The 352,147-nt window shown below is 31.0% G+C and carries 301 protein-coding genes, 1 tRNA gene, 1 rRNA gene and 1 riboswitch; of the genes, 162 read left to right on the top strand and 141 right to left on the bottom strand.

From position 1 onward, the window contains the following. Together L0U72_RS09425 and pbpC are read right to left on the bottom strand one after the other, a co-directional pair. Nucleotides 1-503 (bottom strand): 16S ribosomal RNA (locus L0U72_RS09425); the annotation flags it as partial. An 851-nt stretch (nt 504-1,354) separates the two neighbouring features. Continuing rightward, entirely contained in the window at nt 1,355-3,700 is a 2,346-nt protein-coding gene (pbpC, locus tag L0U72_RS09420; protein ID WP_233898972.1) for a penicillin-binding protein 1C, read from the bottom strand. Nucleotides 3,701-3,796: 96 nt separating this feature from the next. Between pbpC and L0U72_RS09415 the strand changes: the two genes are divergently transcribed. Continuing rightward, on the top strand, nt 3,797-4,750 hold the full coding sequence (locus tag L0U72_RS09415) for a tRNA dihydrouridine synthase (RefSeq protein WP_233898971.1): 954 nt from the start codon (nt 3,797-3,799) through the stop codon (nt 4,748-4,750). Between the two features lie 82 nt (nt 4,751-4,832). Here L0U72_RS09415 and L0U72_RS09410 read toward each other — a convergent pair whose 3' ends face one another. After that, entirely contained in the window at nt 4,833-6,146 is a 1,314-nt protein-coding gene (locus tag L0U72_RS09410; RefSeq protein WP_233898970.1) for a DEAD/DEAH box helicase, read from the bottom strand. 190 nt (nt 6,147-6,336) lie between these two features. Here L0U72_RS09410 and L0U72_RS09405 point away from each other — a divergent pair, with 190 nt between their 5' ends. Then, complete coding sequence (locus L0U72_RS09405; protein ID WP_233898969.1) at nt 6,337-7,119, top strand: alpha/beta fold hydrolase; 783 nt, start codon at nt 6,337-6,339, stop codon at nt 7,117-7,119. Between the two features lie 129 nt (nt 7,120-7,248). Here the strand turns inward: L0U72_RS09405 and L0U72_RS09400 are convergent, their stop codons facing one another. Then, nucleotides 7,249-7,683, bottom strand: coding sequence for a hypothetical protein (locus tag L0U72_RS09400; RefSeq protein WP_233898968.1), 435 nt, complete (start codon nt 7,681-7,683; stop codon nt 7,249-7,251). A gap of 150 nt (nt 7,684-7,833) precedes the next feature. Between L0U72_RS09400 and L0U72_RS09395 the strand changes: the two genes are divergently transcribed. Further along, complete coding sequence (locus tag L0U72_RS09395) at nt 7,834-9,324, top strand: fibronectin type III domain-containing protein (protein WP_233898967.1); 1,491 nt, start codon at nt 7,834-7,836, stop codon at nt 9,322-9,324. Nucleotides 9,325-9,444: 120 nt separating this feature from the next. On the opposite strand, the gene L0U72_RS09390 is transcribed toward L0U72_RS09395, so the two are convergent. Both L0U72_RS09390 and L0U72_RS09385 read right to left on the bottom strand, forming a co-directional pair. Further along, nucleotides 9,445-10,443, bottom strand: coding sequence for a PLP-dependent cysteine synthase family protein (locus L0U72_RS09390; RefSeq protein ID WP_101917321.1), 999 nt, complete (start codon nt 10,441-10,443; stop codon nt 9,445-9,447). A gap of 130 nt (nt 10,444-10,573) precedes the next feature. Then, on the bottom strand, nt 10,574-12,745 hold the full coding sequence (locus L0U72_RS09385; RefSeq protein WP_394801458.1) for a S9 family peptidase: 2,172 nt from the start codon (nt 12,743-12,745) through the stop codon (nt 10,574-10,576). A gap of 99 nt (nt 12,746-12,844) precedes the next feature. Here L0U72_RS09385 and L0U72_RS09380 point away from each other — a divergent pair, with 99 nt between their 5' ends. The 4 genes from L0U72_RS09380 (at nt 12,845) to L0U72_RS09365 (ending at nt 17,018) form a co-directional block, all read left to right on the top strand. Beyond that, complete coding sequence (locus L0U72_RS09380; RefSeq protein WP_101917324.1) at nt 12,845-13,168, top strand: YbaB/EbfC family nucleoid-associated protein; 324 nt, start codon at nt 12,845-12,847, stop codon at nt 13,166-13,168. 21 nt (nt 13,169-13,189) lie between these two features. Beyond that, nucleotides 13,190-13,459, top strand: a complete 270-nt coding sequence (locus L0U72_RS09375; RefSeq protein WP_233885273.1) for a DUF2752 domain-containing protein — start codon at nt 13,190-13,192, stop codon at nt 13,457-13,459. A 23-nt stretch (nt 13,460-13,482) separates the two neighbouring features. Continuing rightward, on the top strand, nt 13,483-13,860 hold the full coding sequence (locus L0U72_RS09370; RefSeq protein ID WP_233898966.1) for a CCC motif membrane protein: 378 nt from the start codon (nt 13,483-13,485) through the stop codon (nt 13,858-13,860). 128 nt (nt 13,861-13,988) lie between these two features. After that, on the top strand, nt 13,989-17,018 hold the full coding sequence (locus tag L0U72_RS09365) for a DEAD/DEAH box helicase (RefSeq protein ID WP_233898965.1): 3,030 nt from the start codon (nt 13,989-13,991) through the stop codon (nt 17,016-17,018). A gap of 888 nt (nt 17,019-17,906) precedes the next feature. Here L0U72_RS09365 and rocD read toward each other — a convergent pair. Beyond that, nucleotides 17,907-19,187: an ornithine--oxo-acid transaminase gene (rocD, locus tag L0U72_RS09360; RefSeq protein WP_233862033.1), complete on the bottom strand. Its 1,281-nt coding sequence runs from the start codon at nt 19,185-19,187 to the stop codon at nt 17,907-17,909. 333 nt (nt 19,188-19,520) lie between these two features. On the opposite strand from rocD, the gene L0U72_RS09355 reads away from it, so the two are divergent. The 8 genes from L0U72_RS09355 (at nt 19,521) to L0U72_RS09320 (ending at nt 26,364) form a co-directional block, all read left to right on the top strand. Then, nucleotides 19,521-20,714, top strand: coding sequence for a mechanosensitive ion channel (locus tag L0U72_RS09355; protein WP_233898964.1), 1,194 nt, complete (start codon nt 19,521-19,523; stop codon nt 20,712-20,714). A gap of 239 nt (nt 20,715-20,953) precedes the next feature. Next, on the top strand, nt 20,954-21,442 hold the full coding sequence (locus L0U72_RS09350) for a lipocalin family protein (RefSeq protein ID WP_233898963.1): 489 nt from the start codon (nt 20,954-20,956) through the stop codon (nt 21,440-21,442). 49 nt (nt 21,443-21,491) lie between these two features. Further along, a complete protein-coding gene (locus L0U72_RS09345; RefSeq protein ID WP_233898962.1) occupies nt 21,492-22,187 on the top strand; it encodes an OmpA family protein in 696 nt (231 codons plus the stop codon). A 102-nt stretch (nt 22,188-22,289) separates the two neighbouring features. Next, complete coding sequence (gene rlmD / locus L0U72_RS09340) at nt 22,290-23,741, top strand: 23S rRNA (uracil(1939)-C(5))-methyltransferase RlmD (protein ID WP_233898961.1); 1,452 nt, start codon at nt 22,290-22,292, stop codon at nt 23,739-23,741. A 20-nt stretch (nt 23,742-23,761) separates the two neighbouring features. Beyond that, nucleotides 23,762-24,247 (top strand): DUF6452 family protein, encoded by a 486-nt coding sequence (locus L0U72_RS09335; protein ID WP_101917335.1) that lies wholly within the window; start codon nt 23,762-23,764, stop codon nt 24,245-24,247. Continuing rightward, complete coding sequence (locus L0U72_RS09330) at nt 24,228-24,986, top strand: DUF6048 family protein (protein WP_233898960.1); 759 nt, start codon at nt 24,228-24,230, stop codon at nt 24,984-24,986. Before L0U72_RS09335 ends, L0U72_RS09330 begins: the two co-directional genes overlap by 20 nt. 79 nt (nt 24,987-25,065) lie before the next feature. Further along, nucleotides 25,066-26,013 carry an isopenicillin N synthase family dioxygenase gene (locus L0U72_RS09325; RefSeq protein ID WP_233898959.1) on the top strand — a complete coding sequence of 316 codons (948 nt, stop codon included), beginning with the start codon at nt 25,066-25,068 and terminating at the stop codon, nt 26,011-26,013. A gap of 27 nt (nt 26,014-26,040) precedes the next feature. Beyond that, the gene (locus tag L0U72_RS09320) at nt 26,041-26,364 is read left to right on the top strand and encodes a translation initiation factor (RefSeq protein ID WP_101915731.1); all 324 of its coding nucleotides are present in this window, start codon (nt 26,041-26,043) and stop codon (nt 26,362-26,364) included. A gap of 515 nt (nt 26,365-26,879) precedes the next feature. Here the strand turns inward: L0U72_RS09320 and L0U72_RS09315 are convergent. After that, nucleotides 26,880-27,914: a cytochrome-c peroxidase gene (locus L0U72_RS09315; protein WP_233898958.1), complete on the bottom strand. Its 1,035-nt coding sequence runs from the start codon at nt 27,912-27,914 to the stop codon at nt 26,880-26,882. Nucleotides 27,915-28,002: 88 nt separating this feature from the next. On the opposite strand from L0U72_RS09315, the gene L0U72_RS09310 reads away from it, so the two are divergent. The 5 genes from L0U72_RS09310 to L0U72_RS09290 all read left to right on the top strand — a co-directional run bounded on the left by L0U72_RS09310 (nt 28,003) and on the right by L0U72_RS09290 (nt 31,662). Next, nucleotides 28,003-28,704, top strand: a complete 702-nt coding sequence (locus tag L0U72_RS09310; protein WP_233898957.1) for an HmuY family protein — start codon at nt 28,003-28,005, stop codon at nt 28,702-28,704. A 37-nt stretch (nt 28,705-28,741) separates the two neighbouring features. After that, the gene (locus tag L0U72_RS09305) at nt 28,742-29,452 is read left to right on the top strand and encodes a hypothetical protein (RefSeq protein WP_233885258.1); all 711 of its coding nucleotides are present in this window, start codon (nt 28,742-28,744) and stop codon (nt 29,450-29,452) included. 214 nt (nt 29,453-29,666) lie between these two features. Further along, nucleotides 29,667-30,584, top strand: coding sequence for a nucleoside phosphorylase (locus tag L0U72_RS09300; RefSeq protein WP_233885253.1), 918 nt, complete (start codon nt 29,667-29,669; stop codon nt 30,582-30,584). An 8-nt stretch (nt 30,585-30,592) separates the two neighbouring features. Beyond that, nucleotides 30,593-31,453 (top strand): substrate-binding domain-containing protein, encoded by an 861-nt coding sequence (locus L0U72_RS09295; RefSeq protein WP_101917349.1) that lies wholly within the window; start codon nt 30,593-30,595, stop codon nt 31,451-31,453. Nucleotides 31,454-31,470: 17 nt separating this feature from the next. Then, nucleotides 31,471-31,662, top strand: a complete 192-nt coding sequence (locus tag L0U72_RS09290) for a hypothetical protein (RefSeq protein ID WP_101917350.1) — start codon at nt 31,471-31,473, stop codon at nt 31,660-31,662. Between the two features lie 76 nt (nt 31,663-31,738). On the opposite strand, the gene L0U72_RS09285 is transcribed toward L0U72_RS09290, so the two are convergent. After that, nucleotides 31,739-32,380, bottom strand: coding sequence for a protein-L-isoaspartate(D-aspartate) O-methyltransferase (locus L0U72_RS09285; protein WP_101917352.1), 642 nt, complete (start codon nt 32,378-32,380; stop codon nt 31,739-31,741). 395 nt (nt 32,381-32,775) lie between these two features. Between L0U72_RS09285 and L0U72_RS09280 the strand changes: the two genes are divergently transcribed. Then, entirely contained in the window at nt 32,776-33,741 is a 966-nt protein-coding gene (locus L0U72_RS09280; RefSeq protein WP_101917353.1) for a Gfo/Idh/MocA family protein, read from the top strand. A gap of 25 nt (nt 33,742-33,766) precedes the next feature. After that, entirely contained in the window at nt 33,767-34,681 is a 915-nt protein-coding gene (locus L0U72_RS09275; RefSeq protein ID WP_338116490.1) for a 3-hydroxyacyl-CoA dehydrogenase family protein, read from the top strand. Between the two features lie 3 nt (nt 34,682-34,684). On the opposite strand, the gene L0U72_RS09270 is transcribed toward L0U72_RS09275, so the two are convergent. Both L0U72_RS09270 and L0U72_RS09265 read right to left on the bottom strand, forming a co-directional pair. Continuing rightward, complete coding sequence (locus tag L0U72_RS09270) at nt 34,685-36,166, bottom strand: FAD-dependent oxidoreductase (RefSeq protein WP_233898956.1); 1,482 nt, start codon at nt 36,164-36,166, stop codon at nt 34,685-34,687. Between the two features lie 21 nt (nt 36,167-36,187). After that, nucleotides 36,188-36,907, bottom strand: a complete 720-nt coding sequence (locus L0U72_RS09265; RefSeq protein WP_233898955.1) for a class I SAM-dependent methyltransferase — start codon at nt 36,905-36,907, stop codon at nt 36,188-36,190. A 259-nt stretch (nt 36,908-37,166) separates the two neighbouring features. On the opposite strand from L0U72_RS09265, the gene L0U72_RS09260 reads away from it, so the two are divergent. Then, nucleotides 37,167-39,746, top strand: a complete 2,580-nt coding sequence (locus L0U72_RS09260) for a KAP family P-loop NTPase fold protein (RefSeq protein ID WP_233898954.1) — start codon at nt 37,167-37,169, stop codon at nt 39,744-39,746. Nucleotides 39,747-39,763: 17 nt separating this feature from the next. Here the strand turns inward: L0U72_RS09260 and L0U72_RS09255 are convergent, their stop codons facing one another. Continuing rightward, complete coding sequence (locus L0U72_RS09255) at nt 39,764-42,316, bottom strand: DEAD/DEAH box helicase (protein ID WP_233898953.1); 2,553 nt, start codon at nt 42,314-42,316, stop codon at nt 39,764-39,766. A 61-nt stretch (nt 42,317-42,377) separates the two neighbouring features. On the opposite strand from L0U72_RS09255, the gene L0U72_RS09250 reads away from it, so the two are divergent. Continuing rightward, entirely contained in the window at nt 42,378-43,589 is a 1,212-nt protein-coding gene (locus tag L0U72_RS09250) for an RsmB/NOP family class I SAM-dependent RNA methyltransferase (protein ID WP_233885238.1), read from the top strand. A gap of 231 nt (nt 43,590-43,820) precedes the next feature. On the opposite strand, the gene L0U72_RS09245 is transcribed toward L0U72_RS09250, so the two are convergent. The 4 genes from L0U72_RS09245 to L0U72_RS09230 are packed head-to-tail and all read right to left on the bottom strand — an operon-like array spanning nt 43,821 to nt 46,835. Next, a complete protein-coding gene (locus L0U72_RS09245) occupies nt 43,821-44,612 on the bottom strand; it encodes a LysM peptidoglycan-binding domain-containing protein (protein WP_233898952.1) in 792 nt (263 codons plus the stop codon). 16 nt (nt 44,613-44,628) lie between these two features. After that, the gene (locus L0U72_RS09240) at nt 44,629-45,255 is read right to left on the bottom strand and encodes a trimeric intracellular cation channel family protein (RefSeq protein WP_233898951.1); all 627 of its coding nucleotides are present in this window, start codon (nt 45,253-45,255) and stop codon (nt 44,629-44,631) included. A gap of 28 nt (nt 45,256-45,283) precedes the next feature. After that, on the bottom strand, nt 45,284-46,402 hold the full coding sequence (locus L0U72_RS09235) for a DEAD/DEAH box helicase (protein WP_101917370.1): 1,119 nt from the start codon (nt 46,400-46,402) through the stop codon (nt 45,284-45,286). A gap of 40 nt (nt 46,403-46,442) precedes the next feature. Beyond that, on the bottom strand, nt 46,443-46,835 hold the full coding sequence (locus tag L0U72_RS09230) for an acyl-CoA thioesterase (RefSeq protein WP_101917371.1): 393 nt from the start codon (nt 46,833-46,835) through the stop codon (nt 46,443-46,445). A gap of 101 nt (nt 46,836-46,936) precedes the next feature. Between L0U72_RS09230 and L0U72_RS09225 the strand changes: the two genes are divergently transcribed. Further along, nucleotides 46,937-48,280: an MATE family efflux transporter gene (locus tag L0U72_RS09225; RefSeq protein WP_233897284.1), complete on the top strand. Its 1,344-nt coding sequence runs from the start codon at nt 46,937-46,939 to the stop codon at nt 48,278-48,280. Between the two features lie 357 nt (nt 48,281-48,637). Here the strand turns inward: L0U72_RS09225 and L0U72_RS09220 are convergent, their stop codons facing one another. Both L0U72_RS09220 and ychF read right to left on the bottom strand, forming a co-directional pair. Beyond that, complete coding sequence (locus tag L0U72_RS09220) at nt 48,638-49,309, bottom strand: DUF2461 domain-containing protein (RefSeq protein ID WP_233862090.1); 672 nt, start codon at nt 49,307-49,309, stop codon at nt 48,638-48,640. Between the two features lie 217 nt (nt 49,310-49,526). Continuing rightward, nucleotides 49,527-50,618 carry a redox-regulated ATPase YchF gene (gene ychF, locus L0U72_RS09215; protein WP_233898950.1) on the bottom strand — a complete coding sequence of 364 codons (1,092 nt, stop codon included), beginning with the start codon at nt 50,616-50,618 and terminating at the stop codon, nt 49,527-49,529. 209 nt (nt 50,619-50,827) lie between these two features. On the opposite strand from ychF, the gene L0U72_RS09210 reads away from it, so the two are divergent. The 4 genes from L0U72_RS09210 (at nt 50,828) to folD (ending at nt 53,916) form a co-directional block, all read left to right on the top strand. Further along, entirely contained in the window at nt 50,828-51,391 is a 564-nt protein-coding gene (locus L0U72_RS09210; RefSeq protein ID WP_233862092.1) for an RNA polymerase sigma factor, read from the top strand. Between the two features lie 84 nt (nt 51,392-51,475). After that, nucleotides 51,476-51,634, top strand: coding sequence for a hypothetical protein (locus L0U72_RS09205; RefSeq protein WP_159459581.1), 159 nt, complete (start codon nt 51,476-51,478; stop codon nt 51,632-51,634). A 44-nt stretch (nt 51,635-51,678) separates the two neighbouring features. Continuing rightward, a complete protein-coding gene (gene ffh, locus L0U72_RS09200; protein WP_101917379.1) occupies nt 51,679-53,007 on the top strand; it encodes a signal recognition particle protein in 1,329 nt (442 codons plus the stop codon). A 30-nt stretch (nt 53,008-53,037) separates the two neighbouring features. Continuing rightward, nucleotides 53,038-53,916 (top strand): bifunctional methylenetetrahydrofolate dehydrogenase/methenyltetrahydrofolate cyclohydrolase FolD, encoded by an 879-nt coding sequence (folD, locus tag L0U72_RS09195; RefSeq protein WP_233898949.1) that lies wholly within the window; start codon nt 53,038-53,040, stop codon nt 53,914-53,916. An 84-nt stretch (nt 53,917-54,000) separates the two neighbouring features. Here folD and L0U72_RS09190 read toward each other — a convergent pair whose 3' ends face one another. Then, nucleotides 54,001-56,040, bottom strand: a complete 2,040-nt coding sequence (locus L0U72_RS09190) for a GTP-binding protein (RefSeq protein ID WP_233898948.1) — start codon at nt 56,038-56,040, stop codon at nt 54,001-54,003. Nucleotides 56,041-56,243: 203 nt separating this feature from the next. On the opposite strand from L0U72_RS09190, the gene L0U72_RS09185 reads away from it, so the two are divergent. After that, entirely contained in the window at nt 56,244-57,605 is a 1,362-nt protein-coding gene (locus tag L0U72_RS09185) for a DNA recombination protein RmuC (protein WP_101917383.1), read from the top strand. Nucleotides 57,606-57,664: 59 nt separating this feature from the next. On the opposite strand, the gene sucD is transcribed toward L0U72_RS09185, so the two are convergent. From sucD to L0U72_RS09150, 7 genes are all read right to left on the bottom strand, one after another. After that, nucleotides 57,665-58,537, bottom strand: a complete 873-nt coding sequence (gene sucD, locus L0U72_RS09180; RefSeq protein ID WP_101917385.1) for a succinate--CoA ligase subunit alpha — start codon at nt 58,535-58,537, stop codon at nt 57,665-57,667. 63 nt (nt 58,538-58,600) lie between these two features. Beyond that, a complete protein-coding gene (locus tag L0U72_RS09175; RefSeq protein ID WP_233898947.1) occupies nt 58,601-59,527 on the bottom strand; it encodes a UDP-3-O-(3-hydroxymyristoyl)glucosamine N-acyltransferase in 927 nt (308 codons plus the stop codon). A 38-nt stretch (nt 59,528-59,565) separates the two neighbouring features. Continuing rightward, nucleotides 59,566-60,132, bottom strand: a complete 567-nt coding sequence (gene efp, locus L0U72_RS09170; RefSeq protein WP_233898946.1) for an elongation factor P — start codon at nt 60,130-60,132, stop codon at nt 59,566-59,568. A 98-nt stretch (nt 60,133-60,230) separates the two neighbouring features. Beyond that, nucleotides 60,231-61,016, bottom strand: coding sequence for an acyl-ACP--UDP-N-acetylglucosamine O-acyltransferase (gene lpxA / locus L0U72_RS09165; RefSeq protein WP_101917389.1), 786 nt, complete (start codon nt 61,014-61,016; stop codon nt 60,231-60,233). Nucleotides 61,017-61,022: 6 nt separating this feature from the next. After that, complete coding sequence (locus L0U72_RS09160) at nt 61,023-62,411, bottom strand: bifunctional UDP-3-O-[3-hydroxymyristoyl] N-acetylglucosamine deacetylase/3-hydroxyacyl-ACP dehydratase (RefSeq protein ID WP_101917390.1); 1,389 nt, start codon at nt 62,409-62,411, stop codon at nt 61,023-61,025. Beyond that, nucleotides 62,404-63,444 carry a UDP-3-O-(3-hydroxymyristoyl)glucosamine N-acyltransferase gene (gene lpxD, locus L0U72_RS09155; RefSeq protein ID WP_101917392.1) on the bottom strand — a complete coding sequence of 347 codons (1,041 nt, stop codon included), beginning with the start codon at nt 63,442-63,444 and terminating at the stop codon, nt 62,404-62,406. The genes L0U72_RS09160 and lpxD overlap by 8 nt, the downstream gene beginning before the upstream one ends. A 61-nt stretch (nt 63,445-63,505) precedes the next feature. Beyond that, a complete protein-coding gene (locus L0U72_RS09150; protein ID WP_233898945.1) occupies nt 63,506-64,819 on the bottom strand; it encodes an HD domain-containing protein in 1,314 nt (437 codons plus the stop codon). A gap of 175 nt (nt 64,820-64,994) precedes the next feature. Here L0U72_RS09150 and porX point away from each other — a divergent pair, with 175 nt between their 5' ends. The 4 genes from porX (at nt 64,995) to L0U72_RS09130 (ending at nt 69,001) form a co-directional block, all read left to right on the top strand. Beyond that, nucleotides 64,995-66,584 (top strand): T9SS response regulator signal transducer PorX, encoded by a 1,590-nt coding sequence (porX, locus tag L0U72_RS09145; protein ID WP_233898944.1) that lies wholly within the window; start codon nt 64,995-64,997, stop codon nt 66,582-66,584. 335 nt (nt 66,585-66,919) lie between these two features. Then, nucleotides 66,920-67,336: a tRNA (adenosine(37)-N6)-threonylcarbamoyltransferase complex ATPase subunit type 1 TsaE gene (tsaE, locus tag L0U72_RS09140; protein ID WP_101917398.1), complete on the top strand. Its 417-nt coding sequence runs from the start codon at nt 66,920-66,922 to the stop codon at nt 67,334-67,336. 57 nt (nt 67,337-67,393) lie between these two features. Continuing rightward, on the top strand, nt 67,394-68,590 hold the full coding sequence (locus L0U72_RS09135; protein WP_233885219.1) for an alanine dehydrogenase: 1,197 nt from the start codon (nt 67,394-67,396) through the stop codon (nt 68,588-68,590). 39 nt (nt 68,591-68,629) lie between these two features. Then, nucleotides 68,630-69,001 (top strand): DUF4258 domain-containing protein, encoded by a 372-nt coding sequence (locus L0U72_RS09130; protein WP_233898943.1) that lies wholly within the window; start codon nt 68,630-68,632, stop codon nt 68,999-69,001. Between the two features lie 98 nt (nt 69,002-69,099). On the opposite strand, the gene L0U72_RS09125 is transcribed toward L0U72_RS09130, so the two are convergent. After that, nucleotides 69,100-71,298 (bottom strand): ATP-dependent DNA helicase RecQ, encoded by a 2,199-nt coding sequence (locus L0U72_RS09125; RefSeq protein ID WP_233898942.1) that lies wholly within the window; start codon nt 71,296-71,298, stop codon nt 69,100-69,102. A 144-nt stretch (nt 71,299-71,442) separates the two neighbouring features. On the opposite strand from L0U72_RS09125, the gene L0U72_RS09120 reads away from it, so the two are divergent. From L0U72_RS09120 to lysA, 5 genes are all read left to right on the top strand, one after another. Further along, nucleotides 71,443-72,450 carry a KpsF/GutQ family sugar-phosphate isomerase gene (locus L0U72_RS09120; protein WP_193700151.1) on the top strand — a complete coding sequence of 336 codons (1,008 nt, stop codon included), beginning with the start codon at nt 71,443-71,445 and terminating at the stop codon, nt 72,448-72,450. Nucleotide 72,451: 1 nt separating this feature from the next. Next, nucleotides 72,452-73,273 carry a twin-arginine translocase subunit TatC gene (gene tatC / locus L0U72_RS09115; protein WP_233885212.1) on the top strand — a complete coding sequence of 274 codons (822 nt, stop codon included), beginning with the start codon at nt 72,452-72,454 and terminating at the stop codon, nt 73,271-73,273. After that, nucleotides 73,248-73,601, top strand: a complete 354-nt coding sequence (locus tag L0U72_RS09110) for a carboxymuconolactone decarboxylase family protein (RefSeq protein WP_101917408.1) — start codon at nt 73,248-73,250, stop codon at nt 73,599-73,601. Before tatC ends, L0U72_RS09110 begins: the two co-directional genes overlap by 26 nt. 77 nt (nt 73,602-73,678) lie before the next feature. Further along, complete coding sequence (lptB, locus tag L0U72_RS09105) at nt 73,679-74,413, top strand: LPS export ABC transporter ATP-binding protein (protein WP_101917410.1); 735 nt, start codon at nt 73,679-73,681, stop codon at nt 74,411-74,413. 121 nt (nt 74,414-74,534) lie between these two features. Next, nucleotides 74,535-75,743 carry a diaminopimelate decarboxylase gene (gene lysA, locus L0U72_RS09100; protein ID WP_233885211.1) on the top strand — a complete coding sequence of 403 codons (1,209 nt, stop codon included), beginning with the start codon at nt 74,535-74,537 and terminating at the stop codon, nt 75,741-75,743. A 148-nt stretch (nt 75,744-75,891) separates the two neighbouring features. Here lysA and rplI read toward each other — a convergent pair whose 3' ends face one another. The 4 genes from rplI to mqo form a co-directional block, all read right to left on the bottom strand. Continuing rightward, nucleotides 75,892-76,341: a 50S ribosomal protein L9 gene (rplI, locus tag L0U72_RS09095; protein ID WP_233885209.1), complete on the bottom strand. Its 450-nt coding sequence runs from the start codon at nt 76,339-76,341 to the stop codon at nt 75,892-75,894. Between the two features lie 15 nt (nt 76,342-76,356). Then, nucleotides 76,357-76,659, bottom strand: a complete 303-nt coding sequence (gene rpsR / locus L0U72_RS09090; protein ID WP_233885205.1) for a 30S ribosomal protein S18 — start codon at nt 76,657-76,659, stop codon at nt 76,357-76,359. Between the two features lie 3 nt (nt 76,660-76,662). Further along, a complete protein-coding gene (gene rpsF / locus L0U72_RS09085) occupies nt 76,663-77,004 on the bottom strand; it encodes a 30S ribosomal protein S6 (RefSeq protein WP_101915711.1) in 342 nt (113 codons plus the stop codon). Nucleotides 77,005-77,108: 104 nt separating this feature from the next. Next, nucleotides 77,109-78,584 (bottom strand): malate dehydrogenase (quinone), encoded by a 1,476-nt coding sequence (gene mqo, locus L0U72_RS09080; protein ID WP_233898941.1) that lies wholly within the window; start codon nt 78,582-78,584, stop codon nt 77,109-77,111. Between the two features lie 165 nt (nt 78,585-78,749). Here mqo and L0U72_RS09075 point away from each other — a divergent pair, with 165 nt between their 5' ends. The 3 genes from L0U72_RS09075 (at nt 78,750) to L0U72_RS09065 (ending at nt 82,877) form a co-directional block, all read left to right on the top strand. Further along, a complete protein-coding gene (locus L0U72_RS09075) occupies nt 78,750-80,969 on the top strand; it encodes a RelA/SpoT family protein (protein ID WP_101917417.1) in 2,220 nt (739 codons plus the stop codon). Nucleotides 80,970-81,055: 86 nt separating this feature from the next. Beyond that, nucleotides 81,056-81,565: a Fur family transcriptional regulator gene (locus L0U72_RS09070; protein ID WP_233898940.1), complete on the top strand. Its 510-nt coding sequence runs from the start codon at nt 81,056-81,058 to the stop codon at nt 81,563-81,565. A 40-nt stretch (nt 81,566-81,605) separates the two neighbouring features. Continuing rightward, entirely contained in the window at nt 81,606-82,877 is a 1,272-nt protein-coding gene (locus L0U72_RS09065) for an adenylosuccinate synthase (protein WP_101917418.1), read from the top strand. Between the two features lie 86 nt (nt 82,878-82,963). Here the strand turns inward: L0U72_RS09065 and L0U72_RS09060 are convergent, their stop codons facing one another. Further along, nucleotides 82,964-84,391, bottom strand: a complete 1,428-nt coding sequence (locus L0U72_RS09060) for a pyridoxal phosphate-dependent decarboxylase family protein (RefSeq protein WP_233885197.1) — start codon at nt 84,389-84,391, stop codon at nt 82,964-82,966. Between the two features lie 182 nt (nt 84,392-84,573). Here L0U72_RS09060 and L0U72_RS09055 point away from each other — a divergent pair, with 182 nt between their 5' ends. Both L0U72_RS09055 and L0U72_RS09050 read left to right on the top strand, forming a co-directional pair. Further along, nucleotides 84,574-86,220 (top strand): OstA-like protein, encoded by a 1,647-nt coding sequence (locus L0U72_RS09055; protein ID WP_233885191.1) that lies wholly within the window; start codon nt 84,574-84,576, stop codon nt 86,218-86,220. 26 nt (nt 86,221-86,246) lie between these two features. Further along, a complete protein-coding gene (locus L0U72_RS09050; RefSeq protein ID WP_233898939.1) occupies nt 86,247-87,425 on the top strand; it encodes an aspartate aminotransferase family protein in 1,179 nt (392 codons plus the stop codon). Here L0U72_RS09050 and trxA (L0U72_RS09045) read toward each other — a convergent pair whose 3' ends face one another. The 11 genes from trxA (L0U72_RS09045) to L0U72_RS08995 all read right to left on the bottom strand — a co-directional run bounded on the left by trxA (L0U72_RS09045) (nt 87,426) and on the right by L0U72_RS08995 (nt 100,559). Beyond that, on the bottom strand, nt 87,426-87,728 hold the full coding sequence (trxA, locus tag L0U72_RS09045; RefSeq protein WP_101917478.1) for a thioredoxin: 303 nt from the start codon (nt 87,726-87,728) through the stop codon (nt 87,426-87,428). 14 nt (nt 87,729-87,742) lie between these two features. Then, the gene (locus L0U72_RS09040) at nt 87,743-88,783 is read right to left on the bottom strand and encodes a Tll0287-like domain-containing protein (protein WP_193700157.1); all 1,041 of its coding nucleotides are present in this window, start codon (nt 88,781-88,783) and stop codon (nt 87,743-87,745) included. Nucleotides 88,784-88,996: 213 nt separating this feature from the next. Then, on the bottom strand, nt 88,997-90,259 hold the full coding sequence (gene ilvA / locus L0U72_RS09035) for a threonine ammonia-lyase IlvA (RefSeq protein ID WP_233885186.1): 1,263 nt from the start codon (nt 90,257-90,259) through the stop codon (nt 88,997-88,999). A 1-nt stretch (nt 90,260) separates the two neighbouring features. After that, nucleotides 90,261-91,778 (bottom strand): ketol-acid reductoisomerase, encoded by a 1,518-nt coding sequence (gene ilvC / locus L0U72_RS09030; RefSeq protein WP_233898938.1) that lies wholly within the window; start codon nt 91,776-91,778, stop codon nt 90,261-90,263. A gap of 42 nt (nt 91,779-91,820) precedes the next feature. Further along, nucleotides 91,821-92,345, bottom strand: a complete 525-nt coding sequence (gene ilvN / locus L0U72_RS09025) for an acetolactate synthase small subunit (protein WP_101917594.1) — start codon at nt 92,343-92,345, stop codon at nt 91,821-91,823. 21 nt (nt 92,346-92,366) lie between these two features. Beyond that, a complete protein-coding gene (ilvB, locus tag L0U72_RS09020) occupies nt 92,367-94,100 on the bottom strand; it encodes a biosynthetic-type acetolactate synthase large subunit (protein WP_233898937.1) in 1,734 nt (577 codons plus the stop codon). Between the two features lie 11 nt (nt 94,101-94,111). After that, nucleotides 94,112-95,791, bottom strand: a complete 1,680-nt coding sequence (gene ilvD / locus L0U72_RS09015; protein WP_233897266.1) for a dihydroxy-acid dehydratase — start codon at nt 95,789-95,791, stop codon at nt 94,112-94,114. A gap of 473 nt (nt 95,792-96,264) precedes the next feature. Beyond that, the gene (gene leuB, locus L0U72_RS09010) at nt 96,265-97,380 is read right to left on the bottom strand and encodes a 3-isopropylmalate dehydrogenase (protein WP_233898936.1); all 1,116 of its coding nucleotides are present in this window, start codon (nt 97,378-97,380) and stop codon (nt 96,265-96,267) included. A gap of 16 nt (nt 97,381-97,396) precedes the next feature. Next, nucleotides 97,397-97,975 carry a 3-isopropylmalate dehydratase small subunit gene (gene leuD, locus L0U72_RS09005; RefSeq protein WP_233862156.1) on the bottom strand — a complete coding sequence of 193 codons (579 nt, stop codon included), beginning with the start codon at nt 97,973-97,975 and terminating at the stop codon, nt 97,397-97,399. Nucleotides 97,976-97,988: 13 nt separating this feature from the next. Continuing rightward, the gene (leuC, locus tag L0U72_RS09000; protein ID WP_233898935.1) at nt 97,989-99,371 is read right to left on the bottom strand and encodes a 3-isopropylmalate dehydratase large subunit; all 1,383 of its coding nucleotides are present in this window, start codon (nt 99,369-99,371) and stop codon (nt 97,989-97,991) included. Between the two features lie 12 nt (nt 99,372-99,383). After that, entirely contained in the window at nt 99,384-100,559 is a 1,176-nt protein-coding gene (locus L0U72_RS08995) for a 2-isopropylmalate synthase (RefSeq protein WP_233898934.1), read from the bottom strand. Nucleotides 100,560-100,690: 131 nt separating this feature from the next. Between L0U72_RS08995 and L0U72_RS08990 the strand changes: the two genes are divergently transcribed. Further along, nucleotides 100,691-102,256, top strand: coding sequence for a hypothetical protein (locus L0U72_RS08990; protein ID WP_233898933.1), 1,566 nt, complete (start codon nt 100,691-100,693; stop codon nt 102,254-102,256). 19 nt (nt 102,257-102,275) lie between these two features. Here L0U72_RS08990 and metF read toward each other — a convergent pair whose 3' ends face one another. The 11 genes from metF to L0U72_RS08935 form a co-directional block, all read right to left on the bottom strand. Beyond that, on the bottom strand, nt 102,276-103,232 hold the full coding sequence (gene metF / locus L0U72_RS08985) for a methylenetetrahydrofolate reductase [NAD(P)H] (protein ID WP_233898932.1): 957 nt from the start codon (nt 103,230-103,232) through the stop codon (nt 102,276-102,278). Between the two features lie 52 nt (nt 103,233-103,284). Further along, nucleotides 103,285-105,975 carry a methionine synthase gene (metH, locus tag L0U72_RS08980; RefSeq protein ID WP_233898931.1) on the bottom strand — a complete coding sequence of 897 codons (2,691 nt, stop codon included), beginning with the start codon at nt 105,973-105,975 and terminating at the stop codon, nt 103,285-103,287. Further along, nucleotides 105,966-106,958, bottom strand: coding sequence for a homocysteine S-methyltransferase family protein (locus L0U72_RS08975; protein WP_233898930.1), 993 nt, complete (start codon nt 106,956-106,958; stop codon nt 105,966-105,968). Before L0U72_RS08975 ends, metH begins: the two co-directional genes overlap by 10 nt. Before the next feature lie 52 nt (nt 106,959-107,010). Beyond that, nucleotides 107,011-107,178: riboswitch (SAM riboswitch) on the bottom strand. Nucleotides 107,179-107,446: 268 nt separating this feature from the next. Further along, complete coding sequence (gene cysM, locus L0U72_RS08970) at nt 107,447-108,337, bottom strand: cysteine synthase CysM (protein ID WP_233897255.1); 891 nt, start codon at nt 108,335-108,337, stop codon at nt 107,447-107,449. 3 nt (nt 108,338-108,340) lie between these two features. Beyond that, entirely contained in the window at nt 108,341-109,096 is a 756-nt protein-coding gene (gene epsC, locus L0U72_RS08965; protein WP_233898929.1) for a serine O-acetyltransferase EpsC, read from the bottom strand. A 130-nt stretch (nt 109,097-109,226) separates the two neighbouring features. After that, entirely contained in the window at nt 109,227-110,282 is a 1,056-nt protein-coding gene (locus L0U72_RS08960) for an NAD(P)/FAD-dependent oxidoreductase (RefSeq protein ID WP_233898928.1), read from the bottom strand. Nucleotides 110,283-110,481: 199 nt separating this feature from the next. After that, nucleotides 110,482-110,718, bottom strand: a complete 237-nt coding sequence (locus tag L0U72_RS08955) for a NifU family protein (protein WP_101918460.1) — start codon at nt 110,716-110,718, stop codon at nt 110,482-110,484. A gap of 28 nt (nt 110,719-110,746) precedes the next feature. Continuing rightward, nucleotides 110,747-111,877: an Mrp/NBP35 family ATP-binding protein gene (locus L0U72_RS08950; RefSeq protein ID WP_233898927.1), complete on the bottom strand. Its 1,131-nt coding sequence runs from the start codon at nt 111,875-111,877 to the stop codon at nt 110,747-110,749. An 816-nt stretch (nt 111,878-112,693) separates the two neighbouring features. Next, on the bottom strand, nt 112,694-113,020 hold the full coding sequence (locus tag L0U72_RS08945) for an MGMT family protein (protein ID WP_233898926.1): 327 nt from the start codon (nt 113,018-113,020) through the stop codon (nt 112,694-112,696). Nucleotides 113,021-113,031: 11 nt separating this feature from the next. Next, complete coding sequence (trmB, locus tag L0U72_RS08940) at nt 113,032-113,703, bottom strand: tRNA (guanosine(46)-N7)-methyltransferase TrmB (RefSeq protein WP_101918462.1); 672 nt, start codon at nt 113,701-113,703, stop codon at nt 113,032-113,034. 24 nt (nt 113,704-113,727) lie between these two features. Beyond that, nucleotides 113,728-113,946 (bottom strand): DUF6341 family protein, encoded by a 219-nt coding sequence (locus L0U72_RS08935; RefSeq protein WP_101918463.1) that lies wholly within the window; start codon nt 113,944-113,946, stop codon nt 113,728-113,730. Between the two features lie 42 nt (nt 113,947-113,988). Here L0U72_RS08935 and L0U72_RS08930 point away from each other — a divergent pair, with 42 nt between their 5' ends. Beyond that, nucleotides 113,989-114,891, top strand: a complete 903-nt coding sequence (locus L0U72_RS08930; RefSeq protein WP_233898925.1) for a DUF6427 family protein — start codon at nt 113,989-113,991, stop codon at nt 114,889-114,891. A 198-nt stretch (nt 114,892-115,089) separates the two neighbouring features. Here L0U72_RS08930 and upp read toward each other — a convergent pair whose 3' ends face one another. Together upp and L0U72_RS08920 are read right to left on the bottom strand one after the other, a co-directional pair. Further along, nucleotides 115,090-115,743: a uracil phosphoribosyltransferase gene (gene upp, locus L0U72_RS08925; protein WP_101918465.1), complete on the bottom strand. Its 654-nt coding sequence runs from the start codon at nt 115,741-115,743 to the stop codon at nt 115,090-115,092. Between the two features lie 60 nt (nt 115,744-115,803). Continuing rightward, nucleotides 115,804-116,586 carry an alpha/beta fold hydrolase gene (locus tag L0U72_RS08920; RefSeq protein WP_233883151.1) on the bottom strand — a complete coding sequence of 261 codons (783 nt, stop codon included), beginning with the start codon at nt 116,584-116,586 and terminating at the stop codon, nt 115,804-115,806. A gap of 160 nt (nt 116,587-116,746) precedes the next feature. Between L0U72_RS08920 and brnQ the strand changes: the two genes are divergently transcribed. Further along, nucleotides 116,747-118,033: a branched-chain amino acid transport system II carrier protein gene (brnQ, locus tag L0U72_RS08915; protein ID WP_193706426.1), complete on the top strand. Its 1,287-nt coding sequence runs from the start codon at nt 116,747-116,749 to the stop codon at nt 118,031-118,033. 118 nt (nt 118,034-118,151) lie between these two features. Here brnQ and L0U72_RS08910 read toward each other — a convergent pair whose 3' ends face one another. The 3 genes from L0U72_RS08910 to L0U72_RS08900 form a co-directional block, all read right to left on the bottom strand. After that, nucleotides 118,152-118,655, bottom strand: coding sequence for a DUF3575 domain-containing protein (locus L0U72_RS08910; protein WP_101918469.1), 504 nt, complete (start codon nt 118,653-118,655; stop codon nt 118,152-118,154). Nucleotides 118,656-118,840: 185 nt separating this feature from the next. Next, on the bottom strand, nt 118,841-120,955 hold the full coding sequence (gene feoB / locus L0U72_RS08905) for a ferrous iron transport protein B (RefSeq protein WP_233898924.1): 2,115 nt from the start codon (nt 120,953-120,955) through the stop codon (nt 118,841-118,843). Between the two features lie 23 nt (nt 120,956-120,978). Continuing rightward, a complete protein-coding gene (locus L0U72_RS08900) occupies nt 120,979-121,203 on the bottom strand; it encodes a FeoA family protein (RefSeq protein WP_101918472.1) in 225 nt (74 codons plus the stop codon). 137 nt (nt 121,204-121,340) lie between these two features. Here L0U72_RS08900 and L0U72_RS08895 point away from each other — a divergent pair, with 137 nt between their 5' ends. The 3 genes from L0U72_RS08895 (at nt 121,341) to L0U72_RS08885 (ending at nt 124,784) form a co-directional block, all read left to right on the top strand. Then, a complete protein-coding gene (locus tag L0U72_RS08895; protein WP_233898923.1) occupies nt 121,341-122,489 on the top strand; it encodes a DNA polymerase III subunit in 1,149 nt (382 codons plus the stop codon). Nucleotides 122,490-122,566: 77 nt separating this feature from the next. Next, entirely contained in the window at nt 122,567-123,979 is a 1,413-nt protein-coding gene (locus L0U72_RS08890; RefSeq protein WP_101918474.1) for a sensor histidine kinase, read from the top strand. A 22-nt stretch (nt 123,980-124,001) separates the two neighbouring features. After that, nucleotides 124,002-124,784 (top strand): enoyl-CoA hydratase/isomerase family protein, encoded by a 783-nt coding sequence (locus L0U72_RS08885; RefSeq protein WP_101918475.1) that lies wholly within the window; start codon nt 124,002-124,004, stop codon nt 124,782-124,784. A 74-nt stretch (nt 124,785-124,858) separates the two neighbouring features. Here L0U72_RS08885 and L0U72_RS08880 read toward each other — a convergent pair whose 3' ends face one another. Both L0U72_RS08880 and L0U72_RS08875 read right to left on the bottom strand, forming a co-directional pair. Next, complete coding sequence (locus L0U72_RS08880; protein ID WP_233898922.1) at nt 124,859-125,524, bottom strand: HD domain-containing protein; 666 nt, start codon at nt 125,522-125,524, stop codon at nt 124,859-124,861. A 99-nt stretch (nt 125,525-125,623) separates the two neighbouring features. Continuing rightward, entirely contained in the window at nt 125,624-126,613 is a 990-nt protein-coding gene (locus L0U72_RS08875; RefSeq protein WP_233898921.1) for an aspartate-semialdehyde dehydrogenase, read from the bottom strand. A 252-nt stretch (nt 126,614-126,865) separates the two neighbouring features. Here L0U72_RS08875 and trhO point away from each other — a divergent pair, with 252 nt between their 5' ends. Genes trhO through L0U72_RS08860 form a run of 3 tightly spaced genes read left to right on the top strand, consistent with a single transcriptional unit; the run spans nt 126,866 to nt 129,407 of the window. Then, complete coding sequence (gene trhO, locus L0U72_RS08870) at nt 126,866-127,897, top strand: oxygen-dependent tRNA uridine(34) hydroxylase TrhO (protein ID WP_233897573.1); 1,032 nt, start codon at nt 126,866-126,868, stop codon at nt 127,895-127,897. After that, nucleotides 127,897-129,144, top strand: a complete 1,248-nt coding sequence (locus L0U72_RS08865) for a peptidase U32 family protein (protein WP_233898920.1) — start codon at nt 127,897-127,899, stop codon at nt 129,142-129,144. Before trhO ends, L0U72_RS08865 begins: the two co-directional genes overlap by 1 nt. A gap of 32 nt (nt 129,145-129,176) precedes the next feature. Further along, complete coding sequence (locus L0U72_RS08860) at nt 129,177-129,407, top strand: ferredoxin (protein WP_101918480.1); 231 nt, start codon at nt 129,177-129,179, stop codon at nt 129,405-129,407. Between the two features lie 84 nt (nt 129,408-129,491). On the opposite strand, the gene rpmA is transcribed toward L0U72_RS08860, so the two are convergent. Together rpmA and rplU are read right to left on the bottom strand one after the other, a co-directional pair. Beyond that, entirely contained in the window at nt 129,492-129,752 is a 261-nt protein-coding gene (rpmA, locus tag L0U72_RS08855) for a 50S ribosomal protein L27 (protein ID WP_101918481.1), read from the bottom strand. Nucleotides 129,753-129,788: 36 nt separating this feature from the next. Further along, entirely contained in the window at nt 129,789-130,415 is a 627-nt protein-coding gene (gene rplU / locus L0U72_RS08850) for a 50S ribosomal protein L21 (protein WP_101918482.1), read from the bottom strand. Nucleotides 130,416-130,654: 239 nt separating this feature from the next. On the opposite strand from rplU, the gene L0U72_RS08845 reads away from it, so the two are divergent. The 4 genes from L0U72_RS08845 (at nt 130,655) to L0U72_RS08830 (ending at nt 135,219) form a co-directional block, all read left to right on the top strand. After that, nucleotides 130,655-131,968, top strand: a complete 1,314-nt coding sequence (locus tag L0U72_RS08845) for a M16 family metallopeptidase (RefSeq protein ID WP_233898919.1) — start codon at nt 130,655-130,657, stop codon at nt 131,966-131,968. A 24-nt stretch (nt 131,969-131,992) separates the two neighbouring features. Beyond that, the gene (locus L0U72_RS08840; RefSeq protein WP_233898918.1) at nt 131,993-133,456 is read left to right on the top strand and encodes a M16 family metallopeptidase; all 1,464 of its coding nucleotides are present in this window, start codon (nt 131,993-131,995) and stop codon (nt 133,454-133,456) included. 69 nt (nt 133,457-133,525) lie between these two features. Continuing rightward, nucleotides 133,526-134,098: a cation transporter gene (locus L0U72_RS08835; protein ID WP_233898917.1), complete on the top strand. Its 573-nt coding sequence runs from the start codon at nt 133,526-133,528 to the stop codon at nt 134,096-134,098. 95 nt (nt 134,099-134,193) lie between these two features. Continuing rightward, complete coding sequence (locus tag L0U72_RS08830; RefSeq protein ID WP_233897578.1) at nt 134,194-135,219, top strand: COX15/CtaA family protein; 1,026 nt, start codon at nt 134,194-134,196, stop codon at nt 135,217-135,219. 6 nt (nt 135,220-135,225) lie between these two features. Here L0U72_RS08830 and gldD read toward each other — a convergent pair whose 3' ends face one another. From gldD to mutY, 4 genes are read right to left on the bottom strand one after another with little or no spacing between them, the layout of a single operon-like run. Next, a complete protein-coding gene (gene gldD, locus L0U72_RS08825) occupies nt 135,226-135,804 on the bottom strand; it encodes a gliding motility lipoprotein GldD (RefSeq protein ID WP_101918487.1) in 579 nt (192 codons plus the stop codon). After that, nucleotides 135,797-137,098: a gliding motility-associated protein GldE gene (gene gldE, locus L0U72_RS08820; RefSeq protein ID WP_193699921.1), complete on the bottom strand. Its 1,302-nt coding sequence runs from the start codon at nt 137,096-137,098 to the stop codon at nt 135,797-135,799. The genes gldD and gldE overlap by 8 nt, the downstream gene beginning before the upstream one ends. Nucleotides 137,099-137,117: 19 nt before the next feature. Next, on the bottom strand, nt 137,118-137,507 hold the full coding sequence (locus L0U72_RS08815) for a single-stranded DNA-binding protein (RefSeq protein ID WP_193699922.1): 390 nt from the start codon (nt 137,505-137,507) through the stop codon (nt 137,118-137,120). 43 nt (nt 137,508-137,550) lie between these two features. Continuing rightward, nucleotides 137,551-138,621, bottom strand: coding sequence for an A/G-specific adenine glycosylase (gene mutY, locus L0U72_RS08810; protein ID WP_233898916.1), 1,071 nt, complete (start codon nt 138,619-138,621; stop codon nt 137,551-137,553). A gap of 133 nt (nt 138,622-138,754) precedes the next feature. On the opposite strand from mutY, the gene L0U72_RS08805 reads away from it, so the two are divergent. Next, complete coding sequence (locus L0U72_RS08805; RefSeq protein ID WP_233883169.1) at nt 138,755-139,045, top strand: HU family DNA-binding protein; 291 nt, start codon at nt 138,755-138,757, stop codon at nt 139,043-139,045. Between the two features lie 325 nt (nt 139,046-139,370). Beyond that, nucleotides 139,371-140,906: an Rne/Rng family ribonuclease gene (locus L0U72_RS08800; RefSeq protein WP_233898915.1), complete on the top strand. Its 1,536-nt coding sequence runs from the start codon at nt 139,371-139,373 to the stop codon at nt 140,904-140,906. A 61-nt stretch (nt 140,907-140,967) separates the two neighbouring features. On the opposite strand, the gene L0U72_RS08795 is transcribed toward L0U72_RS08800, so the two are convergent. Together L0U72_RS08795 and uvrC are read right to left on the bottom strand one after the other, a co-directional pair. Beyond that, entirely contained in the window at nt 140,968-143,154 is a 2,187-nt protein-coding gene (locus tag L0U72_RS08795; RefSeq protein WP_233898914.1) for a patatin-like phospholipase family protein, read from the bottom strand. Nucleotides 143,155-143,196: 42 nt separating this feature from the next. Then, on the bottom strand, nt 143,197-145,002 hold the full coding sequence (gene uvrC / locus L0U72_RS08790; protein ID WP_233898913.1) for an excinuclease ABC subunit UvrC: 1,806 nt from the start codon (nt 145,000-145,002) through the stop codon (nt 143,197-143,199). A 151-nt stretch (nt 145,003-145,153) separates the two neighbouring features. On the opposite strand from uvrC, the gene L0U72_RS08785 reads away from it, so the two are divergent. The 3 genes from L0U72_RS08785 to moaA all read left to right on the top strand — a co-directional run bounded on the left by L0U72_RS08785 (nt 145,154) and on the right by moaA (nt 149,283). After that, on the top strand, nt 145,154-146,932 hold the full coding sequence (locus tag L0U72_RS08785) for a MutS-related protein (protein ID WP_233898912.1): 1,779 nt from the start codon (nt 145,154-145,156) through the stop codon (nt 146,930-146,932). A 142-nt stretch (nt 146,933-147,074) separates the two neighbouring features. Continuing rightward, nucleotides 147,075-148,100: a virulence RhuM family protein gene (locus L0U72_RS08780; protein ID WP_233898911.1), complete on the top strand. Its 1,026-nt coding sequence runs from the start codon at nt 147,075-147,077 to the stop codon at nt 148,098-148,100. A 175-nt stretch (nt 148,101-148,275) separates the two neighbouring features. Beyond that, on the top strand, nt 148,276-149,283 hold the full coding sequence (moaA, locus tag L0U72_RS08775; RefSeq protein ID WP_193699924.1) for a GTP 3',8-cyclase MoaA: 1,008 nt from the start codon (nt 148,276-148,278) through the stop codon (nt 149,281-149,283). A 106-nt stretch (nt 149,284-149,389) separates the two neighbouring features. Here moaA and L0U72_RS08770 read toward each other — a convergent pair whose 3' ends face one another. Next, nucleotides 149,390-150,007, bottom strand: coding sequence for an NAD(P)/FAD-dependent oxidoreductase (locus L0U72_RS08770; RefSeq protein WP_101918495.1), 618 nt, complete (start codon nt 150,005-150,007; stop codon nt 149,390-149,392). Between the two features lie 21 nt (nt 150,008-150,028). Next, a complete protein-coding gene (locus L0U72_RS08765) occupies nt 150,029-150,610 on the bottom strand; it encodes a MarC family protein (RefSeq protein WP_101918496.1) in 582 nt (193 codons plus the stop codon). A 110-nt stretch (nt 150,611-150,720) separates the two neighbouring features. Here L0U72_RS08765 and L0U72_RS08760 point away from each other — a divergent pair, with 110 nt between their 5' ends. Next, nucleotides 150,721-151,290 (top strand): DUF3109 family protein, encoded by a 570-nt coding sequence (locus tag L0U72_RS08760; protein WP_101918497.1) that lies wholly within the window; start codon nt 150,721-150,723, stop codon nt 151,288-151,290. A gap of 93 nt (nt 151,291-151,383) precedes the next feature. Here L0U72_RS08760 and L0U72_RS08755 read toward each other — a convergent pair whose 3' ends face one another. The 4 genes from L0U72_RS08755 to L0U72_RS08740 form a co-directional block, all read right to left on the bottom strand. After that, a complete protein-coding gene (locus L0U72_RS08755) occupies nt 151,384-152,358 on the bottom strand; it encodes a LuxE/PaaK family acyltransferase (protein WP_233883176.1) in 975 nt (324 codons plus the stop codon). 123 nt (nt 152,359-152,481) lie between these two features. Next, complete coding sequence (locus L0U72_RS08750) at nt 152,482-152,799, bottom strand: hypothetical protein (protein ID WP_101918499.1); 318 nt, start codon at nt 152,797-152,799, stop codon at nt 152,482-152,484. Beyond that, nucleotides 152,789-153,163 (bottom strand): hypothetical protein, encoded by a 375-nt coding sequence (locus L0U72_RS08745; RefSeq protein ID WP_101918500.1) that lies wholly within the window; start codon nt 153,161-153,163, stop codon nt 152,789-152,791. The genes L0U72_RS08750 and L0U72_RS08745 overlap by 11 nt, the downstream gene beginning before the upstream one ends. Before the next feature lie 26 nt (nt 153,164-153,189). After that, nucleotides 153,190-153,525: a roadblock/LC7 domain-containing protein gene (locus tag L0U72_RS08740; protein ID WP_101918501.1), complete on the bottom strand. Its 336-nt coding sequence runs from the start codon at nt 153,523-153,525 to the stop codon at nt 153,190-153,192. Between the two features lie 804 nt (nt 153,526-154,329). On the opposite strand from L0U72_RS08740, the gene amaB reads away from it, so the two are divergent. The 3 genes from amaB (at nt 154,330) to L0U72_RS08725 (ending at nt 157,730) form a co-directional block, all read left to right on the top strand. Then, nucleotides 154,330-155,871: an L-piperidine-6-carboxylate dehydrogenase gene (amaB, locus tag L0U72_RS08735; protein ID WP_101918666.1), complete on the top strand. Its 1,542-nt coding sequence runs from the start codon at nt 154,330-154,332 to the stop codon at nt 155,869-155,871. Between the two features lie 517 nt (nt 155,872-156,388). Next, on the top strand, nt 156,389-156,826 hold the full coding sequence (locus L0U72_RS08730) for a hypothetical protein (protein WP_145993243.1): 438 nt from the start codon (nt 156,389-156,391) through the stop codon (nt 156,824-156,826). A 136-nt stretch (nt 156,827-156,962) separates the two neighbouring features. Further along, complete coding sequence (locus L0U72_RS08725; RefSeq protein WP_233883181.1) at nt 156,963-157,730, top strand: copper resistance protein NlpE; 768 nt, start codon at nt 156,963-156,965, stop codon at nt 157,728-157,730. A 91-nt stretch (nt 157,731-157,821) separates the two neighbouring features. Here the strand turns inward: L0U72_RS08725 and L0U72_RS08720 are convergent, their stop codons facing one another. Then, nucleotides 157,822-159,012 carry an ATP-binding protein gene (locus L0U72_RS08720; protein ID WP_317173920.1) on the bottom strand — a complete coding sequence of 397 codons (1,191 nt, stop codon included), beginning with the start codon at nt 159,010-159,012 and terminating at the stop codon, nt 157,822-157,824. Nucleotides 159,013-159,243: 231 nt separating this feature from the next. Here L0U72_RS08720 and L0U72_RS08715 point away from each other — a divergent pair, with 231 nt between their 5' ends. Beyond that, a complete protein-coding gene (locus L0U72_RS08715) occupies nt 159,244-159,921 on the top strand; it encodes an ion channel (protein WP_101918505.1) in 678 nt (225 codons plus the stop codon). An 18-nt stretch (nt 159,922-159,939) separates the two neighbouring features. On the opposite strand, the gene L0U72_RS08710 is transcribed toward L0U72_RS08715, so the two are convergent. The 3 genes from L0U72_RS08710 to L0U72_RS08700 all read right to left on the bottom strand — a co-directional run bounded on the left by L0U72_RS08710 (nt 159,940) and on the right by L0U72_RS08700 (nt 163,033). Beyond that, nucleotides 159,940-161,241 carry an MFS transporter gene (locus L0U72_RS08710; RefSeq protein ID WP_233898910.1) on the bottom strand — a complete coding sequence of 434 codons (1,302 nt, stop codon included), beginning with the start codon at nt 161,239-161,241 and terminating at the stop codon, nt 159,940-159,942. 23 nt (nt 161,242-161,264) lie between these two features. Further along, on the bottom strand, nt 161,265-161,924 hold the full coding sequence (locus L0U72_RS08705) for a hypothetical protein (protein WP_101918507.1): 660 nt from the start codon (nt 161,922-161,924) through the stop codon (nt 161,265-161,267). 113 nt (nt 161,925-162,037) lie between these two features. Then, complete coding sequence (locus L0U72_RS08700; protein WP_233883187.1) at nt 162,038-163,033, bottom strand: NAD(P)H-dependent glycerol-3-phosphate dehydrogenase; 996 nt, start codon at nt 163,031-163,033, stop codon at nt 162,038-162,040. A 105-nt stretch (nt 163,034-163,138) separates the two neighbouring features. On the opposite strand from L0U72_RS08700, the gene dut reads away from it, so the two are divergent. Further along, nucleotides 163,139-163,570 carry a dUTP diphosphatase gene (gene dut, locus L0U72_RS08695; RefSeq protein WP_233898909.1) on the top strand — a complete coding sequence of 144 codons (432 nt, stop codon included), beginning with the start codon at nt 163,139-163,141 and terminating at the stop codon, nt 163,568-163,570. A gap of 88 nt (nt 163,571-163,658) precedes the next feature. Here the strand turns inward: dut and recA are convergent, their stop codons facing one another. After that, complete coding sequence (recA, locus tag L0U72_RS08690; protein WP_058886190.1) at nt 163,659-164,666, bottom strand: recombinase RecA; 1,008 nt, start codon at nt 164,664-164,666, stop codon at nt 163,659-163,661. 159 nt (nt 164,667-164,825) lie between these two features. On the opposite strand from recA, the gene L0U72_RS08685 reads away from it, so the two are divergent. From L0U72_RS08685 to L0U72_RS08670, 4 genes are all read left to right on the top strand, one after another. Further along, complete coding sequence (locus L0U72_RS08685) at nt 164,826-165,623, top strand: aldose epimerase family protein (RefSeq protein WP_233898908.1); 798 nt, start codon at nt 164,826-164,828, stop codon at nt 165,621-165,623. A gap of 1 nt (nt 165,624) precedes the next feature. Next, complete coding sequence (locus L0U72_RS08680; RefSeq protein ID WP_233898907.1) at nt 165,625-166,191, top strand: pseudouridine synthase; 567 nt, start codon at nt 165,625-165,627, stop codon at nt 166,189-166,191. Nucleotides 166,192-166,288: 97 nt separating this feature from the next. Then, nucleotides 166,289-166,453, top strand: a complete 165-nt coding sequence (locus tag L0U72_RS08675) for a hypothetical protein (RefSeq protein WP_180947526.1) — start codon at nt 166,289-166,291, stop codon at nt 166,451-166,453. Nucleotides 166,454-166,468: 15 nt separating this feature from the next. Continuing rightward, nucleotides 166,469-167,320 carry an N-acetylglucosamine kinase gene (locus L0U72_RS08670; RefSeq protein WP_233898906.1) on the top strand — a complete coding sequence of 284 codons (852 nt, stop codon included), beginning with the start codon at nt 166,469-166,471 and terminating at the stop codon, nt 167,318-167,320. Between the two features lie 198 nt (nt 167,321-167,518). Here the strand turns inward: L0U72_RS08670 and L0U72_RS08665 are convergent, their stop codons facing one another. Together L0U72_RS08665 and L0U72_RS08660 are read right to left on the bottom strand one after the other, a co-directional pair. After that, nucleotides 167,519-167,959, bottom strand: coding sequence for a GNAT family N-acetyltransferase (locus L0U72_RS08665; RefSeq protein ID WP_233897594.1), 441 nt, complete (start codon nt 167,957-167,959; stop codon nt 167,519-167,521). Nucleotides 167,960-167,996: 37 nt separating this feature from the next. Beyond that, nucleotides 167,997-168,431 carry an RpiB/LacA/LacB family sugar-phosphate isomerase gene (locus L0U72_RS08660; RefSeq protein WP_233883206.1) on the bottom strand — a complete coding sequence of 145 codons (435 nt, stop codon included), beginning with the start codon at nt 168,429-168,431 and terminating at the stop codon, nt 167,997-167,999. Between the two features lie 642 nt (nt 168,432-169,073). On the opposite strand from L0U72_RS08660, the gene rnr reads away from it, so the two are divergent. The 3 genes from rnr to L0U72_RS08645 all read left to right on the top strand — a co-directional run bounded on the left by rnr (nt 169,074) and on the right by L0U72_RS08645 (nt 172,486). Continuing rightward, the gene (gene rnr / locus L0U72_RS08655; RefSeq protein WP_233898905.1) at nt 169,074-171,290 is read left to right on the top strand and encodes a ribonuclease R; all 2,217 of its coding nucleotides are present in this window, start codon (nt 169,074-169,076) and stop codon (nt 171,288-171,290) included. A 118-nt stretch (nt 171,291-171,408) separates the two neighbouring features. Further along, entirely contained in the window at nt 171,409-172,173 is a 765-nt protein-coding gene (locus L0U72_RS08650; protein WP_233898904.1) for a head GIN domain-containing protein, read from the top strand. Between the two features lie 85 nt (nt 172,174-172,258). Then, a complete protein-coding gene (locus L0U72_RS08645; RefSeq protein ID WP_101918517.1) occupies nt 172,259-172,486 on the top strand; it encodes a Sec-independent protein translocase subunit TatA/TatB in 228 nt (75 codons plus the stop codon). A 67-nt stretch (nt 172,487-172,553) separates the two neighbouring features. Here the strand turns inward: L0U72_RS08645 and L0U72_RS08640 are convergent, their stop codons facing one another. Next, nucleotides 172,554-172,871 carry a heavy metal-binding domain-containing protein gene (locus tag L0U72_RS08640; protein WP_233861637.1) on the bottom strand — a complete coding sequence of 106 codons (318 nt, stop codon included), beginning with the start codon at nt 172,869-172,871 and terminating at the stop codon, nt 172,554-172,556. An 18-nt stretch (nt 172,872-172,889) separates the two neighbouring features. Beyond that, a complete protein-coding gene (locus L0U72_RS08635; RefSeq protein ID WP_233898903.1) occupies nt 172,890-173,828 on the bottom strand; it encodes an SPFH domain-containing protein in 939 nt (312 codons plus the stop codon). A 150-nt stretch (nt 173,829-173,978) separates the two neighbouring features. Between L0U72_RS08635 and L0U72_RS08630 the strand changes: the two genes are divergently transcribed. Next, a complete protein-coding gene (locus L0U72_RS08630) occupies nt 173,979-174,377 on the top strand; it encodes a DoxX family protein (RefSeq protein WP_233898902.1) in 399 nt (132 codons plus the stop codon). 169 nt (nt 174,378-174,546) lie between these two features. On the opposite strand, the gene L0U72_RS08625 is transcribed toward L0U72_RS08630, so the two are convergent. From L0U72_RS08625 to L0U72_RS08610, 4 genes are all read right to left on the bottom strand, one after another. Then, nucleotides 174,547-175,404: a class I SAM-dependent methyltransferase gene (locus L0U72_RS08625; RefSeq protein ID WP_233898901.1), complete on the bottom strand. Its 858-nt coding sequence runs from the start codon at nt 175,402-175,404 to the stop codon at nt 174,547-174,549. A 109-nt stretch (nt 175,405-175,513) separates the two neighbouring features. Then, a complete protein-coding gene (gene mnmG / locus L0U72_RS08620; protein WP_233898900.1) occupies nt 175,514-177,391 on the bottom strand; it encodes a tRNA uridine-5-carboxymethylaminomethyl(34) synthesis enzyme MnmG in 1,878 nt (625 codons plus the stop codon). A 29-nt stretch (nt 177,392-177,420) separates the two neighbouring features. Then, nucleotides 177,421-177,837, bottom strand: coding sequence for an rRNA maturation RNase YbeY (gene ybeY / locus L0U72_RS08615; protein ID WP_233898899.1), 417 nt, complete (start codon nt 177,835-177,837; stop codon nt 177,421-177,423). Nucleotides 177,838-177,873: 36 nt separating this feature from the next. After that, nucleotides 177,874-181,230: a DUF4175 family protein gene (locus L0U72_RS08610; RefSeq protein ID WP_233898898.1), complete on the bottom strand. Its 3,357-nt coding sequence runs from the start codon at nt 181,228-181,230 to the stop codon at nt 177,874-177,876. Nucleotides 181,231-181,362: 132 nt separating this feature from the next. Here L0U72_RS08610 and gltX point away from each other — a divergent pair, with 132 nt between their 5' ends. Next, the gene (gene gltX / locus L0U72_RS08605; protein WP_233898897.1) at nt 181,363-182,880 is read left to right on the top strand and encodes a glutamate--tRNA ligase; all 1,518 of its coding nucleotides are present in this window, start codon (nt 181,363-181,365) and stop codon (nt 182,878-182,880) included. 82 nt (nt 182,881-182,962) lie between these two features. Here the strand turns inward: gltX and L0U72_RS08600 are convergent, their stop codons facing one another. Further along, entirely contained in the window at nt 182,963-183,574 is a 612-nt protein-coding gene (locus L0U72_RS08600) for an outer membrane beta-barrel protein (protein WP_233898896.1), read from the bottom strand. A gap of 54 nt (nt 183,575-183,628) precedes the next feature. Further along, a complete protein-coding gene (locus tag L0U72_RS08595; RefSeq protein WP_233883230.1) occupies nt 183,629-184,063 on the bottom strand; it encodes a TerB family tellurite resistance protein in 435 nt (144 codons plus the stop codon). 187 nt (nt 184,064-184,250) lie between these two features. Between L0U72_RS08595 and L0U72_RS08590 the strand changes: the two genes are divergently transcribed. The 4 genes from L0U72_RS08590 (at nt 184,251) to L0U72_RS08575 (ending at nt 193,475) form a co-directional block, all read left to right on the top strand. Beyond that, nucleotides 184,251-185,453: an exonuclease SbcCD subunit D C-terminal domain-containing protein gene (locus L0U72_RS08590; RefSeq protein WP_233898895.1), complete on the top strand. Its 1,203-nt coding sequence runs from the start codon at nt 184,251-184,253 to the stop codon at nt 185,451-185,453. Between the two features lie 22 nt (nt 185,454-185,475). Then, on the top strand, nt 185,476-189,129 hold the full coding sequence (locus tag L0U72_RS08585; RefSeq protein ID WP_233898894.1) for an SbcC/MukB-like Walker B domain-containing protein: 3,654 nt from the start codon (nt 185,476-185,478) through the stop codon (nt 189,127-189,129). Between the two features lie 88 nt (nt 189,130-189,217). Beyond that, nucleotides 189,218-192,550 (top strand): transcription-repair coupling factor, encoded by a 3,333-nt coding sequence (mfd, locus tag L0U72_RS08580; protein ID WP_233898893.1) that lies wholly within the window; start codon nt 189,218-189,220, stop codon nt 192,548-192,550. Nucleotides 192,551-192,617: 67 nt separating this feature from the next. Then, on the top strand, nt 192,618-193,475 hold the full coding sequence (locus L0U72_RS08575; RefSeq protein ID WP_233898892.1) for a DMT family transporter: 858 nt from the start codon (nt 192,618-192,620) through the stop codon (nt 193,473-193,475). 23 nt (nt 193,476-193,498) lie between these two features. Here the strand turns inward: L0U72_RS08575 and L0U72_RS08570 are convergent, their stop codons facing one another. Further along, nucleotides 193,499-193,864 carry a helix-turn-helix domain-containing protein gene (locus L0U72_RS08570; protein WP_233898891.1) on the bottom strand — a complete coding sequence of 122 codons (366 nt, stop codon included), beginning with the start codon at nt 193,862-193,864 and terminating at the stop codon, nt 193,499-193,501. 2 nt (nt 193,865-193,866) lie between these two features. Further along, complete coding sequence (locus L0U72_RS08565) at nt 193,867-194,160, bottom strand: type II toxin-antitoxin system HigB family toxin (RefSeq protein WP_233898890.1); 294 nt, start codon at nt 194,158-194,160, stop codon at nt 193,867-193,869. A 216-nt stretch (nt 194,161-194,376) separates the two neighbouring features. On the opposite strand from L0U72_RS08565, the gene L0U72_RS08560 reads away from it, so the two are divergent. After that, nucleotides 194,377-194,565 (top strand): hypothetical protein, encoded by a 189-nt coding sequence (locus tag L0U72_RS08560; RefSeq protein WP_233883238.1) that lies wholly within the window; start codon nt 194,377-194,379, stop codon nt 194,563-194,565. Nucleotides 194,566-194,627: 62 nt separating this feature from the next. On the opposite strand, the gene L0U72_RS08555 is transcribed toward L0U72_RS08560, so the two are convergent. Together L0U72_RS08555 and dprA are read right to left on the bottom strand one after the other, a co-directional pair. Continuing rightward, entirely contained in the window at nt 194,628-195,713 is a 1,086-nt protein-coding gene (locus tag L0U72_RS08555; RefSeq protein ID WP_233883240.1) for a hypothetical protein, read from the bottom strand. Nucleotides 195,714-195,754: 41 nt separating this feature from the next. After that, nucleotides 195,755-196,858, bottom strand: coding sequence for a DNA-processing protein DprA (gene dprA / locus L0U72_RS08550; protein ID WP_101918536.1), 1,104 nt, complete (start codon nt 196,856-196,858; stop codon nt 195,755-195,757). Nucleotides 196,859-197,011: 153 nt separating this feature from the next. Here dprA and L0U72_RS08545 point away from each other — a divergent pair, with 153 nt between their 5' ends. Further along, nucleotides 197,012-197,539, top strand: coding sequence for an acyl-CoA thioesterase (locus L0U72_RS08545; RefSeq protein ID WP_101918537.1), 528 nt, complete (start codon nt 197,012-197,014; stop codon nt 197,537-197,539). A gap of 98 nt (nt 197,540-197,637) precedes the next feature. Here L0U72_RS08545 and L0U72_RS08540 read toward each other — a convergent pair whose 3' ends face one another. From L0U72_RS08540 to L0U72_RS08515, 6 genes are all read right to left on the bottom strand, one after another. Beyond that, complete coding sequence (locus L0U72_RS08540; RefSeq protein ID WP_233883244.1) at nt 197,638-198,693, bottom strand: AI-2E family transporter; 1,056 nt, start codon at nt 198,691-198,693, stop codon at nt 197,638-197,640. 10 nt (nt 198,694-198,703) lie between these two features. Then, nucleotides 198,704-200,167: a murein hydrolase activator EnvC family protein gene (locus L0U72_RS08535; RefSeq protein ID WP_233883246.1), complete on the bottom strand. Its 1,464-nt coding sequence runs from the start codon at nt 200,165-200,167 to the stop codon at nt 198,704-198,706. Continuing rightward, nucleotides 200,167-200,937, bottom strand: a complete 771-nt coding sequence (locus L0U72_RS08530; protein WP_233898889.1) for a DUF4292 domain-containing protein — start codon at nt 200,935-200,937, stop codon at nt 200,167-200,169. Before L0U72_RS08530 ends, L0U72_RS08535 begins: the two co-directional genes overlap by 1 nt. Nucleotides 200,938-200,995: 58 nt before the next feature. Next, nucleotides 200,996-201,973 (bottom strand): hypothetical protein, encoded by a 978-nt coding sequence (locus L0U72_RS08525; protein ID WP_233883250.1) that lies wholly within the window; start codon nt 201,971-201,973, stop codon nt 200,996-200,998. A 61-nt stretch (nt 201,974-202,034) separates the two neighbouring features. Further along, entirely contained in the window at nt 202,035-203,051 is a 1,017-nt protein-coding gene (locus tag L0U72_RS08520; RefSeq protein ID WP_233898888.1) for a sugar phosphate nucleotidyltransferase, read from the bottom strand. An 88-nt stretch (nt 203,052-203,139) separates the two neighbouring features. Further along, nucleotides 203,140-204,801, bottom strand: a complete 1,662-nt coding sequence (locus L0U72_RS08515; RefSeq protein WP_233898887.1) for an ABC transporter ATP-binding protein — start codon at nt 204,799-204,801, stop codon at nt 203,140-203,142. 139 nt (nt 204,802-204,940) lie between these two features. On the opposite strand from L0U72_RS08515, the gene L0U72_RS08510 reads away from it, so the two are divergent. After that, nucleotides 204,941-206,815 (top strand): ABC-F family ATP-binding cassette domain-containing protein, encoded by a 1,875-nt coding sequence (locus L0U72_RS08510; protein ID WP_233898886.1) that lies wholly within the window; start codon nt 204,941-204,943, stop codon nt 206,813-206,815. Nucleotides 206,816-206,904: 89 nt separating this feature from the next. On the opposite strand, the gene L0U72_RS08505 is transcribed toward L0U72_RS08510, so the two are convergent. Next, on the bottom strand, nt 206,905-207,621 hold the full coding sequence (locus L0U72_RS08505; RefSeq protein WP_233898885.1) for a 3'-5' exonuclease: 717 nt from the start codon (nt 207,619-207,621) through the stop codon (nt 206,905-206,907). Between the two features lie 245 nt (nt 207,622-207,866). On the opposite strand from L0U72_RS08505, the gene L0U72_RS08500 reads away from it, so the two are divergent. Both L0U72_RS08500 and L0U72_RS08495 read left to right on the top strand, forming a co-directional pair. Continuing rightward, nucleotides 207,867-208,556 (top strand): response regulator transcription factor, encoded by a 690-nt coding sequence (locus L0U72_RS08500; RefSeq protein WP_101918545.1) that lies wholly within the window; start codon nt 207,867-207,869, stop codon nt 208,554-208,556. A gap of 84 nt (nt 208,557-208,640) precedes the next feature. Next, nucleotides 208,641-209,684 carry a sensor histidine kinase gene (locus L0U72_RS08495; protein WP_233861599.1) on the top strand — a complete coding sequence of 348 codons (1,044 nt, stop codon included), beginning with the start codon at nt 208,641-208,643 and terminating at the stop codon, nt 209,682-209,684. Nucleotides 209,685-209,777: 93 nt separating this feature from the next. Here the strand turns inward: L0U72_RS08495 and purD are convergent, their stop codons facing one another. From purD to L0U72_RS08470, 5 genes are all read right to left on the bottom strand, one after another. Next, complete coding sequence (gene purD / locus L0U72_RS08490; protein ID WP_233898884.1) at nt 209,778-211,052, bottom strand: phosphoribosylamine--glycine ligase; 1,275 nt, start codon at nt 211,050-211,052, stop codon at nt 209,778-209,780. A gap of 58 nt (nt 211,053-211,110) precedes the next feature. Continuing rightward, nucleotides 211,111-212,802 (bottom strand): DUF6909 family protein, encoded by a 1,692-nt coding sequence (locus L0U72_RS08485; RefSeq protein ID WP_101918548.1) that lies wholly within the window; start codon nt 212,800-212,802, stop codon nt 211,111-211,113. Nucleotides 212,803-212,856: 54 nt separating this feature from the next. Further along, complete coding sequence (locus L0U72_RS08480; protein WP_233898883.1) at nt 212,857-214,458, bottom strand: S41 family peptidase; 1,602 nt, start codon at nt 214,456-214,458, stop codon at nt 212,857-212,859. Between the two features lie 17 nt (nt 214,459-214,475). Next, nucleotides 214,476-214,886, bottom strand: coding sequence for a ribonuclease P protein component (rnpA, locus tag L0U72_RS08475; RefSeq protein WP_101918550.1), 411 nt, complete (start codon nt 214,884-214,886; stop codon nt 214,476-214,478). Between the two features lie 533 nt (nt 214,887-215,419). Further along, entirely contained in the window at nt 215,420-215,563 is a 144-nt protein-coding gene (locus tag L0U72_RS08470; RefSeq protein WP_159459607.1) for a hypothetical protein, read from the bottom strand. 384 nt (nt 215,564-215,947) lie between these two features. Here L0U72_RS08470 and L0U72_RS08465 point away from each other — a divergent pair, with 384 nt between their 5' ends. Continuing rightward, on the top strand, nt 215,948-216,418 hold the full coding sequence (locus tag L0U72_RS08465) for a hypothetical protein (RefSeq protein ID WP_233898882.1): 471 nt from the start codon (nt 215,948-215,950) through the stop codon (nt 216,416-216,418). Between the two features lie 3 nt (nt 216,419-216,421). On the opposite strand, the gene L0U72_RS08460 is transcribed toward L0U72_RS08465, so the two are convergent. Beyond that, nucleotides 216,422-216,874 carry a hypothetical protein gene (locus L0U72_RS08460; protein WP_193699954.1) on the bottom strand — a complete coding sequence of 151 codons (453 nt, stop codon included), beginning with the start codon at nt 216,872-216,874 and terminating at the stop codon, nt 216,422-216,424. A 114-nt stretch (nt 216,875-216,988) separates the two neighbouring features. Here L0U72_RS08460 and L0U72_RS08455 point away from each other — a divergent pair, with 114 nt between their 5' ends. Then, entirely contained in the window at nt 216,989-217,447 is a 459-nt protein-coding gene (locus tag L0U72_RS08455; RefSeq protein WP_233898881.1) for a GreA/GreB family elongation factor, read from the top strand. A gap of 23 nt (nt 217,448-217,470) precedes the next feature. On the opposite strand, the gene L0U72_RS08450 is transcribed toward L0U72_RS08455, so the two are convergent. Together L0U72_RS08450 and L0U72_RS08445 are read right to left on the bottom strand one after the other, a co-directional pair. Beyond that, nucleotides 217,471-218,409, bottom strand: coding sequence for an ABC transporter ATP-binding protein (locus L0U72_RS08450; protein WP_193706442.1), 939 nt, complete (start codon nt 218,407-218,409; stop codon nt 217,471-217,473). A gap of 229 nt (nt 218,410-218,638) precedes the next feature. Then, nucleotides 218,639-220,807 (bottom strand): prolyl oligopeptidase family serine peptidase, encoded by a 2,169-nt coding sequence (locus tag L0U72_RS08445; RefSeq protein ID WP_233898880.1) that lies wholly within the window; start codon nt 220,805-220,807, stop codon nt 218,639-218,641. 208 nt (nt 220,808-221,015) lie between these two features. Here L0U72_RS08445 and trxA (L0U72_RS08440) point away from each other — a divergent pair, with 208 nt between their 5' ends. The 6 genes from trxA (L0U72_RS08440) (at nt 221,016) to L0U72_RS08415 (ending at nt 229,301) form a co-directional block, all read left to right on the top strand. Continuing rightward, nucleotides 221,016-221,375: a thioredoxin gene (gene trxA / locus L0U72_RS08440; RefSeq protein WP_101918556.1), complete on the top strand. Its 360-nt coding sequence runs from the start codon at nt 221,016-221,018 to the stop codon at nt 221,373-221,375. Nucleotides 221,376-221,700: 325 nt separating this feature from the next. Next, nucleotides 221,701-222,672, top strand: coding sequence for a ribonucleotide-diphosphate reductase subunit beta (locus tag L0U72_RS08435; protein WP_101918557.1), 972 nt, complete (start codon nt 221,701-221,703; stop codon nt 222,670-222,672). Between the two features lie 192 nt (nt 222,673-222,864). Further along, nucleotides 222,865-225,264 carry a ribonucleoside-diphosphate reductase subunit alpha gene (locus L0U72_RS08430; RefSeq protein ID WP_233897625.1) on the top strand — a complete coding sequence of 800 codons (2,400 nt, stop codon included), beginning with the start codon at nt 222,865-222,867 and terminating at the stop codon, nt 225,262-225,264. 590 nt (nt 225,265-225,854) lie between these two features. Next, nucleotides 225,855-226,520 (top strand): succinate dehydrogenase cytochrome b subunit, encoded by a 666-nt coding sequence (locus L0U72_RS08425; RefSeq protein ID WP_101918559.1) that lies wholly within the window; start codon nt 225,855-225,857, stop codon nt 226,518-226,520. Between the two features lie 12 nt (nt 226,521-226,532). After that, the gene (locus tag L0U72_RS08420) at nt 226,533-228,545 is read left to right on the top strand and encodes a fumarate reductase/succinate dehydrogenase flavoprotein subunit (RefSeq protein WP_233898879.1); all 2,013 of its coding nucleotides are present in this window, start codon (nt 226,533-226,535) and stop codon (nt 228,543-228,545) included. Between the two features lie 9 nt (nt 228,546-228,554). Then, the gene (locus L0U72_RS08415; protein ID WP_233898878.1) at nt 228,555-229,301 is read left to right on the top strand and encodes a succinate dehydrogenase/fumarate reductase iron-sulfur subunit; all 747 of its coding nucleotides are present in this window, start codon (nt 228,555-228,557) and stop codon (nt 229,299-229,301) included. A gap of 382 nt (nt 229,302-229,683) precedes the next feature. On the opposite strand, the gene corA is transcribed toward L0U72_RS08415, so the two are convergent. From corA to L0U72_RS08385, 6 genes are all read right to left on the bottom strand, one after another. Beyond that, nucleotides 229,684-230,748 (bottom strand): magnesium/cobalt transporter CorA, encoded by a 1,065-nt coding sequence (corA, locus tag L0U72_RS08410; RefSeq protein WP_233883273.1) that lies wholly within the window; start codon nt 230,746-230,748, stop codon nt 229,684-229,686. A 9-nt stretch (nt 230,749-230,757) separates the two neighbouring features. Continuing rightward, nucleotides 230,758-231,390, bottom strand: coding sequence for a DUF6973 domain-containing protein (locus tag L0U72_RS08405; protein WP_233898877.1), 633 nt, complete (start codon nt 231,388-231,390; stop codon nt 230,758-230,760). A 141-nt stretch (nt 231,391-231,531) separates the two neighbouring features. After that, nucleotides 231,532-232,824 carry an aminopeptidase P family protein gene (locus L0U72_RS08400; RefSeq protein ID WP_233898876.1) on the bottom strand — a complete coding sequence of 431 codons (1,293 nt, stop codon included), beginning with the start codon at nt 232,822-232,824 and terminating at the stop codon, nt 231,532-231,534. Between the two features lie 305 nt (nt 232,825-233,129). Beyond that, nucleotides 233,130-234,488: a DEAD/DEAH box helicase gene (locus L0U72_RS08395; protein ID WP_233898875.1), complete on the bottom strand. Its 1,359-nt coding sequence runs from the start codon at nt 234,486-234,488 to the stop codon at nt 233,130-233,132. A 122-nt stretch (nt 234,489-234,610) separates the two neighbouring features. Continuing rightward, complete coding sequence (locus L0U72_RS08390; RefSeq protein WP_193699962.1) at nt 234,611-235,576, bottom strand: succinylglutamate desuccinylase/aspartoacylase family protein; 966 nt, start codon at nt 235,574-235,576, stop codon at nt 234,611-234,613. Further along, nucleotides 235,557-236,444 (bottom strand): RimK family alpha-L-glutamate ligase, encoded by an 888-nt coding sequence (locus tag L0U72_RS08385; protein ID WP_233861572.1) that lies wholly within the window; start codon nt 236,442-236,444, stop codon nt 235,557-235,559. Before L0U72_RS08385 ends, L0U72_RS08390 begins: the two co-directional genes overlap by 20 nt. A gap of 126 nt (nt 236,445-236,570) precedes the next feature. Here L0U72_RS08385 and folB point away from each other — a divergent pair, with 126 nt between their 5' ends. The 26 genes from folB (at nt 236,571) to atpG (ending at nt 263,922) form a co-directional block, all read left to right on the top strand. Then, nucleotides 236,571-236,960 carry a dihydroneopterin aldolase gene (folB, locus tag L0U72_RS08380; RefSeq protein WP_101918568.1) on the top strand — a complete coding sequence of 130 codons (390 nt, stop codon included), beginning with the start codon at nt 236,571-236,573 and terminating at the stop codon, nt 236,958-236,960. 125 nt (nt 236,961-237,085) lie between these two features. After that, nucleotides 237,086-237,156, top strand: a tRNA-Cys gene (locus L0U72_RS08375). A 123-nt stretch (nt 237,157-237,279) separates the two neighbouring features. Further along, on the top strand, nt 237,280-238,257 hold the full coding sequence (locus L0U72_RS08370) for a hypothetical protein (RefSeq protein WP_233898874.1): 978 nt from the start codon (nt 237,280-237,282) through the stop codon (nt 238,255-238,257). 135 nt (nt 238,258-238,392) lie between these two features. Beyond that, complete coding sequence (locus L0U72_RS08365; protein WP_101918570.1) at nt 238,393-239,238, top strand: MBL fold metallo-hydrolase; 846 nt, start codon at nt 238,393-238,395, stop codon at nt 239,236-239,238. 10 nt (nt 239,239-239,248) lie between these two features. Further along, a complete protein-coding gene (locus L0U72_RS08360) occupies nt 239,249-240,889 on the top strand; it encodes a S8 family serine peptidase (RefSeq protein ID WP_101918571.1) in 1,641 nt (546 codons plus the stop codon). 107 nt (nt 240,890-240,996) lie between these two features. Beyond that, on the top strand, nt 240,997-242,868 hold the full coding sequence (locus L0U72_RS08355) for a M1 family metallopeptidase (protein ID WP_233898873.1): 1,872 nt from the start codon (nt 240,997-240,999) through the stop codon (nt 242,866-242,868). Nucleotides 242,869-242,991: 123 nt separating this feature from the next. Next, nucleotides 242,992-244,692, top strand: coding sequence for a glutamine--tRNA ligase/YqeY domain fusion protein (locus L0U72_RS08350; RefSeq protein ID WP_233898872.1), 1,701 nt, complete (start codon nt 242,992-242,994; stop codon nt 244,690-244,692). A gap of 157 nt (nt 244,693-244,849) precedes the next feature. Then, nucleotides 244,850-245,416 carry a hypothetical protein gene (locus L0U72_RS08345; RefSeq protein ID WP_233898871.1) on the top strand — a complete coding sequence of 189 codons (567 nt, stop codon included), beginning with the start codon at nt 244,850-244,852 and terminating at the stop codon, nt 245,414-245,416. Between the two features lie 292 nt (nt 245,417-245,708). Continuing rightward, on the top strand, nt 245,709-247,433 hold the full coding sequence (gene ricT / locus L0U72_RS08340; protein ID WP_233898870.1) for a PSP1 domain-containing protein: 1,725 nt from the start codon (nt 245,709-245,711) through the stop codon (nt 247,431-247,433). 24 nt (nt 247,434-247,457) lie between these two features. Next, on the top strand, nt 247,458-247,946 hold the full coding sequence (locus tag L0U72_RS08335) for a gliding motility lipoprotein GldH (RefSeq protein WP_233898869.1): 489 nt from the start codon (nt 247,458-247,460) through the stop codon (nt 247,944-247,946). Then, on the top strand, nt 247,946-250,249 hold the full coding sequence (locus L0U72_RS08330) for a transglycosylase domain-containing protein (protein WP_233898868.1): 2,304 nt from the start codon (nt 247,946-247,948) through the stop codon (nt 250,247-250,249). Before L0U72_RS08335 ends, L0U72_RS08330 begins: the two co-directional genes overlap by 1 nt. Before the next feature lie 92 nt (nt 250,250-250,341). After that, a complete protein-coding gene (locus L0U72_RS08325; RefSeq protein WP_101918578.1) occupies nt 250,342-251,046 on the top strand; it encodes a CoA transferase subunit A in 705 nt (234 codons plus the stop codon). A 2-nt stretch (nt 251,047-251,048) separates the two neighbouring features. Next, nucleotides 251,049-251,705 carry a 3-oxoacid CoA-transferase subunit B gene (locus tag L0U72_RS08320; protein ID WP_101918579.1) on the top strand — a complete coding sequence of 219 codons (657 nt, stop codon included), beginning with the start codon at nt 251,049-251,051 and terminating at the stop codon, nt 251,703-251,705. Between the two features lie 7 nt (nt 251,706-251,712). Next, nucleotides 251,713-252,474: an exodeoxyribonuclease III gene (locus L0U72_RS08315; RefSeq protein WP_101918580.1), complete on the top strand. Its 762-nt coding sequence runs from the start codon at nt 251,713-251,715 to the stop codon at nt 252,472-252,474. Between the two features lie 95 nt (nt 252,475-252,569). Further along, nucleotides 252,570-254,171 carry a lytic transglycosylase domain-containing protein gene (locus L0U72_RS08310; RefSeq protein WP_233898867.1) on the top strand — a complete coding sequence of 534 codons (1,602 nt, stop codon included), beginning with the start codon at nt 252,570-252,572 and terminating at the stop codon, nt 254,169-254,171. A gap of 36 nt (nt 254,172-254,207) precedes the next feature. Further along, nucleotides 254,208-255,200, top strand: a complete 993-nt coding sequence (locus L0U72_RS08305) for a DUF4837 family protein (protein WP_101918582.1) — start codon at nt 254,208-254,210, stop codon at nt 255,198-255,200. A 135-nt stretch (nt 255,201-255,335) separates the two neighbouring features. Next, entirely contained in the window at nt 255,336-257,630 is a 2,295-nt protein-coding gene (gene porW / locus L0U72_RS08300; protein ID WP_233898866.1) for a type IX secretion system periplasmic lipoprotein PorW/SprE, read from the top strand. A 3-nt stretch (nt 257,631-257,633) separates the two neighbouring features. Next, the gene (locus L0U72_RS08295; protein WP_101918584.1) at nt 257,634-258,041 is read left to right on the top strand and encodes a bactofilin family protein; all 408 of its coding nucleotides are present in this window, start codon (nt 257,634-257,636) and stop codon (nt 258,039-258,041) included. Further along, nucleotides 258,010-258,231, top strand: coding sequence for an AtpZ/AtpI family protein (locus L0U72_RS08290; protein WP_101918585.1), 222 nt, complete (start codon nt 258,010-258,012; stop codon nt 258,229-258,231). The genes L0U72_RS08295 and L0U72_RS08290 overlap by 32 nt, the downstream gene beginning before the upstream one ends. Before the next feature lie 53 nt (nt 258,232-258,284). Further along, complete coding sequence (locus tag L0U72_RS08285; RefSeq protein WP_233861561.1) at nt 258,285-258,665, top strand: DUF6168 family protein; 381 nt, start codon at nt 258,285-258,287, stop codon at nt 258,663-258,665. Nucleotides 258,666-258,803: 138 nt separating this feature from the next. Next, the gene (atpB, locus tag L0U72_RS08280) at nt 258,804-259,973 is read left to right on the top strand and encodes a F0F1 ATP synthase subunit A (RefSeq protein ID WP_101918587.1); all 1,170 of its coding nucleotides are present in this window, start codon (nt 258,804-258,806) and stop codon (nt 259,971-259,973) included. 42 nt (nt 259,974-260,015) lie between these two features. Beyond that, entirely contained in the window at nt 260,016-260,204 is a 189-nt protein-coding gene (gene atpE / locus L0U72_RS08275) for an ATP synthase F0 subunit C (RefSeq protein ID WP_101918588.1), read from the top strand. Between the two features lie 91 nt (nt 260,205-260,295). Beyond that, nucleotides 260,296-260,793, top strand: coding sequence for a F0F1 ATP synthase subunit B (locus L0U72_RS08270; protein WP_233898865.1), 498 nt, complete (start codon nt 260,296-260,298; stop codon nt 260,791-260,793). Between the two features lie 7 nt (nt 260,794-260,800). Continuing rightward, nucleotides 260,801-261,358, top strand: coding sequence for an ATP synthase F1 subunit delta (gene atpH, locus L0U72_RS08265; protein ID WP_233861556.1), 558 nt, complete (start codon nt 260,801-260,803; stop codon nt 261,356-261,358). A 21-nt stretch (nt 261,359-261,379) separates the two neighbouring features. After that, entirely contained in the window at nt 261,380-262,960 is a 1,581-nt protein-coding gene (atpA, locus tag L0U72_RS08260) for a F0F1 ATP synthase subunit alpha (protein WP_101918591.1), read from the top strand. 89 nt (nt 262,961-263,049) lie between these two features. Beyond that, entirely contained in the window at nt 263,050-263,922 is an 873-nt protein-coding gene (gene atpG / locus L0U72_RS08255; protein ID WP_233898864.1) for an ATP synthase F1 subunit gamma, read from the top strand. A 177-nt stretch (nt 263,923-264,099) separates the two neighbouring features. On the opposite strand, the gene L0U72_RS08250 is transcribed toward atpG, so the two are convergent. Further along, nucleotides 264,100-265,914, bottom strand: a complete 1,815-nt coding sequence (locus tag L0U72_RS08250) for a 1-deoxy-D-xylulose-5-phosphate synthase (RefSeq protein ID WP_233898863.1) — start codon at nt 265,912-265,914, stop codon at nt 264,100-264,102. 41 nt (nt 265,915-265,955) lie between these two features. On the opposite strand from L0U72_RS08250, the gene rsmI reads away from it, so the two are divergent. The 3 genes from rsmI (at nt 265,956) to L0U72_RS08235 (ending at nt 268,478) form a co-directional block, all read left to right on the top strand. Continuing rightward, the gene (rsmI, locus tag L0U72_RS08245) at nt 265,956-266,624 is read left to right on the top strand and encodes a 16S rRNA (cytidine(1402)-2'-O)-methyltransferase (protein WP_101918594.1); all 669 of its coding nucleotides are present in this window, start codon (nt 265,956-265,958) and stop codon (nt 266,622-266,624) included. 99 nt (nt 266,625-266,723) lie between these two features. Beyond that, nucleotides 266,724-267,773, top strand: coding sequence for a ferredoxin--NADP reductase (locus L0U72_RS08240; RefSeq protein WP_193706453.1), 1,050 nt, complete (start codon nt 266,724-266,726; stop codon nt 267,771-267,773). 33 nt (nt 267,774-267,806) lie between these two features. Continuing rightward, a complete protein-coding gene (locus L0U72_RS08235) occupies nt 267,807-268,478 on the top strand; it encodes a LysE family translocator (protein WP_233883316.1) in 672 nt (223 codons plus the stop codon). A 9-nt stretch (nt 268,479-268,487) separates the two neighbouring features. Here the strand turns inward: L0U72_RS08235 and mgtE are convergent, their stop codons facing one another. From mgtE to trpS, 6 genes are all read right to left on the bottom strand, one after another. Next, nucleotides 268,488-269,837, bottom strand: a complete 1,350-nt coding sequence (gene mgtE / locus L0U72_RS08230; RefSeq protein ID WP_233883318.1) for a magnesium transporter — start codon at nt 269,835-269,837, stop codon at nt 268,488-268,490. A gap of 37 nt (nt 269,838-269,874) precedes the next feature. Further along, nucleotides 269,875-270,693 (bottom strand): 16S rRNA (adenine(1518)-N(6)/adenine(1519)-N(6))-dimethyltransferase RsmA, encoded by an 819-nt coding sequence (rsmA, locus tag L0U72_RS08225; protein WP_233898862.1) that lies wholly within the window; start codon nt 270,691-270,693, stop codon nt 269,875-269,877. A gap of 5 nt (nt 270,694-270,698) precedes the next feature. Beyond that, nucleotides 270,699-271,028 (bottom strand): DUF4286 family protein, encoded by a 330-nt coding sequence (locus tag L0U72_RS08220; RefSeq protein ID WP_193699972.1) that lies wholly within the window; start codon nt 271,026-271,028, stop codon nt 270,699-270,701. Between the two features lie 79 nt (nt 271,029-271,107). Continuing rightward, nucleotides 271,108-272,919, bottom strand: coding sequence for a tetratricopeptide repeat protein (locus tag L0U72_RS08215; RefSeq protein ID WP_233898861.1), 1,812 nt, complete (start codon nt 272,917-272,919; stop codon nt 271,108-271,110). Nucleotides 272,920-273,292: 373 nt separating this feature from the next. After that, on the bottom strand, nt 273,293-273,541 hold the full coding sequence (locus L0U72_RS08210) for a hypothetical protein (RefSeq protein ID WP_101918602.1): 249 nt from the start codon (nt 273,539-273,541) through the stop codon (nt 273,293-273,295). Nucleotides 273,542-273,655: 114 nt separating this feature from the next. Then, nucleotides 273,656-274,624: a tryptophan--tRNA ligase gene (gene trpS / locus L0U72_RS08205; RefSeq protein ID WP_233861538.1), complete on the bottom strand. Its 969-nt coding sequence runs from the start codon at nt 274,622-274,624 to the stop codon at nt 273,656-273,658. 114 nt (nt 274,625-274,738) lie between these two features. On the opposite strand from trpS, the gene L0U72_RS08200 reads away from it, so the two are divergent. Beyond that, complete coding sequence (locus L0U72_RS08200; RefSeq protein ID WP_233861536.1) at nt 274,739-275,509, top strand: lysophospholipid acyltransferase family protein; 771 nt, start codon at nt 274,739-274,741, stop codon at nt 275,507-275,509. 3 nt (nt 275,510-275,512) lie between these two features. Continuing rightward, on the top strand, nt 275,513-276,154 hold the full coding sequence (gene trhA, locus L0U72_RS08195; RefSeq protein ID WP_233898860.1) for a PAQR family membrane homeostasis protein TrhA: 642 nt from the start codon (nt 275,513-275,515) through the stop codon (nt 276,152-276,154). Nucleotides 276,155-276,156: 2 nt separating this feature from the next. Here trhA and L0U72_RS08190 read toward each other — a convergent pair whose 3' ends face one another. Further along, nucleotides 276,157-276,627 (bottom strand): CYTH domain-containing protein, encoded by a 471-nt coding sequence (locus tag L0U72_RS08190; protein WP_233883330.1) that lies wholly within the window; start codon nt 276,625-276,627, stop codon nt 276,157-276,159. Between the two features lie 125 nt (nt 276,628-276,752). On the opposite strand from L0U72_RS08190, the gene recO reads away from it, so the two are divergent. The 3 genes from recO to L0U72_RS08175 are packed head-to-tail and all read left to right on the top strand — an operon-like array spanning nt 276,753 to nt 280,302. Next, on the top strand, nt 276,753-277,484 hold the full coding sequence (gene recO, locus L0U72_RS08185) for a DNA repair protein RecO (protein ID WP_233883332.1): 732 nt from the start codon (nt 276,753-276,755) through the stop codon (nt 277,482-277,484). A gap of 3 nt (nt 277,485-277,487) precedes the next feature. Then, nucleotides 277,488-280,019, top strand: a complete 2,532-nt coding sequence (locus tag L0U72_RS08180) for a TonB-dependent receptor (RefSeq protein WP_233898859.1) — start codon at nt 277,488-277,490, stop codon at nt 280,017-280,019. Nucleotides 280,020-280,029: 10 nt separating this feature from the next. Continuing rightward, nucleotides 280,030-280,302 (top strand): DUF3817 domain-containing protein, encoded by a 273-nt coding sequence (locus L0U72_RS08175; protein WP_101918608.1) that lies wholly within the window; start codon nt 280,030-280,032, stop codon nt 280,300-280,302. A 107-nt stretch (nt 280,303-280,409) separates the two neighbouring features. Here the strand turns inward: L0U72_RS08175 and L0U72_RS08170 are convergent, their stop codons facing one another. The 5 genes from L0U72_RS08170 to L0U72_RS08150 all read right to left on the bottom strand — a co-directional run bounded on the left by L0U72_RS08170 (nt 280,410) and on the right by L0U72_RS08150 (nt 287,284). Then, the gene (locus tag L0U72_RS08170; protein ID WP_233898858.1) at nt 280,410-280,652 is read right to left on the bottom strand and encodes a MoaD/ThiS family protein; all 243 of its coding nucleotides are present in this window, start codon (nt 280,650-280,652) and stop codon (nt 280,410-280,412) included. Nucleotides 280,653-280,693: 41 nt separating this feature from the next. Then, nucleotides 280,694-282,955, bottom strand: coding sequence for a DUF5686 family protein (locus L0U72_RS08165; RefSeq protein WP_233898857.1), 2,262 nt, complete (start codon nt 282,953-282,955; stop codon nt 280,694-280,696). 39 nt (nt 282,956-282,994) lie between these two features. Beyond that, nucleotides 282,995-285,697, bottom strand: coding sequence for an AsmA-like C-terminal region-containing protein (locus L0U72_RS08160; RefSeq protein WP_233898856.1), 2,703 nt, complete (start codon nt 285,695-285,697; stop codon nt 282,995-282,997). Nucleotides 285,698-285,874: 177 nt separating this feature from the next. Next, nucleotides 285,875-286,489, bottom strand: a complete 615-nt coding sequence (locus L0U72_RS08155; RefSeq protein ID WP_233861513.1) for a PAS domain-containing protein — start codon at nt 286,487-286,489, stop codon at nt 285,875-285,877. A 159-nt stretch (nt 286,490-286,648) separates the two neighbouring features. Further along, nucleotides 286,649-287,284 (bottom strand): PAS domain-containing protein, encoded by a 636-nt coding sequence (locus L0U72_RS08150; protein WP_101918613.1) that lies wholly within the window; start codon nt 287,282-287,284, stop codon nt 286,649-286,651. 140 nt (nt 287,285-287,424) lie between these two features. Here L0U72_RS08150 and L0U72_RS08145 point away from each other — a divergent pair, with 140 nt between their 5' ends. The 7 genes from L0U72_RS08145 to L0U72_RS08120 all read left to right on the top strand — a co-directional run bounded on the left by L0U72_RS08145 (nt 287,425) and on the right by L0U72_RS08120 (nt 300,175). Then, the gene (locus L0U72_RS08145) at nt 287,425-289,710 is read left to right on the top strand and encodes an NADP-dependent malic enzyme (RefSeq protein WP_101918614.1); all 2,286 of its coding nucleotides are present in this window, start codon (nt 287,425-287,427) and stop codon (nt 289,708-289,710) included. 58 nt (nt 289,711-289,768) lie between these two features. Beyond that, the gene (gene ruvA, locus L0U72_RS08140; RefSeq protein WP_101918615.1) at nt 289,769-290,350 is read left to right on the top strand and encodes a Holliday junction branch migration protein RuvA; all 582 of its coding nucleotides are present in this window, start codon (nt 289,769-289,771) and stop codon (nt 290,348-290,350) included. A 6-nt stretch (nt 290,351-290,356) separates the two neighbouring features. Continuing rightward, the gene (gene sov / locus L0U72_RS08135; protein WP_233898855.1) at nt 290,357-297,493 is read left to right on the top strand and encodes a T9SS outer membrane translocon Sov/SprA; all 7,137 of its coding nucleotides are present in this window, start codon (nt 290,357-290,359) and stop codon (nt 297,491-297,493) included. Between the two features lie 48 nt (nt 297,494-297,541). Further along, a complete protein-coding gene (gcvH, locus tag L0U72_RS08130) occupies nt 297,542-297,922 on the top strand; it encodes a glycine cleavage system protein GcvH (RefSeq protein WP_101918616.1) in 381 nt (126 codons plus the stop codon). Then, a complete protein-coding gene (locus tag L0U72_RS11800) occupies nt 297,888-298,259 on the top strand; it encodes a VanZ family protein (protein WP_369075222.1) in 372 nt (123 codons plus the stop codon). Before gcvH ends, L0U72_RS11800 begins: the two co-directional genes overlap by 35 nt. 72 nt (nt 298,260-298,331) lie before the next feature. Beyond that, nucleotides 298,332-299,057 carry an energy transducer TonB gene (locus L0U72_RS08125; protein WP_233883343.1) on the top strand — a complete coding sequence of 242 codons (726 nt, stop codon included), beginning with the start codon at nt 298,332-298,334 and terminating at the stop codon, nt 299,055-299,057. Between the two features lie 533 nt (nt 299,058-299,590). Further along, the gene (locus L0U72_RS08120) at nt 299,591-300,175 is read left to right on the top strand and encodes an acyltransferase (RefSeq protein WP_233898854.1); all 585 of its coding nucleotides are present in this window, start codon (nt 299,591-299,593) and stop codon (nt 300,173-300,175) included. Nucleotides 300,176-300,278: 103 nt separating this feature from the next. On the opposite strand, the gene L0U72_RS08115 is transcribed toward L0U72_RS08120, so the two are convergent. Beyond that, nucleotides 300,279-301,025, bottom strand: a complete 747-nt coding sequence (locus L0U72_RS08115; protein ID WP_101918620.1) for a uroporphyrinogen-III synthase — start codon at nt 301,023-301,025, stop codon at nt 300,279-300,281. A gap of 12 nt (nt 301,026-301,037) precedes the next feature. Beyond that, nucleotides 301,038-301,676, bottom strand: a complete 639-nt coding sequence (locus L0U72_RS11795; RefSeq protein ID WP_394801455.1) for a DUF4271 domain-containing protein — start codon at nt 301,674-301,676, stop codon at nt 301,038-301,040. A gap of 96 nt (nt 301,677-301,772) precedes the next feature. Between L0U72_RS11795 and L0U72_RS08110 the strand changes: the two genes are divergently transcribed. From L0U72_RS08110 to L0U72_RS08100, 3 genes are read left to right on the top strand one after another with little or no spacing between them, the layout of a single operon-like run. Next, nucleotides 301,773-302,495, top strand: a complete 723-nt coding sequence (locus L0U72_RS08110; RefSeq protein WP_233898853.1) for a polyprenol monophosphomannose synthase — start codon at nt 301,773-301,775, stop codon at nt 302,493-302,495. 10 nt (nt 302,496-302,505) lie between these two features. Next, the gene (locus L0U72_RS08105; protein ID WP_233898852.1) at nt 302,506-303,855 is read left to right on the top strand and encodes a dihydroorotase; all 1,350 of its coding nucleotides are present in this window, start codon (nt 302,506-302,508) and stop codon (nt 303,853-303,855) included. Nucleotides 303,856-303,875: 20 nt separating this feature from the next. Next, nucleotides 303,876-304,292, top strand: coding sequence for a DUF4296 domain-containing protein (locus L0U72_RS08100; protein WP_101918624.1), 417 nt, complete (start codon nt 303,876-303,878; stop codon nt 304,290-304,292). A 7-nt stretch (nt 304,293-304,299) separates the two neighbouring features. Here L0U72_RS08100 and L0U72_RS08095 read toward each other — a convergent pair whose 3' ends face one another. Together L0U72_RS08095 and L0U72_RS08090 are read right to left on the bottom strand one after the other, a co-directional pair. Then, nucleotides 304,300-305,301 carry an NAD-dependent epimerase/dehydratase family protein gene (locus L0U72_RS08095; RefSeq protein WP_233898851.1) on the bottom strand — a complete coding sequence of 334 codons (1,002 nt, stop codon included), beginning with the start codon at nt 305,299-305,301 and terminating at the stop codon, nt 304,300-304,302. A gap of 116 nt (nt 305,302-305,417) precedes the next feature. Beyond that, on the bottom strand, nt 305,418-306,497 hold the full coding sequence (locus L0U72_RS08090; protein WP_233898850.1) for a hypothetical protein: 1,080 nt from the start codon (nt 306,495-306,497) through the stop codon (nt 305,418-305,420). 211 nt (nt 306,498-306,708) lie between these two features. Between L0U72_RS08090 and tyrS the strand changes: the two genes are divergently transcribed. The 7 genes from tyrS (at nt 306,709) to L0U72_RS08055 (ending at nt 316,490) form a co-directional block, all read left to right on the top strand. Next, nucleotides 306,709-308,010 (top strand): tyrosine--tRNA ligase, encoded by a 1,302-nt coding sequence (gene tyrS, locus L0U72_RS08085; protein WP_233898849.1) that lies wholly within the window; start codon nt 306,709-306,711, stop codon nt 308,008-308,010. Between the two features lie 393 nt (nt 308,011-308,403). Beyond that, a complete protein-coding gene (locus L0U72_RS08080) occupies nt 308,404-308,790 on the top strand; it encodes a hypothetical protein (protein ID WP_233898848.1) in 387 nt (128 codons plus the stop codon). A 114-nt stretch (nt 308,791-308,904) separates the two neighbouring features. Further along, a complete protein-coding gene (locus L0U72_RS08075) occupies nt 308,905-309,795 on the top strand; it encodes an MbnP family protein (protein ID WP_233898847.1) in 891 nt (296 codons plus the stop codon). Nucleotides 309,796-309,908: 113 nt separating this feature from the next. Then, nucleotides 309,909-310,946, top strand: a complete 1,038-nt coding sequence (locus tag L0U72_RS08070) for a cytochrome-c peroxidase (protein WP_233861499.1) — start codon at nt 309,909-309,911, stop codon at nt 310,944-310,946. Continuing rightward, on the top strand, nt 310,909-311,904 hold the full coding sequence (locus L0U72_RS08065; protein WP_101918631.1) for a transporter family protein: 996 nt from the start codon (nt 310,909-310,911) through the stop codon (nt 311,902-311,904). Before L0U72_RS08070 ends, L0U72_RS08065 begins: the two co-directional genes overlap by 38 nt. A gap of 37 nt (nt 311,905-311,941) precedes the next feature. Continuing rightward, nucleotides 311,942-315,022, top strand: coding sequence for a SusC/RagA family TonB-linked outer membrane protein (locus L0U72_RS08060; protein WP_233898846.1), 3,081 nt, complete (start codon nt 311,942-311,944; stop codon nt 315,020-315,022). A gap of 13 nt (nt 315,023-315,035) precedes the next feature. Further along, a complete protein-coding gene (locus L0U72_RS08055) occupies nt 315,036-316,490 on the top strand; it encodes a RagB/SusD family nutrient uptake outer membrane protein (RefSeq protein WP_233898845.1) in 1,455 nt (484 codons plus the stop codon). Between the two features lie 61 nt (nt 316,491-316,551). Here L0U72_RS08055 and L0U72_RS08050 read toward each other — a convergent pair whose 3' ends face one another. Then, entirely contained in the window at nt 316,552-317,781 is a 1,230-nt protein-coding gene (locus L0U72_RS08050) for a hypothetical protein (RefSeq protein ID WP_233898844.1), read from the bottom strand. After that, nucleotides 317,771-318,292 carry a peroxiredoxin family protein gene (locus L0U72_RS08045; protein WP_233883364.1) on the bottom strand — a complete coding sequence of 174 codons (522 nt, stop codon included), beginning with the start codon at nt 318,290-318,292 and terminating at the stop codon, nt 317,771-317,773. Before L0U72_RS08045 ends, L0U72_RS08050 begins: the two co-directional genes overlap by 11 nt. A gap of 171 nt (nt 318,293-318,463) precedes the next feature. On the opposite strand from L0U72_RS08045, the gene L0U72_RS08040 reads away from it, so the two are divergent. The 6 genes from L0U72_RS08040 (at nt 318,464) to L0U72_RS08015 (ending at nt 326,421) form a co-directional block, all read left to right on the top strand. Further along, nucleotides 318,464-319,006, top strand: a complete 543-nt coding sequence (locus L0U72_RS08040) for a DUF2911 domain-containing protein (protein ID WP_233883365.1) — start codon at nt 318,464-318,466, stop codon at nt 319,004-319,006. A 151-nt stretch (nt 319,007-319,157) separates the two neighbouring features. Next, the gene (locus L0U72_RS08035) at nt 319,158-322,475 is read left to right on the top strand and encodes a leucine--tRNA ligase (RefSeq protein ID WP_233898843.1); all 3,318 of its coding nucleotides are present in this window, start codon (nt 319,158-319,160) and stop codon (nt 322,473-322,475) included. 103 nt (nt 322,476-322,578) lie between these two features. Continuing rightward, nucleotides 322,579-323,199, top strand: a complete 621-nt coding sequence (locus tag L0U72_RS08030; RefSeq protein WP_233898842.1) for a hypothetical protein — start codon at nt 322,579-322,581, stop codon at nt 323,197-323,199. Between the two features lie 99 nt (nt 323,200-323,298). After that, nucleotides 323,299-324,258 carry a hypothetical protein gene (locus L0U72_RS08025; protein ID WP_233898841.1) on the top strand — a complete coding sequence of 320 codons (960 nt, stop codon included), beginning with the start codon at nt 323,299-323,301 and terminating at the stop codon, nt 324,256-324,258. A 66-nt stretch (nt 324,259-324,324) separates the two neighbouring features. Next, complete coding sequence (locus L0U72_RS11780; protein ID WP_233898840.1) at nt 324,325-325,530, top strand: GNAT family N-acetyltransferase; 1,206 nt, start codon at nt 324,325-324,327, stop codon at nt 325,528-325,530. Nucleotides 325,531-325,545: 15 nt separating this feature from the next. Next, nucleotides 325,546-326,421, top strand: coding sequence for an acyl-CoA thioesterase (locus L0U72_RS08015; protein ID WP_233898839.1), 876 nt, complete (start codon nt 325,546-325,548; stop codon nt 326,419-326,421). A gap of 239 nt (nt 326,422-326,660) precedes the next feature. On the opposite strand, the gene recJ is transcribed toward L0U72_RS08015, so the two are convergent. The 5 genes from recJ to L0U72_RS07990 all read right to left on the bottom strand — a co-directional run bounded on the left by recJ (nt 326,661) and on the right by L0U72_RS07990 (nt 331,118). Then, nucleotides 326,661-328,346: a single-stranded-DNA-specific exonuclease RecJ gene (gene recJ, locus L0U72_RS08010; RefSeq protein WP_233898838.1), complete on the bottom strand. Its 1,686-nt coding sequence runs from the start codon at nt 328,344-328,346 to the stop codon at nt 326,661-326,663. Nucleotides 328,347-328,397: 51 nt separating this feature from the next. Beyond that, nucleotides 328,398-328,835 (bottom strand): OsmC family protein, encoded by a 438-nt coding sequence (locus tag L0U72_RS08005; protein WP_233898837.1) that lies wholly within the window; start codon nt 328,833-328,835, stop codon nt 328,398-328,400. Between the two features lie 101 nt (nt 328,836-328,936). Further along, nucleotides 328,937-329,341 carry a large conductance mechanosensitive channel protein MscL gene (mscL, locus tag L0U72_RS08000; protein WP_233898973.1) on the bottom strand — a complete coding sequence of 135 codons (405 nt, stop codon included), beginning with the start codon at nt 329,339-329,341 and terminating at the stop codon, nt 328,937-328,939. 51 nt (nt 329,342-329,392) lie between these two features. Continuing rightward, nucleotides 329,393-330,502: an alanine racemase gene (gene alr / locus L0U72_RS07995; RefSeq protein WP_101918644.1), complete on the bottom strand. Its 1,110-nt coding sequence runs from the start codon at nt 330,500-330,502 to the stop codon at nt 329,393-329,395. After that, complete coding sequence (locus L0U72_RS07990; protein ID WP_233883374.1) at nt 330,495-331,118, bottom strand: thymidine kinase; 624 nt, start codon at nt 331,116-331,118, stop codon at nt 330,495-330,497. Before L0U72_RS07990 ends, alr begins: the two co-directional genes overlap by 8 nt. Before the next feature lie 101 nt (nt 331,119-331,219). Between L0U72_RS07990 and L0U72_RS07985 the strand changes: the two genes are divergently transcribed. After that, on the top strand, nt 331,220-332,422 hold the full coding sequence (locus tag L0U72_RS07985) for a hypothetical protein (RefSeq protein ID WP_233898836.1): 1,203 nt from the start codon (nt 331,220-331,222) through the stop codon (nt 332,420-332,422). Between the two features lie 12 nt (nt 332,423-332,434). Beyond that, a complete protein-coding gene (locus L0U72_RS07980; RefSeq protein ID WP_101918647.1) occupies nt 332,435-333,181 on the top strand; it encodes a glycosyltransferase in 747 nt (248 codons plus the stop codon). A gap of 222 nt (nt 333,182-333,403) precedes the next feature. On the opposite strand, the gene L0U72_RS07975 is transcribed toward L0U72_RS07980, so the two are convergent. Then, complete coding sequence (locus L0U72_RS07975) at nt 333,404-334,231, bottom strand: universal stress protein (RefSeq protein ID WP_101918648.1); 828 nt, start codon at nt 334,229-334,231, stop codon at nt 333,404-333,406. A 177-nt stretch (nt 334,232-334,408) separates the two neighbouring features. On the opposite strand from L0U72_RS07975, the gene rimP reads away from it, so the two are divergent. The 4 genes from rimP (at nt 334,409) to L0U72_RS07955 (ending at nt 339,881) form a co-directional block, all read left to right on the top strand. After that, nucleotides 334,409-334,870: a ribosome assembly cofactor RimP gene (gene rimP / locus L0U72_RS07970; RefSeq protein ID WP_101918649.1), complete on the top strand. Its 462-nt coding sequence runs from the start codon at nt 334,409-334,411 to the stop codon at nt 334,868-334,870. Between the two features lie 12 nt (nt 334,871-334,882). Further along, entirely contained in the window at nt 334,883-336,139 is a 1,257-nt protein-coding gene (gene nusA, locus L0U72_RS07965; protein WP_233883380.1) for a transcription termination factor NusA, read from the top strand. 187 nt (nt 336,140-336,326) lie between these two features. Then, nucleotides 336,327-339,257: a translation initiation factor IF-2 gene (infB, locus tag L0U72_RS07960; RefSeq protein ID WP_233898835.1), complete on the top strand. Its 2,931-nt coding sequence runs from the start codon at nt 336,327-336,329 to the stop codon at nt 339,255-339,257. Between the two features lie 279 nt (nt 339,258-339,536). Then, on the top strand, nt 339,537-339,881 hold the full coding sequence (locus L0U72_RS07955) for a hypothetical protein (protein WP_101918652.1): 345 nt from the start codon (nt 339,537-339,539) through the stop codon (nt 339,879-339,881). Between the two features lie 555 nt (nt 339,882-340,436). Here the strand turns inward: L0U72_RS07955 and L0U72_RS07950 are convergent. After that, the gene (locus tag L0U72_RS07950; RefSeq protein WP_233898834.1) at nt 340,437-341,522 is read right to left on the bottom strand and encodes an endonuclease/exonuclease/phosphatase family protein; all 1,086 of its coding nucleotides are present in this window, start codon (nt 341,520-341,522) and stop codon (nt 340,437-340,439) included. A gap of 150 nt (nt 341,523-341,672) precedes the next feature. On the opposite strand from L0U72_RS07950, the gene L0U72_RS07945 reads away from it, so the two are divergent. The 5 genes from L0U72_RS07945 to L0U72_RS07925 all read left to right on the top strand — a co-directional run bounded on the left by L0U72_RS07945 (nt 341,673) and on the right by L0U72_RS07925 (nt 351,380). Further along, nucleotides 341,673-344,489 carry a carboxypeptidase-like regulatory domain-containing protein gene (locus tag L0U72_RS07945; protein WP_233898833.1) on the top strand — a complete coding sequence of 939 codons (2,817 nt, stop codon included), beginning with the start codon at nt 341,673-341,675 and terminating at the stop codon, nt 344,487-344,489. Nucleotides 344,490-344,579: 90 nt separating this feature from the next. Beyond that, nucleotides 344,580-346,652 carry a DUF5689 domain-containing protein gene (locus tag L0U72_RS07940; protein ID WP_233898832.1) on the top strand — a complete coding sequence of 691 codons (2,073 nt, stop codon included), beginning with the start codon at nt 344,580-344,582 and terminating at the stop codon, nt 346,650-346,652. Between the two features lie 84 nt (nt 346,653-346,736). Then, entirely contained in the window at nt 346,737-347,621 is an 885-nt protein-coding gene (locus tag L0U72_RS07935) for a metallophosphoesterase (protein ID WP_101918656.1), read from the top strand. A gap of 233 nt (nt 347,622-347,854) precedes the next feature. Then, nucleotides 347,855-349,057, top strand: coding sequence for a porin (locus tag L0U72_RS07930; RefSeq protein WP_233898831.1), 1,203 nt, complete (start codon nt 347,855-347,857; stop codon nt 349,055-349,057). Nucleotides 349,058-349,130: 73 nt separating this feature from the next. After that, the gene (locus L0U72_RS07925; RefSeq protein ID WP_233898830.1) at nt 349,131-351,380 is read left to right on the top strand and encodes an inorganic phosphate transporter; all 2,250 of its coding nucleotides are present in this window, start codon (nt 349,131-349,133) and stop codon (nt 351,378-351,380) included. Nucleotides 351,381-352,147: the final 767 nt, after the last annotated feature.

Below are 352,147 nucleotides of genomic sequence, written 5' to 3'. Positions count from 1 at the left end.
CGCATAGTCATCTTGTACCCATAAATGTTTAATGCAAAAGAGATGCCTCTTCTACACATTATGGAGTGTTAATCTTCATTTCTAAAGGCTATCCTCCTGTACAAGGCAGATTCTATACGCGTTACGCACCCGTTCGCCGGTCGNCCTCACTGCTGCCTCCCGTAGGAGTCTGGTCCGTGTCTCAGTACCAGTGTGGGGGATAATCCTCTCAGACCCCCTACCTATCGTCGCCATGGTAAGCCGTTACCTCACCATCTAGCTAATAGGACGCATAGTCATCTTGTACCCATAAATGTTTAATGCAAAAGAGATGCCTCTTCTACACATTATGGAGTGTTAATCTTCATTTCTAAAGGCTATCCTCCTGTACAAGGCAGATTCTATACGCGTTACGCACCCGTTCGCCGGTCGTCATCTGTGCAAGCACAATGTTACCCCTCGACTTGCATGTGTTAAGCCTGCCGCTAGCGTTCATCCTGAGCCAGGATCAAACTCTTCATTGTATATTTTAAATAATATTTAATGAATAAGTTTCAAAAGAATTTGTTCTAAATTAATAGAACGTGGTTATTCTACTCTTATTTACGCTGTCAATTTCAATATTTTCAATGAACGTAACTTGTTAGTTACAGATGAGATTTTACTCTTATCATTTTTTGTAGAAATGTTAGAATTGAACTAACTGATTTTTAGCTTAAAAATCATTCCAAAATTTCTTGCTTGATTGTTGTTTTGCTTTAATGTATTTCTTAAAGCGGTTACAAATATACATCTTTTAATTTGTTTTAAACAAGCTAAATTTAACTTATTTTAAAAAACATTTTAAATGAACGTTTATAACACCGCGATAAATATCGCTGTTATGGACTACAAACTTACGACTCTTTTTTGTGTTTTTAAGCTTTTTTATGTGTTTATTTTCAATAAATTTAAGGAGTGACTGATTATCAGGTAATTATTTTTTTTAGACTTACTTCTTGTTGTTGGCTTTTGAGCTCAAACAGGCGATATTTAGCAATAATTTTATTTTTTATAATGAGAAAACACATAGATTCCTAAGGTTTTCTGGTGGGCGAACACATAGGTTTGCCCCTACTTTATTTTTGTCCTTATATATATATAGGTGTTAAAATTTGAAGTTATTTTGATTATTGTCGTCACGAGCAAGATGCTCGCGATAGCCAATTCATAGTCGTTTGGCTTGGTTTGCAAAAATTATTATTGATTTATCAAATTATCAAAATGAGCACAAATGCCTAGCCCCGATTGACGCTTTGTTTGAGCTCTTTTTTGTTTTTCTTTTTAAAAAACAAAAAAAGCGAGTGCGGAAAGCGGGAAATTGCTTCAAAAAAAATTAAATAACGGCTATAAAGCAAATTTTCTCATTTCCTAGATTGTCTATTACTGTAATTTTATGGTTTCCTTTTTTAGGAATTATCGCCTGTTCGTGATATTGAGTCGTATTACCTATAAAAACACCGTCTAAATACCAATATAAAACAGCATCCGCACTAGTATGAGTTACTTTTAAAATAATTGGATTTAATTTTTCAACGCCTTTTGTTAGTGATATTTTAGAACGAAATTTTGTTGGAAAAACAAAACTCATCATATTGTTTTCTAACTCATTACAGCCATTTTTAAAGCTTGGTAATTCACGGTAATTTGCGTTTTTTTGCTTATAATAATGCGCCATTAAAGGAGGTAAAACAAACCAAGTTTTCGCTTTCATATTACTTACAGCTTCGCAATTAGAGGTTACTTGAAAAATTTCTGACGCATCAACTGTTATTTGCTTGTGATATGGGCAAGGCTTTGCTCTTACGCCGTTTTTAGGAATTCTCTTTATAACCGATTTACAAATTGGTAACGCCAAATATCCGCTTTTTTCGCAGATATCTTCTTCAATTAATGCTTCAAAAGGTTCTAAAAACCAATCTGATTTTGGCAACACATCAAAAACATTAAATAATAATGGACCTGCACTTCCTACACCTGTTAAATCGGGTCTTCCTTCTCCGTCAGAATTTCCAACCCAAACTCCGACAACATATTTTGGAGTTACTCCAATTGCCCACGCATCTTTATTTCCGAAACTAGTTCCTGTTTTCCAAGCTATTTTCTGAGAAGAGTCAAAATATTTCCATGATTGATCGACAAGAGGTCTGTTTACTTGAGTTAAAGTATTTAATGTTGTAAAGGCAACGCCTGCATCAATATGTGTGTAGTTTTTTTGAATTTTACCGAAATTTATTTTATCAGATTTTAAATAACTAGGTTCTAAAAATTCCCTTGAATAATATTGATGTTTTGTAGCTTCAAAATGATTTACAATACTCGCATAGCTTGCAAATGTTTTACATAAATCCCACAAACTCGCTTCTGCTCCGCCTAAAATTAATGATAATCCATAATAATCTGCCGATTTATCTATGTCATTAATATGATACGCTTTTAAATTTTCTCTAAATTTTTCTAATCCGTATGATTTTAACATTAAAACCGATGGAATATTTAAAGAACGAGTTAAGGCTTGGTTGGCAGGAACGGCACCATCAAAAGTTAAATCGTAATTTTTGGGAGTATAACCCGCTATTTCAATAGGAATATCAGCCACTAATTGTGTAGGTAAAATATCTCCTGACTGCAACATTTGTGCATATAAAAAAGGTTTTAAAGTACTTCCCGTACTTCTTGCCGAAATAAGATTGTTTACATCTTTTTGATGCGCTTTATCTGTTGGCGAGTTTCCTACATAACTTATGACTTTTCTGGTAACAACATCCAAAACTAATACAGACATATTATATACTTCATTTTGTTTTTGACGCTCATAATGTTGTTTGACTAAAGTATTCACTTGTTTTTGCAAATGAATATCTAAAGAACTTTGTATATATTTTCCTTGATGATTTTTAGCTACTTCTTGTACAAAATGAGTTGCTAAGTTTGGTAATCCGTAAGGTTTTTGAGGCAAAGTTTCTTCTAAAGCTAATTCATAAGTAATGGAATCGATAAATTTTTGCTGATATAATTTTTTAAGTAATCTATTTCTTTTCTCTTTTAATTTCTGTTGATTTTTCCCTGGATAAATTAACGAAGGAGCATTTGGAAGTACTGCCAAAGTAGCTGTTTCTGACCATGATAATTGATGCGGTTGTAATCCAAAATATCGCCAAGAAGCCATTTCTAAGCCAACGACATTTCCACCGAAAGGAGCATGAGAAGCATATAGTTTTATAATATTTTCTTTTGAATATCTAAATTCTAATCGAGTTGCTAAAACGAGTTCTTTTATTTTTTCTAGATAAGACCTACTTTTATTTTTTCTAGATAATCGAATTACTTGTTGTGTAAGCGTACTTCCGCCTCTAATTACTCGTTTTGCTTTGATATTTTCAATAAAAGCTTTTCCTATTGATATTGGATTGAAACCAAAATGCTGATAAAAATGAGCATCTTCAAATTGTAAAATACAGGCTTCAAATTTTTTAGGTACGGAGTCTAATTCAGGAAATCGCCATTGTCCATCTTTTGCGATAACAGCACCTAATAATTCATTGTTTTTTGCCGTTACAACTGTTGATGTTGGTGTTGAAAATAATTGTTTCGGCAAACACAAATAGTAAATAATGATTAATATACTCGCAATAATTATTTTTAATCGGTACTGTTTTAATAAGTTAAAAACTGTTTTCATCTAGGTTAAAAGTATATTAAATCTATTTCAAAAGTATAAAGTTTAAGGTTAAAATATCAAAGATAAGTAAGTTATATTTGCAGCTTATTAAAAATTATGAGTTTTACTTTACTTTCATCACCATTACAAGGCTTTACCGATTTTAGATTTAGAAATGCACAGCATAAATATTTCGGAGGTATTGATACTTATTACGCGCCATACATTCGATTGAATGGGAAAATGATTATAAAATCGAGTTATAAGCGTGATTTGTTACCTGAAAACAACGATACTTTAACCGTAATTCCGCAGGTAATAACAAACGATCCTGATGAATTTTTATTTGTTGCAAAATATGTACAAAGCTTAGGCTATAAAGAATTAAACTGGAATTTAGGTTGCCCGTATCCGATGGTTACAAAATCAGGAATGGGTTCTGGATTGATTTGTAATCCCGCAAAAATTGATGAAGTTTTACACAAAGCACACAACGAATCGGATATTTTAGTTTCGATGAAAATGCGAATGGGTTATGAAAATAGTGAAGAAATTTTAAACTCCTTCCCTATTTTAGATAAATATCCTTTAAAAAATGTAGCAATTCACGCACGTATAGGAAAACAATTATATAAAGGTGGTGTTGATTTAGATGCTTTTCAAAAATGTATTGATGTTGCTAAACATCAATTATATTACAACGGAGACATTACTAATGTTGCTGGTTTTAAAGCGATGCAAGAGCGTTTTCCTAGTATTAGTCATTTTATGATTGGTCGTGGTTTAATTGCTGATCCGTTTTTACCACAGATGATTAAAGAAAATACAACCGAATATCCTGAAGATAGATGGCTAATATTTGAAGCTTTTCATAATGAAATTTATCAACAATATGATGAAGCTTTATCAGGACCAACACCTATTAAAATGAAGATGTTAGGTTTTTGGGAATATTTTTCAAAGTCATTTGATAATCCGCAGAAAACCTACAAACAGATTAAAAAAGCTGGAAATCAGAAAAAATATCAAATAGCTGTAAAAGAAATTTTAAGTAATGAAAAACGTCTTTAATAGTTATTCTGTAATTAATTTATAAAAAAAGGCTATTTCTTAAATTTAAGAAATAGCCTTTTTTATTATTTTTGATTAATTATTAAGCCAAAGTAATACGTACTTTTTTATTTTTTAAACGAGTATTATTTAATTCTTCAATTAACTTTTTCGCTTCACTTACAGGAACTGCGATAAAAGCACAATCTTGCTTTAATTCAATAACTCCTAATTGTTCTTTAGTTAAGTTTCCTTTTTTAAAGAATAATCCTGCAATATCTCCTTTTGATATTTTATCTTTTCTTCCTCCTGAAATAAATAAAGTTTCCCAATAATGAGCTTTTATTTTTTGTTTATGAGAAATATCTTCATTAGGAATATTTTTAAGAAAATCTGGTAAATTTTCTTTTTGCCATTTTAAAATATATGCTGTTCCTTTTGCATTTACTCTTGCAGTTCTACCATTTCTATGGGTAAATTCTTCAATTCTTTCTGGTAATTCGTAATGAATAATATATTTCATTTCAGGAATATCAATACCTCTTGCCGCTAAATCGGTTGCAATTAATACCTGACTTGTTCCATTTCTGAATTTTATTAACGAACGCTCACGATCTCTTTGCTCCATTCCTCCAGAAAAACAACTATGTGCAATTTTATTTTTCTCTAAAAATTCGCTTACGTGATTGATGCTATCTTTTAAGTTACAAAAAATAATTCCTTGCTGATTTCCTACATGTTGTAACAATTCATGTAACGTTTTATTTTTGTTTTTAACAGGAGAAACAACTGTTTTTAAGGTTAATTGTCTTGATTTTTTTCCTGTTAAGTAATTTAATACTGTTGGTTTGGTTAAACCTACAAATTGTGGAATTTCTGTTTCTTGCGTTGCAGAAGTTAAAATACGTTTTTTCAGATTTGGTAATTGATTGATAATTCCTCTCATTTCAGATTCAAAACCAACTTCTAATGATTTATCGAATTCATCTAAAATTAACGTTTTGATACTATTTTTAGAAAAACGTTCGTTTGCAAAATGGTCTAAAATTCTACCAGGCGTACCAATTAAAATACTTGGTATATGTTTTAATTCCGTTTTATCTTTTGCCATTGAGCGCCCGCCATAAACAGCGTTTACTTTAAAACCTGTTCCCATTTCACGAATTACCTGTTCTATTTGAATGGCTAATTCTCTTGATGGTACTAAAATTAATACTTGAATATCGTTGTTTTCTGTGTCGATTAATTTCAAGGCTGGTAATAAAAAACCTAAGGTTTTACCAGTCCCTGTTGGTGAAAGTATAACTGTATTTGCATTTGTATCTATTACTGAAATTGCTTTTTGTTGCATTTCGTTTAACTCATAGATATTTAGTTTTGCTAAAATATCTTCCTGTGTTTTTACTGTCATTGCCATAATATTTGAATATCTATGAAGTTTTTTTAATAACTTTTAAAGCCACAAAGATAGGCAGTGTATCTTTATTTATCTTAAATTTAGCCTAAAAACACTGTGATATTATTTGCATCAATTTAAAAATAGGCTGATTTTACTAGTAAAGTTATTAAAATAAATTATTTTAGCCTGAATTTTAAATACTTTTAATTTGTTAAATTACTATTCTTACGAACATATAACTTCTACACAATGGGTTACATTTGTACATGGAGCAGGCGGAAGCAGCGCTATTTGGTACAAGCAAGTTCGGGAATTTAAGAAACATTTTAATGTTTTAATTTTAGATTTACGTGGTCATGGCGATAGCAAATCAATACTAAAAACGCCGTTTCAGAAAAAATATACTTTTGATGCCATTACCGAAGATATTCTAGAGGTTATTTCACATTTAAAAATTACGAAATCACACTTTGTAGGTATTTCTTTAGGAACTATTTTAATTCGGAATTTAGCTGAGAAAAAACCCGATTTAGTAAAAAGTATGATTATGGGCGGAGCAATTATCAAATTGAATTTACGCTCTCGTTTTTTAATTTTTATGGGGAACTTATGTAAATCAATTATTCCTTATATGTTATTGTATAAACTTTTTGCGTTTATCATAATGCCCAAGAAAAATCATAAAAAATCACGTTCTCTTTTTGTGAATGAAGCTAAAAAATTATATCAAAAAGAATTTTTACGATGGTTTAAATTAACCGCTGAAATAAATCCATTATTACGTGTATTTAGAATGAAAGATCTTAAAATTCCTACTTTATATATTATGGGTGAAGAAGATCATTTGTTTTTGCCTTCTATTAAAAACGTGGTCGAAAAACATGTAAAAGCTTCTTTGGTTGTTATTCAGAAATGCGGACACGTTGTAAATGTTGAAAAAGCAACTATTTTCAATACAAAAACAATAAAATATATTCATTCTATTACTTAAAATTTCAGGTAGAATTATTTATTTTTTTTGAATACCAACTATAAAAAAACTCCTAAAAATTAATTTTCAGGAGTTTTTTATAGTTTTTTTTAATTCTTATTTTAATCAGAAATAAGAAAAAAAGTGCTATTAATTATTAAATATTTTATTTACTTCATCTAATGTTAATAATTTAGATTCTGTTAAAACATCTGGTTCTCTACTTACATATTGTTGAATTTTCATTTTAACAATTCCTTGATCTCTTACATATTTAAAGTAAATAGCATCTCCATTTGCTTTAATTTGATACCTACTTCCTGTTGATTCTTCAAAACCTCGAACAATAATTTGATGTAATTTAGCAGCATCATTATCGATATTTTTAAATGAAAAAGAAACGTATTCTTTCACTGGATTATTCACATTTTTATAAAATAAATTATATGCTTCATCCCCCACTTTTTCCAGATAAACATATTCGACTTGTCCAACAACATCTATTTTTGTTTTTTCAACAAATTCAATTTGAGCAAATGATATTGCTGAAAAAAACAATGTTACTACTACGACTAATTTCTTCATAAATTTTATAGTTTATAAGTTTGATATAAATAATCCACAAGATTAACATTTATTTTTTAATATTATTACATTAATAATAAAAATTATAATTTTCAGGCTAACTTTAAAATGCTGTTGTTTATTTTTGGCATCTCAAATATATAAAATATAATGAAAAATTTTTATTCTTTTTTAATAATACTAGCGCTAGTTATTACTTCTTGTTCTTCTGATGTCGAGAATCAAGTAATATTGCCTGTAATTTCAGAAACTCAAATAAATGAAATAACAGCAGAAACTGCTTTATTATCTTGGAGCGCATCAATCTCTGATAAATCTACTCTAAAATTTGATATTTTCTTAGAAAACAAAAAAATAGCGGATAATATAACTTCTAATTCTTGGATTTTTAATAATTTAAGTGAATCGACAAGTTATTCAGGAAAGCTATTGGTAACGAGTAATTCAGGAGAAATTGCTGAAAAAGAATTCTACTTTATAACTAATAGAAATCCAACACCTTCTGATGTTAATCTTTTAATAACAGATATTACGACCAACAAAGCTACACTAACATGGTCTGCTTCAAATATTGAAGATAATTCGAGTATATTATATGATGTATATGTTAATAACGAACTTAAACATGAAGATTTAGATGTTTTAACCGTTAATTTAAATAATTTAAATCCTAGTAAATATTATAAAGTAAAAATTATAGCCAAAAGTAATAAAAATAAAATTTCTACTGTAGAAAAAGGATTTAATGCATTAGGAGTACCTCCTTCTCGTTTTCCTTTAGTAATTAATAATGACGATGATGATACAGATAATTTAGATCCTCATTGGTTAATGATACAGTGGACACCACCAACTGTTCAAGACGGATTTACTTATAGTTACTCGATTATTTTAGATGATAAAACTATATTTCATTCTCTTACTGATACAGCTAGTTCTTGGGTATTTACAACTTTAAATGAAGGACAAACCTATACGTTTAAAGTGATTGCAAATTCAGATAATGGAGCTTCAACTGAAGAGACTATTACTTTTACAACAATTGTACATCCTAATCTTTCTGATTTTGATATTATGGTTGACTCTTTTACAAATACTACCGCTAATATTACTTGGACTCCATCAACTTATCCTAATCATACATCATCGATTAATTATGACATATACCTTAACGGAAAGCAACAAAACCCAAAATTATCAGCTATTTATGGGACTAATTATAACTTTACTGATTTAACACCTAACACAGAATATATCGTAAAAATTATAGCCAATAAAATAGTAGGTCATCCTGTTAAAACATTAAATCGAGAAATTAGATTTACTACAGAAAAATCATACCAAACACACCCTACTTTAACTGTTACTGAGGCTGTTTTATACACGCCTAGTAGTCAATATTTCAGTAATCAATTGAAAATAAAATTTTCGGATTCAATAAGCGCTATCGATTTTGATAAAGTTAGTATAGGAGGTATTATTATAAATAACTTTATGACCTACAGTACAGCTATTATGAGTAATACTTTTTCTTCAGAAAATTACAATAAAATATTATTTAATAATACTGGATATGTACTCATTACAGAGAATGGCGTAACTTATAAAGTTAAATTTGATATTGTTGAAAAAACAAATTAAGTTTATTTGATAATACCTGTTTTTTAAACAAAAAAGGAAGGATAGTTTATAAGCTATCCTTCCTTTTTTCGCTTGTGTTAAATAATTAATTTTAACTTTTTTTAAACCTCAACGAAAGAATTATTCTAAAAAACCTTGTGCTTTCATCCAAGTATCTGAATAAATTTTATTCATATAACGAGAACCGTGGTCAGGTAAAAGTACCACAACAACACTATCTTTGTCAAAATATCCTTTTTCATTATATTGTTTGGTCGCTTGTAAAACAGCGCCAGAAGTATATCCGCAGAATAACCCTTCTATTTTTACTAATTCTCTTGATGTAAGTGCGGCATCTTTATCTGATACTTTTTCGTAGATATCAATTACATCAAAATCAGTGGCTGTTGGAATTAAATTCTTTCCTAAACCTTCAATTTTATAGGGTGATATTTCATTTTCATCAAACTCACCTGTTTCATGATATTTTTTCAAAACAGAACCGATGGCATCGACTCCTAAAACTTTTATCTTCGGATTTTTCTCTTTCAAATACTTTCCTGTACCCGAAATCGTTCCGCCAGTTCCGCTTGCAATAACCACGTGTGTTACCTTTCCTTTCGTTTGTTTCCAAATTTCAGGACCTGTACTTTTATAATGTGCTTCTATATTTAGCTCATTGAAGTATTGATTGATATAAATAGAGCCTGGATTTTCTCGATGTAATCTTTTGGCAACTTCATAATAGGAACGAGTATCATCTGGTGCAACATTTGCAGGACAAACATGTACCTGAGCGCCCATTGATTTTAACATATCAATTTTATCTTGTGATGATTTATCACTCACTGCTAAAATACATTTATAGCCTTTGATAACACTAATCATTGCTAATGAAAAACCTGTATTTCCTGAAGTTGTTTCAACAATGGTATCTCCTTTTTTTAAGATTCCTTTTTTCTCGGCACTTTCAATAATATGCAATGCGATTCTATCTTTAGCCGAATGTCCAGGATTAAAAGCTTCTACTTTTGCGTAATAGGTTCCTAAAAAGTTTTTTGTTATTTTATCTAGCTTTATCATAGGGGTTTGCCCTATTAAATCTAAAATTGAATTGGTAATTCCTTTATGTCTATTCATTATTATTTTAAAATAAGAAAGCGTCATTGTAAAACAAACAAAAGTTTATCTTGTGCAGATTACTTCGTTATTTTTACAATGACGCTTGCACTAAATTAGCTACAAAAGTATCATTATTTTTTTAATATTTTTATAACTTATCCTCTAACATTAAAAAGAAGCTGTATTCTTCAGCGGTTTCTTTTAAGGCATCAAACCTTCCAGAAGCACCACCATGTCCAGCTTCCATGTTGGTATGTAGAAATAATAAATTATCGTTTGTTTTCATATCTCTAAGCTTTGCAATCCATTTTGCAGGTTCCCAATATTGCACTTGACTATCGTGTAATCCTGTGGTTATTAAGATATTCGGGTATGCTTTTGGTGCTACTTGATCGTATGGCGAATATGATTTCATATAGTCATAATATTCTTTTTCGTTTGGATTTCCCCATTCGTCATATTCACCTGTGGTTAATGGAATCGTATCATCTAACATCGTTGAAATTACATCTACAAAAGGCACAGCTGCGATAATTCCGTTATATAATTCAGGGTTCATATTAATAATTGCTCCCATTAATAAACCACCCGCAGAACCACCCATCGCATATAAATGCTTTGAAGACGTGTAATTGTTCTCAATTAAATACTTAGAACAATCTACAAAATCGTTAAATGTATTTTGCTTGGTTAGCATTTTACCGTCTTCATACCAATCGCGTCCTAAATACTCGCTTCCTCGAATGTGTGCCAACGCATATACAAAACCTCTATCAAGCAAACTTAAACGTGTTGTTGAAAATCCATCAGAAATTGTATGCCCGTAAGAACCGTACGCATATTGTAAAATAGGCGTGTCTTTGGTAAGCTTCGTATCTTTATGATGTACTATTGACAACGCCACTTTTTTACCATCACGAGCTGTTACCCAAATACGCTCGCTTACATAATTATTTTTATCAAACTTCCCTCCTAAAACCTCTTGTTCTTTTTTAATTTCTTTGGATTGATCTCTCATATTAAAATCAATCACAGAACTTGGTGTAGTCATTGAATTATATGAATAACGAATTACATCAGTATCAAAATCTGGATTTCCGTGTACTCCTGCCGAATAGGTTTCTTCCGAAAAAGGTAAATAATAATCTTCGGTATTATCCCAACGTTTAATACGAATTTTATTTAAACCGTTGGTTCTTTCTTCTAAGACTAAATACTCTTTAAAAATTGAAAAATCTTCAAATAGAGTGTCTTCTCTATGCGGAATTACATCCACCCAATTTTCTTTGGTTGTTTTATCTTCAGGAGTTTTCATCAACTTAAAATTCGTTGCTCCGTCTTTATTTGTTTTGATGTAAAAATGATTTTCGTAATGTGCGATATCATATTCTAAATCACGCTCACGAGCTTGAATCATTCTAAAAGTTCCGTTAGGATTATCAGCCTCTAAAACTTGATATTCATTAGAAACCGTACTATACGAACCCATTACTAGGTATTTTTTCGATTTTGTTTTGGTGATAAAAGTCCCGAATGTTTCATCTTTTTCTTCAAAAATTAATACATCATCAGCCGTATCAGTTCCTAAAATATGTTTGTAAATTTGTGAACTTCGTAACGTTTCAGGATCTTTTTTGGTATAAAAAATTGTTTTATTATCATTAGCCCAAACTGCGCCACCTGTAGTATTTTCTATTTTATCAGGATAAATTTCGCCTGTTTCTAAATTTTTTATTTGAATCGTATATTGACGACGACTTACCGTATCGGTTGCAAAGGTTGTTAATTTATTATCCGAAGAAATACTTAAACCACCTAATTGAAAATAATCGTAGCCTTTTGCTTCATTATTTACATTAAACATAATTTCTTCAACGGCTTCTAAAGAGGCTTTTTTACGGCTATAAATGGGATATTGCTGTCCTTTTTCGTAGCGTGTACTGTAAAAATAACCATCTTTTTTATATGGAACAGAGCTGTCATCTTCTTTAATACGCCCTTTCATTTCTTGAAATAATTCTTCTTGAAAATCCTTGGTATGTGTTGTTTCTTGCTCGTAAAATGAATTTTCAGCATTCAAATAATCGTACACTTTTTGAGTTTGTGCATCTTTGATTTCGGCATTTTTTTGTGCATCTGTTAAACGCATCCAAAAATAATCATCGACACGTTTATCTCCGTGAATTTCTAATGTTTTTGGTTGTTTATCAGCAATAGGTGCTGTTATATTCTTTTTATTCATGTCTTTTGTTTTGCAATCAACAAAAATAAGACTAATAGCGACGGCAATAAACATAGAAAACGATATTATTTTTTTCATTTTAATTTTGATTTGATTTTGATTATTTGTTTTGAGTAAATTACTTGTTAAAATAGTATTTTTGCTTAAAATAAAGTTTAATTTAAAATAATCAATAAAATGTTTGGAGATATTTCAGGAATGATGAGCAAAATAAAAGATGCTCAAAAAAATGTAGAAGCAACAAAAAAGAGATTAAACACCGTTTTAATTGATGAACAAACCGCTAACGGAAGTTTAAAAATTACGATTACTGCAAATAGTGACATTAAATCAATTGCTATTGATGAATCTTTATTGAGTGATAAAGAAGAGTTAGAAGATTATTTAATTTTAACGTTAAATAAAGCATTAAAAAAAGCGAAAGAAATCAATGAACATGAATTAGCCGTTGCCGCTCAAGACGGAATGCCAAATATTCCAGGAATGGATATGTTCAAATAAATTTTGAATCTAGAAGATTATATGTTTCCATGCCTAAACAAAAAATTCTTCGGTGTTGATTGTTTAGGTTGTGGTATTCAACGTGCTTTCATATTGGTTATTCAGGGTGATTTTATAACCGCTTTTAAGATGTATCCAGCTATTTATACGCTATTATTAGTAGGCGTATTAATTGTTATCAACTTCTTTTTTAACTTTAGATACGCTCAAAAAATAATTAGTATTTTAGCTATAATCAATGTGATTATTATTGTTTTGGGTTATGTTATAAAAATGAAGGAACTAATTTAAAAGACTATTTAAACTATTAAAAGATGGAAAAAGAGATAGAAAAAAGTATGGAAAAAGGTATTGAAAAAGAGATGAAAGAGAATTTACCAAATTCTACAACATCGTTAGTATTAGGAATTTTTTCGATTCTTACTTGTTTTTGTTATGGAATTATAGGATTGCCTTTGGGAATTTTAGCGATTATACTAGGTAATAAAGCCGTGCAAATAGACAATGATAATCCAGAAAAATATAACGGTGTTAAAAATGCAAGTACAGCTCGAATATTAGGACTTATTGGTATGATTTTGAATATTATTTTTATCGGATATGTAATTTGGTTTTTGAATCAAATTGGTTGGGATACTTTAGGAGATGCCGAATTAATGATGGAAAGAATTAATGAATTAAAGAACGAATAAAAAATAGAAAAAAATAGAATTGACTAAAATTTAGTTTTAAAAAAAGCAACCTATCATTATGGTTGCTTTTTTTTGATGAGAAATATTGATAAAAAATACTGTAATTTCGCAGGCTATTTTCAAAAGGCATGAAAGACGAAAAAAACTGGTTACAATATTATAAGAATAGTTTATCTGATAGCGAAAATTTAGCGATTGATATTTCTAAGATTAAAAATTTATTTCATCAAAAAACAGCTGATTTAAGTAATGGAATTATCAATTCAAAAAAAGCCAATGAACTATTAGATATCGAAGAAAGACGCATTAATCGCTTAAAAGGAATTACTAAAAAAGAACATCCTACGTGGTTTAAACTTCAACAAACGAGTGTTTTATTTTCGCTTTTTAATTTAGAATACCAAACAGATTATCAAACAGAAAAAAAACGTATAATTCATCCTTTTTGGATAATTGCAACGGTAAATCGTTCGGGAGAATTATCAGCACCCAAAGAATTATTTCCATTAATTGTCCGCAATTATTTAACACCGATTGCCGATATTAAAAATGATTTTATTTTTTCAGAAATTGACACTATTTTAAATGCTCAAGATATTGAAACGCCTGAACCAACATACGAAGATGAGCAAATTTCTTGGGATGACTATTGGACATATATCCATCAAATTTTCACACAAATTACGGGCAATACTTTAAATCATTATAAAACTCAAGACTACCACACCCATTATGAACTCACTTATTTTGCGGTAAGTTCCAAAATTTCTACGGCGAAAAGTATTCTTTTTTTGTATGAAAATTTATTAAAAAATGAAGAAACAAAAGAGACAGCATTGCCTGTTTTATCAAAAATAATTGACCCATTTTTTAGTACTGAAAACCGAAAAAATCCTGTTACCGATGCCGATTTCTTAAATTATAATCACTTGCATTTAGGACAAATGTCCAATAAATTTCCATTATCGATAAGCCAACGAAAAACGTTATTATCTTATTTGATTTCACCAGAAAATACGATTATGGCAGTAAATGGTCCTCCAGGAACTGGAAAAACAACGCTGTTACAAAGTTTAGTTGCTACCGAATTTGTAAAATCAGCCATAAAAGGAGAAGATGCACCCGTAATTTTAGCATGTTCAAACAATAATCAGGCGGTTACCAATATTATTGATAGTTTTATCAATTCAAAAAGTTCGTTAGATGCTTTAGCTATGCGTTGGATTCCTAATTTTAACGGATACGCTACGTATCTTCCATCAAATTCTAAGAATGAAAAAGGACTTAAAAACATCAACTTTTTAAAAGGAAATTTATTTGGTCATCAAGGAACTTTGTGCGATTTAGAAAACGATACTTATCTTGCTGATGCCGAGTATTATTTTCTAACAAATTATTGTCATTATTTTGATACAGAAACAAACTCTCTCGAAGATGTTTGCAATGATTTACAAGATGAAATTATCACGATTCAGAATACGTTAATCGACGGCGTTAATTTTTCAAAAGATTATATAAATAGTATTAATTTCATCAATACGATTCTAGTAAATAAAGCGGATTTTATTCAAAAAGATGCGTTTAAAATTTCAAAATTAAAAGAATGGCGTACGGTAATAACACGTCTAAAATCAACTATAAATAAAAATAATTTTGCTGCTAAAATAATTCAATATTTTAAAATTGAGAACAGTATTTCTATCGCTAATAATACAGCTACTACATCTGAAGTTATTTTTAAAATATCCGAAGAAACAAGTAACGATTATGATAAAACTGTTTTCTTTATCAAAGAATGTATTGGAAATTTAAACCTTGCTTTACAGGCTAATTTAAAATTAAAAAACTGGAAATCAGAAAATAAAATTAGCGGTTTCCCTGTTATTTCTGAAGCAAAAATGTGGGAAAATGAGTATGAAAAAATAAATTCAAACGATAATTCTGCACGTTTTTTTTATGATGAATTAGACATGGAATTGCGTCATAAAGCATTTTTATTTTCGGTTCATTATTGGGAAGCACGTTGGTTGGTTGCTACAAAAGACGCTCTTAAAAATGATACAGAAAAAGGCACGGGAGAAAATGCGATTAAAAACAAATGGAAACGCAGAGCGATGCTAACGCCTTGTTTTGTAGCGACATTTTACATGGCACCGAGTCATTTTTTATACAGTCAATTTATGGGAGAAGACGAGTATGGAAAGCCGATTTTCGAGTATCTTCCACTCTATAATTTTTTAGATTTTTTAATTATTGATGAAGCAGGTCAAGTAACGCCCGAAGTTAGTATTCCTGTCTTTTCGCTAACAAAAAAGGCGTTTGTTATTGGTGATTTAAAACAAATCGAACCAATTTGGGCTATTCCAAGAAAAATTGATATTGGTAATTTATCGAATTTACATCTTCTTCATGAAAAAGAAAATAATAAAAAAGAGGAAATTTATTTGAATGAAATCGGTTTTTTAGCCTCTAGCGGAAGTATTATGAAGATGGCTCAAAATGCGTGTGAATTTGAAACCTTTTTAGCAGAACAAGATCAAAAAGAGCGAGGATTGGTCTTGTTAGAACACCGAAGATGCAACGATGAAATTATTAATTTCTGTAATGAACTCGCCTACAACGGTATTTTAAAACCGATGAAAGGTGTCGCAAAAGAGCATCAAATTTTCCCTTCGATGATGGCATATCATATTGAGGGAGTTAGCGAGCAAAAATTCAACAGTCGTTATAATATCAGTGAAGTAAAAGCGATTATTACGTGGTTACAACAACATAAAGAGCAAATTCAAGAGGCGTATAATGTTGTTGATATTGAACATATTTTAGGGATTATTACGCCCTTTTCGAGTCAAAAAGGGGAATTATCAAAAGCCTTAACCCAAGCGGGTTTTAATGTCAATAAGATAAAATTAGGAACGGTTCATGCGTTGCAAGGTGCGGAACGTAGCATTATTTTATTCAGTTCGGTGTATACAAATTTAGATGAAGGAACGTTATTTTTCGAAAAAGATAACAAGCCGAATATGTTAAATGTAGCGGTTTCCAGAGCAAAAGAGAGTTTTATTTTATTTGGTGACACTCGAATTTTTGATGAAACAAAAAACACACCATCAGGTATTTTAAAGAAGCATTTACAAATTCATGAAATGAAAAAATAAATTATACTTTTTTTTTGAAGCTATTTCCCGCTTTCCGCACTCGCTCTTTTTTTTGAAGAAAAATCAAAAAAAAGGAGCTCAAACAATTGCTTCAATCGGGGCTAGGTCTATTTACTAAGTTTTGGTTATAACTATTTATTTCAATATTATTTTAACTACAATTCAGAAATAAGCGGTCAAATATTTAGGTCTGTTTTTATATCAAAAAATTGTATCGAGAACTTTTAGAGCCTGTTTAAATTTCATCAAAAAAAAGTTTTATAGCATGAAACAGAAAATCGAATCCGTCAAACTGAATTTATTTCAGTTTCGCATCCTGATTTTCCACGGTTATTCCCTTTTTTTTTATGATTCTTGTCAATTCGAGTGATTTTAATGACTAAAAGGAATTAAAATTGTATCGAGAATTTGAATTCTTTTATATTAATCAATTTTAGAGCCTGTTTAAATTTCTCTGAAAAAAATATAGTGGCAAAAAATGACGGCAAGGGGTTAAAACCCCTTGTTAAAAAGTTGTTAAAAAGAGCTAAAATCACAAAAAAAGCTAAAAACTACGGCAAATTAAGATGAGAAACTGAAATAAATTCAGTTTGACGCATTTTTATTTTAAAACAAGGGGTTTTAACCCCTTGCCATACTATTTTGATGTTACAAAAATTTTTGGAATAAAATTTAAACAGGCTCTTATACTAAAAAAGTTCTCGATACAATTTTTTTGAAGGAAAAAAATCACTCGAACTGACAGTTTATTTAATTTTTAAACAGGCTCTTAGAGCATCAGAATCAATAAAAATCAAAATAATATTTTATAAAAATTCACAAAAAAAGGAACGATTTATTAAAATCGTTCCTTTTTTATTTTCACTTTATATTAAAAAAATAAGAAGCTTATTTTTTAAACTCAGAAATAGTTTTCTTAATAATTGCGATACAATCCATTAATTGTGCTTCGGTCATAACTAAAGGCGGTGCAAAACGAATAATATTTCCGTGTGTTGGTTTAGCTAATAATCCGTTATCACGTAACTTCATACAAATATCCCAAGCCGTTGAACTATCTTCAGTATCGTTAATTAGAACAGCATTTAATAACCCTTTTCCTCTTACCGATAATACTAAATCAGTTGTTTTAGCAAATTCTGCTAATTCAGCTCTAAAAATCACACCAAGATTGTATGCGTTTTCAGCTAAATTTTCTTCTTGAACCACTTCTAAAGCAGCCATTGCTACAGCAGCAGCAATTGGATTCCCTCCAAAAGTAGACCCGTGATTTCCTGGTTTAATAACATCCATAATGTTATTATTTGCCAACACAGCAGATACTGGATATGCTCCTCCTGAAAGTGCTTTTCCTAAAATTAAAATATCCGCTTTAATTTCTGGTTCTCCAGAACAGTTTTTATCAGCACAAGAACAGTTTCCACAAGTTGCTAATAAACGACCTGTACGTGCAATTCCTGTTTGAACCTCATCAGCAATAAATAATACATTATGTTTTTCACATAAAGCTTTTGCTGCTGCTAAATATCCTTCAGAAGGAACATATACTCCTGCTTCTCCTTGAATTGGTTCTACTAAGAAACCAGCAATATTTTTATCGCTTTCTAAAACTTCTTGTAACGCTTTTAAGTTGTTATATTCTATTTTGATAAATCCGTTCGTAAACGGTCCAAAGTTTTTACGAGCTACAGGATCATTTGAAAAAGAAATAATCGTTGTAGTACGTCCGTGGAAATTGTTTTCACAAACAACTATTTTAGCATCATTTTCATTGATTCCTTTTACTTCATAAGCCCATTTTCTACATAATTTCAAAGCTGTTTCTACGGCTTCTGCACCTGTATTCATTGGTAATAATTTGTCAAAACCGAAAAGCTCTGTAGCAAATTTTTCATATTTCCCTAACATATCGTTATAAAAAGCACGAGAAGTTAACGTTAATGTTTTTGCTTGATTAACCATGGCATCAACAATTCTTGGATGACAATGCCCTTGATTTACTGCCGAATAAGCAGATAAAAAGTCATAATACTTTTTTCCTTCAACATCCCAAACATGTACACCTTCACCTTTACTCAATACTACTGGTAACGGGTGATAATTGTGCGCTCCGTATTTGTCTTCTAATTCAATCGCTTGTTGCGAAGTTATTTGTTGTAAATCAGCCATTTAAAAATAATTTTTAATTAATAAAAAAACTATTCCTATTCACCTTTATCCTTTCGAAGAAATTTCGAAAATTCAGCGTGGGAAAGAAATCATCCCTAAAAAGTGTTGCAATATTACTAAATATTAAGTTTTTTAGTCTTAAAAATGCCTATTAAAAAAAAAATTGACGCTTTTTTAGATTCTTTTTAAATAACTATTATTTAAAAAGGCTCTAATTGAACTTCAATTAATTTTATCAGTATTTTTTTTTAAAAGAGGAATCAAAATTAATAGTGACTATTTATTTAAACAAGTGTCATAACCATAACTAATAAAACTTAAAAAATATAAAAAATGAATCAGATTTTAGACACGTACAATCAAATTACAGGTAGCTTTGGAAATCCTATTAGCGCCTTATTAATTATTATTTTAGGATGGTTAGTTGCAAAATTAGTTAGATCTCTTATCAATAAAATAAGTGATAAAAGTGGTTTAAATAAAACATTAAGTAATAGTAAAATTAGTTTTGGTGATTTAATATCAAAATTAGTGTACTACTTAATTATGATTTTTGTTTTTATGATTGCCCTAGATAAATTAGGAATGACAAGCGTTTTAGAACCGATTAAAGGATTATTAAACGGCTTTACTCAATTTATTCCAAACATTGTAGGCGCAGGACTTGTCGGTTATATCGGTTATATGTTAGCAACAATTGTTTCTGAATTAATTGGGTTATCAGGAGGAACAATTCAAAAATTTGCACCAAAATTAAACCTTCCTGAAAATATTAATATTGTTACCATTCTTAAAAAAGTTGTGTTTATCTTTATATTTATTCCGCTTTTAATAGCCGCTTTAAATATTTTAAATGTTGATTCTATTTCTCAACCAGCAACCAATATGTTAGAGATTTTCTTCGCTGCAATTCCTAAAATATTAGTAGCAACGTTAATTTTAATAATATTTGTTATTGGAGGTAAATTTTTAAGTAATTTGATTAAAGATTTATTAGACAGTTTAAATCTTAATGAAATATTAAAAAGCGCTAATTTAGACTCTTTTACAGGTAAAACGAATGTTGAGAAATTAATTGCAAACATTGTATATGCGTTTATCGTATTATTTGGTGTGATGACTGCTATTGATAAATTAGAATTCAGCAAACTTTCTGAAATTATGAATACGGTTTTAAATCTTGCTGGAAATATTTTATTCGGATTACTTATTTTAGCGATCGGAAATTGGATTGCAACAATCACTTCTAAAAACTTTATGAAAAGTGATGATAATAAATTTGTAGGAAGTATTGTAAGAGTTGCTATTTTAGCGGTTTTCTTAGCAATCGGTTTAGGTAAAATGGGTATTGCTGATGATATTATCAATTTAGCTTTTGGAATAACGCTTGGTGCGGTTGCCTTAACCGTAGTACTTTCTTTTGGATTAGGTGGTCGTGAAGCTGGTGGTAAACAAATGGAAAAAATATTAAATAAATTTAGCAACAATACAAACCACAACACAACCGATGTTGCGAAAAAAGAATAATGTTAAAATAGTTAGAATAACGGCTATTAATTAATTATTAAAGCACCTCTATCGAGGTGCTTTTTTGTCAAAATAAAACTGGGGTTTTAATTGTTTTTTAAGTATCTTTAGGTGACTTTTAAGCAGTAAAAGTGTCTTAATTATAGTGAAGATAAATGCCTACTATTTTTCATCAAAAAATAAAAAAATAAAACGAATCGACTTAAACTATTATAAATCTAAATCAAATTATGAAAAACATGAAAAAGACCTTATTTTTTATGCTATTTTTAGCTACAATTTCAATGAGTATTGGCTGTAAAACGACCGCTTCAGCAGTAAATACCAAATTAGACAACAAAACTGAAAAAATGTTAAAAGGAAACTGGACTATTAGCGCAATTAATTACACAGGTGCTAACTTATTTAAAGTGACTTCTTTTAATATTACTGATTCTAACTGTTTTATCGGAAGTAATTGGAGCTTTATTTCAAACAATAATAAAGGACAAATGAGCCTTAATAATCCGAGTACTTCTTGTGTTGATTTTAATTCGCCAACTACTTGGTACATTAACAAAGAAGGAAATTTTGTATTAAAAATAATCAATAGCCATAAAGCGAAAAATGTAAATAACGGCTTTGTTTTAAACATCAATAATTTAACACAAACAAGTTTTGATTTAGTTGATAAAATTAATGTTGCTGGTAGTATCAAAAATATTACTTATTCATTTCAAAGAAACTAATATTACAATCATTTAACATCAATAAGTACGTAATTTAAAAAGATATATCATGAAAAAAACAATCATTTATAGTTTAGCTGTTGTCGTATTAATAGGTAGCACATTCACTTCGTGTAGTTCTGTGAAAAATGCTAACAATACTCAAAAAGGAGCGGTAATCGGTACTACCGCAGGAGCGCTTTTAGGAGCAGTTCTTGGAAATAATTTAGGAAAAGGTAAAAACTCAGAATTAGGAGCTGTTCTAGGAGGCGTTGTCGGTGGAGTTACGGGAGGTATTATCGGTAATAAAATGGACAAACAAGCACGTGAAATTAAAGAAGCACTACCTGGAGCCGATGTCGAAAGAGTTGGCGAAGGAATTATGCTTACTTTAGGTGAAAGTGCCGTTCGATTTAACACCAATAAATCAAGCTTAACACCAACAGCACAAGCAAATTTAGATAAATTAGTTCCTGTTTTTGAAGAATATAAAAACACAAATATCGTAATTTACGGATACACCGATAGTACTGGTAGAGCTGAATATAACTTAACACTTTCTGGAAAAAGAGCCGATGCTGTAAAAAATTACTTAACAAGTAAAGGACTTGTAGGAAGTCGATTTGAAACTAAAGGTTTGGGAATTAACGACCCAATTGCCTCTAACGAAACACTAGAAGGTAGAAGTAAAAATAGACGTGTTGAATTTGCTATTGTTGCAAACGAACAAATGGTTAAAGAAGCAAAACAAGAAGTGAAACAATAAGAATTTCGTTGTTTTATATAAAAGGCTACTCAAATGAGTAGTCTTTTTTATGCAATCAATCCATAACTTTTCATAATTTTGCAAACCTATAAATAACAGCCAATGCCACGTAGAGAACGAAATAAATTTGTAAGAAAGAATCAAGTTTTAGAATTAAGAATTGAAGATTACGCTTTTGGAGGAAAAGGAATCGCACGAATAAAATCCGAAGAAGGTAGTTTTGTTGTTTTTGTTCCCAATACTTTGCCAGGTCAATTGGTGAAGGCACAAATTAGCAAATCAAGTAAAAAATATGCCGAAGCGAAATTAATTGATGTTTTAGAAGCATCAAAAGATGAAGTAACATTGCCTTATCAAGACATTCCTGGAGCGCCTTACATTCAATTACCGATTGAATTACAACATCAATATAAAAAAGAAAGTACCTTATCTTTATTTCAAAGAATAGGAAAAGTTGAAAATATCGAAGATTTATTTGATGAATTTATCTCTTCTCCAAACGTATTTCACTACAGAAATAAAATGGAATATGGTTTTTCAGCCATTGGATACGATAGAGTTAACAAAACCGATGCCGATTTTTTCACCTTAGGATTTAAACGCCGTGGAACTTGGTGGATGGGTGATAATTTAGACAAAGATTCTGGTTTATTTGATGCGCAAGTTGAAGATAACTTAAAAGTAATTCGTGAATATTGTGAAAAAACAGGTTTAGCGCCTTGGCACGGACCAAAAAGAGAAGGTTTCTTTCGATATTTTGTAGTGCGTAAATCATATAAAAATAACGAATTATTATTCAATTTAGTAACCACTTCACCTGATTTACCAAAATTTGATATGCAAGCTTTTGCTAGTTTATTAAAAGATATTTTTGGCGATCGTTTAGCAGGATTATTACATACAATTAACGATGAAGTTGGTGATAGAACCATTGCAACCTCAGGAAGTATCGAACTTGTTACAGGGAAAGATAAAATTGTGGAAGAATTATTAGGTTTAAATTTTGAAATTAGCATGAAAAGCTTTTTTCAAACAAATCCTAAATCCGCAGAAAAATTATACACCAAAGTCGTTGATTACGCTTTAGAAAATAAAGAAGCTGTTGATAATACTGTCGTGATGGATTTATTCTGTGGAACAGGAACTATCGGACAAATTTTAGCGTCAAGAAGTGAAAATGCTAAAATAGTTGGAGTTGATATTGTCGCCTCTGCAATTGAAGATGCCAAAGAAAATGCCAAACGAAATAAAATTGAAGGTTTACAGTTTTATGCCGCCGATGTTGGTAAGTTTTTATATGAACATCCTCAATATCAAAATAAAATTAAAACCATTATTTTAGATCCTGCTCGTGCTGGTATTGCGCCAAAAACATTGCGTAAAATCATCCGATTAAATGCCGATAGAATGGTCTATGTTTCTTGTAATCCTGCAACACAAGCACGTGATACAGAAGAATTAATGAACGCTGGTTATAAACTAAAAAAGATTAGTTTAGTCGATCAGTTTCCACATACAGCACATATCGAAACCGTTGTTTTATTCGAAAAATAATTTATAAGAAACTTTTTTCAATGAAAAAATATATATTTACGTGTCTTGTTTTAGGGAGTTTTTTTATCGGACTATCCTCTTGTGAAAAAGATGATTTTTGTGTAGAAAATCCCGTAACGCCCAATTTAGTGCTTCGCTTTTATGATAAAGAAAATACTTCTGAAAAAAAGAAAGTTACTCGTTTTTCAATAATAGCACAAAATAAAGACAGTCTTTTTGTCAATCAAAATACCGATTCTATAAATATTCCGTTAAACAGTTTGGATAACCAAACTGTTTATACGTTAAAAATGAATGCGACCGATAATTTAAGTATCAATAATAAAACAGCAACACTAACTATAAACTATAAGCCCGAAGAAGTTTATGTTTCTCGTTCATGTGGCTATAAAGTTATCTTTAATGATGTGAAATTAACGCATACAGGTTGGATTGATAATATATCAACGTCTAAAATAACGACTATTGACAATCAAAAAAAAGCACATGTACAAATATATTTTTAAGTGTATTCTTAGTTCTTGCTTCTTGTTTTTTTCTCTAAATAGTTTTTCTCAAAAAACATCTCAAAAAAGATTAAAAGCGAATACAGAAATTATAAATAATCAAAAAAATAAAGACGAAAATAAAACCGATTCCATATCTTATAAAACAGGCTATGGCTTGCGTTTAGGAATCGATATCAGCAAACCTGCCCTAGCCATTTTTGATAAAAGTTATAGCGGACTCGAATTAGTCGGCGATTATCGAATTTATAAAAATTGGTATATCGCCACTGAAATAGGCTATGAAGAAGAAATAACTTTCGAAGATTTTACCAAATCAACCTCAAAAGGAAACTTCATACGACTTGGTGCAAATTACAATGCCTATAAAAATTGGCTGGATATGAACAACGAAATTTATGTTGGTTTTCGATATGGTTTTGCAAGTTTCGACCAAACCTTGAATAATTATAAAACAAATGTTGGTACTAATTATTTTGCATCAAATACAATAAAAACTCCTGTTACCGAAACTGGACTTACAGCTCATTGGACAGAAATTCAATTAGGAATTAAGGTAGAAACTTTTAAAAATCTATTTTTAAGCGCAGGGTTTTCTTATAAAATAATGATGAGTGTAGATGATCAGAAAAACTTTAAAACACTCTATGCTCCTGGTTTTAATCGTGTTTTTGAAAGCAATACAGGTTTTGGATTCAATTATACAATATCCTATTTAATTCCTTTTGTTAATAAGTAATTTCACGATGTACGCTTGATTTTACTAACTTTACAGCTTTTAATGATAAAACTTATTAACACTTTTAAGATATTTAATAATGAATAAAATTCCGAGCGTAAATTTAACCGACTTTTTATCCGAAGATAAAAACAAGAAGCAAAAATTTATCAATGAAATTGGTAATGCTTATGAAAATATAGGATTTGTAGCCTTAAAAGGTCATTTTTTAGATGATGAATTAGTTACGAATTTATATGCTGAAATTAAAAAGTTTTTCGATTTACCAACGAGTGTAAAAGAGAAATATGAAATTCCTGGTATTGGTGGTCAAAGAGGTTATGTTTCTTTTGGAAAAGAAAGTGCGAAAGGAAAAAAAGAAGGCGATTTAAAAGAATTTTGGCATTTTGGACAATATGTAGAAGCAAGTTCTAAATATGCCAACATATATCCTGAAAATGTAACGGTTCAAGAACTAGAAAATTTTAATAAAGTAGGAGAACAAACCTACAAAATGCTAGAAAAAACAGCCAAATATGTATTGCGTTCTTTAGCGTTACACCTGAATTTAGAAGAAACTTATTTTGATAAGTATATCAAAAATGGAAACAGTATTTTGCGTCCTATCCACTATCCTCCTATTCAAAGCGAACCTAAAGGCGCTGAAAGAGCGGCTGCTCATGGTGATATTAATTTAATTACCTTATTAATGGGGGCGCAAGGAAAAGGACTGCAAGTTCAGAATCATAAAGGCGATTGGATTGATGCCGTTGCACAACCTGATGAATTGATGATTAATGTGGGCGATATGTTATCGCGTCATAGTAATAATAAATTAAAATCGACGATACATAGAGTAACGAATCCACCAAAAGAATTATGGGGAACATCACGTTATTCAATTCCATTTTTTATGCACCCTGTTTCTGATATGAAATTAGATGTTTTAGAAAATTGTATTGATGCTGAAAATCCAAAGAAATTTGAAGATATTACCGCTGGTGAATTTTTAGACGAACGCCTACGTGAATTAGGCTTAAAAAAATAAGCCAAAAAAACAACAATATAAAACAGCATGGATTTTAAAGATCAATTAAAAAACTTATTTCCCGATCATCAAGAAAGTGAGGTAAAGGTTGAAAAAAAGTCAGCAATTTGGCTACAAGATGACCCGATACTTTGTAAGTATGAAAAACGCAAAGGAAAACCAACTACTATTTTAGATGGCTACACGGGCGCTACCGAAGATTTTAAAAAATTAGCCAAAGAAATTAAAACCAAACTTAGTGTTGGAGGTAGTTTTAAGGATGATAAAATAATTATTCAAGGTGATTATCGTGATAAAATCATGCAAATTTTAAAAGATAAAGGCTTTAACGTAAAACGTGTTGGAGGCTAATCTAAATCATAAAAAAAGTGTTAGAATTTATCAATTCTAACACTTTTTTTATTTTTGATATAATCGAATTTAATCAAATCTGTCATATTTAAACTAGTTGCTAGTAGGAGCCTTACGCTCGTACCGTATGTGAATTTATTTTAGATTAAGCTATTTTACTTATAACGGCACAAGCAAGATGCTTGCGCTAGCGGTCTTAAAACCCCTTGTTTTAAAAATAAAAATGCGTCAAACTGAATTTATTTCAGTTTCTCATCCTGATTTGCAACAGTTTTTAACTTTTTTTGTAATTTTAGCTCCTTTTAACAAGGGGTTTTAACCCCTTGCCGTCATTTTTTGCCACTATATTTTTTTCAGATGAAATTTAAACAGGCTCTAAGTATCTTTTAATTTAAGTTTTAAAATTTTAGTTGCTAGTGCGAGCGTCACGCTCGTACCGTATCTGAAAATATTTTAGATTAAGCTGTTTTGTTATAACGGTACAAGCAAGATTCTTGCGCTAGCGGTGAAAAATACTAACTCTTTTTATAAGACGTAAGTGTTTCTAAAAATAATTTGATACTCTTAATATCAGCTTCTTCTAACTTTTTATCTAACTGAACTTTTCCCATTATTCTGATAGCATTTTCTAATTTAGCAACACTTCCATCGTGAAAATAAGGCGCTGTTTTTGCCACATTTCGTAACGATGGTACTTTAAAAGCATATAAATCAATCGGTTTATTCGTTATTGAAAACACCCCTTTATCGATTATTTTACTTTTAGTATGTTCCCAGTAAGGTCTTATATCACTACCGAAATTTCGGATTTTACTACCACCAACTAACGGACCATCATGGCAAGAAATACAATTTCGAGACATAAAAATAAACAAGCCTTTTTTCTCTTGCTGATTTAACGCCTGTTGATTTCCTTTTAAATATTCGTCAAATTTTGAAGGCATTAATAGCGTTCGCTCAAAAGCGCCAATGGCTTTTGTTAAATTATCAAAATTTATTGGATTCGCTTGATTTGGATACGCTTTTTTAAATAATTGTTGATATTTTTCAATTTTACTGATTTTATCAACAACGGCTTGTTCGCTTTCCATTGCCATTTCTACAGGATTTAAAATTGGCATTCCTGCTTGTTCTTCTACGGTTTTTGCCCGTCCGTCCCAAAATTGAGCAATATGCAAACTCGAATTAAATACCGTAGGCGCATTTCGAGTTCCTGTTTTTCCAGCAACTCCTTTTGATACAGCTTCGGTATCAGCACCAAAATTATCTAAATCATGACAGGATGCACAACTAATCGTATTATCTTTTGATAATCTTTTTTCTTCAAATAATAGTTTTCCTAAAGATATTTTTTCATCAGTAAGCTCATTAAATGTAACATAACCATTTGCTGGCAATGGCGAAAAAATTTTGTTTGCTTCGGATAATAAATTCTTATAATCATCTTTTTTAGGGATTTTAACCAATTCTTCCTTTTTATTACAGGAATAAAAAATAGCCAAACTAATAAGTAATATGATCTTAAAATTAAAAAAACAGTTATTATTCATTATTATTTTATTTTCTTTATTTCCTTTTATTTTATGTTAAATTAAATACATTTGCAAATATAATATAATTAATCTAAATAAATATAAGATGAAATTAAAGTATCTTTTAGTACCGCTTTTAGTTAGCATACTGAATTTATCCTGTAACAAAAATGAGGAAGATGAAAATCAGAATGAAAAAGAAAAAACATTTTTAGACTCGCGAGTTCCCGAATTTACCACGATAACAAAAGAAGGAAATATCGTACATGTTAAAAATATGTTTACTTCTCCTAAAAATGAAAAAGGTGATTATGTATACACCAAATTTAATCTTGAAAAAGCAACATATGTAACCGATGATTCTTGGGATATTGCCTTTGCAAGTAGAATTATCATCATCAATGGCGGAGAATGGACACAAGGATATACCTCTGGTGGCGTCTTAGAACCTATGCGAACAAAAAATGCGTCAGCGGCTATTATTAAAGATGATTATGAAAATATAACTGTCGTTCCTAGCGATGCTATTTTTAAACAAGACGGTATTGGAAAAACGGCAATTGATGATTTTGGAAAAGGAATGTTCGACCCATACGAAATGCACGATGACCACACGCTTAGAGTAAAAAAGAACCAAACTTTACTGATTAAAACAAAAAATGGACATTATGTAAAATTAAAAATCGAAGACCTTTATAAAAACGGAGATACTTCTGGAACAATGAAAGAAGTTCTTGAGCATAAATACCCGTATTATACCTTCAAATATTTTTTAAATCCTGTTGCAGGAAACAAAAAACTTAATTAAAAATCTATATATAAATTTCAATCATAAAATAACAATCATGAAAAAAATTACAATGCTATTATCAAAAACTTTTTTAGCACTTTTTTTAACCACACTTACCCTTACAGGATGTTCCGATAAAGACGAAGAAAAATTACCTAAAACAAACACAAAGACACTTCAAGTTACTACAACTGCCCTTGGAGACCAAACAATCACAGATAAACAAACTGGTGATTTTCATAAATTTAGCTTTAAAGAAGGTGCTTTAGAACCAACTAGTGATGCTTGGGATTTTGCCATAAGAGGACGTGTTTTTCTAGTAAATGGACTTTCAAAATACGAAGGTGGCGAAAAAATAGGACTAGAAAATGAACCTAAAAGAAGTAAGGATGTAGCTGTTTCAGTGCAAGAAGATGAATTTGAAACTCGTACTTCTGCTCTTGGGTTACCTGACCATATATATCAACAAGACGCTTTAAATAGAGGTTACGAAAACTATATAGCCGCTATAAACTGGTTGCCTAGAAATTTTTCTGGAGATTCTCGTAAAACTTGGTATTATCGTTCTTCACAAAATCGTGATGTTTTACTCTTAAAACCAATCGTTTTTATATTCAAAACACATGACGGACATTTTGCAAAAATGGCAATCAAATCAATTAAAAGAACAAATACTGATTTTGATAAAAAAGAAACCATTGATTATGTAATTCAATATTATTATAATCCTGAAAAAGGAAACCCAAACTTAGATGAAAAAATATAATTCCTGAATTTTAAGAATATATTTTAAATCATCTAAAAAAATAATAAAAATAGAACTGTTAATCGCAGTTCTATTTTTTTTGAAAGTATATTTTTGAAAGTATATCAAACTCAATTAAAGAAGCACTTAAAATTAAGCATCAATCTAAATAACTATTATGCAATATTACCTGTTGATTTTTCTTATCTTGGTGGCGCTAAAACTAAAATAGTTAATGAACATACAAAACTCTGAACTTATTTTAAATGCTGATGGAAGTATTTATCATTTAAATTTAAAACCAACACATATTGCTACCGATATTATTTTTGTAGGAGACCAAAATCGTGTTGATAAAGTTACACAACATTTTGATACGATTGAGTTTACCACACAAAAAAGAGAATTTAAAACAACTACAGGAACTTATAAAGGTAAACGACTTACCGTAATCTCAACAGGAATTGGTCCTGATAATATTGATATTGTTTTAAACGAATTAGACGCTTTGGTAAATATCGATTTAAAAACACGCCACGTAAAAAAGACACATACACAGTTAAATATTACCCGTATCGGAACTTCTGGTTCTTTACAAGCTGATATTCCTGTAAATAGTTTTCTACTAAGCACACACGCTTTAGATTTAAATGGAATGTTACATTCGTATCAAATAACAGCAATTTCTCATCCAGAAATAGAAAACGCTTTCGTAAAACACACCAATTGGAATACCGAAAAAGCAAGTCCAATAATTATTGCTAATAGTACATTTTTAGAAGATAAATTATCATCAAAAATAACTTCAGAAATAAATTCAGGCATAACTTCAAACATACACTCTACTAGAGTTTATAAAGGAATCACAGCTACAGCAGGCGGTTTTTACGGACCTCAAGGACGTGTATTACGATTGCCATTACAAGATGCAACTCTAAATAATAAAATAGATAGTTTTGAATATCAAAATAATAGAATTACCAATTTAGAAATGGAAACTTCTGCTATTTATGGATTATCAAAATTACTAGGACATAACGCCGTTTCTATGAATGCCATTATCGCAAACAGAGCAACAGGTGATTTTAGTGAAAATCCCGAAAAAATTACAGCCGATTTAATAATATATACATTAAATAAATTAGTTCAATAAATCAATAAATGACAAATTTAAAAGTAGGTGGTGTTCCTGAACATTTTAATTATCCATGGTACACCACCTTAAAAAACAAAGAATATACCAAACAAGATATCAACTTACGTTGGCAGGATTTCCCTGGTGGTACAGGTGCAATGTGCAAAGCATTACGTGCTGGTGAAGTAGATATTGCCATTGTACTTACCGAAGGAATTATTAAAGATATTATCAATGGAAATCCATCTAAAATAACACAGACATTTGTAAAAAGTCCGTTAATTTGGGGGATTCATGTAGGAAAAAAATCATCTTTTAAAAAAATAGAAGACCTAAAAAATGCTACCGTAGCCATAAGCCGTTTTGGTTCTGGATCACACTTGATGGCAATTGTAAATGCTCATAATAATGGTTGGGATATCGATCAATTAAAATTTAAAGTAGTCGGTGATTTGCAAGGTGGAATCGATGCTTTAACAAACGGAACTGCCGATTATTTTATGTGGGAACATTTTACAACAAAACCTTTAGTTGATAATCAGACTTTTAGACGCTTAGGAGATTGCCCAACTCCTTGGCCTTGTTTTGTGGTAGCGGTTAGGAACGAAGTTTTGGAACATCATTTTGAAGCCGTACAAAAAGTATTAAAAACCATTAATACCTGTACTGCTGATTTTAAAGAAACACCAAACATCGATAAAACACTAGCAATCAGATATGAACAGCAATTGGAAGACATTCAAGAATGGTTATCAATAACGCAATGGAATGACGGCGAACCGATATCTGAAGACTTAATAACCAACATACAAAATAAAATGGTCGGTTTTAGCGTTATTGATTCAACAATAGATTCTAGTGAATTAATCAGAAATATGTATATTTGATTTTTAAACCAAACAAAATGAAAAAAACAATAGTTATTACCATTTGCACGCTTAGTCTTATCGGTTTTTCTTCTTGCGGAAGTACAAGCCCTTGTGGTTTAGCCAAAAATGAACCAACAACAAAACAATATCAAAAAAAATATCAACTAGAAAAAGCTGAAATTACATCAGCAATTATGGTTGCTGATGCAAGCATAATTACAGAATAATCAAAATGATAATATCGTTTGATATTCAAAAAATCAACTTAAAAATTAATAAATCTGCTAACTAAAAGTAGATTTGTTAATTTTTCTTTTGTAACATCGGTACAAATTTAAAATCCCCTAATTCGTGTTTTTCAAATTCTTTTGCCGATTTCCGAATAAATAACGTCATTATTTGCTCTTTATCACCTACGGGAATCAGTAATTTCCCTCCTACTTTTAATTGACTTAACAACGGTTTTGGCACAAAAGGCGCACCTGCGGTTACAATAATTTTATCAAAAGGAGCTTCTTCGGATAAACCAATATAACCATCACCAAAAATAAAACGTTTTGGTCGATATCCTATTTTGGGTAAAAATAACGATGTTTTTTTAAACAATTCGTGCTGACGCTCAATAGAATATACTTTAGCTTTTAATTCTAACAAAACCGCTGTTTGATATCCTGAACCTGTTCCGATTTCAAGTACTTTTTCTCCTGCTTTTACCTCTAAAACCTGCGATTGAAACGCTACCGTATACGGATGCGAAATTGTTTGATTTGCTGTAATAGGAAATGCTTTATCTTGATAAGCGTGCGCTTCAAAACTACTATCAATAAATAAGTGTCTTGGGATTTTACGAACCGCATTTAACACCTTTTCATCAACAATACCTTTTGATTGTAAAACAATTGCTAACTTATTTCGAAGTCCTTGATGCTTTGTAGTATCTCTCATTAATTGTAATCTACTGTGATAATTTTAATTTGACAATTTTAACTTAATAATTAAAAAAACAAAAATAGCACGTATACAAAACACTGAAAAACAAATAACTAATACTGTTTTTCAAGTGAAAAAATCGTATACTACTACTTCAAATTAATTGTCTGTAATAATTTAATTTCAAAAAATCAAAAGTAGTAATAAATATGTATAAAATTGTATCTTTGTTTGCATTGCTTTTTTGGTGATATCCGAAGCAATTATAAGGTTAAAAACACGGTTATTTAAAGATGTTTTCTCTTGAAATTTTAGTTGCTATTTATTTGAAATTTTAGTTAAAAACGTTAAAAATAACCATGAAATTACTGGTAAAATTAATAAATTTTAAATAAAAAATTAAACATATTATGTTAAAAGCTGGAGTTTTAGGTGCAGGTCATTTAGGGAAAATTCACTTACGTTTATTAGAACAATCTGAAAAATACGAATTGGTCGGGTTTTACGATCCTTTTACTGAAAATGCTCAAAAAATAGCCAATGAATTTGGTTATAAATTATTTGATTCTATTGATGATTTAATAAAAGCCGTTGATGTTATTGATATTGTAACGCCAACATTATCTCATTTTGAATGTGCCAAACAAGCTATCGAACAAGGAAAACATATTTTTATTGAAAAACCGATAACCAATACCGTTTTAGAAGCAGAAGCAATTCGAACATTAGCGAGTCAACATCATGTAAAAGGACAAGTTGGTCATGTAGAGCGTTTTAACCCTTCTTTTATGGCCGTTAAAAATATGATTGATACACCAATGTTTATCGAAACACATCGATTAGCAGAATTTAATCCTCGAGGAACAGATGTGCCTGTAGTCTTAGATTTAATGATTCATGATATTGATATTATTTTATCCGTAGTGAAATCAAAAGTAAAAAATGTACACGCAAGCGGTGTTGCTGTAATTTCTGATACGCCAGATATTGCCAATGCACGTATTGAATTTGAAAATGGCTGTGTTGCTAATTTAACATCGAGTAGAATTTCGATGAAAAACATGCGTAAAAGTCGTTTTTTTCAAAAAGATGCCTATATTTCTGTTGATTTTTTAGAGAAAAAATCCGAAGTAGTAAAAATGAAAAATGTTCCTGAAAGTCCTGACGAATTTGCCATGATTTTGCAAAATGCCGAAGGCGTGAAAAAACAAATTTATTTTGATAATCCTACCGTGGTTGAAAATAATGCTATTTTAGACGAATTAGAATCCTTTGCCAATGCAATTAATAACGATACAATTCCCGTTGTATCACTAGCTCAAGGAACAGAAGCATTGCGTGTTGCTCACATGATTATTGATTGTTTTCATAACTAAAAATACCATCAAAAAACACTCAAAAATTAACCTAATTATCAAAAAAAACATGAAAAACATTGCTGTAATAGGAGCTGGAACTATGGGAAATGGTATTGCACATACTTTTGCACAATTCGGTTATTCGGTCTCTTTAATTGATATTTCTCAAAACGCACTCGACAAAGCCATGGTAACTATTACCAAGAATTTAGACAGAATGCTTATCAAAGAAAAAATATCCGAAGAAGCTAAAAAAAATACCTTAGAGAATATTTCGACACATACTTCTATTGAAAAAGGCGTTCAAAATGCTGATTTAGTGGTAGAAGCTGCGAGCGAAAACCTATCCTTAAAATTAAAAATATTTAAAGAATTAGATGCTCTTTGTCCTGAAAAAACGATTTTAGCGACGAATACTTCTTCTATTTCGATCACACAAATTGCAGGAGCGACCAACAGACCTGAAAAAGTTATTGGCATGCATTTTATGAATCCTGTGCCAATTATGAAATTGGTAGAAATCATCAAAGGATATAATACGGCGGATGCTGTTATGAATTTCACGGTTGATTTAGCGAAAAAAATAGGTAAAACGCCTGTTGAAGTAAATGATTATCCAGGTTTTGTGGCAAATCGTATTTTAATGCCGATGCTTAACGAATCCATCGAAACATTATATAATGGCGTTGCTGGTGTTACTGAAATTGATACCGTTATGAAATTAGGAATGGCACACCCAATGGGTCCTTTACAACTTGCTGATTTTATTGGTTTGGATGTTTGTTTAGCTATTTTAAAGGTGCTTTATGATGGTTTTAAAAATCCTAAATATGCACCGTGTCCATTATTAGTAAATATGGTAAATGCAGGAAAATTAGGTGTGAAATCTGGAGAAGGTTTTTACGATTATTCAACAACTAAAAAAGCTGAAAAAGTATCGAAAATGTTTTTAAAATAAATACTATTTTAAATCGCTTCCTCGTGTTCGATTTGCTTGTTGAAGTACGGTATCAGAATGTAAAATTTTTACAGCATCAGCAGAACCTTTTACTTTAGAAGCACTTCTTGCTAACATTTGGGTTTCAAAATCGGTTAATACCGTTTCTCGAATGCCCAATGTTCGCCATTTCGAGAAATATCCACATTTTTTTGAAATCATACGTGCCAACAACAATGCGTCTAATAATGCTTGGTTTGCTCCTTGTCCTTTAAACGGACTCATTGGATGTGCGGCATCACCAAGAAGTGTTATTTCTTTGGCTTCTTTCATAAAATCTAAAGAAAGTAACGCTCTATCATACACAGGATATCCAGAGATTTGAGCCTCTAAAGTAGCGTTTAAAATTTCTGGAATCGGTGTGTGCCATGGAGTTCTACGACAAGCTTTTTCTTTTAATGCCTTTGCTCCTTTCTTACTTAATTCTTTAGCTTTTTCTTCTGAAATAGGAAAACTTAATTGCCACATTACCGAACTCGAATCGTATGGCATCATATACATACGCTCATTTCCATTCGCGGTTTGAAATACCGTTTGAGAATCTAATAATGAATTTTCCAAACCATTTAAAGCATCTAAAGGACAAATTCCTAATATCACGATACAGCCTAAATATCGTAAAGGTGGATTTTTTTGCTCCCTATTTTCAAATAATAAACGACGTACAGTACTTCGGATACCATCAGCACCCACCACAATATCAGCAGTTGCGTTGTGTATTTCATCTGTTTTTCCATCAACTTGAAAATCCAAGGTAATGGCTTTATTCTTTTTATCATCGTTATTTTGATGATTATTTTCTTTAAAACCAATCAATTGATGTCCCCATTTTATGGCTTTCGTATCACCTAATTGTTCAAGGAGTTCAAAACGTAAAGATTGTCGTGCAATGTGAATATTCGTTCGTTTTGATGTTTGTTTTGATGCTTTTGATATTGTTGGTGATACCCATTTTCGCATACCCCATTCGCCAATTATTTTTCCATCAGAAGTATGCACTATATGTTTTGTGGAAATAACACCTTTTTTCAATTTGAAAATCCCAAAACTTTCCATTGCCTTGCTGGCTTGTTGCAAAGTTAATCCGTAGCCTTGCGAACGTGCATCAAAATTATGATCGCGTTCATAAAGTGTAAAAGGAATCTTTCGATGTAAACAAGCAACCGCCAAAGCAACACCTCCGATACCGCCTCCAATAATTGCAATATGAGGATAATTCTCAGCTACTTTATTTTTATTTTCATCATTTTGAATACTAGAAGTATCCGTTTTTATAATTTTTATCAATCCTGAACCATCACAATTTTTGCATTTATAATAGGTTATTTTCGGTTTTTTTTCTAAAAAAGCTGTTTTATTATTTTTATTGATTCTTTTATTGACTCTTCTAGGCTTTTTACCTTCACCTTTACATTGATGACAAATACGCAAATTAAAATTATTCATACGGTTGTAGTTTATGCTATCTTAAAAAATAGTGTAAAGCGTGGTTACAATAACGCCTTTATTAAATTTATTATTTTGATGATTTACACCATTAATAGCAACAGCAACTAATTGTTTTGCTGTTTTTATATTGAAATTAAAAGGAGCTTTTAAAATATCTAATCCGCTTTGTTTTTTCAACCTGATTCCTTGTCCTGAAATAATATCTTTATTCGGAATAAATTCGCCATTTGGCAAATGTTCGGTTAGAATAACATATTTATAATTACTTAATTTATTCACTACATTTTGAACCTCATCGTTCGATAAATGCTGTAAAACTTGCCTTATAATTACGCAATCGGCAGTTGGTAAGGCATCTTTTGCAATATCCAAAGTTTGAAAGGTTACATTTATATTTTTGAATTTTTCTGTATTATATGTTATCAGTTCTGGCACAATATCTACCGCAATATATTGCTTTGTATATTTCACCAATTCTTTTCCGATATTGAAATCGCCACAGCCTAAATCGCAAACCGTTAAAGGCGTTTCAAAAGATGTTAAAAATGAACTTACCGCCGATAAATAAGGTGTTACAATTTCAGTTTCATGTGAACCCGCTCCCGAATAAAAATCTGTATTGTTACTTCCCCATAAATTTAATTCATAAACCTGACGCATCGCATCTTTCGTTGCCCAAGGAGTTTTTGAGGTTTTTGGTTTTTTACTATTATTAATCTTATTCGTTGAATTGTTCATTTAGGAATTGAATTGTTAAAGTAATGTAAAACGATTTTTTATTGAAGATAAATTAAGCTTCAAAGGTACTAACGTTTTATCAAAAGCATAACTTATATTGCTAACTATTTACATTGCTATAAACTTGATTAAAAAATTAATATTTATGATTAAAAAATGCTATAAAAGTTTATATAATTATTACCATAAAAATAAAAACAGTTTTTTTTTAGGATTAATTTTCGTGTTGATATCAGTCTTATTTTCAAAACAAATTTCAATGTTTTTAGGGGGAAATATAGGTATAGCTGATTTTGATGAAAACAAATCAACATTTAACAAGATATACCTAACATTTATAGTTGTTTTTATAATTACACTAATCAAGTATTTAATAAAAAATTATAAACTTTCTAAAGATTGGAATTTTTGGATTATATGCGTTAGTAGTATTTATTATATATCTTTAAGACCTTCTAAAAATTTGTCTTTTCATATTATAAACGACATTCCTTTTAATCAGTGGTTAAACAAATTTGAAATTTATTATTCTGACATCATTCTTTTACTGCTGATATTTACTAGTATTCTTTTTATTAGGAATAACTTTATAAAGACAGATAAATCACCATCAAGTTATTTAAAAGAAGATTTACCTTTAAATGGAGAAATTAGTATTAATAATGAAAAAGTTGTCGATAAATTAATAACTACTATTGATGGTTTTTATCCAGAAGTTGCCTTTATCATAGGAATAAATGCAAAATGGGGAAAAGGAAAAACTACTTTTATAAATCGATTTAAAAATAAAATTACAGAAAAAAATAAAAAGATAATCACTTTTGATTTTAACGCTTGGAAACATCATGATGAAAAATCGATTATAACCAATTTTTTTAGTCAATTAAATAAAGAATTATCTAAATATAATGGAAATGCAACTCCTACAATAAATCAATATGTAAATAGCCTTTTAAGTATCAACAATAATAGCTATATAAAAAGTGTCAAATTAATATCTGATACGCTATCTTCTAAACAATCAACAACAGATTTTTACACTGAAATTGGTAAAATAATAAAAAATACAACAAGACAAATAATCGTATTTGTAGATGATTTAGACAGACTTAATAAACAGGAAATAGATGAAACTCTTAGGATATTAAGAAATGTAGCAAATTTCAATAACATGATATTTATCTGTGGAGTAGACAGAGATTATTTAGAACAAAAAGGAGAACTAGACAGCGGTTTTTTAAATAAAATTTTTAACCTAGAAATAAATTTACCCGTTCAAAATGAAAAAAGCTTTCTTTCAGAACTTATAATTTATATAAAAGATATAAAGGAAAATATTTTATCTCTAGAAATAATAAATGAGATAGTTAAAACATTAGATTATAAAGAAGCTGATGATTATTCTTCAAATAATAATATTTATTATCAAAGTATTTTTTTCTCAGAACCAAGCTCTTCTTTCCCTGCATCATTCTGTGATAGTAAAAACCCAGAATTTTGTACAAGAAGAAAGACAATAACGCCTAGTTTCTTTTTTGATTCCCAAAGAGCTGTAAAAAAATTCTATAATAAACTTGTTTTTAATATTCAGATTTTAGAAAAATTAGAAAATATTAACACTTATGATTACATTTTATTTCATTTATTAGTTTCTAAATATCCTTGGATGTATGAACAATTTAATGATGAAAATTTAATTAATTTATTAACTATAATAGATGAAAATAATTTAAATTTTAGAGATAAAAATGATAGTAAATTAAAATTAGAAATTAACAACAACAAAAAATTAAACGATAGTGATTTAACAATTATACATTCGGTACTTTATGAATTATTTAATTGTCGAAGTAGTCAAAGTGATAATAGAATTAATCAAAAACGTAACCTGCCAATATATCTTAAAAATAATATTTTAAATGAAAGTTTAACTTACACTAAAATTAATAATGCTATTGATAAATTAGAAGTAAAAAAATTGATAAAAAAAATAGAAGAAGATAAAGATAATAAGAATAAATATGAAAATATCACTGCTATTAAAAACGAAATTCTTAAAAGAGAAAACCTCAAAGGCATTAAACATTATGAGCAAGTTTTTGAGTTATTAAACACTAATAATAACATAGAAATAAATAAAGAAGAATTTATTGATATTCTTGCTTGGGCAGGAGAGAATAATAATATTAACAATGATGAATTTGAAGAATTATTAGACTCTGAAGTTTTTACAGATATTAATAATGAAATAGGATCTATTCTAAGACTATCAAATTCATACTATACTAACCTATCAAGTAAATCATCTAATTTAGAAGAAGAAGAAGAAGAAGAAGACAACAATAAAGAATTAACATTTATTAACCCCGAATATGTAAAAAATAAATTAATAAAACTATTTAAAGAATTCTTAAAGAAAGAAAATGATTTAAGTAAGGTTACTCAAATTTTACAACAAAATTGGTGTAAAGAATATAATTTATTTCACCTCATTTTCTATATATATTATCCTGAAATTACAGAATTATTTACAAAGTATCTTGATGATAATTTTAATTATTTTTTAGAATTTAAACTTGAAAAAGATTATGTTTTTTTTGCTGAAATTTTCACGGATAAAGAAGCCCAAAAAGAAGTACTTGAACACGCAATTGATATTAATAATAGTACAGGTAATTTAAGTTCTAAATTCGATCCACATAAAACAAAGTATTTAAATAATGGAAGGACTCATTTCTTAGAATATTTATCAAACAAAAAAGAAACAGGTAATTTTACAGATATTGAGAAAATTAAAATAGATGACATTATGAAAATTATTAAAAATAATATAGCTTAAAATAATATCAAAACCTCTTAACTAATATTACTCCAAAGCCCGCTTGATTTTTGCAGTTGCGTATAAACTTTTAATAGATTTGCATTTTCAGGTTTCGAAAAACTAGCATCCTCTTCTAAAACAGCAATTGCCGTTTGACGGGCTTTTTGTAGAATTGCGGTATCTTTTACCACATCGGCAATTTTTAGGTTTAACACACCGCTTTGTTGCGTTCCCATAATATTTCCAGGACCTCGAAGTTTTAAATCTACCTCGGCAATTTTAAAGCCGTCAGTAGTATCAACCATGGTTTGTAAACGGGTTTTGCTATCGGATGATAATTTAAAACTCGACAATAAAATACAATAACTTTGTGACGCTCCACGCCCTACTCTACCTCGTAATTGATGCAATTGACTCAAGCCAAAACGCTCGGCACTTTCAATAACCATTACCGATGCATTTGGCACATTTACACCAACTTCAATTACCGTAGTGGCTACCATTATTTGAGTTTCGCCTTTTATAAATCGATTCATTTCAAATTCTTTATCGGCAGGTTTCATTTTTCCGTGAACGATGCTAATTTGATATTTTGGCGATGGAAAATCTCTTGAAATACTTTCGTATCCGTCCATTAAATCTTTATAATCCATAGCTTCGGACTCTTCAATTAACGGATACACCACATACGCCTGACGACCTTTATGTATTTCATCTTTTAAAAACTTAAAAACAGATAAACGATTGCTATCATAACGATGTACGGTTTTAATTTCCTTACGTCCTGGCGGTAATTCATCAATTACTGAAATATCTAAATCACCATAAACAGACATCGCTAAAGTTCGTGGAATTGGTGTTGCGGTCATCACTAAAACATGTGGCGGAATTGATTTTTTTACAGCAACGGTAGGCAAACTATGTAACGTTGCAATAATTCTTTTTGTTGTTTTATCTAGTATATTTTCAAGGCTATTTTCAGGCGAATTTAGAATTTGACTTTCATCTAATCGAACCACTTTATAACCGAATTCCGTTAAAATTTCGGTACGCAAACGCATTGCTTCTTGCTGTTTTTCGGTCGTGTGATATTTGCCAATAACTTCTATAATTAGTTTTTTTTCAAGGCAGATAAAATCAATTAAAAAATCTTCAATAAGATAATATCTTCGGAATTTAAAACCTGTTTTTTTATTATCTAAAACTTCCCACAAGGCTCTTTCAGCTTTTGATGTTGTATTTTTTCGTTTAAAAGCAATTTCTTTAATTAATTGATAAGATGCTGAATTTTCATCTTTATATTTTTGATGAAGATTTCTACCTTTTTCATTAAGAATTGCAGGCGGTTGATTTTTCTGCCATAATTTAGAACGCTGTGCGACTCCAAAGCGATGTTGCTCATCAATAATAGCAATCCCTAAGTTTTTAAAACAGACTTTATCTTCTAAAACAGCGTGTGTTCCTACTAAAATATGTATTGATTTATCTTCTAAACCTGTATGAATTTCACGTCTTTTTTTAATTCGTGTTGAACCCGTTAATAATTCAACTTTTATCGTTGTTCCTTCTAAAAGTTCGGTAATTCCGTTATAATGCTGAATTGCTAAAATTTCAGTTGGCGCCATAATAGTTGCCTGATAGCCGTTATCAATCGCAATTAACATGCTTAATAACGCCACAATTGTTTTTCCAGAACCCACATCGCCTTGCAATAAACGGTTCATGTGTTTGCCAGAACCAACATCTTTTCGAATTTCTTTTAACACTCTTTTTTGAGCATTTGTCAATTCAAAAGGTAATTTATTGGTGTAAAAATCAGTGAAATTTTCACCTACTTTTTCAAAAACAGCGCCTTTTATTTTTGATTTACGGATGCGTTTTTTCTGTAATAATTGAATTTGAATAAAAAATAATTCTTCAAATTTTAAGCGATATTGTGCTTTTGCTAATAATTCTTGACTCTTAGGAAAATGAATATTGAGTAAGGCTTCTTTTTTGGCTAATAAATTATTTTCTTCGGATAGATAATCTGGCAATGTTTCTGTTATCAAACTAAAATATTGCTCAAATAAATATTGAATAAATCCTCTTACTATTTTATTGGTAATTCCTTTATTCGCTAATTTTTCTGTCGATGGATATACGGGTTGCATGGCAGATTGAACATTACTTTTATGTTCTTTTACCGTTTCCATTTCTGGATGTGGCATATTTGCCCTGCCATTATACCAATTTAATTTTCCATAAATTACATACGGAACATCGGTTTTTAAGCTGTTTTTTATCCATTTAGCACCTTTAAACCACACCAAATCTAAAAAACCTGTGCCGTCAGAAAAAGTTGCCACTAGCCTACTTCCTCGTTTTTGTTCAATTTCTTTAACGGCTGTTATTTTACCAACTATTTGAACCTCAGCAGTATTTTGAGCCAATTGTTGAATCGTATAAAACTGGGTTTTATCAATATAACGAAACGGAAAAAGGTGTAATAAATCATTACACGTTTTAATCCCTAATTCGGAATTTAACAATTCGGCACGGGCTACACTAACGCCTTTTATATATGTTATCGGGTGATTTAAATTCATTAAATACGAAAATACAAAAAGACATTAAAATCCACTATCTTTGCGCCTATAAATTCACCAAATGAGATTACATAGAAATTTAGTTTACGCAGTTATTGATAGTTTACGTGACGTTTTTAATGATGACGTATATGCCGATAAAGCTGTTGAAAAGGCATTAAAAAGAGATAAAAGATGGGGCGCACGTGATAGAAAATTTGTTGCCGAAACTATTTATGACATCGTACGATGGAAGCGTTTATACGCCGAAATTGCAGATGTAAAAACGCCGTATTCACGACCAGATTTATGGCGTTTGTTAGTAGTTTGGTGTACTTTAAGAGGAATAAAATTACCAGATTGGAATCAAATTGAAGAAACACCTACAAGACGAATTAAAGGACGCTTCGATGAACTTTCTCAAATTAGAAAATACAGAGAATCTATTCCTGATTGGATTGATGAATTAGGTGTTAAAGAATTGGGAGAAACTGTTTGGACTAAAGAAATGGCGGCATTAAACAAACGTGCTGATGTTATTTTACGTACCAATACATTAAACGTAACCAAAGAACATTTACAGAAAGATTTACAACAAGAAGGTATTGAAACTGAATTTATAGAAGGCTGTGACGATGCTTTACGTTTAGTTGAACGTGCCAATGTTTTTAAAACAGAAGCTTTTCATAAAGGATTTTTTGAAGTTCAAGATGCTTCTTCGCAATTAGTAGCGGCTTATTTAGACGTTGCTCCAGGAATGAGAGTTATTGATACCTGTGCGGGTGCGGGTGGTAAAACATTGCATTTAGCGGCATTAATGAAAAATAAAGGGCAAATTATTGCCATGGATATTTACGAAAGTAAATTACGTAAATTAAAAGTTAGAGCACGTAGAAATGGTATTAGTAATATCGATTTAAAAGTTATTGATTCTACCAAAGTAATTAAAAAATTATACGGTAAAGCCGATAGAGTTTTAATTGATGCGCCTTGTTCTGGTTTGGGTGTTTTACGTAGAAATCCTGATAGTAAATGGAAATTACAACCTGAATTTATCGATAATATTAAAGAAATTCAGCAAGACGTTTTACAGCGCTATTCAAGAATGGTAAAGCCAGGCGGAAAATTAGTTTATGCAACCTGTTCTGTATTGCCTTCGGAAAATCAAGATCAGGTTAAAATATTTTTAGCTTCGGAAGATGGAAAAGATTTTTCACTTGTAAAAGATCATAAAGTATTGGCTCATGAATTTGGGTATGACGGTTTTTACATGGCGCAATTAGTCAAAAAATAATTTATTTTTGACTAATTATATTCAAGGATTATCTTCATTTTTAGATTGAAAATTTAGATTGAAAAACAAAAAGCTCGGAATTTTAAAATTCCGAGCTTTTTTTATCAACTATAAAAAACTAACTAAAAAAAATATTTATATAAAACTTTATAAATAGTAAGACGTTTTTTTTATTCCTTCGTTACAATAAATATGCAGTTTAACATTTAATTAGGATTTAGTTTTTTAAAATTATTCTTTAATTTTTAATTTTTGTCCAATAGCAATTGTATTATTTTTGATATCATTTAACTCTTTTATTTTTTTTACTGATATTTTATATTGAGTAGCGATTCTATACAAAGTTTCACCAGTTGCCACTACATGATACGTGCTAGTATTTTCTTTTACTTCCTTTACTTTTTGCTTACTCTGCTTAACCTGTTTGATTGGTTTTACATCTTTTACTTGCTTTAGCTGTTTCGCTTGTTTTGGTTTTTTATCTAGTTTAAACTCACTCAAATTAATTGTTTTCGTGATATTTTCAGTAACTTCTTCAGTTTTTTCTTTGGATTTTTCTTTGGATTTTTGAACTGATTGCGTAGTTGGTGTGTTTAAAAAAGCTTTTTTTTCTGATGAATTTTTAGCGTATCCGACAACTATTTCTTGTCCAATTTTTAGGGCATCAAAATTAGCAACACTATTAAGTTGATATAATTTAGCGAGTTTCAAATTATATTTTCGAGCAATAGTACTTAATGTTTCTCCTTTTTTCACTTTATGAAGAATTGTTGGATCAAATTCTTTTTTAGGTGTCGGTTTTACGGCTGATTCAGTAGGAAATGTTCTAGAAATTCTTCCTGTAATTAAATTCATATAGGCTGTTTTATTATCTAATAATACAGTATCCCATCCTTCAGGAAGTTTTTTATCTTGTATTTTTTCGGATGAATTTTTAGCTATTTTTTTTGTGAATTTCTCTTGTGAATATCCTCCATATATTCCTATCAATAATAAGAATACGAAACTAAGTTCATTTTTCATTTTATTTTTTTTTAAATTAATTCGGTTCTCCTAAGGCATCAATTTTAACTTTTGGTAATTCTAATTTATATTTTACAGCGATAGACCTGATAATAAAAATAACTGCCGCAGATACTATAAAATGTAGGTTTTCATTAATTTTAAAATTCGCTAATATCAAATACGTAACTCCGCCTGCTAAACAAGCGGAAGCATAAATTTCTTTCTTAAAAATTAAAGGAACTTTTCGGGTAAGCACATCTCTCAGTACGCCTCCAAAAACAGCAGAAACCATTCCCATGACTAACGCTAAAAACGGGTGTAAATCGTAGGCTAATCCTTTTTCTAATCCCAATAACGTGAATACACTGATACCAATGGTATCAAACAGAAACATGGTTTTACGAAGCGGTGCTATTTTACTTCTAAACAAAAATGTAACGGCGACTCCTATTAAAGTTATCCATATATAATTTATGTCGCCAATCCATGTGATCGGATGTGCGTTAATTAATACATCTCGTATCATACCACCACCTGTGGCTGTTACAAAGGCGATTATAACAACTCCAAATGCATCGAATTGTTTTTTCATGGCAACTAATGCACCACTTATGGCAAAGGCAAAAGTTCCTACAATATCAAGGGTATAGATAATATCCACGTAACTATTTATTAACTATTATTTCTAATTAAATACTTATTTCCGAAAACTGTATTTGTAATGTTCTTTCGACGTCTTTAATATTATTTCGTTCATTATTCAAAATCAATACTAAAGAAACGCCTTTTTTACCTGCTCTTGCCGTTCGTCCACTTCTATGTGTGTAATATTCTAATTGTTCTGGCAATTGATGATGTACGACAAATCCTAAATTTTGCACATCAATACCTCTTGCGGCAACATCGGTTGATACTAAAATTTGAAGACTTTCATTTTTAAAAGCACGCATTACTTTCTCACGATCTCTTTGTTGCATATCGCCTTCCAAAGCACCTACCGAAAAACCTTCCTCATCTAAAGCTTTTGTTAATTTTTGTACGCCTGCTTTAGTTCTTGCAAAAATGATACCTCTTTCAGTATTTCTTTTTTCTAAAAACTTAACAATTACGTCTACTTTTTCTGGAATCGTAGTTTGTACAAACTGATGCGTAATATTAGCATTTACCAACGTATTTTTATTGACCTCAACTTGTTTTGCTGATGAATCCATATATTTTTTGATGATATTTCTAATTTCATCAGGCATTGTTGCGGAGAACAACCATGTTTTTCGAGTTCCTGAAGTATATTTTAAAATACGATTTAGATCTAATTTAAACCCCATACTTAGCATTTCATCAGCTTCATCAAGGACTAAAGTTTGAATATCTTTTAAGTTTACTTCGCCTCTTTCTATTAAATCGATTAAACGACCTGGAGTGGCTACAATTACATGCGTTGTTCTTTTTAGATTATTTATTTGACGGTCTATTTTTTCACCACCGTAAACAGCTTCTATAAAAATTTTAGCATCTACATATTTTGTAAACTTAAAAAGTTGTTTTTTTATTTGCTGTACTAATTCTCTTGTTGGCGATAAAATTAATGCTTGAACAGTATCTTTCGATGCATCTATTTTATGTAAAACAGGCAATCCATAAGCCGCAGTTTTACCAGTACCTGTTTGGGCTAACCCGATAAAATCCGAATTATTTTGTAATAAATACGGTATGGTTTGTTCTTGTACTTCGGTTGGTTTTTTAATACCTAATTCCTCAAGTCCTTGAATATATTCTTTTTGTACTCCTAACGCTTTAAATGTTGTCATTCTCTATGTATATGATGTGCAAATATATTGCTTATTTTTTCTAAATTTTTCCTTGAAGTAAATTTGTTACTTCTTTGGTTATTCTTCTTGGTTTTTGTGATGTTGCATCTAACAGGCAAAAGGTAGTTTGAGATTTCACTACTAAATCAGTTCCTTTATACATTTCAAAATGACGGATAGATTTTATGCCTGAAGTATTTCCAACCCAGGTTTTCACGGTTATTTCATCGCCTAAAACGGCTTGACTTTTATAATCAATTTCATGACGGATTACAAACCAAACATAATCGGGTTTTGGCACTTTTTTTATCAATAATAACCAATGATTTATAGATACTTCTTGCATCCACTGCACATACACCACATTATTTACATGATGATATTCATCAATTTCATTTGCTGTAACGGTATATTTTTTTTCATAAAAATTCATACCGCAAAACTACGTGAATGATGTTAATTATTACTTAAATGACGTCTTGTTTTTTAAAACTACGTTAGTATTGCTGATATTTGACTACTTAAAAATACTATATGGATAAAATCACACGCAATTTTGGTACTGAAAAAATAAGTAAATTACTATTAAAACAAGCATTACCAGCTTCTGTGGGGATTTTAGTAATGTCCTTAAATATGATTGTTGATACTATTTTTGTAGGACGCTGGATTAACGTAATGGCAATTGCAGCAGTTACAGTCGTGTTACCGATTGCTTTTTTAATATCATCAATAGGAATGGGAATTGGTATTGGCGGTAGCTCTATAATCTCGAGAGCTTTTGGTAAAGGAGATACGTTAAAAGCACTTAAAGTATTTGGAAATCAGATTAGTTTAACCGTTGCATTATCTATTTTATTTGTAGTTATGGGAACTTTTTTTGGTTTTCCTATTTTACAATTATTCGGAGCGAAAGGAAGTATTGTAACTCCTGCGATCGAGTATTTTAATGTTATTATTTGGGGAGTTCCTTTTTTAGCCTTTGCCATGATGGGAAATCCTGTAATTAGAGCTGTTGGAAAACCTAATTACGCCATGTTTACCATGATATTTCCTGCATTTGCAAACATCATTTTAGATGTTATTTTTATTAAATTCATGAATTTAGGAATGTTTGGAGCAGGTTTAGCAACAGCTATTTCTTATATGGTTAGTGGCGGATTTATTTTATGGTTTTTTCTATCAAAAAACACAGAATTGAAAATTATTCCAACATATTTTACTATTGATTTTTCTATTTTAAAAGAAATTATTGAATTAGGAGGAATTACAGTTGTTAGGCAAGGAACGATTAGTCTTTTGATTATTATTTTAAACTACACCTTATTTAAATATGGCGGAGAAAATTCGATTGCCATGTACGGAATTATCAATAGAATAATGATGTTTTCATTATTTCCTGTATTAGGAGTTACACAAGGTTTTTTACCGATTGCAGGCTATAATTACGGAGCAAATAATTGGGCACGAGTACAGGAAGTTATAAAAACGGCTATTTTATACGGAACGAGCATCGCAACGTTTATTTTTATTTTGATAATGATATTTCCTGCAGAATTTGTTGGCTTATTTACTGATGATAAAAAATTAATTTCCCTTACTTCGGATGCTTTAATTATTACATTTTTAGCAACTCCTGTCATCACGCTTCAATTAATTGGTTCGGCTTATTTTCAGGCAGCGGGTAAAGCATTGCCTGCTTTACTATTAACCTTATTAAAACAAGGGATTTTCTTAATTCCGTTGGTTTATATTTTGCCTAAATTTTATGGGATAAACGGCGTTTGGATGTCTTTTCCTATTGCTGATATTCTAGCAACTTTAGTTACTTATTTATATTTAAAAAAAGAAATGAAACATCGTTTAAATAAAAAATAAACTGTCAGTTCGCTGTCAGTTCGAGTGATTTTCTTCCTTCAAAAAAATTGTATCGAGAACTTATTTAATAGTAAAGTCAATTAAAATTCATCAACACAAAATAATTCAAATTCTCGATACAATTTTAATTCCTTTTAGTCATTAAAATCACTCGAATTGACAAGAATCATCAAAAAAAAGTTAAAAACTACGGCAAATTAGGATGAGAAACTGAAATAAATTCAGTTTGACGCATTTTTATTTTTAAAACAAGGGGTTTTAACCCCTTGCCATACTATTTTGATGTTACAAAAAATTTTTAGAATAAAATTTAAACAGGCTTAAAAACCTGTTTAAAAAAACAAATCAAAATATATTTTAAAGTAATGATTCACCATTTAAATTAGTCGTTAATACATCGCTCATTAGATTCAAAAATGGACGTAACGCTTTATAAGAACTATCAATTTCTGATAAAAAATCTTTAGAAAACACTTCTTTATCCGTGAAATTACGAACAGCTATAAATCCTTTTTTTCGTAATAAATCAATATCAGGATGGTTCTTATCAAAACCTCTTGGTGCTGTTTTTAATTCATCTCCTTCAAATTTAGTTCCGAAATTTTTTACAAATGAGGGATTACTTAAAATAGCTCTAAATTCAGAAGCATCCATTTCAATTTCTTTTCGAATACGTAATAAATCTTCTTTATTCGGTTCCCAAAATCCACCAGCCAAAAAACTCTTTCCTGGTTGAAGTTGTAAATAATAACCACCTCTTAAATCATTTCCCTTTCGTGAAAAAGAACCTCCAAAATGTGTTTTATAAGGCGTTTTATCTTTTGAAAAACGAACATCTCTATAAATTCGGAATTGTTTCATTTTATCAATAGTATCATGTTCCTCTAAGTTTCCCTTTACTTTCAGATAAAAACCTTTTACATTCTCTTGAACCTCTATAAAAGTTGCTTTCTGATCCGCAAACCAATCACGATTGTTATTTTCTTCTAAATCTTTTAAAAATTGAAATATTGATTTTTCTAAGTGCATATTTTTTGATGCTTTTTTATACATGAAAGATACAAAAAAAACGCTGTAGAAAAATCTACAACGTTTTTTATATACTTCTGTTTTTTGTATTCCTTTTTTACGCTCTTATTTTGCGTTAGGGATTGAACGGCCTGTTTGAGCTCTTTTTTAAATTTTTTCTATTTAAAAAAAGCGAGTAGTGAAAGCCCGCCCGAACGCCCAAAAAAAAATCTTATATTTAAACGTTAAATCTGAAATTCATAATATCGCCATCTTGAACAATATATTCCTTTCCTTCAATACCTAATTTTCCAGCCTCTTTTACTTTTTGCTCGCCTCCTAAAGTAACATAATCATCGTACTTTGTTACCTCAGCTCTAATAAATCCTTTTTCGAAATCGGTATGGATAACACCCGCTGCTTGTGGAGCAGTATCACCAATATTTATCGTCCAAGCACGAACTTCCTTAACTCCTACCGTAAAATAAGTCTGTAAATTTAACAACTTATAAGCAGCTCTAATTAAAACCGAAGCTCCCGCTTCTTTTAATCCGATATCCGCTAAAAACATTTCACGTTCCTCGTAATCATCTAATTCCGTAATATCAGCCTCTGTACCAACCGCCAAAACAATTACTTCGGCATTTTCGTCTTTTACAGCTTCCTTGACTTTGGTAACATAATCGTTTCCTGTAACAGCTGCACTTTCATCAACATTACAAACATATAATACTGGTTTTGCCGTTATAAATTGTAAACTCGCTACAATTGCTTGATCTTTTTCTGAAAAATCAATCGCTCTTACTGAAACTCCTTGTAATAAAGTTTCTTCAACTTTTAATAAAATTTCTAATTCTATTTGTGCTTCTTTATTACCCGTTTTAGCCGTTCTCTTTACACGCTCTAAACGCTTTTGAACCGTTTCTAAATCTTTTAATTGTAACTCAATATCAATAGTTTCTTTATCTCTAACAGGATCTACAGAAGCATCAACATGAATAATATTATCGTTATCAAAACAACGTAATACGTGAATAATAGCGTCAGTTTCTCTAATATTCGCTAAAAACTGATTTCCTAAACCTTCTCCCTTACTTGCTCCTTTTACTAAACCTGCGATATCTACAATTTCTACGGTTGCAGGCATCACTCGCTCCGGATTTACCATGCCCTCTAAAACCTGAATCCTTGGATCTGGCACATTTACCACACCAATATTAGGCTCTATCGTACAAAATGGAAAATTCGCACTTTGTGCTTTTGCGTTTGACAAACAATTAAATAAGGTTGATTTTCCTACATTTGGTAATCCTACAATTCCAGCTTTCATACTATTATCTTTCTATTATTTTCTATTATTTCCTTGAAAATTTTGCGTTTGCAAATATACTTGTTTGCTTTGAATTTTACTCTTTTATTTGATGCTCAATTAACTATTTTATCTAAAAACAGAAAAAAAAGAAAAATATATTGATTTTTTTTTCAGTACATTTAGCTACTTTTAATACTAATCTTTGATACTAATTTTTGTTTTTTTATATGGATGAATTGTCTGATGAAATTTTATGGAAATCCTTAAAAAAAGGAGATTTAACCGCTTTTGAACTACTTTTTAAAAACTATTATACAAACCTATTTAACTACGGTTTAAAAATTTCTGGCAATAAAATAATAACCGAAGATTCTATTCAAGATTTTTTCATGTATGTATATGAACATCGAGAAAATTTAAGCGATTTAACCAAAATTGCCCCTTATTTATTCATTTCTTACAGACGATTTTTAATTAAAATCCTGCAAAAAAATCAAAAAAATAAACTCGTTAGAGATTTAAATCATCATCTTGTTGATATTCATTTTACACCCGAAGAATTACTTACACATCAAGAATCAACTATCTTTAGAAATAAAAACCTAAGCGATTCACTCAATAAATTAACAAAAAAACAACGAGAAGCACTTTACTTAAAATATCATTGCAACCTTAAAACACAAGAAATTGCCGATGTAATGAATATTAATTATCAGAGCGTTGCCAACACCCTTCATAAAGCAATTAAAAAATTAAGAGAAGATATTCAAATATTACAATTATTTAATTAAACAAGAATTAATATGTAACTTTGGCTTCTTTTTTTTGATACTCTTGATACTTTTAATTCTGCTTTTAATTCTGCTTTTAATTCTATGAAAACCGCTAAAATAACAATACTAAATAAACTGGATAAAAAATACAATCCTATCGAAATTCGATTTAAAGAAAAACCCGTTTCAAAAGAAAAAATAAACCTTGCTTGGGAACGTTTAAAAAATCAAGTAAAATCAGCTGAAAAAACACACTCCTAACAACTAAATTATTATATTTGTAACTCTAAAAATGAAGCCGATACATGTTTAATAATTTAAGTGAAAAGTTAGATAAAGCGTTACATACGCTAAAAGGACACGGAAAAATTACAGAAGTTAACGTTGCTGAAACACTAAAAGAAGTTCGTAGAGCCTTATTAGATGCCGATGTTAACTTTAAAATTGCAAAAGATTTTACCAAAAGAGTTCAACAAAAAGCCATAGGTCAAGACGTATTAACAACCTTGAATCCTAGCCAATTAATGGTAAAATTAGTTAAAGACGAATTAACTGACCTAATGGGTGGTGATACCGTTGGAATTAACTTAGGTGGTTCGATGAGCGTTATTCTAATGTCTGGTTTACAAGGGTCTGGTAAAACTACTTTTTCAGGTAAATTAGCGAACTTCTTAAAAACCAAAAAATCAAAAGAAGTATTATTAGTCGGGTGTGATGTGTATCGTCCTGCCGCTATTAATCAGTTACAAGTTGTTGGAGAACAAATTGGCGTAGAAGTATATGCCGAAATAGACAATAAAAATCCTATTGAAATTTCTCAAAATGCTATCAAGCATGCAAAAGCAACAGGTAAAAATGTTGTAATTATTGATACCGCTGGTCGTTTGGCTGTCGATACAGAAATGATGAATGAAATTTCAAACATTCATAAAGCTGTTAATCCGCAGGAAACCCTATTTGTAGTGGATGCAATGACAGGACAAGATGCTGTAAATACAGCAAAAGCTTTTAACGATATCTTAAATTTTGATGGTGTTGTACTGACAAAATTAGACGGTGATACTCGTGGTGGAGCAGCATTATCAATTAAATCAGTAGTAAATAAACCAATTAAATTTATTGGTACTGGTGAAAAAATGGATGCTATTGATATTTTTCATCCTGATCGTATGGCAGATCGTATTTTAGGGATGGGAGATGTTATCTCATTAGTAGAACGCGCCCAAGAACAATACGACGAAGATGAAGCTCGAAAACTTCAGAAGAAAATTGCAAAAGATCAATTTGGTTTTGATGACTTTTTAAGTCAAATTCAACAAATCAAAAAGATGGGTAGCATGAAAGATTTAGTCGGAATGATTCCTGGTGCTGGTAAAGCCTTAAAAGATGTCGATATTGATGAAAATGCTTTTACAGGAATTGAAGCTATTATCCAATCAATGACTCCTTTAGAAAGAAGCACGCCTTCCACACTAAATGCTAGTCGTAAAAAACGAATTGCCAAAGGCTCTGGAACATCAATTCAAGAAATAAATCAGTTGATGAAGCAATTCAATCAAATGAGTAAAATGATGAAAATGATGCAAGGCGGTGGTGGAAAAAAAATGATGCAGATGATGCAAAACATGAAATAATCAAAATTATTAACAACAACACAACACAAAATGATTTTATTAGACGGTAAAAAAACATCTGCAGATATAAAAGAAGAAATTGCTCTTGAAGTAGTAGATTTAAAAAATCAGGATAAAAAAACACCACATCTAGCCGCTATAATAGTAGGAAATGATGGAGCAAGTTTAACCTACGTGAATGCAAAGGTTAAAGCCTGTGATCGTGTCGGTTTTGAATCTTCTTTAATTCGATTACCAAAAGAAACTACCGAAGAAGAATTGTTAAACGAAATTGCTATTTTAAATATCGATAATGATATTGATGGTTTTATCGTGCAACTTCCACTACCCGATCATATTGATGAACAAAAAGTATTAATGTCTATAAATCCTGATAAAGATGTAGATGGTTTTCACCCTACAAATGTTGGTAAAATGGCATTAAATTTACCTACTTTTATTTCTGCAACTCCTTTCGGAATTTTAGAATTATTAGAACGTTATAAAGTAGAAACATCAGGAAAACACGTAGTTGTTATTGGGCGTAGTCATATTGTTGGTAGTCCGATGAGTATTTTATTAGCTCAAAAAAGAAAAGTAGGAAACGCTACTGTTACCTTAACACATAGTAGAACAAAAAACTTAAATGAACTTACCTTACAAGCTGATATTATTATCGCTGCTTTAGGGATTCCTGAATTTTTAAAAGCCGATATGATAAAAGATGATGTAACGGTTATTGATGTAGGAATTACTCGTGTTGCCGATTCTTCTAAGAAAAATGGTTTCCGTTTAGTTGGTGATGTTGCTTTTGATGAAGTTTCTAAAAAATCAGCATTTATAACACCTGTTCCAGGTGGTGTTGGTCCAATGACTATCGCAATGTTATTAAAAAATACCTTACTTGCCTGTAGTAGACGAGATTCTTAAAATATAAATTTATATAGTTTTATATAACAAGGGGTTTTAACCCCTTGTTATATTTACTTGTTTTTTTACTTTTTTCAAAATATTTTAAATCACTCGTTCATCGGCTTTGTAAGCTCCACGTCTATGCAAAATCCATTGGGCTTCATCTAACGGATTTACACCTTTATAATCTCTTGATATTCCTTCATTTTTAGGACAAACATCATATCCATAAAATTTCAAACGCAAACGAATTTTACCGCTACTAATCGTATTTAATTTGATGCTAAAATCCAAAGAAGTAGCCACGGGTATTTTCCCTCTTAATATAAAATTTTCAGTTTCTGATATAAATTCAGGCGTATCAAAAGTGGCTCTTCGAGTACTTAATTCGGCAGTTATTTTCCCTAATAAAGATTCATTTGCTTTTATCTCAAAGCTCAAAATAGGTTCTAATAAATGCGTTCCTCCCTTTTTTAATCCTTGCATAATTCCCATAGGAGTTGCTAAATTAAAATCACCAGGTCTGGAATGTACGTTATGATCTTCGCCTTTTATGAGTGTAATTTTCACATCTGTTACTTCCCAACCTAAAATTCCTTGTGCCAATGCTTTTGGAATTGTTCGTGCAATTTCATGTTGATATTTAATATGCACATCATTTTGAGAAACCACAGAATGATACTCAACGCCCGAATTTAACGGCGCAGGTTCAATTAAAAAAGTCATGATTGCCCAACAAGGTTTTGGCATCCAATATCGAATATATCCTTCGGCTTTTTTGCTGATAGTTTCTTTATACACAACTTGCGGATCGGTAAATGTTGCCGAAATATCGAAACGTTCTTTTAAAAGATGTGCTAATATTTCAATTTGCATTTGTCCCATCAATAATAATTGCAGTTCTTTTTCTGCCTTAAACCACTTGAATTGTAATGATGGATCTTCACTATCTAACTGTGTTAAGGCTTTTGCTAAGGCATTATAATCGGCATTATTTTCAGGAATTACTTGAACCGTAAGCACTGGAATATGCAATTCTGGAAGTGCTGGAATGTTCGTTGGATCGCCTAAAATATCTCCTGCTTTTGTACCTAAAACACCTGTAATTACGCCAATATCTCCTGATGTTAAAATACAATTATCAATATATTTTGTTTGCTGTAATTGTTTGGTTTGATGTATTTTAGTTTCTAATTGTTGTGTATAATTATACACCGTTGTTTTAGAAGATAATCTTCCTGAAAAAACTTTTACATGCGCCATCGTTCCGAAAACAGCATGTTGTTCTAACTTAAAAACATAGGCTGAAAGTGATTTTTCTAGTATTTTTTCTGATGTATTTTCTGAGATATTTGAATTTAAAGAAGTTGGAAAAAATTGAATTATTCCGTCTAATAATTCGGTTACTCCGATATTATTTTTAGCAATTCCTGTATAAACGGGTGTAATTTTAGTGTCAATCGTTAATTTTTGAATCGTTTTTAAATACGTTTCATCAGTAATTATTTCATCATTAAAAAAGCGTTCTAATAATACTTCATCAGTATCAAGAATTGTTGTAATTGTTTTTTCTCTAATTTCAGAAATTGCGACTGCTGTTTTATCATCCGAAGAAATAGTAAAAATAGGCGAAATTGTTGCGTTTGGTAAACCGTCATTTTCAGAAGCAATTATTACCACAGGTTTTGCATTTAAATCGGTTTCTAATTGCGTTATTACAGTTTCGGTATCTGCTCCTTGCCTATCAATTTTATTGATGAAAATTAATGTTGGTATTTTTAATTCTTGTAATGAATCCCAAATATTTAAGGTGTGTGCTTGCACGCCTTCCACCGCAGAAACGACCAAAATAACGGCATCAACAACGCATAAAGCACGTTCTACTTCACTAGAAAAATCAACGTGTCCAGGAGTATCAATTAAATTAATTTTGATGTTTTTCCAATCAAATGAAGTTGTTGAGGCTTTTATCGAAATTCCTCGTTCTTTTTCAAGGGATAAACTATCGGTATTTGTAGAACCTTTATCGACACTTCCAAGAATTCGAATAGCACCTGAATTGTATAAAAAATGTTCTGTAAGTGTTGTTTTTCCTGCATCTACATGCGCTAAAATACCGATATTTATAGTTGGTTTCGTCATTCTTATTTCATCCTATTTTTAATTATTTAAAGTGATTCTTCACTAAATAACACGACAAAATTACGGTATTACTATCAAAATAAATTAGGTTTTATCCTACTTATTTTACTACTTTTAAACTCCTTAAAAACACTGATTTTCAAACCTATGACAAAAAAAAGAACTTATTAAAAAAAGTTGAAAAATAAAAAAACTAAAAAACAATGATAGAAATTATTATTTACATAAGTATTGGACTTATTCTAGGCGGTATTATTGGCTGGTTTATCGGTCGCTTGAAAAGTAACATCACCTTACAAGAACAGAAAAAAGAAAGTTTAGAGAATTTCATCCTTTTAGATAAAAAATATGCAATACTCAAAGCAACTTCAGAAGATTTATTGAAAAAACACGAAGAAAAGAAGCAAGAATTAGACAATCAAATTAATAATTTAAAAAATACGAATCATACATTTTTTGAAAATCTTACAACGGCTAATGCTAAAAACAATGCTTTAGAAGAAAAATTAATCACCCAAAAAGAAGAAATAAAAGAAATGAGTGAAAAATTTAATTTGGAATTTAAAAATATTGCTTCCGAAATATTAAAAGATAACACCAAATCTTTTACAGAACTTAATGAAACAAAAATAAAAGCATTGTTAAATCCTTTAGGCGAAAACATAAAAGAATTTAAACAAAAAGTTCAAGATGTCTACGATAAAGAAGCAAAAGAACGGTTTTCTTTGGGCGAAAAAGTGAAAGAATTAGCCGATAAAAGTGACCAAATTAGTCAAGATGCCATCAACCTTACTAACGCCTTAAAAGGCGAAGCAAAAACACAAGGAAATTGGGGCGAAATGATTTTAGAAAATATTTTAGAAAAATCTGGATTGCGTAAAAATGAAGAATATTTTAAAGAACATCAACTCGAAGATGAAGATGGAAATCCTTTAAAATCCGATGTGGAAGGAAAAAAAATGCGCCCAGATTTTGTTATCAAATATCCTGATAATAGAAATGTTATTATTGATTCAAAAGTTTCTTTAAACGCTTTTACAAGATATATAGCTTCCGATGAAATTGAAACTCAAAAGAAAGAAATTCAATCGCATGTAACAGCAATTAAAAATCATATTATCGCCCTAAGCTCCAAAGGATATGATGATTATGATAAATCTTTAGACTTTGTAATGATGTTTATTCCTAGCGAACCTGCTTATATTGCCGCCATGCAAGCCGATGCTAATCTCTGGAATTACGCATACGATAAACGAATTTTATTAATGAATCCGACCAACCTTATTACTTCTCTAAAGTTAATTGTTGATTTATGGAAACGTGAATATCAAAATAAAAATGCCATTGCAATTGCAGATAGAGGTGCCAAATTATACGATAAATTTGTTGGTTTTGTTGATAATTTAGATAAAATTGGAAAACACTTAAATAATGCTCAAAATTCGTATCATGATGCCTATAAACAGTTAAGTACAGGGAATGATAACCTAGTTACACAAGCCACAAAACTAAAAGAATTAGGTGTTAAAAATAAAAAAGAACTTCCGTTGAATTTAGTGAAATAAAAAAAATCTACTAAATTTTCATTTAGTAGATTTTTTTTAAATTTTAAATAACTGTATTATTATGCTAATACTTTAGCGACCATTTCACCAATTTTAGCTGGAGATTCCACAACGTGAACACCATTTTCTGCTAAGATTTTCATTTTAGCTTGTGCTGTATCATCGTCGCCACCTACAATTGCTCCTGCATGTCCCATTGTTCTACCTGCTGGTGCTGTTTGTCCTGCGATAAAACCAATAACTGGTTTACGATTTCCGTCCGCTTTAATCCAACGTGCAGCTTCTGCTTCTAAATTACCTCCGATTTCACCAATCATTACGATTGCTTCTGTTTCGTCGTCATTCATTAATAATTCAACGGCTTCTTTAGTGGTAGTTCCAATAATTGGGTCTCCACCAATACCGATAGCTGTTGTAATTCCGTATCCTTGTTTTACAACTTGGTCAGCTGCTTCATAGGTTAAAGTTCCTGATTTAGAAACGATACCAACTTTTCCTTTTTTGAAGATAAAACCTGGCATAATACCAACTTTTGCTTCATCTGGAGTAATTACCCCTGGACAGTTAGGCCCTACTAAAGTACAGTCTAATTGGTCGATATACGATTTTACTTTTACCATGTCAGCTGTAGGAATTCCTTCAGTAATACAAATGATTACTTTAATTCCTGCTTCTGCAGCTTCCATAATAGCGTCCGCAGCAAATGCTGGTGGCACAAAAATAATAGAAGTATCTGCTCCTACTTTTTGTACAGCTTGATCAACCGTATTAAAAACTGGTTTTCCTAAGTGCTCTTGACCACCTTTACCTGGAGTAACTCCTCCAACTACGTTTGTTCCGTAATCAATCATTTGACCAGCGTGGAAAGTTCCTTCGCTACCAGTAAAACCTTGTACAATAATTTTTGAATCTTTATTTACTAAAACACTCATGGATTTTTATTTTTATTTGTGCTTCACAAAAGTAATCGTTTGATATTGATTTGTGAAAAATTTTTAGTTGTTTTTTTGTTCTTTTAAGAAACGTTTTATTCCAGCCATTTCTTTTAACTTTTCTCTAGATTCTGAAATTGGAGTTCCAAAATAGGTTTTTCCTCCTGCCACAGATTTTGTAACGCCTGTTTGCCCAAGGATTATCGCTTTTTTACCGATAGTAATACCACTATTAGTACCGACTTGTCCCCAAATAGTAACCTCATCCTCAATAATAACACAACCTGCAATACCTGTTTGCGAAGCAATTAAACATTTTTTACCAATAATCGTATCATGTCCAACATGTACTTGATTGTCAATTTTTGTTCCTGCACCAATCGTGGTATCACCTGTTACGCCTTTATCAATCGTACAAGAAGCACCTAGAGTTACATTATCTTCTAAAATAACACGTCCACCAGAGATTAATTGATCAAATCCTTCAGGTCTATTTTTATAATAAAAAGCATCCGCTCCTAAAACCGTATTAGCGTGAATGATAACATTATCACCAATAATCGAATTACTATAAATCGTTACATTCGGATGAATAATACAATTTTCCCCAATAATTACATCATCTCCAATAAAAACATTTGGCTGAATAATAGTTCCTTTTCCTATTATTGCAGTTTCAGAAATACTTTCTTTAGATGCTATAAACGGATTAAAATGAATCGTTAATTTATTAAAATCAGCAAAAGGATCCTCAGAAATTAATAATGTTTTTCCAACGGGACAATCCACTTTTTTATTGATTAAAATAGTCGTTGCCTTCGAATTTAATGCTTTTTCATAATATTTTGGATGATCGACAAAAACAATATCTCCTTCCGCTACAACATGAATTTCATTAATTCCCTTTATAAGAAAGTTTTTATCGCCTACAAATTCCACCTTTAATAAAGAGGCTATTTGAGCTAATGTTTGTGGTTTTTTAAATTTCATTATTCTAAAAAGAGATTCCCGTAAAAACGAGAATATATTTATTCTTTAACACGTTCTTGATACGTTCCTTTAGTCGTTTCGACTTTAATTTTATCACCTTCGTTGATAAAAAGTGGTACATTTACAATAGCTCCAGATTCAACCGTTGCTGGTTTTGTAGCATTTGTCGCCGTATTTCCTTTTACACCAGGTTCGGTATGAGTAACCTCTAGAATTACACTTGCAGGCATATCCACAGATAATGGCATTTCATCTTCAGAATTGATAATAATCGTAACGACTTCACCTTCTTTCATTAATTCAGGTGCATCTAAAGCACTTTTTTCTAAGGTAATTTGAGAATAATCTTCTTGATTCATAAAGTGAAACGTTTCACCTTCTTTATATAAATATTGAAATTTATGTGTTTCAACTCTTACATCATCAATTTTTCTTCCTGAAGGAAAGGTGTTATCAACGACTTTCCCATTGGTTACACTTTTTAATTTTGTTCTTACAAAAGCAGGTCCTTTTCCTGGTTTTACATGTAAAAATTCAACAACTTTATAAATATCGTTGTTGTATCTCATACATAATCCGTTTTTAATATCTGATGTTGTAGCCATTGTATTTATTATATTTGATATAAAGTTTACAGCCTTTTAACAGGCGTATAAACTTTTTTAATTAGTTTTGATTATTTTTAAGCGTACTATGATTGATTTTAATTTGATTTAAAATATCCTTTCATAATTCCACGATGCGAATCTTTTATAAATTGAATAATTTCATCACGTTCAGAGGTTGCTTCCATTTCAGCTTCAATAATATCAATTGCTTGTGAATTATTATAGTTTTGTTGAAATAATATTCTAAAGATATCTTGAATTTCTCTAATTTTTTCGATGGAATATCCTCTTCTACGCAGTCCTACGGAATTTATTCCTACATATGATAAAGGTTCACGTGCTGCTTTTACATAAGGTGGCACATCTTTACGAACTAAAGAACCTCCTGTTACAAAAGCGTGGCTTCCTATCGATGCGAATTGATGTACTGCTACCATTCCTGCTAATACGACATTATCTCCGACAGTTACATGTCCTGCTAAGGTGGTATTATTAGAAAAAATACAATTATCTCCCACCAAGCAATCGTGAGCAATATGACAATATGCCATTATTAAACAATTATCTCCAATAACTGTTTTCATTCTATCGGAAGTCCCTCGATTGATGGTAACACATTCTCTAATAGTTACATTATCACCAATAACAACGGTTGTTTCTTCGTCATCAAATTTTAAATCTTGTGGTATTGCCGATATTACAGCACCTGGAAAAATTCTACAATTTTTACCTATACGCGCTCCTTCCATGATAGTAACATTAGAACCTATCCAAGTTCCTGAACCGATTTCAACATTAGAATGTATGGTTGTAAAAGGTTCGATGACTACATTTCTAGCAATTTTTGCTTGTGGATGTACGTATGCCAGTGGTTGATTCATAAAGTTTTATTTTTTTGCTATTTGTGCCATTAATTCGGCCTCTACAACCACTTTGTTATTTGCATATCCGTATGCTTTCATATGACAGATTCCTCTTCTAATAGGTGTTATCAAATCACATTTAAAAGTTAATGTATCGCCAGGAAGCACTTTTTGTTTAAATTTAACGTTATCCATTTTCATAAAATACGTTAAATAATTTTCAGGATCTGGTACGGTATTTAAGACTAAAACGCCTCCACATTGTGCCATGGCTTCTACTTGTAAAACGCCAGGCATTACAGGTGCTCCAGGGAAATGACCCGTAAAAAAAGGTTCATTCATGGTTACATTTTTCATTCCTACAACATGCGTATCAGATAATTCTAAGATACGATCTATCAATAAAAATGGTGGTCTGTGTGGTAAGATTTCCATTATTTTATGAATATCCATCAATGGTGGTTTATTCAAATCATATTGAGGAACATTGTTTCGTCTTTCTAATTTGATAATTTTCGCTAATTTTTTAGCAAACATGGTATTTATCAGATGTCCAGGTTTATTGGCGATAATTTTTCCTTTTATACGGATACCAACTAAGGCTAAATCTCCTATAACGTCTAATAATTTATGACGTGCAGCTTCATTTTGCCAGTGTAATTCTAAGTTATTTAAAATTCCGTTAGATTGTATTTTTATTTCTTCTTTATTAAAGGCTTTTTTTAATTTTTCAGTAGTATTTGCTGATAATTCTTTATCAACATATACGATTGCGTTATTTAAATCGCCCCCTTTAATTAAATTATTATCGAGTAACATCTCAATTTCATGTAAGAAACTAAAGGTTCTTGCTTCAGATATTTCTTCTTTAAAATCGGAGATTGTATTTAAGGTTGCATTTTGCGTTCCTAAAACTTGCGTACCAAAATCTACCATAGTAGTTACTTGATACTCATCGGCAGGCATTAAAATAATTTCACTTCCTGTTTCTTCGTCTTTATAGCTAATAATTTCTTTAACCTCGTATTCTACGATTTCGGCATCTTGGGTAACAATTCCTGCTTCTTCGAGTGCTTTTACAAAATATTTTGAAGAGCCGTCCATAATTGGAGGTTCTGAAGCGTTCAATTCGATAATTAGGTTATCTACTTCCAAACCGACAGCCGCAGCTAAAACGTGTTCTGAAGTTTGAATTTGTACGTCTTTATACTCAAAATTTGTACCTCTTTGGGTATTGGTTACGTATTCTGCTTTCGCTTGAATTTTTGGCGAACCTTCTAAATCTACCCTAACAAAGGCGTATCCATGATTTACGGGTGCAGGTTTTAAAACCATTGTTACTTCATTTCCTGTATGCAATCCTACACCAGTTAATGTAATTTCGTTCTGTATTGTTTTTTGTTGCTTACTCATTTTTTATTTTTTGAGCATTTAACTCTTTTTCTATTTTATCTATTTTTGATGCTAATTTTGGTAAATTTTTAAAGTAAACGTATGATTTATTGTAATCATTATATGCAAAAGCGGGTGTTCCTTGTACGACATCGTTATTTTTGATGCTTTTTCCGATACCCGATTGTGCTTGTATGCGTACATTATTACCAATGGTAATATGCCCTACAATTCCTACTTGTCCACCAATCATACAATTTTCGCCAATTTTAGTAGAACCAGCAACACCTGTTTGCGAAGCGATTACGGTATTTTTACCGATTTCCACATTATGTGCAATTTGTATTTGATTATCGAGCTTTACGCCTTTTCTGATAATTGTTGCTCCTAGCGTTGCTCTATCAATCGTTGAATTAGAGCCGATATCTACATAATCTTCAATAATTACATTTCCTATTTGCGGTATTGTTTTGTATTCTCCTGTTTCTGTGGGTGCAAAACCGAATCCATCAGAACCGATAACACAACCTGAGTGAATCGTACAATTTTGACCGATTATCGTTTCAGAATATATTTTTACACCTGCAAAAATGGTGGTATTATCACCAATTTCAGTATTATCACCAATATAGCAATTTGGATAAATTTTAACATTTTCACCAATATTGACATTTTCACCGATATACGCGTATGCACCGATATATTCTTGATCGCCAATAATAGCAGATTCATGAATAAAGTGCGGATTTTCACGTCCTTGTTTATTATTTTTTACTTCATTATAGAATGCTAATAATTTGGTAAAAGATTGATAGGCATCGGTAACTTTTATTAAGGTTGCTTGAATTTCTTTTAAAGGTTCAAAGCTTTTATTAACAATAACTACGGATGCTTTTGTGTCATATATATAGGAATTATATTTCGAATTCGATAAAAAACTTAAAGACCCTTGTGAGCCTTCTTCAATTTTAGAGAGTTTGGAAACTGTTATTTCAGGATTCCCTACGACTTCCCCTTCTAAAATGCCTGCGATTTGTTCTGCTGTAAATTTCATTGAATGCAAAAGTAATATTTTTTGTTTAATTACTTCTTATTAGCGTTGTTTATCAATTAAACTAAATTATTTTTTTAGGATAACACAGGTAATATTTAAGTACGGGTTTCGATAATGCTTTCAAATTTAGTTGATTTGACGCTTTTTCGATATCCTTTAATTTTCTTTTTTTGGTGTATATTTTTATGGGGATTTCGGTATTATACGCCAGATGTGTTATTTTTTTTGAGAAAACAAAATAGGTTGTTATTGCTTTTTTATTTTCTTCTATGTTTTGTGCTATATTTTGTTTTATGTTTTCTTGTGTATTTTCTTGTGTATTTTTTAGTTTTAAAAATTTCGATTCAACTTTTGATACTACTTTTTCTTGAATTTTTTGTATATATTTTTCTTTAAAAGGCGTGTCTTGAATTTCAATTTTCAATAATTTTCGATGGATAATCATTTTTGCCAAAGACGAAAGTACAAAATCGGAATGATGTACCCATTCTTTTATGGCAGTCATTACGTCATAATCGTCTAATTCCGCAAAAATAGGCAAGGTTTCTTTTGAAAAATTTTCTTCGGATATTTTATGGTATAAAAAATAATGTAACGCCCTACTCGCAGGAATTTCTATACCTTTTCCGGCTAATTCTTTGGCTCTTTTCAGGACATTTACCAGCGTATTTTCGGCAACCAAACAGGTTTTATGCAAATACACTTGCCAATACATAAAGCGTCTTGCAATAATGAATTGTTCCACCGAATAAATACCTTTTTGTTCGATAACTAATTCATCATTTACGACATTCATCATGGTAATTAAGCGGTCGGAAGAAATATTTCCTTCGGTAACTCCTGTATAAAAACTATCTCTTTTCAGATAATCTAACCGATCAATATCTACTTGACTTGAAATTAATTGATATAAAAATTTCCGAGGATGTTTACCTTCAAAAATTTCGATGGCAAGACTTAATTTCCCATCAAATTCTTCATTTAAAGCGTTCATAAATTTCAAGGATATTTCCTCATGAGAAATCCCGCTAACAATACTATGTTCTAAGGCGTGTGAAAAAGCACCGTGTCCAATATCGTGCAATAAAATGGCGATATACAACGCATTTGCTTCTTTATCAGAAATAGCAATATCTTTATTTCTTAAAACCCGCACCGCTTTTTGCATCAAATACATGCAACCAATTGCGTGATGAAAACGCGTATGATTCGCTCCTGGATACACCATATTCGACAATCCCATTTGTGAGACTCTTCGCAATCGTTGAAAATAACGATGCTCAATAATATCAAAAATTAAAGAATTCGGAATGCTTATAAATCCGTAAATAGGATCATTTATAATCTTTAACTTATTTGATTTTTGCTTGTTCAAAATAATAGAAATGCTTGAGTTTCTACAAAATAATCATAATTAATCTACAAAACCAAATTAACAAAAGCTTTATTAACGTATTTTTAGCTTTTTCAGATACAACAATTCCATTTTTAAGCGTTATTTTTAAGATAAAAACAAGAATCAGCAATTATAAAAATAAAAAAAGATATTTATGAGCAACATACAAATACTTTGGGTTGATGACGAAATTGATTTATTAAAACCTCATATTTTATTTTTAGAGAAAAAAAATTATAGCGTAACCACAGCAACCAACGGTGCAGATGCTATTGATTTAGTGAATGAACAAAATTTTGATATTGTTTTTTTAGATGAAAATATGCCAGGAATAACGGGTTTAGAAACACTTTCATTGATTAAACAAAAAAATGCCAATCTTCCTGTGGTGATGATTACCAAAAGTGAAGAAGAATATATTATGGAAGAAGCAATCGGTTCTAAAATTGCCGATTATTTAATAAAACCTGTCAATCCGAATCAAATATTATTGAGCTTGAAAAAAAGCTTAGAACACACACATTTAATTTCCAAAAAAACAACGTCTAATTATCAGCAAGAATTTCGCAAAATTTCTATGGATTTAGCCATGGTTAATTCCTACGAAGAATGGAGTGATTTCTATAAAAAATTAGTGCATTGGGAATTAGAACTCGAAAATATTAACGATACAGGAATGTTGGCAATTCTAGAATCTCAAAAAGCAGAAGCCAACGCACAGTTTTTTAAATTTATCAAAAAAAATTACCAAGAATCGCTTACAGGATATAACAATCCTACGTTTTCTCACACATTATTTAAAGATTTCGTAGTACCGCAACTTCCTAAAAAAGAGAATAAAAAGCAGGATGAAAAAAGTAATAAAGATAATAAAAAAGGTGTTTTATTAGTCGTTATTGATAATCTTCGCTACGATCAATATCGAGTTTTAGAACCTTTTATCAACAGATATTACAAAAAAGAACACGAAAATACGTATTACAGTATTTTGCCCACCGCTACGCAATATGCTCGAAATGCTATTTTTTCAGGATTGATGCCTTTAGAAATGGAACAAAAACATCCCGATTTATGGAAAAATGACACCGATGAAGGCGGAAAAAATTTATACGAACCCGATTTTTTAAACGCTCAAATTAAAAGATTAGGCTTAAAGATTAAGCATCAATATTATAAAATTGTATCGCTTAAAAGCGGAAAAGAACTCGCCGATAATTACAACGGTACCAAACAAAATGATTTAACCGTTGTTGTCTATAATTTTGTTGATATGATATCGCATGCCAAAACAGAAATGGAAGTGATTAAAGAACTCGCTGGTGATGATAAAGCATATCGCTCTTTAACAGTTAGTTGGTTTAAAAATTCTCCCTTATTTGAAATTATTCAAAAAGCGCAAAAATTAGGACAGAAACTAATTATAACCACCGATCACGGTACGATTAACGTTAAAAATCCGACCAAAGTTATTGGTGATAAAAACATCAGTGCTAATTTACGGTATAAAACAGGACGAAGTTTAAGTTATCAAGAAAAAGATGTCTTTGCAGTTAAAAATCCTAAGGATATTTTTTTACCAAGTATTGCTATTAATAGTCCGTTTATTTTCGCTAAAGAAGATTTGTTTTTTGCCTATCCGAACAATTATAATCATTTTGTGAAATATTTTAAAAATACCTATCAACACGGCGGAATTTCACTTGAAGAAATGATTATTCCTTGCGTTACCTATACCCCTAAATAAATTAATTGTTTAGAGCCTGTTTAAATTTCATCTGAAAAAAATATAGTGGCAAAAAATGACGGCAAGGGGTTAAAACCCCTTGTTAAAAGGAGCTGAAAATCACAAAAAAAGCTAAAAAATGTGGCAAATCAGGATGAGAAACTGAAATAAATTCCCTTTGACGCATTTTTATTTTTAAAACAAGGGGTTTTAACCCCTTGCCATGCTGTTTTGACGTTACAACAATTTTTGGAATAAAATTTAAACAGGCTCTAAATATAGATACTATTTAAGTGTTTACTATTTTTGCCTTTATACTATCTATATTAATTATATATTTTTTATCAATATTTTTTATGAACATCAATTATTCTTTAACCGATTTACCAGAAATAGCCAAAAACATCCTTGAAAAAGCACCACACAAAGTACTGCTTTTTCAAGGAGATATGGGCGTAGGAAAAACAACCTTAATCAAAGAAATTTGTAAAACTTTAGGCGTTATTGATATCGCACATTCGCCTACTTTTTCGTTGGTAAATCAGTACGAAGCTCAAAATAATACGCCTGTTTATCATTTTGATTTTTATCGAATTGAATCCGAAGAAGAAGCATACGATATGGGAATTGAAGAATATTTATACAGCAATAATTGGTGCTTAATTGAATGGCCAGAAAATGTTAAAAATTTACTACCTTTAGAGGCAGTTACTATCAAAATTGTTCTTTTAGAAAATGGACAACGAAATATTCAATTTAACACTGAAAATTAACTACAAACTCTTTAATTCAACAAAAAAACTAATAAAACTAACTAAAAAATACTTAAAATGAGTCTTATATCACCTTTTACCAAGGACGAGTTAATGCCACAACCTGAAATGCTTGAAATAAAAAAGCAAAAAGGCGAATTGTTTATCGGCTTGCCTAAAGAAACTCATTTTGAAGAAAAACGAATTTGTTTAACCCCTGACGCTGTAACAGCTTTAGTGGCTCAAGGACATCGTGTTGTGATTGAAACAGGTGCTGGAGATGGTGCTAATTATAGCGATCATTTATATTCTGAAGCGGGTGCAAAAATCGCCTATGACATTAAAGAAGCTTTTGCCTGTGCCATTGTTTTAAAAGTAGCACCTCCTTCTTTAGAGGAAATTAAAATGTTGCATCCGCAAGCGGTTTTAATCTCTACGTTGCAATTAAAAACACGTACTAAAAAATATTTTGAAGCACTTGCTCAAAAACGAATCACTGCCATTGCTTTTGATTATATGAAAGACGAACAAGGATTGCATCCTATTTTGAAATCATTAAGTGAAATTGCAGGAATTGCATCGATACATATTGCTTCGGAATTAATGACCACTTCCAACAATGGTAACGGACTCTTATTAGGAAATATTAGTGGTGTTCCACCTACAAATGTTGTTATTTTAGGAGCAGGTACTGTTGGTGAATTTGCAGCTCGTTCCGCAATTGGATTAGGTGCAAGAGTTAAAGTTTTTGATAATTCTATCAGCAAACTCAGGGATTTACAACACAGTGTGCAATCGCCTATTTATACCTCAACGATTCAACCAAAAAGTTTAAAAAAAGCCTTAATGCGATGCGATGTCGTAATTAGTGCTATCCGAGGAAAAGACCGCTCGCCTATCGTTGCCACAGAAAGTATGGTCGAACAAATGAAAGACGGTGCTGTTATTGTCGATGTCAGTATTGACCGTGGCGGATGTTTTGAAACCTCAAAAATAACCACACACAGTAAACCAACTTTTACAAAACATGGCGTAATCCATTATTGTGTACCTAATATTCCTTCGAGATATGCCCGTACCGCATCGGTTTCTATTAGTAATATTTTTATGCCATATTTATTAAATATTGCTGAAGAAGGTGGCTTTGAAAATACCGCTCGCTACCATAAAAGTTTGCGAAATAGTATGTATATCTATCATGGAATTTTAACAAACAGAACCGTAGCAGATTGGTTCGATTTACCCTATAGAGATATTAATTTATTCATTTTATAAGCGCTTTTTTGCTTACTTTTGCCGTTACAAAATTTCACTATGCAATTATTAAAACGTTTTGGTTATTATTCTATTGGATTAATTTTTGGTTCTTTAGTCGTATTATTTATTTGGAAAGGAAAAGATGTTTCTTTTGATTACGGAATGGATGCTCGTACCTTAAAAACAATCCGAATTAGAAAGCGTTTATTTTCTGATACAGCAAAACAAGTGTTAAAAACTTCGCATATCGATTCAATAACAATTGCAACTATTTTAAAAAATGGGAATGTTAATTTTGGAAAAAGTAAACCTCGTTTAGAACATTGTCCTGAATATTTTATCACAGGAAAAGACAGTCTAAAAAATATTGATTTATATATAATTCGATGTGATTCGACAAGTACTATTGATAAAATAATGATACGCTAATTTAGATTTCAATCAATATCAAAATTATAAAAAAACGCAAGACTTTAAAAATCTTGCGTTTTTTTTATGCTCTTAAATCATCAGATTAAAATAAATTTTTAATTTGCGATTTCGCTAGTGAATTTAATACGCATTAAACGTAATTCATCTTCATCATAATCGCCATCAAATTCATCTAAAGCATCTTGAATTTTATCAGTATCAGATTCCATAAAATAATCATGAATCTCCTCTTGCTGATCTTCATCTAATAGATCTTCAACAGCGTAATCAATATTTAATTTTGTTCCTGAAAATACAATGGCTTCCATTTCTTTAATCAGCTCGTGCATTGCCAATCCTTTCGATTTTGAAATATCTTCTAGTGGTAATTTTCTATCGGTATTTTGAATGATAAATAATTTTAAACCCGAATTTACGCCCGTACTTTTCACAATTAAATCATCAGGACGCATAATATCATTTTCAGCGACATAACTTGTGATAAGCTTTACAAAATCTTTTCCAAATTTTCTAGATTTCCCTTCTCCAACGCCATGAACTTTCGATAATTCTTCTAAATTCATTGGATATTTCAATGCCATATCATCTAAAGAAGGATCTTGAAAGACAGCAAAAGGAGGCACACCTAAGCGTTTCCCTACACTTTTACGTAAATCTTTAAGCATGCTAACCAGCTTTGTATCAATACTATTTCCGATAGATTTGCTAGTTGCAATAATAATTCCCGCATCATCTGTGGCATATACATGATTTTCGGTCATCATAAATGACTTCGGATTTTCAATAAACTGTTTTCCTTTTTCTGTTAATTTTAAAACACCGTATTGTTCAATTTCTTTTTTGATTAAATCGACCACCAATACTTGACGAATTAACGCCATCCAATAATGATTGTCTTTCCCTTTTCCGATTCCAAAAAAAGGTTGTGCCGTCGTTTTATGTGATTTTAACAAAGCATTTTCAGCACCAATAATCGTATTCACGATTTCTTTAGGCTTATACATTTCATTGGTATCTCTAATAATCGATAACAATGTTTTCACTTCCTCTTTGGCTTCGTGTTGTTTCTTTGGAGTTCTCATATTATCATCTAACATGGCTCCTTCTCCGTTTATTTCATCAAATTCTTCTCCAAAATAATGAAGAATATATTTACGTCTATTCATCGAAGTTTCGGCATATCCGACAACTTCTTGTAAAAGCGCATGTCCGACTTCCTGTTCGGCAACAGGTTTGTTCGCCATAAATTTCTCCAACTTCTCAATATCTTTATAAGAATAAAAAGTTAAACAATAGCCTTCACCGCCATCACGTCCAGCTCTTCCTGTTTCTTGATAATAACTTTCTAAACTTTTTGGAATATCATGATGAATTACATACCGAACATCAGGTTTATCAATTCCCATTCCAAAAGCGATTGTTGCTACGATTACATCACAATCTTCCATCAAAAACATATCTTGATGTCTGGCTCTTTTTTTGGCGTCTAACCCTGCGTGATACGGAAGTGCATTAATCCCATTTACTTGTAAAACTTGTGCGATTTCTTCTACTTTTTTACGACTTAAACAGTATATAATTCCTGTTTTCCCAAGTCGTTTTTTAATAAAACGGATAATATCTTTTTCAATATCTTTCGTTTTTGGACGTACTTCATAAAATAAATTAGGTCTGTTAAAAGATGCTTTAAAAACATTTGCATCGCTCATTCCTAAGGTTTTCAAAATATCTTCTTGTACTTTTTCAGTAGCTGTAGCGGTTAAACCAATAATTGGCACATTATCGATTTGTTTAATAATGTTGCGTAAATTTCTGTATTCTGGTCTAAAATCGTGTCCCCATTCGGAGATACAATGTGCTTCATCAATAGCTACGAAGGAAATATTTTGTCCTCTTAAAAAAGTAGCATATTCTTCTTTTACTAACGATTCGGGTGCTACATATAATAGTTTTGTAATTCCTGATTCAATATCTGCTTTTACCTGAGCTATCTCCGATTTATTTAAAGAAGAATTTAACACGTGTGCAATTCCGTGTTGTTCCGAAATTCCTCGAATAGCATCTACTTGATTTTTCATCAAGGCTATTAAGGGTGATACTACAATTGCCGTACCTTCTTTCATCAATGCTGGCAACTGATAGCAAAGTGATTTCCCACCTCCAGTGGGCATTATTACAAATGTATTTTCGTTATTTAATATACTTTTTACAACTGATTCTTGCAGACCTTTAAATTGGTTAAAACCAAAAATCTTCTTTAATGATCCGTATAACTCCGATTCCTCTATATTCATCCTCTAATATCAAAAAATTAAAAACATAAACCAATTTACAAAAAAACTTTATACAAACTAATGTAAATTTTATTTTTATTAAAAAGTTTTCTTCTTAAATATTCCTATTTTTACATTTTAAAAATTACTTAAAACTTTTTTAACTTGAAAGACGCAAATGCAATTCTCTCAACAGCAAAAGAAACCATACTTTTAGAAAGTAATGCTATCGCTAATTTAGCAAATTTATTAGATAGTTCGTTTATTGATGCTGTAAATTTTATATTCAATTCAAAAGGTCGTGTTGTGGTTACTGGAATCGGTAAAAGTGCCAACATTGCTAGTAAAATGGTCGCTACTTTTAATTCGACAGGGACACCTTCTCTTTTTATGCACGCTGCCGATGCCATTCATGGCGATTTAGGAAGTGTACAAAAAGACGATGTTGTTATTTGTTTATCAAAAAGTGGAAATACGCCAGAAATTAAAGTATTAGTTCCTTTGATTCAAAAATCGAACAATAAATTAATTGCGATTACAGGAAATCCTGAATCTTTTTTAGCAAAAAATGCTGATTTTTCACTAAATTCTTTTGTAACAAAAGAAGCTTGTCCTAACAATTTAGCACCAACTTCAAGTACGACAGCACAATTAGTTTTAGGTGATGCTTTAGCAGTTTGTTTGTTAAAACTTCGAGGATTTACCAGTAGCGATTTCGCTAAATATCATCCAGGAGGCGCTTTAGGAAAACGACTCTATTTACGAGTTTCCGATTTGATAAAAAACAATCAAGTACCTAAAGTATTTGCTTCGGATAAAATTACCAAAGTAATTATTGAAATATCAGAAAAAAGACTTGGCGTAACTGCTGTTGTTGATGATAATGACCAATTAATTGGAATTATTACCGATGGCGATATCCGTAGAATGCTTAGTAAAACAACTAAAATTGATGAACTAACCGCCAATGATATTATGAGTAAAAACCCTAAAACAATCAACGTAAATGCCATGGCTGTTGAAGCTTTGGAAGCTTTGGAAAACAATAGCATTACGCAAATTTTAGTAACTGCCGATAATTCAGCTAAAAACACAATAAATAGTAATAATAATAACGATAATTATGTTGGTGTCGTACACTTACATGATTTGATTAAAGAAGGTATCTTTTAATATGGCTGAAAAAGAAATGTCGTTTTTAGACCATCTTGAGGAATTAAGATGGCATTTAGTAAGAGCTTTTGCTTCAATTTTTATTGTTGCAATTCTTATTTTCGCAAATATAAATTTCGTTTTTAATGAAATTTTATTAGCCCATTTAAAACCCGATTTTACAACATATCAATTTTTCTGTAAGGTATTTACAAGCATCGGTATTGATAGCAATTTTTGTACTATCAGTTTTAAACAAACATTACAGGCATTAAATCCTACGCAACAATTAATGACAGGGATTTGGTCGTCTTTAATTTTAGGTTTTGTGGTCTCATTTCCGTATATATTATGGGAGTTTTGGCGTTTTGTAGCCCCTGGTTTACACAGTTCAGAAATAAAAAAATCAAAAGGATTTATTTTTATCGCTTCTTTATTATTTTTCTTAGGAATCTTATTTAGTTATTACGTTATTTTACCGATGTCGGTATATTTCTTTTACAATTTTGAAATATCGAGTGCTATTGAAAATAATTTTAAACTAGAAGCTTATATCAGCTTAATAACCAATACATTAATAGGAGTTGCTGTATTTTTTGAATTGCCTGTTATTATTTATTTCCTAACAAAAGTAGGATTGATAACTCCTGAATTTTTACGAAAATATCGTAAACATGCGCTCGTTGTAGTTTTGGTATTATCAGCAATAATAACACCGCCAGATATTGCGAGTCAAATAATTGTTTCCGTACCGATTATGATACTTTATGAAGTAAGTATCTATGTATCAAAATTTATCTTAAAAAAAGAACAGAAAAATGTCTCAAAAAGTCCAAGAGTTTAACGACTATCGAGCTAAAATGAATGATAAAATTTTAGCAAGTGATAATAAAATAATCAAACGAATTTTTAATTTAGATACCAATGCTTTTAAAGAAGGACATCTTCCTGAAAAAACAAAAGAATTACTTGGTTTAGTAGCCTCAGCGGTTTTACGTTGCGATGATTGTATCGCATATCACTTAGAAACAGCCTATAAAAATGGCGTGACCAAAGAAGAAATGATGGAAACAATGAGTATTGCAACGCTTGTTGGTGGTACTATTTTAATCCCGCATTTGCGTAAAGCCGTAGAATTTTGGGAAGCTTTAGAAGAAAATAAAGAACTATAATTCCAATTTTTAGCATTATTTATAGCGTTTTATGCTCTATAAATAATGCCGAAAATTATCAATTGATTACCCATAAAATGAAATTAAGAGCAGATAACATACAAAAACTATACGGTAAACGAAAAGTTGTAAAAGGAATTTCCTTAGAAGTAGAACAAGGTGAAATTATCGGACTTCTTGGTCCTAACGGTGCTGGAAAAACAACTTCTTTTTATATGATTGTCGGCATGATAAAACCCAACGATGGTCGTATTTTTTTAGATGATGAGGAAATTACAGAAGATGCCATGTATAAACGTGCTCAAAAAGGAATTGGCTATTTAGCACAAGAAGCCTCTGTTTTTAGAAAATTATCGGTAGAAGATAATATCATGGCGGTTTTGGAATTTACTGACCGAAATAAATCGGAAAGAAAACAACGTTTAGAAGAATTAATTGATGAATTTAGTTTAGGACACGTTCGTAAAAATCGGGGTGATTTACTCTCTGGAGGAGAACGCCGTAGAACAGAAATTGCGCGTTGCCTTGCCTCCGATCCTAAATTTATTTTATTAGATGAACCTTTTGCTGGAGTCGATCCAATTGCTGTGGAAGATATTCAAGGAATTGTTGCGAAGTTAAAAACCAAAAATATTGGAATTTTAATTACCGATCACGATGTACAAGCAACACTCGCGATTACCGATAGAACCTATTTAATGTACAACGGAGGAATTTTAAAAGAAGGAACTCCCGAGGAATTAGCCGAAGATGAAACCGTACGTCGTGTGTATTTAGGAAAAGATTTCGAACTTAAAAAGAAGAAATTTTAAACGAATTTAATCAAAAATCACAAAAAAAACCAATTTGTCTATTTTTTATAATTAATTTTTTCAAGAAAATTCCTTTGCTACATTTGCCTTGTATAAACATCCATAAAATAATACAAGTACAATGAATAGAGAAGCATTATTAGATTTAGCAAACAAGTACGGTTCGCCACTTTATGTATATGATACTGAAAAAATAATTGATCAGTATAAAAATATGACCACTGCTTTTTCTAAAGTTAAGAACTTAAAAATAAATTATGCCGTAAAAGCATTGTCTAACATCAATATTTTAAAAGTTTTCAAAACACTAAATAGTGGCTTAGATACCGTTTCTATTCAAGAAGTGAAACTTGGTTTACTTGCTGGATTTAATCCAAAAGATATTATTTATACACCAAACGGTGTATCATTACACGAAATTGAAGAAGTGGCAAAACTAGGTATTCAAATTAATATTGATAATTTATCAATACTAGAATTATTTGGACAGAAACACCCTAAAACACCTGTTTGTATTCGTATCAATCCGCATATTATGGCGGGCGGAAATAGCAATATTTCTGTGGGACATATTGACTCTAAATTTGGAATTTCAATTCATCAAGTACCCCATATAAAAAGAGTTGTTGAAAATACAGGAATGCGAATTAATGGAATTCACATGCACACAGGTTCTGATATTTTAGATATTGATACTTTTATACGTGCTTCAGATATTTTATTTGATGTTGCAAAACAGTTCAAAAATATTGATTTTATTGATTTTGGAAGCGGATTTAAAGTTCCTTATAAATCTGATGATATTTCTACAGATATTGTTGAATTAGGTGCTAAATTATCCGATAGATTTAATAAATTCTGTAAAGAATATGGGAAAAATATTACATTAATGTTTGAACCTGGAAAATTTTTAGTCAGTGAATCTGGTTATTTTTTAGCCAAAGTAAATGTTATCAAACAAACAACATCTACTGTTTTTGCTGGTATTGATAGCGGAATGAATCATTTAATTCGTCCGATGCTTTATAATTCATATCATCATATTGAAAATTTATCAAACCCAAAAGGAAGAGCTCGTTTTTATAGCATTGTCGGCTATATTTGTGAAACCGATACATTTGGCTCTAACAGAAGAATTAATGAAATATCCGAAGAAGATATTTTATGTTTTAGCAATGCAGGTGCGTATTGTTATTCTATGGCATCGAATTATAATTCAAGATATAAGCCTGCCGAAGTAATGATTTACAAAGGAAAAGATTACTTAATTAGAAAAAGAGAAACTATCGACGATATTCTTAGAAATCAAGAAAATATTAAAATTGATTAGAATATAGACTGCACACATTAGAGCAGACAATATATAGGGGTAGACACACAGGTCTGCCCCTACATGTTTCCATTTTTTGATATAATAAACAAAAAAAATCCTACTCAAATAAATGAGTAGGATTTTTATATAGTTTAATTTAAAATTCTTACTTTTCAGCAACAACCTCAAATACGATATCAGCAACAACAGCTCTGTGTAAACGTACAGCAGCGTTATATTTACCTAATCTTTTTACACTACCTCCTGTAACCTTGATAAATTTCTTATCAATAACAGTACCAGCTTTAGCTAATGCTTCAGCAACATTAATGTTGTTTACTGAACCAAATAATTTATCACCAGAACCTACTTTAGAAGTAATTTTTAGTTCGTATCCTTTAACAGCTTCAGCAACCGCAGTAGCTTCTTCTACTAATTTAGCTTCTTTAAAAGCACGTTGCTTTAAGTTTTCAGCTAATACTTTTTTAGCTGATGAAGTAGCTAATATTGCATATCCTTTAGGAATTAGGCTATTACGACCATAACCATTCTTAACAGTTACAACATCGTCTTTAAAACCTAAATTTTCTACGTCTTGTTTTAGTATCAATTCCATGTTTCTACTTCTTTATTATTTTAACAAATCACCAACGTATGGCATTAATGCTAAGTGACGAGATCTCTTGATAGCTTGAGCCACTTTACGTTGATACTTTAATGATGTTCCTGTTAAACGTCTTGGTAAAATTTTACCTTGCTCGTTTACTAAATACATTAAGAAGCTAGCATCTTTATAATCGATGTATTTAAAACCGTTCTTTTTAAAACGACAGTATTTTGCTTCTTTTTTTGTTTCAATATCAAGCGGCGTTAAGTAACGTACTTCACCTTGCTTGTTTCCTTTTGCTTGTTGATCTATAGTTGTTGACGCCATTTCTTACTTTTTTGCAGATTTAACACGTTCTCTTCTCTTTTCAGCCCACGCTTCAGCATGCTTGTCTAACCTTACAGTTAAATAACGCATAACGCTATCGTCTCTTCTGAATTCTAATTCAAAAGCAGAGATTGCATCTCCAGCTACTTTGTAGTCTAATAAGTGGTAAAATCCACTTTTTTTCTTTTCAATTGGATACGCTAATTTTTTTAAGCCCCAATCTTCTTTAGAAATCATTTCTGCACCTTTAGAAAGTAAATAGTCCTCAAACTTCTTTACTGTCTCCTTTATCTGAGTTTCAGATAAAACGGGATTCAAAATGAAAACAGTTTCGTAATGATTCATAATTAAATTGTTTAAATTTTATGTATAAGTTTGCAAAGATAGTGTTTTTTATACGTCAAAACAATTTTTTTCAAAAATGACTTTTAATTAAAATTACGATACCCTTATAATTTTAATATTTTTTTACTCTTTTTGAGTTCTTTTTTAAATATTTCTGATGTTAACTCTGTATTATAAAAAGGGACTATTTCCCTTAACTTTCTTTTTCCTTCGGATGTTTCTAATAATTCTGGAAAAGCTTTTTCAAGCACCTGCAACATAATTGCTGTTGCATTAGAAGCTCCTGGAGATGCGCCTAATAAACACGTAATACTTCCATCTTTACTACTAATTACTTCTGTTCCGAATTGCAATTTTCCGCCTTCAAACTCATCTTTTTTAATAATTTGAACTCGCTGTCCTGCAACCATCAATTCCCAATCATCATTATTGGCATTTTTAACGAATTTACGTAAAGCGTCCATTCGAGCATCTTTCCCCATCATTACTTGTTCAATTAAATATTTGGTTAAGGGTAAATTATGCCAAAAAGCCCCCAACATTGGTGAAATATTATCAAATTGAACCGATTTAAATAAATCTAAATTAAAACCTTCTTTTAAAAATTTTGGGCTAAATCCTGCAAAAGGACCAAACATTAATTGCTTTTTTCCATCAATATAACGGGTGTCTAAATGCGGTGTTGACATTGGCGGATCTCCAATTCCTGCCTTACTATACACTTTCGCATTATGCTGTTTAATAATTTCTGGATTGTTACAAACCAACCATTCACCGCTTACAGGAAAACCTCCATATCCTTCTTTTTCATCAATCTCTACTTTTTGTAATAATAACAAACTTCCGCCTCCAGCACCAATAAATACGTGTTTCGCATCAACTTGATGTACTTCCTTCGTTTCAGTATTTTTTACTTCAACGGTCCAATCTAAATCAGTATCTGGATCGACATCTAAAACTTCCATGGTACAGTGTACAGGCGTATCAAATTCTTTTTCTAAAATTGAAAAAAGAGCCTTTGTTAAAACACCATAATTCACTTCCGTTCCTCTACTTACTTTAGATGCTGCCATAATTTCGTCAGCATTTCTATCGTTCATCAGTAAAGGAAACCATTGTTTCATTTGATTTTTATCTTGCGTAAACTCAATGGTATCAAACATAAAATGACCTTTAAAAGCTTGATATCTTCGTTTTAAATAATCGCTATTTTCAGCTCCCGTTACCCAACTGTAATGTTTTACTGATGTTACAAAATCTGTCGGATTCTCTAAATATTTTTCAGTAACTAAATACGACCATAATTGCTTTGAAATTTCATATTTCTTACAAATTTCAATTGCTTTTTTTATTGAAATACTTTTGTCATCATTTTCAGGACAATAATTTAATTCACACAACGCCGAATGCCCCGTTCCTGCATTGTTCCACGCGGCAGAACTTTCCTGAGCAACATCATTTAAACGCTCTAAAATTAAAATTTTAAGTTTAGGATTTAATAATTTAGCCAATAATGCTAAATTTGCACTCATTATTCCACCTCCGACACAGATTAAATCATATTCTTTTTCTATTTTCATTGAATTTTCATTTAGGTTCTAGGTAAAAATAGCTTTTTTTATTTCAAATTCTAGTATTTATCATTTCTTGATAAAACTTGTTTACTAAAACTTGCTCAATAAAATTCTTTAGCCTATTTTTATTATGAAACATAGCAAATAAAAAATAAGCAAATATTTAAGCGTATGAGTTATAATGCAACGATAGAAGAAGAAAATAAAGAAATAGCCCACAGATATAAAAATTTACTAAAAGGAACGTATCAAACATTATCGGAAGAGGATAAAAAACTGATACGTAAAGCTTTTGAAATAGCCGTTGAAGCACATTCTGATCAACGTAGAAAAACAGGCGAACCTTATATTTTTCATCCCATAGCAGTTGCTAAAATTGTAGCTGATGAAATTGGTTTAGGAGCCACCTCTATTGCCGCCGCTTTACTACACGATGTGGTAGAAGATACGCCATATACTGTAGAGGATATGGAACGTTTATTCGGTGAAAATATCGCCAGAATTGTTAGCGGACTCACCAAAATATCAAACCTAAAAAAAGAACAAGACCATTCTATTCAGGCAGAAAATTTTAGAAAAATGCTTCTTACATTAAACGATGATGTACGAGTTATTCTGATAAAAATCGCAGATCGCCTACACAATATGCAAACCATGGACGCAATGCCTGGCTACAAACAGGTAAAAATCGCTTCCGAAACCTTGTATATTTATGCTCCTCTAGCCCATCGTTTAGGATTGTTTAACATCAAAACAGCACTAGAAGACTTAGGCTTAAAATATACCGAACCAGAAGTTTATAATGATATCTTAATCAAGATAAAAGATAGCAAAGAAGAACAACAAAAATATATCGATAACTTTACTGGAGTCTTAAAAGAAGCTTTAGATAAAGAAGGTTTTACCTATCAAATTAAAGGACGTTTTAAATCAATTTTCTCTATCAGAAGAAAAATGCAAAAACAAAATGTAACCTTTGATGAAGTATACGATAAATTTGCCATTCGAATAATTTATGAACCAACTTCTGATGATGAAAAATTTGATGCTTGGAAAATATATTCTATCGTTACTGACTTTTTCAAACCAAATCCCGCCCGTTTACGTGATTGGATTTCACAACCCAAAACAACAGGCTACGAAGCCTTACATATTACCGTTATGGGACCAGAAGCCAAATGGGTCGAAGTACAAGTTCGCTCTGAAAGAATGGACGAAATTGCCGAAAAAGGATACGCCGCTCACTTTAAATATAAACAAGGAGAAATTCAAGAAAATGGACTTGACGGATGGCTAAATCGTTTGAAAGAAACACTAGAGAATCAAACCATAAATGCCGTGGATTTTGTAGAAGATTTCAAACTTAATTTATACGCCAAAGAAATATATGTTTTTACCCCAAAGGGAGATTTAAAATCATTACCAAAAAGAGCAACCGCCTTAGATTTTGCCTTTTCTGTACATACCGATGTCGGTTTAAAATGCCGTGGCGCTAAAGTAAACGGAAAATTAGTTCCCCTGAGCCACACATTACGTAGCGGTGATCAAGTCGAAGTACAAACAGCCGCCAACAATAAACCAAATGTCCGTTGGCTCGATTTTGTGATAACCGCAAGAGCACGTACCAAAATAAAATCAGCCTTAAAAGCCGAAGAAAAAATTATCGCCGAAGAAGGAAAAGCCATCTTATTTCGAAAATTACGCCATTTAAAATTAGGTTCTGGTGAAAAAATAATTAATGAACTCGCCAACTATTTTGGGTTAAAAACAAGCTTCGATTTGTTTTTTAGAATCGGTAACGGTGCTATCGACAACAAACAATTAAAAGAATTTGTTGCCCAAAGAAGTGGACTTATTATGGGATTTATCAAAAATACTTTCCGTAGAAATTCTTCTAATAATGACATCTCAGAAAAAGAAGAAGTTACTCATAAATATGATGCACTCGTTTTTGGAAAAGAAGAACAAACACTCGATTATAGCTTTGCCAAATGCTGTACGCCTATTCCTGGTGATAAAGTTTTTGCTTTCACTACAATTAATGAAGGTATTAAAATACATAAAAATAATTGTCCGAACGCTATTTCATTACAATCTAATTACGCATATAGAATTATGCCCGCCAAATGGATTGATTCTACAAAACAAGATTTTACCGCAATTTTAAACCTATCTGGAATTGATAATAATGGAATTATTAATAATATAACACGTATAATCTCAAATAGTACGGACGTGTTTATACATAGTATTAATTTCTCTGGAGCTCACGGAATATTTGATGGTACACTCTCGTTAAGTGTTAAAAATAAAGTCCAATTAAACAAAATAATTTTTGAATTAAAAAAAATAGACGGAATACAAAAAATAGAACGTGTAAACACATTGTAAGCTATTTGTAAATATCATTTTAAGATACTTCTTTTTTTATCAATAAATAACTGTAAATTTGCCCGTCCGTAAAATTATAAACTATAATGAGTAATTCAATCGAAAATCAAGAAATTGTAAAAAAAGTTTTCACGACTTTTTTAGAAGAAAATAAACATCGTAAAACTCCTGAGCGTTACGCTATTTTACAAGAAATATATGTTGCGGAAGAACATTTTGATATAGAATCATTATATATTAAGATGAAAAATAAAAACTATCGAGTAAGTAGAGCCACGCTTTACAATACGATAGACCTGCTCTTAGACTGCGGATTAGTTCGTAAACATCAGTTTGATGGACAGTCAATGGCACGCTATGAAAAAAGTTATTTCGATAAAAATCATGACCATTTAATTATGACTGATTCTGGAGAAGTAAAAGAATTTTGTGATCCTAGAATACAGGTTATCAAAAAAACAATAGAAGACGTTTTTGATATTGATATTCATAATCATTCGCTTTATTTTTACGGAACAAAGCGAAAATCAAAAGAAACTAAAGAAAAAACATCAAAAGAACTAAAAGATGTTAAAAACGCTAAAGCATCAGAATAAAAAATAACAAACACAACAAATACACTTAATAACATACTAAATGGCAGTAGATTTATTACTCGGATTACAATGGGGAGACGAGGGAAAAGGTAAAATCGTAGATGTTTTAACAAGAGATTACGATATTATTGCAAGATTTCAAGGAGGACCAAATGCTGGTCATACCTTAATTTTTGACGGTAACAAACACGTTTTACACACAATTCCTTCAGGAATTTTTCATAAAACCGCTTTAAATGTAGTCGGTAATGGAGTCGTAATTGACCCTGTTATCTTTAAAAAAGAACTAGAAAATTTAGACGTACACAATATCGATTATACTTCTAAATTATTAATTTCTAGAAAAGCACACCTAATATTACCAACCCACAGATTATTAGACGCAGCGTCTGAAACATCAAAAGGAAAAGCAAAAATTGGTTCTACATTAAAAGGAATTGGCCCAACATATATGGACAAAACCGGTAGAAACGGAATGCGTGTTGGAGACTTAGAATTGGATAACTGGAAAGATAAGTACAGAGCTTTAACTGAAAAGCATTTAAGTATGCTTAGCTTTTTTGATGTTCAAGTAGAATACGATTTAGACGAATTAGAAGCTGAATTTGACTTGGGTATTGAAAAATTAAGAACATTACAATTTATAGATTCTGAAGAATATTTGAACAGCGCAATTAAAGCTGGGAAAACAATTTTAGCAGAAGGAGCGCAAGGTTCTTTATTAGATATTGACTTTGGAACATATCCGTTTGTAACTTCATCAAACACCACAGCAGCTGGTGCTTGTACTGGTTTAGGAATTGCTCCTAACAGAATTGGCGATGTATTCGGAATATTCAAAGCCTATACAACCCGTGTTGGTTCAGGTCCTTTTCCTACCGAATTATTTGACGAAGATGGTGCTGAAATGGCTAAAGTTGGTCATGAATTTGGAGCAACCACAGGTCGTGCAAGAAGATGTGGATGGTTAGATTTAGTTGCTTTAAAATATGCAGTTGATGTAAACGGAGTTACTAAGTTAATGATGATGAAAGGAGATGTTCTTTCTGGATTTGACACCTTAAAAATTTGTACTTCTTACAACTACAAAGGCGAAGAAATTACACATTTTCCTTATAATATTGAACCTGAAAACATCAGTGTAAATTACACAGAATTTAAAGGTTGGGAAGATGATTTAACGAAAATGACATCTGCTGAACAATTACCTAAAAATTTACTAGACTACGTTGCTTTTATCGAAAAAGAAACAGGAGTTCCTGTAACAGTTGTATCTGTAGGACCAGATAGAAAACAAACAATTAATAGATAATTAACTGTTTTTTACTATAATAAAAAGCCTTCATTATTTAAAATAATGAAGGCTTTTTTCTGTTTATTTCTTTTTTAATTAAAATTTTACTTTGATAAAATCTCTTGTCCAAATTGATGACATAATGCTAATGTTTCTTCTACATGGTCAATTGTTGTTTTTGGGTTTATTAGACACATTCTTAAAACAACTTGTTTATTTAAAATAGTGGTTACCAAAAATGCTTCTTTAGAATCCATTATTTTTTTAGATATTTCATTATTTAACGCATCGATTTCTTTTTCTGATAAATTTGCGCCAATCGGATTGTATCTAAAATTAATAATCGCTAAAGTAGCTGGTGAAACAATTTCCCAATCTCTACTTTTTCGTAAAACTTTTTCAACAGTATCAGCTAAATCGATATTATAGGTTACGGCTTGCTTAAAAGTATCTAAACCGTATGTTTTTATCGACATATAAAACTTCAAGGCTCTAAAACGACGCGTTAATTGAATTCCATAATCGTAAAAATTAATTTCAGATTCATTTCCTTCAATATCACGTAAATACTCAGGTTTTTCGCTAAAAGTTCCACTTAACCAAGACGAATCTTTTACTAATAAACAGCCTATTTCATAAGGTTGATAAAACCATTTATGCGGGTCAACTGTTAACGAATCTGCTCTTTCTATTCCTCGCAATGCTTTTGCTCCTTTTTCAGATAAAATAGCAGCGCCACCATAGGCTCCATCAATATGAAACCATAAATTTTCAGCTTCACAAATATCGGCAATTTCATTTAATGGATCAACAGTTCCTGTATTTGTTGTTCCTGCGGATGCTATAAAACAAAAGGGTTGTAAGCCTTCTAACTTATCTTTTGCAATGGCATTTTTTAATTTATTGATACTAATTTTAAATTCAATATCGGTAGGTAAAATACGGATTTGTTCTTTTTTAAAACCTAAAACCCGAATTGCTTTAATATTTGAGGAATGTGCTTGATCTGATAAATAAATAATTGCTTTTGAAAAATCATCGCCACATTTAATGCGTCTTGCCGTTACCAAGGCTGTTAAATTTGCCATCGAACCACCACTTGTAAAAATCCCTCCTCCTTTTTCAACAGGGAAATCGTACATTTTTAGTAGCCAATTCATCGTTACAATTTCTAACTCCGCCGCTGCTGGAGAAACCATCCATCCTCCTGAAAAAATATTGAACCCTGTCGCTAAACTATCTGCCATCGTGCTGATAAAATTACTCGGTCCAGGCACAAAAGAATAGGCTTTTGGATGGGAAATAACCGTACTATTTGGTATTACGTTATCGATTACAAAATCCAAGACTTCTGTTGGATTCATGCCTTTATCAGGAACTTCTTCCAAAAATAATGCATCCATTTGTTCACGAGTTGCCGAAGTTACTGGTTTTTTATCTTTTAGCGTATCCCAATGTTCGGCAATTAAATCTACTATTTTATAACCATAGGATTTCATTTCTTCTACAGATAAATCAAAATGGGCGCTCATAATTATATATTTTTTTATTTTTAAACTTGTACAAAATTAGCTTTAAAAAAGAACGAAGCCTTCTTTTTTAAAGATTTTTTGAAGATATTTTTATCAAAAACTTTTATCAGAATAATTTTATTGATTTATTAAGAAATAGCCCGTAATGTTTTCATTATTTTTGCAATCTAAAAATTCTTACTTTGAATAAAATATTTCTTTTAGCTTTTCTATTATTTTCCATTGGATTTTCAGTGGGTATTTTTTCTCAAGCAAAAAAAATCAAAATACTTTCTACACAAATAAGTACTGCTGATCAAGAAAAATACCCAGGAGCGACCTTGCTTATCGGAAAGGTAAAAATGCAGCACGCAGGCGCAACCTTAGATTGTCAAAGAGCCTTACTTTATAAAGATAAAAACATTTTTAAAGCCATCGGTGAAGTTGTTATTGAACAAGGTGATAGCATTATTCAATACAGTGATTTTGCGATTTATAATGGAAATTCAAAAAAAGCAACCTCTTGGGGAAACGTTGAGATTAATGATAAAGAAATGAAATTAAGCACCGATACGCTTCATTTCGACCGTAAAAATCAGATACTATATTACCCTAACGGAGGCACAATTCGTGATAAAAAAAATGTACTAAAAAGTATCCGAGGAACGTATTTTTTAAAGGATAAAAAATTTACTGCCAAATCAAAAGTAACGGTTGTAAATCCTCAAAACACTTTAGAATCTAATCATTTGGATTATTATACCAATTCAAATTTAGCCTATTTATATGGTGCAAGTACGATTACAAATTTAAAAGATAGCACTCAAATTTATTGTGAAAAAGGTTTTTATAACACCAATACTTCTGTTGCTTATTTTGTGAAAAATGCCAAATTATTTTTAAAAGAACGCACCGTTTTAGCTGATAGTTTATATTATGATAAACGAAACGGTTTTGCCTCGGCAACCAATAATATTAAGGTAATTGACACTGTTCAAAAAATGGTAACCAAAGGTAATTATGCCGAATTATATGAAAAGAAAGATTCGCTATTTATTATTGATAAAGCCGTTGCTATTACTGCTATTGATAAGGATTCGATGTATGTTGCAGGTGATAAAATTTTATTAACAGGTAAAACAAATAACAGAATAATTCGAGTTTTTAATAATGTAAAAATTTTTAAATCAGACTTGCAAGGGAAATGTGATTCTATTCATACAAGCCAAGTTTCAGGACTTACCAGAATGTTTAAAAATCCGATTATTTGGTCTGGAGAAAATCAAATTACAGGGGATAGTATTCAGTTAAAAACTAATAAAATTACCAATAAATTAGATTCTTTAAAAATCTTACAAAACGCTTTTATGATTCAAAAAGATTCTTTATCCAAAGATGATTTTAATCAAATAAAAGGACGAAATATGTACGGTAAATTTGAAGAAAACAAGTTAAAAACAATGCTTGTAAAAGGAAATGCCGAATCGTTATATTATAATCGAAACGAAAAAAGCCAACAATTAGAAACCGTTACCAAAGAAATTGCCAGCGATATTGAATTTACCTTCGCCGAAAATGAAATTATAGAAACTAAATATTTTAAATTATCTGAAGGAAAAACATTTCCGCCTTCTAAATTTCCATCCGAAGAAAAAAAGTTTAAAGGGTTTATTTGGCGTAGCGATGAACAACCTTTAACTGTTGAAGATATTTTCAAAAAAGATAAAATCAGCAATAAAAATATAAAAAAAGACATACAAAAAGACAGTAATACTCCAATTTCGAGTATCAAAAAAAATGATTCTGCCGTGAAAAAAGCGAAAAAACAATATTTAAAAGAAATTAAATAATTCTATCAAAACGCATTAATATCAAAATGAAAAACGATTTCTTAAAATATCAAGGACAAACAACACCACATCCTTTAGCTATTGAAATTTCTCACGCAAAAGGCAGTTATATTTACGATAAAAAGGGCAAAAAAATGTTGGATTTCGTGGCAGGAGTTTCGGCAAATAGCTTAGGTCATAATCATCCAAAAGTTACCAATGCCATAAAAAAACAACTTGATTCCTATACGCACGTAATGGTTTACGGGGAGTTTATTCAGCAACCACAATTGGATTTATGCAAGGCTTTGGCAAATACGTTACCTGAAAATTTAGCATCGGTTTATTTGGTAAATTCAGGAACAGAAGCCACCGAAGGCGCGTTAAAATTAGCAAAACGCTTCACAGGAAGGTCGGAAATTATCGCAGGCAAAAACGGGTATCACGGAAATACGCAAGGTGCAATGAGCGTTTGCGGAGCGGAAGCACAAAACCGTGCATTTCGTCCTTTAATTCCTGGAGTAAAATTTATCGAATTTAATAATGAAATCGATTTAGAAAAAATTACGACAAAAACAGCAGGTGTTATTTTAGAAACTATTCAAGGTGGTGCAGGTTTTATCGAACCTCAAAATAATTATTTATCAAAAGTAAAAAAGCGTTGTGAAGAAGTTGGTGCATTGCTTATTTTAGATGAAATTCAAACGGGTGTTGGACGTACAGGGAAATTTTGGGGATTTGAAAATTATAATGTTATTCCTGATATCATTATCACAGGAAAAGGTTTAGGCGGAGGAATGCCAATTGGTGCTTTTATTGCGTCTTTCGAAGTGATGAATTGCTTAAAAGAAAATCCTAAATTAGGGCATATTACTACTTTTGGCGGACATCCTGTAATTGCGAGTGCGGGTTTAGCAACTGTTGAAGAAATTATATCGTCAAATCTTATTCAAGAAACGCTTAGAAAAGAAACGATTATTAGAAATTTCTTTCAAAATCATAAAGCTATTAAAGAAATACGTGGAAGAGGTTTAATGCTTGCTCTGATTGTTGAATCGCCTGAAATTGCCTCAAAAATAATTTTGAATTGTTTGGATAAAGGCTTGATTTTATTTTGGTTACTTTTTGAAGGAAGTGCTATCAGAATTACCCCGCCTTTAACAATTTCTGATGATGAAATTAAGGAAGGGTGTCATCTTATTTTGGAAGAATTAAATAAAATTTAATTAATTATTTTGATATTCTTTTATAATATTAATTAAATCATTTTTATAAAGTAAACCCGATTGTCGCCATAACATTTTATTATTTTTAAAGAGCATAAAAGTTGGTACGCCTTTAATTTGATATTTTTCAGCTATCGATGTATTTTTATCGACATTTATTTTTAAAATGATAATATTTTCTCCTAAATCATCTTTTAGTTCTTTTAAAATAGGCGTCATCATTTTACACGGCTGACACCAATCGGCATAAAAATCTATTAATACAGGCGTTTTTCCTTTTAAAATTGTTGTTAAATTATTCATTAATTATTGATGCTTTAATTTGTATAAGTGATGCTCCAAATTCCTCGTACTTGATTGATATCATAATTTACGGCTTTATCCTTTGGATATAAATCAGCTAATTTTGTTAGTGTTTCTGGAGCTATTTGCGTTTTTGGTTTTCCATGACATTGCAGACACATCGCATTTGTTACAATCGGATAATAAAATGTTGTTTGCTGATTTTCTGTTGTTAATAGTGGCGTAATTTTTTGTTTATTGGCAACTATTTTTTTGTAATTTTCTAGAATTTCCAATTCTTTTGCGTTTGCGATATTTTTAGGATTTCTAGGTTTATCAGAAACTCGTTTAATTTTGGCGTTATATTTCAGTGCCATGCTATCCGTTAGTTTGTAGGCTTTTTCATTACAAAATTTAAGTGCCGATAGGGTTCCTTTTTTCTGAATCGTTCCCATTAAATTTTTCCCTAGCACTTTTTTAGTTCCTAAAGCGTAGCTTAAACCGATTTCAGCTTTTGATTTTTCGTGTGTTTTATGTTCGATAAAACTTGTTTTCCCTTCATTAAAATAGGAAGTTCCTTTTCGTTCTTTCCAATGTTTTTGAAACCAAGAAGGTTCTGCTATTTTATAATCGAATAAATAATTTGCTATTTTTTCAATATCTTTTTTATCAAAAACTTGTTTTGGCATTACGCCAAATTTTTTAACAGCTCCACGCATTTTGGTTTTTTCTTCAGTTGGATTTGTTACAAAACTGGTAAATTCCGCTATAAAATCTTCTTTTTTGGTATTTTCTTGAATATAATGCGCTTTAACGGCAATCATTGGCGGTGCGATTCTTCCCTCATGTGATGCTGAAATATTATGACATACAAAACATTTTGTTTCTAATAATTTTTTACCTTCGTGTTCTTTTATCGTTTTACTATTTTCTTTTTCTGATATTTTTGCGACTTCTTCTTGTTTTATTTCTTGTTTCGCTTTTTGTTTTAGCTTTTTTTCGGATTGTTTCCCCCCGTTACAATTGACAAAAATAATGAGCGTCAATAAGGTAAAATATTTTAAGTATTTTATCATGTTATTTCGTTTTTGTTATCTTTTTTATTGTTTTTGTTTTATTTTTATAAAGATACTTCAAAGCTCAAAAAATTACTGTAACAGATGTTACAATAATTATCAAAAATGAAAAAAAAATGAAAAAACCGTAATTTCTTGTAAACTTTTACTTAGGTTTTGAATCTAAAAAAAGCCAAAGAAATTACGGTTTTATATTTTGATAAAAAATATATTTTATACTAAAAACTCAAATAAATTAGGTTTATCGTTTAAATATTCGCCATAAAAATTAAGCGCTTTCATTCTTTGGATTAAAGGTGCTAAATCTTCTTTTTTCACCAATTCAATTCCAACGACAGCTGGTGCATTTTCTTTACTTGATTTCTTGGAATATTCGAAAAAAGTAATATCATCATTTTCGCCTAAAACGTCCATTAAAAAATCTTTTAACGCGCCTGCTCTTTGCGGAAATCGAATAATAAAATAATGTTTCAATTCGCTATATAATAAGGCACGTTCTTTAATTTCGGCAGTTCTAGCAATATCATTATTGCTTCCACTGATGACACAAACAACGTTTTTTCCTTTAATTTCTTCAGCAAAAAAATCTAAAGCAGTTATGGTTAAAGCACCTGCAGGTTCTACTACAATCGCTTCTTTATTATATAAATCTAGAATTGTTTGACACACTTTTCCTTCAGGAACGGTTATCATATCGTATAAATTTTCTTTACAGATATCAAAAGTTAACTTCCCTACTTGCTGGACTGCTGCCCCGTCAATAAATTTATCAATTTTAGCTAATTTAACATTTTCATTTGCCTCGATAGATGTTTTCATAGACGCTGCTCCTGCTGGTTCTACGCCTATTACTTTGGTTGTTGGTGACAATAATTTAAAAATACTAGACACCCCAGAAGCCAAGCCACCACCGCCCACGGGAACAAATACGTAATCGATAATTTCTTTAGATTGCTTTATAATTTCTAAACCTACGGTTGCCTGTCCTTCAATTATTTTTTGATCATCAAACGGATGTACAAATGTTTTACCTAAAGTATCGCATACGTTTTTTGCATATTTATAAGCATCATCAAAAGTATCGCCCGATAATTGAATATCAACATAATCGCCTCCAAACATTTTAACTTGTTCTACTTTCTGTTTTGGCGTGGGTGCGGGCATTACAATTGTACCGTGAATTTGAAGCTTTTTACACGCAAAAGCAACACCTTGTGCATGATTTCCCGCACTTGCACAAACAATTCCGTTTGCTCGTTGCGCTTGAGTTATCGAGCTTATTTTATTGTAAGCACCTCTAATTTTATACGAACGAACTTGTTGTAAATCTTCTCTTTTTAAGAAGATATTCGCTTTATATTTTTCTGAATAAATATAATTATTTAATAATGGAGTTTCTATAGCCACACCTTTTAGTGTGGCTACAGCCTCTTCTACTGCTTTTATTGTTGGAGTATAGATTGTTTTTACTAGCATATTAATGAAAAACTACGGCTTCTTTTTCTTCTTCTTGAGTTATTGTTTTCATGGCAGTCATTGACGCTCTTAATGTTTTACCAATCGCCTCAATTGGGTGATTTTGAATTGCCGTATTTACAGCGATTAACGCTAAATTATCTACTTCGTTTGAATTTGTCGCTGAATTTTTAAACGCTTTACCGATAACATTGGTATCAACAGTTTTCATAAAATCAACTAACAAAGGTTTTGCTGCGTGATCAAATAAATAACAACCATATTCTGCGGTATCAGAAATAATACGGTTCATTTCGTATAATTTTTTTCGAGCGACTGTGTTTGCAATTAATGGTAATTCGTGTAACGATTCATAATATGCCGATTCTGCTTTAATTCCTGAAGCGACCATATTATCAAAAGCTAATTCAACACCAGCTCTTACAAAAGCGACCATTAACGTACCGTAATCAAAAAATTCTTGTTCACTAATTTCTGCAGATGTTGCAGGTGTTTTTTCGAAAGATGTTTCACCAGTTTCAGCTCTCCAAGACAATAAATTAACATCATCATTTGCCCAATCTTCCATCATAGTTTTAGAAAAATGACCTGACATGATATCGTCCATATGCTTTATAAACAATGGCTCCATGATTGTTTTTAATTCTTCTGAAATTTCAAAAGCTTTAATTTTTGCAGGGTTCGATAAACGATCCATCATGTTAGTAATTCCTCCATGCTTTAAAGCTTCTGTAATCACTTCCCAACCATATTGAATTAATTTAGATGCGTACGTAGGTTCAATTCCTTCTTCAATCATTCTTTCAAATGATAAAATAGAAGCTGTTTGTAACACTCCACATAAAATGGTTTGTTCTCCCATTAAATCTGATTTTACCTCAGCTACGAAAGACGATTCTAAAACACCTGCTTTATGTCCGCCTGTTGCTACTGCGTATGCTTTTGCTTGTGCCCATCCTTTATTTTCAGGGTCATTTTCTGGGTGAACTGCAATTAAAGTTGGCACACCAAACCCTCTTTTATATTCTTCTCTTACTTCCGTTCCAGGACATTTTGGAGCGACCATGATTACTGTTAAATCTTCACGAATTTGCATTCCTTCTTCTACGATATTAAAACCGTGAGAATATGATAACGTAGCTCCTTTTTTCATTAAAGGCATTACCGTATTTACAACGCTAGTATGTTGTTTATCTGGCGTTAAATTTAAGACTAAATCAGCCGTAGGAATTAAGGCTTCAAAAGTATCAACATTAAAATTATTTTCAGAGGCATTTTTAAACGACGCTCTTTTTTCTTGAATTGCTGCAGCACGTAATGCGTAAGAAACATCTAAACCTGAATCTCTCATGTTTAAACCTTGATTTAACCCTTGCGCTCCACAACCGATAATGACTACTTTTTTTCCTTCTAATGCTTTTACGCCGTCAGAAAATTCTGAAGCGTTCATAAATCTACATTTTGCTAATTGTGCTAATTTTCCTGCTAATGATAATGTATTGAAATAATTTGTTGCCATTTTTATAGTTGTTTGGTGTTGTTGTTTTTTACTTATTTCTGATTAATTATTTACTGATAATAAGCTTGATATTTTCATTTCATCTTTGGTAATTGCAATACGTCCTGAGCGAACAAATTGCATAATTCCGTGCTTATCTAAGGTATGATATAAATCTTCAATTTCTTCTTTTGTTCCTGATTTTTCAAGGACAAAAAAATCTTTATTAATATTGATAACTCTCGATTTACTACTATTTATAATTGTTTGAATTTCATCATTTTCGAGTAATGATTTAGAGCTTAATTTAAACAAGCAAGATTCTTGATAAATCGTATGTTCATCCGTATGATAATACGCTTTAATTACCTCTACTTGTTTTTCTATTTGCCCGATAATTTTTTTAATTTGTTCTTCGGATACTTTTACTAATAGGGTAAATCTTGAAACACTTTTTATTTCTGATTTAGAAATATTCATGCTTTCAATATTGATATTTCTTCTTAAAAAGATTCCTGAAATTCTATTCAACAATCCTACATTATTTTCTGTATAAACAGAAACGGTATATGTTTGTTTATTTTCCATGTTTTCCATAATTACGATATTTTACGATAATCTTATATCTGAAACTGATGCTCCTGTTTCTATCATCGGAAACACATTATTTTCTTTTTCTACACAAACTTCCAAGAAGTAAGCGTCTTTAGATGCCATCATTTCTTTAACCGTGCTTGCTAAATCTTCTCTTTTAGTAACTCTTTTTGCATCGATGCTATATCCTTTTGCGATTGCTACAAAATCAGGATTTGTCATTTCTGTTGATGCGTATCTTTTATCAAAAAATAATTGTTGCCATTGACGAACCATTCCTAAAAATTCGTTGTTAAGTACGACAATTTTCACCGCTGTTTTATTCTGTAAAATAGTTCCTAATTCTTGAATGGTCATTTGAAAACCACCATCACCAGCAATCATTACAACTTCTCTTTCGGGTGCTCCCATTTTCGCTCCAATTGCAGCAGGTAACGCAAAGCCCATCGTTCCTAATCCGCCAGAGGTAATATTACTTTTTGTTTTATTAAATTTCGCATAACGACAGGTAAACATTTGGTGTTGTCCAACATCAGAAACAATAATAGCATCGCCACCAGAAGCGATATTTATTTCCTTTAGAACCTCCGCCATAGTTAAGCCATCTTTTGATGGAAATAAATCTTCTTTCTTTACTTTATCATATTCGATGACTTCTAATTTGGTGAATTCTGCTAACCATTCAGTATGTTTATTTTGGTTGATTAACGGTAAAATTTCGGCTAAACTTTCTTTAACATCACCTAAAACAGGTACGTCTGCTTTTACATTTTTATCAATTTCGGCAGGATCTATTTCAAAATGAATAACCTTTGCTTGTTTGGCGTACTTACTTAAATCACCAGTAACGCGGTCATCAAAACGCATTCCGACAGCAATTAACACATCGCATTCATTGGTTAAAACATTGGGTGCATAATTTCCGTGCATACCAACCATACCAATATTTAGTTGATGATCGGTTGGCAATGCTGATAACCCTAAAATTGTCCAAGCTGAAGGAATATCTGCTTTTTCAATAAAAGCCTTAAACTCTTGTTCTGCTTCTCCTAAAATAACACCTTGTCCAAAAACAACTAAAGGTTTTTTAGCCTTGTTGATTAATGCTGCAGCCGCTTTAACTTGTGTTAAATCAACGTCTGGTTTTGCTTTATAACTACGTATTGATGTACATTTTTTGTATTCAAAATCGAAAGTTTCAAACTGTGCATCTTTAGTAATATCAATTAAAACAGGTCCTGGACGACCAGATTTTGCGATATAAAATGCTTTTGCAAAAATTTCAGGAATTTCCGAAGCTTTTGTAATTTGATAATTCCATTTGGTTACAGGTGTTGAAATACCAACAATATCGGTTTCTTGAAAAGCATCCGATCCTAATAAATGTGATGCTACTTGCCCGGTTACGCAAACCATTGGCGTAGAATCTATTTGTGCATCGGCAATACCTGTAATTAAATTGGTAGCTCCAGGTCCTGAAGTTGCCAATGCAACCCCTACTTTACCTGTTGCTCTGGCAAATCCTTGTGCAGCATGTGTTGCTCCTTGCTCATGACGTGTTAATACGTGGTTTATTTTGCCTTCGTATTTGTACAATTCATCATAAACTGGCATAATTGCGCCACCAGGATATCCATAAATTAAATCTGCTCCTTCTTCAAGTAAACATTTTACAACAGCTTCTGCGCCAGAAATGTGTACTTTTTCCTTAGTAGCTATTGTTGATGTTAGTTCGGTTTTCGTGTTCATAATTTCAGCGATTAAAATGCATCGGTAACACATCCTTTCGATGCTGATGCTACTGTTTTTGCGTATTTATATAAAATTCCTTTTTTGTGTTTTAATGCAGGAGCAACCCAACGTTTTCTTCTTTCTGCTAATTCTTCTTCTGAAATTAAAACATTTATCGTATTATCTTCGGCACTAATTTTAATTTTATCACCTGTTTTCAGTAAAGCAATATTTCCTCCAGATTGTGCTTCAGGCGTAATATGTCCTACTACGAATCCGTGTGTTCCTCCAGAGAAACGACCATCGGTAATTAAAGCGACCGATTTCCCTAAACCTGCTCCCATAATAAGTGAAGTTGGTTTTAACATTTCTGGCATTCCTGGTCCTCCTTTTGGTCCAACATATCGAATAACTACGACATCTCCTTTTTCAACTTCTCCATTTGATATTCCTGTATTTGCGGCTTGTTCACCATCATATACGACTGCTTTTCCTTCAAAAAGTAAGCCTTCGTTTCCTGAAATTTTAGCGACAGCTCCTTCGCTAGCTAAATTCCCATAAATTATTTGAATATTTCCTGATGTTTTTAAGGCTTTATCTGTTGGATGAATTACATCTTGTGCTTCAAATTCCATTGGCGTAACATCGGCTAAATTCTCGGCTAAAGTTTTTCCTGTTACCGTTAAACAATCGCCATGTAAATAGCCATTATCTAACAAATATTTCATAATTGCAGGCGTTCCTCCTACTGAATGAACATCTTCCATTAAATATTTTCCTGAAGGTTTTAAATCAGCAATTAAAGGAGTTCTATCACTTACTTTTTGAAAATCATCTAACGTAAAATCAATATCTGCAGCATGTGCAATTGCTAAAAAGTGCAATACCGCATTGGTTGATCCGCCTAAAGCATTTACAAGTGCAATAGCATTTTCTATTGATTTTTTAGAGATAATATCCAAAGGTTTTAAATCTAAAATCAATAAATTTTTAATTGCCAAAGCGGTTCTTTCTGCTTCGGATAATTTATTAGGATTTTCGGCAGGAATTGAAGAATTATAAGGCAATGAAAACCCCATACATTCAATTGCGGAAGCCATGGTATTAGCGGTGTACATTCCGCCACAAGCTCCTGCACCTGGAATCGCTCTTTTGATAATTTCTTTATATTCGTCTTCGTCAATTTCGCCTGCGACTTTTTGCCCTAAAGCTTCAAAAGCCGATACGATATTTAATTTTTTTCCTTTATAATTTCCAGAAGCGATTGTTCCACCGTACATCATAATTGACGGACGATTTAAACGTAACATCGCAATAACAGCACCAGGCATATTTTTATCGCAACCAACTACGGAAACTAGTGCATCGTAACTTTGTGCGTTCATTACAATTTCAATAGAATCGGCAATAACATCTCTTGATGCTAATGAATAATTCATTCCTGAAGTTCCCATAGAAATTCCATCAGAAACACCAATTGTATTAAAACCTAAACCGACTAAACCTGCAATTTTTGTTTCAATTTTAACTTCTGATGCCAGATTATTCAAGTGCATATTACACGGATTTCCATCATATCCTGTACTTGCAATACCAACTTGAGCTTTACTCATATCTTCTTCTGTTAAGCCCACGGCATATAACATTGCTTGAGAAGCTGGTTGCGATTCGTCTTGTGTTAATCTACGACTGTGTTTATTTAATTCCATTTTACTTTCTTTTCTTTTTTAACCTAAATACAACGAGTTCTATTTTTTATCGTTTTATTGTTTTCATTATAATTTTCTAACTTATTTGAACCTGTTGTAACTTTGTTACTCAAAATTATCTAATTCATAGCACATCTATTGTATAATTTCTATAATTTAATGATATCTACAAACGCCTTTTACGACTCAAACACCTAATTAACAAATATTTAAACTATTTATTTTCTAATATTCAATAGCCTATTTTTTTTAGAAATTTTAAATAATAGCCATAAAAAAAGCTCCCTAAAAAATAGGAAGCTTTCAATTTATAATTATAAAAATATATACTTCCTATCCTTGCAAAATAATTACAATGACAATAATAGAAATAATATTTAAAATTTGTTTTTTCATTTGATTCTGCAAATATGCATGTTTTTTATTAAAGTATCCTAGGTAATTTCAATTTATTTTGATAAAAAATATAATTATTATATAATCGTACTTTGTCCAGTATGGATATTTTTAAAATTGATGTTGCTATCTTCCTGATTATAAATATAATCTTCGATAAAATCGCCGACTTTGCTAGTTCCGAAATTTTTATCAGAATGAATATCTTCGGTCGTAATTCCTAATTCTAATGATTTTTCGACAGCTTTTTCTATCAATTCTGCTTCTTCGTGTAATTCTAAATGTTTTAGCAACATCGCTGCGGATAAAATAGATGCCAATGGATTAGCGATATTTTTTCCTTTTGCCTGTGGAAATGAACCGTGAATTGGTTCAAAAAGTGCATTTTCTTTTCCGATAGAAGAAGATGCTAATAAACCGATAGAACCACCAATTACACTTGCTTCATCTGATAAAATATCGCCAAATAAATTTTCGGTTAAAATAACATCAAACTGCGTTGGATTTAAAATTAATTGCATTGCTGCGTTATCAACAAAAATAAAATCAAGTGCAACATCAGGATATTGTTTCACCAAAGCGGTAACTGTTTTACGCCATAGTCTTGAGGTTTCTAACACATTTGCCTTATCAACTAACGTTAATTTTTTTCTTCTATTTTGAGCAGCTTTAAAAGCTAAATGTGCAATACGTTCAATTTCAAATACCGAATAAGAACAACCATCAAAAGCGGTTTGCTTATCTTCACTTAATTCTTTTGTTCCGAAGTAAATACCGCCTGTTAATTCTCTATAAATGGTAATATCAGTTCCTTCAATAATTGCTCTTTTTAAAGGAGAATTATCAATTAATTGACTGTATGCTTTTACAGGACGTTCGTTACAAAAAAGCCCTAATTCCTTTCTTAATTTTAACAAACCTTGTTCTGGGCGCACCTTTGCGGTAGGGTCGTTATCATATTTAGGATCGCCAATTGCACCAAACAAAATAGCATCACTTTTTCTACATAAATCAATGGTTTGTTCTGGCAACGGATTTCCTGTAACATCAATAGCACAAGCTCCCATTAAGCCTTCGTTAAATATAAAGGTATGGTCATACACATTTGCTACTGCTTTTAAAACTTTTTGAGCTTGAGCAGTTACTTCGGGTCCTATACCATCCCCTGGAATTACAGCGATATTAAATTTCATTTTTTATATTTTTTGATTATAATGATGCTTCAAAAGCTTCTATTTTATCTTTTTTACTAACTAAAAAATCGATATCATCATACCCATTAATCATACATACTTTTTTATATGGATTGATATCAAATTCGCTGGTACCAACGGGTGTTTTTAGTTGTTGATTTTCCAAATCTACAATTATTTCGGTGTTTGGTTTTTCAAGTACTACTTTTAATAATTCTTTTAAATATTCTTCGGATACTTGTACAGGTAAAATTCCGTTATTCAAAGCATTTCCTTTAAATATATCAGCAAAAAAACTACTGATAACTACTTTAAAACCATAGCCAGACAACGCCCAAGCCGCGTGTTCTCTACTCGAACCGCATCCAAAATTATCGCCAGCAACTAAAATACTTCCTTTATAATTTTTATTATTTAAGATAAAATCTTCGTTTATGCTTCCATCTTTATGAAAACGCCAATCTCTAAAAACATTATCGCCGAAGCCTTTTTTATCAGTCGCTTTTAAAAAACGAGCGGGAATAATTTGATCGGTATCCACATTTTCTGTTGTTAGCGGAACTGCGGTATCTGTTAATTTTATAAACTTTTCCATTTTATTTAACGTATTAATTTAATGGTTTTGTAATATCAATGATTTTCCCTGCTACGGCTGCTGCTGCTGCCATTAATGGGCTTGCTAAAATGGTTCTAGAACCCTGTCCTTGTCTTCCTTCAAAATTTCTATTTGATGTTGAAACACAATATTCTCCTTCCGGAATTTTATCATCATTCATCGCTAAACAAGCCGAACATCCTGGTTGACGCAATTCAAAACCAGCCGTTTCAAAAATAGTTTTTAAGCCTTCGGATTCAATTTGTTTTGCCACTTTTTGCGACCCAGGAACTAGCCAAGCGTTTACATTTTGCGCTTTTTGCTTTCCTTTTACGTAATTTGCAACTTCTCTAAAATCTTCAATTCTAGAATTAGTACAACTTCCAATAAACACGTAATTTATTTTTTTATCAATTAAACTTTCTCCTTTTTGAAAATTCATATAGGATAATGATTTTTCAAAAGACGCATCATTTTCCTGCGGAATATTTTCAGAAATTTTAATTCCCATTCCTGGATTTGTTCCGAAAGTAAGCATCGGCTCAATATCTTCAGCATTTAACGTATATTCCTTATCAAAAGTAGCATCAGCATCCGTTTTTAAGGTTTTCCAATAGGCTACTTTTTTATCAAAATTTTCGCCTTTCGGAGCAAATTCTTTTCCTTTTACATAGTCAAAAGTAGTTTGGTCAGGAGCAATCATTCCACCTCTTGCACCCATTTCGATACTCATATTACAAACCGTCATTCTGCCTTCCATCGACATTTCTTCAAAGACATTTCCTGCGTATTCGCAAAAATACCCTGTCCCTGAATTGGTTCCTAATTGAGCGATAATATATAAAATAACATCTTTAGGTAAAACGCCTTTTTTCAATTTTCCGTTTACGGTAACTCGCAAACTTTTCGGTTTTTGAAGCAACAAACATTGACTTGCAAAAACTTGTGCTACTTGACTTGTTCCAATTCCGAAGGCAATGGTTCCAAAAGCTCCATGCGTAGAAGTATGAGAATCTCCACAAACCATGGTCATTCCAGGCTGTGTAATTCCTAATTCTGGCGCAATAACGTGTACAATTCCGTTATTTTTGTGCCCTAATTCATATAAAGTAATATTATTTTCCTTGCAATTTTTAGTTAATTCCGCTAGTTGATTTCTAGATAAATCGTCTTCAATAGGTAAATGTTGATTTACCGTTGGCGTATTATGGTCAGCAGTTGCAACAATTTTATCAGGACGCGCTACGGAAATTCCACGTTCTTTTAGTTCGTTAAAAGCCTGCGGACTGGTAACTTCATGAATTAAATGTTTGTCGATATATAAAACTTGTGGACCGTTTTCAATAGAATCGACCACATGAGCATCCCAAACTTTGTCAAATAATGTTTTTCCCATTATCATTTATATTTATGATATTATTATTTTTGATATTTTATTGACTTCCTTCATTAATCTATGAAGATCTTCATCAATCACTTCTTTTTGTGTATCAGCAACTTTTAAAAATAACTGATACGCCGAATCTAACTGTATTTTTGTCAATTCGTAGCCAATATTTTTAGAACGATATGCCAAGGCGGCTCTTCCGCTTCGAGCCGTTAAAACGATAGCACTTTCAGTAACTCCAACATCCAACGGATTCATAATTTCATAGGTTTCTCTATTTTTGATAACCCCATCTTGATGAATTCCTGAACTATGCGCAAAGGCATTTGCTCCAACAATTGCCTTATTTGGCTGTACTAGCATCCCCATACTTTCACGCACCATCATACTGGTATCGTATAATAATTTGGTATTAATATCGGTTTGCAAATTCAAATACGGATGTTGTTTTAAAATCATTACGACTTCTTCTAGTGCGGTATTTCCTGCACGTTCTCCGATTCCGTTAATCGTACATTCTATTTGCCTTGCACCATTGATAACTCCAGCAATTGAATTTGCGGTTGCCAAACCTAAATCATTATGACAATGACAAGATAAGATTACATTTTCAATTCCTTTTACATTTTCTTTTAAATACTTGATTTTCGCACCATATTCTTCAGGCAAACAATATCCTGTGGTATCAGGAATGTTTAAAACTGTTGCGCCTGATTGTATCATTTCTTCACAGACTTTGGCTAAAAAAGCATTGTCTGTTCTTCCTGCATCTTCGGCATAAAATTCGACATCATCTACAAAATTCTTGGCATAAGAAACCGCTTCTTTTCCTCTTCGGATAACTTCACTTTGCGACGAATTAAATTTATATTTTATATGAGAATCACTTGTTCCGATTCCTGTATGTATTCTTGGTTTTACAGCATATTTTAACGCCTCTGCTGCTACTTCAATATCTTTTTTTACGGCTCTTGTTAAACCACAAACCGTGGCATTTTTAACAATTTTTGATATTTCATGTACAGAAGCAAAATCTCCTGGACTCGACACAGGAAAACCAGCTTCAATAACATCCACGCCTAAAAAATCAAGTCGTTCGGCAATAATTAATTTTTGTGTGGTGTCTAACTTACAACCAGGCACTTGCTCGCCATCACGAAGTGTTGTATCAAAAATTTGGACTTTATCGTTTTGCATCTCTATTAATTTATTTACCTTTAATTAATCAAATATATATATTAGTGCGATTAATTTATTTTTTTAAAAGCAACTACTTACGATATTAAAGCTAAAAAAACATATTTTAAAATACTGATAAACAAAAACTTATGATTAAATCTACTACACTATCCAATCAACAAAACGATATGTTATTTGTTTTGATAAAATCATTATCAAAATCCGAAAAACGTCAGTTTAATCTTTACGTTGGTCGTTTAGAAGGAAATAATCACGCAAAGTTTTTTGCACTATTCAAATTCTTAGAAAAACAAAAAAAATATGATGAAAAAATAATCATCAAAAGTGGGATTGTGAGCAAGCAACAATTATCAAACTTAAAAGCCCATCTATACAAACAATTATTGATTAGTTTACGTATGAATCCAGCACATAAAAATATCCGAATTCAAATTCGAGAATTATTGGATTTTGCGACTATTTTATATCAAAAAGGATTGTACAAACAAAGTTTAAAACTACTCGATAAAGCCAAAAATATGGCAATTGATAGCGAAGAGAAAAACATTGCGTACGAAATTGTAGAATTTGAAAAACTAATTGAAAGTCAACACATTACACGAAGTATTAATACTCGAGCCGATGAATTAACGATTCAAGCAAAAGAACTAAGTCAGCAAAATGTAATTACGAGTAAATTATCGAATTTATCCTTGCAATTATACGGCGCGTTGCTAAAAACAGGCTATGCCAGAAATGATATCGAACTTCAAAAAGTACATACATATTTCAATTCTAAATTGCCAAATTATGATTACAAAAAATTAGGGTTCAGAGAAAAATTATGGCTTTACAAAGCAAATTTATGGCGTAGTTTTTTAACGCAAGATTTTCTTCAGAGTTATAAATATGCACATAAATGGGTCTATTTATTTAAAAATGATACCCGAAATATTACGATTAATCCAGTTTTTTATCTGAAAGGAAAAAATTATTTACTGGAAAGTTTATTTTTTATCAAACATTTTGAAAAATTTAAAGAAGAGCTTACTTCTTTTGAGCAAGAAATTGACAATAATTTAATTCCGATAAATAGCAATACCGAAATTTTAATTTTTCAATATTATTATGCCAATAAATTACACTTGCATTTTTTAGAAGGAACTTTTTCGGAAGGAGAATATTTAGTGGCAACTATCAATAGTAAAATTGCACTTTATAAAAATAAATTAGATAATCATCATATTGTGCTGATGTATTACAAAATAGCGAGTTTGTATTTTGGAATGGGAAAAAATAAAGAATGTATTTTCTATTTGAATAAAATTATTTCTTCTAAAAAAATTCATGTTGCCGAAGACCTGCAATGTTTTGCCCGAATTTTAAGCTTAATTGCTCATTACGAATGTGGTTTAGATTATGATTTTGAACGTCAATTTAAAGACACCTACCGCTTTTTATTAAAAATGGAAAATCTTCAAGAAGTTCAAAAAGAATTTATATCTTCAATAAAAGCGTTAGGTGATGTTTTTCCGCATCAAATAAAAAAGGAATTTAAAAAAATATACGACCGTTTAAAAGTATATGAACATCATCCGTATGAAAAAAGAGCTTTTTTATATTTAGATATTCTTTCTTGGCTAGAATCTAAAATTGCCAATAAAACTGTCGCCGAAATTATCAAAAATAAATATCTTCAAAATAAAAAACAGTAAAAAAAATAGTACTAAAAATTTAAAATAACGCGTTGGCAATGGCTTTAATATTATCACTTTTTCCCATCGAATAATAATGTAAAACAGGCACACCCGCTTTTAATAACTCTTGTGATTGTGCAATTGCCCATGCAATGCCAACCTCTCGAACCTGCTCATTATTTTTACACAATTCTATTTCGATGATTAAATCTTGTGGCAAATCAATTTTAAAAACTTGTGGCAATAATTGCAGATGACGCTTTACCGCAATGGGTTTTATTCCAGGGATAATCGGTACGGTAATGCCTATTTCTCTTGCGTGCTTTACAAACTCAAAATACTTTTTATTGTCAAAAAACATTTGCGTAACCACATAATCTGCTCCTGCATCAACTTTTTCTTTCAATCTCTTTAAATCAGTTTGTAAAGAAGGAGCTTCTAAATGTTTTTCAGGATACCCAGCAACACCGATACAAAAATCAGCTTTATGATTTGCTTCAATAACATCGTGTAAATACTTCCCTTTATTCAAATTTTGAATTTGATTCACCAAAGAAGTTGCATATTGATGCCCACCTTTACTTCTTTCAAAATATTTTTGATGACTCATGGCATCGCCCCGCAACGCCATGACATTTTCAATTCCTAAATAATGGCAATCGACCAATAAATATTCGGTTTCTTCTTTGCTAAAACCGCCACAAAGCACGTGTGGCACGGTATCGACATCGTATTTATGTTTTATCGCCGCGCAAATTCCGACTGTTCCAGGGCGCATTCTAGTAATTTTCCGATCTAATAAACCGTTTCCTTTATCAATATATAAATGCTCTTCTCTTGACGTTGTTACATCAATAAAAGGCGGTTTAAATTCCATTAACGGCTCAATATTTTGATATAAATCTTGAATATTATTTCCTTTTTTCGGCGGAATTATTTCAAACGAAAATAATGTTTTTCCATTTGCTTTTTCAATATGTTTGGTTACTTTCATGGCGTTTTAAATAGTTTTTTTGTAGTTTTTTCATGTGATTAAAAAAAGTGATTTATACCTCAGCAATAGCAGGATGCAACCATTTTCTAGCTTTTTCTAGTGTGATATTTTTTCTAGTAGCAAAATCACGAACTTGGTCATCGGTAATTTTCCCTAATCCAAAGTATTTTGCTTCTTTATTTGCAAAATAATATCCTGAAACTGCTGCTGCTGGCCACATCGCTAAACTATCAGTAAGGGTTACGCCTATTTTTTCTTCGACATTTAAAAGACTCCAAATTGTTTGTTTTTCCAAATGGTCAGGACAAGCAGGATAACCAGGTGCAGGGCGGATTCCTTTATAAGTTTCCTTTATTAATTCTTCGTTGGATAAATTTTCATCAACTGCATATCCCCAATGTTTTGTTCGTATTCTGTGATGCAAATATTCCGCAAAAGCTTCGGCAAAACGATCGGCAATTGCTTGTACCATAATCGCATTATAATCATCTTCTTGGTCTTTATATTTTTTAGCTAACTGGTCAGCTCCAAAAATTGCGGTACAAAATGCGCCCATATAGTCTTGTTTTCCTGATTCTTTTGGAGCGATAAAATCGGCTAAAGCAATACTTGGTTTTCCATCTCGCTTTTTTAATTGCTGACGTAGGGTTCTAAAAACAGCAATTTCTTTTGAATTTTTCTGAATGGAAATATCATCATCGTTTATAGAATTTGCTTCAAATAAACCAAAAATCCCTTTAGGTTTTAATAATTGTTTCGTAATGATTTTATCTAAAATAATTCTTGAATCTTCAAATAATTGTGTTGCCTGTTCACCGACAATTTCATCTGTTAAAATAGCGGGATATTTTCCATGTAAATCCCAACTTCTAAAAAACGGACTCCAATCAATAAAAGGTAACAAATCTTTTAAACTAACTTGCTCTATGGTTTGAACACCTAATTCTTTTGGTTTTACTATTGATGACGTTTCCCAGTCAATTTTAAATTTACGTTTACGCGCTTCTTCAATAGAAATATACGCTTTTGATTTACCTCGTTTTAAGAACTTTTCCCGAAATTCATCGTAGTCTTTTTTTAGTTTTGCAACATAAGCGTTACTCGTTTCTTTATTTAATAAATCGCTGACAACCGTTACCGCTCTTGAAGCATCATTTACATGAACCACCGCATTTTTATATTGAGTATCTATTTTTACCGCCGTATGTGCTTTTGAAGTTGTTGCGCCGCCAATTAACAACGGAACTGTAAAATTTTGACGCTCCATTTCTTTTGCCAAATACACCATTTCATCTAAAGAAGGCGTTATTAATCCTGATAAACCAATAATATCAACCTGTTCTTTTTTAGCCATTTCGATAATTTTTTCAGGTGCAACCATTACACCTAAATCAACAATTTCGTAACTATTACAACCTAAAACAACACTTACAATATTTTTACCAATATCATGAACATCACCTTTTACAGTTGCCATTAAAATTTTCCCTAAAGCTTGTTGTTTTTCGCCTTTTTCGGCTTCAATAAATGGGTTTAAATATGCCACTGCTTTTTTCATCACCCGAGCCGATTTTACCACTTGAGGCAGAAACATTTTTCCTGCACCAAATAAATCGCCAACCACATTCATACCGATCATTAAATTGCCTTCAATAACTTGAATTGGTTTTTGCGCTTCTTGCCGTGCTTGTTCAATATCTTCTAAAATAAAAGCATCAATTCCTTTTACCAAACAATGTGTAATTCGGTCTTGCAATGGCAAACTTCGCCAAGCTAAAACAGTTGCTTCATCTTGTTTTTTAACACCTTTTACGGTTTCTGCAAAATCTAACAAACGCTCCGTTGCGTCTTCTCTTTTATCTAAAATAACATCTTCAATATGCGCTAATAAATCCTTTGGAATATCATCATAAATTTCTAACATCGCAGGATTTACAATTCCGATATTCATCCCTGCTTGAATCGCATAATATAGAAAAACCGAGTGCATTGCTTCTCGCACGGTATTATTTCCACGGAAAGAAAAAGACACATTACTAACGCCACCACTTACGCTTACGTTTGGCAAATTTTGACGCACCCAACGAGTTGCTTCAATAAAATCGATGGCATTTTTTCGATGTTCTTCCATTCCTGTAGCGACAGGAAAAATATTCAAATCAAAAATAATATCTTCGGATGCAAAGCCTACTTTATCAACCAAAACACGATACGAACGTTCAGCAATTTCGATACGTCTTTGATAAGTATCAGCTTGCCCAACCTCATCAAAAGCCATAACAATTACCGCCGCTCCGTATCTTTTAACCTGCGTTGCTTGCCAAATAAAATTTTCTTCGCCTTCTTTTAAAGAAATAGAATTTACAATACTTTTTCCTTGTACAACTTGTAAACCTGCTTCAATAATTTCCCACTTTGAGCTATCAATCATCAGCGGAACACGGCAAATATCAGGCTCGGCGGCAATCAAATTTAAAAAACGAACCATGGCTTGTTTTCCATCAATCAAACCATCATCCATATTAATATCGATAATTTGCGCTCCGCCTTCTACCTGATGCCTTGCAACGGCTAATGCTTCTTCAAATTTTTCTTCTTTTATCAATCGTAAAAACTTACGAGAACCTGCAACATTGGTACGTTCTCCAACGTTAATAAAATTGCTATTTTCATTTAAAACCAATGGTTCTAAACCCGATAAATGCAAATATTTTTCTTGTTTAATTTCTTGTTTTATAGGCATTTTCTTGGAGGATATTTAGTTGCTAATTGGGCAATTACAGCAATATGTTCTGGCGTTGTTCCGCAGCATCCGCCGATAATATTTATCAGATTTTTCTTGAAATATTCTTCAATTTGATCTGCCATTTCTTGAGCAGTTTCATCGTATTCGCCAAAAGCATTTGGAAGTCCAGCATTTGGATGCGCCGAAATTGCAAAGTTAGTTTTCGATGCGATTGCTTCTAAGTGAGGTTGTAATAAATTAGCGCCTAAAGCACAATTAAATCCTACGGATAACAGCGGAATATGAGAAATAGAAATTAAAAAAGCTTCGGCAGTTTGCCCCGACAACGTTCTTCCGCTGGCATCGGTAATTGTACCGCTTAACATGATTGGAACGTCTATTTTTCGGGCTTCTTTTACTTCTTCAATGGCAAATAATGCCGCTTTTGCGTTTAGGGTATCAAAAACAGTTTCTACTAATAAAATATCGCAACCGCCATCTAAAAGTGCTTCCACTTGTTGCTTATAAGCGATGCGTAATTCATCAAAAGTAACGGCTCTATAGCCAGGATCATTTACATCTGGCGACATACTTGCGGTACGATTTGTTGGACCTATTGAACCTGCTACAAATCGTGGTTTATGCGGTTCTTTTTGGGTAAATTCATCGGCAACTTCTTTGGCTATTTTTGCTGATTGATAATTTAATTCATAGACTAAATTTTCCATTTGATAATCAGCCATCGCAATTGTTGTCCCTGAAAAAGTATTGGTTTCTATAATATCGGCACCTGCTGCAAAATATTTTGCATGGATTTCTTTTATAGCTTCGGGCTGTGTAAGGGAAAGTAAATCGTTGTTTCCTTGCAACGATGTTGGATAATTTTTAAAGCGTTTTCCTCGGAAATCTTCTTCGGTAAATTTATACGCCTGAAGCATCGTTCCCATTGCTCCATCGAGCACTAGAATACGTTTTTGTATTTCTTGATAAATGTTTGACATTCCTGATATTATTGGTAGAAGCTATCAGGAAAAGAGGAGGAAAAGTTCTTTGCCGTTATCTCTCTTAAAAAGCTGTAATTTTGTAATAAAACAGTTTTTAAGTAGAATTTAGCACCTTCTTTATTTGATTAATTTGAAAATTTTAGAATTTTTAAATTAATCAAATAAAGGGTTGCTAAGGTTTCTTTGGGTCTAATCCCTCCACCTTTCTTGATAACATTCTTATTAAATTAATGAACTAATAAAGTGCAAATTAACGAACTTTTTTTATTTTTTATAAGTATTTTGATAATTATTTTTAAGAGCCTGTTTAAAAATTAAATAAAAACCAAATTCTCGTCATTCTGAATTTATTTCAGAATCGCATAAAGAGAAGAACTACGGCAAATCAGGATGCGAAACTGAAATAAATTCAGTTTGACGGATGCGATTTTTCAAATAAAATGTTTTTAAATGAAATTTAAACAGGCTCTAATAAATCTTGTATTTTAATAATTATACAAATTTGATGATAAATATCGATCACCGATATCACAAATAATAGCGACAATAATTCCTTCTTCAATCTGCTCTGCAACTTGCAAAGCAACATGCACAGCACCACCGCTACTCATACCGCCAAAAACACCTTCCTGACTCGCTAATTTTCGGGTCATATTTCTAGCTTGATTTTCACTTACTTCTAGTACTTGATCTACTTTTGAACGATCAAATATTTTTGGTAAATATTCTTTTGACCATTTTCTAATTCCAGGAATACTTGAACCATCGGTTGGTTGTGCTCCAATAATTTGAATGTTTGGGTTTTGTTCTTTTAAATAGGTAGAAACACCCATAATAGTTCCTGTAGTTCCCATTGCCGATACAAAATGTGTTACTTCACCTTCGGTATCTTTCCAAATTTCAGGGCCTGTAGTTTTATAATGTGCTTTCCAATTATCGTTATTTTCAAATTGATTTAGCATAAAATACCCTTTTTTATAGCGTAATTTTTGGGCAAAATCTCTTGATCCTTCAATTCCTTCTTCTTTTGATGTTAATATAACTTCTGCACCATAAGCTCTCATGGTTTTTATACGTTCTTCTGTAGAGTTTTCAGGCATTACTAGGGTCATTTTCAAGCCTAATACATTTGCTATAAATGCCAATGCAATCCCTGTATTTCCGCTAGTTGCTTCGACTAAATGATCTCCTTTTTTAATATTTCTTCGGTTTAATGCCTCTAAAATCATATTGTAAGCAGCCCTATCTTTTACGCTTCCTCCAGGGTTATTTCCTTCTAATTTCAAAAAAAGACGTACGCCTTTTTTATCCAAAATATTACTAACCTCTACTAAAGGCGTATTTCCAACAAAGTCGGTTATTTTTTTTGCTTTCATAATTTAAACTTTATGTAATGAAACAATTTTATTTTCTGTTTGATAAATAACTAACGATTTTGGCGGTACTGATTCGGTAACACACACATTAGCTCCTATTACACTGCCTTCACCAATTATAACATCGCCACCTAAAATAGTCGCATTGGCATAAATAGTAACGTTATTATCGATGGTCGGATGTCTTTTTGTTTCCGCTAAACTCTTTTTCACCTGAATACCTCCTAAAGTAACTCCTTGGTAAATTTTTACATTATTTTTTATCAATGTGGTTTCACCAATAACAATTCCCGTGGCATGATCTATAAAAAACGAAGCGCCAATTGTAGCTCCTGGATGAATATCGGTACCTGTTAATCCGTGCACATATTCGCTCATCATTCTTGGTAAAGTAGGCACTTTTAAACGGTACAATTCATGGCTTAAACGATACACTGCAATAGCATGAAACCCTGGATACGCCAAATAAATTTCCTCTAAGCTTTTTGCTGCTGGATCTGTTTTTTCAAAAGCAATAGCATCTAAATCTAATTCTCTTCTTATTTCTGGTAATTTATCTTGAAATGATTTCCAAATTTCAGGCGCATTTTTTATTTTTAAACGTCTTGTTATTTCAAAGAAATTTTCAGTAATACGTTCTTTATTCTTTGCCTTAAATTCTTGATCGAACAAGGCATAAAATATTTTTTTGGTAAAAACTTCAACAGTGTCTTTTAAACAGATATTATAGTTTTCTAGTGGTTTTTCTATTGTACTCATTACTTCTCAAATTCTCAATTACCAATATAATTAATTGTTTTATTTGCTACTTTCACTTATTTTAAAAGTAGCAAATATAACATTCTATATAACTCGTAAAATTATGCTTTTATTTTGAGATTTAATGGAATTAATTTATCGCTTTTACAACTGCTTTTGGCGCTTCTTTTCGAGTTCCATCAAAACCATCAATACCGCCTACTGTGGTGTATTTCATTACGTATTTTTTATCTGGATAAATGATTTTAAACGCACTCTGACACATTAAAGTTGCTTCGTGAAAACCGCATAAAATTAATTTTAATTTCCCAGGATACGTATTTACATCGCCAATGGCATATATTCCTGGAATATTTGTTTGATAATCTAAAGAATTATTAACTTTAATTGCATTTTTTTCAATTTCTAAGCCCCAATTTCCGATAGGTCCTAATTTTGGTGATAAACCAAATAAAGGTATAAAATGGTCGCAGTTTAATGTATATTCTTCTTTATCTTTTTCAGCAATCACAACGCCTTCAACATGATTCTGTCCAACAATTCCTTTTATTTCCGCAGGTGTTATTAAGTTGATTTTTCCTACATCTTTTAATTCTTGTACTTTATCAACAGAATCTAAAGCACCACGAAATTCATTTCTTCGGTGTACTAAAGTGACCGATTTTGCAATGTCTGTTAAAAAAATTGACCAATCTAAAGCAGAATCTCCACCACCAGCAATTACCACGTTTTTATTGCGATATAATTCTGGTTCTTTAATCATGTATTCCACGCCCTTATCTTCAAAATCAGCGATGTTTGGAATGGGTGGTTTTCTTGGTTCAAAACTTCCTAAACCTCCTGCAATTGCTACTACGGGTGCTTGGTGTTGTGTTCCTTTATTGGTGGTTACCAGAAAACTTCCGTCTTCTTGTTTCTCGATAGTTTCGGCACGTTCGCCTAAGGTAAATCCTGGTTCAAATTGCTTGATTTGTTCCATTAATTTATCCGTTAAATCACCTGCTAAAATCTCTGGATACGCAGGAATATCATAAATCGGTTTCTTTGGATAAATTTCTGAACACTGACCTCCTTGTTGTGGCAATGCATCAATTAAATGACAGCGTAATTTTAACAATCCTGCTTCAAATACAGTAAATAATCCTGTTGGACCTGCCCCTATAATTAGAATATCTGTTGTAATCATTTTTTAAGTATTTAAACCTCCTCTTTTTTTAAATAGAGGAGGTTTTCTTTGTAGTTTACGAGTTGCGTTAGTGATAGAGCGGTTTGTTTAAGCTCTTTTTTAAATTTTTTCTATTTAAAAAAAAGCGAGTAGCGAAAGCACGCCCGAACGCCCAAAAATAATATGTTTGTAGTGATTAAAAAATGATAAAAATCAGTTTTTAGGCTACATTAATTACCTCTTCAATAACGGGTGCATACTTTTTTATAGTTGCTTCAACGCCATTTTTTAACGTCATTTGATTTACAGAACAACCACTACAAGCACCCTCTAACTGAACTTTTACAATATTGTTTTCAATAGATAAAAGCTTGATATTTCCACCATCACTTACTAAAAAAGGACGGATTTCTTCTAAGGCTTTTTCTACATTATGCTGTATCTCTGTTGCTGTCATACTCTTGCTCTTGAATTATTACTCTTGATTATTTGGTACTACAACCACTCATCGTAGTTATACGAACTACTTCAGTAGCTGGTAAATTTTCATTTCTTTTTAACAATTCAGCAACCATTGCTTTTGTTACGTCTTTAAAGGCATTTTCTAGCGGCGTATTTTCTTGTAAAGCCACTGGATGTCCTACATCGCCCGACTCACGAATACTTTGTACTAATGGAATTTCACCTAAGAAACTTGTTTTAATATCTTCTGCTAAGTTTTTAGCACCGCCTTGACCAAAAATGTAATATTTATTGTCTGGTAATTCGGCTGGTGTAAAATATGCCATGTTTTCAACAATTCCTAAAACAGGTACGTTAATGCTTTCTTGTTGAAACATTGCAACTCCTTTTTTAGCATCTGCCAAGGCGATATTTTGTGGCGTACTTACTATTACCGCTCCGTTAATTGGAACTGCTTGTACGATTGATAAATGCACGTCTCCTGTTCCTGGAGGTAAATCGATCAATAAGAAATCTAATTCGCCCCAATCTGCATCAAAAATTAATTGATTTAAGGCTTTTGATGCCATTGGTCCACGCCAAATTACTGCCTGATCTGGATCAGTAAAAAAACCTAATGATAATAATTTTACGCCGTAATTTTCAACAGGTTTCATTTTTGAACGCCCATCTACTTTTACAGATAATGGTTTTTCTTTTTCAACATCAAACATTAAATGTTGTGATGGTCCGTACACATCGGCATCTAAAACACCTACTTTAAAGCCCATTTTAGCTAAAGAAACCGCCATATTAGCCGTAATGGTAGATTTCCCTACACCTCCTTTTCCAGAAGCTATCGCTATAATATTTTTGATATTAGGAATTACTTTTCCTTTAATTTCGTTCGGATTTTCTTTTTGAACAACCTCCACTTTTACATTCACTTTTACGTCAAGGCTGTCATCAACATTTGTGTGAATTGCTTTGATTATTTCTACCTCAGCTTTCTTTTTTGCTTGTAAAGAGGGGTTTGAAATGGTTACATCAACAATTACTTCTTTACCAAAAGTAACGACGTTTTTTATGTTTTCACTTTCCACTAAACTTTTACCTTCTCCTGGAGCCGTTATAGTTTCTAATGCTTTGTATATATCTTGTTTTTTAAAACTCATTTGAGTATTTAATTTAGTTAATGCTAAGTTACAAAGATACATTTTAGCCCGCAGAAAATAAAGGGTTTAGATTGTGAAAATTTATGACGTAATAATTCTATTTTATAGTTTATCTTTAGTACAAGAAATATAAAATTATTTAGAGTTTGTTTAAGAGCCTGTTTAAAAATTAAAGAAACTGTCAGTTCGAGTGATTTTTTTCCTTCAAAAAAATTGTATCGAGAACTTTTTTAGTATAAAATTCATTAATATAAAAGAATTCAAATTCTCGATACAATTTTAATTCCTTTTAGTCATTAAAATCACTCGAATTGACAAGAATCATCAAAAAAAGGAAAGAACTACGGCAAATCAGGATGCGAAACTGAAATAAATTCAGTTTGACGGATTCGATTTTCTGTTTTCTTGCTATAAAACTTTTTTTTGATGAAATTTAAACAGGCTCTAAATTTCATCTGAAAAAAATATAGTGGCAAAAAATGGCGGCAAGGGGTTAAAACCCCTTGTTAAAAGGAGCTAAAAAATGTGGCAAATGAACATGAGAAACTGAAATAAAAATCCCTTTGACGCATTTTTATTTTTAAAACAAGGGGTTTTAACCCCTTGTCATGCTGTTTTGACGTTACAGCAATTTTTGGAATAAAAATTTAAACAGGCTCTTAGAGTTTGTTTAGATATAGAATTAGGTTTTATTACAGATAAAATTATATTAAGTGCATAATTTTCTTAATAAAAACAAAAACAGGATTAAATCAATACTGATTTAATCCTGTTTTATATCATTTATATTTTCTTGAACTTTAACTAAAAAGAGCATTACAATTCATCTATTGGATTCCAAAAAAGAGTTTCGAAATCTTGTATTTGATTTTCAAGCACAATAATTCCTTCATTTTCTAATAATTGCTGCATCAGGTTTGTTCCCTCAAAATGATGTTTCCCTGTAAGTAAACCGATTCGATTTACCACTCTGTGTGCAGGAACATTTTTATCATGTGAATTATTCATTGCCCAACCTACCATTCGTGCAGATTTGGCTGCTCCTAAATACCTTGCAATTGCGCCATAACTGGTTACTCTTCCGTAAGGAATTAACCTTGATACTTCGTACACTTTTTCGAAAAAATTATCATTTTTACTCACTTGAAGTAACGTTAATATTTTAACTTAAAACGGATATACGTAATTGGTTTCCCTTTTTCTAAATATTGTTTTTCGTAAAAAGTTTGCGTAGAAGTTACTTCTTCTGGTGCACCTTCATTTACATACACATTATGGTTTGCATGTAAAATTTCATGTCCTTCCCCGTGTATTAAACCTAAAGTATATCCGTGCATAAATTCGCTATCGGTTTTTAGGTTCATAATACCACCTTCTTTTAAAATATGATCGTATCTTTTTAAGAATGCGGTGTTGGTCATTCGATGTTTTGTACGCTGATATTTTATTTGCGGATCTGGAAAAGTTATCCAAATTTCATCGACTTCATTTTCTGCAAAAATGTGGTCAACTAATTCTATTTGTGTTCTAATAAAGGCAACATTTTGCAAATTATTTTCGATAGCAGTTTTAGCGCCACGCCAAAAACGTGCCCCTTTAATATCGATACCAATAAAGTTTTTAGCTGGATTTTTTTCAGCTAAGGCAATAGTGTATTCTCCTTTACCACAACCGAGTTCTAAAACAATAGGATTATCATTTTTAAAAAATGTGTTCCATTTTCCTTTTAGAGGAAAATCTCCTATTACTTCTTCTCTCGTAGGTTGAAGTACGTTTGGAAACGTTTCATTTTCTTTGAAACGTTTCAATTTATTTTTGCTTCCCAATATGTCTATAAATATGTCTGTAAATTAAGCTTTATCTTCTGTTCCATTTTTTCGGAAACTCAATGATTGTGACATCCAGTATCCTAATAATAGAATTAAAATAAAAACAAACACCCAGTTAACGGCATTTGAAGTCCACCATCCGGCATCTTGTTTTGCTACTTCTAATCGCAACCATTTGAAAGGCTGTAATATAAAAGTAAATAAATCGCCAATTAATCTAAAAATATTTAATCCTACCATAACTTGATTATCTTTATGTTTGCAAAAGTATAAAAAGAAACTATGTTAGCCAATTTTTTCGGTAAATCAAAACCTGTTAATTTCATCGTGCTTTTCGCACTATTTTTAAGTTATTTTTCTGTTCATCTATTTTCGACTAACATATCGTTAAAAAGTGCAGAAGAATTGCTCGGTTTTCTGATTGTTTTCGGAATTTTCAACTTTATAATTGCCAAGAATAACGTAACGTTTGATAACTCTTATGCTTTTTTATTTTTCGTATTACTTATTGGTTTTTTTCCTGATGTGATAAAGATTAATCCGCTATTTTTAGCTAGTTTGAGTATTTTATTTTTTTCACGAAAAATTTACAGCCTACAAGTGGCATCAAACAAGTTTTATAAATTATTTGACGCAGGTTTATGGCTTGGAATTTCCTTTTTACTAGCACCTTATACTGCTTTTTTTGCACTATTATTATACACGGCAATTTATGTACATCAACAAGTAACGTATCAAACTATTTTACTTCCTTTATTGGGTTTTGGAGCGGTTCTTTTCTTGTTTTTCACGTATTGTTTTTGGGTAGATGAAACGTTTGTTTTCCTATCTCTTTTTGATTGGAATTTATCATATAACATCGATTTTTATCAACAGGCAACTTATTTATTTCCTTTATTATTTATAGGAATTGTTGTTTTTTACGCACTTTTATTGAAGAGTCCGAAAGCGTTATCGGTGTTAAATACGTTTAAAAAAAATTGGATCTTACTTTTTATTCATTTATTAATTTCATCATTTATTATTATTTTAACAACGCCAAAAACAGGAACTGAACTACTTTTGATGTTCTTTCCTGTTTCGATAATTTTGGCAAATGGCTTGGAGTTATTTCAAAAAAAGTGGATTTCAGATGCTGTTATCCTATTATTTTTGCTAGGAACAATACTTATGAACATCTTATAAATAAGTTGTTAACTATTTATAAACGGCTTATCAACAACTTATAAACATCTTAAAAATAGCGTATCAGCTAAGAGCCTGTTTAAAATTAAATAAACTGTCAGTTCGAGTGATTTTTTCCTTCAAAAAAACTAAAAACCAAGGCTAATCAGGATGAGAAACTGAAATTTAAACAGACTCTTTATTATTAATTAATAATAATTAGATTTTTGTTCCGAAAGCTAAATCACCAGCATCGCCTAAACCAGGTACGATATATCCTTTTTCGTTTAATTTTTCATCAATATCGGCAATCCACAATTCGGTATTTTCAGGAAAATAGCTAGAAATATGTTTAATTCCTTCTTCGGCACCTAAAACGGCTACAATTTTAATTTCTTTAGGCGTTCCAAATTTCTTAATTGCTTGATAAACGGCAACTAACGAACTTCCTGAAGCAATCATTGGATCGATAAGCAGTACGGTTTTACCTTCTATGCTTGGCGAGGCGAAATATTCTACTTTAATTTCAGATTTTTCATCATTATTTGGGTGATGTCTGTAAGCGGAAATAAATGCATTTTCAGCGTTATCAAAGTAGTTTAACAAGCCGTTATGTAAGGGGATTCCAGCTCTAAGGATGGAACATAAAACGATTTCATTTGTTGTTTTATTAACTATTTTTTTTGCTAAAGGGGTTTGAATTTCTTGAGTTTCGAAGGATAATTTTTTACTTAATTCGTATCCTAAAATTTCTCCGATTCGTTCAATATTTCTACGAAAACGCATCGAATCATTTTGCACGGTTACGTTTCTTATTTCTGATAAAAACTGGCTTAAAATTGAGTTTTCTTTAGCTAGATGATAAATTTTCATGGTTCAATAATTTAGGCAAACTTACAAAATCAACCTGATTGATTCTTAGTTAAAAAAATATTAATCAGTCTTAATAAATTCTTTTATTTTCTGAAGAAGTTCTTCTTTTTGTTCGATATGTGGCATGTGTCCGCAGGTTATTTTCACCAAAGGAGTTTGTGTTCTGTGGGCTTCTTCGACAATATTTTCATACGATAAGATTGTATCATTTTTTCCTGCTATTATCAATTTTTTTTTGATATTTTTCAGTACAATTTCTTTATTATTTCGCAATTGCATTCCTTTTGTAGCGTTTATATACCCTTGAAAAGGTGTTTTTAGAGCTTCTTTTTTGAGTGCTTCAATTTCGATAGAAAACTGTTTTTTAGCGACTTTATTAAATAAACTTGAAATTGCTATTTTCACCAAATTTTGATAATTGTTTGTTGCTATTTTACAGGCTTTTGAACGTAATTTTTTTCGTTCGGGGCTATCTTGTTGTGCGGTTGAATTTAGCAAACAGATTCCTTTTATCTGCTTTGGATATTCCTCTGCAAAAGCTAAAGAAACATAGCCTCCCATGGAGTGTCCAATAATATAAGATTGCTTGATATTTAAGTATTTTAAAACAGCTTTTACCGCCAGAGCCATATCTTTCATGGTATGAATATCTCCGATACATTGTGTATTTCCGTGTCCTAATAAATCGATAGTAATTACTCGATTTGTTGTTTCTAAATGTAGTGAAATATGCTTCCACATCTTGGAATTTTCGAGAAAACCGTGTAATAAAACAACGGGGATTCCTGTGCCAGAATCTGAATACGCAATAGCAGTATTTTTATAGCGAATATAGTTTTGCATGTCTCAAAAATAGGATTCTTTTTTTGAAGTATTATCGTAATTTTTTCAATATTTTTGTGTCTTTTTTTTGATGATTTATCATCAAAAAAAACGAAGCAAATTAATAAAATTAAAATCAAGATAAAAATCATCAACATAAATTATAAATACATTAATCAAAATGAATAAAACAACTAAAACCAAAGATATATACGTTACAGGTTTTGCCTTATTTTCGATGTTTTTTGGGGCAGGAAACTTAATTTTACCTCCTTATTTAGGAAAAAACGCCAGTGATTTATGGGGTTGGGTAACTATTGGTTTTTTTATTACTGCAGTTTTCATTCCTATTTTAGGAATTTTAGCGCATGCAAAATTACAAGGTACTATGTATGATTTTGGTAAAAAAGTATCTCCTACTTTCAGTAGTATTTACTGTTTACTTGTTTATACAATTGCGGTAGCATTGCCTTCTCCTAGAACAGCTTCTGTAACACATGAAATGGCAATCGCTCCTTATTTTGAAGTTAGCTCTTTGATTACAAGCTTACTATATTTTAGTTTGGTTTTTATTTTTGTCATGAACAGAAATAAAGTACTCGATTTATTAGGAAAATTCCTAACACCTTTAATTATAGGAATATTACTAATTATTATTTTTGTAGGAATCTTTGTAGCGCCTACAACAATGAATCCATCGATATTTGATGCACCTTTTGTGAGTGGTTTATTAGAAGGATATCAAACTTTTGATGCTATTGGAGCTGTGGTTGTTGGAGGTGTGTTGGTTGTTTCGATGAACTTCAATAAAAATACTTCTTTTGAAGCAAAGAAAGATTTAATTACCAAAGCAGGTTTTATTGCTGGTTTTGGGCTTTTAATTATTTATGCGGGACTTATTTATAACGGTGCATTATTTAATACTGTTTTTAGTGATGATGCGACACGTTCGGAAGTTTTAAGTGCATTAAGTTCACAAACTTTAGGTAATATTGGAACTACATTTTTAGGTGTTTTAGTTGGTTTGGCATGTTTTACCACGGCGGTTGGGCTTATCACAGGTACTGCAGATTATATAAAAGGAATTTGTAAAAATTCTCCAAAAGCTTATATGGCAACGGCTATTTTTGCCTGTGTTGTGGGTATTTTAGTGGGTCAGTTTGATGTGAAATATATCATCAACATTGCCTTGCCTGTGTTGATGCTTATTTATCCGACCACTATTGTTTTAATCATTTTGAACCTACTTACTGAAAAATATACATCAGGAATTGTTTTTAAAGTTGTTGTTTTTATTACCTTATTTTTCAGTATTCCTGATTTCTTAGATTTTATTATTGATAAAGAACATTTAGCACCGATTAAAGCATTTATTCCGCTTTCAAAAGAGCATTTAGGTTGGGTTTTACCAGCGATTATCAGTTTTATTTTAGTCAATGTTTTTCAATCAAAAAATAGCATAAAATAATATACTCATAATTAATTATCTGTAAATAAAAAACCCGTTATACATCTTTTAAAAAATGTAAAACGGGTTTTTTATTTAATTTTCTATTGTTTTTTTTCATCAAAAAAAGATGAACTTGCTAAAATCGATATCCTAAATTAAGCCCAACTCTCGGCACAATTTCTGGCGATTCAGAGGTAAACATATTTCTACCCAAACCCGCATATATATCGACCACAAAACCACCTGAAGATACATATTTCGTACCAAATGCCAATCCTAAAGCACCATCGGTATATTTTTCGTATTCTTTTTTATCAGAACCAACTAAATCTTTTTCATTTTCACCACCATTAATTCCCATAAAAACTTCTCCAAAATAATTCCAATTGCTATTATCGGTAAAATAATGACGAAAAAAAGGCGTAATCATCCACTCTTCATTGTATCTAAAATCTTTGGATTTTTTCTCAAAATTAAGCAATGTTGAAACTCCTATGGAAGAACGTTCTGTAGTATAGTATTCGTAAGAAACAGATACTGTTTTAAGGGCTACAGCATTTAGAAAATCGGCTTTAACTTCTTGTTGTGCTTGTGCAAATGAGCCGATAAAAAGTACGGTTATTAAAAGTATTTTTTTCATGATTTTATACTATTTTACAGCAAAAATACAGTTTATTTTTTATTAGGAACACCCGCAATTTGTATTGCAATTATTTTTTTGATATTTTTTTTGATGATTTTTATTTTTCATCTTTTTGATAAAAAATTTATTCAGTAAAAAAAGCACTGCTAAAACTAGGGTTATATAGGTTAAAATTTCTTGCATTAACGTAATAGTTGATAGGCTACAAAAGCCGATAAATATGCCAAAGTTCCCATTCCGATAAGCTGTAACATTGGCCATTTCCAGCTTTTCGTTTCTCTTTTAACGATTGCGAGCGTTCCCATACATTGCATTGCGAAGGCATAAAATAGCAATAAAGAGATTCCCGTGGCAAAATTGAAGCGTTTTTCACCTGTTTCATGATTTATTTCAGAAGCCATTTTTTGTTTGATCGTCGAAATATTATCATCATTATTCTCGACACTATAAATGGTTGCCAATGTTCCGATAAACACTTCTCGCGCGGCAAAAGAAGCGATTAATCCGATCCCTATTTTCCAATCATATCCTAAAGGTTTTACCATTGGTTCGATTGCTTTTCCTGCCATTCCGATATAGGATTTCTCCAGTTTTACAGAGGCGATTTTTTGTGATAATTCGGTTTTTGATAATTGCTGATTTGCACTATTTTCTGTAACATTTTTTTCAGCATTTTTAAAGTCCGAAGCACCATTGGAAGCCAAAAACCATAATATAATTGAAATGGCGACTATTATTTTTCCTGCTCCGAATACAAAAGCTTTTATTTTTTCTAGCACATCAAAAAACACATTTTTTATCGATGGAAATTTATAATTAGGCATTTCTATGACAAATAATGCCGTATTTTTTATATCTAATGTTTTATGTAAAATATACGCTCCAAGAATTGCCGAACCAAAACCAAGTGCATATAACCCTAATAATGTCAAGCCTTGTAGGCTTAAAAAGCCAAATAATTTGGTGTCAGGAATTATCAAAGCGATTAAAATAGCATACACAGGCAAACGTGCCGAACAAGTGGTAAATGGCGTAACTAAAATCGTAATTAAACGCTCTTTCCAACTGGTAATGGTTCGGGTTGCCATAATTGCAGGAATCGCACAAGCTGTTCCCGATAGCAACGGAATTACACTTTTACCGCTCATTCCAAAACGACGCATAATTTTATCCATCAGAAAAACAACCCGACTCATATAGCCTGATTCTTCCAAAATAGCGATGAATAAAAATAAAATAGCTATTTGTGGAATAAAAATAAGTACTCCACCAACCGCAGGAATAATTCCATCAGTAAGCAAATCGGTGAACATTCCTGAAGGTAAATTAGCTTTGATAAAAGCAGTTATATCGGCAAATAAACCATCAATAAAATCCATCGGAGCCGATGCCCAATCAAAAACCGATTGAAAAATCAACAGTAATAATCCGAAGAAAATAAAATAACCCAGTATTTTATGTGTGAAAATGGTATCTAATTTTGAACGAATATCCGTTGCTTTTGAAATATCAACTTGATAGGTTTTTTGTAAAATAGCATTGATTTTCTGATACCGATAAATCGTTTCTTTATGTTGATATTTTTTCTGCTTAGAAATATCGTGCCGACACGATTCTAAAGCTTTTTGTTCGGTGGATGAAAGTAATGAACTATACTGTTTTGTAAGCATCATCCATACTTCATAAGGTAAAAAATTAGGGATTTTAAAAGCCAATTCATCAAAATAATTCGCATCAATTTTGGTAGAAATTTCTTTGAAATTTGAATAAATTTCTAAACTTTTATAGTTTTCAATAACGGCTTTTAAATCAGAAATTCCTTGATTTTTTCTAGCAGATATTAACACAATTTTCGTGTGTAATTCTTTTTCTAAGGTTTCAATATCGATAGAAATTCCTTTTTTTTGCATTTGATCTGCCATATTTAAGGCTAAAATCATCGGAATTTCTAAATCTTGAATTTGAGAGAAAAGCAATAAATTTCGCTTTAAATTCTCGATATCAGCAACGACAACAAGTACATCTGGTTTTTCACTTTTTTCAGAAGTTAGCAAGCTTTTTAGCACAATACTTTCATCCATCGAGGTTGGATTAATACTGTATGTTCCTGGTAAATCGGTAATAATTGCCGAACTTTTTTCAGATAATTTACAAATTCCTGCTTTTTTATCAACCGTAACTCCTGCGTAATTTCCTACTTTTTGATGCAATCCAGTTAATTGATTGAATAAAGACGTTTTTCCCGTATTTGGGTTTCCTATTAACGCTACTTTTATGCGCTGATTATACTTATTCATTCGTTTATCGTTTAATAAAATAACTATATTTTGGTAATTACAATTTGACGTGCCAACTCTTTTCGAATCGCTAAATGGCTTCCGTTTACACAAATATATATCGGGTCTTTTAAAGGAGCTATTTGTAATAATTCGACTTCTGTTCCTGGCAAACAGCCCATTTCTAATAATTTTAAAGGGATAGTATCTAACGATTCTTCGGATATAATTCCTCGCTCTCCGATTTGTAAAGTGGCTATTGAATTCAAAATAAAACGTATAATATTGACTCACAAAGATACTAAAATAGAACCATTCTAAACAGTAAATCAATAATAACCTGTTGTTTCTTTTTATTGATTGTTCTGTCTATTGTGCTATCTATTTGAAATCCTATCTTTGTTGTATGACTTTCGATCAAATTATAGGACAAGCACATATCAAAAAACATTTACAACAATCGGTAGTAAACCATCGAATTCCGCACGCCCAACTTTTTGTAGGCAAAGAAGGTTCGGGAACATTGCCTATGGCGATTGCCTATGCACAATATTTATTGTGTTATTCGGCTACGAATCAAGATTCTTGTAATTTAAAATGCAACAAATTACAACATCCCGATTTACATTTTGCCTTTCCTGTAACCACCAATGATTCCGTTAAAAAACATCCTGTTAGTAATTTATTTTTAGCCGATTGGCGAACTTTTATCGAAAAACAACCGTACGGAAGTCTTTTTAATTGGTTACAACAAATTGGTGTAGAAAATAAACAAGGACAAATCGGCGTTGATGAAGCGGTAGATATTGTTAAAAAACTAAATTTAAAAGCATACGAAGGTGGTTTTAAAGTGATGATTATTTGGATGGCGGAAAAAATGAATATCGCAGCGTCCAATAAATTATTAAAGTTGCTAGAAGAACCACCTGAAAAAACTGTTTTTTTGCTGATATCGGAAGATGAAGAACAACTTTTAAAAACGATAACTTCTCGTTGTCAGGCGTTAAATTTCCCTTCTTTAAGTGAAACAGATATCGCCAATACTTTGGTTAAAAATCATCAAGTTTTAGAGAATAAAGCCATTCAAATAGCCCATCAATCGGAAGGAAATTACAACAAAGCGGTACATCTTTTAAATAATAATGCCAATGATGTGATTTTTGAAAAATGGTTTATCATTTGGATTCGAGCCGCTTTTAAAGCAAAAGGAAATGCCGCTGTAATTCAAGATTTAATCGATTGGTCGGAAACGATTGCAAAATCAGGAAGAGAAACTCAAAAACAGTTTTTACAATATTGCCTACAATTTTTCAGACAAGCATTATTACTGAATTATGGAGCAACTGATTTAGTTTTTTTAGAAACAAAAACAGCGAATTTTAAACTCGAAAAATTTGCACCTTTTGTACATAGTGCTAATATTCTAAGCATTGAAAAAGAACTCAATGACGCCCAATATCACATAGAAAGAAATGGAAATGCTAAAATTATTTTGCTAGATGTATCCATTAAATTAACCCGACTTTTACACACTAAAGAAGAAAAAATAATCTAAAAAATAATTAAATAAAAAAAACATATAAATTGCTAAATATCAACAACACATCTTTACGAATTAGAATATTTCTATCAATGATATTATTGGTATTGTTAGCCTCTGTTTTAATTGTTACGGTAACCATAATTCAATATGAAGAACAAACGCTACATTATAATATTCAGCGATTTAACCGAAAAGAAAATGCCACAAAACACGATATCGAAATTGAATTAAAACGCAAAACAACCTATCCGATTACCACCGATAATTTGGCGAAAATATTTCAAGATCGAATTTATGATATTGCCTATGTTCATAAACTTACCGTGTCGATGTACGACATGAATGGACAACTTTTAAAATCGTCTATTCCGTATAATTTTGACAAAAAAAAAGGCACTAATTTAACCAATTCAATTCTGGGAGAACTTGCTAATAATTCGAATCATAGAATTTTAAAAAGCAGTAACGATAACGGAATTACCTATCAATCTTCATACGCCTATATTAATGATGCTCGTTTTAAACGAATCGGTATTTTAGAGCTTCAAATAGCACAGGATAATGAAGCTCAAAAACAAGAGTTACGAGAATTTATATCACGTTTATTGCTCGTTTATTTACTGATGTTTATTATTGCGATTGCCTTGGCATATTTTTTATCGAGTTACATCACCCGCTCTATTCAAACAATTTCTGAAAAAATTAAAGAAACTCGTTTACATAAGCAAAATGAAAAAATCACGTTATATGCGGCAAGTTCAGAGATAAATTCATTGGTAGAATCTTACAATAATATGATTGATCAATTGGAGGAAAGCGCTGTAAAACTTGCCCGAAGCGAACGAGAACAAGCATGGCGAGAAATGGCAAAACAGGTGGCACATGAAATCAAAAATCCGTTAACGCCAATGCGTTTATCGGTACAAAGTTTTGAAAGAAGGTTTAATCCTGATGATCCAAAAATCAAAGAAAAACTAGCCGAATATAGTGAAACTCTTATTCAGCAAATTGACGTAATGAGTACTATTGCTTCTGCCTTTTCAGATTTTGCAAAAATGCCCACACAACGTCGTGAAAAACTCGATGTTGTCGATGTTGTAAAACATTCTTTAGATATTTTTACGGAAGATTATATTCATTTTATCCCAAAAGAATCGGAATTATTTGCCTATTTAGACAAAACGCAATTGATTCGAGTTTTAACAAATTTAGTTAAAAATGCAACACAAGCAATCGATGAAAAAGAGCCAAATCCAAGAATTGAAGTAATCGTTATTTCTGATGGAAATAATGTAAAAATTACGGTTTCTGATAATGGAAAAGGAATAGCACAAGAAAATAAAGAGTTCATTTTTGAACCAAAATTCACGACCAAAACAAGTGGTATGGGCTTAGGTTTAGGAATGATAAAAAATATAATTGAAGCCTATGATGGTACGATTCACTTTAGTTCAACAGAAGGAATTGGAACTATTTTCACGGTAATTTTACCTAAAACTTAACCAAATAAATTTAATGAATTTCATGAATTTCGAAAACATTTTAGTAGCAAGCACCAACGGATTAGCAACAATTATTATTAATCGTCCTCAAAAATTAAATGCCTTAAATAGGCGTACTATTCATGAATTAAGTACCGCTTTTGAAAGTTTAGAAGATGATACGACTATCAACGTAATTTTAATTACAGGAAGTGGTGAAAAAGCCTTTGTCGCTGGTGCAGATATTTCAGAATTTGCCAATTTTAATGGTCAAGAAGCAGAAGAACTGGCAAGACTAGGACAAGAATCATTATTTAATCGTATTGAAAATTTAAGCACACCTGTAATTGCTTTAATAAACGGTTTTGCCTTAGGTGGCGGATTAGAATTGGCAATGGCGTGTCATTTTAGAATTGCTTCAGATACCGCAAAAATGGGCTTACCAGAAGTTTCTTTAGGTGTAATTCCGGGTTATGGCGGTACACAACGTTTACCACAATTAGTCGGAAAGGGCAAAGCTATGGAATTAATTATGACTGCAAATATGATTTCTGCCGAAGAAGCAAAACAATGGGGCTTGGTAAATTATGTAGTTTCTTCGGATGAATTAATGCCTTTAGCAGAGAAATTAGCAAGTAAAATAATGCGTAATTCATCGGTAGCAATTAGTGCTGCAATTAGAGCTGTTAACGATAATTTTAAAGATGGAGTTGATGGGTTTAAAACCGAAATTCATGAATTTGGAAACTGTTTTGAATCTGATGATTTTAAAGAAGGAACAACGGCTTTTTTAGAGAAAAGAAAACCTAATTTCCCTGGAAAATAGTACCTATTTATTTTTTAAGAAGCAGCTAGTTTTCTAGCTGCTTCTTTATATTTTTATAATTTGAAAAAATTAAATTATAACACACCTTTAATTTCAGCATCAAACTGAGTTAAAAAACCAAGCATATATTCATGCCGAGCAAGGGCAATTTTCGTACCTGTTTTAGTATTCATGCTATCTTTTAAAAGCAATAATTTTTCATAAAAATGATTAATTGTTGGGGCGGTTGAATTTTTATATTCAGCTTTTGTCATCTTTAAATTTGGTGGTATTTCAGGATCATATAAACCTCTATTTTTAAAACCTCCGTAATTAAAAGAACGCGCAATTCCAATAGCGCCAATAGCGTCTAATCTATCAGCATCTTGAATTACCGCCAATTCTGGAGAGCTAAATTGTTCACCTACCGATAACTTATCTAAACCACTTTTAAAAGAAATATGTTTAATAATATTTTCTATATGAAGAATTATCGAATCATTTACCTGCTGATTTTCTAAAAATTTTCGTGCCATTTTAGGAGCAATTGTTTCATCGCCATTATAAAATTTAGCATCGGCAATATCGTGTAATAAAGCACCTAACGATACTATAAAAATATCCACCTTTTCATCCTTAGCAATTAACAACGCATTTTTATAAACACGTTCTATATGAAACCAATCATGCCCGGCTTCTGCTCCTTGTAAAGTTTTTTTTACAAAGACAATCGTATTTTCTAATATCTGATTTTCATTCATTTTTCAAAAATAAAAAAATCCTGTGCTACAAACACAGGATTTTAGCTCTATATAAAACAGGCTATAAAATTAAGCAACCTATTAAATTATCTCTTAAAATTAAAGCAACTTATTCGCCACTAAATATTCGGCAATTTGAATGGTATTTGTTGCGGCTCCTTTTCGTAAATTATCAGCAACAATCCACATATTTAAGGTGTTTTCTTGCGATTCATCTCTTCGGATTCGTCCCACAAAAACCTCATCTTTATTATGTGCCAAAATTGGCATCGGATATACATTATTTTGTACATCATCTTGTACAATTATACCATCGGTTTTACTTAGAATTTCACGTACGGTTGCTAAGTCAAAATCATTTTCAAACTGCACATTTACAGCTTCTGAATGTCCGCCTGCCGTAGGAATTCGAACTGCGGTTGCTGTTACTGAAAAAGAATCATCACCTAAAATTTTCTTAGGTTCTTTTACCAATTTCATTTCTTCTTTGGTATAACCGTTTTCTAAAAACACATCGCAATGTGGCAACGCATTTCTTCCTATTGGATGCGGATACACCATTTCGCCTTCAATTCCTGCCTCTTCATTATCTAATTGCTGAACCGCTTTTACACCCGTTCCTGAAACAGATTGATAGGTAGAAATTACCACACGTTTCATCTTATATTTTTTATGCAAAGGACCTAACGCCATCACTAATTGAATGGTTGAACAGTTAGGGTTTGCAATAATTTTATCTTCGCTCGTTAAAACATCTCCATTAATTTCAGGAACGACTAATTTCTTAGTGTCATCCATTCTCCATGCCGATGAATTATCAATAACGGTCGTTCCTGCTTCGGCAAATTTAGGCGCCCAAATTAAAGAGGTTTCTCCTCCTGCTGAAAATAAAGCAACATCAGGTTTCATATCCACGGCGGTTTGCAAACCAACAATCGCATATTTTTTTCCTTTAAATTCAATTTGATTTCCTACAGAACGCTCCGATGCAACAGGAATTAATTCTGTTACAGGAAAATTACGTTCTGCTAATATTTGTAACATAACATTACCGACCATTCCTGTGGCTCCTACAACTGCTACTTTCATTTTTTTATATTATAATAAGTTACTATTTCTATACAAAGATTTAAAAAAAATAAATCACTTTTGATGCTTTACTGTGATATTTTCAAAAAAATCTTAAAAAATATCAAATTACTTCAAAAAGTGTATTTTCAAACAGTAAAGTACAAAAAAACAGTACATTTGTATTGATTATTTTAAATAAATCATCACTTTTATTAAAAGTGAATAGCATCATAAATAGAAAAATAAATCAACCTTAAAAACAAGTATAGCATGCAACTGTACAATAAATTAAGCGCCAATGAGCGTGCCGCTTTAATAGACGAAGCAGGAAAAGACCGTATTACTATTTCATTCTATCAATATTATAAGATAGAAAACCCTCAACTTTTTAGAGATAAATTATTCTTAGAATGGAACGAATTAGACGTTTTAGGAAGAACCTACGTTTCTTACGAAGGTATTAATGCTCAAATGTCTGTTTCTTCAGAAAATTTTTTAGCCTTAAAAGAGCAACTAGATTCCATTTCATTTTTAAAAGATATTCGATTAAACGTAGCTGTTGAACACGATAATAAATCATTTTTAAAATTAAAAGTAAAGGTTCGTAACAAAATTGTTGCCGATGGTTTAAATGATGAAACTTTTGATGTAACCAATAAAGGTGTCCATTTAAATGCCAAAGAATTTAATGAAATGCTAGCAAATCCAAACACCGTTTGTGTTGATATGCGAAATCATTACGAAAGTGAAATTGGTCACTTTGATGGTGCAATTACACCCGATGTTGATACTTTTAGAGATTCTTTAGATATTATTGAACAAGATTTAAAAGACAATAAAGACGATAAAAACCTATTAATGTATTGTACTGGCGGAATCCGTTGTGAAAAAGCATCGGCATATTACAAACACAAAGGTTTTAAAAATGTTTTTCAACTTGAAGGCGGAATTATTGAATATACCCGTCAGGTAAAATCAGAAAATATTGAAAATAAATTTATCGGTAAAAATTTCGTTTTTGACCACAGAAGAGCCGAACGAATTACTGATGATGTGATATCTAACTGTCATCAATGTGGAAAAGCTTGTGATGAACACACAAACTGCGCCAATGAAGGCTGTCATTTATTGTTTATTCAATGTGATGAATGTGCTGAAAAAATGGAAAATACCTGTTCAACCGATTGTCAGGAAATTATTCAATTATCTTGGGAAGAACAAAAAGCATTGCGAAAAGGTACACATGCTAGTAATAAAATCTTCAAAAAAGGACGCTCTGAAGTTCTAAAATTTAAGAAATAATGCAAAAAATAGAATTAATGGCACCCGCTGGTAACTTTGAATCGTTACAAGCCGCCTTAGACAATGGTTGTGATTCTATCTATTTTGGGGTAGAACAATTGAATATGCGCGCTAGAGCCACCGTGAATTTTACACTGGATGATTTAGACGAAATTTCAAAACGTTGTTCAGAAAAAGGAGTTAGAACTTACTTAACCTTAAATACCATTGTGTACGATCATGATTTATCCGTGGTTAAAAATTTAATAAAAAAAGCGAAACAAGCAAATATTACAGCCGTAATTGCCATGGATCAAGCCGTTATTTCAATGGCGAGAGCACAAGAAATGGAAGTTCATATTTCTACTCAAATCAATATCACCAACATTGAAACAGTGAAGTTTTATGCAATGTTTGCTGATACCGTCGTATTGAGTAGAGAATTAAGCTTACGTCAGGTAAAAAAAATTACAGAAGAAATTAAAAATGAAAGTATTAAAGGACCTGCAGGACGTTTACTCGAAGTTGAAATATTCGGACACGGTGCTTTATGTATGGCGGTTTCTGGTAAATGCTACATGAGTTTACATTCGCATAATTCATCAGCAAATAGAGGCGCCTGCAAACAAAATTGTCGTAAAAAATATACCGTAATTGACCAAGAATCTGGTTTTGAAATGGAATTAGACAATGAGTACATTATGTCGCCTAAAGATTTATGTACCATTGATTTTCTTGACCAAATTGCCGATGCAGGAATTAAAGTCCTAAAAATTGAAGGAAGAGGAAGAGCACCTGAATATGTAGCCAAAGTAATTAAGTGTTATCGTGATGCAATTGATAGCTTAAACAACAATACGTACGATAAAGAAAAAGTTATTTCATGGATGCAAGAACTCGAAAAAGTATATAATCGTGGGTTTTGGAATGGCTATTATTTAGGGCAAAAATTAGGAGAATGGAGTAAAGAACCTGGTTCACATGCTACTCAGAAAAAAGTATATCTTGGTAAAGGAATGCACTATTTCTCTAAAGCTGAAATTGGACAATTTAAAATTGAAGCCTACGACCTAACAATTGGCGATACCATTTTAATTACAGGACCAACAACAGGCGCTCAAGAAATGGAATTAAAAAGTATGTTTGTAAACGATAAAGAAGCACAAACAGCCACTAAAGGAAGCGAAGTTACCATGAAATTAGATTTTAAAATTCGTCCTTCGGATAAATTATATAAAGTTGTAAAAACTGAATTTTCTAAAAATTAAAATTATTTTTAGAATTAAAAAAATAACAATAAATGGTTATAATTACATTGCAAAGAAATAAGTGTATTGGTTGTAACTATTGTGTAGAAGTTGCACCTGCACAATTTCAGATGTCTAAAAAAGATGGAAAATCAGTATTGTTATATGCTACCGAAAAAAAAGGTTTTTTCACCCTAAAGACACCCGATGATACTATTTTTGAAGCATCACTAGAAGCTAAAAAAGCCTGTCCTGTTAAAATTATAGAAGTAAAACAACGTTAATTAATTATACATCAGAATTTAAAACATAAAAAAGCTCAAACAATATCTTGTTTGAGCTTTTTTTTTTGAATAGTCAAAAATTTCTTAGGCCTCGAAAGGAACTATAGAAACATATGATCTATCATTTCTTTTCTTTCTGAAAGTAACAACACCATCAACTTTAGCATGTAAAGTATGATCTTTCCCCATGTAAACATTATTACCTGGATTGTGAGTTGTACCTCTTTGACGAACAATAATATTACCTGCAATTGCAGCTTGTCCTCCAAAAATCTTTACTCCTAATCGTTTCGATTCTGATTCTCTACCATTCTTCGAACTACCGACACCTTTTTTATGAGCCATCTTATTTTGATTTTTTTAGATTAAACTTGTACGGGATTATTTTTCAATTCCTCCGTCTAACTTGTCTTGTAACACTTTTAATACGTCCCATTCACCATCAGCAGCTAATTGTGCTTGCTTTGGCCAAGTAGTAGTAACTAAGTGTGATAAACGAGAACTAGCTTCTACTAAAATTTTACTTAATGTAGCTGGGTCTTGTTTTGCAACTTTCGCAAAAGTATCGATTCCTGCATTTACTAAAGCTTCAGCAGCTTTAGGTCCAGCACCTTCAATCTTTGTTAAGTCATCAGCTTTAGTACTTTTCTTCGCAGCTTTCTTTGGTGCAGCTTTCGCAGCAGCCTTAGAAGTACCCGAAGCAACGATAGATTCAATTTGAATCTCCGTTAAATACTGTCTGTGTCCGTTTTTCTTTTTGTAACCTTTTCTTCTTTTCTTCTTGAAAACGATTACTTTATCACCTTTTAAGTGACGTAATACCTTTGCAGTTACTCCTGCACCTGTTATAGCTGGGGCGCCAATAGTTACGTTCCCTTTGTCTGCAATTAGCATAACGTTCTCAAATGTTACATTTGATCCCTCTGCGTCTTGTAAACGGTGTACGAATACTTTTTGGTCTTGTGCTACTTTAAATTGCTGCCCTGCTATCTCTACGATTGCGTACATACTTTTTGTTTTGCGTTATACTTAAATTTCACATTTTCTTAGTGAAAATGAGGATGCAAATATACACCCTTTAAAAATAAGAAACAATCTATCAATCAGAAAATTACTACTTTTTTATCTCCCTAAAAAAACACCCTATTTTTTAGTAACAAATAGCGTAACTTCACGTCAAATATCTTTAAATCAATTAAAAAAACGTTTAAATAGTTTCAATATAACCCAAAAAAATATCAAAATAAATGAAAAAAATACGAATAACTCTTGCTTTAACATTCTTAATTACAACCTACGCAAAGGCACAAAAAGTAAGCTTTGAAGAGTATGATTTAAACAACGGAATGCACGTAATTTTACATCAAGATACCTCAGCTCCCGTAGTAACTACTGCTGTAATGTATCATGTTGGCGCAAAAGATGAACAACCGAACAGAACAGGAATGGCACATTTTTTTGAACACTTATTGTTCGAAGGAACTAAAAACATCAAAAAAGGAGATTGGTTTAAAATAGTAGCCGCTAACGGTGGAAAAAATAACGCAAATACCACCGATGACAGAACCTATTATTATGAAATATTTCCATCAAATAATCTAGCCTTAGGTTTATGGATGGAATCAGAAAGATTACTGCATCCTGTAATTAATCAAAGTGGTGTAGATACTCAAAATGAAGTCGTTAAAGAAGAAAAAAGATTGCGTGTCGATAATCAATCCTATGGAAAATTTTTGGAAAATGTAAAAAAACATATCTTCAAAAAACATCCCTACAAAGGAACAACTATCGGAAAAATGGAACACTTAGACAACGCAACTTTAGAAGAATTTTTAGCATTCAATAAAAAATTCTATGTTCCAAATAATGCCACTTTAGTAGTTGCTGGTGATATTGATATCAAAAATACCAAAAAATTAATCCAAGATTATTTTGCAACAATTCCTAGAGGTGCCGAAATAATAAGAAATTTTAGCAAAGAAACGCCTATCACACAGCAAATAAACGCCAAAGCGTATGATGCCAATATTCAAATTCCTGCCATTGTAAACGCTTACAGAACTCCCGCTATGAAAACCAGAGATGCCCGAGTTTTAGACATGATTTCAACCTATCTAAGCGACGGAAAAAGCTCCGTTTTATATAAAAAATTAGTCGACACCAAAAAAATGGCACTTCAAGTTGGCGCTTTTAGCTTTAGTCAAGAAGATTACGGAACTTATATCGTGTATGGTCTTCCTTTAGGAAAAACCTCCCTGACTGATATAACCAAAGAAATTGATGAAGAAATTGTGAAAATTCAAACCAATTTAATATCCGAAAAAGCCTACCAGAAATTACAAAACAAATTTGAAAATAACTTCGTAAATGCCAATGCAAGCGTCGAGGGAATCGCTAATTCTTTAGCAAGATACCACGTTTTATATGGCGATACCAATTTAATTAATACCGAAATCGATATTTATAGAAGCATCACTCGTAAAGAAATTAAAGAAGTAGCAAAGAAATATTTAAACCCAAATCAACGGTTGGTTTTAGAATATTTACCAACAAAAAAATAAATCAAAAGACATTAATATTTTATTATGAAAACAAAAATAATAACACTTATCACAATTTTAGCAATGTCTTTTGTTAGTACTGCACAAATTGATAGAAGCATACAACCAACGCCAACATCAGCACCAAAAGTCAAATTAGGAAAAGTTGAAAAATTTACCCTACCCAACGGATTACAAGTAATTATGGTCGAAAATCATAAATTACCAAGAGCATCCGCTAGTTTAACCATTGATAACAAACCCGTTTTTGAAGCCAACAAAGCAGGCGTTGCGAGTATGATGGGAAGCCTATTAGGACGTGGAACACCAAGTATTTCTAAAGACGATTTTAACGAAAAAGTAGATTACTTAGGAGCGTATGTTAATTTTTATAGTTCAGGCGCATCAGCAAGTTCTTTAAAAAAATACTTTCCTGAAATAATAGCTTTAATGGCGGACGGAATTAAAAATTCAACATTCACACAAGAAGAATTTAACAAAGAAGTAAAAGTAACTTTAGATGGTTTAAAATCCGAAGAAAAAAGTGTAACCGCCATCGCTAGAAGAGTCGAAAATGCGTTGATATACGGAAAAAAGCATCCTTATGGAGAATTTATCAGCAAAGAAACTATTAAAAATATTTCACTTGCCGATGTACAAAAAAATTTCAATACGTATTACAAACCAAACAACGCATATCTAGTGATTGTTGGTGATATTAATCCATCAAAAACAAAGAAAATGGTTACCAAATTATTTGGCGACTGGAAAAAAGGAACTATTCCTGATAATTCTTTTGAGAAACCAAAAAATGTAAAAAATACCCAAATCAATTTTATTGATATGCCAAACGCTGTACAATCTGAAATTGTGGTGGCAAATAATATCAATTTAAAATTAGGCGATAAAGATTATTACGCAGCAATATTAGCAAACACCATTCTTGGTGGTGGCGGAACAGCTCGTTTATTCTTGAATCTACGAGAAGATAAAGGCTATACTTATGGTTCATATTCGAGCGTTAGACAAAGTCGTATTGCCGCCACATTTAGAGCAACCGCAAGTGTTCGAAATATAGTTACCGATAGTTCTGTGGTAGAAATCATGAAAGAAATTCATGAAATTCGAACTCAAAAAGTAAGCCCAGAAGAACTCAAAAATGCCAAAGCAAAATATGTCGGAGATTTTGTGATGGAAGTTCAAAAACCAGTAACAGCAGCAAGGTATGCCCTGAATATCGCCTTATATAATTTGCCAGAAATTTTTTACGAAAACTATTTGAAAAATATCAATGCCGTAACTTTAGAAGATGTTCAAAATGCCGCTATCAACTATTTTAAAGCCGATAAAGCTAGAATTATTATCACAGGAAAAGCAACCGATGTCCTGGAAAATTTAACGAAAAATAACACCTATCCTATTCAATATTTCGATACTCAAGCGAACAAAACCTCTAAACCAACAATGAAACCTGTAGAGAAATCAGCAGTGAAATCAAGAATAAAATAAAACCAAGAATAAATAATATTTAATACTCAAAGAATAATAACTTTGCAAATAATCCATAAAATTAATATGATGAAAATAATCAAAATAGTATTCGTACTTGCCTTTGTTAGTTTTTTAACAATCAGCTGTAAAAATGACACCAAAAAAACTGAAACAACTCAAGAACAAAGTATTAAAACAGCTCCTAGCGATGTAAAAGAACTTTCTTTAAACATCTCTGGAATGACCTGCGAAATAGGTTGTGCTAAAAAAATAGCCTCAGATTTATCTAAAAAAGAAGGCGTTTTAGAAGCAAATGTTGTTTTTAAAGATAGCGTTGCCAACATCAAATACAATGAAAAAACGACTAATAAAGCCGATTTAATTGCGTTTGTAGAAGCTATTGGAAACGGAAAATTATACAAAGCATCAGAAACAAGTAAAAAAACGTGCAAAACTGGCGATAAAAAAGCATGTGCATCAAAATGTAAAAAAGAATGCGAAATGGCTTGTTGTGACAAAAATGGCACAGCTAAAAAAGAATGTACATCAAAATGTAAAGAAGAGTGCAAAAAAGAATGCAGTGCTAAAACAGGTGAAGCCAAAAAAGAATGTGCTGCTGCTTGTGAAAAAAATGTTGTACCAAAACAACAAATGAAATAAAAGCATAATTTTTATTAAAAATTAGATCGTAAGCTCCTCAAATGAGGAGCTTTTTTTGTGCGTTTGTAGTATCTTTGTAAAAAAAATTTCTTCTGATGAAAAAACATTTTCCTCTCATCGTAAAAATAGCATTAGTATCAGTATATATTATCTTTTTAGCAGGTTCAATAGTCCGAATGACAGGCGCAGGAATGGGATGTCCCGATTGGCCTAAATGTTTTGGATATTATATCCCGCCAACATCCGAAGCACAAATTACTTGGCAACCCAATACCGAATATCAAAAAGGAATGATTATTATCAAAAATGAAACCCTTTTTGTTGCCGAAAATCATTTAAAAACAAGCACTGATTTTAATCTTGATAATTGGGAAAAATATACCAAACACGAATACGCAAAATTTAATAAATTACACACCTGGACAGAATATATCAATCGCTTATCTTCTGCCCTAGCGGGAATTCCATTCTTATTTCTAATTGTAATTTCGCTTTCTTTTTGGAAAGAAAATAAAAAAATCACGCTCTTATCTTTCGGAGCTTTCTTTTTGATGCTTTTTGAAGCTTGGCTTGGTAAAACAGTTGTAGATACCAATTTAAAACCAGCCATTATTACCATTCACATGATTGGAGGATTGGTTATTATCGGCTTGTTATTATGGTTATTATTCATCGTTTCTACGCATAAAAAAACAACGTATAAATACAATTCATTATTTAATAAATTGCTGATTTTTTCAGTAATATTTTCTTTAATTCAAATTGCCTTAGGAACGCAAGTTCGTCAGTTTATTGATGAACAAGTAAAACTATTTGGTTTTGAAAACAAACAGTATAGTTTATTAAATCCGAATCTTAAATTTTACATACATCGCTCCTTTACCATCGCCATTGTGTTGGTAAATTTAGGATTGTTTTATTTAAATCAACTTAAAAATTTAGGCTATAAACTTATCAATTGGATTGTTTTTTTACTATTTCTAGAAACAATTACAGGAATTTTAATGTACTATGCCGAATTTCCATTAGGAACACAAGCGATACATTTGCTTTCTGGAGCGGTTTTATTTGGGTTGCAATTCTATTTATTATTACAGAGTAGAAAAAATACACATCTATAAAGCGTATTATTTTTCCCATTTTAACGTTTCTAACAGATGAATCATATCTTTTTTGATGTATGCAACGGCTGGTAAAATAGAATCGTAATTGGGTTTGGTATAGAAAAATAACGACCCTTTTAAAAAATGATGCGTACTATCGGTTACATGAAATTGAATTTGAGAAGCGGCATTTCCTGAAATTTCGCACATTTTACCATATACTTTTTTATCGGTATGTGCATAATCTCTCCATGAAATATGATCGGCTTTTACAGTGTGTTCTAATACCAATTTTTCGGCTTCCATTAATAATTCTCGTAAATTATTCGTTATAGGACGATACGTAATATCAATGGAAGCCTTTAATGTTGGATACTCAATTTTCAACCAATTTTTGGGCATTTTTTTGATGCGTGCATTCTTTGATACCTCAAAATTATAGGGCATATTTTTATTTAATTCATTCGATTGATTCGATTGATTTAATGCACGATATCCTAATTCGGGATATTCTAAACGCAAATACGCCTTGGGTTTAGGCAACGATTCTTCGCCACAGCTGCTACATATTAATAAAAATAAGAATCCTAAAAATTTAAACATTTCGAGTTGTTTTTATTTGTTTAATACGTTTTTGATCTGATGACTCAATCGTAAAAGTATACGTACTAAAATTTATTTTTTCATCTTTTTTAGGAACACGCCCAAAAACTTCTAATAGAAATCCTGCTAAGGTTTCACTTTCTCCTTTTAAGACTTCAAATTTTTCTTGGTCATCATCCTCTAAAACACGACAAAAATCCTTAATGGTTATTTTGCCTTCAAAAATATAATTATTTTCATCAAGTTTTGAATATCTTAAATCATCATCATCAAATTCATCATTAATATCGCCTACAATTTCCTCGATAACATCTTCTAAAGTAACAATTCCACTAGTACCTCCGTACTCATCAACCACAATTGCCAAGTGCATTTTTAAGGCTTTAAACTCATTTAATAAGTCATCTAGTTTTTTATTTTCAGGAACGAAAAATGGTGCTCTAATTAATTTTTGCCAATTCAGTGTTTTTTTATTCAGATGTGCCAATAAATCTTTGGCATATAAAACACCGATAATCGTATCTATATTTTCATGATACACAGGATTTCGTGAATATCCATGCTTTAAAATCATCTTTAAAACCTCTTCATAAGAAGTATCATCAGCAATCGCACAGACATCGGTTCTTGGCTTCATTATTTGCACGGTTTCGGTATTTCCAAAATTTACGATGCCTTCTAAAATTTTCTGTTCTTCTTTGGTCGTTGCTCCACTTGAGGTCAATTCTAAGGCTTCCGATAAACGTTCTACCGAAAAATTACTGTTTTTATTTCCTAATTTGTTTTCGACAATGCTCGTTAATTTGATTAGCGGAGTGCTAAAAGGCGTTAAAAGGACATTTAAAAACTGAATTGGTTTTGCCATAAAGTTGGCAAATTGTAATGATTTTCTGGTTGCGTATACTTTTGGTAATACTTCGCCAAATAGCAAAATTAAGAAGGTTACAAAAACGACTTCTAGTAAAAATTTTACGCCCTCTGAGAGTCCGCTAAAAAATACTTCACCAAGAGTTGCGAATAATAATACGATAAGAATATTGATAAAATTATTAGTTATTAAAATGGTTCCTAATAATTTCTTCGGATTATCTAGCAGTTTTACAACGGTATTTTTCTCTTTTGATGCAGTTCTTAATTCGTCTATTTCTGTTGGTGAAATAGAGAAAAAAGCAACTTCAGTTCCTGAAACTAATGCGGAACCTATCAATAATAAAAGTAATAATAAACAGTGTAGCGTCGTTAATACATCGGTATTTAATAACACTAAAAACAAGGAGCTGGGTTCTGTATCCAATTTTTAAGATTTAAGTAAACTAGAAGGGTCGATTATCATCTTTTTGCGTTGTAATTGCTGGTTTTGCAAGGTCTTTTTGGGTTGATAAAAAGGTCATTTCTTGTACCTGAATTTCGGTAACGTATCGTTTTTGTCCATCGGCTTCATATTGACGTGTTTTAATACGTCCTTCACAGTATATTTTATCGCCTTTGGTTAAATATTTTTCACAGATTTCCGCCAATTTATTACGCACCACAAGATTGTGCCACTCAACATTGGTTATTTTTTCACCTGTTTGACGATTTGTATATCGGTCACTGGTCGCCAATGAAAAACGCCCTACGGCTTTTCCTGCTTCAAAATAATGCATTTTTACTTCCGTTCCTAAGCGTCCTACTAAAATAACTTTATTTACTGTTCCTGACATAAATTATGAAATATGAATCGGTATAAAATCAAATATACAAAATTTACGGAGCCTTATTAAAAAAATCATTTAAAAAGTTGGCTATCAAAACAGGTACGGCAAACTCATTTATCGCCTTCCATGAAGTTATTTCGAAATCGTTTTTATTGATTTGATTCATTTCATTGATTTGGTTCATTTTTACAATCCAAAATTTTGTGTATAAATGCTGATGCGATAATTTATGTACAATATCCTTTTGATTATATAATGATACAGAGGTTTGCTTTGTAAAAAGTGTTTCAACTATTTGATGCTCGATCAATGGAACTTCAGTAATAGGTTCGGAAGTTTCAATAAGCGGAAATTGATATAATCCTTGCCAAATTCCTTTATCGACTCTTTGTTGAATAAGTGTTTTATTAGCATCAGTAACGACTACCAGATAATTAAAATAACGTTTTTTTACTTTAATTTTCTTCTCTTTTACAGGAAGTTCTTTTATAAGTTTTTTTTCTAAAGCGATACAACTTGCTGATAAAGGACAAGAATCGCACAACGGATTTTGAGGTTTACATTGCATCGCTCCGAAATCCATAATTGCCTGATTATAGGTTCCAGGTTGTGAGGTATCCAATAATGTTTGTGCCAATTCTTTAAATTCCTTTATTCCTTTGGAGGAATTAATCGGCGTTTTGATGCCAAAATAACGTGCTAATACTCGATATACATTTCCATCAACAACCGCCACAGGTTCCTCAAAACAAATCGAAGCAATCGCCGATGCCGTATAATCACCAACGCCTTTTAAGGTTAATAACTCTTTATAGGTCGTTGGAAAAACTCCCTGAAGTTCATCAGCAATATATTTTGCCGTAAAATGTAAATTCCTCGCACGAGAATAATATCCTAAACCTTGCCATAATTTAAGCACCACATCTTGCTCGGCTTTTGCCAAATCAAACACGGTTTTAAAGTTGGTTGTAAAACGTAGAAAATAAGGCAAACCTTGAGCAACACGCGTTTGTTGTAACATAATTTCACTCAGCCAAACCAAGTATGGATCTTTGGTTTTTCGCCAAGGTAAATCTCTTTTATTTTTTAAATACCAATAAATAAGTTGGTTAGCAAGCATTGTTTATGTAAATTGAGCCCGTAAAATTACTGTTTTTTATTTAGATATTTTTATTCTTATTATTTTCCGAATAGATTAATTATCATATATTTGCACCCTCTATTTCAAAAAATAAATTCAAAATATATATAGAATGACAAAAGCAGATATCGTATCTAAAATTTCAGACAAGAGTGGAATTGAAAAAGCGGATGTATTAGCAACTGTGGAAGCGTTTATGAACGAGGTAAAGGATGCATTAGAGAGCGGAGATAATGTATATTTAAGAGGTTTTGGAAGTTTCATTATCAAAACTAGAGCAGAAAAAACAGGTAGAAATATTTCTAAAAATACGACCATCAAAATTCCTGCACACAACATACCTGCTTTTAAACCATCAAAAGTGTTTACAGAAGGGGTAAAAACAAAAGTATCTGTAAAGTAATAATATTATTAACCAAAAATCTTTATTTTAATAAGGTTTTATAACACATTTTAATTATGCCAAGCGGTAAGAAAAGAAAGAGAGCAAAGATCTCGACACACAAAAGAAAGAAAAGAGCAAGAGCAAATCGCCATAAGAAAAAGTAAGCTAACGCTTACTTTTTCATTGCTTTTAAAAGTAATTGAAAAAAAAATCAGTTCATTGACATTAAGGTTTAAACACCTTAAAACGGTATAAAAATTATACCTGTTTACAAATTTTAATCCGTCTTCGTAAATTTATGTGATTTTTTACATAATTGCGTTGGCACAAAACTATATTCAGAATGAAAACAGAATTAATAATTCGCTCAAATTCTTCTGATATTGATTTCGCCTTACTAAGAGATGGTAGATTAATTGAACTAAACAAAGAAACAAGCGATAATAAATTTGCTGTTGGTGACATTTTCCTTGCTAAAATAGGAAAAGTTTTAACAGGATTAAACGCCGCTTTTGTAAATGTTGGATATCCTAAAGATGGTTTTTTACACTATCATGACCTAGGACCTCAAGTACAATCTTTAAATAGTTTTATTAAAAAGGTAAGCATCGGTAATTATAAAGATTTCACTTTAAAAAACTTTCGCGCTGAAAAAGATATCAATAAAGACGGAAGTATTCATGATGTACTAAAATCAGGTCAAAATTTATTAGTACAAATTGTAAAAGAACCAATTTCTACCAAAGGACCGCGCATTAGCTCGGAACTATCAATAGCTGGTAGGTATTTAGTTTTAGTTCCTTTTTCTAACAGAGTATCTGTATCGCAAAAAATAGCAGACCCAAAAGAAAAAGAACGTTTAAAAAAATTAGCAAAAAGTATCAAACCCAAAGGATTTGGACTTATTTTACGTACTGTTGCCCAACATAAAAAGGTAGCAGAACTAGATAAAGATTTACAAAATTCACTTGAACGTTGGGAAAAAATGTGTAACAGCATTGCCAATCAAAATACCCCAACAAAAATTTTAAGTGAGTTAAACAGAGCATCCTCTATCTTAAGAGATGTAATGAACGATTCTTTTACAAGTATTGTAACAAATGATGAAACACTAATGGTGGAAATTAAAGAATATTTACAAGAAATTTATCCTGAAAAGGAAAATATTGTAAAACTTCACCAAAATGACATGCCCATTTTTGAAAAATATGGTATCGAACGTCAGATAAAAACATCATTTGGAAAAACAGTTTCTATGAGCAAAGGTGCGTATTTAGTTATTGAACACACCGAAGCATTACATGTTATTGATGTAAATAGTGGTAACCGCTCCAATAAAGCATTAAACCAAGAAGAAACTGCCTTAGAAGTTAACTTAATTTCTGCCACCGAAGTTGCACGTCAATTGCAATTACGCGATATGGGAGGAATTATTGTCGTTGACTTTATTGATATGAAAAGCACTGAAAATAGGCAAAAATTATATCAACACTTAAAAGATGCGATGTCTTTAGACCGTACGAAACATAAAATTTTACCTCCGAGTAAATTTGGTTTAATACAAATTACAAGACAACGTGTACGACCTGAATTAGCAATAAAAACACGTGAACCAAATCCTAATAAAAACGCAGAAGTTGAGGCTCCTATTGTTTTAATAGATAAAATAGCCGTTGAATTAGAACGCTTGATTAATAGCGATAAAAATTATAAAAATATTACATTAAATGTACATCCTTTTATAGCCGCTTATTTAACAAAAGGTCCTATTTCTATTCGTTTAAAATGGTTTTTAGAACACAAAAAGTGGATTAAAATATTACCAAGAGATGCATACCAATACTTACAATATAAATTCTTTTTTAAAAAGAACGCGTAAGTAAGGCAATCTTATTATGAAATTAAAAACCCGTTTCTAAAGAAACGGGTTTTTTTATGGCTTAAAACCAAAATCCTAAATTGAATAACCAATGTCTTTGTTTATGGTCTGGAGACCAAGTGTACTTTAATTCAATAGGTCCTAAGAACGTTTCGACACTATATCCCAAAGCATAGCCTGATTTAGTATTGTCAAAAAAATAGCCTCCCGAAAGAATATCCTCTTCTACCCGCGCATAATTAGCGATAAAACTTACATAATGCTTGTTTAAAATTTCATATCGAACATTAAATTCCGACTTTAAAAAAGATTGATTACTTAAAGCTCCCGAAGCATATCCGTATAAAGGCGTAAAATTATTAATGAAATTCTGATTATATCCTCCCAAACGGTAATCAAACATTTCTGAGTTTTTTTTACCCAAAGTATAGCCTATATCAGAAGTATATTGAACAGTCATTTTATCTAAAAAAGTAGTCGCAAAACCGATAGTCGCATTTGCTTGTGAAAATTGATGAAATGGATTACTATTCGCCTCCAACCTATTTAACCTATTATTTCTATCAGACCAAGTAAACCATTTAAAGCCAAAATCAGCATAAAAACCTTCGGTGGGAAACATCACTTTATTGTAGGTATCTAATTTTAAAAAAGCATATAAATTTACATAGTTACTTTTATCAAAAAAAGATTGCTTTCCATTGGTTAAAATATTTTCTGAGGATGCTTGTAACCATTTATGTTCAATTCCTGTTCCGAACGCGAATTTTTTATCAATTGTTGTTTTTAAATACAAGGCATTTGTAAAATCATTATATTTTATATTGATTAAACTATTATCAAATAAAAATTCACTTTTAAAAGAATTATGACTCGATGAAAAACCATAACTTGGTGTTATTCCGTTATCAATAAAATATTCAAAATTATAACGAACTCGATCACCAATAGCGATATCTAGTGATAATTCATCATTTTGTTTTAGAAATTTTTTATGATTATAATTTAACAATACTGCTGATTTATATAAAACATCATAATGTAATCCAAATCGTAAATACGACTGAATAGGTTCTTCTTTAACGGTTATCATCAATTTTTTACCTGAAAATGATTTTGTTAAATGATAATCTATTCTTCTAAAATTATTCGTTGCTGTTAGGGTGTTTATTTTTCTAGAAATTCCTTGATACGAAACACTATCACCTTTTTCTAGCTGAAGTTTTCCTAGAATATAATCATTGGTATAGTTTTTATTTCCTTTGATAATAATTCTATCGACTAAAAACTTTCTTTTTTTTAAGTTTCTGACAAGTGCTTTTCTTTTAATAACTTGAAACTTTGCAATGCTATCAAAAACAGCTTTAAAAGGTTTAACAGTTTTAGTTCCTTCTTTTAAGATTTCAGCTGTTTTATCAAAAGAGATGACATTATATTCAAGTAAACTAGGTTGTAAATAGACGTCTAATAAGGCTACTTGTTCATCTGATTTTTTATACATCTGAAAGTTAATAATTTGCATTAATAGCGAGGCTGCGGATGCTAATTCTTGTTTTTCCAATAATTTACCTTGCACGCTAACGCCAATAACAAAATCAACTTTTTCTTTCATAATATCGACAGGAAAATTATTGACTACGCCTCCATCAATGAGTAGTTTTCCATCAATTTCCACAGGATTTAACAAAGAAGGAAACGCACCACTCGCTCTTAACGCTAAGGGTAACGAACCACTTTCGAGCACTTCTTGTGCGCCTGTTTCAATATTTGTGGCGATACAAAAAAAAGGAATTGGCAGGTTTGAAAAGCTTTTAATATCATCGACAGGCGCTAATAATTCTGTTAAAAAATTTAAAACATTTTGTCCTTTTGACACGCCTAAAGGAAGTCCTATTTTTTTATTTTTGATCGGTAAACTAATGGCATATTTTTCATCATGTTCTTTATTAAAAAAGGGCATTTCTCGTCTAGGGATTTTATCTACGACCATTTGCATAAAATCAGTAGTTAGCACAATTTCTTTGATTTGGTCAGCGGTATATCCTGAGGCATATAAGCCACCAACAATAGCACCCATGCTAGTTCCTCCGATATAATCTAATTGAACACCTGATTTTTCTAATTCTTTTAAAACGGCAATATGAGCAAGTCCTTTAGCGCCTCCACCACTTAAAACAAGTCCAACTTTAGGTTGTTTTTGTGCAAAAATTACTACTGGAATCAACAAGAATAGTAACAGCTTTTTCATTTTTATTGTGTTATTTTAAATATTATTTTAGATGTTTTTTGTTTATTTTTTCTGATAGAACTCTTGTATCTTAAGTGCTTTTGCCTTTCCAATAGTATTTTTTAAAGCTTCAAAAGATGCTTCTTTGATTCTTTTTGTAGATTTAAATGTACGTAATAAGGTGGCAATTGTTTGCTTTCCAATCGTCGGAATTTGTTCTAATTCTGATTTTATAGCCGTTTTACTTCTTTTATTTCGATGAAGCGTAATTCCAAAGCGATGGGCTTCATTTCGTAAAAATTGAATTATTTTTAAACTTTCTGATTTTTTATCTAAATACAACGGAACAGAATCTCCAGGATAATAAATTTCTTCCAATCGTTTTGCAATACCAATAATGGCTATTTTTCCTCGCAAGCCTAAAATATCTAAACTTTTTAAGGCTGATGATAATTGTCCTTTTCCTCCATCAATAACAATAAGCTGTGGCAATGGCTCATTTTCAGCTAACAAACGTTTGTATCTACGAAAAACAACTTCTTCCATCGATGCAAAATCATCAGGACCTTCCACGGTTTTTATATTATAATGACGATAGTCTTTTTTACTTGGTTTCCCGTCTTTAAAAACCACACAAGCAGCAACAGGATGCGTTCCTTGAATATTTGAATTATCGAAACATTCAATATGACGAGGTTCATCTTGCAAACGTAAATCTCGTTGCATTTGCCTCATTATTCGATTTATATGACGCTCAGGATTGACCATTTTTAATTGCTTAAATTGCTCCATTCGATAATATTTCGCATTGCGTTGCGACAAATCAACCAATCGTTTTTTATCGCCTACTTTAGGAACAAATACATTTATTTTTTCGCCTAAATCAATATCAAAAGGCAGATAAATTTGGCTAGATATCGAATTAAATCGACGGCGTGTTTCAATAATAAATAATGTTAATAATTGTGTATCTGTTTCGGCTAATTTCTTTTTTATTTCCGTGGTGTACGATTGCACAATAGCTCCATTCATCACTTTAAAGAAATTGACATAGCCATGAGTTTCATCAGAAATAATAGAAAATACATCGACATTATTAATAGACGGATTTACAATAGTCGATTTTGATTGATAGTTTTGTAAAGAAGCTAATTTATCTTTGATTTTCTGAGCTTCTTCAAATTTCATTTCCGAAGCAAAATCGAGCATTTTTTGTTCAAATTTAGCCAGAATTTCTTTAAAATTTCCTTTTAAAATACTGCGTATCGCTTTAATTTCTTCTAAATAATTTTCTTCATCCTGATAACCTTCGCAAGCACCTTTACAATTTCCTAAATGATATTCTAAACAGACTTTATATTTATGAGTTGCTATTTTTTGTTCGCTCAAATCGTAAGAGCAAGTTCGCAACGGATAGAGTTCTTTTATCAAACTTAACAGCGACTGCACCATTTTCATATTGGTATATGGACCAAAATATTCCGAGCCATCTTTGTTGTAATTTCGGGTAGAAAATACTCTAGGAAAACGCTCTTTTTTAATACAAAGCCACGGATACGATTTATCATCTTTCAATAAAACATTGTAGCGAGGTTGGTATTTTTTTATCAGATTATTTTCTAATAATAACGCATCTGTTTCCGTATCGACCACAATATGTTCGATACGCACAATTTTTTTTACTAAAATACGCGTTTTGCCATTTTCATGCGTTTTTGTAAAATAAGAAGCAACTCGCTTCTTTAAATTTTTTGCTTTTCCGACATAAATAATCACTTCCTCTTTATCAAAATATTGATAAACTCCTGGCGAAGTAGGCAGTGTTTTTAGTTGAAGTGCTAATGAAGTTGATATTGGTAAAATCGACATACAACAAATGTATAATTTTATAAAGATACTCAAACTATATTCAAAGATATATAAGATATCTAAATTGCTATATGTACATTTACCTCCATATTTATTTACACAATTATTTATACAGTTATTTTTAGATTATTTTTAAATTATTTTCAACAAAATGTCAACACCAATCCAATTTTATAAAAAAACAATAAACTCTCTAACAAACGAATTACAACAGCTAAAAAAACAATTACGAATCACGAATATTTTACGACTTTTAGCCTTTTTACTGATTTGTTTTTCAAGTTATACGGGCTTTACCAAAAATAATTTATTTTTTATCGGTAGTTTTTTGGGTATTGTTATTTTTATATCTTTAGTCTCTAAAAATCAACGATTAAGAACACAAAAAAATCTTATTGATGCTAAATTAAAAATCAATAAAATAGAAATTGACGTTTTAAATGATGAGTTTTCCAACTTAGAAAATGGCGAAGAATTTATAAATCCAGCACATCATTTTAGCCATGATATTGACTTATTTGGTAAGGGTTCTTTTTTTCAATATATCAACAGAACAAGCACCGATACAGGAAAAAAACGACTCGCCAACAGTTTAAGTAGTAACGATATTAATACCATTCAAGAAAAACAAAAAATAGTACAAGAACTCGCTTTAAAAATAACTTGGCGACAACATTTCAACGCCCTAGCAAGTTTAATAACAATCAAAACTCCGATACCGAAAATTGTAAATTGGTTGGATTTATATCAACAAAAATTACCGTCATTTTTACGCTTATTTTCATATATATTTTCAGGGATTTCACTTGTTTTAATAGGCTTGTTATATTTTGAAATTATCCCATTTTCAATCCTGTTGATTTGGTTTTTAATTGGTATATCCATCACTGCTTTTTACATTAAAAATATTCAAGAACTTGCTGGTCAAACAAGCAATGCTAAAGAAACATTTAATCAATATTATCAGTTATTAGCACACATCGAAAATGAAGATTTCAGCAATGAAACCCTACAAAAAAAACAACAACAAATTCAGCAAGAAAACCAAAAAGCTTCCAAAATATTTAAAGATTTTTCCAAAATATTAGACGCTTTCGACCAACGTAATAATGTTATTATCGGCATTCTTGGAAACGGACTTTTTCTGATGGATATTCGCAATACCATCAAAATAGAACAATGGATTATCCGCTACAAAAATACAGTCGAACAATGGTTTAACACCGTTTCTTTTTTTGATGCACAAAATTCTTTAGCCAATCTTGTTTTTAACAAACCTGCATATATTTTTCCAAATATTATGTCAGAAAATACCGAAAAACAAGTTTTAAACGCCGTAAATTTAGGGCATCCTTTATTAGATCCAACCAAAAGAATTGACAATGATTTTGTAATCGATACTCAAGATTTTTTTATTGTTACAGGAGCCAATATGGCAGGAAAAAGTACCTTTTTAAGAAGTATTTCTTTGGCGATTGTAATGTCGAACGTTGGTTTGCCGATTTGTGCCGAAAAAGCAAGATATACTCCGATAAAATTAATTACCAGCATGCGAACTTCCGATTCGTTAAATGATGATGAATCGTATTTTTATGCGGAATTAAAACGATTGAAATTTATCGTAAATGAAATTAAAACCGAAAAATATTTTATCATTTTAGATGAAATTTTAAAAGGAACCAATAGCCAAGATAAAGCTAGCGGTTCTAAAAAATTCGTTGAAAAATTAAACAATTCAACAGCTACTGGAATTATCGCCACACACGATGTGAGTTTGTGTGATTTATCAGAACAATACAACAGTATTCACAACTATTATTTTGATGCCGAAATTATCGACGATGAATTACATTTCGATTATAAAATGAAAAATGGTATCTGTAAAAATATGAACGCTTCTTTTTTATTGAAGAAAATGGAAATTATTTAAAATTGAATGATAAACATCAGTAATGTATAAGCCTCTTTTTACCTAAAAATACACTGTACTGATTCTATGAACTAGATATTCTTACACATAAAGTTATAATATAAATTGATTATTTTATTTACATTTGAGTAAAATTAAAACAATGAGTGGTTTAGAAGAGCAATCAAAATTTATGTTTTACACTTCTGAAAATGAAGTAACTAATATTAAAGTTATCCTTGGCGAAGACACTGTTTGGGTTAATCAATTAGGAATGGCTGAAATATTTGATACAACTAAGCAAGTCATCAGTTACCATTTAAATAATATATATAAAGAAGCTGAATTAAATAAATTCGCAACTGTCAAAGAAATTTTGACAGTTCAAAAAGAAGGAAACAGAAACGTTCAGAGAAATATTGAATTTTATAATTTAGATGCAATAATATCTGTAGGATATAGAGTTAATTCAAATAAAGCTACACGATTTAGAGTTTGGGCTACTAGTGTTTTGAAAGAATATTTAGTAAAAGGATTTGTATTAGACGATGACAGATTAAAACAAGGAAAAAACTTATTTGATAAAGATTATTTTGATGAATTAATTGAACGTATAAGAGAGATACGAGCTTCTGAAAGACGTTTTTACCAAAAAATAACAGATATATATGCTACTGCAATTGATTACGATACAGCATCACCTATAACAAAAACATTTTTTGCTACAGTTCAAAATAAATTAGAATTTGCTATAACAAAACATACAGCTCCTGAATTAATTAAATTACGAGCAAGTTCTGAAAAACCCAATATGGGATTAACAAGTTGGAAAAATGAAAAAAAGGGAGGTAAAATCTTAAAAACAGATGTTAGAGTTGCTAAAAATTATTTAGAAAAAGAAGAGATAACGGAACTAAATAGAATTGTAACAATGTATCTTGATTATGCTGAAAATCAAGCAGAAAAAGGCAGAAAAATGTCTATGAAAGATTGGGTTGATAAATTAGATGCTTTTTTAGTATTTAATGAGTATAATATTCTGAAAGATGCAGGAAAAGTTAAAACAATAGTAGCTAAAAAATTTGCAGAAGAAGAATATAAAAAATTTAGAATACTACAAGATAATGAATATGAATCAGATTTTGATAAATTAGTATCAAAAACGAAAAAAGGAAAAATATCAGAATAATATTTTATTTAAGTTAAACTGTTTACAACAATCGTAACCGTTACTCAACTCATTAAAAACACTTTTGTTAATTTTTAAACAGGCTCTAAAACCTTTCTTTCAATAAAAAAACATCAATATAAAACTATCATAAATAGCATAAAACAATTGAATCCGTAAAGCGTATCTTTGTACTATGGATACACTTATCGATACTTTTGGCAGACAAATTAACTATCTTCGATTGGCAGTTACCGATCGCTGTAACCTTCGCTGTCAGTACTGTATGCCCGCACACGGAATTGATATTGTTGCTCGAAAAGAGCTTTTAAGCTACAAAGAAATGTACCGAATTATTCGAGTACTTACCGAACTTGGCGTTCGTAAAGTTCGATTAACAGGAGGCGAACCTTTTGCACGTAAAGACTTTATGTCTTTTTTAGAAATGCTGTCTTATAATGATTTATTGGACGAAATAAACATTACTACAAACGGTGTATTGATTGGTAAACATATCGAAACCTTAGAAAAATTAGATAAAGTAAAAACCATTAATTTAAGTATTGATAGTTTAGATACCGATAAATTTGCAAAAATTACACGTCGTGATGTGTTTACAGAAGTGTATAAAACTTTTGAAGTATTAGCAAAAAGTAGTCTTCATTTAAAATTAAATGTGGTGATACAATCGGGGGTTAACACCAATGAAATTAACGATTTTGTAGGATTAACAAAAGATAAAAATATCGCAGTTCGATTTATTGAAGAAATGCCTTTTAACGGAAAAGGACAACGAAATATTCAAGAAAACTGGAATTATAACAAAATTTTAGCAGAAATAAAATCAGGATACAGGCTTGAGAATATGATTTCAGAAAAATCATCGACTTCCCGTAATTTTACCATTGAAAATCATCAAGGAAAAAAACATGTAGGAACAGTTGGTATTATTCCTGCTTTTACACGCACTATTTGCAACGATTGTAATCGCATCAGAATTACCTCAACAGGAACTTTTAAAAATTGTTTATTTGATGATGGTGTTTTTAACTTGCGTGATTTTATCAGAAATGGTGCTTCTAATAACGATTTAAAAGAACTTTTTTTATCATTAATAAAAGAAAAACCTGAAAATGGTTTTATCGCAGAGGCAAACAGAAAAAAAGGTGCTGTTTCCGAAAGTATGAGTACTATTGGTGGATAAACTTTAGAAGAATTAAAAGCAAGAAGTTTTAACTCCTTGCTTTTTTGCTATTTTACTATTTTGATGTTAGCATATAAATTTCATGATGTATTCTTATCATGTATTTTTATTTATTTTTGTCATGTATTTTTGTCGGAATATTATCATTCCAAACAGTTAGAATATCAGTAGCGACACTTGCTCCACTACCAGCTGCAATAGCAAACTGACTTCGCCAACCCGCTAGGGTTCCGCAAACATATAATCCTTTTTTTATCAAATGATTAAAATTACGCAATTGGATTCTATCTTTCATAACATTGGCTCGGCTGTGAGGCTCTATATATTGTGCTAAACCAGCTATTTCAAAAGGTTTTGAATAATTTAAAGCGATAACCACTTTTTTACTATAATAATCGCCTTTATTGGTGCTAATCTTATAAATATTCTCTTGATTATCAGCATCTAAAACTGCCAATACTTTTTCATTTTCAATTTGAAACACCTCAGGATATTGACTTTTTAACTGTGCTTTTCCTTGAATTAAAATATCACTTCCTAAAGTTTCAGCAGGCAATCCTAAGACATTGTTAAACAATGCATCTTGTAAATGAGATGTTTTTTGATGCATGATTATTCCTATTTTTTTATCTATTGCATAGGATTTTTTATGCGCTGAACCCAATACCAACGCACATTGCATACCCGAAACGCCTCCTCCGATTATTAATACATCAAAAATCATATTAAAAATTATATTAAAAAATTAAGCTAATAATACTTTTATATTTTCAGCGAATAATCGAACCGCAATGGCTAATAAAATTACACCAAAAATCTTTCTAATAATTTTAATTCCGTTGTTTCCGATAAGTTTTTCAATTTTTACGGATGTTTTTAATACAATGTAAATAAGTATAACATTTAGTAAAACGGCTACAATAATATTTTCGATATTAAATTCTGCTCGCAAAGACAGTAAAGTTGTTAAACTTCCTGGTCCTGCAATTAAAGGAAAAGCAAGCGGAAAAACAGTCGCTGTTAAAGTTTCATCTTCATCTTCTTTATATAAAGTAATTCCTAAAATCATTTCTAAGGCGATAAAAAACAGAATAAATGCCCCTGCAACAGCAAAAGAATGTACATCTACGCCAATAACACTTAACAACTGTTTTCCTACAAATAAAAATAAAATCATAATGGCCCCTGCTATAATGGAGGCTTTTTCTGATTGAATATGTCCTACTTTTTTTCGTAGGTCGATAATAATAGGAATATTTCCAATAATATCAATTACTGCAAACAGTACCATAAAGGCGGTAAAAATTTCTTTGATGTTAAAATTCATAATATTTTGTTTTTCAGGCGCAATATTAGATAAAGTAATGTTACAATCTAGTATTTTTGCATTTAAATTTTATGTGAAGTTATTGTTAACTTCCAACTTAAACTATTTTTATGTTCCAATTAGGAAAAACACTTGTTTCTGAAAGTATTATAGATACTGACTTTGTTTGTAATATTTCCGCCTGTAAAGGTGCTTGTTGTATTGATGGAGATGCTGGCGCACCCTTAGAAAAAGAGGAAACAACGATTTTAGAGGATATTTATCCTCAAATCAAGCCTTTTTTACGAAAAGAAGGGATTAAGGCTATTGAAGAACAAGGTACTTGGGTTACTGGTGATTTTGGAGAGTTAGAAACGCCTTTAATTAATGGTGCTGATTGTGCCTATGTTATTTTTGATGAGAAAAACACCGCTCTGTGTGCTATTGAAGAGGCATATAATCAAGGAATTGTGACTTGGAAAAAGCCTGTTTCCTGTCATTTATATCCTGTTCGTATTAAAGAATATAGTGAGTTTTCGGCTGTAAATTATGATAAATGGGATATTTGTGATGATGCTTGTTCTTTAGGCAAGGAATTACAAGTACCTGTGTATAAGTTTGTAAAACAAGCCTTGATTCGAAAATTTGGTCAAAACTGGTATGATGAATTGGAAGAAGTAGCACAGAATAGACAGAAATAGTAAAAAAATAAAGTCTATTTTTATAAACTTTCATGAATTTTCATAAAAAATGATGCTTTTAAATTTTTAAGGATTGTTTTTTATGAAAATATTTTATAAAACCATCAAATTACAGCCACGAATATCGGAATTATCAAAGCGACCAATAATTTCAAAGCTAGTATCAGGATATACCTTTCCCAAATCTTGCGTAGCAATAAAAGAACACGAATTATAATTAGCTAAATCAATAATATTAATTCCTCCTGCTTTTGCTTTGGGTAGTATTGTTAAAGCATCTTCGGTATCGCGCGTAAGTACACGCATCCAATTGGGGCAGTTAAAAACACCATTTCCTTTTGAATATGCTTGACTTAATAATTCAGTCATTCCATATTCAGAATGAATTTCTGATACACCAAAACCTGTTTTTAAAAGATCATGCAATTCATTTCTAATCAGTTCTTTTCGTTTACCTTTCATGCCACCTGTTTCCATAATGATGGTGTTTTTAAGCTGAAATTGTTGTTTTTCAACTAAATCTAATAAGGCAAATGAAACGCCAATAAGCAATACTTTTTGTCCTTTTTTATCTAATTCGATTAGTTTTTTAGCTAATTCGTCTAAATTATTCAAATAAAAACCACTTTCGGGTTGCTCCGATTTTTTAATTAAATCATCGACCATATACACTAATGAAGAACCTGTTCGTTCTAAATAATTTGGCAATAATGCCAATACTACATATTGTTGAATATCACCATAAAAAAAGTCAAAAGCTTTTGAATAACTGTTTTCATACCAAGATAAATCAGTAATAAAATGTTTACTTGTACTGCTTCCCGTAGTTCCTGAACTAGTAAATGTTTCTTGAATTGTATCTAAAGAAGAAATTATTTCTTTGGATTTAAAAAATTGAATGGGTAAAAAAGGAATTTGTTCAATATTTTTAACATCAGTATAATATATGTTTAATAAATCACAGAATGACCTGTAGGTTTTATTATGTTTAAATTGATGTTTAAAAATATGAAGGGTTACTTGAATAAATTCCTGCTCTGATTGTATGTTAAAAACCTGTTGTTTCATAAAGTTTTACAAAAATAAGGGTTATAACAGTAGTATGATATCGTTGTACTGTTTTTTTTTGTAAAATTTAAGATTTATAAAAAAGCAAAGCACTGTTACAAAACAGTAATAGTACAATAATAATTAAGATGCTTTTTTAGAAAACATGGTAAACATATTATCAAACTTAGGTTCAAAAAGGAAATCAAAAACAATTTCTGAAATCTTTTTATCCTTCTCTGGATCTTGTTCATCAATACTATCGGTATTCAATACAAGCTCAACAGATGGTACAGATTCAACAGCTTGTGTCTTTTCAACAACGGCTATTTTTGGTGCTATTTCTTCTTGAATCAATCCAATACCTAGTATCGTTTGATATTCTTGCTGTCCTATTTTTAAAATAGACGCAACTTTTGCGTCTATTTTAAAAGTAGATAAATCTAATGGCTTATATGGCATCGTTTAACTGAGTTTTATACTTGTTAAGTAATGTTTTTGTAATAGCAATATTTGCTCTAGCTGAATCAATTGCTAAATAGATAAAATATCCTCCTGTAGGAGCAATATTGATAATATGGATTTGATCTGTTAAGGTAATCGTAATGTCTTTAACTTCTTCTTTTAAGCCTAAAGCATTAATTGCTTTTAACTTAGCATTTACAACTTCTAAGTTATAAGCAGAAGCTAATGCTACATCGAAATCAGCTTTTGCTGAATCAGATACTAAAGCTTCTCCTGATTCCATTTCTGTTACACTTAAAGCGATATAACCTGGAATATTTTTACTTACGTTTGCTACTAAATCATTTAAAATTTCTGTCATTGCGGTATTTTTTAGTTGTTATTAATTTATTTTTGCTCTTTTGCTGTCTTTTGTAAAGACAGACTAATCAAACTCCTATTCATCACACCATCAGATAGGACACATAAAATATGGTCATCGTCACATTTTCTGATGTAAAAATTCTGTTCTGCTGTTTTTATAATAATTTCAGTAAGGGGTTCGATTGATAAAACATCAGTAAAAAAATTATCAATAATATTAATAACAACTTTTGTAACCGCTGAAAAGTCTTCAGGATTTTCATAAGAAATTTTACTGTAAGCTTCTACAATTTTCCCTTCTTTATTAATTAGGAGTATTGCTTTAGATTTCGTACTCTCGTACAACTCTTTTAAATTCATAAAAAATTTTATATTAGATCTAAAAAAAAATACTGTGAAGGGTTGTGTAAGAAGTGTACATCTTACGCTACAAAAGTATCAAATAAATTAAAAACAACAACTTTTTAAGGCTTTTTTTTTAACAAAAAAATAACATTAGCATATTTTAATTAAAAGATAAGCGAAGATGTTATTTTTATTGATTAACAGTGTTTTATTTGATAAAATCAACCTATATTATACTTTTTTTTTAAATATATTTCACGCTCTTTTAAACACGATTTTAATATTTTTAAACATAATTTATATTTCTGTTTAAAAAATTAGATTTATTTTTTTTTTATCAACCAAATTAGCAGTTTTAAACGTACTTAAAATTAACTTATTTACGAATGTCAAAAATACTAAAGTTCAAGATTTTAGACCGCTGTTTCAACTCTTAAAAATTAGTTAATTTTTAAACTAATTTCATAAGAAAAACACAATAAATCATTAGAAAACAACTCCTTTTTAAAGTTTTTAATTACTTAAGTTAAAGAATTGTTAATTATATGCTTAACTACGTTTTTTATCATGATAAAAAAATCTTCAAAAAGATATTTTAGCAAACACTCTTATACTCTTTAACATTCTATTATTTAATTATTACCTATCTCGAAAACGATTCTTTAAAAAAAAATTTTCATCAAAAAATAAAAGAATAACGAGACAAGAAAAACAAATGTTTAATATTTAACAAAAATACTACTTTTTGTTAAATTTACAATGTCTAAAATTAGTTGTATTTTCGTGATTCAATTTAAACAACTTAAATTTAAAAGCAAAATGGCAGATTTCGGAATCAAAGAAGCGTTAGCACAATTAGGCGTAAAAGATATTAATAATGGAACTTCTACAGGTGCTGTAAATTTCTCTACTGGAGAACTTATTGAAAGTTATTCACCTGTTGATGGTAAATTAATCGGAAAAGTAAAAGCGACGACCAAAGAAGATTACGAAAAAGTAATGGAAGCGGCTACAAAGGCATATAAGTCTTTCAGACATATGCCAGCGCCACAAAGAGGTGAAATTGTACGTCAGTTTGGTAATAAATTAAGAGAATTAAAAGAACCATTAGGAAAGTTAGTTTCTTACGAAATGGGGAAATCGTTACAAGAAGGATACGGAGAAGTTCAAGAAATGATTGATATCTGTGATTTTGCTGTTGGATTATCACGTCAATTAAACGGACAAACAATTCCTTCGGAACGTCCAGGACACGTAATGAGAGAACAATGGCACCCAATTGGTGTTGTTGGTATTATTTCTGCATTTAACTTTCCTGTGGCTGTTTGGGCTTGGAATACTGCTTTAGCGTGGATTTGTGGTGATGTTTGTGTTTGGAAAGGTTCTGAAAAAGCACCTTTATGTTCAATCGCATGTCAAAATATTATTGCTGATGTTTTAAAAGAAAATAACTTACCAGAAGGAATTTCTTCTATTATCAATGGAGATTATAAAGTTGGTGAAATGATGACTACTGATACTCGTATTCCTTTAGTTTCTGCTACAGGATCTACCAGAATGGGACGTATTGTTGGAGCAACTGTTGCACAACGTTTCGGAAAATCATTATTAGAATTAGGCGGAAACAATGCGATTATCATCACGCCAACTGCCGATTTAAAAGTAGTCGTTCCTGGTGCTGTATTCGGAGCTGTTGGAACTTGTGGACAACGTTGTACTTCTACTCGTAGATTAATTATTCATGAATCAGTATATGACAAAGTAAGAGATGCCATTGTTGGTGCTTACGGGCAATTAACCATTGGAAATCCTTTAGATGAAACAAATCATATTGGGCCGTTAATTGACAAAGATTCGGTAAATACGTATTTAGCTGCTATTGAAAAAGCAAAAGCGGAAGGTGGAAACGTATTAGTTGAAGGAGGTGTTTTAGAAGGTGAAGGGTACGAAAGCGGATGTTACGTAAAACCAGCCATTATTGAAGCTGAAAATCATTTTGAAATAGTGCAACATGAAACTTTTGCTCCTATTTTATATTTAATGAAATATTCAGGAGAAGTTGAAAATGCTATTGAAAAACAAAATGGTGTTGCTCAAGGATTATCATCAGCAATTATGACGAATGAATTAAAAGAAGCTGAAAAGTTTTTATCATACGCTGGTTCTGATTGTGGTATTGCAAATGTAAACATCGGAACTTCTGGTGCTGAAATTGGAGGTGCTTTTGGTGGTGAAAAAGAAACTGGTGGCGGACGTGAGTCTGGTTCTGATGCTTGGAAAGTATATATGAGACGTCAAACAAATACGATAAATTATTCTGATGAATTGCCGTTAGCACAAGGAATTAAATTTGATTTATAAGCCTTATAACAGTATAAAAATTTAATCCAAGGTTAACAAAATAGCAATTAAAAGTTAACAAATAGTTTCCTAAAGGTTAACAAATAGCTTCTTTAAGGTTAATTTAGCGTTAAATAAATGTTAAAAACATGAAAGTTACATCGAAAGATGTGACTTTTTTTGTTATTTTGCATCAAATAGATAGCACATAGTAGTACGTTTTATTTTTCGAAAATCCATAAATAAATAAAAATCAAGTGATTATAACGGAAATACAACGAACACTTTAAATACCCATTTTACCAAACAAAAATAAAGCTCCAATTCTTCTCCAGTAGCTTTAGGTAAATTTGAAAACTAAAGCTGATTCAGTAAAAAAATTAGTAGCTTACTTTAAAAATCTCTAAGAGTATTTAAGAGCTCCAAGAAAAATTATTGCTATCAGAAAAAAATACTACATCATTATTTTTTGAAATGCTTTCTTATCAGAAAAAAAGCATCAAAAAATAACAATACGAACCCTTAAAAAAATAATACTATGATTTTATCAATAACAACAATAACATTTTGGCTTATTCCAGTACTCATAATAATGAGCATTTATAGCATTTTTAAATATCAATTAAGCTTGTTATCTGAGCATCAAAATAAAAATAACGATGCCTCAGATGAAAACTTAAACGAAAACCTAGTAACCGCTCAAAATATACTTGCCAAAAGAGTTAAAGAAAATGATTTGAAAATTGTCGCAGGAATTAATCCGAAAATTGAAGGATTATTTCATGCTTTTGGAATTGAAACTTGGGAAGATTTAGGAGAAACTTCTGTAGAAAAATGTCAGAAAATTTTGAAAAGTGTCGGAAACCGTTATAAAATTCTAAAACCTAAAACATGGCCTAAACAAGCAAAATTAGCACATCAAGGTAAATGGGAAGAATTACAACAATGGCAAGGTGAATTAACCGCTCAAAAATAAAAAACAACTAAAAACCCCGTTATAAACAACGGGGTTTTAATGTATAAAAAATACTTTTTAATCAGTAATTTTAGTTCTTTTTAAGACAAAAAAATATTGAAAATTAGTAATTTTACAAAACATAAAAAATACCCCCATGAAAAATAGTTATATTTTAATAATAGCAATGACACTCTCTTTAATCGGATGTAAAGAAGTTTCTAAAAAAAACAATGAAGACACGCTTACAAAACAACCTAAAACAGATGTTGAAAAACCGCTAAATAATGATGAAATTTCAAAAAAAATAATAGCATCAAACGGAACATATACCGGATTACTTCCTTGTGCTAGTTGCCCTGGAATCGTAAGTACTGTATTTCTTAAAAAAGATGGTACTTTTGAAAAAAATGATTTTTATCTAGATAGTAAAGATGGATATTTTACCGAAAAAGGAACCTTCTCTTTTACTAAAAAGAACAATGTCATTTTAAAAACAGCTACCGAAAGTATGTCGTATGCACTGGAAGAAAATACACTTACTTTATTAGGAATGGATGGAGAAAAAAGTAGCAGTGCCGTATCAGAAATGTATAAATTAACCAAAATGAGTACTAATAAAGTTAATTTTTCAGCAGAACCCGTAAAAGGATTGCTTATTTTTGGACACGAAGTAGCCTCTTTTCAACCTTGTGGTTCGGTAAAAACATATTGGATTAACGATGTAACAAATGGTGATTTAACCAAAATTTATAACCAAAAAACAAGTCAAAAACAAACAGCCTATACTCCAGTAATAGCGGAATTAATCTTAAAAAATACTCAAAAAACAGCCGAAGGTTTTGCAGAAGCATACGACGGAATTCTAGAAGTATTAGAAATAAAATCCGTAGAAAATATTAGCCCAGAAAATTATTGTAACTAAGTAATAGTTGGCTCATTTTTACTACGAAAGTAAAGCATCATAGGCTTTTGAAGAAATCTAAAAAATTCTTTAAAAGCCTATTTTTTTGAAACTATTTGATACTGTTTGATGCTCTTTTCAACTGTTTTTGGTGATGTTTTACCTTGCGTAACACCCGCATTACTTCTTTATACTTAATATATGTGGTTTTATCTTTTAAAGATTTAAAGTATTTTTTTGCTTTTTTTAATTGATTAGGTGCTTCTAAAAAGCCATGTAAAGAACAAATTAAATAAGAAGTTGGTAATTTATAAATGGCTTCTTTTTCGCTTGTAGTAAGTAGTTTGTTTTGCAGAATTTTTAAAAGTAATTGGTTATTTTTATCGTAAATATGTTTAAGAATCGTGCTGTTATAAAGAGGTGGTTTAAATAAAAAATTAGTGGTAATAATATATTTTCCATTGTCTTTAAAATGAATACTTGTTTGCTCTAATGGATACTGTTTTTCCGTTTTATCAATCCCCAAAGCAATGTATTCGGTAATGATAAATGACTGCTCATTATAACGAATTTGAACCGCATCTAAGGATGAAAAAAATAATCGAACCTGTTCATTTATCAATTCAATATCCACACGTGTGTAAAATAATTGATGATGAATCATCTTCTTTTTTCCTGCCCAACAAAGCACAAATTGCTCCTTAAAAACCTTATATTGTGGGTGATATTTAGGCTCATGATTATTTATAAAATCAAAAACACCAGCAAGCGTTAATTCAATATTATTACTCGCATTTTTTTGAATCGCTTTCACAATATCCGCATTATTTGTCGCTCTTATTCTTGCATTTTTTGTTTTGAAAATAGGAATATCAACAGAGACATCAAAAGGAACAGAATTACTACCTTGTCGATAAAAACCTGTATTTTTAAGATATTTCCAACTATTTTTAAGTAAAAAACTCTTTCTATTATTAGGAAAAATAGTTACTAATCCAAGAACCTTATGACGTTGCAACCGAGGAAAAGCAACATTTTCATACGTTATTTTAGGCGGGTTTTTTAAATAAGCATTTACTAAATTTTGAATTTTACTATCATCATAAAAATCAACCCCGATAATTTTATTTTCCTCATCTTCAACCCCAATAACAATGTATGAATTATTCGTAGGATTCGAATTTGATAACGCACATACCAATTTTATAAACTTCGCTTTTCCTTCTTTTGAAGCCAAGGATATTTCTTGCTTTTTATCATAAAACGTATTTTCATCATTATGAGCAAGTAAATTTTTAATCAAAAGACGTTTGTTTATCAAAAGATAATTTTTGCCTAAAGATACTTAAAACAACATGCGATTTTTAAGAAAAAAGCAAGCTTAACATTAAAATTATTTACAAATAATTTAGAAGCTTTAAAAAAACATTCAAATTTTAGGAGCTACTAATTTCGCTCAAAATTGATTAGTTTTGCAATAATATTGCGAAAATTTTCCTGAAAAAGAGATTTCTTTTAAGTGCATAAAAAAATAATGTTAGATAAATTATACAATCATCGTTTTGAGTTTTTCTTTTTTAGTCAATTATCTATTTTATTTGGTTCGTTAATTGTTCCACAAACTTTTTTTGACGAACGCTTATCACCTATTTTATTTTTAATTAATTTATCGGCAGGTATTTTATTGATTTCTAAAAAGAAAATATTGCTACGTTTTTTCATCTTTTTATTGATTATTGCCTCCCTTGTTTTTGGTTCAGATTTAATAAATCCTTCTCAAAAAGTAGTATTTCCGTACATTCGAGTTATTAGTTATTTTCTGTTTTACGTAGTGGTCACCTATGAAATGATTAAACAAGTATGGCGCGCCGTTGAAATTAATAAGAATGTAATTTTAGGACTTATCAGTGGTTATATTTCCTTAGGATTAATCGGTTTTTTTATTTGTTTAAGTATTGAAATAACAACTCCTGGGGCCTTTCATTTTACGCAAACAAGTTTTGTGAATCAATCGGAACTTATTTTTGAAAATTTAATGTATTTTAGTTACATAACCTTACTGACTATCGGCTATGGCGATGTGTATCCTGTAGGTAGATTGGCACATAAAACAGCTATTTTAATCGGTTTGATGGGACAGATTTATTTGGTTATCATCACCGCAATTGTGGTGGGAAAATACATCAACCAAGTATCGACTAAAAATAAGTAATACTTTTTTTCATATTATTTACTCCAATTTTTCGTGAGCTTCTAAATCTTTGGTTAAGTCTAATTTTCGCAAAGTAGGATTTAAAATTCCTGTGGTAATAACTGTGATTAATGTCATGGTTCCACCAAAAACAACAGCAGTTACCGTTCCCATTAATTTAGCAGTTACGCCACTTTCAAAAGCGCCTAATTCGTTAGAAGACCCTACAAACATCGAGTTTACCGAAGCCACGCGTCCACGCATATTATCGGGCGTTTTTAGTTGCAAAATAGTTTGACGAATCACCATCGAAACGCCATCGGTAACGCCACTGAAAAATAAAGCAACAATTGATATCCAAAAAATACTAGACAATCCGAAGACGATAATACAAATTCCGAAGCCAAAAATTGCCGCTAATAATTTCATTCCTGCATTTTTACTAATCGGAATATATGCCGTTATTAACATCGTTAAAAAAGCGCCGATTGCAGGCGCAGCACGTAAAGCGCCAAATCCTTCTGGTCCTACTTTTAAAATATCCTGTGCATAAATAGGCAATAAAGCGATAGCACCTCCAAATAATACCGAAATCATATCTAAAGTAATCGCGCCTAAAATGGCTTTTGTTTTAAACACGAAATTAATTCCTTCCTGTAAACTTTTTAAGATTGGTTCGCCAATTTTAGGGTTTAAAATAGGTTTTCTATCGATAAAAAACACCATCAAAAATGAAAATAAAACCAAGCCAAAAACAATGCAAAGCGACCAATGAACTCCCATCCAAGAAATAGTAAAACCTGCAAAAGCGGGTCCTAAAACCGAAGCCATTTGCCAAGTAGAACTACTCCAAGTAGCCGCATTTGGATATAATTTTTTAGGAACTATTAAAGCAATTAATGAAAATATCGTTGGTCCAAAGAACGAGCGTAAAAGTCCGCCAAAGAATACTAAGCCGTAAATGGCATATAAAACCGTATTTTGTTGCCAACCTTCCACAAAACTAGGAAGCGTTAAAAAAAACAAGCCCAAACTTATCAACGAAAAAATACCGATACAAAGTGCGAGTAAATTTCTTTTTTCTTTCTGATCGACAATATGCCCTGCAAATAACGCCATCGAAACAGCAGGAATTACTTCCATTAAACCAATTATCCCTAATGATAAAGGATTTTTAGTAATGCTATATACTTGCCATTCTATAATGATAAATTGCATCGACCAGCCAAAAACCAACGCAAAACGCACTAAAAGAAAGATATTAAATTCTTTAATTCTTAACGAAGCATACGGATCTTTTTGCTGATTTTTCAGCTGATTTTCAGACAGTTTTTTGGACATTTTTAGCTATTTTATATACACTATTAATTCAATTTCAAATCCATTAAAATAGCAAACGTTTCGTTTACATCTTCTTCTTTTACAACAATCGTCATTTCATGCGTGGTAGAAATTATTTCTTGTACCGCAATATTTGCCCAGGCAAATTGCTTCAAAATAAAATAATAAATACCCGATTGTTCTAAATTGTTTTTAGGAAGTTTAATGGTTATCGAGGCTAAATCGTTTACATTATGAATTAACGTTTCTCGTTTAAAAATTTCCTCAACATAGGTACGCAAATTTTTACTCGTTACAATGTTTGTTTCAAAAATTCCTTGAGAAACGGTTAAAAAATAATCATTACTATCGGCTGATTTGCTTAATATTTTGGCAATTTCTTTTAATAATGAAGACGTATTTTTAAAAGTAAAATCACACAAATCGGAACGTACAATAACATCACCTAAATCGAGGGCTAATTTTTTAATATTTTTACGTACTCGCAATTCATTGGCTGGCGATAATCTATTTATTGCCATCATTACAGCACCAACTTTTATTTCTTTTTTAAGTAATTTTGATACTTCTGGCAAAATTTCTCTAGCTAAAGAAGACACGTTTATTAATTTTTCATGCAAGGCTTCTTCAATAAAAGGTGTCTTTCTGATGGTAATTTCTACAGCTTCCTGAATTGTTTTCATTTTTAATATATTTACTGTTTAATTTTAAACAAAAGTAACTGAAATTAAACTAGTAATTCTCTTATATTTTTTTAAACTTTAAAAAAAATGAGCCATATTTAGAGTACTGTGAATTAATTTAACTTATCTGTTAATTTTAAAAATTCATCTTTTGCTTCTTTTTTATCATATAGAACATTGTAAACAGCTTCAATAATTGGTGTTTTTGCTCCATTTTTCTGATTGATTTCAAAGGCACTTTTAGTCGCATAATACCCTTCGGCAACCATACTCATTTCTAGCATTGCAGATTTTACCGTGTACCCTTTTCCAATCATATTTCCAAACATTCTGTTTCTGCTAAAAGTAGAATATCCTGTAACTAATAAATCGCCTAAATACGCAGAGTCATTAATATTTCGTTTCATTTTGTGCACTTTTTTGATAAAGCGTTTCATTTCACGAATACCGTTACTCATTAATACTGCCTGAAAATTATCACCATATCCTAAACCATGAGCAATACCTGCGGCGATGGCATAAATATTTTTTAACATGGCAGCATATTCTGTACCTACAATATCGTCTGAAATTTTAGTTTTTATATAACGACTGGCAATACATTTGCTTAAAAATTGTGCTTTTTCTTGATCTTGACACGCAATTGTTAAGTATGATAAACGCTCCATCGCTACTTCTTCAGCATGACAAGGACCTGTAAGAACTCCAATATTTTCATACGGAATATCAAATGTTTGATGAAAATGTTCGCCAACAATTAAGCCTGTTTCGGGTACAATGCCTTTAATAGCGGAAAAAATTATTTTATCTTTTAAAGATGCTGTTAATTTTTCTAATTCTGAATTTAAAAATGCAGAAGGAATTGCAAAAATTAAAAGGTCATAATTTTCAACGATGTAATTCATATCGTCAGACAAATCTAACTGTTCGGTATTAAATTCTGCGGAACTTAAATAATTAGGATTGTGTTTATTACGTTTTATGTGTTCAACAGCATACGCACTTCGCATATACCAACCAATGGTTGCTAAGTTTTCTGATAGCATTTTTACAATTGCCGTTGCCCAGCTTCCACCGCCTAAAACGGCTATTTTAGTTTGCTTATTCATATCGTAGTTTGATTAAGGGGCTAAATTAATGAATCTATGTGCTTCTAGTAAAAGTTATGAGTATTATATTTGATTTTTGAAGAATTAAGAATTTTAATAAAAAACATGAACATACAAATCATCAACAAGTCGAAACATCAAACACCAGCTTATGAAAGCCAAGGTGCTGCAGGGATGGATTTACGTGCCAATTTAAATGAACCTGTGGTTTTAAAACCGTTGGAAAGAGCCATTATAAAAACAGGTTTATTCATCGCATTACCTGTAGGTTTTGAAGCACAAGTACGCCCAAGAAGCGGGTTGGCAGCTAAAAAAGGAGTGACTGTATTAAATGCTCCAGGTACTATTGATGCTGATTATCGTGGTGAAATTGGCGTTATTTTAGTGAATTTATCTAACCAAGATTTTACTGTAAATGATGGTGAACGTATTGCACAATTAATCATTGCAAAACACGAACGTGCAACCTGGCAAGAAGTAACAGTTTTAGACGAAACCGAACGTGGCGAAAATGGTTTTGGTAGTACTGGTGTTTAATAAAGTCTGATAAAAAAATAAAAACCTGCTTTAGATGATTTCTAAAACAGGTTTTTTTAGCTATTTAAAATATCAAAATTATGCTTGATTATTCTTGATTTTCAATCGCCGCCTTTATTTTAGTTTCTAATTCTTCTGCCAATTCAGGATTGTCTTTAATTAAACCTTTTACAGCATCTCTACCCTGTCCTAGCTTTGTTTCGCCGTAGCTAAACCATGAACCACTTTTTTTGATGATACCATATTCAACACCAATATCTAAAATTTCACCAACTTTTGAAATTCCTTTACCATACATAATATCAAATTCTGCAATTTGAAATGGTGGCGCTACTTTATTTTTTACAATTTTAACTTTCGTACTATTTCCGATAACTTTATCGCCATCTTTAATTTGCGTTCTACGACGAATATCTAAACGTACAGAAGCATAAAATTTTAAAGCATTTCCCCCTGTAGTTGTTTCAGGATTTCCGAACATTACCCCAATTTTTTCACGTAATTGGTTGATAAAAATAACCGTACATTTTGTTTTACTAATTGTACCAGTTAATTTACGCAATGCTTGCGACATTAAACGGGCATGTAATCCCATTTTAGAATCTCCCATTTCACCTTCAATCTCCGATTTTGGTGTTAATGCTGCAACAGAATCAACCACTACAATATCAACAGCTCCTGAACGGATTAAATTTTCAGTAATTTCTAAGGCTTGCTCCCCATGATCTGGTTGAGAAATAATTAAATTATCAGTATCAACACCTAAATTTTCAGCATAAAAGCGGTCAAAAGCATGTTCTGCATCAATAAAAGCGGCAATACCACCAGCTTTTTGAGCTTCTGCAATAGCGTGCAATGTTAAGGTTGTTTTTCCTGATGATTCTGGTCCATAAATTTCAATAACTCTTCCACGAGGATATCCTCCAACACCTAAAGCTAAATCCAACCCTAAAGATCCTGATGAAATCACTTCCATATCTTCAACCTTAGTATCCCCTAATTTCATCACTGCACCTTTTCCGTAAGTTTTATCTAACTTGTCTAAGGTAAGTTGAAGGGCTTTTAATTTCGCTTCTTTTTCTTTATCTGCTGCCATAAATCTTGTTGTTTTTAATGCTATTTTTAGTTCTTTTCTTATTAAAATATGTACAATAAGTGTGGCTAAGTTATGAAAAACTACTTTTATCTTAGCAGCTTTTTTGGCATCTTTTTCATGCTACATTTTGTAATATTGTTTTTTTAATTTTCAATAAAAATGAGCGCGAGTATTCTTTTAAAAAACAGCCATAGTTTAGCAACTATATATAAAGGTGAGCTAATTAGTTTTATCATTAATAATGAAGAACTAATACATTCTAAAAATTCGCCTGGTTGGAATGCTTCGGATATTGAAATGTTTCCGATTATTGGTCCTACAAAATTAAATGATTTTTCTATTGATACACCTAACGGAATTGCCAAACAAGACCAACATGGTTTATTAAGAGAGCTTAATTACAAGCTTATTTCTAGTGATAAAACTTCCGCAGTTTTCGAAAAAAAGTATGTAAAAAATACACTGATAAAAAACAGTAAATTTCCTGAAAAATCGACACAAGAATATTTATTTTGGACGTATGATTTTATCTTTAGAAAAATTATTTCACTTGAAAAATCAGCTATAAAAATAGCTTTTGAAATTATTAGTGATAAAAAAATGCCTTATATGTTTGGCTATCATCCGAGTTTTAAACTGTCTGGTTTTGCTGATGAAATTATAAAATCAAAAGAAAAAGAAATTACTTTAGATAGTGTTTTAAATGTAGGTTCGGCAGCTTATAAAGTTTTAAATACCAACGAAATTATTTTAGTAAAAAAAGATGGGCTTAGTATAAAAATTACAACCAAAAATTTTGATAATTTTATGCTATGGACTCCCGTTAAAAATATGGTTTGTATTGAACCTATAACGCAATATCCATTAGAAAAAAATACTGAAAACTCCATAAAAAACAGTAGAATAAGTACAGGCAAAGATTTCTTTTCAGTAACAATTAGCACCTTATCAATTTAATATGAAACACCGTCATTTTATTATTCATAAACCTTATGGGTTTCTTTCGCAATTTATTACGAATCAAACTAAAAGAAAGAAAAAAATGCTAGGCGAATTGTTTGATTTCCCTGAAAAAACAATGGCAATTGGTCGTTTAGATGCTGCATCCGAAGGACTTTTATTCTTAACTACCGATGGAAAAGTAAGCGCCGAGGTTCGCAGTAAAAAAGTAGAAAAAGAATATTACGTACAGGTAGATGGAATCATAACACCAGCAGCACTCGAAAAACTACAAAAAGGCGTAGAAATTGGGGTTGATGGTCAAAAATATACCACACTTCCAGGGAAAGCTTCTACCTTAAAAACACCTAATTTTCCTAATAGATCTCAAAAAATAAGAGATGATCGTCATGGTCCTACAAGCTGGGTTAGTATTGTAATTTGTGAAGGGAAATTTAGGCAAGTTCGTAAAATGACCGCCGCAGTTGGCTTTCCAACATTGCGTTTAATTAGGGTTCGTATTGGAAATATTCTTTTAAATGATATGGAATCGGGAGCAGTAATTGAAACCCAAACCTTATTATAAGCAATCTAAATTGATGTAACTATTTGTGTTTTTTTAACGTAGTATTTTATGTAAATTTACAGTGTTATTACTAATATTTCACATTAAATTTTACACTATGAGAGATAATTCAAACACTTTTATTTATATAATAGCCAGTATTATTATACTACATTTTTTGGTTGGTTTTGGTTATTTAATTTATAAAATGACTAAAAAACCAGCTTCCCAAAAAGAGGATGAAAAAGAATTGAAAAATGCTGAAAATGATAAAAAAAACTAAAAAATAAAAAACAGCATGATATTAATTGCAGATGGTGGCTCTACAAAGGTAGATTGGGTTGCTTTAAATGGTAGCAAAAAAGAAGTTTTTAGAGTGCAAACACTGGGTTTAAACCCCAATATTTTATCTAAAAAAAAGTTATTAACAATTCTTGAAAACTGTGCCGATTTAAAAAAATATCAAAAAGCTATTAAAAAAATTTATTTTTATGGCGCTGGTTGTGGTACACAAATCCCTAAAGATATTTTAACCGAAATTTTACTTGATTTTTTTTCTGCAACAACAAATGTTCTTGTTCAAGAAGATATTTTAGGAGCGGTATATGCTACTGCAAAAAATAAAGAAGCGATTGTTTGTATTTTAGGAACAGGTGCAAATAGTTGTTATTTTGACGGTAAAAATATCACTTATATTTCAGCATCTTTGGGCTATTTAGTTATGGATGAAGCAAGTGGAAATTATTTTGGTAAAAAATTACTTAGAGATTTTTTCTATAAAAAAATGCCTGCTGAAATAGCACATAATTTTGAAAAAGAATTTAATTTAGATCCTGATTTTATAAAACAACAGCTTTATAAAAATGAGCATCCAAATAGATATTTAGCCTCTTTTGCTAAATTTATGTTTGAGTATAAAAATACAAGATATATTCAAAAATTAGTAAAAAAAGGATTTCAGCAATTTTTTAAATATCATGTTTTAGCGTATCGTAAAAACAAAGATACTCCGGTGTATTTTGTAGGTTCTATCGCATTTTATTTTAAAGATATTTTAGAAGAAGTTGCTCTTAAAAACAATATTAAAATTACAAATATTATAGAAAAACCAATTCATAATTTAATGAAATATCATCAAAAATTTTTGTAACGTCAAAATAGTATGGCAAGGGGTTAAAACCCCCTTGTTTTAAAAATAAAAATGCGTCAAAAAGATTTTATTTCAGTTTCTCATCCTGATTTGCCACATTTTTTAGCTCCTTTTAACAAGGGGTTTTAACCCCTTGCCGCCATTTTTTGCCACTATATTTTTTTCAGATGAAATTTAAACAGGAAATAAATATATTTTTTATACTATTTTCATTTTAACATGTGGTATTCCATCTTCTAAATATTCTTTTCCTATTTTTTTAAATCCGTGGGATTCATAGAATTTTATTAAATATTTTTGAGCTGAAATTGTAATTTTATTTTCATTATAATAATCAAAAATAGCGTATACAGAAGCTTTTATTAAATGATGACCGTATCCAAATTTACGCTGATTTTCTTTTACTAAAACTCTACCAATACTTGGCGTTTCAAAATATTCGCCACTATTAAATAAACGGGTGTAGGCTATAATTTTACCTTGCTTTATTCCTAATATATGCAATGCTTTTTGATCTTTTCCATCAATATCTTGATAAACACAATTTTGCTCCACAACAAAAACTTCAGAACGTAATTGAAGAATTTCATATAGTTCTGAAGTTGTTAATTCTGTAAATTTTTTGATTAAAAAATTCATTTAAAATATTCTAATTTAGAATTATTATAAATTTTGATTAGCAATCACAAGCTATTTTATTAACTCTATCGGCATGTCTTCCTCCTTCAAATTCTGTCGCTAAAAAAATAGTTACAAAACCTAAAGCTTGTTGTAATGAAACAAAACGTGCAGGTATGGTTAAAATATTAGCATTGTTATGTTGTCTTGTTAATGCGACTAATTCATTATTCCAACATAAAGCTGCACGTACACCTTGATGTTTATTTGCCGTCATTTGTGCGCCATTACCACTTCCGCATAAAATAATTCCCATGTCAGCTTGCTCCGTTTCTACCGCTTCCGCTGTTGGATGAATAGCGTCTGGATAATCCATACTATTAGCATCATTTGTTCCGAAATTAAGTACCTTATGTCCTAGTTGTTCTAAAAGTTTTATAATTTCAAATTTATACTCAGTACCTGCATGGTCATTTCCGATGGCAATTGTCATAATTTGTTGATTTTAATTTAGTTGTCTATCACAAAAATACAGTTATTCAAGGTTATCAACAGAGATTAACAAGGCTTTTTTCAGATTTTTTAATAAAAGACTAATAATTAGGGATTTATAAAAAATGACTAAATGTTAGTAACTAATGGTATCTTCTGAAAACTTTTTTTGGTTATTTCATTTATTTTTACAAAGCAGAATAGGTATAACATACACAACTTTTTTTATCATTTTATAATAAACATTTATCAACATAAAATTAACCCTTTGTTAACAATACAAGCTCAAATAGATATTAAGAATTTAGGGTTAATAACTGTTAATAAGTATTGTTAATAAGTATGATTATCCATTTATAATCAAGCTATTAAGTAGCTAATAAAATGTTAATAATTTTTAATAAGTCATATAGGCAAGTATTATGCCTTTTATTTATTGTAACTATTAACATACTATAATAACAACCATTTTTATTTTTAAATTTTAAAGAAAGTTTTATATGATATAATAAATGTTAATAACATTTGTTGATAACGTTTTAGCAATGTTATTTTAACCCTGAAAATTGATAACAGTTATTTATCATGAATACCATAAATTTATTTGTACTTTGGTCTTTATTACAAATAAGACGAAAGATTCATGACCCGAAAGAAAAAAATATACAAGAAAAAAGGAAACGTAATTAAAGACTTAACCTTAAAGATTTTTAAAATATTAAAAGAAGATACTTCAAAAACATATAATTATAAACAAATTGCTAGTAAAATAGGAATTACAGATTCTGATGGAAAAAGTCAAGTGCTTAAAAAATTAGTGGAATTGCATGAAACTAAAAAAATAAAAGAACTTGATCGCGGAAAATATCAAATAAATGAAGATCGCAAATATCATGTGGGAACATTAGATGTAACATCAAACGGAAATGCGTATTTTATATGCGATGATTTTGAAAATGATATTTTTATTCCATCTATAAATTTAGGAAAAGGACTGCATCAAGATACCGTAAAAGTATATGTTTATAAAAAACGACGCGCTAGCAAATTAGAAGGCGAAGTTGTCGAAATAATGGAACGTAAAAAAACAACATTTGTTGGGGTTTTACAAATGAATAAAAATTTTGGTTTTGTAATTCCTGATAGTCAAAAAATGCAAGCCGATTTATTCATCGCTCAAAATAAATTAAACGGTGCCGAAGATGGCGATAAAGTAGTCGTAGAGATGACCGATTGGCCTGAAAATTCTAAAAACCCTTTTGGTAAAATTACCCAAGTTTTAGGAAAACCAGGAGAACATGAAACTGAAATTCATTCTATTTTATTAGAATATGGCTTGCCGTATGAATTTCCTGAAGAAGTTGAAAAAGAAGCTGAAAATTTATCATTAGAAATTACCGAAACTGAAATTGCTAAAAGAAGAGATATGCGTAAAGATTTAACCTTTACCATTGATCCAAAAGATGCCAAAGATTTTGATGATGCATTATCATTTACAAAATTAGAAAATGGTAATTATGAAATCGGAATTCATATTGCCGATGTATCACATTATGTACAGCCAAAAACAATTTTAGACGACGAAGCTTTTGATAGAGCAACCTCTGTTTATTTAGTGGATAGAGTAGTGCCGATGTTGCCAGAAATATTAAGTAACGGTGCTTGTTCTTTACGACCAAATGAAGAAAAATTAACATTTTCAGCGGTTTTTGAAATGAATGAAAAAACCCAAATCGTAAACCAGTGGTTTGGTAGAACGGTAACCTATTCCGACCAACGTTTTGCCTACGAAGAAGCACAAGCAATTATAGAAAACTGTACTTTATCAGAAAATATGGAAGCCTACGAAATGCCCGTAGATATTTCAATTACAGACCAAAGTTATCTAGTTACTCCAGCAATCGTTGAAGCGACCTTAAAACTAGATGAATTAGCCAAAAAACTACGTAAAAAACGTATGAAAGCAGGTGCTATTTCTTTTGATAGAGTGGAAGTAAAGTTCGATTTAGATGAAAAAGCAAATCCTATTGGCGTTTTCTTTAAAGAATCGAAAGATGCGAATAAATTAATTGAAGAATTTATGTTATTAGCCAATAGAAAAGTAGCCGAATTTATTGGTTTTTCTAAAGGAAAAGAAACAAAAAATACGTTTATATATCGTACACACGATGAACCAAATATTGATAAATTAGCTTCTTTACAGAATATTATCAACAAATTTGGCTATAAAATTAATACCGAAACTAAAGAGAAAACATCGCAATCATTAAATAAATTATTAAACGATGTACAAGGAAAAGGAGAAGCGAATATGGTGGAAACCTTAACAATTCGTTCGATGAGTAAAGCAGCTTATACGACCCAAAATATAGGGCATTATGGTTTGGCTTTTGATTATTATTCGCATTTTACATCGCCAATTCGTAGGTATCCTGATGTAATGACACACCGTTTATTACAACATTATTTAGATGGCGGAACTTCTCCTAAATCAGATGATTATGAAGTAAAATGTAAGCATACTTCACAGATGGAAGAATTAGCGGCAAAAGCAGAGCGTTCTAGCATCAAGTATATGCAGATAAAATACATGAAAGATCATCAAGATGAAGAATTTGAAGGTGTTGTTTCGGGAGTTACTGAATGGGGAATTTATGTGGAAATTATCGCCAATAAATGTGAAGGAATGGTGCGTATTAGAGATATCAAAGATGATTATTATATTTTTGACGAAAAACAATATGCCATTATAGGACAGTCATCAAACAATATTATTCAATTAGGAGATACCGTTGTTGTAAAAGTAAAAAATACCGACTTAGAACGTAAACATTTAGATTTTAATTTAATTTCTCATTAAAATATTAATGAGAATATTAATGAGAATAACACGAAGTAAAACAATAAAAAATAAATCGATGCAATAAAAAGGAAATTTTGTCTTTATAGTATTGGTACAATTATTGAACATCATATAATTGAATATAAATGTATCAAGTATTAAAACAATAGACAAAACAATAGACAAAACAACAGATAAAGGAACAGCTAAAACAACAGGTATGATTAAAAAAATAATCTTTTTAAGTTTGTTATTGATGCCTATTTTAGCATCGGCACAAACAACAATTACAACAACATTAGGGGATTTCTCTAAAGTAAAAGTATTTAATGGAATTGATGTTTATTTAGTTAAATCAGCCGAAAATAAAGTGGTTATTACAGGTGATAAATCAGAAAAAGTAATCATCAAAAATAAAAATAAGACCTTAAAAATATCGTTGCAATTTCCTGAAACTACTGCTGATGGCACTGTTAAAATAACACTGTATTACGCAGCAGCATTAAAAATAATTGATGCCAATGAAGGCGCAATTATCACAACAAAATTGATAGAACAGCCACAAATTGAAATAAAAGCACAAGAAGGTGCTTTTATTAATATGGTTGTAAATGTGAAACATTTAAAGGTTAAAACATCTTCAGGAGCTGTTATTAAGCTTTCTGGAACGGCTAAAAATCAAACTGTAGATGCTAATTTAGGAGGAATGTATCACGGATACAAGGTAACTGTTACTGATTTAAATTATGTTCGTGCAGGTTCAGGTGCTAAAGTAGAAGTAAATTCTGGTGAAACCTTAGACGCGAAAGTTTCTTTCGGAGGTTCTATTTTTTATAAAGGAACTCCAGAGATTGTCAAAGAAAAAAAAGTAATTGGCGGAGTAATTGAACACAGAATTTAATTTAGTACCTTTGTCTGATCATATCGATAAGTAACGGTACGTAGCCAAAATAATGATATTGATTATATTATAAAAATTAATAAAAATGATTTCACTTAGTATATTTTTAGGAATGATAGGCCCATTGCAAATAGCCTTAATAGTTGGATTAGCATTGTTAATGTTTGGAGGTAAAAAAATTCCAGAATTAATGAAAGGTTTGGGTACAGGTATCAAAGAATTTAAAGATGCTACCAAAGCTGAAGAAGAGCAAGAGGATGAGAAAGGTGAAAAAAAAGAAGAAATTAAAGCAACTTCTGAAGATAAAAAATAAGTATTTTTAATACATATAAAAAAACCGAAACGAGTATCGTTTCGGTTTTTTTGTTTAATTTTTACCATTAAAATTTAATGGCCGTTCCTGAAGATGTTACCATAATCATTCCACCTTTAGGACCTATGGTTTCATAATCTAAATCGACACCAACAATAGCATCTGCACCTAATGCTTCAGCACGTTCTTGCATCTCTTTTAAAGAAGTATCTTTAGCCTCTCGCAATACTTTTTCATAAGAACCAGAGCGTCCACCAACAATATCTCTAATTCCTGCAAAAAAATCTTTGATGAAATTAGCGCCAATAATTGTTTCACCAGTTACAATTCCTAAATAGGCGGTTGCGGGTTTATTTTCGATAGTAGGGGTTGTGCTTATAATCATACTATATTTTTACTTAATTTATTTTGATTTATTTTTTTCTTCTAGTTGTTTTTTGTTTTCCTTCATGCTTTCGCCTATTTGATTGGTTGCTGCAAAACTAGCGACCATATCATTTAACATAGAACTTGCTGCATTCGGATTGTTTGGAAGTAAAATTAGGTTACTATTGGTATCAGCACCAATAGATTGTAAGGTATCATAATGTTGTGTAATTACAATTAATGCAGATGCTTCTTGTGAGTTAATTCCTGCTCTATTTAAAACCTCTACTGATTCTTCTAAACCACGTGCAATTTCTCTACGCTGATCGGCAATACCTTTTCCTTGTAAACGTTTACTTTCTGCTTCTGCTTTGGCTCTTTCAACAATTAAAATACGTTGTGCATCACCTTCATATTGAGCAGCTGTTTTTTCTCTATCAGCAGCATTAATACGGTTCATAGCTTCTTTTACTTGCGCATCAGGATCAATATCGGTAACTAATGTTTTAATAATATCGTATCCATAAGTCATCATCGCTTCATTTAATTCTGATTTTACAGCAATGGCAATATCATCTTTTTTCAAGAAAACATCATCTAAAATCATTTTAGGAACTTCGGCACGAACGACATCAAATACATACGAAGTAATTTGATCGTGAGGATAATCTAACTTATAAAAAGAATCATAGACTTTTTCTTTTATAACCTTATATTGAACCGATACTTTTAGTTTTACAAAAACATTATCTAAGGTTTTTGTTTCAATAATTACATCTAATTGCTGAATTTTTAAACTCAGTTTTCCTGAAATTTTATCGACTAACGGAATTTTTAAATGCAAACCAGATTGACGAATGCTATGAAATTTACCAAAACGTTCTACAATAGCGGCAGTTTGTTGTTTGACGGTAAAAAAAGATTTTAATAAAATAATGACTCCAAAAAATAAAATTGGATACAAAAAAATAGGCATAGTGTTAAGTTTTTTAGTTAGTAACTTTTTTATAAAGATACTGAAACAAGTAGTTAACTACAACACACTTTTTTTTAAAAGGGATATTTTTTCTTTTATAATTCATTATTTTTAAAAGTAACTAACGGTATCTTTGCTAAAATCAATTATATGGAAATTATTCAAGAATACGGTACGGTCATTTTAATTTTACTTTTTCTAATTGTCACTTTTTTACAATCGGGTATCGATAAAGTTTCCGATTGGAGTGGTAATGTTTCTTTTATCAAATCACATTTTAAAGATTCGCCATTAAAAAATTCAGTACCACTTTTATTAATGATAATTTTAGTGATGGAATTAATTGCGGGAGCTTTTATGTTTATCGGAATTTTTAATTTGATAACTATGGGAAATGGTAATTTAGCATTATTAGGAGTTCAAATTTCGGCACTTTGTTTAATTTTTCTTTTAATAGGACAACGATTAGCAAAAGATTATGCTGGAGCGATGTCGTTAGGCGTTTATTTTATCATCACAATTTTGGGAATGCATTTGCTAAGTAATTAAGCTTGCTTATTTAAAATATCATTGTTTTTTTTGATGATAAAATAAATAGCAATAATTTTTATTGATAAAAAACACCTCTTAAAATAGTTATTTAAGAGGTGTTTTGTTTTTTTTATATGAAGTATACGTTTTATTTATTTGAGTATTTAAAAACTAATTTAAAATGATTTTAATTGTTTTTTATCAAATAAATTAAAGAAGAATACTCTCCATTTTTTTTTGCTTTGATATTTGATGTTAATCCTGTGAAAAAAGCACTAATTGGTTTTGATGTATTATTTTTATATTTTTCTGATAATAAAGAAACATAAAAAGCATCAAATTTCATTGGAAGTATTTTTACAACTTTCATATTAGTGGTTGCAAATATTTTTTTTATCGCTGTTTGCGAGAAATGCCATAAATGTCTTGGCACATCATAAGCAGCCCAAAATTCTTTATATTTTTTAGCATCGTAACTTTTATAATTTGGCACGGCAATAATTAAAACACCATTTGGTTTTAATAATTTTTTTAATTGATTTGTATATTCAATTAAATTAGGAATATGCTCTAAAACATGCCACAGCGAAATAACATCAAATTGTTTTCCTTTATAGTTAGAAATATCTTCTTGAAGCTCAATATTTTTTTTTGAAGCAAAACTTCTAGCTTTTTCCGAAGGTTCAACCCCTGATACTTTCCAATTATTTTCTTTGCAAACTTTTAAAAAATCACCAGTACCAGCACCAATATCTAAAATTGTTTTTTCTTCGGATTTAAAAGAATTTATCAATTTTAATTTTTGTTTTAAAGTATGATTTTTTACTAATTGATATACTTTATCAAACAGCGTTTTTTTACTATCAGTATGCGAAATATACGCTTCACTTACATAGTAATTTTCTAAATTTACAGGAACAGGCGAAGTAACAAGCATATCATATTTCTTGTTATACATTACTTCGTAACTTTCATCAGAAACCGTATAATCGATACAATTTAATAATGGTGTAAGATTTTTGTAAAGCTCTTTTGTTGTTTCCAATTTTTTATTTTTTATGATGTTCTAAGCAATGTATTGTTGTCTTTTACTGCAATAATACGTAAAAAAAAACGCTCCATACGGAACGTTTTTTGTATTAAAATAAATTTTATTATCGTCCCATATAAACTAATAAAACAGAAATATCACTTGGTGATACACCACTTATTCTACTAGCTTGTGATATTGAAGTTGGCTGAATTTTATTTAATTTCTCTCTAGCTTCATGCGATAATGAATGAACTTTATTAAAATCGAATTTAGCAGGAATTTTAACGTTTTCTAATCGGTTTAATTTGTCGGCATTATTTTTTTCCTTTTCAATATAACCAGAATATTTCAAGTGAATTTCTACTTGCTCAATAATTTCTTGATCCATATCATTTTCTTGTAAATAATTTTCTAGTTTTTCAATAACTCTAAAATCATTAAATGATAATTGTGGCCTTGTAGCAATTTTAAATAATTTTACCGATTGATTAATTAAACTAAGTCCTTTACTTTCTAAAATAGGATTTATCTCTTCTTGTTTAACGCTTAAATTTTCTACAAATTTAACAAGAGCGGCTGTTTTAATTCTCTTATTTGTTACTCTGTCTAATCTTTCTTTAGATGCTAAACCAAGGTTATAAGCTATTTCTGTTAAACGTAAATCAGCATTATCTTGTCGTAATAACGTTCTATATTCGGCACGAGAAGTAAACATTCTGTAAGGTTCTTCTGTTCCTTTGGTAATTAAATCATCAATTAAAACACCAATATAAGCTTCACTTCTTTTTAAGATAAAAGGTTCTTTATTCTGAGTTTTTAAAGCTGCATTTACACCAGCCATTAAACCTTGTGCAGCTGCTTCTTCGTAACCAGTAGTTCCGTTAATCTGCCCTGCGAAAAATAAATTTTCGATTAACTTAGTTTCTAAATTATGTTTTAATTGTGTTGGCTGAAAGAAATCATATTCAATAGCATATCCAAAACGTAAGAATTTTACATTTTCAAAACCTGCAATATGTCGAATTGCTTTGTCTTGAATATCTTCAGGTAATGATGTAGAAAATCCGTTTACATAAATTTCTACGGTGTTCCATCCTTCAGGTTCAACAAAAACCTGATGACGTTCTTTATCAGCAAAACGATCAATTTTATCTTCTACCGATGGGCAATATCTTGGTCCTGTCGATTTAATTCGACCATTAAACATTGGCGAACGATCAAAACCTTCACGTAAAATATCGTGTACTTTTTGATTTGTATATGTTAAATAACAAGAACGCTGTGTGGTTAATTTTTCAGTAATTGGTAAGTAAGAAAATTTCTCAGGATTTTCATCACCAGGTTGTTCTGTCATTTTAGAAAAATCTAAAGAACGACTATCAACTCTTGGTGGAGTTCCTGTTTTCATCCTTCCAGATTCAAAACCTTTTTCAACTAAATCTTCAGTAATTCCTGTTGAAGCACCTTCACCAGCTCTACCACCGCCAAATGTTTTTTCACCAATATGGATTAATCCATTTAAAAAAGTACCCGCAGTAATAATTACTGTTTTTGCTTTTATTTCTAAACCTAAGGCTGTTTTTACGCCAACAATTTTATTTTCATCAAAAATTAATCCGTTAACGGCATCTTGATAAAAATCTAAATTATCGGTTTTTTCAAGCATATTTCTCCAACATTCTGCAAATTGCATTCTGTCAGATTGCGCTCTAGGACTCCACATTGCAGGTCCTTTCGATTTATTAAGCATCTTAAATTGAATAGCCGTTTTATCGGTTACAATTCCACTGTAACCACCTAAGGCATCAATTTCTCTTACTATTTGTCCTTTCGCAATACCACCCATTGCAGGGTTACAGCTCATTTGAGCAATATTTTGAAGGTTCATTGTTATTAGTAATGTGTGCGCTCCCATGTTTGCACTTGCTGCGGCAGCTTCACTACCAGCATGTCCACCACCTACTACAATTACATCGTATGTTGTATTAAATAAACTCATTTTTTAATGCTGTTCCATGCGGAACGGTTTTAGTTTAAATTTAAAAGTTTTAAAGAATCGTTTTCTTTAGTACGCATTATTTGTTTTTCTTCATCCGTTTTATCTTTGTATTTCATGTAGTGTAATACGCCATGAATAATAACTCGGTGCAATTCGTTTTCAAATAATACATCAAACTCTTTTGCATTTTCTTTTACTCTTTCAATCGAAATAAAAATATCTCCACCAACTAATTTTCCTAAGGTATAATCGAAACTAATAATATCTGTTAAGGTATCATGTTGTAAAAACTCCACATTCATTTTATGTAAATAGGTATCATCACAAAAAACATAGTTTATTTCTCCTAATTCGAAACCTTCTTTTTCGATACAATTTAAAATCCATTGTGCCGTTTTTTCTTCGTTTTTTAGTTGAAAATCGGTTTCGTAATTAAATGCAATCATGCTATTTTAGTTGTTTAAAAATAATATTTTTAAGTATTATTTGTTGCTTTTAGGAAGGCTAAAATACTCTTGAACCTTCTTTTTATAATCAGGTTGCAAAGGTAATGATTGTCTATTTAATATTTCTGTTTGGTTATAAAACAACTTCTTAAACTTTAATTCTTTAGCAGATTTACTATTAAACTCTTTTAAATTAGCATCAGATTTTCGTTGTTTATCTTTATTTTGTTCAAAAGTGGCTTTATCTAATTTCAACAATTGATAGTTTAATTGTTGCATTCTGTTAATATTTTGTTGGGTAAAACCTTTTTCTAAAATGTCGTTTTCTAATTGTTCCATTTTTTTTATGGCTTTTTTAGCATTTCCATTTCCGTTATTACCTTGTTTTAAAGCTTCTTCTAATTGTTGCCTTAATTGCGATTGTTCTTTATAAATTTGATACAATTCTCCATTTAATTTTTCGCCTTGTCCTTCGCCTTCACCTTCTTTGCTTCCTTTTTTCTCACCAGGTTTATTTCCTTTCTTTTTACCTCCTTTGCCATCTTTAGGTTTTCCACCTTTTTTCTTTTTCATTCCATCTTGCATCTTTTTCATTAATTCACCTTGCTTTTTAATGATGTCAGGAAGGCTAAAAGATTTCCCTTTTCCCTTTCCTTTTCCGCTACCAGGTTTTGGGTTTTTCATGGCATCAAGCGTGCTACTTAACATATCGGCTAAGGCATTTGCGGCAGTCATTATATATCGCTGATTTGTAATTCCATTTTGAAATTTATTATCGGCAAAATTTTCTAATGATTCATCTAAATTATAATGAGCTAAAGAAAGTTGATCTTGAATTTTTGAAGATATTTTAGGGTTTTTCATCGATAAAACAAATAAACTATCATCAATATGTTCAAAATAACTTTTAAGTTGAAATTGCTTTTGCAAATTTTTTCCGAAGTTCGGATGCGAAGAATTACTTGTTGAAAAAACATTCATTAAATCTTCTTGATCAAAAGAAAAAGTAATTAAATTTTCTAAAACCTGACGCAAACCTTCCATGTTTTCTTCATCAGATTCTGCACTCATTTGCTCCATCGATTTTTTCATTTTCTGCCCCATTTCATCCATTTTTTCGGAAGCTTTTTTCTGATTTTTTTTCAATTCAGGTTTGTTTTTCTTTTCTAAATTTTCTTCAGCTTTGTTTAATTCTTCTTGCGTTTTTTTTGCTAAATCTTCCATAGCAGGAATTTTCATCGGAGCTTTTAAACTTTTATTATCTTTTTTAAGATCGTTTAATTCTTTTTTAACTTTCTGAAAATCCTTATTTATTTTTTGTTGTTCTTCTTTTATTTTTTCTTCGGAAGCTTTTTTATCAGCTTCTTTAGGCGATTCTTTTTCACTTAAATCTTTTTGTTTTTTAGATAAATCCTTTAAATTATCAGCAAGCTTTTGCATTTTTTGTTCCATATAAAAACGCTTGGTCATTTCTAAAATACGCTCTAAACTTTTTTCTTGCTGTTTGTTTTGTTCGGCTAATTCTTTGGTTTTTTTGAGTAAATCTTCTCTATTTAACTTTTCGGCTAACTTTTTAAGTTCGTCTAATAATTTTTGTTGTTTGTCTAATTTTTTAAGCTCTTCAATACGTTTTTTTAAGTCGATTTTCTTTTGTTGCAAGGCTTCATTTTTCTCTTTTTTCTCCGAGAAATTTTGCTTTAAATTATCCGTTTGCCGTTGCATCATTTTTTTATATTGATTTTGACGCTTAATTAAATTTTTAATTTTTTTCTGATCATTCCAACTTACATTTTTCTTGTTTTGAAGCTCAAACTGAATTTTTTCTAATGATTTTTTCTGTTGTTCTTGCTTGTTCAATGAATTTTCTAAATGTTGAATATGATTACGTTGTTCTTGTAAAAGTTCGGTATCAATTTGATTTTTTGTTTTTTGTCGATAAGAAAATTTCTGACTTTTAGTTTTTTTACTACCGTTGATAACATCATTATCAAACACTTGAAAATAGAGTTCGTAATCGATACCTTTTTGTAAATTCAAGCTATCAGGAAATTCAAAAAAGAAATTTTGTAAGGTGTTTTTAGTCAGTTTAATTTTTTTGAATTGCTTATTTTGTTGACTATTATTTTTATCATAATAAACCAATTCTAATTTTTTGAAACCATAATCATCAGAAATTTGACCTACAAACTGTGCATTTCCACGTGATATACTATCAATATTAGATTTTACATTAATTGTCGGATGTTCATCTTTAGTAACTCCAATCGAAAATTGTAATTTTTCGTAATCTTTTAAGTTTTTATTGGTCGTTGTAATTTTATAATTGATTGCTTTTTTTATCTGTTTTTTTAATTGAAATTTATTTTTATTATCCTTTAAAAAAGCAAATCGATTGTTATTTGAAAGTAAATGAACGCTATCCGTTTCAGAAGTTTTAACATCCCATTTTACAATTGTTCCTTGTGGAACAATTATATTTCCTGTATTTTTAATGATTTCATTTTTCTTTTTGATATAGTTCGGATAGGTTAAATGCAATGAAATATTTTGAATCGAAGGCGTATTTATTACCGCTATTTTAAAGATATCCGAAGTAATACCATTTGCACTTGCATAAAAATCAACAGGCTTTTGTACTTGTACAAAAGTGTAAGAAAATAAACCATTTCCTTCATTTTTGAAGAAATATTGTTGTTCATTAAAATGAATTTTTGCTTGTTCAGGAACAGCTTTTCCTGTTGTTTGTATATAGACAGTAATATCTTTTCCTTTAATAACAGTCAAATTTTTTGCCGTAATATTAAAGTAAAAATCGGCAGGCGCTTTATAAGCAACCGAATGATTTACCACTCGATTAAAACTTTCAGATAATTGTTTAGAAGTACCTGTTAAAAAAAATAATCCCCAAATAATTAACGGAATTAACGCATATTTTAGATAGCGAATATTACTTTTAAAATCGATTGCTTTGTTAAAAGAAACAGGTTGTATTTCTTCTGATTTTTGATTGATACTAGCTATTAATAAATCAGATTTAGTATTATTTTGATTTAATTGAAGCAGGTTTAAAAGTTTATCTTGTACTTCAGGAAAATGATTTCCTATTATTTTTGATGCTTCTTCAAAAGAAATTCCTTGTTGTAAACCGATAATTTTAAAAATAGGAAAACAGATAAATCGGACAAATAAAAATAATTCAACCAAAATAAACAGCCAAAATAATAGGGTTCTAGCACTGGGTTTAAGCCATAAAAAATACTCTATAAATAAGGTAAAAAATAAATATATTAATCCTAAGGAAATAAATAAAATGCTTCCTTTTATTAATTCGCTAGTATAGTATTTTCTACTAAATTGCTGTAGTTTTTGTTCTATTTTGCTAAAATTCTCCATATCAGTTTATAAAAGTACTATTTTTTAAACGTGTTTACAGATAATAATAACACGTGATTTTTAATTAAAGATATAATATTTTACAGTAAAATTAGATTATCAACTATATTTGTGCCTTCAAATCAACAAAAAATGACTGATAACGTAAGAGTACGCTTTGCTCCTAGCCCAACAGGACCTTTACATATTGGTGGTGTAAGAACTGCTTTATTCAACTATTTATTCGCTAAAAAATACAACGGAACTTTTGTGTTACGTATCGAAGATACCGACCAAACTCGTTATGTTAAAAATGCCGAACAATATATAGTTGATGCCTTAAAATGGTGTAATATTCCTTTTGATGAAGGACCAGGAAATAATGAAAAATTCGGACCTTATCGTCAGTCAGAACGTAAAGAATTATATCAAAAATATGCTACTATTTTATTAGAAAAAGGATGGGCATATTATGCTTTTGATACTGCTGAAGAGTTAGATGCTCATCGTAAAAACCATGAAGAAAACGGAAAAACGTTTACTTATAATTGGCATAATCGTCAAAAATTAAACAGTTCATTAGCACTTTCATCAGAAGAAGTTGAAGCTAAATTAAAGGCTGGAGATAAATATGTAATTCGTTTTAAAACGCCACAAGATGAAACCTTGATTTTAGAAGATGAAATCCGTGGAAAAATTAAAATTGATACCAATGTTTTAGATGATAAAGTTTTGTTTAAATCGGACGGAATGCCAACCTATCATTTAGCAAATATTGTTGATGACCATTTAATGGAAATTTCACATGTTATTCGTGGTGAAGAATGGTTACCATCAATGGCATTACATATTTTATTATATCGTGCTTTTGATTGGAAAGCTCCAAAATTTGCACATTTACCATTGATTTTAAAACCCGTAGGAAAAGGTAAATTAAGTAAGCGTGATGGTGATAAATTAGGTTTTCCTGTATTTCCACTAGAATACACCAACGAGCAAACTGGTGATGTTTCTAGAGGGTATAAAGAAGATGGTTATTTTAACGATGCTTTTATAAATATGTTAGCTTTATTAGGATGGAATCCTGGAACGGAGCAAGAAATTTTTTCTTTAGAAGAATTAATTGAAGCTTTTGATTTAAGCAGAGTTAGTAAATCGGGAGCTAAATTTAGCCCAGACAAAACAAACTGGTTTAATCAGCAATATTTACAGACAAAATCAAACGAAGAATTAACCGCTTTATATTTGCCTATTCTTGAAGAAAAAGGAATTACTGCGGATGAAAATTTCACTCAAAAAATTGTTTCATTAATAAAAGAACGTGCTACGTTTGTTGCTGATTTTTGGGAATTATCAAACTTTTTCTTTGAAAATCCATCAGCATACGATGAAAAAGCAGCTAAAAAACAATGGAAAGAAACTACTAGCGAATTAATGCAAGAATTAATTACGGTAATTTCTACTATTGAAGATTTTACAATAGAAAACGCTCAAACCCAAATTAAAGGATGGATAACATCCAAAGAAATTGGTTTTGGTAAAGTAATGCAACCACTTCGTTTAAGCTTAGTAGGAAAATTAGCAGGACCAGATTTATTTGATATTATGACTTTAATTGGTAAAGAAAATACGATTGCAAGAATTAAAAATGCGATTGAAAAATTGTCTTAAAAAAACATCAAAATAAATAGATAGAAAACGCCACTTTGTAATAAAGTGGCGTTTTTATGTTTTATAAAGATGTTTTAATAAATTATTTAAATTGATTGTAATTACAAGAAGGTCTTGATTTTGAGGCACGACGGCTTCTATTATTACTATCATACATCCAACTCAATCTAAAAACAACACCGAGCGTTCCTTGAATATGAGAACGCATACTTTCAGAAGTTTCTAACGAATATTTATAAAATAATTGAGGATTGATTCCTATTTTATCACTAACCCAATAAATTCCTCCCGCACCAATATTTATTGTCGGACTTATTTTTCGATCAGAATCTACGGCACTTAATCCCGTAAATACATATGGACTAAATTTTTTAAAAACCGCATCAAAATGATATCGTAAAGAACCATCTAGTGAAAAATAACGTGCCGTATTACTCATAAAACCAACATCATCAATACTATTGATTGAAAGAGCTCCATCTACCGATAAACGCTTGCCAATTGGTATGGTTAAACTCATCGCAGGTAATTGAAACATGTTGTTATCACCTATAAAATCGGCATCACTATTGCTGAACTTTGTAACGCCCATACCAAGGGTTATTTGCCAAGAATTATGTAAATTTTGTGAACATACACGCATCGAAATCATTGTGAAACAAAGTAAGGTAAACAGTAAAAATTTATTTTTCATCAATAGCAGATTTTTTAACAATAAGTTGATTAACGGCAATTTAACATAAAATTATTAAATAGCATTCACTTTTTTTATTGCTAAGGTAAAATCTTCTAAATCATTGTTATTCATCACTAAGAAAATTGCTTCATCACACACTTTTTCTACATTATCATTTGGGAAATGTAAGGCAACAGCTACTTTTTGTAGTAAGGAAACTTCTTTTTTATCGATATGTTCATCAGCATATAACATTCTTGTTAAACGAAATAAACGTTCAATACGTTCTTCATAACTCACCGGTGGATTTACAGGAAATTTCTCAGGATTCTTTAAAATTGCTGTATATTCAGTAGCATCAATGTTTAATTTTTCAGCAATTCTTTCTAAGAATTGTTGTTCTTTTTCTGTAATAGCACCATCAGTAGTTGCCATTTTTACAACACTTGCAAAGTGTCCAATTTCTTGTTTGTGTTTTCCGCTAGAATATAAATCTGATATTGACATTTTTTTTGTTTTAATAAATTTTTAAATTATGATAACTACTTAAATAGCTAGTTCTTGCTACTTGGCAAAGATTAAAAAAAAGTTATGAAAAAACCTTTACAAAAGCTAATAAAAGTTGATAAATATATTTTAATAAATAATTTTTTGCTGATTTATTTTAGTAAAAGTGTATTTTTAAAGATAAAAGATGAAAATACTTCATACTGCCGATTGGCATTTAGGACATCGCTTGCATGAACATTCGCAATTAGAAGAGCAAACCTTGTTTTTAGCGTGGATAGAAAATTATATCAGCAATGAAAAAATAGATTTGCTTTTAATTTCAGGTGATGTTTTTGATAATGGTTCGCCGTCTAATCAAAGTTTAGCGATGTATTATAATTTTTTGATAAAGTTAAAATCAACCACTTGTAGCCAAATTATTATTACAGGCGGAAATCATGATTCGCCAGGAACTTTAAACGCTCCCAAAGAATTATTAAATGCCTTATCAATAAAAGTAGTGGGAAAAGCTACCGAAAATATTGCTGATGAAGTTTTTGAAATAAATATAAATGATGAAAAAGTACTTATTGGCGCTGTTCCGTATTTGCGTGATGGCGATATTAGGCGTGCCGTTGCAGGCGAATCTTTTGATGATTTAACCGATAAATATAAAAAAGCTTTAATCAATCATTATCAAGAAATCGCTATTGAATCTGAAAAAATAAATACCAGTAATGCGCCCGTTATTGCTATGGGACATTTATTTGCTACGGGCGGTTCGGTTTCTGATAGCGAACAAAATATTTATGTAGGAACGCTGGGGCATATCGGCGCTCAAGATTTTCCGATTTATTTTGATTATGTTGCTTTAGGACATTTACACAGACCGCAAATAGTTGGCGAAAATGATAAAATAAGATATTCAGGTTCTCCAAATATTTTAAGTTTCAGTGAACTTACTTATGATAAAAAAATCATTGTTTTAGAAATATCAGCAAATAAAATTACCAATATTGAAGATGTTATCGTTCCTAATTTTAGAGAATTTTACAAATTAAAAGGAAGTATGGATGATTGTATCGCTAAATTTCCGAGTATCATTTCCAATTCGTATCAATTAAAACCTTGGGTAGAAATTGTTTTAGATGAAGATAATACGATACAAACCGATGAATTAAAAATAGCTTCCGAATCATACGATTTTGAAATATTAAAAATTACCTTAAAAAATCAACGAAAAATAAAAGGAATTGAAGAATTATTAGCAGATGCAACCTCCATAAAAGAATTAGTTCCTACCGAAGTTTTTAAATTAAAATGCGAAGAAATGGATTTTGATTTAGACCAAAATCAGCAAGTTTGGGATGCTTTTAATGAAGTTTTACAAGCAGTTAAAAATCAATAAAAATTAATATTCTTTATTCGTTATGAAAATTTTAAAAATAGCATTACAAAATATAAATTCGTTAAAATCAGAAACACCAATTGTTATTGATTTTGAAAATGAAAACTTTAAAGACGTTGGTTTATATGCCATAACAGGTGTTACAGGTGCAGGAAAAACCACTATTTTAGATGCCATTACAATCGCTTTATATCAAAAAGTCCCTCGTTTTAAGGATACAAAAGGATCTTTAATTGATGTAGTAAGTCATGGTGCAAATAATGCTTTTACCCGTATTACTTTCGAAAATAATAATTTTATTTATGAAGGATATTGGGGAATCCAACTTGCAAACAAAGCAGGTAAAAAATATACAAATCCAAAAGAAGAGGTGAGCTTAAAAAATTTATCTACGGATAAAATAATCGCCACTCAAAAAAGAAAATATATTGAAGAGGTTCAAAAAGTAACCCAATTAAATTACGACCAATTTTTACGCTCTGTATTATTGGCGCAAGGTGAATTTGCATCTTTTTTATCAGCAAAAGGACCTGATAAAGGAAAATTATTAGAGCAAATTACAGGCGAACAAATCTATAAAAAAATTGGCGAAGAAATTTTAAATAGAAAATCATCCGAAGAAAAAAAATTAGCAACAATTAAAGCAAAAATTAATGCTGATGATATTTTATCGAAAGAAGAAAAAGAAGCATTATTAGAAAAATCAGCAATTTTAACAACCGATATTGCTAAAAATGAAGCAGAAATAACAAAAATTACAGCTGTTATTAATTGGTATATAAATTATCAAAAATTACTTGATAAAGATGATAATTTAAAACAAGAAACTGAAAGAATTTCTCTCTTTATTGATAATTATAAACAAGAATTAAGCTTATTATCTTTACATGAAAAAGCAGCTCCTTTTATAGAATTTATTCAGGATTTTAAAAGAAATGAGAAAAATATTCTTGATAAAACAGGTCAAGAAAAAGTTTTAGAAGTTGAATTAAAAGCGTTGAATCCTCAAATTGAAAGCTTCAAAAATCAAGTTAAAAACGAAACAACAGCTTTAGAAAATACAGATAAAGAATTTAAAATTTGGTTGCCGAAATTTGATAAAATTACAAAGTTAGATGCGCAATTAAAAAATGAAATTGATATTACTTTTCAATCATCTGAAAAATTAAATGAGTTAAAAATAGAAATTACAAAGTTTGAAACTAAAGAAAATAAGCTAAAAATAAATTTAGATAAATTAAAAGGAAATATTAAAATTGATGAAAAAAATCTAACTGAAAACAACTTTTTATTAGAAGTTAAAAATCATATTTCTAGTTGGAATTCGGATTTAATTACGTTAAAATCACATAAAAATATTTTAAAAGAAAATGCTGTTTTTATTGCTGATAAAAATGAAGGAATACAAAAAACAACGATTTTTTTAAAAGAAAAAACTGATTTTTTAGCTAAAGAAAATATCGAAATTGAAAAGCTTGAGAAAGAAATTTTAGCTGTAAACACCACCTTATCAAAAAATAATAGTACTGATTTATTTGCAAAACAAAAACAACTTGCTACATCAGAAAATAATTGGAAAGAATTTAAAAAATTATCCGAAGAAATTGCAAAAAATGAGAAAGAACAAACTGAAAAAATAACTCAAAAAGAAAATTTATCAACGGAGTTAATCAATTGTAAATTAGAAATTGAAAAGTTTGAAACAGCTATTTCAAAACAAGAAATAGCAGTTAAAGATGCTGAAAAAATTCTGAATTTAGAAAAAAGTATCGCTAATTATCAGGCTGATCGTCAAAAATTAAAAAAAGGGGAACCTTGTGGTTTATGTGGTTCAGAAGAACATCCGTTTGCAGAAAATTTGGAAGTTATTGGAATTTCAGAATCTGAAAAAATAGTTGTCGAAAGAAAAAATAGTTTAAGAAATTTAGAAAAATCAAAAGTAGCTTTAAAGATAAAAGAAACACAATTAAATACCAATATTGAAGCTTTACAAACTCAACTAAATTCGATTTTAGAGGATGTAAAAAAATTGAAATTAAAAGAAAAAACTTTAAATATTGATTGTGATTTAACAAATATTACTGAAATTAATATAGCGTTAAATTCAATATCGGAAGAACTAAAAGTACTTGATAAAAACCTAAAAATAGCACAAGAATTACAAATTGAGAAAGACAGTTTATCTAAAAAAATTGAATTTAAGAAAAACGAAGTAAATACACTTAAAACAAGCGTTGCAACACTTACCGAGAAAAATAAAAATGCCACTGCTGAAATAACATCCAAAGAAAAAATAACGGATGAATTAACGATTACTTATAGCAAGTTAGAAAACACTTTAAAAACGAAGTTGACTGAATTTAAGTATGAATTACCAGCTATAAATCAGGCGGATTTGTTTATCGAAACTATTGAAAAATCTGTTGCTGAATATTCAAAAATTCAACAAAATTTAGAGGCTTTAAAATCCGAAGAAAAAGTAAATAATCTTGATTTAGAAAATACTAAAAAACAAGTAGAAAATTATACAAAAACACAAAATGAGTTTCTTCAAAAAAAATCAGAATCTGAAAATAATACGAAGCTTTTAAAAGAACAACGAAATAGTATTTTACCATCTGAAATTACTGTGGAAAAAAAGCGTGAAAATTTACAATTAAGATGTAAAGAAGCTTCAAAAAAATTGGAAGAAAGTAAAAAAAATGTTCAAAAAATATTAGAAGAAAAATCGGTAAAAGAAGCGTTAAAAGTTAAAAATAATCAAGATTTAAAAGGTTTATCCGAAGAAATAGAAAACTTAAATGTTGAATTTAATAAGCAACTTAAAAATAGTGATTTTGAATCGAAAGAAGCTATTGAAAAGGCGTTGTTATCGAAAGAAAATATTTTAAAATTTAGCGAGAATAAAGAGCAAATAAACAAAAAACAAGTTGAATTAAAAACGCTAAAAGAAGAAAATATAAAAGCAAAAGAAGTTTTAAATACTGCTAGAAATTTTGAAATTTCAGAGGAAGATAGCAAACTAAAATTAGCTAATTTTGAACAAGAAAATAAAGATAATTTAACTGAAAAAGGTAAAATATCAGAGGCTTTTAGAAAAGACAAAGAAATAGAAGATAGAAATAAAGAAGTGTATCAAAAAATAGATGCGCAAACTAAAATTTGTAACGTTTGGAAAGAGTTATTTAAAATTATCGGGAACTCAAAAGATGCGTTTAATGTGTATGTGCAACGTTTAACTTTAAAGCATTTATTAGACCTCGCCAATAGGCATTTGCGCAAATTGAACAAGCGTTATTCGTTAAAAATGGAGGATTTATACAAGCCAAAAGAAGAGCTTAATTTTAATTTAATTGACCATTATCAAACCGATCAAGCTCGATTAGTAGACACTTCGAGCGGTGGCGAAAAGTTTATTATTAGTCTTGCGTTGGCATTAGGATTATCAGATTTAGCGAGTAAAAATGTAAAAATTGATTCGCTTTTTATTGATGAAGGTTTCGGAACTTTAGACAGCAACACGCTTGAAACGGTAATATCAACCTTAGAAACTTTACAAGCACAAGGAAAAATGATTGGAATTATATCACACGTTGAAAACCTGAAAGAACGTATTCCGACGCAAATACAAATAACCAAAAAAAGTAACGGGGTTAGTGTTTTGGATGTTGTATAAAGATTAATAAAATGCTTTAAAATATAGGTTTGTTTGTAATAATACACAAAAAAATAAACCTCGTATATTTGTGTAAAATTTTTATACGTTGAGCAAACAAGTAATTGTAAACCATTACCAACAATCTGATACTATCAAACAGATTGTTAAAGAGCTTCAACAAGAACAAAACCACTTTCAAATATCGAATTTGGTTGGTTCTTCGTTGTCTTTTGTTATTTCTGAAACTTTTAAAAAAGTCGAAAAACCCTATTTATTAATTTTTAATGATAAGGAAGAAGCCGCCTATTATTTAAACGATTTAGAGCAATTATTAGGCGATAAAAATGTGTTGTTTTATCCAGGTTCGTATCGCCGACCGTATCAGATTGAAGAAACCGATAACGCGAATGTTTTATTGCGTTCAGAGGTTTTAAATCGGATTAATTCGAGAAGAAAACCTGCAATTATTGTAACGTATCCGACAGCTTTATTTGAAAAAGTAGTCACCAAAAAAGAACTTGATAAAAACACTTTGAAAATTACAGTTGGCGAAAATTTATCTCCAGATTTTGTAAACGAAGTATTGTTTGAATATCAGTTTCATCGGGTCGATTTTGTTACTGAACCTGGTGATTTTTCAGTTCGTGGAGGAATTATTGATGTTTTTTCATTTTCGAATGATGAACCTTATCGAATGGAGTTTTTTGGTGATGAAGTAGAAAGCATCCGAACTTTTGATGTGGAAACACAGTTATCAAAAGAAAAACAACAGAAAGTAAGTATCATGCCTAATGTTGAAAACAAAGGGCTACAAGAAAATAGAGAAAGTTTTTTAAAATATATTTCAGCTAAAACAGCAATTTTTGTAAAAAATAGGGAAACTATTATTTCTAATTTAGATACATTTTTTAAAAAGTCTGAACTTTCATTTGATGAATTATCGACAGAAATAAAACATTCAAAACCATCTGAGTTATTTTGTGATGCTGCTTTAATTCAACAAGAATTACAACGATTTACTACTGTAAATATGAGTAAATCTGTTATCAAAAATGTAACAAATATTACTTTTGATACACACGCACAGCCTTCTTTTAATAAAAAATTCGAGTTGTTAATTCAGAATTTTAACGAGTTTTCAGCAAAAGGATTTACTAATTATATTTTTTGTTCTAATGATAAACAAGCTCAGCGTTTTCATGATATTTTTGATGATAATGAAGCCGAAGTATCCTATGAAACCATTGTTTTTCCTTTGTATCAGGGATTTGTAGATATTCAAAATAAAATTGTTTGTTATACTGACCATCAAATATTTGAACGTTATTATAAATTTCGCTTAAAAAATGGCTATGAAAAAAAGCAATCCATCACTTTACAAGAACTTACCAGATTAGAAATTGGCGATTATGTAACACATATCGATCATGGAATTGGAAAATTTGGAGGGCTTCAAAAAATTGATGTAGAAGGAAAAAAACAAGAAGCAATTAAGTTAATTTATGGGGATAGAGATATTTTATATGTGAGTATTCACTCGTTACATAAAATTTCAAAGTTTAACGGAAAAGACGGTAAACCACCTAAAATATATAAATTAGGTTCGGGTGCTTGGAAAAAAGTAAAACAAAAAACGAAGGCTCGAGTTAAACATATTGCGTTTAATTTAATTCAATTATACGCCAAAAGAAAATTACAAAAAGGCTACGCTTTTGCTCCTGATACGCACATGCAACACGAGCTAGAAGCTAGTTTTATTTATGAAGATACACCAGATCAATTTACTTCAACGCAAGATGTAAAAACTGACATGGAAAAACCGCAACCCATGGATAGATTGGTGTGTGGTGATGTTGGTTTTGGAAAAACAGAAGTCGCTATTCGTGCGGCTTTTAAAGCCGTCGATAACGGAAAACAAGTAGCAATTTTAGTACCTACAACTATTTTAGCGTTTCAACATTTTAAAACTTTTTCGGAGCGTTTAAAAGATTTTCCTGTTACCGTTGATTATTTAAATCGTTTCAGAACGGTAAAACAACGAAATGCTGTTTTAGAAGGTGTTGCAAATGGAAGTGTAGATATTGTAATCGGAACGCATCAATTAACTAACAAAAAATTACAATTTAAAGATTTAGGATTGTTAGTTATTGATGAAGAGCAAAAGTTTGGAGTTGCCGTAAAAGACAAGCTAAAAACTATCAAAGAAAATGTAGATACGCTAACATTAACCGCTACGCCAATACCAAGAACCCTACAATTTAGTTTGATGGCGGCAAGAGATTTATCAGTCATAAAAACAGCACCACCAAATCGTCATCCTATTGAAACCAATGTCATCCGCTTTAGCGAAGAAACCATTAGAGATGCTATTTCTTATGAAATTTCTCGTGGAGGACAAATATTTTTTATCCATAATAGAATCGAAAATATTAAGGAAGTAGCAGGATTATTACAACGTTTAGTTCCGAATGCTAAAATTTGTATCGGTCATGGGCAAATGGAAGGGAAGAAGCTAGAAGAATTAATGCTTGCTTTTATGAATGGTGAATTTGATGTATTGGTGTCAACGACTATTATTGAAAGTGGATTGGACGTGCCAAATGCGAATACTATTTTTATCAACAATGCAAATAACTTCGGATTGTCAGATTTGCATCAAATGCGAGGTCGTGTAGGTCGTTCTAATAAAAAAGCATTCTGTTATTTTATTACGCCAGCATATCATATGATGACTGAAGATGCACGTAAACGTATCGAAGCTTTAGAATTATTTTCAGAATTAGGAAGTGGTTTAAATATCGCCATGAAAGATTTAGAAATTCGTGGAGCTGGAGATTTATTAGGAGGTGAACAAAGTGGATTTATCAATGATATTGGCTTTGAAACGTATCAGAAAATATTACAAGAAGCTATTGAAGAATTGAAAGAAAATGAGTTTAAAGAATTATATCCTACCGATGAAAATACGCCGAAAGAATATGTAAAAGAGGTGCAAATTGATACTGATTTTGAAATTCTTTTTCCTGATAATTATATCAATTCGGTAACCGAAAGATTAAGCTTGTACAATGAGTTAGGAAATTTAACAAAAGAAGAAGAGTTATTAACATTTGAAAAACAAATTGTTGATAGGTTTGGAGAATATCCACCAGAAGTACAAGATTTATTAGATAGTGTTCGCATAAAATGGCTTGCGAAAGAATTAGGTATTGAAAAAATCATATTAAAGCAAAAACGATTATTAGGATATTTTATAGCAGATCAACAAAGTAAATTTTACGAAACTGATGGCTTTACAAAGATGTTACAATATGTGCAAGAAAATCCAAAAAGCTGTGTAATGAAACAGAAAGAAACTAAAAATGGTTTACGATTATTAGTTACTTTTATTCGAATCGACTCGGTAAAAACAGCCTTGAATTTATTGCGAGAAATATAAAAAAGTCAAGTGAAATTAAATCAATGTAAGGCAAGGGGTTGAAACCCCTTGTTGAAAAAAATATAAAATGCAAAATAATCATTCAAAAAATATATCGGGCTTGTTATTGGCAACCTTATTTGTGAGTACTTCTGGAGTTTTAGGAAGATATATTGCAATGCCTTCAGAAGTAATTATTTGGTTTCGCTCGGTGTTTGCGATGTTAATTTTATTGGCTTTCTGTAAGTTTAAAAAAATAGATTTAACTATAAAATCAAGCAAACATATTATGCCGTTTATTATCAGCGGAATTTTTATGGCAGGGCATTGGATTACCTATTTTTATGCCTTAAAATTATCGAGTGTTGCCATTGGAATGCTGTCATTATACACCTTTCCTGTGATGGTTGCTTTTTTAGAACCCTTATTTTTAAAAGTAAAATTTAATCCGATTTACATTGTTTTTGGCTGTATGGTATTGCTAGGGCTTTATGTTTTATCGCCTGAATTTAATTTAGAAAGTTCGAATGTTCAGGGGATTTTATTTGGATTGTTATCCGCCTTATTTTATGCCATCCGAATTTTAATGTTAAAGCAATATGTAATTCAATATAACGGAACGATGTTGATGTTTTATCAAACGTTAATTATTACGGTTTGTTTGTTACCTGTCTTGTTTTTTATGGATATTTCAGGCTTTGAAAACCAATATCCGTATGTATTATTATTGGCACTTTTAACTACGGCAATTGGGCATAGCTTAATGGTACATTCTTTACAGTTTTTTACGGTTTCAACAGCGAGTATTATTAGTAGCGTACAACCTATTTTTGGGATTATTTTGGCATTTATCTTTTTAAATGAAATACCAACATGGAATACTTTTATTGGTGGTTCTTTAATTTTAGCAACCGTTGTTATTGAAAGTGTGAGGAGTAGGAGGTGATTGAAAAGTTGTTTTATAAAATTTTATTCAGCAACATATTCTTGTATTAAAACATCAGTAGGAATATGCAATGAATCACTAATTTTTCTAATCATTTTTAAAGTCAGTTTTCGTTTTTTATTTAAAATTTCACTTACTCTACTTTTAAAACCAACAAGTTCTGCAAGGTCTTTTTGTTTCATTCCCATTTGCTCCATTCTGAATTTAATCGCTTCAATAGGGTCAGGCATTTCAATTGGAAAATTTTCATTTTCATATTTGTCAATTAGAATGGTAAGGATTTCAAGTTCATCTCCTTTTTTTGTTCCTTTTATTGCATCAAAAATAAATTCAAGTCTATGAAGAGCTTCTTGGTAATCTGCTTCGTTTTTTATCGGTTTAATTTGCATAATTATAATTTGTTAGCATTAATTTTATCATATTCGGCATGTGTTCCAATAAATAGAATCCAAGATATTTGAAATTCAAAGTTCATTTTAACAATAAGTCTATAATTATTTCCTTTAATATTAAAAACTATTTTATTGTCTTTTAAAACACTAGCACTTGGATATTCCACTTTTAGTTCATTGATGTTTTTCCAAGATGCTTTTTCTGTTTCTCGATACCAAGCTTTTAATTGTTGTTCACTATCAGCGTGTTTTTCCCAAAATTCTCGTAGTGTTCTTCTTGATATTATTCTCACAAATTTATTCTTTATATACTGCAAATATAATAAAAAGTTCCCGTTTTGGTATTTTTATGTGCTTTTTTATTGAAAGCGTAAGGAGTAGGAGGTGATGGGGAATGGTTTTTTTGTATGATACTTTTAGGCTAACATCCTCATAATTTAGGTTCTAATTAGTTTTAAAATTAAAGAAAGCGTAAATTTAAAAATTAAAAAAAATGAATCAGAAAAACTATGAACAAACTCTTTGATATATGCGTCGATATTTTACAATACGTAGGAAACGTAACAGGATTAGGGTATAAATCTGCAAACATTTGGATTTTTGTTATTATTCATCCACTTCTAACAATTTATTTTTTCTATTTATACCGAAAATATAAAAAACGATATAAATTATTAAAGGAATCTTCTGAAAAATAAAAATCTTATTATAGGTAGCGCCTGTTTAAATTTCATAAAAGTTTAAATAGACGCTAATAAACCTAATACCCTTTTTGTTGTTGTTGTATGATACTTTTCATCGTAACATCTTCGTAGTTTCGGCGGACAAAGGTTAGTGCATTGTATAATATTTCGCCCATTCCGTCGCTATCTCTAAAATTGATATCACCTGTAAAATCAAAAATTTCAGCTTTTAATTTTTCGATATTTTTCGGAATAGAAATAGTGTCAGATTTCATCGCAGCAAGCAATCTGTTTAAGCGAGAACGAGATCCTAAAATACGTTTAGCTACAATTGAGCGTTCTTCCAATTGATATTGTTCAATAGAATCGGAGGTTAATTTTTGGGCGACTAATTGCACAAATTTTAAATTTTCTTTAAAAAATTGCGGATAATACACTTTAAATTTTCCTTCATAACATTGCTGATCAAAATCGATGGGTCTAATTTTATAGATGACATTTTCAAAATCGTGCGTAGGAACGACCACGTAATTATACGAACGCATATCACCTAATAAACGAATCATACAGCGTTCGTTAAACTTCACAAATTCTTTGGCTATTTGTGCTTTTTCAATATCAATACAATCCTCTAAATAATCATTAATAAAAACATCTCCAGGAATCCCTGAAATATGTTCTTCAATTAAGGTGTCTTTATACACCAAAAAATTTAAGTTATAAGGTGATAAAATATCTTCTAATTCGAGTCCATAAATACGAGAAGCATCGGTTTTTTTAACGTAAAAATAGGTGTAATTATCATTTAAAATATTACGAACTTTCACTCTAAAAGGTTGTGAATTTCCGAAGGTACAGAAGTCTACCGCATCAACATTTAAGTGTTGAATACTAGCATCAGAACCATTTGAATGTAAAATATTATATATTTTTTTTAAGCTAAAATCGATTTCTTCTCGTTCGAATTCATTGTAATAAACGCGGACCCATAAGGTATCTTTATCATTTTTATCATAGACCGTAATTGCGCCTTGATATCGCAATAAATCGTCATAAAATATGGGTATTTGAATAGTGCGATTGTGTTTTTTTAAATAAAGTGCTAATTTTTTGGTAACAGGATATGCTGGTTTCCTTTGGGATATTAATTTTTCTTGTGTCATTTTTCTTACGTCAATTTTCTTGCGTCAATTTTTTAAAGATACTAAACTTCAAAGAGTTTCCCAGGTAAAGGTTTGAGAATTCCTTTGAGTTCCATTTGCAGTACTAATGATGATAATTTATATACAGGAATTTCACATTTATAGGCAATTACATCGAATAATTGTTTGCCATTTTGATGTAAGAAATCATAAATTTTTTGTTCTTCATTGGTTAGATTTATAAATAATTCTTTTTGAATTGGTGTTTTTTGTATAGTTGTTGGCACATCCCAATTGAGCATTTTGATGATATCTTTGGGGGTATTTAATAAATGTGCTTGGTTATTTTTGATTAGATTATTACAGCCTTTACTGTATACATCGGTTGTTCTACCTGGCAGCGCAAAAACATCTCGATTATAGGAATTGGCAATATCGGCGGTTACTAGCGAGCCTCCTTTTTCGGCAGATTCAATAACAATCGTTGCTTTGGAGATGCCTGCAACAATCCGATTTCGTTTTAAAAAATTTTCACGTAATGGAGCTTCTTGGTGCCAAAATTCGGTAATAAATCCGCCATTTTGGGTGACTTCAGCACAATATTGTTTATGTGTTTGTGGATATATTCGTTCTAAACCGTGTGCTAAAACGGCAATGGTTTGCAGATTATTTTTGATAGCCGATTTATGCGCACAAATATCGACACCGTAAGCAAAACCACTTACAATTATCGGATTATGGCTGGCTAATTCTTCGATTAATTGATGACAGAAATCACGTCCATAGGTGGTTATTTTCCTTGTTCCAACAATCGATATTATTTTTTGACTATTTAAATTAATAGTTCCATCTTTAAAAAATAGGATAGGGGCATCAATACAGTTTTTTAAATTCTGCGGATACTCAGCCTCTAAAAAATAAGAAAATTGAATGTTATTTTTTTGGATATATTCAAATTCTTCGGTTGCTTTTTTTATATTTTCAGGATTTAAAAGTTGTTGTATTACATGATTGCCGATGCCATTTATTTTTTGAAGTGTGCTTGCTTTTTCTTTGAATATTTGTTCGACATTTCCTGTACTGGCAATTAATTTTTTAGCGATAATATCACCTACATTTTTGGTGGCTTGTAGTCTTAAAATGGCTAAAATTTCTTCGGATTTCATAGGGCAATTGTTTGAATATCAAAATATAAAAAAGCAAAAATACGATTGGCAATACTTCCTGACAAGTTATAATCGGCTATAAATAATCAAAATTAAAAGCACTTGCTTTTTAGCTTTATGTATATTTGCATTAAAATTTAATCGATTTAATTGATGACAGCTAAAACACCTATAGAATCATTAACCGTACTAACGGACCTTGTTTTACCAGGGGAAACTAATTATTTAGACAACCTTTTTGGAGGTGAATTATTAGCCCGTATGGACAGAGCTTGTAGCATTGCGGCACGTCGTCATTCTCGAAGAATTGTGGTTACGGCTTCGGTGAATCATGTTGCTTTTTCAAAAGCAGTGCCTGTGGGAAGTGTTGTTACGGTGGAAGCAAAAGTATCAAGAGCTTTTAATTCATCTATGGAAATTTATGTAGATGTTTGGACGGAAGACCGTCAATCTGGTGTAAAAACGAAAGTAAATGAAGGAATTTATACCTTTGTCGCAGTCGATGAAACAGGAAGACCTGTACCCGTTGCACAAATAGTTCCAGAAACTGAATTAGAGAAAAAACGCTATGATGGTGCTTTGCGTAGAAAGGAATTAAGTTTGGTATTGGCTGGGAAATTAGATCCAAAAGAAGCTACAGAATTAAAAGCTGTTTTCTTAGGAAAAGAAGAAGAAAAATAACTAAGTAATCACAGCTTTATTTTACATAAATTTATAAAAAAAACGATTGTTCTTAAAAGCAATCGTTTTTTCTATTTTTATAACTTCTGATATTCTGTTTAAATTTTATCAATTTCACCATTTTCAGATAAAAGGACGGCAACTGATTTTGTTTTTTCAAATTGAGAGAAAATAATAATCATAATTACGGTAATCGGTACACTTAAAATCATGCCTGTAATGCCCCAAATTTTCCCCCAAATTGCCAGCGATAATATCGTTACAAGTGGACTTAAATTCAGTGATTTACCAAAAACTTTAGGTTCAATAATATTTCCAACAATTACTTGAACAGCTCCTACGGCTATCAATACTACTAAAAAAGGAGTGAATTCTCCAAATTGAATTAAGCTAAAAATAGCTGGAAAAACAGTTGCAATTAAAGAACCAATGGTCGGAATATAGTTTAATAAAAAGATTAAAAAAGCCCAAAAAGGTGCGCTATCAATACCAACAATTAGTAGAATACTATAACTTAAAATTCCTGTAAGTAGGCTTACATAGGTTTTTAATCGAAGATAATTTGAAATTGAAAATTCAATTTTTGATAACATTCGATGCATATTTTCATTTTTATTTTCTTGATTTTCAGTATCTGTTTCATTCGTATAAAAAATTTTAGCAAGCTTTTTTTGTAAGCTACTTTCTTCTAAAAACATGAACAACGCATAAATGATAATCATAAAAGTATCGCCTAATAATCCGCTAATTGCATTGGCAGTTTCTGCTAATACGGCTCCGTAATTAAAATCGCCAAAAATTGTTTTGGCTGATTTTACAATATCAATATGAAAATAGTTGTTTAAATTTTTGATAACCACATCAATATTGGGTTCATATTTTGAGTACGAACTTGATAAATTCATAATACTATTGGTTATAATTTCTGATATAAAACTAAAACTAATAATAATCATGGTAAAGACTAAAATATTACTTAACCAAATGGGAATAAATTTTTTAGCAAAGGGTATTTTATAAATTGTTTTACGAATTTCACGTGTTAGAAACCAAAAAATCAGGGCAAAAATGAATGGAATAAGGATTCCTTTACCAATCACTAGAGCGGCAATAATGAAAACAATAATGATGATAAGATTTGCAGAATTTTTCATGTTTTTTGGGTTAATGTGTACGAATCCATTTTGCAGGATTTAGTTTATCGGTATTTTTAAATAGTACAAAAAGCAACTTTGTTTTCCCTGAAATTTTATCGGTAAAAATTTTACCAATTTTATCGCCTGTTTTTACACGGTCGCCTTTTTTGACGTATACTTTTTCGAGGTTATTATAGGCAGAAATATAATTACCATGTTGAACTAACACTGATTTTTTACCTGCAGATTGTGTTTGTAGCGCAAGGATTTTGCCATTAAAAATACTTTTAGCATCGGCATTTTGTTTTGCGGCAATGTGTAATCCTGGGCTATTAATATTAATTCCAGAAAATGTTGGATGTGGTTGTACGCCGTATTTTCGGGTAATAATTCCTTGTACTGGCCAGGGTAAATTTCCTTTATTTTGTTCAAACTCAAGTAACAATTCTTTTTCATCATCATCTAAAACGAAGGTATTGTTGGGTTCTTTATTGTTTGCTTTTTCTTTGGCGATTAATTTTTGTTTTTCTTTTTCTTTGGCTTTTTCGTTGGCAATTTCTTTGTCGATTTCTTTTCTTTTTTTCTCGGCAAGTTCTTTTGCTTTTATGATTGCAATAGCTCTTTCATTTTCATTTTCAATTTCGTTGGCTTTTTTTCTGGCTTTTTCGATTGCTATTTTTCTTTCTTTTTCTCTTTTTAGTTGGCGTTCTTTTTTGCGTGCTTTTTCTCTTGCTTTTTCTTCGGCTCTCTTTTTTTCATTTGCTTTTGCGATTGCTTTTCTAATTAATTTATCGATACGTGCTGTAATTTCTTTTTCTTCTTTTATTTTATCGAGTAATACTGTTTTGTATTTTTTTTCTTCTTTTTTAATTTTGGTGATTAAGATTTCTTGATTTTCTTTATCAGTTTCGATGGTTTCTTTTTGTAGTTTTTCATCAGAAATAAGTATTTCTTTTGCTTTTTTCTGAAGGGCTAGGGTCTTGTTAATTTCTTGAATTTCGGTTGTTTTTTCGATAATTACTTTCCCTTGTTTTTTTCGATATTCATTGTATTGTTGCATGTATTTGAGTCTTTTATAGGCTTGGTGAAAGCTTTTAGACGATAATAAAAACATGGTTTTACTTTGTTGTGATTTGCTTTTATAGGTTTTCACGACCATATCGGCATATTCTTTTTTTAAATTATTGAGTTGTCGCTTGTATTTTTTTATTTTCTGTTGATTTTCTGTTATTTCTGTTGAAATTTTACGTGCTTCTAGCTCAATGATTTCGATTAATTCGGCTCTAGTATCAATTTTTTGAGTTAAATCTTTTAAATCTTCTAGTGCGTTTCCTTTTTCTTTTTTTGTTTCAAAGAGCAGGTTATTAATTTGTTTGATTTCATTTTTAAGTTTTTGATGTTTTTCTTCAAGAGATTTTATTTCTTGAGAAAAGGCATTAAAACTTGTAAAGAAATAGTAGAAAAAGCAAAGATATACGGCGATATTTTTCATTATAATTTAATTTCTTTATAGCCTTTTGGTATTTTAAAATCAATATTTATGTTGGTGTTAAAGGCTACTGATTTGGTAATGATATCAATATTGGTAAACTTTTTAGGTTCTTTGGTGTGTATGTAAATTTGTTGAGGAAATAGCACGCCTTTTTCATTGTAATATTTTGGATATGAGATGTCTAATCGTTGTTTTTTGGAGGTGTTTACAATGGATTGTTTGTTTAATTTATAGTGTTTCGGATTGATTTGAAAAAAAATATCAAAAAGTTCGGCTTGTTTTCTAGGGGATAGTTGATATGCGTTATTATGAATGGCAATATTTTGTCGATTATCTCTAACATTCAATACCGATTGTCCGAGCAACATATTTTGTAATTGGTTGAAATTAAGGGTTGTTCCTAGTATTTTTTGTAGCATTTTAAAATCTCCATCAAAATAATTTTTATATAAAGGCGAATAAAATTGTATTTTATTTTGGGTGATTTTAGCTTTAAATACGGTAATAAATTTTGTTCCTTTGAGCCAGATAGTTTCTCCTTTTTCTATTTTCATACGTACGGAGAATGCTATTTTTTCTGTTGGGTTTGTATATTTTATTTTTAAGTGTGCGTCTACTGTTTTTTGTTTAAAGTTTGCTTGGGTATGTTTTTTAGCTACGCTACGTGCAGACATTTCCTTAATAGCATTGGTATTTTCGATACTATTTTTGCTTGATTTACACGAAGTAATACTGATACAAAATAGGGTAATTAGAACAAAATATTTCATAAATTTTCAGGAATAGGGAATCAATTTAAGTCAGAATTACAATAGCGTTATAGTAGTGTTATGGTGTAATTTCGTTGGCTTTTTGTTGATATATTTTTGCTTTGTCGATTTTTTTTAATCCTTTGTATGCTTTGGCTATTTCCACATAGAATTGGGCTTGATTTTCGGTGGAATCAATTACAAAATCGATGCCATTTAGCAAATTTTGCAATGCTTTTTTGTATTGATTTTTATGATTGTTCGCTTTTCCGTTAATTAGATATACGAAGGGTTGCATTGGGAAAAGCATTATTCCTTGTTGGCTATATTTTATTAAATCCTTGGTATATTTTTGATTATTTACGTTATTATTTGTTTGAAAATTTAAAGATAAATTTTCTAGTAACAATTTCAAATTATGATATGATTTTTCTTTTTCGAAGGTACTTTTTAGTTTTTCGTTTTCCTTTTTTGTTGCAATTTTTTTTACGGTTTTTGTTGTTGAATTGCTTACAATATCTTTTTTTTGATTTTTTGTGTTGTTATTTTGGTTTAGTTTTTCTTGAATTTTTCGAAGTCTCGGATTTAAGAGTTTGGCTTTTTTTAAATCGGATAATACTTTTTTAGCACCAACGATATCATCATTTTGCAAATAAAGAAAGACTAAATTTTGTTGTTCTTTGGGATCTTTTTGAGCTATTTTTTCTTGTATTTTTATGGCTTGTGTAAAATCTTGAAGTTTTTTAAGAATGCTTACTTTGTGATGTAAGAGCCATTTACGTTGTGCTTCTTTTTGCTTTTTCCCTTGCTTTTTTTCTTGTGTATCAATTGCGAGATTGATGTATTGTAAGGCTAGTGTATGTTGTTTAAGTTCGGTATAATTTTTAGAGATTTCGAATAATACGGCGGTATTATTGGGTTGTATTTGGAGGCAATTTTCTAAATATCCGAGGGCATTTTTAGGATTAAAAATAGCTTTTTCGGTGAGTGCTTTGAAGAAATTTTCTTGAAATTCGGTATTATTTTTTTGTGCTTTAATGTTTAGAATAATGCACAACAGCAAAAATAACGGCAAAAATAGTTTAATTTTTGCCGTTAAAAATTGTGGGATATTTTTTTTATGTAAGGTCTGTGTAATCACCGATGCTTACAGATGTATAATTTGCATTATATTTTGCATGATTACCAATCATTGCGTTGTCTAATTTGGCATTTTGAATGCGAACATTTGTTTGAATTAATGAATTTACAATTGTTGAATTTTCAACAATACTATTTTCACCAATAGAAACATAAGGGCCTATTTTTGTATTTTTCAAAACAACATTTTTTCCAACATAACAGGGTTGAATAATTTCTGAATTTTCTAAAACAACATCATCAGCAACTAAATTATTTCCATCTGCTTGTTCGAATCCTAAAACTTGTTTGTTAGTATCAACCGTTGGATCTTTTTTACCACAATCCATCCAGGCATCTACTTTTCCAGGGATAAATTTAGCACCTTGTTGTTTTAAAGATTCTAAAACTTCTGTTAATTGAAATTCACCAGAAGGTCTGATATCATTGTCAATTAAATGTTTAATTTCTTCACGAAGTTTATCACCATCTTTAAAATAATAGATTCCGATAATAGCTAAATCAGAAACAAATTCTGTTGGTTTTTCAACAAAATCGGTAATAAAACCATCTTTTAATTTCACGACACCAAATGCACTTGGGTCTTCGACTTGTTTCACCCAAATAGCGCCATCTGCGTTTGCATCTAACGTAAAATCTGCTTTAAATAAGGTATCAGCAAAAGCTACAACGCACGAACCCTTTAAGGCTTCTTTGGCACAATAAATTGCGTGTGCAGTTCCTAAGGCTTCTTCTTGAACAAATACAGAACCTTTGGCTCCTAAGCTTTCTGCAATGGCTATTAATTTATCTTTGGTATCGGCAGGAAATCCTTTTGCAGTGCTTCCAATGATGAAGGTAATTTCTTCAATTGGTTGGTTTACCACTGCGGTAATATCTTCTACTAAACGTTGTACGATTGGTTTACCAGCAATAACGGTTAAAGGTTTAGGAGTTGTTAAAGAATGGGGTCTTAATCGAGAGCCTATTCCTGCCATTGGAACTATAATTTTCATATTATTTTTATAATTTTTAATAAATTTCTCTTGTTTTCTTATTTTAATGTTGCAATATATACTATTTAAAAAAAGTATTGAAAAAAAATTAGTATCCTTTTGGGATTGCTTGTATTAATTTTCGGGTATATTTTTTCTTTGGATTTCGATAAATTTCATCGGCATCATTAATTTCTTCAATTTTACCTTTGTTCATAACGACTAATTGGTCGGACATATATTTGACGACTGCTAAATCGTGTGAGATAAAAATATAGGTAAAATTAAACTCATTTTTGAGTTGATTTAAAAGGTTTAGTACTTGTGCTTGTACTGATACGTCTAATGCAGAAACGGATTCATCACAAATAATTAATGTTGGTTGTAGGGCGATAGTTCTGGCAATTCCGATTCGTTGTCGTTGTCCTCCTGAAAATTCGTGTGGATATCGATAAAAATGTTTTTTTTCGAGTCCTACTTTTTCTAATAAATTCAACACATATTCTTTTCGTTCTTTTGATGAGTTAAGAATACGATGTACTTTCATGGGCTCTATAATGCTATTTCCTACGGTAATTCTTGGGTTTAGTGATGAAAAAGGATCTTGAAAGATGATTTGAATTTCTTTTCGTAATTTTTTCAATTCTTTTTTAGCGAGTTTTGTGCTATCTTTTCCTTTATAAATTATCTGTCCTGAAGTAGCTTTTTCTAATTGTAAAATAGTTCTTCCGAGGGTTGTTTTTCCGCATCCGCTTTCTCCTACGAGTCCGAGTGTTTCGCCTTTATATATTTTAAAAGATACATCATTTAGGGCTTTCACGGTATTTTTTTTAGAAAACCAATTTGGTTTAGATACAAAATAGGTGTGTAAGTTTTTAATTTCTAACAGCGGTTTTTGTTGATATATTTTCTGATGAAATTCTTGGCGTTCTTCTTGTGTATATATGGTTGTATTTACAGTGTTATTGATAAAATCACGAACGGTTGGCAGTATTTTGAAGCGTTTTTTAGTGGTTGGTTTTGAGTTTAAGAGTGCTTTGGTATAATTTTCTTTGGGATGTAAAAAAAGTTCTTTGGTTGTTCCTTGTTCTACAATTTTTCCTTGACGCATTACGGCTACGGAATCGGCAATTTCGGCGACTAATTCTAAATCATGAGAAATAAAGATAATTGCCATTTGATATTCTTGTTGCAGTTCTTTTAAAAGCAGAATTATTTCTTTTTGAACGGTAACATCTAAGGCGGTTGTTGGTTCATCAGCAATTAAAAGAGTTGGTTTGCAGGCAATTGCCATGGCAATCATAACGCGTTGTTTTTGTCCGCCACTTATTTGGTGCGGATAGGCGTTAAAAATGGCATTTGCTCGTGGTAGTTTTACTTTTTCAAATAATGCAATAACATTTTTTTTTATTTCTTTTTTTGATAAAGAAGTATGTTTTTCAAATACTTCAGCTACTTGAAATCCGCAGGTTATTGTTGGATTTAAAGAACTCATCGGTTCTTGAAAAATCATGGCGATTTCTTGTCCTCTAATTTTCTGGAAGTCATTTTGATGATAATTCAGAAGGTTTTGTTTTTTAAATAAAATTTCGCCTGTGATGTGTGCAAATTTTGGTAATAATCCTAAAATTGCTAAGGAAGTTACCGATTTTCCACTACCACTTTCGCCAACAATTCCGAGTATTTTATTCGGATGTAGTGTAAATGAAACGTTTTGTATTACGGGAGTTTCGTTTTTAAAACGAATCGCTAAATTATGAACTTGAAGCATTTCTGGAAAATTTTAATAAAAGTAGTATAAAAAAAGCAGTATTTTTTTTTGACACCATTTTTTTGATATTCTTTTTTGATAAAGAAAAACTAAAGCATTTGCTCGGGTTTTTTGTTTCTTTGCATAAAATTTAGATTTTATGAATTATCTATCAGTTGAGGGCATTGCAAAAGCATATGGAGAAAAAGTGTTATTTGACGACCTTTCTTTCGGAATTAATAAAGATCAAAAAATAGCTTTTGTTGCTAAAAATGGTAGTGGAAAAACCTCTATTTTAAATATCGTTGCAGGGGTTGATACTCCTGATGCTGGACAGGTTGTTAGTAGAAAAGATATCGATATTGCGTATTTATCGCAAGCCGATACGTTAAATCCTGAGTTAACGATTGAAGAAACTATTTTTTCTACGGATAATAAAGTTTTATCAGTTATAAAACAATATGAAAAAGCCGTAGAAAATCCTGATAATGCCGATGCTTTTCAAGAAGCTTTTGAATTGATGGAGCAATACAATGCGTGGGATTTTGAAACACAATACACGCAAATTTTATCAAAATTAAAATTAGATAACTTACAATTAAAAGTAAGCAAATTATCTGGAGGGCAAAAAAAGCGTTTGGCATTGGCAATCGTACTTATCAAAAAACCCGACTTATTAATTTTAGATGAGCCAACAAATCATTTAGATTTAGAAATGATTGAATGGTTAGAAGCTTTTTTCGCCAAGGAAAAAATCACCTTATTTATGGTAACACACGACCGTTATTTTTTAGAGCGTGTGTGTAATGAAATTATCGAATTAGACAACGGACAATTATATAAATACAAAGGAAATTATTCGTATTATTTACAAAATAAAGAAGAACGATTAGCACTTGAAGCAACCAATTTAGGAAAGGCAAAAAGTTTATTTAAAAAAGAATTAGATTGGATGCGTCGTCAGCCAAAGGCTCGTACGACAAAATCGAAATCTCGTACCGATGATTTTTATGAAATCAAAGAAAAAGCACACAAACGCCGTAATGAACACGAAGTTCAGCTGGAAATTAATATGGAGCGTTTAGGAAGTAAAATTTTAGAACTTCATAAAATGCAAAAATCGTTTGATGATAAAGTGATTTTAAACGGTTTCGATTATGTGTTTAAACGTGGCGAACGTATCGGAATTATTGGTAAAAATGGTACGGGAAAGTCATCTTTTTTAAACATGCTTACTGGCGGAATCGAATTAGATGGCGGTAAAGTTGTGGTTGGTGAAACTGTCAAGTTTGGGTATTATACGCAAAACGGAATTGTTATCAAACCAGGACAAAAAGTTATTGAAGTCGTAAAAGAATTTGGAGAATATATTCCGTTATCAAAAGGACGTAAAATATCGGCAGGACAACTTTTAGAACGCTTTTTGTTTGATAGAAAAAAACAACACGATTTTGTTGAAAAATTAAGTGGAGGAGAACAAAAACGATTGTATTTATGTGCTATTTTAATTCAAAATCCAAACTTTTTAATTTTAGATGAGCCAACCAACGATTTAGATGTTGTTACTCTAAATGTATTGGAAAATTTCTTATTAGATTATCCTGGTAACTTAATGGTAGTTTCCCATGACCGTTACTTTATGGATAAAATTGTAGATAACTTATTTGTGTTTAGAGGCGATGGAGTTATTGATAATTTTCCTGGTAATTATTCTGATTTTAGAGCCTATGAAGATTCTAAAGTAAAAGAAGCAAGAGAAGTAAAAAATGATGCTAAAAAAGCAATTGCCACTCCCGTTAAAACAAATAAAAAAGTAGCTTTAAGTTTTGATGAAAAACGAGAATGGGGCTTATTAGAAAAAGATATTGAAAAACTTCAAAAGAAGAAACAAGTTATTGAAACAAAGTTTATGAATGTGGAGTTTTCTGCTGATGAAATTAACGATAAATCAAAAGAATTACAAGAAATTATCGAAGCTCTAGAAACCAAAGAAGAACGTTGGTTTGAGCTTTCAATGAAAATTGAAGGTGAATAATTTAAAAATAACAGTTGTTTAAAAAAAATAAAGAAAACACGTTTAAAAATATTTTAAACGTGTTTTTTTTATCTGATTTATTACGTGTTTTATACTTTTATAATATCCGATTCATCAAGTAACGGTTTGTTTAAAAAACGTAACAAAAGCTGTGCAACGGCAATCGTATCTCTCTCACAATATTCAACAATGCGAGGAAGGTTTTTTTCTTGATAAAATATTTTTGAAATTTCACTACCATCAATATCTTGCTTTGGCGAAGGAATATCCAAAATAGTAGTTAATAATTGCAAGGAAGTATAGTGTTTGTAATCGCCAAATTTCCACAATTCTAAGGTGTCTAAATGTGGAATTTCCCAGGGCTTTTTACCAAATAAATTCAGCTTTTTAGGCAAATCAATACGGTTGATAATCATGCGACGAGCAATATATGGAAAATCAAATTCTTTACCATTATGAGCACATAATAAATACTTATCTTGGCTGAAATGCTTATCGAGTAATTCTTTAAAATCAGCTAAAATAGTAGCCTCATTATCTCCAGAAAAAGACCTGATTCGAAGTTGTTTTTTATCTTCCATAGCCACAAAAAAACCCACCGAAATACAAATTATTTTTCCAAATTCAGCCCAAATTCCTGCTCGATGATAAAAATCGTTGGCATCAATTTCTTCTTTTCGTTGATACGCCGTTTTTAACGCATAAAGTGCCTGTTTTTCTTCGGATAAATCAGTGAAAAATTCCTGTTCAGGAACGGTTTCAATATCTAAAAATAAAATGTTTTCTAAAACTGTTTTTTGTAGCATTTTTTAAAGGTATAAGTGATGTTCTGTATCGATTTTATAAAAAAACAACATAAAGATACAAGATAAATATACAAGATAAAGATATAAAAAGATACAAAAATCAAAATAAAAAAATAGTAAGCATATTATCCGCTAGTAGTTAAGCAGAATGTTTATGAATGATTAAATCAACGTTAAGTTAAACCAGAAATACCAAGGTTTGTAATTTTATAGTTACTTTTGGGTAACATAATATAAAATGACTTATGAACACGAATGATGTTAAAATTTTACTAGTTGATGATGAGCCAGATATCCTAGAAATTGTTGGGTATAACTTAAAATCAGAAGGCTATCAAGTTTTTACGGCAAGTAATGGTGCTGAAGCAGTAAAATTAGCAAAAAAAGTAATCCCGCATTTAATATTATTAGATATTATGATGCCTCAAATGGATGGTATTGAAGCCTGTGAGAAAATTAGAAATATTAAATCATTAGAAAATGTAATTATTTCTTTTTTAACTGCTAGAGGTGAAGATTATTCACAAATGGCTGGTTTTGATGCTGGTGCTGATGATTATATTACCAAACCTGTAAAACCCAAAGTATTAGTTAGCAAAATAAAGTCGTTACTAAGACGCTTAAAAACCGAAGACAAAACTGATACAACCACAACATTAGGCGATATTGTTATTAACAGAGATGAATACGTTGTGTTAAAAGGTGATAAAAAAATAGCCTTACCAAGAAAAGAATTTGAATTATTATCATTATTAACCTCAAAACCTGGAAAAGTATTTAAAAGAGAAGTAATTTTAGATAGCGTTTGGGGAAATGAAGTAGTCGTTGGTGGACGTACAATTGATGTTCATATTCGTAAATTACGAGAAAAAATTGGTGATGATTTTTTCAAAACCGTTAAAGGTGTTGGGTATAAATTTGTACTAGAAGAATAAAATACGAGTAATATTTGTATCAAAAAAAATCAATAAATTAATAAAAATTAGGTAGATTGCTGTAAAAGCAATCTATTTTTTTATATGAAAAAAATCAAAAAAACATACCGATATGCCCTGTGGTCGGCATTTTATTCTACGTCAATTTCTGTTATAATAGCCTTATTATCCTATTTTCTGTTGATTAATTTATTAGGAATCGGTGCTGTTCTTGTGTTTGGAATTGTCATGTTTATTTTTTCTTTTTTTATTATTCAATATCGAGCGGAACACTTTATATATCGAAGAGTAAAAAAATTATATGAAGAAATTTCTATTTTAGATGTCAATGATTTAGAACGAAAAACAGTAACCACCGATGTAGAAGCATTAACCAAAAGTTTGCAAACTTATGTCGAAGATAGAAGTAAGGAAATCGTAGTATTAACACAACGAGATTCCTTTCGAAGAGATTTTTTAGGAAATGTAGCGCACGAATTAAAAACACCACTTTTTACTGTGCAAGGCTATATTTTAACTCTGATTGAAGGAGCTGCTGAAGATAAAGAAATCCGTACTAAATATTTAGGAAGGGCCAATAAAGGAGTCGAACGTTTAGCTTCTATCGTTAAAGATTTAGATATGATTGCTAAATTAGAAACTGAAGGAATGAAGATGAATATTGAAACTTTCAATATTATTGAATTGATTCAAAATGTTTTTGATTTGTTTGAAATGAAGGCTAAAAAACGAAATATTACCTTATTATTCGATAAAATATATGAATTTCCTCGTTTTGTAAAAGGAGATATTGAGCGTATCGAACAGGTGTTAATCAACCTGATTGTAAATTCTATAAAATATGGAAAAATAGGCGGTAGCACTATGGTTAGTGTCGAAAGTTACAATCCGAATAAGTTTATTATCAAAATAATTGACGATGGTGAAGGAATTAAAGAAGAACATATTTCTCGTTTATTTGAACGTTTTTATCGAGTAGATCGAAGTCGTTCTCGAGATCAAGGCGGTTCAGGCTTAGGATTATCGATTGTAAAACATATTATTGAGGCTCATAATGAAACCATTTTATTAAAAAGTGAATATGGTAAAGGTTCTGAATTTTCATTTACTTTAGAAAAAGCGATGTAATTTAAATTCAATAAAAAAAGGAGTTGTTTTTAGCAACTCCTTTTTTTGTTTTTATAATTGACGAAATAGATTCTTACATTAATTTAAGAGAATTTAAACTAAGTCAAAACCAATATCTTTTCTATAATTCATTCCTTCAAAAGAAATTTTGTCGATACTTTTATATGATTTATCAAGGGCTTCTTGAATAGAATCTCCAAAAGAAGTAATTGCCATCACTCTTCCGCCATTTGAGACTACTTTTCCATCTTTTAGAGTTGTTCCTGCATGAAAAACAATCGAATCTTCTGCTAAATCGAAACCAGTAATTTCTTTTCCTTTTTCGTATGCTTCAGGATATCCACCTGCAACTAACATAACTGTTGTTGCTGTTTGAGAAGTTACTTTATATGATTTTTCATCTAAAGTTCTGTTCGCAACACCTTCGAATAAATCCACTAAATCAGATTCAATTCTTGGTAAGACAACTTCTGTTTCAGGGTCGCCCATACGCACATTGTATTCTACAACTGATGGATTTCCGTTATCGTTCATTAATCCAATAAAAATGAAGCCACGGTAATCAATTCCATCTTTCTGTAAACCATTAATGGTTGGTTTTACCACTAAATCTTCTACTTTTTGTAAGAAATCATCGGTAGCAAAAGGAACAGGAGAGATAGCACCCATTCCACCTGTATTTAAACCAGCATCGCCTTCGCCAATTCGTTTGTAATCTTTGGCAGAAGGTAAAATTTTATAGTTTTTTCCATCGGTTAAAACAAATACAGAAAGTTCAATTCCTTTTAAAAATTCTTCAATAACAACGGTTGCTGAAGCATCTCCAAATTTTTGATTGGAAAGCATTTCTTTTAATTCTGATTTTGCTTGTTCTAAATCAGTTAAAATTAAAACACCTTTTCCACCTGCTAATCCATCCGCTTTTAAAACATACGGAGGTGATAACGTTTCTAAAAAAGCCTGTCCTTTTTGTAAGGTTTCGCTGGTGAATGATTCATATCTTGCGGTAGGAATACCATGTTTAATCATAAATTGCTTTGAAAAATCTTTACTTCCTTCTAACAAAGCACCGTCTTTTTTAGGACCAATAACCGCAATATTTTTTAACTCGCTATCAGCTAAAAAGAAATCGTGAATCCCTTCGACTAAAGGTGCTTCAGGACCTACGACAACCATGGTAATGTCATTTTGTAAAACAACCTCTTTTACTTGGTTAAAATTTGTTGGATTAATAGCGATATTCGTAGCTACAGCACTTGTTCCCGCATTACCAGGAGCTACAAAAAGCTTGGTTATTTTGTTACTTTCAGAAAGTTTTTTTGCAAAGGCATGTTCTCTACCTCCAGACCCTAAAATTAAGATATTCATGATATATATGGTGTGTTTCGTGTTGTTTTTGTCTTGTTTTATTTTGCAAATATAAGTATTAAAACAGCTGTTCTAGTATTTTTTGAGTAATGGCATAGGTAGGTGTTACACCACTCATTCCTAAACCTCCAGAGGCGAGTGTTGCGCCTGTTTCTAGCGGATTATCAGAGGCATAATAGGCGTATCGTACTTTAACATCTTCTCGAATATTTCCTCTAATTTTTGATGCTGATTGAATGGCTTTTTGATAATGAGCACCTTCCATTTCGAGTCCGATTACATTCCAAGTAGAATCGTGAAAGAATTTTAATAAATCTTTATTTTGTAGTGAAGTTCCAAGTACACTGACCATCGCACCTTCAAAAACGTTTACGCCAAAACCTTCTAAATCTTGTTTAGTTAATTCATTTTTAAAAGGATAATTATCTGCTGTACCTTCAAAAATATGTGCCGATGGAATCATAATATCGCCTTTTCCTCCCTCTAAGATTCCTGCTTTTCCCATAATAGAAATTGACGCTACCTCTAAATGAACTGTTTTAGTGGTTGTTTTATGTTTAATTTTATAGGGTTTTAGTAGTTCATCCATGGTTTCAAAGGCTTGTTCTCCAAAGGCGTAATCCATCACGATGAGTACAGGTTTTTGAGCTGCTGAATTGACTTTATCAAAAGAAGTATTTTCAAAATTTATTTTATCAGTATCAATAATTTGAACGTTGATATTTGTTCCAGAAGTATCTTTTATATAGATTAATCCATTTTCGGAAGCATATTTTTTTACTTCTTTTTGTAAATTTTGACTATTAGCGTTGCTTAATGCTTCAAAAAGTTCAAAATTTTTGTATTTTTTTGCTTCTTTCGGCAAGGCATTTTTAGCATAAATACTGTTCATAACACTGTGCATATTGGCACTAATAATATGAATTGGACGTTCTAATAAGTTATTTTCAAGAAGATTTTTTTTGATAGTATTTGCCCAAATTTCGCCATAAAAATGATGTCCAATTTCTTCAATTAACACGCTACTAAATTTAACAGAACGTTTTTGATCGTTTAGCGTTTCGTTGATAGCGAGTTTTCCTAACCAGTAAATTAAATGAAAGAATCGGTTTGGGTTTTGTTCAGAAGCAAAGGTATTGTAAGCGTCATATATTTGGTCATAACTCCGTCCTAAAATATTTCCAAGGTGTACTACAAGCACATCTTTTTCTTGATGATTCAGTGTTTTATTGTAAAGTACGGCATCTTCTAAAATGAGCCATTCTCTGATAAATCCGTCTTCATTGTCGTTTATAACACGGTCTTTTATTTTATGTGATTCAATAAATAGAAAGGTAATATGAGTTAGAATATCGTAAATTTCGGAGCGTCCTCGTGTAATTTCAATATTCATTTGGTCTTTATCGATACGATAACAATTTCGTCTTCTTTTAGGTGGGATAATTGTTTTAAATTCAGAATTTTTAAAGCCTTCATCGGCAGTTAAATAGATGAATCGGCATTCTTCAATTCCTTCAGGCAATCGTTCAATAACGTATATAAGTCCGTTTAATTCGGTTTTATCTTCGGCGATTGAGCCGTAAATTTCGGGTCTTAATTGCAGTAGTGATTTTCGTAATGTTTCACCAGAGATTCCCATTGGTTTATAAAATCCACGACTAAATAAATGACGCATCGAGATATATAATTTTTCAATGGCATTGGTAGATTCTTGTGATCTGCTACGTTCTTTATGAGTTGGTTTTTGCATCTTTTTTTACATCAAATATACCAAATACAACTTATAGAAATAATATAAAGGGTTTTATTTGGCTAAAATATGTTGATATTTTTTTTGATTATCCAATAATTTCACTGCTTTTTCAATAGTTGTATCAGTATGAAGTTGTTGTTTAAATACGCCTTGTTGATACGCATTTCTTTTGATAAGTTCTTTTTGTATTTCTTTGGATAAAAAATCTTGATTGTCTCTTATTTTTTCAATTTTATCAGCTTTTAATTGTTGCGTAATACTGTTATAGGTTGTTGAAATTGTGGTATTATTTTTTACAGAAGTATAGGCTTTTTTAAAGAGTTTTTCTGGAGTTGTTACAAAAGTGGTATCTATAGTTAGTAGGTATTTTTCAAAATTTTTAAAATCTAAATTTTTAGAAGTTGATTTTTTCTGTATAAAATCGGTTACAAAATTAAAGATAGCTTTTGATTGTAATAATTTTTTTGTTTCGGCTGATTTTTTAGCAAATCCTGTTTTTATATCAGGAGTTACGCCACCGCCATCGTAGACTTTTCGTCCATTTTTGGTGGTAAATATATGAGTCGCTGTTTCTGAAAATTTAGGAATTTTTCCTGTCTTTACATTTCGATTTGCATAATCTAATTCTTGAATACAACGTCCGCTTGGCGTATAATATTTAGAAATAGTGGCTTTCATTTGTGTACCGTAATTCAGTTTAAAATAACGTTGCACTAAACCTTTTCCAAAAGAGCGTTCGCCCATAATAACGGCTCGATCATAATCTTGCAAAGCTCCAGATACAATTTCAGAAGCCGAAGCCGAGCGATCATTTATTAAAACAACCAACGGAATTTGAGTATCTAAAGGTTGTTGATTTGTGTTATAGGTTCGTGTATTTTTTTCAATTTTCCCACGGGTATCGACTACTTTTAATCCTTTAGGAATGAATAAATTAGTGATATTTACGGCATCATATAACGAACCTCCAGGATTGTTTCTCAAATCGAAAATTAACTTTTTCATTCCTTTTTCCTTGAGTTCCTTGAAAGCATTGCGTACTTGTTCGGTCGCTTTTTGATTGGTAAATTTACGCAAAACAATATACCCTGTTTCGCTATTAATCATGCTATAAAATGGCACAGGATTTAAAATAACTTTATCTAATTTTAACCTAATTTCTTGAGTCTTATTATTGGTGTCAATACGTAATGAAAGTTCTTTGTTAGGCGTTCCTTTTAACGTTTGTGAGCGTTGTTTTTTAGGCAATTCAGCTAACTTTTGACCATCGACCCAAGTAATAATATCCCCGATTTTTAAACCTGCTTTATCACCAGAAAATCCTTGGTAAACCTCCGAAATAACCAACCCTTTTTTATTGTTAAAAATAGCAATTCCCAGACCACCATATTCACCTTCACGTCTGATTCTGGCAGTTTCAACATCTTGTTCGTTATAAAAACTCGTGTAAGGATCTAAATTTTTAAGCGTACTTTTAATGGCTTTATCCGTTAATTCCGCAGGATTAATCTCATCAATATAATTAATGTTTAATTCCTTAAATAAATTGTTGTAAATCTCTAGTTGCTTTGCAATTTCAAAAAATCGAGATTGAAACGAAAATAATCCGCCAATAATAAGGATAAAAATTAAAAAAAATAGTTTCTTTTTCATCATCATTATTTAGTGGTTTACTTTTTCGATGTATCGTTCATCTTTCCATTTTCTTCTTTATTGATTTCTGCAACAAAAAGAGTTAGTAATTTCTTCATTTTAAGCGCTAAATCAGCATAAGACCAATGATCTTTTGCAATATAAGAAATCATGAAAATATGAGGCTTTTGTACCGCATCATATACCGTATATTTTTCTTTTCGATACGTTTCACGCAATAATCGTTTCAGACGATTTCTATCAACCGCACTCTTAAAATTCCTTTTCGCAACAGAAACTCCTACCTGAACAGGAAATTTCGAACTATGTTCCGTTTGTATATATACCATGCGAAGTGGAAAAACTTTAATAGATTTTCCCTCTTCATAGAGCTTGCCTAGTAGCTTTTTGCTCTTTAATCGTTCTTGCTTGCCTAATGTAAATTTCATCTGATACAAACATACATAAACATACACAAAACTGCACAATCTTTATAAAAATTAACCAACTTATCAAGATTGCCAAAACAATATAAAAAAATCTAGCCCCGATTGAAGCAATTGTTTGAGCTCTTTTTTTGATTTTTCTTCAAAAAAAAGCGAGTGCGGAAAGCGGGAAATAGCTCCAAACAAAAAATAAAAAAATTAACTAGAAAATCAAACAAAAATGAAGATATAATACTCAAAAAATAAAAAGAAGAAGCACTCTAGACGCTAAACCACTAACATATAAATAGAGCACTTCTTCTAAAAATTAACTATAAAAAAACCATACTAAATTAAACTTTATCAATAAAAAGAAATGTCCCAAATAGTAGCCCCCCAGCATAATATATTAGAACATTTCTTATAAAGAATAACTATAAAAAAACATATTAGATTAAACTTTAATTTAAAAGAAATAGCCTAAATAATAAGCCCCCCAGCATAAAATAAAAAGTATTTCCTTTTAAAGAATAACTATAAAAAACTATAAATAAAATTTATTCCTTCTTTTTACCAGTACTTCCTGTACCAATAAGAATTAAAAGAGTCGCAACTAATCCTACACAAACAAGTGCGAAAATTGCAATCATAATAGTACCGTTTGTCCAAGAAACCAGTGGTAAATTAACCAATTGTATCATATTATATACTTTTCCGACAAAAATAGCACTACTTCTGTGTTTAAAATATGATTTTTATCAGGTTTTGAAAATTTATCGTTAATGCCTTGTTTTTTTAACCCCTAAATTGACTAAGTATTTGTTTTTAAGAAAAATACACGACCTATAAGTACCGTTTTTATCCAGCATTTCTTTGTTGAAATAGCCTCTAAAAAGAGATTTATCACACTAGAAATTAACGAATATTCGGCATAGATTTTGTATGTTTCTGTTTAAATAATTTTAAAAAAAAATAACCAAATAAAACCGTTTCTAATAATTTAAATCCGTAATTTCAATCCTTTTTTTCAAATTCAAAATCATTAAAAAAATATGATTCAAAATTTTATAATAAGTCTATTTATATTGAGCAGTTTTATTGCTAAAAGTCAAACTAGTAATATTGTTACTGCCTCCGAATTAGATGCCTTTAAAATAAATAATATTTCATTAGCAGACCTCAAAAAAACACAAGGAAAACAAGACGCAGTTCAAGCCTTATTAGGAACGATAACATCTTATAAAACGGCTGAAAATAATAGTACTTATTTTGTTTTTGATGGATTTACTGTTGATTTTTCAACCCTTGAAGGAAATACAATTTATATCGAATCTTTTGAAATAAAAAACAATCAATATAAATTAACCCTAAAAAATAGTAGCATTACCGTAGGTGATGATATTAAATTATTAGGAACTGTCGTTTTTAGCCCAGGAAGAAATGGTGCAAAAAGTATCATATATACGCCTTGCGAGGATTGTGATAATTTTATTAATATTGAATTTGATCAAACAAGTAATCGCATCACAAAAATTAGCTATTTAGATATGTCTTAGCATTTATTTTTTTAAATGGATATTTTCAATTTTATAAATATAATTTTTATTCTTTATTTTATATTCGATAATAGCTTGATTGTCTTTTAATTGATACGGAAATTTTTCTTTATTTATAAGAATTTTGTTTCCGTATTCTTTTTCAGGATTGACATCTAATACCAAATTTTTTATCGCTTTATTTATCGCTGTTTTAGAATGTGCACTAATATATTTTTTACCCATTGTATGCTCAATAATAGGATTCATTATTTTATGTTTAAAATATACTTTTTTAAAATCAACAGTTTTATCTGATGTAAATTCAATTATTAAATTCAGATTGCTATTATAAAGTGAATCATTAACAAGAGAATAAGATGCTTTTTTTATGCTAAAAGGCAAAGTATCATTTGATGTAACACTAGCACATTGTGTTAAAAAAAGTATTAAAAATAAGATTCCAACTAATTTCATAGTAGTACTTTTTAGGGTTTAATTTTATATATTACAACTAATATACCAAGTTATAAAAGATAAGGTTTATAATATCTTAAAAAGATTAAAACTTAATCAATACAAAATATTTATATGAGCATTAAAGAAAAACTGTATGAACAATGTGTAATTTTTGTAGCAAATCGTTTAAAAACAGTCGAAGAAATTATTTCATCGAATCAAAAAGCTTTGCAATCAGAAACTAAAAGTTCGGCAGGCGACAAGCACAAAACAGGAAGAGCAATGCTACAATTAGAAATGGAAAAAGCAGGACAACAACTTCACGGAATTATCAAAATGAAAGAAATACTGTCTAAAATAAATACTCAAAATTCGCAAGAAAATTCAAAAATCGCACACTTAGGAAGTCTTGTGAAAACAACCAAAAATTCGTTTTATTTAAGTATTAGTTCAGGGCAATTAATCATTGATAATCAGCCTTATTTTGCGGTATCTGTGTCTTCGCCAATAGGTCGTATTTTATTAGGAAAAAAACAAGGTGATGGTTTTGTTTTTAATACTATGGAACAAAAAATTGTGGAAATTTTGTAGTAATAATTCACCATAATAAAAAATTAAATTTTAAACTTCAGTGAAACTATTTCATCAATTTCCATTTTTGTAGGATGCTTTAAAAAGACAAATCTACTGTTATAGATTACTTTTATCAGCCAATGAGAACCTTTAAAATAGACTTCTTTTACCACAGCTTTACGTGCTGAATTTGCTACAATTTCTATTTGATGTGGATATAATAAAACAGTTTTTTCTACTTCTTTTTGATTGATAACAATTTCGTTAACGGTATCAAATAAAGACGCAACATATTTTATTTTTGGATTTTGATACAAATGTTGAGGCGTATCGTTTGCAATTATTTCCCCATTTTGAAGAACAATAACATGATCGGCAAAAGACAAAGCATCTGTTCCTTGATGCGTGGCTGTAATACAAGTAATTTTCTTTTTATTCAGATAATTAAATAAGTTTCTACGCAGTGAATTTTTTTTGAAATTATCAATTTGACTAAAAGGTTCATCAAGTAATAATAATTGTGGTTCTTTAGCCAAAGCCTTTGCAATTGCTACGCGTTGTTTTTGTCCACCGCTTAGGTTTTCTACTTTTGTATTGGCGAAATCGGTCATTTCAATAATATTCAATAACTCGTTGGTTCTTTTTTGAGCTTCCTCGGGATGAAAACGAGATAAGAATTTTTTAATATTTTCACTAACGGAAGTAAAGGGCATTAAATCGAAGTCTTGGGCTACGTATTTAAAAAAATCGACGCCAGGAACTAAATAATATTCAGGTCCTAGAATTTGAAAATCATTATAAAAAATAGTTCCACTTTTTAAATCTAATAATCCGTAAAGGGCTTTTAATAAAGTTGATTTTCCGCAACCGCTTGCGCCCATTACACATAAATGTTCTCCTTTTTGAAGGGTGAAATTGATGTTTTTTAGGATTATTTTTTCTTCGGAATATTCGAATGTAATGTTGTTTACTTGTAGCATAGTTGCAAAAATATAATTTCTATTTTAAAATAGTGTTACTGTTGTGTTTATCTTTTTGTTTTAAGTTAAAATGCACGCGTTAGCGATTGAAGCAATTGTTTGAGGGCTGTTTTTGATTTTTCTTCAAAAAAAGCGAGTGCGCAAAGCGCGACCCTTGTGATAACGCCCAAATTATAAACACAAAAAACCGATACTTTTGCATCGGTTTTTTATGAATTTTATTGCTATTTTACTTTTTTACTTGATAAGGTAATTTTTCAAATCCCATATTATATAAGGTAAATCCGAAGATATCGGCATATTGTTCGATAGTTTTAGCAACGGGAGTTCCAGCGCCATGACCCGCATTTGTTTCAATACGAATTAATACAGGATTTTCGCCTTGTTGCTTGTTTTGTAATTCGGCCGCAAACTTAAAACTGTGGGCAGGAACGACACGATCATCATGATCGCCAGTCGTTATCATTGTAGCAGGATATGTAATCTTTTTTACATTATGTACAGGAGAATATCCGTTTAAATAATCGAACATTTCTTTGTTATCGGCAGATGTTCCGTAATCATACGCCCAACCTGCACCCGCAGTAAACGTATGATAACGTAACATATCTAAAACGCCAACGGCAGGCAAAGCGACTTTCATTAAATCGGGACGCTGTGTCATTGTTGCGCCAACTAATAAACCACCGTTTGAGCCTCCACGGATTGCCAAATAATCAGAAGAAGTATATTTTTGATTGATTAAATATTCGGCAGCAGCGATAAAATCGTCAAAGACATTTTGTTTTTTTAATTGCGTTCCTGCATCGTGCCATTTTTTACCATATTCGCCACCACCACGTAAATTAGGAACGGCATATATTCCGCCTTGTTCCATCCAAACGGCATTTGCAATGCTAAATGCAGGTGTTAAACTGACATTAAATCCGCCATAACCGTATAAAATAGTTGGATTTTTACCGTTTAATTCTAAGCCTTTTTTATAGGTGATTATCATCGGAACTTTTGTTCCATCTTTTGATGTATAAAATACTTGTTTACTTTGATACCCATCAGCATTGAAAGAAATTTCAGGTTTCCAAGATAAAATATACGTTCCATCTTCTGGATTAAATTTATATGATGAGCTTGGTGTATTGTAGTTTGTAAATGAAAAATAGATTTCTTTGGCTTTTGTTTTTCCGCCAAAACCACCAACAGCACCAACGCCTGGAAGTGTTACTTCACGGATTAATTTTCCATCAAAGTCGTATTGTAAAACTTTAGAAACGGCATCAACCATATATTCTGTAAAAAAATATCCTGCTCCTGTTGATGGCGATAATACATTTTGAGTTTCTGCAATAAAATCTGTCCAATTTTCTGGTATCGGATTTTTAGCATCCACCGTTACTATTTTTTTATTTGGTGCATTTAAGTTGGTTACTAAATATAATTTATCGCCACGGCTGTCAATTAGATACGTATCGTTATCGTAAGTATCGGTAATGGTAACTAACTTGCTGTTTGGAGTTGTTAAATCTTTTAAAAATAATTTATTTCCTGATGTTGAGGTTGCCGCAGAAATAAGTAAATACTTGTTATCTTCGGTTAAAGAACCGCCAACATACCTGTTTTTTTCTTCGGATGTTGCGCCGAAAATAATTTTATCGGTTTTTTGTGGCGTATTTAAAGTATGATAATATAATTTATGCTGGTCTGTTTTTGCTGATAATTCGCTTCCTTCAGGTTTATCGTAGCTAGAATAATAAAAACCTTCGTTGCCTTTCCAAGCAATTCCAGAGAATTTTACATCAATTAAAGTATCACCAATAATTTCTTTGTTTTGGGTATTTAAAACAATAATTTTTCGCCAATCGCTTCCGCCTTCAGAAATTGAATAGGCAACAATACTTCCATCTTTAGTAAAACTTACAGAACCTAATGAAGTTGTTCCATCTTCAGAAAAAGTATTTGGATTTAAGAAAACTTCTTCTTTTCCTTCGGAGTTTTTTCTATATAAAACTGATTGATTTTGTAAGCCATTATTTTTATAAAAATAGGTATAGTCACCTTCTTTAAAAGGCGTTCCTAATTTTTCGTAATTCCATAATTCTGATAACCTATTTTTTAGTTGCTCACGATACGGAATTTTACTTAAATAAGTAAAAGTAACGTCATTTTCGGCTTTTACCCAATTTTCGGTTTCGCTACTTTTATCATCTTCTAACCAACGATAATTATCGGTTACTTTTGTTCCAAAATAATCATCTACAATCGGTTTTTTAGCGGTTTTAGGATAGTTTAACATTGTGTTTTTTTGAGTGTTTTTTTGAATATCTTTTTCAGAATGCTTTTCTTTTTTGCAAGACATCAAAATAGTACTGATACAAAAAATAGAAAAAAGTATTTTTTTCATAGTATAAGGTTGGTTAATTGTTTCAAAGTTAGTAGAAAAAAGAAATAGTAGCCTATTTTTTAAGATGACTTTAACACAAACTGATACTAAGTTAATACAGCTGTAATTTTAAACAAAAAAAACGACTATCTTTATAATTGAAAATTTTCAACATTTAAAATGAGTGAAAAATCAGTAAAAAAAGAATAAAAAATTAGTACGATATAGCATGACAGAAAATTTAACAAAAGAAACTTTTTTAAAAAAAGTATTTAATTTCGAAGAACATAAAGAATGGAAATTTGAAGGCGATAAACCTGCATTAATTGATTTTTATGCTGATTGGTGTGGTCCTTGTAAAGCATTAGCACCCGTTTTAGAAGAATTAAGTAATGAGTATGCAGGAAAAATTAATATCTATAAAATTGATACGGAAGCTGAGCAAGAATTAGCTGCGGCTTTCGATATTCGAAGTATTCCTTCAATGTTGTTTTGCCCTGTTGGTGAAGCGCCTCAAATGGCGAACGGAGCATTGCCAAAGACCCAGTTAGTACAAATTATAAGAGATGTTTTAAAAGTTGAAAAATAAAGTTTATTTTAAGTTAAAAAGTGATGTTTTAACATCACTTTTTTTGGCTTAAAAAAGTAAAATAGCGAACTGCGTGAGTATCACACTTCAAGCTATTTTTTTGTTTTTAAATGATTGTTTTTAAGGATGTTATTCTTTTGTAGAAAACCTCCTGTTTTTTACTTTTTTTTCAATTTGTTGAAAACTTCAAGGGATTTGTGAATAAGTAAAGCTTTCGGATTTTAGCAATTTTTAAGACCTTTGTAAAGTTCTTTATAAAGAATATTTAAAGATTTTTTAGAGAACATAATAACGAATCAAATTATCACAATTTAGCACATATATAATGACAAGCATCGAACCAATTTTACAAGAAAATAAAGATAGATTTGTAATTTTTCCAATTCAACATGATGATTTATGGGACTGGTATAAAAAACAACAAGCTTGTTTTTGGACTGCCGAAGAAATTGATTTATCCGTGGATGTTATCGATTGGGAAACTAAATTATCGGAAGACGAACGTTATTTTATTAAACACGTTTTAGCTTTTTTTGCCGCTTCTGATGGAATTGTAAATGAAAATTTAGCAGAAAATTTTGTGAATGAAGTACAATATTCAGAAGCAAAATTCTTTTACGGTTTTCAAATAATGATGGAAAATGTACATTCAGAAACATATTCATTATTAATTGATAGTTATGTGAAAAATGAAGCAGAAAAAGATCAATTATTTAAAGCAATTGAAGTTTTTCCAGCCATAAAAAAGAAAGCAGATTGGGCTTTAAAATGGATCGAATCAGATTCGTTTGCAGAACGTTTAATTGCTTTTGCAGCCGTAGAAGGTATTTTCTTTTCAGGATCGTTTTGTTCAATTTTTTGGTTGAAAAAACGAGGATTATTACCAGGATTAGCTTTCTCTAATGAATTAATTTCCAGAGATGAAGGAATGCATTGTGATTTTGCAGTTCATTTGCACAATCATCACATTGTTAATAAAGTATCTAAAGAACGTATTCGTGAAATTATTTTAGATGCCTTAACTATTGAAAGAGAGTTTATTACAGAATCATTACCTGTAAGTTTAATTGGAATGAATGCCAAATTAATGACGCAGTATTTAGAATACGTTACCGATAGATTATTGTTAGAATTTGGTTGCGATAAAGAATATAATGCAACCAATCCATTTGATTTTATGGAAATGATTTCTTTAGAAGGAAAAACAAATTTCTTTGAAAAAAGAGTATCAGAATACCAAAAAGCAGGTGTTTCTTCTGGAGGTACAGGAGATATCAGTTTTGATGCTGATTTTTAGAGAACAATACTACTGCTAATCCCCTACAAGTAGTAATTTTTTACCACAAGTTTCTTTAAAAAGAAACAAATTTTATTAAACGATATACGTTACGATAGCGCTATATATTAGATCACAATATTATTATATATGTGCATGATTTATATAGTGTTATCGTAGCGTTATCAATCAAATTAAAACTATAAAAAAAATATGTATGTAGCCAAGAGAGATGGGAAAAAGGAGCTTGTAATGTTCGATAAAATTACAGCAAGGGTTAAAAGAATGTGTTATGAATTAAACCCTATCGTAGATCCTGTAAAAGTAGCGATGCGTGTTATTGAAGGTTTATATGATGGCGTAACCACTATAGAATTAGATAATTTAGCCGCTGAGGTTGCTGCAACAATGACCACTGCACATCCTGATTATGCTAAATTAGCAGCAAGAATTGCCGTATCAAACTTACATAAAAACACCAAACCATCGTTCTCTGAAACGATGATTGATTTATATGAATATGAGAATCCTCGTACTCAAAAAAAATCACCTTTATTAGCCGATGATGTTTATGAAATCATCATGAAAAATGCTGATAAATTAGATACTGCGATTGTTTATAGACGTGATTTTAATTATGATTACTTCGGATTTAAAACACTTGAACGCTCGTATTTATTAAAATTAAATGGCATTATTGTAGAGCGTCCGCAACATATGTTGATGCGTGTTTCAATCGGTATTCATAAAGAAGATATTAACGAAGCAATCGCAACCTACGAGTTGATGAGTAAAAAATATTTTACCCATGCAACACCAACGTTATTTAATGCAGGTACGCCAAAACCACAAATGTCGTCTTGTTTTTTATTGCAGATGCAAGATGATAGTATCGAAGGAATTTATGATACGTTAAAACAAACTGCAAAAATATCACAATCGGCAGGAGGGATTGGTTTATCGTTACACAATATCCGTGCTACGGGAAGTTATATTGCAGGAACAAACGGAACTTCAAACGGAATTGTTCCGATGTTAAAGGTGTTTAATGATACCGCTCGTTATGTAGATCAAGGAGGCGGAAAGCGTAAAGGTTCTTTCGCGATGTATTTAGAGCCTTGGCATGCCGATATTTTTGAATTTCTAGATTTAAAGAAAAATCACGGGAAAGAAGAAATGAGAGCACGTGATTTATTTTATGCCATGTGGATTTCTGATTTATTTATGGAACGTGTACAGCAAGATGCTGATTGGACATTAATGTGTCCGCAAGAATGCCCTAATTTATTTGATACTTATGGGGAAGAATTTGAGCGTTTATATACAGGATATGAAGCGGCTGGGAAAGGTAGAAAAACCATCAAAGCACGTGAGTTATGGGAGAAAATATTAGAATCGCAAATTGAAACAGGTACGCCGTACATGTTATACAAAGATGCTGCAAACCGTAAATCGAATCAAAAGAATTTAGGAACTATCCGTTCTTCAAATTTATGTACCGAAATTATGGAATATACGGCTAAAGATGAAGTAGCAGTATGTAATTTAGCATCTATCGCAATACCAATGTTTGTTGGAGAAGATAAAAATGGTGTTACGTTTTTCGATCATAAGAAATTATATAAAGTAACCAAAAAGGTTATCAGAAACCTCGATACAGTAATTGATCAAAATTATTATCCTGTTGTTGAAGCCGAAAACTCAAATACGAGACACCGTCCAGTAGGTTTAGGGATTCAAGGACTTGCCGATGCGTTTATTATGTTACGCATGCCTTTTACTTCGGATGAAGCTAAAAAGTTAAATCAAGAAATTTTTGAAACCTTGTATTTTGCAGCGGTAACTTCATCAATGGAAATTGCAAAAGCTAAAGAACCATATTCAACCTTTAAAGGGTCACCAATGTCTAGAGGAGAATTTCAGCACAATATGTGGGGAATTAAAGAAGAAGACTTAAGTGGACGTTGGAACTGGAGTAATTTACGTAAAGATGTAATGAAACATGGTGTTCGTAATTCGTTATTAGTAGCACCAATGCCAACAGCATCTACTTCTCAGATTTTAGGAAATAACGAAGCTTTTGAACCATATACGTCTAATATTTATACGCGTAGAGTATTATCTGGTGAATTTATTGTGGTAAACAAACATTTATTAGAAGATTTAGTAGCTCTAAATTTATGGGATAATTCAATGAAAGAAGATATTATGCGTGCAAACGGATCTATCCAACATATTGCTACTATTCCACAGGATTTAAAAGATTTATATCGAACGGTTTGGGAAATGAGTATGAAAGATATCATTGATATGGCACGTGATAGAGGTTATTTTATCGATCAATCTCAATCGTTAAATTTATTTATGAAAGATCCTGATTATGCAAAATTAACTTCTATGCATTTCTACGGTTGGAGAGCTGGATTAAAAACAGGAATGTATTATTTACGTACTAAATCGGCAGTAAATGCAAAGCAATTTACTTTAAATATTGATAAAACTGCAGATGTTATCACCGAAGATAAAGCAATGAGTCCTCAGGAATTTAAAGCAATGGTAGACGCTTCAAAAAATACGGTAGAAGAAGATGATTGCCTAATGTGTGGTTCTTAGAATTAAGAGAAATTAAAAGTCAAAATTATAATTAAAGAGAAGTCGAAAGGCTTCTCTTTTTTATTTTGATTATTTTTTAAAAAGTTTTTCAGATAAAATTTAAAGAGAATTTAAGAGTTTTCAAAAAAACATTTTTTAAGTCTTTTTTGAGTGTTTTTATTCGTTTTTCAAAAGTCGTTTTTTTTACGTAATTTAAATTCTTGATTACTTATTTTTGGTTTAAAATAGTAATTTGTTAAAATTTTGGCGATTTTATTTTAAATTTCAGTTACAAAAACAACATCAAAATATAGTTTATAAAGAACAGTCTAAATAGCTATTTATTAATAGATGTTACGGCGGATAAATAATTGCTAATTACTTTATTTTTAGTTCTTTTTTACGTATTTTTCAATTTGTTTTTAGTTGATTTTCGTTTGTTTTTTTGATGTTTTATCGTGTAAATAATAGGTGAAATATCATCTAAAATTATAAAAAAGTAAGCGTTATTTAAACCAATTCTAAATGTTAAATAAAAGAATTGTTAAAGCTTGTAAAAGATGTGAATACCCCTTAAATTTGTTAGAATATTATTTAAATAAACAAACAAAATAATGGGATTATTAAAATCTTCTATTGGAAGAAAATTTGCCATGGCACTTTCGGCTTTCTTCTTGATGTTCTTCTTATTGCAACACTTTGTAATAAACATCACCTCAATTTTTCCTGACAAGGGAGCAACCTTTAACAAGTTATCTCATTTTATGGGAACTAACCCGTTAATTCAATACGTGATGCAACCTGTCTTAATTTTTGGTGTCGTTTTTCATTTTGTAATGGGATTCGTCTTAGAAGTAAAAAACAACAGTGCAACTAATGTAAGTTATGCGAAAGATAACGGAGCAGCAAATTCTACTTGGATGAGTAGAAATATGATTTGGTCTGGTGCGGCAATTTTAGCATTCGTAGTATTACACTTTATTGATTTTTGGTTTCCAGAAATCAATCATAAGTATATTGCTATGTTGCCAGAAGATCCAACCCGCTATTTTCATGAATTGCAAGAAAAATTCGTAAATCCACTTAGAGTTGTGGCATATATCGTAGCTTTTGTTTTCTTAGCGTTACACTTATTACATGGCTTTACTTCAGCATTCCAATCGGTTGGAGCTAATAACAAATACACTAAAGGATTGAAAACATTTTGTAAAGTGTATGCAATTGGTATTCCTGTAGGATTTATCATTATTGCATTATTTCATCATTTCAATCATTAATACGAAACAAGTATGGCTTTAGATTCAAAAGTACCAAAAGGTCCAATTAAAGATAAATGGACAGATTATAAAAATAAGATTGATTTAGTAAATCCTGCAAACAAACGTAATATTGATATTATTGTTGTTGGTACAGGATTAGCTGGTGGATCTGCTGCTGCAACCTTAGCCGAATTAGGCTATAATGTAAAAGCATTTGCTTATCAAGATTCTCCTCGTAGAGCGCATTCAATTGCAGCACAAGGAGGAATTAATGCAGCAAAAAATTATCAAGGTGATGGTGATTCTTTTTACCGATTATTTTACGATACTGTAAAAGGAGGAGATTACCGTTCACGTGAAGCAAACGTATATCGTTTGGCTGAAGTTTCGGCAAATATTATTGACCAGTGTGTAGCTCAAGGAGTTCCTTTTGCTCGTGATTATGGTGGTTTGTTAGATAACCGTTCATTTGGTGGAGTTTTAGTTTCTAGAACTTTTTATGCAAAAGGACAAACAGGACAGCAATTATTATTAGGTGCGTATTCGGCTATGAACCGTCAAATTGCTCGTGGAAAGATTGAAATGTTCAATCGTCATGAAATGTTAGACGTTGTTAAAGTTGATGGAAAAGCGCGTGGAATTATCGCTCGTAATTTAATTACAGGTGAAATTGAACGTCATTCAGCACACGCCGTAGTTGTTGCTACTGGTGGATACGGAAATGTATATTTCTTATCAACAAATGCGATGGGTTCAAATGCAACGGCAGCTTGGAAAATCCATAAAAAAGGTGCATTTTTTGCAAATCCTTGTTATACGCAAATTCACCCAACGTGTATTCCTCGTTCAGGTGATTATCAATCGAAATTAACGTTGATGTCAGAATCATTACGTAATGACGGTCGTATTTGGGTTCCTAAAAACATGGAAGATGTACTGGCAATTAGAGAAGGTCGTAAAAAACCAACGCAATTATCAGAAGAAGAAAGAGATTATTATTTAGAAAGAAGATATCCTGCCTTTGGTAACTTAGTACCTCGTGATGTTGCCTCAAGAGCAGCAAAAGAGCGTTGTGATGCTGGTTACGGAGTAAATGCAACTGGTGAAGCAGTGTATTTAGATTTTAAATCGGCAATTGCTCGTTACGGAAAAGAACAAGCAAAATTACAGCATATAACAAATCCTTCAGAAGCAAAAGTATACGAATTAGGACAAGCTATCATAGAAGCAAAGTATGGTAACTTATTCCAAATGTATGAGAAAATTGTAGATGAAAACCCGTATAAAACACCAATGATGATTTATCCTGCAACCCACTATACAATGGGTGGTGTTTGGGTTGATTATAACTTAATGACTACTGTTGATGGATTGTATTGTATTGGAGAAGCAAATTTCTCTGATCACGGTGCCAACCGTTTAGGAGCTTCTGCATTAATGCAAGGTTTAGCAGATGGTTATTTCGTATTGCCTTATACTATTGGAGATTATTTATCTAAAGATATTAGAACAGGAAAAATTTCAACAGAAACACCAGAATTTGTAGCTGCTGAAAAAGAAGTTACCGAGCGTGTAAATTTCTTTATCAATAATAAAGGAACACATTCTGTAGATTATTACCACAAGAAGTTAGGAAAAATAATGTGGGAAAAATGTGGAATGGCTCGTAATGAAAAAGATTTAAAATCAGCAATGGTTGAAATTAAAGCATTGCGTGAAGATTTCTGGAAAAACGTAACAGTTCCTGGTGATGCAAACGAAATGAATCCTGAATTAGAGAAAGCTGGTCGTGTGGCTGATTTCCTTGAATTAGGAGAATTATTCGCCAAAGATGCTTTAGATAGAAAAGAATCATGTGGTGGTCACTTTAGAGAAGAATCTGCAGAAATTGATGGTCCTCAAAAAGGAGAAGCAAAACGTAATGATAAAGATTACGCTTATGTTGCTGCTTGGGAATACAAAGGAGAACCTTCTGCTGCAGTTTTACACAAAGAAGAATTAGAGTTTAACGATATTGAATTAAAACAACGTTCATACAAATAAGAAGATATTATGAATTTAACACTTAAAGTTTGGCGTCAAAAAAACGCAAGTGATAAGGGAAAGATGGTCGATTACCAAGTAACCGAGATTTCTGAGCATATGTCTTTCTTAGAAATGATGGACGTACTTAACGAACAAATAATCAATAAAGGTGATGAGCCTATTGCATTTGACCATGATTGTCGTGAAGGAATTTGCGGTATGTGTTCTATGTATATTAACGGTGAAGCTCATGGTCCTGATAGAGGAGTAACTACTTGTCAGTTACATATGCGTATGTTTAAAGATGGCGATACCATTACAATCGAGCCATTTAGAGCAGCAGCATTTCCTGTAATTAAAGATTTAGTAGTTGATAGAACGTCTTTCGAGCGTATTCAACAAGCGGGAGGATATATTTCTGTAAATACATCAGGAAATACCCAAGATGCCAATTCAATTCCAATTCCTAAAAAAGATGCTGATGACGCAATGGATGCAGCAACTTGTATTGGTTGTGGAGCGTGTGTGGCAACTTGTAAGAATTCTTCTGCAATGTTATTTGTTGGAGCTAAAGTATCGCAATATGCGTTATTACCGCAAGGACAAATTGAAGCTACCGATCGTGTATTAAACATGGTAGCTCAAATGGATGCAGAAGGTTTTGGTAACTGTACTAATACAGGAGCTTGTGAGGTGGAATGTCCGAAAGGAATTTCATTAGAAAACATCGCTCGTATGAATAGCGAATTTATGAAAGCGAGTTTAAAAGGATAAACTCGGTATCAAAATATAATTTATTAAAAAAACCTGAGCAATAAAATTGTTCAGGTTTTTTTTGATTTATAAATTTAGAAAATCTACAAAAAATAGTACTGAAAATTAAGCATAAAAAAAACCTCAACAATTACGTTAGGCTTCCTTTATATGTGTTATTATTTATCGTGGGGGGATTAGCGTTGGGGGGATGCTACACATAATAACACTACAAATATACAGTGCTATTTACTGTTAAAAGTATAGTAAAAGTTAACAAAACATATTGTTTTTGTTATCTAAAATAGGTCAATTTTACTTCTTGATTTCTTCTTATTTTTTAAGTGTTGGTTTTAAGTGATTTGTAGATTTTTAATTAAAAAACATCACATTTAAAGAGTTCTTAAAACCATTTTTTATTTTTGAAAAACAACAACATTGCGATGGCAGTAACCAACATTATTCCCCACATTATAAAATAACTGTATTTGTAAGATAGTTCTGGAATGTATTCGAAATTTGTTCCGTAAATACCAGCGATAAAAGTTAATGGAATAAAAATAACCGAAAAAATGGTTAAAAATCGCATTATATCGTTTAATTTACTACTTATAGTGGTGTGATATATGTTTAATTGATCTGACAATATTTCTCGATAATTATCTGTTGCATCATTGGCTTGACTAATATTATCTTCTAATTCTTTAAAGTAGATATAGGTATTTTCTTTGATAAAATCGGTATCTGTTTTTGCTAATGAAAAAATCATTTCTTTAGCTGGTTTTATATTTTTTCGTAAAAAATTGAGTTCTCGTTTGTAATTATTTATTTCAGTAATAATATTCTGCGTTGGGTTTATTAATAAATTTTCTTCTAAAGTTTCAATTTTATCGCCTAAAAAACCTAGTACGTATAAATAATTATCAACCACAATATCCAATAGGGCGAAGGTTAAATAATCCGTTCCTGCTGTTCGAATTCTCTTTTTTTGTTTTCTGATGCGTTCTCGTACAGGTTCAAAGACATCTCCTTTTTGCTCTTGGAATGAAAATAAAAGTTTCTCAGTGAGTATTAAACTTAGGTTTTCTACTGTTGTTTTTCCATTTTTTTCATTGAGCATTAACATTTTAATACTTATTAAAGTACAGTTTTCATATTCGATAACTCTAGGTCTTGCGTCTGTATTTAAAACCTCCGCCATCACGAGCGGACTAAATTTAAAAACACTACTTATTTCTTGCATTACTGCCATATTATGCAATCCATCTAAATTTAACCAAGTTACGCTATCGCTGTGTTGTAATTCGCTGAGGTCTTTTACTTTTTTAGTGGTATTTTCGGTAAGATTTTGTGCGTCAAAATCAATAACTCGGAATAAAATTTCTTCGGTTTTTTGTTCTCCTCTAAAAATTAATTCATCAGGAGATAGCCCAATATCTTGTTTCTTTTTTTTGATAATTCGTGCCATTCTTTACGCTTATTTTCTTTGATTTACTTGATTAGAAGCAACTAAACACTTATTATTTTCCCATTTTCCTTTTAATGATTTTTCAGAAATTGGTGTATTATTACAGGTTAAGAAATTTCCGTTAGCATCTTTTTTAATGATTTTTAATCTTCCATTTTTAATAGCTTTTATCACTTTATGGATTAATTTTTTTGGAGGAATTATTTTTCCTTTTTTACTAAGCGATAACCCGATATTATTATTAAACAAATCCATAGTTGTTGCTATTTTATCAGGAATAACACCATCTTCTAGTTTTCGTTTTTTATAAGTTTTATAATTTTCTCTTTCGTGTGCTTTTCCTAAAGAACGAGCGGCATTTTTTCCTATTTCTTGACGCAAACTAGCCATCCAAAAGGCATGACGAAAGGCATCAACTTGCCCGCCTGCACCATCGCCATCTAATACTGGCGATTTTTTAATAGAATCGGCAACTCTATACGCTTTTTTAGAAATCTGTTGTGCTTTTTTAGCTTTAAATGGATGAAAAATAATCCATATTTTTTTTGCAGAAGATAATTTTTTAAATTTTTTCCAGTTAGATTGTGAAAAAGACAAGCAACTGGTAAATAGTAAAATAAGTAGTACATTTTTTTTAATCATAACATTTTATTTTTAGCAATAATTTTATTTTTTTTAGTTTTCAAGCAAAAAAACAAGGGGTTTTAGCCCCTTGTAATTCTTGTACAATTTTCTTGTTAATTTTTAAGCTTTATTTTCAGAATAGTCTTTTAAATAAAATTATTATTTATTCATAATACTTTCAATTTCATCAGCATCAATAGGAATGTTACGCATTAAATTAAATGGAGCACCATTTTGTTGAATTACCACATCGTCTTCTAAACGAATACCAAAACCTTCTTCAGGAATATAAATTCCAGGCTCAACGGTAAATACCATATTTGCTTGCATTGGCTGATGTAATAATCCGTAATCGTGGGTATCTAAGCCCATGTGGTGCGAAGTTCCGTGCATAAAATATTTTTTATATGCAGGCCAGTTTGGGTCTTCATTTTGAACATCAGCCTTGTCGATTAATTTTAAATCTAACAATTCTGAAGTCATTATTTTACCCACTTCTTTATGATAATCAGCCCAAATAGTTCCAGGAACTAATAATTTAGTAGCTTCATCTTTTACATGGTTTACCGCATTATACACTGCTTTTTGACGCTCTGAAAAACGACCAGAAACAGGCACGGTTCTAGTCATATCGGAAGCGTAATTGGCATATTGTGCACCAACATCCATCAAAATTAAATCGCCCGCTTTACATTGTTGATTATTTTCAATATAATGCAATACGTTCGCATTATTTCCTGAAGCTACAATTGGCGTGTAGGCAAATCTTTTTGATCTATTTTTGATAAATTCATGAATATATTCTGCTTCAATTTCATATTCCCAAACTCCAGGTTTGATAAAATCTAACACACGTCTGAATCCTTTTTCGGTAATATCGCAGGCTTTTTGAATTAAATCTAATTCAATTTGGTCTTTTAAAGAGCGTAAATGCTGTAAAATCGGGTTACTTTTAGCCACAGAATGTGCAGGATATTTGGCTAATAACCATTTTGTAAAACGCGCTTCACGAGTTTCTGTTTCTACTGATGCGCGGTAATGTTCATTGGTGTTTATGTATACATTTTCGGCAAGTGCCATTATTTCGGCAAGTACTTTTTCTAAATCTTGTAACCAATATACGCTTTTGATTCCGCTAGTTTCTGTAGCTTTTTCTTTGGTTAATTTTGCACCTTCCCAAACCGCAATATGTTCATTTGTTTCACGTACAAATAATACTTCACGTAAATGTTCTTTTGGGCAATTAGGAAATAAAAGTAAAATACTTTCTTCCTGGTCAACGCCACTTAAAAAGAAAATATCGCGATGTTGTTCAAAAGGAAGCATGCTGTCTGCACTTACAGGATACACGTCATTTGAATTAAAAACAGCAACACTATTTGGCTTCATTTGTGCCATAAAGTTTTTGCGATTTTTGATAAATAAGTTACTGTTTATTTGGTCGTATTTCATAATGCTAACAATTAAAATTCTTGTTCAAAAATACTTAAAACTTGGGGTTAAAGTTGTTGTAGTGTGGTGTTTTTTTATGATTTTCAATTTTTTTTAATAAGCTGTAAGTTGTTTTGTTCTATCGTTTAAAGATAGTTAAAATCCCTAGCCCCGATTGTAGCAATTGTTTGAGCTCTTTTTTATTTTTCTTTTTAAAAAATAAAAAAAGCGAGTGCGGAAAGCGGGAAATAGCTCCAAAAAAAACCTCCAAAATTTGAAAATCAAACTTTGAAGGTTTTAGTATTTTTATAAGAAGTTAAAAAAAATTATCTTCTTGTATTTCTTCTTGATGAACTTTCAGAATTGCTAGAAGAACTACCTTTTGATGAATTTCCTCTAGAAGAACTTCCTGAGTTGCTTCTTGAATTATTAGTAGGACGCTGTCTTTTTGGTTTTGCAGCAGTACTACCACCTCTATGACTCGCGCCTACGCCTTTTTTCTTAGCAGTAGACCCCTTCTTTTGTGTAGCAGCTCTTTTAGGACCTGCAGTATCTCTAGGTTCGTACCCAGGAATAATTTCGGTTTTTAACTTTTGCTTTAATATTTTTTCTATTTCCTTTTGATACTCCGTTTCTTCGCTACAAACTAATGAAAGCGCTTCACCTTTTGCACCTGCTCTACCTGTTCTACCAATTCTATGTACATAATCTTCTGGTACATTTGGTAATTCGAAGTTGATAACGTGTGGCAATAAAGGAATATCAATTCCACGGGCTGCAATATCAGTAGCTACTAAAACTCGGTTGGTATTATTCTTGAAATTTGCCAATGCTTTTGTACGAGCTCCTTGACTTTTATTTCCATGAATTGCCGCTGCTGAAATCCCTGCTTTTATTAACTTTTCAGTTAATTTATTTGCACCGTGTTTCGTTCTTGTAAAGATTAAAACCTGACTCCAGTTACCTTCTTTAATTAAGTTGATAACTACTTCTGTTTTTTGACCTTTATCTACTGCATATACTTTTTGAGAAACTTTCTCGGCAGTTGAATTTTCAGGTTCTGCTTCTACTGAAACAGGATTTCTTAAAATCCCTGAAGCTAATCGTTTAATTTCTGTTGAAAATGTTGCAGAAAACATCAAGTTTTGACGTTTTGCAGGCATAAAACTAATGATTTTGTTAATATCTCTAACAAAACCCATGTCTAACATTCTATCAGCTTCATCTAAAATAAGCACTTCTATTCTGTTAAATGATACTGCTTTTTGATCGTGTAAATCTAACAATCTACCAGGAGTGGCAACTAAAATATCGACTCCTTGTCGTAACGTTCTTATTTGGCTTGCAGCTTTTACACCTCCAAAAACTACGGTCGATCTGATGTCTAAATACTTACTATATTCTCTTACATTGTCATGAACTTGCGCGGCAAGTTCTCTTGTTGGTGTAAGCACTAATGCTCTTACGGGTCTGTATTTAGGATGTTTAGATTCTGCTAAACGCTGTAAAACAGGTAGTGTAAATCCTGCTGTTTTTCCTGTCCCTGTTTGTGCTGAAGCTAATACATCTTTCCCTTCTAAAATAGGTGGTATTGCTTTTGCTTGAATTGGTGATGGGGTATCGTATCCTTTTTCTTCGATGGCTTTTAATAGTGCATCGGATAATCCTAAAGATTTAAATGTCATATATATTATTTCAGAAATACTCTAAAATAAGCACTTCTATGAAGATGCAAAGATACTGCTATTTATTTATAGGTGTGTTTTTAATAAATTTAGTAGTATTTCGGCTTCTTTTTGATAAATTATTACGCATTTCCGAAATGAAATAACGCATCGCCCATATTTACGATTGGGAAATTATTTTTAGCGATAATATAGCCATTATCGGGTGCTTTTACAGGAAAATTTGTTTTACCATAGGTATCCATAATATGTCCTAAAACTTGTCCTTTTAAAACAAATGCTCCATTTTTAACTGTCGGATTAAATAATCCTGCAACTTTAGCACGAATCCATTTTCGTTTTTTACTGATAAGAATGCTTGTATTTTCAGGAATTTCAATGGTTTGAGAAATCATGTTAAAATGTTTTAAAACTCGTAATGTTCCGTTAATTCCTTCTTGAATCGCATGTTCATTTAAGCGTAACGATTCGCCTCCTTCATATACAATTACGGGAATATTATTTTTAAAACATTGATTTCTAAATGATTTTGGAATCAGTTTTGATTCAAATAATAAAGGTGCATTAAATAGTTTTGCTAATTGAAAAGCACGAGTATCTTGTGGCGTATATCGTACTTGCGGAAAATTACTTCTTTGTGCGCCTCCTGTATGAAAATCGATGGCAAAATCGACATTTTTAACTAATTCTTTCATAAGATAATAAGCCATTCTTCCCGCTAAAGAGCCATTTTTTGCTCCAGGAAAACTTCTGTTTACATCTTTACCGTGCATATTTCGAGACAAATTTAAGAATCCAAAAATATTTAATAACGGCATTACAATAACGCATCCTTGGTTAATTTTATAGGATTTATCGATTAACATTCTTCGTACCAGTTCGATACTATTTATTTCATCACCGTGTAAACCGCCTTGTAATAAAATACTTGGACCAGGTTTTTTTCCGTTAAAAACATACACAGGAATTTCGATAAGCGTACCTGTTGGCAATCTATCGATCGGAATTTTAATAAGTTTAGATTCGCCTAAACCAACACGTTGTCCTTGAATTTCGATGGTTTGATTTTTAAAATTTTGTGTGAACATTTTTTTCTGAAAAGTTAATAATTTCTTTGGCGATGTTTTGTTTTGTATAGGTTTCTATGCCTTGTAAACCTGGTGTGGAATTGACTTCTATTAATAAAGCGCCTCTTTTAGAGCGTATTAAATCGACTCCAGCAACGGGCAAATTTAAATAATTTGTTGCTTTTATGGCCATGGTAATTTCTTCTTCGGATAAGGAAACTTTACAACCGCGTCCTCCTTGATGAATATTGGAGCGAAAATCATCTTTACTACCTATTCTTTTCATTGCTGATACAACCTTATTTCCAACAACTAAAGCTCGAATATCTTGGCTATTACTCTCGGCGATAAATTCTTGTAATAACACGCTTGTATTTGCATTGTAAAAGGTATCGATAATTGATTTTGCTGATTGATTACTTTCTGCCAAAATAACGCCAGAACCGTGTGTTCCTTCTTGAAGTTTTATAATGATTGGTGCGCCATTTAATGCTTTAATTTGCTGGTCAATATTTTCAGGATTCACTGAAAATAAAGTATTTGGAATCGGAATTTTTTTTTGATTCATTATTTGTAGCGTCGTCGCTTTATTTTGAGCTTGTAAAATTCCTAAAGAACTTGCCGTACTATACACGCCATTTAGTTCAAATTCTTTAACGACTGCCGAGCCATGTCGCGTGGCACCAGCACCAATACGAGGAATAATTACATCAGGAATATCAATAATATTTTTACCGTTATAAATAATTGCTGATTTTCCATTGGTAAGTTTTATGCTACATTTTAAGTGATTAATTACGCTAACAGTATGTCCTGAGCGACTTGCTTCTTGGTATATTCTTTGGGTAGAATATATTTGATCGCTTACAGAAAGTATAAAAATAGTCATAAATTTGAAGTATTGATGCTAGACAAAATTACTGTTTTTTTCGAGTGAAAATTTATTTAAAAAAAAGAAGTGTATTTTTGTGTTTATAAGTTTAATAAAATTCTGATTGCAAATTAGGTGAAAATTATGGAAACGACTGGAAAGACGCAAACGACGGGAACGATACGTGTAAATAATATTCGATTATTTACAAACCATGGATGTTTAGAAGAGGAAGCTAAAATTGGTTCAGAATATCGTGTGGATATTGAGGTAAAAGCGAATTTACAAAAATCATCAAAAACAGATAAACTTGCCGATACGGTCGATTATGTCCATTTAAATCATATTGTAAAAGAAGAAATGGCAATTCGTTCGGAATTATTAGAACACGTTGCACAGCGTATTTTAAACAGAATCTTCAAAGAAATTCAACTTGTTGAACAAGCAGAAGTTAGTGTTGCTAAAATTAATCCGCCAATCGGAGGAAATGTATCCGAAGTCGTAATTATTTTAAAAGATGTACGTACCTATTAACGTAAAATGTTTATAAGTTGTTGACATAGTATTGCTATAATGTTGATAACATTTTTATAAAAATTTCTATAAAAAAAGGAAAGTTTTAAAAAAAAAATGTAAATTTGCAGTCTTAATTATTAAAAGGTGTCTTGGCCGAGTGGCTAGGCAATGGTTTGCAAAACCATGTACAGCGGTTCGAATCCGCTAGACACCTCTCAAAACCTTATAAGTCTTTTGATTTATAAGGTTTTTTTTTGCTCAAAAACTTAACAATAAGTTCATGTAAAAATATTGTTAAAAAAATCAAAAAAAGTATATTTGTTCCTAAATTATTATTATGAAAAAGTTAGTATTAGTACCCTTCATTATTTTAGGTTTATTTCTCTTAGGCGCTTGTGGAGATGAAAAATCCGAAGCTAAAAAAACGCCTGAATCAGCAAAAAAAGAACTTAAAACCGTTGTTGATAATCAAAAAGAAGACAAAGTAGCAAGCTTTAATTACACACCAAAAAAACCTGTTAACGGAACCTTAAAAGGTGTCGTAGAATTAGGCGCTTCTGGTTTTAACTCTTTTATTGTTAAGGTTGATAAAGATAGTAACTACGAAGTTATCAGTAAAGAATTTGGAAATAGCCTTATTTTAGAAGGAATGACAAATGTTAATGAAGTGAGTAAAAAACTTAAAAATTATATTCAATCAATTATTGAATACGGCGTTAAATCCGAAGATATTCATTTTGTGGTAAGTTCTGGGGCAAAAATATCAGATACGTCTAAAATTATTATCAATCAATTAAAAACCATCGGATATGTAGTTAACGAAGTTACCGCAGAAGAAGAAGGGATTTATGCGTTGAAAGCTGTTTTACCAAATAATTTTAAAAGCATCGCTTATGTAGTAGATATCGGTTCTGGAAATACTAAAATTTCATATTATCAAGGGAAAGAAATAGTTGGTGAAAATTCTTATGGATCTAAATATTTTCAAAATAATATACCAGATAGTACCGTTTCGAAAGAAATAAAAAGCATCGCTGCACATATTCCTAAAGGAAAAAAATCATTATGCTTTATTATCGGAGGTGTACCATATAATATGGCAAAAGCTCTTAGAACGGATAAAAATAGGTTTACCATGCTAACTCCAGATGTAAGTCGTTATGATGATGTCGTAAAAAGAAAAGGGAAAAAAGTCGCAAGCGGATTAACTATCTTTAAAGCAATTGCAGAAGAAACAGGATGCAAAAGATTTGTATTTGATTGGGATGCTAACTTTACAATCGGATTTTTATTAGCCCTGAACGAAAACGAATAAATATCCTAATTCATTAAAAAAAAGCAAGCTTTAAAAAATAAAAATTTCAATTTTTTTAAAAGACGTTCTAAAGAGAACGTCTTTTTTTGTTTTTATTAACAAAAAGTTTCCTTAAAATGCTGCATCTTTGTAAGTATGCAAATTTTTTCAATAGAAACTGGTAATTTTAAATTAGATGGAGGCGCTATGTTTGGCGTAGTTCCTAAAACGATTTGGCAAAAAACAAATCCTGCTGATGGTAATAATTTGATTTCCATGAGTATGCGATGTATGCTTGTTCAAAATGGTAATCGACTTACCTTAATCGATACTGGAATTGGAAATAAACAATCCGATAAATTCTTCGGATATTATGCTATGTTTGGCGATTTTTCTTTAGATACTTCCTTAGCAAAACACGGTTTTCATAGAGATGACATTACAGACGTGTTTTTAACACATTTACATTTTGATCATTGTGGAGGCGTAATTCAATGGAATACCGATAAAACAGGCTATATGCCCGCTTTTAAAAATGCCAAAGTTTGGAGCAATCAAGAACATTGGAAATGGGCAACACAACCAAATCCTCGTGAAAAAGCATCGTTTCTAAAAGAAAATATACAACCAATTCAAGAAAATGGACAATTAAATTTTATCCAAAAAAATCAACAAAATCAACTCGATTTTGAGGTGCTTTTTATGGACGGACACACCGAAAAACAAATGCTTCCTAAAATTCAATATCAAGGAAAAACCATCGTTTTTATGGCCGATTTATTGCCAACCGTAGGGCATATTCCATTACCATATATTATGGGATATGATACCAGACCCTTACTATCAATAGAAGAAAAAAGAATTTTTTTAAACCAAGCTGCCGATAAAGAATTTTATTTATTCTTAGAACATGATGCTTATAATGAGGTGATTACCGTTAAGCATACCGAAAAAGGAGTCCGTTTAAAAGAACGTTATAAATTTACAGATATATTTAATTAAGATAGAGATTATGAGAGTTTTAAAACCAATGTTTTATTCGGCAGTAGCAATTTCAATATTAACAAGTTGTTCATCCGTAAGTAAAATAGCCGTGCCTACAGGTAGTAATACTGTAGTCAATATTTCAGCAAAAAAAGCCGAACTAACAACCTACCAAAAAGATAATTGGCAACATTTAGATTTAGCAACCGATTCTATTCCTGGAATGAGTGTCGATAAAGCATACAGTTTCTTAAAAGGAAAGAAAAATGCCGCTGTTATTGTTGCTGTTGTAGATACAGGTACCGACTTAAAACATGAAGATTTAGCCGATGTTGCTTGGGTAAATACAAAAGAAATTCCAGCAAACGGAATTGATGATGATAAAAATGGCTATGTTGATGATATTCATGGTTGGAACTTCTTAGGAAAATCATACAAAGAACACTTGGAATATGAACGTATTTTAAGAAACCCTTCTTTAGTAGATGCCGCTACTTTATCCGAAGTAAAAGCAGTGCAAGAAACAAAAGTAGATGCCGCTAAAAAAACAAAAGATAGATACGCTAAATTAGTAACAGCCTGTGCAGATGCTGATAAAAATTTAACTAAATATTTTGGAAAATCAGACTATACAAAAGAAGCAGTTGCAGCGCTTAATACCAGTGATGTAAACTTAAACAAAGCCAAAGCATTAGCTAGTAATATGTTAGGCTATTTTGCTGATTTTAAAGAAGCTAAAGAATATTTTGAAAATGGAATTATCAAAGCACAAGGCGTAATTGCAGGTGATAATTTAAAAACAGATTATCGTGCAGTTGTAGGTGATAACCCATACGATATTAAGGATAAACCAGGATATGGTGATGCTAATACAGGACATTCTAAAAAAGGAGAAGCACATGGTTCGCATGTTTCTGGTATTATCGGGGCAACTCGTAATAACCAAATAGGAATGAATGGAGTTGCTGATAATGTAAAAATGATGGCAGTTCGTTCGGTTTCTGATGGAGATGAGTATGATAAAGATGTTGCTTTAGGAATCCGTTACGCAGTTGATAATGGCGCAAAAGTAATCAATACTAGTTTTGGTAAAGATTTTTCACCAAATAAAGAATGGGTTTATGATGCCATTAAATATGCCGCTAAAAAAGATGTATTAATCGTAAATGCCGCTGGTAACGATGGTAAAAATATCGATGTTGAAAAAACATTTCCAAATGATGCTCCAGATTTAGTCAATGAAATTGCAGATAATGTACTAACATTAGGAGCAATGAGCGCAAATTATAACAAAAACTTACCAGCAAGTTTTTCTAATTATGGAAAAATAAATGTAGATGTGTTCGCTCCTGGAGTAAACGTACATTCTACAACACCTGATGGTGAATATAAAAAGTTTAGTGGAACTTCAATGGCAGCACCTTCGGCAGCAGGAGTAGCAGCGTTAGTACGTTCGTATTATCCTGAATTATCGGCAAGTCAGGTAAAACATATTTTAATGAATTCTGGAACTAAAATTGATTTATTAGTAACAAAACCAGGTTCACAAACCAGAGAAAATCCTATGGGAGATTTAGTGCCTTTTGCTGATTTATCAGTTTCTGGACGTGTCGTAAATGCTTACAACGCAGTTAGAATGGCAGATAGAATGGTAAATGGAAGAAAATAATCAATTCTAAAAAATATCCAAATACCCAAAATAGTAAAAATTTAAAAAGAGCATTATTTTGATGCTCTTTTTTTTTTGTATAAAAAATCAATATAACTTCTAATCATATGAAAAAAATAATCTTAGGACTTTCATTATTGTCGATGATTTCTTGTGCTTCAACAAGTGCAAAAAATATAAAAAACACGAAAAATCTAACTGAAAATAATCAACTAAAAATAGTCAATAATCCTATAATTAAAAATTATTGGCAACAACATGTCGATTATACGATGGATATTGATATGGACGTAAAAACCTATCAATATAAAGGAACGCAAAAATTAATATACACCAATAATTCACCCGATGAATTAAAAAAAGTGTTTTATCATTTATATTTTAATGCCTTTCAACCAAATTCTCAAATGGATGTGCGTTCAAAAAACATCAAAGATCCAGATAAAAGAGTTGGCGATAGAATTAGTAAATTATCAGCATCAGAAATAGGTTATATCAAAGTAAATTCTTTAAAACAAAACGGTGCAATAGTAAAACACCAAACTGTTGGAACTATTTTGGAGGTTACTTTAAATAAAGCAATTCAACCAGGAGAAAGCGTAACTTTTGATATGATTTTTGATGCACAAGTTCCTAAACAAATTCGTCGCTCTGGAAGAAATAGCGAAGAAGGCGTGGCATTATCTATGGCGCAATGGTATCCGAAAATGGCAGAATATGATTTCGAAGGTTGGCATACGCCTCCGTACTTAGGACGTGAATTTCACGGTGTTTGGGGCGATTTTAACGTAACGCTTCATATTGATAAAAATTATACCGTTGGAGGAACTGGATATCTTCAAAATCCGCAGGAAGTAGGGCATGGATATGAAAATAAAAAAGATGCTCTAAAAATTCCTTCAGGACAAAAATTAACATGGAAGTTTACCGCACCAAACGTACACGATTTTACTTGGGCAGCCGATCCTGAATATAAACACGATATCTTGACTATGAAAAATGGTATCGATTTGCACTTTTTATACAAAAAAACATTAGATAAAAAATATCTGAAAAATTGGAAAAAATTACAGCCTAAAACCGCTGAATTAATGACCTATTTTAGTGAGAATATTGGGCAATATCCATATAAACAATATTCCGTAATTCAAGGTGGTGACGGTGGAATGGAATATGCAATGAGTACTTTAATTACAGGAAAACGTAACTGGGGAAGCCTATTTGGCGTTACAGCGCATGAATTAGCACATACTTGGTTTCAGTTTTTATTAGCATCTAATGAAACTAAACATTCTTGGATGGATGAAGGTTTTACAACCTATATTTCTAACAAAGCCGAAAATGAAATTTTAGCTAAAAAGGATCAAAATCCACACGCTGGTTCTTACAGATATTATAATTATGTGGTAGAAAATAATTTAGAAGAATCTCTTTCTACACACGCCGACCGCTATCATACAAATATGGCGTACGGAATGGGAAGTTACTCAAAAGGAAATATTTTCTTAACGCATCTAGAATATATTATCGGAAAAGAAAATACGGCTAAAACCTTAAAAAAATATTTTACTGATTTCTCTTTTAAACATCCAACGCCAAACGATATCAAAAGAACGGCTGAAAAAGTTTCAGGAATTCAATTAGATTGGTTTTTAAATGAATGGACGCAAACTACACATACTATAGATTACGGTGTAAAAGCAGTAAGCGGAAAAGAAATTACTTTAGAAAGAATTGGTAGAATGCCAATGCCTATTGATGTTGAGGTAGTTTATACTGATGGTTCGAAAGAATCTTTTAATATTCCTTTACGAATGATGCGTGGTGAAAAACCAACAAAAGCAACAATTATTGAAGATTGGACATTTGCACATCCAACCTATAGTTTTACTACTTCTAAAACTGTAAAATCAGTACAAATTGATGCTTCAAAATTAATGGCAGATGTTAATTTAGAAAATAATTCGTACGGTAAATAAAAAAGACAAACAAAATAATTTTAAGAAAAGCGAAAATCCTATATAGAATTTTCGCTTTTCTATTTTTAGGATAAAATTTTCTTCAACAATTTTCCGTAATTTTGCATCTCAATTCAACAAAAAATGTCAGAAGAAAAAAAATCATTGAATTTTTTAGAACAAATTATTGAAGAGGATTTGGCAAATGGAATGTCAAAAGAAAATTTACGTTTTCGTTTTCCTCCAGAACCTAATGGATATTTGCATATCGGACACACAAAAGCCATCGGAATTAGTTTCGGATTAGGACAGAAATATGACGCTCCCGTAAACTTGCGTTTTGATGATACAAATCCTGCCAAAGAAGAGCAAGAATATGTAGATGCTATTAAAAAAGATGTTACTTGGTTAGGATATCAATGGGATAAAGAATTGTATTCATCTGATTATTTTCAACAATTATACGATTGGGCTGTTTTATTGATAAAAGACGGAAAAGCCTATGTCGATAGTCAATCTTCTGAAGAAATGCGCGCTCAAAAAGGAACACCAACGCAAGTAGGAATAAATAGTCCTTTTAGAAATAGAACTGCTGAAGAAAATTTAGACTTATTTAGCAGAATGAAAGCTGGTGAGTTTGAAGAAGGAATACATGTTTTACGTGCAAAAATTGATATGGAATCGCCAAATATGTTATTGCGTGATCCATTAATGTATCGTGTTTTGAAAAAATCACATCACCGTACAGGAAATGATTGGGTTATTTATCCAATGTACGATTGGACACACGGAGAAAGTGATTATTTAGAGCAAATTTCACATTCATTATGTTCTTTAGAATTTAAACCGCACAGAGATTTATATAACTGGTTTCGTGACAATGTGTACGAATATAGTAAAACGGAATTTCCAAATCCACCAAAACAACGCGAGTTTTCTCGTTTAAATTTAAGCTATACTATAATGAGTAAGCGTAAATTATTAACTTTGGTAGAAAATGGCATTGTAAACGGATGGGATGACCCAAGAATGCCAACAATTTCTGGATTAAGAAGACGTGGATATACACCAGCTTCAATCCGTAATTTTATTGAAACTGTTGGAGTTTCTAAAAGAGAAAATGTCATTGATGTTTCTTTATTGGAGTTTAAAGTTCGTGAAGATTTAAACAAAAAAGCCAACAGAGTTATGGGAGTTTTAGACCCTGTAAAAGTAATTATTGATAATTATCCTGAAGGTAGAGAAGAAATTTTAATTGCAGAAAATAATCCTGAAGATGAAAATTCTGGTACTAGAATTGTTCCTTTTTCAAGAGAAATTTATATCGAAAGAGAAGATTTTAGAGAAGAAGCAAATAGAAAATTCTTCCGATTAAAAATAGGAAAAGAAGTTCGTTTAAAAAATGCGTATTTTATAACGGCAACAAGTTGTGAAAAAGATGAAAATGGAGAAATTACCGTAATTCACTGTACGTATGATCCGTTAACAAAATCAGGAAGCGATACCGAAGAAAGCAAGCGTAAAGTAAAAGGAACGTTACATTGGGTTTCGATAAAACACGCCGTAAAAGCGGAGGTTAGAGTGTACGATAGATTATTTTCTGATGAAGCACCAGATTCTCATAAAGATAAAGATTTTATGGAATTTGTAAATCCTAATTCATTAGAAAAAATTACTGCTTTTGTAGAACCAAGCTTGCAAACGGCAAAAATTGGAGAGCAATTTCAGTTTCAACGTTTAGGGTATTTTAATGTTGATGACGATTCGACTTCAGAAAATTTAGTTTTCAATAAAACAGTTGGATTAAAAGATAATTGGGCAAACGCAAATAAAAAAACCGATTAAATAGTCGTGTTTTTTAGCTTTATTTAAGTTGAAAAAAAATTAAAAAACCTCAATTTTCATTTGATAATTGAGGTTTTTTATTAGTGTATTGATTGTTAGTTATTCATATAGGTTTGAAATATTTAATTATATTTGTTTAAATTAAATAAAAATAAGCATGAAGAAAATTATATTTATTATTTTATTAGCGATGTCGTTTACTGCTTTTGCACAAACGCAAGAAAAAGAAGAAAAGATTACACCAGCTAAAAATGAATTTAAAATAGATGCCTTTGATTTGGCTTTTATGAGAGCATTTGACGTTAGTTATGAGCGTGTAGATAATCAGAATATGGGATATGGAGTTTCTTTGTTATTAAATTTTCAAGATGATGATCTTTATTACGAAAAATTTGCTGTAACACCTTTTTTTAGAATGTATTTTTTTAATAAACAAGATTATGGTGCAAGAGGATTTTTTGCAGAAGTATATACAAAGTTTGCTTCAGGAGAAAACCCAGAAGATTATTATGAGCCTGTTTATGATAATTACTCATCACCAAACCAAGAATATTATCATGATTTTTTTGATGTCTCTTTTGGAATGGCATTGGGTTGGAAATGGGTTAATAAAAATGGTTTTACCTTAGATGTTTCTTTAGGAGGTGGACGATATTTAGGCTTTGATAAGCATTCTCCTGAATTTTCTGGTAGAGGAGGCGTTTCATTCGGATACCGTTTTTAATTTCATTAAAAATTTATAGTTAAAATATTATTTTTCAAAAACACCTAATAATTGACTTGTCGTTAATTATTAGGTGTTTTTTTTGTCTGAGAATAATAATAAACAAATCGGATTTTATTTTCATTTTTTTTATACAAAAAATCCATTTTCCATTTTCGATAGAATATGTATCTTTACTGATTAAGAAAAGTTACGATAAAAATTTTATCTAACTGAAAATCAATAATAAAAAAGTGTTTTTTGATACTGGCAAAAATCAGATTTAAAAAATACTTCTAAAATATACTATTTTATGAGTTGTAACAGTTGTTCAACGAGCAAAGACGGAGTGCCAGGTGGTTGTAAAAGTAATGGAAATTGCGCTAGTGGTACCTGTGGAAGTGGCAATAAATTGGCCGTTTTTGATTGGCTATCGAATATGACTTTGCCAACAGGCGAAGCTCCTTTTAATATTTTTGAAGTTCGATTTAAAAACGGACGTAAACATTTTTATAAAAATACCGAAAAATTAACCCTCTCAATGGGCGATGTTGTGGCTGTTGAAGGATCATCTGGTCATGATATTGGTATTGTAGCCCTTGCAGGAGAACTTGTAAAGGTTCAAATGAAAAAAAGAAAAATTACTGCAGATAGCGAAGAAGTTAAAAAAATTTATAGAAAAGCATCGCAAAAAGATATCGATATTTGGCATACCGCTAGAGACAGAGAACAAGAAACTCAGCGAAAAGGAAGAGAGATTATTAGTCGTTTAGAACTAAAAATGAAACTTTCTGATGTTGAATATCAAGGAGATGGAACGAAAGCTACTTTTTATTATACCGCCGATGAACGTGTCGATTTTCGTCAATTAATTAGAGATTTAGCAGGTACTTTTTCTATCCGTGTAGAAATGAAACAAGTGGGAATGCGTCAGGAAGCAGCTCGTTTAGGCGGTGTTGGTTCTTGTGGAAGAGAATTGTGTTGTTCTACCTGGTTAACCGATTTTAGAAAAGTAAATACCGCTGCTGCTAGGTATCAACAATTATCATTAAATCCGCTAAAATTAGCAGGGCAATGTGGTAAATTAAAATGTTGTTTAAATTTTGAGTTAGATACCTATTTAGATGCTTTGCAGAGTTTTCCCAAGCAAGATAAAATACTTAAAACCGAAAAAGGAGATGCTATTTTTGTAAAAATGGATATCTTTAAAAAAATACTTTGGTATACCTATAAAGAGGAAAGTTTTAAGTGGTTTAGAATCTCGTTAGAGCAAGTGCAAGAAATTATTGAACTCAATGAAAATAATGAACTTGCTTTGCCGTTAGATGAATATGAGTTAGAGATAAATCTAGCACCAATAGTTGATTTTGAAAATGTCGTAGGCCAAGATAGTTTAACCCGTTTTGATACACCAAAAAAATCACGTAATAATAGAAGAAAATCAAGAAAACCCGTTGCCAGAAATGAAGGAAATCAACCTGTAAAAACACAACCAAATAAAAGACCGCAACGACCAGTACCAAAATCAGTAAGAAAACCTGTCGCTAGAAAAGAAGGAGAACAACCCATAAAAGCACAGCCAAATAAAAGACCACAACGACCAGTAACACCAAGATCAGCAAGAAAACCTGTCGCCAGGAAAGAAGGAGAACAACCCGTAAAAGCACAGCCAAATAAAAGACCACAACGTTCAACACCAAGACCAGTAAAAAAACCTGTTGCTAGAAAAGAAGGAGAACAGCCTGTAAAAGCACAACCAAATAAAAGGCCACAACGAATACAACGACCAACTCGTAAACCTATTGATAAAAAAGAAACAGCGCAATCTGTTCAAAAACAACCTAATAAAAGAACACCTGTAAAAATAACAAAAGACAATGTAGCTAAAAACGTAGCGACAACGTCTAACGAAAAAAACGTTTCAGGACAACATAAAAAACCAAACCCAAGAAGAAATCAACCACAAAGAAGAAAAAATACCAACGAAAATAGTAACGAAAACTCTAACGAAAATACTAACCAAAAAAAGGAGTCATAAAGCAAATTATAAAACGATCATAAAATGAAAAAGAATCGTGTATTTATGTTTTTTTTAATGCTAATAGGAATCATATCATGTGATTCTAAAGCAGAATATGATACGTATCTAATATTGCCAAATAATCATTGGAATAAAAAAAATGCCATCGAATTTAATTTTGAAATAAAAGATACCATCAACAAAAAAAACCTTTTTATAAATCTTAGAAATAATAACGAATATCAATATCAAAATCTATTTCTAATTACACAATTAAAATTCCCTGACGGACAAATAATTGTAGATACATTAGAGTATGATATGGCTGATATTACCGGTAAATTTTTAGGGAAAGGACTCGCAACTATCAAAGAAAACAAACTCTTTTATAAAGAAAATATACAGTTTCCAAAGACAGGGAAATATACCTTTAAAATAGTACAAGCTATGAGAAAAAATAACCAAATTAAAGGAATTGAAAATCTTAAAGGTATTTCGGAAGTAGGATTTAGAATTGAAAAATTACAATAATGACAGAAAATAAAACAACCAAGAAAACAACCAATTATAGTGCCTATATCAAATGGTTTTGGGGAATATTATTAAGTGGATTACTTTTCGTTTCCTTACTATTCTTATTAGCATCTTGGGGAACTTTTGGAGCGTTACCTTCTTTTGAAGAACTCGAAAATCCTAAAAGTGATTTGGCTACAGAAGTGATTTCTGCCGATGGAAAAACCCTAGGGAAATACTACGTAAAAGCAAATAGAACCCCAATTTTATACAAGGATTTACCCGAAAATTTAATCAAAGCTCTAGTGGCTACAGAAGATGAACGCTTTTATCAACATTCTGGTATCGACTTTAAAGGTACCGCAAGAGCTATCGCTAATTTAGGTAGAAAAGGAGGCGCAAGTACTATCACCCAACAATTAGCTAAAAATCTATTTAATAAAGGAGGATCTAGTAATATTTTTAAACGTCTTTCTCAAAAATTAAAAGAATGGGTTGTGGCTATAAAATTAGAGCGTCAATATACCAAAGAAGAAATTGCCACAATGTACCTAAATACACAAGGGTTTCTTTTTAATGCAACTGGTATTCGTTCGGCAGCACGTATTTATTTTGGTAAAGAACCTAAAGAATTAGATTTACAAGAATCAGCTATTTTAGTAGCGATGTTAAAAAATCCGAGGCAATACAACCCTTATAGAGAACGCTCTAAAAACAAATCCTTACAGCGTAGAAATGTCGTGTTTGCGCAAATGGCAAAAAATGAAGTTATCACACAGCAACAAAAAGATTCGCTACAAAAATTACCCCTAAAAATAAACTTTACACCAGAGAGTCATAGTGATGGATTGGCAACCTATTTTAGAGAAAATTTAAAACAACGCTTGAAAATATGGGCAAAAGAAAACCCAAAACCAAATGGCGAGTTTTATAATATCTATAAAGATGGCTTAAAAATACATGTTACGATTGATTCTAGAATGCAAAAATATGCAGAAGAAGCAACGACAGAACACATGGCAAATTTGCAATCATTTTTCTTTAAAGAACAACAAGAAAATAAAAATGCGCCGTTTTATGAATTAGATAAAGCACAAATTTTGAATATAATGAAAAGAGGAAAACGAAGCTCTACACGTTATAGACGCATGAAATCAGATGGAAAAAGCGAAAAAGAAATTGAAAAATCGTTTAATACCGATACCGATATGCGTGTCTTTTCTTGGAAAGGTGCCATTGATACCGTGATGACACCCTATGATTCTATCCGTTATTATAAGCATTTTTTACGCTCTGGATTAGTTTCTATCGAACCACAAACAGGACATATTAAAGCATGGGTTGGTGGTATCAGTCATAAATATTTTAAATATGATGCCGTAGAACAACAAAAACGTCAAGTTGGTTCTACTTTTAAACCGTTCGTATATGCAACGGCAATTAATCAACTAAAAATGTCGCCTTGTGATAAATTACCAAATATTCTATACACTATTCCGAAGGAAAAATACGGAATGCCTAAAGATTGGACACCTAGTAATGCTAGTAATAGATACGGAGGAGAATTAACTCTAAAACAAGCATTAGCAGGTTCTGTAAACGTGATAACTGCACAATTAATTGATAAAGTATCGCCTATAAATGTAGCACGTTTAGCACAATCTGCAGGAATAAAATCAACTATTGATCCCAATCCAGCAATCGCTTTAGGAGCCGTAGATTTATCATTAATAGAAATGGTTAGCGCTTATTCAACATTTGCCAATAAAGGATTGCGTGTAAGCCCAATGATGATTACCAGAATTGAAGATAAAAACGGTACTGTACTACAAGAATTTGTTCCGCAAACAAAAGAAGTTTTAAGCGAAGAATCTGCTTATGTAGTGCTGGACTTATTAAAAGGTGTTACACAATCGGGGTCAGGAGCACGTTTGCGTTCTGGTTGGACGCGAAGAAAAGATGCCAATACAGGTTTTCCATATAAATTTACAAACCCAATTGCAGGAAAAACTGGAACTACACAAAATCAATCTGATGGTTGGTTTATGGGCGTTGTTCCCAATTTAGCAACAGGAATTTGGACAGGAGGAGAAGATAGAGCAACCCATTTTAAAGGAATCGGTTTAGGGCAAGGAGCAACCATGTCATTACCTACCTGGGGATTATACATGCGAAAATGTTATGCAGATTCAACATTGCATATCAGTAAAAAAGATTTTGAAAAACCAACAGGAGAATTAACAATTACCATTAACTGTAATGAAGTAAAAAAGAATACCGATAACAATCAAGAAAATCAAGAAGGAGATACCGATTTTTAAGAAAATTATTATTAAATAGATAGTAACAAAATAGTTGTTATCAAAATAATATATCGCTAATAAGATTAATAAAACTAAAAACAGCAACTAAGATGATTCATAAAAAAGTAAATAACGTACAAGAAGCACTCATGGACGTAAAAAACGGAATGACTTTTATGGTAGGTGGTTTCGGTTTATGTGGTATCCCAGAAAATGCCATTGCTGAATTAGTAAAATTAAATGTTAGCGAGGTAACTTGCATCTCAAATAATGCTGGTGTTGATGATTTTGGCTTAGGGTTATTACTTCAAAATAAACAAATAAAAAAAATGATAGCATCGTATGTTGGCGAAAATCAAGAATTTGAACGTCAAATGCTCTCAGGAGAACTTGAAGTCGAATTAACTCCTCAAGGAACTTTAGCAGAAAAATGTAGGGCAGCTCAAGCAGGTTTTCCAGCATTTTATACGCCAGCAGGATACGGAACAGAAGTCGCAGAAGGAAAAGAAACTCGTGAATTTGATGGGAAAATGTACGTGTTAGAATCTGCTTTTAAAGCCGATTTTGCCTTTGTAAAAGCATGGAAAGGAGATACTGCTGGAAATTTAATCTTTAAAGGAACAGCACGTAATTTTAACCCGAATATGTGCGGCGCAGCAACAATTACCGTAGCTGAGGTCGAAGAATTAGTACCCGCAGGAACACTTGATCCCAATCAAATACATATTCCAGGTATTTTTGTACAACGTATTTTTCAGGGAGAAAATTATCAAAAAAGAATTGAACAACGAACTGTAACTCCTAAAATACACTAAAAATGGCGTTATCAAAAGAACAAATAGCACAAAGAATTGCAAAAGAATTACAAGATAAATGGTATGTTAATTTAGGAATCGGAATTCCTACCTTAGTTGCAAATTACATTCCTGAAGGAATTGAAGTAGAATTTCAATCTGAAAATGGATTGCTAGGAATGGGACCTTTTCCAATAGAAGGAACCGAAGATGCCGACCTTATAAATGCAGGAAAACAAACCGTAACCGTATTAGATGGTGGCGCTATTTTTGATTCGGCAATGAGCTTTGCAATGATCCGAGGAAAACACGTGCAATTAACCGTTTTAGGTGCCATGGAAGTTGCACAAAATGGTGATATCGCCAACTGGAAAATCCCTGGAAAAATGGTAAAAGGAATGGGCGGTGCTATGGATTTAGTAGCATCGGCAGAAAATATTATTGTAGCGATGATGCACACTAATAAACGTGGCGAATCTAAACTTTTAGAAAAATGCTCTCTGCCCTTAACCGGCGTTGGTTGTGTTACAAAAATAGTGACCAATTTAGCCGTTTTAGAAGTTAAAAATAATGCTTTCTATCTGCTTGAAAGAGCGCCTGGTGTTTCTGTGGATGAAATAAAAAAAGCAACGAAAGGAAATTTAATTATAGAAGGAGAAATTCCTGAAATGAATATGTAAAATACTCATGAAAATACTATCATACAACGTAAACGGCATTAGAGCCGCCTTAAAAAAAGGATTTATCGATTGGTTAGAAACTGAAAATCCTGATGTGATTTGTATTCAAGAAACCAAAGCTCATAAAGAACAACTCGATGTTACAACTTTTGAAAATGCTGGATATCCCTATCATTATTGGTTTTCAGCACAAAAAAAAGGCTATTCATCAGTGGCTGTTTTTTGTAAAGAAAAACCAAATCATATTGAATACGGAACAGGAATCGAAGCCATGGATTTTGAAGGAAGAAATTTGCGGGTAGATTTTGATGAAGTATCCGTGATGAGCTTATATCTTCCGTCAGGAACAAATTCCGAACGCTTGAATTTTAAATTCAATTATATGGATGAATTTCAAGAATATATTGATACTTTAAAACAAGAAATTCCGAATTTAGTGATTTGTGGCGATTATAATATTTGTCATCAAGAAATAGATATTCACAATCCAAAAATGAAAGGCGTTTCAGGATTTTTACCCGAAGAACGAACATGGATGGGCGAATTTATCAACAACGGATTTATTGATAGTTTCCGTTATTTAAATCAAGATAAACAAGAGTATTCTTGGTGGAGTTATCGTGCAAATTCTAGAGCAAATAACAAAGGTTGGCGTTTAGATTATGCTATGGTTGCTGAACCTTTGAAAGATAAAATTTCTAAAGCCTATATTTTACCAGAAGCAAAACATTCTGACCATTGTCCTATCGTTGTTGAATTAGCCATTTAAAAAATCGCTTTATAAAACAGATTGAAATACCTCAAAATATATCAAAAAATAATATCAAAATAGATTAAAACATATTAAAGTAAACTATAGCAATTATGAAAAATTTACTCTTACTTTTTTTTACCGCATTCGTTTTTGCACAACAGCCCGTTGCTGTTGATAGTACTTTTATGACTATCAATACGACTAAAAATATCAAAAACATCAAAAATAGTCAAAACATCAAAAATACCGATATAACGAAAATCACTATTGATTCTAATTTTATAGGAACTGTTGTCGATACGGTTATTGATGCTTCTAAACTTAAAAAATATCAAGAACTATTTACTGATGCCGATTTGAAAATTATTGATAGTTTATTAATAGAAGAAAAATTTAATTCATCGTCTTTTGATAGCATTCAATATGTAATTAATGATAAAGATATTCTTGAGAATACAACCTCAATACTTTCTACCGATTTACTCAAAAAACGTTTGCAAGATTTAAATGTAAAAACACCTTTTCATTTAGCCTATAATCCATCGTTAGAAAAAGTAATTAACAGTTATTTAAAATATCGAACAAAATATTATCCTGCTTTAATGGCAAAGGCTCACTATTATTTTCCGATGTTTGAACAATATTTAGATCAGTTTGATGTTCCGTTAGAAATGAAATATCTAGCCATTGTAGAATCAGCATTGCGCCCTGACGCACGCTCTAGAGTTGGCGCAACAGGACTTTGGCAATTTATGTATGGTACTGGAATTCAGTTTGATTTAAAGGTAAATTCTTATGTTGATGAGCGTCAAAATCCTGTGAAATCGACTATCGCTGCGTGTAAATATTTAAGTCAGTTATATAAAATTTTTGGCGATTGGGATTTAGCCTTAGCAGCCTACAATTCAGGTCCTGGAAATGTTTCTAAAGCGATTAAACGCTCAGGAGGATACCGAAATTATTGGAATATTCGTCCGTATTTACCACGAGAAACAGCAGGATATGTTCCCGCTTTTTATGCAACCATGTATATTTTTGAATATGCAGAAGAACATGCGATTTATCCTGCACCACCTACAATTTTTCATTTTGAAACTGATACCGTTCGTGTAAAAAGAACCGTAACTTTTGATCAAATAGCAGAAAAAACAAAGATTGATACCGAATTATTATCCTTCTTAAATCCGTCATATAAATTAGATATTATTCCGTATGTAGCCGATAAAAATTATGCTCTTAGATTGCCTCGAAAAAATATAATCGACTTTTTAGAACAAGAAAAAGCTATTTATCAATTAGCAAATACTGATGATAGTAAAATAGAAAAACCAATTCCTAAGTTTTTTGAAGCCGAAAAACGTACCCGATATAAAGTACGTAGTGGTGATTATCTAGGGAAAATAGCCCATAAATTTGGCGTAAGAGTTAGTGATATCAAACGTTGGAACGGTATGAGAAATCATCGCCTGAAAATAGGACAACGCTTAAATATTTATCCGAAGAAATTAGTAGCCTCTACAAAAACATCCAAAAGAAAATATCCATTGCCAAAAGGAGCACATCAGGTTTATATCGTGCAAAATGGTGACTCTTTATGGACAATCTCCAAAAAATATCCATCAGTTTCTATAGAACAAATTAAAAAATGGAACAATATTTGGAGTGTAAAAAGATTAAAGCCAGGAATGGAACTTAAAATTTTTAAAGGATAAAATTTAAAGATAAAATCTAACCCCAAAAAAAAACCTATGAAACAAATAATATGCTTGCTTGTTTTAACAATTTTTGCAACATCTTGTAAAACAAACAACGCAAAAAATAGCTACACGTTACCAACATCTAATGGAAATACCAACAAAATAATTGTAGTTGTAAAAGGAGCAGATTGGGAAGGGAAAATCGGAAATAAAATACGAACTGTATTTGGAGAATCGCAAGTGGGATTGCCACAGCCAGAAACATTATTATCAGTAAGTCAAATAGATCCTAGTGGATTTAGTAGCTTTATGAGACACGCAAAAGCCGTGCTTCTTATCAAAGAAGGCGCTAAAGAAAGTATTGCTATTGAAAAAGATAGGTATGCAAAACCACAAATTATCGTGCATGCGACCGCTAAAAATAAAGCAGAAATTTTAACATTACTTGAAAAAAGAGGCAAAGAAATTATACAAATCTTTAAAGATGAAGATATTAAATTTACTCAAAATATCTTTAAAAAAGAACGTATTGATGAAACTCAATTTAAAACCATTAAAAATATCGGTGTAACTATTGATATTCCTGAAAGATTTAGATTGGTTGAAGATACAGGTGATTTTATTTGGTTTCGTCAGCATTTACGAAGCGGTATTGCCCGTGGCGATGGAACAAATAATATTCTACTATACACCGTTCCTTTAAAAGATGAAAATACTATTGCCGATAATATTACCGCAGTTCGGGATACCATTGGTAAAAAACACATACCAGGAAGCAAAGAAGGAATGTATATGATTACCGAACAAGCTTACACACCTTTTACTTTTGATGCTCAAATTGATGGTAAAAAAGCCTACGAAACACGCGGGAAATGGGAAGTGAAAAATGATTTTATGGCAGGGCCATTTATTAATTATACAATCATTGATAAAAAAAATAATCGCTTGGTGATTTTTGAAGGATTTACCTACGCACCTTCGGTAAATAAACGTGATTTTTTATTCGAATTAGAAGCAATTGCAAAATCAATGCACATAAAATAAGCCCATTTTATTTTAAAAAGAATATAAAAAAGCATCAATTATATTGATGCTTTTTTATATTTTTATTGCTATTTTTACACCTTTACCTACAATAAATACCCAAATATACTTGTTGTACAGTAAAAGCGTAACTATATGAATAAATTATCAAAATTCTTAGTTTTTAACTTGATTTTAACTACAATATATTCTTGTAGTGTGAAAAAAGATACTTTTTTAAATCGAAACTTCCACGCACTTACTACAAAATATAACGTGCTGTTTAATGGTGAACAAGCCTACTTAAAAGGACTTCAAGAAATTCAAGATAAACATCAAGATAATTTCTGGAAACAATTACAAATTGAACCCATCACTTTTGATGAAACCGAAATCGTACTCCCAACACTACAACCAGGTGCAGGATTTGATGAAAATCAAACAATAGAAGATGATGAAAATCAAAAACCATTAACCAATTTCGAAAAAGCAGAAGAAAAAGCCGTAAAAGCAATTCAAAAACATTCCATGAATATCAATGGATATGAAAAAAATCGCCAAATTGATGACGCTTATCTACTATTAGGAAAAGCAAGATACTACACACAACGCTTTATTCCTGCGATAGAAGCCTTTAATTATAGTATCATAAATTATCCAAATGCAAGCCTTATCAACCAAACGAAAATTTGGCGCGCTAAAACAAATATTCGACTCGATAATGAAAAATTAGCCATAGAATCACTCAAATTTCTATTGGAAGTTGAAAAAAATGAAAAACAATTACCAGCTGTCATCAAAGAACAAGCACATACCGCAATGGCAATGGCGTATCAAAAAACAGATAGCATTCAAAAAGTAATTGAACACTTAACAAAAACAACTGAAATATTTAAAAATAAAGAACAAGCATCTCGAAATATGTTCGTTTTAGGGCAAATTTATAGCCAATTAAACTATAAAGATTCCGCACGTATCGTATTTGAAAAATTATCAGAAATAAAAAAAGCACCCTACAAATACCGAATTCGAGCAACCATCGAAATGGCAAAAAATACTCCAAATGATAGCACATCTGTTATTGTATTAGCCAAATTGAAAAAATTAATCCGAAATTCCGATAATCGAAAATTTTTAAACGCCTTATATTATCAAGCAGGAGTCCTCGAAATTGGTCGAAATAATCGCCAAAATGCCATCGACTATTTTAAAAAATCATTAAACGCAAAACATAATAACGAATATCAAAAAACATACGCATACGAACGTTTAGGAAATATCGCTTTCGATACCCAAAAATACGTGCTAGCAGGTAATTATTATGACAGCGTTTTAAATGTTACGCCAAAAGAATTTGAACTCGAAAAACGAATCCGAAGAATCCGAAGAAAAAATAAAGGACTCACAACCTTACGAAAATACGAAGAAATCGTTAAAAATAATGATAGTATTCTAAGCCTAGTTGCGATGACAAATCAAGAAAAAAATGCTTTTTTTCAACAGCATATCGCAAAAATAAAACAACAAGACGAAGCTCAAAAACAACAAGCGTTAAATGCTCAAAATTTTGGCAATTCCTTTGGAAGTTTTACCAATGATTTCGCAAATAAAACCAACAATGCTAACAATAAAGGAAAATGGTATTTCTATAATACGCAAGCTTTAGCGTTTGGAAAAATAGCCTTTCAAAAAAATTGGGGAACACGTCTGTTAGAAGATAATTGGCGAATCTCAGCAACAACAACTAATAATAATAATCTCGTTACTATTGTTGATGAAAAATCAACAACAAAAATAACCGATAAACGCTACGAAATAGCAACCTATTTAAACGAAATCCCTACTGATGAAAAAGAGATTACAACATTAATCGAAAAACGTAATGATGCCTTATATCAATTAGGATTACTCTATAAAGAACAATTTATAAATAGCAATCTTGCCATTAAAAACCTAACACGTTTGCAAAAAGAACAAGATAAACAACATGATAATTCCCTAGAATTACCTATAAAGTATCACTTATATCAAATTTATACAGGAATTAATAATCTTGAAAAAGCAAATCAATATAAAAATAGTATTCTAACAAAATATCCACAAACAAGGTTCGCTAAAATAATTCGAAACCCAACTCAAAAATTATCAGAAAAAGAGACAGAAAATAGTCAAGAAGCTATCGCAAATAAAAAATACAAAGAAATTTATTACTTATATAAAGAAAATAAATTCGAACAAGTCGTAAAAGAAATCGATAGGCTATCTTTAAGTAGTATAGAATCAAAATTAACCCCTAAATTTGTATTGTTAAAAGCAATCGCTATCGGTAAATATAAAGACAAAAAAACCTATATAAAAGCGTTAGAATTTGTAGCAATGGGCTATCAAAATACAAAAGAAGGCGAAAAAGCAACAGAAATATTAGCACAATTAAAAAAAATAAATCCCTAAAATATGTTCGGTAAAGAAAGTAAAAAAATAAGTGAAAATAAAGTTTCTGAAAGAAATGTAATCGGAAAAAATACCCAAATAAAAGGAGATATTATTTCAGAAGGAGATTTTAGAATTGATGGAAATTTAGACGGAACTATCAATACAAAAGGTAGAGTGATTGTCGGACAAACTGGTTTTATTAAAGGAAAAGTAACCTGTACCAATGCCGATATTGAAGGGAAGTTTTCAGGAGAATTAATTGTAGCAAATACCTTAACCGTAAAAGGAACCGCCAATATTAATGGAGATGTTATTATTGGTAAATTATCCGTAGAACCAGGAGCTTCTTTCAACGCAACCTGCGCCATGAAAGGGAGCGTAAAAGAATTAAATAATAATGAACAAAAACATAAAGAAAAAACCGCGTAGTAAATATCTTCAGTTTACCAGTATCGCTTTTCAAATGGGAATCACCATTTATTTAGGGAATTTACTCGGTCAATGGCTAGATGCAAACTATATCAATGAAAACGAATTGTATACTAAAATATGTACGTTAGTAGCTGTTTTTGTAGCAATGTTTTCGGTAATATCGCAAGTTTCTAAAATATCTAAATAAATATCTTTAAAATATTTAAGGGATTTTTTTAAGTAAAAATATATAAATTTATAATGAGTAAACGTATTTTGTATTTTATTACTGCAGTACTATTGTTATTTGCAGTAAGCTATTTTTTGCATACATATATCTTAAAAATGCAAGAAGTAGTATTGCCCTATTCACTACTTTCGATGTATTTATTTCATGTCATCGCAACAAGTTTGGTATATATAATCCTCGAATTTATCGCCGATACGCTGCCAAATGAAGCTGGGTATGTCTATTTAGCATCGATGCTTTTAAAGATAGGTTTCTTTGTTTTAATTTTTAAAAATGACGTATTTACAGAAGTAAAACTCATCCAGCCCGCACGAATATCGCTAGTGGTACCCTTATTTTTGTTTTTGACAACCGAAGCAATGGGCGTTTTTAAGTTGTTAAACAATAAGTAGTTTGCTTTTTTTTAGCCACTTTTAATAGCTAGTTTACAATCAAAAAAAAACTAAGATAAAAACGGTTTGTAGTTTTAATTAAATATGTACCTTTGCACGGAAATTTACAGACCTTAAACCTTTATTCAAATTTAAGATATGATGATAGCAACAAAATCTATCAAGTTTTTAACAATACTTGCACTAGTTTTTATATCATTTTCAGTGTTCGCTGAAGGTGGAAATACTACTTTACAAGAAAGTGAACCTGTTGTATTACAAGATGATGAACATGCTGTTTTAGAAGATGGTGGACGTGTAAACACAAAGGAAGAAATTGAAGCATACAAAAAGCATCACTTAGCAGATTCACACGATTTTTCATTATTTTCTTATACAAATGATCAAAATGAAAGAAAACACGTGGGATTTGCATTACCAGTTATTGTTTGGACAAGTAAAGGATTGAAAACTTTTATGTCTTCAGCATTTCATCATAATGATGATGGTCATGTAGTCGTAACTGCAGACGATGTGCAATTAACTAAAATTCACAGTAAAATTTACGAATTAAATGAAGGAGAAACTGCCGTTTCTTTTGATGAAGCACATCATGCTACTAATGCACATAAAGTAATAGATTTTTCTATCACAAAAAGTGTATTTGGAATGTTTTTAGTAGGTTTATTAATGATTTTTGGATTCAGATCATTAGCCAAAGGATATAAAAAAGGAGCTATACCAACAGGGTTTGCAAGAGTTTTAGAGCCTTTAGTATTGTATGTTCGTGATGAAATAGCAAGACCGAATATCGGTGAAAAGCATTACCGTAAATTTATGGGATTCTTATTAACTGTTTTCTTTTTTATCTGGATTTCAAACCTATTAGGATTAACTCCTTTAGGATTTAATATTACAGGACAATTAGCTGTAACAGTTTGTTTGGCTCTTTTCACCTTTTTTATAGTACAATTTTCAGCGAATAAAGACTATTGGAAACATATTTTTTGGATGCCAGGAGTACCTGTCGTTATGAAATTTGTTTTAGCACCTATTGAATTTTTAGGGATTTTAACGAAGCCTTTTTCGTTATTTGTACGTTTATTTGCTAATATTACAGCAGGTCATTCAGTAGTAATGGGTATTGCCGCTTTAATGATTGTATTAAAAGCGAAGTTTGGAACAGCAGGTGCTACAAGTGTATCTATATTTTTAACGTTATTTTTAACGTTAATTGAAGTATTGGTCGCTTTCTTACAAGCCTACATATTTACAATGTTATCTTCATTGTTTATCGGTATGGCAGTAGAAGAACATGAACACCATTAGTAAAATGAAATTTTTTGTTTAATTTAATATAAATCAATTAGTATGGAACTGACTTTAATAGGAGCAGGATTAATCGTAATCGGAGCAGGATTAGGTTTAGGGAAAATCGGAAGTAGCGCAATGGAAGCTATCGCACGTCAACCTGAAGCAGCTGGAAAAATCCAAACAGCAATGATTATTATTGGAGCATTATTAGAAGGTTTAGCATTTGGTGCTTTACTTTTAGGATAATCTTCCCGAAATTAAAAAGAAACACTTTCTGCAACGATTGGTTGCAGAAGTGTTTTATTAAACAATAAAAAAAAACACAAAATTAAGTAGTATGGGAATTTTTAATGATTTTTCAATAGGGTTGTTTGCAATGCAAGCTTTTATCTTATTAATCTTGATTTTTTTAATGATGAAATTTGCTTGGAAACCTATCTTAACTGCCTTAAATGACAGAGAAGAAGGAATTCAAAATGCATTAGATCAAGCTGAAAATGCTCGTAAAGAAATGCAAAATTTACAAGCTGATAATGATAAATTATTAAAAGAAGCACGTGCAGAAAGAGATGCAATGATGCAAGAAGCTCGTGATATTAAAGAAAATATTGTCGCAGAAGCAAAAGAAGAAGCACAAGCACAAACTGTTAGCATGATCGAAAATGCAAAAGCAACTATAAAACAAGAGCAACAAGCTGCAATTGCTACATTAAAGAAAAATGTAGGAGATTTATCTATCGAAATCGCTCAGAAATTAGTGCAAAAAGAATTAACTTCACCAGCAGATCAATTCAAATTAGTTGAAGGAATGTTAAAAGAGGTTACTTTAAATTAAGCAATCGATGAAAGGAGCAAGACCCGCATTGCGTTACGCAAAAGCAATATTAAATTTAGCAAAACAAACCAATAAAGATTCGCTAGTAAACGATAATATGAAGCTGATTGCTGATACTATTGAAGAAAGTGAAGATTTAAAAAGAATGCTTAATAGTCCAATCGTTAAAACTGAAGATAAAAAGAAGGTTTTAATAGCCCTTTTTGGTGATAAAGTAGACAAGGTTATAAAAGGTTTATTTAACGTATTAGAGCAAAATAAACGTATGACAATGTTAGCGTCAATTGCAACACAATATTCGCTAATTTATAATCAGTATAAAGGAATACAACTCGCTAAAGTTACTACTGCAGTAGCTTTAACAAAAGAATTAGAAGATAAAATACAAGCGAAAATTGTTTCTTTAACAGGAAATAGCGCAAGTATAGAAAATATAGTAAATCCATCTATTATAGGAGGGTTTATTTTACGTGTTGGAGATGTGCAGTATGATGCAAGTATTTCTAATCAGTTCAACAAGTTAAGAAGAGAATTTGACACTAGTCATAACACTTCACAAATTTAATTATACATCCAAAGAAATAAGATGGCAGGAATTAAACCAGCTGAAGTTTCAGCAATTTTAAAAGAACAATTATCAAACTTCGAATCTAAAGCTTCATTAAATGAAGTAGGTACCGTATTACAAGTAGGTGATGGTATTGCTCGTGTTTACGGTTTGTCTAATGTACAATATGGTGAATTAGTAGAATTCGGTGACGGATTAGAAGGTATCGTATTAAACTTAGAAGAAGATAATGTAGGAGTTGTATTATTAGGTACATCGACCTCAGTTAGAGAAGGATCTACAGTTAAACGTACAGAAAGAATTGCTTCTTTAAGAGCTGGAGAAGGAATCGTAGGACGTGTTGTAAATACATTAGGGCAGCCAATTGATGGTAAAGGACCTATTGAAGGAACAACTTACCAAATGCCTTTAGAGCGTAGAGCTCCTGGGGTTATTTATCGTGAGCCTGTAACTGAACCAATGCAAACTGGTATCAAATCTATTGATGCGATGATTCCTGTAGGACGTGGTCAACGTGAGTTAATCATTGGAGACCGTCAAACTGGTAAATCTACCGTAGCTATTGATACTATTTTAAATCAAAAAGAATTTTATGATGCTGGGAAACCAGTGTATTGTATCTATGTTGCTATTGGTCAAAAAGCATCTACTGTAGCGGCAATCGCTAATATGTTAGAAGATAAAGGTGCCATGGCTTATACTACAATTGTAGCGGCAAATGCATCAGATCCTGCAGCAATGCAAGTATATGCACCTTTCGCAGGAGCAGCAATTGGAGAATTTTTTAGAGATACAGGAAGACCTGCTTTAATTGTTTATGATGATTTATCAAAACAAGCAGTTGCGTACCGTGAAATTTCTTTATTATTAAGAAGACCACCGGGACGTGAGGCATATCCTGGAGATGTATTTTACTTACACTCAAGATTATTAGAACGTGCTGCAAAAGTTATCAATGACGATAAAATTGCTAGTGAAATGAACGATTTACCTGATTCTTTAAAAGCAATCGTAAAAGGTGGAGGTTCTTTAACGGCATTGCCAATTATTGAAACACAAGCAGGAGATGTATCAGCATACATTCCAACAAACGTAATTTCGATTACTGATGGGCAAATTTTCTTAGATGGAGATTTATTTAACTCTGGTGTTCGTCCAGCAATTAATGTAGGTATTTCGGTATCTCGTGTTGGTGGTAACGCTCAGATTAAATCTATGAAAAAAGTATCTGGTACGTTAAAATTAGATCAAGCACAATATCGTGAATTAGAAGCATTCGCTAAGTTTGGTTCTGATTTAGATGCGGCTACTATGAACGTGATTTCTAAAGGTCAACGTAATGTTGAAATCTTAAAGCAAGCACAAAACGATCCTTATACTGTTGAAGATCAAATTGCTATTATTTATGCAGGTTCTAAAAACTTGTTGAAAGATGTACCTGTAAATAAGGTAAAAGAATTTGAAAGTGATTATCTTCAGTATTTAAATGCAAAGCACAGAGCAACTTTAAATACTTTAAAAGCAGGGAAATTAACTGATGAAGTAACCGATGTTTTAACTTCAGCAGCAGCAGAAATTTCTGCTAAATTTAAGGCTTAATAAATAATTTTGATATTCAATATTCCAACTATTTTTAGATATTCTAAAATGTTCGGAATATTGAATATTAAATGCTAACTACTATTTGTATGGCAAATTTAAAAGAAATACGTAACAGAATTACTTCGATAAAATCAACAATGCAGATTACCTCTGCCATGAAAATGGTATCGGCAGCAAAGTTGAAAAAAGCTCAAGATGCAATTACGGCAATGCGCCCGTATTCTTCTAAGCTTACTGAATTATTACAAAGCTTAAGCGCTACTTTAGATAGTGATGCTGGAGGTGTATATTCAACTCAAAAAGAAGTAAAAAATGTATTATTAGTGGTAATTACTTCCAATAGAGGTTTATGTGGTGGTTTTAACTCTTCTATTGTTAAAAGAACAATAAAAGCTATTGATGAAAAATACAGTAATGTTGCTGTTGATTTGTTAACAATAGGTAAAAAAGGAGACGATATTTTATCAAAAGAACATACTATTATTGAAAATAGAAATGATATTTTTGATGATTTAACCTATGATAACGTTGCCCAAGTTGCACAAAAAATAATGGATTTATATGTAGCAGGTTCTTATCAAAAAATAGAACTTGTTTATAATCAATTTAAAAATGCTGCAACGCAAATTCCACAATTAGAGCAGTTTTTACCAATTGAGCCAATAGAATCAGTAGAAGGTGAAGATAAAAAGGTAGCTTTAGAATATCTTTATGAACCTTCTAAAGAGCAAATTGTTTTAGAATTGATTCCTAAATCTTTAAAAACACAATTATACAAAGCAATTCGTGATTCATTTGCATCAGAACACGGAGCTCGTATGACTGCAATGCACAAGGCAACTGATAACGCTACTGAATTACGTGATGAATTATTATTAACGTATAACAAAGCACGTCAAGCAGCAATTACCAATGAAATCTTAGAAATTGTTGGTGGTGCGGAAGCATTAAAGAACTAAGAAACTATAATTTATATAAAAAAAGCGAATCTAAATGGGTTCGCTTTTTTAGTTTTTATAAACTATCGTCATGCTGAATTTATTTCAGCATCGCACCAATAAGAGAACTGTGGAAAATCAGGATGTGAATCTGAAATAAATTCAGATTGACGGATTCGCTTTTTTTTAAAATGAAGTTTAAACAGGTTCTAATAATTCTTCAATTTTTTCTTGGATACTTTTTGAATCAATTTTTAATAAAAATTGCAATTCTTCCACCGTTCCGTGGTCAATAAAGTTATCAGGAATCCCTAAAATATCAATACTTCCTTTGTAGTTTTTTTCAGATGCATATTCTAAAATAGCAGAGCCAAAACCACCTTTTACTGTACCATCTTCTAGCGTGATTATTTTATCAAAATTAGTAAAAATAGTTTCTAATAATTTTTTATCCAAAGGTTTTACAAAACGCATATCATAATGCGCTACACTATTGCTATTTTCTAGTTGATTTATAGCGTCAGAAATAGTATTTGCTATTATTCCTACGGATAATATGGCTATTTTATTTTTTAATTTTTCAAATGATTTTTCAAGGTGATTATTTAATTTTTGAAGGCAAACACCTTTTCCTATTTGAATTTTCTCAAAAGGAAGTTGCCAATTTTCTAAGTTCCCAAAACCTCTCGGATACCGAATTGCAATCGGATTTTTTAAGCCTAATTGTGCCGTAAACATGATATTTCGAAGTTCGATTTCGTTACGAGGTGCAAAAATTATCATATTTGGAATTAAGCGTAAATACGCTAAATCGAAAACTCCGTGATGCGTTGCACCATCTTGCCCAACCAAACCAGCTCTGTCGATACAAAAAATAACAGGTAAATTTTGCAAGGCAACATCATGAATTATTTGATCGTAAGAACGCTGTAAAAAAGTAGAATAAATGGCACAAAATGGAATAATTCCTTGAGTTGCCATTCCTGCAGCCAAAGTAACGGCATGCTGTTCGGCAATACCGACATCAAAAGTACGTTCAGGAAATTCGGCTAACATTTCATTTAAAGAACTTCCTGAAAGCATTGCAGGTGTAATGGCTACAATTTTTTTATTTTGATGCGCCAATTCAATTAATGTCTTCCCAAAAACATCTTGAAACTTGGTGAATTTACTTTGTTTTTTTGGCAATACATCGCCTGAAATTTTATCAAATTTACCAGGAGCATGGTATTTTACCTGGTCTTGTTCAGCCTGAAGTAATCCTTTTCCTTTGGTGGTAATTATGTGTAAAAACTTAGGTCCTTTAACTTCTTTTAAACGGTTTAATTCTGATAAAAGTTCTTCAAAATTATGACCATCAATAGGACCTGAATATTCAAAATTTAAGGCTTCAAAAATATTGTGTTGCTCAATACTTAATCTACTGTCTTTTATCCGAGTTAAATATCCTTTTAAAGCACCAACCGAAGGATCAATTCCAATGGCATTATCATTTAAAATAACTAATAAATTAGCATCCGTATCGCCTGCATGATTTAACGCTTCAAAAGCCATTCCGCTTGCAATAGAAGCATCGCCAATAATAGCAATATGATGTTTTTCACTTCCTTGTATTTTAGAAGCAATTGCCATTCCTAAAGCCGCAGAAATAGAAGTAGAAGAGTGCCCAACGCCAAAAGTATCGTAATTACTTTCGCTACGTTTTGGAAAACCAGAAATACCGCCTAATTGTCGGTTAGTATGAAAAACATCTTTTCTGCCTGTTAAAATTTTATGTCCGTAGGCCTGATGTCCAACATCCCAAACTAATTGGTCGGTTGGTGTATCAAATAAATAATGCAAGGCAATTGTGAGTTCAACAACGCCTAAACTTGCGCCTAAATGACCTTCTTTTGTAGCGACAATATCAATAATAAATTCGCGTAATTCTGTGGCTAATAATGGCAGTTTATCAGCAGATAATTTCCTTATATCCGAAGGAAAATTAATATTTTTTAACAGCTTTTTTGGCATAGCGCAAATGTACTATAAAAACTTTGTTGTAGCTTTGCTGTATGAGCAAATTGTATTTGGTACCAACTCCCATCGGGAATTTAGAAGATATTACTTTAAGAGCACTTAGAATTTTAAAAGAAGTCGATTTTATTTTGGCAGAAGACACACGTACTAGTGGAAAATTGTTAAAACATTTTGAAATTGGAACACAAATGTATAGCCATCATATGCATAACGAACACAAATCTGTTGATGGTGTTTTAAATCGATTAAAAAATGGAGAAACTTGTGCTTTAATTTCTGATGCTGGAACTCCAGCTATTTCTGATCCTGGGTTTTTATTAACAAGAGCTTGTGTACAACAAAATATTGAGGTAGAATGTTTGCCTGGTGCAACTGCTTTTGTACCTGCTTTAGTAAATTCTGGTTTACCAAATGATAAATTTGTTTTCGAAGGATTTTTACCTGTCAAAAAAGGAAGACAAACCCGTTTAACGCTTTTATCCGAAGAAAATAGAACCATGATTTTTTATGAAAGTCCTCATAAATTATTAAAAACATTAGCTCATTTTGGCGAATATTTTGGACAAGACAGACAGATATCAGTTTCTAGAGAATTGACAAAATTATTCGAAGAAACCAAACGAGGAACAGTAGCAGAAGTGTTATCGTATTATACCGCAAAACCTGCTAAAGGAGAAATTGTAATTGTAGTTGCGGGAAAATAATTCTTATAAAAATAATATTCTTAGCGCTCATAAAATTTAAAATCTAACAAATCATTTGCTTACTATTGCTTATTTTTGTAGTTCTAACTTACACAATACATGGCTATATTTCATAAATTAAATATTGAAAAAATAATCAAAGAAACTGCCGATGCTGTTTCTATATTATTTACAATTCCTGATGAATTAAAAGAAGTTTATACTTTTATCGCAGGACAATATATTACTATTAAAGCAACGTTAAATGGTCAGGAAGTTCGAAGAGCGTATTCTATCTGTGCTTCTCCAAATAGTCATCAACTAAAAGTAGCGGTAAAAGCAGTGGAAAAAGGAATTTTTTCAACCTATGCAACTACGGATTTAACAGAAAATACCATTTTAGAAGTTTCTGAACCAGAAGGGAAATTTATTTTAGAGCCAACAGCGGATAAAAATTATCTTGGATTTGCGGCGGGTAGTGGAATTACGCCTATTTTATCGATGATAAAATCCGTATTAGAAAATGAACCAACAGCTACTTTTACCTTAATTTTTGGAAATAAAAGACCAGAAAGTACTATCTTTTATCAGGAATTAAATGCGTTATCTCAAAGATATTCAGGGAAATTTAATTTGCATTATATCTTTAGTAAAGAAGTTGTAAATGATACTAAATTTGGTCGAATAGACACAAGTTATGTTAATTATTTTATCAAAAATATTCACAAAGCGATTTCTTTTGATGCAACCTATATCTGTGGTCCTGAGGAAATGATTAATTTAGTTTCTAACACGTTACTAGAAAATGGTTTTGCTAAAGATAGCATTCATTTTGAACTATTTACTGCAAGTAGTGTCGAACAAGAAATTCCTGTGGCTTCTTCTGATGGAAAATCAGAAATTACGGTGTTGTTAGATGATGAAGAAACGACTTTTTCAATGGATAAAACTGATACGCTTTTAGCAGCATCTTTGCGCAATAAATTAGATGCGCCATATTCATGTCAAGGCGGTGTTTGTAGTAGTTGTATTGCAAAAGTAACCCAGGGAAAAGCGGTGATGTCTAAAAATTCTATTTTATCAGATGCTGAATTAGAAGAAGGTTTTGTATTAACTTGTGTGGCGCATCCTTGTACGCCAAAAGTAGTGCTTGATTTTGATGATATTTAAGAGCTATTATCTAGCTTGAATTAAAAAGAAATAATGGATTTTTACGATTTAAAAAACGCCTTTTTAGTAGGCGTTTTTATGGCCTTTATGATTGGGCCTGTATTTTTTATGCTCTTAAAAACAAGTATTTTAAAAGGAGCTAGAGCTGCCATTGCTTTTGATGTAGGTGTTATTTTAGGAGATATTTCTTTTATGTTAATTGCTTATTTTGGAAGTAGAAGTTTATTGATAAAAATAAAAGACGACCCTCGTTTATTTCTTATCGGAGGTTTTGTACTTGTTATTTATGGTTTGATTACATTTTTTGATAAAAAAAATAAAAAAGAAAATCAAGTGCCAGAAGTAACGTTATCTGCAACGAATAATTACCTAAAATTATTGATAAAAGGCTTTTTTTTAAATTTTATAAATATCGGAGTATTGGCTTTTTGGCTAGGATTGATAGTCGTCATAGGTCCTACGTATGATATGAATCCGAAGTATTTATTTTGGTATTTTGCTACCGTTATTTTAGGCTATGCACTTACCGATTTGGCGAAAATACTACTTGCAAAACAATTAAAAAACAAACTTACAGCGCTGGTTATTTATAGAATAAAGCGCGGAATGGGTGTTTTATTAATTGTTTTTGGAGCTGCATTGATGTTAAAAAGTTTTATTCCTAAAGATAAAATAGATAACTTATTGAATATCTTAATTGCTTAAATTTTTTAATTAAAAACCAATAATCATTTTAGCGATTCCGAAGTAAATTAAAATCCCAAAAATATCATTACTAGTGGTAATAAAAGGACCCGTAGCAATGGCAGGGTCAATACCTCGTTTATCTAAAAATAAAGGAATAAAAGTTCCTATTAAACCTGCGACAATTATCACCACAAAAAGTGATATCGAAATAGCACTTGCAATTTTAATGTCTTGTTCTGATATAAAAATGAATAAAAACAGTAAAAAAGCTAACGCCAAACCATTAACCATGGCTAAGGAAACTTCTTTTAATAATCTATCGGTAATACTTCCTTTTACATCATCATTAGCAATACCTTGTACTATAATTGCTGATGATTGTACGCCTACATTCCCCGCCATCGCAGCGATTAAAGGCGTAAACATAAATAAAATGGCATTATCAACCATGGCATCTTCAAAAAATCCCATAATACTTGCGGCACCAACGCCTCCTAATAATCCGAGGAAAAGCCAAGGCAAACGTGCACGTGTTAGCTCCCAAATAGTATCATCAGCCTCTACATCTTGGGTAATACCTGCAGCTAATTGATAATCTTTATCAGCCTCTTCTTTCATCACATCAACAATATCATCGATGGTAATTCGTCCTACTAAAACACCTAATTCATCTACAACAGGGATTGCTTCCAAATCATATTTTCGCATAATATTGGCAACATCTTCGGCTTTATCTGTAACATTTACAAAATCTACTTTTGGAATATATACTTCCGAAATTTTTGTTTTTGTTGCGGCAATTAATAAATCTTTTAACGATAAGCGTCCTTTTAATTTACCAGCATCATCAATTACATATATAGAATGTACTCTTGTAATTTCTGCAGCTTGAATACGCATTTCTTTTTCACAACGGGTAATTGTCCAATTTTCATTAACTTTTACGAGTTCTTTTGCCATCAAACCACCTGCAGAATCTTCATCATAACGTAATAGTTCTACAATTTCTTTAGCGTGTTCTTGGTCTTCAATTTCTTGCATTACTGCTTGCTTCCTTTTGTCAGGAAGTTCAGAAATTACATCGGCAGCATCATCGGTATCAAGTTCATCAATTTCTTCCGCAATTTCTTTGGCGGTTAATTGTTCTAATATTTTTTCACGAACATCATTACCAACATCCATCAGTACTTCTGATGTTGTTTCACTATCTAATAAACGGATAATATAAACGGATTCTTCAAAGGGTAATTCATCTAATATTTCGGCAATATCAGCGTGATGAATTTCATTAAACAAGGCATTAAGTGCGTTGTTATTTTTATTTTCGATGTATTTTGTTACATTTTCGAGTAGTTCTTGAGTAATTTCAAATGCCATTTTTTGCTATTTTACTCGATAATCGAGATTTAAATATTTATAATATCTGATTATCTGATTTGTCTTTTGCTATTTTATCGGTCAATTCAATAAATTTTTGTACTGATAATTGTTCAGGACGCATGGTAAAAATAGGATCTTGTTTTAAAGCATCAGAAATATTGAATGATTTTAAGCTAGAGCGCAACATTTTTCTTCGTTGATTAAAGGCTGTTTTTACGACTCTAAAAAATAATTTTTCATCAACAGGTAGGCTATAATCTTTTTTTCTGGTTAATCGAATAACACCCGAATCTACTTTTGGCGGTGGATTAAAAACAGTAGGAGGTACGGTAAATAAGTATTCTACATCGAAGAAAGCCTGTGTTAAAACAGACATAATTCCATATACTTTACTTCCTTGTTTTTTGGCAATTCTTTTGGCGACTTCTTTTTGAAACATTCCTGCAAATTCAGGAACAAAATCTCTATATTCAATGGCTTTGAATACAATTTGCGTAGAAATATTATATGGAAAGTTACCGATAATAGCGACTTGTTTTTCTTTAAAAACGTCTTTTAAGTTTTTCTTTAAAAAATCGCCTTCAATTATTTCAAATTTTTTGCTAGTCGTATCTAATTTAATATGTTCTAACGGAAAAGTATCTTTTAAATAGGCAACCGAATCATAATCGATTTCCATTACCGTCGTTTTCGTTTCTCTTTTTAATAAATATTTGGTTAAAACGCCCATTCCAGGACCAATTTCTAAGACTTCTTCATAGTCTTTTCCAATTAATGCATCGGCTATTTTTTTAGCGATATCTTCATCGGTTAAGAAATGTTGTCCTAGATGTTTTTTTGCTCTTACTGTCATATTTTTTAGTTATTAGCTATCGTAGGAAAAAATTCATTAATTACTTGTAATTCGGTACGAAATGCTAATACTTTATCGGCAAATTGATTAAAACTAGCGGTTCTAAGTCTGTCTGCATGAGTATCGTAATATGCGTCTAAATCTTCTCTAGTTTTGGCGGTATATTGAATAGCATAGGTTGTTCCTCCCATTTCTTCTTCGACTAAAACCTGAGTTAATTTGGCGCTTAAAAAGTGTCCTGTTGCTAAAACTTCAGGAATATGATTTTTTATCCAAACAACCCATTGTTCGTGTACACTTTCATCAATATTTATGGTTACGTTATATATATACATTATTATTGTTGTAATTATTACAATTGCTATAATTAATTTTTTTTAAGATTATTTTCAGCAATTTATGGTTGTTTTCAAGTTAAATTTGAGTTTTTCTCAGTTCTCTAAAATATTTTCTGGCATCAACTACATAGATGCTAGAAGCGTGGTCAAAAATAATCTTTTGATAGTATTTTTTTGCCTTTTCAGGGCTATTTAATTTTGTTCGATATAATTCTGCCATTTGAAAATATACGGCATCAATATAAATTCCATTTTTATCGAGTGTTATTATTTTGTTATAATTTGCAATTGCTTGTTGATATTTTTCTTGTTTTGTTAAAATATTGGCTAATTTAAACAACGCTTCATCTTCAATAGGTTGTCCTTTATATTTTATGATTAGTGTTTTTAAAAGTGTAATTGCTTGTTTATTTTTATTTTGAAAAGCGAATAAATCGGCTTTTGCATATTCTTTTAAGCCACTAGAAATGCTATCTTTAGGTTCATTATCAGAAATTGTTAAAAATAAGTTAGCTGCATCATTGGCTATTAATTGTGTTGCGGAACCTTTCAAAACTTTTAGTTGTGCTTTTGCCCATTTGAAATCATTTTTAAAGTAGGAAGTTTGAGCAACTTTAAACTGAGCTTGTTGTCCTATGGGATGATTTTTAAAATTAATTTGTACTTGAGAGAAGTAAATTAAGGCGTTATTGAAGCTGCCAAGATATACTAAAACGTCTGCTATTTTTAGGGTGATTATTGCTTTTGTAAATTTAGAATTGGCAAAAGTTTTGGCTTTTTCTAAGATTAGGAGTGCTTTTTCGGGATTATTTTGGGTAAAAGTTAGATAATCGGCAAAGGTTATTTGAATATCGATTGTATTTTTATTGATACCATATTTTTTGAAAATTGTTCGAAATTGTTCGTTAATATTCTCGTGTTTATTTTCGGATTTATTTTGATGTTTTATTTTGATTGCTATTTTCAAATTATTATTGATAGCATTGAATTTATCGCTTGTATTATTGGATTTTTCAATGATGATATCAAAACATTTTTGAGCAGTTTGATAAGCGTTATTTTGCAGGGCAATTTCTCCTAATTCATTTATTTTGGGTAAATAATTTGAATCTCTAGCGAGTAATGCTTTTTGTTGCACGAGTGCTTTTTCGTATTGTTTTTGTTTTATAAATAGCCAAGATAATAGGTCGTTCCAGCTATTTTTAGGCTTGCTGATTGCTTTTCGGAGTAAGGTTTTTTTGAATAAAATATTCGTATTATTTTCAGGATTTTCGGTAATATATTTACTGGTATATCGTTTTACGTTGTTTAGATATTGGTCATTTTTATCGACTAAATCAACATAGGAATCGAACATTTTACTAAACTCTCCTTTTTCGCCATAAATTTGAGCAAGTTGAAATCCGTAATTGGCTTTCGGATTTTTTTCCATTATTTTTTGATACGTTAAAATAGCCAAATTTAGTTTATTATATTCTTTAAAAAGACGTGCGATTGTTGTTGCGTAGTGTCCTTTTTTTGTTAATGATTTTAGGGCGATTTGATATTGATTATTGGCTAATTTTATTTTTTTTTGACGTTCAAAATTGTATCCTTTTATGATGGATATATAGGTTAATCTTGGTTTTTCTTTTAGGATTTTCGTTAGCTTATTTTCGGCAATTTGATATTGGTTTGTTTCTTGATAACAGGTTATTAATTTTTTGAGATAATTGGTATTATAGGGATTTTTATCGTGTAGTTTTTGATAAAAAGGAATTGCTTTTTGATAGTCATTATTTCTGAAATAATTTTCAGCAATCATAAAATCATTTTGTTGTGCATAGGAATTTGCATTACAAAATAGACTAAAAATCAGTATATTAATTAGTAGTGTTATATTTTTCATCAATCAAAAATACTGTATAAATATTATTTTTTCGAGTATAGTTTCTTAATAATCAAAAAAAAATCCGAAGTAAAATTTACTTCGGATTTTTTTGTTATGGGAAAATTTTATAAATATCATTTCGTTTTACAAAACGCACAATTGATATTTCATTTTCATTATAGTAAATTCCTAAGCGATAATCGCCAATTCGTATTCTGTAAGCATCTGGATGACCAGAGAGTTTTTTTACACTAGAAATTTTTAATAAATCATCAATATCTTCAAGTTTTATAAAAACTTCGGATAAATTTTTTAATAATTTTTTAATAATTTTTTGTCTTTTATTTTTTTCAAATCTTTTTTTAAACTTTCTAGATAAATAACGTTCATTTTATTCTAACATTTTAAAGATGTCTTCTCTAGGAACTATTTTAGTTCTATCTGCTTGTTGCATTAAAAGTAAAAGACCTAAATCTTCTTTTTGCTCATTAGTTAAACCATCTAATTGTTCTTTTTCTTTGTTTTGGACAAACAATTCAATAGCTTTTTCCATCAAAGCTTTTACACTTAATCCTTCAAAAGCAGATAATACTTTCAGTTTTACAAGAATTGTATCATCGATTTCTATTAATTTTTTCATAGTGAGATGTTTTGTATATACAAAATATGATAGATGCAAATATATATTATATCAAAAAAAATCCGAAGTAAAATTTACTTCGGATTTTTTTATAGAAATATTAAAAAAAATGTATTAATATCCAATTTTTCCACGCACTCTTTGTAATACTTCATCGGCTACTTTGCGGGCTTTTTCTGCACCAACGGCTAGTGCTTCATCAATTTCATTTCTATTTTCCATGTAATGATTGTATTTTGCACGAGCGTCTGAAAACTTATCAATAATAAGTTCATACAAGGCTTGTTTTGCGTGTCCGTATCCGTAATTTCCACCTTCATAATTGGCACGCATTTCAGCAATTTGAGCATCCGAAGCTAATAAACTATAAATAGCAAATACGTTATCGGTATCAGGATTTTTAACTTCTTCAAGAGCTTTGCTATCGGTTTGAATTGCCATTATTTGCTTGCGTAATTTTTTATCTGGCAAGAAAATATTGATAAAATTATCTCTTGATTTGCTCATTTTCTCACCATCAGTTCCAGGAACTAGTTTGGTGTTTTCACTGGTTTTTCCTTGTGGTAACACGAAAGTTTCACCAATAACATTGTTTACTCTATTGGCAACATCTCGAGTCATTTCTAGGTGTTGTAATTGGTCTTTTCCCACGGGAACAATTTGGGCATCGTATAATAAAATATCGGCGGCCATCAGCATTGGATAGGTAAATAAACCACTATTTACGTCGGCTAAACGGTCGGCTTTATCTTTAAAACCGTGTGCTAATGTTAAACGTTGATACGGAAAATAACAACTTAAATACCAGCTTAATTCTGCTACTTGCGGGATATCACTTTGGCGATAAAAAACAGTTTTATTGATGTCAATTCCACAGGCAAGCCAAGTTGCTGCTACACTATAGGTGTTTTCTCTTAATTCGTTTCCGTCTTTAATTTGAGTTAACGAGTGCATATCAGCGATAAAAATAAACGATTCATTTTTAGCGTCATTTGCCATTTCGATAGCGGGTAAAATGGCACCTAATAAGTTTCCTAAGTGTGGAGTTCCAGTACTTTGTACTCCTGTTAAAATTCTTGACATATATCTGTTTTGAAAAATTATAATAATAATCGTTGCGATTATTACCAGTACTTGTATGATAGCAAAAATACGTTTTAAATTTATCAAAAGAAAGAAATTAGTACATTCGCATTTATGAAATATATACTTTTTCCTTTTCGATTAATCTGGCGAATTTGGTTTTATCTTTTGATGATTTTATCGGTATTTATGATGACACCTTTTGTGTTATTTCTTTTATCGGATGAAAAAAAGTATGGTTCTTTTTGGAAATTGATGCGAGTTTGGTCCTTTTTCTTAATTTACGCCATGGGTTTTAGGCTTAAATTTGATAGACAAGAAGTTTTAAATCCTGAAGAAAGTTATGTTTTTATAGCCAATCACAGTTCTTTATTAGATCCTTGGATATTGATTGCTTCGAGTAAAAACCCGATTTTATTTGTCGGGAAGAAAGAGTTATCAAAAGTGCCATTATTTGGTTTTTTCTATAAAAAAGCCGTGATTATGGTCGATAGAAATGATCCAAAAAGTCGAAGAGAAGTTTATACACAAATTAAAAAACGTTTGGATACAGGTTTGAGTATCGCTATTTTTCCTGAAGGATTAGTGCCATCGGAAGAGGTGATTTTAGCGCCTTTTAAAAATGGTGCATTTAGTTTATCGATACAATATAATATGCCGATTGTGCCACAAGTTTATTTTGATGCAAAACGTTTATTTTCTTGGGATATTTTTAAAGGATATCCTGGTGTTTTTCGTGTAAAACAATTACCATTTATAGCAACTTCAGATTTGGTTCCGAAAGATAAAAAAGCCTTAAATAAGCAAGCTTTTGAGTTATTATATAAGGAATTATCAAACGATAACTTGTATATGAAGGACACGAATCGTTTAAAAAAGAGTTAAAAAATGACTTCAAAAATATCGCCTATTTACAGTGCGAAAGAGGAAAAATTAAATGTATTAACGCATGGTTTTGGTTTATTATTGGCAATAATTGCCTTTCCTTTTTTGATATTAAAATCAGTTGTATATCAAGGTTTTTGGCAGGTCGTTAGTTTTGGGATATATGGTTTTAGTTTGTTGATTTTATATACAGCATCTACTTTTTATCATGCGTCTAAAAACGCAACAATCCGCCGAAGGCTAAATATTTTCGATCATGCTTCAATTTATGTGTTAATTGCAGGAAGTTACACGCCATTTTGCTTGGTTATTTTGCCCGAAAAAACAGGTTGGTATTTGTTTATTTTTGTGTGGTTATTTGCGTTGCTAGGTGTTGTTTTGAAACTTTTTTTTACAGGAAAATATGATAAATTATCAACAATATTGTATTTAATAATGGGCTGGCAAGTACTTTTTTTAATCAAACCGTTGATGGATAATTTAGCATCAGAGGGTTTATTTTTTTTAATTGCAGGCGGTGTTTTTTATACGATTGGTGCTGTTTTATATTCGATTAAAAAAGTGCCTTATAATCATGCTATTTTCCATGTTTTTGTACTTTTAGGAAGCTTTAGTCATTTTTGGGCAATTTTTAAATATGTGTAATTTTACCAATTACAAAAAGGCATTTTACTTAAATTCGAATTGTAATATTTCACAATTCCTGTAACTTCTTTTCCGAGCCAATCAGGTTTTTCAAAGGCTTCATTTTCTTCGGATAATTCTATTTCTGCAACGACTAAACCTTTATTATCTCCTAAAAAATCATCAATTTCATAAGTGTGATTATTTGATTTAACTAAATAACGATATTTTTCAATACTACCTTTTTCGCATAACTTCAATAAATTTTGGGCTTCTTGTAACGGAATTTCTTTTTCCCATTCAAAACGAGTAGTGCCACTTTTATTTGATGCGCCTTTGATGGTTAAAAAACCGCTATCATCCTTAATGCGAACTCGTACGACACGTTCTTTTTGAGAGTTTAAAAAACCTTGTTTTATATAGTTTTTTTGATGTGCTTCTTGTTTGTAGGCATCAGAAATTACTAAGAATTTACGTTCTATTTCAAAAGTCATATTTAAAATTTATAAGAAGTTATTTCAAGTTTTAACGAATGTATCATTTTTGTAGTTATTATTAAATATCTTTGAGTTTTTTTATCAAAATTATTAAAAAATTAAGCAGTAAATTTTAAAAATAAATGGCATTAATTACAACAAAAGCAATTGTTTTGAGTGCTATAAAATATGGTGATACCAGTTTAATTGTAAGCTGTTTTACTTTGGAAGAAGGCATTGCTTCTTATATGATTCGTGGTGTTTTAACATCGAGAAAAGGTGCGCTTAAAAAAGCGTATTTTCAGCCTTTAACACAGTTACAAATTGTGGCAAATCATCGTCAAAAAAACAGTAAAAACGCCTTAAATTCGATAAAAGAAGCCCAAGTAATCTATGCGTATCAAGATATTTATACATCGATTGTAAAACAATCAATTGTACTTTTTTTATCAGAAATTTTATCAAAAGTTATACGAGAAGAACAAAAAAATGACGTTTTATATCAGTATCTCGAAACGGCGTTAATTTGGTTGGATACACACGATAAAATAGCTAATTTTCACTTAGTTTTTTTGTTGAATTTATCAAAGTTTTTAGGTTTTTATCCTGATGTTTCTCAAAGTAATAAACCTGCATTTAATTTAGAAGAAGGACGGTTTACAGAGGCTCAATATGAAAAATTAATCCTTACAGGAAGTGAATTAATGCTTTTTAAAAAGCTATTGGGCATAAATTTTGATGCAATTAATACACTTTCTTATGATAAAAAGGAACGAAAAAGTATTCTTGGTATTATAATTCGATATTTTGAATTGCATGTAGCAGGATTCAAAGAGCCAAAATCATTAGTTATTTTAGAAACCGTTTTTAGTTGATTTATGAAGCCAATTATAGTCTTATTTTTTTTATTTACAAGCCTTGTTCTTTTTTCGCAAAAGCTTACATTAATTGATGCTAAAACAGGCAAAGCAATTGATGGCGTTGCTGTATATAATAAAAATAAAACAAAATCGGCGATTAGTTCTGTTGCTGGTTTTGTGAATATTTCGGAGTTTAAAAAAGAGGAAATTTTGATTTTTTCACACGTTTCTTATGCCGATTTTCAAGAAAAAAAAGCCGTATTAAAAAAGAATAACTATCAAGTTTACTTATCAAAACATACGGAACAATTAGATGAAATTATTGTTTCAGTATTTAAAAATAAAGAAAAAACGAACAGAATTGCCGAACAAATTGCGGTTGTTTCCTTACAAGATATTCAAAAGATATCACCTCAAACTTCCGCTGATTTATTAGCAAATATCGCAGGAATTAAAGTACAGAAATCACAATTTGGAGGCGGAAGTCCTGTACTTAGAGGGATGGAAAGTAATCGTGTTTTATTAGTGGTCGATGGCGTTCGTATGAATAATGCCATTTATAGAAAAGGACATTTGCAAAATTCCATTACCGTAAATCCGAATTTATTGGAACGAACAGAAGTTGTTTTTGGTCCTTCTTCAGTTATTTATGGATCAGATGCCTTGGGAGGTGTTATTCATTATTATACGAAAACGCCAAAATTATTTAAAGTATCGAATCAAAATAAAAACGAAAATAAAAGCAAAAATAATTCTAAAAAAAGCACTATAAAAGCAAGTCATTTTTTGCGATATAGTTCGGTAAATAATGAAGTAACAAATTCAATAACTGCCGAATTACAATTTGAAAAATGGGCATCGCTTACCAATATTTCACATAGCAATTTTGAGGATTTAAAAATGGGGAAAAACCGTACGCACGGTTTCGACAATTGGGGAAAAGTTTTTTTTTATTCCGATAATTTAAACGGAAATTACACAGAAAACCCGAAGAAAAACACCAATGTAAATTTACAAAAAAATACAGGATTTCATCAAACAGATTTTTTGCAGAAATTCTTTGTACCATTATCAAAAAATACCGATTTTAAATTGAATATTCAATATTCTACCTCTTCGGATATTCCTAGATTTGATAAATTAACAGCACTAAAAGATGGCGGTTTAAAATTTGCAGAATGGTATTATGCACCGCAAAATAGGGTGTTAATTTCTTCTCAATTAGATATTAATCCGAAGAAAAAATGGCTTGAAAAAGGAACCATTATTTTAGCGTATCAAAATATTGAAGAAAGTCGTATCCAGCGAAAATTTGGAAGTTTAAAACGTTCGTATAAACACGAAAATGTAAACGTTTTTAGCATAAATACCGATTTTACTGTTCCACTAGCAAAAAAACGAGATTTAGCCTACGGTTTTGAACTTACGTATAATGATGTAAATTCCAAGGCTTATGGAAAAATACTAAAAATTAACAATACCAATAATTCTGAAATTAGAAATAATAGTATCGGTTTTGAAGATAATTTTATCGTGCAATCTCGCTATCCTGACGCAGGAAGTAATTATTTTAGTTCGGCAATGTATTTAGATTATCGCCAAGATATTTCACGTAATTCTACCTTAAATACAGGAATTCGATGCACCAATACCCAATTAAATGCTCATTGGAAAAATCAAGAATTTATAAAATTACCAAGCAATGATATTCATTTAGAAAATACCGCCGTAACCGCAACCGCTGGATATGTCTATAAACCTGCTGAAAATTGGCAATTAAATACGGTGTTCTCTTCAGGATTTCGCTCGCCAAATATTGATGATGTTGGAAAAGTTAGAGAAAAAAATGGTGAAGTTACTGTGCCAAATATCCACTTAAAACCAGAACACGCCTATAATGCAGAACTTGGCGCTCAAAAATATTTCAATCATAAAAAATTCCGAATCGGAGCAAATATATATTACACTTTATTAAATAATTATATTTACAGAGAAGCGTTTATTTTAGGTGAAAAAGATACAATTTTATATCAAGAAGAACTCACAAATATCGTGGCAAATGTGAATAAAGGAAATGCCTATATTACTGGCGGAACGCTTAGTTATCAAGGACAAATATCCGAAAATTGGAAAACTTTAGGAACGATAACTTATACCAAAGGAAGGGCTTATGATACCAATTTACCATTATCATCAATTCCTCCATTATTTGGTCGTTTTGAATTGAATTATTTTAATGAAAAATTCGAATCTGGAGCAAATTTGATCTTCAATGCTAAAAAAGATATTTCAAAATATAATCTGGAAGAAGGGATTGATAATCAGCAACAAACACCAGTTGTAAATCAAGATATAACAAAAGATATTGATAGCTATTATGGTTCGCCAAGTTGGGTAACGCTTGGTTTATATGCTAAATATATCGTAAATTCGAATGTTACCATACAAACACAATGTAGTAATTTATTAGATGCACATTATAAAGAATTTGCTTCAGGAATTTCAGCTTCTGGACGTAATATTTCAGTATCTTTAGTAACTAATTTTTAAATTTAGATACATGATTAATATTTTTAAAATTGTAAGTTTATTAGAAGGAATATCTTACATATTATTGCTTTTTATAGCTGTTCCGATTAAATATTTACAAGGCGATGCAAGCTATGTGAAAATGCTAGGAATGCCTCACGGATTGTTGTTTGTAGCCTACATAATTTTAGCGATTATGTTAAAACCAGAACAGCAATGGAACACGAAAACCTTCGGAATAGTTTGTGTATTATCGTTGTTACCTTTCGGAACTTTCTTTGTTGGGAAATATTTAAAAGCGTAATTTTAACAACTTTTTTATTGAAATTTTTTATTGATTTTCATTAAAATGAAAACACTCGAAAATAAACAATTGCTTTTTTTTGAGTGTTTTGTGCTTTTTTTTAACGATTATCCACCGCTAACAGGCGGAATAATAGCAATAACATCATTTTCTTTAATCGTATCATTTTCTTGTGCATATTGTTCGTTAATGGCAACGGCGTAGGCACTTATATTGGCTAATTCAGGATATTGTGTTGTTAGTAATTTTTTAAAAGAAGTAACGGTACAATTTTCGGGAAGCGTTAGCTCTAAAGAGGATTTTTTGATTAAATCGGTAGCAATACCGAAACATAATACGGTTATTTTCATCAGAATTTATTAAATATATTGATTATTTTGAAGTTTTAAAATTACAATTTAATTCCGAAAACAATACTATTTTCACGTTTTCCATTAAAAATCGCATGTGCAAAATCGATTCGTAAAAACCGCCATTTTCCAAAACCGATATTATCCAAACCAATAGCCAATTCCGAATATGGTTTCTGATTGGCAGTAAGCAATCTTTTGGCACTTCCAACCAAGTGAAAATTTAGTTGATTTAACAATGGAATTTTACTTAAAATAGCGCCTTTAAAATTATATTCACCATGAAATTCAGCATATTTATCATTTGTACTTAATTGATAATAGGGCAAATTATAAAAGTTGTTTACATAGTTTTTTTTAGGAGCAATGAGCAAGCGATTTCCATTAAAATGGGCATAATCCATAAATGGAATGTCTTTTTTCTTAAAAAATAGTCCGCCTTTTATTCGATATTTAAATACGCCCCAATTGTTTAAATTTAGTTTTTGACTAATTTCTGAATACATCATTTGTGAATTCCAACGAGCTTTATTTGCACCAAAATTTTTATGATATCCAATAGTTAAAGACGGATATTTATGAGTTTTGATATTGTGTTTTTTTGTAGGATAGGATACATATTTTTGACCAAAATTAACGGTGCTACTTACTCGAAATAACCACATATTATGAGGTGTAAATGAGCTTGTAAAATTGGTTGGTTCTTGCGGATTATTCGATGTGTAAATTTCATCTTTATTCGGAAACAGTACATAATCAGTGTTGTTAAACAGTGGTTTTCTATCGGCATATTCTAAGGATGAACCCAACTCGATACCATTTACAGGTTCTTGGGAAAAAGCAATTTTAGCAAATTTTTTCTCATAAATTTTGATGTAATTATTTTTAAAAAAGATAGAACTTCCTGTATTTGCTAGTCGTAAAATGGGTTTGTTATCGTTAAATTGAGCGGTTGTTGTTCCGCCAGAAATTGTTAGTATTGGTTTGTCAATATTGTTCCATTTATAGGAAAAATTAGCAACAGCAGTTATTCTTTTATCAGCAAAACCGTAATTTATTTTTGTATTTGTACTTAATTTTTGTCCTTTTTCGTCGAGATCTTTTGAAAAATTGATTCCAATAAAAGAATTCCAGCCTTGAACCGTATTGAATCTTAAATATTTTATAGGTGATGAAAAACGGAGTTTCCATTTTTCGTGTGTATTATTGTGTGAATATCCAGTAATGATGTTAAAAGCTTTAAACAGATTCTTTTTTTTATCGATGGAATCGGTATATTTCTTTGAACTTCGGATAATTTTCAAACTATCTTTGAGTTTGTAATCGGCAATTTCTTCGGATGTTAAACGTACGGGACGATTTTTTTTCCAATATGTGCTATCTTTTTGAGTGGCATTTTCATCAAAAGATAAAATTTCATTGCTAAAATATTGTTTGTCAAAATTAGGTTTAAAATCATAGTTGGAGTAGGTTGCTGAAAACCGTCCATTAAAATGAAAGCCAAAAATTCCTGCTTTAAAATCGATAATTTGACTACTAGGCATCCACGCATCATTTTTTTGTGAATACTCTTGTTTTAATCGTAATGATTTTACAATTGGCATACTTATTTGAGCGCCTGTAACTGTTACATCGATTTTATAAATTGCCCAACTATGTGCTACAATATAGATATATCCGCTAAAAACAGGGTCATTTTTTCGTTTAGGAAGTAGTTTTATTTTGCTTATTAAAGTTCCTTTTTCATCATAAAAAGTACCAGCTAGTTTGTAGTGATAATAATTAAAAGCATTGTTTGCGATGGGTGAAATTAATAGAGCATCGCCAAATTTAACGGCATTTTTATACAAATTGATATTCACTTCTTTTGCCTGATTAAAGCTAATACCGTTATCGGTTCCCGAAACTTTAGAGGCAAGAATATATTCTTTAAATCTTTCAGGTTTCTTTTGATAGGCAATTGTAGAAATTGTTTCAGAAAGATAGACAATTCCACTTCTTGTGGTGTCTAATCCTCCGCCCATATCGTCAATTTCTTTTCCTAAAAATTTTTTGGGAAGATTCTTAACTTTAAATAATCCACGAGAATAGAAATCGGCGGTGTATTCTGCAAATTTATCGGTATTTTTCTTTTTAGAAGCGATGGCTTTTTTAATAATTATATTGGCAGTATTTACTTTAGAAGCGATTAAAACCTCTTCTAAAACTTCATCTGCAATAACTTCTTTGTCTATAATTTGAGCGAAAGAATTGAAGCAGTTTATTGACAATATCAAAAAGAATACGATACTTTTTTTATTCATAATTTATTGAATACACCTGTTTTTATTTGTCGTAACAAATTATTTTTCGTCTTCTTTTTTCTTTTTCTTACCAAATAATCCGCCTAAAACATCGGTTACTTTTTTTACAGTTTCTGTAGTTTTTTCTGTTTTGGTCGTGTTTGTTTTAGTGGAATCTGTTTTTTTAGTTCCCAGTAGATTCCCGATAGTATTTACGGTTGATTTGACAGTGTTATTTACTGAATTTGTAGCTTGATTTGTAGTTTTATTTCCTGATATTTTCCCAAGTGCTTTGTTAATTAAATTTTCTTTTTGTTGTTCTATTAATTTTTGACTTAAATTTTTTACCGAAGAAGCCATATCTGTTTTTACCGAAGGATTTTTCATATTTCCTGTAATATTTGCGGTAATTGGTATGGTCATATTTTGATCTTTTTCGCTTAGTTTGGCAAGTAAACCTTGAGTTTCGCTTCCTAAATATTTGGCGGGCACATTTAAGGTGATGTTATAATTCATATTTTGGTCAAAACTATGACTTCCGCCTACATTAATGTCAATATCGTTATATTTTAATTGAAAAGGTTTTACAACAACTTGTCCTTTTTCAAAAGATACTTGTGTTTTAAGGTCTTTTAAGTTTAGTTTATTCATATCAATAAATGAAATTTTATTACTTAAAAGGCTTAACGCTTTTGTTTTTTCTGGATTAATTTTAGTGTTTAATAATTCTGCCAATGCTTTTCCTGATAAGGATGCTAAATCGGGTGTAAAATCATTATTTAAAACTCCTGATAAATTAATGGTTGAATTTAAGTTTCCTGTCATCGCTCCTGCAATCGGGCTGATAGCTTTAAGTAATTCCAATCCGTTAAAAGATTCGGCTATATCAAAAGATTTGATGCCTAAATCCATATTAAAAGAAGGTGTTTTTTCCTGCGTGTTTACAGTTCCGTTAAAAGAAATATTTCCTTTAAATAGTTGTGCATTTACATCTTGCAAGGTTGCTTTTTGATTTTTTATCAATAAGATTCCTGTTACTTTTTTCAGGGTTAAATTATCGTAATAAACGGTATTTGCGTTGGCTAAAATTTTACAATCTAAGAATGCGGGAATTTTTAAGGAAGCCGTTGTTGTTTCTTGATTTTTATCTTGTTCTTTTTTTGAATTTTCAGTAGCAGTTTCTTGCATAAAATCATTCAGATAAAAAGCGTTGGAATTTAGCTTAAAATTTCCTTGTAAATTTTTATCAGCAAGAACAAATCCTACTAAATTTTGAAGTTCTCCAGTAGCCTTGATATCACTTTTTCCTGTGGTTGCATCAAAGTTTTCTAGGGTAACGACTGTAGGTGTAAAATTAATTTTCGTACTTTTTATATGGATTGGGTGTATCATTTCATCCGAAGAAAATACAAGATTATCTACTTCAATATGCCCATTATTTTTAATGCGATTTACCACATTATTTTGAATGGCATTTACATCGAATTGGGTATGTAAATCGGCTTTTAAAATTCCTTGCAACTCATTTTCTAAGCTAACAGGATATGCTTTATGAAGGTTTGCTAAGTTTAAAGTTCCTTTTAATTTAGCGTCAATTTTTGGGTTTTTGGTGATGTTATAAGCAGTTCCACTACCAGAAAAAATATCTTCATCAATTTTAAAAGAAAGTCCGTTGATTGTTATAAAAGTATCATCTATTATTCCAGAAGTATTTTTCAAGCGCATATCCATGGTAATATTGCGCACACTTTTAGGTAAATCAGGATATTTAAAAGAAGCATTTTCGGCTTTTACGGAAATATCTAAAAGCGGAATTTTAGTATCGGTTACGAGTCCTTTTACAGTTCCTGATATGCTAAAGTTTCCTGATGTTTTTACATTTTCGATACTTTTTGTATAGCTTTTAGGGACTAATCCTAAAAAGTTTTTAAAATCGGAAGAAGGCGTTTTAAAGCTTAAAGCTACTTCTTGATTTTTTTCATTTAATTGTACATATCCGTCAAAAATTAACGGCAATTCATTTAGTTTGGCTTCATTTTCTAAAAATGAAAATTTACTATTAACTAAGTCTATTTTTAACAGGGCGTCTAAGGCTATTTTTTGATTTTTCGCATAAGAATTTCCATCCATTTCAAATGAAATATTCGTAGTTGTTTGCGTGTTTAATTCAGAAATAGCTTCTGAAAAATCACCTTTACCATGATGATTAAAATCTGTTAATATAAGTTTTAGCTTGCTTTTTTTATCATGATATTTTATCAATGTATTTTTGATAGCATAAGAATTAATCGCAAGTCCAAAATTGCTTGTTGCTTGATTTTCTTGATTATTTATTTCGGTGTTTTCTGGCGTATTTTTTGTTGGTTTTGCAATATCATAATTGGCAATTCCTGCTTGATTGACCAGAACATTAACCGTTGCATCTTCAATAGAAAAAGATTGAATAGTCAGTTTTTCTGTTGCTTTTTTTAATAGTTCGGTAAGTTTTAAGTCCAAATTAATTTCTTTGGCAAATAATAAGGTATCGCCATCAAAAGGTTCTTTATTGATGATAGAAACATTAGAGAGTCGCACTGATGCGTTTGGAAAATCTCGAAACAAACTAAGATCTGCTTCTGAAAAATTTAACTGTGCCGTGATGTTATTATTTACTGTTTTTTTAACTAATGTGATAATTTTATCTTGAAATAAAAAGGGTATTGAAATTAATAAAATTAACAAAGCAATAAATATGGTTATCAGTATTTTATATATATTTTTCATGGATAAAAAATTTAAAAGCATCGATTTGTAGAAGATACAAAGTTCCGAAATTATTTGTTAAGAAAAAGATAATAAATGAAACTAAAAAAAATACTGTTTTAAAAAAAAAAAAAGCTATCTAAATTTATGAATTTAGATAGCTTTTTTATTTTCGGATAATTTTAAGTTTAAAAATGATTAGTTTTTAGAAAAAAACCATTTTAATCCTTTTTTAGGTTTTTCTTCGGCTGCTACTTTTTCTATTTTTTGATTTTTCATAGATTCATCTGTAAATAAATCTACGACAAAATCGTCATAACTTTTACCGATTTCTTCTTTTAAATAGGCATCGAAATATAATTTACTCGCAGGTTCACCTTTTATTTTTTCTATTTCTAGAAGTGTTTTATAAAGTGGCGCTATTTTTTCGACAACACTATTTGGTAAGGATTTTCTACGACCAGTATAACCAACTACATTTCCTTTTTCATCTTTATCGATGGTGAAATCAGTAATTACCCAGTAATATCTACCTGTTCTGGTTAGGTTTTTAACAATGGCATGAAAGTTTTTTTTTCCTTTTAAGTTTTCCCATAATACTTTGAAAATAATTTTAGGCATATCCGGGTGCCTAATAATATTATGAGGTTCGCCAATCAATTCAATTTTATTGTATTCAGAAACTGCTTCAAAAGCATCATTCATGTACAAAATAGTTCCAGAAGCATCTGTTTTACTAATAATTGTTTGTGTTTTGTCCCATTTTATTTCTTCATTAATAATTTGCTGGGGGCGAAGTGGGTTTTTTATCATTTGTTTTTTTTATCTTTAACACCGCAAAATTATAACATTTACTTAACACTGCAATGTTAAATCAATTAAATATTTGTATAACGCAGAAAAACTGCTTATGTTTTAAGTAAGCAGTTTCCTATAGTATTCGTGTTATTATGAGCTAGTTAGTTCCTCTGTTTAGATGAAATCACCAAAGAAAAACCAATTTAAGCCCTTTTTAAGTTTACTTTCGTATTCAGGCTCTATTTCTTTTATTTCAGCTATCTTTTTTAGCTTTTCTTCATTTAAAGATTCTTCTTTGAATAAATCTACGACAAATTCGTCGTAACTTTTACCAACTTCTTCTTTTAAGTAGGCTTCAAAATAGAGTTCACTTGCTTTTTCACCTTTTAGTTTTTCAATATCTAATAATATCTGATATAAAGGTTCGATTTTTTTAACAACACTAGGCGGTACTGATTTTCTTCGTGCAGTGTATCCCGTAACATTTCCAGCATCATCTTTATCAATGGTGAAATCAGTAATAACCCAATAATATCTACCTGTTTTTGTTAAGTTCTTTACAATGGCATGATAGTTCTGTTCTTGCTTCAAGGCATCCCATAAGGCCTTAAAAGCAACTTTAGGCATATCTGGGTGTCTGATAATATTATGAGGCTCACCAATTAATTCAATAGCACTATATTCACAGGCATCTGTAAATACACTATTGGCGTAAAGAATTGTTCCTGCAGTATCAGTTTTACTAACAATTGTTTGGGTTTTATCCCATTTTACTTCTTCGTCAATTATTTGCCTAGGGGAGGTATCCATATTCTATATTATTTGTTTTAAGTAAAAAAACAAAATTAAGAAGAAATTATCTTGTATAAGATTATTTTAGTAATATTTTTAACTTTTAACTCTCTTACAAAAATGTATATTTGTGAGTTCAAACAAACAACAACGAAACTATGAGTGATTCTAGAAAAAGACGTGAAGCTTTGTTATATCATGCCAAGCCAAAACCAGGGAAAATAGCAGTAGTACCTACTAAAAAATATGCCACACAACACGATTTATCGTTAGCATATTCACCAGGAGTTGCTGCACCTTGTTTAGAAATAGCAAAAGATAAAAAAAATGTATATAAATATACAGCTAAAGGAAATTTAGTAGCCGTTATTTCAAACGGAACAGCTGTTTTAGGACTTGGAAATATAGGAGCAGAGGCTTCTAAACCAGTAATGGAAGGGAAAGGCTTACTGTTTAAAATTTTTGCAGATATCGATGTTTTTGATATTGAAGTTGATACCACTGATGTGGATAAATTTGTAGAAACGGTCAAGGCGATTGCACCAACTTTTGGTGGGATTAATTTAGAAGATATTAAAGCTCCTGAAGCTTTTGAAATAGAACGAAGATTAATCGAGGAGTTAGACATTCCTGTAATGCATGACGACCAACATGGAACCGCTATTATCTCTACGGCAGCGTTAAAAAATGCCATCGAAATTATTGGTAAAAATATAGCAGATGTGAAAATTGTAGTAAACGGCGCAGGTGCCGCTGCAATTTCTTGTACTCGTTTGTATTTAGCTTTAGGAGCTAAAAGAGAAAACGTGGTTATGTGCGACAGTAAAGGTGTTATCAGAAAAGATAGAGATGATTTAAGCTCGCAAAAAGCCGAATTTGCTACCGATAAAGACTTACATACTTTAGAGGAAGCGATGCATAATGCCGATGTTTTTATTGGATTATCAAAAGGAAATATTGTAACGCCAGCAATGTTATTGGCAATGGCAAAAGATCCGATTGTTTTTGCCATGGCAAATCCAGATCCTGAAATTGAATACCAAACAGCCGTCGATACTCGTGATGATATTATTATGGCAACAGGAAGATCTGATCATCCGAATCAAGTAAATAATGTGCTTGGTTTTCCTTTTATTTTTAGAGGTGCTTTAGATGTTAGAGCCACCAAAATTAATGAAGAAATGAAAATGGCAGCCGTACACGCCTTAGCAGATTTAGCTAAAAAATCGGTGCCAGAACAAGTCAATATCGTATATGATGAAGTGAGCCTTTCTTTTGGTCGTGAATATATTATTCCAAAACCTTTTGATCCTCGATTAATTTATGAAATTCCTCCAGCAATTGCAAAAGCAGCTATGGAATCAGGTGTAGCACAAGAACCAATTACCGATTGGCAAGCATATCGAGAAGAATTAATGGACAGGTCTGGTAGTGGAAGTAAAGAAATTAGATTGCTACACAACAGAGCCAAAAAAGATCCAAAACGTGTTGTATTTGCTGAAGCAGATCAAATCGATGTGTTAAAAGCTGCACAGCGAGTTTCCGATGAAAAAATAGCAATTCCAATCTTATTAGGAAGAAAAGACGTGATTTTAGAGTTGAAAGAAGAACTAGGTTTTGATGCCGATGTACTTATTATCGATCCTAAAACAGACGAACAAACCGACACTAGAAACAGATACGCAACCACTTTCTGGAAAACAAGACAACGTAAAGGAATTACCTTTTTAGAGGCGCAAAAATGGATGCGTGAACGTAATTATTTTGCCGCGATGATGGTAAATACTGGAGAAGCAGATGCACTAATTACTGGATATTCAAGATCATACGCATCGGTGGTAAAACCAATGTTAGAATTAATCGAAAAAGATAAAGGCGTTACTAGGGTAGCAGCAACAAACATGATGCTCACCAAGCAAGGACCAATGTTTTTAGCCGATACAACTATTAATATTAATCCAACAGCCAAAGATTTAGCCAAAATAACACAATTAACTTCCGTACTTGCTAAAATGTTCGGAATGACCCCACATATTGCAATGCTAGGTTTTTCAAATTTTGGCTCATCAAAAGCTGAAAGTTCAGTGAAAATAAGAGAAGCCGTTGCGTATATTCACCGTCATCACCCAAATGTAATTGTTGATGGAGAATTACAAGCCGATTTTGCCTTAAATCCTGAATTATTAGCCAAAGAATTTCCATTCTCTAAATTAAATGGTAAAAGACCAAATATTTTAATATTTCCAAATTTAGAATCAGCAAATATTACCTACAAGTTAATGAAACAACTTGATGGTGTAGAATCTGTTGGACCTATTTTATTAGGAATGAGTAAACCTGTGCATATCTTACAACTAGGTGCAAGTGTCGATGAAATGGTAAATATGGCCGCAGTTGCTGTTGTAGATGCTCAAAATAAAGAACGAAAAAATAAGCAATCATAAATAATTTAAAAATTAATATAAATTTTTGTTTATTTTAGAACCCTTGAAAATCAAGTAAATGATAACACAACTAAAAGGAAAACTCGTAGAAAAAAGCCCTACGCACGTAGTCATCGATTGTAATGGCGTAGGATATTTATTGCATATTTCTTTACATACCTATTCCTTATTACCTGCCGATGAAAACGTACTTTTATATACGCATTTATCAATTCGGGATGATGCACACACGTTATATGGGTTTTTCAATAAAGTAGAACGAGAGATTTTTAGATTGCTAACCTCCGTATCTGGCGTAGGACCAAGTATTGCGAGAACGATGTTGTCATCGATGACATCCGAAGAAATACAACAAGCCATCGCTTCAGAAAATGTGAAAGCAATACAAGCTGTTAAAGGAATTGGCGTGAAAACTGCACAACGCGTTATTGTCGATTTAAAAGATAAAATAGTGAAAATCTTTGATTTAGACGAAGTTTCAATCACCCAAAACAATACAAATAAAGAAGAAGCGTTATCTGCTTTACAAGTACTTGGCTTTTTACCAAAACAAGCAGACAGAGTTCTTGGAAATATACTAAAAGAAACACCTGACGCTAGTGTTGAAACACTAATAAAACAGGCGTTGAAAAATTTATAAAACAGCTTGAAAAAAACAGTTATCAATATATTCTTAACAACACTTATCTTACTGATAAGTGTTGTTTCGTTTTCGCAAAACACAGGAAATAATGCAAAAAATAACCTGAAAAATACTTCAAAAAAGACACTAAAAGAGACACCAAAAGATACTGTTACTCCTTTGAAATATGGTTTTAAAAATCATCAAAATGGAAGTCTTTTTTTAAACAATCCAACAGAAAAAAAAGTTACCTACGATAACGTAACTAATAAATTTATGTTGGTCGAAAAAATTGGGAATTATCAAATTGGAACACCAATTTTTATGACCCCAAATGAATATAAAAAATATCGCCTGAAAAACGATATGAAAGAATATTTTAAAGAAAAAATTGATGCCACCAATTCAAGAAAAAAAGGCAACAAAAAAGCTCAGAAAAATTTATTACCTAAATATTATGTAAATTCTAAGTTTTTTGAATCTGTTTTTGGTGGAAATACCGTAGATGTAAACCCTACAGGACAGGTAAATATCAAATTAGGAGGCGTTTATCAGAAAAATGAAAACCCTTCAATATCCATAGAAAATCAAAGTAATTTTACCTTCGATTTTGACCAACAAATAAGTACAAGTCTACAAGCAAAAATCGGAACACGCTTGAAAGTAACCGCAAATTACGATACACAATCAACTTTTGATTTTCAAAATATCATCAAACTAGAATATACGCCAACTGAAGACGATATTATCCAAAATATTGAAGCTGGAAATATTAGCATGCCTATTAAAAATTCGCTAATTAACGGCGCACAAGCCTTATTTGGAGTCAAAACAGCACTGCAATTCGGTAAAACACACATAACAGCCGCTTTTTCTCAACAAAATTCACAATCTAAAACCGTCGTTGCAGAAGGTGGTGCTACCATTGAACAATTTGAATTAAGAGCCTCTGATTATGATAACGATCGTCACTTTTTCTTAGGACATTATTTTAGAGAAAATTATACCCAAGCATTAGCAAATTATCCGCTGATAAATAGTCCAATAAACATTACAAGAGTTGAGGTTTGGGTAACCAACACAGCACAAAATGTAACCGATTATCGAAGCATTGTAGCACTTGCCGATTTAGGAGAATCCAATTTTGAAAATAAAGTAAATCAAAATTCCGTAAGCAATGCACCAACAACTGCTTCCGTTAATTTAAAAATAATTCCTTACAATAATGTTAATAATTTAAGTCAATTATTAACCGAAAATGGTGCAATTAGAGACGTTGCAACAGTAGATACTGCCATTAAAAATATCGGAATCCCTGCCAAACAAGGCGTTAATTATTCCTATTTACAAAATGCTCGAAAACTACAACCAAACGAATTTAAAATAGATAACCAATTAGGATTTATCTCTTTAAATAGACGCTTAAATGATGGCGAAGTATTAGCTGTTTCCTACGAATATACTGTGGTTGGAGCCTCTAACGGAGAAACCGTTTTTAAAGTAGGAGAGTTTTCAAACGATGGTGTTGTAGCACCTGCAAATTTAGTCGTAAAATTATTACGTAGCGAAACTTTAAATACCATTCGTCCAAATACTAGCGCTCCTGGGTTTTTAGGAGAAGCCTTTCCGACATGGAAATTAATGATGAAAAATATTTATGCCTTAGGAGCATCACCACTTGAACGTGATGGTTTTCGTTTTGAATTATTATATCGTGATGACCAAACAGGAACGCTACAAAATACCCTGCAAAAAGCAACGACATCAGGTATTACAAAAAAACCTTTATTGCGTATTTTTAATTTAGATAAATTAGATCAAAGTGAATATGCAGTGCCAAATGGTGATGGTTTTTTTGACTATATAGACGGAATTACCGTAAATTCACAAAAAGGATACGTTATTTTTCCAGAACCAGAACCTTTTGGAAATGATTTAAAACAAGTACTTACCACAACTAGTGACCAAGAAAAATACCTGTTCGAAGAACTCTATTTAACGACCAAAATTCAAGCTAAAAATGAATATCAAAATAAAGATAAATTCTTTTTAAAAGGATACTTCAAAGCTAAAACAACTAGCGGAATTTCTTTAGGAGGATTCAATATTCCTAGAGGTTCAGTAACTGTAACCGCTGGCGGAAGACAATTGGTAGAAGGCGTAGATTATGTGGTGGATTATCAATTAGGACGTGTTCAAATTTTAGATCCAGGATTGGAAGCTTCAGGAATTCCTATCAACGCCACCACTGAAAGTAACAACTTATTTAGCCAACAACGAAAAACATTTATCGGAGTTGATGTAACGCACCAATTCTCTGAAAAATTTAGCCTTGGAGGAACGTATTTAAATGTGAGTGAAAAACCAATCACACCAAAAGTGAATTTTGGAGGCGAACCCATTAACAATACCATGTTAGGACTGAATTTAGCATACGCATCTGAAGTGCCTTTTCTAACAAAATTAGCCAACAAATTACCCTTTGTAGAAACCGATGTACCTTCAAATGTTTCCGTTAGAGCCGATATGGCATATTTAATTCCTGGTTCGCCAAGCGGTATTAATGTTGATGGAACGGCAACTTCTTATTTAGATGATTTTGAAGCCTCACAAATTCCGATTAATTTAGGAAGTCCGCAACAATGGTTTCTAGCAAGTACACCCGAATCTCAAGGATTAAATGGCGGTTCAGGAGATTTATCATATAATTATAAAAGAGGAAAAATCGCTTGGTATAATGTCGATCAGCTTTTTTACGGAGGAAGCAATAAACCAAGTAATATCGACCAAAATGAATTGTCGAGAAATGAAGTGCGTCAAATTCGATACAATGAATTATTCCCAAATACCGACCTCGATATTACCCAACAAAATTTAATCAGAACCTTAGATTTAGCCTATTATCCAACTGAAAGAGGTCCGTATAATTATAACGAAAATTCAGAAACGTCACAAGAACGATGGGGAGGAATTATGCGACCGCTAACCACCAATAATTTCGAACAAGCAAACGTAGAATATATTCAGTTTTGGTTGATGGATCCGTATGAAAATTATTCGATCACTCAAGCAGAAGGTTTGCCAACAGGAGTAAATCCGCAAGCACTTGGTAATCAGGTTGGAAAATTGTTTATCAACCTTGGAAACGTTTCCGAAGATATTTTAAAAGATGGACGAAAACAATACGAAAACGGACTACCTTCCGATGGAAAAAAAATAAATTCAGGACAAATTGGCGCAAATATTACCGAAACTATTTGGGGAGATATTCCCTTAAATCCATCAATATTATACGCCTTTGATAATAGTAATGAAGCTCGAGAATATCAAGATATTGGACTCGATGGTTTATCAGATGAAGAAGAAAAAATTAAATTTCCCGCCTTTGCATCACTCGATGACCCTGCGGGAGATAACTTTCACTATTTTAGAGGAGGCGCTATCGAAAGCTCAAATCCATCAGTGTTATCAAGATATAAAAACTTTAACGGAACGCAAGGAAATTCGCCAACAGCAAGCCAATCGGGAGAAGCATACCCAACCTCAGCAACCGCATATCCAGATACCGAAGATATCAACAAAGACCAAACCATGAATCCTGTAAATAGTTACTTTGAATATCAAGTTTCTTTAAATAAAAGCGATTTATTAAAAGGTCAAAATAATATTATTGATATCAAAAATGAACCCATTACACTAGCAAACGGAACCCGAAGAAGTACGACTTGGTATCAATTTAGAATCCCTGTTAGAAATGTTACAGAGGCTCAAAAAATTAACGGAATCTCCGATTTTAATAGTATCCGATTTATCAGAATGTTTTTGACAAAATTTAAAATGCCCGTAGTTTTACGATTCGCAGAACTAGAATTAGTACGTGGCGATTGGCGTAGATATACCAAAACATTTCCTGAAAATGGCGTGCCTGTTAATCTCAAACCAACAGCTTTAAATAAATTCGAAGTAGGCGTAGTGAGTATCGAACAAAATGAGAAACGATACAAATTACCTCCAGGAATTTATCGAGAAGAATTACAAGGAACAAACAGAATTCAACGTCAAAATGAACAATCCGTAACCCTAAAAGTTACCGATTTACCAGCCGATGAAACTCGAATGATGTACAAAAATATCAGTATCGATATGCGTCGATATAAAAAATTACGCATGTTTTTACACGCCGAAGCTCCTTTGCAAAGCAATACGCAAAATGATGATATGGTCGCTGTTATCCGTTTAGGAACCGATTTAAATGACAACTATTACGAAATTGAAAAATCATTGAAATTATCAACCAGTAACGCTACTTCTGAAGATGTTTGGCTTGCTGAAAATAATTTAGAAATCTCTTTGAAAGAATTAGCAAACCTAAAGCTTGAAAGACCTTCAGTAGGGGATGTTTTTTCATTAACAACCAGCAACGGCTTAAAAATATCTGTTAAAGGAAATCCAACATTAGCACAAATAAGAACCGTAATGTTAGGAATGAAAAATACGTCAAATTCAATGAAAACAGCCGAAGTTTGGTTCAATGAATTAAGAGTCGTAGGTTTTGATAACAAAGGCGGATGGGCAACCGTAGTGAATGCCGATGCGAATCTTGCCGATGTGATGGACGTGTCGTTAGCAGGAAGTATGTCAACCATCGGTTTTGGAAGCATTGAAGATCGAGTACAACAACGAAGCATCGAAGAAACCAAACAATATAGTGTCGCTACAAATATTCAAGTAGGTAAAATGATGCCTCCAAAATGGAACATGCAAGTACCGATGAGTTATAGCTATGGCGAAGAATTTAGAGACCCAAAATACGACCCGCAATTTCAAGATATTGAACTCAAAGAAGCATTAGATAAAAATCCAAATAGTAAAAATTCGCAAGATTATACCCGTAGAAAAAGTATCAGCTTTATCAACGTTAAAAAAAATAAAAACCCCAAAAGTACCCAAAAACCGAAATTCTATGACGTAGAAAATCTATCCGTATCCTACGCACATAACGAAGAATTACATCGAGATTATAATATTGAAAAATTTGAAAATAAAAACGTAATGGCAGGAGCAAGCTATCAATTTAATTTTCAACCATTCAGTATCGAACCCTTTAAAAAATCAAACCTATTTAATAATAAATACCTACAACTTCTTAAAGATATTAACTTCAATCCTATGCCGAAAACAATCGCACTGAATTCAAGAATTAATAGAAGTTATAGCTCTCAAAAATCAAGAAATTTAATCGATTTGCCCGTAGAACAAAATGCGCTAATTCAACGTAGATTCCTGTTTAATTGGGATTATAGCATCGGTTTTGACCTGACTAAATCACTCCAGCTAAACTTTAATGCAACCAATAACTATATTTATGATAGCTTCGGAAATGATGAAAATCTCGAAATATATGACAAGTTCTTTACCGTGGGAAGACCCGATAATTATCATCAGAAATTAAATGCAACCTATAAATTACCTATCGATAAAATACCATATCTGAACTTTATATCCGCAGATTACGGATATACCGCAGATTTCGACTGGAAATCAAGTTCGCAAAGTTCCCTTAACTTGAAAAATGGAACCACCATAAAATATGAAGACGTTGTCGGAAATATGATTCAAAATGCCAATACTCATAATGTTAACGCTAATATCGATTTTGGTCGCTTCTATAAAAATATCAAACTAAAAGAATTATTAACCAAAAAAAATAAAAATAATCCTGCCAATAATCTAGCAAATAATTCATCAAAAATTAAACTCAAAAAAAATGCCTCTTTTGGACAAAAAATATTCAAAGGAATGTACGATGTACTAACAGCCGTTAAAAGAGCCAAAATCACCTACGCCCAAAATAACGGAACCCTATTACAAGGATACAAACCTTCCGTAGGATTTTTAGGAAGAAATAATTATCAGGGTGGAAATGCTCCATCGCTAGGATTCGTTTTTGGAAGTCAAACCGATATCTTACATAAAGCCATCGAAAATAATTGGCTAGTTACAAGAACTAGTCAAACTGATGAAAATCAACCTTACTATAGTAAAAATTATAGCAAAACAAACTATAAAAAATTAGCCTATACCGTATCGGTAAAACCATTTAAATATGTAAGTATCGACCTAAAAGCAAACAATATTAAAACCAGTAATTTAAATCAGCAATTAGACGTAATCGCTAACGGAAAAGGAGGGTTTGAACAAGATCCAAAAATAAAAGCCTTCGAAACAGGAAATTATAGCACAAGCCATTTTATGCTAGGAACCGTATTTGCCGATGGTGAAAAATTATACAACACCTTCCTAGAAAATAGAAGTATTATCGCAAACCGATTATCAAAAAAATCAGGATTGCCAAACGATGCAACAGGAAAAGGATACAAAATTACCGGACAACAAACCATGTTACCCGCATTTATTTCGGCATATTCAGGAAATAATGCCAACAATGTAAGTACCAAAGTATTTAAAAATATTCCAATCCCAAACTGGACACTTCGATTTAATGGATTGATGAAATATAAATGGTTTAAAAAAACATTTGATGCCTTCACCGTTTCACATGGCTATCAATCATCGTATACTATTGGTAATTATACCAATAACTTACAGTACGATAAAAATAACCCAACAAACGTAAATAATTCTGGTAATTATCAACCAGAACTATTACTTTCGTCAGCAACTTTAATCGATGAGTTTTCACCCCTAGTAAAAGTAGCCCTGAAAATGAAAAACGATTTCTCTTTTAAAGGAGAAATAAGAACCGATAGAAGCTTAACATTGAACTTTAATAACAATACACTAACCGATATTACTGGAACACAATATATTATCGGTTTTGGATATAAAATAAAAGATGTTAAATTTGTAACGCGATTTACAGGGAAAAAACAAACGATTAAAGGAGATATCAACCTGAGAACAGACATCTCTTTGAGAGATAATTTGACCTTAATACGAAGCGTTGATAAAGAAAATAGTCAGATAACAGGAGGTGAGAAATTATTTGGACTAAAATTTATTGCAGATTACAATTTAAGTAGTAGTTTAACAGCGTCTATTTATTACAATCACCAAACGTTTAAATACGCGGTGTCAACAACGTTTCCAAGGCAATCTATTAATGCAGGAGTCAGCATTATATACAACTTAGGAAACTAACTGAAAATTAATAATAAACAAACATCATAAAAATAATACACAATTACAATGAACATTCCAGCAGAATTAAAATTTACGAAAGACCACGAATGGGTTAAAGTTGAACAAGGAGTAGCTACAATTGGAATTACCGATTTTGCACAAGGTGAATTAGGAGATATCGTTTATGTAGATGTTGATACCTTAGATGATTCTTTAGATATTGAAGAAGTTTTTGGTTCAGTAGAAGCAGTAAAAACAGTATCTGATCTTTTTATGCCGTTATCAGGAGAGGTAATTGAATTTAACGAAAAGTTAGAAGATGAACCAGAATTAGTAAACTCAGATCCATACGGAGAAGGTTGGATGATAAAAATTAAATTATCAGACGATTCACAAACTCAAGATTTATTAAGTGCTGAAGAATATCAAGCGCTTATTAAAGCATAATTTAACAACAATAGCAATACTGATTAGCATTAGTATTGCTATTCTTAGTTTAATTAAGATTGAGAGTCGACCACCAATTAAAATAAATCATATCGATAAATATGAGCATGCAATTGCTTATTTCGTGTTGTCTTTTGCCTGGTTATTGGCTTTTCATAAAACAAAAATAAATAAATTTATAATTGTTTTGTGTTGTCTGTTTTACGGCATAATTATTGAAGGGCTTCAAAGTACAATAACTTCCTATCGTTCAGGAGAAGTTTTAGATATTGTAGCAAATACGACGGGTATTTTAATAGCTTATATTACGTACTTTCTTTTTTTTAGGAAAATGTAACTATTTAAAGAATTAGCTTGTAAAAGTTGAAATAAATTAATTAAATTAGCGAACTATTAAAAAACATTTAGGATGGAAATTAAGAAAAATCCAAAATCAAACTTAGAGAATTATAGTAAACTGTTTATGCAGTTAGGTTTGGTTTTAGCTTTATTTGTAACATATGTTGCGATTGAAAATAAAACATACGATAAAGAGTATGGAGATTTAGGAGTAGCGAATATGGCCTCTGAAATTGAAGAAGAAACGATAGAACTTCTTATTGTAGAGCCTCCAAAGCCAAAACAAAATACCCCTCCACCTCCAGCTCCAGATAAAATTGAAGTTGTAGAGGATGAAAAAGAAGTAGAAGAAACTGTTATTGAATCTACAGAAACAGATGAATCGGAAGCCGTTGAAGTGGAAGATATTGAAGAAGTAGTAGAAGAAGAAGAAGTAGTAGAAGATGTACCTTTTTCTATTATTGAAGAAGTGCCAATTTTTCCAGGATGTACAGGATCGAAAGCAGAGAAAAAAGCGTGTTTAAATAAAAAATTACAGAAACACGTACAACGTAATTTTGATGCTGAATTAGCAAACGAATTAGGATTAGCTCCAGGAAAAAAACGTATTTATGTTCAATTTAAAATTGATAAAGATGGTTCTATTACCAGTGTAAATGCAAGAGCTCCTCACCCAAGATTGAAAAAAGAAGCTATCCGTGTCGCTAAAAAGATACCTAAAATGAAACCAGGTAAACAAAGAGGTAGACCCGTAAGAGTAGGATATACATTACCAATTACTTTTAATGTAGAGTAATAAATATAACGTACTATTTATCTGAAAAAATAATATAAAAAAAGCAATCCTATACGGATTGCTTTTTTTATGAAAAATACTCTTTTAATACTCTTTAAAAGCCTGTTTAAATTTCATCTGAAAAAAATATAGTGTCAAAAAATGACGGCAAGGGGTTAAAACCCCTTGTTAAAAGGAGCTGAAAATTACAAAAAAAGCTAAAAAATGTGGCAAATCAGGATGAGAAACTGAAATAAATTCAGTTTGACGCATTTTTATTTTTAAAACAAGGGGTTTTAACCCCTTGTCATACCTATTTTGACGTTACAAAAATTTTTGGAATAAAATTTAAACAGGCTCTAAAAGAAATTAAAATTGTATCGAGAATTTGAATTATTTTATCTTGATAATTTTTGATTGATTTTAACGCTAAAAAAGTTCTCAATACCATTTTTTTGAAAGAAAAAAATCACTCGAACTAGACAGGTTCTTTAATATTTAAAACACTCTTTTAATACTCTTTAACATTTTTTAATACGATTAATTTTATCATCATGAAAAAAACAGCCTCTTTTTTTGCTCACGAAACCGCCGTTATAGATGCCGATTGTAGTATTGGAACAAATACAAAAATTTGGCATTTTAGTCATATTATGTCACACTGTAAAATTGGAAATCAATGTAATATTGGGCAAAATGTGGTGGTTTCTCCACAGGTTATTTTAGGAAATAATGTAAAAGTTCAAAATAATGTATCTATTTATACAGGCGTTATTTGTGAAGATGATGTTTTTTTAGGACCTTCTATGGTTTTTACCAATATCATAAACCCTAGAAGTGCGATTGTGAGAAAAAATAAATATGTAAAAACAATCGTTAAAAAAGGTGCAAGTATTGGTGCAAACGCCACCATAATTTGTGGAAATACCATCGGTAAATATGCCTTAATAGGAGCAGGGTCAGTCGTTACCAAAGAAGTATTACCTTATGCATTAGTTGTTGGAAATCCTTCAAAACAAATAGGATGGGTAAGCCAATATGGGCATCGATTAGAATTTGATGAAAACCAAAAAGCAACCTGTTTAGAAAGTGGTCAGGTATATTTATTGCAGAATAATAACGTAATTAAGATACGCTAAAAAGAATCTTAACTTATTAAAATAAAATATAAAAAACCATCAGTAAAGAACTGATGGTTTTTTAAGATGATTAAAATTAATAATTTATGTGATAAATAAAATACTATTTTTTATTATTCTCTTTAATATATTTATCTAAAGCCATCGTCATTGAAGGAGTATTTGGCGTAGGTGCTGCAATATCAACACGTAAACCTCGGTCTTCAACAGCCTTGATTGTTGAATTTCCAAAAACAGCAATTCGAGTATTATTCTGCTTAAATTCAGGGAAGTTTTCAAACAAACTGTCTATCCCTGAAGGACTGAAAAAAACTAACACATCATAAACAACATTCTCTAAATCAGATAGGCTACTGACAACAGTTTTGTACAAATTTGCACGCTTCCAATCAATACCTAACTTATCTAACTCTTCAGGAATTAATGGTTTTAATTTATCCGAAGAAGGCAGTAAAAATTTCTCGCCTTTATGTTTCTTTATTAATTTTATCAAATCAGGAAATGTTCGACTTCCAACATAAACTTTACGTTTTCGGTACACAACATATTTCTGTAAATAGTAAGCAACCGCTTCTGATTGACAAAAATACTTCATAGAATCGGGAACTGTAAAACGCATTTCTTCAGCAATTCTAAAATAATGATCGACAGCATTTCTGCTTGTTAAAATAATTGCTGTATAGTTTTTTAAGTCAATTTTTTGAGATCGAACTTCTTTTCCATCAATACCTTCAACATGAATAAAAGGACGAAAATCAATTTTCACTTTTTGTTTTTCAGCCAAATCAAAATACGGAGAAGTTTCCGTCTTTGGAGCAGGTTGAGAGACTAAAATAGTTTTCACTTTCATATATTTTTCTCTTTACGTAGTCGTTATTTTATAAACAATTAATAGGGGTGCTATTTCAAGGGTGCAAAAGTACAAAATAAAATAAAATAACTTGTGTATAACTATTTTTTTGTTGTTTTTTAAAATTAAAAAAGCCCTGAATATAAATAAGATACCAAAAAAACTAACTAAAAAAAGCCGATTCGTAAACCCATATTGATAGACAATTAGAACAGGAAATAACCACAAACTAAGGCTGTTTAAGTAGCCTATTTTTGTAGCTGAAAAATATTGCAAGTCCTGTGAAGATTGCATAATCTTAGCTAAAATAACATCAATAAAAAAACGTACTATAAAATATACCGATACAAAACATAATAGCATCAAATAATTGAAAAAAGTATCCGCATATATGCTTGGCATTAGTATCAAAAATAAAAATAAGGAAAGTATAATCGTGGAAAATAAAAATAAAAAACCATAAAAAGGCGTTAAAAAAGAAGCACTATCTGTTATTTTATTTTTGATAAATCCTGTAGTAAAAAACGCATAGGCGTAACCTCGTAATTTTTTTGGCTTGATTAATTTTAGTATCGCTAACAAAATAATAGCAACGATAAATACTAAGGTAATCCAATTATTATCAGGAATAATGCGTTCAATTGCTTGCAATCGTAGTTGTTTTATGCGATTAATTTAACACAAAATTAGTGATAATTTAGTGTATATTTGCTTAGTTTTAGATGAAAATTACAGGAAAAAAAATACATGAAATCAGACGCTTTAGTTATCATACCCACTTATAACGAAAAAGAAAATATAGCGGCGATTATACACGCAACTTTTAGCCAAAAAAAAGCGTTTGATATTTTAGTTGTCGATGATAATTCTCCCGATGGAACAGCCAATATCGTAGAAAAACTTCAAAAAGAATATCCAAATAAACTTTATCTCGAAAAAAGAACTGGTAAAAATGGCTTAGGAACTGCTTATATTCACGGTTTTAAATGGGCAATTGCTAAAAAATATGATTTTATTATTGAAATGGATGCCGATTTTTCACATAATCCAGCTGATTTAATTAAATTATACAACGCCTGTGCCATTGATGGTGCCGATGTTTCCGTAGGTTCTCGATATTCCGTAGGCGTAAACGTCGTAAATTGGCCCATGAAACGGGTTTTATTATCGTATTGTGCTTCTAAATATGTGCGTTTTATAACCCGAATTCCCGTGCATGATACCACTGCAGGTTTTGTCTGCTGGAAACGAAAAGTACTCGAAACTATTCGATTCGATAAAATTAAATTTATCGGATACGCCTTTCAAATTGAAATGAAATTTAAAGCATGGAAACATCAATTTACCATCAAAGAAGTTTCCGTTATCTTTACAGATAGAGTTTTAGGAACTTCAAAATTAAGTTCTGGAATTATTAAAGAAGCCGTATTTGGAGTGATAAAAATGACCTTAAAAGGATTACCAAAGTAATAATAAAACTATGAAATCATACTTAATTAAAAATGCGAAAATCGTTAACGAAAACAAGGTTTTTAAAGGCGATGTGCTAATCGAAGGAAATTATATTAAAGAAATTTCAACGGAAATTAAATCCGAAAATATCAAAAATACTATCGAAATTATTGATGCTCAAGGTAAATATTTAATTCCAGGAATGATTGATGACCAAGTGCATTTTCGCGAACCTGGTTTAACGCATAAAGCAAATATCGGAACAGAAAGTAAGGCCGCCATTGCAGGTGGAATTACCTCATTTATCGAAATGCCAAACACCGTTCCACAAGCTACAACGCAAGAATTATTAGAAGATAAATTTGAAATTGCATCAAAAACATCGTACGCAAATTACTCGTTTATGTTTGGTGGAACAAACGATAATTTAGACGAATTATTAAAAACAAATCCGAAGAATGTAGCGGGAATTAAGTTGTTTTTAGGTTCATCAACAGGAAATATGTTGGTGGATAATGAACAAACTTTAGAAAAAATATTCTCTTCTACCGATATGCTAATCTCTGTACATTGTGAAGATGAAGCAACTATCAGAAAAAATACGGAAGAATATGTTGCCAAATATGGCGATGATATTCCATTAAAATATCACCCAATTATCAGAAGTGAAGAAGCTTGTTATTTATCTTCATCAAAAGCAATTGAATTAGCTAAAAAAACAGGAGCAAGGTTACACGTTTTTCATTTATCAACAGCAAAAGAAACGCACCTTTTTAGAAATGATATTCCTTTAGAAGAAAAGAAAATTACAGCAGAAGTTTGTGTGCATCATTTATGGTTTACCGATAAAGATTATGATGAAAAAGGAACACATATTAAATGGAATCCTGCGGTAAAATCTCAAAAAGATAAAGACGGATTATGGAAGGCTTTATTAGATGATAGAATCGATGTAATCGCCACAGACCATGCGCCACATACGCTAGAAGAAAAAGATAATGTGTACACAAAAGCCCCAAGTGGAGGTCCCTTAGTACAACATGCCGTAACAGCGATTTTTGAAAAAGTAAAACAAGGCGTAATTTCAGTTGAAAAAGCAGTCGAGAAAATGTGTCATAATCCTGCAAAATTATTTAGAGTCGAAAAACGTGGCTTCATTAAAGAAGGCTATTTTGCTGATCTTGTTTTAATCGATAATAATCAAAATTGGACGGTTTCTAAAGATAATATTTTATATAAATGTGGTTGGTCGCCTTTTGAAGGAACTGAATTTTCAAGTAAAATTACACACACTTTTGTAAATGGAAATTTAATGTTTGTAAATGGTGTTTTTGATGAACAAACCAAAGGAAAACGCCTAGAATTTAAAACAGTTTAAAAATTATATCTTAAAATATAATGAAATACTTTTTTTACCTATTTATATTGATGCTATTGGCTTGTTGTACCAGCAATACCAAGTATGAAAAGCCCAAAAATCTGATTCCAAAAGATTCTATGATTGCATTATTAACTGATATGTATATCGTAGCATCTACGAAAAATATCAAAAATAAATTGTTGAAAAGAGATGAAAATTATACGTTTCTAATCTACGAAAAATATAAAATTGATACCACACGTTTTAATTTAAGCAATGTGTATTATACCTCAAAAGTAGAGGAATATGGCGATATGCTCAAAGAAGTAAAAAAAAATATCGACTCTTTAGAACGAATTTATATGGATAAAAGCAAAATCCAAGATACTGTATCGAATAATTCATCAAAAAATAACATAAAAAATAAGCTTCAAAAAAATAAATTAGAAAAATAAAAAATAATTAAGCTCTAAAATTTTTACTGATATTCTTAATTTCAGTAGCGATTTCAGTAAATTTAAAATTGATTTTTTCTTGAATTTTTGAACTATTATAAAAGGAAATAGGATGAGAAGCCCGCGCTGTATTTTTAGTAAGCAACGGCTTCTTTTTGGTTAGTATTGAAATAAACCAAGCAAATCTCCAAAAAAATGCACTTAAAAATTTACTTACTTTTATAGACGGACGTTTTTTATGTAAATTATCGGCAATTAGAACTAAAATTTCTTTAAATGATTTGTTTTCTGAAACCAAAATAAAACGTTCGTTTTTAATGGTCGATTCCATTAATAAAATCATGGCTTTTACCACATCTTGAACGCCTACAAAACCTGTAATTCCTTCGGTATAAAAATTAAAACCATTGTTTATTTGGGTAAATAATTTCCCAGAACCTTCTTGCCAAAAACCACTTCCCAAAATAACACCAGGATTTACAATAACGACTTCTAATCCTTCTTGACTGCCTCGCCAAACTTCCATTTCAGCACCGTATTTTGTGATGGAATATCCGCTGTGAATATCACTATCTGACCATTCATTTTCTTCATTGATTGGTTGAGAATTTATGGCATTTCCAACGGCAGCAATCGAGCTTACAAAACATAGTTTCTTAATCTTGGCTTCAATAGAAAAATTAATAATATTTGCCGTTCCTTCAATATTTACTTGACGCATTTTTTTATATTCCTTCGGATCAAAAGAAACCAAGGCAGCACAATGATAAACTTCCGTAATTCCTTTAAAAACAGCTTCTAAAGAAGGTGTTTCTGTAATATCTGCCTGAATCCATTGTATTTTTGAAAAAAGAGATGCAACATCATCTGTATAAAAAGAAAATATTTTTTTGACGTGTTCCCGCTTTCCTTCGGATCTATAAATTGCCCGAATTTTAGCACCTTTTTGTAGCAGATGATACAATAAATGCGACCCAACTAAACCTGTTCCTCCTGTAACTAAAATCATGCTTCAAAGATAAATTATTTTAACCAAAAAAAGAGGTCGAAATATCGACCTCTTTTAAATTATTATTGAACGATTCAATAATCATTAAATGATAATTGAATGATTATTTTTGTTAATTATAGTTTGATATATTCAACATTTTGAATTTTTACATCAAAATATATTTTACCTGAATTTCCATTAGTTCCTGATATTTTGGTTACTTTAATTAATCCTTTAGCACCATTTTTATCTTGAAATTCTAAAACACTTCCTATGCTTAAATTCGTAACTTTCTCTGAAGTTGGTTTAACAATAGTTTCTAATTCAGTAGCCGTTACATTATCAAAATCCTTCGTAGATTTAGCAATGTAAAAATTATTTAAAGGCTCTTGTGCGATATTTATTTTAGATTTATCAGCAATATCAACAATCGCTTTAGGAAAATCTGAAGCTGATGCAAAAGAAGCTTTATGACTATTACCATAATAGTAACCAAAATCCCAAAAAGAAGCAGTTTCTAATCCTGCGTTAATAGCATACGTTTCTCCGTTATATACTGATATAAAAGATTTAGAAGAACCATCTGCCAAAGGAGCCGCTAAAATAACTGCTGAAAATTGTTTCATAGTAGTTGCAGTTGCACTTCCTGTACCTGCTTTAATCGTAATGGTACCGAAAGCATTTGCATCTCCATAAGCATTTCTTTTCGTAACATCTCTAAAATCTCCTTTACTAGTTGTTCCTAAAGCAGCAAGACGCGTTGTCCATAATTTATATACAACAACACCATCGGTACTTGTTGGAGCTTCAAAAGGAATTTTATAGGTAAATTCTTGCCCTTCTAAGCTACCTAAGTTGATAGCACCATCGCCATAAGTTTTAACGGCTGCGGTAACAGTTGATAAATCATAAGCAACAGCTCCTTGCTCACTTCCGTATACATTTTTAGTAATGTATAAACGTTTCATTTTCTTTTCAGCGTCTGAAAATTTTACAACAACGTCTAAAGTGGTGTTAGCTTCGGCTGTTAATTCTAATGTTGGAAAATAATCAGCACTATTGATAACTAATTCTTTAGGTGAATCAGGAGTTTCGATTACAGGTTTATCAGGGTCTACAGCAAGTTCATTCTGTTCTTCACTACAACCCGTAAAAGTTGTTCCGATTAAAAAGGCACTACATGCAATAAATAATGGTTTCAATAAATTTTTCATTCTTTTTTAGTTTTGATTATTTTTAGATTTCTTTTTTAGAAATATAAAAGTATATATTCTTTTTCAAAATATATGCCAAAGAGGTTTATATTTGTGTTAAAAACAGGAATACTTCTAAATATTTTTAAATACGTCTAAATATGCCGAAATATTTAGTGATTTATTGTGTTTAAAAGTCATATTTCAGTAAATTTAAAGAAACACGAATCAAATGAATAACTTAGTTAAAGAATTACAATGGCGTGGAATGGTTCATGACATGATGCCTGGAACTGAAGCGCAATTACAAAAAGAAATGACGGCAGCATATATCGGTTTTGATCCAACTTCTGATTCGTTACATATTGGAAGTTTAGTGCCAATTATATTGCTTGTTCATTTAGAAAAAGCAGGACATAAACCCGTAGCTTTAGTAGGTGGTGCAACAGGAATGATTGGCGATCCTTCAGGAAAATCAGACGAACGTAATTTGTTAAACGAAGAAGCATTAGCCAAAAATGTAGCAGGAATTCAACGAACTTTAGCACGTTTCTTAGATTTTGATAGCACGGCTAAAAACGCCCCGTTATTGGTCAATAATTACGATTGGATGAAAGATTTCTCCTTCATCGAATTTGCTAGAGATGTAGGGAAACGAATTACCGTAAACTATATGATGGGAAAAGAATCTGTTAAAAAAAGAATTTCTGGCGAAGCTACTGGAGGAATGAGTTTTACTGAATTTACCTACCAATTAATTCAAGGATACGATTTTTATCATCTATATAAAAACCACAACTGTTTATTACAAATGGGTGGTTCTGATCAATGGGGAAATATCACCACGGGAACAGAATTAGTCCGTAGAATGCATGTTGGTGAAGAGGCAAAAGCCTACGCAATGACTTGCCCATTAATTACCAAAGCCGATGGTTCAAAATTTGGAAAATCGGAAGGTGGAAATGTATGGTTAGATGCTGATAAAACATCCGTTTATAAATTTTATCAATTTTGGTTAAATACTTCGGATGAAGATGCAGCTAAATATATTAAAATATTTACATTTTTAGATGAAAAAACAATTCAAGATTTAATTGAAAAACATCAAGAAGCACCACACGAAAGAGCGCTTCAAAAAACATTGGCAAACGCAGTTACTACTTTTGTTCATTCGGAAGAAGCACTAGAAAAAGCAATAAAAGCTTCGAATATTTTATTTGGAAAATCAACTTCGGAAGATTTGAAAAGTTTAGATGAACAAACTTTTTTAGATGTTTTTGACGGCGTTCCACAAGCGGAAGTTTCTAAAGATGATATTTCAGAAGGGTTATCAATGATTGATGCTTTATCAGGAAAAACAAACTTTTTAAAATCAAACGGAGATGCTAAAAGAGCTTTAAAAGAAAATGCGGTTTCTGTAAATAAAGAAAAAGTAAAAGAAGATTTCTTAATTACATCCAAAGATTTAATTGCTGATAAATACGTGTTATTACAACGTGGAAAAAAGAGTTATTTTTTATTGAAATTAGTTTAATTAAGAAGTAATTAAAAAAAGATTAATAAGCAATTTTTATATCAAAAGTTAAAGGGCATCGCTTACAGTTGATGCCTTTTTTTTGATATTTATTACAACAGCTACTTTTTGGTTTGATACAATTAGAACTACAAACAGCATCACAAATACTCACTGGAAGTACTTTTTTTGATGCCAATTTTTGAGGGATCGTATTAATACGATCTGCTTGTTTACTTTTAAGATTAGTCTTAACGTTCTTGTTTTGAGTATAAAATATAATCATAATGTACTATTATAAGGCAAATATAGTTATTTATTTAGAATAAATAAAAATAATATTTACTGCTTGTTTTTTTAGACTAAAAAGTTTTGTTAAACTATCTTTGCAGTATTGTTTAAAATTATTTTTTGTTGCAAAAATCTTGTGTATATATATTCATTTTACTGTATCTGGTAGCGATGTTGCGACCAGTAGCTCCCTTTGTGGAGTACGCAATAAATTATGATTATATCTCTAAAGTTTTATGTATTAATAAAGACAAACCCGAACTTCAGTGTAACGGAAAATGTCAATTAATGAAAAAAATAGAACAGCAACAAGAAGATGATTTTAAATCGCTTCGTATTCACATGGAAGAATATCCTATTGGTTTTGTAGAATTAATAGAATTATCTGCAAAAAAATCAATAAAAATTTATAAAATTGATGAGTTTTCTTATCATCAAACGTATTCTTATTTGTTTGAAACTGCTACTTTTCATCCACCTAATTCTTCATTTTTATATCGGTTAGCCTAATTTATACTTGTGTTTTTAATACAGGTTTCGTGGGCTGTTTATCAAAATTTAAAAAATTCAAACATAATTTTTTGATGACTTAAAAAAGTTCATCAAAATAGAAACACCTATAAAATGAAAAAAATATTTAGTTTAATAGCAATCGCTATCGCTTTTACCTTCGCTTCTTGTAATGATAATGAAACTTCAGAATTAACAGGGAAAAATAATGTTTCCATTGATTTTGATGCTTCTTTCGCAGGAGAAAATTTAGTTTTAGGCGTAGAAAAAAACTTAATTGATGGAGATAGAAAACAAAAATTAACCATTAATGCTTTTGATTATATTGTCGGAAATTTTGTGTTAGTTACCGAATCAGGAGAAGAATATGTATATCCAAAGGAAAAAAGTTTTTTTATCATCAGCGAAGGCGGAAAAAAATATAATAAAACGACTAAAGAATATACAACATTACCAGCAAAAACAGCAATCAACTTAACAGATGTGCCTGCTGGAAAATATACTAAAATTAAATTTGGTGTCGGTATTGACGAAGATACTTATAAAGGTGGAAAACAATTTGCCAATAATCTTTGGGAAAGAGCCGAAGAATATTCATTAGTTTGGGCGTGGGCTACAGGATATAAATTCTTAGTATTAGAAGGAGTTACTCCTAGTTCAATAATTAAAAAACAAGAAAACACTAAAAGTGTAAGCCAAGAAGCAGCAGTTCAGATATTTAAATATCACGTTGCTGCAGCTGCAAATGATGGTGAATATGCTAAAGGAAAAGAATTATATAAAGAAATTACCCTTGATTTAACTAAAAATCCTTTTTTAGTAGCTAAAGATAAATCACCACAAGTACACCTTGCCGTAGATGCTAGTAAAATGCTTACAGGAAAAAATACCATCAATGTTTTAGAAACACCTGTTTTAATGGGACCTAAAACTACAGGGATTTCAGAAAATAGTCTGAAAATGTTCGCTTTTGATCACTTACATTATAACGAAGAAAATCATTAGGAAAATTAATAGTTTTTAGTAAAATCAGTTCCTGAAAAATATCAGAAAAAAATTTAGGAACTGATTTTAAAATCAGATAAACGTTAATTAAAAACCTATAAAAAACGTATAAAATGAAAAATTATTTTTTTGTTTTAGTCGTTTTTGTATCACTGTTTTCCGCTTGTAGTGAAAAAGAAAACGTGTATACAAAAATGCCTGTTGCCTTTGAAAAACCAAGTAATTTCCCAGAACCAACCTATGATTTTCAGAGAAATCCGCTTACCGATAAAGGAATCGCCTTAGGAAAAAAGATTTTTTATGATGGCGTTCTCTCTTCAGACGGAACAACTTCTTGTGCCTCTTGTCACGAACAAACCTTTGCGTTTACGCATCACGGACATCAATTTAGTCACGGCGTTGATGGTAGAGAAGGAACACGAAATACACCGCCAATTCAAAATATGGCGTTTCAAAAACATTTTGCTTGGGATGGAGCCACATCACATTTAGATATGTTTCCAATCGTGCCAATTACCAACCCAAACGAAATGGATGAAACTGTTTCGAATGTTATCGAAAAGTTGAAAAAGAAAGCTCCGTATAAAAAAATGTACGAAGAAGCTTTTGATAACGGCGAAATAACCTCAGAAAATACTTTTAAAGCATTATCGCAATTTATGCTGACAATGGTTTCTGCAAATTCAAAATATGATACATATATCAGAAATGAAACTGACAGCAATTTTTCATCAGAAGAAAAAAAAGGACTAAAAATTTTTCAACAAAAATGCGCAACCTGTCATCAAACCGATTTATTTACAGATGATTCTTTTCGAAATAATGGATTATCAATAGATCCAAAAATTCAAGATGTTGGACGCATGGAAACAGCTTTTGATAGCAAAGAAAAATATAAATTTAAAGTGCCAAGTTTACGAAATATCCAAGTAACCGCACCCTATATGCATGATGGAAGGTTCTTAACACTCGAAGCAGTACTTAATTTTTATTCCGATGGCGTTCAAAATACTGAAAATTTAGATCCAATTTTAAAACACAACGGAATACTCGGAATACCATTAACAACACAAGAAAAACAAGCAATTATTGTTTTTTTAAAAACACTTACAGATGATACCTTTCTTACAGATAAAAGATTTGAACCTTAATAAAATAGTATTTTTAATAAGTATATTTATAGGAACACAGTGTTTTTCTAAAGATATTTTCCCGCCTTCGTATAAAGCTTTTTTAGAAGAAGAATGCGATGCCTGCGGATGTAGTAACAACGGAGGAAGTTTAGGAATGGGAGGTGTTATCGATAATAATTTTGTAGGAGTTCGATATTTACATCAAAAATACCAATCAAAAGATGGAATTTTTAGCGATTCTCCTAAAATTAACGAGTTCTTTAATACTGTACAAATTTGGTCAAGAATCCCAATTATCGAAAACCTAGAACTGCAAGTTTTTGTACCATATCATTTTCATCATAGAGAATATATCACTAAAAAAACATCCATAAATGGACTCGGAGATATTAGCCTATTTGCTAATTATTCAATAATTAATCAACAAAAAGCAACCTATAATAAAATAACAGATAGAGTTCATTCAACCAATCATGTCGTAAAAATAGGAGCAGGAGTTAAATTACCAACAGGAAATTATAATGAAAAAATTAATAATTCGGTAAATCCTAGTTTTCAGCTAGGTACGGGAAGTGTCGATTATATCGCAAACCTACAATATGTGTATAAATACAACAATATAGGCGTTACCAATTATGTAAATTATTACTACAAAACAACCAACGATAAAGAATATAAATTTGGAAATCAATTCAATTTTAATAGCGCCTTCTTTTATGTTTTTAAAGATAATAAAGCACATGCTTTTGTGCCTTCTTTAGGAGTATCAGGTGAGTTTTATCAAAGTAATGAAAAATATAATTTACCCGTAAAAAATACCGATGGTCATGCCATTTTCACCAATATCGGTATTGAATATAACAGCGAAAAACTAACTTTTGGAGCATTAGCAATGTATCCAATTGACCAAAATTTATCACAAGGAATTATTGAAGTTCAATACAGAACAAGTGTATATATAAACTATAACTTCTAAAAAAATAGTTTAAAAAAAATTCAACAAATTTACAATAATGAAAAAAATACTACTTTTATTCATAGGACTTCTAGTGCCTATATGTAACGTTTTTGCACAAAAAATATATAAAGGAAAAATTACGGATGAAAATAAAAACCCAATTATTGGAGCTTCTATTGTTTCTACGATTGATAAAAATATAGGAACAGCTTCTGATTTAAATGGTGATTTTATAATTAAATTAACAAACTCAAAAAATCAGAAAAATGTAAAAGTAACAATTACAACAGTCGGGTATCAAACAAAAATTGTAACACTTCTTGATAAACTAAACAGTATTCAGTTAAAAGAAAATCAAGAAAGTTTAGAGGAGGTTATTGTAACTGCTTACGGAACGTCTAAAAAAAGAAGTTTAATCGGTTCGGCAAATAAAGTAAGTAATAAGGTTCTTAAAAGAACAGCTTCTGCAAGTTTTGAAACAGCTTTACAAGGAAGTGTTGCAGGGGTTAATATTTATACGACAGGTCAGCCAGGAGGAAGTTCTAATGTTCAAATTAGAGGAATTGGTTCTATTAATGGAGTAACTCAACCTCTATATGTTTTAGATGGGGTTGTTATTAATTCTGATAATAATTCTCGTATCGGAGGTAATGGGGCTGTAAATAAAATGAATCCGTTATCTACGTTAAATTCTAATGATATAGAGAGTATTACTGTGTTAAAAGATGCAGCAGCAGCTTCGTTATATGGGTCTAGAGCAGCTAATGGAGTTATTGTAATTACCACAAAAAAAGGAACTAATGGCGATACAAAAATGACGTTTTATACAGAATTTGGACCTACGTTTAATTTAACCGAGGAAAAAACAATAACAAATACTCAATTTAAAAATCTTTGGGAAGAAGGACAGTTACATCAGTATATTCAAAATAATGAAAATAGTGAGTTTTCTAGAGTCTATAAAGATGCAGTTCTGTATGCTAAATATAAAAAATCTTCACAAAACGATTATGAGTCAATTTATGGAAATAAGCAGGTTAATTCTGATTGGCTAGATGCTATTTATAGAACAGGTTCTGTACGTAAATATGGTCTTTCCGCTAGAGGAGGTAATGAAGATACAAGGTTTTATGCATCAGGTAGTTATTTAGAAAGAGAAGGAACTATTATTAAATCAGATTATAAACGTTATTCAGGAAGACTTAATATTGAAAATAAAGCTAAAGATTGGCTTACTATTGGTATGAATCTTTCTGTAGCAAAGTCAGAAAGAAATACAGGGCAGTATGATGGAACGTATGCAGGAGGATTAAACCCATTATATATGGCTCGAGTTTTACCTCAAGCAGCACCTATTTATGATGCTAAAGGATATATGAGAATTGCAAATTTACCAAACGGAATTGAAAAAAATGCCAATCCTATAGGTATTATAAAAGTAGGAGAATATATTAATAATGAATTTAGAGTTAGAGGAAATGCTTTTGCTCAAATCAATTTAACGAAAGAATTTAATTTTAAAACAACTTTCGGAATCGACCATCAAAATAATGAAGAATCTTTATATGATAATAAAGAATTTGGAGCTGGTGGAGGTAAATGGAATGGTGTTTTATATGTTTCACAGGGTAAAGCTTTTCAATATACATCGTCTAATTTATTAACGTTTAATAAAGAAGTTAATAAACATGCTTTTGGAGCTTTATTAGGATTTGAATCTCAAGTATCAAAAATGAAATCAATAAATAATTCAGGGTATGATATTTTAGATAATGAGTTATTATCTTCAAGTAGTATCGGTTCGTTATGGTCTTGGAAAGGACATTCTGAAAACTATGCTTTATTGTCTTATTTTTCTCAATTCAATTACAATTTTAATAAAAAATATTATTTAGCAGGAAGTTTTAGAAAAGATGGTTCTTCTCGTTTCGGAAAAGATTCTAAATGGGGTAATTTTTGGTCTGTTTCAGGAGGCTGGATTATCAGTGAAGAAATTTTTTTAAATATAGATGCACTTAATTATTTAAAACTTAGAGCTAGTTATGGAACAAATGGTAATTTACCTCCAGAACATTATGCTTCATTAGCTTTTTTCGATTCTGCTAAAAAAGGATACGGAGGTTCATCAGGGCTTTCATATGGACAGTTAGCAAATCCTAATTTATCGTGGGAGTTAAGTAATAATTTTAATATAGGAATTGATGCTGTAGCATTTAATAAGTTAAATATTTCGTTAGAATACTTCTCAAAGAAAACGAAAGATTTACTCTTAAATATTCCTGTATCAGGAACTACGGGTTTTAGTAATCAACTACAAAATTTTGGAGAAATGAATAATTCTGGTTGGGAATTGGAGTTAGGTTATACACCTATTTCTAGTACTGATTTTTCATGGAATACCAAATTAAATCTATCATTATTAACCAATGAGGTAACCAAGTTAAAAGGAGATTTAACACCAACGTATAACTCTAAATATGGTCAAAATCCTACAATTGTTAAAGTAGGAGAAAGTTTAAATTCTTTTTATTTAAGAGATTATGCAGGAGTTAATAAAGAAAATGGATTGGCTCAATATTATGTTTTAAATCAAGGAAAGCGAACAGGAGAAATAACAACAGATGCAAAGTCTGCAGGATTTGGAATTTTTGGGAAAGCACTTCAAAATATTCAAGGAGGGTTTTACAATCAGTTTACATACAAAAACTTAAATCTAGATTTTTTATTCACTTTTGGATTAGGAGGAAAAGTATATGACAGAACAGCTTTTAAAAGAGATGATGATGGACATGCTCCACAATTTACAAATACGACAGCACAATTAAATCCATGGAATCCAAATAATCTTACTTCAAATGTTCCTATTAGAATTAACGGTAATAATACTTTTTCAAATGATGTTTCTACAAGGCATTTATATAGTGCAGATTATTTAAAATTAAAGAACGTTAAATTAAGTTTTAATTTACCTAAAATGAACATAATTGACGGTGGAAGTGTATATATTCAAGCAGATAATTTATTGATGTTTACAGAGATGAATGATTATGACCCTGAAGCAATATCTAATGGTGTTAATTTCTTTCAAACACCAACAGCAACTAGTATTCTATTAGGATTTGAATTAAAATTTTAAAAATAAACTAACGATGAAAAAATTAAAATATATAAAGATAGCAATATTGCTTGTCGGAATCTTTGTACAACAAGGTTGTAGTGATGAAATATTAACCCAAGACCCTGACCATGTAATTTCAGAAGTATTAGTTATAAAATCAGTTGATAAACTACAAAGTTTACTTAATGGCTCATATAATGAAATATCAAAAGCATCATATTTAGGTCGTAATTTGTATAAGAGAGCAGCTGTAAAGGGAACTGATTTTAGGTTTGTAAAAACAACATATAATCCTAGAGATTACGAGCAAACCGAATATAAATATAATGAAAGTAGTAATAACAATGGTGGTGCAGAAAGTTTATGGCTACAGTCTTACAAGGCAATAGGAAATCTTAATTTAATATTAGATAATATAGAAAATGCTGAAGGAAGTAATATTGATAAAAAACAAATTAAAGCAGAAGCCTTAGCACTTCGTGGAATGATATATTTCGATTTAACAAGAACATTTACCTATCCTTGGATTAAAGAAGGAGAGAAATCACAAGGATTGCCATTAAAATTATCTTCTTCAGAAATTGTTATTGAAAGAAGCAATTTAGGTGCAACTTATAATCAAATTATTTTAGATTTAAAACAAGGGCTACAATTAATTAAAAATGATTCATGGGCAGAGGGTAGCACCAAATATATTACTAAAACAGGAATTAATGCTTTATTAGCTAGAGTGTATTTATACAAGCAAGATTGGAATAATGCTCTTTTTTACGCTAAGAAAGTAATAGCTGTAAGAGGAGAAAGTTACCTTATGGGAACTGATAATTATCAATTTAATGATTATACATCAGAATCGCTTTTTGAAATTAGTATAGATAACCAAAACTCAGTAGGAAGTAATGGTTTGGGCGCTCAATTTGATTTTTGTGAAGGAGGACAAGGCGATGTTATTGCTACTCAAACTTTTGTTAATTTATTAAAATCGTATAAAGGAGACCCCCGAAAAAATTTATTAACAGATGATAAAGAAGGTACAAAGATGGGCTTTGTAAAATATATTAATAGAGAAGGAGGCTCAGGGTTAAGTATTCATAATGTTCCAGTAATACGTCTTTCTGAAGTTTATTTAATAGCTGCAGAGGCTTGTGCAAATGGAGCTTCTGGACTTTCTGAAGCTAGAATGTATCTTAATACTTTAATAAGAAAACGAACAACAGATTTTGATGCTCATAAAGTAACAGGGTCAGGGAACGTTCTTAAAAAACGAATACACGAAGAACGTAGAAAAGAGTTGGCGCTTGAAGGACATGGAGTTTATGATTATATAAGAACAGGTACAAATATTAATCGCCTTATAACAGACCATATCAATACAGGTTTAAAATCTAATAATTTGAATATAGTCGCATTTTCACCACAAACAATATACCCGATACCTGCAAGTGAGGTAAAAGCATCAGGAATGAAACAAACAAAAGGGTATTAATTATTTTTATTTTTTAAAAAAAAGGGTCTCAATTTTTTGAGACCCTTTTTTTTGATATTTATTAAAAATCACTTAAAAGTACATAAGCTGTTTTTATACTTGGCGTTTTATTATGGAGCGATGTCCATGCAAAATATACTTTATCTTTAACGACTTCCATTTGAGGAAATCCAGATTTTCGAGAGCTATTTATTTCACTAATAATAATAGCTTTAGATTTATATCCTGAATTATTTACTTTTACAGCCATTAAATAACTTTTATCATTCAATAATTCAATCCAAGAAACTAAGGCGTTTTTGTTGTCTAGTAATTTAATATCAACCCTACCTAAAGTTTCTTTATTATTGATTAAAACAGGTGGAGAAAAATTAGCACCACCATCTTGAGAAAAAACAACTTTAACAGTCGGTTTATCGTTTACAGCAGTGTACCAAGCTACTGCCACATCATTTTTTAAAGCATCAACTTTAGGGCCATTTACAGGACATCCTTTAATCATCCATTGGTCATTATAAATAGGTTGAGGTGTAATCCATTTACCATTTACATATCTTGTTATAGAAATATCTCTAATCTCATTATCAGTCCTATCACGATATAAAACTATAGGACCATTTTTAGTAATTGCAGCGGTAGTTTGGCAACAACTACATGTTTTTGAATCTAAAAGAGTTCTATTTGTTATTTTACCATCAGAAGAAACCTCTGCCGATCTTAGGGTCATAGTCCCTTGATGTCCTGCGTGTCCATTGTTTTTGTTAGCATTTATTGAAGCTGTATTTCTTCCGTCTAGCCAGGTTATAAAAAAATGATTATTATAAGGAATCATTGTTACAAATCCATGTTCAGTTTTAGTAGTATCATCATGAAGCGGTAAATTTACTAGCCACTCTTTTTTTTCTTTAGATAATACATTTAATTTGATATCATAAGAATAGGTTTCTTTAGATGATTTTTTTAAAAAATGAGATAAAATAGTATTATTGTTCGCAGAAATTGAAGGGAAATCAGCCCAGTTTACAAACCAATTTTTACCTTTTATTATTTCTTTTGATTTCTCCCAGTTTCCTTTTTTTAGTTGTGAATAATTAAGCTGATTTATAGAGTCGTTTATTTTTTTGTTCCACGATAACAATAGTGTTCCTTTTTTAGTTGTAAATAGATAGGGTAAACTAGTTTGATTGTTATCATCTAAAGTTATAAAATTGGTTGTTTTTTTTTGATTAGAATTACATGATATTAATGTAGAAATAATTAATAATAATATATATGGGTTTTTATTTTTCATTTATTTCTTTATTTGAGTGTGTATTTTTAAGTTTTTTTAAATCTAAAACACCTATGTTTTTAGAAACTTCTATACCTTTTTCATTATATATAAAAGTAGTGGGTAGTGAGTAAATTTTTAAATTAATAAGGTTTTCTTTATATTTAATAAATTTTAATTTAAGATTATTTTTTTCTTTAAAATTTTTAATTTCCTCTATACTTTGATCCGAAACAAAAAGAAGAATGTAGTTTTCTTTTTCAAAAAAGGCTTTATTTTGGGAAAATAACATAATTTCACTTCTACAGTTTTTACACCAAGTTGCCCAAAAATTTAATACTACTTTTTTACCTTTATAATCACTTATATTTATGGTATTTCCATATAAGTCGATATATTTTTTTGTTGTATATGCTTTGTTATATTCGTTTGATTTGTTTTCTTTTTCAGTTGTTTTACAGCTTGTTATAGTACTTGTTGATATAAATAAACTAACTAATATACTCTTTTTTATATAGTAGAGGTACGTCATAAACTTAATAATATTTCCTAGTCAAAAATAAGAATATCTAAAAGAATAAAAATTGATTAATACTGTTTTAAATTTAACATAAGTATAGGTAATTATTAAGGTTTTTTTTCTGTAAGGATTCGTAATTTTGAAGACCAAATAGTAATAATAGCAATTTAAAAATAATTTAGAATGAAAAAAAGTCTCTTAGTAATAGCTGTTTTAATGCTAACAATATTATTTTCTAATCAAGTAAAAGCACAAAGTTTTGCAGGATTAGATAAAAGTCCGATGGATGCGGCGGCATATCCTAGTAGTTATCGAATTTCAGATAAGTTGGTAAAAGTAATTTATAGCCGTCCGCAATTAAAGGGAAGAGCCGTTTCTAAATTAGCACCCAATGAAAAAGTATGGAGAACAGGCGCTAACGAAGCTGCCGAAATTACATTTTATAAAGATGCTAATTTTGGAGGAAAAGAAGTTAAAGCAGGTACTTACACATTATTTACCATTCCTGGAGATAAAGAATGGACGGTAATTTTAAGCACCGCTAAAAATGTATGGGGTTCTTATCTTTATAGTGAATCGGAAGATGTGGTACGTGTACAAGCAACGGTTTCTAAAGCGACTAAAAAAACAGAAGTATTTTCTATTGCCTTTGATGGAAAAGATACTGATTTTAATATGTATTTAGGATGGGGAACAACAATAGTTGAGGTTCCTGTAAAAGCATAATTTTTTTATATTTAATTTCTACAAATAGGTTTAAAAATCAATTGATTTTTAAACCTATTTGTATTTATTTAAGAAGATTTTTGCTAATAAAAAATAAACAAATATAGTATTTAAAATAAACGTAAATTTGTCGCTTCTTAAACGAAATACAATGCAATATAATCATCAAGAGATAGAAAAGAAATGGCAACAGTTTTGGGCAGATAACCAAACGTTTAAAGCCAGTAATGAATCAGAGAAACCTAAATATTATGTGTTAGATATGTTTCCTTATCCTTCAGGAGCGGGTTTACATGTTGGGCATCCTTTAGGATATATTGCATCTGATATTTATGCACGTTATAAGCGTCATAAAGGATTTAACGTATTGCATCCGCAAGGATATGATTCTTTTGGTTTACCAGCAGAACAATACGCTATTCAAACAGGTCAGCATCCAGCAATTACTACCGAAACAAACATTAATACGTACCGTCGTCAGTTAGATACTATTGGTTTTTCTTTCGATTGGTCTCGTGAGGTGAGAACTTCTAGCCCTGAATATTATAAATGGACTCAGTGGATTTTTATCCAATTATTTAATTCTTGGTATAATAAAGATTCTGATAAAGCTGAAGATGTTTCAACTTTAATTTCAGTATTTGAAACGGAAGGAAATGCATCTGTAAATGCAGTTTCAGAAGAAGATATCGCTATTTTTTCTTCGGATGAATGGAATGCCTTTTCTGATAAAGAAAAAGAAGCTGTTTTATTACAATATCGTTTAACTTATTTATCTGATACCGAAGTAAACTGGTGTCCAGGATTAGGAACGGTATTGGCAAATGATGAAATTATAAACGGTGTATCAGAACGTGGAGCGCATCCTGTAATTCGTAAGAAAATGACCCAATGGTCTATGCGAATTTCAGCATATTCACAACGTTTATTAGATGGTTTAGAAAACATCGATTGGCCACAACCTTTAAAAGATAGCCAAACAAATTGGATTGGAAGAAGCCAAGGAGCAATGGTAACTTTTAAAGTAGATGCTTTAGAAGTTGAAGAAGGTGTAAAATTATCATTTAAAGAATTAGAGGCGTTAAAAGAAATGCGTTTAAACTTATCAAAGGCGGAAGAGGTACTTTGGAATGAGTTAAAAAATAAAAAAGGAGCATCAAAATTTAGAAAAAAATATACCATCGGTACGTTTTTAGTAGATTATGTATGTTTAGCAAAAAATATTGTTGTTGAATTTTCTGGTAAAGAAGATGAAGTAGCAAGAACTACTTATTTTGCAAACGAAGGACTTCATATCGTTCGTTTTACAAATGAAGAGGTTTTAGAAAATGTTTTAGGTGTTGTATCTAAAATTAATAATACTATTCAGTTTGCAAAACCTCTTGAAAAATCAACAGTTGAGGTAGCAGAAACAGTTGTACAAAACGATTATGTAATAGACGTTTTTACTACAAGACCTGATACTATTTACGGAGTATCTTTTATGACATTAGCTCCAGAACATGAGTTGGTAGCTAAAATTACAAGTGAATCTCAAAAGAAAGCTGTTTATGCGTATATCAAAGCAACGGCAAAGCGTTCTGAAAGAGATAGAACGGCAGATGTAAAAACTATTTCAGGAGTATTTACAGGAGCGTATGCTTTACACCCATTTACAGGAAAACAAGTGCCAATTTGGATTGGTGATTACGTATTAGCAAACTACGGAACAGGTGCAGTTATGGCAGTTCCTTGTGGTGATCAACGTGATTATGATTTTGCAAAAAACTTCGGATTAGAAATTCCTAATGTTTTTGCTGATGTTGATATTTCTGAAGCTGCACATGCAGATAAAGAAGGAACTAAAATTGCAAATTCTGATTTCTTAGATGGTTTATCATCTAAAAAAGCCATGAAATTAGCTATCCATGAAATGGAGAAGCAAGGTTTTGGTTTTGGAAAAATAAACTACCGTTTACGTGATGCTGTATTTAGTCGTCAGCGTTATTGGGGAGAGCCTTTTCCAGTTTTTTATAAAGACGGAATGCCACAAATGATTGACGCAAAATACTTGCCAATCGTTTTACCAGAAGTTGAAAAATATTTACCAACCGAAGATGGAAAACCACCTTTAGGAAATGCGGAGGTTTGGGCTTGGGATACTGATAAAAATGAAGTAGTTTCTAACGATTTAATTAATAACGAAACTATTTTTCCTTTAGAATTAAACACTATGCCAGGTTGGGCAGGAAGTTCTTGGTATTTTAACCGTTATATGGATGCTACAAATGATGGAGAATTTGTAAGCAAAGAAGCGGCTGATTACTGGAAAGAAATCGATTTATATATTGGAGGTTCTGAACATGCAACAGGACATTTATTATATGCACGTTTCTGGCAAAAATTCTTGTTTGATAAAGGAGCTTTACCTGTTGATGAGTTTGCTAAAAAACTAATCAATCAAGGGATGATTTTAGGAACATCAGCACTTGTTTATGAAGCATTGTTTGACGGTAAAAAACATAATTTATATGTTTCAGCTGATTATTTTCAAGGAGAAAATCAAATAGAAGATACAGAAGCTGATGATAAATTAGGTTCTCGATTACACAAGAAGTTAGTCGAAGCAGGTTTAACAGAAGAAACAGAAGAATCTTTAACGTACAGACCAATTCATATTTGTGTAAGTACTTTAGAAGGAGATATCAATGTAAATATTGATAAATTAAAAGCTTGGAGATCAGAATTTGAAACTGCTGAGTTTGTTTTTGGAAGAGATAATCAATTTGTTTGTTACAGAGAGGTTGAGAAAATGTCAAAATCTAAATACAATGTTGTAAATCCTGATTTAATTTGTGAAGAATTTGGAGCAGATGCATTACGTTTATTCGAAATGTTTTTAGGTCCTTTAGAACAAACGAAGCCTTGGAAAACTTCAGGTATTTCAGGAGTATATTCTTTCTTAAAGAAATTATGGAAATTATATGTTGGCGAAGAAGGAGTTATTATAACCGAAGCTGAACCGACAAAAGAAGAATTTAAAATTTTACATAAAACCATTAAAAAAGTAGCAGAAGATATCGAGAATTTCTCTTTCAATACTTCGGTTTCTACTTTTATGATTGCTGTAAATGAATTAACTGCTTTAAAGTGTAATAAACGTGCAATTTTAGAGCCTTTATTAGCTTTAATCTCACCATATGCACCACATATTGCTGAAGAATTATGGAGTCAATTAGGACATGAAGGTTCAATTTCTACCGTTGATTTCCCTGAATTTGATGCCTCTTATTTAGTAGAAAGTTCAAAAAACTACCCAGTTTCTTTTAACGGGAAAATGCGTTTTACTTTAGAATTAGCATTAGACTTATCGAAAGAAGAAATAGAGAAAATTGTATTAGCAGACGAGCGTACAATTGCGCAATTAAAAGGAGAAGCTCCTAAAAAGATAATTATTGTTCCTGGAAAAATAATTAATCTTGTAGGGTAATTACCTTATAAATAAGTAACTAAATTTTTTATATAAAGCCACAAACAATTAATTGTTTGTGGCTTTATTTTTTAAGCTATTTTTGATTTTAAAAATATAAAAAATGAATTTATTTAAAACAATTTCCCTTTTAGTGCTACTATTTTTAGCAACAAGCTGTGCTTCTGGTTATAAGACGATTAACCCTGAAACGCTTAATTATGTATCAAAAAGTACCGATAAAGGGGTTATTCTTGAATATAAATACGAGTTATTGAAAAAAAAATATCATAAAAAAGAACTTTCAAAAGGTATTCGGTTAATTGCAGTTAAATTGACTAATAATTCTGATAAAGATGTTGTTTTTGGTAAAGATTTAAAATTAACCTACGACGATGGCGCAGGTTTATATATTATGGAAAATGAAATGGTTTTTAAATCATTAAAACAAAGCGTTGCTTCTTACTTATGGTATTTATTATTAACACCATTAAAATTTTACACCACTGACTCTAGTAATGGTTATCATGAAGAAACAAGCTCAACACCTGTTGGTTTAATTGTAGGACCAGGAATAGCAGGAGGAAATATGATTGCTGCAAATTCGGCAAATAAAAAATTTAAAAAAGAGTTATTCGACTATAATATTACCAATACCACCATTAAAAAAGGGACAACAGTTTCAGGGTTAATCGGCGTACGATCTGACGGATATCACGCAATTAAACTAGTTGTTTTAGACTAACTTAGCGTTTGTTTTCTAATTTAAATTCTGATAAATAACCCGTTTGTTTGTCAGAATTTATAGTTTTAATTATTAATAACTTGTACTAAAAAATAGTAAATGCAAAAATTACCTTTCAAGAGTTCGTGGCTTTTTTTATTGATTCCTATTGGAATGATTTATTTTGTATTTGTACCGCAAATTCAAAAGCAATATGAAAGATATAACAATAATCAAATAAATCTTCAAAATGATATCCACACTTTAGATTCTTTAAAACACGCCAAAAAACTAAATAGAAAAGGTACACATTTACTTAAAAAACTAGAAATTACAGTTGCTGTTCATCAAAAAGTGTATGGAAAACAAAAATTTCTATATTATAAAACAGGCGGAATGTTACTTGTTTTAGTATTTATGGGAATCGGTATGCTAGTAACAAGTTATCTTTCTAATAGAAAAAAAACATCCTCTAAAAACAAACAAATCGATTTTAATTTTGATGATTTTAATGCCGATGAAATAGGGCAGAAAATTTCATGGAACGCTTTAGAAAGTTCAGGAAGTAATTTCGCGAGTGAAACCTTTAAAAAAACACCACAAGGTTATAAAATAACAGGAAGTTCGTTTACCAAAGTTTTTGCGTGGAGTTTTTTCTTGATAGGATTAAATTATGTCGCTGTTTCATTTTACGAATATTATCAAACTTCTGATATTCCGCTTACTTTTATGAAAGGGGGAAAATTGTTTTTTACATCAGGCGGTGTTTTCTTAATTGTAGGAGTTATTTTATTATTTATGTTTTCGCCCAAAGTATATATATATACCCGAAAAAGAAAAATAATTGTTGGTGGAAAAATATTGTTATTTCAAGAAGTATATGCTTTACAGGTTTTAGAAAAATTCATATCAGGAAGTAGCTCTTCAGGAAGTTATTTTTCGTACGAATTAAATTTAATTACTAAAGATGGAACACGTTATAATTTATTAAATCACGGAGATAAAACCTACATTTTAAGTGATATGATAAAAATTAGTCAACTCTTAAAAGTGCCTGTTTGGAATAATGGTGTAGTTTAAATCTTTTTTATAAATCTTTAAATCCGTAAACTTTTAGTAATTTGTCATCCAAAAAGAACCCAATCTGTGCATATTTTATCTTGTAAAAAACCGAGCTTAACTGTTCAATATTTTGAAGCTATTCATAAAATATCAACCGATATTTGGACGGAATTAAATTGTACCGATAACGCTTATTTTCATCCGAAGTATTTAGAAGCTTTACAACAAAATAATTCAAAAATACAATTTTCATATCTTATTTTATTTGATGATAAAAATTCACCTGTGGCTTTTGTAACGCTTCAAATTATTGATTTCCATTTGGATAGTATTAAGAATGAAATGCAGTCAACGTTAGATTGGTTACAATGTACGGGCGAAAAATTGGGTTTTTTACCTTCAAAAAAAGTGTTTAAAATACTGGTTTGTGGTAATGTTTTTGTTAGTGGACAACACGGAATTTTCATCAAAAAGAACCTAAGAGAAACTCAATCTGAAAGTCAAATTATAGCTGCGGTAAGCAAAGCAATTTTGGAATTTTCAAGCGTACATCCGCAGAAAAATATTGATGCTTTTTTAATTAAAGATTTTGAAAATAAAACATTATTAACAACTGAACGTATCGATAAACAGGGATATAAACCTTTTAATGTCGCTCCGAATATGGTGTTTCATGTCGCTGAAAATTGGCATTCTTTAGATGATTATTTAGCGGATTTAAAAACTAAATTTCGAGTAAAAGCTCGTAAGGCTTTAAAGCGAAGTGCGGTTTTAAAAACTGAAGATATTACTACAGAAAGAGTTACTGAATTATTTTCAGAAATGACTTTTTTATATCAAAATGTAGCTAACAAAGCGAGTTTTAATTTTTCTGATTTCAATTTGCAAACCTATCAAATGTTAAAAGATAATTTAGGTGATGCCTATTTTTTAAAAGCCTATTGGTTGGAAGATAAATTAGTTGGTTTTTTATCAGGAATTAATAATAATGGTTCTTTAGATGCGCATTTTGTAGGTATCGATTATGATTATAATAAAGAATATGCCATTTATCAACGAATGTTATACGATTATATTTCTTTAGGAATTAAAGAACAAGTAACACGTATAAATTTTGGACGAACGGCAAGTGAAATTAAAAGTTCGGTAGGGGCTGTTCCGCAAGATTTAACGATTTATTTACGTCATAAAAAAACAATTACAAATTGTATTTTAAAGTTGTTTCTGAAAAAAATACAACCCACAGAATTTACACAACGATTTCCTTTTAAAAATAAAGAATCAAGCTAACGATAATTTACAACTATGAAAAATACGCAAGAATTATTAACTATATTAACGTTAGAAGATTTCGGAAATAATAATTTCAACGGAATAAGTAAAGATATTGGCAGTCCAATTGTTTTTGGCGGACAAGTTTTAGCACAGTCTTTAAATGCAGCGTATCGTACGGTTTCTGATGAACGTATTTTACATTCCTTGCATTCTTATTTTTTAGAAGCAGGAAATCTAGAACTGCCAATAACCTATAATGTACAAGTAATTCGTGATGGCGGAAGTTTTTCTACAAGGCGAGTAACGGCATCTCAAAATGATAAAACTATTTTTATTTTAGCGTGTTCTTTTCATAAAAAGGAGGAAGGTTATGAGCATCAAAAGCCAATTAAAAAAGACATAAAACAGCCTGAAGAATTGTTAAGTTGGTCTGATATGTTGGTTGAGTTTAATGATTTTTTACCTAAAAAATTAAAAGCTTTTTTAAGTATTGAGCGTCCTATTGATTTTAAACCTGTAACGCTTATAAATCCTGTTGATAGGAAAGATTTGCCTGCTGTAGTTGATGTTTGGTTCAAATTAAAAGATGCTCCAAGTAATTTAAGCTTGGCTATTAAACAGCAAATTTTAACGTATATTTCAGATTATAATTTATTAACAGCTTGTTTAAATCCGAATGCGAGTGTTGCCAATTTTGGAAATACGCAAATGGCGAGTTTAGATCATGCGATGTGGTTTCACCGCGATTTTGATTTTTCCGATTGGCTATTGTTTTCAATAGAAAGTCCTAGTTCACATGGTGCTCGTGGTTTTGCACGAGGTAATATTTACACTCGAAAAGGCGTTTTAGTGGCTTCGGTAGCGCAAGAAGGTTTGATGCGTGCAATTAAAAATAAGGAATCATAAAATCAGAATTATATAAAATAATTTAAATATTTTTTGAAGCAATTTCCCGCTTTCCGCACTCGCTTTTTTTATTTTTTTTGAAGGAAAAAAAACAAAAAAGAGCTCAAACAATTGCTTCAATCGGGGCTAGGCATTTGTGCTAAAAAGGAAAATTTAAATATGTAGGGGCGAACCTATGTGTTCGCCTCATACGACGTAAATCAGGTTTTTATTTTTAAACAGCCTCAAAAAGATATACATTATTTTATATCTTTCAAAAGCAGTTGAATATTGGTATTTCCGTTCCAAGTATTTTCATCGAGAGCGTAGGCAATATCAAAATCATTTTGAATTAAAGGCAGTTTTTTTCCTAAATTAAATCCGATGGCATTGTATGTTTTTTTATCGGCACCATAAATAATATTGAGTTTTAAATGTGTTTTATCGGCACCGACTTGTTTTCCAAAACCATTATCTCTAACAGATGTTGTTGAAAAAGTAGGTCTCATATTTAAAGGACCAAAAGGCGCCATTTGTTGTATGATTCTAAAAAATTTAGGCGATATTTCCGATAAATCTAACTCGGCATCAATATTAATTTCAGGGGTTAATAAATTTTTATCAATAGTTTTAGCAACGACTTCTTCAAATTTATTTTTGAAATTCTCGTATTGTTCAGGCACTAAAGTTAAACCTGCCGCATATTTATGTCCGCCAAATTGTTCGATAAATTCGGAACATTCTTCTAAGGCATTATAGACATCGAATCCTTTTACCGAACGAGCCGAAGCCGCTAATTTATCGCCACTTTTTGTGAAAACTAACGTAGGTCTGTAATACGTTTCAATTAATCTTGATGCTACAATTCCGATAACGCCTTTGTGCCAAGTTTCATCAAAAACAACCGAAGTAAATTTTTCAGTTTCGTTATTTTCTTCAATTTGCGCTAACGCTTCTTTAGTAATTTTTTTATCAATATCCTTTCTATCGGCATTAAATTTTTCAATTCCAGATGCAAATTCAATTGCTGTTTCTAAATCCATTTCGGTTAAAAGTTCCACGGCATAATTACCGTGTTTCATTCTTCCTGCGGCATTTATGCGCGGTGCGATGATGAAAACAACATCGGTAATTGTGAGTGTTTTTTTATTTAATTGTTCAATAATGGCTTTAAATCCGTTACGTGGTTTTGAATTGATTACCTGTAATCCGAAGTACGTTAAGGTTCTATTTTCGCCAGTCATTGGAACAATATCGGCAGCAATTGCCGTAGCAACCAAATCTAAATACGGTATTAAATCATCAATAGTTTGCCCTCTTTTTGATGCCAATGCTTGAATCAATTTAAAACCAACACCACAACCACATAATTCATCATACGGATAAAAACAATCGTCTTGTTTGGCATTTAAAACCGCCACCGCTTTTGGAATTTCTTTGCCAGGTTTATGATGATCGCAAATAATAAAATCAATGTTTTTTTCAGCTGCGTAGGCAACTTTATCAATGGCTTTTATACCGCAATCTAAGGCGATAATTAAAGAGAAATCATTATCATCGGCAAAATCAATTCCCATATACGAAACGCCATAACCTTCGGCGTATCTGTCAGGAATATAGGTGGAAATAGTTGTGTGAATTGTTTTTAAATAAGATGAAAGCAACGAAACTGCCGTTGTTCCATCGACATCATAATCGCCAAAAACTAAAATATTTTCGTTGTTTGTAATCGCTTTTTCAATGCGTTGCACAGCTAATTCCATGTCTTTCATTAAAAAAGGATCGTGCAAATCATCCAAAGAAGGACGGAAAAATTGTCGTGCTTTTTCAAAAGTATCAATATTTCGTTGCACTAAAATTTTAGCCAATGTTTTTTCAACTGATAAATCTTTGGCGAGTTGCGTTACTTTTGATAAATCGGGAGTTTGTTTTAAATGCCAACGCATAATTTTTCTAGCTTTTTTCTGATGATGTTACACTAATTCTTGCAATCTTTTTTATTGCTGATGAAAATGATTGGTCGTTGTAATTTTGGCAAATTGTCGAAACATTTCCATAACGCCACAATATTTATCTACTGATAATTGTACGGCTTTATTAATTTTTTCTTGCTCTAATTTTGAAAATAAAGTATCATTATAAAAATGATATTCGACCAAAACTTTATGATAATATTTCGGATGTTCTTCGGTTAATTCGCCGGTAACAATCATTTTAAAATCAGCGACAGAAACTCTCATTTTTTTCAATAATGAAACTACGTCTAAGCCAGAACAACCAGCAAGCGAAGAAAGCATCAATGCTTTTGGTCTTAAACCATCGCTATTACCGCCATTTTCTTTTCCAGCATCGATAAAAATTTTGTGTCCACTAGGATTATCAGTTTCAAACTGCATATTTTCTTTCCAAACTGTGGTAACCGTATTTGAAGCCATAATTTTATTTTTTATATAGATAACAATTATTATTAAATAACAAAAGACGAAAAAAATAAATTTCTCGCCTTTTTATATTGTAAAATTAATTGAGAATTGAATTATTGTTTTTTTAATAAATCTCTAATTTCTGCTAATAAATCCTCTTGACTTGGTCCTTTTGGAGCTTCAACAACAGGTTCTTCTTTTTTCTTTAAAGCGTTTACACCTTTTACAACCATAAACATTACAAAAGCAACGATTACAAAATCAATCACATTGGTTAAAAATTCTCCATAAAGAATAGCAACTTCTCCAGTTACTTTTCCTGTAGCATCAGCAACTCCTTGTTTTGCGATGTATTTCAAATCTTTAAAGTTTGCATTGAAAATTAATCCAATTAAAGGAGAAACAATTCCTCCTGTAAAAGAAGTTACTACTTGTTTGAAAGCTGCACCCATCACAAAACCAACAGCAATGTCGACTAAGTTACCTTTCATAGCAAATTCTTTAAATTCTTTAAGCATACTCATAATTTTTTTATTTTTATAGTTAATAATTCGCAATTTAAGTAAAATTTAGTGTTTCACAACTCTTTTTACACGTTGTGAAATTGCGGTAAGTGTTTCATACGGAATTGTTTCACATTTATGCGCCATATATAAAACGTGTTGCTGATGGTTGAAAATAATAACTTCATCACCTTCATTGCAATCAATATTGGTAACATCGACCATAATCATATCCATACAAACATTTCCAATAATTGGAGCGGGTTTATTGTTGATAAAAACAACGCCTTCTTTTTTACCTAATTTACGTGAAATTCCATCAGCATGACCAATCGGAACTGTAGCGCTACGAGTTGGTTTGCTGGCTACAAATGCTCGATTATATCCAACAGTTTCCCCTGGTTTAATAATATTTATTTGTGAAATGAGAGACTTTAAGGTATGCGTATTTTTTAACTGTGAAGTTTCCTGTTTGTTATTTCCGAAACCGTACAAACCAATACCGATACGAACCATATCAAACTGAGCTTGTGGATAATTGATAACACCAGAAGTATTTAAAATATGAATCATCGGTTTATAGCCTAAGTGTCCATAAATTTGTTTTACGATGTAAGCAAAATTATTGATTTGTCCGATGGTAAACTCTTGTTCATTCGGATCTTCACTAGCCGCCAAATGCGAAAAAATAGATTCGACATGAACATTATTTGATTTCTTTAATTCTGATATAAGCTTTGGCGTATCGGTGTGCCAAAAACCCAATCGATTTAAACCTGTATTGAATTTAATATGAATCGGATAATTCATCAATGGTTTTTTATCCGCTAATGCTAAAAAAGCATCGAATATCTTAAAATTATATAAATTCGGTTCTAAGCGATATTTTGCAATTTCTTCTAAATTTTGAAGCTGTGGATGTAATACTAAAATAGGCGTTTTAATTCCTGCTTCGCGTAAAATAATTCCTTCATTACAATAGGCAACGGCAAAATAATCCACTTTATCTTGTAGTAATTTGGCTATTTCTGTGGATTCACTTCCGTAACCAAAAGCTTTTACAACCGCTAAAATTTTAGTTTCAGGATTTAGTTTTTGCTTAAAATAAGCAAGATTATGAGCAATTGATTTAGCATCAATCTCTAAAATTGTTACATGATTATTTAAATTATTCATCAGTTAAGTTTTCGTTCTTTTTAAGTTGTTCTTGTACGGGTTTTTGTACAGCTTTGTAATAAGCTCCTCGGCTTAACGGTTCATATTCTTGGGTTTCGCCAAGTAAAACCAGCGCATCACTTGTGGCTTTTCGGTAACTATAATGTGCCAAATTACCAGTGCGTGTGCAAACTGCATGGACTTTGGTAACGTATTCGGCAGTAGCCATTAAGGCGGGCATCGGACCGAAAGGGTTTCCTTTAAAATCCATGTCCAAACCTGCGATAATAACACGTATTCCTTTGTTGGCTAGTTCGTTACAAACTGAAACGATACCATCATCAAAAAATTGTGCCTCATCAATACCAATAACATCAACATTGTTGGCTAATAATAATATATTTGCAGAGCAAGGTACAGGTGTTGAACGGATTTTGGTGGCATTATGAGAAACCACTTCATAGGCATGATAACGCGTATCGATGGCAGGTTTAAAAATTTCGACTCGTTGTTTGGCAAATTCGGCTCGTTTAAGTCTGCGGATTAATTCTTCGGTTTTACCCGAAAACATAGAACCACAGATAACTTCAATCCAACCAAATTGTTCTGTATGATTTACGGTGTTTTCAAGAAACATTTTGTATTTTTAGGCGCTAATTATTGATTTTTATGGTACTTTCGAATAGATAACAAATTTATTAAAATTAAACAGTTAATATTAAAATCAAAGAACAACTTATGCACAAAAAGTTAGCGTCAGATTTAACCAGTTTAGCACACAGCATCTTACAGATGAAAAATAAAGAAGATGTGTTTGCGTTAAAACAGAAAGCACACGAAGTTTATGAAAAAATTTCGGTTTTGGCATATGTAGAAGAATATATCAATAATACGCCTAATCCATCAAAAACAAAACAAGAATTATTACAAGATGTTTTAGTCGCCTCACAAAATAAAGAAAGACACGAAAACACAAATCTTTCTTTAACTAAAAAAAATACCGCAATTTATCAACTCGAAGAAGAACAAGAAGTTTTTCAAAAAGTAGAAGATACAATCGCTAAAGTTGTTCCCGAAATTTTTATTGATGAAGTTCAAATTCAAAAAAATATTCCAGAACTTATTAAAGTTGTTGAAAATAAAATATCCGAAGAAAAAATAACGGAAAAAACTCAAGAAGAAATTCAAGAAGAACTTGAAAAAGAAGTCGTTGAAAAAGTTGATGAAGAAATATCCGAAGAAAAAATAACAACGATTATTCCTGAAATTCAAACGGAAAAAGAAGAAATTCTTAATAATGTAATTCTTCAAAAATCCGAAGAAAAAATAACGGAAGAAACTCAAGAAGAAATTCAAGAAAAAGCGGAGAAAGAAGTCGTTGAAAAAGTTGATGAGAAAATAATCAACAAAGAAGAAGAGAAATTTAACGAAGCAATTCAACGAGAATTTAACGAAATTCTCAAAACAAAAAAGCTTGAAAATGAACAAGAAAAAATTGTTCCAATATCATTAAAACAAGCCTTAAAAAATAAAATTGAACAAGAAAAATTAGAAAATAAATCTGAAGAAAAATCCGAAGAAAAAGATAAAAAAGATTTTCCTGAAATAATAAGAAAAACACTTGAAGACGAATTACAAGGAACAATTTCTGTAGATGTAATGGCTGATTTATTTGAGAAAATAACCCCGAAAAAATCACTGAACGACTTCCTGCAAAAAGCTATTCAAATAGATTTAAATGATAGAATTGTTTTTGTAAGACATCTATTTGATGGAAATCAAAACGATTTTAATAGAGTCGTTTCGCAATTAAATACCTTCAAAACCGAAAGTGAAGCCAAAAGATTTATTACCGAAATGATAAAACCAGATTATAATTGGTCTGGAAAAGAAATACATGAAGCCAGATTATTTGAAATTATTGAACGAAGATTTGCCTAAAAAATAACAAAAATGAGTACTCAAAATAAAGAAATGAAGTATATATTTTGCATGAAATGGGGAACCCTATACGGCCCAGAATATGTAAATAGATTATACGCTATGGTGAAAAAAAATTTATCATACGATTTTAAAATGGTCTGCTTTACCGACGATAATACAGGAATTATACCTCAAGTCGATTGTTACGAAATCCCTGAAATGAACATTCGTACCGATATTCCTGAAAGAATGTGGAAAAAATTAACAACACTAAAAGAAGATTTATACGGACTTAAAGGAACTGCCCTTTTTTTAGATTTAGATATTGTTATTGTTGATAAAATTGACTGCTTTTTTGAAGTCGGAGGTTCGTTTAGAATCATCAAAGATCATAGCTGGAGAAGCTGGAGAATAACAGGAAATTCTTCTGTTTATCGATTCGAAATAGGAAAACATGGCTACGTTTTTAATGATTTTATCAAAAATTTTGACGAAATACGAAAAATTCATCGAAATGAACAAGAATATTTAACACATAGTATTAATGACCACGGAAATCTGCAATATTGGCAAAAAGAATGGTGTCCTAGTTTTAAATATGATTGCGTTTCTAGATTTCCACTAGCTTTTTGGAAAAAACCAACAATTCCTGAAGGTGCTAAAATTATTATTTTTCATGGTGAAATAAATCCGCATAACGCCATAAAAGGTGGAAGAGGAAAATGGTACAGATACGTACGTCCTGCTCCTTGGGTTGCCGATTATTGGATTGAATAATCAAGAAATGAATACTTCAAAAAAGTAATAAAAAGCGAAATAATAAAAATTAATTATATACGAAAAATGCAAACTAAAAAGTTTATTTAGTTTGCATTTTTAATTTGTATTTTTTTGAGAAGTTTATTTTGATGTTTTGAGAATAATAAAAGATCAAAAAAACAAAGACGCTTATAAAATAACATGAAATAAATTAAATTTTAATTACATAATCTGAATTTCTTACACTTTAAAAGTAAGTACTGGTTTTAATACATTTTTTGATAAATCAATAGAAACACTTGCATTGAAAAACTGCGATAAACCACTTCTTCCGTGCGTTGCTAAAGAAACTAAATCAATATCGTGTTCTTCAGAAAAATTTAAAATTCCATCTTGTATTGAACTGTCATTATATACTTTTATAGTGTGATTCGCCATGTTATAAGGAGCGATAAATGCACTAATTTTATTTTTAGAAGCCGTTGAATTTTCAAAATTTTGAGGCGTATTTATCTTTAATAAATAAATTTTACTGTTAAATTTAGTTGCAAAATCTAAAAAGCCTTCAAAAGCTTTTGCTTCATCATTTTCAAAGGTAGAAGCGAAAACTAATTTTTCAAATTTAAAATTATCGTTATCTTTTTTAGTGATAATTACAGGAATTTCTGAATTTCGAACGGTTTTTTCAGTATTCGAACCAATTACGATTTCCTCCAAAGCAGTTTGCCCTTTAGAACCCATAATAATTAAATCAGCATCGATTTTTGTAGCATAATCACGAATCCCCTCATACGGATTTTGAAAACGAATAGCGTGTTGTACATTTTCAAAATCAGCAAAAAAAGTGTTTTTATAACTAATAAGTTTTTCTCTGACCATTTTAATATATAACATGCTCTCTGGAATACTGATATTAACACCAGAACCCATGCCTCTAAAACCACTAGGGAGTTCTATCATGTGAATTAAATGAATTTCACCTGCTGTTTTTTTAGCTATTTTCGCTGCTAATTTAGCCGCATATTCTGCGTGTTTTGAGAAATCTACTGGAAGTACTATTTTTTTCATAATTTCATAATTTTAAGATACATAGTCTCTACAATTTACGAAAAATAACCCAAATAACAAAACACAAAACACATTTGAAACACATTTGCATATTAATGAATAACTTCCTATATTTGCACCAAATTTATTAATTAGATTGATACAGGGGACGAGAGTCCCCTCTTTTTATACCGTAGCATGAATCAAGAGAAAGTTAAAGAATTATTAGACGAAGCATTATTAGAAAATGAATCATTGTTCTTAATTGATTTGCAGTTTTTAGCAAACAGTAAAATAAAAGTGATTGTTGATGGTGATTCAGGTGTTCCTTTGAATGAATGTATGCGTATTAGTAGAAAAATAGAGCATAATCTAGACAGAGAAGAAGATGATTTTTCACTAGAAGTAACAACGCCAGATATTGCACATCCGCTTACCGTTAAACGTCAGTATAAAAAGAACATAAACAGAATTCTGAAAGTTAAAACAGCAACCGAAGAATTTGAAGGAACGTTAACCCAAGCAACGGATGAAAACATCACCCTGTTTTGGAAAGCAAGAGAGCCTAAACCAATCGGAAAAGGGAAACATACGGTGGAGAAAACAATAGTTTTACCGTATGAAGAGATTAAGGAAGCAAAAGTGAAGATCATATTTTAATAAGAGAATGAAATGGAAAATATTGCGTTAATTGAGTCATTTTCAGAGTTTAAAGATAATAAAAGTATAGATAGAGTTACTCTAATGTCTATCTTAGAGGAAGTTTTTCGTGCAGCATTAAAACGTAGGTTTGGTTCTGATGAAAACTTTGATATAATTATTAACCCAGATAAAGGGGATTTAGAAATTTGGAGAAATAGAATTGTTGTTGCTGATGGTTTTTCGGAAGATGATAATGAAGAAATAGAACTTGCCGAAGCAAGAAGAATTGAACCAGATTTTGAAATTGGTGAAGATGTATCCGAAGAAGTAAAATTAATTGATTTAGGTAGACGTGCAATTTTAGCATTACGTCAAAACTTAATCTCTAAAATACAAGAACACGATAGTACCAATATCTTTAAACATTTTAAAGATTTAGAAGGTGAAATTTATAGTGCAGAAGTACATCATATTCGTCATAATGCCGTAATTTTGTTAGATGATGAAGGAAACGAAATCGTTTTGCCGAAAAGTGAACAAATTCGTTCTGACTTCTTTAGAAAAGGAGACTCCGTTCGTGGTGTTATAAAATCAGTAGAATTAAGAGGGAATAAACCCGCTATAATTTTATCAAGAACTTCACCAGCATTTTTAGTGAAGTTGTTTGAGCAAGAAATTCCTGAAGTTTTTGATGGACTAATTACCATTGAAGGCGTAGCTAGAATTCCTGGTGATAAAGCAAAAGTTGCCGTAGATTCGTACGATGATAGAATTGATCCTGTAGGAGCCTGTGTTGGTGTTAAAGGTTCTCGTATCCACGGAATTGTTCGTGAATTAGGAAACGAAAATATCGATGTAATTAATTATACCAAAAATGAAGCGTTATTTGTTGCAAGAGCATTAAGCCCTGCAAAAGTAACATCCGTAGATATTAAGCCTTACGAGGAAGAAAAAAATGGTAAAAAAGGACGCGTAAGTGTACTTTTAAAACCAGAAGAAGTATCAAAAGCAATTGGACGCTCAGGAGTAAATATCCGTTTAGCAAGCGAATTAACAGGATACGAAATTGACGTGCAACGTGAAGGAATTGAAGAAGAAGATGTCGAATTAACAGAGTTTTCTGATGAAATAGAAGACTGGGTAATTGCAGAATTTAATAAAATAGGTTTGGAAACAGCGAAAAGTGTACTTGAAAAAGACGTTTCAATGTTAGTACAAAGAACCGATTTAGAGGAAGAAACAATATTAGATGTTCAGCGAGTTCTAAGAGAAGAATTTGAAGAATAATCAACATAAAGGAAATCAGTCTCCTATTTAATTGATGATAATTCATCATAATTAATGCAAAATCTGATCAAAAAAGAAAAAAAACGTAACTATACCACTTAATTATTCTCTAATTTTAGAAAAAATTAAAATTAAGAATACTTAACGTATAAAGTGTGTTTTTTGAATATAAAGTATAAAATAATTTATGGCTGAAGGCAACAAATTAATAAGACTTAATAAAGTATTAAGAGAATTAAACATTTCTTTAGATAGAGCTGTAGAACACTTGGCTAAAAATGGTCATAAAATAGAAGCACGTCCTACTGCTAAAATTTCTGATGCAGAATATCAAATATTATTTGATGGATTTCAAACAGATAAATCTAAGAAAGTAGCCTCTAAAGAAGTAAGCGAAGAAAAGCGTAAGGAAAAGGAAGCTAACCGTCAACGTGCAGAAGAAGAACAAGAAAAGAAACGGTTAGAAGACGAAGCTAAAAAACAAGAAGTTTTAAAAGCCAAAGCGAAAAGATTAGAGTTTAAAACTGTCGGTAAAATTGATATCAAAACAGGTAAAGCTGTTGAAGAAAAAAAATCACCAGAAAAAATAGTGTCAGAAGAAAAGGTCGTTAAAAAACCTGTTCAAGAAACTAAAACTGTTGAGAAAACAATTGAAAAAACAACAGACAAAACTCCAAATGCTGATGCCGCTCAAAATGTTGATAAAACAGCAAAAGTAGTCGAGAAAATAACAGAAAATAAAAAAATCGCTGTTAAAAAGGAATTTGTTAAGGTTGAACAACCTAAAGAAGTTAAAAATAAGGAAGTTAAGCCAGAGGTAGTGAAAAGAGAAGCACCTAAGAAAATAGAAATTAAAGAAGTTAAACAAGTTAAAAAGGTTACAGAAACAAAACCTGAGGAAGTAAAAACAGAAAAACCTGTTGAAATTACTGCCGAAAATGCTGTGAAATTAAAAACACAGTATAAAAAACTTGATGGTCCAAAAATTACAGGTATCAAAATTGATTTAAAACAATTTGAAAGACCTAAAAAGAAAAAACCAGAAGCTAAAACTGACGCAGATAAAAGAAAGCGTAAAAGAATTAGCAAACCAGGTACTCCTAGAACAACAGGAACCGCTAGAACCGTAAGACCTGCTCAAAATAGAACAGGAGGAAATCGTACCCCATTTAGAGGAAGAGCCGCTCAAAGACCTGCCGTTAAAAAAGAAGAACCAACTGAAGCTGAAGTACAAAAACAAGTACGTGAAACTTTAGAAAGACTTCAAGGGAAATCTAAAAGAGGAAAAGGAGCTAAATATCGTAGAAATAAAAGAGAGGCGCACAGAGAACACACTGAAGCTGAATTAGAAGCACAAGCGTTAGATAACAAAATCTTAAAAGTAACAGAATTTGTTACCGTAAGTGAAGTTGCGACCATGATGGATGTTCCTGTAACAAACATTATTTCTTCTTGTATGATGCTTGGAATGATGGTAACTATGAATCAGCGTTTAGACGCGGAAACATTAGTTATTGTTGCGGAAGAATTTAATTATAAAGTAGAATTTGTAGGCGCTGAAGTAGAAGAGTCTATTGAAGAAGTTCAAGATAAACCAGAAGATTTAATAAATCGTGCGCCAATTATTACCGTAATGGGTCACGTAGATCATGGTAAAACATCGCTGTTAGATTATATTCGTAAAGCAAATGTAATTGAAGGTGAATCAGGAGGAATTACACAACATATTGGTGCGTATTCAGTACAAGTTGGAGATCAAAAAATCGCCTTCTTAGACACACCTGGTCACGAAGCCTTTACAGCAATGCGTGCTCGTGGAGCTCAAGTAACCGATTTAGTAATTATTGTAGTTGCTGCCGATGATGATGTAATGCCTCAAACAAAAGAAGCAATATCTCATGCACAAGCTGCAGGTGTTCCAATTATATTTGCTATCAACAAAATTGATAAGCAAAACGCAAATCCTGATAATATTAAAACACAATTATCAGCGATGAATTTATTAGTTGAAGATTGGGGTGGAAATATTCAATCGCAAGAAATTTCAGCTAAAACAGGGCAAGGAGTTGAAGAATTACTTGAAAAAGTATTACTAGAAGCTGAAATATTAGAATTAAAAGCAAACCCTAATAAAAAAGCTACAGGAGCAGTTGTAGAAGCTTTATTAGATAAAGGTAGAGGATATGTATCAACAATTTTAGTACAAGCAGGTACTCTAAAAATTGGAGATTATATTTTAGCAGGAAAACATAGTGGTAAAGTTAGAGCTATGTTTGATGATAAAGGAGCTAAAGTTTTAGCTGCCGGACCATCAACACCAGTATCAATCTTAGGATTAGACGGAGCGCCTCAAGCAGGTGATAAGTTTAATGTATTTGAAGATGAGCGTGAAGCGAAGCAAATTGCAGCAAAACGTTCTCAATTACAACGTGAACAATCTGTAAGAACGCAAAAAACATTAACACTTGCCGAAATTGGTCGTCGTATTGCCTTAGGAGATTTCAAAGAATTAAACATTATCTTAAAAGGAGATGTAGATGGTTCCGTAGAAGCATTAACAGATTCTTTCCAGAAATTATCTACAGAAGAAATTCAAGTAAATATTTTACATAAAGGAGTTGGAGCAATTACTGAATCTGATGTATTATTAGCAACCGCATCTGATGCAATTATCGTTGGATTTAATGTGCGTCCGCAAGGAAATGCTCGTGTAGTTGCCGATAGAGAAGAAGTAGATATTAGAACATATTCTATTATTTATGACGCTATTAATGACCTGAAAGACGCCATGGAAGGAATGTTATCTCCTGAAATGAAAGAAGAAATTCTTGGTAATGTGGAAATTAGAGAAGTTTATAAAATCTCTAAAGTTGGAAACATTGCTGGTTGTATGGTAATAAGTGGTAAAATTACAAGAGATGCTAAAATCCGTATTATTAGAGATGGAATCGTTGTTCATGATGGAGTATTAACATCATTAAAACGTTTCAAAGATGATGTGAAAGAAGTTACAAAAGGATACGATTGTGGTGTTCAAATAAAAGGATATAACGATATTATTGAAGGAGATGTTATTGAAGCATACACCGAAATAGCCGTTAAGAAAAAACTTAAATAATAGAAGTTTTAAAACATAAAATTATAATTTTAAAAAGACAGCTTATATAAGCTGTCTTTTTTTGTTCGTAATATTTACTGATTTCCTTTCTTTTTTCTTTACTAATTGTAATCAAAATTAATAATTAAACAAATTAACAAATCAAAAGTGGGCGAACACATAAGTTCGTCACTACTATTTAAAAAATACATTTTATTTAGAATAAATCTAAATAAATGAAAGAAAATGATATATTTGCTTCCATATAAAAAGTATTAATAAGCATTTAAAAAAGTAACTATGGAAGGTGTTCTAAAAATATACGATAATAATATTGGAATTTCGTTTTGTTGGAAAGAAGCTAATAATCGTTTAGTCCAGATAATATTCAGAGATACTGGTTTTCATTTAACTGAAAATGAAATCGAAGAATTTTCAGAAAAAGTAATCCATTCAAAAAGTCAAAAAAATTGTGCTACTTGTATCAAAGGTCAAAACTGTAAATCTATCTTATTACAAACTCCTTCGGATAAAATAAGTTTGGCCGTTTCCGCTGTTGAACTCGAACAAATACATGATTTATTAAAAGGAACTCTCTTTCAAATGCAGATAAATAAATACTTAAATGGTATCTGTAATAACTAAGAAACTGTTTAAATTTCATCTGAGAGCCTGTTTGAATTTTATTCCAAAAATGTTTGTAACATCAAAATAGTATGGCAAGGGGTTAAAACCCCTTGTTTTAAAATAAAAATGCGTCAAAGGGAATTTATTTCAGTTTCGCATCCTGATTTGCCGTAGTTATTTCCTTTTTTTGATGATTTTGTCAATTCGAGTGATTTTAATGTCTAAAAGGAATTAAAAATGATATCGAGAATTTGAGTTATTTTGTGTTGATAAATTTTGATGCTAAAAAAAATCTCGATACCATTTTTTTTGAAAGAAAAAAAGTACTCGAACTGATAGATTATTTATGTATTTTTAGTTTTCTATTTTTAACTCTTATTTTTATCGGTACGAGTAAGATACTCGCGATAGCATAAAAAAAACGAAACTAAATAGCTGAAAAACAAATACAATAAATAGACTTAGCCCCGATTGAAGCAATTGTTTGAGCTCTTTTTTTGATTTTTCTTCAAAAAAAAAGCGAGTGCGGAAAGCGGGAAATAGCTCCAAAAAATAAAAAAAAATACTAAAACACTATTCTTTTTTAATATTTTCATCAAGCTCTTTGATTAAATACAGATACACCGGATAATGGTCGCTGTAACCTCCTGTATATTTTCCATAAGAAAAACTTCTAAAAGGATAACCTTTATAACGACCCTTTTTTTCGGTTAAAAATCGCTTGTTGAAAATACCCGCTTTGAACATTTTAAAAGTGGAAAAATCATTCTTTTTATCAAAAGCAACCAACTCACTACTGATGATAATTTGATCAAATAAATTTATATTATCTCGATATCCTAACGTATTAAAACCACGACGAAACATATTTTCATAAGGATTATACAAATCATTTTCTTGAAGTAACTTCTTTTTTGAAACCGTTTTTAAAACATTTTTAAGACTACTATTAATAGGATCATCATTAAAATCACCCATAATTAAAATTTTTGCCTTCGGAGTATCAACTCTTATTTTTTCAATAATTTGAGTTACTTTATACGCTGCCTTTTCACGCAAGGGACGACTTTTTGCCTCACCTCCTCGGCGAGATGGCCAATGATTAACCAAAATATGTATTAATTCATTATCCAAATATCCAGCAACCCATAAAATATCACGAGTGTGAACTTTTCTGCCATCACGATAAATTCCAGGATTGAAAGCCTGATAATGAATCGGTTTAAAATATCTTTTTTGATATAATAAACCCACATCAATACCTCGTTTATCTGGAGAATCAAAATGAATAATATCGTAATTTTTATCTTTAAGGTTTTTTGAAGCGACCAAATCTTCCAAAACTTTCCGATTCTCAACCTCAGCAACACCCAAAATTGCAGGACTCGTTTTTGTTTTTTCAGCTCCTAATTGTAAAATAACATCGCCAAGTTTATCAATTTTATCCCAGTAAATTTGTTGCTTATCACCCTTAATTTCCATAATAGGACTCGCTTCATCATTTTTTTCGATATCATTTACCGTATCAAAAAGATTTTCAAGATTGTAAAATCCAACAGTTCGTATTTTATATTTCTTTTGTGCCGATTGTGAAAAACATTCCGAAAAAGAAACACAAATCATACAACTAACCAATAACCATAAAAAAATGTTTTTCATCTAAATAAAAATTAATACGCTAAAGAAACACAAAAATTAATTACAAAAACATAATATATTAAATAAATAGCATAATGATAACTTAACAAGCTAAACACAACGTATTTCTATTTTTCAAAACAAAATAATATTTATTTTTAACAAGGTTTTATGCGTGATTTTATAGTAACAATCGTTTTATTCTTATTATTTTTTGAAATTGTAAATGCACAAAGTAGTGTAAAAGGTGTTGTTATTCATGCCGATACTGAAATTCCATTACAAGGCGTTACTATCATACTAAAAAATGCAAAAACTTCAGAAATAAAAACCCTTACAAATTCAAACGGCGTTTTTCATTTAAAAGGAATATCAAAAAGGATATCAGAAGAAAAACAACAACTTATCATTTCTTTTAAAGGATTCGAAACTCAATATTTTCCCATACTAGTAACCGATAAAAACATCAATTTAGGTACTATTTTTTTATATGAAAATATCCAAGTATATGATGATGTAAGTACAATTATACTTACCGATGACGAATTAAATGACGATGAAAGTACCGCCGATAATATTTCAGGACTATTACAAGCCACTAAAGATACCTATTTACGTGCCGCCGCTTTTGAATGGAGTTCTTCTTTTTATAGGATAAAAGGACTCGATTCGGATAATGCAAAAATACTTATCAACGGTATTGAAATGAATAAATTATACAACGGAAGACCACAGTGGAGCAATTGGGGAGGCTTAAATGATGTGCTGCGAAATCAAGATTTTAGTAATGGATTATCACCCTCAAACCATACGTTTGGAGGCGTTTTAGGAGCAACAAATATGAGTACTCGTGCTTCCGAATATCGCCAAGGAGGACGCATTTCTTATGCTTCCTCAAACAGAAGTTACACACACCGATTTATGGCAATGTATGCCACAGGTATCCTTAAAAATAATTGGGCAATTGCCGTTTCTGCAAGTAAAAGATATGCAAATCAAGGATTTACAGAAGGTGCTTCCTACAATGCAAATTCATTTTTTATAAGCGCCGAAAATGTGCTGAATCAAAAACATAGTATCAATTTTACAGGAATTTTTACTCAAAATCATCGAGGAAAAGCAGCAGCAAATACCCAAGAAGTGTACGATATCAAAGGAATTAAATACAATCCATATTGGGGATATCAACAACGAAAAATTAGAAATGCCCGAATTAAAAGAGTCGATGAACCCTTGATAATGTTAAACCATTATTGGAATATCAACCCAAAAACACGACTGCAAACGGGTATCGCTTATCAATTTGGAGAAATTGGAAATAGTCGCATCGATTTTAACGGCGGAAACGACCCAAGTCCAACATATTATCGAAAATTACCCAACTATTTTTTAAATGATGATTATAAAATCGACCACGAAAATGCCTACAAATCATTAGTCAATTTTAAAAATGATGGACAATTAAATTGGAAAGATTTATATATCGGAAATCAAAATAGTAAAGAAAATGCCCTATTTGCACAATATGAAGACAGAAATGATGACAAACAATGGAGCGTAAATAGTATTTTAAATTCCGAAATATCAGAAAATATAGCACTGACAACTAGCGCATTTTATCAAAAATTAAACTCCGAAAATTTTGCAAGTGTCCTCGATTTATTTGGAGCAGAAGGTTATTTAGATATCAATAAGTTTGGAAATTTAGGACAAGCAGACTATCAAAATGATTTATTAAATCCTAATAGAATTGTGAAAAAAGGAGACCGATTTAAATATAATTATGAGCTAAATGCCGATGTATATGGCGGTTTTACTCAATTACAATTCAAATATCATAAAGCAGATTTTTTTATCGCAGGAACCATGAAAAACACCAGTTATCAACGAAATGGTTTGTATAAAAATGGAATTTATCCTGGTGATGCCACAAATCCTGAAATACCAACTTCTTTTGGGAAATCTGAAAAATTAAACTTCCTCGGATACGGAATCAAAGCAGGAATTACTTACAAAATCTCTGGAAGACATCTAATCGATTTTAATGGGGCATATCTTAAAAAAGCACCGTCAATTCGAAATTCTTTTGCCAATTCAAGAGCTAATAACTTAACCGTTAATCAAGTACATCAGCTAAAAATAGCCGAAATAATGCCCAAAACAAACGCACTCGATATCAGTTATATTCTAAGAACGCCGTTTGTTACCGCAAAATTAACTGGATTTTATACCCAAATTACAAACGATACCGATATTGCATTTTATTTTACCAGTGCCGATAATCTTTTTGTACAAGAAATTGTAACAGGCATCAAAAAAAATCATTTTGGAACAGAATTAGGAATTGAAGCACAAGTATTGGCAAGTTTTAAAATCAAAGCCGCCGCAAATATCGGGCAATATTCCTATGCGAATAATCCAAATATTGTCTTGGCATCAGAAATAAGCGAAGATTCAAAAAAAGCAGGTTTCGATACAAAAGGTGTCAAAAATTATGGAAAAACAATGCTTAAAAATTATAAAATCGCTTCAGGACCACAAAAAGTATATTCCTTCGGATTTGAATATCGAGACCCTGAATATTGGTTTTTTGGCGTAACTGCCAATTATTTAAGTGAGGCTTATGTCGATGTTTCGCCAATAAAAAGAACCACGTCTTTTATTAGCGATGATACTCAATTCTTCCCTGAATATGACCCTAATACTGCTCGAAAATTATTATCCCAAGAAAAATTTGATAGTTATCCAACACTAAATGCTATCGGTGGAAAAACTTGGAGAATTGCTAAAAATAAATATATCGGATTCTTTGCGAGTGCAACAAATATCTTACATAAAGAATACAAAACAGGAGGCTACGAACAAGGTAGAACCGCCAATTATCAACTAGAAAATAACGATAATGCCAACCAAACGCCAAGCTTTTCTAGCAAATATTGGTACGGTAGAGGCGCAACCTATTTTCTAAATGTTAATTATCGATTTTAAAAAAGACACAGAAAAAAACTCAAAAGATTCTTGAAAATATTCTTGAAAAAATCAAAAAATATTAAAACATTAAAAAAGTAAAATATCAAAATGCAGAAAATAAACAGAATAACTATATCAAAATTAGCCGTTATTATCTTTTTAATCTCCATTTTTACTTCCTGTATAAAAGATGATGATTTTAAAATTCCTAGCCTAAAAAATCAAAAAGAATATCAAAATATAACATCCTTAAAAGAAATTGCCGATTTATACAAAGGAAAATTAGTCGAATTTAAAGACGAAATAACAACTTACGCTTACGTAAATTCAAGCGATAGAGAAGGAAATTTCTATAAATCACTTTTTGTGCAAGATGCTCCAGAGAATCCAACTATCGGTTTCGAAATAAAAATAAATGATACAAAATTAAATCAACGATACGCCGTAGGAAGAAAAATAATACTCAAATTAAAAGGACTCTTTCTAAATAAAAATAAAGACGGAAGCTATCAATTAGGTGCTGAAAATGCTTTCGGAAACGGTATTTACGGAATTGGCGTTCATGATTATGTGAAATTTATCGACAGAACTCCCGAAATAGATAGCATAATTCCAATCACGCTAAAAAGCGATGAATTAACAGAGAAACATCAAAATATTCTTGTTAAAATAACCGACATACAAGCTCAAAAAAAAGGACTGAAATACGCATCACCAAAACCTGGAAACTCAATATATACGGTTGATAGAAAACTCGTTTCATGTACTAGTTCCGATACTATAACCATGGTAAATAGTATTTTTGCAACTTACAGCACTTTGTTAATTCCTGATAAAAAAGGAAGTATTACAGGTGTTTTTAATCGTATCGAAAATAAAAAACAATTGACCATTAGAGATTTAAATGATGTCGATTTTACACAAGAATACGGCTGTTTTAACAATCCAACAATGACCTCCGTAAAAGAATTAAGAAAATTATTTATCAGTAATAAATCTTCAAATAAACCTTCAAATAAAACAGCAAAAGACAAATTAGCAGAAAACAAAACAAGAATTTATCAAAATTTTAAAATAAAAGTAATCATTACTTCCGATGATTCAAATGGAAATATCACAACCAAAAATGCTTTTGCTCAAGATACTTCCGCAGGAATTGCCCTAAATTTTACCGATAAACATAGCTTGAAAATTGGCGATGAAATTGAAATAACCGTCGGAGGATTATTTTTATCAAAAGAAAAAGGATTACTAACCTTAAATCTAAGTCCGTCAAATATTAGCAATAAAACTTCAGGAACGCTACCAACTCCCGAAATAATTACCATCGAACAAGCTTTAACAGATGAATATCAAAGTAAATTAATCCAAATTCAAGACGTGCAATTTAAAGATATTACTAAAAATTATCAAGGTGAAAATATCCTAACCTCCGATTGTACAAACGAATTAAAAATATATCCAATACCAAAAACAGCCACGTTTTCAACAACGAAAGTAGCATCTAAAAAAGGAACAATTACAGGAATAATGACTCAAAATCAAGGCGTTTATATACATATAAATAAACTCGATGCAATTAATTTTACTAAAACGTATGATTGTACACCCGCAGTCGTTACACCCCCTGTTATTCCGCCAACATCAGATACAACTTTAAGCGATGAACTGTTCTTTTCTGAATACGCAAAAGGAAGTAGCAATAATAAATATATCGAAATTTATAATGGTACTAATCAAGAAATTGATATGTCAGATTATAGTATCGAATTATATATTAACGGAGCTACTGAAAAATATAGAACACTGAAGTTAAGTAGTTTATCAAATGTAAATCTGGCAAAAGACGCTGTATTAGTGGTCTATAATTCCAAAGCAATAGACGCTATTAAAAAACAAGGCGATGTTACATCTAGTGTGATTTCTTTTAATGGTGATGATGCAATTATCTTAAAGAAAAATGACCTAATTATTGATGTTATAGGACAAGTAGGTGAAGATCCAGGAAAAGGTTGGGACGTGGCTGGCGTTACTAATGGAACACTGAATCATACTTTAATTAGAAAGAAAAATATCACAAAAGGAAATACAGATTGGGTAGTAAGCAAAGGAACGACACCCGAAAATTCGGAATGGATAGTAAAAGATAAAGATGATTTTTTATCCGTAGGAAAAAAATAATATATTTATAGCACAAAAAATAAAACAGAAAACCAAGCCTTAAAACTTGGTTTTTTACGCTTTTTTAGCATGTAAATAAATAAGATGTCATCAAATAGAAGAATTACAAATGCTTTTAAAAAAGCCAAAAAATTACCTTTAGATAAAACCTCTAAATATATTTTATTTTCAGATTGTCATAGAGGTGATAATAGTTTTGCAGACGACTTTTCTCATAATAGAGAAATATTTCAATATGCTTTGTCGCAATATTTACAAAAAGAATTCACCTATATCGAACTAGGAGATGGCGATGAACTTTGGGAAAATAAATTTTCAGATATCTTTAACGCTCACAAAGATATTTTTCTTCTATTGAAAGAATTTCATCTGAAAAAACAACTTCACTTTATTTGGGGAAATCATGATATGGATTATAAAAATCCGAAAAAAGTAATCAAAAATTTAAGCACTTATATTGATTCTGCTAATGGAAAAAAACAAGAATTATTCGTAAATCCTGCTTTCTCTGAAGCTATTCGATTGGAAAAAGAAAATGGAAAATCAATCTTTTTAGTACACGGACATCAAGCAGATTGGTTTAATTATACTTTTTGGAAATTTAGCCGATTTCTTGTTCGATATCTATGGAGACCACTACAAGTTGTTGGAATTAAAGATCCTACGAGTCCTGCTCAAAATTTTAAAGAACTCATAAAAGTTGAACATCGACTCGAAAAATGGATTCGAAAAAATAATAATCAAATGATTATTACTGGACATACGCATCGTCCACGTTTTCCAAGTGTCGATGAATTACCACATTTTAATGACGGAAGTTGCGTGCATCCTCGCTGTATTACAGGACTTGAAATTCAAAATAATCAAATTACACTCATTAAATGGCATGTTATCACCAATGAAAACGGTACAATGCAAATTGTAAAAACCATTTTGGAAGGTCCAAATGATATTACAGCCTACATTTAATGCTTAAAATAACAATTTATTAAACCACAGATAATATTAAAATAAAAAGGAATAGATATTTTTGACACATCTTATTATAAGTAGAAAGTCATTTGGTATATATTAGTTTTTGTCGACTATTTATCAGACTTACTACCTCTGGCCAAGGTAGTTTTTATTTAACATACTCTTTACAGTAAATTAACGTTAGTATTGGTTCTTTGCACTCGACAAAAACTAGTAGCCAATACCTAATGAATCTTCAAAAAAAACTTACACTTGTAGGTGTTTTTCTGTTGTCGTATACTTATGCGCAACAAATAGATACCCCAAAATTCGGAAAAGGACTGTTTAATTTAGTAGCAAAAGATAGCACATGGGCTATGAATATTGCGGCAAGAATGCAATTTTTAACAACCGCTCAATTTAATGTTAATTCAAATGGAATCTCAAATCCTTCCTCAACTTTCTTAGTTCGTAGAGCCAGATTAAAATTTAATGGATTTGCCCTTTCACCTAAATTGAAATATAAATTAGAATTAGGACTCTCTAATAATGATATCGGAGGTGCTACTGAATTTACAAACAATGCACCAAGATATATTTTAGATGCCGTTTTAAAATGGAATTTCTATGAAAATTTTGAAGTATGGATAGGACAAACAAAATTACCTGGAAATAGAGAACGTATTATTTCTTCAGGAAATCTTCAAATGGTTGATCGCTCTTTGTTAAATAAACGATTTAATATTGATAGAGATTTAGGCGTACAATTAAAACATCACTTTAAAATAGCCGATAACTTTATCGTTAGAGAAACGTTTTCAATAGCACAAGGGGAAGGAAGAAATGTAACTACTGAAAACCTTGGAGGGCATCAATATACGGCTCGGATTGAGTTTTTACCATTCGGTACTTTTACCAATAAAGGTGATTATAAAGGCGGTGATTTGAAACGAGAAAAAACATCGAAATTAGCTATCGGTTTTAGTTATGATTTTAATAATAATGCTGTTAAAAACAAGGGAAATCAAGGCGTATATATGAAAAATGATATCGGTTTTTATCAAACGAATATTTCAACCATTTTTGTTGATGCAATGTTTAAATATAAAGGATTTTCTTTTATGGGAGAATATGCATATAGAGATGCTAAAAATCCGCTAGCAAAAAATTCTGACGGAACCTTAACAGGTGATATTGTTCAAGTTGGTAACGGATTAAATTTGCAAACAGGCTATTTAATTTCTGAAAAATGGGAAGTTTCAGCACGGTATACAAGTATCAATTTAGATGAGAAAATAACACGTAAAGCTGCTGAAAATCAGTATACTTTAGGAGTTTCAAAATACATTTCAGGACACAAATTAAAAGTGCAAACAGATGTTAGTTATACCGATTTAGTTATTGGAAATAATAAGTTTATCGGACGCTTACAAATAGATATTCACTTTTAAAAAAATAACGTAAACCTAACATTGACACTATAAGAGTGTTTGTAGATTTGTCAAAAAAAATAAAAAATAAAAAATGGGGGATCCATATATTTTAATGCTAGTTGCTTTAGCTGTTTTAGCTATTGTCGATTTGGTTGTAGGAGTTAGTAACGATGCTGTAAATTTCTTAAATTCAGCAATTGGTTCTAAGGCCATTAAGGTTAGAAACATTATGATAATCGCTAGTGTTGGTGTGTTCTTTGGAGCAATCACTTCTAGTGGAATGATGGAAGTTGCACGTAAAGGGATTTTTAATCCTAATATGTTCATGTTTCAAGATATCATGTTTATATTTATGGCAGTAATGATTACTGATGTCTTGTTATTAGACATCTTTAATTCGTTAGGAATGCCAACCTCGACAACAGTTTCAATTGTATTTGAATTGTTAGGGGCGGCAGTTTGTATTTCATTATTAAAAATATCATCAAACGAAACACAGTCATTCTCTGATATTTGGAATTATATCAATCATGAACAAGCTACTAAAATTATTTTTGGAATACTACTTTCGGTAGTAGTCGCCTTTTCTGTAGGTGCTTTGGTTCAATTTGTATCAAGATTGATTTACTCTTTTAATTTTGAGAAAAGACCTACCTATATGAGTGCTTTATTTGGTGGTTTTGCAATTACAGCAATTACTTATTTTATTATCATCAAAGGATTAAAAGGAACACCTTATTATAAAAGTATTGGAAATTTAATTGAAGGAAATACCTTATTTATTATTGCGGGAAGTTTTGTTGCTTGGAGTTTAATTTCTCAAGTATTGATTAGCTTTTTTAAAGTAAATGTCTTAAAATTTATTATTGGAGTTGGTACTTTTTCATTAGCGATGGCCTTTTCAGGGAATGATTTGGTAAATTTCGTTGGTGTACCAATTGCTGCTTGGAATTCATATCAAGCTTGGCAAACTTCAGGGGTTTCTGCGGATGCTTTTTCAATGGGAATTTTAGCTGAAAAAGTGCCATCAAACGTGTATTTATTATTAATTGCAGGAGCGATTATGGTGGCAACTTTATGGACGTCAAGTAAGGCACAAAAAGTTATTAAAACAGGGATTGATTTATCAAGACAAGGAGAAGGGCATGAGAAGTTTCAGGCAAATCCTTTATCAAGAATTATAGTAAGATCTTCGATGGTTGTAAATTTTGTTATCCGAAGAGTTTCACCACCAAAGGCATTGGTTTTTATTGATTCTAAATTTCAAAAACCAGTTATCGAATTACCGAAGGATAAAACATACGAAATGCCTGCTTTTGATTTAGTAAGAGCTTCAGTAAACTTAGTTGTTGCTGGTATTTTGATATCAATTGCAACATCATTAAAGTTACCGTTATCAACAACTTATGTAACTTTTATGGTCGCAATGGGTACTTCATTAGCCGATAGAGCTTGGGGACGTGAAAGTGCTGTTTATCGAGTGGCAGGTGTAATTAATGTAATTGGAGGTTGGTTTTTAACAGCGATTACAGCCTTTTTAGCAGCGGCATTAGTGGCGTATTTAATTAGTTTTAGTATGGTGATGATTCCTGTATTATTATTAGTTGTTGCGTTATTAATCGGAAGAAATACGTTAATTCACAAGAAAAAATCAAAAGAAGTTGAAAGTAAAATTCACTTTAAAAGAGCTGAATTAATTACGATTAACGGTGTAATTGAAGAAAGTGCAGATCATATTGCAGGAGTTGCTACTCGTGTAAATAAATTATTCACGAATGTTGTAGATGATTTAGCAACACATGATTTAAATAAGTTACGTAAAACAGATAAGCATGTAGGAAAGTTAAATGATGAGATAGATGAGTTAAAAGACGGTGTTTTTTACTTTATTAAATCGTTAGATGATACTTCAGTACAAGCGAGTAGATTTTACATTTTAGTTTTGGGTTATTTACAGGATGTTGCACAATCGATTAGTTATATTTCAAGTGCAAGTTTTAAGCATGTTAATAATAATCACAAGAATTTAAAGAAGGATCAGTTGGCTGATTTAAAGCATATTGATACGACACTTTCAAAATTATTAGATGATATTAGTGTTACTTTTGAGTCTCGAGATTTCAATAAGTTAGAAGTTATTATTAATGAGAAGAAGCAGTTATTAAAGAATATTTCATCATCAATAGAGAAGCAGGTTGCTCGTATAAGAACTGATGAGGCGAGTCCAAAAAACACTACGTTATATTTCAGTATTTTGTTAGAGACACAAGATTTAGTTTCGGCATTGATGAGTTTATTAGAAACTTACGAAGAGTTCCATATAAGCAGTAAAAAGATATAGATTTATAGCTTATCATTTTATTTAGAAGAACCGAGTGAATTTCACTCGGTTTTTTTTTGGGAGCTATTTCCCGCTTTCCGCACTCGCTTTTTTTTGAAGAAAAATCAAAAAAAGAGCTCAAACAAAGCTTCAATCGGGGCTAAGTCTATTTACCGTGTTTATTTTTAGCTATTTAGTTTCGTTTTTTATACGCTATCGCGAGTATCTTGCTCGTGCCGATAGTAATAAGAGTTAAAAATGGGGAAATTAATGTCGTTCAAACTTTGTTTATGATAAATAATAATTAAGGTTTAATTCTTTGAAAATCAGTGATTAGTAAAATACTTCAAAAATAAACAAATAAAAGCCCTTGTCAGTCCAATAAAAGGATGTAGATTTGCAACCGCTAACAACAAAACGCAAGTTTAAAAGTTAACAAGGTTCATTAAAATATCGTTAAGTATCACATTAATAAAATGTAAAAAATAAGTTAAATTTAGCTTGTTTAAAACAAATTAAAAAATGTATATTTGCAACCGCTTTAAGAAATACACTAAAGCGAGAAACGATCAAGAAATTTTGGAATGATTTTTAAGCTAAAAATCAGTTAGTTCAATTCTAGCATTTCTACAAAAAAGTGTGTCGACTCGACACGTTCATTGAAAATATTGAAATTGACAGCGTAAATAAGAGTAGAATAACCACGTTCTATTAATTTAGAACAAATTCTTTTGAAACTTATTCATTAAATATTATTTAAAATATACAATGAAGAGTTTGATCCTGGC

The organism is Tenacibaculum piscium (assembly GCF_021390755.1).
Classification (GTDB): Bacteria; Bacteroidota; Bacteroidia; order Flavobacteriales; family Flavobacteriaceae; genus Polaribacter; species Polaribacter piscius.
The sequence above is the reverse complement of the archived record's forward strand: the minus strand, read 5'-3'. Positions and strand labels throughout refer to the sequence as shown.

What these genes read in the sequence shown, in the direction of transcription:
- L0U72_RS08285 (WP_233861561.1), top strand. Translation starts at nt 258,285, where the DNA reads ATGAGTAAACGTATTTTGTATTTTATTACTGCAGTACTATTGTTATTT.
- L0U72_RS08610 (WP_233898898.1), bottom strand. Translation starts at nt 181,230, where the DNA reads ATGGAGAATTTTAGCAAAATAGAACAAAAACTACAGCAATTTAGTAGA.
- L0U72_RS08640 (WP_233861637.1), bottom strand. Translation starts at nt 172,871, where the DNA reads ATGATTATAAGCACAACCCCTACTATCGAAAATAAACCCGCAACCGCC.
- recJ (WP_233898838.1), bottom strand. Translation starts at nt 328,346, where the DNA reads ATGCGTTGGCATTTAAAACAAACTCCCGATTTATCAAAAGTAACGCAA.
- L0U72_RS08920 (WP_233883151.1), bottom strand. Translation starts at nt 116,586, where the DNA reads ATGCAAAACTATATTCGCTATAAAAATACTGCTATTGCGTATTCAGAT.
- L0U72_RS08125 (WP_233883343.1), top strand. Translation starts at nt 298,332, where the DNA reads ATGGAAATTAAGAAAAATCCAAAATCAAACTTAGAGAATTATAGTAAA.
- gcvH (WP_101918616.1), top strand. Translation starts at nt 297,542, where the DNA reads ATGAACATTCCAGCAGAATTAAAATTTACGAAAGACCACGAATGGGTT.
- L0U72_RS08755 (WP_233883176.1), bottom strand. Translation starts at nt 152,358, where the DNA reads ATGAAACAACAGGTTTTTAACATACAATCAGAGCAGGAATTTATTCAA.
- L0U72_RS08090 (WP_233898850.1), bottom strand. Translation starts at nt 306,497, where the DNA reads ATGAAAAATTTATTGAAACCATTATTTATTGCATGTAGTGCCTTTTTA.
- efp (WP_233898946.1), bottom strand. Translation starts at nt 60,132, where the DNA reads ATGGCTACAACATCAGATATTAAAAACGGATTATGTATGAGATACAAC.
- L0U72_RS08715 (WP_101918505.1), top strand. Translation starts at nt 159,244, where the DNA reads ATGTTAGATAAATTATACAATCATCGTTTTGAGTTTTTCTTTTTTAGT.
- L0U72_RS08840 (WP_233898918.1), top strand. Translation starts at nt 131,993, where the DNA reads ATGAAAACAAAAATAATAACACTTATCACAATTTTAGCAATGTCTTTT.
- L0U72_RS09345 (WP_233898962.1), top strand. Translation starts at nt 21,492, where the DNA reads ATGAAAAAAACAATCATTTATAGTTTAGCTGTTGTCGTATTAATAGGT.
- L0U72_RS09175 (WP_233898947.1), bottom strand. Translation starts at nt 59,527, where the DNA reads ATGAAATTTAAAAAACCACAAACATTAGCTCAAATAGCCTCTTTATTA.
- tatC (WP_233885212.1), top strand. Translation starts at nt 72,452, where the DNA reads ATGGCTGAAAAAGAAATGTCGTTTTTAGACCATCTTGAGGAATTAAGA.
- L0U72_RS09205 (WP_159459581.1), top strand. Translation starts at nt 51,476, where the DNA reads ATGAAAACCGCTAAAATAACAATACTAAATAAACTGGATAAAAAATAC.
- L0U72_RS08390 (WP_193699962.1), bottom strand. Translation starts at nt 235,576, where the DNA reads ATGTTCACACAAAATTTTAAAAATCAAACCATCGAAATTCAAGGACAA.
- L0U72_RS08665 (WP_233897594.1), bottom strand. Translation starts at nt 167,959, where the DNA reads ATGAATTTTTTAATCAAAAAATTTACAGAATTAACAACTTCAGAACTA.
- infB (WP_233898835.1), top strand. Translation starts at nt 336,327, where the DNA reads ATGGCTGAAGGCAACAAATTAATAAGACTTAATAAAGTATTAAGAGAA.
- atpA (WP_101918591.1), top strand. Translation starts at nt 261,380, where the DNA reads ATGGCAGGAATTAAACCAGCTGAAGTTTCAGCAATTTTAAAAGAACAA.
- L0U72_RS07930 (WP_233898831.1), top strand. Translation starts at nt 347,855, where the DNA reads ATGAATCTTCAAAAAAAACTTACACTTGTAGGTGTTTTTCTGTTGTCG.
- dut (WP_233898909.1), top strand. Translation starts at nt 163,139, where the DNA reads ATGAACATACAAATCATCAACAAGTCGAAACATCAAACACCAGCTTAT.
- L0U72_RS08030 (WP_233898842.1), top strand. Translation starts at nt 322,579, where the DNA reads ATGAATTTATTTAAAACAATTTCCCTTTTAGTGCTACTATTTTTAGCA.
- trhO (WP_233897573.1), top strand. Translation starts at nt 126,866, where the DNA reads ATGCAACTGTACAATAAATTAAGCGCCAATGAGCGTGCCGCTTTAATA.
- ilvN (WP_101917594.1), bottom strand. Translation starts at nt 92,345, where the DNA reads ATGGAAAATAAACAAACATATACCGTTTCTGTTTATACAGAAAATAAT.
- L0U72_RS09385 (WP_394801458.1), bottom strand. Translation starts at nt 12,745, where the DNA reads ATGAAAAAAATAATATCGTTTTCTATGTTTATTGCCGTCGCTATTAGT.
- L0U72_RS09315 (WP_233898958.1), bottom strand. Translation starts at nt 27,914, where the DNA reads ATGAATAATAACTGTTTTTTTAATTTTAAGATCATATTACTTATTAGT.
- L0U72_RS08745 (WP_101918500.1), bottom strand. Translation starts at nt 153,163, where the DNA reads ATGACAGAAATTTTAAATGATTTAGTAGCAAACGTAAGTAAAAATATT.
- trxA (WP_101917478.1), bottom strand. Translation starts at nt 87,728, where the DNA reads ATGAATAATTTAACAACAATTTTAAAAGGAAAAACGCCTGTATTAATA.
- lpxA (WP_101917389.1), bottom strand. Translation starts at nt 61,016, where the DNA reads ATGAATCAACCACTGGCATACGTACATCCACAAGCAAAAATTGCTAGA.
- cysM (WP_233897255.1), bottom strand. Translation starts at nt 108,337, where the DNA reads ATGAAAGCAAAAAAAATAACCGACTTTGTTGGAAATACGCCTTTAGTA.
- L0U72_RS08045 (WP_233883364.1), bottom strand. Translation starts at nt 318,292, where the DNA reads ATGACGTACCTCTACTATATAAAAAAGAGTATATTAGTTAGTTTATTT.
- corA (WP_233883273.1), bottom strand. Translation starts at nt 230,748, where the DNA reads ATGGCACGAATTATCAAAAAAAAGAAACAAGATATTGGGCTATCTCCT.
- folD (WP_233898949.1), top strand. Translation starts at nt 53,038, where the DNA reads ATGATTTTATTAGACGGTAAAAAAACATCTGCAGATATAAAAGAAGAA.
- alr (WP_101918644.1), bottom strand. Translation starts at nt 330,502, where the DNA reads ATGAATAATTTAAATAATCATGTAACAATTTTAGAGATTGATGCTAAA.
- L0U72_RS08155 (WP_233861513.1), bottom strand. Translation starts at nt 286,489, where the DNA reads ATGATAAAAAACCCACTTCGCCCCCAGCAAATTATTAATGAAGAAATA.
- leuB (WP_233898936.1), bottom strand. Translation starts at nt 97,380, where the DNA reads ATGAAATTTAATATCGCTGTAATTCCAGGGGATGGTATAGGACCCGAA.
- metH (WP_233898931.1), bottom strand. Translation starts at nt 105,975, where the DNA reads ATGCCTATAAAACAAGAAATTAAACAAGAAAAATATTTGCATTTATCG.
- trpS (WP_233861538.1), bottom strand. Translation starts at nt 274,624, where the DNA reads ATGTCAAGAATTTTAACAGGAGTACAAAGTACTGGAACTCCACACTTA.
- L0U72_RS08730 (WP_145993243.1), top strand. Translation starts at nt 156,389, where the DNA reads ATGATTTTATCAATAACAACAATAACATTTTGGCTTATTCCAGTACTC.
- L0U72_RS08220 (WP_193699972.1), bottom strand. Translation starts at nt 271,028, where the DNA reads ATGTATATATATAACGTAACCATAAATATTGATGAAAGTGTACACGAA.
- L0U72_RS08235 (WP_233883316.1), top strand. Translation starts at nt 267,807, where the DNA reads ATGGATTTTTACGATTTAAAAAACGCCTTTTTAGTAGGCGTTTTTATG.
- leuD (WP_233862156.1), bottom strand. Translation starts at nt 97,975, where the DNA reads ATGGAAAAGTTTATAAAATTAACAGATACCGCAGTTCCGCTAACAACA.
- rsmI (WP_101918594.1), top strand. Translation starts at nt 265,956, where the DNA reads ATGAGCAAATTGTATTTGGTACCAACTCCCATCGGGAATTTAGAAGAT.
- recA (WP_058886190.1), bottom strand. Translation starts at nt 164,666, where the DNA reads ATGGCAGCAGATAAAGAAAAAGAAGCGAAATTAAAAGCCCTTCAACTT.
- L0U72_RS08050 (WP_233898844.1), bottom strand. Translation starts at nt 317,781, where the DNA reads ATGAAAAATAAAAACCCATATATATTATTATTAATTATTTCTACATTA.
- L0U72_RS09110 (WP_101917408.1), top strand. Translation starts at nt 73,248, where the DNA reads ATGTCTCAAAAAGTCCAAGAGTTTAACGACTATCGAGCTAAAATGAAT.
- L0U72_RS09230 (WP_101917371.1), bottom strand. Translation starts at nt 46,835, where the DNA reads ATGAATTTTTATGAAAAAAAATATACCGTTACAGCAAATGAAATTGAT.
- L0U72_RS08395 (WP_233898875.1), bottom strand. Translation starts at nt 234,488, where the DNA reads ATGACATTTAAATCTTTAGGATTATCCGATGCACTATTAAAAGCCATC.
- L0U72_RS08360 (WP_101918571.1), top strand. Translation starts at nt 239,249, where the DNA reads ATGAGAGTTTTAAAACCAATGTTTTATTCGGCAGTAGCAATTTCAATA.
- L0U72_RS08955 (WP_101918460.1), bottom strand. Translation starts at nt 110,718, where the DNA reads ATGACAGCAACAGAGATACAGCATAATGTAGAAAAAGCCTTAGAAGAA.
- sucD (WP_101917385.1), bottom strand. Translation starts at nt 58,537, where the DNA reads ATGAGTGTTTTAGTAAATAAAGATTCAAAAATTATTGTACAAGGTTTT.
- atpE (WP_101918588.1), top strand. Translation starts at nt 260,016, where the DNA reads ATGGAACTGACTTTAATAGGAGCAGGATTAATCGTAATCGGAGCAGGA.
- L0U72_RS08095 (WP_233898851.1), bottom strand. Translation starts at nt 305,301, where the DNA reads ATGATTTTAGTTACAGGAGGAACAGGTTTAGTTGGGTCGCATTTATTG.
- L0U72_RS07935 (WP_101918656.1), top strand. Translation starts at nt 346,737, where the DNA reads ATGTCATCAAATAGAAGAATTACAAATGCTTTTAAAAAAGCCAAAAAA.
- upp (WP_101918465.1), bottom strand. Translation starts at nt 115,743, where the DNA reads ATGAAAATTTATCATCTAGCTAAAGAAAACTCAATTTTAAGCCAGTTT.
- L0U72_RS09395 (WP_233898967.1), top strand. Translation starts at nt 7,834, where the DNA reads ATGAAAAATTTTTATTCTTTTTTAATAATACTAGCGCTAGTTATTACT.
- L0U72_RS09400 (WP_233898968.1), bottom strand. Translation starts at nt 7,683, where the DNA reads ATGAAGAAATTAGTCGTAGTAGTAACATTGTTTTTTTCAGCAATATCA.
- rlmD (WP_233898961.1), top strand. Translation starts at nt 22,290, where the DNA reads ATGCCACGTAGAGAACGAAATAAATTTGTAAGAAAGAATCAAGTTTTA.
- L0U72_RS08215 (WP_233898861.1), bottom strand. Translation starts at nt 272,919, where the DNA reads ATGAAAAATATAACACTACTAATTAATATACTGATTTTTAGTCTATTT.
- L0U72_RS08675 (WP_180947526.1), top strand. Translation starts at nt 166,289, where the DNA reads ATGAGAGATAATTCAAACACTTTTATTTATATAATAGCCAGTATTATT.
- atpB (WP_101918587.1), top strand. Translation starts at nt 258,804, where the DNA reads ATGATGATAGCAACAAAATCTATCAAGTTTTTAACAATACTTGCACTA.
- L0U72_RS08320 (WP_101918579.1), top strand. Translation starts at nt 251,049, where the DNA reads ATGGCGTTATCAAAAGAACAAATAGCACAAAGAATTGCAAAAGAATTA.
- L0U72_RS07950 (WP_233898834.1), bottom strand. Translation starts at nt 341,522, where the DNA reads ATGAAAAACATTTTTTTATGGTTATTGGTTAGTTGTATGATTTGTGTT.
- lysA (WP_233885211.1), top strand. Translation starts at nt 74,535, where the DNA reads ATGAATAGAGAAGCATTATTAGATTTAGCAAACAAGTACGGTTCGCCA.
- L0U72_RS08170 (WP_233898858.1), bottom strand. Translation starts at nt 280,652, where the DNA reads ATGAAAATAACCGTATTATGTTTCGGTATTGCTACCGATTTAATCAAA.
- L0U72_RS08105 (WP_233898852.1), top strand. Translation starts at nt 302,506, where the DNA reads ATGAAATCATACTTAATTAAAAATGCGAAAATCGTTAACGAAAACAAG.
- L0U72_RS08160 (WP_233898856.1), bottom strand. Translation starts at nt 285,697, where the DNA reads ATGAAAAATATATATAAAATACTGATAACCATATTTATTGCTTTGTTA.
- L0U72_RS09370 (WP_233898966.1), top strand. Translation starts at nt 13,483, where the DNA reads ATGGAAAAAGAGATAGAAAAAAGTATGGAAAAAGGTATTGAAAAAGAG.
- L0U72_RS08365 (WP_101918570.1), top strand. Translation starts at nt 238,393, where the DNA reads ATGCAAATTTTTTCAATAGAAACTGGTAATTTTAAATTAGATGGAGGC.
- L0U72_RS09310 (WP_233898957.1), top strand. Translation starts at nt 28,003, where the DNA reads ATGAAATTAAAGTATCTTTTAGTACCGCTTTTAGTTAGCATACTGAAT.
- rpsR (WP_233885205.1), bottom strand. Translation starts at nt 76,659, where the DNA reads ATGGCGTCAACAACTATAGATCAACAAGCAAAAGGAAACAAGCAAGGT.
- trxA (WP_101918556.1), top strand. Translation starts at nt 221,016, where the DNA reads ATGACAGAAAATTTAACAAAAGAAACTTTTTTAAAAAAAGTATTTAAT.
- L0U72_RS09270 (WP_233898956.1), bottom strand. Translation starts at nt 36,166, where the DNA reads ATGAATAATTTTAATTTGCGTATTTGTCATCAATGTAAAGGTGAAGGT.
- ychF (WP_233898950.1), bottom strand. Translation starts at nt 50,618, where the DNA reads ATGAAAGCTGGAATTGTAGGATTACCAAATGTAGGAAAATCAACCTTA.
- L0U72_RS08120 (WP_233898854.1), top strand. Translation starts at nt 299,591, where the DNA reads ATGAAAAAAACAGCCTCTTTTTTTGCTCACGAAACCGCCGTTATAGAT.
- L0U72_RS08415 (WP_233898878.1), top strand. Translation starts at nt 228,555, where the DNA reads ATGAATTTAACACTTAAAGTTTGGCGTCAAAAAAACGCAAGTGATAAG.
- L0U72_RS08815 (WP_193699922.1), bottom strand. Translation starts at nt 137,507, where the DNA reads ATGTCAGGAACAGTAAATAAAGTTATTTTAGTAGGACGCTTAGGAACG.
- metF (WP_233898932.1), bottom strand. Translation starts at nt 103,232, where the DNA reads ATGAAAGTAACCAAACATATTGAAAAAGCAAATGGAAAAACATTATTT.
- L0U72_RS08370 (WP_233898874.1), top strand. Translation starts at nt 237,280, where the DNA reads ATGAAAAAGTTAGTATTAGTACCCTTCATTATTTTAGGTTTATTTCTC.
- L0U72_RS08500 (WP_101918545.1), top strand. Translation starts at nt 207,867, where the DNA reads ATGAACACGAATGATGTTAAAATTTTACTAGTTGATGATGAGCCAGAT.
- L0U72_RS08710 (WP_233898910.1), bottom strand. Translation starts at nt 161,241, where the DNA reads ATGTCCAAAAAACTGTCTGAAAATCAGCTGAAAAATCAGCAAAAAGAT.
- L0U72_RS08025 (WP_233898841.1), top strand. Translation starts at nt 323,299, where the DNA reads ATGCAAAAATTACCTTTCAAGAGTTCGTGGCTTTTTTTATTGATTCCT.
- L0U72_RS08420 (WP_233898879.1), top strand. Translation starts at nt 226,533, where the DNA reads ATGGCTTTAGATTCAAAAGTACCAAAAGGTCCAATTAAAGATAAATGG.
- L0U72_RS09415 (WP_233898971.1), top strand. Translation starts at nt 3,797, where the DNA reads ATGAGTTTTACTTTACTTTCATCACCATTACAAGGCTTTACCGATTTT.
- feoB (WP_233898924.1), bottom strand. Translation starts at nt 120,955, where the DNA reads ATGAATAAGTATAATCAGCGCATAAAAGTAGCGTTAATAGGAAACCCA.
- brnQ (WP_193706426.1), top strand. Translation starts at nt 116,747, where the DNA reads ATGAATAAAACAACTAAAACCAAAGATATATACGTTACAGGTTTTGCC.
- L0U72_RS09075 (WP_101917417.1), top strand. Translation starts at nt 78,750, where the DNA reads ATGAGTTATAATGCAACGATAGAAGAAGAAAATAAAGAAATAGCCCAC.
- L0U72_RS08505 (WP_233898885.1), bottom strand. Translation starts at nt 207,621, where the DNA reads ATGCTACAAAAAACAGTTTTAGAAAACATTTTATTTTTAGATATTGAA.
- L0U72_RS08885 (WP_101918475.1), top strand. Translation starts at nt 124,002, where the DNA reads ATGAATTTCGAAAACATTTTAGTAGCAAGCACCAACGGATTAGCAACA.
- L0U72_RS09390 (WP_101917321.1), bottom strand. Translation starts at nt 10,443, where the DNA reads ATGAATAGACATAAAGGAATTACCAATTCAATTTTAGATTTAATAGGG.
- rpmA (WP_101918481.1), bottom strand. Translation starts at nt 129,752, where the DNA reads ATGGCTCATAAAAAAGGTGTCGGTAGTTCGAAGAATGGTAGAGAATCA.
- L0U72_RS08660 (WP_233883206.1), bottom strand. Translation starts at nt 168,431, where the DNA reads ATGACAATTGCCATCGGAAATGACCATGCAGGTACTGAGTATAAATTT.
- L0U72_RS09225 (WP_233897284.1), top strand. Translation starts at nt 46,937, where the DNA reads ATGGATAAAATCACACGCAATTTTGGTACTGAAAAAATAAGTAAATTA.
- L0U72_RS09325 (WP_233898959.1), top strand. Translation starts at nt 25,066, where the DNA reads ATGAATAAAATTCCGAGCGTAAATTTAACCGACTTTTTATCCGAAGAT.
- L0U72_RS07925 (WP_233898830.1), top strand. Translation starts at nt 349,131, where the DNA reads ATGGGGGATCCATATATTTTAATGCTAGTTGCTTTAGCTGTTTTAGCT.
- L0U72_RS09070 (WP_233898940.1), top strand. Translation starts at nt 81,056, where the DNA reads ATGAGTAATTCAATCGAAAATCAAGAAATTGTAAAAAAAGTTTTCACG.
- L0U72_RS08435 (WP_101918557.1), top strand. Translation starts at nt 221,701, where the DNA reads ATGACAAGCATCGAACCAATTTTACAAGAAAATAAAGATAGATTTGTA.
- L0U72_RS09160 (WP_101917390.1), bottom strand. Translation starts at nt 62,411, where the DNA reads ATGAGTAAGCAACAAAAAACAATACAGAACGAAATTACATTAACTGGT.
- L0U72_RS08930 (WP_233898925.1), top strand. Translation starts at nt 113,989, where the DNA reads ATGTTAGCCAATTTTTTCGGTAAATCAAAACCTGTTAATTTCATCGTG.
- ruvA (WP_101918615.1), top strand. Translation starts at nt 289,769, where the DNA reads ATGATAACACAACTAAAAGGAAAACTCGTAGAAAAAAGCCCTACGCAC.
- L0U72_RS08910 (WP_101918469.1), bottom strand. Translation starts at nt 118,655, where the DNA reads ATGAAAAAAATACTTTTAATAACCGTACTTTTTATCGGCTCATTTGCA.
- L0U72_RS08110 (WP_233898853.1), top strand. Translation starts at nt 301,773, where the DNA reads ATGAAATCAGACGCTTTAGTTATCATACCCACTTATAACGAAAAAGAA.
- L0U72_RS08795 (WP_233898914.1), bottom strand. Translation starts at nt 143,154, where the DNA reads ATGAAAAAGCTGTTACTATTCTTGTTGATTCCAGTAGTAATTTTTGCA.
- L0U72_RS09305 (WP_233885258.1), top strand. Translation starts at nt 28,742, where the DNA reads ATGAAAAAAATTACAATGCTATTATCAAAAACTTTTTTAGCACTTTTT.
- L0U72_RS08890 (WP_101918474.1), top strand. Translation starts at nt 122,567, where the DNA reads ATGATATTATTGGTATTGTTAGCCTCTGTTTTAATTGTTACGGTAACC.
- ricT (WP_233898870.1), top strand. Translation starts at nt 245,709, where the DNA reads ATGAGTTGTAACAGTTGTTCAACGAGCAAAGACGGAGTGCCAGGTGGT.
- L0U72_RS08750 (WP_101918499.1), bottom strand. Translation starts at nt 152,799, where the DNA reads ATGCCATATAAGCCATTAGATTTATCTACTTTTAAAATAGACGCAAAA.
- L0U72_RS08595 (WP_233883230.1), bottom strand. Translation starts at nt 184,063, where the DNA reads ATGTCAATATCAGATTTATATTCTAGCGGAAAACACAAACAAGAAATT.
- moaA (WP_193699924.1), top strand. Translation starts at nt 148,276, where the DNA reads ATGGATACACTTATCGATACTTTTGGCAGACAAATTAACTATCTTCGA.
- L0U72_RS08990 (WP_233898933.1), top strand. Translation starts at nt 100,691, where the DNA reads ATGATTAAATCTACTACACTATCCAATCAACAAAACGATATGTTATTT.
- L0U72_RS08540 (WP_233883244.1), bottom strand. Translation starts at nt 198,693, where the DNA reads ATGAAAAATTCTGCAAATCTTATCATCATTATTGTTTTCATTATTGCC.
- L0U72_RS08645 (WP_101918517.1), top strand. Translation starts at nt 172,259, where the DNA reads ATGATTTCACTTAGTATATTTTTAGGAATGATAGGCCCATTGCAAATA.
- L0U72_RS09410 (WP_233898970.1), bottom strand. Translation starts at nt 6,146, where the DNA reads ATGGCAATGACAGTAAAAACACAGGAAGATATTTTAGCAAAACTAAAT.
- L0U72_RS08350 (WP_233898872.1), top strand. Translation starts at nt 242,992, where the DNA reads ATGTCAGAAGAAAAAAAATCATTGAATTTTTTAGAACAAATTATTGAA.
- L0U72_RS08005 (WP_233898837.1), bottom strand. Translation starts at nt 328,835, where the DNA reads ATGGCTTCAAATACGGTTACCACAGTTTGGAAAGAAAATATGCAGTTT.
- L0U72_RS09040 (WP_193700157.1), bottom strand. Translation starts at nt 88,783, where the DNA reads ATGATAAAATACTTAAAATATTTTACCTTATTGACGCTCATTATTTTT.
- L0U72_RS08305 (WP_101918582.1), top strand. Translation starts at nt 254,208, where the DNA reads ATGAAACAAATAATATGCTTGCTTGTTTTAACAATTTTTGCAACATCT.
- ilvB (WP_233898937.1), bottom strand. Translation starts at nt 94,100, where the DNA reads ATGAACACGAAAACCGAACTAACATCAACAATAGCTACTAAGGAAAAA.
- rsmA (WP_233898862.1), bottom strand. Translation starts at nt 270,693, where the DNA reads ATGACAGTAAGAGCAAAAAAACATCTAGGACAACATTTCTTAACCGAT.
- atpG (WP_233898864.1), top strand. Translation starts at nt 263,050, where the DNA reads ATGGCAAATTTAAAAGAAATACGTAACAGAATTACTTCGATAAAATCA.
- L0U72_RS08780 (WP_233898911.1), top strand. Translation starts at nt 147,075, where the DNA reads ATGAGTGGTTTAGAAGAGCAATCAAAATTTATGTTTTACACTTCTGAA.
- L0U72_RS08510 (WP_233898886.1), top strand. Translation starts at nt 204,941, where the DNA reads ATGAATTATCTATCAGTTGAGGGCATTGCAAAAGCATATGGAGAAAAA.
- L0U72_RS08200 (WP_233861536.1), top strand. Translation starts at nt 274,739, where the DNA reads ATGAAATATATACTTTTTCCTTTTCGATTAATCTGGCGAATTTGGTTT.
- porW (WP_233898866.1), top strand. Translation starts at nt 255,336, where the DNA reads ATGAATAAATTATCAAAATTCTTAGTTTTTAACTTGATTTTAACTACA.
- L0U72_RS08190 (WP_233883330.1), bottom strand. Translation starts at nt 276,627, where the DNA reads ATGACTTTTGAAATAGAACGTAAATTCTTAGTAATTTCTGATGCCTAC.
- L0U72_RS08680 (WP_233898907.1), top strand. Translation starts at nt 165,625, where the DNA reads ATGAAACACCGTCATTTTATTATTCATAAACCTTATGGGTTTCTTTCG.
- L0U72_RS08240 (WP_193706453.1), top strand. Translation starts at nt 266,724, where the DNA reads ATGGCTATATTTCATAAATTAAATATTGAAAAAATAATCAAAGAAACT.
- L0U72_RS08590 (WP_233898895.1), top strand. Translation starts at nt 184,251, where the DNA reads ATGAAAATACTTCATACTGCCGATTGGCATTTAGGACATCGCTTGCAT.
- L0U72_RS08575 (WP_233898892.1), top strand. Translation starts at nt 192,618, where the DNA reads ATGCAAAATAATCATTCAAAAAATATATCGGGCTTGTTATTGGCAACC.
- rplU (WP_101918482.1), bottom strand. Translation starts at nt 130,415, where the DNA reads ATGTACGCAATCGTAGAGATAGCAGGGCAGCAATTTAAAGTAGCACAA.
- ilvA (WP_233885186.1), bottom strand. Translation starts at nt 90,259, where the DNA reads ATGCTAGTAAAAACAATCTATACTCCAACAATAAAAGCAGTAGAAGAG.
- L0U72_RS09365 (WP_233898965.1), top strand. Translation starts at nt 13,989, where the DNA reads ATGAAAGACGAAAAAAACTGGTTACAATATTATAAGAATAGTTTATCT.
- L0U72_RS08040 (WP_233883365.1), top strand. Translation starts at nt 318,464, where the DNA reads ATGAAAAAAAGTCTCTTAGTAATAGCTGTTTTAATGCTAACAATATTA.
- L0U72_RS08635 (WP_233898903.1), bottom strand. Translation starts at nt 173,828, where the DNA reads ATGCCTATTTTTTTGTATCCAATTTTATTTTTTGGAGTCATTATTTTA.
- L0U72_RS08765 (WP_101918496.1), bottom strand. Translation starts at nt 150,610, where the DNA reads ATGAATTTTAACATCAAAGAAATTTTTACCGCCTTTATGGTACTGTTT.
- L0U72_RS09065 (WP_101917418.1), top strand. Translation starts at nt 81,606, where the DNA reads ATGGCAGTAGATTTATTACTCGGATTACAATGGGGAGACGAGGGAAAA.
- epsC (WP_233898929.1), bottom strand. Translation starts at nt 109,096, where the DNA reads ATGAGTACAATAGAAAAACCACTAGAAAACTATAATATCTGTTTAAAA.
- recO (WP_233883332.1), top strand. Translation starts at nt 276,753, where the DNA reads ATGGCATTAATTACAACAAAAGCAATTGTTTTGAGTGCTATAAAATAT.
- L0U72_RS08250 (WP_233898863.1), bottom strand. Translation starts at nt 265,914, where the DNA reads ATGCCAAAAAAGCTGTTAAAAAATATTAATTTTCCTTCGGATATAAGG.
- ffh (WP_101917379.1), top strand. Translation starts at nt 51,679, where the DNA reads ATGTTTAATAATTTAAGTGAAAAGTTAGATAAAGCGTTACATACGCTA.
- L0U72_RS08330 (WP_233898868.1), top strand. Translation starts at nt 247,946, where the DNA reads ATGACAGAAAATAAAACAACCAAGAAAACAACCAATTATAGTGCCTAT.
- L0U72_RS08385 (WP_233861572.1), bottom strand. Translation starts at nt 236,444, where the DNA reads ATGACTATTTTTATACTTTCTGTAAGCGATCAAATATATTCTACCCAA.
- L0U72_RS08310 (WP_233898867.1), top strand. Translation starts at nt 252,570, where the DNA reads ATGAAAAATTTACTCTTACTTTTTTTTACCGCATTCGTTTTTGCACAA.
- L0U72_RS09235 (WP_101917370.1), bottom strand. Translation starts at nt 46,402, where the DNA reads ATGACAACATTTAAAGCGTTAGGAGTACAAAAAGAATATATTCAAGGA.
- mscL (WP_233898973.1), bottom strand. Translation starts at nt 329,341, where the DNA reads ATGCTTAAAGAATTTAAAGAATTTGCTATGAAAGGTAACTTAGTCGAC.
- mgtE (WP_233883318.1), bottom strand. Translation starts at nt 269,837, where the DNA reads ATGGCATTTGAAATTACTCAAGAACTACTCGAAAATGTAACAAAATAC.
- L0U72_RS08065 (WP_101918631.1), top strand. Translation starts at nt 310,909, where the DNA reads ATGATACCTTTCTTACAGATAAAAGATTTGAACCTTAATAAAATAGTA.
- L0U72_RS08685 (WP_233898908.1), top strand. Translation starts at nt 164,826, where the DNA reads ATGAGCGCGAGTATTCTTTTAAAAAACAGCCATAGTTTAGCAACTATA.
- ilvD (WP_233897266.1), bottom strand. Translation starts at nt 95,791, where the DNA reads ATGGAATTAAATAAACACAGTCGTAGATTAACACAAGACGAATCGCAA.
- tsaE (WP_101917398.1), top strand. Translation starts at nt 66,920, where the DNA reads ATGAACATCAATTATTCTTTAACCGATTTACCAGAAATAGCCAAAAAC.
- L0U72_RS09330 (WP_233898960.1), top strand. Translation starts at nt 24,228, where the DNA reads ATGTACAAATATATTTTTAAGTGTATTCTTAGTTCTTGCTTCTTGTTT.
- nusA (WP_233883380.1), top strand. Translation starts at nt 334,883, where the DNA reads ATGGAAAATATTGCGTTAATTGAGTCATTTTCAGAGTTTAAAGATAAT.
- L0U72_RS08560 (WP_233883238.1), top strand. Translation starts at nt 194,377, where the DNA reads ATGAACAAACTCTTTGATATATGCGTCGATATTTTACAATACGTAGGA.
- L0U72_RS08740 (WP_101918501.1), bottom strand. Translation starts at nt 153,525, where the DNA reads ATGAATTTAAAAGAGTTGTACGAGAGTACGAAATCTAAAGCAATACTC.
- rnpA (WP_101918550.1), bottom strand. Translation starts at nt 214,886, where the DNA reads ATGAAATTTACATTAGGCAAGCAAGAACGATTAAAGAGCAAAAAGCTA.
- L0U72_RS09265 (WP_233898955.1), bottom strand. Translation starts at nt 36,907, where the DNA reads ATGAACAATTCAACGAATAAGATTAATAATAGTAAAAAACCAAAAACC.
- L0U72_RS08485 (WP_101918548.1), bottom strand. Translation starts at nt 212,802, where the DNA reads ATGCAAAAACCAACTCATAAAGAACGTAGCAGATCACAAGAATCTACC.
- L0U72_RS08860 (WP_101918480.1), top strand. Translation starts at nt 129,177, where the DNA reads ATGGTTATAATTACATTGCAAAGAAATAAGTGTATTGGTTGTAACTAT.
- L0U72_RS09260 (WP_233898954.1), top strand. Translation starts at nt 37,167, where the DNA reads ATGTTTTTAGGGGGAAATATAGGTATAGCTGATTTTGATGAAAACAAA.
- L0U72_RS08670 (WP_233898906.1), top strand. Translation starts at nt 166,469, where the DNA reads ATGATATTAATTGCAGATGGTGGCTCTACAAAGGTAGATTGGGTTGCT.
- L0U72_RS08830 (WP_233897578.1), top strand. Translation starts at nt 134,194, where the DNA reads ATGAAAAAACATTTTCCTCTCATCGTAAAAATAGCATTAGTATCAGTA.
- uvrC (WP_233898913.1), bottom strand. Translation starts at nt 145,002, where the DNA reads ATGTCGATTTTACCAATATCAACTTCATTAGCACTTCAACTAAAAACA.
- L0U72_RS08520 (WP_233898888.1), bottom strand. Translation starts at nt 203,051, where the DNA reads ATGAAAATTATAGTTCCAATGGCAGGAATAGGCTCTCGATTAAGACCC.
- L0U72_RS07975 (WP_101918648.1), bottom strand. Translation starts at nt 334,231, where the DNA reads ATGAAAAAAATAGTACTTCCAGTAGATTTCTCAAAACACGCAGAATAT.
- folB (WP_101918568.1), top strand. Translation starts at nt 236,571, where the DNA reads ATGGAAACGACTGGAAAGACGCAAACGACGGGAACGATACGTGTAAAT.
- L0U72_RS08150 (WP_101918613.1), bottom strand. Translation starts at nt 287,284, where the DNA reads ATGGATACCTCCCCTAGGCAAATAATTGACGAAGAAGTAAAATGGGAT.
- L0U72_RS08345 (WP_233898871.1), top strand. Translation starts at nt 244,850, where the DNA reads ATGAAGAAAATTATATTTATTATTTTATTAGCGATGTCGTTTACTGCT.
- ybeY (WP_233898899.1), bottom strand. Translation starts at nt 177,837, where the DNA reads ATGATTGCATTTAATTACGAAACCGATTTTCAACTAAAAAACGAAGAA.
- L0U72_RS08895 (WP_233898923.1), top strand. Translation starts at nt 121,341, where the DNA reads ATGACTTTCGATCAAATTATAGGACAAGCACATATCAAAAAACATTTA.
- L0U72_RS09220 (WP_233862090.1), bottom strand. Translation starts at nt 49,309, where the DNA reads ATGCACTTAGAAAAATCAATATTTCAATTTTTAAAAGATTTAGAAGAA.
- L0U72_RS09285 (WP_101917352.1), bottom strand. Translation starts at nt 32,380, where the DNA reads ATGAGAGATACTACAAAGCATCAAGGACTTCGAAATAAGTTAGCAATT.
- L0U72_RS08530 (WP_233898889.1), bottom strand. Translation starts at nt 200,937, where the DNA reads ATGAAATATTTTGTTCTAATTACCCTATTTTGTATCAGTATTACTTCG.
- L0U72_RS08950 (WP_233898927.1), bottom strand. Translation starts at nt 111,877, where the DNA reads ATGAGTTTTAAAAAACAAGATATATACAAAGCATTAGAAACTATAACG.
- rpsF (WP_101915711.1), bottom strand. Translation starts at nt 77,004, where the DNA reads ATGAATCATTACGAAACTGTTTTCATTTTGAATCCCGTTTTATCTGAA.
- L0U72_RS09290 (WP_101917350.1), top strand. Translation starts at nt 31,471, where the DNA reads ATGAAAAAAACAATAGTTATTACCATTTGCACGCTTAGTCTTATCGGT.
- L0U72_RS08975 (WP_233898930.1), bottom strand. Translation starts at nt 106,958, where the DNA reads ATGTCAAACATTTATCAAGAAATACAAAAACGTATTCTAGTGCTCGAT.
- L0U72_RS08290 (WP_101918585.1), top strand. Translation starts at nt 258,010, where the DNA reads ATGAACAAAAACATAAAGAAAAAACCGCGTAGTAAATATCTTCAGTTT.
- L0U72_RS08405 (WP_233898877.1), bottom strand. Translation starts at nt 231,390, where the DNA reads ATGATTAAAAAAAATGTACTACTTATTTTACTATTTACCAGTTGCTTG.
- tyrS (WP_233898849.1), top strand. Translation starts at nt 306,709, where the DNA reads ATGAATAACTTAGTTAAAGAATTACAATGGCGTGGAATGGTTCATGAC.
- L0U72_RS08865 (WP_233898920.1), top strand. Translation starts at nt 127,897, where the DNA reads ATGCAAAAAATAGAATTAATGGCACCCGCTGGTAACTTTGAATCGTTA.
- L0U72_RS09355 (WP_233898964.1), top strand. Translation starts at nt 19,521, where the DNA reads ATGAATCAGATTTTAGACACGTACAATCAAATTACAGGTAGCTTTGGA.
- L0U72_RS08760 (WP_101918497.1), top strand. Translation starts at nt 150,721, where the DNA reads ATGTTCCAATTAGGAAAAACACTTGTTTCTGAAAGTATTATAGATACT.
- L0U72_RS08960 (WP_233898928.1), bottom strand. Translation starts at nt 110,282, where the DNA reads ATGATTACAACAGATATTCTAATTATAGGGGCAGGTCCAACAGGATTA.
- rimP (WP_101918649.1), top strand. Translation starts at nt 334,409, where the DNA reads ATGAATCAAGAGAAAGTTAAAGAATTATTAGACGAAGCATTATTAGAA.
- L0U72_RS09250 (WP_233885238.1), top strand. Translation starts at nt 42,378, where the DNA reads ATGAGATTACATAGAAATTTAGTTTACGCAGTTATTGATAGTTTACGT.
- L0U72_RS08835 (WP_233898917.1), top strand. Translation starts at nt 133,526, where the DNA reads ATGAAAATAATCAAAATAGTATTCGTACTTGCCTTTGTTAGTTTTTTA.
- mnmG (WP_233898900.1), bottom strand. Translation starts at nt 177,391, where the DNA reads ATGAGTTTATTTAATACAACATACGATGTAATTGTAGTAGGTGGTGGA.
- L0U72_RS08100 (WP_101918624.1), top strand. Translation starts at nt 303,876, where the DNA reads ATGAAATACTTTTTTTACCTATTTATATTGATGCTATTGGCTTGTTGT.
- L0U72_RS08070 (WP_233861499.1), top strand. Translation starts at nt 309,909, where the DNA reads ATGAAAAATTATTTTTTTGTTTTAGTCGTTTTTGTATCACTGTTTTCC.
- L0U72_RS08145 (WP_101918614.1), top strand. Translation starts at nt 287,425, where the DNA reads ATGAGTGATTCTAGAAAAAGACGTGAAGCTTTGTTATATCATGCCAAG.
- L0U72_RS09060 (WP_233885197.1), bottom strand. Translation starts at nt 84,391, where the DNA reads ATGAGCGCCCATTTTGATTTATCTGTAGAAGAAATGAAATCCTATGGT.
- L0U72_RS09245 (WP_233898952.1), bottom strand. Translation starts at nt 44,612, where the DNA reads ATGAAAAATGAACTTAGTTTCGTATTCTTATTATTGATAGGAATATAT.
- amaB (WP_101918666.1), top strand. Translation starts at nt 154,330, where the DNA reads ATGGCAGATTTCGGAATCAAAGAAGCGTTAGCACAATTAGGCGTAAAA.
- L0U72_RS08495 (WP_233861599.1), top strand. Translation starts at nt 208,641, where the DNA reads ATGAAAAAAATCAAAAAAACATACCGATATGCCCTGTGGTCGGCATTT.
- L0U72_RS07955 (WP_101918652.1), top strand. Translation starts at nt 339,537, where the DNA reads ATGGAAGGTGTTCTAAAAATATACGATAATAATATTGGAATTTCGTTT.
- L0U72_RS09125 (WP_233898942.1), bottom strand. Translation starts at nt 71,298, where the DNA reads ATGAATATAGAGGAATCGGAGTTATACGGATCATTAAAGAAGATTTTT.
- L0U72_RS09375 (WP_233885273.1), top strand. Translation starts at nt 13,190, where the DNA reads ATGTTTCCATGCCTAAACAAAAAATTCTTCGGTGTTGATTGTTTAGGT.
- L0U72_RS08315 (WP_101918580.1), top strand. Translation starts at nt 251,713, where the DNA reads ATGAAAATACTATCATACAACGTAAACGGCATTAGAGCCGCCTTAAAA.
- L0U72_RS08400 (WP_233898876.1), bottom strand. Translation starts at nt 232,824, where the DNA reads ATGAAATACGACCAAATAAACAGTAACTTATTTATCAAAAATCGCAAA.
- rplI (WP_233885209.1), bottom strand. Translation starts at nt 76,341, where the DNA reads ATGGAATTGATACTAAAACAAGACGTAGAAAATTTAGGTTTTAAAGAC.
- L0U72_RS08630 (WP_233898902.1), top strand. Translation starts at nt 173,979, where the DNA reads ATGGAAATTATTCAAGAATACGGTACGGTCATTTTAATTTTACTTTTT.
- gltX (WP_233898897.1), top strand. Translation starts at nt 181,363, where the DNA reads ATGACTGATAACGTAAGAGTACGCTTTGCTCCTAGCCCAACAGGACCT.
- L0U72_RS08115 (WP_101918620.1), bottom strand. Translation starts at nt 301,025, where the DNA reads ATGAAAGTGAAAACTATTTTAGTCTCTCAACCTGCTCCAAAGACGGAA.
- L0U72_RS08805 (WP_233883169.1), top strand. Translation starts at nt 138,755, where the DNA reads ATGACAAAAGCAGATATCGTATCTAAAATTTCAGACAAGAGTGGAATT.
- L0U72_RS08600 (WP_233898896.1), bottom strand. Translation starts at nt 183,574, where the DNA reads ATGAAAAATAAATTTTTACTGTTTACCTTACTTTGTTTCACAATGATT.
- L0U72_RS07990 (WP_233883374.1), bottom strand. Translation starts at nt 331,118, where the DNA reads ATGTTTCTTGAAAACACCGTAAATCATACAGAACAATTTGGTTGGATT.
- L0U72_RS07980 (WP_101918647.1), top strand. Translation starts at nt 332,435, where the DNA reads ATGAGTACTCAAAATAAAGAAATGAAGTATATATTTTGCATGAAATGG.
- gldD (WP_101918487.1), bottom strand. Translation starts at nt 135,804, where the DNA reads ATGTTTAAATTTTTAGGATTCTTATTTTTATTAATATGTAGCAGCTGT.
- L0U72_RS09320 (WP_101915731.1), top strand. Translation starts at nt 26,041, where the DNA reads ATGGATTTTAAAGATCAATTAAAAAACTTATTTCCCGATCATCAAGAA.
- L0U72_RS08180 (WP_233898859.1), top strand. Translation starts at nt 277,488, where the DNA reads ATGAAGCCAATTATAGTCTTATTTTTTTTATTTACAAGCCTTGTTCTT.
- pbpC (WP_233898972.1), bottom strand. Translation starts at nt 3,700, where the DNA reads ATGAAAACAGTTTTTAACTTATTAAAACAGTACCGATTAAAAATAATT.
- L0U72_RS08055 (WP_233898845.1), top strand. Translation starts at nt 315,036, where the DNA reads ATGAAAAAATTAAAATATATAAAGATAGCAATATTGCTTGTCGGAATC.
- L0U72_RS08355 (WP_233898873.1), top strand. Translation starts at nt 240,997, where the DNA reads ATGAAAAAAATAATCTTAGGACTTTCATTATTGTCGATGATTTCTTGT.
- porX (WP_233898944.1), top strand. Translation starts at nt 64,995, where the DNA reads ATGAGCAACATACAAATACTTTGGGTTGATGACGAAATTGATTTATTA.
- L0U72_RS08035 (WP_233898843.1), top strand. Translation starts at nt 319,158, where the DNA reads ATGCAATATAATCATCAAGAGATAGAAAAGAAATGGCAACAGTTTTGG.
- L0U72_RS08325 (WP_101918578.1), top strand. Translation starts at nt 250,342, where the DNA reads ATGATTCATAAAAAAGTAAATAACGTACAAGAAGCACTCATGGACGTA.
- L0U72_RS08995 (WP_233898934.1), bottom strand. Translation starts at nt 100,559, where the DNA reads ATGCAAAACGATAAAGTCCAAATTTTTGATACAACACTTCGTGATGGC.
- L0U72_RS08935 (WP_101918463.1), bottom strand. Translation starts at nt 113,946, where the DNA reads ATGGTAGGATTAAATATTTTTAGATTAATTGGCGATTTATTTACTTTT.
- L0U72_RS08725 (WP_233883181.1), top strand. Translation starts at nt 156,963, where the DNA reads ATGAAAAATAGTTATATTTTAATAATAGCAATGACACTCTCTTTAATC.
- L0U72_RS09135 (WP_233885219.1), top strand. Translation starts at nt 67,394, where the DNA reads ATGAGTCTTATATCACCTTTTACCAAGGACGAGTTAATGCCACAACCT.
- L0U72_RS08800 (WP_233898915.1), top strand. Translation starts at nt 139,371, where the DNA reads ATGAAAACAGAATTAATAATTCGCTCAAATTCTTCTGATATTGATTTC.
- dprA (WP_101918536.1), bottom strand. Translation starts at nt 196,858, where the DNA reads ATGAAATCCGAAGAAATTTTAGCCATTTTAAGACTACAAGCCACCAAA.
- L0U72_RS09255 (WP_233898953.1), bottom strand. Translation starts at nt 42,316, where the DNA reads ATGAATTTAAATCACCCGATAACATATATAAAAGGCGTTAGTGTAGCC.
- L0U72_RS08175 (WP_101918608.1), top strand. Translation starts at nt 280,030, where the DNA reads ATGATTAATATTTTTAAAATTGTAAGTTTATTAGAAGGAATATCTTAC.
- L0U72_RS07945 (WP_233898833.1), top strand. Translation starts at nt 341,673, where the DNA reads ATGCGTGATTTTATAGTAACAATCGTTTTATTCTTATTATTTTTTGAA.
- L0U72_RS08700 (WP_233883187.1), bottom strand. Translation starts at nt 163,033, where the DNA reads ATGAATAAGCAAACTAAAATAGCCGTTTTAGGCGGTGGAAGCTGGGCA.
- L0U72_RS08335 (WP_233898869.1), top strand. Translation starts at nt 247,458, where the DNA reads ATGAAAAAGAATCGTGTATTTATGTTTTTTTTAATGCTAATAGGAATC.
- L0U72_RS08515 (WP_233898887.1), bottom strand. Translation starts at nt 204,801, where the DNA reads ATGCTTCAAGTTCATAATTTAGCGATTCGTTTTAAAAACGAAACTCCC.
- L0U72_RS08545 (WP_101918537.1), top strand. Translation starts at nt 197,012, where the DNA reads ATGACAGCTAAAACACCTATAGAATCATTAACCGTACTAACGGACCTT.
- L0U72_RS09380 (WP_101917324.1), top strand. Translation starts at nt 12,845, where the DNA reads ATGTTTGGAGATATTTCAGGAATGATGAGCAAAATAAAAGATGCTCAA.
- purD (WP_233898884.1), bottom strand. Translation starts at nt 211,052, where the DNA reads ATGAATATCTTAATTTTAGGGTCTGGAGGTAGAGAACATGCCTTTGCA.
- L0U72_RS08555 (WP_233883240.1), bottom strand. Translation starts at nt 195,713, where the DNA reads ATGACACAAGAAAAATTAATATCCCAAAGGAAACCAGCATATCCTGTT.
- lpxD (WP_101917392.1), bottom strand. Translation starts at nt 63,444, where the DNA reads ATGAAATTTACAGCAGAACAAATCGCAGGCATTTTAGAAGGGGAAGTC.
- L0U72_RS08015 (WP_233898839.1), top strand. Translation starts at nt 325,546, where the DNA reads ATGAAAAATACGCAAGAATTATTAACTATATTAACGTTAGAAGATTTC.
- L0U72_RS09280 (WP_101917353.1), top strand. Translation starts at nt 32,776, where the DNA reads ATGTTAAAAGCTGGAGTTTTAGGTGCAGGTCATTTAGGGAAAATTCAC.
- L0U72_RS08270 (WP_233898865.1), top strand. Translation starts at nt 260,296, where the DNA reads ATGGGAATTTTTAATGATTTTTCAATAGGGTTGTTTGCAATGCAAGCT.
- L0U72_RS09050 (WP_233898939.1), top strand. Translation starts at nt 86,247, where the DNA reads ATGAAAAACGATTTCTTAAAATATCAAGGACAAACAACACCACATCCT.
- L0U72_RS08570 (WP_233898891.1), bottom strand. Translation starts at nt 193,864, where the DNA reads ATGCAAATTAAACCGATAAAAAACGAAGCAGATTACCAAGAAGCTCTT.
- L0U72_RS08705 (WP_101918507.1), bottom strand. Translation starts at nt 161,924, where the DNA reads ATGAAAACAATTCAGGAAGCTGTAGAAATTACCATCAGAAAGACACCT.
- L0U72_RS08210 (WP_101918602.1), bottom strand. Translation starts at nt 273,541, where the DNA reads ATGAAAAAATTAATAGAAATCGATGATACAATTCTTGTAAAACTGAAA.
- L0U72_RS08165 (WP_233898857.1), bottom strand. Translation starts at nt 282,955, where the DNA reads ATGAATAAAAAAAGTATCGTATTCTTTTTGATATTGTCAATAAACTGC.
- L0U72_RS08450 (WP_193706442.1), bottom strand. Translation starts at nt 218,409, where the DNA reads ATGCTACAAGTAAACAACATTACATTCGAATATTCCGAAGAAAAAATA.
- L0U72_RS08875 (WP_233898921.1), bottom strand. Translation starts at nt 126,613, where the DNA reads ATGAAAGTAGCAGTTGTAGGAGCCACAGGAATGGTCGGTAATGTTATG.
- L0U72_RS09295 (WP_101917349.1), top strand. Translation starts at nt 30,593, where the DNA reads ATGACAAATTTAAAAGTAGGTGGTGTTCCTGAACATTTTAATTATCCA.
- ilvC (WP_233898938.1), bottom strand. Translation starts at nt 91,778, where the DNA reads ATGGCAACAAATTATTTCAATACATTATCATTAGCAGGAAAATTAGCA.
- mutY (WP_233898916.1), bottom strand. Translation starts at nt 138,621, where the DNA reads ATGCTTGCTAACCAACTTATTTATTGGTATTTAAAAAATAAAAGAGAT.
- L0U72_RS08470 (WP_159459607.1), bottom strand. Translation starts at nt 215,563, where the DNA reads ATGATACAATTGGTTAATTTACCACTGGTTTCTTGGACAAACGGTACT.
- L0U72_RS09335 (WP_101917335.1), top strand. Translation starts at nt 23,762, where the DNA reads ATGAAAAAATATATATTTACGTGTCTTGTTTTAGGGAGTTTTTTTATC.
- rnr (WP_233898905.1), top strand. Translation starts at nt 169,074, where the DNA reads ATGACCCGAAAGAAAAAAATATACAAGAAAAAAGGAAACGTAATTAAA.
- L0U72_RS07985 (WP_233898836.1), top strand. Translation starts at nt 331,220, where the DNA reads ATGCACAAAAAGTTAGCGTCAGATTTAACCAGTTTAGCACACAGCATC.
- L0U72_RS08770 (WP_101918495.1), bottom strand. Translation starts at nt 150,007, where the DNA reads ATGATTTTTGATGTATTAATAATCGGAGGAGGCGTTTCGGGTATGCAA.
- leuC (WP_233898935.1), bottom strand. Translation starts at nt 99,371, where the DNA reads ATGGGAAAAACATTATTTGACAAAGTTTGGGATGCTCATGTGGTCGAT.
- L0U72_RS08430 (WP_233897625.1), top strand. Translation starts at nt 222,865, where the DNA reads ATGTATGTAGCCAAGAGAGATGGGAAAAAGGAGCTTGTAATGTTCGAT.
- L0U72_RS08880 (WP_233898922.1), bottom strand. Translation starts at nt 125,524, where the DNA reads ATGAATGAAAATCAGATATTAGAAAATACGATTGTCTTTGTAAAAAAA.
- L0U72_RS08480 (WP_233898883.1), bottom strand. Translation starts at nt 214,458, where the DNA reads ATGAAAAAGAAACTATTTTTTTTAATTTTTATCCTTATTATTGGCGGA.
- atpH (WP_233861556.1), top strand. Translation starts at nt 260,801, where the DNA reads ATGAAAGGAGCAAGACCCGCATTGCGTTACGCAAAAGCAATATTAAAT.
- L0U72_RS09350 (WP_233898963.1), top strand. Translation starts at nt 20,954, where the DNA reads ATGAAAAAGACCTTATTTTTTATGCTATTTTTAGCTACAATTTCAATG.
- L0U72_RS08295 (WP_101918584.1), top strand. Translation starts at nt 257,634, where the DNA reads ATGTTCGGTAAAGAAAGTAAAAAAATAAGTGAAAATAAAGTTTCTGAA.
- L0U72_RS08535 (WP_233883246.1), bottom strand. Translation starts at nt 200,167, where the DNA reads ATGAAAAATATCGCCGTATATCTTTGCTTTTTCTACTATTTCTTTACA.
- L0U72_RS08075 (WP_233898847.1), top strand. Translation starts at nt 308,905, where the DNA reads ATGAAAAAAATATTTAGTTTAATAGCAATCGCTATCGCTTTTACCTTC.
- L0U72_RS09210 (WP_233862092.1), top strand. Translation starts at nt 50,828, where the DNA reads ATGGATGAATTGTCTGATGAAATTTTATGGAAATCCTTAAAAAAAGGA.
- L0U72_RS09130 (WP_233898943.1), top strand. Translation starts at nt 68,630, where the DNA reads ATGCAATTATTAAAACGTTTTGGTTATTATTCTATTGGATTAATTTTT.
- L0U72_RS08460 (WP_193699954.1), bottom strand. Translation starts at nt 216,874, where the DNA reads ATGAAATTAGTTGGAATCTTATTTTTAATACTTTTTTTAACACAATGT.
- trhA (WP_233898860.1), top strand. Translation starts at nt 275,513, where the DNA reads ATGACTTCAAAAATATCGCCTATTTACAGTGCGAAAGAGGAAAAATTA.
- L0U72_RS08455 (WP_233898881.1), top strand. Translation starts at nt 216,989, where the DNA reads ATGAGCATTAAAGAAAAACTGTATGAACAATGTGTAATTTTTGTAGCA.
- L0U72_RS08060 (WP_233898846.1), top strand. Translation starts at nt 311,942, where the DNA reads ATGAAAAAAATACTACTTTTATTCATAGGACTTCTAGTGCCTATATGT.
- L0U72_RS07940 (WP_233898832.1), top strand. Translation starts at nt 344,580, where the DNA reads ATGCAGAAAATAAACAGAATAACTATATCAAAATTAGCCGTTATTATC.
- lptB (WP_101917410.1), top strand. Translation starts at nt 73,679, where the DNA reads ATGAAATTAAGAGCAGATAACATACAAAAACTATACGGTAAACGAAAA.
- L0U72_RS09185 (WP_101917383.1), top strand. Translation starts at nt 56,244, where the DNA reads ATGATAGAAATTATTATTTACATAAGTATTGGACTTATTCTAGGCGGT.
- rocD (WP_233862033.1), bottom strand. Translation starts at nt 19,187, where the DNA reads ATGGCTGATTTACAACAAATAACTTCGCAACAAGCGATTGAATTAGAA.
- mqo (WP_233898941.1), bottom strand. Translation starts at nt 78,584, where the DNA reads ATGAAAATAGAAAAAGAATATGATTTAATCTGTGTCGGAGGTGGAATA.
- L0U72_RS08845 (WP_233898919.1), top strand. Translation starts at nt 130,655, where the DNA reads ATGAAAAAAATACGAATAACTCTTGCTTTAACATTCTTAATTACAACC.
- L0U72_RS08585 (WP_233898894.1), top strand. Translation starts at nt 185,476, where the DNA reads ATGAAAATTTTAAAAATAGCATTACAAAATATAAATTCGTTAAAATCA.
- L0U72_RS09300 (WP_233885253.1), top strand. Translation starts at nt 29,667, where the DNA reads ATGAACATACAAAACTCTGAACTTATTTTAAATGCTGATGGAAGTATT.
- L0U72_RS09190 (WP_233898948.1), bottom strand. Translation starts at nt 56,040, where the DNA reads ATGACGAAACCAACTATAAATATCGGTATTTTAGCGCATGTAGATGCA.
- L0U72_RS08445 (WP_233898880.1), bottom strand. Translation starts at nt 220,807, where the DNA reads ATGAAAAAAATACTTTTTTCTATTTTTTGTATCAGTACTATTTTGATG.
- L0U72_RS08785 (WP_233898912.1), top strand. Translation starts at nt 145,154, where the DNA reads ATGTCAACACCAATCCAATTTTATAAAAAAACAATAAACTCTCTAACA.